Annotated in this window: 484 protein-coding genes, 5 tRNA genes and 5 pseudogenes (2 of these 494 only partly in view); 225 read left to right on the top strand and 269 right to left on the bottom strand. The window is 59.9% G+C overall.

Annotated elements, in window-relative coordinates:
* The 4 genes from ACR3E4_RS04385 to ACR3E4_RS04400 form a co-directional block, all read left to right on the top strand.
* On the top strand, positions 1-63 hold the 3' portion of the coding sequence (locus ACR3E4_RS04385) for a 5-oxoprolinase subunit B family protein (protein ID WP_480536508.1). 687 nt of this gene lie to the left of the window's left edge; only the last 63 of its 750 coding nucleotides appear in the window; its start codon lies off the left edge, out of view; the stop codon is at positions 61-63.
* Positions 60-1,055, top strand: coding sequence for a 5-oxoprolinase subunit C family protein (locus ACR3E4_RS04390; RefSeq protein ID WP_480536509.1), 996 nt, complete (start codon positions 60-62; stop codon positions 1,053-1,055). Before ACR3E4_RS04385 ends, ACR3E4_RS04390 begins: the two co-directional genes overlap by 4 nt.
* A gap of 12 nt (positions 1,056-1,067) precedes the next feature.
* Positions 1,068-1,829: a LamB/YcsF family protein gene (locus ACR3E4_RS04395; RefSeq protein ID WP_480536511.1), complete on the top strand. Its 762-nt coding sequence runs from the start codon at positions 1,068-1,070 to the stop codon at positions 1,827-1,829.
* Positions 1,830-1,959: 130 nt separating this feature from the next.
* The gene (locus ACR3E4_RS04400; RefSeq protein ID WP_480536512.1) at positions 1,960-3,207 is read left to right on the top strand and encodes a hypothetical protein; all 1,248 of its coding nucleotides are present in this window, start codon (positions 1,960-1,962) and stop codon (positions 3,205-3,207) included.
* Positions 3,208-3,274: 67 nt separating this feature from the next.
* On the opposite strand, the gene ACR3E4_RS04405 is transcribed toward ACR3E4_RS04400, so the two are convergent.
* A complete protein-coding gene (locus tag ACR3E4_RS04405; RefSeq protein ID WP_480536513.1) occupies positions 3,275-4,651 on the bottom strand; it encodes a D-alanyl-D-alanine carboxypeptidase family protein in 1,377 nt (458 codons plus the stop codon).
* 280 nt (positions 4,652-4,931) lie between these two features.
* Entirely contained in the window at positions 4,932-5,633 is a 702-nt protein-coding gene (locus tag ACR3E4_RS04410) for an HAD family hydrolase (RefSeq protein ID WP_480536514.1), read from the bottom strand.
* Between the two features lie 92 nt (positions 5,634-5,725).
* On the opposite strand from ACR3E4_RS04410, the gene clpS reads away from it, so the two are divergent.
* From clpS to hemF, 4 genes are read left to right on the top strand one after another with little or no spacing between them, the layout of a single operon-like run.
* Entirely contained in the window at positions 5,726-6,067 is a 342-nt protein-coding gene (gene clpS, locus ACR3E4_RS04415) for an ATP-dependent Clp protease adapter ClpS (RefSeq protein WP_480536516.1), read from the top strand.
* 25 nt (positions 6,068-6,092) lie between these two features.
* Positions 6,093-7,055 carry a class I SAM-dependent methyltransferase gene (locus ACR3E4_RS04420; RefSeq protein ID WP_480536517.1) on the top strand — a complete coding sequence of 321 codons (963 nt, stop codon included), beginning with the start codon at positions 6,093-6,095 and terminating at the stop codon, positions 7,053-7,055.
* Positions 7,056-7,092: 37 nt separating this feature from the next.
* Positions 7,093-7,893, top strand: a complete 801-nt coding sequence (locus ACR3E4_RS04425; RefSeq protein WP_480536519.1) for an SDR family NAD(P)-dependent oxidoreductase — start codon at positions 7,093-7,095, stop codon at positions 7,891-7,893.
* 5 nt (positions 7,894-7,898) lie between these two features.
* Positions 7,899-8,783, top strand: a complete 885-nt coding sequence (hemF, locus tag ACR3E4_RS04430; RefSeq protein ID WP_480536520.1) for an oxygen-dependent coproporphyrinogen oxidase — start codon at positions 7,899-7,901, stop codon at positions 8,781-8,783.
* A 3-nt stretch (positions 8,784-8,786) separates the two neighbouring features.
* Here the strand turns inward: hemF and ACR3E4_RS04435 are convergent, their stop codons facing one another.
* Positions 8,787-9,194, bottom strand: a complete 408-nt coding sequence (locus tag ACR3E4_RS04435; protein ID WP_480536521.1) for a hypothetical protein — start codon at positions 9,192-9,194, stop codon at positions 8,787-8,789.
* 185 nt (positions 9,195-9,379) lie between these two features.
* Here ACR3E4_RS04435 and ACR3E4_RS04440 point away from each other — a divergent pair, with 185 nt between their 5' ends.
* Positions 9,380-9,892: a toxin-activating lysine-acyltransferase gene (locus tag ACR3E4_RS04440; RefSeq protein WP_480536523.1), complete on the top strand. Its 513-nt coding sequence runs from the start codon at positions 9,380-9,382 to the stop codon at positions 9,890-9,892.
* Positions 9,889-10,815 carry a Hint domain-containing protein gene (locus ACR3E4_RS04445; protein ID WP_480536524.1) on the top strand — a complete coding sequence of 309 codons (927 nt, stop codon included), beginning with the start codon at positions 9,889-9,891 and terminating at the stop codon, positions 10,813-10,815. Before ACR3E4_RS04440 ends, ACR3E4_RS04445 begins: the two co-directional genes overlap by 4 nt.
* On the opposite strand, the gene modC is transcribed toward ACR3E4_RS04445, so the two are convergent.
* Genes modC through modA form a run of 3 tightly spaced genes read right to left on the bottom strand, consistent with a single transcriptional unit; the run spans position 10,812 to position 13,355 of the window.
* Positions 10,812-11,909 (bottom strand): molybdenum ABC transporter ATP-binding protein, encoded by a 1,098-nt coding sequence (gene modC, locus ACR3E4_RS04450; protein WP_480536526.1) that lies wholly within the window; start codon positions 11,907-11,909, stop codon positions 10,812-10,814. The genes ACR3E4_RS04445 and modC overlap by 4 nt on opposite strands.
* On the bottom strand, positions 11,906-12,598 hold the full coding sequence (gene modB, locus ACR3E4_RS04455; RefSeq protein ID WP_480536530.1) for a molybdate ABC transporter permease subunit: 693 nt from the start codon (positions 12,596-12,598) through the stop codon (positions 11,906-11,908). The genes modC and modB overlap by 4 nt, the downstream gene beginning before the upstream one ends.
* Before the next feature lie 4 nt (positions 12,599-12,602).
* Entirely contained in the window at positions 12,603-13,355 is a 753-nt protein-coding gene (modA, locus tag ACR3E4_RS04460) for a molybdate ABC transporter substrate-binding protein (protein ID WP_480536527.1), read from the bottom strand.
* Between the two features lie 289 nt (positions 13,356-13,644).
* On the opposite strand from modA, the gene ACR3E4_RS04465 reads away from it, so the two are divergent.
* A tRNA-Val gene (locus tag ACR3E4_RS04465) sits at positions 13,645-13,720 on the top strand.
* 201 nt (positions 13,721-13,921) lie between these two features.
* Here ACR3E4_RS04465 and ACR3E4_RS04470 read toward each other — a convergent pair.
* Positions 13,922-14,167: a hypothetical protein gene (locus ACR3E4_RS04470; RefSeq protein ID WP_480536528.1), complete on the bottom strand. Its 246-nt coding sequence runs from the start codon at positions 14,165-14,167 to the stop codon at positions 13,922-13,924.
* Between ACR3E4_RS04470 and ACR3E4_RS04475 the strand changes: the two are divergent.
* The 3 genes and pseudogenes from ACR3E4_RS04475 to ACR3E4_RS04485 all read left to right on the top strand — a co-directional run.
* A pseudogene (locus ACR3E4_RS04475) lies at positions 14,167-14,559 on the top strand (integrase core domain-containing protein); the annotation flags it as partial. The gene ACR3E4_RS04470 and the pseudogene ACR3E4_RS04475 overlap by 1 nt on opposite strands.
* 222 nt (positions 14,560-14,781) lie before the next feature.
* Complete coding sequence (locus ACR3E4_RS04480; protein WP_480536602.1) at positions 14,782-15,537, top strand: SDR family oxidoreductase; 756 nt, start codon at positions 14,782-14,784, stop codon at positions 15,535-15,537.
* A 19-nt stretch (positions 15,538-15,556) separates the two neighbouring features.
* Complete coding sequence (locus ACR3E4_RS04485; protein ID WP_480536603.1) at positions 15,557-16,399, top strand: fumarylacetoacetate hydrolase family protein; 843 nt, start codon at positions 15,557-15,559, stop codon at positions 16,397-16,399.
* A gap of 133 nt (positions 16,400-16,532) precedes the next feature.
* Here the strand turns inward: ACR3E4_RS04485 and ACR3E4_RS04490 are convergent, their stop codons facing one another.
* Positions 16,533-17,492, bottom strand: coding sequence for an isopenicillin N synthase family dioxygenase (locus ACR3E4_RS04490; protein WP_480536604.1), 960 nt, complete (start codon positions 17,490-17,492; stop codon positions 16,533-16,535).
* Positions 17,493-17,698: 206 nt separating this feature from the next.
* Here ACR3E4_RS04490 and ACR3E4_RS04495 point away from each other — a divergent pair, with 206 nt between their 5' ends.
* Both ACR3E4_RS04495 and ACR3E4_RS04500 read left to right on the top strand, forming a co-directional pair.
* Positions 17,699-18,346: a TetR family transcriptional regulator C-terminal domain-containing protein gene (locus tag ACR3E4_RS04495; protein ID WP_480567061.1), complete on the top strand. Its 648-nt coding sequence runs from the start codon at positions 17,699-17,701 to the stop codon at positions 18,344-18,346.
* Positions 18,343-19,527 carry a pyridoxal phosphate-dependent aminotransferase gene (locus ACR3E4_RS04500; RefSeq protein WP_480536608.1) on the top strand — a complete coding sequence of 395 codons (1,185 nt, stop codon included), beginning with the start codon at positions 18,343-18,345 and terminating at the stop codon, positions 19,525-19,527. The genes ACR3E4_RS04495 and ACR3E4_RS04500 overlap by 4 nt, the downstream gene beginning before the upstream one ends.
* 46 nt (positions 19,528-19,573) lie before the next feature.
* Here the strand turns inward: ACR3E4_RS04500 and ACR3E4_RS04505 are convergent, their stop codons facing one another.
* Positions 19,574-20,449 carry a LysR substrate-binding domain-containing protein gene (locus tag ACR3E4_RS04505; protein ID WP_480536610.1) on the bottom strand — a complete coding sequence of 292 codons (876 nt, stop codon included), beginning with the start codon at positions 20,447-20,449 and terminating at the stop codon, positions 19,574-19,576.
* A gap of 131 nt (positions 20,450-20,580) precedes the next feature.
* Here ACR3E4_RS04505 and ACR3E4_RS04510 point away from each other — a divergent pair, with 131 nt between their 5' ends.
* The 3 genes from ACR3E4_RS04510 (at position 20,581) to ACR3E4_RS04520 (ending at position 23,557) form a co-directional block, all read left to right on the top strand.
* A complete protein-coding gene (locus tag ACR3E4_RS04510; RefSeq protein ID WP_480536611.1) occupies positions 20,581-21,546 on the top strand; it encodes an NAD(P)-dependent oxidoreductase in 966 nt (321 codons plus the stop codon).
* Between the two features lie 18 nt (positions 21,547-21,564).
* A complete protein-coding gene (locus ACR3E4_RS04515; RefSeq protein ID WP_480536613.1) occupies positions 21,565-22,401 on the top strand; it encodes a 3-methyl-2-oxobutanoate hydroxymethyltransferase in 837 nt (278 codons plus the stop codon).
* 100 nt (positions 22,402-22,501) lie between these two features.
* Complete coding sequence (locus ACR3E4_RS04520; RefSeq protein WP_480536614.1) at positions 22,502-23,557, top strand: sterol desaturase family protein; 1,056 nt, start codon at positions 22,502-22,504, stop codon at positions 23,555-23,557.
* 532 nt (positions 23,558-24,089) lie between these two features.
* Here ACR3E4_RS04520 and ACR3E4_RS04525 read toward each other — a convergent pair.
* A protein-coding gene (locus ACR3E4_RS04525) for an IS5 family transposase (RefSeq protein ID WP_480536684.1) occupies positions 24,090-24,847 on the bottom strand; the annotation gives its coding sequence in 2 pieces (ribosomal slippage) (positions 24,090-24,523 and positions 24,523-24,847; 759 coding nt in all).
* A gap of 232 nt (positions 24,848-25,079) precedes the next feature.
* On the opposite strand from ACR3E4_RS04525, the gene ACR3E4_RS04530 reads away from it, so the two are divergent.
* Both ACR3E4_RS04530 and ACR3E4_RS04535 read left to right on the top strand, forming a co-directional pair.
* Positions 25,080-25,967: a tyrosine-type recombinase/integrase gene (locus tag ACR3E4_RS04530; RefSeq protein ID WP_480536669.1), complete on the top strand. Its 888-nt coding sequence runs from the start codon at positions 25,080-25,082 to the stop codon at positions 25,965-25,967.
* Between the two features lie 12 nt (positions 25,968-25,979).
* Positions 25,980-27,179, top strand: a complete 1,200-nt coding sequence (locus ACR3E4_RS04535) for an IS91 family transposase (protein WP_480567055.1) — start codon at positions 25,980-25,982, stop codon at positions 27,177-27,179.
* 445 nt (positions 27,180-27,624) lie between these two features.
* Here the strand turns inward: ACR3E4_RS04535 and ACR3E4_RS04540 are convergent, their stop codons facing one another.
* Entirely contained in the window at positions 27,625-28,605 is a 981-nt protein-coding gene (locus ACR3E4_RS04540) for a nuclear transport factor 2 family protein (protein WP_480536678.1), read from the bottom strand.
* A 242-nt stretch (positions 28,606-28,847) separates the two neighbouring features.
* Here ACR3E4_RS04540 and ACR3E4_RS04545 point away from each other — a divergent pair, with 242 nt between their 5' ends.
* The gene (locus ACR3E4_RS04545; RefSeq protein ID WP_170361228.1) at positions 28,848-30,221 is read left to right on the top strand and encodes a transposase; all 1,374 of its coding nucleotides are present in this window, start codon (positions 28,848-28,850) and stop codon (positions 30,219-30,221) included.
* Positions 30,222-30,339: 118 nt separating this feature from the next.
* Here ACR3E4_RS04545 and ACR3E4_RS04550 read toward each other — a convergent pair whose 3' ends face one another.
* The 4 genes from ACR3E4_RS04550 to ACR3E4_RS04565 form a co-directional block, all read right to left on the bottom strand.
* Positions 30,340-30,690, bottom strand: a complete 351-nt coding sequence (locus ACR3E4_RS04550; RefSeq protein ID WP_480536251.1) for a hypothetical protein — start codon at positions 30,688-30,690, stop codon at positions 30,340-30,342.
* 54 nt (positions 30,691-30,744) lie between these two features.
* Positions 30,745-34,200, bottom strand: coding sequence for a chromosome segregation SMC family protein (locus ACR3E4_RS04555; RefSeq protein WP_480536252.1), 3,456 nt, complete (start codon positions 34,198-34,200; stop codon positions 30,745-30,747).
* A gap of 141 nt (positions 34,201-34,341) precedes the next feature.
* A complete protein-coding gene (locus ACR3E4_RS04560; RefSeq protein WP_480536253.1) occupies positions 34,342-34,737 on the bottom strand; it encodes a hypothetical protein in 396 nt (131 codons plus the stop codon).
* A gap of 44 nt (positions 34,738-34,781) precedes the next feature.
* Positions 34,782-35,975 (bottom strand): aminotransferase-like domain-containing protein, encoded by a 1,194-nt coding sequence (locus tag ACR3E4_RS04565; protein WP_480536254.1) that lies wholly within the window; start codon positions 35,973-35,975, stop codon positions 34,782-34,784.
* Positions 35,976-36,131: 156 nt separating this feature from the next.
* On the opposite strand from ACR3E4_RS04565, the gene ACR3E4_RS04570 reads away from it, so the two are divergent.
* Positions 36,132-36,902 carry a FadR/GntR family transcriptional regulator gene (locus tag ACR3E4_RS04570; RefSeq protein WP_480536256.1) on the top strand — a complete coding sequence of 257 codons (771 nt, stop codon included), beginning with the start codon at positions 36,132-36,134 and terminating at the stop codon, positions 36,900-36,902.
* Positions 36,903-36,983: 81 nt separating this feature from the next.
* On the opposite strand, the gene ACR3E4_RS04575 is transcribed toward ACR3E4_RS04570, so the two are convergent.
* The 5 genes from ACR3E4_RS04575 to ACR3E4_RS04595 all read right to left on the bottom strand — a co-directional run bounded on the left by ACR3E4_RS04575 (position 36,984) and on the right by ACR3E4_RS04595 (position 39,562).
* Positions 36,984-37,544: a F0F1 ATP synthase subunit B gene (locus ACR3E4_RS04575; protein ID WP_480536258.1), complete on the bottom strand. Its 561-nt coding sequence runs from the start codon at positions 37,542-37,544 to the stop codon at positions 36,984-36,986.
* A 5-nt stretch (positions 37,545-37,549) separates the two neighbouring features.
* Complete coding sequence (locus tag ACR3E4_RS04580; protein WP_480536259.1) at positions 37,550-38,101, bottom strand: F0F1 ATP synthase subunit B'; 552 nt, start codon at positions 38,099-38,101, stop codon at positions 37,550-37,552.
* Positions 38,102-38,187: 86 nt separating this feature from the next.
* Entirely contained in the window at positions 38,188-38,412 is a 225-nt protein-coding gene (locus ACR3E4_RS04585) for a F0F1 ATP synthase subunit C (protein WP_005981269.1), read from the bottom strand.
* Positions 38,413-38,459: 47 nt separating this feature from the next.
* A complete protein-coding gene (locus tag ACR3E4_RS04590) occupies positions 38,460-39,227 on the bottom strand; it encodes a F0F1 ATP synthase subunit A (protein WP_480536260.1) in 768 nt (255 codons plus the stop codon).
* Positions 39,228-39,229: 2 nt separating this feature from the next.
* On the bottom strand, positions 39,230-39,562 hold the full coding sequence (locus tag ACR3E4_RS04595) for an AtpZ/AtpI family protein (protein WP_480536261.1): 333 nt from the start codon (positions 39,560-39,562) through the stop codon (positions 39,230-39,232).
* 230 nt (positions 39,563-39,792) lie between these two features.
* Here ACR3E4_RS04595 and ACR3E4_RS04600 point away from each other — a divergent pair, with 230 nt between their 5' ends.
* Entirely contained in the window at positions 39,793-40,128 is a 336-nt protein-coding gene (locus tag ACR3E4_RS04600; RefSeq protein WP_480536303.1) for an ArsR/SmtB family transcription factor, read from the top strand.
* On the opposite strand, the gene ACR3E4_RS04605 is transcribed toward ACR3E4_RS04600, so the two are convergent.
* The 3 genes from ACR3E4_RS04605 to ACR3E4_RS04615 form a co-directional block, all read right to left on the bottom strand.
* Positions 40,129-40,536 (bottom strand): universal stress protein, encoded by a 408-nt coding sequence (locus tag ACR3E4_RS04605; protein WP_480536263.1) that lies wholly within the window; start codon positions 40,534-40,536, stop codon positions 40,129-40,131.
* A 96-nt stretch (positions 40,537-40,632) separates the two neighbouring features.
* Positions 40,633-41,559, bottom strand: coding sequence for a DMT family transporter (locus tag ACR3E4_RS04610; protein WP_480536264.1), 927 nt, complete (start codon positions 41,557-41,559; stop codon positions 40,633-40,635).
* Complete coding sequence (locus ACR3E4_RS04615; RefSeq protein ID WP_480536265.1) at positions 41,556-42,434, bottom strand: LysR family transcriptional regulator; 879 nt, start codon at positions 42,432-42,434, stop codon at positions 41,556-41,558. Before ACR3E4_RS04615 ends, ACR3E4_RS04610 begins: the two co-directional genes overlap by 4 nt.
* Positions 42,435-42,554: 120 nt before the next feature.
* Between ACR3E4_RS04615 and ACR3E4_RS04620 the strand changes: the two genes are divergently transcribed.
* Both ACR3E4_RS04620 and ACR3E4_RS04625 read left to right on the top strand, forming a co-directional pair.
* A complete protein-coding gene (locus tag ACR3E4_RS04620; protein WP_480536267.1) occupies positions 42,555-43,136 on the top strand; it encodes an FMN-dependent NADH-azoreductase in 582 nt (193 codons plus the stop codon).
* A 63-nt stretch (positions 43,137-43,199) separates the two neighbouring features.
* On the top strand, positions 43,200-43,940 hold the full coding sequence (locus ACR3E4_RS04625; protein ID WP_480536268.1) for an aspartate/glutamate racemase family protein: 741 nt from the start codon (positions 43,200-43,202) through the stop codon (positions 43,938-43,940).
* Here the strand turns inward: ACR3E4_RS04625 and ACR3E4_RS04630 are convergent, their stop codons facing one another.
* Positions 43,941-44,471, bottom strand: coding sequence for a prolyl-tRNA synthetase associated domain-containing protein (locus ACR3E4_RS04630; RefSeq protein WP_480536270.1), 531 nt, complete (start codon positions 44,469-44,471; stop codon positions 43,941-43,943).
* Between the two features lie 89 nt (positions 44,472-44,560).
* Between ACR3E4_RS04630 and ACR3E4_RS04635 the strand changes: the two genes are divergently transcribed.
* Complete coding sequence (locus ACR3E4_RS04635) at positions 44,561-45,079, top strand: hypothetical protein (protein WP_480536271.1); 519 nt, start codon at positions 44,561-44,563, stop codon at positions 45,077-45,079.
* A 3-nt stretch (positions 45,080-45,082) separates the two neighbouring features.
* On the opposite strand, the gene ACR3E4_RS04640 is transcribed toward ACR3E4_RS04635, so the two are convergent.
* Positions 45,083-45,970 (bottom strand): sulfotransferase domain-containing protein, encoded by an 888-nt coding sequence (locus ACR3E4_RS04640; protein WP_480536272.1) that lies wholly within the window; start codon positions 45,968-45,970, stop codon positions 45,083-45,085.
* Positions 45,971-46,273: 303 nt separating this feature from the next.
* Between ACR3E4_RS04640 and ffh the strand changes: the two genes are divergently transcribed.
* From ffh to ACR3E4_RS04700, 12 genes are all read left to right on the top strand, one after another.
* Entirely contained in the window at positions 46,274-47,782 is a 1,509-nt protein-coding gene (gene ffh, locus ACR3E4_RS04645; RefSeq protein ID WP_480536274.1) for a signal recognition particle protein, read from the top strand.
* 41 nt (positions 47,783-47,823) lie between these two features.
* On the top strand, positions 47,824-48,336 hold the full coding sequence (locus ACR3E4_RS04650) for a GNAT family N-acetyltransferase (protein WP_480536276.1): 513 nt from the start codon (positions 47,824-47,826) through the stop codon (positions 48,334-48,336).
* Complete coding sequence (locus tag ACR3E4_RS04655) at positions 48,333-48,884, top strand: GNAT family N-acetyltransferase (RefSeq protein ID WP_480536278.1); 552 nt, start codon at positions 48,333-48,335, stop codon at positions 48,882-48,884. Before ACR3E4_RS04650 ends, ACR3E4_RS04655 begins: the two co-directional genes overlap by 4 nt.
* On the top strand, positions 48,881-49,432 hold the full coding sequence (locus ACR3E4_RS04660) for a GNAT family N-acetyltransferase (protein ID WP_480536279.1): 552 nt from the start codon (positions 48,881-48,883) through the stop codon (positions 49,430-49,432). The genes ACR3E4_RS04655 and ACR3E4_RS04660 overlap by 4 nt, the downstream gene beginning before the upstream one ends.
* Positions 49,429-49,725, top strand: coding sequence for a chorismate mutase (locus ACR3E4_RS04665; RefSeq protein ID WP_480536280.1), 297 nt, complete (start codon positions 49,429-49,431; stop codon positions 49,723-49,725). Before ACR3E4_RS04660 ends, ACR3E4_RS04665 begins: the two co-directional genes overlap by 4 nt.
* A 43-nt stretch (positions 49,726-49,768) precedes the next feature.
* Positions 49,769-50,158, top strand: coding sequence for a 30S ribosomal protein S16 (rpsP, locus tag ACR3E4_RS04670; protein WP_170561254.1), 390 nt, complete (start codon positions 49,769-49,771; stop codon positions 50,156-50,158).
* Between the two features lie 12 nt (positions 50,159-50,170).
* On the top strand, positions 50,171-50,806 hold the full coding sequence (gene bluB, locus ACR3E4_RS04675) for a 5,6-dimethylbenzimidazole synthase (RefSeq protein ID WP_480536281.1): 636 nt from the start codon (positions 50,171-50,173) through the stop codon (positions 50,804-50,806).
* A 4-nt stretch (positions 50,807-50,810) separates the two neighbouring features.
* Positions 50,811-50,957, top strand: coding sequence for a hypothetical protein (locus tag ACR3E4_RS04680; protein WP_480470738.1), 147 nt, complete (start codon positions 50,811-50,813; stop codon positions 50,955-50,957).
* Positions 50,950-51,453 carry a ribosome maturation factor RimM gene (rimM, locus tag ACR3E4_RS04685; RefSeq protein ID WP_480536283.1) on the top strand — a complete coding sequence of 168 codons (504 nt, stop codon included), beginning with the start codon at positions 50,950-50,952 and terminating at the stop codon, positions 51,451-51,453. Before ACR3E4_RS04680 ends, rimM begins: the two co-directional genes overlap by 8 nt.
* Positions 51,453-52,268, top strand: a complete 816-nt coding sequence (locus ACR3E4_RS04690) for a hypothetical protein (protein WP_480536284.1) — start codon at positions 51,453-51,455, stop codon at positions 52,266-52,268. Before rimM ends, ACR3E4_RS04690 begins: the two co-directional genes overlap by 1 nt.
* Positions 52,265-53,074, top strand: a complete 810-nt coding sequence (trmD, locus tag ACR3E4_RS04695) for a tRNA (guanosine(37)-N1)-methyltransferase TrmD (RefSeq protein WP_480536286.1) — start codon at positions 52,265-52,267, stop codon at positions 53,072-53,074. The genes ACR3E4_RS04690 and trmD overlap by 4 nt, the downstream gene beginning before the upstream one ends.
* 135 nt (positions 53,075-53,209) lie before the next feature.
* Positions 53,210-53,635, top strand: a complete 426-nt coding sequence (locus tag ACR3E4_RS04700; RefSeq protein WP_480536287.1) for a hypothetical protein — start codon at positions 53,210-53,212, stop codon at positions 53,633-53,635.
* Here ACR3E4_RS04700 and ACR3E4_RS04705 read toward each other — a convergent pair.
* Positions 53,614-54,435: a glycoside hydrolase family 25 protein gene (locus tag ACR3E4_RS04705; protein ID WP_480536289.1), complete on the bottom strand. Its 822-nt coding sequence runs from the start codon at positions 54,433-54,435 to the stop codon at positions 53,614-53,616. The two genes, ACR3E4_RS04700 and ACR3E4_RS04705, sit on opposite strands and share 22 nt — an antisense overlap.
* A gap of 379 nt (positions 54,436-54,814) precedes the next feature.
* Between ACR3E4_RS04705 and rplS the strand changes: the two genes are divergently transcribed.
* Entirely contained in the window at positions 54,815-55,198 is a 384-nt protein-coding gene (gene rplS, locus ACR3E4_RS04710) for a 50S ribosomal protein L19 (protein ID WP_170328369.1), read from the top strand.
* A gap of 11 nt (positions 55,199-55,209) precedes the next feature.
* Entirely contained in the window at positions 55,210-55,431 is a 222-nt protein-coding gene (gene rpmE, locus ACR3E4_RS04715) for a 50S ribosomal protein L31 (RefSeq protein WP_298384925.1), read from the top strand.
* Between the two features lie 98 nt (positions 55,432-55,529).
* Here rpmE and ACR3E4_RS04720 read toward each other — a convergent pair whose 3' ends face one another.
* The 23 genes and pseudogenes from ACR3E4_RS04720 to parC all read right to left on the bottom strand — a co-directional run bounded on the left by ACR3E4_RS04720 (position 55,530) and on the right by parC (position 74,885).
* Entirely contained in the window at positions 55,530-56,150 is a 621-nt protein-coding gene (locus ACR3E4_RS04720) for a 2OG-Fe(II) oxygenase family protein (RefSeq protein WP_480536291.1), read from the bottom strand.
* A 40-nt stretch (positions 56,151-56,190) separates the two neighbouring features.
* A complete protein-coding gene (locus tag ACR3E4_RS04725; RefSeq protein WP_480536292.1) occupies positions 56,191-56,739 on the bottom strand; it encodes an amino acid synthesis family protein in 549 nt (182 codons plus the stop codon).
* 159 nt (positions 56,740-56,898) lie between these two features.
* Positions 56,899-57,312, bottom strand: a complete 414-nt coding sequence (rplP, locus tag ACR3E4_RS04730) for a 50S ribosomal protein L16 (RefSeq protein WP_480536293.1) — start codon at positions 57,310-57,312, stop codon at positions 56,899-56,901.
* A gap of 12 nt (positions 57,313-57,324) precedes the next feature.
* A complete protein-coding gene (gene rpsC, locus ACR3E4_RS04735) occupies positions 57,325-58,035 on the bottom strand; it encodes a 30S ribosomal protein S3 (RefSeq protein ID WP_008758042.1) in 711 nt (236 codons plus the stop codon).
* A complete protein-coding gene (rplV, locus tag ACR3E4_RS04740) occupies positions 58,035-58,415 on the bottom strand; it encodes a 50S ribosomal protein L22 (protein WP_039538267.1) in 381 nt (126 codons plus the stop codon). The genes rpsC and rplV overlap by 1 nt, the downstream gene beginning before the upstream one ends.
* 3 nt (positions 58,416-58,418) lie before the next feature.
* Complete coding sequence (gene rpsS / locus ACR3E4_RS04745; protein WP_005980699.1) at positions 58,419-58,697, bottom strand: 30S ribosomal protein S19; 279 nt, start codon at positions 58,695-58,697, stop codon at positions 58,419-58,421.
* 3 nt (positions 58,698-58,700) lie between these two features.
* Positions 58,701-59,543, bottom strand: a complete 843-nt coding sequence (gene rplB, locus ACR3E4_RS04750) for a 50S ribosomal protein L2 (protein WP_008757664.1) — start codon at positions 59,541-59,543, stop codon at positions 58,701-58,703.
* A gap of 278 nt (positions 59,544-59,821) precedes the next feature.
* Positions 59,822-60,343, bottom strand: a complete 522-nt coding sequence (locus ACR3E4_RS04755; RefSeq protein WP_480536294.1) for a hypothetical protein — start codon at positions 60,341-60,343, stop codon at positions 59,822-59,824.
* Complete coding sequence (locus ACR3E4_RS04760; RefSeq protein ID WP_480536295.1) at positions 60,343-61,734, bottom strand: HD domain-containing protein; 1,392 nt, start codon at positions 61,732-61,734, stop codon at positions 60,343-60,345. The genes ACR3E4_RS04755 and ACR3E4_RS04760 overlap by 1 nt, the downstream gene beginning before the upstream one ends.
* A 182-nt stretch (positions 61,735-61,916) precedes the next feature.
* Positions 61,917-62,010 (bottom strand): annotated as a pseudogene (locus ACR3E4_RS04765) (50S ribosomal protein L23); the annotation flags it as partial.
* Positions 62,011-62,015: 5 nt separating this feature from the next.
* On the bottom strand, positions 62,016-63,050 hold the full coding sequence (locus ACR3E4_RS04770) for a fatty acid desaturase (RefSeq protein WP_480536296.1): 1,035 nt from the start codon (positions 63,048-63,050) through the stop codon (positions 62,016-62,018).
* A 166-nt stretch (positions 63,051-63,216) separates the two neighbouring features.
* Positions 63,217-63,513, bottom strand: a complete 297-nt coding sequence (locus ACR3E4_RS04775; RefSeq protein WP_008757532.1) for a 50S ribosomal protein L23 — start codon at positions 63,511-63,513, stop codon at positions 63,217-63,219.
* Positions 63,510-64,127, bottom strand: a complete 618-nt coding sequence (gene rplD, locus ACR3E4_RS04780) for a 50S ribosomal protein L4 (RefSeq protein WP_155148664.1) — start codon at positions 64,125-64,127, stop codon at positions 63,510-63,512. Before rplD ends, ACR3E4_RS04775 begins: the two co-directional genes overlap by 4 nt.
* The gene (rplC, locus tag ACR3E4_RS04785; RefSeq protein ID WP_008758167.1) at positions 64,124-64,849 is read right to left on the bottom strand and encodes a 50S ribosomal protein L3; all 726 of its coding nucleotides are present in this window, start codon (positions 64,847-64,849) and stop codon (positions 64,124-64,126) included. Before rplC ends, rplD begins: the two co-directional genes overlap by 4 nt.
* Positions 64,850-64,867: 18 nt before the next feature.
* A complete protein-coding gene (rpsJ, locus tag ACR3E4_RS04790) occupies positions 64,868-65,182 on the bottom strand; it encodes a 30S ribosomal protein S10 (RefSeq protein WP_008756422.1) in 315 nt (104 codons plus the stop codon).
* A gap of 174 nt (positions 65,183-65,356) precedes the next feature.
* Entirely contained in the window at positions 65,357-67,198 is a 1,842-nt protein-coding gene (locus ACR3E4_RS04795; RefSeq protein ID WP_480536297.1) for an amidohydrolase, read from the bottom strand.
* A gap of 126 nt (positions 67,199-67,324) precedes the next feature.
* Positions 67,325-67,552 (bottom strand): annotated as a pseudogene (locus ACR3E4_RS04800) (EF-Tu C-terminal domain-related protein); the annotation flags it as partial.
* Between the two features lie 64 nt (positions 67,553-67,616).
* Positions 67,617-68,720, bottom strand: coding sequence for an acyltransferase family protein (locus ACR3E4_RS04805; RefSeq protein ID WP_480536299.1), 1,104 nt, complete (start codon positions 68,718-68,720; stop codon positions 67,617-67,619).
* A 4-nt stretch (positions 68,721-68,724) separates the two neighbouring features.
* Positions 68,725-69,714: a sterol desaturase family protein gene (locus ACR3E4_RS04810; protein ID WP_480536301.1), complete on the bottom strand. Its 990-nt coding sequence runs from the start codon at positions 69,712-69,714 to the stop codon at positions 68,725-68,727.
* A gap of 325 nt (positions 69,715-70,039) precedes the next feature.
* A pseudogene (locus ACR3E4_RS04815) lies at positions 70,040-70,315 on the bottom strand (integrase core domain-containing protein); the annotation flags it as partial.
* Between the two features lie 237 nt (positions 70,316-70,552).
* On the bottom strand, positions 70,553-71,728 hold the full coding sequence (gene tuf, locus ACR3E4_RS04820; protein ID WP_480536682.1) for an elongation factor Tu: 1,176 nt from the start codon (positions 71,726-71,728) through the stop codon (positions 70,553-70,555).
* A 115-nt stretch (positions 71,729-71,843) separates the two neighbouring features.
* On the bottom strand, positions 71,844-72,437 hold the full coding sequence (locus ACR3E4_RS04825; protein WP_480534826.1) for a hypothetical protein: 594 nt from the start codon (positions 72,435-72,437) through the stop codon (positions 71,844-71,846).
* Between the two features lie 99 nt (positions 72,438-72,536).
* Positions 72,537-74,885, bottom strand: a complete 2,349-nt coding sequence (gene parC, locus ACR3E4_RS04830; protein ID WP_480534824.1) for a DNA topoisomerase IV subunit A — start codon at positions 74,883-74,885, stop codon at positions 72,537-72,539.
* Positions 74,886-75,085: 200 nt separating this feature from the next.
* Between parC and ACR3E4_RS04835 the strand changes: the two genes are divergently transcribed.
* The 6 genes from ACR3E4_RS04835 (at position 75,086) to ACR3E4_RS04860 (ending at position 79,394) form a co-directional block, all read left to right on the top strand.
* A complete protein-coding gene (locus ACR3E4_RS04835; RefSeq protein ID WP_480534820.1) occupies positions 75,086-75,691 on the top strand; it encodes an SH3 domain-containing protein in 606 nt (201 codons plus the stop codon).
* A 69-nt stretch (positions 75,692-75,760) separates the two neighbouring features.
* Entirely contained in the window at positions 75,761-76,588 is an 828-nt protein-coding gene (locus tag ACR3E4_RS04840) for an SDR family NAD(P)-dependent oxidoreductase (protein ID WP_480534817.1), read from the top strand.
* A gap of 79 nt (positions 76,589-76,667) precedes the next feature.
* On the top strand, positions 76,668-76,868 hold the full coding sequence (locus ACR3E4_RS04845; protein WP_480534836.1) for a twin transmembrane helix small protein: 201 nt from the start codon (positions 76,668-76,670) through the stop codon (positions 76,866-76,868).
* Positions 76,869-76,871: 3 nt separating this feature from the next.
* On the top strand, positions 76,872-77,444 hold the full coding sequence (locus ACR3E4_RS04850; RefSeq protein WP_480534815.1) for a cob(I)yrinic acid a,c-diamide adenosyltransferase: 573 nt from the start codon (positions 76,872-76,874) through the stop codon (positions 77,442-77,444).
* 262 nt (positions 77,445-77,706) lie between these two features.
* Positions 77,707-78,465, top strand: coding sequence for an electron transfer flavoprotein subunit beta/FixA family protein (locus tag ACR3E4_RS04855; protein ID WP_480534813.1), 759 nt, complete (start codon positions 77,707-77,709; stop codon positions 78,463-78,465).
* Positions 78,465-79,394 carry an electron transfer flavoprotein subunit alpha/FixB family protein gene (locus ACR3E4_RS04860; RefSeq protein ID WP_480534811.1) on the top strand — a complete coding sequence of 310 codons (930 nt, stop codon included), beginning with the start codon at positions 78,465-78,467 and terminating at the stop codon, positions 79,392-79,394. The genes ACR3E4_RS04855 and ACR3E4_RS04860 overlap by 1 nt, the downstream gene beginning before the upstream one ends.
* Before the next feature lie 60 nt (positions 79,395-79,454).
* Here the strand turns inward: ACR3E4_RS04860 and ACR3E4_RS04865 are convergent, their stop codons facing one another.
* Positions 79,455-80,264, bottom strand: a complete 810-nt coding sequence (locus ACR3E4_RS04865) for a DUF6473 family protein (RefSeq protein ID WP_480534809.1) — start codon at positions 80,262-80,264, stop codon at positions 79,455-79,457.
* A gap of 163 nt (positions 80,265-80,427) precedes the next feature.
* Between ACR3E4_RS04865 and ACR3E4_RS04870 the strand changes: the two genes are divergently transcribed.
* Positions 80,428-81,303: a 3-hydroxybutyryl-CoA dehydrogenase gene (locus ACR3E4_RS04870; protein WP_480534807.1), complete on the top strand. Its 876-nt coding sequence runs from the start codon at positions 80,428-80,430 to the stop codon at positions 81,301-81,303.
* A gap of 78 nt (positions 81,304-81,381) precedes the next feature.
* Here ACR3E4_RS04870 and ACR3E4_RS04875 read toward each other — a convergent pair whose 3' ends face one another.
* Genes ACR3E4_RS04875 through ACR3E4_RS04905 form a run of 7 tightly spaced genes read right to left on the bottom strand, consistent with a single transcriptional unit; the run spans position 81,382 to position 86,780 of the window.
* Positions 81,382-82,272 (bottom strand): lysophospholipid acyltransferase family protein, encoded by an 891-nt coding sequence (locus tag ACR3E4_RS04875; RefSeq protein ID WP_480534805.1) that lies wholly within the window; start codon positions 82,270-82,272, stop codon positions 81,382-81,384.
* Between the two features lie 34 nt (positions 82,273-82,306).
* On the bottom strand, positions 82,307-82,576 hold the full coding sequence (locus ACR3E4_RS04880; protein ID WP_480534803.1) for an HPr family phosphocarrier protein: 270 nt from the start codon (positions 82,574-82,576) through the stop codon (positions 82,307-82,309).
* Between the two features lie 16 nt (positions 82,577-82,592).
* A complete protein-coding gene (locus ACR3E4_RS04885) occupies positions 82,593-82,985 on the bottom strand; it encodes a PTS sugar transporter subunit IIA (protein ID WP_480534801.1) in 393 nt (130 codons plus the stop codon).
* A complete protein-coding gene (rapZ, locus tag ACR3E4_RS04890; protein WP_480567068.1) occupies positions 82,982-83,863 on the bottom strand; it encodes an RNase adapter RapZ in 882 nt (293 codons plus the stop codon). The genes ACR3E4_RS04885 and rapZ overlap by 4 nt, the downstream gene beginning before the upstream one ends.
* The gene (locus tag ACR3E4_RS04895; RefSeq protein WP_480534797.1) at positions 83,860-84,330 is read right to left on the bottom strand and encodes an HPr kinase/phosphorylase; all 471 of its coding nucleotides are present in this window, start codon (positions 84,328-84,330) and stop codon (positions 83,860-83,862) included. Before ACR3E4_RS04895 ends, rapZ begins: the two co-directional genes overlap by 4 nt.
* Positions 84,331-84,333: 3 nt before the next feature.
* The gene (locus ACR3E4_RS04900; protein ID WP_480534795.1) at positions 84,334-86,043 is read right to left on the bottom strand and encodes a sensor histidine kinase; all 1,710 of its coding nucleotides are present in this window, start codon (positions 86,041-86,043) and stop codon (positions 84,334-84,336) included.
* Between the two features lie 32 nt (positions 86,044-86,075).
* A complete protein-coding gene (locus ACR3E4_RS04905) occupies positions 86,076-86,780 on the bottom strand; it encodes a response regulator transcription factor (protein ID WP_480534793.1) in 705 nt (234 codons plus the stop codon).
* A gap of 346 nt (positions 86,781-87,126) precedes the next feature.
* On the opposite strand from ACR3E4_RS04905, the gene ACR3E4_RS04910 reads away from it, so the two are divergent.
* From ACR3E4_RS04910 to ACR3E4_RS04920, 3 genes are all read left to right on the top strand, one after another.
* Complete coding sequence (locus tag ACR3E4_RS04910; protein ID WP_480534791.1) at positions 87,127-88,725, top strand: phosphoenolpyruvate carboxykinase; 1,599 nt, start codon at positions 87,127-87,129, stop codon at positions 88,723-88,725.
* Between the two features lie 279 nt (positions 88,726-89,004).
* Positions 89,005-89,295 (top strand): hypothetical protein, encoded by a 291-nt coding sequence (locus ACR3E4_RS04915; RefSeq protein WP_480534789.1) that lies wholly within the window; start codon positions 89,005-89,007, stop codon positions 89,293-89,295.
* A 111-nt stretch (positions 89,296-89,406) separates the two neighbouring features.
* Complete coding sequence (locus ACR3E4_RS04920; RefSeq protein WP_480534787.1) at positions 89,407-89,871, top strand: hypothetical protein; 465 nt, start codon at positions 89,407-89,409, stop codon at positions 89,869-89,871.
* Here ACR3E4_RS04920 and ACR3E4_RS04925 read toward each other — a convergent pair.
* Positions 89,868-90,632 (bottom strand): sulfite exporter TauE/SafE family protein, encoded by a 765-nt coding sequence (locus tag ACR3E4_RS04925; protein ID WP_480534785.1) that lies wholly within the window; start codon positions 90,630-90,632, stop codon positions 89,868-89,870. The two genes, ACR3E4_RS04920 and ACR3E4_RS04925, sit on opposite strands and share 4 nt — an antisense overlap.
* A 144-nt stretch (positions 90,633-90,776) precedes the next feature.
* On the opposite strand from ACR3E4_RS04925, the gene ACR3E4_RS04930 reads away from it, so the two are divergent.
* The 3 genes from ACR3E4_RS04930 (at position 90,777) to ACR3E4_RS04940 (ending at position 93,632) form a co-directional block, all read left to right on the top strand.
* Positions 90,777-92,468: an acyl-CoA dehydrogenase family protein gene (locus tag ACR3E4_RS04930; RefSeq protein ID WP_480534783.1), complete on the top strand. Its 1,692-nt coding sequence runs from the start codon at positions 90,777-90,779 to the stop codon at positions 92,466-92,468.
* A 216-nt stretch (positions 92,469-92,684) separates the two neighbouring features.
* Positions 92,685-93,227: a hypothetical protein gene (locus ACR3E4_RS04935; protein WP_480534781.1), complete on the top strand. Its 543-nt coding sequence runs from the start codon at positions 92,685-92,687 to the stop codon at positions 93,225-93,227.
* Positions 93,228-93,239: 12 nt separating this feature from the next.
* The gene (locus ACR3E4_RS04940; protein ID WP_480534779.1) at positions 93,240-93,632 is read left to right on the top strand and encodes an META domain-containing protein; all 393 of its coding nucleotides are present in this window, start codon (positions 93,240-93,242) and stop codon (positions 93,630-93,632) included.
* On the opposite strand, the gene recO is transcribed toward ACR3E4_RS04940, so the two are convergent.
* Entirely contained in the window at positions 93,616-94,341 is a 726-nt protein-coding gene (gene recO / locus ACR3E4_RS04945) for a DNA repair protein RecO (protein WP_480534777.1), read from the bottom strand. The two genes, ACR3E4_RS04940 and recO, sit on opposite strands and share 17 nt — an antisense overlap.
* 171 nt (positions 94,342-94,512) lie before the next feature.
* On the opposite strand from recO, the gene ACR3E4_RS04950 reads away from it, so the two are divergent.
* Positions 94,513-94,902: a VOC family protein gene (locus tag ACR3E4_RS04950; protein ID WP_480534775.1), complete on the top strand. Its 390-nt coding sequence runs from the start codon at positions 94,513-94,515 to the stop codon at positions 94,900-94,902.
* An 8-nt stretch (positions 94,903-94,910) separates the two neighbouring features.
* Here the strand turns inward: ACR3E4_RS04950 and ACR3E4_RS04955 are convergent, their stop codons facing one another.
* The 7 genes from ACR3E4_RS04955 to acpS all read right to left on the bottom strand — a co-directional run bounded on the left by ACR3E4_RS04955 (position 94,911) and on the right by acpS (position 99,341).
* The gene (locus ACR3E4_RS04955) at positions 94,911-95,234 is read right to left on the bottom strand and encodes a SemiSWEET transporter (RefSeq protein ID WP_480534773.1); all 324 of its coding nucleotides are present in this window, start codon (positions 95,232-95,234) and stop codon (positions 94,911-94,913) included.
* A gap of 98 nt (positions 95,235-95,332) precedes the next feature.
* Complete coding sequence (locus ACR3E4_RS04960) at positions 95,333-95,662, bottom strand: DUF1491 family protein (RefSeq protein WP_480534771.1); 330 nt, start codon at positions 95,660-95,662, stop codon at positions 95,333-95,335.
* Positions 95,659-96,567, bottom strand: a complete 909-nt coding sequence (era, locus tag ACR3E4_RS04965) for a GTPase Era (protein ID WP_480534769.1) — start codon at positions 96,565-96,567, stop codon at positions 95,659-95,661. Before era ends, ACR3E4_RS04960 begins: the two co-directional genes overlap by 4 nt.
* Positions 96,568-96,803: 236 nt before the next feature.
* The gene (locus ACR3E4_RS04970; RefSeq protein ID WP_480534767.1) at positions 96,804-97,325 is read right to left on the bottom strand and encodes an N-acetyltransferase family protein; all 522 of its coding nucleotides are present in this window, start codon (positions 97,323-97,325) and stop codon (positions 96,804-96,806) included.
* A 25-nt stretch (positions 97,326-97,350) separates the two neighbouring features.
* Positions 97,351-98,028, bottom strand: a complete 678-nt coding sequence (rnc, locus tag ACR3E4_RS04975) for a ribonuclease III (protein ID WP_480534765.1) — start codon at positions 98,026-98,028, stop codon at positions 97,351-97,353.
* Positions 98,025-98,864 carry a signal peptidase I gene (lepB, locus tag ACR3E4_RS04980; protein ID WP_480534763.1) on the bottom strand — a complete coding sequence of 280 codons (840 nt, stop codon included), beginning with the start codon at positions 98,862-98,864 and terminating at the stop codon, positions 98,025-98,027. Before lepB ends, rnc begins: the two co-directional genes overlap by 4 nt.
* 57 nt (positions 98,865-98,921) lie before the next feature.
* Positions 98,922-99,341 carry a holo-ACP synthase gene (gene acpS / locus ACR3E4_RS04985; RefSeq protein WP_480534761.1) on the bottom strand — a complete coding sequence of 140 codons (420 nt, stop codon included), beginning with the start codon at positions 99,339-99,341 and terminating at the stop codon, positions 98,922-98,924.
* A gap of 48 nt (positions 99,342-99,389) precedes the next feature.
* Between acpS and ACR3E4_RS04990 the strand changes: the two genes are divergently transcribed.
* Entirely contained in the window at positions 99,390-100,304 is a 915-nt protein-coding gene (locus tag ACR3E4_RS04990; RefSeq protein ID WP_480534759.1) for a CE1 family esterase, read from the top strand.
* Between the two features lie 2 nt (positions 100,305-100,306).
* Here the strand turns inward: ACR3E4_RS04990 and ACR3E4_RS04995 are convergent, their stop codons facing one another.
* The 7 genes from ACR3E4_RS04995 to folK form a co-directional block, all read right to left on the bottom strand.
* A complete protein-coding gene (locus ACR3E4_RS04995) occupies positions 100,307-101,284 on the bottom strand; it encodes an NADPH:quinone reductase (protein ID WP_480534757.1) in 978 nt (325 codons plus the stop codon).
* The gene (locus tag ACR3E4_RS05000; protein WP_480534755.1) at positions 101,281-101,904 is read right to left on the bottom strand and encodes a LysE family translocator; all 624 of its coding nucleotides are present in this window, start codon (positions 101,902-101,904) and stop codon (positions 101,281-101,283) included. Before ACR3E4_RS05000 ends, ACR3E4_RS04995 begins: the two co-directional genes overlap by 4 nt.
* Positions 101,901-102,647, bottom strand: coding sequence for a pyridoxine 5'-phosphate synthase (locus tag ACR3E4_RS05005; RefSeq protein WP_480534753.1), 747 nt, complete (start codon positions 102,645-102,647; stop codon positions 101,901-101,903). The genes ACR3E4_RS05000 and ACR3E4_RS05005 overlap by 4 nt, the downstream gene beginning before the upstream one ends.
* The gene (locus ACR3E4_RS05010; RefSeq protein ID WP_480534752.1) at positions 102,640-103,338 is read right to left on the bottom strand and encodes a DUF2062 domain-containing protein; all 699 of its coding nucleotides are present in this window, start codon (positions 103,336-103,338) and stop codon (positions 102,640-102,642) included. Before ACR3E4_RS05010 ends, ACR3E4_RS05005 begins: the two co-directional genes overlap by 8 nt.
* Positions 103,339-103,354: 16 nt before the next feature.
* Complete coding sequence (locus ACR3E4_RS05015) at positions 103,355-105,487, bottom strand: RelA/SpoT family protein (protein WP_480534751.1); 2,133 nt, start codon at positions 105,485-105,487, stop codon at positions 103,355-103,357.
* 25 nt (positions 105,488-105,512) lie between these two features.
* Positions 105,513-105,866, bottom strand: coding sequence for a DNA-directed RNA polymerase subunit omega (gene rpoZ, locus ACR3E4_RS05020; RefSeq protein WP_480534749.1), 354 nt, complete (start codon positions 105,864-105,866; stop codon positions 105,513-105,515).
* A gap of 94 nt (positions 105,867-105,960) precedes the next feature.
* Positions 105,961-106,542 (bottom strand): 2-amino-4-hydroxy-6-hydroxymethyldihydropteridine diphosphokinase, encoded by a 582-nt coding sequence (gene folK / locus ACR3E4_RS05025; protein WP_480534747.1) that lies wholly within the window; start codon positions 106,540-106,542, stop codon positions 105,961-105,963.
* A 126-nt stretch (positions 106,543-106,668) separates the two neighbouring features.
* On the opposite strand from folK, the gene ACR3E4_RS05030 reads away from it, so the two are divergent.
* The 7 genes from ACR3E4_RS05030 (at position 106,669) to ACR3E4_RS05060 (ending at position 111,122) form a co-directional block, all read left to right on the top strand.
* Complete coding sequence (locus ACR3E4_RS05030; protein WP_298388428.1) at positions 106,669-107,244, top strand: LabA-like NYN domain-containing protein; 576 nt, start codon at positions 106,669-106,671, stop codon at positions 107,242-107,244.
* 204 nt (positions 107,245-107,448) lie between these two features.
* Complete coding sequence (gene ispH, locus ACR3E4_RS05035) at positions 107,449-108,399, top strand: 4-hydroxy-3-methylbut-2-enyl diphosphate reductase (protein ID WP_480534744.1); 951 nt, start codon at positions 107,449-107,451, stop codon at positions 108,397-108,399.
* Positions 108,396-108,848, top strand: coding sequence for a DUF3429 domain-containing protein (locus ACR3E4_RS05040; RefSeq protein ID WP_480534742.1), 453 nt, complete (start codon positions 108,396-108,398; stop codon positions 108,846-108,848). The genes ispH and ACR3E4_RS05040 overlap by 4 nt, the downstream gene beginning before the upstream one ends.
* Positions 108,845-109,429, top strand: a complete 585-nt coding sequence (locus ACR3E4_RS05045; protein ID WP_480534740.1) for a class I SAM-dependent methyltransferase — start codon at positions 108,845-108,847, stop codon at positions 109,427-109,429. Before ACR3E4_RS05040 ends, ACR3E4_RS05045 begins: the two co-directional genes overlap by 4 nt.
* Positions 109,422-109,889 (top strand): ribonuclease HI, encoded by a 468-nt coding sequence (rnhA, locus tag ACR3E4_RS05050; protein WP_480534738.1) that lies wholly within the window; start codon positions 109,422-109,424, stop codon positions 109,887-109,889. Before ACR3E4_RS05045 ends, rnhA begins: the two co-directional genes overlap by 8 nt.
* Positions 109,886-110,509 (top strand): trimeric intracellular cation channel family protein, encoded by a 624-nt coding sequence (locus tag ACR3E4_RS05055; protein ID WP_480534736.1) that lies wholly within the window; start codon positions 109,886-109,888, stop codon positions 110,507-110,509. The genes rnhA and ACR3E4_RS05055 overlap by 4 nt, the downstream gene beginning before the upstream one ends.
* A gap of 10 nt (positions 110,510-110,519) precedes the next feature.
* The gene (locus ACR3E4_RS05060) at positions 110,520-111,122 is read left to right on the top strand and encodes a COG3904 family protein (RefSeq protein ID WP_480534734.1); all 603 of its coding nucleotides are present in this window, start codon (positions 110,520-110,522) and stop codon (positions 111,120-111,122) included.
* Here the strand turns inward: ACR3E4_RS05060 and speB are convergent.
* From speB to def (ACR3E4_RS05090), 6 genes are all read right to left on the bottom strand, one after another.
* The gene (gene speB, locus ACR3E4_RS05065; RefSeq protein ID WP_480534732.1) at positions 111,119-111,940 is read right to left on the bottom strand and encodes an agmatinase; all 822 of its coding nucleotides are present in this window, start codon (positions 111,938-111,940) and stop codon (positions 111,119-111,121) included. The genes ACR3E4_RS05060 and speB overlap by 4 nt on opposite strands.
* 62 nt (positions 111,941-112,002) lie before the next feature.
* Positions 112,003-112,239, bottom strand: coding sequence for a GlsB/YeaQ/YmgE family stress response membrane protein (locus ACR3E4_RS05070; protein ID WP_480534730.1), 237 nt, complete (start codon positions 112,237-112,239; stop codon positions 112,003-112,005).
* A gap of 1 nt (position 112,240) precedes the next feature.
* Positions 112,241-112,477 carry a hypothetical protein gene (locus tag ACR3E4_RS05075; RefSeq protein ID WP_170781080.1) on the bottom strand — a complete coding sequence of 79 codons (237 nt, stop codon included), beginning with the start codon at positions 112,475-112,477 and terminating at the stop codon, positions 112,241-112,243.
* A gap of 3 nt (positions 112,478-112,480) precedes the next feature.
* Positions 112,481-113,395: a methionyl-tRNA formyltransferase gene (fmt, locus tag ACR3E4_RS05080; RefSeq protein ID WP_480534728.1), complete on the bottom strand. Its 915-nt coding sequence runs from the start codon at positions 113,393-113,395 to the stop codon at positions 112,481-112,483.
* A gap of 23 nt (positions 113,396-113,418) precedes the next feature.
* Positions 113,419-113,913 (bottom strand): peptide deformylase, encoded by a 495-nt coding sequence (def, locus tag ACR3E4_RS05085; RefSeq protein ID WP_480534726.1) that lies wholly within the window; start codon positions 113,911-113,913, stop codon positions 113,419-113,421.
* Entirely contained in the window at positions 113,910-114,428 is a 519-nt protein-coding gene (gene def / locus ACR3E4_RS05090) for a peptide deformylase (protein ID WP_480534724.1), read from the bottom strand. The genes def (ACR3E4_RS05085) and def (ACR3E4_RS05090) overlap by 4 nt, the downstream gene beginning before the upstream one ends.
* Before the next feature lie 94 nt (positions 114,429-114,522).
* Here def (ACR3E4_RS05090) and ACR3E4_RS05095 point away from each other — a divergent pair, with 94 nt between their 5' ends.
* Both ACR3E4_RS05095 and ACR3E4_RS05100 read left to right on the top strand, forming a co-directional pair.
* A complete protein-coding gene (locus ACR3E4_RS05095) occupies positions 114,523-115,695 on the top strand; it encodes a MalY/PatB family protein (RefSeq protein WP_480534722.1) in 1,173 nt (390 codons plus the stop codon).
* A 29-nt stretch (positions 115,696-115,724) separates the two neighbouring features.
* The gene (locus ACR3E4_RS05100; protein WP_480534720.1) at positions 115,725-116,423 is read left to right on the top strand and encodes a fumarylacetoacetate hydrolase family protein; all 699 of its coding nucleotides are present in this window, start codon (positions 115,725-115,727) and stop codon (positions 116,421-116,423) included.
* Positions 116,424-116,522: 99 nt separating this feature from the next.
* On the opposite strand, the gene ACR3E4_RS05105 is transcribed toward ACR3E4_RS05100, so the two are convergent.
* Entirely contained in the window at positions 116,523-116,876 is a 354-nt protein-coding gene (locus tag ACR3E4_RS05105) for a hypothetical protein (protein ID WP_480534718.1), read from the bottom strand.
* 178 nt (positions 116,877-117,054) lie between these two features.
* Between ACR3E4_RS05105 and ACR3E4_RS05110 the strand changes: the two genes are divergently transcribed.
* Positions 117,055-118,044 (top strand): glutathione S-transferase family protein, encoded by a 990-nt coding sequence (locus tag ACR3E4_RS05110; RefSeq protein WP_480534716.1) that lies wholly within the window; start codon positions 117,055-117,057, stop codon positions 118,042-118,044.
* Here ACR3E4_RS05110 and ACR3E4_RS05115 read toward each other — a convergent pair.
* On the bottom strand, positions 118,026-118,388 hold the full coding sequence (locus tag ACR3E4_RS05115) for a response regulator transcription factor (protein WP_480534714.1): 363 nt from the start codon (positions 118,386-118,388) through the stop codon (positions 118,026-118,028). The two genes, ACR3E4_RS05110 and ACR3E4_RS05115, sit on opposite strands and share 19 nt — an antisense overlap.
* Positions 118,389-118,569: 181 nt before the next feature.
* On the opposite strand from ACR3E4_RS05115, the gene ACR3E4_RS05120 reads away from it, so the two are divergent.
* The 9 genes and pseudogenes from ACR3E4_RS05120 to ACR3E4_RS05160 all read left to right on the top strand — a co-directional run.
* Positions 118,570-119,535 (top strand): threonine-phosphate decarboxylase, encoded by a 966-nt coding sequence (locus ACR3E4_RS05120; RefSeq protein WP_480534712.1) that lies wholly within the window; start codon positions 118,570-118,572, stop codon positions 119,533-119,535.
* On the top strand, positions 119,532-120,452 hold the full coding sequence (gene cbiB / locus ACR3E4_RS05125) for an adenosylcobinamide-phosphate synthase CbiB (RefSeq protein ID WP_480534710.1): 921 nt from the start codon (positions 119,532-119,534) through the stop codon (positions 120,450-120,452). Before ACR3E4_RS05120 ends, cbiB begins: the two co-directional genes overlap by 4 nt.
* Positions 120,453-120,464: 12 nt before the next feature.
* On the top strand, positions 120,465-121,628 hold the full coding sequence (locus tag ACR3E4_RS05130) for a lytic murein transglycosylase (RefSeq protein WP_480534708.1): 1,164 nt from the start codon (positions 120,465-120,467) through the stop codon (positions 121,626-121,628).
* Between the two features lie 650 nt (positions 121,629-122,278).
* A complete protein-coding gene (locus tag ACR3E4_RS05135; RefSeq protein ID WP_480534706.1) occupies positions 122,279-122,602 on the top strand; it encodes a response regulator transcription factor in 324 nt (107 codons plus the stop codon).
* A 1-nt stretch (position 122,603) separates the two neighbouring features.
* Complete coding sequence (locus ACR3E4_RS05140) at positions 122,604-122,873, top strand: potassium channel family protein (protein ID WP_480534704.1); 270 nt, start codon at positions 122,604-122,606, stop codon at positions 122,871-122,873.
* Between the two features lie 178 nt (positions 122,874-123,051).
* Positions 123,052-124,131, top strand: a complete 1,080-nt coding sequence (locus tag ACR3E4_RS05145; RefSeq protein WP_480534702.1) for an AI-2E family transporter — start codon at positions 123,052-123,054, stop codon at positions 124,129-124,131.
* Positions 124,128-125,192 (top strand): HlyD family secretion protein, encoded by a 1,065-nt coding sequence (locus ACR3E4_RS05150; protein WP_480534700.1) that lies wholly within the window; start codon positions 124,128-124,130, stop codon positions 125,190-125,192. Before ACR3E4_RS05145 ends, ACR3E4_RS05150 begins: the two co-directional genes overlap by 4 nt.
* On the top strand, positions 125,182-126,192 hold the full coding sequence (locus tag ACR3E4_RS05155) for a DUF2955 domain-containing protein (RefSeq protein ID WP_480534698.1): 1,011 nt from the start codon (positions 125,182-125,184) through the stop codon (positions 126,190-126,192). Before ACR3E4_RS05150 ends, ACR3E4_RS05155 begins: the two co-directional genes overlap by 11 nt.
* A gap of 583 nt (positions 126,193-126,775) precedes the next feature.
* A pseudogene (locus ACR3E4_RS05160) lies at positions 126,776-127,402 on the top strand (alpha-hydroxy acid oxidase); the annotation flags it as partial.
* A 24-nt stretch (positions 127,403-127,426) separates the two neighbouring features.
* Here the strand turns inward: ACR3E4_RS05160 and ACR3E4_RS05165 are convergent.
* The 13 genes from ACR3E4_RS05165 to ACR3E4_RS05225 all read right to left on the bottom strand — a co-directional run bounded on the left by ACR3E4_RS05165 (position 127,427) and on the right by ACR3E4_RS05225 (position 138,161).
* A complete protein-coding gene (locus ACR3E4_RS05165; RefSeq protein ID WP_480534696.1) occupies positions 127,427-127,840 on the bottom strand; it encodes a methylglyoxal synthase in 414 nt (137 codons plus the stop codon).
* Positions 127,821-128,339, bottom strand: a complete 519-nt coding sequence (locus ACR3E4_RS05170; protein ID WP_010437260.1) for a 2,4'-dihydroxyacetophenone dioxygenase family protein — start codon at positions 128,337-128,339, stop codon at positions 127,821-127,823. Before ACR3E4_RS05170 ends, ACR3E4_RS05165 begins: the two co-directional genes overlap by 20 nt.
* Positions 128,340-128,348: 9 nt before the next feature.
* On the bottom strand, positions 128,349-129,050 hold the full coding sequence (locus ACR3E4_RS05175; RefSeq protein WP_480534693.1) for an SDR family NAD(P)-dependent oxidoreductase: 702 nt from the start codon (positions 129,048-129,050) through the stop codon (positions 128,349-128,351).
* Positions 129,047-129,673 (bottom strand): 2-dehydro-3-deoxy-6-phosphogalactonate aldolase, encoded by a 627-nt coding sequence (locus tag ACR3E4_RS05180; RefSeq protein WP_480534691.1) that lies wholly within the window; start codon positions 129,671-129,673, stop codon positions 129,047-129,049. The genes ACR3E4_RS05175 and ACR3E4_RS05180 overlap by 4 nt, the downstream gene beginning before the upstream one ends.
* Positions 129,670-130,590: a 2-dehydro-3-deoxygalactonokinase gene (locus tag ACR3E4_RS05185; protein ID WP_170765392.1), complete on the bottom strand. Its 921-nt coding sequence runs from the start codon at positions 130,588-130,590 to the stop codon at positions 129,670-129,672. Before ACR3E4_RS05185 ends, ACR3E4_RS05180 begins: the two co-directional genes overlap by 4 nt.
* A complete protein-coding gene (locus tag ACR3E4_RS05190; RefSeq protein ID WP_108861947.1) occupies positions 130,571-131,260 on the bottom strand; it encodes an RraA family protein in 690 nt (229 codons plus the stop codon). Before ACR3E4_RS05190 ends, ACR3E4_RS05185 begins: the two co-directional genes overlap by 20 nt.
* A 12-nt stretch (positions 131,261-131,272) precedes the next feature.
* Positions 131,273-132,304: a C-terminal binding protein gene (locus ACR3E4_RS05195; protein ID WP_480534689.1), complete on the bottom strand. Its 1,032-nt coding sequence runs from the start codon at positions 132,302-132,304 to the stop codon at positions 131,273-131,275.
* On the bottom strand, positions 132,297-132,791 hold the full coding sequence (locus ACR3E4_RS05200; protein ID WP_010437254.1) for a lactoylglutathione lyase family protein: 495 nt from the start codon (positions 132,789-132,791) through the stop codon (positions 132,297-132,299). The genes ACR3E4_RS05195 and ACR3E4_RS05200 overlap by 8 nt, the downstream gene beginning before the upstream one ends.
* A gap of 22 nt (positions 132,792-132,813) precedes the next feature.
* Positions 132,814-133,602: an SDR family NAD(P)-dependent oxidoreductase gene (locus ACR3E4_RS05205; protein ID WP_480534687.1), complete on the bottom strand. Its 789-nt coding sequence runs from the start codon at positions 133,600-133,602 to the stop codon at positions 132,814-132,816.
* Between the two features lies 1 nt (position 133,603).
* Positions 133,604-134,605 (bottom strand): ABC transporter permease, encoded by a 1,002-nt coding sequence (locus ACR3E4_RS05210; protein ID WP_480534685.1) that lies wholly within the window; start codon positions 134,603-134,605, stop codon positions 133,604-133,606.
* Positions 134,602-136,125, bottom strand: a complete 1,524-nt coding sequence (locus ACR3E4_RS05215) for a sugar ABC transporter ATP-binding protein (protein ID WP_480534683.1) — start codon at positions 136,123-136,125, stop codon at positions 134,602-134,604. Before ACR3E4_RS05215 ends, ACR3E4_RS05210 begins: the two co-directional genes overlap by 4 nt.
* Positions 136,126-136,209: 84 nt before the next feature.
* Positions 136,210-137,244, bottom strand: coding sequence for a sugar ABC transporter substrate-binding protein (locus ACR3E4_RS05220; RefSeq protein WP_010437249.1), 1,035 nt, complete (start codon positions 137,242-137,244; stop codon positions 136,210-136,212).
* A gap of 26 nt (positions 137,245-137,270) precedes the next feature.
* Complete coding sequence (locus ACR3E4_RS05225) at positions 137,271-138,161, bottom strand: SMP-30/gluconolactonase/LRE family protein (RefSeq protein WP_480534681.1); 891 nt, start codon at positions 138,159-138,161, stop codon at positions 137,271-137,273.
* An 85-nt stretch (positions 138,162-138,246) separates the two neighbouring features.
* On the opposite strand from ACR3E4_RS05225, the gene ACR3E4_RS05230 reads away from it, so the two are divergent.
* The 6 genes from ACR3E4_RS05230 to ACR3E4_RS05255 all read left to right on the top strand — a co-directional run bounded on the left by ACR3E4_RS05230 (position 138,247) and on the right by ACR3E4_RS05255 (position 144,412).
* Positions 138,247-138,918, top strand: a complete 672-nt coding sequence (locus tag ACR3E4_RS05230; protein WP_170431691.1) for a GntR family transcriptional regulator — start codon at positions 138,247-138,249, stop codon at positions 138,916-138,918.
* A gap of 135 nt (positions 138,919-139,053) precedes the next feature.
* Positions 139,054-140,619: a sugar ABC transporter ATP-binding protein gene (locus ACR3E4_RS05235; RefSeq protein WP_480534679.1), complete on the top strand. Its 1,566-nt coding sequence runs from the start codon at positions 139,054-139,056 to the stop codon at positions 140,617-140,619.
* Between the two features lie 2 nt (positions 140,620-140,621).
* Positions 140,622-141,608: an ABC transporter permease gene (locus ACR3E4_RS05240; protein ID WP_174818509.1), complete on the top strand. Its 987-nt coding sequence runs from the start codon at positions 140,622-140,624 to the stop codon at positions 141,606-141,608.
* 56 nt (positions 141,609-141,664) lie between these two features.
* Positions 141,665-142,660: a substrate-binding domain-containing protein gene (locus ACR3E4_RS05245; RefSeq protein WP_010437236.1), complete on the top strand. Its 996-nt coding sequence runs from the start codon at positions 141,665-141,667 to the stop codon at positions 142,658-142,660.
* Between the two features lie 52 nt (positions 142,661-142,712).
* Complete coding sequence (locus ACR3E4_RS05250; RefSeq protein ID WP_480534676.1) at positions 142,713-143,615, top strand: hypothetical protein; 903 nt, start codon at positions 142,713-142,715, stop codon at positions 143,613-143,615.
* Complete coding sequence (locus tag ACR3E4_RS05255; RefSeq protein WP_480534674.1) at positions 143,603-144,412, top strand: NAD-dependent epimerase/dehydratase family protein; 810 nt, start codon at positions 143,603-143,605, stop codon at positions 144,410-144,412. Before ACR3E4_RS05250 ends, ACR3E4_RS05255 begins: the two co-directional genes overlap by 13 nt.
* 527 nt (positions 144,413-144,939) lie before the next feature.
* Here the strand turns inward: ACR3E4_RS05255 and ACR3E4_RS05260 are convergent.
* Complete coding sequence (locus ACR3E4_RS05260) at positions 144,940-145,299, bottom strand: winged helix-turn-helix transcriptional regulator (RefSeq protein ID WP_170547363.1); 360 nt, start codon at positions 145,297-145,299, stop codon at positions 144,940-144,942.
* Between the two features lie 111 nt (positions 145,300-145,410).
* Here ACR3E4_RS05260 and ACR3E4_RS05265 point away from each other — a divergent pair, with 111 nt between their 5' ends.
* Together ACR3E4_RS05265 and hchA are read left to right on the top strand one after the other, a co-directional pair.
* Entirely contained in the window at positions 145,411-146,067 is a 657-nt protein-coding gene (locus tag ACR3E4_RS05265; protein ID WP_480534672.1) for a nitroreductase family protein, read from the top strand.
* A 16-nt stretch (positions 146,068-146,083) separates the two neighbouring features.
* Positions 146,084-146,944 carry a glyoxalase III HchA gene (hchA, locus tag ACR3E4_RS05270; RefSeq protein ID WP_480534670.1) on the top strand — a complete coding sequence of 287 codons (861 nt, stop codon included), beginning with the start codon at positions 146,084-146,086 and terminating at the stop codon, positions 146,942-146,944.
* 404 nt (positions 146,945-147,348) lie between these two features.
* On the opposite strand, the gene ACR3E4_RS05275 is transcribed toward hchA, so the two are convergent.
* The 9 genes from ACR3E4_RS05275 to ACR3E4_RS05315 all read right to left on the bottom strand — a co-directional run bounded on the left by ACR3E4_RS05275 (position 147,349) and on the right by ACR3E4_RS05315 (position 155,275).
* On the bottom strand, positions 147,349-147,975 hold the full coding sequence (locus ACR3E4_RS05275) for a hypothetical protein (RefSeq protein WP_480534668.1): 627 nt from the start codon (positions 147,973-147,975) through the stop codon (positions 147,349-147,351).
* Positions 147,976-148,006: 31 nt separating this feature from the next.
* A complete protein-coding gene (locus ACR3E4_RS05280) occupies positions 148,007-148,534 on the bottom strand; it encodes a helix-turn-helix domain-containing protein (RefSeq protein WP_480534666.1) in 528 nt (175 codons plus the stop codon).
* Positions 148,535-149,051: 517 nt separating this feature from the next.
* Positions 149,052-149,261, bottom strand: coding sequence for a MerR family transcriptional regulator (locus ACR3E4_RS05285; protein WP_170368045.1), 210 nt, complete (start codon positions 149,259-149,261; stop codon positions 149,052-149,054).
* Between the two features lie 97 nt (positions 149,262-149,358).
* Positions 149,359-150,243 carry a hypothetical protein gene (locus ACR3E4_RS05290; RefSeq protein ID WP_480567069.1) on the bottom strand — a complete coding sequence of 295 codons (885 nt, stop codon included), beginning with the start codon at positions 150,241-150,243 and terminating at the stop codon, positions 149,359-149,361.
* A gap of 7 nt (positions 150,244-150,250) precedes the next feature.
* A complete protein-coding gene (locus tag ACR3E4_RS05295) occupies positions 150,251-151,432 on the bottom strand; it encodes a tyrosine-type recombinase/integrase (protein ID WP_480534834.1) in 1,182 nt (393 codons plus the stop codon).
* Between the two features lie 148 nt (positions 151,433-151,580).
* A tRNA-Arg gene (locus tag ACR3E4_RS05300) sits at positions 151,581-151,657 on the bottom strand.
* 63 nt (positions 151,658-151,720) lie between these two features.
* Positions 151,721-153,103, bottom strand: coding sequence for an ATP-binding protein (locus tag ACR3E4_RS05305; protein WP_480534662.1), 1,383 nt, complete (start codon positions 153,101-153,103; stop codon positions 151,721-151,723).
* 18 nt (positions 153,104-153,121) lie between these two features.
* On the bottom strand, positions 153,122-154,540 hold the full coding sequence (locus tag ACR3E4_RS05310; protein ID WP_480534660.1) for a dihydrolipoyl dehydrogenase family protein: 1,419 nt from the start codon (positions 154,538-154,540) through the stop codon (positions 153,122-153,124).
* A gap of 3 nt (positions 154,541-154,543) precedes the next feature.
* The gene (locus ACR3E4_RS05315; protein WP_480534658.1) at positions 154,544-155,275 is read right to left on the bottom strand and encodes a TVP38/TMEM64 family protein; all 732 of its coding nucleotides are present in this window, start codon (positions 155,273-155,275) and stop codon (positions 154,544-154,546) included.
* A 296-nt stretch (positions 155,276-155,571) separates the two neighbouring features.
* On the opposite strand from ACR3E4_RS05315, the gene rpmH reads away from it, so the two are divergent.
* The 12 genes from rpmH (at position 155,572) to ACR3E4_RS05375 (ending at position 165,165) form a co-directional block, all read left to right on the top strand.
* Entirely contained in the window at positions 155,572-155,706 is a 135-nt protein-coding gene (gene rpmH / locus ACR3E4_RS05320; RefSeq protein ID WP_005980833.1) for a 50S ribosomal protein L34, read from the top strand.
* A gap of 25 nt (positions 155,707-155,731) precedes the next feature.
* Entirely contained in the window at positions 155,732-156,154 is a 423-nt protein-coding gene (gene rnpA, locus ACR3E4_RS05325; protein ID WP_480534656.1) for a ribonuclease P protein component, read from the top strand.
* Positions 156,151-156,375, top strand: a complete 225-nt coding sequence (gene yidD / locus ACR3E4_RS05330) for a membrane protein insertion efficiency factor YidD (protein ID WP_480534654.1) — start codon at positions 156,151-156,153, stop codon at positions 156,373-156,375. The genes rnpA and yidD overlap by 4 nt, the downstream gene beginning before the upstream one ends.
* A 44-nt stretch (positions 156,376-156,419) precedes the next feature.
* Positions 156,420-157,304, top strand: a complete 885-nt coding sequence (ttcA, locus tag ACR3E4_RS05335) for a tRNA 2-thiocytidine(32) synthetase TtcA (protein WP_480534652.1) — start codon at positions 156,420-156,422, stop codon at positions 157,302-157,304.
* Positions 157,305-157,376: 72 nt separating this feature from the next.
* Complete coding sequence (locus ACR3E4_RS05340) at positions 157,377-158,915, top strand: putative bifunctional diguanylate cyclase/phosphodiesterase (RefSeq protein WP_480534650.1); 1,539 nt, start codon at positions 157,377-157,379, stop codon at positions 158,913-158,915.
* Positions 158,916-159,040: 125 nt separating this feature from the next.
* Positions 159,041-160,864, top strand: coding sequence for a membrane protein insertase YidC (yidC, locus tag ACR3E4_RS05345; protein ID WP_480534648.1), 1,824 nt, complete (start codon positions 159,041-159,043; stop codon positions 160,862-160,864).
* On the top strand, positions 160,861-161,598 hold the full coding sequence (locus tag ACR3E4_RS05350; protein ID WP_480534646.1) for an MOSC domain-containing protein: 738 nt from the start codon (positions 160,861-160,863) through the stop codon (positions 161,596-161,598). Before yidC ends, ACR3E4_RS05350 begins: the two co-directional genes overlap by 4 nt.
* A complete protein-coding gene (gene yihA, locus ACR3E4_RS05355) occupies positions 161,595-162,248 on the top strand; it encodes a ribosome biogenesis GTP-binding protein YihA/YsxC (RefSeq protein ID WP_480534644.1) in 654 nt (217 codons plus the stop codon). The genes ACR3E4_RS05350 and yihA overlap by 4 nt, the downstream gene beginning before the upstream one ends.
* Before the next feature lie 60 nt (positions 162,249-162,308).
* Positions 162,309-163,172: an acetylglutamate kinase gene (argB, locus tag ACR3E4_RS05360; RefSeq protein ID WP_480534642.1), complete on the top strand. Its 864-nt coding sequence runs from the start codon at positions 162,309-162,311 to the stop codon at positions 163,170-163,172.
* A gap of 57 nt (positions 163,173-163,229) precedes the next feature.
* Complete coding sequence (locus tag ACR3E4_RS05365) at positions 163,230-164,024, top strand: sterol desaturase family protein (protein ID WP_480534832.1); 795 nt, start codon at positions 163,230-163,232, stop codon at positions 164,022-164,024.
* Positions 164,021-164,674 carry a ferredoxin gene (locus ACR3E4_RS05370; protein ID WP_480534641.1) on the top strand — a complete coding sequence of 218 codons (654 nt, stop codon included), beginning with the start codon at positions 164,021-164,023 and terminating at the stop codon, positions 164,672-164,674. Before ACR3E4_RS05365 ends, ACR3E4_RS05370 begins: the two co-directional genes overlap by 4 nt.
* A complete protein-coding gene (locus ACR3E4_RS05375) occupies positions 164,671-165,165 on the top strand; it encodes a SixA phosphatase family protein (protein ID WP_480534639.1) in 495 nt (164 codons plus the stop codon). Before ACR3E4_RS05370 ends, ACR3E4_RS05375 begins: the two co-directional genes overlap by 4 nt.
* 48 nt (positions 165,166-165,213) lie before the next feature.
* Here the strand turns inward: ACR3E4_RS05375 and ACR3E4_RS05380 are convergent, their stop codons facing one another.
* The 30 genes from ACR3E4_RS05380 to rpmC all read right to left on the bottom strand — a co-directional run bounded on the left by ACR3E4_RS05380 (position 165,214) and on the right by rpmC (position 187,200).
* Positions 165,214-166,005 (bottom strand): amino acid ABC transporter ATP-binding protein, encoded by a 792-nt coding sequence (locus tag ACR3E4_RS05380; RefSeq protein ID WP_480534637.1) that lies wholly within the window; start codon positions 166,003-166,005, stop codon positions 165,214-165,216.
* Positions 166,006-166,017: 12 nt separating this feature from the next.
* Complete coding sequence (locus ACR3E4_RS05385; RefSeq protein WP_480534635.1) at positions 166,018-167,373, bottom strand: amino acid ABC transporter permease; 1,356 nt, start codon at positions 167,371-167,373, stop codon at positions 166,018-166,020.
* Position 167,374: 1 nt separating this feature from the next.
* Positions 167,375-168,643 (bottom strand): amino acid ABC transporter permease, encoded by a 1,269-nt coding sequence (locus ACR3E4_RS05390; protein ID WP_480534633.1) that lies wholly within the window; start codon positions 168,641-168,643, stop codon positions 167,375-167,377.
* A 129-nt stretch (positions 168,644-168,772) separates the two neighbouring features.
* The gene (locus ACR3E4_RS05395) at positions 168,773-169,789 is read right to left on the bottom strand and encodes an amino acid ABC transporter substrate-binding protein (RefSeq protein WP_480534630.1); all 1,017 of its coding nucleotides are present in this window, start codon (positions 169,787-169,789) and stop codon (positions 168,773-168,775) included.
* A 206-nt stretch (positions 169,790-169,995) separates the two neighbouring features.
* A complete protein-coding gene (locus tag ACR3E4_RS05400) occupies positions 169,996-170,703 on the bottom strand; it encodes an ATP12 family chaperone protein (protein WP_480534629.1) in 708 nt (235 codons plus the stop codon).
* Position 170,704: 1 nt separating this feature from the next.
* Entirely contained in the window at positions 170,705-171,379 is a 675-nt protein-coding gene (locus ACR3E4_RS05405; RefSeq protein WP_480534627.1) for an HAD-IA family hydrolase, read from the bottom strand.
* Positions 171,376-172,419 carry an RluA family pseudouridine synthase gene (locus tag ACR3E4_RS05410; protein WP_480534625.1) on the bottom strand — a complete coding sequence of 348 codons (1,044 nt, stop codon included), beginning with the start codon at positions 172,417-172,419 and terminating at the stop codon, positions 171,376-171,378. The genes ACR3E4_RS05405 and ACR3E4_RS05410 overlap by 4 nt, the downstream gene beginning before the upstream one ends.
* A 109-nt stretch (positions 172,420-172,528) precedes the next feature.
* Positions 172,529-173,842, bottom strand: a complete 1,314-nt coding sequence (locus tag ACR3E4_RS05415) for a replication-associated recombination protein A (RefSeq protein WP_480534623.1) — start codon at positions 173,840-173,842, stop codon at positions 172,529-172,531.
* Positions 173,843-173,845: 3 nt separating this feature from the next.
* A complete protein-coding gene (locus ACR3E4_RS05420) occupies positions 173,846-175,231 on the bottom strand; it encodes a trypsin-like peptidase domain-containing protein (RefSeq protein ID WP_480534621.1) in 1,386 nt (461 codons plus the stop codon).
* A gap of 79 nt (positions 175,232-175,310) precedes the next feature.
* A complete protein-coding gene (locus tag ACR3E4_RS05425; RefSeq protein WP_480534620.1) occupies positions 175,311-176,366 on the bottom strand; it encodes a TauD/TfdA family dioxygenase in 1,056 nt (351 codons plus the stop codon).
* 159 nt (positions 176,367-176,525) lie between these two features.
* Positions 176,526-176,948 carry a 50S ribosomal protein L17 gene (gene rplQ / locus ACR3E4_RS05430; protein ID WP_480534618.1) on the bottom strand — a complete coding sequence of 141 codons (423 nt, stop codon included), beginning with the start codon at positions 176,946-176,948 and terminating at the stop codon, positions 176,526-176,528.
* A 174-nt stretch (positions 176,949-177,122) separates the two neighbouring features.
* Positions 177,123-178,139 carry a DNA-directed RNA polymerase subunit alpha gene (locus ACR3E4_RS05435; RefSeq protein ID WP_170387759.1) on the bottom strand — a complete coding sequence of 339 codons (1,017 nt, stop codon included), beginning with the start codon at positions 178,137-178,139 and terminating at the stop codon, positions 177,123-177,125.
* A gap of 114 nt (positions 178,140-178,253) precedes the next feature.
* A complete protein-coding gene (gene rpsK / locus ACR3E4_RS05440; RefSeq protein ID WP_170462414.1) occupies positions 178,254-178,643 on the bottom strand; it encodes a 30S ribosomal protein S11 in 390 nt (129 codons plus the stop codon).
* 15 nt (positions 178,644-178,658) lie between these two features.
* Positions 178,659-179,027, bottom strand: a complete 369-nt coding sequence (rpsM, locus tag ACR3E4_RS05445) for a 30S ribosomal protein S13 (RefSeq protein WP_298387605.1) — start codon at positions 179,025-179,027, stop codon at positions 178,659-178,661.
* Between the two features lie 200 nt (positions 179,028-179,227).
* Positions 179,228-179,872, bottom strand: a complete 645-nt coding sequence (locus tag ACR3E4_RS05450) for an adenylate kinase (RefSeq protein ID WP_480534616.1) — start codon at positions 179,870-179,872, stop codon at positions 179,228-179,230.
* The gene (gene secY, locus ACR3E4_RS05455) at positions 179,869-181,233 is read right to left on the bottom strand and encodes a preprotein translocase subunit SecY (RefSeq protein WP_480534614.1); all 1,365 of its coding nucleotides are present in this window, start codon (positions 181,231-181,233) and stop codon (positions 179,869-179,871) included. The genes ACR3E4_RS05450 and secY overlap by 4 nt, the downstream gene beginning before the upstream one ends.
* 109 nt (positions 181,234-181,342) lie before the next feature.
* Positions 181,343-181,816 carry a 50S ribosomal protein L15 gene (gene rplO, locus ACR3E4_RS05460; RefSeq protein WP_480534612.1) on the bottom strand — a complete coding sequence of 158 codons (474 nt, stop codon included), beginning with the start codon at positions 181,814-181,816 and terminating at the stop codon, positions 181,343-181,345.
* 202 nt (positions 181,817-182,018) lie between these two features.
* Entirely contained in the window at positions 182,019-182,234 is a 216-nt protein-coding gene (locus ACR3E4_RS05465; protein WP_480471837.1) for a DUF1127 domain-containing protein, read from the bottom strand.
* A gap of 189 nt (positions 182,235-182,423) precedes the next feature.
* Entirely contained in the window at positions 182,424-182,807 is a 384-nt protein-coding gene (locus ACR3E4_RS05470) for a hypothetical protein (RefSeq protein WP_480534610.1), read from the bottom strand.
* Positions 182,808-182,918: 111 nt separating this feature from the next.
* Positions 182,919-183,107: a 50S ribosomal protein L30 gene (rpmD, locus tag ACR3E4_RS05475; RefSeq protein WP_039538297.1), complete on the bottom strand. Its 189-nt coding sequence runs from the start codon at positions 183,105-183,107 to the stop codon at positions 182,919-182,921.
* Positions 183,108-183,119: 12 nt separating this feature from the next.
* Positions 183,120-183,683 carry a 30S ribosomal protein S5 gene (gene rpsE, locus ACR3E4_RS05480; protein ID WP_170356677.1) on the bottom strand — a complete coding sequence of 188 codons (564 nt, stop codon included), beginning with the start codon at positions 183,681-183,683 and terminating at the stop codon, positions 183,120-183,122.
* A gap of 116 nt (positions 183,684-183,799) precedes the next feature.
* Positions 183,800-184,159: a 50S ribosomal protein L18 gene (gene rplR / locus ACR3E4_RS05485; protein WP_010437103.1), complete on the bottom strand. Its 360-nt coding sequence runs from the start codon at positions 184,157-184,159 to the stop codon at positions 183,800-183,802.
* 11 nt (positions 184,160-184,170) lie between these two features.
* Entirely contained in the window at positions 184,171-184,704 is a 534-nt protein-coding gene (rplF, locus tag ACR3E4_RS05490) for a 50S ribosomal protein L6 (RefSeq protein ID WP_170456135.1), read from the bottom strand.
* Positions 184,705-184,715: 11 nt separating this feature from the next.
* Complete coding sequence (gene rpsH / locus ACR3E4_RS05495) at positions 184,716-185,108, bottom strand: 30S ribosomal protein S8 (RefSeq protein WP_010437099.1); 393 nt, start codon at positions 185,106-185,108, stop codon at positions 184,716-184,718.
* Between the two features lie 13 nt (positions 185,109-185,121).
* Positions 185,122-185,427: a 30S ribosomal protein S14 gene (rpsN, locus tag ACR3E4_RS05500; RefSeq protein ID WP_068340744.1), complete on the bottom strand. Its 306-nt coding sequence runs from the start codon at positions 185,425-185,427 to the stop codon at positions 185,122-185,124.
* A 19-nt stretch (positions 185,428-185,446) separates the two neighbouring features.
* The gene (rplE, locus tag ACR3E4_RS05505) at positions 185,447-186,007 is read right to left on the bottom strand and encodes a 50S ribosomal protein L5 (protein WP_480534608.1); all 561 of its coding nucleotides are present in this window, start codon (positions 186,005-186,007) and stop codon (positions 185,447-185,449) included.
* Complete coding sequence (rplX, locus tag ACR3E4_RS05510; protein WP_171092002.1) at positions 186,000-186,311, bottom strand: 50S ribosomal protein L24; 312 nt, start codon at positions 186,309-186,311, stop codon at positions 186,000-186,002. The genes rplE and rplX overlap by 8 nt, the downstream gene beginning before the upstream one ends.
* A gap of 2 nt (positions 186,312-186,313) precedes the next feature.
* Positions 186,314-186,682 (bottom strand): 50S ribosomal protein L14, encoded by a 369-nt coding sequence (rplN, locus tag ACR3E4_RS05515; protein ID WP_005621870.1) that lies wholly within the window; start codon positions 186,680-186,682, stop codon positions 186,314-186,316.
* 76 nt (positions 186,683-186,758) lie between these two features.
* Entirely contained in the window at positions 186,759-186,989 is a 231-nt protein-coding gene (gene rpsQ / locus ACR3E4_RS05520) for a 30S ribosomal protein S17 (RefSeq protein WP_068340771.1), read from the bottom strand.
* 4 nt (positions 186,990-186,993) lie between these two features.
* Positions 186,994-187,200: a 50S ribosomal protein L29 gene (gene rpmC, locus ACR3E4_RS05525; protein ID WP_010437082.1), complete on the bottom strand. Its 207-nt coding sequence runs from the start codon at positions 187,198-187,200 to the stop codon at positions 186,994-186,996.
* 328 nt (positions 187,201-187,528) lie between these two features.
* Here rpmC and ACR3E4_RS05530 point away from each other — a divergent pair, with 328 nt between their 5' ends.
* The gene (locus tag ACR3E4_RS05530) at positions 187,529-187,900 is read left to right on the top strand and encodes a hypothetical protein (protein ID WP_480534606.1); all 372 of its coding nucleotides are present in this window, start codon (positions 187,529-187,531) and stop codon (positions 187,898-187,900) included.
* A 164-nt stretch (positions 187,901-188,064) separates the two neighbouring features.
* On the opposite strand, the gene rplT is transcribed toward ACR3E4_RS05530, so the two are convergent.
* The 5 genes from rplT to pyk all read right to left on the bottom strand — a co-directional run bounded on the left by rplT (position 188,065) and on the right by pyk (position 192,520).
* Positions 188,065-188,430 carry a 50S ribosomal protein L20 gene (rplT, locus tag ACR3E4_RS05535; protein WP_008756009.1) on the bottom strand — a complete coding sequence of 122 codons (366 nt, stop codon included), beginning with the start codon at positions 188,428-188,430 and terminating at the stop codon, positions 188,065-188,067.
* Between the two features lie 14 nt (positions 188,431-188,444).
* Positions 188,445-188,645, bottom strand: a complete 201-nt coding sequence (gene rpmI / locus ACR3E4_RS05540; protein ID WP_010443552.1) for a 50S ribosomal protein L35 — start codon at positions 188,643-188,645, stop codon at positions 188,445-188,447.
* A 183-nt stretch (positions 188,646-188,828) separates the two neighbouring features.
* Positions 188,829-190,379, bottom strand: coding sequence for an alanine/glycine:cation symporter family protein (locus ACR3E4_RS05545; protein WP_480534604.1), 1,551 nt, complete (start codon positions 190,377-190,379; stop codon positions 188,829-188,831).
* Between the two features lie 14 nt (positions 190,380-190,393).
* On the bottom strand, positions 190,394-190,831 hold the full coding sequence (locus ACR3E4_RS05550; RefSeq protein WP_480534602.1) for a universal stress protein: 438 nt from the start codon (positions 190,829-190,831) through the stop codon (positions 190,394-190,396).
* Positions 190,832-191,074: 243 nt separating this feature from the next.
* Positions 191,075-192,520 carry a pyruvate kinase gene (pyk, locus tag ACR3E4_RS05555; RefSeq protein WP_480534600.1) on the bottom strand — a complete coding sequence of 482 codons (1,446 nt, stop codon included), beginning with the start codon at positions 192,518-192,520 and terminating at the stop codon, positions 191,075-191,077.
* A 118-nt stretch (positions 192,521-192,638) separates the two neighbouring features.
* Between pyk and ACR3E4_RS05560 the strand changes: the two genes are divergently transcribed.
* From ACR3E4_RS05560 to ACR3E4_RS05575, 4 genes are all read left to right on the top strand, one after another.
* Positions 192,639-193,376 carry an N-formylglutamate amidohydrolase gene (locus ACR3E4_RS05560; RefSeq protein ID WP_480534598.1) on the top strand — a complete coding sequence of 246 codons (738 nt, stop codon included), beginning with the start codon at positions 192,639-192,641 and terminating at the stop codon, positions 193,374-193,376.
* Positions 193,377-193,463: 87 nt separating this feature from the next.
* Positions 193,464-193,703: a DUF6868 family protein gene (locus ACR3E4_RS05565; RefSeq protein ID WP_480534596.1), complete on the top strand. Its 240-nt coding sequence runs from the start codon at positions 193,464-193,466 to the stop codon at positions 193,701-193,703.
* 103 nt (positions 193,704-193,806) lie between these two features.
* The gene (locus ACR3E4_RS05570) at positions 193,807-194,121 is read left to right on the top strand and encodes a DUF1244 domain-containing protein (protein WP_480534594.1); all 315 of its coding nucleotides are present in this window, start codon (positions 193,807-193,809) and stop codon (positions 194,119-194,121) included.
* Between the two features lie 394 nt (positions 194,122-194,515).
* The gene (locus ACR3E4_RS05575) at positions 194,516-194,638 is read left to right on the top strand and encodes a hypothetical protein (RefSeq protein ID WP_480534592.1); all 123 of its coding nucleotides are present in this window, start codon (positions 194,516-194,518) and stop codon (positions 194,636-194,638) included.
* A 25-nt stretch (positions 194,639-194,663) separates the two neighbouring features.
* On the opposite strand, the gene ACR3E4_RS05580 is transcribed toward ACR3E4_RS05575, so the two are convergent.
* From ACR3E4_RS05580 to dgcN, 3 genes are all read right to left on the bottom strand, one after another.
* On the bottom strand, positions 194,664-195,524 hold the full coding sequence (locus ACR3E4_RS05580) for a D-amino-acid transaminase (protein ID WP_480534590.1): 861 nt from the start codon (positions 195,522-195,524) through the stop codon (positions 194,664-194,666).
* Between the two features lie 11 nt (positions 195,525-195,535).
* Positions 195,536-196,501 carry an N-acetyl-D-Glu racemase DgcA gene (gene dgcA, locus ACR3E4_RS05585; protein WP_480534588.1) on the bottom strand — a complete coding sequence of 322 codons (966 nt, stop codon included), beginning with the start codon at positions 196,499-196,501 and terminating at the stop codon, positions 195,536-195,538.
* Between the two features lie 75 nt (positions 196,502-196,576).
* Positions 196,577-197,578 carry an N-acetyltransferase DgcN gene (dgcN, locus tag ACR3E4_RS05590; protein ID WP_480534586.1) on the bottom strand — a complete coding sequence of 334 codons (1,002 nt, stop codon included), beginning with the start codon at positions 197,576-197,578 and terminating at the stop codon, positions 196,577-196,579.
* Positions 197,579-197,870: 292 nt separating this feature from the next.
* Here dgcN and ACR3E4_RS05595 point away from each other — a divergent pair, with 292 nt between their 5' ends.
* Positions 197,871-198,833 carry an L-malyl-CoA/beta-methylmalyl-CoA lyase gene (locus tag ACR3E4_RS05595; RefSeq protein ID WP_480534584.1) on the top strand — a complete coding sequence of 321 codons (963 nt, stop codon included), beginning with the start codon at positions 197,871-197,873 and terminating at the stop codon, positions 198,831-198,833.
* A gap of 48 nt (positions 198,834-198,881) precedes the next feature.
* Here the strand turns inward: ACR3E4_RS05595 and ACR3E4_RS05600 are convergent, their stop codons facing one another.
* Positions 198,882-199,460, bottom strand: a complete 579-nt coding sequence (locus tag ACR3E4_RS05600; protein WP_480534582.1) for a PA14 domain-containing protein — start codon at positions 199,458-199,460, stop codon at positions 198,882-198,884.
* Between the two features lie 119 nt (positions 199,461-199,579).
* On the opposite strand from ACR3E4_RS05600, the gene ACR3E4_RS05605 reads away from it, so the two are divergent.
* The 3 genes from ACR3E4_RS05605 (at position 199,580) to ACR3E4_RS05615 (ending at position 202,145) form a co-directional block, all read left to right on the top strand.
* A complete protein-coding gene (locus tag ACR3E4_RS05605; protein WP_480534830.1) occupies positions 199,580-200,173 on the top strand; it encodes a LysE family translocator in 594 nt (197 codons plus the stop codon).
* 223 nt (positions 200,174-200,396) lie between these two features.
* A complete protein-coding gene (locus ACR3E4_RS05610) occupies positions 200,397-201,080 on the top strand; it encodes a hypothetical protein (protein WP_480534580.1) in 684 nt (227 codons plus the stop codon).
* A 102-nt stretch (positions 201,081-201,182) separates the two neighbouring features.
* A complete protein-coding gene (locus tag ACR3E4_RS05615; RefSeq protein ID WP_480534578.1) occupies positions 201,183-202,145 on the top strand; it encodes an acetyl-CoA carboxylase carboxyltransferase subunit alpha in 963 nt (320 codons plus the stop codon).
* A 3-nt stretch (positions 202,146-202,148) separates the two neighbouring features.
* Here the strand turns inward: ACR3E4_RS05615 and ACR3E4_RS05620 are convergent, their stop codons facing one another.
* The 3 genes from ACR3E4_RS05620 to ACR3E4_RS05630 all read right to left on the bottom strand — a co-directional run bounded on the left by ACR3E4_RS05620 (position 202,149) and on the right by ACR3E4_RS05630 (position 204,762).
* Positions 202,149-203,279 (bottom strand): lytic murein transglycosylase, encoded by a 1,131-nt coding sequence (locus ACR3E4_RS05620; RefSeq protein WP_480534576.1) that lies wholly within the window; start codon positions 203,277-203,279, stop codon positions 202,149-202,151.
* Between the two features lie 112 nt (positions 203,280-203,391).
* On the bottom strand, positions 203,392-204,039 hold the full coding sequence (locus tag ACR3E4_RS05625) for a GntR family transcriptional regulator (protein ID WP_480534574.1): 648 nt from the start codon (positions 204,037-204,039) through the stop codon (positions 203,392-203,394).
* Between the two features lie 30 nt (positions 204,040-204,069).
* Positions 204,070-204,762 (bottom strand): M48 family metallopeptidase, encoded by a 693-nt coding sequence (locus ACR3E4_RS05630; RefSeq protein WP_480534572.1) that lies wholly within the window; start codon positions 204,760-204,762, stop codon positions 204,070-204,072.
* A 100-nt stretch (positions 204,763-204,862) separates the two neighbouring features.
* Between ACR3E4_RS05630 and ACR3E4_RS05635 the strand changes: the two genes are divergently transcribed.
* Together ACR3E4_RS05635 and ACR3E4_RS05640 are read left to right on the top strand one after the other, a co-directional pair.
* Positions 204,863-205,186, top strand: coding sequence for a TIGR02300 family protein (locus ACR3E4_RS05635; protein ID WP_480534570.1), 324 nt, complete (start codon positions 204,863-204,865; stop codon positions 205,184-205,186).
* 140 nt (positions 205,187-205,326) lie between these two features.
* Positions 205,327-205,402: transfer RNA gene (locus ACR3E4_RS05640), tRNA-Ala, on the top strand.
* 84 nt (positions 205,403-205,486) lie between these two features.
* Here the strand turns inward: ACR3E4_RS05640 and ACR3E4_RS05645 are convergent.
* Positions 205,487-206,083, bottom strand: a complete 597-nt coding sequence (locus tag ACR3E4_RS05645; protein ID WP_480534568.1) for a hypothetical protein — start codon at positions 206,081-206,083, stop codon at positions 205,487-205,489.
* Positions 206,084-206,390: 307 nt separating this feature from the next.
* A complete protein-coding gene (locus ACR3E4_RS05650; protein ID WP_480567070.1) occupies positions 206,391-206,762 on the bottom strand; it encodes a hypothetical protein in 372 nt (123 codons plus the stop codon).
* A gap of 94 nt (positions 206,763-206,856) precedes the next feature.
* Between ACR3E4_RS05650 and ACR3E4_RS05655 the strand changes: the two genes are divergently transcribed.
* A complete protein-coding gene (locus ACR3E4_RS05655; protein WP_480534565.1) occupies positions 206,857-208,098 on the top strand; it encodes a PqqD family protein in 1,242 nt (413 codons plus the stop codon).
* 64 nt (positions 208,099-208,162) lie between these two features.
* On the opposite strand, the gene ACR3E4_RS05660 is transcribed toward ACR3E4_RS05655, so the two are convergent.
* Positions 208,163-208,444 carry a hypothetical protein gene (locus tag ACR3E4_RS05660; protein ID WP_480534563.1) on the bottom strand — a complete coding sequence of 94 codons (282 nt, stop codon included), beginning with the start codon at positions 208,442-208,444 and terminating at the stop codon, positions 208,163-208,165.
* Here ACR3E4_RS05660 and ACR3E4_RS05665 point away from each other — a divergent pair.
* The 5 genes from ACR3E4_RS05665 to ACR3E4_RS05685 all read left to right on the top strand — a co-directional run bounded on the left by ACR3E4_RS05665 (position 208,443) and on the right by ACR3E4_RS05685 (position 213,375).
* Positions 208,443-208,700: a PepSY domain-containing protein gene (locus tag ACR3E4_RS05665; RefSeq protein WP_480534561.1), complete on the top strand. Its 258-nt coding sequence runs from the start codon at positions 208,443-208,445 to the stop codon at positions 208,698-208,700. The two genes, ACR3E4_RS05660 and ACR3E4_RS05665, sit on opposite strands and share 2 nt — an antisense overlap.
* A complete protein-coding gene (locus ACR3E4_RS05670) occupies positions 208,701-209,366 on the top strand; it encodes a response regulator transcription factor (RefSeq protein WP_480534559.1) in 666 nt (221 codons plus the stop codon).
* Positions 209,363-210,718: a sensor histidine kinase gene (locus ACR3E4_RS05675; RefSeq protein ID WP_480534558.1), complete on the top strand. Its 1,356-nt coding sequence runs from the start codon at positions 209,363-209,365 to the stop codon at positions 210,716-210,718. The genes ACR3E4_RS05670 and ACR3E4_RS05675 overlap by 4 nt, the downstream gene beginning before the upstream one ends.
* Positions 210,685-211,932, top strand: coding sequence for a sterol desaturase family protein (locus ACR3E4_RS05680; protein ID WP_480534556.1), 1,248 nt, complete (start codon positions 210,685-210,687; stop codon positions 211,930-211,932). The genes ACR3E4_RS05675 and ACR3E4_RS05680 overlap by 34 nt, the downstream gene beginning before the upstream one ends.
* A gap of 369 nt (positions 211,933-212,301) precedes the next feature.
* Complete coding sequence (locus tag ACR3E4_RS05685) at positions 212,302-213,375, top strand: MBOAT family O-acyltransferase (protein WP_480534554.1); 1,074 nt, start codon at positions 212,302-212,304, stop codon at positions 213,373-213,375.
* 922 nt (positions 213,376-214,297) lie between these two features.
* Here ACR3E4_RS05685 and ACR3E4_RS05690 read toward each other — a convergent pair.
* Positions 214,298-215,944, bottom strand: coding sequence for a N,N-dimethylformamidase beta subunit family domain-containing protein (locus tag ACR3E4_RS05690; RefSeq protein WP_480534551.1), 1,647 nt, complete (start codon positions 215,942-215,944; stop codon positions 214,298-214,300).
* 217 nt (positions 215,945-216,161) lie between these two features.
* Here ACR3E4_RS05690 and ACR3E4_RS05695 point away from each other — a divergent pair, with 217 nt between their 5' ends.
* The 3 genes from ACR3E4_RS05695 (at position 216,162) to ACR3E4_RS05705 (ending at position 221,105) form a co-directional block, all read left to right on the top strand.
* Entirely contained in the window at positions 216,162-217,415 is a 1,254-nt protein-coding gene (locus ACR3E4_RS05695; RefSeq protein ID WP_480534549.1) for an MFS transporter, read from the top strand.
* A 67-nt stretch (positions 217,416-217,482) separates the two neighbouring features.
* The gene (locus ACR3E4_RS05700) at positions 217,483-218,625 is read left to right on the top strand and encodes an aromatic ring-hydroxylating oxygenase subunit alpha (RefSeq protein WP_480534547.1); all 1,143 of its coding nucleotides are present in this window, start codon (positions 217,483-217,485) and stop codon (positions 218,623-218,625) included.
* Positions 218,622-221,105 carry a CoA transferase gene (locus tag ACR3E4_RS05705; RefSeq protein ID WP_480534545.1) on the top strand — a complete coding sequence of 828 codons (2,484 nt, stop codon included), beginning with the start codon at positions 218,622-218,624 and terminating at the stop codon, positions 221,103-221,105. The genes ACR3E4_RS05700 and ACR3E4_RS05705 overlap by 4 nt, the downstream gene beginning before the upstream one ends.
* Positions 221,106-221,214: 109 nt before the next feature.
* Here the strand turns inward: ACR3E4_RS05705 and ACR3E4_RS05710 are convergent.
* From ACR3E4_RS05710 to ACR3E4_RS05720, 3 genes are all read right to left on the bottom strand, one after another.
* A tRNA-Arg gene (locus ACR3E4_RS05710) sits at positions 221,215-221,291 on the bottom strand.
* A 22-nt stretch (positions 221,292-221,313) separates the two neighbouring features.
* Complete coding sequence (locus ACR3E4_RS05715) at positions 221,314-221,790, bottom strand: GNAT family N-acetyltransferase (protein WP_480534543.1); 477 nt, start codon at positions 221,788-221,790, stop codon at positions 221,314-221,316.
* Positions 221,791-222,102, bottom strand: a complete 312-nt coding sequence (locus ACR3E4_RS05720) for an ETC complex I subunit (protein ID WP_480534541.1) — start codon at positions 222,100-222,102, stop codon at positions 221,791-221,793. It abuts the gene before it with no gap.
* Positions 222,103-222,337: 235 nt separating this feature from the next.
* On the opposite strand from ACR3E4_RS05720, the gene uvrB reads away from it, so the two are divergent.
* Positions 222,338-224,524 carry an excinuclease ABC subunit UvrB gene (gene uvrB, locus ACR3E4_RS05725; protein WP_480534539.1) on the top strand — a complete coding sequence of 729 codons (2,187 nt, stop codon included), beginning with the start codon at positions 222,338-222,340 and terminating at the stop codon, positions 224,522-224,524.
* 32 nt (positions 224,525-224,556) lie between these two features.
* On the top strand, positions 224,557-225,423 hold the full coding sequence (locus ACR3E4_RS05730; RefSeq protein WP_480534537.1) for a hypothetical protein: 867 nt from the start codon (positions 224,557-224,559) through the stop codon (positions 225,421-225,423).
* 77 nt (positions 225,424-225,500) lie between these two features.
* Here the strand turns inward: ACR3E4_RS05730 and ACR3E4_RS05735 are convergent, their stop codons facing one another.
* Positions 225,501-225,854 (bottom strand): MmcQ/YjbR family DNA-binding protein, encoded by a 354-nt coding sequence (locus ACR3E4_RS05735; protein WP_480534828.1) that lies wholly within the window; start codon positions 225,852-225,854, stop codon positions 225,501-225,503.
* Positions 225,855-225,948: 94 nt separating this feature from the next.
* Here ACR3E4_RS05735 and ACR3E4_RS05740 point away from each other — a divergent pair, with 94 nt between their 5' ends.
* A complete protein-coding gene (locus tag ACR3E4_RS05740) occupies positions 225,949-226,179 on the top strand; it encodes an aspartate aminotransferase (protein ID WP_480534535.1) in 231 nt (76 codons plus the stop codon).
* A 60-nt stretch (positions 226,180-226,239) separates the two neighbouring features.
* Here ACR3E4_RS05740 and ACR3E4_RS05745 read toward each other — a convergent pair whose 3' ends face one another.
* The 3 genes from ACR3E4_RS05745 to ACR3E4_RS05755 all read right to left on the bottom strand — a co-directional run bounded on the left by ACR3E4_RS05745 (position 226,240) and on the right by ACR3E4_RS05755 (position 227,517).
* Positions 226,240-226,611, bottom strand: coding sequence for an excalibur calcium-binding domain-containing protein (locus ACR3E4_RS05745; RefSeq protein ID WP_480534533.1), 372 nt, complete (start codon positions 226,609-226,611; stop codon positions 226,240-226,242).
* A 108-nt stretch (positions 226,612-226,719) separates the two neighbouring features.
* Positions 226,720-227,127 (bottom strand): universal stress protein, encoded by a 408-nt coding sequence (locus tag ACR3E4_RS05750; RefSeq protein WP_480534531.1) that lies wholly within the window; start codon positions 227,125-227,127, stop codon positions 226,720-226,722.
* 63 nt (positions 227,128-227,190) lie between these two features.
* Complete coding sequence (locus tag ACR3E4_RS05755) at positions 227,191-227,517, bottom strand: antibiotic biosynthesis monooxygenase family protein (protein ID WP_480534529.1); 327 nt, start codon at positions 227,515-227,517, stop codon at positions 227,191-227,193.
* A gap of 151 nt (positions 227,518-227,668) precedes the next feature.
* Between ACR3E4_RS05755 and ACR3E4_RS05760 the strand changes: the two genes are divergently transcribed.
* A complete protein-coding gene (locus tag ACR3E4_RS05760) occupies positions 227,669-228,334 on the top strand; it encodes a hypothetical protein (RefSeq protein WP_480534527.1) in 666 nt (221 codons plus the stop codon).
* Between the two features lie 13 nt (positions 228,335-228,347).
* Here the strand turns inward: ACR3E4_RS05760 and ACR3E4_RS05765 are convergent, their stop codons facing one another.
* From ACR3E4_RS05765 to ACR3E4_RS05775, 3 genes are all read right to left on the bottom strand, one after another.
* Complete coding sequence (locus ACR3E4_RS05765; protein ID WP_480534525.1) at positions 228,348-230,633, bottom strand: glycosyl hydrolase family 28-related protein; 2,286 nt, start codon at positions 230,631-230,633, stop codon at positions 228,348-228,350.
* Between the two features lie 132 nt (positions 230,634-230,765).
* On the bottom strand, positions 230,766-231,167 hold the full coding sequence (locus ACR3E4_RS05770) for a DUF4864 domain-containing protein (RefSeq protein WP_480534523.1): 402 nt from the start codon (positions 231,165-231,167) through the stop codon (positions 230,766-230,768).
* 48 nt (positions 231,168-231,215) lie between these two features.
* Positions 231,216-232,790 (bottom strand): lysine--tRNA ligase, encoded by a 1,575-nt coding sequence (locus ACR3E4_RS05775; RefSeq protein WP_480534521.1) that lies wholly within the window; start codon positions 232,788-232,790, stop codon positions 231,216-231,218.
* Between the two features lie 213 nt (positions 232,791-233,003).
* Between ACR3E4_RS05775 and ACR3E4_RS05780 the strand changes: the two genes are divergently transcribed.
* Together ACR3E4_RS05780 and ACR3E4_RS05785 are read left to right on the top strand one after the other, a co-directional pair.
* Positions 233,004-235,007, top strand: coding sequence for a cellulase family glycosylhydrolase (locus ACR3E4_RS05780; protein ID WP_480534519.1), 2,004 nt, complete (start codon positions 233,004-233,006; stop codon positions 235,005-235,007).
* A 101-nt stretch (positions 235,008-235,108) separates the two neighbouring features.
* Complete coding sequence (locus ACR3E4_RS05785) at positions 235,109-235,531, top strand: tellurite resistance TerB family protein (RefSeq protein ID WP_480534517.1); 423 nt, start codon at positions 235,109-235,111, stop codon at positions 235,529-235,531.
* Here ACR3E4_RS05785 and dacB read toward each other — a convergent pair.
* The 3 genes from dacB to ACR3E4_RS05800 all read right to left on the bottom strand — a co-directional run bounded on the left by dacB (position 235,528) and on the right by ACR3E4_RS05800 (position 238,194).
* A complete protein-coding gene (gene dacB, locus ACR3E4_RS05790; protein ID WP_480534515.1) occupies positions 235,528-237,006 on the bottom strand; it encodes a D-alanyl-D-alanine carboxypeptidase/D-alanyl-D-alanine endopeptidase in 1,479 nt (492 codons plus the stop codon). The genes ACR3E4_RS05785 and dacB overlap by 4 nt on opposite strands.
* A 67-nt stretch (positions 237,007-237,073) precedes the next feature.
* Complete coding sequence (locus ACR3E4_RS05795) at positions 237,074-237,694, bottom strand: nicotinate-nucleotide adenylyltransferase (RefSeq protein ID WP_480534513.1); 621 nt, start codon at positions 237,692-237,694, stop codon at positions 237,074-237,076.
* A 32-nt stretch (positions 237,695-237,726) separates the two neighbouring features.
* Positions 237,727-238,194, bottom strand: coding sequence for an MOSC domain-containing protein (locus tag ACR3E4_RS05800; RefSeq protein ID WP_480534511.1), 468 nt, complete (start codon positions 238,192-238,194; stop codon positions 237,727-237,729).
* Between the two features lie 103 nt (positions 238,195-238,297).
* Here ACR3E4_RS05800 and ACR3E4_RS05805 point away from each other — a divergent pair, with 103 nt between their 5' ends.
* The 4 genes from ACR3E4_RS05805 to ACR3E4_RS05820 all read left to right on the top strand — a co-directional run bounded on the left by ACR3E4_RS05805 (position 238,298) and on the right by ACR3E4_RS05820 (position 243,054).
* Positions 238,298-239,605 (top strand): KAP family P-loop NTPase fold protein, encoded by a 1,308-nt coding sequence (locus ACR3E4_RS05805; protein WP_480534509.1) that lies wholly within the window; start codon positions 238,298-238,300, stop codon positions 239,603-239,605.
* A gap of 88 nt (positions 239,606-239,693) precedes the next feature.
* On the top strand, positions 239,694-241,361 hold the full coding sequence (gene ettA / locus ACR3E4_RS05810; RefSeq protein ID WP_170468761.1) for an energy-dependent translational throttle protein EttA: 1,668 nt from the start codon (positions 239,694-239,696) through the stop codon (positions 241,359-241,361).
* A 166-nt stretch (positions 241,362-241,527) separates the two neighbouring features.
* Entirely contained in the window at positions 241,528-242,268 is a 741-nt protein-coding gene (locus ACR3E4_RS05815) for a DUF3800 domain-containing protein (protein WP_480534507.1), read from the top strand.
* A 28-nt stretch (positions 242,269-242,296) separates the two neighbouring features.
* A protein-coding gene (locus ACR3E4_RS05820) for an IS5 family transposase (RefSeq protein WP_480536684.1) occupies positions 242,297-243,054 on the top strand; the annotation gives its coding sequence in 2 pieces (ribosomal slippage) (positions 242,297-242,621 and positions 242,621-243,054; 759 coding nt in all).
* A 248-nt stretch (positions 243,055-243,302) separates the two neighbouring features.
* Here the strand turns inward: ACR3E4_RS05820 and ACR3E4_RS05825 are convergent.
* Complete coding sequence (locus tag ACR3E4_RS05825) at positions 243,303-244,211, bottom strand: hypothetical protein (protein ID WP_480536507.1); 909 nt, start codon at positions 244,209-244,211, stop codon at positions 243,303-243,305.
* 491 nt (positions 244,212-244,702) lie between these two features.
* Here ACR3E4_RS05825 and ACR3E4_RS05830 point away from each other — a divergent pair, with 491 nt between their 5' ends.
* Positions 244,703-244,909, top strand: a complete 207-nt coding sequence (locus ACR3E4_RS05830; protein WP_008757902.1) for a cold-shock protein — start codon at positions 244,703-244,705, stop codon at positions 244,907-244,909.
* A gap of 165 nt (positions 244,910-245,074) precedes the next feature.
* Positions 245,075-245,629 (top strand): L,D-transpeptidase, encoded by a 555-nt coding sequence (locus ACR3E4_RS05835; protein ID WP_480536506.1) that lies wholly within the window; start codon positions 245,075-245,077, stop codon positions 245,627-245,629.
* Here the strand turns inward: ACR3E4_RS05835 and ACR3E4_RS05840 are convergent.
* Positions 245,626-246,240, bottom strand: a complete 615-nt coding sequence (locus ACR3E4_RS05840) for an SOS response-associated peptidase (RefSeq protein WP_480536504.1) — start codon at positions 246,238-246,240, stop codon at positions 245,626-245,628. The genes ACR3E4_RS05835 and ACR3E4_RS05840 overlap by 4 nt on opposite strands.
* Positions 246,241-246,250: 10 nt before the next feature.
* Positions 246,251-246,898, bottom strand: coding sequence for an arylesterase (locus tag ACR3E4_RS05845; protein ID WP_480536502.1), 648 nt, complete (start codon positions 246,896-246,898; stop codon positions 246,251-246,253).
* Positions 246,899-246,940: 42 nt separating this feature from the next.
* Between ACR3E4_RS05845 and ACR3E4_RS05850 the strand changes: the two genes are divergently transcribed.
* Positions 246,941-247,636, top strand: a complete 696-nt coding sequence (locus ACR3E4_RS05850) for an ABC transporter ATP-binding protein (RefSeq protein ID WP_480536501.1) — start codon at positions 246,941-246,943, stop codon at positions 247,634-247,636.
* Positions 247,633-250,161, top strand: coding sequence for an ABC transporter permease (locus tag ACR3E4_RS05855; RefSeq protein WP_480536499.1), 2,529 nt, complete (start codon positions 247,633-247,635; stop codon positions 250,159-250,161). Before ACR3E4_RS05850 ends, ACR3E4_RS05855 begins: the two co-directional genes overlap by 4 nt.
* Before the next feature lie 2 nt (positions 250,162-250,163).
* Here the strand turns inward: ACR3E4_RS05855 and ACR3E4_RS05860 are convergent, their stop codons facing one another.
* Positions 250,164-250,610, bottom strand: a complete 447-nt coding sequence (locus ACR3E4_RS05860) for an RrF2 family transcriptional regulator (RefSeq protein WP_480536498.1) — start codon at positions 250,608-250,610, stop codon at positions 250,164-250,166.
* 94 nt (positions 250,611-250,704) lie between these two features.
* Here ACR3E4_RS05860 and ACR3E4_RS05865 point away from each other — a divergent pair, with 94 nt between their 5' ends.
* Positions 250,705-251,274, top strand: coding sequence for a gamma-glutamylcyclotransferase family protein (locus ACR3E4_RS05865; RefSeq protein ID WP_480536496.1), 570 nt, complete (start codon positions 250,705-250,707; stop codon positions 251,272-251,274).
* 85 nt (positions 251,275-251,359) lie between these two features.
* Here ACR3E4_RS05865 and gltX read toward each other — a convergent pair whose 3' ends face one another.
* Positions 251,360-252,685 carry a glutamate--tRNA ligase gene (gene gltX / locus ACR3E4_RS05870; protein ID WP_480536495.1) on the bottom strand — a complete coding sequence of 442 codons (1,326 nt, stop codon included), beginning with the start codon at positions 252,683-252,685 and terminating at the stop codon, positions 251,360-251,362.
* Between the two features lie 216 nt (positions 252,686-252,901).
* Between gltX and ACR3E4_RS05875 the strand changes: the two genes are divergently transcribed.
* Entirely contained in the window at positions 252,902-253,834 is a 933-nt protein-coding gene (locus ACR3E4_RS05875; RefSeq protein WP_480536494.1) for an MBL fold metallo-hydrolase, read from the top strand.
* A 4-nt stretch (positions 253,835-253,838) separates the two neighbouring features.
* Here ACR3E4_RS05875 and ACR3E4_RS05880 read toward each other — a convergent pair whose 3' ends face one another.
* From ACR3E4_RS05880 to ACR3E4_RS05890, 3 genes are all read right to left on the bottom strand, one after another.
* Positions 253,839-255,170 (bottom strand): NAD(P)/FAD-dependent oxidoreductase, encoded by a 1,332-nt coding sequence (locus ACR3E4_RS05880; RefSeq protein WP_480536492.1) that lies wholly within the window; start codon positions 255,168-255,170, stop codon positions 253,839-253,841.
* A 150-nt stretch (positions 255,171-255,320) separates the two neighbouring features.
* Positions 255,321-255,587, bottom strand: a complete 267-nt coding sequence (locus tag ACR3E4_RS05885) for a hypothetical protein (RefSeq protein ID WP_480536491.1) — start codon at positions 255,585-255,587, stop codon at positions 255,321-255,323.
* Between the two features lie 265 nt (positions 255,588-255,852).
* Positions 255,853-257,520: an NAD+ synthase gene (locus ACR3E4_RS05890; protein ID WP_480536489.1), complete on the bottom strand. Its 1,668-nt coding sequence runs from the start codon at positions 257,518-257,520 to the stop codon at positions 255,853-255,855.
* 152 nt (positions 257,521-257,672) lie between these two features.
* Here ACR3E4_RS05890 and ACR3E4_RS05895 point away from each other — a divergent pair, with 152 nt between their 5' ends.
* Positions 257,673-259,163 (top strand): MORN repeat-containing protein, encoded by a 1,491-nt coding sequence (locus tag ACR3E4_RS05895; protein WP_480536488.1) that lies wholly within the window; start codon positions 257,673-257,675, stop codon positions 259,161-259,163.
* Between the two features lie 6 nt (positions 259,164-259,169).
* Here the strand turns inward: ACR3E4_RS05895 and ACR3E4_RS05900 are convergent, their stop codons facing one another.
* Positions 259,170-259,835 (bottom strand): SDR family NAD(P)-dependent oxidoreductase, encoded by a 666-nt coding sequence (locus ACR3E4_RS05900; protein WP_480536487.1) that lies wholly within the window; start codon positions 259,833-259,835, stop codon positions 259,170-259,172.
* Here ACR3E4_RS05900 and ACR3E4_RS05905 point away from each other — a divergent pair.
* Together ACR3E4_RS05905 and ACR3E4_RS05910 are read left to right on the top strand one after the other, a co-directional pair.
* Positions 259,816-260,031 carry a hypothetical protein gene (locus ACR3E4_RS05905; RefSeq protein WP_480536485.1) on the top strand — a complete coding sequence of 72 codons (216 nt, stop codon included), beginning with the start codon at positions 259,816-259,818 and terminating at the stop codon, positions 260,029-260,031. The genes ACR3E4_RS05900 and ACR3E4_RS05905 overlap by 20 nt on opposite strands.
* Before the next feature lie 79 nt (positions 260,032-260,110).
* Entirely contained in the window at positions 260,111-261,685 is a 1,575-nt protein-coding gene (locus ACR3E4_RS05910) for a 2-isopropylmalate synthase (RefSeq protein ID WP_480536484.1), read from the top strand.
* Between the two features lie 176 nt (positions 261,686-261,861).
* Here ACR3E4_RS05910 and ACR3E4_RS05915 read toward each other — a convergent pair whose 3' ends face one another.
* Entirely contained in the window at positions 261,862-262,647 is a 786-nt protein-coding gene (locus tag ACR3E4_RS05915) for a 23S rRNA (adenine(2030)-N(6))-methyltransferase RlmJ (protein WP_480533148.1), read from the bottom strand.
* A 154-nt stretch (positions 262,648-262,801) separates the two neighbouring features.
* On the opposite strand from ACR3E4_RS05915, the gene ACR3E4_RS05920 reads away from it, so the two are divergent.
* Genes ACR3E4_RS05920 through ACR3E4_RS05945 form a run of 6 tightly spaced genes read left to right on the top strand, consistent with a single transcriptional unit; the run spans position 262,802 to position 269,364 of the window.
* Positions 262,802-263,848 carry a rod shape-determining protein gene (locus ACR3E4_RS05920; protein WP_480471919.1) on the top strand — a complete coding sequence of 349 codons (1,047 nt, stop codon included), beginning with the start codon at positions 262,802-262,804 and terminating at the stop codon, positions 263,846-263,848.
* Between the two features lie 56 nt (positions 263,849-263,904).
* Positions 263,905-264,807 carry a rod shape-determining protein MreC gene (gene mreC, locus ACR3E4_RS05925; protein WP_480533150.1) on the top strand — a complete coding sequence of 301 codons (903 nt, stop codon included), beginning with the start codon at positions 263,905-263,907 and terminating at the stop codon, positions 264,805-264,807.
* Positions 264,800-265,339: a rod shape-determining protein MreD gene (locus tag ACR3E4_RS05930; protein WP_480533152.1), complete on the top strand. Its 540-nt coding sequence runs from the start codon at positions 264,800-264,802 to the stop codon at positions 265,337-265,339. Before mreC ends, ACR3E4_RS05930 begins: the two co-directional genes overlap by 8 nt.
* Complete coding sequence (gene mrdA / locus ACR3E4_RS05935; RefSeq protein WP_480533154.1) at positions 265,336-267,285, top strand: penicillin-binding protein 2; 1,950 nt, start codon at positions 265,336-265,338, stop codon at positions 267,283-267,285. Before ACR3E4_RS05930 ends, mrdA begins: the two co-directional genes overlap by 4 nt.
* On the top strand, positions 267,282-268,421 hold the full coding sequence (gene rodA, locus ACR3E4_RS05940; protein ID WP_480533156.1) for a rod shape-determining protein RodA: 1,140 nt from the start codon (positions 267,282-267,284) through the stop codon (positions 268,419-268,421). The genes mrdA and rodA overlap by 4 nt, the downstream gene beginning before the upstream one ends.
* A gap of 10 nt (positions 268,422-268,431) precedes the next feature.
* Positions 268,432-269,364 carry a 2-hydroxyacid dehydrogenase gene (locus tag ACR3E4_RS05945; RefSeq protein WP_480533158.1) on the top strand — a complete coding sequence of 311 codons (933 nt, stop codon included), beginning with the start codon at positions 268,432-268,434 and terminating at the stop codon, positions 269,362-269,364.
* Here ACR3E4_RS05945 and ACR3E4_RS05950 read toward each other — a convergent pair.
* On the bottom strand, positions 269,361-271,376 hold the full coding sequence (locus ACR3E4_RS05950) for a M3 family metallopeptidase (RefSeq protein ID WP_480533160.1): 2,016 nt from the start codon (positions 271,374-271,376) through the stop codon (positions 269,361-269,363). The genes ACR3E4_RS05945 and ACR3E4_RS05950 overlap by 4 nt on opposite strands.
* 141 nt (positions 271,377-271,517) lie before the next feature.
* Here ACR3E4_RS05950 and ACR3E4_RS05955 point away from each other — a divergent pair, with 141 nt between their 5' ends.
* Complete coding sequence (locus tag ACR3E4_RS05955) at positions 271,518-272,729, top strand: trans-sulfuration enzyme family protein (RefSeq protein WP_480533162.1); 1,212 nt, start codon at positions 271,518-271,520, stop codon at positions 272,727-272,729.
* A gap of 89 nt (positions 272,730-272,818) precedes the next feature.
* On the opposite strand, the gene ACR3E4_RS05960 is transcribed toward ACR3E4_RS05955, so the two are convergent.
* The 5 genes from ACR3E4_RS05960 to ACR3E4_RS05980 form a co-directional block, all read right to left on the bottom strand.
* On the bottom strand, positions 272,819-273,868 hold the full coding sequence (locus ACR3E4_RS05960) for a HesA/MoeB/ThiF family protein (RefSeq protein ID WP_480533164.1): 1,050 nt from the start codon (positions 273,866-273,868) through the stop codon (positions 272,819-272,821).
* Complete coding sequence (gene dut, locus ACR3E4_RS05965; protein WP_480533166.1) at positions 273,868-274,323, bottom strand: dUTP diphosphatase; 456 nt, start codon at positions 274,321-274,323, stop codon at positions 273,868-273,870. Before dut ends, ACR3E4_RS05960 begins: the two co-directional genes overlap by 1 nt.
* 28 nt (positions 274,324-274,351) lie before the next feature.
* Complete coding sequence (gene coaBC, locus ACR3E4_RS05970) at positions 274,352-275,548, bottom strand: bifunctional phosphopantothenoylcysteine decarboxylase/phosphopantothenate--cysteine ligase CoaBC (protein WP_480533168.1); 1,197 nt, start codon at positions 275,546-275,548, stop codon at positions 274,352-274,354.
* 63 nt (positions 275,549-275,611) lie between these two features.
* A complete protein-coding gene (locus ACR3E4_RS05975) occupies positions 275,612-276,433 on the bottom strand; it encodes a ChaN family lipoprotein (protein WP_480533170.1) in 822 nt (273 codons plus the stop codon).
* Entirely contained in the window at positions 276,430-277,308 is an 879-nt protein-coding gene (locus ACR3E4_RS05980) for an RNA polymerase factor sigma-32 (RefSeq protein WP_480533172.1), read from the bottom strand. The genes ACR3E4_RS05975 and ACR3E4_RS05980 overlap by 4 nt, the downstream gene beginning before the upstream one ends.
* Before the next feature lie 95 nt (positions 277,309-277,403).
* Here ACR3E4_RS05980 and cobU point away from each other — a divergent pair, with 95 nt between their 5' ends.
* The 4 genes from cobU to ACR3E4_RS06000 are packed head-to-tail and all read left to right on the top strand — an operon-like array spanning position 277,404 to position 281,011.
* Positions 277,404-277,931, top strand: coding sequence for a bifunctional adenosylcobinamide kinase/adenosylcobinamide-phosphate guanylyltransferase (gene cobU / locus ACR3E4_RS05985; RefSeq protein ID WP_480533174.1), 528 nt, complete (start codon positions 277,404-277,406; stop codon positions 277,929-277,931).
* Positions 277,928-278,506 (top strand): histidine phosphatase family protein, encoded by a 579-nt coding sequence (locus ACR3E4_RS05990; protein ID WP_480533176.1) that lies wholly within the window; start codon positions 277,928-277,930, stop codon positions 278,504-278,506. The genes cobU and ACR3E4_RS05990 overlap by 4 nt, the downstream gene beginning before the upstream one ends.
* Positions 278,507-278,564: 58 nt before the next feature.
* Positions 278,565-279,449, top strand: coding sequence for a glutathione S-transferase (locus tag ACR3E4_RS05995; protein WP_480533178.1), 885 nt, complete (start codon positions 278,565-278,567; stop codon positions 279,447-279,449).
* A 47-nt stretch (positions 279,450-279,496) separates the two neighbouring features.
* The gene (locus ACR3E4_RS06000) at positions 279,497-281,011 is read left to right on the top strand and encodes a YifB family Mg chelatase-like AAA ATPase (protein WP_480533764.1); all 1,515 of its coding nucleotides are present in this window, start codon (positions 279,497-279,499) and stop codon (positions 281,009-281,011) included.
* Here the strand turns inward: ACR3E4_RS06000 and gshB are convergent.
* The 3 genes from gshB to rsmI all read right to left on the bottom strand — a co-directional run bounded on the left by gshB (position 281,008) and on the right by rsmI (position 283,232).
* Positions 281,008-281,940 carry a glutathione synthase gene (gene gshB / locus ACR3E4_RS06005; protein WP_480533180.1) on the bottom strand — a complete coding sequence of 311 codons (933 nt, stop codon included), beginning with the start codon at positions 281,938-281,940 and terminating at the stop codon, positions 281,008-281,010. The genes ACR3E4_RS06000 and gshB overlap by 4 nt on opposite strands.
* Positions 281,941-282,002: 62 nt before the next feature.
* Complete coding sequence (locus ACR3E4_RS06010; protein ID WP_480533182.1) at positions 282,003-282,371, bottom strand: YraN family protein; 369 nt, start codon at positions 282,369-282,371, stop codon at positions 282,003-282,005.
* Positions 282,372-282,374: 3 nt separating this feature from the next.
* Positions 282,375-283,232: a 16S rRNA (cytidine(1402)-2'-O)-methyltransferase gene (rsmI, locus tag ACR3E4_RS06015; RefSeq protein ID WP_480533184.1), complete on the bottom strand. Its 858-nt coding sequence runs from the start codon at positions 283,230-283,232 to the stop codon at positions 282,375-282,377.
* 87 nt (positions 283,233-283,319) lie between these two features.
* On the opposite strand from rsmI, the gene ACR3E4_RS06020 reads away from it, so the two are divergent.
* From ACR3E4_RS06020 to murJ, 3 genes are read left to right on the top strand one after another with little or no spacing between them, the layout of a single operon-like run.
* A complete protein-coding gene (locus tag ACR3E4_RS06020) occupies positions 283,320-284,492 on the top strand; it encodes a penicillin-binding protein activator (protein ID WP_480533186.1) in 1,173 nt (390 codons plus the stop codon).
* Between the two features lie 19 nt (positions 284,493-284,511).
* On the top strand, positions 284,512-287,271 hold the full coding sequence (locus ACR3E4_RS06025) for a [protein-PII] uridylyltransferase (protein WP_480533188.1): 2,760 nt from the start codon (positions 284,512-284,514) through the stop codon (positions 287,269-287,271).
* Positions 287,268-288,809: a murein biosynthesis integral membrane protein MurJ gene (gene murJ, locus ACR3E4_RS06030; RefSeq protein ID WP_480533190.1), complete on the top strand. Its 1,542-nt coding sequence runs from the start codon at positions 287,268-287,270 to the stop codon at positions 288,807-288,809. The genes ACR3E4_RS06025 and murJ overlap by 4 nt, the downstream gene beginning before the upstream one ends.
* Before the next feature lie 4 nt (positions 288,810-288,813).
* Here murJ and ACR3E4_RS06035 read toward each other — a convergent pair whose 3' ends face one another.
* Positions 288,814-289,500: a rhomboid family intramembrane serine protease gene (locus ACR3E4_RS06035; protein WP_480533192.1), complete on the bottom strand. Its 687-nt coding sequence runs from the start codon at positions 289,498-289,500 to the stop codon at positions 288,814-288,816.
* 86 nt (positions 289,501-289,586) lie between these two features.
* Between ACR3E4_RS06035 and trpS the strand changes: the two genes are divergently transcribed.
* Positions 289,587-290,615: a tryptophan--tRNA ligase gene (gene trpS, locus ACR3E4_RS06040; RefSeq protein WP_480533194.1), complete on the top strand. Its 1,029-nt coding sequence runs from the start codon at positions 289,587-289,589 to the stop codon at positions 290,613-290,615.
* 47 nt (positions 290,616-290,662) lie between these two features.
* Here trpS and ACR3E4_RS06045 read toward each other — a convergent pair whose 3' ends face one another.
* On the bottom strand, positions 290,663-291,712 hold the full coding sequence (locus ACR3E4_RS06045; RefSeq protein WP_480533196.1) for a Leu/Phe/Val dehydrogenase: 1,050 nt from the start codon (positions 291,710-291,712) through the stop codon (positions 290,663-290,665).
* 129 nt (positions 291,713-291,841) lie between these two features.
* Between ACR3E4_RS06045 and ACR3E4_RS06050 the strand changes: the two genes are divergently transcribed.
* The 13 genes from ACR3E4_RS06050 to ACR3E4_RS06110 all read left to right on the top strand — a co-directional run bounded on the left by ACR3E4_RS06050 (position 291,842) and on the right by ACR3E4_RS06110 (position 302,718).
* Positions 291,842-292,303 carry an Lrp/AsnC family transcriptional regulator gene (locus ACR3E4_RS06050; RefSeq protein WP_480533198.1) on the top strand — a complete coding sequence of 154 codons (462 nt, stop codon included), beginning with the start codon at positions 291,842-291,844 and terminating at the stop codon, positions 292,301-292,303.
* A gap of 58 nt (positions 292,304-292,361) precedes the next feature.
* Complete coding sequence (locus ACR3E4_RS06055; RefSeq protein WP_480533200.1) at positions 292,362-293,225, top strand: branched-chain amino acid aminotransferase; 864 nt, start codon at positions 292,362-292,364, stop codon at positions 293,223-293,225.
* Between the two features lie 53 nt (positions 293,226-293,278).
* A complete protein-coding gene (locus ACR3E4_RS06060; RefSeq protein ID WP_480533202.1) occupies positions 293,279-293,734 on the top strand; it encodes a universal stress protein in 456 nt (151 codons plus the stop codon).
* A 9-nt stretch (positions 293,735-293,743) separates the two neighbouring features.
* Entirely contained in the window at positions 293,744-294,337 is a 594-nt protein-coding gene (locus ACR3E4_RS06065) for a DsbA family protein (protein ID WP_480533204.1), read from the top strand.
* Positions 294,338-294,406: 69 nt separating this feature from the next.
* The gene (locus tag ACR3E4_RS06070) at positions 294,407-294,970 is read left to right on the top strand and encodes a NifU family protein (protein ID WP_480533206.1); all 564 of its coding nucleotides are present in this window, start codon (positions 294,407-294,409) and stop codon (positions 294,968-294,970) included.
* A complete protein-coding gene (gene tsaB / locus ACR3E4_RS06075; protein WP_480533208.1) occupies positions 294,960-295,550 on the top strand; it encodes a tRNA (adenosine(37)-N6)-threonylcarbamoyltransferase complex dimerization subunit type 1 TsaB in 591 nt (196 codons plus the stop codon). The genes ACR3E4_RS06070 and tsaB overlap by 11 nt, the downstream gene beginning before the upstream one ends.
* Positions 295,547-295,960 carry a GNAT family N-acetyltransferase gene (locus tag ACR3E4_RS06080; RefSeq protein WP_480533210.1) on the top strand — a complete coding sequence of 138 codons (414 nt, stop codon included), beginning with the start codon at positions 295,547-295,549 and terminating at the stop codon, positions 295,958-295,960. The genes tsaB and ACR3E4_RS06080 overlap by 4 nt, the downstream gene beginning before the upstream one ends.
* Before the next feature lie 155 nt (positions 295,961-296,115).
* Positions 296,116-297,114 (top strand): BMP family lipoprotein, encoded by a 999-nt coding sequence (locus tag ACR3E4_RS06085; RefSeq protein ID WP_480533212.1) that lies wholly within the window; start codon positions 296,116-296,118, stop codon positions 297,112-297,114.
* 94 nt (positions 297,115-297,208) lie between these two features.
* A complete protein-coding gene (locus tag ACR3E4_RS06090; protein ID WP_480533213.1) occupies positions 297,209-298,738 on the top strand; it encodes an ABC transporter ATP-binding protein in 1,530 nt (509 codons plus the stop codon).
* Between the two features lie 3 nt (positions 298,739-298,741).
* Positions 298,742-299,836, top strand: a complete 1,095-nt coding sequence (locus tag ACR3E4_RS06095; protein WP_480533215.1) for an ABC transporter permease — start codon at positions 298,742-298,744, stop codon at positions 299,834-299,836.
* Positions 299,836-300,804: an ABC transporter permease gene (locus ACR3E4_RS06100; protein ID WP_480533217.1), complete on the top strand. Its 969-nt coding sequence runs from the start codon at positions 299,836-299,838 to the stop codon at positions 300,802-300,804. The genes ACR3E4_RS06095 and ACR3E4_RS06100 overlap by 1 nt, the downstream gene beginning before the upstream one ends.
* A 227-nt stretch (positions 300,805-301,031) precedes the next feature.
* Positions 301,032-301,952: a sulfite exporter TauE/SafE family protein gene (locus tag ACR3E4_RS06105; RefSeq protein ID WP_480533219.1), complete on the top strand. Its 921-nt coding sequence runs from the start codon at positions 301,032-301,034 to the stop codon at positions 301,950-301,952.
* Position 301,953: 1 nt separating this feature from the next.
* Entirely contained in the window at positions 301,954-302,718 is a 765-nt protein-coding gene (locus ACR3E4_RS06110; RefSeq protein WP_480533221.1) for a TIGR02186 family protein, read from the top strand.
* 3 nt (positions 302,719-302,721) lie between these two features.
* On the opposite strand, the gene ACR3E4_RS06115 is transcribed toward ACR3E4_RS06110, so the two are convergent.
* The 6 genes from ACR3E4_RS06115 to ACR3E4_RS06140 all read right to left on the bottom strand — a co-directional run bounded on the left by ACR3E4_RS06115 (position 302,722) and on the right by ACR3E4_RS06140 (position 309,631).
* Positions 302,722-303,450: an SDR family oxidoreductase gene (locus ACR3E4_RS06115; protein WP_480533223.1), complete on the bottom strand. Its 729-nt coding sequence runs from the start codon at positions 303,448-303,450 to the stop codon at positions 302,722-302,724.
* Positions 303,447-304,979 carry an ATP-dependent DNA helicase gene (locus ACR3E4_RS06120; RefSeq protein WP_480533225.1) on the bottom strand — a complete coding sequence of 511 codons (1,533 nt, stop codon included), beginning with the start codon at positions 304,977-304,979 and terminating at the stop codon, positions 303,447-303,449. Before ACR3E4_RS06120 ends, ACR3E4_RS06115 begins: the two co-directional genes overlap by 4 nt.
* Before the next feature lie 61 nt (positions 304,980-305,040).
* Positions 305,041-305,679 carry an acyl-homoserine-lactone synthase gene (locus ACR3E4_RS06125; RefSeq protein ID WP_480533227.1) on the bottom strand — a complete coding sequence of 213 codons (639 nt, stop codon included), beginning with the start codon at positions 305,677-305,679 and terminating at the stop codon, positions 305,041-305,043.
* A gap of 81 nt (positions 305,680-305,760) precedes the next feature.
* Positions 305,761-306,480, bottom strand: coding sequence for a helix-turn-helix transcriptional regulator (locus ACR3E4_RS06130; RefSeq protein ID WP_480533229.1), 720 nt, complete (start codon positions 306,478-306,480; stop codon positions 305,761-305,763).
* 369 nt (positions 306,481-306,849) lie between these two features.
* Positions 306,850-308,136, bottom strand: coding sequence for a crotonyl-CoA carboxylase/reductase (gene ccrA, locus ACR3E4_RS06135; RefSeq protein ID WP_480533231.1), 1,287 nt, complete (start codon positions 308,134-308,136; stop codon positions 306,850-306,852).
* Between the two features lie 112 nt (positions 308,137-308,248).
* The gene (locus ACR3E4_RS06140; RefSeq protein ID WP_480533233.1) at positions 308,249-309,631 is read right to left on the bottom strand and encodes a 1-acyl-sn-glycerol-3-phosphate acyltransferase; all 1,383 of its coding nucleotides are present in this window, start codon (positions 309,629-309,631) and stop codon (positions 308,249-308,251) included.
* A gap of 146 nt (positions 309,632-309,777) precedes the next feature.
* On the opposite strand from ACR3E4_RS06140, the gene ACR3E4_RS06145 reads away from it, so the two are divergent.
* From ACR3E4_RS06145 to deoD, 3 genes are all read left to right on the top strand, one after another.
* Complete coding sequence (locus tag ACR3E4_RS06145; protein WP_480533235.1) at positions 309,778-311,745, top strand: methylmalonyl-CoA mutase family protein; 1,968 nt, start codon at positions 309,778-309,780, stop codon at positions 311,743-311,745.
* 118 nt (positions 311,746-311,863) lie between these two features.
* A complete protein-coding gene (locus ACR3E4_RS06150) occupies positions 311,864-312,181 on the top strand; it encodes an H-NS histone family protein (RefSeq protein WP_480533766.1) in 318 nt (105 codons plus the stop codon).
* An 18-nt stretch (positions 312,182-312,199) separates the two neighbouring features.
* Positions 312,200-312,910 carry a purine-nucleoside phosphorylase gene (gene deoD / locus ACR3E4_RS06155; RefSeq protein ID WP_480533237.1) on the top strand — a complete coding sequence of 237 codons (711 nt, stop codon included), beginning with the start codon at positions 312,200-312,202 and terminating at the stop codon, positions 312,908-312,910.
* A 10-nt stretch (positions 312,911-312,920) separates the two neighbouring features.
* Here the strand turns inward: deoD and ACR3E4_RS06160 are convergent, their stop codons facing one another.
* From ACR3E4_RS06160 to ACR3E4_RS06210, 11 genes are all read right to left on the bottom strand, one after another.
* Positions 312,921-313,784 carry an urea carboxylase-associated family protein gene (locus ACR3E4_RS06160; RefSeq protein ID WP_480533239.1) on the bottom strand — a complete coding sequence of 288 codons (864 nt, stop codon included), beginning with the start codon at positions 313,782-313,784 and terminating at the stop codon, positions 312,921-312,923.
* Between the two features lie 296 nt (positions 313,785-314,080).
* Positions 314,081-314,221 (bottom strand): hypothetical protein, encoded by a 141-nt coding sequence (locus tag ACR3E4_RS06165; protein WP_480533241.1) that lies wholly within the window; start codon positions 314,219-314,221, stop codon positions 314,081-314,083.
* A gap of 131 nt (positions 314,222-314,352) precedes the next feature.
* Positions 314,353-315,132 carry a succinate dehydrogenase iron-sulfur subunit gene (locus ACR3E4_RS06170; RefSeq protein WP_480533243.1) on the bottom strand — a complete coding sequence of 260 codons (780 nt, stop codon included), beginning with the start codon at positions 315,130-315,132 and terminating at the stop codon, positions 314,353-314,355.
* Between the two features lie 12 nt (positions 315,133-315,144).
* Positions 315,145-316,950: a succinate dehydrogenase flavoprotein subunit gene (sdhA, locus tag ACR3E4_RS06175; protein ID WP_480533245.1), complete on the bottom strand. Its 1,806-nt coding sequence runs from the start codon at positions 316,948-316,950 to the stop codon at positions 315,145-315,147.
* Positions 316,951-316,968: 18 nt separating this feature from the next.
* Entirely contained in the window at positions 316,969-317,340 is a 372-nt protein-coding gene (gene sdhD / locus ACR3E4_RS06180) for a succinate dehydrogenase, hydrophobic membrane anchor protein (protein WP_480533247.1), read from the bottom strand.
* Between the two features lie 12 nt (positions 317,341-317,352).
* Positions 317,353-317,739, bottom strand: coding sequence for a succinate dehydrogenase, cytochrome b556 subunit (sdhC, locus tag ACR3E4_RS06185; protein ID WP_480533249.1), 387 nt, complete (start codon positions 317,737-317,739; stop codon positions 317,353-317,355).
* A 215-nt stretch (positions 317,740-317,954) separates the two neighbouring features.
* Entirely contained in the window at positions 317,955-318,617 is a 663-nt protein-coding gene (locus tag ACR3E4_RS06190; RefSeq protein WP_480533251.1) for a DUF1194 domain-containing protein, read from the bottom strand.
* Between the two features lie 66 nt (positions 318,618-318,683).
* Positions 318,684-319,712 carry a MaoC family dehydratase gene (locus tag ACR3E4_RS06195; protein WP_480533253.1) on the bottom strand — a complete coding sequence of 343 codons (1,029 nt, stop codon included), beginning with the start codon at positions 319,710-319,712 and terminating at the stop codon, positions 318,684-318,686.
* Positions 319,712-319,918: a DUF1737 domain-containing protein gene (locus ACR3E4_RS06200; RefSeq protein ID WP_480533255.1), complete on the bottom strand. Its 207-nt coding sequence runs from the start codon at positions 319,916-319,918 to the stop codon at positions 319,712-319,714. The genes ACR3E4_RS06195 and ACR3E4_RS06200 overlap by 1 nt, the downstream gene beginning before the upstream one ends.
* A 12-nt stretch (positions 319,919-319,930) precedes the next feature.
* The gene (locus ACR3E4_RS06205) at positions 319,931-320,485 is read right to left on the bottom strand and encodes an NnrU family protein (RefSeq protein ID WP_480533257.1); all 555 of its coding nucleotides are present in this window, start codon (positions 320,483-320,485) and stop codon (positions 319,931-319,933) included.
* A 7-nt stretch (positions 320,486-320,492) separates the two neighbouring features.
* Complete coding sequence (locus ACR3E4_RS06210) at positions 320,493-321,350, bottom strand: HpcH/HpaI aldolase/citrate lyase family protein (protein WP_480533259.1); 858 nt, start codon at positions 321,348-321,350, stop codon at positions 320,493-320,495.
* A gap of 177 nt (positions 321,351-321,527) precedes the next feature.
* Here ACR3E4_RS06210 and ACR3E4_RS06215 point away from each other — a divergent pair, with 177 nt between their 5' ends.
* Complete coding sequence (locus ACR3E4_RS06215; protein WP_480533260.1) at positions 321,528-321,827, top strand: hypothetical protein; 300 nt, start codon at positions 321,528-321,530, stop codon at positions 321,825-321,827.
* Here ACR3E4_RS06215 and ACR3E4_RS06220 read toward each other — a convergent pair.
* Complete coding sequence (locus ACR3E4_RS06220; protein ID WP_480533262.1) at positions 321,824-322,579, bottom strand: sulfite exporter TauE/SafE family protein; 756 nt, start codon at positions 322,577-322,579, stop codon at positions 321,824-321,826. The two genes, ACR3E4_RS06215 and ACR3E4_RS06220, sit on opposite strands and share 4 nt — an antisense overlap.
* Positions 322,580-322,740: 161 nt before the next feature.
* On the opposite strand from ACR3E4_RS06220, the gene mdh reads away from it, so the two are divergent.
* The 10 genes from mdh (at position 322,741) to ACR3E4_RS06270 (ending at position 333,882) form a co-directional block, all read left to right on the top strand.
* Positions 322,741-323,703, top strand: coding sequence for a malate dehydrogenase (gene mdh / locus ACR3E4_RS06225; RefSeq protein WP_480533264.1), 963 nt, complete (start codon positions 322,741-322,743; stop codon positions 323,701-323,703).
* Positions 323,704-324,012: 309 nt separating this feature from the next.
* Positions 324,013-325,206, top strand: coding sequence for an ADP-forming succinate--CoA ligase subunit beta (sucC, locus tag ACR3E4_RS06230; RefSeq protein WP_480533266.1), 1,194 nt, complete (start codon positions 324,013-324,015; stop codon positions 325,204-325,206).
* A gap of 83 nt (positions 325,207-325,289) precedes the next feature.
* A complete protein-coding gene (gene sucD / locus ACR3E4_RS06235) occupies positions 325,290-326,171 on the top strand; it encodes a succinate--CoA ligase subunit alpha (protein WP_152456828.1) in 882 nt (293 codons plus the stop codon).
* A 169-nt stretch (positions 326,172-326,340) separates the two neighbouring features.
* Positions 326,341-326,727, top strand: a complete 387-nt coding sequence (locus ACR3E4_RS06240) for a hypothetical protein (protein WP_480567071.1) — start codon at positions 326,341-326,343, stop codon at positions 326,725-326,727.
* The gene (locus ACR3E4_RS06245) at positions 326,724-327,263 is read left to right on the top strand and encodes a DUF805 domain-containing protein (protein WP_480533768.1); all 540 of its coding nucleotides are present in this window, start codon (positions 326,724-326,726) and stop codon (positions 327,261-327,263) included. The genes ACR3E4_RS06240 and ACR3E4_RS06245 overlap by 4 nt, the downstream gene beginning before the upstream one ends.
* Positions 327,260-330,217, top strand: a complete 2,958-nt coding sequence (locus tag ACR3E4_RS06250) for a 2-oxoglutarate dehydrogenase E1 component (protein WP_480533270.1) — start codon at positions 327,260-327,262, stop codon at positions 330,215-330,217. The genes ACR3E4_RS06245 and ACR3E4_RS06250 overlap by 4 nt, the downstream gene beginning before the upstream one ends.
* A gap of 3 nt (positions 330,218-330,220) precedes the next feature.
* On the top strand, positions 330,221-331,726 hold the full coding sequence (gene odhB, locus ACR3E4_RS06255) for a 2-oxoglutarate dehydrogenase complex dihydrolipoyllysine-residue succinyltransferase (RefSeq protein ID WP_480533272.1): 1,506 nt from the start codon (positions 330,221-330,223) through the stop codon (positions 331,724-331,726).
* 2 nt (positions 331,727-331,728) lie between these two features.
* Positions 331,729-331,998: a hypothetical protein gene (locus ACR3E4_RS06260; protein WP_480533274.1), complete on the top strand. Its 270-nt coding sequence runs from the start codon at positions 331,729-331,731 to the stop codon at positions 331,996-331,998.
* A gap of 72 nt (positions 331,999-332,070) precedes the next feature.
* Entirely contained in the window at positions 332,071-333,459 is a 1,389-nt protein-coding gene (gene lpdA, locus ACR3E4_RS06265) for a dihydrolipoyl dehydrogenase (RefSeq protein ID WP_480533276.1), read from the top strand.
* A gap of 36 nt (positions 333,460-333,495) precedes the next feature.
* Positions 333,496-333,882: an EthD family reductase gene (locus tag ACR3E4_RS06270; RefSeq protein WP_480533278.1), complete on the top strand. Its 387-nt coding sequence runs from the start codon at positions 333,496-333,498 to the stop codon at positions 333,880-333,882.
* A 17-nt stretch (positions 333,883-333,899) separates the two neighbouring features.
* On the opposite strand, the gene ACR3E4_RS06275 is transcribed toward ACR3E4_RS06270, so the two are convergent.
* The 4 genes from ACR3E4_RS06275 to ACR3E4_RS06290 are packed head-to-tail and all read right to left on the bottom strand — an operon-like array spanning position 333,900 to position 336,817.
* Positions 333,900-334,505 (bottom strand): pyridoxamine 5'-phosphate oxidase family protein, encoded by a 606-nt coding sequence (locus ACR3E4_RS06275; RefSeq protein ID WP_480533280.1) that lies wholly within the window; start codon positions 334,503-334,505, stop codon positions 333,900-333,902.
* On the bottom strand, positions 334,492-335,232 hold the full coding sequence (locus ACR3E4_RS06280; RefSeq protein ID WP_480533282.1) for a lysophospholipid acyltransferase family protein: 741 nt from the start codon (positions 335,230-335,232) through the stop codon (positions 334,492-334,494). Before ACR3E4_RS06280 ends, ACR3E4_RS06275 begins: the two co-directional genes overlap by 14 nt.
* The gene (locus ACR3E4_RS06285; protein WP_480533284.1) at positions 335,232-336,131 is read right to left on the bottom strand and encodes a cell division protein FtsX; all 900 of its coding nucleotides are present in this window, start codon (positions 336,129-336,131) and stop codon (positions 335,232-335,234) included. Before ACR3E4_RS06285 ends, ACR3E4_RS06280 begins: the two co-directional genes overlap by 1 nt.
* Positions 336,128-336,817, bottom strand: coding sequence for a cell division ATP-binding protein FtsE (locus ACR3E4_RS06290; RefSeq protein WP_480533770.1), 690 nt, complete (start codon positions 336,815-336,817; stop codon positions 336,128-336,130). The genes ACR3E4_RS06285 and ACR3E4_RS06290 overlap by 4 nt, the downstream gene beginning before the upstream one ends.
* Before the next feature lie 169 nt (positions 336,818-336,986).
* Here ACR3E4_RS06290 and ACR3E4_RS06295 point away from each other — a divergent pair, with 169 nt between their 5' ends.
* Positions 336,987-337,700, top strand: coding sequence for a zinc-ribbon domain-containing protein (locus ACR3E4_RS06295; RefSeq protein WP_480533286.1), 714 nt, complete (start codon positions 336,987-336,989; stop codon positions 337,698-337,700).
* A gap of 5 nt (positions 337,701-337,705) precedes the next feature.
* On the opposite strand, the gene ACR3E4_RS06300 is transcribed toward ACR3E4_RS06295, so the two are convergent.
* The 4 genes from ACR3E4_RS06300 to argH all read right to left on the bottom strand — a co-directional run bounded on the left by ACR3E4_RS06300 (position 337,706) and on the right by argH (position 343,413).
* Positions 337,706-340,252, bottom strand: coding sequence for a TIGR02302 family protein (locus tag ACR3E4_RS06300; protein ID WP_480533288.1), 2,547 nt, complete (start codon positions 340,250-340,252; stop codon positions 337,706-337,708).
* Between the two features lie 37 nt (positions 340,253-340,289).
* Positions 340,290-341,555: a diaminopimelate decarboxylase gene (gene lysA / locus ACR3E4_RS06305; RefSeq protein ID WP_480533290.1), complete on the bottom strand. Its 1,266-nt coding sequence runs from the start codon at positions 341,553-341,555 to the stop codon at positions 340,290-340,292.
* A 287-nt stretch (positions 341,556-341,842) separates the two neighbouring features.
* Positions 341,843-342,028: an argininosuccinate lyase gene (locus tag ACR3E4_RS06310; RefSeq protein WP_480533292.1), complete on the bottom strand. Its 186-nt coding sequence runs from the start codon at positions 342,026-342,028 to the stop codon at positions 341,843-341,845.
* Positions 342,025-343,413 carry an argininosuccinate lyase gene (gene argH, locus ACR3E4_RS06315; protein ID WP_480533294.1) on the bottom strand — a complete coding sequence of 463 codons (1,389 nt, stop codon included), beginning with the start codon at positions 343,411-343,413 and terminating at the stop codon, positions 342,025-342,027. The genes ACR3E4_RS06310 and argH overlap by 4 nt, the downstream gene beginning before the upstream one ends.
* A gap of 21 nt (positions 343,414-343,434) precedes the next feature.
* Between argH and ACR3E4_RS06320 the strand changes: the two genes are divergently transcribed.
* From ACR3E4_RS06320 to yddG, 11 genes are all read left to right on the top strand, one after another.
* On the top strand, positions 343,435-344,001 hold the full coding sequence (locus ACR3E4_RS06320) for a TlpA disulfide reductase family protein (RefSeq protein WP_480533296.1): 567 nt from the start codon (positions 343,435-343,437) through the stop codon (positions 343,999-344,001).
* Positions 344,002-344,066: 65 nt separating this feature from the next.
* On the top strand, positions 344,067-344,429 hold the full coding sequence (locus ACR3E4_RS06325; protein WP_480533298.1) for a hypothetical protein: 363 nt from the start codon (positions 344,067-344,069) through the stop codon (positions 344,427-344,429).
* 76 nt (positions 344,430-344,505) lie between these two features.
* Positions 344,506-344,835, top strand: a complete 330-nt coding sequence (locus ACR3E4_RS06330; RefSeq protein WP_480533300.1) for a hypothetical protein — start codon at positions 344,506-344,508, stop codon at positions 344,833-344,835.
* Positions 344,836-344,894: 59 nt separating this feature from the next.
* The gene (locus tag ACR3E4_RS06335; RefSeq protein WP_480533302.1) at positions 344,895-345,281 is read left to right on the top strand and encodes a hypothetical protein; all 387 of its coding nucleotides are present in this window, start codon (positions 344,895-344,897) and stop codon (positions 345,279-345,281) included.
* Positions 345,278-346,249: a sterol desaturase family protein gene (locus ACR3E4_RS06340; RefSeq protein WP_480533304.1), complete on the top strand. Its 972-nt coding sequence runs from the start codon at positions 345,278-345,280 to the stop codon at positions 346,247-346,249. Before ACR3E4_RS06335 ends, ACR3E4_RS06340 begins: the two co-directional genes overlap by 4 nt.
* Before the next feature lie 90 nt (positions 346,250-346,339).
* The gene (locus tag ACR3E4_RS06345; RefSeq protein WP_480533306.1) at positions 346,340-346,522 is read left to right on the top strand and encodes a hypothetical protein; all 183 of its coding nucleotides are present in this window, start codon (positions 346,340-346,342) and stop codon (positions 346,520-346,522) included.
* 91 nt (positions 346,523-346,613) lie between these two features.
* On the top strand, positions 346,614-347,447 hold the full coding sequence (locus ACR3E4_RS06350; protein WP_480533308.1) for an EAL domain-containing protein: 834 nt from the start codon (positions 346,614-346,616) through the stop codon (positions 347,445-347,447).
* A gap of 191 nt (positions 347,448-347,638) precedes the next feature.
* Positions 347,639-348,814 carry an acetyl-CoA C-acetyltransferase gene (locus ACR3E4_RS06355; RefSeq protein ID WP_480470928.1) on the top strand — a complete coding sequence of 392 codons (1,176 nt, stop codon included), beginning with the start codon at positions 347,639-347,641 and terminating at the stop codon, positions 348,812-348,814.
* 187 nt (positions 348,815-349,001) lie between these two features.
* Complete coding sequence (gene phbB / locus ACR3E4_RS06360; RefSeq protein ID WP_480533310.1) at positions 349,002-349,724, top strand: acetoacetyl-CoA reductase; 723 nt, start codon at positions 349,002-349,004, stop codon at positions 349,722-349,724.
* A 305-nt stretch (positions 349,725-350,029) separates the two neighbouring features.
* Positions 350,030-350,977: a transcriptional regulator GcvA gene (locus ACR3E4_RS06365; protein WP_480533312.1), complete on the top strand. Its 948-nt coding sequence runs from the start codon at positions 350,030-350,032 to the stop codon at positions 350,975-350,977.
* A complete protein-coding gene (gene yddG / locus ACR3E4_RS06370) occupies positions 350,974-351,840 on the top strand; it encodes an aromatic amino acid exporter YddG (RefSeq protein ID WP_480533314.1) in 867 nt (288 codons plus the stop codon). The genes ACR3E4_RS06365 and yddG overlap by 4 nt, the downstream gene beginning before the upstream one ends.
* On the opposite strand, the gene ACR3E4_RS06375 is transcribed toward yddG, so the two are convergent.
* The 3 genes from ACR3E4_RS06375 to ACR3E4_RS06385 form a co-directional block, all read right to left on the bottom strand.
* Positions 351,837-352,001 (bottom strand): YdcH family protein, encoded by a 165-nt coding sequence (locus tag ACR3E4_RS06375; protein WP_010443648.1) that lies wholly within the window; start codon positions 351,999-352,001, stop codon positions 351,837-351,839. The two genes, yddG and ACR3E4_RS06375, sit on opposite strands and share 4 nt — an antisense overlap.
* A 124-nt stretch (positions 352,002-352,125) precedes the next feature.
* Positions 352,126-352,893 carry a tRNA1(Val) (adenine(37)-N6)-methyltransferase gene (locus ACR3E4_RS06380; RefSeq protein WP_480533316.1) on the bottom strand — a complete coding sequence of 256 codons (768 nt, stop codon included), beginning with the start codon at positions 352,891-352,893 and terminating at the stop codon, positions 352,126-352,128.
* Positions 352,890-353,105 carry a putative signal transducing protein gene (locus ACR3E4_RS06385; RefSeq protein WP_008755664.1) on the bottom strand — a complete coding sequence of 72 codons (216 nt, stop codon included), beginning with the start codon at positions 353,103-353,105 and terminating at the stop codon, positions 352,890-352,892. The genes ACR3E4_RS06380 and ACR3E4_RS06385 overlap by 4 nt, the downstream gene beginning before the upstream one ends.
* Positions 353,106-353,161: 56 nt before the next feature.
* Between ACR3E4_RS06385 and ACR3E4_RS06390 the strand changes: the two genes are divergently transcribed.
* Positions 353,162-354,160, top strand: a complete 999-nt coding sequence (locus ACR3E4_RS06390; RefSeq protein ID WP_480533318.1) for a polyprenyl synthetase family protein — start codon at positions 353,162-353,164, stop codon at positions 354,158-354,160.
* Here ACR3E4_RS06390 and ACR3E4_RS06395 read toward each other — a convergent pair.
* The 4 genes from ACR3E4_RS06395 to soxR form a co-directional block, all read right to left on the bottom strand.
* On the bottom strand, positions 354,153-354,974 hold the full coding sequence (locus tag ACR3E4_RS06395) for a 4-(cytidine 5'-diphospho)-2-C-methyl-D-erythritol kinase (protein WP_480533320.1): 822 nt from the start codon (positions 354,972-354,974) through the stop codon (positions 354,153-354,155). The two genes, ACR3E4_RS06390 and ACR3E4_RS06395, sit on opposite strands and share 8 nt — an antisense overlap.
* A complete protein-coding gene (locus ACR3E4_RS06400; protein ID WP_480533322.1) occupies positions 354,964-356,691 on the bottom strand; it encodes a tetratricopeptide repeat protein in 1,728 nt (575 codons plus the stop codon). Before ACR3E4_RS06400 ends, ACR3E4_RS06395 begins: the two co-directional genes overlap by 11 nt.
* Before the next feature lie 82 nt (positions 356,692-356,773).
* Positions 356,774-358,420: an electron transfer flavoprotein-ubiquinone oxidoreductase gene (locus tag ACR3E4_RS06405; RefSeq protein ID WP_480533324.1), complete on the bottom strand. Its 1,647-nt coding sequence runs from the start codon at positions 358,418-358,420 to the stop codon at positions 356,774-356,776.
* Between the two features lie 136 nt (positions 358,421-358,556).
* Positions 358,557-359,012, bottom strand: coding sequence for a redox-sensitive transcriptional activator SoxR (soxR, locus tag ACR3E4_RS06410; protein WP_480533326.1), 456 nt, complete (start codon positions 359,010-359,012; stop codon positions 358,557-358,559).
* Between the two features lie 88 nt (positions 359,013-359,100).
* Here soxR and ACR3E4_RS06415 point away from each other — a divergent pair, with 88 nt between their 5' ends.
* The 3 genes from ACR3E4_RS06415 (at position 359,101) to ACR3E4_RS06425 (ending at position 361,196) form a co-directional block, all read left to right on the top strand.
* Positions 359,101-359,481, top strand: coding sequence for a VOC family protein (locus ACR3E4_RS06415; RefSeq protein ID WP_480533328.1), 381 nt, complete (start codon positions 359,101-359,103; stop codon positions 359,479-359,481).
* Between the two features lie 237 nt (positions 359,482-359,718).
* Entirely contained in the window at positions 359,719-360,189 is a 471-nt protein-coding gene (gene greA, locus ACR3E4_RS06420; RefSeq protein WP_480533330.1) for a transcription elongation factor GreA, read from the top strand.
* Between the two features lie 14 nt (positions 360,190-360,203).
* Positions 360,204-361,196 carry a hypothetical protein gene (locus ACR3E4_RS06425; protein WP_480533331.1) on the top strand — a complete coding sequence of 331 codons (993 nt, stop codon included), beginning with the start codon at positions 360,204-360,206 and terminating at the stop codon, positions 361,194-361,196.
* Here ACR3E4_RS06425 and ACR3E4_RS06430 read toward each other — a convergent pair.
* The 4 genes from ACR3E4_RS06430 to ACR3E4_RS06445 are packed head-to-tail and all read right to left on the bottom strand — an operon-like array spanning position 361,193 to position 364,533.
* Positions 361,193-362,458 (bottom strand): molybdopterin-binding protein, encoded by a 1,266-nt coding sequence (locus ACR3E4_RS06430; protein WP_480533333.1) that lies wholly within the window; start codon positions 362,456-362,458, stop codon positions 361,193-361,195. The genes ACR3E4_RS06425 and ACR3E4_RS06430 overlap by 4 nt on opposite strands.
* Positions 362,455-362,946, bottom strand: coding sequence for a molybdopterin-guanine dinucleotide biosynthesis protein B (gene mobB, locus ACR3E4_RS06435; protein WP_480533335.1), 492 nt, complete (start codon positions 362,944-362,946; stop codon positions 362,455-362,457). Before mobB ends, ACR3E4_RS06430 begins: the two co-directional genes overlap by 4 nt.
* Positions 362,943-363,599, bottom strand: coding sequence for a molybdenum cofactor guanylyltransferase MobA (gene mobA / locus ACR3E4_RS06440; RefSeq protein WP_480533337.1), 657 nt, complete (start codon positions 363,597-363,599; stop codon positions 362,943-362,945). Before mobA ends, mobB begins: the two co-directional genes overlap by 4 nt.
* Complete coding sequence (locus tag ACR3E4_RS06445) at positions 363,592-364,533, bottom strand: formate dehydrogenase accessory sulfurtransferase FdhD (RefSeq protein ID WP_480533339.1); 942 nt, start codon at positions 364,531-364,533, stop codon at positions 363,592-363,594. The genes mobA and ACR3E4_RS06445 overlap by 8 nt, the downstream gene beginning before the upstream one ends.
* On the opposite strand from ACR3E4_RS06445, the gene ACR3E4_RS06450 reads away from it, so the two are divergent.
* The gene (locus tag ACR3E4_RS06450; protein ID WP_480533341.1) at positions 364,532-365,242 is read left to right on the top strand and encodes an AzlC family ABC transporter permease; all 711 of its coding nucleotides are present in this window, start codon (positions 364,532-364,534) and stop codon (positions 365,240-365,242) included. The genes ACR3E4_RS06445 and ACR3E4_RS06450 overlap by 2 nt on opposite strands.
* A complete protein-coding gene (locus tag ACR3E4_RS06455) occupies positions 365,239-365,571 on the top strand; it encodes an AzlD domain-containing protein (protein WP_480533343.1) in 333 nt (110 codons plus the stop codon). Before ACR3E4_RS06450 ends, ACR3E4_RS06455 begins: the two co-directional genes overlap by 4 nt.
* On the opposite strand, the gene ACR3E4_RS06460 is transcribed toward ACR3E4_RS06455, so the two are convergent.
* From ACR3E4_RS06460 to ACR3E4_RS06490, 7 genes are all read right to left on the bottom strand, one after another.
* Positions 365,560-366,192, bottom strand: a complete 633-nt coding sequence (locus tag ACR3E4_RS06460) for a hypothetical protein (RefSeq protein WP_480533345.1) — start codon at positions 366,190-366,192, stop codon at positions 365,560-365,562. The genes ACR3E4_RS06455 and ACR3E4_RS06460 overlap by 12 nt on opposite strands.
* Positions 366,193-366,215: 23 nt before the next feature.
* The gene (locus ACR3E4_RS06465; RefSeq protein ID WP_480533347.1) at positions 366,216-366,350 is read right to left on the bottom strand and encodes an aa3-type cytochrome c oxidase subunit IV; all 135 of its coding nucleotides are present in this window, start codon (positions 366,348-366,350) and stop codon (positions 366,216-366,218) included.
* Positions 366,351-366,418: 68 nt separating this feature from the next.
* Positions 366,419-366,973, bottom strand: coding sequence for a hypothetical protein (locus ACR3E4_RS06470; RefSeq protein ID WP_480533349.1), 555 nt, complete (start codon positions 366,971-366,973; stop codon positions 366,419-366,421).
* Positions 366,960-368,798, bottom strand: coding sequence for a glycerophosphodiester phosphodiesterase family protein (locus tag ACR3E4_RS06475; protein WP_480533351.1), 1,839 nt, complete (start codon positions 368,796-368,798; stop codon positions 366,960-366,962). The genes ACR3E4_RS06470 and ACR3E4_RS06475 overlap by 14 nt, the downstream gene beginning before the upstream one ends.
* Positions 368,799-368,862: 64 nt before the next feature.
* Complete coding sequence (locus tag ACR3E4_RS06480) at positions 368,863-369,315, bottom strand: DUF6173 family protein (protein WP_480533353.1); 453 nt, start codon at positions 369,313-369,315, stop codon at positions 368,863-368,865.
* Positions 369,316-369,319: 4 nt separating this feature from the next.
* Positions 369,320-370,366 (bottom strand): MBL fold metallo-hydrolase, encoded by a 1,047-nt coding sequence (locus ACR3E4_RS06485; RefSeq protein WP_480533355.1) that lies wholly within the window; start codon positions 370,364-370,366, stop codon positions 369,320-369,322.
* Positions 370,366-372,069, bottom strand: a complete 1,704-nt coding sequence (locus ACR3E4_RS06490) for an acyl-CoA dehydrogenase family protein (RefSeq protein WP_480533357.1) — start codon at positions 372,067-372,069, stop codon at positions 370,366-370,368. The genes ACR3E4_RS06485 and ACR3E4_RS06490 overlap by 1 nt, the downstream gene beginning before the upstream one ends.
* Positions 372,070-372,201: 132 nt before the next feature.
* On the opposite strand from ACR3E4_RS06490, the gene ACR3E4_RS06495 reads away from it, so the two are divergent.
* On the top strand, positions 372,202-373,149 hold the full coding sequence (locus ACR3E4_RS06495) for an L-threonylcarbamoyladenylate synthase (protein ID WP_480533359.1): 948 nt from the start codon (positions 372,202-372,204) through the stop codon (positions 373,147-373,149).
* On the opposite strand, the gene ACR3E4_RS06500 is transcribed toward ACR3E4_RS06495, so the two are convergent.
* Complete coding sequence (locus ACR3E4_RS06500) at positions 373,146-373,700, bottom strand: YqgE/AlgH family protein (protein WP_480533361.1); 555 nt, start codon at positions 373,698-373,700, stop codon at positions 373,146-373,148. The two genes, ACR3E4_RS06495 and ACR3E4_RS06500, sit on opposite strands and share 4 nt — an antisense overlap.
* A 148-nt stretch (positions 373,701-373,848) precedes the next feature.
* Here ACR3E4_RS06500 and ACR3E4_RS06505 point away from each other — a divergent pair, with 148 nt between their 5' ends.
* On the top strand, positions 373,849-374,661 hold the full coding sequence (locus ACR3E4_RS06505) for a protein-disulfide reductase DsbD domain-containing protein (RefSeq protein ID WP_480533363.1): 813 nt from the start codon (positions 373,849-373,851) through the stop codon (positions 374,659-374,661).
* A 4-nt stretch (positions 374,662-374,665) separates the two neighbouring features.
* Positions 374,666-375,100: an NUDIX hydrolase gene (locus tag ACR3E4_RS06510; RefSeq protein WP_480533365.1), complete on the top strand. Its 435-nt coding sequence runs from the start codon at positions 374,666-374,668 to the stop codon at positions 375,098-375,100.
* Here the strand turns inward: ACR3E4_RS06510 and ACR3E4_RS06515 are convergent.
* The 6 genes from ACR3E4_RS06515 to ACR3E4_RS06540 all read right to left on the bottom strand — a co-directional run bounded on the left by ACR3E4_RS06515 (position 375,080) and on the right by ACR3E4_RS06540 (position 382,585).
* Positions 375,080-378,481: an efflux RND transporter permease subunit gene (locus tag ACR3E4_RS06515; RefSeq protein WP_480533367.1), complete on the bottom strand. Its 3,402-nt coding sequence runs from the start codon at positions 378,479-378,481 to the stop codon at positions 375,080-375,082. The two genes, ACR3E4_RS06510 and ACR3E4_RS06515, sit on opposite strands and share 21 nt — an antisense overlap.
* A 5-nt stretch (positions 378,482-378,486) precedes the next feature.
* Entirely contained in the window at positions 378,487-379,944 is a 1,458-nt protein-coding gene (locus ACR3E4_RS06520) for an efflux RND transporter periplasmic adaptor subunit (RefSeq protein WP_480533369.1), read from the bottom strand.
* 105 nt (positions 379,945-380,049) lie between these two features.
* Positions 380,050-380,592 (bottom strand): molybdenum cofactor biosynthesis protein B, encoded by a 543-nt coding sequence (gene moaB, locus ACR3E4_RS06525; RefSeq protein WP_480533371.1) that lies wholly within the window; start codon positions 380,590-380,592, stop codon positions 380,050-380,052.
* 6 nt (positions 380,593-380,598) lie between these two features.
* Positions 380,599-381,219: a LysE family translocator gene (locus ACR3E4_RS06530; RefSeq protein ID WP_480533373.1), complete on the bottom strand. Its 621-nt coding sequence runs from the start codon at positions 381,217-381,219 to the stop codon at positions 380,599-380,601.
* Positions 381,216-381,815 (bottom strand): metallophosphoesterase family protein, encoded by a 600-nt coding sequence (locus ACR3E4_RS06535; protein ID WP_480533375.1) that lies wholly within the window; start codon positions 381,813-381,815, stop codon positions 381,216-381,218. The genes ACR3E4_RS06530 and ACR3E4_RS06535 overlap by 4 nt, the downstream gene beginning before the upstream one ends.
* On the bottom strand, positions 381,812-382,585 hold the full coding sequence (locus tag ACR3E4_RS06540) for a uracil-DNA glycosylase (protein ID WP_480533772.1): 774 nt from the start codon (positions 382,583-382,585) through the stop codon (positions 381,812-381,814). Before ACR3E4_RS06540 ends, ACR3E4_RS06535 begins: the two co-directional genes overlap by 4 nt.
* Positions 382,586-382,669: 84 nt before the next feature.
* Between ACR3E4_RS06540 and ACR3E4_RS06545 the strand changes: the two genes are divergently transcribed.
* The 9 genes from ACR3E4_RS06545 to ACR3E4_RS06585 all read left to right on the top strand — a co-directional run bounded on the left by ACR3E4_RS06545 (position 382,670) and on the right by ACR3E4_RS06585 (position 389,215).
* A complete protein-coding gene (locus ACR3E4_RS06545) occupies positions 382,670-383,284 on the top strand; it encodes a scavenger receptor class F, member 2 (RefSeq protein WP_480533377.1) in 615 nt (204 codons plus the stop codon).
* A gap of 59 nt (positions 383,285-383,343) precedes the next feature.
* Complete coding sequence (locus ACR3E4_RS06550) at positions 383,344-384,279, top strand: aspartate carbamoyltransferase catalytic subunit (protein ID WP_480533379.1); 936 nt, start codon at positions 383,344-383,346, stop codon at positions 384,277-384,279.
* Positions 384,276-384,794 carry a hypothetical protein gene (locus ACR3E4_RS06555; protein WP_480533381.1) on the top strand — a complete coding sequence of 173 codons (519 nt, stop codon included), beginning with the start codon at positions 384,276-384,278 and terminating at the stop codon, positions 384,792-384,794. The genes ACR3E4_RS06550 and ACR3E4_RS06555 overlap by 4 nt, the downstream gene beginning before the upstream one ends.
* The gene (locus ACR3E4_RS06560; RefSeq protein ID WP_480533382.1) at positions 384,779-385,165 is read left to right on the top strand and encodes a hypothetical protein; all 387 of its coding nucleotides are present in this window, start codon (positions 384,779-384,781) and stop codon (positions 385,163-385,165) included. The genes ACR3E4_RS06555 and ACR3E4_RS06560 overlap by 16 nt, the downstream gene beginning before the upstream one ends.
* 445 nt (positions 385,166-385,610) lie before the next feature.
* Entirely contained in the window at positions 385,611-386,891 is a 1,281-nt protein-coding gene (gene pyrC / locus ACR3E4_RS06565; protein WP_480533384.1) for a dihydroorotase, read from the top strand.
* Positions 386,891-387,496 (top strand): glycerol-3-phosphate 1-O-acyltransferase PlsY, encoded by a 606-nt coding sequence (gene plsY, locus ACR3E4_RS06570; protein WP_480533386.1) that lies wholly within the window; start codon positions 386,891-386,893, stop codon positions 387,494-387,496. The genes pyrC and plsY overlap by 1 nt, the downstream gene beginning before the upstream one ends.
* Complete coding sequence (locus tag ACR3E4_RS06575; RefSeq protein WP_480533388.1) at positions 387,493-387,768, top strand: hypothetical protein; 276 nt, start codon at positions 387,493-387,495, stop codon at positions 387,766-387,768. The genes plsY and ACR3E4_RS06575 overlap by 4 nt, the downstream gene beginning before the upstream one ends.
* A 171-nt stretch (positions 387,769-387,939) precedes the next feature.
* Positions 387,940-388,416 (top strand): YHS domain-containing (seleno)protein, encoded by a 477-nt coding sequence (locus tag ACR3E4_RS06580; RefSeq protein ID WP_480533390.1) that lies wholly within the window; start codon positions 387,940-387,942, stop codon positions 388,414-388,416.
* A gap of 265 nt (positions 388,417-388,681) precedes the next feature.
* A complete protein-coding gene (locus ACR3E4_RS06585) occupies positions 388,682-389,215 on the top strand; it encodes an outer membrane protein (protein ID WP_480533392.1) in 534 nt (177 codons plus the stop codon).
* A 42-nt stretch (positions 389,216-389,257) separates the two neighbouring features.
* Here ACR3E4_RS06585 and ACR3E4_RS06590 read toward each other — a convergent pair whose 3' ends face one another.
* Positions 389,258-390,241 carry a quinone oxidoreductase family protein gene (locus ACR3E4_RS06590; RefSeq protein WP_480533394.1) on the bottom strand — a complete coding sequence of 328 codons (984 nt, stop codon included), beginning with the start codon at positions 390,239-390,241 and terminating at the stop codon, positions 389,258-389,260.
* A gap of 196 nt (positions 390,242-390,437) precedes the next feature.
* Here ACR3E4_RS06590 and ACR3E4_RS06595 point away from each other — a divergent pair, with 196 nt between their 5' ends.
* The gene (locus tag ACR3E4_RS06595) at positions 390,438-391,295 is read left to right on the top strand and encodes a DUF2189 domain-containing protein (protein ID WP_480533396.1); all 858 of its coding nucleotides are present in this window, start codon (positions 390,438-390,440) and stop codon (positions 391,293-391,295) included.
* Between the two features lie 16 nt (positions 391,296-391,311).
* On the opposite strand, the gene ACR3E4_RS06600 is transcribed toward ACR3E4_RS06595, so the two are convergent.
* Positions 391,312-392,298 carry an NAD(P)H-quinone oxidoreductase gene (locus ACR3E4_RS06600; RefSeq protein ID WP_480533398.1) on the bottom strand — a complete coding sequence of 329 codons (987 nt, stop codon included), beginning with the start codon at positions 392,296-392,298 and terminating at the stop codon, positions 391,312-391,314.
* 72 nt (positions 392,299-392,370) lie between these two features.
* Positions 392,371-393,063 (bottom strand): COQ9 family protein, encoded by a 693-nt coding sequence (locus ACR3E4_RS06605; RefSeq protein ID WP_480533400.1) that lies wholly within the window; start codon positions 393,061-393,063, stop codon positions 392,371-392,373.
* Between the two features lie 111 nt (positions 393,064-393,174).
* On the opposite strand from ACR3E4_RS06605, the gene rpsU reads away from it, so the two are divergent.
* The 3 genes from rpsU to ACR3E4_RS06620 all read left to right on the top strand — a co-directional run bounded on the left by rpsU (position 393,175) and on the right by ACR3E4_RS06620 (position 396,398).
* Entirely contained in the window at positions 393,175-393,381 is a 207-nt protein-coding gene (rpsU, locus tag ACR3E4_RS06610) for a 30S ribosomal protein S21 (protein ID WP_005614280.1), read from the top strand.
* A 295-nt stretch (positions 393,382-393,676) separates the two neighbouring features.
* Positions 393,677-394,882, top strand: coding sequence for a CAP domain-containing protein (locus ACR3E4_RS06615; RefSeq protein WP_480533402.1), 1,206 nt, complete (start codon positions 393,677-393,679; stop codon positions 394,880-394,882).
* A 247-nt stretch (positions 394,883-395,129) separates the two neighbouring features.
* Positions 395,130-396,398 (top strand): CAP domain-containing protein, encoded by a 1,269-nt coding sequence (locus ACR3E4_RS06620; protein WP_480533404.1) that lies wholly within the window; start codon positions 395,130-395,132, stop codon positions 396,396-396,398.
* A 59-nt stretch (positions 396,399-396,457) separates the two neighbouring features.
* Here ACR3E4_RS06620 and ppk2 read toward each other — a convergent pair whose 3' ends face one another.
* The gene (gene ppk2 / locus ACR3E4_RS06625; RefSeq protein WP_480533406.1) at positions 396,458-397,375 is read right to left on the bottom strand and encodes a polyphosphate kinase 2; all 918 of its coding nucleotides are present in this window, start codon (positions 397,373-397,375) and stop codon (positions 396,458-396,460) included.
* 270 nt (positions 397,376-397,645) lie between these two features.
* Here ppk2 and ACR3E4_RS06630 point away from each other — a divergent pair, with 270 nt between their 5' ends.
* Positions 397,646-398,485 (top strand): CPBP family intramembrane glutamic endopeptidase, encoded by an 840-nt coding sequence (locus tag ACR3E4_RS06630; RefSeq protein WP_480533408.1) that lies wholly within the window; start codon positions 397,646-397,648, stop codon positions 398,483-398,485.
* Positions 398,486-398,489: 4 nt separating this feature from the next.
* On the opposite strand, the gene ACR3E4_RS06635 is transcribed toward ACR3E4_RS06630, so the two are convergent.
* The gene (locus ACR3E4_RS06635) at positions 398,490-398,948 is read right to left on the bottom strand and encodes an Lrp/AsnC family transcriptional regulator (protein ID WP_480533410.1); all 459 of its coding nucleotides are present in this window, start codon (positions 398,946-398,948) and stop codon (positions 398,490-398,492) included.
* A 139-nt stretch (positions 398,949-399,087) separates the two neighbouring features.
* Here ACR3E4_RS06635 and ald point away from each other — a divergent pair, with 139 nt between their 5' ends.
* On the top strand, positions 399,088-400,206 hold the full coding sequence (gene ald, locus ACR3E4_RS06640; protein WP_480533412.1) for an alanine dehydrogenase: 1,119 nt from the start codon (positions 399,088-399,090) through the stop codon (positions 400,204-400,206).
* 105 nt (positions 400,207-400,311) lie between these two features.
* Here ald and ACR3E4_RS06645 read toward each other — a convergent pair whose 3' ends face one another.
* Both ACR3E4_RS06645 and mscL read right to left on the bottom strand, forming a co-directional pair.
* Positions 400,312-401,106, bottom strand: a complete 795-nt coding sequence (locus tag ACR3E4_RS06645) for a mechanosensitive ion channel family protein (protein WP_480533774.1) — start codon at positions 401,104-401,106, stop codon at positions 400,312-400,314.
* Positions 401,107-401,221: 115 nt separating this feature from the next.
* On the bottom strand, positions 401,222-401,650 hold the full coding sequence (gene mscL, locus ACR3E4_RS06650; protein ID WP_480533414.1) for a large conductance mechanosensitive channel protein MscL: 429 nt from the start codon (positions 401,648-401,650) through the stop codon (positions 401,222-401,224).
* Between the two features lie 149 nt (positions 401,651-401,799).
* Between mscL and ACR3E4_RS06655 the strand changes: the two genes are divergently transcribed.
* On the top strand, positions 401,800-402,498 hold the full coding sequence (locus ACR3E4_RS06655) for a glutathione S-transferase family protein (protein WP_480533416.1): 699 nt from the start codon (positions 401,800-401,802) through the stop codon (positions 402,496-402,498).
* 60 nt (positions 402,499-402,558) lie between these two features.
* On the opposite strand, the gene ACR3E4_RS06660 is transcribed toward ACR3E4_RS06655, so the two are convergent.
* The 10 genes from ACR3E4_RS06660 to ACR3E4_RS06705 form a co-directional block, all read right to left on the bottom strand.
* Entirely contained in the window at positions 402,559-403,005 is a 447-nt protein-coding gene (locus ACR3E4_RS06660) for a YtoQ family protein (protein ID WP_480533418.1), read from the bottom strand.
* Positions 403,006-403,034: 29 nt separating this feature from the next.
* Positions 403,035-404,129, bottom strand: a complete 1,095-nt coding sequence (locus tag ACR3E4_RS06665) for a Hint domain-containing protein (protein ID WP_480533420.1) — start codon at positions 404,127-404,129, stop codon at positions 403,035-403,037.
* Between the two features lie 132 nt (positions 404,130-404,261).
* Positions 404,262-406,658 carry a phenylalanine--tRNA ligase subunit beta gene (gene pheT, locus ACR3E4_RS06670; RefSeq protein WP_480533422.1) on the bottom strand — a complete coding sequence of 799 codons (2,397 nt, stop codon included), beginning with the start codon at positions 406,656-406,658 and terminating at the stop codon, positions 404,262-404,264.
* A gap of 78 nt (positions 406,659-406,736) precedes the next feature.
* On the bottom strand, positions 406,737-407,531 hold the full coding sequence (locus ACR3E4_RS06675; RefSeq protein ID WP_480533424.1) for a CE1 family esterase: 795 nt from the start codon (positions 407,529-407,531) through the stop codon (positions 406,737-406,739).
* A gap of 118 nt (positions 407,532-407,649) precedes the next feature.
* The gene (locus ACR3E4_RS06680) at positions 407,650-408,276 is read right to left on the bottom strand and encodes a hypothetical protein (protein WP_480533426.1); all 627 of its coding nucleotides are present in this window, start codon (positions 408,274-408,276) and stop codon (positions 407,650-407,652) included.
* Positions 408,273-409,346: a phenylalanine--tRNA ligase subunit alpha gene (gene pheS / locus ACR3E4_RS06685; RefSeq protein WP_480533428.1), complete on the bottom strand. Its 1,074-nt coding sequence runs from the start codon at positions 409,344-409,346 to the stop codon at positions 408,273-408,275. Before pheS ends, ACR3E4_RS06680 begins: the two co-directional genes overlap by 4 nt.
* Before the next feature lie 70 nt (positions 409,347-409,416).
* Positions 409,417-410,787, bottom strand: coding sequence for a glutamate--cysteine ligase (locus tag ACR3E4_RS06690; protein ID WP_480533430.1), 1,371 nt, complete (start codon positions 410,785-410,787; stop codon positions 409,417-409,419).
* A 66-nt stretch (positions 410,788-410,853) separates the two neighbouring features.
* A complete protein-coding gene (locus ACR3E4_RS06695; RefSeq protein ID WP_480533432.1) occupies positions 410,854-411,381 on the bottom strand; it encodes a hypothetical protein in 528 nt (175 codons plus the stop codon).
* The gene (locus ACR3E4_RS06700; protein WP_480533434.1) at positions 411,378-412,226 is read right to left on the bottom strand and encodes a GNAT family N-acetyltransferase; all 849 of its coding nucleotides are present in this window, start codon (positions 412,224-412,226) and stop codon (positions 411,378-411,380) included. The genes ACR3E4_RS06695 and ACR3E4_RS06700 overlap by 4 nt, the downstream gene beginning before the upstream one ends.
* On the bottom strand, positions 412,223-412,948 hold the full coding sequence (locus ACR3E4_RS06705) for a 16S rRNA (uracil(1498)-N(3))-methyltransferase (protein WP_480533436.1): 726 nt from the start codon (positions 412,946-412,948) through the stop codon (positions 412,223-412,225). The genes ACR3E4_RS06700 and ACR3E4_RS06705 overlap by 4 nt, the downstream gene beginning before the upstream one ends.
* 12 nt (positions 412,949-412,960) lie before the next feature.
* On the opposite strand from ACR3E4_RS06705, the gene ubiA reads away from it, so the two are divergent.
* From ubiA to ACR3E4_RS06720, 3 genes are all read left to right on the top strand, one after another.
* On the top strand, positions 412,961-413,923 hold the full coding sequence (ubiA, locus tag ACR3E4_RS06710) for a 4-hydroxybenzoate octaprenyltransferase (protein WP_480533438.1): 963 nt from the start codon (positions 412,961-412,963) through the stop codon (positions 413,921-413,923).
* A 66-nt stretch (positions 413,924-413,989) separates the two neighbouring features.
* The gene (locus tag ACR3E4_RS06715; protein WP_480533776.1) at positions 413,990-415,894 is read left to right on the top strand and encodes an OmpA family protein; all 1,905 of its coding nucleotides are present in this window, start codon (positions 413,990-413,992) and stop codon (positions 415,892-415,894) included.
* A 1-nt stretch (position 415,895) separates the two neighbouring features.
* The gene (locus ACR3E4_RS06720; RefSeq protein WP_050603973.1) at positions 415,896-416,216 is read left to right on the top strand and encodes a hypothetical protein; all 321 of its coding nucleotides are present in this window, start codon (positions 415,896-415,898) and stop codon (positions 416,214-416,216) included.
* A 7-nt stretch (positions 416,217-416,223) separates the two neighbouring features.
* On the opposite strand, the gene ACR3E4_RS06725 is transcribed toward ACR3E4_RS06720, so the two are convergent.
* Genes ACR3E4_RS06725 through pgsA form a run of 3 tightly spaced genes read right to left on the bottom strand, consistent with a single transcriptional unit; the run spans position 416,224 to position 417,586 of the window.
* Positions 416,224-416,667 (bottom strand): molybdenum cofactor biosynthesis protein MoaE, encoded by a 444-nt coding sequence (locus tag ACR3E4_RS06725; protein ID WP_480533440.1) that lies wholly within the window; start codon positions 416,665-416,667, stop codon positions 416,224-416,226.
* A 1-nt stretch (position 416,668) separates the two neighbouring features.
* Positions 416,669-416,914 carry a molybdopterin converting factor subunit 1 gene (gene moaD, locus ACR3E4_RS06730; RefSeq protein WP_480533442.1) on the bottom strand — a complete coding sequence of 82 codons (246 nt, stop codon included), beginning with the start codon at positions 416,912-416,914 and terminating at the stop codon, positions 416,669-416,671.
* Between the two features lie 3 nt (positions 416,915-416,917).
* Positions 416,918-417,586 carry a CDP-diacylglycerol--glycerol-3-phosphate 3-phosphatidyltransferase gene (pgsA, locus tag ACR3E4_RS06735; RefSeq protein WP_480533444.1) on the bottom strand — a complete coding sequence of 223 codons (669 nt, stop codon included), beginning with the start codon at positions 417,584-417,586 and terminating at the stop codon, positions 416,918-416,920.
* Positions 417,587-417,768: 182 nt separating this feature from the next.
* Between pgsA and ACR3E4_RS06740 the strand changes: the two genes are divergently transcribed.
* Positions 417,769-418,653 carry a DMT family transporter gene (locus tag ACR3E4_RS06740; protein WP_480533446.1) on the top strand — a complete coding sequence of 295 codons (885 nt, stop codon included), beginning with the start codon at positions 417,769-417,771 and terminating at the stop codon, positions 418,651-418,653.
* Here the strand turns inward: ACR3E4_RS06740 and uvrC are convergent.
* From uvrC to ACR3E4_RS06775, 7 genes are all read right to left on the bottom strand, one after another.
* The gene (uvrC, locus tag ACR3E4_RS06745) at positions 418,650-420,524 is read right to left on the bottom strand and encodes an excinuclease ABC subunit UvrC (RefSeq protein ID WP_480533778.1); all 1,875 of its coding nucleotides are present in this window, start codon (positions 420,522-420,524) and stop codon (positions 418,650-418,652) included. The genes ACR3E4_RS06740 and uvrC overlap by 4 nt on opposite strands.
* 290 nt (positions 420,525-420,814) lie before the next feature.
* Positions 420,815-421,594, bottom strand: coding sequence for an SDR family oxidoreductase (locus tag ACR3E4_RS06750; RefSeq protein ID WP_480533448.1), 780 nt, complete (start codon positions 421,592-421,594; stop codon positions 420,815-420,817).
* 17 nt (positions 421,595-421,611) lie between these two features.
* Positions 421,612-422,574, bottom strand: coding sequence for a calcium/sodium antiporter (locus ACR3E4_RS06755; RefSeq protein ID WP_480533450.1), 963 nt, complete (start codon positions 422,572-422,574; stop codon positions 421,612-421,614).
* A 168-nt stretch (positions 422,575-422,742) separates the two neighbouring features.
* Complete coding sequence (locus tag ACR3E4_RS06760) at positions 422,743-423,540, bottom strand: S49 family peptidase (protein WP_480533452.1); 798 nt, start codon at positions 423,538-423,540, stop codon at positions 422,743-422,745.
* 104 nt (positions 423,541-423,644) lie between these two features.
* On the bottom strand, positions 423,645-424,406 hold the full coding sequence (locus ACR3E4_RS06765; protein ID WP_480533454.1) for an ABC transporter permease: 762 nt from the start codon (positions 424,404-424,406) through the stop codon (positions 423,645-423,647).
* Entirely contained in the window at positions 424,403-425,332 is a 930-nt protein-coding gene (locus ACR3E4_RS06770) for an ABC transporter ATP-binding protein (RefSeq protein ID WP_480533456.1), read from the bottom strand. The genes ACR3E4_RS06765 and ACR3E4_RS06770 overlap by 4 nt, the downstream gene beginning before the upstream one ends.
* A gap of 91 nt (positions 425,333-425,423) precedes the next feature.
* Positions 425,424-425,939, bottom strand: a complete 516-nt coding sequence (locus tag ACR3E4_RS06775) for an SRPBCC family protein (protein ID WP_480533458.1) — start codon at positions 425,937-425,939, stop codon at positions 425,424-425,426.
* 138 nt (positions 425,940-426,077) lie between these two features.
* On the opposite strand from ACR3E4_RS06775, the gene ACR3E4_RS06780 reads away from it, so the two are divergent.
* Complete coding sequence (locus tag ACR3E4_RS06780; RefSeq protein ID WP_480533460.1) at positions 426,078-427,172, top strand: CaiB/BaiF CoA transferase family protein; 1,095 nt, start codon at positions 426,078-426,080, stop codon at positions 427,170-427,172.
* 57 nt (positions 427,173-427,229) lie between these two features.
* Here ACR3E4_RS06780 and hemE read toward each other — a convergent pair whose 3' ends face one another.
* A complete protein-coding gene (hemE, locus tag ACR3E4_RS06785) occupies positions 427,230-428,264 on the bottom strand; it encodes a uroporphyrinogen decarboxylase (RefSeq protein WP_480533462.1) in 1,035 nt (344 codons plus the stop codon).
* A 107-nt stretch (positions 428,265-428,371) separates the two neighbouring features.
* Between hemE and hemC the strand changes: the two genes are divergently transcribed.
* Entirely contained in the window at positions 428,372-429,328 is a 957-nt protein-coding gene (hemC, locus tag ACR3E4_RS06790; RefSeq protein ID WP_480533464.1) for a hydroxymethylbilane synthase, read from the top strand.
* 227 nt (positions 429,329-429,555) lie between these two features.
* On the opposite strand, the gene ACR3E4_RS06795 is transcribed toward hemC, so the two are convergent.
* A complete protein-coding gene (locus tag ACR3E4_RS06795; RefSeq protein WP_480533466.1) occupies positions 429,556-431,790 on the bottom strand; it encodes a CHASE2 domain-containing protein in 2,235 nt (744 codons plus the stop codon).
* Between the two features lie 48 nt (positions 431,791-431,838).
* Positions 431,839-432,804: a FecR family protein gene (locus tag ACR3E4_RS06800; RefSeq protein ID WP_480533468.1), complete on the bottom strand. Its 966-nt coding sequence runs from the start codon at positions 432,802-432,804 to the stop codon at positions 431,839-431,841.
* A 307-nt stretch (positions 432,805-433,111) separates the two neighbouring features.
* On the opposite strand from ACR3E4_RS06800, the gene ACR3E4_RS06805 reads away from it, so the two are divergent.
* Positions 433,112-433,201, top strand: a tRNA-Ser gene (locus ACR3E4_RS06805).
* Positions 433,202-433,387: 186 nt separating this feature from the next.
* A complete protein-coding gene (gene map, locus ACR3E4_RS06810) occupies positions 433,388-434,200 on the top strand; it encodes a type I methionyl aminopeptidase (protein ID WP_480533470.1) in 813 nt (270 codons plus the stop codon).
* Here map and ACR3E4_RS06815 read toward each other — a convergent pair.
* From ACR3E4_RS06815 to ACR3E4_RS06830, 4 genes are read right to left on the bottom strand one after another with little or no spacing between them, the layout of a single operon-like run.
* Positions 434,188-434,385 (bottom strand): hypothetical protein, encoded by a 198-nt coding sequence (locus ACR3E4_RS06815; RefSeq protein WP_480533472.1) that lies wholly within the window; start codon positions 434,383-434,385, stop codon positions 434,188-434,190. The genes map and ACR3E4_RS06815 overlap by 13 nt on opposite strands.
* Positions 434,386-434,392: 7 nt before the next feature.
* A complete protein-coding gene (locus tag ACR3E4_RS06820) occupies positions 434,393-435,028 on the bottom strand; it encodes an HAD family hydrolase (protein WP_480533474.1) in 636 nt (211 codons plus the stop codon).
* Position 435,029: 1 nt separating this feature from the next.
* Complete coding sequence (rsmD, locus tag ACR3E4_RS06825; protein WP_480533476.1) at positions 435,030-435,587, bottom strand: 16S rRNA (guanine(966)-N(2))-methyltransferase RsmD; 558 nt, start codon at positions 435,585-435,587, stop codon at positions 435,030-435,032.
* Positions 435,584-436,795 (bottom strand): NAD(P)/FAD-dependent oxidoreductase, encoded by a 1,212-nt coding sequence (locus tag ACR3E4_RS06830; protein ID WP_480533478.1) that lies wholly within the window; start codon positions 436,793-436,795, stop codon positions 435,584-435,586. Before ACR3E4_RS06830 ends, rsmD begins: the two co-directional genes overlap by 4 nt.
* Before the next feature lie 99 nt (positions 436,796-436,894).
* On the opposite strand from ACR3E4_RS06830, the gene ACR3E4_RS06835 reads away from it, so the two are divergent.
* From ACR3E4_RS06835 to ACR3E4_RS06850, 4 genes are all read left to right on the top strand, one after another.
* Positions 436,895-437,380 carry a redoxin family protein gene (locus ACR3E4_RS06835; protein ID WP_480533480.1) on the top strand — a complete coding sequence of 162 codons (486 nt, stop codon included), beginning with the start codon at positions 436,895-436,897 and terminating at the stop codon, positions 437,378-437,380.
* Between the two features lie 104 nt (positions 437,381-437,484).
* The gene (locus ACR3E4_RS06840; RefSeq protein ID WP_480471575.1) at positions 437,485-437,730 is read left to right on the top strand and encodes a glycine zipper 2TM domain-containing protein; all 246 of its coding nucleotides are present in this window, start codon (positions 437,485-437,487) and stop codon (positions 437,728-437,730) included.
* A gap of 11 nt (positions 437,731-437,741) precedes the next feature.
* Complete coding sequence (locus ACR3E4_RS06845) at positions 437,742-438,089, top strand: EF-hand domain-containing protein (protein WP_480533482.1); 348 nt, start codon at positions 437,742-437,744, stop codon at positions 438,087-438,089.
* A 31-nt stretch (positions 438,090-438,120) separates the two neighbouring features.
* Positions 438,121-438,286 carry the 5' portion of a hypothetical protein gene (locus ACR3E4_RS06850; RefSeq protein ID WP_480533484.1) on the top strand. 146 nt of this gene lie beyond the right edge of the window, so 166 of the gene's 312 nt are visible here — the first part of the coding sequence; the start codon lies at positions 438,121-438,123; the stop codon falls past the right edge of the window.

The raw sequence follows: 438,286 nt of genomic DNA on the forward strand, positions 1-438,286 counted from the left end.
GAGATCCGGGCGACCTGCACCGATGGGTCTGGCGGCGCGCGCTATGAGGAGATCACGGCATGAGTCTGATCGTCCGTCGCATTGGTCCGGCCTGCACCATCCAGGATCTGGGGCGCACCGGATATCTGGCTCAGGGCCTGTCGCGTTCGGGCGCGGCAGATGTTTTCGCCTTACACGAAGGTGCGGCGTTGCTGGGGCAGAGCCCGACCTGCGCAGCCCTTGAAATGGCGGGCATGGGTGGTGAGTTCGAGGCAACCGAGCCGACCGCCATCGCCCTGACCGGTGCGCCGATGCAGGCCAGTATCGATGGCAGCCCGGTCCTGTGGAATGCTTCGCACCAGATGGAGGCCGGACAGCGGTTGGTGATCGGATCGATGCTGCAGGGCGGTTACGGGTATCTGCATCTGGGTGGCGGGATTGGGAGCGAGGTGATGCTGGGCTCGCGCGCCGCCCATCTAACCGCCAGAATCGGGCGCGCTGTTCAAGCGGGCGATCACCTGCCTGCGACGGGAATCGGCAAGACGGGTCTGAAACTGCGCGCAGATGACCGGTTCTCGGGCGGGGTGTTGCGGGTGGTGGCCAGCTTTCAGACCGCATTGTTCGATGACGAAACACTGGCGCGGTTTACCCAGACGACCTTCCGCCGCGGCGCGCGGGCCAACCGCATGGGCATGCAACTGGACAGCGACGGTGACGGGTTCGCGGCCAGAGGACAGCTGAACATTCTGTCCGAGGTCATAACCCCCGGCGACATCCAGATGACCGGCACCGGCGCGCCGTTTATCCTGCTGCCCGAATGTCAGACGACCGGAGGCTATCCCCGCATCGCGACCGTTCTGCCCTGCGACCTGCCCCGCGCGGCGCAGACCCCGGCGGGTAGCCCGGTTCAGTTCACGTTCGTATCGCTGGAACAGGCCACCCCGCTGCAAGCCGCCTTTGACGCAGACCTTGCCCGCCTGCCGGGTCGCGTCGAACCTCTGGTTCGCGATCCGCATGACATCCCCGACCTTCTGTCCTACCAATTGATCAGCGGAATGATCTCCGCCACCGAATAAGGAGTTATCGCGATGCCGAGCGTCGATCTGAATGCCGATATGGGCGAAAGCTTTGGCCCTTGGAAGATGGGCGATGATGAAAGCCTGCTGAAGATCATTACCTCGGCCAATATCGCCTGCGGCTTTCATGCGGGCGACCCGGATGTGATGGCCAGTACGATGGTGCTTGCGGCCAAGAACGGCGTGGGCATCGGCGCGCATCCAGGCTTTCCCGACCTGCAGGGGTTCGGCCGGCGGAACATGAAGGTACCCCATGACAGCTTGCGCAATCTGGTGCGCTATCAACTGGGATCGGCGATCGGAATGGCCAAGGCAGTGGGCACTGAAGTGCGGCACCTGAAGCTGCACGGGGCGCTGGCCAACATGTGCTCGGTCGATATCGACATGGCGCGGGCCTGCTATCAGGGCGCATTGGACGTAGACCCGGACATCATCATCATGGTGCTGGCCGTCACCAAACAGGAAGAAGCGGTGCGCGAACTGGGCTGCAAATGGGTGGGCGAGATCTTTGCCGACCGCGCCTATAACGACGACGGTACGCTGGTGGACCGGTCTCTGCCGGGCGCGGTGATTCATGATCCGGCGCTGGCCGGGCCACGCATCGTCAACATGGTGAAAGAAGGCGCGATCATCACCGAATCCGGCAAGCGGCTTGAGACCTCTATCGACACGATCTGCCTGCATGGCGACGGTCCGACAGCGGTTCAGATCGCACGGTCGGTGCGTGAAAACCTGATCGAAGGCGGCATCGAGGTTAAGAAATTCATGTCTTAGTCATCGTTGCGTCAGGTTCGCATCCCATATGCAGTCTGTTGCCCGGACAGGTCGAAGCGCCTAGCATGAATGGCAAGTGCATGATCTGACTGCCACAAATCCAAGCAATGCGCCGCAAGGAGGTGAACCAATGTCATTCGATCTGATGTCCTATGAACCCCGGGGCGACAAGAAAAACTCGGACTTCTTCACCGAATACCTGCCGAAGATTTACGAACGCCGCATCAGCTCGGGCATTGCCGATCAGGTCGACGCGATGCGCGCGATTGTCCTTCAGGTCGAAACCGACGCGCTATTCGACACGCTGGTCGAGCTTTACGTGATGACCCCATATCGCCATACGGCCAGCTATCTAGGTCCGACACACAAGTTCTCGGTGATGCACTCGCATTCCGATTACCCGGCGCTGATCGTGATGGCGCCGCTCAGCCCTGTGTTCGAAGACTTCATCCCGCGCATCAATCGCATGTACCCGTTGGCGCGCGGCAAGCCGCAAACGCGATATGTGGGTGAGATTTACGGTGCCACCGATCTGAAAGCGCTGACCGGGACGCTGGAGGATCAGAACATTCGCTTTGAATACCCGGGCGACACCGAGAACCCTTTCTACACGCTGGACGGCTTCCGTTTTACCACGCCGTCGGATTTCACCTGCAATCGTGTCGGCTATTCCACGATGGATTTCAACGATACCGATAGTCTGGGACTGGGCGACCGTGTTTTGCTGAGCGACGCGGAACAAGCGCGGCTCGATCAGGCCGCGGCCTTCGGTGCCGACAGCAAGATCGCGCCGCTGATGCTGGGCATCGACCACCTCGCCACGCGGGTGCTGGCGGGTGAGCGTGAGGACGCAATCCTCGAGTTTCTGACCATGGTCCCTTATTATTTCTGGGGGGCGTACAACATCTTCGACATGAATTCGTCGACCAATGTGAACCGCAATGCGAATGTGGATGACGACAAGAAATCCCCCGCCAAGGTTTTCACGGCCAACAACACGCCGTCCTTCGTGAACTCCTTCGCCAAACTGCCCATGCCGACCGAAGATTTCGTGCGCAACTTCGGGCGTCGCTTGCACCATATGGCGGTCGAGGTTCAGGACGGCGACCATGGCGCGGGAGAAAAGAATGTCGACTTCGTGGTCAACACGCTGAAAGACAAGGGCGTGCCGTTTCTGGCCCATGTGGTGGGTGAGTGCAAAGATGATCCGAACCTGAAACAGATCTTCTCGAAACACTCGAAACACACGTTGCTGATTACCGAATATATCGAACGCTGCCATCACTATGACGGCTTTTTCACCAAGGATAACGTGGCCGCCCTGACCGCCGCCGCCGGGCAGGATGAGCAATACCAGCATGGTCACGTCTTTGATTGATCAGGCATAAAAAAGGGCTGCGAGAGTATCGCAGCCCAGACCCATCCAGGAGAGAATATGTCGGGTCTTATGACGGCCCGATCATGAAACATGTAACATTGCGTGCCTGCAGCCGGCGGCAGGCCAGATCGGCCTGTTCGCGGGTCATGCCCTGAAATGTCGCGTCAAAGCCGCGCGAGCTTTGGTTCACCTTGCGCAGCGTACCTTCCAGCGTGGTCATTTCTGACAGGGCGGTTTTCAGCAGGACCTTCTCGGCCTCATACCGCGTGGTATAGCGGCCAACATTCACGCCCCACAGATGCCCGCCTGATGTGGACAGGCGGGTGACTACCTCCGGCTCCGGCTCGGGCTGTCTGACAGGCTCAGCCGAGGCCAGAACCACGTTCTCCGGCCGCGCCTCAGGACGCTTTGTGCTGCCAGAGGGCGCGATATCCGCCGATGCGATGGCCGCAGCGATACCGTCCTGAATGCGCGCACCGTTCTTGGCGGCTGTTTCTGCTACCGAACCTGCCACCTGAACGGCAGCCACAGGGCGGAGCACCGGGCGCAGGCTGGTCTTTGGCGGGCCCGCTTGTGCGACCTGAACCGTGCCACCGATACCGGTGTTCCCGGCATACGCAGGCCGTGCAGGCTTACGGATCGGCGCGCGCGAAGGGGCACGGCGGAAACCCATATCCAGCAGTTCGGCCACACGCGCGTTCCGCGAGGCGCCGGATTTGCCACCAAAGACGGTTGCGATGATGCGTTCATCCTTACGCTTGGCCGAGGCGACCAGGTTGAAACCCGCCGCGCGGGTATAGCCGGTCTTGATACCATCCGCGCCCCGATACGCAGCCAGCAGACGCCGGTTCGTGTTGGGAACAGTTTTGATCCCGGCATGAGTCGATTGGCGCGAGAACAGGTTGTAATACTGCGGATAGTCATACAGCAGATGACGGCCCAGCGTGGTCATGTCGCGCGCGGTCGACAAATGCCCTGCTTCGGTCAGGCCATGGGCATTCTTGAAGGTTGTCCGGCTCATCCCCATCGCCTTGGCGGTGCGCGTCATGCGGCGGGCAAAGGCCGCCTCGGACCCGCTGATCGCGATACCGATAGCTGTTGCCGCGTCGTTGGCCGATTTCACCGCCGCCGCCCGGATCAGAAAGCGGAACTGAATGGTCTGCCCGCTGCGCAAACCCAGCTTCGAGGGCGGCTCGGCCGCGGCGGCTTTGGTGATGCGCACCGGGGTATCCAGCGTGATCTCACCATTCCGGATCGCCTCGAACGCGATATAGAGTGTCATCATCTTGGTCAGCGACGCCGGATGCAGGCGGCTGTCGGCATTGCGTGCATGCAATACCTCGCCTGTACGCGCGTCGATGACCATGGCCGCGTAGGGCGCCGCCATGCCTTGCAGTGGCGCAAAAGAAAGCAACCACAGAAATGCTATAAGGAATAAGCCCATTCGGGCCGGAACTGTCCGCCGAATCTGCACGATCTTTGCCTCTGTCTGCCTCGTTCCGCCAGGTTTTCCCGGTCGGATTTCTTTTCTTAATACTCTTCAGGTTAGCACAGAGATCGGTTTAAAGAAACCAAAAGGTCAGGCCGCAGCGATCACAATCCTGGATGTCGCGCTGCCATATCTTGTGGCGAATGCGGCCCCATCCACGAAACCGGCAATTATGCCAGAAATCAGGCAAAGTATTGATTCGATTTTCCGACAACTGCGGCGAAACGGCAACAGATCAGGAAATCCGCGCCACCAGCGCCGCAAGATCGCCCAGATCGCGCAGCTCGCGGAAACGCGGGCTGGCAGCGGGCACCTCGGCCTGTTCAATTTCCCATACCAGCCCGTGCGGGACATAAACCCCCCAGCATCCGGCCTCGATTGGGGCCACCACATCGGAGCGCATCGAGTTCCCCACCATCATCGACGCCTCGGCTCCGTCACCGTGCTGCGCAAAGATCGACGCATAGGTTGCCGCCGTTTTCTCGGACACGATCTCGACCCCATCGAACAGCTCACCCAGCCCGGATTGCGCCAGCTTGCGCTCCTGGTCAATGAGATCGCCCTTGGTGATCAGCACGACCCGGTGTGTGCCGGACACCGCCTCGATGGCTTCGCGGGCATGGGGCAGCAATTCGATGGGATGGGCCAGCATCTCTTGCCCGGCTTCGATCAATTGCCGGATCACCTGCGCCGGGACCCGGTCCTCGGTCACTTCGATGGCAGTTTCGATCATCGACAGGATGAACCCTTTGATGCCATAGCCATAGTGCCGGATGTTGCGCCTTTCAGCGGCCAGAAGCCGCTCCATCAGGTGGTCGCGCTCGGCATGATCGGCCAGCAGCTCGGCGAAATAGGCCTGCGTCAGCTGAAAAAACCGCTCGTTGTGCCACAGCGTGTCATCGGCATCGAACCCGATTGTGGTCAGTTTGTTCTGCATCGCGATTCCGACTCATGGCTCTTTTCTCTGACGATGGTGACGTTATATAAGCCCTGAAACAACCGAAGCCTGAATCGGATTCTCTTACAGCAATGCGCGAAGACCAGTGGATCATGTCTGATAAGGACAACGAGGACGACGACACGTCGATCCTGGTGCAGACGCGCCCAAAGACCAAGCGGCCGCCGCTGTATAAGGTGTTGCTGCTGAACGACGACTACACCCCGATGGAGTTCGTCGTGCATGTGCTGGAGCGGTTCTTCGGCATGACCCACGCGCAGGCGTTCGAGATCATGCTGACCGTGCACAAGAAAGGTGTCGCGGTGGTCGGCGTCTTCAGCCACGAGATTGCCGAAACCAAAGTGGGTCAGGTGATGGATTTCGCGCGCCGGCACCAGCACCCGCTGCAATGCACCATGGAACGCGAAGAATAACGCGCCTCCGCAGCCGGGTTTGCCCATGTCCCCTCGCCTTGATCTAGCTCTGACCAGCGGGCTCAGCCTGTCGCAACCGCTGACAGTTCTGGCCCCGACCACGGATCATGATCTGTCGGATCTGGCGCCGCAGACGCAGGTGGTGCAGCCTTTCAAACCGTTCCATGATCACTTTGCCGCGCAGGGATTTGCGACGACACCGGAAAGTGATGCGCCTTGTCAGGATGCCATCGTCTTTCTGCCGCGCGCCAAGGCACTGGCCCGGGCGCTGGTGCATCAGGCCTGCAGTCGCGCCAGCGGGACCATCGTGATTGATGGGGCCAAAACCGATGGCGTCGACAGCCTGCTGAAAGACATCCGCAAGCGGGTTGCGGTCGAAGGGCCAATCTCGAAAGCGCATGGCAAGATTTTCTGGTTTCAGTCCGATGCGGTCGCGTTCGCCGATTGGGCCGCGCCCAAGGACCAGATGGTCGATGGCTACCAGACCGCGCCCGGGGTGTTTTCCGCCGATGGCATCGATCCGGCCTCGGCACTGCTGCTGAACGCTCTGCCCGCGAAACGCGGCGCGCACATCGCCGATCTGGGGGCGGGCTGGGGTTTCCTGTCGGCCAACCTAACCCATGACGCCCTGCATAGCTTGCATCTGGTCGAGGCCGATCACACCGCCCTTTCCTGCGCCCGCACCAACGTAGCGGACCCGCGCGCACAGTTTCATTGGGCCGACGCCACCACCTGGACCGCGCCCGAGCCGCTGGACATGGTGGTGATGAACCCGCCCTTTCATACCTCGCGCAGTGCCGATCCGGCTTTGGGCCAGGGCTTTATCGCCAGCGCCGCGCGCAATCTGACACGCAACGGCGCCCTGTGGATGGTCTCCAATCGCCACCTGCCTTACGAGGCCACGCTGGCCGAAGCTTTCGCACGGGTTGAAGAGGTTGCCGGAGACAACCGGTTCAAGGTGTTCCATGCCTCTCGCCCTCGGGGCTGAGGTCCGCTAACCTGCGCCAGAACTCAGGAGGATTCGCATGTCCTTTTCCATCGCGGGCAAGACCGCAATCGTCACCGGCGGCGCCAATGGCATCGGTCTGGCCATCGGACGGCACTTTGCCGATGCAGGTGCCAATGTCATGTTCGCCGATATGGACGAAAAGCGTTTGGCCGAAGAGCTGGGCGAACAGACCGATGACAGCAACTTCCGTTATTTCGCGGGCGATCTGCGCGAGAAACTGACCATTGCCAACCTGCTTTCGGCGACGCTGGACGCATTCGATCAGGTCGATATCCTGATCAACGGCGCGCGGCAGGTGATCCCGTCTGACCCGCTGGACACCGACGACGATTCCGTGCGCACGCTGCTGAACCAGAACCTGATGCCCGCCCTGCGGCTCAGTCAGGTTGTTGCCAAGCGGTTCATCAAACAGGCCGATGGGGACGAGGAAAATCCCGCCGGTTCGATCATCAACCTGTCATCGATCGCCGCGCGGCGCACCCATCCCGATCTGATGGCCTATTCGGTCTCGACCGCGGCGCTGGATCAGATGACCCGCTCGCTGGCGGTGGCGCTGGCCCCGAACCGCATCCGCGTGAATTCCATCGCGCTGGGATCGGTGATGAGCGCATCACTGCAATCCACCCTGAAGGAAAACCGCGATTTCCGCAACGATATCGAGAAACACACACCGCTGGCCCGGATCGCCGCCCCGAACGAACTGGTCGAAACCGCGCAATTCCTCGCCTCGGACGCCGCCGGTTTCATGACCGGGCAAATCCTGACCATAGACGGCGGCCGCACCCTGCTGGACCCCGTCGCAGCCCCGGCCCACTGACCCTGATGTTTGACACTGAAAAAACCACCGCATCCGCCTGGTTCCGCCAGCTGCGGGACGAGATCGTCGCCGCATTCGAGGCGCTGGAAGACAGCCACGACACCGGCCCCTTCGCAGATGCCGAACCAGGCCGGTTCGAGGTGAAGGAAACCACCCGCCAGTCCGACGATGGCTCGGACGCGGGGGGTGGATTGATGTCGGTGATGCGCGGCGGGCGTGTGTTCGAGAAGGTGGGCGTCAATGTCTCAACCGTCTATGGCACTCTGGGCGAACGCGCCCAGAACGCGATGGCGGCGCGCAAGGGCATTCCGGGGATGAAAGACGACCCCCGCTTCTGGGCCTCGGGGATCAGTCTGGTGGCGCATATGCAGAACCCGCATGTACCAGCGGTGCATATGAACACCCGGATGTTCTGGACCCCGCATGCCTGGTGGTTCGGCGGCGGGTCCGACCTGAACCCCTGCATCGAATATGGTGACGATACCACCCATTTCCACGCCACCCAAAAGGCGCATCTGGACCCGCACGGGGCGGGCCATTATCCGCGCCTCAAGGACTGGGCCGATGAGTATTTCTATATCCCCCACCGCAAACGTGCGCGCGGCGTGGGTGGCATCTTCATGGATGACTATTGCACCGGCGACTGGCAGGCCGACTTCGCCCTGACGCAGGACATCGGCCGCGCCTTCCTGCCCGCCTTTCTGCCACTGGTCAAAAAGCGCCGGGTGCAGGGCTTTGACGCAGCTGACAAAGACACCCAGCTTGTACATCGCGGGCTCTATGCCGAATACAATCTGGTCTATGACCGAGGCACCAAGTTCGGGCTGGAAACCGGGCATGACCCGGACGCGGTTCTAATGAGCCTTCCGCCACTGGCAAAATGGGTCTGACGCTCAGAACCCCATATCGATGAAGTTGTCCCAGCAGTAACCCTGCGCAGACGCGGCGGTCATGCTGGCCCCGAGGGTCTTGACCGTCACGGAATAGGTCGTGACGTCCTCGGCCCCTGTGGGCGGTGTCAGTGAAAACTGTACCGTGCGAACGCCTCGCTCATAAGGCTTTGAGATATAGATGCGCTGGGTGGCAGAGGTCCGCAATGTCCGGATCGCGTAATCGCCGATCCCGCACCAATAGGCGACCGGGGCCGAGGTTCCGATGGCCGCCACCTCGAACGAACCGTTCTGCAAGGGCGTCACCGTGGTCCGAAACGCGGGCCGCACGCCGATCCCGAATCCGATGGCGTACGCAACAGCAGGTGTCAGAATGGCGGTTATCAGGCAGGTGAGCTTCAGAAATCGCATGTCAGACACCCTTTCGGTCACAGGCTTTGCGTCGCAAAAAGCATGAATTCAAATAATACCATACCATGACAACATAATGAGCGTGGGCACAACTTCCATATCGGCCGCACCATGTGTCATGAAAATCCTTTCCATGAATATGATGCACGCTATGATTGGCATATCATTTGATTACAGGATGGTCAGTGCAAAAACCGTTCCCCAAAGACTGGTTTGATCTTTCACCCGAAAAATATGCCGATTTCGGCGTGTTATTCTATCTGGCGGCGTTGACGAAAACCCATCGCAGCCGCAGCCTGGCACAAGTCCTTCACGCCTTTGAAACACCCCTGCGGCTGGGCCAGTACCATATCTTTCGCCAGAACGGCTTTCCACGCGGTTTCGTGACCTTTGCAGGCCTCAGCCCCGAGGCCGAGTATCGCTATGCGGTTGAGGACCAACCTCTGACGGATGCGGATTTCACCGGCGGCACGTCCTTCTGGATCGTCGATATGGTGGCGCCATTCGGCCAGACACGCAAAATCGTCGAGATGCTGAAGCGCGACATTCCGCACCCGCGCGTGCGCACCAACCGTCTCAGCAGTGATATGTCGACAAAACGCATCGTCGAGTGGACGCGCGATGACCGGCAACAAGTGCATATGCGACTATACCGCGAATCCGAGTTTGCCAGACTGCTGGAGCAGGAAAACCAATGACATCGGTTGTCACCATATCCGGAGACATCACCGGCGATGTTACGGGCTTTCCGCCCAATATCGCCGAGGGCGATCTTGACGTAACCGCGACCTCGGATTTCGGAACGTTCACCGGGGCCAGCTGGGCCATTTCCGATCCACCGGATTTCGGCTCGGCGACGATCGATTCAGCCACCGGCGAGTGGACCTATACCGTCGATCCCGCGTTCTTCGACAGCCTCGATGACGGAGAGATCGTGTCCGACTCGTTCGAGGTGACGGTGACCGCCACCTTCGACAACGGGTTCTTCACCTTCACCGGCACACAAACCCAGATCATCGACATCACCATCGAAGGCGTGTGCTTCACCGCCGGAACCCTGATCGAGACTGCCGAGGGTGAACGCGCCATTGAGACCCTGCGCGTGGTTGACAAGGTGGCCACCGCCGATCACGGCTTGCAGCCGATCCGCTGGATCGAAAGCAGCGTACTCTCGCCCGAACGCTTGCGCGCCAACCCTGCCATGCGTCCGGTGCGAGTATCTGCGGGCAGCCTTGGCCCCGGCGTACCGGCGCGGGATTTGCTGGTCTCACAGCAGCATCGCATCCTGATCCGTGGTCCCAGGGTCGAAATGCTGTTCGGCACCGCCGAGGTCCTGATCGCGGCCAAGCATTTGTGCACATGGCCCGGTATCGGGATCGACACCAGCGATGCCCCGGTCGAATATCTGCATATCCTTCTGGACCGGCACGAGATTCTGATCGCCGAAGGCGCCTATGCCGAAAGTCTGTTTCTGGGTGAGGAAAGCCTGCACACTCTGTCCTCGGACGCACTTCAGGAACTGGCCGAGATCTTCCCCGATCGCACCGATGGCGGGACCCCCGGTTTTGGCAAAGCCGCCCGGCGCATCCTGCGCGCGCATGAGGCAATGGCGCTCGGCTAGGTAAGCTCGACTCGCCCACCCACATCCTCAGGCGCAAGGGCCACGGTTTTGATCACCGCGTGGCACGGGCTGCCGACCTGCAAGCCCAGCGCCGCGACCGAGCGTCGGGTGACCCGCGCCAGCACCACCCCAGCCGGGGTTTTGACGGATACGATAGCCCCGGGCCCCTCACCCGCCCGGATCGCCTCGACCTGCCCGGACAATACGTTCAGCGCCGAAAGACCTTCGGGTAGCCTGTTCGACAGGATCACTTCCTGCGCCGGGATGCGGATACGCAGCGCCTCTCCGATCTTGTGCCGGATACGCGGCAGGAACAGGCGCGCATCCCCTGCGACCAGCTCGGACAACCCGTCATCGTGATGCGCTGCAACACGAACCTGCAACACCGCCCCCACGGCACGCACCCCGGCAGGGGCCACCGACGGGTCGGCCAGCACCTCGGAGGCCGGACCATGGCGCAGCACCTGCCCATCCTGCAGCGCCACCACCGAGGTCGCCAGCCGCGCGACCTCGGCCGCCGAATGGGTCACATACAGGATCGGCACCGAAACTTCATCGCGCAGCCGCTCGAAATAAGGCAGGATTTCCGCCTTGCGGGCATCGTCGAGTGCCGCCAGCGGCTCATCCGCCAATATCAGGCGCGGGCTGGCCAGCAGGGCACGGCCAATGGCAACGCGTTGCTTCTCACCGCCCGACAGCATCGCGGGGCGGCGGTCCAGCAGGTGTCCGATGCCCAGCATCTCGACCACTCGGTCGGGGCTTTCACGCCGCGCGCCGCGCGGGGCGAACCAGCGACCATAGTTCAGGTTCTGGCGCACGGTAAGATGCGGAAACAGGCGGCCTTCCTGAAAGATATAGCCCAGCCTCCGCCGATGCGGCGGCAGCCACAGCCCCTTTTCAGTGTCGAACAGCACCCAGTCCCCCACCGCCACGCGCCCGGCCTCGGGGCGCAGCAGCCCGGCCACCGCGTTGACAATGGTCGTCTTGCCCGACCCCGAGCGCCCGAACAGGACCGTCACGCCCGATGGCGCATCGAAATCCAGATCCAGCGCCATCCCCGGCAGCTGATGGTGCAGGCGGACAGACAGGCTCATGACCCGGCCACCCGTGCGGCCACGCGGCGGCCCACATATTCCGACAGCAGCAGCGCCCCCATGGCGATGATGATCGAGATGATCACCAGCCGTGTCGCCGCCGCCTCACCCCCCGGCACTTGCAGGAACGCGTAAACCGCCGAAGGCAGCGTCTGCGTCTGGCCGGGGATGTTCGAGACAAAGGTGATCGTGGCCCCGAACTCTCCCATCGCCTTTGCAAAGGCCAGAATTGCACCCGCGATCACGCCGGGCAGGATCATCGGCAGCGTCACGGTTCCGAACACCATCAGGCGCGAAGCCCCCAGCGTGGCCCCGGCCTGTTCCAGCTTGGGGTCGACCGCCTCGATCGACAGCCGGATCGCGCGCACCAGCAGCGGAAAGGCCATGATCCCGGCGGCCAGCGCAGCCCCGGTCCAGCGGAAGGCGAAGACGATGCCCAGTTCGGACAGGGATTTGCCCAACGGCCCCTGAATACCGAAGGTCAGCAGCAGCAAATAGCCGGTCACCACCGGCGGCAGGATCAAGGGCAGATGCACCAGACCATTCAGCACCTGCCGCCCCGGAAAGCGCCAGCGCGCCAGCGCGTAGGCCACGAATATGCCAAAAGGCAGCGTGATCAGCGTCGCCCAGAACGACACACGCAACGACAGACGCAAGGCCTCCAGTTCTGCCGGACCCAGCCAACCCATCACGTCACCCATCCGGCAGGGAGAACCCCTGCCTCAGAAACTCTGCCCGCGCCGCATCCCCTTGCAGATAGGTCAGAAACGCCTGCGCCCCGGGGCTTGCCGAAACGGTCAGAGCTGCAGGATAAACAATCGCCGGATGGTACTCTGCCGGGATGGTCCCGACGACCCCGACCCGCCCTTCGGCCATTGCATCCGAGCGATAGACGATCCCCAACGGCGCCGCCCCCGCAGCCACCAGCGCCAGTGCGGCGCGCACATTATCCGTCTGGGCGATCTGGTCCTTAACACCGCCCCAAAGGCCCAGACCCTGCAGCGCCGCCTTCCCGTAGATCCCCGCAGGAACCGCATCGACCAGCGCCATCGCCAGATACCCGTCGTTCAGTCGGGCGACCAGAGCAAACCCGGCCTCGATCTCGGCGGTTGCTGCACCCGGCGCACCAATCAACACCAGCCCGTTCCCCAGCAAATCCACGCGCGAAGCATTCGCGATCAGATCCTCGTTCTGCAGCACATCCATCCAGTCTTGATTGGCCGAGATGAACAGGTCCGCAGGTGCCCCTGCCTGTATCTGTCGCGCCAGCACCGATGAGGCGGCGTAGGACACTGTCACCTGCTGCCCCGTCTCAGCTTCGAACCCGGTCGCAATAACATCGAGCGCGGTCTTGAGACTGGCTGCGGCGAAAACCAGCACGCCCTCGGCCCGAACCGGGGTCGCGATCAACGCGCAAACGGTCAATGCCGCGATCAGACAGCGCATCTTGTGCCTCCGGATCAGAGGGTTGCAATCCCTCTCGGCATATCGGAGGCGGCACGCGACAGGCAAGGCCCTTTGCCCGCACGGACGGAAATACGCCGCAGCCCCGGCGCGCAATTCTGTCGCGATCAGGACTGATCCCGACGCACAACCAGCGCGATGAAAAGGCAATCACGCACGCCGCACACCCTATTGCTTCATTCAGGACCCGGCCCCGAGGCACAAGATATCGAAAGAAATTCTTTCAGACCCTCTTGCACCTGCGCGCACGCTTGTCTAAATCAGCCCCCACGGGTGATTAGCTCAGTTGGTAGAGCGCTTCGTTTACACCGAAGATGTCGGGAGTTCGAGTCTCTCATCACCCACCATTATTTCCCAAGACACCTGAAATACCTGTCAAAGCCTTGAAGGGTATGGATAATTGGGGTGTTCTGGCTCCTGTTTCGCAGCAATATGAAGGATGGTCTGCAAACACCAGCTTCAAGACCGTTCTGCGCATTGAGATCTTGCCACTTTCCCATAACTTCTAAGGTTTTGAGAGGAAGTTATGGGAGAGTTCTAGCGGGGCACTAAAGTCCCGTGTTGCAGGGATGGGTTTGGTTTGGTTTTCCTGCAAAATGATCTTCTCTTTTTTCGAGTGAGCGAATCTTTTTCTCGTAGGCTTTGATCACCGTTGCATTGTCTGTTTCGACAATTCTATCCAGCAGAAAATCGATCTGCTTCTGAACATCGGCAATCTGTTTTTCGTAGGACTTTGCCTCCTGCGCTAATTGTAAGCCTCGGATGTCCCGTGCATCGCGAAATATGGCCTTCACCCGTCATCAACCTGAAGTTCAGTTACAAGGGCGAGGATGTTGTCGCTACGCTGGATCGAGTGTGTCTGCAGATCGGCTTCCCGGCGACGATACGGGTGGATAATGGAAGCGAGTTCATCTCTCGGGATATGGACTTATGGGCCTATCAAAATGGCGTCACGCTCGACTTCTCACGCCCGGGCAAACCAACCGATAACGCCTTCGTCGAAGCATTTAACTCCAAGTTCAAAGCAGAGTGTCTGAACATGCATTGGTTCCTGTCGCTGGCAGATGCTTGCGAAAAGATGGAGGAGCGGCGTAGATACTACAACAAAGAAAGACCGCACAGCGCCATCGGGAACATCCCACCGGCAATGCTGGCAAACTCACATGACGATACCAGCAAGTCATGATGAGAAAAGGCGGAAAACTCTACGCCCAGGTGGCAGAAGGTTGGGCAGCAGAGCTCCCCCGCTTACAGGTTCAAAATCTATGCGAGCTTGGATTTTGTCGTCGGGCATCGGCTAACTTCGACGCAGAATCAACGAAGATGCTGTCGAAGCGTCATTTTCTGCGGCATGCTTGCCCTCAGACAACCTGAACGACTTTCTGTCTGTTAAATTGCGAGGCCACCTATGACGACTTTCAACGCATCCAACCGGCTTGCTGGCAAAACCGTTCTCATTACGGCCGCCGGTCAGGGTATTGGGCGCGCAACCTCTGAACTGTTCGCTGCGGAAGGCGCGCGTGTCATTGCCAGCGATATCAACAATACCACTCTTGCCGAACTCGGCCGCATGGGCGGAATCGAAACCCTCAAGCTTGACGTTATGGACAATGAGGCGGTGGAGGCTGTAGCGGCTACGCTGCCCAACCTGGACGTTTTATTCAACTGTGCCGGTTATGTTGCCGCCGGATCGATCCTTGAATGTTCCGAGCGGGACTGGGATTTCAGCTTTGACCTCAACGTCAAAGCCATGTTCCGGCTGATCCGACTGACCCTTCCCGGAATGCTGCAAAACGGTGGCGGGTCGATCATCAACATGTCATCCGTTGCCTCCTCCATGAAAGGCGTACCAAACCGGTTTGCCTATTGCGCCTCGAAAGCGGCTGTCATCGGGTTGACCAAATCCATCGCTGCCGATTTTGTGACCCAGGGCATCCGCTGCAACGCGATCTGCCCCGGCACGGTCGACAGCCCCAGCCTGCACGAGCGGCTGCGCGCAACGGGGGACTATGAGCAGGCAAAGTCCGATTTCATCGCGCGGCAACCGATGGGCCGGATCGGCACTGCTGAAGAGGTCGCGGAACTCGCGCTATATCTGGCCAGCGATGCCAGCACATACACAACCGGTCAGCCATTTGGCATTGATGGCGGCTGGACGATCTGAGCGACAAAGGAAACACGATATGAAATTGCTACGCTTTGGCCCGCAGGGCGCTGAAAAACCCGGGCTGCTCGATGCTGAGGGTGTCATTCGCGAACTCTCGGGTGTGGTCGAAGATATCTCCGGTGACGTACTCGGGGATGAGACGCTTGCACGGTTGCGGTCGATGGATCACAGCAGCCTTCCCAAAGTTGATGGCAACCCGCGTATCGGTGCCTGTGTCGGCCAGGTTGGCAAGTTCATCTGCATTGGCCTGAACTATGCCGATCATGCGGCGGAAAGCGGGATGGAATTGCCAGAAGAGCCCGTGATTTTCTTCAAGGCGACCTCTGCCATCATCGGCCCGAACGATACGGTCGAAATCCCGCGTGGTTCAGTCAAAACCGATTGGGAGGTCGAACTGGGCGTGGTCATCGGGAAAGCGGCCAAATACGTGTCCGAAGCCGACGCCATGGACCATGTGGCAGGGTATTGTGTGGTCAACGATTTGTCCGAGCGCGATTTTCAGCTGCACCGCTCGGGCCAGTGGGTCAAAGGCAAATCCGCCGACACGTTTGGCCCCATCGGCCCCTGGCTGGTGACGCGGGACGAGATTTCCGACCCGCAGGACCTGCCGATGTATCTTGAGGTAAATGGCCATCGATATCAGGACGGCTCGACCAGAACGATGCATTTCGGTGTGGCAACCGTCATTTCACATCTGTCTCAGTTCATGTCGCTGCAACCGGGGGACGTGATCTCGACCGGGACGCCTCCGGGTGTTGGCATGGGGCAAAGCCCGCAAACCTATCTGAAACCCGGTGACAGGATGGAATTGGGGATTGAGGGGCTGGGCGTTCAACGGCAAGACGTCGTCGCCGGTTGATCTGCAGTTCCATACCCGCTTTGGAACAGGTTTCCAGAATCACGAACCCCGAGCGATAAGTTCGGGGTCTTTCTGTGGTCGATCGTCTGGCGTTTTGTTGTGGCCTGGCGCACTGCGAAGCAAAGCGTCTTGGTTAGTCGCTGTCGCTTGCATCGTCCTGATGCGCGTCATAGCCGGCCTCCAGTTCGCCGCGCAGGAATTCACCAAAGTTCAAAGGCCCGAACTTTGCGGGCCCCGTTTCCGCAAGAGGTGCAATATCGGCCCAGACATGTGGATCGAAGAAAAAGGGCACCGAGTAACGCTCTCGCCCTGTTGAATTTATTACCCTGTGAGGGGTGGACAAAAGCCGTCCGTTCGTCAGCCGGTGCAGCATGTCGCCAACATTGACCACAAACGCGTCTTTCATGGGCGGGGCATCGACCCAATGGCCAGCTGGTGTCTGAACCTGCAAACCACCGACATCATCCTGCGCCAGCAATGTCAAAAACCCGAAATCCTTGTGCGGCGCTGATCCATACAGATCATCCGGCGCCTGCGCAGGTTGCGGGGGATAGTGAAGCAGGCGCAACCAGATCGTTGGCGTTTCAAATGCCGCGAGAATCGAACGGTCCTCGGCACCGATCGAATCCAGGGCCAGCCCGAGTATCTTGCGGCCCAGCCCCGTCATCGCCTGCGCGTAAGCCTCGCAGGTGGCCCGGAACCCATCCAGTTCAGGCCACTGGTTCGGTCCGGACAGATAGACATCAGGGTCAGCCTGGGCGTCTTCACGCATCATCATGAAAGATGCGGATTGATTGGGCTTTGTCACCTCTGCCAGATCCGAATTCACGTCCGTAGAGGTGTTGATCGCGATATAACCGCGATGCGTTTTGTTGAGCGCGATTGCCTGCTTGTCGGCCTCTGGCAATGCGTGAAACGCCTTCGACGCGGCAAACACGGCCGCACGCAAAGCGGGATCAATACCGTGATTGACGACATATCCAAACCCGGTCTTACCATAGGCATTGAGGAACTCTTCGGCCAAGCCGGTCGTGTCGTCGCCGTTTATCAGTGGCGCGAGATCAAGCACCGGGATTTCAGAAAACTCAGTCAACCGGGGTCTCTCCGAAGCTGCAAAGGTTGCGACAGGGTTTGTTTGCCCCACGGAACCTTGCTTTGGCAAGGTGTTGCCGCGACCTCCTGCGACATCGGGACTGCACCTGTGTTGGCCGGAGCCGCACTTTTCGGATTGCGATAAGTTGCAATGCCAGTAATTATTCATCCGTATAATTTCAGGCTCGGGCAGATATGGAAACCCCGGTGGGTGCAGAACGCAAGAAGTTCAGACGAGAAAGTCCCTGGTCGCGGCAGGAGGCGCTGATCCTTGCCACGCTGGATCTGGTGGCCGAACAGGGCGTGCGTGGCGCCACGGTGCGGGATATCGCCCGGCGTGCGGGCGTCACGCAAGGGCTGATCCGGCATTACTTCAGTTCAAAGGAAGAGCTGATCGTTGCCGCCTACGCGCATCACATGAAAACCCTGACCGATCAGACACTGGCCCTGGCGCATGGTGTGACGGTCAATGCCCGTGCCCAATTGTCTGCGTTCATCCGGGCGTCGCTGACACCTCCGGTTGTCGACTCGCGCGCCATCGCGCTGTGGGCAAGTTTTCTGACCAAAGTACAGCATGACCCGCAGATGAAGGCGACGCATGAGCAAACCTATGCCGCGTTCCGCGATGAACTGGAACGGCTGATCGCCGCAGCGCTGGATGAGGCGCGATGCCCCGTCCCCCCTGCCCGGTTGCGGCAACTGGCCATTGCCTGCAACGCGGTTCTGGACGGGCTCTGGCTTGAAGGCGGCGCCCTTCCCGATGCCTTTGCCCCCGATGAACTGGCAGAGATCGGGCTGCAATCGGTCTCATCCCTCATTGATCTGGATCTGACGCAGGAGGCCGAAAGCCAATGAAGCTGAGTGCTATCACCGAACGGCTGGCCGGGTTGGGCGGCGGCAAATGGGAGGTACACCTGAAGGCGCGCGCGCTGGTGGAGGCCGGAGCCGATATCGTGGAAATGACCATTGGTGAGCCCGATGTTCCTGCCCCGCAAGACCTGTGCGAGGCTGCGATACTGGCGCTGCGGTCCGGGCGCACCCGCTATTCCAACGGACGCGGTGAGGCCGGGCTTTGCACAGCACTTGCAGAAGCCTATACCGCAAATCGCGGACGCAGGTTTCAGGCCGAGAATATCCTTTGCTTCCCAGGCACCCAAACCGCGCTTTATGCCGTGATGCAGGGCGTAGCCGAGGCAGGCACCGAGGTGCTGGTGGGCGATCCGATGTATGCCACCTATGAGGGCGTGATCCGCGCCTCGGGCGCCGAACCGGTCGCAGTACCGCTGCATCCTGAGAATGGCTTTCGGCTGCAGGCTGCGGACCTTGCCACCCGCATCACCTCGCGCAGCCGTGCCATCCTGCTGAACACTCCGCACAACCCCACAGGGGCCATCCTCAGCGCCGCGGATCTGAGGGATATCGGCGAACTGGCCATCAAACACGATCTCTGGATCATCTCAGACGAAGTGTATGAGCATCTGGTGTTCAACGGGGCCAAGTTCGTGTCTCCGCTCTCTGATCCGGCGCTGGCTGATCGGGTCATCGCCGTCTCATCGATTTCCAAGTCACACGCAGCACCGGGGTTTCGCAGCGGTTGGTGCGTCGGGCCTGCCGCATTCTGCGATGCGCTGCTGCCCGTCTCGGAAACAATGTTGTTCGGCAACCAACCTTTCATCGCCGACATGACTGAAAAAGCCGTGCGCGACGGATCATCGGTCGCGGCTGGCATGGTGTCCCGCTTCGCCGCGCGTGCGAGATTGCTCGCGCATCGGCTGCACGCTGAGACCGGGCTGATTGTTCAACGCCCGGATGCCGGAATGTTTGCGCTGGTCAATGTGTCGGCCAGCGGACTGGACGGCGACGCCTATGCCTGGGATCTGCTGGAAAATGGCGTCTCGGTCATGCCCGGCTCGGCCTTTGGCGAAAGCCTGAGGGACTGGGTGCGGGTCGCCCTTACCATTGAGGACGCGCAGTTTGCCACCGCGCTGGACCGCATCATCACCCACGCCAATAAGATAGGTCAGAGCGTCACATGACCACTCAGACGACCGGCAAGCCCACGTCATCGCAAGACGGAGGCAGTCAGGCAAACACCTCCTTGATCCATTGCTCAAAAACCTGTCTGGCCGGATCGTTGGCTTTGGATTTCTGGCCGCCGACAAGAAAATGGCTTTGTTCGATCGGAACCGCATCGCCCACAATCGCAATGAACCGGCCTGTTTCAATGGCGGTATTGGCAAACCGCTCAAGAACCACCGCATACCCGCCGCCAGCCGCCGCGATATCCACTGCAGCGACGGTCGTATCCACCGTGAGGGAGGATGAAGGGGCCGGGTAATCCAGTTCGAGCGCAGAAAAATACCGCTGCCACATGTTCTGAAACCCCAGAATCTGTATCTGCGGCATGTGCAGAAGGTCTTCGGCAGACGCCTTTTCCGCCCCGGTTTCTCGGGAAGCGATGGGAACGATCCGCTCCTGCGAAATCTTTTGGAAAGGGGCGTCGCTCCATTCACCTTTGCCCAGACGCAGCTCGACATCGACATTCTCGCGCCCCGCAGACTCAGCCCAAATGTTCGACACCAGCCTGATCGAGAAATTGGGATGCTTCCGAGAGAAGCCTGGCAGCCTGTGCGCCAGAAACAAAGCGGCGGTTGAGATCGGCACCCTCACCACCAGTTCTTGTGACTGGTTGGCCCCGAACAGGCTTGATGTCGACAGGTCAATATCGCCCAAGGCCCGCCGGACCGAGAACGCATAAGCCTGACCGACCTCGGTCAGACTGAGATTGCGCGCCGCGCGAAAGAACAATGGACAGCCCAGCTGCGCCTCAAGCGAGCGGACATGCAGGCTCAGCGCGGTTTGCGTGATACCAAGTTCAGCCGCAGCGGCGGTGAAGCTCATATGCCGGGCGGCGCTGTCAAAGGAGCGGAGCCAGGTCAGGTTCGGCGATTTCGACATTTTAGCACCAAATATTATTGGTCATTACCGGCTGTTTTATTCATTTTACACGAGGAAGCAAACGCCACTAGCTTCTCGTGACTGTCATCACGGCATATCTTCAACTCGCATCGAAAAACAGGAGCACCCGCATGAAAGTAGGATTTATCGGTCTAGGGAATGTTGGGGGGAAACTCTCGGGTTCGTTGCTGCGCAATGGCATTGATCTGACGGTTCATGACCTGAACGAAGATCTGGTTGCGGAATTCGTCAGCCGGGGCGCCAAAGCGGCGGAAAACCCCGCCCAATTGATGCGCGATTGCGATGCGGTGATCACGTGTCTGCCGTCGCCCGCGGCCTCGGATGCGGTAATGCAGCAGATGCTGCCCGAAGTGACCGAGGGCAAGATCTGGATGGAGATGTCCACCACTGACGAGGCTGAGGTCAAGCGCCTTGGCGCCATGGTGATGGACGCGGGTGGCGCAGCTGTGGATTGCCCCGTGTCAGGCGGCTGCCACCGGGCGGCGACCGGCAATATCTCGATCTTCGCGGGCTGCGACCGGGCCACGTTCGACCGGATTGCGCCGTTTCTGAAAACCATGGGCCGTCGCATTCTGCACACCGGCGATCTGGGTTCGGCCTCGGTGCTGAAGGTTGTCACCAACTATCTGGCGACCGCCAACCTGATCACCTGCTGCGAAGCGCTGGTCACCGCCAAAGCCGCAGGCATGGATCTGAACACCACCTATGAGGCGATGAAAATCAGCTCGGGCACATCTTTCGTGCATGAGACTGAAAGTCAGGTGATCCTGAACGGTAGCCGCGATATCTCATTCACCATGGATCTGGTGAAAAAGGACGCGGGCCTGTTCCAGCAGGTCGCTGACCGCCACAACGTGCCGCTGGAAATCTCACCCATGCTGGTTCAGATTTTTGAAGACGGAATTTCGCGCTATGGCGAGCGGGAATACTCGCCCAACATCATCCGCCGTCTGGAAGAGGCCACCGGTCTGGATATCCGCGCGCCGGGCTTCCCGCCGGAAATGCTGGACGATGAGCCGGAAGAACCGGGATACGAGGTAATCCCGCAGGGCTCGCAGCTCAAAGCGGCCGAATAAGACAGGACGGCGGCAGCGATGAAACGGATCTATACCTTTGGCGGATATCCCGCGACCCGCAACCTGACGGTTGCGGATGTCAGGGCGGGCAAGGGCAGGCGCAAATTTGTCCAGACCACTGCCGTCAACCGAACCGAAGCTGCCGCTGCCGAAGCGGCCGGGATCGATCATCTTTCGATTGTCGACCACGATCTGCATGAGGTGCGCGCAGGTGCCCCCAACACTTTTACCACCGCCGCGCTGATGGCCAGCGATTACGAAACCCATCAGGACATCCTGCGCGCCGGTATCCGCGCCGCTGCCGCAGGGGCAGACGCGGTATATACCTTACGCAGTTTCAAAGCGGTGGAACTGCTGGCGGATGAGAGTCTGGCGGTGCAGGGGCACCTAGGCCTCGTGCCACGCCTGTCGACGCAAATCGGCGGCCTGCGCGCCTATGGCCGCACGGCGGATGAGGCGATGCAACTGGCCGAGGATCTGCGCCGTCTGGAGGACGCCGGCGCCTATGCGGTCGAGCTGGAATGCGTAGCCGATGAGGCGATTGCCGAGATCAGCCCGCACACCGGGCTGATCACCCAGTCGATCGGGTCCGGCGGGGCGGCGGATGTGATCTTTCTGTTTCAGGAAGACGCCTGCGGAGACACCGAAAACCCGCCACGTCATGCCAAGGCCTTTGCGGACATGGCAGGTGCCCGCGCCAAGCTGGAAGCCGAACGGATGAAGGGCCTGACCGCCTATCGCAGCGCGGTGCTGGATGGCAGTTACCCGGATGCAGCGACCAGCATTGCAATGAAACCCGGCGAGCAGGACAAGCTGCGCGAGGCGCTGGACAAGCGCCGCCCGTTCCACGAATAGGCCCGATCATGTATTGCCGGCCATCACGAAAATATCCCTACGAGCCACCTCCGGCCCGGCCCTGAAACCAAGGCTACTTTATTCAGGAAAGGGAAACCCCATGACGACCGCAGATACCAATCCGCAAGACAGCGCAACAACCCAGCCCAAGCCCGGCCCGATGAGCCGTGAATGGCATTGGCATCCGGAATTGCCGGTAAGATATGCCCCCTATTGGAACTGGCCGCCGAAACTGGGTGCGCTGGGGAAATGGGTCTGGCAGAACTGGCTGCAATTCTCGGACCGCTCGATCTTTCTGGTGCTGGCCTTTGTGGTGGCGTTCTGGCTGCAACCAGTTGGGCCAGAACAAGCCTCTTATGCCTTTGGCTGGATGTCCTGGGTGTTCATCCGAAACTGGGCGTTGCTTCTGATCGTCGCCGGTGGCCTGCACATGTGGTTCTATGGGGTCGATGGACAGGGAAAGCTGCTGAAATACGACCCGCGCCCCTACATGAAGCGCAAGAATGCGCTCTATAAGTTCGGCTATCAGACCTGGGACAACATGTATTATTCGCTGGTCTTCGGGGCGCCTTTCCTGTCGCTGCTGGAGTGCTTTCTGCGCTGGATGTACGCGAACGATTATATCGGCACGCTCAGCTTTGCAGCGCACCCGATCTGGTTCATCGCGCTGTTCCCGGTGCTGGCGATCTGGCAAAGCTTCCATTTCTACGTGGTGCATCTGTTTCTGCACCAGCCGTTTATCTACAAACACGTCCACGCTGTACATCACCGCAACGTCAACACCGGCCCCTGGTCAGGCATGTCGATGCACCCGGTCGAGGCATTCGGCTATCTCAGCGCTATCCTGATCGTGCTGGTTCTGCCCAGCCACCCGGTTCACATGATCTTTCTCGGCTATTGGCTGATGCTGGGCGCGGCGTCGTCGCATTCAGGATATGAGGCAATCTGGGCAAAGGACCGTCAGGCCTTGCTGATCGGTGCGTTTTTTCACCAGCTGCACCACCGGTACTACGAATGCAACTATGGTAATGCCGAGATGCCCTGGGACAAGTGGTTCGGCACCTTTCATGACGGCTCGGAAGAGGCGACACGCATCACGCGCGATCGCAAACGCCAGATGCATGCGCAGGGTTCAGTGAACAATCCCAGGTCTTAACAGAAACCAACGCTCTGAAACCCGAAACTTCCCTCGTTCTGAGATGGAGTTTTGGGTGCCCCTAAATTAATAGACGCTTTGCTTGGAAGTTTTGGAAGCAAAGGATGCACGTCCTTGCGGGAACCGAAACCAAGATCCATCTTAAACAGGGCTGCAAACTGGTAAAAAACCTGAGACCACCTCTGCACTCCCCCGCTATTTGCTGTGTGAAACCGAATGTCCGGTTCTCGTGAACTAGCTACTCGCTGTACCGGCGAGGCGTCAAATGCTGCCAGATTTCCGGTCAGGGCTCATCGCGACTTTATTCGAATGTTTGGTGGAGTTATGCCTGTTGCGCGTTGCCACATTCTCAATTGGCTCCGCTTGCTTCCACAGCGCATCCACTGCCAATGGCGCGAAGCAAAAAGCCCCGCGTGATGCGAGGCTAAGTGTTTGATATCCGACCTAGATGTTTGGTTGCGGGAGCAGGATTTGGCCTATTCCGGACGTTAACGGAACTATTAATCTAAAAAGCCATATCTAGGGTCAGGATTCATAACCAGTAGATGACGACGGCTGCGAGCGCGATGGCCGAGAGGAAGACCTTGGGACACCTGTCGTAGCGGGTTGCCACGCGTCTCCAGTCTTTGAGCCTGCCGAACATGATCTCAATGCGGTTGCGCCGTTTGTATCGGCGCTTGTCGTATTTCACGGTCTTCTTGCGCTGTTTTCGTCCAGGGATGCAGGCGCGTATCCCTTTGTCTTTCAACGCATCTCTGAACCAGTCGGCGTCGTAGCCTCGGTCTCCGAGCAGCCATTCGACCTTTGGCAAACCGCCCAGCAATGCCCGTGCGCCGATATAGTCACTGACCTGTCCGGCGGTGATGAAGAGGTCGAGCGGTCGTCCCTGGCTGTAGCAAATGGCGTGAAGCTTGGTGTTCATACCACCTTTGGTCCGGCCAATCAGGCGACCGCGCCCCCCTTTTTAGCGGCCATGCTGGTCGCTGTTCGATGTGCCTTCAGGTAGGTCGCGTCGATCATGACTGTCTTCTGTTCGCCGTGCTCGGCAGCTAGCCCCACCATCATCCGCGCGAATATGCCCTTTTCGCTCCAGCGCTTCCAACGGCTATAAAGCGTCTTGTGTGGGCCATAGGCTTCAGGAGCGTCGCGCCACCTTAACCCATTGCGGTTGATGAAAATTATCCCGCTCAGAATCCGCCTGTCGTCGACCCTTGGCTTACCGTGCGACTTTGGAAAGTAGGGTTTCAGACGCGCCATCTGTGCGTCGGTCAGCCAGAAAAGATTGCTCATGTCACCGCTCTGTTTTCGGAGCCGTGAATCACGCAGCGCTCGGGAAATCAATGCATCCTGACCCTACGCATTCCCTGTCTGTTTGAAATAATGGCCGCTTTGGACGACAGGACGAAGCCGCTATCGCGGCAATGGCGCCTTTGGCCAGCGTTGAGCGCTGATCCGGCCGTTTTGGGATTTGGCGGACCTGTCTGACGATTGAGGTTTCTCAATTTGACGACAGGAGATTCCAATGAAGGAAAAGAAGACGACCCCGCTGCGTGAGCGGATGATCGAGGACATGCGCATTCGTGGCATGTCGCCGAAGACCCAGCAGGCTCATATCCGGGCGGTCAGGTATTTTGCCGAGTTCATCGGGCGGTCCCCTGACACAGCAACGCCGGACGAGCTGCGCGCGTATCAGCTTCACATGACCGACACCGGGGTCTCGACCGGCGTGTTCAATGCCAGGATCGTGTCTTTGCGGTTCTTCTTCGGCATGACCTGCGGTCGTGAGGAGATGAAGCGATACATGCAGTTCCGGCGCAAGCCGAAGAAGTTGCCCGTTGTTTTGAGTGTCGAAGAAGTGGGCGATCTGCTGGCGGCGGTTCCAGGGCCGGGGCTCAAATATCGTGCGGCTTTAGGCATCAGCTATGGTGCTGGGCTGAGGGCATCCGAGGTCTGCAATCTCAAGGTCTCGGACATCGACAGCGACCGGATGTTGATCCATGTGGATGAAGGTAAGAATGACAAGGACCGCAAGGCCATGTTGTCGCCTGCATTGCTTGATTTGCTCCGCGACTATTGGCGGGAAGCGCGGCCTGAGGGATGGTTGTTTCCGGGCAAACCCAAGATCATGGCTTTGTCACCGCGTCAGCTGAACCGTGCGTTCACGTCGGCCAAACACATGGCCGGTATCAACAAACCCGCTACGCTGCATACCCTGCGCCACAGCTTTGCAACGCACCTGCTCGAGGCCGGAACGGATGTTCGAGTGATCCAGGTGCTTTTGGGACATTCCAAGCTCAGCACGACGGCGCGCTATACGCATGTCGCGACCAAAACCATTCGCGGCACCGTCAGTCCCTATGAGATGTTGGAGAAACTGCAGGATCACACCGTCAGGCGAGGACTGGAGTAGCGGCGCGGGTGGATGCCGCGCCCACGGCTGGAGATCGCAGATATCTTTCGGAACTATGGGCCTGCGTATCGGCAGGCCAATGCCGGGCATGTCAGCTTCGGTCAACTGAAGGTGATGTCGGCGATTGAGGCTTGCCGAACCGAAGCGCTTGGCGGGCATGTGGCGGGATGCGCCAAATGCGGCCACCACCACATCGCCTATAACTCTTGTAAGAACCGGCATTGTCCGAAGTGCCAGGGCCCCGCCGCGCGAGACTGGATGGAGGCGCGTGCTGAAGACCTGCTGCCCGTCGAATACTTCCACGTCGTCTTCACGATGCCCGCCGAGATTGCACGCATCGCCTTTTGGAACCAGAAGGCGGTCTACGGCCTGCTGTTCCGCGCATCAGCGCAAACGGTGATGACCATCGCAGCCGATCCAAAGCGACTGGGGGCGAAGGTCGGCATGACCAGCGTTCTTCACACCTGGGGATCCGCGCTGACGCACCATCCGCACATCCACATGATCGTCCCAGGTGGCGGCTTGTCACCGGACGGCACCAAATGGGTGGCCTGCAAGCCCGGGTTCTTCCTGCATGTTCGGGCGCTGGCACTGCTGTTTAGACGCCTGTTCCTGAAAGGGCTGATGGAGTTGCATCGAGCGGGGGCCCTTGTGTTCTTCGGTGACCGCGCAGGACTGGCGGATGCTGCTGCCTTCACCAATTGGATTGCCCCGTTCCGCAGGTCCGAATGGGTGGTCTACGCCAAACCGCCCTTGGGTGGCCCTGAAGCAGTTCTGGCCTATCTCAGCCGCTATACTCATCGGGTTGCAATCTCGAACCATCGACTGGTCAGTATGGATGCCGAGACCGTAGCTTTCCGCTGGAAGGATTACCGGATCAAATGTGGTGACCGCCAAAAGGTCATGCGCTTGGCTACACCCGAGTTCATCCGCCGCTTCCTGATCCACGTTCTGCCTGACGGGTTCCACCGCATCCGCCACTACGGCCTGCTGGCCAGTTCAGCGCGCAAGACGAACATCAAGAAGATCCGGACGTTGCTTGGTGTTCAACGCACCGACGAAATCACCGAGCCAGAGCAGGAGTCCGAGGTCACCCCGCTCACTTTGCGCGAGCCATGCCCCTGCTGCGGCGGTCCAATGCGCATCATCGAGATCTTCCGGCGTGGTCAGACACCGATGTCGCGTGCGCCACCACGGGAGCAGGCCGCATGATCCGATGCTTGACCACACACTTCGATATGCTCCGTTCGTCTTTGGCTGATCGGTCAAATCCACTTGCGGTCATCACTCAGAATGAATGCTGTGACTCACAGCACATGGGCTCAATCGGCAAAATGCCCGCGACCAAGGTGGCAGAAAATGACCGCAGCTGGCGCATCAAACACCGTCAGCTGCGCGTCTGTGGCAAAGTCAGCCTCATCCGTCTGCGCTCTTTCCCCATAGCATGATCCCAACCACCGCGGCTTCCTCCTTCCGAGGTTTGTCAACGCGGGCCGCCGAAAGCTCCTGACGGCAAAGTTGCACCTCGGCCCGCATCGAAAAACCTTCAGAAAAAGTGACAATCAAGAAACCCGTTTCAAGGTCCGCACTGAGCCCAAAACCGCCTTTTTAGTTCATCCCGGTTTCGCGAGTTTGTATTGGTTGTGAATTTCCAATTTCAGGCGCCGTCACGCCAGGACAATTTGAATATCGAGTGCTCCCCATCCAGACCTTTGAGCGGAACTGTCATCTGGTCGCCAAAATGAAATTCAGTCGATCCACCCACCATGATCCGGGTTGCATCCGAAACACATATATCACTCGGTGCTGCAAGTGCAGCTATCCGGGCAGCTTTGTTTACTACGGTTCCAAAATGGTCCGCGTCAGAAGTAATCACTTCGCCAGTGTGCAAGCCAATGCGGACTTGCAGTTTGGGTTCTGCAGTTTGCACTGCGTTCTTTTGCTGAATATTCTTCGCTGCCAACAATGCTGCCCGTGCGGATGCGAATGATGACATCACGCCATCCCCGAGTGACTTCACCATTTGCCCCCCGCTCTCGACGATCTGATGTTCGACCAGTCTCAGGTGTTTATGAACAGCGTCCGTCCAGAGCGTATCCCCTATCGCTTCGGCAATCGTTGTACTGTCCGCGATATCTGTAAACATCACTGTCGCCACACCGCTTTGGCCGAGTTCATAGGGTGTAGAGAGCGCGGCATCGAGCAGTTCTTCAAAGCCTCTGGCTTCGTACCCGAAACCCTCGACATTGTTGACCGGTATCGAATTGTGAACGTGCACTATCTTCCAAGAACCCTTGTCGAGTTTCAGAATGATGGTGGAGCGCAGTTGTGCAGACTGTCCAGTTTCGATCCCGTCGATGGTCGCTTCCCACTCCACCCATCCAAATGGTCCGCATTCAAATCCGCGAAGTTCTTGTGGGTTCCATTCGAAACGTGGGACCTCTCCGATGTATTGCTCCATGCCGCGCCGCAGTGCATCGCCCCTCCAGGACTCACCTTGGGCTGAGCCAAAGTACGACAAAGCAGCATCGTCGGAGAAAAGATGTCCAACGGTTTCGCCATCACCTCGACCGTACGCTTTGATCCATCGTTCCACAATAGCTGCCAATTCTGGCGATGAGCGAATTTTATCTGTCATGTGAGCTATTATATTAACCTTTTGTCTTAGCGCATATCTCCAAGATTTAACGTTCGCGGACGCCCAAATACAGGCATCTAAGATCAGTATTCACAGACTGTTTTCTTGCGAAGCAGTCATTGAATTGGGTCGCGGGTTTAGCGCAGTGGCAAACGGCAGCTTCGTCCGGATAGTGTTGAAAAAGTCGGTTGATTGGTTGGTCTGGCGCTGATTCACTCGTTTTGAGAGTGGAGGACTTAGCAATGATGGGACCGAGGCAGGTGGCGCAGGGTGCGCTGTTTTATGAGTTCTCGATTGACGAGTTTGTTCCTGCCGATCACTCTCTACGCGGCATTGATCGTTTCCTTGACCTGTCAGACGTTCGACCGCTTCTGGCACCGTCTTATAGCGCGCATGGTCGTCCTTCGATTGACCCTGAGTTGATGATCCGGATGCTGTTGTTGGGCTACTGCCAAGGCATCAGGTCCGAGCGCCGCCTTTGCGAAGAGGTGCATGTCAATCTGGCGTACAGATGGTTTTGCAGGCTCGACCTGACTGACCCGGTGCCTGACCATTCAACTTTCTCGAAGAACCGGCATGGGCGTTTCCGGGAGAGCGGTTTGTTCCGACATCTCTTCGAAACCGTTCTGAGACGCTGTATTGATGAGGGTTTGGTTGGCGGCGAGAGTTTTGGTGTCGATGCCAGCCTGATCCCGGCGAATGCCAACCAGACACGCGGGATTGAAAGCAAGGAAGGTCTGCCCCCCGAACTGACCACCCGCGTGGTTGAGGAATATCTCGAAACGCTGGATGACGCCGCATTCGGCGCGTCCACCAAAGTCGTCCCCAAATACATCTCGCCGGTGGACCCTGCGGCGCGCTGGACAGGCGCCGATGGAGGGGCCGCATTCTTTGCATATTCCACCAACTACATGGTGGATTTGGACAATGCAGTCATCGTGGATGTGGAACCATCCGTACCGATCCGAACCGCGGAGGCCTTTGCCGCGCGACGGATGATCGACCGCATCACGGATCGCTTTGACATGACGCCAGACAAGTTGGTTGGCGATACAGGCTACGGATCGGCAGAGATGCTGGGCTGGCTGGTCGAAGAACGCGGCATCGCCCCGCACATCCCGGTCTGGGATAAATCCAAACGGACGGACGGCACATTCTCACGCGAAGACTTCATCTACGACCCCGCGACCGACAGCTACTCATGCCCTGGCAACAAGGAGCTGCGAACATATCGCCGGAACTTCTCCAAACCGCGAAAGCCGAACGGCGGCAAAGACGGGTTCATCAAATATCGAGCGTCAAAGCACGACTGCGACGCATGCCCATTGAAGGCAAATTGCTGTCCAAAACAGCCAGCTCGAAACGTGCTTCGCTCCGTCCACGAAGCAGCACGCGACGCCGCCCGCGATATCCGAAAAACAGACGCCTACATGACCTCGTTCATTCAAAGACGGAAAGTCGAGATGCTGTTTGCCCACCTGAAGCGATACATCGGCGTGCCGATGATGCGACTTCGAGGACCCAAAGGTGCATATGAGCAGTTCCAACTCGCAGCCACAGCTCAAAACCTAAGGAAACTCGCAAAACTAGCCCCGCAACCAGAACCAACAGGCTGAGAGGAACATCCCAAGCGGCTTTTGCCATCGCTCATCGGCAGTTCCAACGTCGACTTTTTCAACACTATCTCCGCACAGCCGCCATTCGAGGAAACCATTAGTGGCTTACTTTTTGCCTTCACTCCGGTCTCACTGGATACCGATCCCCTTTCTCATCGATCAGGATCAACCTCTCACCACTGCGCACGTACAAATCACAGCGGCTGAACCCGTTGCGATAGGCGATGCAGACGCTGCCGTCTTCAGCGATGGAGTAGGTGCCAAAGGCGGATTCGCCGCTGGCGTAGGTGTAGGAATAGGCCCCTCCGGCTGAAAACCGGGATTGGCCGTCGTCATAGAAGGTCAGCGTGCGCCCTGCCAGCGCGTCCAGTTCCTCGGCGGATAAGGGCACGTCTCCGGGCTTGGTGGGCCATTCGGCGGCCATGAGCGGAGTGGCGGTCATGAGGGCGAGGATCAGATACCGGGTCATGCGGCCAGCTTAGCCCAAGCCGGTTGAAACAGCTCATAACGTTGCGGTGAAAGGTCAGGCGACCATCTGTTCGGCTTTTTTCAGATCAACCGAGACCAGCTGGCTGACGCCCTGTTCCTGCATGGTCACACCAAACAAACGATCCATCCGTGCCATCGTCACCGCGTGGTGGGTGATGATCAGGAAACGGGTGTCGGTCTGGCGGCACATCTCGTCCAGCAGATCGCAGAACCGGGTGACGTTGGCGTCGTCCAATGGCGCGTCGACCTCATCCAGCACGCAGATCGGGGCGGGGTTGGCGAGGAAGACGCCGAAGATCAGCGCGGTTGCGGTCAGGGTCTGCTCGCCGCCCGACAGCAGGCTGAGGGTTGAGAGTTTCTTGCCCGGCGGCTGGCACATGATTTCCAGTCCGGCATCCAGCGGGTCGTCGCTTTCGACCATGACGAGATTGGCCTCGCCGCCGCCGAACAGGTGCTTGAACAGCATGGCGAAGTTCGAGTTCACCTGTTCAAACGCGGTCAGCAGCCGCTCGCGCCCTTCGCGGTTGAGGCTGGCGATGCCGCTGCGCAGGGCCTTGATCGCCTCTTCCAGATCACCCTTTTCGCCGTTCAGCGTGTCGAATTCTTCCTGAACGTCCTTGCTGTCTTCCTCGGCGCGCAGGTTCACCGCGCCCATCGCGTCACGCTGGCGTTTGTGGCGGTTAACCTCAGCCTCCAGCGCGTCGGCGGCGGGCATCTGATCGGGGTTGGTGTCGAGCTGGTTCAGCAACTGGTTCGGCGTCAGTTGCTGATCCTCGGCGATCCGCTCCGCCGCTGCGACCACGCTTTCCTTGGCCGCGTCACAACGCGCCTCAGCCGCTGCGCGGCTTTCGCGGGCTTCCGAGGCCAGACGTTCAGCCTCGCGCTCGGCCAGCACCACCTCGCGCTGCTGGGTCTCGGCCCCGGCCAGCTTGTCGGCGGCCTCGGCCCGGCGGGCCTCGGCGGTTTCGATCAGCTCGTTCAGCTCTTCCCGCGCCTCGGCGATTTCGCTGGGGGCGGCCATGGCCTCGGTCAGCTCCTCTTCCGAACTTTCCTTGCGTTCGGCCAGTTCCGATATCCGCTTTTCCGCCGTTTCCAACCGGTGCCGCCAACCGCTGAGGTCCTTGGTCACCTCCTGCGTGCGCCGGGTGCGGGCCTCGCCCTCGCGGCGTAACTCATCATGGGTCGAACGGTGGGTCAGCATGGTGATCCGCGCCGCCTCGACGGTCTGTTTGATATCCTCGACCTGCGCGCGGGCGCTGTCGAGATCACCCAGCCCGGTCAGCGCACCCTCGGCCTCGCGCAGTTGCGCGCGGGCGGACATGGCGTCTTCCTTGTGGCGATCCACAGCGAGGGTCAGGGTTTCCAGTTTGCCCTGCGCCAGATTGCGATCCGCCTCGGCCCGGCTGAGCATCCGCGCGGTTTCGGCCATGCGCTGATCGGCGGCACGGCGGGCCTCGCGCGCGCGGCGGTCGGCTTCGGTCACGTCGGCCAGTTGCTGCGACAGCGCCTCATGTGCGGCGCGGGCACCGTCGGCCTGCGCCTCGGTGCGGGCCAGTTCCTGTTTCAGCGCCTCCAGCTTGTTGAGCTGTTCCAGCCGCAGGGCCGCAGCGCTTGGCGCATCCTCGGCCCAGGCGCGGAACCCGTCCCAGCGCCACAGATCGCCCGAGCGTGAAACCAGGCGCTGACCGGGTTTCAGCGAGGCCTGCAACCGCGCGCCCTGATCTGCGTCGATCAGCCCGATCTGCGCAATCCGACGGCTCAGGCGGTCGGGGCCGGAGACATGCAGCGCCAGCGGCTCGGCCCCTTCGGGCAAAGGCTGATCGCTGTCATAGCCCGCCACCTGTACCCAGCCGGACGGGCCATCACCTTCGACCAATGGCGCCCGCAGATCGTCGGCCAGTGCCGCGCCCAGCGCCTTTTCATAGCCCGGAGCGACGCGCAGCAGGTCCAGCACCTGCCCGCCCTCGGCGGTGTCGCGCTCGACCAGTTTGGCCAATGCCGTGGTTTCAGCCCGGATAGCGCCCAACTCGCCTTCGGCCTCGGAGCGTTTGGCGCGGGCCTCGGCCTCGCGGGCCTGCGTTTCGTTGCGCAGCTCATCGGCGGCGGCGAGTGCTTCTTCGGCGGCCTCGGCGGCTTCGCGGGCTTCTTCCTCGCCGTCCTGCGCAGTCTCGAACGCCTCGCTGGCGCGGGTCAGGGCCGATTTCGCCTCATCCACAGCGGCACGGGCCTTTTCCTCTTCGCCCTCGGACCGGGCCAGGGTCTTGCGGCTGTCCTCGACCAGACGCTGCGCCGACTGGTGGCGGGCGACCAGACGGGCCATATCCTCGGTCTGTTGCGACAGGTGATCTTCGCGGTCCTGAAGAACCGACGCGGCCTCGCGGGCGATTTCGGCGGCCTCAGTCACCTTTTCGTCATGACCTTCGGCGGCTTTGGCCAGTTCGCGGGCTTCCCATTCCAGCCGCTCGATCATCTCGCCCGCATCCCGGTTCAGCCCGGTTTCGCGCTCGATATCGTTGCCCAGTTGCTGGATGCGGTTGGTCAGCGTCTCGATGGTCTGCCGCGCGCGGTTTTCCTGATCCGAAAGCTGATCGCGCTGCACCATCTGGCGCTGCAACACGGCGGCGGCGATGGCCTCTTCCTCGCGCAGGGGCGGCAGGGTTTCTTCGATCTCAGCGCGTTTTGCGGCAGCCGCGCGGGCTTCGGCTTCGGCGCGAGAGGCTTCGGTGAGACGGTCGCGCAGCTTTTCTTCTGCCGCCTGTCGGGCCATGTCGGCCTCTTTCCAGCGACGATAGAGCAGCATCCCTTCGGCCTGCCGCAACTGTTCACCGATCTCGCGATAGCGGGCGGCCTGACGGGCCTGACGGGCGAGTTGCGCCAGTTGACCGCCCAACTGTTCCAGCACGTCATCGACGCGGGTCAGGTTGGCCTCGGTGCCCTTCAGTTTCAGCTCGGCCTCGTGGCGGCGCTGATAGAGACCCGAGATCCCGGCAGCCTCTTCCAGAATGCGGCGACGGGCGCGGGGTTTGGCGTTGATCAACTCAGCGATGCGGTTCTGCCCCACCAGCGCGGGCGAATGCGCGCCGGTCGAGGCATCGGCGAACAGCATCTGCACATCGCGGGCGCGGACGTCCTTGCCGTTGGTCTTGTAGGCGCTGCCCACGTCGCGGGTGATCCGGCGGACGATCTCCAACTGGTCACTGTCATTGAAACCCGAAGGCGCCAGCCGTTCCGAGTTGTCCATGGTCAGGACCACCTCGGCAAAGTTCCTTGCGGGCCGGGTGGCCGCTCCGGCGAAGATCACATCTTCCATCGCGCCGCCGCGCATGGATTTGGGGCGGTTTTCGCCCATCACCCAGCGCAGGGCTTCCAGCAGGTTGGACTTGCCGCAGCCATTGGGACCGACAACTCCGGTCAGCCCGTCCGCGATGATCAGATCGGTCGGGTCCACGAAGCTTTTGAAGCCGGTCAGTTTGAGTTTGCTGAAACGCAATGGCTGCTCTTGGTATGATTCCTATAGGTAGGAAGTCTGCGCAAGGGATGGTGCAGGTGTCAACGTGATTGCGCAGGATATGGGTGGTTTGCCCGAGTTATCCACAATATCTTGGCAAAACTACGCGCAAAGCCACGTATCTCAATACGGTGTGCATTCAAAGACCTGATAACCGTAACCGCCGGAATAGCCGTAGTTGACGCATTCATAGGGACGGCGAAGCAATGCGCCCAGAATTAGCTTCTCGCCTAACTCGCGATCGCAACCCAACACCCCCACAGTGACCGCCGCATCGCCCAGAACATCCAGAAGCGGGCAGCCCGAGACCTGCGCCATCGCCAGCGCCGCGCGGTCGCGGATCGGACCCAGACGCGGGGCGTATTGCGGGTTCACGCGCACCGCCTCGGCCAGTTCATTGCGCACGCGCACGTCGAAGACGCTGCCATTCACCGCGACGCGGGTGGCAGGTTGGTCGCGGAAATAAGGCGAGCCGCCGGAGCAGGCAGCGAGCAACAGGAGGGCCAGAACTCGGATCATGCAGCCGTTATTGCGGCAATATGGTTAACGAATCCTTTCCCGGTTCAGTCGCGCAAGACCTGCCCCAGACGTGCGATGCCTTCGCGGATCGTGTCTTCGTCCGAGTTGGAAAAACTCAGCCGGATCGTGTTGGCCCCGGTGTCGTCGGGATAGAATGCCTGGCCGGGCACAAAGGCCAGCTTGACCGTTTCCAGCGCACGCGCCAGCAGATCGGCACCGTCAATGCCTTTGGGCAGGGTGATCCAGACGAACATGCCGCCCTCGGGGCGGGTCCAGCTTACGCCCTCGGGCATATGCTGGGCCAACGCCTCAAGCATGGCGTCGCGGCGCGCGGCGTAGGTTTGGCGCAGTTTGGGGATGTGGGTTTCGAAACAGTCCCGCGCCACCTGATACACCGCCATCTGGTTGATCGTCGAAGAATGCAGATCAGCGGCCTGTTTCAGCAACACCAATTGCGAGATCACCGGCTTTGAAGCCACCACCCAGCCAACCCGCAGCCCCGGCGACAGGGTTTTCGAGAAGCTGCCGCAATAGATCGTGCGGCAGTTTTCCATCGCGCCCTTTCGGGCCTGCTCCAGGGCCAGGATCGGCGGGATCGGATCGCCATCATAGCGCAACGCCTGATAGGCGCCGTCCTCGATTACAGCACAATCGAGTTCATCGGCCAGATCAAGCAGAGCCTCCCTGCCCCGCAAGTCGACCGTCTCGCCGGTCGGGTTGGCGAAATCGGCAGAGAGATAGGCAAACTTGATCGGACTGTCCCCCGCAGCGGCCCGGTATTCGGCGGCCCCTCGATTGCCGTTGATACCAAGTTGATCAAAGCGCGGCTCATAGGCGTCGAAAGCGTTCAACGCGCCCAGATAAGTGGGCCAGCCGACCAGCGCGGTATCACCCGGCGACAGGAACAGCTTGCCCAGATAGTCCAGCGCCTGCTGCGAGCCGGAGGTGATCAGGATATTGTCGATGTCACACTCCACGCCGATCCCGCGCATATGCGCAACCAGCCATTCACGCAGCGGCGCATAGCCTTCGCTGACTGAATATTGCAGCGCCTGCGCTTGTCGCCCAGGGCCAAGCGCGCCTTGAAAGGCCTGCGCGAATGCATCCGCTGGAAACAGGGCCGGGTCAGGAATACCGCCCGCGAATGAGATGATGCCGGGCTGGCCAAGCAGTTTCAGCAATTCGCGGATTTCAGAGGCCTTCATCCGCGAGGCGCGGGTGGCGTACAGGTGATCCATCGGTTCGGGGTCTCCTCTGCCCCCTGCGTTGCAGATTAGGCAGGGCGAGATTTAAGTCAATAGTTGTGACCTAATATTTCGACCTCGCGTGAGGCATTCTTGAACACCAGCCGGATCCGTGGTCATATTAACTGACCAATTTCAAGTGATCTGCCCATGCCCTTCCAGAAAGTCCAGACCGAGAAACTGTCCCTTGCGGTGGTCCGCCAGATCGAACTGCTGATCCTGCGCGGCATCCTGCGCCCCGGCGAACGCCTGCCGCCCGAACGCGAATTGTCCGAACGGCTGGGCGTGTCGCGCCCGTCGCTGCGCGAGGCAATCTCGGATCTGCAGGAGCAGGGCTTGCTGACCGCCAAGGCCGGATCGGGCATCTATGTGGCCGAGGTTCTGGGTTCGGCCTTCTCACCCGCTTTGATCCGTCTGTTCAGCAGCCATGACGAGGCGGTGTTCGACTATCTCTCGTTCCGGCGCGATATGGAGGGCCTGGCCGCTGAGCGCGCCGCGCGGATGGGATCTGACAGCGATCTGAAAGTGGTGCAGGCAATCCTCGACAAGATGGAGGACGCCCATGCCCGCAACGCCGCCCAGGAAGAGGCGCATCTGGACGCTCAATTCCACATGGCCATCATCGAGGCCAGTCATAACGTGGTGATGCTGCACATGATGCGGTCGATGTTCGATCTGCTGCGACAGGGCGTGTTCTACAACCGGCAGATCATGTTCCAGCAGCGCACCACCCGCGACGCCATTCTGGACCAGCACCGCGCCATCAACACTGCGCTACAGGATCGCGACCCAAAAGGCGCACGGCAGGCGGTTGAAGATCATCTGAACTTTGTCAAAAGCTGCATGGCCGATCAGCAGAAGGCCCTGCGCAACGAAGAGATCGCGCAGCAGCGGTTGCGGCACGAGACCGGCGAAATCTGACTGCACAGACCTAGGGCTCACAAACAAAAAACCCGAGCGGCGCGCGGCCCTCGGGTTTTTCAAGTCATATGATCCGGGTGATCAGTGCAGTTTTTCACCCACATCCGCGATGGCGGCGTCGATCAGCTTGTTCGCCTGTGTGGCGGTCATCTGCTTGGCCAGCACGGCGTTGGCTGCCGAAACAGCAACGGTGATGGCCTGATCACGTACCTCTTTCACGGCCGAGGCTTCTGCCGAAGCGATCTGATCCTGTGCCGCTGCCAGACGGCGGGCGATGGATTTCTCCAGATCGACTTTGGCCTGTTCCGCAGCCAGAACGGCATCGTCCTTGGCCGCCGCCACGATGGCATCTGCCTGAGTCTGCACTTCGCGCTGCTTGCGCTCATACGAGGCCAGCAGGCTGCGCGCTTCTTCATGCAGGGCACGGGCCTCGTCCAGTTCTGACTGGATGCCAGCGGCACGGTTGTCCAGAGCGCCACCGATCAGGCCGGGGACCTTGAAGTAGAACAGGACCGCGATGAAGACGATGAATCCCAGCAGGACCACAAAGTCGGTGTTGCCAAGCGAGAAGAACGGGCCGCTTGCGGCCAGCGCGGGGCTGGCGGCACCAACGGTCAGGATAAGGGCAAGAGTGTTCCGCATGTCACTTATCCTTTCGTCTGCGCGTCTACGGCACTGTCGATGGCTTTGGCATCCGCCTCGCCGCCCAGTGCGGTGACCAGTTCAGCCGCCGTATCCTTGGCAACCACTTGAATGCTTTCCAGCGCACCGGCACGGATGTCGGCAATCGCCTTCTCCGACTCAGCCGCCTTTGCAGCGATTTCCGCATCCGCCTTGGCAATCGCGTCATCCAGACCAGCCTGGATTTCGGCGCGGGCTTCCGCTGCGATACGCTGTGCCTCAGAACGGGCATCGGCCAGCGCCTTGTTATAGGCCTCTTCGGCCTCGACCGCCTTGGCCTTCAGATCTTCGGCCGCAGCCAGGTCATTTGTAATGGTCCCCTGACGTTCGGCCAGGATTGCCGCGATGCGGGGCAGAGCCACGCGGGACAGGACCAGAAAGATGACGACCAGCGTGATGACCAGCCAGAAGATCTGGTTGGGGAACCAATCGAAGCAGAGCTGCGGCATCCCCACGGCGTAGCCGCTGGAATCAACGCATGTGCCTACTACTTCTTCAGCAATGGGTTCAGTCGCCATGATGTCCTCCGTCGGAACGTTGTCTTTACAACAGGCGGGCCGCTATGGCTTGGGCCCACCTGCGCGTAAGGATCAGGTTCCGCAGATTATACGGCGAACATCAGCAGCAGCGAGACCAGGAATGCGAAGATGCCCAGCGCTTCTGCGAACGCGATACCGATGAACAGGGTTGCGGTCTGCGAAGCAGCCGCCGAAGGGTTGCGCAGGGCGCCGGCCAGGAAGTTGCCTGCAACGTTGCCCACCCCGATTGCGGCTGCGCCGGAACCGATTGCTGCCAGGCCTGCGCCGATGTGTGCGAGATCGCCTTCCATGAGAATTCTCCTTACGATTGGAAGTTTCGATGTTGGGTTATCGGACCTTAGTGCGACGGATGCAGCGCATCTTTCAGATATACACAGGTCAGAATGGTGAAGACGTAGGCCTGAATGAAGGACACGAGGACCTCAAGGCCGTACATTGCGGTGATCGCCAGAACGGACACGGGCGAGATCGCGGCAATCGCGGCAAAGCCCGCGAACACCTTGATCACCGCGTGGCCTGCCATGACGTTACCGGCAAGACGAATGGAGTGGCTGACCGGGCGCACGAAGTACGAGATCAGCTCGATGATCGCCAGAACCGGACGCAGCGCCAGCGGCGCGCTGGAGACCCAGAACAGGCCCAGAAAACCTGCGCCGTTCTTGACGAAACCCAGAACGGTCACGGTCAGGAACACGGCCAGCGCCAGCGGGATGGTCACGGCGAAATGCGATGTGGTGGTAAACGACATCGGCAGCATGCCAAGGAAGTTGGCGCAGACGATGAACATGAACAGGGTCATGACATAGGGGAAGTACTTGACGCCTTCCTTGCCGCAGATGTCTTCCAGCATCTTGTAGATGAAGCCATAGGTCAGTTCGGCAACCGACTGCATCCGGCTGGGCACGATCGCGCGCTTGGACGTCGGCAGCACCAGCAGAGCGGCAACCGCCAGAACCGCAAGGAACAGCCACAGGGTCGCGTTGGTGATCGTGAACATGCCCACCGCACCGTCGCCAAACAACGGCTTGACGATGAACTGGTCCATCGGATGGAAAGCCAGGCTGCTGCCATTTTCTGCGGTTTCTGCGGTGGTCTCGGTTGCCACGTTCAGTCCCTCTCGTCCTTCTCGGCCTGCATATGGGCCGCTTGTTTCTCTTGAACCTCTTTCGCGCTGCGGAGCATAACCTTCACGCCCGCGACAAGGCCCAGCAATGTGAACAGCACCAGAAAGATCGGGATTGTCCCGAGCAGGCTGTCCAGCCCGTATCCGATGCCAAATCCGATCCCCAGACCGGATACCATTTCGATGACCATCCTCCAGGCAAGCTCGCCCCCGGATACGTCAGCATCCGCACGGGGCGTTGGCGCTTTGGCCTTTTTCGCCGCGTCGATCTTGGCCTCAAGCTGCGCCATACGCTGCTTTTGGTCATCATCGGTCACGGGCGTTTCCCTCGCACAGTCTTGGGGAAGGTGCTAAGGGGATGGGACCGCAGAGTCAACGACGTTGCACGCCCCAAATGCCGCAGGTTATCCTATTGTTTTTACATGGCAATATATGAAATCTTGATGAGGCAAGATCGCCAGCCGCATCCGAATAGGCCGAAATTGATGGAATCCACATATTCAACCAAATGGTTGACCAAACCGGACGACTGTGGTTCTGCGATGCCATGTCCAATGACCTCGACACCGTTTTTGCGGCCCTCGCCGATCCCACCCGCCGCGCCATTCTGGCGATGCTGCTGGAGGATGACATGGCCGTGACGGATGTGGCCGACCCGTTCGAGATGTCGCTGGCCGCGATCTCGAAACATCTGGTCATTCTGACCCGTGCCGGGCTGATCAGTCAGGAAAAGCGCGGTCGGGTGAAGTGGTGCAAGCTGGAGCCCGACGCCCTGCGTGCGGCCTCGGTCTGGATGCAGGGGTTCGGGCAGTTCGAACCGGTCAATCTGGACGCGTTCGAACGGTTTCTGGAAACCGAACTGCCCGCTGATCCCGAAACCTGATTATCGGACCACAAACACCGAGGTCGTCGCGTGGCCGGCCAGATACGCGGCATGGCTGGAGAAGATGTAATCCATGATCCGCGGCGCATGGGTTCCGACCACGATCAGATCGGCGCCGATCTCTTCCACCGCGTGGGTCAGATCGCTGTCGACCTCGGCCCCGACATCAACCGAGTGGATATTGTGGAAACCCACCTCGGCACCGCTGTCCTTGGCCAGCTGATCGGCAAAGGCGCTCAGTTCGTCGCTGATATCCGCGCCCGAGGTCGCCTGCCCCTGATGGCCGGTTACCGTGACGATGGTGATTTTGGCCCCCTGCCATTTCGCCACCTGCGCGGCGACATCAGCGGCCTTACGCACCTCGGACGGCAGATGGGCGTCGACGGGAAACATAATATGTTTGTACATGTTATCCTCCTGTTCCTGTGAGTCAGGCTACAGGAGGGCAGCGCGGCGAGCTTTGATCTGCCTCAATGAATTCGATGAAGTGAATATGGCGGATCGCTAACCCTTCCGGCTTCCGGCGACTGCGCGCGCCTGCTGCAGCGGCGGGTCCTCGCTTTTGAGCAGCAGCAACAGGGCCACAGCGGTCAGTACCGCGCCCACCAGCACCAGCGCGGTCGGCGCGGGCCGCCCCAGCGCGATTTCCCACAGGATCACCCAGCTTGGGATCAGATAGGTATAGGCCATGACCTTGGCCGCAGGCAGGCACAGCGCCGCGAACTGCACCAATACAAAACTGGCAGCGGTCGCGAACAGCGAGATGTACAGCAGAGTCAGCCAGACGATCCCCGGCAGGTTTGCCCAATCAGTGGCGCGGATATCGGACCAGCCCCAGACCGTCAGGATCAGGCATCCCGCGACCAGTGTGCCAAATGCGAACACAACCGCAGGCTCGCCCCGGTTCAGCCGCCGCACCATCGGGGTATAGATGGCATGGGCGGCGCAACCCCAGAAATAGATGATCTCTCCCACCCCGATCTCGAAGGCCCGAAACGCCTGCCAGTCGGCCCGGAAGATCACCCAAAGCGCGCCGACGGCGCCGACCGTCAGGGCCAGCGCCATGCGCGGCGTGGTGATCTGGCGCAGCAACACCCATCCGGCCAGCGCCGACATCACCGGGGTCAGCGTGAACACCGCCGCCGCACTGACCGGCGGCGCGGTTTTCAACCCGTAGAACATCAGAACGAAGTAAGTGCCGAACAGCGCCCCCAACACCAGATAGCGCCAGGGTGCCCGCGCCGCGCTGCGCGATATCCCCGTCGTGGCAAGGGCCGCGATGCCGATTACCACGGCGGCAATGGCAAAGCGTGCCGCCGTGATTGCCGAAGGTGCGATTTCATTCGCCACCATCGAGCCCAGCGAGAAACTGCCCGCCACCAACGCCGAGAATACCAGCATGGCCAGATGGCCGCGCGCCTGCGGGGTCACGGCAGCCAGCCCTTGGACTGATCTTTCAGGAAGGACAGGAATGTCTGTACTTTGGTGGTGCGATGCAGATCCACATGCGTCACCAGCCACAGCTTGCCCGACCATTCGGGCAGCGGATCCATCACCTCGACCAGATCGGGATCGCGCGCGGCCTCCCACCGGGCCATGAAGCCGATGCCTGCCCCGGACAGAACCGCCTCGCGCATGCAGAAATTGTTGGTGCAGCGGAAGGTGATCGCCTGTTCCGGCGCATTGGCGCGCAGCCAGCGGGAAAACGGCGCGCGGCTGTTTTCGTCGTCATTGCCGACGAAGTGGTGATTGGCGAAATCCTCGACACCCGAGGGTTTGCCGTGCCGCGCGATATAGCCTTTGCTGGCGAACAGGCCGACCTCTTGCGGGATGAAGGGCTGCACCACGTTGTCGGGCTGGTCCGGCGCGGCCCCGGCGCGGATGGCCACATGCGCCTCGCCATATTCCAGACGGAACAGGCGGTCACCGGTCAGATAGCGCACGATCAGGCCGGGATGGGTCTGCTGGAACGCGGTCAGCGTCGGCACGATCAACGGGGCCAGTGAGGCCAGCGAGGTCACCACCAACTCGCCCGAGACATCATCGCCGCGCCCCTTCATGCGGCCCACCAACTGGTTGAACTGATCCTCGGTCGCCTGCGCCACGCGCAGCAGGTCCTCTCCGGCTTCGGTCGGGGTGTATCCGCGCGCATGGCGCTGGAACAGTTTGACACCCAGCCGCGCCTCGATCGCGTCGATATGGCGAATGACGGTGGCGTGGTGCACGCCCAGCACATCCGCCGCGCCGCTGACCGTTCCCATACGCGCCACCTGATAGGCGGTTCTCACTTCGTCCCAATTGTCCATTGCAGCCGTTCCAATGTGCAAATTCCAACAATGACTGTTGGTATATCCGAGTTTTGTTCGCAAGTGCAACAATCATATTGAGGCAACAGAACGCAATTCCGCAACAAAGGACCCGTCAAAATGACCAACACCATCCTGCATATCGACGCCTCTGCCCGCCGCACCGGATCGGCCACCCGCGATCTGTCCGATCGGGTGGTTCGCCACCTGAATGCCGGGCGTATCATCCGCCGCGATCTGGCCACGCCGCTGCCGCTGCTGACCGAGGGCTGGATCAACGCCAATTTCACTCCCGCCGATCAACGCGATCCCATACAGCGCGACCTGCTGTCTTTGTCGGACGAGCTGGTGGCCGAGCTGCAAGACGCCGATACCATCGTCATCGGCCTGCCGATCTACAACTTCTCGGTGCCTGCCGCATTCAAGGCGTGGATCGATCTGGTTGCCCGTGCGGGCCTGACATTCGCCTATTCCGAAGAGGGGCCCAAGGGATTGCTGGAGGGCAAGCGCGCCATCCTCGCCGTGGCCTCGGGCGGTACCACCGTGGGCTCTGAGATCGACTTTGCCACCACCTATGCCCGTCATGTTCTGGGCTTCATCGGTATCGACAATGTCGAGGTGATCGCCGCTGACCGCATGGCGCTGGACCCCGAGACCACTTTGTCGAATGCGCAGAAAGCGGTCACCGAGCTGGCGGCCTGATTGACCAGCACCGCCTGAACGTCCAGTCTGCGCTGAGGCAGATCAACCGACTGGGCGTTTCACATGAAGAAGATCGGAATACTGGGCGGCGTGGGCTGGGCCTCGACCGTCGATTATTACCGGGCGATTGCCGAGGGCGCGGGGCGCTATTTCGCAGAACGAGGCCATGGCGCGCCGCTGCCAATCCCACCGATGACCATTGAATCCGTCACGCAGGCCAAAACCCGCGCCTTGCGCGGCGTGGCCGGTGACGAGGAGAGCTGGGCCGCCTTCGACGCGGTGTTCCGAGAGGCGCTGCTGACGCTGGAACGCGCAGGGTGCGATTTTGCCATCATCGCCTCGAACACACCCCATGCGCGGCTGCATGCGATCCGCGAAGGAGTCGCGATGCCCATTCTCAGCATTTTCGACGCCACGGCAGAAGCGACCGCCTCGACCGGTGCCACCAATGCGCTGGTGCTTGGAACCACAGTCACAATGCAGGCCAGTAACTATGCCGACCGGCTGGCAGTTGAAGGCATCACCGCAAACACACGCCTGCCCGAGGACGAGATTGTCGAGATGCAGGCGATGATCGACAGCGACTTCTACGGCGGCGCGTCAGAGACCGCCCGTGCACGCCTGCTGGCCTTTTGCAACACACATGCCACCCCCGGCACCGCCATCCTGCTGGCCTGCACCGAGCTTCCGCTTGCCTTCCCCGATCATCTGGACGACCCGGTGTTCGAGGCCGACGGGCATCTGTTCATCAACCCCTCAGCCGCCCATGTCGCCGCCGCCCTGAAAGAAGCGCTTGAAGGGTGATCAGGGCAGCCAGGTCGCCTCGCAACCGATACGATCAAAAAACGCCATCAGATCGTCACGCGCCATTGCAATAGTGCGGTCATTGACCAACGGGTGCATATAAATGACATCCGCCTGCTGGGCAGCGCCGTCCATAAAGAACCGCACTTCGTTTCCGACGCCATTGATCATCGCCAGCGGGCTGACCGCGCCGGGACGGATACCGAGGTTCTGAAACAGACGATCGGCCGAGCCAAAGGACAGATTACCGATCCCCAACTCGGCCCCCAGCGCCTTGAGGTCGATCTCGCGGCTCTGTTCCAGCGTCACCAGATAGTTGCGCTTTTTCTTGTCGCGCAGATACAGGTTCTTGAGCCGCAGGGCGTTCTCGCCCGGCACCATGAACTGATCCTCGACCGCCTTCGCGTCCTCGACCGTGCGCAGCGGCACATGGCTGTGCAGGCGATAGGTCAGCCCCCAATCGTCCAACTGCGCCAGAAGCGCGTCTGAGCTGAGCGGCAATGTGTCCTGAAAGGCGGATGATGCGTCCATGGGAACCTCCTCGTGTGACGCGCTCATCGCGCAACCGGGAAGCAATTTCAAGCCACGACAGGTTCAGAAATCGGTGTTAGCGTGCCGCCATGAAAGTCACGCGCAACACTCCGAACCAACTGATCCTGTCCGACACGCCCTGGTTCATCGGCATCTCGCTGGTGTTCTTCATTCTGGTGTTTGTCGGTGTTGGGCTTTTCATGATCAGCGAAGGTGGCGAGAATATCTGGTTCGGCAGTTTCTTCGCGCTGATGGGCGGTGGAATGGGCGTAGGAGCCTTCTGCGCCTTCGTGCGCCGGGTTCAGGTCATACTGGACCGCAACAAGAACAGCATCGTGATCCGCAGGCAATCTGTCTTTGGCTATGAAGCGGTTGAGCATGTTCTGTCGAATCTGTCCCATGCCGAGATAGAAAGTACCACATCGCGCCGCGACAATAGAAAGACGCCCCTCTTTCGACCGGTCTTGATACTCGACAAAGGCATGAGCGCAGGGCGGCATCCTATTGTCGAAGCATTCTCGAACGGGCGCGGTGCGCATCAACTGGTTGACGCGGTCAACGTCTGGCTGCCCGCGCGACAGCAAGACGAAGCGCGGGAACCAGCCTGACGGTCATGGGTTTTGCCCGTGCTCCAGCCACGCCCTTTCAGCCGGGGTGACCATCTCGGACAAGCGTACATCATATCGCGCCATGTCGTCGTCAGTCAGCTTGCCTTCCCATTTGTTGCTGGTCCCTGAAGCGAAGAAATTCGCATAATCCTGAAACGCACTTTGGAACCCGGGCTGTTGCGACGCTCGTCTGGCGTTCTCTTTCATCGACCCAAAGCTTGCGGCCTGCGCGATTTCGTCGATCAGTGCGGGCTCGATCTCGGCCCCCATGATCCCGGCAATCCGCGCCACCTGCCCCGGCAAGTCCCGGCTGAGCTCGGCGTAGTGCAGGAAATGGATGTTCGGCAGATGCCGGAACTCCCGGAACGACTGATAATGATGGACGAACGACGCCAGCGTCAGATCGTCGGTACCTTTGGATGAGGCGGGTCGGTCGAGGAACATCGCGAAGGCTTCGGACATGTCTTCGGGGAACAGGTAGTCCAGCCAGTCATCTTTCATATTCGCCACGTGGTTGCGCAGCGAGAGATGCACATCGACCGGGTGACGGTGCACCACAAGATAGGTGGCGTCCGATGAATAGGTGATCCCGTCCAGCGGCGTGTGGGTCTTGATGCAGCGCCTGTGCGTCTGCGCCGCCAGCATCCTGTCCTGCTCCACGCGATCCCGGAAACCGCAATCCAGCCAGGGCGAGACCCGATTGTCGTAAATCGCGGGATCGGCGGTTTTGGTGATCAACATGCGGACCAGTGTCTGCGTCCATGTGGTGCCGCATTTGGGTGGCGTGCAGACGAAGATATCATCCGGGCGGATTTCGAAACTGGACCAGATGTCGGTATTCGTAACTTCACCAACATAGTCGTTGATGCGCTCGGGAAATGGTTGACTCATCTCTAATCTCCAAACCTGACCCCGACACAAGGACATTAGACCAACACTGTGTTTGCTCAAAGCGCTTGGCTTGACTCAGAAAGCGCTTGGGCGTAGAGCACCCCCAAACATCCGGAAGAGTCTAACCTTCCGGTCCCTTGAGTCGTTCAGGGATCGCCCCCCACCAGCGAGTTTCGCCCGTGGGGGCAATGCCATTTGGCATTACCCCCACGTCTAATTCAGTGGGAGGGGGCAATTGTGTATTTAACCGGTGTTTCTTATCTGAGAAGCGCCACCAGATAACCGGCTAAGGAGGCCGCAGGCATGTTTGAAAATCTATCCGAACGCCTCTCTGGCGTCTTTGACCGGCTGACCAAACAAGGTGCCCTGTCCGAGGAAGACGTCAAAACCGCCCTGCGTGAGGTTCGGGTTGCGCTGCTTGAGGCCGACGTCTCGCTGCCGGTGGCGCGCGCGTTCGTCAAGAAGGTGCAGGAACAGGCGACCGGGCAGGCCGTCACCAAGTCGATCACCCCCGGCCAGCAGGTCGTCAAGATCGTGCATGACGCGCTGGTCGATACCCTGCGCGGTGAAGAAGACCCCGGCAAGCTGAAAATCGACAACCCGCCCGCGCCGATCCTGATGGTTGGTCTGCAGGGTTCGGGTAAGACGACCACAACCGGTAAGCTGGCCAAACGCCTGAAAGAGAAAGAGGGCAAGAAGGTCCTGATGGCCTCGCTCGACGTCTATCGCCCGGCGGCGATGGATCAGTTGGCGGTTCTGGGCACGCAGGTTGGTGTCGATACGCTGCCGATCGTGCCGGGCCAATCGCCCGTCGACATCGCCAAACGCGCCAAACAGCAGGCGACGCTGGGCGGTTACGACGTCTATATGCTCGACACTGCGGGTCGTCTGCACATTGACGAAGTGCTGATGGACGAGGTCGAGCAGGTCCGCAACGTGGTTGATCCGCGCGAGACCCTGCTGGTGGTCGACGGCCTGACCGGTCAGGTCGCCGTTGAAGTCGCTGAAGAGTTTGACGCCAAGGTCGGCATCTCGGGCGTGGTACTGACCCGGATGGATGGAGACGGGCGCGGCGGTGCGGCGCTGTCGATGCGCGCTGTCACCGGCAAGCCGATCCGCTTTGTCGGTCTGGGCGAGAAGATGGACGCGCTCGAAACCTTCGAGCCCGACCGGATCGCCGGTCGCATTCTGGGTATGGGCGACATCGTTGCCTTGGTCGAAAAAGCCCAGGAAACGATGGAGATGGAACAGACCGAGCGCATGATGAAGCGCATGGTCAAAGGTCAGTTCAACATGAACGACCTGAAGATGCAGCTGGAACAGATGATCCAGATGGGCGGTATGCAGGGCATGATGGGCATGATGCCGGGCATGAACAAGATGGCCAAGCAGATGGATCAAGCCGGTCTGGACGACAAGATCCTGCGTCAGCAGATCGCCATGATCCAGTCGATGACCAAACGCGAGCGCGCCAACCCTCAGTTGTTGCAGGCGAGCCGCAAGAAACGCATCGCCGCGGGTTCGGGCATGGAGGTCAGCGACCTCAACAAGCTGCTCAAGATGCACCGGCAGATGTCGGATATGATGAAGAAGATGGGCAAGATGGGCAAAGGCAAGATGCTGAAACAGGCCATGAAAGGCATGTTCGGCAAAGGCGGCCCCTCGCCTGAAGAAATGGCCGCAGGCATGGACCCTAAAGCGCTGGAACAGGCGGCCAAGGCGATGGGCGGCAAGATGCCCGGCGGCCTGCCCGGTCTGGGCGGCGGCATGGGCCTGCCCCCCGGTCTCAGCGGGTTTGGTAAGAAAAAGTGACGCCAGCACGCTGCACTCAGCCCCCGTCCGGTAAGGCGGCGATGGCAGCAGCGCAATACCGCGCGGCCCTGCCGGTCTTTCAGACCCGGCGGCTGGTTCTGCGCGCGCCGACATTGGGCGACCTTCCCAAATGGATTTCGATCTGCCGGGACAGCTTTGGCGATACCGAGCAGGAAGCCTGGACCGAGTTCTCGTACTACACATCCGGGTGGCTGCTGCACGGGCATGGGCTGTTTACCGTCACCTTGCAAGAGGATGATCAGGCCATCGGCTTCGTCATTCTGGGTCTCGAATGGGACGACCACGAGCCCGAGCTTGGCTATATGTTCGACGCACAGCACCGCATGCAGGGATATGCCACCGAAGCTTGTTCTGCCGTGCGCGATTTCGGCTTCGATCTCCTTGGATCGGGACAGTTCGTAAGCTACGTGTCCGCCAGCAATACCCGGTCGAACGCGCTGGCCGAACGGTTGGGCGCCTCGCGGGACACAGAGGCCGAGCGCGCCTTTGGCGCAGATCAGCATGTCTGGCGCTATGGCGAGGTACGGTCATGAGCTTCGCGCTGCCCATCCCGACGCTGGAAACCGAGCGCCTGATCATGCGCGCGCCGTCCGAGGCTGATCTGGACGCGGATGTCGAATTCTTCGCCAGTGATGCCGCGAAGCATGTCGGTGGACCAATGCGCCGGGACGAGACGTGGCGGCTGGTTGCCTCGCTTTTGGGGCACTGGGTTCTGCGCGGCTATGGCTATTGGAGTGTCGATGACAAAGACACCGGCGCTTATGTCGGGCGGATCGGCCTGTGGTTCCCCGAAGGCTGGCCCGAGCCCGAGGTCGGCTGGACCCTGATGACCCACGCTACCGGCAAAGGGTATGCGACCGAGGCTGCGCTGGCCGCGCGATCTTATGCCTATGACGTACTGGACTGGGATACGGCGATCTCGCTGATTGATCCGGACAATCACCCCAGCAAGGCCGTGGCCAAACGGCTGGGCGCGCAGTTCGAATATCACTATGAGCACCCCAAATATGGCCGCTCGGAAATCTGGCGGCACCCGGCCCCCGGCGATCTGGTGAATGGCGGGATGGAGGCCTACGCATGACCTCGTTCACCATTCCCACCGTTGAAACCGACCGCCTGATCCTGCGCGCGCCGCATCTGGACGATCTGCCCGCGATGACCGCATTCTTCGCGACCGAGCGCAGCCATATGGTCGGCGGGCCCAAGGATGCATTCGAATGCTGGGGCTCGTTGTCGAACCGTCTGGGCCATTGGGCGCTGCGCGGTTATGGCCTGTGGCACCTGACCGAGAAGACCAGCAGCGCATTCGTGGGATGGGCCGGTATCATCGACGTGCCCGGCTGGGCCGAGCCCGAGCTGGGCTGGGCGCTGCTGGCAGAGGCCGAAGGCAAAGGGCTGGGGTTTGAAGCCGCTGAGGCCGCACGCGATTATGCGGCGCGGCATCAGGGCCTGAACGGTGTGATCTCGTATATCGCCCACGCAAATGACCGCTCGCGCGCGCTGGCCGAACGCCTTGGTGCCACTTATGAGCGCGAGGGCGAGCTGCTTGGCAAGACAGCCCAGATCTGGCGTCACCCGCAAATCGATTTGACGACCCCCGCTTTGACCACCGAAAGGACCGGCCAATGACCAACCCAGTGATGCAAGCCGCAGCGCTGTTGAAGGACCACCGCGAAAGCATCGACCGGCTGGACGCGATCCTTGTCTATACGCTGGGCGAGCGGTTCAAGCACACGCAGGCCGTTGGCAAGCTCAAGGCCGCGCACGACCTTCCCCCGTCCGATCCTGCGCGCGAAGCGACGCAGATCACACGGTTAGAAGACCTGGCGAAAGAGGCCGATCTGGACCCCGATTTCGCCAAGGCTTTCCTGAATTTCATCATTCAGGAAGTCATCCGACACCACAAGAAACACCAGAATTGACCGGAGAATATCCCGGCACACGCCATTCAAAGGAGATACCACCATGGCAATGAAAATTCGTCTCGCCCGCGGCGGCTCGAAAAAACGTCCCTTCTATCGTATCGTGGCGGCTGACAGCCGCATGCCGCGCGATGGCCGTTTCATCGAGAAACTTGGCACCTACAACCCGCTGCTGCCGAAAGACAGCGAAGAGCGCGTGAAAATGAATATGGAGCGCGTTCAGTACTGGCTGGATCAGGGCGCACAGCCCACCGATCGTATCGCACGTATGCTGGAAGCTGCCGGCACCCGCGACAAGGCCGAGCGCAACAACCCCAACAAGGGTACTCCGGGCAAGAAAGCTCAGGAACGCGCAGAAGAGAAAGCGGCCAAGGCTGCTGAAGCTGCCGAAGCGGCTGCTGCACCGGCTGAAGAAGCTGCGGCAGAAGAGTAAGCAGGCGGGCGCGTGCGGGATCAGACTTTCACCGATGATTTTCGCACGCAGTTCGATCTGTTGATGCGGCTCCGGCGCGATGTGCGCCGGTTCCGCACCGACGCGATAGACGAGGCGGTGCTGATGCGCTGCCTCGACACGTTTCGGCTGGCCCCTTCGGTGGGGCTGAGCGAACCCTGGCGCGTGATCCGCGTCGAAAGTAACGCCGCGCGGGACGCGGCATTGAAGAATTTCCAAGACGCAAACGAACAGGCGCTGAGCGGGTATTCCGGCGACAAGGCGCAGTTGTACAGCCAGTTGAAACTGTCCGGGATGCAAGAGGCCCCGGTGCAACTGGCCGTGTTCTGCGACGATTCCACCGACAAGGGGCAGGGTCTGGGCGCAGGCACCATGCCCGAGATGCGGCGCTATTCCGTGGTGTCGGCGATCACCCTGTTCTGGCTCGCGCTGCGCGCCGAGGGGCTGGGGCTGGGCTGGGTGTCGATCCTTGACCCTGACCGCATGGCCCGGGACCTGAATGTGCCTGAAAGCTGGCGCCTGATCGGTTATTTCTGCGTCGGCCTGCCCGAAACCCTGTCAGACACGCCGGAACTGGAGCAGGTCGGTTGGGAAAACCGCAGCGGCACCCTGTCGATCGAGGTGAGATAGGCACATGTTCGGATTGTTACGGCTTCCCATCCTGTTGATGATCGCCTTTATTGTTGGCGTGTTCTTCGAACGCTCGAACCAGCGCGAGGCCTGCGAAGGGGTCGGACAATGGCGGGGCGGGCTATGTGTTACGGAAGGCTCAAATGAGTGATCTGATCTGCGTGGGTAGCGTTGCGGGCGCGTATGGCGTGCGCGGCGAGGTGCGGCTGAAAAGCTTCTGCGCCGTGCCCGAGGATATCGAGACCTATTCGCCCCTGACCGATGAGGCGGGTACCGAGCGCTATCCGGTGGTGCTGACCCGCGCCATCAAGAACGGCTTCGCCGCCCGGCTGGGCGGGGTCGAGAGCAAGGAAGAGGCGGATGCGCTGAACGGCCTGCGCCTTTATGCTCGCCGCGATCAGTTGCCGTCGCTGCCGGACGATGAATTCTATCACACCGACCTGATCGGACTGCAGGTTTACGACACCGGAGGCACCCTGCTGGGCCGGGTCAAGTCGGTTCAGAACCACGGTGCGGCAGACCTGCTGGAGCTGCAGGGACCCGGCCTGAAAACCACGGTCCTGCTGCCCTTCACGCTTGAGGCCGTGCCGACCGTCGACCTGGACAAGGGCCGCATCGTTGCCGACCCGCCCGAAGGTCTGATCTGATGCGCCGCGTGTTGCTGCATCTGGGTCTGCACAAGACCGGGACGACGGCGGCACAGTCCTTTTTGTTCGAAAACCGCAAGCTGATCTGGCCTTACCACGCGCTGGTTCTGCCCTACCGCACACGAAATTCCGGCCTGTCCGAGGCCGCAACGCGCTATTCCCTGTATGGCACGCCCGGTGCAATGCGTGATTTCCGCGACCAGATGCAGCAGTTCCTGAAATCGCTGACTTTCGGCCGCAAACGCGGTCTGGTGTTGAGCGAAGAAAATTTCTCGGGCCTGCGCCCCAGTCGAAACCTTGCCGTCGGATATGACGCGGCTCCGGAACTGGCCACATGTCTGGTCGACCTGGTCCGCGAACGGTTCGGGCGGGAAGAAGTTCAGATCACGCTCTACCTGTCGCTGCGCCAGCGCGAGGGCTGGCTGCGCAGCCTCTGGGCCCATGACCTGCATCGCGCGCGGATGGTTCTGGATTTCGACACGTTCCGCGACCGCATGGCCCCGGTTGCCGCACCACAATCTGTTGCGGAAGAGATCAGGGGCCGCCTGCCCTCGGTTCAGGTGCGCAGTCAGTGGCTGGAAGACCTGCAGACACGCCCCTTTGGCCCCGGAACACCGTTTGCCGATTTTCTTGACCTGCCCGTGGAAGAGGCGGCGCAACTGGTTGGTCCAACGCGTACAAACACCCGCCTGCCCGCAGATCTGCTGACGCGCATGTTGAAAATGAACCGGTCCGCTCTGGACGATGCGGCGCTGATCGATCAAAAGGCAGCTCTTGTTGAACGCGCTCAAACGGATCTGATTGGCACCTCATGACGGACACGCCCGCAAAATCTCATGGCCGCAAAGCCATCCGCCCGACCCTGAAGCCGCGCGAGCTGATGACCCCCACGCCCGACCTGCACGGGGTGTGGAAGGCCAAGATCATCACCCTGTTTCCATCCGCCTTCCCCGGTGTTCTGGGCGAAAGCCTGACCGGCAAGGCGCTGCAGGAAGGTCTGTGGCAGCTGGAAACCGTTGATCTGCGCCAGTTCGGTGTCGGCAAGCATCGCAATGTCGATGACACCCCGGCGGGCGGCGGTGCGGGCATGGTGCTGCGCGCCGATGTGCTGGGCGAGGCCATCGAACACACGATGGCGGGCATCCGGGGCAACTGGCCGCTGATCTACCTCAGCCCGCGTGGCCGCCGGATGGATCAACGCATGATGCAGAACCTGGCGCGCTGCGATGGCATGACGCTGCTGTGTGGTCGCTTCGAAGGCGTCGATGAGCGTGTATTGGAACATTACGGCGTGCAGGAGGTCAGCCTTGGCGATTTCGTCATGACCGGAGGCGAGATCGCGGCACAGGCCCTGATCGACGCCACAGTGCGGCTGATCCCCGGGGTATTGGGCAATCAGGCTTCAGCCGAGGAAGAGAGCTTTTCCTCGGGCCTACTGGAGCACCCGCAATACACCCGCCCCGCCGAATGGAAAGGCCGCGCGATCCCAGACATCCTGATGTCCGGCCACCATGGCCGCATCGCCGAATGGCGACACGAGATGTCCGAACAGATCACCCGCGAACGGCGTCCCGATCTGTGGGAGAGCTATCGGATATTGCGGAACAAGACGTCCGACTGACGAACAGGGTGTGGCCCGCAGGCCGCAGCTTTACGGGATTCCCTGAACTCCTCTTGTGGCAGAGGTGGTTGGAAAATACTCATCCAAAAGATGTTGCTTAAAGCAATTTCCAAATCACGTATCTTGGACTGTTAGATGAAGAAAATCATTTGTCTGGCTGTGCTTGCCGTATCGGCCTGCACAACAAAACCGCTTGAATTGTCGGTGCCCACGCAGGCGGGACACAACCTGCATTCGGCCCGTGTCGCCGTTGAATATTGTGCCACCGAAGCCGATATCGGCGGTAATGCTGCCGTGATCGGTGGCTACACCACCAATATCCTGCTGTGGGGCATCATTCTGGGCCCCGCCATAACCGCCCCGTTTGACGACCAGATTCGCCGCCAGGGTGAAATCGATCAGGTAGAGCGCTGCATGACCGAACGCGGATTCGAACGCCGTGACCTGACCGCGGGTGAGCATTTCTGGCTGCAGGATTCAGTCGGCGAGGAACGGGTACGCCGGCTGGATCACCTTGTGGGCGGCGGGACACTCGAAACCTATGGTGTTCCCGCGACCTGAGGCGCACCCACCTTCCACCGCGCCCATATCTCAGGCGTGCCGTTGAAGGTGTTGATATCCACCTTGCCCTGCACACCCGGCACCAGCCCGGTGCCGGTATACTGCCAGAACCGCCAGATCGCGCGCGGATAGACTTCGCGCGGGTGCCCGGCGACCGAGCGCAACCAGAACTCGGTCTTGGGCAGACGGCCGATATCGGTGTCCTGATAGAAATCCACCGTGGTATAGACGATGGGGCGGCGGCCGTAATGGCGTTCGAGGATGTCTAGGAACTTTTGCGCCTCGGCCCGGACGGTGCGGCCATCGGGGCGCAGGGTGCAGGTCTTCGAATAGGGCGTCCATTCCATGTCCAGTACATGGGGCAGATCCGCCCCTTTGGGCACGTTTTCAATGAACCACTGCGCCTGCTCGCGCGCGGGGCGGCAGAAATAGTAATAGTGATAGGCCCCCCACGGCACACCGGCGGCCTGCGCGCCGCGCCGGTGATCCTGAAACATCGGGTCCATGAAATCCCCGCCCTCGGTCGCCTTGATGAAGGCAAAACTAACGCCGGACGCCCGTGCAGTGCGCCAGTCGATATCGCCCTGCCAGCGTGACACGTCCAGCCCGTGCACCGGGTAATTGCCGGGGTGGCGCCCTTCCCACGGGTGCGGATCGGCATCGCCGAAGGCGGGATAGATCACCGAAGGCGGGCTGGTATCCGCAAAGGCCTGCGGTTCGACCGCCTGAGGTTGAGGGCCCGGACGGCCACATGAAATGAGTGCAAGCGCCATGGCGGCCAGCAGGAATGCTTTGCGCATCTTTTGTTCCTGTATCAAATCTGCTCTTGATTAATTGCCCCCAGAATGCCTGATCGGGGTCACAACGCAATGGCAGATTTCAGATACGGCGGAAACTCACCATTCCCTCGGTTTTCATGATCATTTGGGCTTGATCGGCGTCTCAAAAGCCCCTAAACGAACGCAATCCGGTGCCGCGCAATGCGACTCCGGTGTTTTGGTTTGCATCATGGCGTGACGCCCGGCTTTCTTCGGCCCCGGCGCGGCAGGGCAGACCGGACCAAAGGAACATTCGATCTGACCTCTGGCGGGCTGCGTGGCAGGACCCGGTGAAGACCAAGAGCTCTCGGACCGTGCCCAAACTTCGTGGACCAACCACGAGCAGATAGGAGTAACTGCGATGGACCTGATCGCACAGCTTGAGGCGGAACAGATTGCCGCCCTGGGGAAAGACATCCCCGATTTCAAAGCCGGTGACACCATCCGTGTCGGCTTTAAGGTGACCGAAGGGTCACGTACCCGTGTGCAGAACTACGAAGGTGTCTGCATTGCACGCAAAGGTGGCAGCGGCATCGCCGGTTCGTTCACCGTCCGCAAAATCTCGTTTGGCGAAGGCGTGGAGCGTGTGTTCCCGCTGCATTCGACCAACATCGACAGCATCACCGTTGTCCGCCGTGGCCGCGTCCGTCGCGCCAAACTGTACTATCTGCGTTCGCGCCGTGGTAAATCCGCACGTATCGCAGAAGTCACCAACTACAAGCCCAAGGCTGGCGCCGAGGCGTAAGGAGCGGAAAGATGAAAAAAGACATCCATCCCGACTACCACATCATCGACGTCAAAATGACCGATGGCACCGTGGTTCAGATGAAATCCACCTGGGGCAGCGAAGGCGACCAGCTGGCTTTGGAAATCGACCCCTCCGTGCACCCCGCATGGACCGGTGGCGGCGCGCGTCTGATGGACGCTGGCGGCCGTGTGTCGAAGTTCAAGAAAAAATACGAAGGTCTGGGCTTCTAAGCCGGATCGGGTTTACATGCGAAAGGCCGCCCTGTCGGGGCGGCCTTTTTTTTGTGCCTGCAAAGCTACCGGGGCCAATGGCCTGGCTGCGGAACCAGTCATTCCCATTTGTAGTTGAAGCTGACGCTGATCCGCTCGTCTTCGGCCATGTTCATGGGCACCTCATGGCGCAGCCAGCTCTCCCACAACAGCACATCGCCGACCTGAGGCTTCATGTAGATGAACGGCTGCAGATCGCGCCGCCCGCCCTTCAGCCGCGTCGGAGCGGCCATCATGCGGCCCGAGCGGGGGTCTTCCAGCTTCAGCGCGCTGGCCCCTTCCGGCATGGCGACATAGGTCGTACCAGAGATTACACTGTGCGGGTGCAGATGGCTGGAATGCATACCGCCCTCGGGCAGGATGTTGATCCACAGGTCTTCCAGTTTCAACTCGCCCTCGCCCAGATCGAACTCCAGATCCCTGGCAAAGGCTGCGACGTGCTGGTCCAGCACTTTCACCAGATCTGCAAAGATCGGGAACCGCCAGGGCAGATCGGTCAGCGACGCATAGCTGGTATAGCCGGGATAGCCGTTTTCCTCGCACCAATCCTGCCCCGCCTCATCATCTTCGGCGATGACCAGGCAGGAGTTTTCCAGTTCGCCCGCATCGATCTTCGGATCGAACTCGGACAGGGACGCGCGATAGAGACGGGTAACGAAGAGTGATTCAATCTGTGCCATGGGCCGGGCATACCCCAGCCCTTTCGGCAAGACCAGACACTTAGGTCTTGATGGGCCCTTTGCCACAGCGCGGGATAGGGCGACCACCATCTGCATAGGCAAGGCATAGCACAATCTCATCTGGTTTTGGTGCGTCCGGGATGCTCAACGTCATTGTGTCGAAATGGTCGAACGACCATGGATTGTCCTTGTGCCCAAGCGGCAGATCAATTGCGCAACCCGGCGCGCCCAGCTTGGCGTTTGACGGGATCACCGCCTCACCTCCACCCGCCGCCGCCCGCATAGGAGCGCCGAGCTTGGGGTGGATCACCGCCCCGCCCTGCTCAAGGTCGCCGTTCATGCCAACGATCGCCGCTTTGCCATAAGAGATCGGCGGCCCGTCCAGTTGCGAGATCGCTTCAGCTGCAAGTTCCGCACCTAAAGAGCCACCGATTTCGAACAGCTCTGAAAGGTCCTCGGCGAACCGCCCAGCCAAAGGATTCTGCAACACTGCCAACGCCGCGACCCGACTGACCGGATCGCAAGGCTGGCCCAGCTGGTCGGTGATTATGACTTCTTTGACGAACATCTTCTTGCGCAGTTGAATCATAAGACCCTCCCATTCCTGTCCAGCAGCCTAGGCGCGTCACGTGGGCAGGTCGACGGTTTTCACGACCCACAACATCACAGACCGTCCAACCAAAAGAAAACCCCCGCCGGTTTCCCGACGGGGGTCGATCTTGTTACGAACGGGGTTGCACCCAATCGCTTACCAGTCTTCGCGAACCACGACGCGGGTCTTGACCGGCAGCTTCATCGCGGCCAGGCGCAGGGCCTCGCGGGCGATGTCGTCATTGACGCCGTCGATCTCGAACATCACGCGACCAGGCTTGACCTTGCAAACCCAGCGGTCGACCGAACCTTTACCTTTACCCATACGAACTTCGATCGGCTTTGCAGTGACCGGAGTGTCGGGGAAGATGCGGATCCAGACGCGGCCCTGACGCTTCATGTGACGCGTCATGGCACGACGTGCAGCTTCGATCTGACGTGCGGTTACACGCTCAGGCTCGATGGCTTTCAGGCCGTAGGTGCCAAAGTTCAGATCAGAGCCGCCCTTGGCGAGACCCTTGATCCGGCCTTTGTGCATCTTGCGGAATTTAGTACGCTTTGGTTGAAGCATATCTTTCCCTCCTTAGCGACGACCGCCACCAGCACCACGAGGTGCAGGGCCGTCCTGGAGTTCCTGTGCTTTACGGTCACGTGCCTGCGGATCGTGCTCCATGATCTCACCTTTGAAGATCCAGACCTTGATCCCGATGATCCCGTAGGGGGTCATCGCTTCGGCATGTGCGTAATCGATGTCGGCACGCAGGGTGTGCAGAGGCACGCGGCCTTCGCGGTACCACTCGGTCCGTGCGATTTCGGCACCGCCCAGACGACCAGCGACGTTCACCCGGATACCCAGGGCGCCCATGCGCATGGCGTTCTGAACCGAGCGCTTCATTGCGCGACGGAACGAAACACGACGCTCCAGCTGCTGAGCGATGGACTCGGCAACCAGCTGCGCGTCAAGCTCGGGCTTGCGCACTTCGACGATGTTCAGGTGCAGTTCGCTGTCGGTCATACGAGCAAGCTTTTTGCGCAGAACTTCGATGTCCGCACCTTTCTTGCCGATGATGACACCGGGACGTGCGGTGTGGATCGTCACGCGGCACTTCTTGTGCGGACGTTCGATGATCACACGGGCAACACCGGCCTGCTTGCACTCTTTGTTGATGAACTCACGGATCTTGAGGTCTTCCAGCAGAAGATCACCGTAGTCCTTGGTGTCGGCGTACCAGCGGCTGTCCCAGGTGCGGTTGACCTGCAGGCGCATGCCGATCGGATTTACTTTATGACCCATTAGGCTTGCTCCTCAACTTGACGCACCTTGATGGTGATCTCCGAGAACGGCTTCATGATCTTGCCGAAACGGCCACGCGCACGCGGACGACCGCGCTTCATGACCAGGTTCTTGCCAACCCATGCTTCGGCGACGATCAACTCGTCAACGTCCAGGTTGTGGTTGTTTTCGGCATTCGCGATTGCGGACTGCAGGCACTTCTTGACGTCCTGCGCGACACGCTTGTTCGAGAAAGTCAGGTCGGTCAGAGCCTTCTCAACTTTCTTGCCGCGGATCATTTGCGCAACCAGGTTCAGTTTCTGCGGGCTGGTGCGAAGCATACGGGTTTTCGCCATTGCTTCGTTTTCAGCCACGCGGCGGGGGTTCTTTTCCTTGCCCATGACTTACTTCCGCTTCGCTTTTTTGTCTGCGGCGTGGCCATAATAGGTGCGGGTCGGCGAGTATTCACCGAACTTCTGACCGATCATGTCTTCCGAGACGTTTACGGGGATATGCTTCTGGCCGTTGTACACACCAAAGGTCAGACCCACGAACTGGGGCAGAATGGTGGAACGACGCGACCAGATCTTGATGACTTCGTTGCGGCCCGACTCGCGCGCTGCTTCGGCTTTTTTCAGCACGTAAGCATCGACGAAAGGACCCTTCCAAACAGAGCGAGACATGGATTAACGTCCCTTCTTCTTGGCGTGCCGCGAGCGGATGATCAGCTTCTGGGACGCTTTGTTCTTGTTGCGGGTACGCTTACCCTTGGTGTCCTTACCCCACGGTGTAACCGGAGTACGGCCACCCGAGGTACGACCTTCACCACCACCGTGCGGGTGATCGATCGGGTTCATTGCAACACCACGAACCGACGGACGAACGCCCTTGTGGCGCATACGACCGGCTTTACCGAGGTTCTGGTTCGAGTTGTCGGGGTTGGACACGGCACCAACGGTGGCCATGCATTCCTGACGGACCATGCGCAGCTCGCCCGAGCTCAGACGGATCTGAGCGTAGCCGCCATCGCGACCAACGAACTGAGCGTAAGTACCGGCCGCACGTGCGATCTGACCGCCTTTGCCAGGCTTCATCTCGATGTTGTGGACGATGGTACCGATCGGCATGCCCGAGAACGGCATCGCGTTGCCCGGCTTGATGTCGGCCTTGGCAGATGCCACGACTTTGTCACCAACAGCCAGACGCTGCGGAGCCAGGATATATGCCTGCTCGCCGTCTTCGTATTTTACCAGTGCGATGAATGCGGTCCGGTTCGGGTCGTATTCGATCCGCTCGACGGTTGCCGCGACATCAAATTTGTTCCGTTTGAAGTCAACGATCCGGTAGAGACGCTTTGCGCCACCGCCGCGGCGGCGTGAAGTGATCCGTCCGGTGTTGTTCCGGCCGCCCGATTTGGTCAAACCCTCAGTGAGAGACTTGACCGGACGTCCTTTCCAAAGCTCCGAACGGTCGATCAGCACCAGCCCGCGCTGGCCCGGCGTCGTCGGCTTGTACGACTTAAGTGCCATGCTTTCTGTCTTCCGTTTAGCAAGTGCGGGGGAATTCCCCGCTATGTGATAGGCCCCCGTAGGTGCCAAGGGTATAGGGCCCCGAAGGTCCCCGGTGGATTGTGATGGGTTGAAAACCCATCCTACGGTCGGCAAGTAGGATGGGATTTCAACCCATCATCCCGCCAAATATCAGAGGCCCCGGAACGAATCCGAGGCCGCAAGATTGGGAGCATGTAACAGGGTTGGGGGTGGGTGTCTATAGGGTGCGTTGTACTTTTAGCCCTACAGTTTACCCACTAGGCATAAAGCATCTGGGGAATAGGCTCTGGGACCTTAACACCTGCAAGATTAGCCAAAAGCTTCTTCGCATTATCAAGACGCTGGTCAGTAGCCTTCTCGGGTTTACGCTGAGCAGTTTCAACCCATGGATTAGCATAACCTTCACGGCAGAGAAATAAAGCAGTTGCCGCAAGCTCCAACTCGATGGAGTCAGCTTTAACAGCAATAGAAGCCAAAGAACTTCGCGCATTAGGTTGCTGTTTTGTAGAATGGTCGTCGACTGTGTAGGTCGAATAAGTACCACCCCAAGAGGCATGATCTTGGCGCTCATGCACGCTGCCAAGCAAAGCACCAAACTTCGCAGAAGAAGCCAGTTGTTCACTGAAAGGTCCATAGTGCTTGTACGAGAAGCGAAAGCTATCATCGAGCCCCGTGGCTGCAAGCAGGTAAGCTATCTTCTGAAGGCGGGTACGACCTACAATGCGACCTCCCGCGTCCTGAATAATAGCAGCCACTTCATTGATCTTAATATCGGACATCACTTGATCTCCCCTTCAATGATATCTTCAATCACCTTGAGGGCCTCTGCGTCAGACCCATCATAATATGCACGGTTAAGTTTAAAGATACTCAGCGAGTTGACAATTTCTGAGCGCTGAATGATGTCAATCAACTCGCCACCATCAGTGCGAACATTGATTTGTTCAGTCTGCCCATTACCGCCGCCTGCTTTATAAGGTTTTCGCTCTGCTACATCATTGATGATGCGCGGAGTCACACCTTTCTGTTCTGCTTCCCATTCTTGTAGCTTTAGGTAGACAGATGCGCAACATTTTTCGATTTCATCTATATTTTGTTGGTCACCCGAGTTGTGAGGGTCACATCTATGCGAAACTGCTGCTCGTATGTCAAAGCACTTAAAAAGCTTGCGATTAAGAAGTCGCTCGGAAAACTGTGACAGGACTGGGTCATCCGCCTCTCGCAAGAGCTGCAAAGCGCCCCACACCACAGTGTCATCTAAGGTCAATGCCGTATCAATACTTTCCGGTTCTCTGGCAAATTTGACCAATGGATGGTTCGAAGGAAGGCCCGTCTTTTCTGCAGACCCATCGCTTACCAACTCAACTACCCGCACAAGAATTTCAGCAAAAAGCTTCTCCGCACCTCGTGTCGTTTTGTGAAAGTAGATTGTCGGGTAGAGTTGGAAAAGACCTAAGACATAGGCTTCTGCCGCTTGTATCGCTTTAGGTCCAATGACAAATATCGGCATCGAACCGAGTTCAGCATCATCAATACCTGTCTGCACTTCATCAATATCTAAATTGGCCAGCAGCCAAGTCAGATCGATGGCAGAATGCTTACTACCAGTCATTAGACGGTCACGCTGCATATAATCCAGACGGTCAGCATCAAACTGACTCGACACCACCGAGTTATGCAGAGTGATCTGCCCTTCCTTTTTGATCATGTTTGCAACGTTTGACGCAAAGCCCGGCATGATTTCTGCGTCCAAAATATCAGCAATTTCACCATTTCTAATAAGCTCATCACTCATAACTTCATGATCAGCCAATTTGAGACCAAGACGTTCTCCAACCGTTTCAAAGGCGTGACTAAACGGACCATGCCCCACATCGTGCACCAAAGCGGCAGACAGCGCTATTCCTTCGCGCCAACTTTGATCTATCGGTGCCTTCTTACGCACGATCTTCATCAACTCCCGAGCCGTGTGAAACACGCCGATGCTGTGGGCAAATCTTGTATGAGTAGCACCTGGATAAACTAACTCTGAAAACCCAAGCTGTTTAACTCGACGCAATCTCTGGAATGGTCGGCTTTGAAGTAGTTTCCAAACCACCCGCTCCAATTGGATGTTCGTATCAAACTCGATCAGGTCATGTACTGGATCTCGAACTCTCTCAATAGCCACAATGTTCTCTTTTTGTTCTAGTATATATTCTTCTTTGTGTCAACGTACAGCAAAGATAGCAAGCCGCAAGCACTAGTTGAGTTGAGCAAAAACTCGTCAAGCAAGCATTGATTTCGACAAAGTTCTAAACAAAAAACCCCGCTTGCGCGGGGGCCTTTATCTCTCTCCAAAGACAAGTCTGATCAGAGACCGGTGGACACATTGATGGTGTTCCCCTCTTCCAGGGTCACATATGCTTTTGACGTTTTAGAGACGGCCCAACTGGCTGCGGAACCTGCCTCTCACCCATACAGCGCGCGGGCTTCGGCGAAGGACAGCAGGCGACGGCTTTGCTCATCCCACAGGTGCAGGCGCGCGTTGGCGAGGCTCTCGCGGATGGTCATCCGGTTGCTGTTGGCCAGTTCATCATGATCACGCAGCACTTCGGTCAGACGATAGAACGGAATGCGGCTGTACAGGTGGTGGACGTGGTGGATGCCGATATTGGCGCTGAACCACTGCAATACAGAGGGCAGGATATAGTGCGAGCTGCCGTGCAGGGCGGCCTCGTGCAGTTGCCAATCCTTGTCGGGGTCCCATTGCGTCTCTTCAAACTGGTGCTGCACGTAGAACAGCCAGACACCCGCTGTTGCGGCCAGCAGGGTCGATGGCAGGAAGATCAGCAGCAACGGCATCAGCCCACCGAAATAGTATATGGCCAGCAGAGCCAGAAGTATCGCCAGGTTGGTGGCCATGGCGCTGATCCAGAATTTCAGGTGACCCGTCAGGCCAAGCGGCAGACGGTTCTGCAGCAGAAACAGATAGCCGGGCCCGAAGCCGAACAAGGTGATCGGGTGGCGATAGACCCGGTACCAGAACCGGTTCATCGGGCTCAGCGCCATATACTCGGCCACCGTCAGGGTGTGGATATCGCCCATCCCGCGCTTGTCCAGATTGCCCGCGCTGTTGTGATGCGTGGAATGCGTGCGGCGCCAGACGTCATAAGGCGTCAGAGTCAGCACTCCGATCACGCGCCCGGTCCAGTCGCTGAGCGTCCGGTTGCTGAAGAACGCCCCGTGCCCGCAATCATGCTGGATCGCAAACAGGCGCAGCAGAAAGGCGGCGTTGAGAACTGCAATCGCAAAAGCCAGCCAGTAGCTGACCGACAGCGACATCCAGGACAGCGCCCACAGGGCAATAAACGGCACGATGCTGACGCCAAGCTCGAACGCGCTGCGCAACTGGTTCGGCTCGCGGTATTTGGCCAGTGTCGACACCCAATCCCGCGCGGCGGTCACGTGTGGATTGCCCGGGTTCGGATGGATGGAATATGTCATGCGCCTGCCGTGTTTTTTGTCCTTAACCGGATAGCCTTCTGACCCGGCGTCGCAAGCGATTTATGGAATTGGCCCGCTGCCGCCAGGTCAATTTTGTGTGTCGCCGCCATACGAAAAAACCCCCGCTTTCGCGGGGGTCTTCCATTCATTCCAAAGACCGTTCCGATCAGAGACCGGTGGACACGTCGATGGTGTTCCCCTCTTCCAGGGTCACATATGCTTTTTTGACGTCTTTCCGACGGCCCAGCTGGCCGCGGAACCGCTTGACCTTGCCTTTGGTCACGGTGGTGTTCACCGCTTTGACCTTCACACCAAACAGCGCCTCAACGGCCTCTTTGATCTGCGGCTTGTTGCTGTCGATCGCCACTTCAAAGACAACCGCGCCATTTTCGGACGCCATGGTCGACTTTTCGGTGATGATCGGCTTGCGGATCACGTCGTAGTGTTCTGCCTTCGCGCTCATTTCAGACGAGCCTCCAGTGCTTCGACAGCCGCTTTGGTGAGCACCAGGGTGTCACGCTTGAGGATGTCATAAACATTTGCACCCATCGACGGTAGGATATCCAGACCTTCGATGTTGCGCGACGCCTTCAGGAAACCTTCGTTCACGGTCGCGCCGTCGATGACCAGAGCGCGTTTCCAGCCCAGGTTTGCAACCTGTTTGGCCAGAGCAGCGGTCTTGCCTTCGGCTTCGGCGTTCTCGATCACAACCAGTTCACCTGCCTTGGCTTTGGCCGACAGAGCGTGGCGCAGGCCAAGCTTGCGGAACTTTTTCGGCAGGTCGTGGCCATGCGAACGCGGGGTCGGGCCCTTGTAGATACCACCCTTGCGGAAGATCGGCGCGTTGCGGTCACCATGGCGTGCGCCACCGGTGCCCTTCTGGCGATAGATCTTCTTGGTCGAGTAGCTGGTTTCCGAGCGGGTCTTCACCTTGTGGGTGCCGGCCTGCGCGTTGTTGCGCTGCCAACGGACCACACGGTGCAGGATGTCCGCACGAGGCTCGAGACCGAACAGATCGGCGTTCAGCTCGATGTCGCCGGCTTTGCCGCCGTCCAGTTTGATTACATCAAGTTTCATGCTTCACCACCTTCCGCGGGAGCTTCTTCCGCAGGTGCTTCGGTTGCAGCCGATTTCACAGCAGCCGGGAAAGGCAGGCCTTCCGGTGCTTTCTTCTTCACGGCGTCCTTGACGGTGACCCAGCCCGATTTCGGTCCGGGAACGGCGCCTTTGATGAAGACCAGGTTCCGGTCGGCGTCGGTTTTGACGACTTCCAGGTTCTGGGTGGTAACACGGGCAGCACCCATGTGACCGGCCATCTTCTTGCCTTTGAACACCTTGCCCGGGTCCTGACACTGACCGGTCGAACCGTGCGAACGGTGGCTGATCGAAACACCGTGCGAGGCGCGCAGACCACCAAAGTTCCAACGCTTCATCGCACCGGCAAAGCCTTTACCGATCGAGGTGCCCGAAACGTCAACTTTCTGACCTTCCAGGAAGTGTTCTGCCGAAATCTCGGCGCCCACATCAATCAGGCCATCTTCGGAGACGCGGAACTCGGCCAGCTTACGCTTGGGCTCAACCTTTGCAGCGGCGTAGTGACCGCGCATGGCCTTCGAGGTTCGTTTTGCCTTGGCAGCACCGGCGCCCAGCTGAACGGCGGTGTAGCCGTCTTTGTCAGCGGTACGCTGTGCAACGACCTGCAGGTTGTCCAGGTGAAGAACGGTCACAGGGATCTGCTTGCCGTCTTCCATGAACAGGCGGGTCATGCCAACTTTTTTTGCGATAATACCAGAGCGCATAATCTATACCCTCCGATCTTACGACTGCAGCTTGATCTCGACGTCCACACCAGCAGCGAGGTCGAGCTTCATCAGCGCATCAACGGTCTGGGGGGTCGGATCAACGATGTCCAAGAGGCGCTTGTGGGTGCGGATCTCGAACTGGTCGCGGGATTTCTTGTCAACGTGAGGGCCACGGAGAACCGTGAACTTCTCAATCTTGTTCGGCAGCGGGATCGGGCCGCGCACGTTCGCGCCGGTCCGCTTGGCAGTGTTGACGATCTCTTGCGTGCTGGCATCCAGAACGCGATAGTCAAATGCCTTCAGCCGAATACGGATATTTTGGCTTTGCATAGATACAGCCTTTTATCAGGCGTTGAGGTTGAGAGGAGGACAGACGCGCATCGCCAACCCTCTTCGAACCCAAAAGGCGGGAATCACCCCGCCTTACGTTCTTACTAAGAACTCGCGCGTACTATAGGGACCTGAGCATTTTGGCAAGAGGCAAACGCAGCAAAGTAAGCACTCTTATTCACCTCTAGAAATGCCATTGGTTAGCCATGGATCTTCGACCTTCATTCCTTGGTAAACCGCGTGCAGAAAGAGATGCGCAACGACTGGGTCACTGGAAAATGGCGAAAAACGCAATCTTCCTTCTCTGACACCTTTTTCAGCCTCATAGACAACCTCGTCGCCCTTCACAGTTACAAGTACTTTGAGCTCGGCTAGTGTCTCTGGATCGATCGACCTGGGGTCATCAGACAAGATCACGAAGTCCGCGACTTTTCCAACTTCGATAGACCCTTTCTCCTCTTCTTCGAAGTGCTGCCATGCGGGCCAAATTGTCATGGCCTTCAATGCGGTCATGACATCAACCCTCTGATGCGGTCCCAAGATATCTCCGGAGCGCGTACGGCGCGTTACCGTAGCTGCAAGAACACGCATGCTATCTGGAAAGGCCACCGGTGCATCGTGATGCGTGCCGAACATCATGTCACGTTCGCGCAACCATCCTGTGGGTGAGATATTGTCTGCATTGACCGGCCCAACAGTATGATCTCGGTGCCAATCGCCCCAGTAAAACGTATGCATCGGGAAAAGCGACGGAAACACACCAAGGCGCTTAAAACTGGCGACCTGATCCTCTCGAAGGAACTGACCGTGAATCAGAACGGGGCGGTTGCCGGGGTCGCCATACTTGATCTGCGCCTCTTCGAGCGCGGCAATCAACATGTCTGATGCCCCTTCACCGTTGGAATGCACAAGAATTTGGAAATCGTTCTCGTAACACCAGTTCACGGCGTCCTGAAGTTGTTCCATGGTTATGGCGGCATACCCTGCGTATCCTGCGGCATAGTTTCCAACCGGATCATAGTAGGGTCGATCCCGCAAAGCCGTGAAGCCCTGCGGCGAACCGTCAATTGTCAGCTTGCAGCCCCCTACCCGAACCCTGTTGTCATAATCCGCCGAGGTGTTTGCTCCAATATACTCCCTCGACTCGAGAACATCCGGAAACGCTACAACGTCGATAGGAAGCCCTTCTTCAGCGGCAACTTTCCTAAGAACTTCGACGATTTCACCTGAGGATCGACCTTCTTGTCCGGTCGTATATCCAAACTTTGCCCAAAGTTCGGTCCCAGCTCGGGCAAACGCGGCAAGACCGTCCTCACCCAAATTCCCCAACATCGGCACGAGAACCGAAAAGAACGCGTATTCCTCCAGAATCCCATTTGCTTCACCGGCTTCATCGCGTTGAATAACCCCACCCGGAGGGGCCTCCGAAGCGGCCGTGATACCTGCCAACTCCAGCGCTTTCGAGTTTGCCACGCCCAGGTGTCCAGACTGATGAATAATGACAACGGGCAAGTCCTCAGACACCATGTCCAGCTCTTGTCGTGTCGGGTGACGGAGTTCCTTCAATTGAGCATTGTCGTAACCGAAACCAATGATCATTTTGACCTGTTCAACGGCCTGCGCATTCTCCTCGGCCCAGTCAGTCAGTGTGGATTGCAGACTGGCGATATCAATGACATCCCCGTCCGGTGGCGCAAGAAGATTAGCGGACAGTGCCTGCAAGCCGCCCATGACGACATGTCCGTGGCTATCAACGAACCCCGGAAGCATCGCGCGCCCTTCCAGATCATAGGTTTCGGTTTCCTCACCCTGATGTACCGACAAGTCAGATAGCGACCCAACCGCAAGAATGCGCCCGTCCTTGACTGCGACAGCGTCGGCGGACGGAGTCGTATCGTCCATCGTAATGATGGGCCCTCCGAGATAGATCCGGTCCGCAATCTGTTGTGAGGACGCTGCGGTAGATGAGAAAGCAACTGCTGCAACAAGACAAACTGAACGCGCCATAAAGTGCATCTTACGACCTCCTTCTAATTGCAATGTCTCAATACGAAAGAAGTTAGCATTACTGTTGGCTTAGGCAAAAACGAAAAAGGGCGTCCCAAGGGACGCCCTTTCTGTTCGATCATTCGCTCACGCGAATTATTCAATGATCTTCGACACAACGCCGGCACCAACGGTGCGGCCGCCTTCGCGGATGGCGAAGCGCAGGCCGTCTTCCATCGCAATGGGCGCGATCAACTTGACGGTGAAGCCGACGTTGTCGCCGGGCATAACCATCTCGGTGCCAGCCGCCAGGGTCATGGTGCCGGTCACGTCGGTGGTCCGGAAGTAGAACTGCGGACGGTAGTTCGCAAAGAACCGGCTGTGAAAAGAGGTAAACTCAATCCAGTCGAAAGTTCTGTTTGTTGATGGGTCTAAGGCTCATGACTGCTCAATGAGCGGTTTGATCTTCCCCGGGCTTGGGCGCCAAGACCGGCCCCCGCAGCCACCCTCGAATCTGTTTGATTGGTCGTTCGAAGCAGCGGGCGAAGACAATGCCGACCGCAAGCGAACCGGATAGGAGTATCAGGTCTCGACCAACGACATCCGCCAGTGCTGCGTCCAGAAGATGCAGCGCCGGGTAATGTGTCACGTAGATCGAAAAGCTGGCCCCCGCCAGCCAGCGCACAGGGCGTTCGCCGGGTACGTGTTTGGGGTTCAGGATCGCAATCCCCGCCACAAACATGGCGGTACACAGGCCGATCAGGAAGTTCCACAGGAATTCATCCGAAAACCCAAGAACCGCACGGGCATCCGTAACCCCCAGTGCCTTGGCTGTAGTGCCCGCCAAAAATTCAGGTACGCCCAGCATGTGCCCGGCCAGATAAACAAGGGTGCTCAGCAAGACCAATGCCCAGCCCAACTGGTGGCTCATTGTTGAAGGGCCGCCGGATTTGAACCAGCGCCACAAGGCAACCCCCATCAGCCAAGCGGGCATCAGCAACAGAATGTTCACCCCCGCAATCGCGATACTGGTGAACAGTATTGCGATGCGCGCGAACCCTCGGGTGAAAACGGCAATTCCGAAGAGAATATAGTAGGCCGCCTCATAGCTGAGCGACCATAACGGACCGTTGGTTCCAAGGCGCAGGCGACCGAATGCTGACCATTCATTCGAAAACGTCAGCCCGCGCAACAGAAACTCACCGGTCGGTTGCGGTTCGTAGAAAGGCACTGGATAGGCCCCGGGATCGAGCCGATGGCCATAGGCATCAAAAAGCAGCGTGAGGACCAGAGCCGGCACCATAACCGAAAGCAGACGTGAAATGCGATTGAACGCAAACCGGGACGCAGTGCCGTCGCGATCCGCCGCATAGGCGATAACACAACCCGAAATAACGAAGAAAACGATGACCGCATCACTACCAACATTCCACTCACGCAGAAAAGCGTAGCTGCCCCCGGTAAAGCGCGGGTAAGCGAAATGAGACAGAACCACGACCAGGGTCGCGGCGACCCGCAGCACATCCAGCCACAGTGACAGACCGCGCGTCATCCCGTTATTTCCGCCGGGTGACATCTTGCGGAACAGCCTTGAATTCAATCCCCGTCGCCTCTTGGAAGCTTTCGACAAAGGGACGGAACAGAGCTTCCCTCAGCGTTCCATGAGGCTGTTCGATCGGCTTGCCCCGAGCGTCAGCCAACCCGAACTCCAACTCTTCTTGGCCATGCGGGATATAGAGCGTCCCGAACATCCAGTCCCAGATGGCGAACACTTCGCCATAGTTCTTGTTGAAGTGTTTCTTGGCTCTGGAGTGATGTATCTGATGTTGAGCCGGGGAAATAAAGATATGCTCAATCACCGGCCCATAGCTGAGCCAGACATGACTATGCCGCAAATTCGCGCCCAACAGGTTGAACAGGAAATAACCCGCATTGGCGCCGCCGATTGTCAGCAGGTCAATCTTGCCGATCAGCAGAAAGAGCGCGAGCGCCTGCGCGGTACCCAAGCCAAAGCTGATGATGATATTCCGGATCACCAGGTACAACGGATGATTTCGGCTGACCGTGATGGGGGTCATGACTTCCGCCGAATGATGAACGGAATGGAACGGCCACAGCACCTTGTTTTCGTGGTGTATGTAATGTGTGCAGTATTTGCAGAAATCCGTGACAAGAATGATGATCAGGGTCGCAGCAGCACTTCTGCCCCATGACATTGTCAAAGGTTGAAACGGGCTGTCCTGCAGGGAAACCAGCTGATTCAATACGAAATTCGCAACGACCGGCACAAAGAGAACAGCCCCGAAAAATCCGACCGCTCCCAGCACCATATTGAGAAGAAACAGCTGTATGTCGACGATATTCGAGCGGTGTAGATAGACTTCGCGCGGCAGCAGGAAGCGCACGAAACTCGTGGGCCGTCCGCGAAACATCCAGATGGCGTAGACCATTACAACGGTGCAGCACAGATAAAAAATCGTGATGCGGGAATCAAAACCCGTCAAGGCGCTCTGGAACGCTGCCCAAATGTCATTGACCAAGCCCAACTGCAAACTCCCTCAACCGGACCGTTCTGCGATTTCCGCATCTTCAGCGAGAGCACATTGAACGCTAAATGCGCTAAAATAATGGCAGAACACCCCAATTGTTCAGAATCTGCGGGAAAATCAGCACATGTCACGACACAGCTCATGTCTGATGAGCACGGGTGCAAATTGTGGGAGACGGCTATGAAATCTGCCTGACATCTAAATCAATAAAGTGCGGGAATCACCCAGCCTTGACGTTCTTACTGAGAACTCGCGCATATTAGTGGGGTTTGGCAAGGGTTAGTGAGCTACTCCCCAATATTTGGACAGGTTTCAGCGTAAGTTAAGCTACTCTTTGCTCCTGCTGATCGGGGTTGGTTTCGTCTTTTCTCAGCCAATAGACCACGGCTGGAGGCTTGCCGCCAAGGGCGGAATGGGGGCGTTTGCGGTTGTAGAACTCGATCCACTTGCCGACACCGGCCTTGGCCTCTGATCCGGATTCCCAAGCATGCAGGTAAACGCATTCGTATTTCAGGCTCCGCCACAGTCGCTCGACGAAAATGTTGTCGAGGAACCGGCCCTTCCGGGTGCTGACTCGGCTGTCAGCAGCTATCCACAAACTTGGATTATTAGGCCGCTCTTCGTTCAGCCAAAATGCAATTGCAGTCATTCTAATCCTCGCTTCGAGTTGATGGCTGATTTCCCCAGCGGGTCAACCAGAACAAGAAATACTAATTCCCGAAAGAGATCCGTCAGCAGGAAAAAGGCCGCCCCGATATGGGACGGCCTTCTTTAGTTCTACAGTGTGGGCTCTCATTGCTCTTTCAGAGCAACTGCCGCCCACCGCGTTCCAAAATTATTCAATGATCTTCGACACAACGCCGGCGCCGACGGTGCGACCGCCTTCACGGATGGCGAAGCGCAGGCCGTCTTCCATCGCGATCGGTGCGATCAGCTCGACGGTGAAGCCGACGTTGTCGCCGGGCATGACCATCTCGGTGCCGGCCGCCAGGGTCACGGTGCCGGTCACGTCAGTGGTCCGGAAGTAGAACTGCGGACGGTAGTTCGCGAAGAACGGAGTGTGACGACCGCCTTCTTCCTTGGTCAGGATGTAGGCTTCGGCTTCGAACTTGGTGTGCGGGGTCACCGAGCCGGGCTTACACAGAACCTGGCCACGCTCAACACCGTCACGGTCAACACCACGCAGCAGGGCGCCGATGTTGTCGCCCGCTTCACCGCGGTCCAGCAGCTTGCGGAACATTTCCACACCGGTGCAGGTGGTTTTCGCGGTGTCGCGGATGCCGACGATTTCGATCTCGTCGCCAACGTTGATCACGCCACGCTCGACACGGCCGGTCACAACGGTACCACGGCCCGAGATCGAGAACACGTCTTCGATCGGCATCAGGAACGGCTGGTCAACAGCACGCTCAGGGGTCGGGATGTATTCGTCCACGGCCGCCATCAGTTCCTTGATCTTGTCTTCGCCGATGGCCGCGTCACGGCCTTCCATCGCGGCCAGAGCCGAACCCGCTACGATCGGAATATCGTCGCCGGGGAATTCGTACGAAGACAGCAACTCGCGGATTTCCATTTCCACCAGCTCCAGCAGCTCTTCGTCGTCAACCTGGTCAACTTTGTTCATGAACACGACCAGCGCAGGAACGCCAACCTGACGCGCCAGCAGGATGTGCTCGCGGGTCTGCGGCATCGGGCCGTCGGCGGCGTTCACAACCAGGATCGCGCCGTCCATCTGAGCGGCACCGGTGATCATGTTCTTGACGTAGTCGGCGTGGCCGGGGCAGTCGACGTGGGCGTAGTGACGCGCGTCGGTCTCGTATTCCACGTGGGCGGTCGAGATGGTGATCCCGCGCGCTTTCTCTTCCGGCGCACCGTCAATTTGGTCATACGCTTTGAAGTCACCAAAATACTTGGTGATCGCTGCGGTCAGCGTGGTCTTGCCGTGGTCAACGTGGCCAACTGTACCAATGTTGACGTGCGGCTTATTACGCTCAAACTTTTCCTTTGCCATTCCTCAGGCGCCCTTTTTGCAATTTGGGGGACCCGTGGTCCCGTAGGTTACATCTGCGCGCGCGAGATATTTGGTTCAGGGGGGAAAATCAAGCACATCCTGAGGGAAATGCGGATCAGGACGCCGGATTTTGCGTGACGGCCTCGGAATCGAGCGGCTGGATCAGGTCGGGGCGCTTGTCGAACCAGCCATCGTCCTTGTGTTCCTCGGCCAGCCACTCCTCTACCCGGTCGGCAACTTTCAGGGCCAGACCGTTCATCTGCTCTTCTCTGGTGCGCACATTTCCGGACCCGGTCAGGGCACTTTCACCGGTGGTATCTTCGAGCACCTGGAACTGCTTGCCCTTGGCAAGGAACTCTTTCTTCTCGACGTCATAGACATTCACCAGAACGATCGCGGTGCTTTTGGGGTTGTAGATCACCGGAATGCCCGGAGGGGCCAGCATATAGCCTTCAAGGCTGATGCCGATGTCGTATTCCTGCGCGCCCTCGTAACGGCCCAGACGAATATCAACCGCGTTCTGGATGGCCTCTTCCCATTCCTGAGGCGTCGCATCGCGGGAAACCGGCCCCTGTTTGGCTTTCTCCGCAAACGCATAATTCACACGCAGCTTGAATTCACCCAGGCTTTCGGGTTCCTCATAAACCTGTGTTTGCGTACACGCGCCCATCAGGGCCAGTCCGGTGATCAGGGTCAGAATGCGCAGCATGTCTCTCGTCTCGATAGGCCTGTTTTTCTTTGGATGTAGCGCACCGATACGGGTTGTGCCAAGCCGTATCGGCAGATTTTCACCTAACACGCGCCCCGATCACGAGAACTTATAATCCCGCGGGAAGCCATATGGGGGCTTTTTACCAACCCCTGCACGCTTGGCCAGCCACTGGGACATATCGGCCTCATGCCGGGTCTTGTCGCCGCCCATGGACCATTTCAGGCCCTCTTCCCAATTGAAGGTGGTGATATCCGACAGGCCGCCATCCAGCTCCAGCGTGCCCTGTCGCCCGCGCGCCATGTTGTATTTCTGCAGGCGCACGCCCTTGCCGCGCGTCATCTCGGGCAGTTCCTCGGTCGGGAACACGAGGAACTTGCCGTTCTGCGAGACGACGGCCACGTGGTCCCCTTCAACCGGCTTACAGATCATCGCCGTTTCATCGCCCTTGACGTTCAGTACCTGTTTGCCGTTGCGGGTCTGCGCCAGAACGTCATCCTCGGGCACCATAAAGCCGTTACCCGCATCCGAGGCCACCAGCAGCTTGCGCCCCGGCTTATGGATCAGGATGTCGATGATCTGCGCCTCGTTCGGCAGGTCGACCATCAGGCGCAGCGGTTCGCCCATGCCGCGCCCGCCGGGCAGGTTGGCGGCGCTGACGGTGTAGAAACGCCCGTTGGAGGCAAAGACCAGCAGGCGGTCGGTGGTTTCTGCATGGAAAATGAAACGCGGGCCGTCGCCATCCTTGAACTTCAACTCACGCTTCAGGTCGATATGGCCGGTCATGGCGCGAATCCAGCCCATCTGAGAGCAGACAACCGTGATCGGTTCGCGGTCGATCATCGCCTCAAGCGGGACCTCTTCGACTTGCCCGGCTTCGGCAAATCGGGTGCGGCGCGCACCACCTTCATAGTCCTTGCCGAAGGTCTTTTTGGTCTCTTTGAGTTGCTCGGCGATCTTCGCCCATTGCAGGGCGGGATCGGCAAGCAAATCTTCGAGGTTGGCGCGTTCCAGCATCAGCTCGTCACGTTCGCGGACCAGCTCCATCTCTTCCAGACGGCGCAAGCTGCGCAGGCGCATGTTGAGGATGGCGTCGACCTGAACCTCGGACAACTCGCCCTCGCCCGGTTTGGGCGTGACGTAGTCGGATTCATCTGTGGCGCGGACATGGTCGATGCCCCAGTCCTCGCGCATCAGCGCGGCCTTGGGGTCGTCGTCATAGCGGATGATGTCGATGACACGGTCGAGGTTCAGGAAGGCGACGATAAAGCCCTCCAACACCTCCAGACGATGATCGATCTTGCCAAGACGGTGACGCGAGCGGCGGATCAGCACCTCTTGCCTGTGATCGAGGAAGGCGCGCAGCACTTCCTTCATCGAGCAGACCTTGGGCGTCACGCCGTCGATCAGCACGTTCATGTTCAGGCTGAACCGCACCTCAAGATCCGAGTTGCGATAGAGCATCCCCATCAGCACCTCGGGGTCCACGTTCTTGGAACGCGGCTCGAGGATCAGACGGATGTCATCGGCGGATTCGTCGCGGACATCGGCGAGGATCGGGATTTTCTTGGTCTGGATCAGCTCGGCGATCTTTTCGATCAGTTTGGATTTCTGAACCTGATAGGGAATCTCGGTAACAACGATCTGCCATTGACCACGGCCCAGATCCTCGACCTCGAACTTGCAGCGCAGGCGGAACGAGCCGCGCCCGGTACGATAGGCCTGCGCGATATTCTCGGGCGGCTCGACGATCACGCCGCCGGTCGGGAAATCCGGGCCCGGCACGTAGTTCAGCAGCGTATCGTCACGGGCGTCGGGCGTCTTGATCAGATGCAGGCAGGCATCGCAGAGTTCCGAGATATTGTGCGGCGGGATGTTCGTCGCCATGCCCACGGCGATACCACTGGCACCGTTGGCCAGCAGGTTTGGAAACTGCGCGGGCAGCACAACCGGTTCGGTCAGCGTGCCGTCATAATTGTCGCGGAAATCAACAGCGTCCTCGTTCAGACCCTCAAGCAGCGCTTCGGCCACGATGGTCATCCGCGCCTCGGTGTAGCGCGAGGCCGCCGGGTTGTCGCCGTCGATATTGCCGAAATTCCCCTGCCCGTCGACCAGCGGATAGCGGACGTTGAAATCCTGTGCCAGACGCGCCATCGCATCATAGATCGCGGCATCACCATGCGGGTGATAGTTGCCCATCACGTCGCCCGAGATTTTCGCGGACTTGCGGAAGCCGCCCGATGCGCTCAGCCGCAGTTCGCGCATGGCGTAGAGGATTCGCCTGTGAACCGGCTTCAGACCGTCGCGCGCATCCGGCAGGGCGCGGTGCATGATGGTGGACAGCGCATAGGTCAGATAACGCTCGCCAATTGCGCGGCGCAGCGGTTCGGCTATCTCGCCCCCACCCTCGGGGGTCTCCATGTTGGGGTCGTCGATCGTGTCGTTCATACATGATGTGATACGACGCAAGCGCGCGCGGGTAAAGCAATCGGCGCATATTTTGCTGGGGACAAGTCGGGCTTTTTGCAACAGGGGGAGACAAGTATCGGAATTCCCCGGTTTTTCGACTCGGCACCCAATCTATGGTAAGCTTCCGAACATTAAGTCTGCTGCCTTTTATTGATGTTACGATTGCCAGGGGGTGCGCCATGACGCGCGTTATTGTTATCACTTTCGCCATGCTCGGCTGGAGCTTCTACGTGATGAGCGGAGGCCCCGAATTCGAGCCGCGTGGAACCCGCGCCGAACAGCCTGCCCGCGTTGCCTCAGCCCCCGCGCCTGCCCCTGCACCGCAGGCCGAAGAGCTGGTGACCAATGTCGCAGCCCGCGCCGTGCCTGCGCGTGTGCAGCCCGAACCCAAGGCCGAGACGGATGCCGTCGTCGTGCTGACGCAGGTCGCCAACGATCCGCTGACGCAACCCACCGCATTTGACAATCAGGGCGCGAGCTTCACGCTGGCATCGCTGGAAGATGGTCTTGCCGGGCTCAGTCAGGTTCCGGTCGAAGTTCAGGATGATGTGACACCCACATCTCAGGTGATCGAACCCGAGAAGGACATCCGCGAGATTTCGGGCACCCGCGTGAACATGCGCGACGGCCCCGGCACGATCTATCCAATCATCGCCAAGGGCGTGATCGGCCAACGGGTCGAGGTGCTGGGCGATTCGGGCACCGGTTGGCTGCGCCTGCGCCTGCTGCCGGACCAGCGAGTGGGATGGATCGCCGCATCGCTGGTGCGAAAGCCCACAAACTGACGCAACTGTGTCATTGTCCTGACCAGAACCACGCCATAGCTATAGGCGAGGTATACAGGCGGGGGCGATATGCAGAAATCGATTCTGATCACAGGCTGTTCATCCGGAATAGGGCTGGATGCGGCGCATGGGATGCGCGCGCGCGGCTGGCGCGTCTTTGCTTCGTGCCGACAGCAGCGCGACTGTGACAGGTTGCGCGCACAAGGTTTCGACAGCCCGCTGATTGATTACACCGATGCCGACAGTATCACCTCGGGCCTGCATCAGGTGCTTGAGGCGACGGGTGGCACGCTGGATGCGCTGTTCAACAACGGTGCCCACGGTCTGCCCGGCGCGGTCGAAGATGTCCCGACTGACGGGTTGCGGCAGATCTTCGAAACCAACGTTTTCGGCTGGCACGAACTGACCCGTCAGGTGATTCCGGTCATGCGGGCGCAAGGGCATGGGCGGATTGTACAGAACTCGTCCGTTCTGGGGCTGGTGGCCTATCCGTGGCGTGGTGCTTACGTGGCGACCAAATACGCCATCGAGGGGCTTTCGGACACTTTGCGGCTGGAACTGCGGGACACCGATATCAAGGTCATATTGATCGAACCCGGTCCTATCACCTCGAAAATCCGCGAAAACGCCATTCCGATGTTCGAACGGTTTATCGACTGGCAAAACTCGGCCCTGCGCAAGCGGTACGAGGATAACCTGCTCAAACGGCTCTACGAATCCTCTGGCCCCGACACGTTCGAGCTGCCAGCATCTGCGGTGACCGCCAAGCTGGCTCATGCGGTCGAGGCAAGGCGGCCGCGCAGCCGGTATTATGTGACAACACCCACCTATATCGCCGGTTATCTGCGCCGGATCCTTCCAACCCGCACCATCGATTGCATCCTGTCGGACGTCTGAGGCGAAATTACCCGTTCGCTTTTGCCCCCATCGGCGCTAGATGAAGGCCAAAGAGACAGAAAACACGGACGGTGATCTTATGGACCTGTTGATGGTCATATTGCTTCTGGCCATGGCGGCGGTTGTCGCTGTGCTGGTGATGGGCATTGCCAACTTCGGAAAACCCGGCAAGGACGCCGCGATGAAAAGCAACAAGATGATGCGCCTGCGTATCCTGTTTCAGTTCATTGCCGTGGTTTTGATCGTGCTCTACGTCTACCTGCGCGGACAGGGAGGGTAAGCGATGGTCGTACTCAACAAAATCTACACACGCACCGGGGATGACGGCAAAACCGCGTTGGGCAACGGCGAACGTGTGGCCAAATACTCCGGACGCGTTGCCGCCTATGGCACGGTGGACGAGCTGAATTCCTTTGTCGGCGTGGCGCGGACCGAAGCCGAAGGAGAGGTCGAGGCCGCGCTGGCGCGCATCCAGAACGATCTGTTCGATCTGGGCGCCGATTTCTGCCGCCCGGACATGGACAAGGATGCCGAAGCCGACTATCCGCCGCTGCGCATCGTACCGGCCCAGATCGACCGGCTGGAGGCCGAGATCGACGCGATGAACGAAACGCTGGAGCCGCTGCGCAGCTTCATTCTGCCCGGCGGGTCGCGGCTGGCGGCGCATCTGCATGTGTGCCGCACCGTCTCGCGCCGGGCCGAGCGGTTGGCTGTGGAACTGACCAACATGGAACCTGTGAACGAAACGGCGGTGAAATACCTGAACCGTCTCAGCGACTGGTTCTTTGTCGCAGCCCGCTGCGCCAATAACGGCGGTCGCGACGATGTGTTGTGGGTTCCGGGCGCGAACCGCTGAAAGCGGCAGCACGTCCTGCGGACGTGATGGCGACCGGAAGGGCGAAGCCCCGGCCCGAAAGGCGGCACGAACCGCTGATTGCGCCCGCCTCAGGGAAACAAAATTTCGTTTCTTGTCGAAAAATGACGAAACGCGACGTCCCGAAACCATGACGTGACGATTTTGCTCTGTTGCAGGCCATCGCGACCCGTTATCTAGGCCAGCGAGAGCATTGGTGGAGTCGCGACGCGGCTTGCCGTTTTTGTAAGGAGCATACGCAAAAATGAAGGTACTTGTGCCTGTCAAGCGCGTGATCGACTACAACGTGAAAGTTCGCGTCAAAGCGGATGGCAGCGGTGTTGATCTCGCCAATGTCAAAATGTCGATGAACCCGTTCGACGAGATTGCAGTGGAAGAGGCGATCCGCCTGAAAGAAGCGGGCAAGGCTGACGAAGTCGTTGCCGTTTCGATCGGCGTCAAGCAGGCGCAGGAAACTCTGCGTACCGCACTGGCCATGGGTGCGGACCGCGCCATTCTGGTGGTTGCGGCCGACGACGTGCACACCGATATCGAGCCTCTGGCCGTCGCGAAAATCCTGGCCAAAGTGGTCGAGGAAGAGCAGCCGGGCATCGTTCTGGCGGGCAAACAGGCGATCGACAACGACATGAACGCCACCGGCCAGATGCTGTCGGCCCTGCTGGGCTGGAGCCAGGGCACCTTCGCGTCCGAACTGGACATCGAAGGCGACACCGCTAAGATCACCCGCGAGGTGGATGGCGGCCTGCAGACCATCAGCGTCAAGATGCCGACCATCGTGACCGTTGACCTGCGCCTGAACGAGCCGCGCTATGCGTCGCTGCCGAACATCATGAAGGCAAAGAAAAAGCCGCTGGATGAGAAAACTGCCGCCGATTACGGCGTCGACGTCACCCCGCGTCTGGAAATCGTCAAGACCGATGAGCCGCCGGCGCGCGCTGCTGGTATCATCGTGGGCTCGGTTGATGAGCTGGTCGAGAAACTCAAAGAAGCGGGGGCTGTGTAATGGCTGTTCTTCTTCTCGCAGAGGTTAACAACGGCGAGCTGTCGGTTGACGCCACCGCCAAGACCGTTGCCGCCGTCAAATCGCTGGGCGACATCACCGTTCTGGCCGCAGGCGGTTCTGCCGCCGCCGCTGGTGAAGCCGCCGCCAAGATCGATGGTGTGTCCAAGGTTCTGGTCGCCGAAGATGCCTCGCTGGGTCACCGCCTGGCGGAATCGACCGCAGCCCTGATCGTGGGTCTGGCCGATGGCTACGAGCATATCGTTGCCCCCGCCACCACCGACGCCAAGAATGTAATGCCGCGCGTTGCCGCGCTGCTGGACGTGATGGTAATCTCGGATGCGTCGGGTGTGGTTGACGGATCGACGTTCGAACGCCCGATCTATGCGGGCAACGCGATCCAGACCGTGAAATCGAACGACGCCAAAAAAGTCGTCACCATCCGGACTGCCAGCTTTGACGCGGCGGGCGAAGGTGGTTCGGCAGCGGTCGAGACCATCTCGGTCGGCGACAACCCCGGTCTGTCGTCGTGGGTCGAAGACAAGGTTGCCGAAAGCGACCGCCCCGAGCTGACCTCGGCTGGCGTTGTTGTTTCGGGCGGTCGTGGTGTTGGCTCGGAAGACGATTTCAAACTGATCGAAACTCTGGCCGACAAGCTGGGCGCTGCCGTTGGCGCATCGCGCGCCGCCGTGGATTCGGGCTATGCCCCGAACGACTGGCAGGTTGGTCAGACCGGTAAGGTTGTTGCCCCCGACCTGTATGTCGCTGTCGGCATCTCGGGCGCAATTCAGCACCTGGCGGGTATGAAAGACTCGAAGGTCATCGTTGCGATCAACAAGGACGAAGAAGCGCCGATCTTCCAGGTTGCAGATTTCGGACTGGTTGCCGACCTGTTCCAGGCGGTACCGGAACTGACTGAGAAACTCGGCTGATCTGACGACGGCTTTCGTCGATACTTCCTTGAAAGGCCCGCCATTGGCGGGCCTTTTTCGTCAGACCGTCAATTCCTGAATAGCACGGTATAGTATACCGGCGATCCGGCGATGGGTGGCCGGGCCAAGCATGTGTTCCGCTATCGGCTGCTGTAATGTGCCGAACAGCACATCCTCAAGATCGTCGGACACGCCGGAAACCTGAGCGCGCATTTGCACGATCTGCGCGCAAAGAGGCTCAAGAGATTTGAGCAGTGCTGCCCCAACCGGCAAAGCGACATGACCCGTTTCGCCTTCTTCAACCTCAAGCGCCAGTATCACGACTGGTGGAACGATCTGTACGAGAAACGATTTGAGATGGCCAAGCCAGCTCTGGCGGAGTTCCTGCAGAACGAGTTCGAACCGTGTGTCCCGATGCGATTGCAAACGCCCAAGCAGATGGCCGATGAAATGCACATCCGTAAAATCCTCTTCGGGATAGAGCTGCACCAAATCCGGTGTCGGAGCCACAAAACGATCATTGCGACGGGGATGCACGCGATAGAACCGGTTGGAGTGACCGCCCAGATCGGGAAGCTGCAGCACACACAGCTCTGACGCGTTGGCAAGGGCCAGCAGACCGGGATCCTGCACCAGAGCTTCGGCACCGCAATAAAGGCTGCCGAAGTTTATACAGCACTGGTTGAGGCTTTGTTGCAGGATCGCCGGGTAAGGTCGGTCCACGAATCGGCCAAAGGTCTCTTTGCCGCCCAAACAGGCCACATATGGCCGGTCCAATGCCCGTTCAGGGCCCCGAAAGCGCAGTTTCGACACTGCATAGCTGCACGTAAGCTCAGCGGGGTCCCCCACGCCGATCGTTTGATAGCTCATATCACTCACCCAAATTTTCACCCGGTTGCCATCTTGCCGCCGCAGATGTTGAGAAAACCCTAATGCGCGCATTTGAAGCGAATTTGACCGGCCCGATCCCCTTGCCGCCCGCCCGGAACTGCCGATAATGTCGCGCGTAACCTGCGAGCAAAGGCACCGGAACATGGATGTAAAATCAGTCGGAGTGATCGGCGCCGGGCAGATGGGCAACGGCATCGCCCATGTCATGGCCCTGGCGGAATATGATGTTCTGCTCAATGACATCAGCCAGGAGGCGCTGGACAGTGCGGTGGCGACGATCGAGGCCAATCTGGCGCGGCAGGCCTCGCGCGGGAAAATCTCCGATGCCGCACTTCAGGCCGCGCTGGGACGGATCACGACCACGCTCAACCTGCCGGATATCGGGCAGACCGATCTGGTGATCGAGGCCGCAACCGAACGGGAAACGGTCAAACAGGCCATTTTCGAAGACCTGCTGCCACATCTGCAACCGCATACGATTCTGACCTCGAACACCTCGTCGATCTCGATCACGCGTCTGGCCAGCCGCACGGACCGGCCCGAGCGGTTCATGGGGTTCCATTTCATGAACCCTGTGCCGGTCATGCAACTGGTGGAACTGATCCGGGGTATTGCCACCGATGAAGAGACCTTCAGTGCCTGCAAAACGGTGGTGGACCGGTTGGGCAAAACAGCGGCCAGCGCCGAAGATTTCCCGGCCTTTATCGTAAACCGTATCCTGATGCCGATGATCAACGAGGCGGTTTATACGCTCTATGAAGGCGTCGGGAATGTGCAATCCATCGACCAGTCGATGAAGCTGGGTGCGAATCATCCGATGGGGCCGCTGGAACTGGCGGATTTCATCGGCCTGGACACCTGTCTGGCGATCATGAATGTGCTGCATGACGGGCTGGCGGATACCAAATACCGCCCCTGTCCGTTGCTCACTAAATATGTCGAGGCCGGTTGGCTGGGGCGCAAGACCGAGCGCGGGTTCTACGATTATCGCGGCGAGGTTCCGGTGCCGACACGGTAGGAATTGAGAGGGCCAGCCCTCTCTTGAGCCTGCAGCTCAATTCACTCCCGAGATATTTTTGGCCAGATGAAGAGCGGATCAGCGCTTGCCAAGAGCGAGTGTGTGATCGCGGAGCCAGGCCATGAAACCACGCGGGTCGCGTTCCAGCAGCGCCATGTCTTCGTCCGGGATCGGCTCGCCGATAACCGGGGATTGCGGCTTGTTGCAGGAGCGGACGATCTCGTGCAGCAGCAGGCCCTGACGCAGGATTGGTGAAATCCGGTTTGCGATCTGGTACCAACGCGAATTGCTGCCCGGGAAGAATATCGGCACCACCTTGGCACCCGAGCGGCGGATCATCTTGGCGGTGAAGACATTCCATTCGCGTTCGATTGCAGGACCAAACCAGTCATCCGACGACATCACAACGCCCGACGGAAACAGCGCCACGACGCCGCCATCAGCCAGATGGTTCATCGCCTTGCTGCGCATTTCCAGCATTTTCGCCTGCGCTTCGGGGTCGTGCGGAAACGGCACAGGGATCATGAAAGAGGTCGCGGCCTCATCCAGACCGGTCAGAACCGAACGGGTCAGGATGCGATAATCGCTGCGGACCCGGCCTATGAGCTCGGCAAAAATCATACCATCGACCATGCCGTGAGGATGGTTGGCGACAACCACAACCGGGCCATCCTTGGGAATTCGGGCGATCTGCTCGGCCGGGGTGGTCAGCTCGATCCCCATGGTCCTGAGCGCGCCGCCCCAGAATTTCTGGCCCCGGTAATGCTCGTTCCGCTTTTCGAACTTATTGACCATACGCAGAATGGTCAGCTTGCCGGTGCACCATTCGATGGCCCGGATGGCGGTCGACGTCCAGGCATCGTCAAACGAGTTGGCGTAGGTCAGGGTTCTGCGGTCGTAAATCTCACCCTGATCGGTGTCCTGATCCACTACAGGACCTGTCTTGGTATCGTGCGTGGTTTCCGCCAATTGCCTGGTCTTTCCGTCCTTGATGTCGCGGCAGTCAGAACCCTTCGCCGAACTTGTCGTTCACCAGGGTTTCCAACGCTTCTGCCAACGCCTCAGCATCCGGGCCGGACGTCTCGACGTCAATAGTGGTTCCGCGCGACGCTGCCAACATCAAAAGGCCCATGATACTGTCGCCCGAGGCGGAAAGCCCCTCGCGCGACACCTCGGCGCGGGCGTCAAAGCCTTCGACCACCTCGACCAGCTTCGCCGAGGCGCGGGCGTGCAGGCCCTTTTCGTTGATAATTTTCAAACTCTTGGTCGTCATATGAATCTATCCGGTATCAATCCAGCGTCACATTTTGCGCATTGATGTATTTTCGTCCAGCTTCCAGTGCCAAACGCACCGCCTCGGCCAGCGGCAGGTGGCGGCTTTTGGCCAATTTGATCAGCATGGGCAAGTTGGCGCCATAAAGGATTCGCCGGTCCTGCGGTGCGCAGGCCCGCAGGCTGAGATTCGACGGGCTGCCGCCATAAAGATCGGTTACCACGACAACACCATCGCCCTGATCAACCTCATCAGCGGCGCGGCAAATCTCGGCCTGCTTTTCTTCGCGATTATGATCAGCCGCGATCGGGATGGCGAGCAGCCCGGGCTGTTTACCAACCACATGCTGCGTGGCAGACAGGTATTCCTGCGCCAACCCGCCATGTGCAACGATTACGATCCCGATCAACCCGGCCTCACATTCAAAGAACGACGTTCTATTTCGCGATGCCTTATTGACACCTGCTGGCCCGCTTCTGCAAGGGCCTTTGCAACGGCTTCCGCCACCGCGACCGAGCGGTGCTGGCCGCCGGTGCATCCGAAAGCCACCGACAGATGCGCCTTGCCCTCGGCCCGGAATGCCGGAAGCAGCTCGATCAGCAGGTCCACGACCCGGTCGAAGAACGCACGATAGTTCATATCGGATTGAACATAGGCCGCCACCTCCGGGTTTCGACCATCTGCGGCGCGGAATTCGGGCCGCCAATAGGGATTGGCCAGAAAGCGGCAGTCGAAAACCATATCCAGGCCGCGCGGCAAGCCGCGTTTGTACGAGAAGGAATCGATCGAAACCGCCAGATGCCGTCCGCCTTCGGGGGCGAACCAGCGCTCGACCTCTTCGCGCAGCTGGTGGACGTTCAGTGCGGTCGTATCGATCAGGGTATCGGCGATCTCGCGGATCGGAGCCAGCAGTTCCTTTTCCTGACGTATTCCGGTTTCGGGGCTGGCATCGGCTGCCACTGGGTGGCGGCGGCGGGTTTCCGAAAATCGGCGCAGCAGCACCTCGTCGCTGCAATCCAGATAGAGGATGGTCAGATCGACCTGCGCCATCCGGCCCAGTTTCGCCGCCAGTTCGATGAACCCGATGGTCGAAAAATCGCGGTTGCGCGCATCGATGCCCAGCGCCATCGGGCTGCCCGGTTCGGAGCTGTCCATCAGGCGCGACAGCAGACCCATTGGCAGGTTGTCGATGGCCTCGAACCCAAGGTCTTCAAGGACGTGGATCGCGGTCGACCGGCCCGCGCCCGAAGGTCCGGTTACCAAAACGGTGCGACGTTGCGCGGTCATGAGATCGGCCATTCGGGGCTTACGCGTCCCATTTTCAGAAGTTGCAGCAATGCTGCCGGTAGATTTGGTACGGTCGCGGCGCGAAGCAAGGGAACAGTTTGCCCCAGCACCTTCACGTCGATGGGATCAGGCAGACGCGCCGGCTCAGTCTGATCCAGATCGACCACATAGGCCAGCGGAACGGCCTTGACCGCTTTGGCCCGCAACAGGCCCACTCCGCGCGCTTCGATCAGGCCGCGCAAATGCGGAACCGCTTCGGCCACGACCCGCATTCCGTGTGCGGTCAACGTGACGCGATCATCCGCCACCAGCCGGGCGCCCAGTGCCATCATCTGCAACGCCAGCGCCGATTTGCCGGTGCCGGATGCGCCGATGATCAGTAAACCCGCATCCTCAACGGACACACAGGTGGCGTGAACACACGCCTCGTCCTGATCTGCAATGTCAGAGAAAAGCGCTGCCCCCATGGCCTAGACGGGCAGCCCGACCACGAACCGCGCCCCCAGCGGCTCCGAGGTGACATCGGCCTCGGTCGGGCGAATATTCTCGGCCCAGATCACCCCGCCATGCGCTTCGACGATCTGTTTCGAGATCGCCAGTCCGAGGCCAGAATTGTTGCCGAAATGCTCCTCGGGGCGCTGAGAATAAAAGCGTTTGAAAATTTTGGTCAGCGCCTGATCGGGAATGCCGGGGCCGGTATCCTCGACCACAACCAACACACGGTTGTCCCTGCGGCGCACCCAGACGCGGATCGCGTCCTTGTCCTCGCAGAACGAAATGGCGTTGGTGATCAAATTGACGAAAACCTGTGCCAAACGCGCCTCGAGCCCGTTGATCACGATGGGCTCAGAGGGCAGATCAGTGATATAATCAATCCCCTGCGAACGCGCGTCTTCCCCAAGAAACTGGCCGATATTGTTCAGCAGGTTGAGAAGATCGAAAGGTTGTTCTTCCTCTTTCACCAGCTCTGCATCCAGCCTTGAGGCGTTTGAGATATCGCTGACCAGCCGGTCCAGCCGCCTTACGTCATGTTCAATCACACCCAGCAGCTTTTCACGCTGATCCTCGCGCTTGACCATGCGCATGGTGCCGACAGCCGATTGCAAACTGGCCAGAGGGTTTTTGATCTCATGCGCTACATCCGCCGCGAACTGCTCATTGGCATCAATACGGTTGTAAAGCGCAGTCACCATACCGCGCAGCGCCTGACTGAGGCGCCCGATCTCATCTGGGCGGGCGCTCAGATCCGGAATGCGGATGCGCCCGGGATTGACCCCGGCCCCGCGATCCTTACCCGTCTCTGCTGCTGCGGCCAGATCCGCCAGGGGGTTGGCGATCGTCGAAGCCAGAACCAGGCTCAGACCGATTGAGACCAGCAGCGCCACGATGAACATCTGCAGAATCCGCTCTTGCTCTTTGCGGGCCAGCGCGTCGATCTCACCCGACGGACCGGCCATTGCGACTGCGCCCACTGGCGCGCCGTCCAGCATGATCGGCGCCACGGACACGATCACGGTTTGACCCAGATCATCCTTGACCGCCTGCACTTGCATACCACCGTCCAGAGCCTGCGGAATCATCTCTTGCACGCGCTGCGCCAAAGTGGGCGGATCAATATCGGAAGAGCCGCTGAAAATGGCAGAAATACCTGTCCAGACTGCGTTCAGCGCATCGCTGATAAGCGTGCTGCCGGTCGAGCTGTCGATGTTTTGGCGCAACAGGCTGGGCAATTCCGCAGCACTCGCCGCGCCGCGCGTCCAGCCGATCAGCGTACCAGTGCCATCATAGACGAAAACTTCACCGCCCTCTGGCAGGCTGAGACCCGCCAGCGTGTCGCGCACGTCCAGCGCAGCCGCGCCGCCGGGGGCGGGTCGGCGCAGCTGCGTTTCGAATACGTTGCTGACAAGCTGGACATCGCCAACCAGATTGCGCGCGGTCTGCTGCACGCGTTCCTTTCGCGAGTCATCGAGATAGAGAAGCCCGGCCACAAGAATGACCAGCGCGATCAGGTTGAAGGTGATAATTCGACGTGCCAGCGCAGAATGGCGCAGCGAGAACAGGTTGCGGCGCGATCGCTTGGCGCTGAGCTCGGCAGCCTGAGGGTCTTGGGGAATGACCCAGTCATCCCCAATTACGACATCTGCGTCGCGCACTTGATCAGAGTGTTCCGTATCGCGCACGAGACCCTTTCACCCCCTAAAAACGGCCGCGCCTATTCTTCGTTATACCGATATCCGATACCATAAAGCGTTTCGATGGCCGAGAACTCTGAATCCGCGGCCCGCATTTTCTTGCGCAGTCGCTTGATATGGCTGTCGATGGTCCGATCATCCACATAGACCTGATCGTCATAGGCCACATCCATCAGCTGATCACGGCTTTTGACAAAACCCGGACGCTGTGCCAGCGCCTGCAGCAACAGGAATTCTGTCACGGTCAGCGAGACATCATTGCCTTTCCAGCTCACGGCGTGACGTAGCGGATCCATCCGCAAATCTCCGCGCTCCATCACCTTGGTGTCGCCGGTGGCAACACTGCCCGCATCACCTTCAACCGCTTCCTGACGGCGCAGCAGGGCGCGAATGCGTTCGACCAGCAATCGTTGCGAGAACGGCTTTTTGACGTAGTCATCTGCGCCCATACGCAGGCCCAGAACCTCGTCGATCTCGTCATCCTTGGAGGTCAGGAAAATCACCGGCATCTGTGTTTTCTGCCGCAGTCTCTGCAACAGGTCCATGCCATCCATACGCGGCATTTTGATATCCAGCACAGCCATGTCCGGCAGCTTCTTGTTGAAAGCGTCCAGCGCAGCCTGACCATCGTTATATGTTTCGACCTCGAACCCTTCGGCTTCGAGTGTCATGGACACGGACGTCAGGATATTTCTGTCGTCGTCCACAAGTGCAATCTTTGACATCGGGTTCACCCCTATTCCTGCTCACTGCGCAATAATACGCTTTTTTGTAAGGCATTGTTGGCGGTTTTGAGCCACCGAATCAACTCGTAACCGCGAAACGTGCCATTCTTGCGGCAGGTCTGCGGCAAATTTGCCTTTCTGGCTTCTAATTGCTGCCTTGATTTGAGGCAGGCAATTGGTGATGGCGCTAAACCTGAACTTGGTTGCGCTAACTCCTCCCAACCCTCCTGTTCATGTTCTAAAATACCATGATAAGAGGCGCCTGACCGCCGGATTCTTTCCGGTTTCCGCCCCCAATGGCACTTTCGGTTCAACCGTCAAGGCGCCGCCACAGGAGAAGACACACATGACATCTGGACGGGTTAACCCGCAATTCCGCCTCGAAGATCAGGGCATCGAGGGTCTGGGCAATGTCTATTACAACTTCATGGAACCGGCGCTGATCGAAGAGGCGCTGAAGCGCGGCGAAGGCACCCTTGGCAATGGTGGCGCCTTTCTGGTCACCACCGGCAAATTCACCGGCCGGTCGCCCAAGGACAAGCATGTCGTCAAAACCGACAGTGTTGCCGAAAGCATCTGGTGGGAAAACAATGCTGAAATGAGCCCAGAGGGCTTTGACGCGCTGTATGAAGACATGCTGGCCCATATGAAAGGCCGCGACTATTTCGTGCAGGACCTCGTCGGCGGGGCTGATCCCAGCTATTCGATCAACGTGCGCATGGTCACAGAGCTGGCCTGGCACAATCTGTTCATCCGCCATCTGCTGCGCCGCCCGGATCGCGAGGATCTGGATGAGTTCACAGCGGACTTCACCGTCATCAACTGCCCCAGCTTCCAGGCCGATCCCGCCAAACACGGCTGCCGCAGCGAGACCGTGATCGCGCTGAACTTCGACCGCAAGCTGATCCTGATCGGCGGCACTGAATATGCGGGCGAAAACAAGAAATCCGTGTTCACCCTGCTGAACTACATGCTGCCCGAGAAAGGCGTGATGCCGATGCACTGCTCGGCCAACCATGCCGTGGGCAACCCGGTCGACACCGCCGTCTTCTTCGGCCTGTCGGGCACCGGCAAGACCACCCTGTCCGCCGACCCGGCCCGCGTGCTGATCGGTGATGACGAACATGGCTGGTCGGATCGCGGCACCTTCAACTTTGAGGGCGGCTGCTATGCCAAGACGATCAATCTGAACGCCGAAGCCGAGCCTGAAATCTACGCGACCACTTCGAAATTCGGCACCGTGATCGAGAACATGGTCTTCGACCCCGAGACCAAGGAACTGGATTTCAACGACGACTCGCTGACCGCGAACATGCGCTGCGCCTATCCGCTGGAGTATATCTCGAACGCATCCAGCAGCGCGTTGGGCGGGCATCCGAAGAACATCATCATGCTGACCTGTGACGCGTTCGGCGTTCTGCCTCCGATCGCGCGGCTGACGCCCGCACAGGCGATGTATCACTTCCTGTCGGGCTTCACCTCGAAAGTAGCCGGGACCGAGCGTGGCGTGACCGAGCCGCAGCCCACCTTCTCGACCTGCTTCGGCGCACCCTTCATGCCGCGCCGCCCCGAGGCCTATGGCAACCTGCTGCGTGACAAAATCGCCCAGCACGGCGCCACCTGCTGGCTGGTCAACACCGGCTGGACCGGCGGTGCCTATGGCGTGGGCAGCCGGATGCCGATCAAGGCCACCCGCGCGCTGCTGACCGCCGCGCTGGAAGGCTCATTGGCTGACGCGGAATACCGCAAGGACGCCAATTTCGGCTTTGACGTACCTGTGTCTGTGCCCGGCGTGCCCGAGGTCCTGCTGGACCCGCGCCGCACCTGGGACGATCAGGCGGCCTTTGACAAACAGGCGGAAAAGCTGGTGCAGATGTTCGCCGAAAACTTCGAGCAGTATCTGCCCTTCATCGACGAAGATATCAAAGCCGTCGCCATCGGCTGATCGGGATTGGGGGCCGTTTGGGCCCCCCAATTCCCCCCTGCTTACGTAGCGGAAACAGCAAACACACAGACAAGTGCGTTGCGAGAATGCGCAACTTGAGCTATTTCATTCCCTCATCTGAAATTGGGCGCTCCGAGCATATCACTCACTCAACAACGCTTCGGGAGGTCTTTCAAAGTAACTATTATTTCCTATGGGGATGGGTGTCGGATTGATGAGTTGCAAAGGAATTGGCCTGACAACATGCATCGGTCAGACATGGAACACGACAGGTAGACCATGACCGAAATTTCAAAACTGACGGAACTGCGCAAATTGATGCAAAGTATGGAGCGCACCCTGGGGCTGGAAGAGCTTTCGCCGGTTGAGCGTGACATTTATTACGCCGCGGAAGAGCTTTCCAAAGCTGACACTGAAGTACGCACTTTCGGTCTGATCGAACACACTCTGGTTCAAAGCGTTTCGCGCCCGACATTTTTTCGCGCCCTGAAATCGCTGGTGCAGAAAGGATATCTTTCGCAAAGCGGCAGCGCCAACCGTGGGCGCTATGTGGTTCATGCGCCCAGGTGATTTTTGCCTGTCTAACGGAATCGGCTAATCTCCGTGCGAAGATGGGCCTCTGACACTTTTTTCGCCTCTTTGGCCTATGTGGCGGCATCACTCTTTACGTTTGAAGTGCTGATGCCCCTGCAGAATATGTTCTTTCCGGAATATCCCAGCCGGGCCAGCCTGCTGTTCCTGCCCCACGGGGTACGTGTTCTGACGGCATGGCTGCTGGGATGGCGGGCAATATTCGCGCTGCTTCCGGGCGTCTTTATCGTCTTCGCCATGGTTGGCGGCTGGGATGTCTTTCTACCCAGCCGGTTGCTGGCCATGGCCATTGCGGTCACGACAGTCCCGATTGTGTTTTATGCCTGCAAAGCGCTTGGTTGGGATCTGTTCCCACACGCCGACCGAAACCCGTGCTGGGCCTGTATCATGGGGGTCGGAATCGTGACTTCGCTGTTGGTTGCGGGCCTGACCAACATGGCGTTCGGCAGCGCAACCGTCGAATATGTCGCCTATCTGATCGGTGATATCTCGGGCCTGTTTTTCCTGATGCTGGGTTTGCATTATGCCTTTCGCTTTGCCGAAAGCCGCAGTTAACCCATGATGCCGCGTCTGAGCAGGTTCAGACCGGCAACCAGCAGCACCAGCAGCGTGAGCTTGCGGAACTGCGCCTGATCGATGCGGTCCTGCAGAAACTGCCCGCCGCGCATACCGGCCAGCGCCGGAATAACCAGCAGCGCAGAAAACACCGCAGTCTCGGCCCGTAGAATACCCGAGCCCAGATGCGCCACCACCAGCGCCACGGCCCCCAGGCCATAGATCACCCCCTGCACCCGCATCTGATCCTTCTTCGGTGTATTCAGCGCTGTCAGATAGGCCACGGTTGGTGGGCCCCACACGCCCGAGATACCTCCGACAGCCCCGGCCACTGCGCCCGCCATGGCCTCAACCCGGGTCGAAGGTGCTTGCAGCGTCAACTTCAAGCCCAACAGTTGCACCAAGGCAAAGAACGAGACAGGCGCACCGAGGATCAGAAGAAAAGCCTTTGGCGACAATACGTTGATCAGCTGCGCGCTGGCCAGAAGACAAACCAGTCCAACCCCGAGAAACACGCGGAACTGGCGCACCGAGGCGACTGCAGCGGTCGCCCCCTCGCGCAGGGCCTGAACGCCGTTAGTGACCATGGTGGGCAGGATCAGACCCGCCAGCGCCAACTCGGGGGGCAACATCATGCTGAGGCCCGAAACCAGTACCATCGGCATGGCAAAGCCGACCATGCCTTTGACCCAGCCAGCAATAAAGGCCACAAGCAAAGACAGGTAAAATTCCTGCGGTGTCATGAGCGAAAACAGTTCCATTCGGCCTTCATATCACCCCGGGATTATTCTGCACTGCAAAATTGGTCGGGCAATTTTTGAACTATTTTAGGCCTTTTTGCGTATTTTTGTTGCGCTGCACGTGCAGCATGGTATGACCAGACAACCCAGCAGAGGACGTGATTCATGGCCCATGACGGACAGGATGTGACGAACATGACGCAGCCAGCGGTATTGCCCGACCTTCTGACACTCAGTGCGGCGGCTTTGCCCGCTGTCGAGGCTGTTTTCGAAAAAGCGCGCGTATCCGTGCGCGCGATGGTGACAAGCGAGGGGCGTGTCTCGGGCGCGTTGATCGAAGCGCATCAGACGGCGGCGCATGGGCTGGCGTGGCTGGCGACCTATCACCAGTCGCTGCAGCAGATGCAACGCTGGGCCGAGGCGCTTCAGGCCGAAGGAAAATTCGGTGAGATGGAGCAATTGCTGCACCAGATCGCATTCGGAGAATACCTGCACCAGATCGCCGGCGGCATTCCGATGAACCAGGGGGAAATCCTGCGTTTACAGAACCTTGACCTTGGCTGGGACGCATTGTCAGGGTTCCAGTGCAGCGAAGTGCAGACCCTGATGGCGCAGGCCAACTCTCAGGCCGCGCGCACGCGTCTGGTTGAGCTGATGCAGGATCAGCCCGGCGCCACCATGTTCGGCGCCTCCGGTCTGGACGACGAACTTGAGATGATCCGCGACCAGTTCCGCCGCTATGCCGTTGAAAAGGTTGAACCAAATGCGCATGACTGGCACCTGAAAGACGAATTGATCCCGATCGAGATCATCGAAGAGCTGGCCGAAATGGGCGTATTCGGCCTGACTATCCCCGAGGAGTATGGCGGGTTCGGCCTGTCCAAAGCCTCGATGTGCGTGGTGTCCGAAGAGCTGTCGCGCGGCTATATCGGTGTGGGTTCGCTGGGTACCCGGTCCGAGATCGCGGCAGAGCTGATTATCGCGGGCGGCACGGATGAACAAAAGGCCAACTGGCTGCCCAAGCTGGCCAGCGCCGAGATCTTGCCGACAGCGGTGTTTACTGAACCCAATACCGGCTCGGATCTGGGCAGCCTGCGCACCCGGGCCGTCAAGGGAGAAGATGGTAACTATAAGATAACAGGCAATAAAACATGGATCACGCACGCCGCGCGCACCCATGTGATGACCCTGCTTGCGCGGACCAATCCCGACAGCACCGATCACCGTGGGCTGTCGATGTTCCTGGCCGAAAAGACGCCCGGAACCGATGAGAACCCCTTCCCCACTCCGGGCATGACCGGCGGGGAAATTGAGGTGCTTGGCTACCGCGGGATGAAGGAATACGAACTGGGTTTTGACGGTTTCGAGGTCAAGTGCGAGAACCTGTTGGGCGGAGAAGAAGGCAAAGGTTTCAAGCAGTTGATGGAAACCTTCGAGTCCGCCCGCATCCAGACCGCCGCCCGCGCCATTGGCGTGGCGCAGAGTGCTTTGGACATCGCGATGCAATATGCGCAGGACCGCAAGCAGTTCGGAAAATCGCTGATCAACTTCCCTCGGGTCTCGGGCAAGCTGGCGATGATGGCGGTCGAGATCATGATCGCCCGACAGCTAACCTATTATTCCGCATGGGAAAAAGACCACGGCCAGCGATGCGACCTTGAGGCCGGGATGGCCAAGTTGCTGGGCGCGCGGGTTGCCTGGGCGGCGGCGGATAACGGGTTGCAAATCCATGGCGGCAACGGTTTCGCGCTGGAGTACAAGATCAGCCGCGTGCTGTGTGACGCGCGGATTCTGAACATCTTTGAAGGCGCCGCTGAAATTCAGGCGCAGGTCATCGCGCGTCGATTGCTGGGCTGACGCCCGGTTCGATGCGGTTTCCCCAACTGAACCCGGCCCTGCGCCGGGTTTTCTTTTTCTTCCGTGTTGTACAGACCCGCAGGCCCCGATCTTCCGAGTTGTACAACATTGTTTTGTGATCCTGAGGGCGAAACTTCCCCCTCGGATCGGGCGCGGAAATCGGGTAAAGGGCGTCAACCGAAACCAGCGCCCAAGCTGGCCAGAGGAGAATCGAGCGTGAAATCCATCATCGCAGTTTTGGCCACCTGTCTGGCCTTCGCCGGATGTGCCATGGCCCCCAGCACCGGGTCCGACGATGTAGATCAGCTGGCGCAGGCGATCCAGCAACTCGGCCCCGAGGTCGACCCGGCCGAGGCGCGGCGCGCCGCCCAGATATCCTATGCCTATTCCAGTCAGTTGAAGCAACAGTGGAACGTCAACGACCCGGCCATCATTCACAACGCCAAGGTCATCAACGGCTTTCGCGAAAAAGGTCTGTGCAACGACTGGGCACAGGCGATGACCACACGTCTGAAGCAGGAAAATTTCCGCACGCTGGACCTGCATTGGGCCACCTCGCCGCCGACCGCGTTCCGGATCATCCACCATTCGGCCCTGATCAGTGCCAAGGGCGATTCGATGTATGACGGCATCATCCTCGACCCGTGGCGGAACAGCGGTGTGCTGCACTGGGCTCCGGTGCGCGAGGACACCAAATACAACTGGCGACCCCGGCTTGAGGTGCGCGAAGAGCTGATCAGCGGTGTGAACCCTTACTGATAGGATGCTGCGATGATGCGACTTGCCCTGATCCTGCCTCTGCTTACGCTGTTCCAATGTGACAAGGACGAAACCGTCGCCGCCTATGGTGCGGCGGATCAGACATGGGCGCTGCAGGAAATTGATGGGCAGCCCTTTGAGGCCACTGCCCTGCTGCGGTTTCCCGAGGAAGGGCGGATCGCAGGCAATGCCCCTTGCAACACCTATTCGGGCACGCTGAACGCGCCTTATCCGTGGTTCGAGGTCGCCGATCTGGCCGCCACTCGTGCGGCTTGTGCCGGGCTTGAGGCCGAGGGGTTCTATTTCGCCGCGTTGATGGCGATGACGCAATCCGAAGTTTCAGGCGATGTGCTGATCCTGCGCAATGAGGACGGGCACGAGATGGTGTTCAAAGACGTCGAGTAAACTGCGCCACGAACCGCGCGCGGGCGTCCGGTAAAGGTGTATGGCCCAGCGATGGGGCCAGATGATTTTCCAGAAAATACCCGGTGGTGCGCAGGGCATCGGCAATCTCGACATCCGGGGCCGCGCCTTCGCCGCGCAAACAGGGGGGGAGCGGCAGCAGCTTGTCGGCCCATTCCCCTGCCCCTGCCGCGCTGACCGCGCGACCGGTTTTCGGCGAGACATAGACCAGCCCCTCACACGTGCCGGTCACCGCGCAGGCCGACAGGTCGAGGCCAAAGCCCAGCTCCTCCAGCAGCGCCAGTTCCCAGCGCAGATAGGCGAGCGGCCAGACCTCATCCTGCCCAAGCAGGTCCATCAGCTGTTCGGTCTGCTTGTAGATGGCCGGGTGCGGTTCGCGTTCGGGCAGGCAGAAGGACAGCAGCGCCACCACCGCATTCAATCCTGCCAGCGCCAGCCGTCCAGAAAATGCTGCCGCGGCACGCGAGCGCAGGGGTTCAACCTGAAAGGTGCCCAGATGCTCCTCAAGTCGGGCGCGCCAGAGCACGTCGAGCTGCGCACCGGGTTGCAGGATCGGTGCAATCTTGCGGCTGGTGCCGCCACGCACAATGCCAGCGTGACGGCCATGGGCTTCGGTGAACACCTCGATGATCGCCGCTGTCTCGCCGTGGCGGCGAGAAGTCAGAAGTATGCCGTGATCACGCCAGTCCACCTATTGGCCTCGTTCAGTCATCAGATATGTCCGCAGGAAATCTTATGGCCGTTGCAGGTTCAAGGCACAAACAGGTCTGGTCGGTTTTGTGACAAACCCAAAAAACACGTTGCGTGAAATCGGACTGGGCGTTAATGTTCTCTTTATGTTCTTGCCAGGGAGAGTCCAAGAATGTCTCTTAACTATGTCATGATCGGTTCAAATGATGTACCCAAGGCCCGCGCCTATTACGATGCGGTTGTGCCCAAAATCGGTGGCAAGATCATCGCAGAATACATGCCCCACGCAGTCTGCTATGAGCTGCGCGGTGGCGGATCCATTTGGGTCGCAATGCCGTTTGATAAAGAGGCTGCGACCGTTGGAAACGGCAACATGGTGGGTCTGCTGTGCGAAAGCGAAGCGGAAGTTCGCGAAGCACATGCAACGGCCCTTGCCAATGGTGGAACGAACGAAGGCGAACCCGGTGAACGGCCACAATATGGTCCCAACTTCTTTGGCGCCTATGCGCGCGACCCCGATGGCAACAAGATGAGCTTTGTTTATTTGGGCGATGCGGGCTGATTAACCGTTCAGAACGTCACACCGGCGTGGATCAGGATGCCGATGACCATCAGCAGGTTCAGTACCATCGAGATACCGTTGCCCACATAGATGGGCAGCTTGCCCACCACCAAACCATAGGCGAACCACAGAAACGACAGCGCGGCATAGAGCGACCACGAAAGCAGCGACTGGCCGGTCGCGTGCTGGGAATGGGTAAAGTAGAGCTTGATCAGCTGCGGCAGCGTGGCGAAGGGGCCGACGATGCCGACAAAGACCATGAAACCCTCAAACCGCTGCATCCAGTGGCCGAGTTCGGATTTTTCCAGCTTTTCAGCAAGCGTTTCAGCCACGCAAAACCCTCATCCTGTTGATGTTCCCCGGATAGCCCCGTCGGCACCCGTCGATTACGGTGGTAAAATAGTCGCTTTGATCGGCGCGTCAAAGACCCTTATTCAAGGCCCTCTTCGCCCAGCAGATGCCGCCCCAGCCGGTCTTCGACCTCGATCACCCAGAGGTCGGGATCAAAGGTGCGTTGTCTGGCGATTGCGGCGTCCACGTCTGCCTCGGGGCCGCTGGACAGCTCGACCCATGTGCGCTCGCCGCTGAGCAAGTCGAAACTGCGCTGGAGTGCCACTGCCTGACCGTCCAGTGTGTTCAGCTTGACCAGCACTGCGCCTGCCGTGTTGTCGCCGTGGGACACGACAAAGGCGGGGATGTCCTGAAACCGCAGCCGCGCCAGATAGGCGTGGACCCAGAATTCAGCGGTCAGGCGGGTCATGCGTTGCCGTCTTTGAAATCCAGACCCATCTCGGAATAGCGCTCGGATTCCTCCAGCCAGTTGGGGCGTACCTTGACCTGCAGGAACAGGTGGATCTTGCGGTCGAGGAATTCTTCCAGCTCCGCCCGCGCCGCCTGACTGACGGCCTTGATGGTCTCGCCGCGTTTGCCCAGCACGATGCCCTTATGGCCGTCGCGCATGACATAGATGACCTGATCGATCTTGGCGGACCCGTCCTTGCGTTCCTCCCAGTTCTCGGTCTCGACGGTCAATTGATATGGCAGTTCCTGATGCAGGCGCAGGGTCAGTTTCTCGCGCGTCATCTCAGCCGCGATCATGCGCATCGGCAGGTCGGCGATCTGATCTTCGGGGTAGAGCCATGGACCTTCGGGCAGTTCCGAGGCGAGCCATCTGCGCAGATCGTCGGCGCCATGGCCTTTTTCAGCCGAGATCATGAAGGTTTCGGCAAAGGGATACCGCGCGTTCAGGTCGCTGGTCAAGGCCAGTAGCTTCTCGGAGGGCACCTTGTCGATCTTGTTGATGGCCAGCGCGATGGTGCGGCCCTGCCCGATCTCCGCCAGACCTTCGAGGATGCGTTCCACCCCTTCGGTGATGCCGCGATGGGCCTCGACCATCAGCACCACCACATCTGCATCGGCGGCCCCGCCCCAGGCGGCGGCGACCATGGCGCGGTCGAGGCGGCGGCGGGGTTTGAACAGGCCCGGCGTGTCGACGAAGACCAGTTGCGCGTCACCTTCCATTGCGACGCCGCGGATGCGGGCGCGGGTGGTTTGCACCTTGTGGGTCACGATCGAGACCTTGGCCCCGACCATGCGGTTCAGAAGGGTGGATTTGCCTGCGTTGGGCTCTCCGATCAGTGCGATGAATCCGGCGCGTGTGGTCATGTGTGTTGCGATCCTGTTTGCAGGTGCGCACCCCTATCGCAGAAAGCACGCTCGGGCCAGAGGGATTTGTCGCATTGTGGCACAAGCGCCGGGCTGATGCGCCCGCGGGTAGTACGAGGATCGGATTGGCTGCGCCAATCCGACCGGGAGGGGGCCAGCCCCCTCGCCCGGATATTATCCGGGCTCACCCCCGAGTTATTTTTGGCCAGATGAAGTGTGGATCCGGTTTGATGCCGCTATTGGGATGACGTGTTTACCGTCAGCGACAGGACGTGGTTCGGGTAGGACTGATTCTGAATGCGAAATTCGGTGACCCCGACCTGCCTGAAACCTTGAGAAAGGTAAAACCGGATCGCTGGCGTGTTTTCGGAATTTGTGGTCAGCCAGACGGAGGGCTCGCCGTGTGTTCGGCAATGCTCTCTGGCGATCTGCAACAGGGCCTTGCCGATACCTTTGCCATGGTGGCGCGGTTGGATGTAAAGCGTGGAGATCTCGAGCCCGGACAGGCCGGTGATCGGGGCCGGGCTGCCCCGGGTCAGGCGCAGAAAGCCGTCGATCCCGTCTGTGTTTTCGGACACCACTAGATATTGGTCGGAATCGGCGATCAAGGCTTCGAACCGGGATCTGGTGAATTCTGACAGAACGTAGTCGGCAAAAAAGGCATTCACGCCCTGCCGCAGATAGGTTCCGACCCAGACTTCGATCGACAGGGCCGCCAGGCTGGCCGCGTCCGACCGGCGCACCGGTCTGATCGTCATCGGGAACCTCGGACCGCGGGCGGCGTCAAGACAGCCGGTCCAGCAGGGCCTTGGCTGCCGCCTGTTCGGCCTGACGCTTGGAGCCTGCGGTGGCCTGCGCCTCGGTCCCGTTCTGCAGGCGGGCGGCGATGGTAAACACGGGGGCGTGGTCGGGGCCGCTGCGTTTGACCTCGACATAGCTGGGTGGTTTCTGGCCGCGGGCCTGCGCCCATTCCTGCAGCGCGGTTTTGGCGTCGCGTGCGTCGGCCTCGACCTTGTGGATGCGGTCACCCCAAAGGGCCAGGATGACGGCGCTGGCGGCCTCGAACCCGGCATCGCGGTAGATGGCGGCAATCACCGCCTCCATCGCGTCACCCAACAGGGCCTGTTTGCGGCGCCCGCCAGACAGCATCTCAGACCGGCCCAGTTTCAGCACCGCGCCAAGGTCGATCTGCCGGGCCACATCGGCGCAGGCCTCTTTGCGGACCAGCGCGTTGAAGCGGGGGGCGAGTTGGCCTTCGGAGGCTTTCTTGTCAGCCTCGAGCAGCGCGGTGGCCATGACAAGGCCCAGCACCCGGTCGCCCAGAAACTCGAGCCGCTGATTGTCGGGCCGCGTGGGCGATGAGACCGAGCCGTGCGTCAGCGCGCGCAGCAGCAGTTCGGGGTTGGAGAATTCATACCCCAACCGCTGCTGGAACGCCTTTATCTCAGACGATAGCTTCAATTGACCGCCTTGAAGAAACGATCACTGCGCCAGGTCCAGAAGAACAGCATCGACCGACCCGCGGAAGAGAACATGATCCGGTCAGCGCGCCCGATCAGGTTTTCGTAGGGCACAAAGCCCACGCCGCCGGCAGATTGCGGCAGACGACTGTCGGCCGAGTTGTCGCGGTTGTCGCCCATGAAGAAATAGTGGCCCTCGGGCACTGTATAGACGCCGGTATTGTCCGAGCCCTGATTGCCGATATTGAGCACGTCATAGGACACGCCATTGGGCAGGGTTTCGATCAGGCGGGTCTTTTCACAGGTGCCGCCGATCCCGACGGGGCCGTTTTCGCAGCGCGGGCGCAGGCGTTGCGGGCCTTGCGGTTCAGCGATCTCGGTGAACACTCCATCGGGTTGCTGAGGCACTGGCGTACCGTTCAGAATGATCTGACCCTGACGGACTTGAATCCGGTCGCCCGGCATACCGATCAGGCGCTTGATATAGTCGCGGCCCGTGACCGGGTGGCGGAAGACGATGACATCGCCGCGTTCAGGCTCACCGCCCAGGATGCGGGTGTCGCCGTCGCCCTGCATCCAGCCGCAGATATCCTCGGCGTCGATGTTCAGGCCGAAGCTGGGGATGATCAGGCTGGGACACGAGGCGTAGGAATAGCCATAGGCCATCTTGTTGACGAACAGGAAATCGCCGATCAGCAGGGTCTGCTTCATCGAACCCGAGGGGATCCAGAACGGCTGAAAGAACAGGGTGCGGAAAACGCCCGCGATCAGCAGGGCGTAGACGATGGTTTTGATCGTCTCCCAGACGGCGTTTCCTGATTTGGCTTCCTCGGCCATGCTGCTCTCCGGTCCTTGCGTTGTTGGGGTGCTACATGCGGGTCGGTTGGGGGCAAGTCAAGGCTGTGTGGCGGGTTCTTGAAGCGGGCGCGCCTCGATCACCACAAAGGCCTGCGCCCAGGGGTGGTCATCGGTAAGTGTGACGTGGATGATCGCCTCGTGGCCCTCGGGGGTCATTTCGCGCAGACGCTCGGCAGCCCAGCCGGTGACATGCATGACGGGCTGTCCTGTGCGCAGGTTGGTCACCGCCATATCCTTCCACGCGATACCCATGCGCAGGCCGGTGCCCAGCGCCTTGGAACACGCCTCTTTCGCGGCCCAGCGCTTGGCGTAGGTGCCCGCCGTGTCAGCGCGGCGTTCGGCCTTGCGCTGTTCGGTTTCGGTGAAGACACGATTGCGGAACCGGTCGCCGAAGCGATCGAGCGTGCCCTGAATGCGGTCGATATTTGCGAGGTCGGTGCCGATGCCGAGGATCATGCGTTTCCCAAGTCTGATGTGGGGCCAATCAACTTTATAAAAGGGTCAATGGCAAGCAGATCGCATGTCATGTGCTACACTCTGATAATTTCGGGTATTCTGGCGGAGCGTATCATGTTGCGATTGGCACTCATTTCCTCATTGGGATCTGCTTTGATTTCAACTTCTCCTTTGCTGGCCGATCCGCAAATCTGTGGTTCTGAGGCCGATCCCTGCCAGATCGATGATTTGACCTATCGCGTCGTCTTGCCCGAAGTGCCCGAAAACGCACCAAGTATCATTTATTTGCATGGTTATGCCGCCACTGCCAATGCGGCCGTCAATCGTACGGACTTGGTCGATGCGTTTACCCGCAAAGGGGTCGTATTCATTGCGCCCAATGGGCAGATCGATGTTGGCAATCCAAAGGCCCTGGACTGGGGCGTCCATGACGGGCATCGGTGGCCGCGCGATGATCTGGCCGCTCTGCAGAAAATCAAAGAGGATGCAATTGCGCGCTTCAACCTTGATCCGCGCCGGATATTGCTGGCAGGATACTCGCGCGGCGGTTCGCTGGTGTGGGACAAGGCCTGCACCAATCACAGCTTTGCAATGGCTTATGCCTCGGCATCCGGTGCATTTTGGGAACCGATGTGGCGGCGCTGCAGCGGCCCCGTGCATGTACACCACAGCCACGGCTATGCTGATCGTACCGTTCCGCTAGAAGGGCGTGAGGTTGTCTTTGGTGGTTACCAATTCGAACAGGGAAGCGTCATGAAATCCGTCGGCATTCTGACCCAAACAAATGGCTGCGGCCAGATGGCGAATGCCGTCCAAATCAATGGCGGCAATTGGGAGAAACGATGGACTGACTGCGCGGCAGGATCAGTTGTTCTGTCGCTTGGGCCCCATGGTCATGGTCGCCAGAGCGATTGGCCAGACAGAGTGGCAGATTGGTTCCTAGCCTTGCCGACTGGTCAGTAGAGTCAAACCTCTAGCACCACTGTACCCAGCTTTTGCCCGGCCTCGACCATCTGGTGGGCGGTCGCGGCGTCGCTGAGCCCTCCGCCGGAGACGATGGTGTGAGACAGCGCGCCTTGCTCCAGCCATGCGGACAGTTGCGCCTCGCCGCGGCGGCGGGCGGCGGCGTCGAGTTGGTAGACAATCAGCATATGCAGGCGGATGTTCTTGAACATGAAGCCGTAGAAATCCAGTTCGGGCGTCATTTGCGAGGCCGAGGCATAGCTGGCGATAGTGCCGCCGGGGCGGATCAGCGACAGGGATGCGGCTTGGTTGGCGGCGAAATCGACCTCGACTATGCGGTCGACGCCTGCGCCATTGGTCATTTCCATCACCGCCTGTGTCACGTCCTGCGTGCGGTAGTTGATCCACTCTGACGCGCCGGAATGGGCGGCTTTTGCGTCGGAACTGACGGTGGTGATCACCCGCGCGCCACCCAGCGCGGCCATCTGGCAGGCATAGCGCCCGACTGTGCCCGCACCGCCGGTGACCAGCACGGTCTGGTCGGCGATCGGCCCGTCACGGTAGAGCGCGTACCACGCGGTCATCGCGGGGATGCCAAAGCAGGCACCCTCGGCGAAGCTGGTGCTGTCGGGCAGACGGACGGCCTGTTCAGCGGGTAAGGCGATGTATTCCGCCCCCGTGCCAAAGGCGCGTTGCCACTGGCCGTTCCAGATCCAGACACGTTGACCCACGCGTGTGGGATCGACACCTTCGCCAACCACCTCGATCACCCCGGCCCCGTCGGAATGGGGGATGACCATCGGATATTGCATCACCGCACCGGGACGTGCGCCGCCGCGCAGCTTGACGTCAGAGGGGTTGATGCCGCTGGCGTGGACGCGTACCAGCACCTCGCCCGGGGCGGGGTCTGGTGTGGGCAGGTCGATCAGGTCGAGGACGTCCGTTGCCGCGCCAAAACTGCGATAGGTGATTGCTTTCATGACACCCTCACCGTGAGGATTTTGTAGCTGGCGACACCGAAGAACCCGGCAAAGGCGAAATCGAACCAGCGGCGGGCGCGGCGATAGGCGTTGACCATGCGTGCGGACGAGAACAGGAAGGCGTAACCGATGAAGATCAGCAGAGAGCCCGTATAGAGCATGGCGAAATAGCCCAGCAGCGTCGACAGGCTGGCGTCGCTTGGCGCGACGATGGCGTAGATCGAGCCCCAGCTGAGGATCGCCTTGGGGTTGGTCAGGTGGATCGCCGCCCCTTTGGCAAAGATAGTGTTCAGTGAACCGGTAACCGGGTTGCCCAGCGCCACCTCATCCGAGGAAAAGGCGCGGCGCAGGGCCTTGAAGGCCAGCCAGCCCAGATAGGCGACACCGATATAGCGGATCACCTCGAACACCCAGACATTGGCCAGCATGATCGCCGACAAACCCAGCGCGGCGGCAATGCCCCACGCGGCGGATCCGGCGCAGATGCCCAGCGCAAAGGCCAGACCGGCGGTGCGGCCTTCGTTCATGGCGGTTCCGGCGATGCCCATGGTGGCAGGTCCCGGAGAGCCGCCGGCCATCAGCCAGGCGAGCCAGATTGCCACAAAACCCGTGGTGATCATGCCCGCGCCTCGTCCATCAGGCGGCGCATTTCGTGGACTGCCGGGGTGAGGCCGCGGAAGATGGACTCACCAATCAGGAAATGGCCGATATTCAGCTCGCGCACCTCGGGGAAGGCGGCCACAGGCTGCACGGTGTCGTAGGTCAGGCCGTGGCCCGCGTGCACCTCGAGCCCCAGCGAATGGGCATAGGCGGACATCTCGCGCAGGGCTTCCAGCTCACGCGCGGCATCGTCCGGTTTGCCCTCGGCGTGGAAGTCGCAATAGGCGCCGGTGTGCAGTTCGATCACCTCGGCACCGATGCGATGGGCGGCGTCGATCTGGCGCTGGTCGGCGGCGATGAAGATCGACACGCGGCAGCCCGCCTCGCGCAGGGGCGCGATGAAATGGGCCAGCTTGTTTTCTTCGCGCGCGACCTCGAGCCCGCCTTCGGTGGTACGCTCTTCGCGCTTTTCGGGGACGATGCAGACGGCGTGCGGCTTGTGGCGCAGGGCGATTTTCTGCATCTCGTCCGTCGCGGCCATTTCAAAGTTCAGCGGCACCGACAGGATCTCCATCAGCCCGTCGATATCGGCATCCGAGATGTGACGGCGGTCTTCGCGCAGATGCGCGGTGATGCCATCGGCCCCGGCCTCTTCCGCGATCCGGGCGGCGCGCAGCGGGTCGGGATAGGCGCCGCCGCGCGCATTCCGCACGGTGGCCACGTGGTCGATATTCACACCCAGACGCAAACGGTTGTCAGACATCTTTCGAATCCTTCATTGTCCCTGAGGCCGAGCCTAGTGGTTTTGTCGGGGGAACGTCAGCCTCTGCCTGTGCCAGGCGTTTGATTTGTTCGAACTTCGCCTTGATCCGGGCGCGGCGGCGTTGTTGGTAGGTGCGGATCAGCGGCAGGCTGAGATAGCTGCAGATCACCCCCGCCACGATGCCGGGGATGACGCCGCCCACCATATAGGGAAAGAACACATCGTCATAAAACCGGCTGAGCCCGTGCCAGTCGGCCTGACGGTCGGTGAACATGGCGATGCAATTGTCCTTGAGATCGCCCATCGCGTCGGCAAACTTGCCCATCAGCCCGTCGGTATCATCCTTGCGGAACTTGGTGCCCAGCAGGAAATGCCCGGTCTGCAGGCTGACCACGCCGATCGGCACATAGGTCAGCGGGTTGCCGAAGAACGTACCGCTGAGCGCGGCCAGAATATTGCCGTTCAGCAGGCGCGCCAGCACGGCGGCAACCACGAAATGCAGCCCATAGAAAGGCGTGAACGAGGCGAACACCCCTGCCCCGATGCCGCGCGCGATGCGTTCGGGGCTGTCAGGCAGGCGGCGCACCCGGTGTTTGACGTAGTGAAAGGCGCGGGTCCAGCCGCCGCGCGGATAGACGAACTCTGACGCGATCTGAACGGCTGAGCGGCGATCTCGGCGCTTGAAAACCACTCGTGATCACCCCTTCTCAGCCAGCCGCGACAGCGGGTTTCGCGCTTTCCCGGTACCGTTCAACCGCTGCCACATCGCTTTCCGCCTCAAGCATCAGCATCAGCGAATGCAACTGTTCAAGGTCGCGCAGCTCGACATTGATCATCAGGCGGTAAAAATCCGGTTTGCGGTCAACGAATTCAAGGTTCGAGATATTGGCCTTTTTCTCGCCGATCAATGTGCAAATACGCCCCAGCACCCCGGCATCATTGCCGATGGTCAGATCAAGCGTCGCCCCGTAGACGGCAGGGTGCGTGCCTGCCTGCCAGTGCAGGTCGACCCAGCGGTCCGGTTCATTTTCGTAATCGGTCAGACGGTCGCAATCGATGGCATGCACCACCACGCCCTTGCCGCGATAGGTGATGCCGACGATGCGTTCGCCCGGCAGCGGCTGACAGCAGGGCGCGCGTTCAAATTTCTGCCCCGGTTCAAGCCCGATCACCGCGCGGCGGGGCGAGATGGCGTCGCCGTCATCTTTGGTCAGCTCGGGATAGACGGCCTCGACCACCTCATGGGCGGTCAGCTCGGCGCTGCCCAGACGGGCCAGCAATTCGTGGCGGTCCTTCAGGCGCAGGTGTTTGGCGGCGGTATCCAGCGCCTTGTCGGTGGATTTGCGGCCCAGATTCTCGAACCCGGCGCGGGCCAGTTCCTTGCCCAGCTTGATGAACCGCTCGCGGTCGACCTCGCGCAGCGCGCGGCGGATGGCGGTGCGGGCCTTGCCGGTGACCGCAATTTCCAGCCACGTCACCTGCGGCGTCTGGCCATCGGCGGCGATGATGTCGACCGATTGCCCGTTTTTCAGCCGTGTCCAGAGAGGCACGCGAATGCCGTCAACCTTGGCCCCGACGCAGGAGTGGCCGATGCGGGTGTGGATGGCATAGGCAAAGTCGATCGGTGTTGCCCCGCGCGGCAGTTTCACCACGTCGCCCTTGGGGGTGAAGCAGAACACCTGGTCCGAATACATCTCGAGCTTGACGGCTTCGAGGAAATCCTCGTGATCCTCTTCACTGTCGAACTGTTCGGTGAGATTGGAAATCCACTTGGCCGGGTCGACGGCGAAGGGGTTCTCGGACCGGACACCGTCGCGATACGACCAGTGCGCCGCCACGCCGGTTTCGGCCACGTCGTGCATCTGACGGGTGCGGATCTGAACCTCGACCCGCTTGCCGTCACGGCCCGACACCGTTGTGTGGATCGAGCGGTAGCCGTTCGATTTCGGCTGGCTGATATAATCCTTGAACCGTCCCGGCACCGCGCGCCAGCGCTGGTGGATCGCGCCGAGGGTGCGATAGCAGTCTTCCTCGGTCCTTGTGATGATGCGGAAGCCGTAAATGTCGGAGAGGCGCGAAAAGCCCTGATCCTTTTCCTGCATCTTGCGCCAGATCGAATAGGGTTTCTTGGCGCGGCCGAAGACCTCGGCCTCGATCCCGGCCTTTTCCAGCTCGTGCCGCATGTCGCCGGTGATGCGGTGGATCACGTCGCCGGTTTCACGTTGCAGCGTGATGAAACGCCGGATGATCGACTGGCGGCCTTCGGGGTTGAGGACGCGGAAGGCAAGATCCTCCAGCTCCTCGCGCATCCACTGCATCCCCATGCGGCCCGCAAGCGGCGCGTAGATATCCATCGTTTCGCGCGCCTTCTGCACCTGCTTTTCGGGGCGCATCGCCTTGATGGTACGCATGTTGTGCAGACGGTCGGCCAGTTTGACGAGGATAACCCGCAGGTCCTTGGACATGGCCATGAACAGCTTGCGGAAGTTTTCGGCCTGCTTGGTCTCGCGGCTGGACAGTTGCAGGTTGGTCAGCTTGGTGACGCCATCGACCAGCTTGGCGACTTCATCCCCGAACAGTTCGGATACCTTGCCGTAATTGGCTTTGGTGTCCTCAATCGTGTCGTGCAGCAGGGCGGTGATTATGGTGGCATCATCCAGACGCTGTTCGGTCAGGATGGCGGCAACGGCAACGGGGTGCGAAAAATAGGGCTCGCCGGAATGGCGGAACTGCCCGTCGTGCATCTGCTGGCCGAACTCATAGGCCCGGGCGATGCGTTCAGCATTTGTCTTGGGATTGTAATTGCGGACCAGCGCAATCAGGTCTTCTGCAGAAATCATCCGGTCCGCACCTTCGTCTTGGGGCTTACCCCTGGCCCTGAGCCTCCATCAGCGCGCGCAGGAGCTTTTCTTCGGACATGTCGTCATCCGCCGGTTTGTCGGATTCCGCACCCATCAGCAGCGCCATCTGATCTTCTTCAGGCTCGTCAACCTCGATCTGGGTCTGGTTGGCTTCGATCAGGCGTTCGCGCAGGTCGTCCGCGCTTTGCATCTCGTCCGCAATTTCGCGCAGCGACACGACAGGGTTCTTGTCGTTATCGCGGTCAACGGTGATCGCGGAACCAGCGGAAATCTCGCGCGCCCGGTGGGCTGCAAGCATCACCAGTTCGAACCGGTTCGGGACCTTGTCTACACAATCTTCGACCGTAACGCGGGCCATGGGGCGCTCTCCGTAAATGAATCCGTGGCAGGAAGGAGTTTATCTAAGCGCGAATCCCCGCCTTGACAAGCAGGAAATGCCGCAAATGCGAGGATCACAGCGGCGCAACCCCGGCCACATCCCCGGGCGGCAGCGCGGCAACCATCTGCGCCACCGTCCGCCCCAGCACCGGATGATGCCAATCGGGGGCGACATCGGCCATCGGAACCAGCACAAAAGCGCGGTCCTGCAGGCGGGGATGCGGCAGAATCAGCTGATCGGGCGCGGATTTGACCTGATCCTCGGGCGGCAAGGTCAGCCAGCGGTCGTATTCCGCACGATCCGGCAAAACCCGGTCGCCCCAGCAGACCAGATCAAGGTCGAGCGTGCGCATGCCCCAGCGCTGTTCGCGGGCGCGGCCAAATTCATGTTCGATGCGGTGCAACAGCGCCAGCACCTGCTGCGGCGTGCGGTCCGTCTCGATCAAAGCCGCGGCATTGACGTAATCCGGCCCTGCCCCCGCCGGAAAGCAGGGGGTGGCGAAAAACCGGCTGGTGGCGCGAATCACCAGACCCGCACCCGCCATCGCCGTCAGCGACTGCTGAAGTGTCACCTTGGGTCCATTATCTCTCAGACTGAGATTTGCGCCCAGCGCGATGACGGCATTTGACAAGGATTTGACCACTTTTAACCCCATATTCCATACAGAGAATGCTTGCGATATAGGCAAAAAGACCTATTTTAAGTTCACCATTGCACTGACCAATTACTTTACACTCACGGATCAAACGGTGTGGTGGCTTATACCGGAAGGACCATTTTTATGTTTTACAAGGACGAACGGCTAGCGCTGTTCATCGACGGCTCGAATCTTTATGCAGCCGCCAAAGCACTGGGGTTTGACATAGACTACAAGTTGCTGCGTCAGGAATTCATGCGCAGAGGCAAACTGCTTAGAGCTTTCTACTACACAGCGCTACTGGAAAATGACGAGTATTCCCCGATCCGACCGCTGGTGGACTGGCTGCATTACAACGGCTTCACCATGGTCACCAAACCGGCCAAGGAATACACCGACAGCATGGGGCGTCGGAAAGTCAAAGGAAACATGGATATTGAACTGACTGTCGATGCCATGGAACTGGCGCCGCGCGTCGATCATATCGTGCTGTTTTCGGGCGATGGGGATTTCCGCCCGCTGATTGCCAGCCTGCAGCGTCAGGGCGTGCGCGTTTCGGTCGTCTCGACCATCCGCAGCCAGCCGCCGATGATCTCGGACGAGCTGCGCCGCCAGGCCGACAATTTCATCGAGCTGGAGGACCTGCGCGACGTGATCGGCCGCCCTCCGCGTGAAATGCCGTCCGAGCCGCGCAGCGTTGCGGCTGCCGGCGGACACTGAAGACCAACAAGCCCCACCACTCACACACCCATGGGGACAAGACTATGTGCGGCCAGGGCCAGAAGCCCTGGCCGCACTTATTTTAAAGGGATAGGTGCTGAAAACGCCCCTTTGCTAGCAGCGATTCATGTCAGGGAAATGACGCTCTGCTGTCTGGACCATGGCGATGAAAAGACCTAGGTGTTCGGTCCAGGAGATCGCCCAATGACCAAGCCACCGCTGACACTTTATCTGGCCGCCCCGCGCGGGTTCTGCGCCGGTGTCGACCGCGCCATCAAGATCGTCGAAATGGCGCTGCAGAAATGGGGCGCGCCGGTCTATGTGCGCCATGAGATCGTGCACAACAAATTCGTCGTCGACGGGCTGCGCGCCAAGGGTGCGGTGTTTGTCGAGGAACTGGACGAATGCCCCGATGACCGGCCTGTCATTTTCTCGGCGCATGGGGTGCCGAAATCGGTGCCTGCGGCGGCAGCCCAGCGCGAGATGATCTATGTCGACGCCACCTGCCCGCTGGTGTCCAAGGTGCATGTCGAGGCACAGCGCCATGCCGATCAGGGCCTGCAGATGATCATGATCGGCCACAAGGGGCATCCCGAAACCATCGGCACCATGGGGCAACTGCCCGAAGGTGAGGTGCTGTTGGTCGAAACGGTCGAGGATGTGGCGCAGGTCGCCGTGCGCAACCCCGAGAAGCTGGCCTTTGTCACCCAGACCACCCTGTCGGTCGATGACACCAAGGATATCATTGCAGCGCTTCAGGCCCGGTTCCCGGCTATCGTCAGCCCGCATAAGGAAGACATCTGCTATGCCACCACCAACCGGCAAGAGGCGGTGAAGGCGGTCGCACCGAAATCCGATGCGCTGCTGGTGGTGGGCGCACCGAACTCGTCAAACTCGCGCCGTCTGGTCGAAGTGGCGTCGCGCGCGGGCTGCACCTATGCGCAGCTGGTACAGCGCGCCACCGAGATCGACTGGCGCGCGCTGGAGGGGATCTCCAGCATCGCGCTCAGCGCTGGGGCCTCGGCGCCCGAAGTGCTGGTGAACGAGGTGATCGACGCCTTCCGCGACCGCTATGACGTGACGGTCGAACTGGTCGAGACCGCCGTCGAAAATGTCGAGTTCAAGGTGCCCCGCGTGTTGCGGCAACCGGCATGAGCGGCATCCCCCGCGCGCCGCTGTTTCTTGGGCTGGCGGGGCTGATCCCGTTTGTCTGGGGCGCGCTGACCTATCTGAGCGGTGATCTGAACGACTGGGGCCGACAGGCGCTGGGGTCGCGGTTCGTGGGGCTGTATATCCAGCTGTTCTATGGCTCGGTCATTCTGAGCTTCATGTCCGGCGTGTTGTGGGGCTTTGCCACCAAGACCTCGGGCAGCAAGGCGACGACCTGCTACGCATTGTCGGTGTTGCCCGCGTTGTGGGCATTTTTCATGACCGGCGGCGGGCCGGTTGCGGCGGGCATGAACCTGATCTATGGCTTTGCCGGGTTGCTTTTGCTGGACGCCATGTTCTCATATTGGCGGCTGACCCCGGTCTGGTGGATGCGGCTGCGCATCCTGCTGACCGCCGTCGTGCTGGCCTGTCTTGCGGTGGGAGTATACCTGTGAGTGATGAACGCACGATCAACGCCTATACGGCACGGGTCGCGGACTATCTGAGAATTCCGCTGCCGCCCGAGCAGTTGCAGGCGCGGCAGGCCTTTGCCGATGCCGTCGGCACGGGCCATGTGCTGGATCTGGGCTCGGGTCCCGGATCGGACAGCGCGTTTCTGATGCGGCAAGGGCTGACGGTGCGGGCGCTGGACGCCACGCCCGCCTTTGTCGAACACGCGCGTGAAAACGGCGTGGATGCGCATCTGGGCAGTTTCGATGATGTCACCGAGGTGGCAGAATATGACGGGGTCTATGCCAGCTTCTCGCTGCTGCACGCCCCACGCACCGATTTCCCCCGTCATCTGGCTGCGATCCACAGGGCCCTGAAACCCGGCGGCCCGTTATTTCTGGGCATGAAACTGGGCACGGGCGAGCATCGCGACGATCTGGACCGCTACTATACCTATTATTCCGAAACCGAGATCGCGGAAGCCCTGGCCACTGCCGGGTTCACCGTCGACCGTACCGTGAAGGGCATGGGCAAGGGTCTGGCGGGGTCCTATGACGGGTTCATTCTGGTGTTTGCCCATGCCTGATTTGTTTGCCTATACCGATGGCGCCTGCTCGGGCAATCCCGGCCCCGGCGGCTGGGGCGTACTGCTGCGCGCGATGGAGGGTGAGACTGTTCTGAAGGAACGCGAGTTGAAGGGTGGCGAGGCAGAGACCACCAACAACCGAATGGAACTGCTGGCGGCGATTAACGCGCTTGAGGCGCTGGAGCGCGCTTCGGCCATCACCATCGTCACCGACAGCGCCTATGTGAAAAACGGTGTCACCGGCTGGATTTTCGGCTGGAAGCGGAACGGCTGGAAGACGTCGAACAAGAAACCGGTCAAGAATGTCGATCTGTGGCAGCGGCTGGATGCGGCGCAAGAGCGACATCAGGTGACCTGGGAATGGGTCAAGGGCCATGCGGGTCACCCCGAGAATGAACGCGCCGACGAGTTGGCACGCGCAGGCATGGCCCCGTTCAAACCCAAGAAGGAACAGGCGTGAACGGGCTCGCCCTGCTGGACTATGCCTCGGTTCTGGTCTTTGCGCTGACCGGGGCGCTGGTGGCCAGCCGGGCGCAGCTGGATCTGGTGGGGTTTGCCTTCATCGCCTGCCTGACGGCGGTTGGCGGCGGCACCGTGCGCGACCTGCTGCTGAACCGGCATCCGGTGTTCTGGATCGGCCAGCCCGATTACATTCTGATCGCCTGCGGCGCGGCGGTGCTGGTGTTCTTCACCGCGCATCTAGTGGAAAGCCGGTACAACTGGCTGGTCTGGCTGGACAGTTTCGCCCTGTCCATCGCCGTCGCGGCGGGCACCGGCGCGGCGCTGGCACTGGGCCAGTCCGGCGTCATCGTGGTGTTGATGGGCGTGACCACAGGGTGTCTGGGCGGGCTGATGCGCGATGTGGTCTGCAACGAGGTGCCTTTGGTGCTGAAACAGGGGCAACTCTATGTCTCGTGCGCGTTTGCCGGGGCGCTGATGGCGGTGTTGGTGACGCGCTTTGGGCTGTCGGGCCTGCCCGCGCTGGGATTATGCGCGCTGACCTGCTGGGCGTTGCGGGCCGGGTCGCTGTTGTTTGGCTGGCAATTGCCGGTCTACAAAGCCCGCCCACCCCGGCAATGAGGCAGCTTCCGTGACCCCCCGGCTTCGTTATCTGGTCGCCGCATTACCGCTGCTGGCGGCATGTGCAGACACGTACAACCCGGTCCGCTTCACCGCCGAGGGTGATCGGATTGTGGCGAGCGGCACGATCGACCACACAACGCTCAGCGCGTTTGAACAGGCCATTGCTGATAACCCTGATATCAGGACGCTGGTGCTGCAGAATATCTCAGGCTCGGTGGACGATTATGCCAATGTGGTCTTCAGCCGGGTGGTGCGGGACGAAGGGTTCGATACGGTGGTGCCGTCCGACGGGCTGGTGGCCTCGGGCGGGACTGATCTGTTTCTGGCCGGCAAACGGCGCGTGCTGGAGCCCGGTGCCTGCGTCGGTGTCCACAGTTGGGGCGGCGGCGGGTATATCGCGGCAGAGCTGCCCGAAGATCATCATGAGCATCACCGATACCTCGACTATTTCGAGGATATCGGCGTCGACCCCGCGTTCTATTGGTTCACGCTGGATGTTGCCTCGGAAGACGAGATGCACTGGATGACCGCATCCGAAGCCAACCGGTTCGGCATGACGACACGCGCGGCCCCCGGACTTGGGGCCGCTGCGATCTGCGACGCACGTTAACGGCTGAGCAGCCGCGCGCCGATTTCCTTGACGAATTTCGCCGCCACCATTGCGGTCATGCCATAGGGGTCGCGGTGGGGGTTCAGCTCGACAATATCCGCGCCGACCAGTTGGCCCTTGAACCGGTGGATCAGGTCGATCACCTCTCGCGTGCTCAGCCCGCCGGGTTCGTGATGCGAGACGCCGGGGGCAAAGGCCGGATCCAGCGCGTCGAGGTCCAGCGACAGGTAAACCGGACCGTCAAAGCTGATCTCCAGATCGGGGCGCCAGTTGCGCATGTCGATCACCTCGACCCCGAACTTGTCGGCCTGTTCCTGCTGATGCGCGTTCATGGTGCGGATACCGACCTGCACCAGGCGGTTGATCTTGCCGGTCTCCATCACCCGCGCAAACGGGCAGCCATGGCCCAGCGGGCCGATCTGCTGGCTGTCATAGAGGTCGGGGTGGCTGTCGATATGCAGGATGTTCAGCCCCCCATACCGGTCGGCATGGGCCTTGATCAGCGGATAGGCAACCGAGTGATCGCCGCCCAGCGACAGGACCCGCGCGCCGGTTTCGATCCGGGCGGCGGCGCCTGCCTCGATCCGGTCGATGGGTTCTTGCCCCATCATCTCGAACACATCCAGATCGCCGGTATCCTTGAAACGCTCGGTCGCGCCCAGATCGGTGCCATCCTCGGCGGTCAGGTTGGCGGCACCGGAATGCAACGCCTCGCGGATGCGGCCCGGGGCGAAAGCGGGGCCTTGCAGGAACGAAGAATGCAGGTCCAGAGGGACCCCCATCAGGGCGACGTCACCCGTGGTCAGATCGTACGGCATGAGAGACCTTTCGAAAGTGTTTTCCCGGGACACTGGTCGCAGACCGGGGGATGGTCAAGCGTTCAGCGGCGGAAGTAGGTCTGCCAGAGCCAGATCACCAACAGCGCCCCCAGCACCGCCCCGACAAAGCCCGACAGCCAGCCCATCACCGTGACAAGCATGCGCAGGATCAGCCCGCCGATCAGAGCGCCGACGATGCCGATCAGCATGGTGGTTGGGATGTCGGCCTCGATCCGCATCAAGCGGGTGGCGAGGAAGCCTGCGGCGGCGCCAATGATGATCAGAACGACGATGGGCATGTCATTTCCTCCAATGGGTGGGCACAATGATCAGCGCGCCGATGGACGACAGCACCGCGTCCAGACCCGGCGGACCAAAGCTGATGCCGAACATGATGCGGAGGAAATAGAACAGGAAGGCACCGCCTACGCAGATGATGATGGATTGCAGATAACCGTTATGGGTAAAGCCGGTCTTTTCCGACAGATAACCGACGATCCCTGCGATCACGACGGTGCCCATCAGGATCATGAACATGGCTTACTCCGATGACAGGCGGGTGCCGACCGGGATGGGCCAGCCCCGCAGAAAGGTTTCTCTATCCTGCGCGCCTTTGCCCGCCCGTTGCAAGCGCAGCAGTTCCACAGCGCCGTCGCCGCAGGCCACGCGCAGATGGTTGTCCAGCACCTCGCCCGGGGTGCCCTGCCCTTCGGCCAGACGTGAGGCGAGCAGCTTGATCCGGTCGCCCCCGACCTCGGTCCATGCGCCAGGGAACGGGGACAGGCCGCGAATTTTCCGGTCGACTTCGGCGGCGGGCGCTGACCAGTCGATGCGCGCTTCGGATTTGTCGATCTTGGCGGCATAGGTCACGCCATCCTCTGGCTGCGGATCGGGGATCAAATCGGGCAGTTTTGCCAGCGCTTCAACGATCAGCGCCGCGCCCATGTCTGACAGGCGGTCATAGAGTTGGGCTGTGGTTTCCTCGATCCCGATTTCAGTGGCTTCGCGCAGCAGAACGGGGCCGGTGTCCAGCCCGGCCTCCATCTGCATGATGCAGATGCCGGTCTGCGCGTCGCCTGCCATGATCGCGCGATGGATCGGCGCGGCCCCGCGCCAGCGTGGCAGCAGGCTGGCGTGGATGTTCAGGCAGCCATGGGCGGGCGCGTCCAGAATGGGTTGTGGCAGGATCAGACCATAGGCCACGACCACCGCCACATCGGCATTCAGCGCGGCAAAGCCGTCCTGCTCTTCAGAGGATTTCAGCGAGGTGGGATGGCGCACCTCCAGACCCAGCGCCTCGGCGCGGGCGTGGACCGGGGTCGGGCGGTCTTTCTTGCCGCGACCGGCGGGGCGTGGGGGCTGGCAATAGACGGCGGCGATTTCGTGCCCGGCACGGACCAGCGCATCCAGCACCGGCACCGAGAAATCGGGTGTTCCCATGAAGATGATACGCATCCGTCCCTCCGTAGGATGGGGTTTCACCCCATCTTCTTCGCCTTGCGCAGCAACATGTCGCGTTTGACCTTGCTGAGCCGGTCGAAATACATCCGCCCGTTCAGATGGTCGATCTGATGCTGAACGCTGGTGGCCTCGATGCCGACGAAATCGCGGCGGTCAATCTGGCCCTGTTCGTTGAGGAATTTCACCGTCACCGCGCGCGGGCGTTTGACCGTGGCGGACACACCGGGCAGGTTCGGGCTAGCCTCTTCATGCTCGCGCAGTTCGACCGAGGCGTGCAGGATTTCCGGGTTGGCCAGACGCACCGCCTTGCCCCGCTGGGTCGAGCCATCGACAACCGCCAGCCGCAGCATCACCCCGATCTGGGTCGCGGCAAGGCCGACGCCGGGCATCGCCTCCATCGTGTCGATCATGTCGTCCCAGATGGCGCGGATTTCGTCCGTGATCTCGGTGACGTCATCAGCCTTGGTGCGCAGGCGTTTGTCAGGCCATGGCAGGCAAGTGCGCACGCTCATGTGCGGGCCTTTTCGCGTTTCAGCTTCTGCATCTTGCGGGTGATCATCTGACGTTTGAGCGGTTTGAGATAGTCGATGAACAGCTTGCCGTTCAGATGGTCGATCTCGTGCTGAACGCAGGTGGCCCAGAGATCGTCGAAGGTTTCCTGTTGCAGGTTGCCGTCGCGGTCCAGCCAGGTGACATCCACCACCTTGGGGCGCGTCACCTCGGCATATTGGTCGGGGATCGACAGGCAGCCTTCCTCGTAAACGCTGGTCTCGTCCGACGAGGCGATGACCTCGGGGTTGAACATCACCAACGGGCGCGGTGCTTCGCCCTCTTCCTTGACGCAATCCACCACGATCAGCCGGTCCAGCACGCCGATCTGCGGCGCGGCAAGACCAATGCCGGGCGCGTCATACATCGTCTCCAGCATGTCATCGGCCAGTTTGCGTAGATCGTCGGTGATGTCGGCCACCGGCGCGCAGACCTTTTTCAGGCGGGGGTCGGGATGGATCAGGATATTGCGTTTCATGAGGCTGATTTAGGCCATCGCGCCCGCCACCGCAACGGCCCCCTTGCACATGGCGGAATTGAGGTTAGCTTTCGCCTCGACAGATGGAGATGACATGACTTTCAATGACATGATCGACCGCCGGGGCACCAATGCTTCGAAATGGGACAAGATGGAGCGTCTGTATGGCGTCTCGCCCGAGGATGGGCTGGCCATGTGGACGGCCGATTCCGACTATGCCACGGCACCTTGTGTGATCGAAGCGGTGCGCGCGGCCGCCGATCATGGCGCGTTTGGCTATTCGTGGATGCACCCGGATTATCTGAGCGCGATCCAGTGGTGGATGAAGACCCGGCATGACTGGCAGATCGACACCGACTGGATTCTGACCTCGCAGGGGTTGGGCAACGCCATCGCCCTGTGTCTGGATGTCTGGAGCGAGCCGGGCGATGGCGTCGTCATCTTCTCGCCCGTCTATCATGAGTTTGCGCACAAGGTGAACAAATCGGGCCGCCGGGTGGTGGAATGTCCGCTGGTGCGGCAGGGCGACAGCTATGGGCTGGATCTGGAGGATGCGCAGTCGCGGCTGGACGGGTCCGAGAAATTGCTGCTGTGGTGCTCGCCGCAGAACCCCTCGGGCCGGGTGTGGACGCCGGAGGAGCTGCGCGCGGTGGCGGCATTTGCCGAGCGAAACGGGCTGATCCTTGTATCGGACGAGGTTCACAGTGACCTGATCTATTCGGGCAACACATTCGTGCCAATGGATGTGGCCGCGCCTGATTCAAGGCCATGGGCCCTGACCTTGAGCGCCCCGTCCAAGACCTTCAACATCGCGGGCCAGCGCACCGGCAACATGATCATTCCGGACGCCAAGCTGCGGGCCGAGATGAAGCACCGATTGCAGACGCTGGATTACGACCCCAGCGCCTTGGGGGTGGCGATGATCACCGCCGCCTATTCCCCGGAAGGGGCGAAATGGGTCGACGCACAGATCGCGCATCTGGACGCGAACCGGAAACTGTTCGATGCCACCATCGCCGAGATTCCCGGCCTGTGGTCGATGCCGCTGCAGGCGACCTATTTGGCCTGGGTCGATTTTTCGGGCACGGGGATGAGCCACGATGAGTTCGTTCGCCGTCTGCGCGAGGATGCGCGGATCGCGACATCCTCGGGCCCCGGGTTCGGCACCGGCGGCGAGACGTTCGAGCGGTTCAATCTGGCCACGCAACGCGCGCGGGTGGAAGAAGCCTGTGCGCGCTTAAAGGCCGCTTTTGGCGATTTGCAATAAAAACGTCTGGGAACAAACGGAGGCCCGTCATGCCCAACCATCTTTTCGCGCTTCCAGACATCCCAGGCATCCCGGTTCAAGGGGAGCAGGCGACCTATCCGATCGGGCGGATTTTCTGCGTGGGCCGCAACTATGCTGCCCACGCTGCCGAAATGGGGCATGAGGTGGATCGCCAGACACCGTTTTACTTCACCAAATCCGCGCCCAACGCGGTTTTGACCGGGGCACAAGTGCCTTATCCGGCAGGCACCGAGGATTATCATCACGAAATGGAACTGGCCGTTGCCATCGGCAAGCCCGTTTTTCAGGCCACGGCCGCTGAGGCCCGCGCGGCGATTTTTGGCTATGGGTGCGCGCTGGACATGACGCGCCGCGACCTGCAGATCCGCGAACGCAACAAACAGCGCCCCTGGGATCTGGGCAAGGATGTGGAAAACGGCGCGGTCTTCGCTCCGCTGACCCGCGCCGATGACTGGGGCCCATCGGATGACAAGCGCATCTGTCTGAGCGTCAATGGGCAGATTGCACAGGACGCCACATTGTCAGAGCAGGTCTGGAAGATCGATGAACTGATCTGCCATCTGTCGGGTTTCTATCATTTGCGCCCCGGTGATCTGATCCTGACCGGAACGCCCGCCGGGGTCGGACCCGTGGTCGCGGGGGATCAAATCGAAGGGGCTATCGATGGTCTGGCCCCCGTGAACCTGACCCTGACAGCCCCGGGCTGAACCGCCCCGTCCAGTGCCTGAAAATCTTGCGACACCAATGCCTGCGGAACGCCGAAGGCGCAGCGGGGCGTTCGCATCATGGGTCAAGCGTTGCGCGCGTCAGTCGGGGGATTCGAGCAGCGCGATCGGTGCATCCGGCGGGCGGTAGAAATCCAGCGGCGCCTTGTCGGCGGCGACGGTGTTGCGCTTGAATTCATAGCGCATCTCACCCACCGCTTCCTCATCCGCAATAATCAGACACTGATACATGTGGTTGGCCCCGTCATAGATATCGACCAGCCCACGCAGGCGCGGCGTGGTCGCGGCCTCGACGGTGAAGCCATCCCTCCACAATGTGAGAATTTTAAAGCTATTGTCGCCAACCTCCACCCGCAAACGGCTGGATTTCTTCAACGTGGCGATTCGGGCGGCGTCCAATTCGGCGCGAATTTCCTTGGAAACATAGGTACTCATAATCAATTTCCCCCCTTAACACCCTCTATTCTGGCGGATGTTGTGTAAAAATCCAGTGAACAGCGTCACATAACCTTCAGCACTGTGCACGCATGCAGACCAGATGCGCGCGCGCTGAAATAGGCAGGCGGCACAACCCAGCCTATCTTTGACGCAATCGCAACGCGGAGGAATGACGATGGGCCTGCTTGTCCACGGCGTCTGGCACGACACCTGGTATGACACCAAATCCACCGGCGGGGCCTTCAAACGCTCGGCCGCGCAGTTTCGCAACTGGATCACTGCCGATGGTGCCCCCGGCCCCTCGGGGCGTGGCGGGTTTGAGGCGGAAAGCGGGCGTTATCATCTCTATGTCTCGCACGCCTGCCCGTGGGCGCATCGCACTTTGATTTTCCGCGAGCTGAAGGGTCTGAGCGACCATATCGCGGTCTCGGTCGTGCATCCTGATATGCTGGACAAGGGCTGGACCTTTGAGGCGGATGCCCATGGCGCGACGGGGGACCGGCTGTTCGGGTCGGAGTTTGCCCACCAGATTTATACCCGGGCCGACCCCGGCTATTCAGGCCGCGTCACCGTGCCGATCCTGTGGGACAAGGTGGAAAAGACCATCGTGTCGAACGAAAGCTCGGAAATCATCCGCATGTTCAATTCGGCCTTCAACGGGATCACCGGCAATTCGGACGATTACTGGCCTGAGGCAATGCGCGATGAGATCGAAGAGGTCAACGCGCGCATTTATTCCGACATCAACAATGGCGTCTACAAATGCGGTTTTGCCACCTCGCAAGAGGCCTATGACGCCGCCATTGGCCCGCTATTCGACACGCTGGACTGGCTTGAGGATCGTCTGGCCCATAACCGTTACCTGATGGGTGATCGCATCACCGAGGCCGACTGGCGGCTGTTCACCACCCTGATCCGGTTCGATCCGGTCTATCACCTGCATTTCAAATGCAACCGGCGGCGGCTGGTGGATTACCCCAACCTCTGGGCCTATACACGCGAGCTGTATCAGTGGCCCGGCGTGGCGGGGACGGTGAACATGAACCACATCGTGCGCCACTATCACTTTAGCCATGACAGCATCAATCCGCACCGGATCATTCCGACAAACCCGGTGCTGGATTATTCAGAACCGCATGGGCGGGATCAGCGCCCGGCGGCGTAATGTTCGACCATCGCCGCCAAATCCTCGGGCGGGGTCGAGCTTTGCACATAGGCGCAGGCATTGGCGCTGTGGGCAAAGATGGACCCGTCCGAGAAGAAGGTGGTGTTGGTGACAAAGATCACCCGCGCGTCAGGCCGACGGTAGCTGGCGAAATCCGCCACTGCCAGCGCGCTGCCGGTTTCCAGAACCAGATCCAACACGATAATTTCAAAGTCGGTCCCATAGAGCGCCAGGATCGCGGCCTCTTGCGTTTCGACCAGTGTGACTTCGGCACCCTGCCTTTGCAGATGCCGTTGCCAGACCCGACCAAGGTCGGGGTTACTCTCAACAATCAGTACTTTCATTTGCAACAACCTCGGCACGTGATATGGGTGAGTGGTGCCGACCCCCGTAGTCCGTGATCACGCGATTTCCTTAACAAAGTGTTAACGACAGCCGCACAGAGCCGTTATCCGGCGGATTCGCTTGTATGAGAGGCAAAAATCCGCTTGAAGCAGCGCAACACGGCGATTCCAGCAGGGGCACATGGTTGGACAGGATGACAGATTGAACCCGCGGGCCGCGCGCGATCATGGCGGCGGGCTGGACGGGGCTATGGCGCGCTATGGCGGGGCGCGGGTTGATTGGATCGACCTGTCGACCGGAATCAACCCGCATCCCTACAAGGTGTCCGGGCTGCAGCCCGCAGATTGGATGGAACTGCCCGATCATGGCGCATTTACGCGGCTGTCCGAGGCCGCGCGCGGCTTTTGGAACGTGCCGGACGGCGCCGATATCCTGCCCGCGCCCGGCGCATCGGCGGTGATTGCGCGCATTCCCGCATTGGCGGCAGTGGGCCGGGTGCGGATCACCACGCCCACCTATAATGAACACGCCGCAGCCTTTACCGCTCAGGGCTGGCAGGTGCAGGACGATGGTCCGGCCGAGGCGCGGGTGATCGTGCATCCCAACAACCCCGATGGGCACATCTGGCAGGAGGCCGACGTCGATGCCCCGCTGACTGTGATCGACGAAAGCTTCTGCGATATCGCGCCCGAAGCCTCTCTGATCCATCTCGCCGAAAGGCCCGGCGTGATCGTGCTGAAGAGTTTCGGAAAATTCTGGGGTCTGGCCGGTCTCCGGCTGGGCTTTGCCATTGGCCAGCCGGATCTTATCGCACGGCTGAACGACCTGACCGGCCCATGGGCGGTGTCTGGCCCTGCCCTGCGGGTCGGCGCGCAGGCGCTGCGCGACACCGCGTGGGCCGAGGCAACCCGCGTGCGTCTGGTCGACGAGGCCGCGCGATTGGACCGGCTTGTGACGGCCAGGGGTGCGCGACTGGTCGGCGGTACCAGCCTGTTCCGCCTTTATGATGTGGACAACGCTACCGCGTGGCAGGACCGGCTGGCGCAGGCGCATATCTGGAACCGCATTTTCCCCTATTCCGACACCTATCTGCGCCTTGGATTGCCGCCAGCAGAGGGTTGGGCGCGCTTGGAGGCGGCCCTGTGAGCACTACGTTCGTGCTGGTCTGCGCGCTGTGTCTGGACGCCGCATTGGGCGAGCCCGGCTGGCTGTGGTCGCGTGTCCGCCACCCGGCGGTGGTGATCGGCAATGTGATCGGCTGGCTGGACAAGCGCCTGAACCATGGCGCGCACCGGCAGATCAAGGGGGTTGCCGTTGTCCTGCTGCTGATGCTGGGCGCCTGCTTGCTGGGCCGTGCTCTTGCACTGCTGGGACCCGTCGCCGAGCTTGTGATCTGCGCGATCCTGTTGGCCCAGAAATCGCTGGTCGAGCATGTGCGCGCCGTGGGTGACGGCCTACGCACCTCGCTGGCCGAGGGGCGGACGCAGGTGGCCATGATCGTCTCACGCGATACGCGGGACATGACCGAGGCGCAGGTCGCCCGGTCCGCCATCGAAAGTGCCGCCGAAAACCTGAGTGACGGGGTGATTGCCCCTGCCTTCTGGTTTCTGGTCGCGGGTCTGCCGGGGCTGCTGATCTACAAGGCCGTCAACACCGCCGACAGCATGATCGGCTACCGCACCGAAACCTACCGCGCCTTCGGCTGGGCCGCCGCGCGGCTGGACGATGTGTTGAACCTGATCCCGGCGCGGCTGACCTTCCTGATGATCGTGGCGCTGTCCGGTCAATGGGCGCGCTGGACCGAGATGGTGGCGGATGCGCGTCGCCATATCTCGCCCAACGCAGGCTGGCCCGAGGCCGCAATGGCGCGCGCGCTGAACGTGGCACTGGCCGGGCCGCGCAGCTATGACGGGCAGATGCGCGATCTGGCCTGGGTCAATGGTGACGCCCGGCAAGAGATCGGCGCGCCGGAGGTTTTCCGCGCATGTGACCTGCTGTGGCGTGTCTGGGGGCTTGCGCTTGGCCTCGTGTCGGTGTGGGTTGGGCTGGACTTCATTTTCTGACGGACCCGTTCCATGCGCTTTCTCTCTGCCCTCGTGGCCGCCGCCCTGCTGACCTCACCCGCTTTCGCCCAATGTGGTGGAGGCTTCAACGGTTTTGTGAAGGGCCTGAAATCCGAAGCGGTGCAGCGGGGGTTCGATAAATCCACCGTCAACGCGTTTTTCAAAGGCGTGCAGCAGGATGGCGCGGTGCTCAAAGCCGACCGCGCGCAGGGTGTGTTTCAGAAACCGTTCATCGAGTTCTCGCGCCGCCTGATCTCGCAAAACCGCATCGACCGCGGCCAAGCCATGTCGCGCAAATACGATGCGGTATTCAACCGGATCGAGCAGGAATACGGCATCTCTCGTGGGGTGCTGCTCGCCTTCTGGGCGTTCGAGACCGATTACGGCGCGTTTCAGGGTGATTTCAACACCCGCAATGCGCTGGTGACGCTGGCCCATGACTGCCGCCGCCCCGAGCTGTTCCGACCACAGGTGTTTGCGGCCATCGAACTGTACAGTCAGGGCAATTTCGACCCTGCCCGCACCACTGGTGCCTGGGCGGGCGAGATCGGCATGGTACAGATGCTGCCGCAGGACATTCTGGACAACGGCGTCGACGGCGATGGTGACGGCACCGTGTCATTGAAAACCTCGGCCCCTGATGCGCTGATGTCGGCGGGCAAGATGCTGTCGCATCTGGGCTGGCAACCGGGCCAGCCGTGGCTGCAGGAGGTGACGGTGCCCGCACAGATGGACTGGTCCCTGTCCGGCCCCGGCAAGCCACGGTCGATCGCGGACTGGCAGGCGATGGGCGTGCAGGCGCGCAGCGGATCGCTGGCCAACCTGCCCGCCTCGCTTATCCTGCCGCAGGGGCACAAGGGGCCTGCCTTTCTGGCCTATCCGAATTTCGACGTCTATTTCGAATGGAACCAGAGCTTTGTCTACGTCCTGACCGCCGCCTATTTCGGCACAAGGCTGGAGGGCGGTCAGATCTACGACGCGGGCGATCCGGCCCCGGGTCTGTCCGGCGCGCAGATGAAACAGCTGCAAAGCAAACTACAGGCGCGCGGATATGACGTGGGCAAGATCGACGGCATTCTGGGTGCGGGAACGCGGGCTGCGGTGCAGGCGGAACAGGCGCGGCTGGGGCTGCCTGCGGACGCTTGGCCGACAGTGGAATTGTTAGGGCGGTTGTGAATAGGCGTCGCCTTTGAGTCCAGTGTGACTGATGATACAACATGTTTGGCTGTCGATTTTTTTAAGACAACCCATGTTGGGGTCATTCATTTGCGACTGCATACGCAAGCAGCGGGTCACTCAAGTAATTTTTTGCCACATAATCCCTTACGTCGACGATGTAGCGTCTTCGCTGATCTTCTTTTAGAGGGCATTTGGGCTTGAGGGATGGCAATCACACCAAGTCTACCATGACACCTTGCTTATTACCTCGGTACTGACAGCCGTGTGCCTATTCTTCCCTACAGTAATGACGAATCCTTGGGGCATTAAGTCAGTCAAATACTGAAGGCAGGGCGGGTAGCTGCCGTTCTCTCCGGACGCTAATTAGAGGGCCTTTTTATCGCGGAGCGATTATTCAACTTTCCATCGGTTCATAAAGCGAACCGTCGCTCAACAAATTGCTGCGGATCATATCCATCTTTGGCAAAATGGGCGTGGGTCGACCTGAGTCAGCCAAATACTCATTGCTTGGTTTAGAATTGATGAAAGAATGCAGCGACCAGTAAAGTTTGCACGATCCGGCAACATTGCACGGCCTTCGGACGTAAGTTTGGATGCGTCATGAGCCTTTCAGTGTTCATAGTATGCGGAGGCGCAAGGGGGAAGTTTTGACTAAGGTCCTGTTAGTGGAAGACAATGAAATGAACAGCGATATGCTGTTGCGCCGGTTAGAACGTAAAGGGTTTCATGTTGTCGTTGCGAAGGACGGGCTGGAAGGCGTGTCCATGGCTGATGAAGAGAGTCCAGACATCATATTGATGGATATGAGCCTGCCCGAGATTGATGGATGGGAGGCTACAAAGCGTATCAAGGCTTCAATTTCCCCTATCCATCCAATTATTGTTATCCGTGAATTCTTCAGGCAGCGAGGACACAATGAACTCACTAACAAGAATAACACGTGGAATAAGCGTCGCTTTCAAGGACGGTAGAGTGAAAGGCCTTCTTGCCTTCACAATTGGAATGATTTTGTGGGCCTCGGTCTTTTACCACTTTGTCGAGGGTTGGAGTTGGCTCGACTCGATCTACTTTTCTGTAGTGACAATTTCGACCGTGGGGTTTGGTGACTTCTCACCTGAAACCGCGGCAGGGAAGATCTTTACAATGGTCTACATCATTGTAGGTCTCGGTGTCTTCGTGACTGCGGCGACCACAGTGGCAGATACAATCTTGTCCCAAGACGACAAAATAGTGGACAAATAGATTATCCCAATTTGGCCAAATCGAGTTCATACCCAGGCATTGGATTGACTGGGCCTCTCAAGCCGTGTCCCGGATTCATTTGCGTCTTAAAGCTGATAGATGATCACTAAAATTCAAAAAAATATATATATATTATGTTTTTTGAGTGTAACATTCGAAAAACATATGGAGGGATGGAATGGAAAAGACACAGGACGCAAAGATTGTCGATCTAGCGATAAGATTGCTCTTTCTTGGACTATTCCTCTACAGCGCCCTGGTCATGGTGGCCCCGCTTGCGAGTGTGGTTATCTGGGCAACGATCCTCTGTGTGGCGCTTTATCCGGCATTTGATTGGCTTCAGTCCAAACTGGGAGGACGGAAAAAACTTGCCACGACGATCTTGGTTTTGTTGGGCCTTGTTCTGACCCTTGGGCCAGTTGCAACCGCGGTGTCTGGTGCCGCAGAACTTGGGTCTGAATTCGCGGAACAAGCAGATAAAGGTGAGTTGAAAGTCCCACCTGCGCCCGAGGGTCTCAAGGAGTTGCCCTTGGTAGGAGACAAAATAGCCGAAGTCTGGGGAATGTTTGAGCGCAATCTTGACGGCGCGCTTGCAAAATATGGCGCGCAAATCCTTGAGATCACCAAATCGCTCTTCGGAAAGGTGCTTGGCATCGGAATCGGGCTGCTTGGCTTAGCTCTGTCTGTATTGATTATGGGGGCTTTGTTCAGCCCCGGGCCAAGTTTGGTCCAGGGTCTTCAGCGCTTTGCCAACCGTGTCTTCGCACCGCGCGGCGGTGAATTCGTAACTCTGGCGGGCGCAACGATACGGAACGTGACAAAAGGAGTGATTGGCGTAGCTGCTATTCAGGCGGTCTGTGTTTGGATACTGTTGTCTTTGTTTGGGATTTCATCGGCCGCCACGCTCGCATTTGTCTGCCTGATACTCTCGATTATCCAAATCGGACCCGGATTGGTTCTTATACCGGTTATTATCTACGCATGGAGTTCCATGTCCGGTGGTTCTGCTTTGATCTTCACCATACTGGCCATTCCCGTAACTATAATGGACAGCTTCCTAAGACCCGTGTTCATCTCAAAAGGCCTAGAGACTCCCATGCTGGTCATCCTCATCGGTGTTCTCGGAGGTATGATGGCGTACGGATTAATCGGCGTCTTTATGGGGCCAGTACTCTTTGCTGTCTTCTATGAGCTGTTCAAGGTTTGGATTGATACCTCGCCTGAAGCAGAAGGCACTGTTGAAGGTGCGGCGAAATGAGAAAGACGATATGGACAACCTTGGCTGTCATTTTGATTTTTCTTGTCTGGTATCTGGTCGCTGATCGAAAAACGCCATTTACCGGGAACGCCAGAGTAAAAGCTGTGGCCACCCAAATCGTACCTCAGGTGACCGGAACGGTAACGGAAGTTTTGGTAGAAAACGGCCAAGTCGTTTCGGCAGGTGATGTTCTGGTTCGAATAGATTCCAGACCCTATGAAATCGAGCGTTCAAAGGCGGAAGCTGATCTTGAAGCGGCGACCCAGGAGGTGGGTGCGTCGTCGGCAGAGGTAAGTGCGGCACAAGCCAAACTCGCAAGGGCGCAGAGCGATCTGGATACGATGCGCATTCAGACGGAACGTGTGTTTGCGCTCGAAAAGAAAGGGTTGATTGCCGTCTCAAAGGCCGATGATGCACGAGGACAACTAGCAGAATCTGAGGCAAACTTTGAGAACGCACAAGCTGATCTGGAAAAAGCAAAGCAAAGGCTTGGTGATGACGGGATTGAAAACCCGAAAATCCAGCGCGCGTTGGCGGCCTTGGCGGACGCAGAACTCAACCTTGAATGGACTGAACTGCGTGCTCCGGCGACAGGCGTCATCTCTAATCTGCTGATAGCCCCAGGAACGTATGCGCGATCCGGTCAGGATCTGCTGACGTTTCTGGATGCAACTGACGTCTGGATCGAGGCGTATTTTACCGAGAACAACCTGGGAAGAGCTTCGATAGGGTCTCCGGTTGATGTGGTGTTGGATATGCATCCCGGTAAGATTGTTCCGGGCGTCATTGAGAGCTTTAGTGCTGCTGTTTCCCTAAGTGGCGGTGATGAGCCAGGGCAATTGGCGAGCCCGCCAAGCACCAAGGGATTTTTGCGGGAGCCTGAAAGGTTTCCGGTCAGGATCGTTCTGCCCGGCTATGAAGCTGGAAGTGCCGAAGATGATCTTCGCTTTCAACTGAACGGGCAGGCCGATGTGATTATGTATCTGAGTGACAACTCGCTTCTGAACTTCGTAGGCCGCACCTACATCCGCTTGGTTTCGATTCTGTCCTATGCGTACTGAGGACCAGCGCTCCGTCGCCCGGCTTGCGGTGGGTGTTACCGGCGTCTTTTCCTTGGGCTTGTTTCTTGGGTGGCCACTCGCCGTCGTAGGGGCGGTATTCACCGCACTGTTTCTGCAGGCGCCCGCCGCATTGCCTTTGGCGGCATTTGGTAAACTGTTTGTCTTCTCAATTGGATTGATGTTCATTTCATTTCTGCTTTCCTCAATCTTCTCACCATATCCTGTTGTGTTCCTCATCCTTGTGGCGATTGGAATAATCCTGTCTTTCATGTGGTCCGTTTCCGGCGCCGGAGTTTTACCGGGCGTCATTGCCCTGATGGGTGCACTGATGATCCCGAACTTAGTATTGCAATCACAGGATCTGGCTCTGGTGCTCGTGTATTGGATACCGTTGAACCTGCTGTTTGCAGGCTTCGTATCGACGCTGATGTTCGTGTTGATACCCGCTGAACCTCAAACGCCCGCTCAAAAGAAGGCCGCGTCGTCGCCGAACTTCGACCCACATCGCCGTATCGTCAGGATGTCGCTTGTCACAGTTCCGTTTGCTATGGCGTTCTTTGTTTCCGGCGCATCTGCATTACTGGTTCTGTTTTTTGTCGCGCTGCTGAGCCAGCAACTTGCGGCAATGCCTGCCGCCGGAAAAACCGTTGCAAAAGCTATGCTGACGGCAAACCTTCTGGGGGCGGCAGTATCCATCATATGCTATGAAATAAACGTAATAGCTCCGGTAATTCTCACCCCTATTCTGCTGTGTTTTTTCTTTTGCCTGACACTCGGAGCTCTTGGAAAATCAAAAATCCCGCTCGCCGCCGCCGCCGGTTCCGCTATTACAACAGCTCTGATTGTATATGGCGGTTCGGTTGCACCATTTTCAGACGAGGCTGACGTCAAGAGCATCACTCGCGTATTGCAAGTTGCCAGCGCCGCTTTTTTTGTAATCATCGCATATGTCGTGGTGGATGAATTCTGGCCGGAAAAAGAGCGCCAGGCGACTCAATAAAGTTAGTTGCGACAAAGCTTGGCGCTGAAACCAGCAGAGTTCCCGGTTTGACCGATTTTCGCAAGCACCGCACGAATTGCAGCGCCATAACAAACCCCGAGCCCTCATTCCCATCACCTTCCTTTGGTGGGCCAGCGGATTTGGACAAGGCGCTGCCTTCCCCCTCGGGCAACCCTATTAGACAAAACCGTGTCCTCGGCTACGCCTGCGGGCCGCACCACTATTGTCGAATAGCATTGCCTCGCCCCCATCCGCGTTCGCCACGTGGCAGATCAGCAGGAACAGGCGCCTTCGGCGTCTGATCTGCAAATCAGCCCTGATTTTCCCGATGGAGAAGTCAGGATCATTGAAACTGGTCTAGGTGCTGGATGAAGGAAGTGAGGCGAAAATGGCAAGGTTCTGTCGCTGGTGGCAGAACTATGTGTCGCCTGACAAGGATTGTGGAACGTGTCCGTCGTCAGGGATTTTGGGACAGATGGCTGCCTGATCTAAGAGAGGATCTGGCTCATCTGGTTTGTCTGATTATGCGGCGGATTTGCGGTGAAGCAAGCGCCGGGTTTCGATGGTCTAACGACAACGCCGCGCCAATCTGACGGTGCCTCCTAAAGCTGACCTGCGCACGCTGACAGAAATGGCGTCACGACCCGCATGGTGCCTTGCACATCTGCGCGAGGGCATCATGCCACGTATGCGGTTCTTTGACGATTACGTCCCGACCCGCGGACGAGAAAGCTTTACCCATGCAGGCGCTCTGATCCGTGGGATTCCAGATTGGGACTACCTGCGCGAACTACGGCAGGAATGGGAGGGTCACCTGATCGTCAAGGGTGTTCTGCGGGCGGAGGACGCGCAAAAAATGGTGGCCGAGGGCGTGGATTGCATCTGGGTCTCAAACCACTCCGGGCGTCAATTCGAAGCCGGACCCGCTGTGATTGACCAACTCCCGAACATCCGCGAGGCAGTCGGAACAAATGTGCCACTGATCTACGACTCTGGCGTTGCCTGGGGATTGGACATCATGCGCGCATTGGCGAAAGGTGCAGATTTCGTCATGGTCGGACGCGCCTTTCAATATGCCGTTGCAGCGTTCGGAGCACGAGGGATCGACCATCTCGTTCACATCCTGAAAGCTGACATTGAGGCCAACATGAGCCAGCTTGGCAGCGAAAACCTCGGCAGTCTGGCAGAGCACCTTCTGAGAACTGGCTGATCGGCGCTTGCGGCGCGTGGCGTATCACGCAGACGCGTTGTCATCCTCGTCAATCAGCCCCTTGACGATCAGATCCGCGGTTGAGCGCGAACATGCCATTGGCAGATCATATACCGTCGCGAGGCGGGTCAGAGCCTTAACGTCGACGTCATGTGGCATGGGTGAGAGAGGGTCGACAAAGAAAATCAATGCATCCAGTTTCTCTTCGCAGATCATGGCGCCGATCTGTTGGTCGCCTCCGAGTGGTCCGCTTTTCAGGCAGGTCACATCCAGTTCTGGATAGGCTTGCTTAATGCGACTACCGGTAGTCCCAGTCGAAAAGATCTGTACTCTGGACAGGCGGGCCAATTGCAGACCCACCCATTCAACGATTTCGTCCTTTCGCGCATCATGCGCTACAAGCGCGAAACGCGGCGCATCACCGGATGAATTGTTCAACGTAATCTTCTCCAAGACCGACTTCCCCGAAATGTTTTCGGCACAGATCAATCTTGGTAAAGACATCTTCGTAGCCAGTGACCTTGCCCCACGGATCAACATAGCACATCACGCCATTGACCTGGAAATAGGTGACCATCTCTTCAACATCGTCGGGAACGACCAAAGTATGAGTCTCACCCGGCGGCTCAAAGACATATCCCCCCTCTTCCGCAACCCAATCATGTTCCAGATAATGCCAGCGCCCTTTCAGGACAAAACCGTGGACTGGCTGTGGATGGCGGTGCCGCGAAAGAACACCAGCTTTGCGTACTTTGAGAAGGTTCATCCAATAACCTTGCGAGCGGTTCAGGCAGAGCGGTCGGAACCAGACGTTCTCTGCCTGCGGAACCCATAGCCTGTCGTCTTCGCTCATGGCATTCGGGATCACGATCTCGTCTTGCGCATCCTTGGGAAACGGCAACTGATATGGCATTCGGGCGGTGTCATCGTCATTCATTGATTTTCCTCACATAGCGAGATAGCCGCCATCGACCGGATAGATTGATCCGGTCACAAAGCTGGCGTTTTCACTCAAAAGCCATTGCACAAGCGCACCGACTTCTTCGGGTTTCCCCCAGCGTTTCATAGGCGTACGCGCCATGATCCCCGCTGTTCTTTCAGGGTCTTCCCTAAGGCCCTGGGTCATCTCTGTCTCAATCCAACCCGGCGCGATGGCATTGACCCGGATACCGTCTTCGGCCCAGCGACCTGCGAGCGCCTTGGTCAACTGTGCCACGCCGCCCTTGGAAGCGGAATACGCCGGAACCAAAGGCCCACCAAAGGTACTGAGCATAGAGGCGGTGTTGACGATGGCCCCACTCGCTTCAGCCAACAATGGATGCGCGGCAAGACAGCAGCGCATGGTGCCTGTCAGATTCACATCGAGCACCTTGGCGAAGACGTCGATGTCATATTCTTCGCCACGCAAAAGAATACCTGCGCAGTTCACCAAGGCATCGAGACCCGTGAGTTCGCCGAATACATCATTGATGGACGTCTGGTCGGTGACATCCAAGAGCTGCACCTTTAACCCGTCCTGAGGCTCGAATGCCTCCAATTCGGATCGGGAGGCGGATGCGGCGATGACGGACCAACCTGCGTCTGCCAACGACCGTGCAACACCCGCACCAATCCCTCGCGTACCGCCCGTTACTAGGGCCTGTTTCATCCAAGTTCCTCCAATACACTGGTGAAGGCGCGCGCGCGCCTGCCGATATCACCCAATGTATAGCTCGGTTTGAACAGCGCGGAGCCCAGCCCATATCCATCTACACCCGCAGCATGATACGATGCCATCGTATCCGGCGTTATGCCCCCTACCGCAGCGACGACTGCGTCTGCAGGCAATACGGCGCGCATGGCAGCAACGGCAGCTGGCGGCACCATTTCCGCCGGAAAGAATTTGAGGACCGATGCTCCGATATCCAACGCCGTAAAGGCCTCGGAGGGCGTCATAACTCCTGGACACCAATAAAGATCCCGAGCGACAGCCGCGCGCCCGACGTCCGGGTTCATATTGGGCGACACGATGATACGCCCGCCTGCATCAGCAACCGCCGCGACCTGATCCACAGTCAACACTGTACCAGCGCCGACGATGGTCTGAGCGCCATGTTTCACGGCGATCTGCCCTATCGATTCCAGCGGGTCCGGTGAGTTGAGCGGCACTTCGATTATCCGAAACCCGGCATCGAAGAGTACATCAGACACCGGGCGCGCATTTTCTGGTGCTAGCCCCCGCAAAATCGCAATCAGCGGGTTCTCGGCAAGAGCTGCGGTGAGGTCAATCATCCAACCAACCCCGCAGCGCGAGCAATCAGAAAATGCCCTTTCGCAACGATATCATCTGGCGCGCGACGGCTGTCGAAACCAGCAGTTCGAAGCGCTATTTCGTATCGGTCGGACAAGTCGCTGCGTCCAACAACAGTGATCGTGCCGACGTCTTTTACTTCGCCGGTCGCGGCAGCAACCTCGGTCCCAATCAACAAGCCCGACAAGTAGTCGGCCGTGGCAACCTTTGGGATTTTGCCCATGAGAGGAAGCGTCCGAACATGAAACAGGCTGTGCAGCAGGTTCGACTCACCACTGAGGCCCGCCTTTACGCCCATCACGAATGCGTCTTCGCTGAAGGCGTCCTCCTTCATCAATGTGCCAAGGATCGTGTGTTCTTTCAGCGCCGAAAAGATCTCACCTGTCATGTAAGTCGAGAAATCCACGATCTTCCCGTCCGCAACCTGAACCCATTTGCTGTGCGTTCCCGGCATCACGAACATACCTTCGCTCAAGCCTAACGAAGATGCCCCAATGATCTGGGTCTCCTCGCCGCGCATTACGTCGGGTCCTCCAGCATGTTCTGTCGAAGCACCGGTCACAAAATGAATACGCGCTCCGTTGGCCGCTTCGTGCGGGACCAACGCTCGCGCAAGACCGCCAGCACCCAGCGGCATTTCAGCATATTGCGTTTCTACCCAACCATTGCGGCTGGTGATCATGCCAGATGCCAGGATCGGCAGGTTAGCCTTGGCGACCCAAGGGCCGATGAGACGGTCAAGGACCGCCTCAAAGGTTTGTCCCGCAACCTGCATGATACCTTCAGGCGACGAGACCCCATCGATCACCTCGCCCTCCGCACCAATGAGAAATGCACGGAACGATGAAGTGCCCCAATCTACGCCGATCAGCGCTGGCTCAGATGCGACCGAATTCATTCAGCAGATCCTCAACGGTTTTGCCTTGGGCCACCCATTTACGGGTTTCCTCTTCACGGTCAGCCTGCTCTTGAGCAAGGCGCACGGTTTCTTCGGCAATTTCCTGTGGAACCACAACGACGCCCATAAGATCAGCTACGATGAAATCTCCGGGGTTTACAACGACGCCCCCACAGGCAATGGGCACATTAATCGAAAGTTCTTCTTTACGTTCCGAGAACATCGTGTGCGTTCCGCGCGGCGTGATCGCGCGCGTCCAAATCGGCCAGTTGATGTCTTCCAACTCATCTGTGTCGCGCCCGGTGCCATCGACGATCATACCGCGAATGCCACGGTTCTTGGCCAGACCACCCATTAAACCGCCGCAGACCGACGTTTGACGATCTCCACCCGCGTCCACGACGATCACGTCCCCGGGCTGTCCCATTTCAAGCGCTCGCAATGGGTCGACCAGATCGCCTTTTGAAAGCTGAACCGTCACGGCCTGGCCTGTCACCTTGGCGCGGAAAGCAGGCTTGATGGCGCTGTCCATCACGCCTGTTCGGTACTGCACATCCGCAAAAATGGCAGCAGCAGAGTACGCCTCCAACACCTTGTCGAATTTTTTGAGAAGTTCCGGGTTTCTTTCAAAATCATTGAAAACCCTGAGGTCTGTGCTGACGTCTGGCATTCTTGTCTCCTGTTATGCGGTAAATACGGCCAATGCGTCGGCATTGACTGTGTAGTCGGGTTTTTGTCCTGTCAGGACCTTGGCCACTTGCGTAGCCGCGGTAACCCGCGCTGCGTGTATTGATTCCTCGGAATAGTAGGCGGCATGTGGTGTTACGAGGACGTTGGGCAGTTTGAACAACGGGTTGTCATCAGGCGTCCAGTTGGCGCGCTTTGCCGGCTCTTCTTCAGGGTCGTCGAGCCCTGCAGCGGCCAAATGGCCTTCGGTCAGCGCCCGGAACAGGGCTTTGTTGTCGACCGTTGGTCCGCGTCCAGTATTCACGAGTATCGCACCGGGTTTCATGACCGAGAATTCGGCATCCGACAAAAAGTGATGCGTGTTCGGCGTCATCGGTGCTTGCATCAGGATATAGTCGGACCTTGCCAGCAATTCGGGCTTGCTCACCAGCTCGACCCCAATCTTTGCCGCGACTTCTCTTGGCAAATATGGGTCGTAGGCGATGACCGTAACCCCGAAAGATTGCGCGCGCGCCACGATGGCTTGCCCGATTTTACCCAGCGAGACGACACCCATCGTCCGCCCGCGCAAACGGTAGACCGGCTGCCCGCTTTGCCATTTCCAGATCCCTGCATGAGTGGCCCGATCATAGTCAGGCAACTTGCGCGCCAGGGTCAGCCAAAGGGCAATCGCATGATCGGCGACCTCCTCGGTGCAATAGTTTTGCACATTGGTGACGAGGATACCTTTTTCCGTCGCCGTGCCGACATCCACGATATCCACGCCTACGCCATAGCGCGCGATGACCTCGCAGTTTCGCATCCGCGTGATCGTTTCTTTCCCGATACGGGCATATTGGTTCATCATCGCTGCGCAATGCGGCGCGACATCGAACAGATCTTCCTGACGCTTTGCCTGAAGCGCAATCACCTCGGCTCCTGCGGCTTCCAGGATTTCCGTCTCAACGGCAACATCACCAAAGTCGTAATCGGTGATCACGACCTTGGGTTTGTCCGTTCTGGGGGGAAAGGCGGCGCGATCAGTCATAAGCACCCGCCGAATAGGTCAATTCGTACGAGTGGCTGTAGAGCTCGAAAATGTTGCCAAAAGGGTCTTCCATATAGACCATGCGATAGGGCTTTTCACCGGGGTAATACTTGCGCACTTGGCTCATGCGCTGGCGCCCGCCCAGGTCTTCGATAACCTTGACGCGGCCTTCCAGATCCTCGTCCTGTACGCAGAAATGAAACAAGCCACGCCGCCAATATTCAAACGGGCGTTCTTCTTCGACGGTCTTCGGGAACTCAAACAGTTCGATGCCAACACCGTCGCCCATTGACAAATGCGCGATACGGAAGCTTCCCCAACCTTCCCCAAATACATCGTCGCACATCTGACCGATGGCGCTTTCGTCATGCAGGATTTCAGTTGGTTCCATCAGCACGTAGAGGCCGAATGCCTTGGAATAAAACTCCACGGCTTTTTCCAGGTCGGGAACTGTGATGCCGATGTGAGAGAAAGTGAGAGCGGCCATGTAGGGCTCCTCCAGTTAGAAGTTAAAGAATGTTGCGAACGATGCCGCCTTCGATCCGGTGTGCAGAACCATTGGAGGCCGTGCTTGCTGAGATCGTGACGATCATGCGGGCGACTTCGTCTGGTTGGACAAAGCGTTGTATGAGCGATGTGGGCTCATCTGATTTGAAGTAATTGTCGACGATCGTGTCGAGCGGCTCACCCTTTTGATCGGCGAGGCCGTCAAAATAGGCCTCGACACCTTCGGTCCAGGTTGGACCCGGCAGGATCGAGTTAACCCGGACTTTCGTGCCCTTTGTCAATTCTGCCATGCCACGTGTCAGACCTAACATGGCAGTTTTAGTGACAGAATAATGCACCATCTGAGGTAGTGGTTTCACTGCCGCTTCGCTGGCCATGTTGATGATGGATCCCTTATCCCGGCCGAGCATGTCAGGCAGGAAAATCCGGCTCATCCGAACGGCGGACAGGACATTGATGTTGAAGTAATGCATCCAGTCGTCATCCGTGAGATCCTCGAACGGTTTGACCGAAAAGATGCCAACATTATTCACAAGAACGTCCACCGCACCGCGCGCACGAGCAAACTCTGCCAGAGTTTTCGCATCAGTGGTTTTGGTTAAGTCGGCCGCAATGCCTTCGACCTTGCCCAGAGATGACAGGTCGTCGACGCAGTCGGACACTTCCGCCTCGGTCAGGCCATGCACGATGACCCGCGCGCCTTCTTCCAAGTAGACCCGAGCAGTGGCTTTGCCGATGCCGGAACCTGAGCCAGTCACCAGAACCAACTTATTTTTGAGCCCCAGATCCATCTCAGGCCTCATTCTTAACGTTAGATGATTGCTGCGATGAAGGGCGACCGAACATTCGACCCATCAAGCCCGAAATCTCTGCACGCCACATGTCTATGCCGACGGCCAACAGAATGATCAGGCCCAACACGATGTTCTGAACCGAAGATGGCGCAGCGTTCAGGTTCAAACCATTCTGGACGATAACGATTGTCATCGCCCCCATCAGCGTGGCGAGGATGTTGCCACGACCGCCTGCAAGGCTGGCTCCGCCGACAACAGCAGCGGCAATGGCCTGCAGTTCCAGCGTCTGGCCATAGTTGGGCGAACCAGAGTTGAGGCGCGCTGACATCAGGATCGCACCAACAGCCGTCATGAAACCAGCGATGACAAATGTCGTCGTCTGAACTTTACGTACGTTGATACCCGTCAGAACGGCAGCGGCTGGGTTACCACCCACGGCATAGATCTCACGCCCAAGTTTCGTGAAGTTCATGGTGAACGCAGCAAGGACGTAGAAGAATACGAGGTAGAAGAAAGGCATCGGAACGCCGAACAGCTTGCCGTAGAAGATTGGCTCTAACGCCGGATCCAGCGAGAAGATCGGAGACCCATTGTTGAAGGTCAGGGCAAGGCCCCTGAAGGCAATCAACGCCGCCAATGTCGTGATAAACGACGGGATACGCCCGTAGGCTGTTATCAGCCCAATGAACAGACCAAGCAATCCGCCCATGAAGAGTATGAGGGGCAGCGCCAGAACCAGTGGAATGCCGACAAATTTCAACATTTGCGCAAGGATCATGGTCAGCAAAGCCACCATAGACCCGGAACTCAGATCGATGCCCGCAGCGAAGATCACGATAGTAGACCCGATTGCGATCAAGGCCACGATGCTTACCTGTAGCGAAAGGTTAGAAAGGTTGCCCGGGTTCAGGAAGCGTTCGGTCGTAAGGGCCACGATCAGTGCGACAATCACCATTGCTGCGAATGGCCCGATCAACTGGGTGTCAAAGATCCGCTTCATGCGAAAGCCTCCTTAGGCTTGGATTGGGGGGTGTCGGCGGACGCGCGAACAAGATCGTCATGCGTAAGGTCGGATGCATCGACCGTGCGCACTATCGTTCCGTGCTGCACGACGGCAATCCGATCGCTCATCGCAAGCAACTCATCATGGTCTGAACTGATTAGAATGATCGATTTTCCCGCCCGCGTGAGCCTGTTAATCAACTTATAAACAGCGATCTTGGCGCCGATATCGATCCCTTGCGTCGGTTCATCAAGGATCAGGATGTCAGAGGCTGAGAACAGCCAACGTGCAATCACGATCTTCTGCTGATTACCACCAGACAAGAAGTTGACCGTCTTTTCCTCGGCCTGGGTCGAGATTTCCAGATCGCGGATCAGGTCATGGGTGGCTTGCTCTTCCGCCTTAAGGTTCAACACGCCGAACCGGCTTAGCCCGCCAAGGGACGCTGCGGTGACGTTCCCGCTTGCGCGGAAATTGAAGAACAACCCGTCAAACTTTCGATTCTCTGGGACAAGAGCCAAGCCCGCACGGATCGCATCAATTTCCCGACGAAAGCGAACCGGTTTGCCGTTCAGTGATATCTGCCCGGCGGTTAGCTCATCTGTCCCGAATAGGGCGCGGGCAATCTCTGTGCGGCCACTGCCCAATACACCACCCAAGCCCAGAACTTCACCTCGGTGCAACGAAAACGATACATCTCTCACGCCCGAATTGCTGGCCAGACCTGCCGCTTCCAGCACAACATCCTTGGTCGCGTTCTGCTCCTTGGGATAGTGCTCACCAATGTCCTCACCGACCATTGCGCTGACAATCTCAGAGACGTTGATCTTGGTCTCGCCACTCGCTCGCACAACACAGCCGTTGCGCAAGATCGTCACTTCATCAACGATCCGTTCAACCTCATCCAGCCTGTGCGACACATAGAGAATAGCGGTTCCGCGTTCACGCATATTGCGCAGTAACTGGTGCAGGCGTTCAATTTCATCTTCACCCAATGCCGCCGTCGGCTCATCCAGGATGATCATGCGAGCGTCCATCGCGACGGCTTTCGCGATCTCGACCAGTTGTTGCTCGCCTACCGATAGCGAGCCGGTGATTGTTTCGGGAGAAACATCGACATCCATTTCCGCCAAAACGCGCGCGGCTTCGTTGTGGACCTTGGCCCAGTCGATCACGCCAAAGCGGGACCGAGGCATATTGCCAAGGAAGATGTTTTCGCCAACCGACAAGGTGGGCACGATAGAGAATTCCTGAAAAACTGTTGCGACGCCCAGTTCACGTGCCACCTGCGGGTCGCTGATCGTGACTGGGCTGCCATTGTGCAGGATTTGACCGCTATCGGGTTGCTGCACGCCGGACAGTGTCTTGATCATAGTCGACTTGCCACAGCCGTTTTCACCCAGCAGCCCATGAATGGAACCGGGCATAAGCCGGATGCAGACCTTGTCATTCGCCAAAACCCCAGGATAGGCCTTGGTAATATCGACAAACTCCCAAAGGGGCGTTGCGGGTGTCATCGCGATTGCCTCGACAAAAGTGAAACTCGGTTGGTTTGCGACCCGGCAGCACGCGCACGCGCCACCGGGAAGCGGGGAGAAAACTCAGTACTCTTTGGACGGCTGCGGGAAGAGCTTTTCTGGCTCTTGCAGCACGCTGATCGCACCATCTTTGTCTTCAATTGATGTGGGCGTTTCGATCCAGCCGCCAGGATAGGACCCGTTGAGCGCATCAATGGTTGCGTGCATAGCCGCCTTACCCATCAGGAATGGTGAGGTGTTGACGGTTGCCGTGATGTTGCCAGCCGCAATTTCTTCAAGGCCGGACGTGTCGCCATCATTGCCCAAAAGGACGATGTCACTGCGGCCAAGCGCTTTCGCCGCAAAAGATGCCCCGATGATCATGTAGTCGTTCGCCGCAAAGATCATGTCGAGATCGGGGTTCGACTGCAGGATATCCATGCCAGCTGTGTTGCCGCCTTCAACGTTCCATTTACCGTCAATCGACACCACAACGTCGAAGTTTTCGTTGCCCTCGATACCGTCGAGGAAGCCGCCCACCCGCTCGGTCGAGTGATAGCCAGGCTGCCCTTCGATGATGCCTACTTTCAACGGTTGATCACCATAAGTCTCAATGGCCCAATCAGCGATAGCATGCGTACCGTTCCGCTGAGAGTACCCGACAACGCCATGAATGGGTGTCGGGAAGTTCGGGATGTCCGAGTTGATCATCAAAACTGCCATGCCCTTGTCGACGGCCTGCTTAAGCAGTGGTGCGGCAGCAAATTCATCGTGTGTACCAAAGATGATCGCATCCACATCCTGCGTCAGCACATCCTGGATCATACCCATCTGGCCGTTGATGTCCGCACCGGATTGGGGCGCAAGCATGAAGACTTCGACCCCGGCCTCAGCAGCAACCGCTTTGATACCTTCACCGATGGCGATGTAGTAGTTGAACTCGGTCGCCGGCGGCATATACGCGATCCGGAACGTATCGTTCTTGGGTTCTATTGCATCGATTGGCGCTTGTGCCCCGTCCTCAAGTGGAACCGGTGTTGGATAATTTTCCGCCAGAGCGACCGTTGCCAGCGTGGCGAACCCCGCGGCAAGCGTAGTGGTCATAAGCGTTTTCAACATAGTTTTCTCCTCCAGAATTTCGTTGGTTATCCTTTGAATGGCGCGTCGATCACGCCACGAACGCCGGGTTTCACAGCAAAGAGGCCGCCGGATTCCGGTTCTTTTGTTAAAGCTGCTTCGTCACTCATCAGCCTTGAGGTCGTGATGAACAACGTGTCGAGATCAGGGCCACCAAAAGCGCAACAGGTGGGCTTCCAGACCGGCACCTCGATCACGCGATCTATCGTGCCGTCAGGTGCGACGCGAACAACGCGATGGCCTTCCCATTCTGCGTTCCAGACACCCCCTTCGGCATCAACACAGGACCCATCAGGCAAGCCAGGTTCATCATTGAAAGAAGCGTGCTGCCGACGGTTCGAAACGGTTCCACTACGGGTGTCGTAATCAAATGCGACGATTTCCCGATCCGGGGTATCCGCGAAGAACATCGTCTCACCGTCGGACGCAAAGCAAGTCGAATTGGCGCAAGACACTCCTTCGATAATCGTCCGTACACTCAAATCTGTATCGACGCAGATGACCGACGAGTCGGCCTTGCCAGAAACTTCGTTCATGCCTCCAACAATCAATCGCCCCTGGCGATCGGTTCGCCCGTCGTTCAGCCGTGTCTCCGGATTGTTCGGCTCGAATCGCGTCACGAGGGTTTCCTCGCTATTGGGCGAATCGAATAATACAACCCGATCCGCATAGGCAACAATCAGACCGCCAGACGCGCGCGGCGCGAAGCAACACACACGCTCCGGCATTTCATGAGAGGCGGTTTCTGACGTTGCAGGATCAAATGACCAAAGCGCGCAGCCCTCAATGTCAGTCCACCAGATAAGGCCATCGGCGGGATTCCAGAAAATCCCTTCCCCGTGCTGGTTCTTACAATCGACGACCAACTCTGCGCGCACTTTTTGATCTCCTAAGTACATTCTGATATCTGATATACCAGCTTGCCTAATCTGGTGTATCAGATATCTTGCATCTGGCAACACCTTTTTTTGGAGATATCCTCAGATGGCGCTTGAGAGACCCAAGTCTTTGCGTGAACTCGCACTGGAACATTTGCGGAATAGTATTATCGATGGCTCCCTGAAAATGGGTCAGGTTTTGTCGGAGCGAAAAATCTCCGAAGAGCTGGGCGTATCAAAATCGCCAGTACGCGAAGCACTCGCTCAATTACGTGACGAAGGGTTGGTCAGTATCGAGCCTCAAAAAGGCGCACGCGTTTTTTCGCTGTCTGAGCCGGAAGTGACTCAGATCTGCGATTTCAGACAGGCTATCGAAACTGCCGCCTTTGAACTTGCGTTGTTGCGGAACCCGGAAGGTCTTGCCAGCGACATGCAGCGTGTCGTGAAGGACATGGAGAAGGAACGCAGGCGAGGTAATGAAAAGGGCTACCTTTCACTGGATACCACATTTCATCAGTTGATTTTTGAACATGCCGGTAACGATTATCTGACGGCCAGCTATACACGCTACATCGGTAAGATTGCCGCATTGCGAACCCATTTGGCGAAGCTGCCTCAGCATACTGAGCTCTCCTTCGACGAGCATTCAAAAATCGCTATTGCCGTTCGCGAAGGCGACATGGCCAAAATCAAATCTCTTCTCACTGCGCATATTGACCGTACCAGACAAGCCTACAAAAGCGCCGCCATCGTCCTCGAAGGAGCGACCGCATCCTAGCAAAAACGTAGCTTCGTTGTGACGGGGGCGGGCCAAATCGGCGCCGCCCCTTTCTCTTGGGCACCTCCCGGTCTTTTCTTTTTCAGTTGACATCTGAGATATCAGATGCCAATCAAAAGGCGGGAGGAAGCTTGTATGACGCCAGCAGTGAAACCTGAATCACCAGGGCCACAGCCACTGATCCAGCTGGATCGGGTTGGCAAAAGCTTCGGCACGAACATTGTTTTGGATGGCGTCGACTTTGAATTGAGACCCGGCGAAGTTCACGCGCTTTGTGGGGAAAACGGCGCCGGAAAATCCACCTGTCTCGGCCTGTTTTATGGGCTTCACCAACCCTCTGCTGGGCGTATCCTGTGCGACGGCAAGGAACAGCGAGTCGAAAGCCCATCGCACGCGCAATCCCTGGGCATCGGCTGTGTTTTCCAAGAGCTCAGCCTCGCTGGCGCACTCTCTGTCGCGGAAAACATCTACGCGGGGCGCGTACCCACCCGGTTTGGCGTAGTTGACTGGCCTGAACTACGCCGCCGTGCGCAGGCGTTGCTGGCGGAATTCGGTCTGGATATCGACGTCTCAACACCCGTGGAAAATTTGCCGATCAGCTCCCGCCAGATTGTTGAAATCGCCAAGGCGCTGTCGTTGAATTCCCGCGTCCTTTTGCTGGATGAACCGACATCGGCATTGGCACCCGACGAAGTAGACGCACTATTCGAAGTCCTAAAGTCCCTGACAAAGAAAGGGATTGGCATCGTCTATGTCAGCCACCATATGGCCGAGATTTTCCAGATCTCGGATCGCATTACCGTTTTGCGAGATGGGCGACACATCAGCACTTTACCGGTTTCGGAAACTTCTCAGGAACAAGTCGTCGCCGAGATGATCGGCGGCGCTCACCCCGGTGATGTCACGCGGTCAGGTAAGGTTAACGGCGAAGAGGTTTTGCATGTCCAAGAATTAACCCATCCAGATGAATTCGAAGACATTTCTTTCTCCATTAAAGCCGGAGAGATTGTAGGGATGGCAGGGTTGATGGGCGCTCGCCGCAGCGAGATTGTTCGATCGATTGTCGGGTTGATGCATGGCGCGACCGGGGAGATCAGACTGCACGGCAAGCCTGTAAACTTTGCGTCCTTGCGGCAGGCGATGCGTGCTGGGGTCGGGTTTGTTCCCGAGGAACGCAAGACTGAAGGCCTCTTTCTGGAACAATCACTCAGCGACAACCTGATCGCGGCCAGTCTTTCCGATCATGCGTCTGCTGGGTTCATGCGTTCGGGCTCGATCAAAGTAGCCAGCCAAACAGCCATTGACGCATTCAGTGTCAAAACCAGTGGGATTAACGAACTTGTTGGTGATCTCTCAGGGGGCAATCAGCAAAAGATTATGTTGGCCAAGTGGCTCAAACGCGCGCCAGCTCTTCTGATCATTGAGGAGCCCACAAAAGGGGTCGATGTCGGAGCCAAATTCCAAATCCACACGGAACTTTTGCGTCGAGCAGCCGAGGGAATGGCCATCCTCGTCGTGTCATCCGATTTTCCCGAACTGGTCTCTCTCTCGACCCGCATCCTTGTCGTCCACGACGGTCGCCTCATGGGAGACATCGCAGCCGCCGAGGCAACCGAAACCACGCTTCTTCAAATGGCCGCTGGAAATTCCGTTCCAATTGTGGACGCACCCCAAACCAATCAATCAGGAGTCGCGACGTGACCATGACCGCTCAAGCCAACTTGCCCATGAAGCGTCCGCTGCTGCGCCGTGTTCTACAAGCTTTTGTCGATATTCGTGAACTGACGCTGATCGTTCTGATCGCCGCCATCATCATCGTGATGTCCAACGTTAATCCCTATTTCCTCAGCTTCTCGAACTTTCGAGCCGTGGCCGTGGGCATGGCCCCGACCGCGATCATCGTGATCGGTATGGCGATCTTGCTTGCCTCTGGCGGGTTCGATCTTTCCGTCGGGTCGGTAATGGCCTTGTCTTCTACCGTCGTAGCCATGCTGCTTTTGACCGGCATGCCAATTCCGCTCGCTGTTGTATGCGGATTGGTGCTGGGTGGAATTGTCGGCGTAGTGAACGGTTTGCTGGTGACCGGCCTCGGGATCAATCCGCTTATCGCAACCCTCGGCACGATGTCGATTGCGCGAGGCATCGCTCTTGTCCTGACGGAAGGTTTCTCTGTCTCAAGCCTGCCGGCATCATTTGCCTGGATCGGTAAAGCTGACATAGGCGGCTTTCCGGTAATCGTCTTGTTCACCATTCTGCTCGTCGTCCTGTTTGACCTGGCCGTCCGCCATACACGCTTTTTCCGTCAGGTCTATTTCATCGGCGCCAATGAAAAGGCCGCGATGTTGTCAGGCATCCATGTCACACGCGTGCGTATCATTCTGTACGCACTGACCGGAATTCTGGCTGCTTTGGCGGGTGTATTGTTGGCCTCCCGCCTGATGAGCGGTACGCCCACGGCAGGCAACGGTATCGAACTTCAGGTTCTGGCGGCTGCGGTCATCGGTGGCGCATCCCTACGCGGCGGCGAAGGTACTATTCTCGGTGCTTTCCTCGGCGTCGTTTTTGTCGCGTTGATCAACAACACTATGACGATGCTGGCCGTATCGATCTACTGGCAGATGATCGTCATCGGCGGTGTGCTCGTTACAGCGGTAGCCTTGGACATGCTGATCCGAAGCAAACGGGGCTAATCCATAAGCTTTCCAAAACCCAACAACAACCAAAGATCCAAAACAGGGAGACTACGATGACTGAATTGAATGTGAATCGGCGCAGGCTGCTGACAGCGGGTACCACCGCTGGATTGGCCGCAGCGTTCGGACTGCCCATGCTGTCCAAAGAAGCCATGGCACAAGCGGCCGGCAAGGAGTATGTGTTCCTGTCCATCGTCACGCAGGTACCGTTCTGGGTGGACTATCGAAATGCAATGGAAGACCTTGAGGAACTGATGGGCATCAAGGCCACATTCACGGGCCCCTTGGATTTCGACACGGCCGCACAAGCACGCCAATTGGATGAACTGATCGCAAGACGTCCCGCAGGCATCCTTATCTTCCCCGGTGATCCGGCCACTCTGGCCCCCGGCGTCGAACGAGCGGTTGAGGCGGGCATTCCGGTCACATGTTGTATTGGCGATATTCCCGACAGTCCCCGGTCCACATTCCTTGGTATCAATGGCGTTCAGGCAGGACGTGTCGGCGGCGAAATGCTCGCGCAAGCGATTGGCGGGAAAGGCAAGGTTATCCTCGGCACTTTCCCTGCCCCCTCCACATTGGAGCGGGTCGAGGGGTACAAACAAATCTTTGCTGAGAAATACCCGGATATCGAAGTGGTCGACGTCGTCAACGATAAGGCCGACCCGTCCTATGCGCCGACAGCCTACCTTCAGGCAATTCAGGCGAACCCGGATATTGTTGGCATTGGCGGCACGGACGGCGACAGCGGCAAAGGCGCGGCGATTGCCGTCAATGAGGCGGGGCGCAAGGACATCAAGATCGTCGCGATGGACCGAAATGATGATATGCTTCCCTATATCGAAGACGGCACAATTCACGGCGCTGTGGCTCAGAAATCCTATCTGGAGATCTTTCTCGCCTTCCACATGATGCATTGGCAGAACACTGATGCGCTGAAGGTCTTGCCCGATTGGAAGGCGGCTGGCATCAATCCTCTACCCGAGCGCGTTGAAACCGGGGTTATGCCGATTACTGCCGAGAACGTCGTCCAGTTCAAGCACACCTAAGGGATTGTCCCGGCGCATTCGATCGCGCCGGGAAACCGATAGGAGGGGGTACATGTCGGATAGATGGAGCGTTCTTCACCTGCAGCAAAACGATCTGCAGCTGACACTCCTGCCCGGCATCGGGGGCCGCCTATGGGATATAAACTTCCAAGGTCGCTCCCTCCTATTTCAGAACGCAGATCTCGACGGTTTGGATGTCGATGACACACGGCTTACTGATCTGCCCACACGCTCTCCACAATTTGGTTTTCCGCTCTGGGGCGGAGAGAAGACGTGGATCGCCCCAGATGCATCCTGGGTAAACGGCGCTCCGTTTCCCGTGTTGGACAGCGGCTCTTACCAGATCACTTCAAGAAGCAGCACTCGTATCGACATGACCAGCGCATTATGCCCGACCTCGCACTTGTCAGTGTCGCGCCGCATCACGCTGACCTCGGCGGAAAGCTGGGAAATAGAACACATCGTGGTTAACCATGGGACCTCCTCGCGCCTGACCGGCATTTGGTCAGTCATGATGCTTAACACCCCCACCAAGGTCGGTGTCGAATTGGAAGACCCTGCATTTTATCCTGTTTTTGGCTCTGCCGAAGGGATGATAGCTACGCACGGCAACGGCATTGTCGTGGATTGCAACAGACAGCAGGAATTCAAGGTCGGGCTACCGAATCCCAACGGTCGTACATTGATACGGTGCGGCGCTGATACCCCGTTGCTAATGTGCTCGGTACCAGAACCTCAAAAGGGCGATCAATTTGCACACGACCATCCGTTTGAGGTCTTTAATTCAGCCGATTACGCCTATTGCGAAGCCGAGTGGCACTCCCCGGCACGCAACCTCGCACCGAATGAAACGCTGAGTTTTCGGCAGACGTTCCGCGTCTTTACAGATGAAGATGCAACCCAAATGCCATTGGGACTCACAAACAACAAGGAGTTCCTGTCATGCATGTCTTGATTACAGGCGCAGGCGGGCATCTAGGCCGCAAACTCTTCGACGCGCTAGAAAGCGACTCCGATTACATCGTTTCTGGCCTCGACATTCGCCCCGTTGATCATCCCGACATTCACACCGCAGACCTGTCCGACGACAGCAGTTGGGTCAGTTTGCTAAAGGGCGTGGACGTTATCGTGCATCTTGCTGGTGACCGAGAGCCCTCTGCCACCTGGGCCTCCGCGATCAAACACAATATGGATGCAACGCTTTCTCTCTATCACCATGCGGCAGCCATGGGCGTCAGCCGCGTCGTTCTTGCCAGCTCCAACTGGGTCCATGGCGACAAAAGGTTCACGCATGAGGTGCTCAACAGCGCGACACCACCAGGGCCAGTAAACGCCTACGGCATGTCAAAGCTATTCTGTGAACGGACAGGGGCCTATTTCGCCGAGCATCACGGACTGTCGGTCATCTGCTTGCGCATCGGCTGGACGCAATGGACTCACGGCAACCAACCCGGCACACACATGGCGATGGGTCGGTGGGGTCAGGAAATGTGGTTGAGTGATCGGGACTTTCTAGGCGGAATGCGCGCCGCAATAGATGCCAAGGATATTTCCTTCGCAGCCCTGAACCTAATGTCAGATAACCCAGGTATGCGCTGGGACATCACCGAAACACGACAAGCGATTGGCTATTCTCCAAAGGATGGAAGCCCCGCGAAAATAACATTGGGCATTTCCTTGAGATCCATGCTGCAGCGGCTGTTTACAGTCCGGCTCCCTAGTTATTTCACGACACGTTTTCCAGATTGGTAGCGTATAAGGCCCGGACATTGTTGCGTCTCGCATTCAGTTTCCGAAACTTCGCACCGAAGTGAGCGCTGAAAAGGTCATCTTTGTCCGCTTCGCTGGAGACGGAGAGCGACATAACGAGCGCCAGATTTGGCAACCATTGATGTTTGATACTTCGATAACAAACCGCAAACGTCGCTGAACGGGTGTTATCTGAAGCGATCTCTGGTTGAGTGCGAGCCTTATCTGCGGACCGAACGAACCATCATTTCAACCCCTCAGATAACCGTCATTGATCCAATGTGCATAGAACGCCTGCGATGAGCCCAAGGCAGTCATAGTGATTTTGTGCTGTGCGCACACGCAGCGCGAGAATCGCTGCGCCTGCGTGGTTCTCGGCGCTGCTAGGCAGCGGAAAAACCTGCCATTCGTTCGGGGCGCGGTGAGCTACTTAGAGGGCGAAGATAAAGTAGCGGACAAAGGGGCAATTCGCTGCGGGAGCATCAATGTCTCCTATCAAAAAACAGTGGTTCTCGGGAAATTGTCTGGCTTCAGTCAGACTTGTCATACGCTTCCCGTGCGGCATCAATCTCGCTCAAGTGTTCCAATGCCCAATAGCCTAAGGCGCTGACTGGCTCGCGAAACGACTGCCCCATCTGAGTCAGATTATATTCGACCTTGGGCGGGATCGTTGGATATTGGGTCCGGTTCACAAGCCCATCCCGTTCCAACTCCTTCAGCGTCAAGCTCAGCATACGCTGCGAAATGCCTAGGTTTCGCTTTATCTCGTTGAAGCGCATGGTCCCGTATTGAGCCAGCGAGATGACCACCAGAACGCTCCAACGGTCGCCCACTCGTGACAGGACCTCGTTGATACGCTTGCAATCGGGGCATTGTTTGTCGTCCAGCATGGCAGTTCCCAATTTGTAACTAAGGGTCAAAAATGTGCCTTCTTGCGGTAAATATCAGTTCTCATTAGTTAGTCAGTAACAAAAATATACTGATCATCTCGGGCTCTGACAATGGGATCAACAACCGTGACCGCAAAAACACTGAACGACCACCTGAACTGGCGCTACGCCACCAAGAAAATGGAAACTGGCAAACCCGTTCCACAAGACAAGGTCGATGCCATCGTCGAAGCTGTTCGCATGGCGCCGACGTCAAGCGGCACGCAACCATTTGAGCTGATTGTGGTCACAAACTCCGATATCCGGGCAAAGATCGCCGATGCGGCGTCAGGTCAGGCACAGATCACAGATGGGTCGCACCTCTTGGTGTTTGCCGCTTGGGACAATTACACCGAAGACCGTATTGATACAGTCAAGCAATTGAATGTTGCGGCCCGAGGCGACCTGCCTCTGATCCATGGCTACTACGACAATCTGAAAGCCAACTATTTGCCGCGCGAGGCCGAGGTGAACTATGCCCATGCAGCGCGTCAGGCTTATATCGCATTGGGCATTGCCCTCATTGCAGCCGCAGAACAAGAGGTCGACAGCACGCCGATGGAAGGGTTTGACCCCGATACTGTTGACGAAATTCTTGGTCTTAGGGAACGTGGTCTTCGTTCCGTCGTTTTGATGCCATTGGGTTATCGCGAAGAGGCCAGCGATTGGCTGCTGCCGATGCCAAAGGTCCGCAAGTCGCGCGATGCAATCGTGACAGAAATCAAATGAGCGCGGACGGAATCACATGAGCTTTCTAAGAAATCTGTTTAAAGCAGCCCCCACGCCCACAGAGGACGGAGCCTTTCAGCCGTCACCCCTTGCCTTGAAACTCGCGACGGCATCCAAGACGGATTATGATGGCGGGGCCTATGCCAACCCTTACAGGGGCGGTGACAAGCGCGTGCTGATGATCTGCACCGAAGAGCGCAACATGACCATGGCCAATGGCAAGAAATTTTCGACCGGGAACCACCCGGTCGAAATGGGCCTGCCGATGTTGCACCTGCTGGCCGCTGGTTTCCAGATCGACATTGTCACACCCACGGGCGCCCCTGCCGTTATCGAAGACTGGGCCATGCCGCGCGAGGACGAAGCCGTCATGAAGCTGTACCGCGACTATGCCGATGCCTTTGACAACCCTGGCAGCCTCGCTGATTTCGTGGCGAATTCGATGACTGATGATGCACCTTACGTCGGGGTCTATCTGCCGGGTGGTCACGGGGCCATGTTGGGCCTGCCAGAGAACGAAGACCTGGGAAAACTTCTCCGTTGGGCACACAAACGGGACCTGTTCACGCTGGCGATCTGCCACGGACCGGCCGCCCTGCTTGCTGCGGGCGATGGCCCATCGTTCATCTACAACGGTTACAAGATCGCGGCCTTTCCTGATGCGGTCGACAAACAAACGCCGATGATCGGCTACATGCCGGGCCATATGCCGTGGAAGTTCGGCGAAAAGCTGAACGCTCTGGGTGTGGAAATCATCAATTCCAAGGCCGACGCCACATGCAACATCGACCGCCGTCTCGTTTCGGGCGCAAGCCCAAAAGCGGCAAACGCATTTGGAAGGTTGGCGGCGGAAGCGCTGTTGAAGAACGTGCGGTAGACGGAAGCAGGTGCGGCGTGCATGCGGACATTCGTGCATCACGCAGCATCGGTAATTCCGGGCTCGGTGCAGACATCCGACTAGTTCTGTCGAATGACTACTTTGTGTCGGTTACCAGCCCCTGCCCAATCAATGGATCAGCTTCTGCAGCGTCTTGTCTGTTCGGATCAATTCAGTGATCGTTTTGCGCAGTTCCTCAGCTTCTCTGGACCTTTGTCCATGTCTCCAGGACGGATGGCTTGGCCCAGCAACGTGCCCACCTCTAGCCCCATGCATGCGACAAACACTCCAGCCTTTAACGGCGGGTGCGCGGCACCGCTTGCCAGTGGATTTCGCCGTAGCGGTGCATCTGGGCGCATCATTGAGCCGTTTGGTGGGGTTTATGAGGTTGTCGTTGTATTTTTTCATTCACCCCGCCCCCTGTTTTGGACGTTACCAACGATTGCCTGCCCACCTTCATTGACTTCCACGCGTTCGACCCGGACGGTTTGATCTGCCTTGGATCGATATCGTTTCAGGGTTTCAACCTGGCTGGTGAAGGTCCGCGCAAGTTTGTTGAGCGCTCGTTCCGCAGAATCTTGCTGCGGGAGAGTTTTTACGTGGTTCAGGCGACGTGCCAACATCATCGTGGCCTGATGGATCGCGCCCATCTGGATCGCAAGCATGGCTTCGATCTCGTCTTGCGGCTTAACCCCAGCGACAACCGACATCACAAAGTTCGATGCCGTCTCTGAGACAGAGCTGTCTTGTTGCCCAAGAGTCGCGATTTGATCCATGACGCCTTCGAAGAATCGGCAGTCTGTTGTGCCAAGCTCATGCATTGCTAAAGCACAAGCCGTCGTTGGATCATTTCCTTTGTGCCCAACCGTGAGCCGGCGTGTGCCCTCATCAAAATCCAACTTGATGTCCGGTGCCCTAACGCGTGATCTTTTCCGTTCCCTCAAATCGGCAACAGCAATGGTCTCCGCTTCGGTAAGCTCGGAGTTCTTTGTCTGCAGATCGTTGCCTTCGTCTTTCGGTGCCTTGGTCATTTCCGCCTCGCATAGCAGGGAGTGGTTAGTATTAGTGTTCCGTTTCAGCACCGAGGGACCTGATAGAAACCGGCCTGACGGGTTCTGATTTGGAACCATCGGAGGTATTTGGGTTCTCAAACGGAACCACAGAGGATGGTGACGGGTCCGTCCCAGAACCGCGTTTTGTTTTTTCGGGCTGCCAAAAGCACCAGTCGTTTGTGGCGGCTTTCTTGCCGGACCGGGTCTGCGTTGCCTTGGTCGTCAACCGCCAATCATGCGCTCGCCGGTGATACCAGTTGCCTTCCTGCTCCAGCACAAGGAAGCCTTTGTCCTGCAGATCCTCGAAAGCGCGTTGAACGGTGGCCTTGCCCAACCCCAAGATTTCTGCCGCCTCGTTCATCGACAGAAACACCTTGCCGTTGTTGCCGCCATTGAAGCGGGTGTGAAGCTCCAGCCAGAGCTTCACCGCAGGTCCGGACAGAGCCCGCCACGCCGGGGACTTGATCATAGCATAGGGCAGAGGGATGTATTGACCGTCATCCGACCGTTTACCCTTGGGAGTCCGCCGCCTACTCATCGCGAGACCTCCGCGGGAAATGCTCGGGCAAACCATCCAGTTCGGGTATGTCACAGCCGACATGTGCCCGGACGAGTCTCGTTAGGCCGGATTTGGACACACAGTAGCCGAGCGTGTCCCAGGCCGCTCCCCCGGCCGGAAAATGGGGTCTCTGACGCTGAAACAGCCATTGGACGCCATCTCGGCATACGGCAACCCGGTAAATGCCGAGGCGAAAGAGCTCGCCGCTGTAGTTCTCGGCGGTTTCCCGATGATCAGTTTGTGGAAGAGGGCCGGTTTCGGCTCCCCTTTCGCGACTGGCATTGGTAGAATTGGAAAAGGACATATCAGCCATGCTCGATCCGTCCTTTCCGTACGATCACCCGTTCGACCGAGTGGCTCAGGGGCGACCAGTAGTACCGCCGCTCGTTTTGTCTTGTCGGCGCGGGGCATCCTGTGGCATCAACTGTACTTGCTAGGGTGGCAGTCGATGTCACTGGAAAAGCCCCATCTCCGCGCTTGGAGTTGGGGTTTTTCATTATGCAGCCTCGTTGTTGGGATCGGTGCGCCGGGCGGCCAGCCAGGCGTTCAAGTCGGCGCCGTGATAGGCGATCCGCCGACCTATGCGGATAAAGGCCGGACCACACATGCGATGGCGCCATTGAGCCAGTTTCTCGCGGTTTCCCAGCAATCGCATTTCAGGGTCTTCTGGGAAATAGACCCGGTCGTCATTGAAGACGTTTGCCATCGTTGAAATCCTCTTGGATCAGTTGCGATGGCTGAACTATGCGATTGGTTTAGCCTTTTGGGCAGGCATCGAAGGAGAAAGAATTGGAAGGAAAGAATTATTTCCTAACCTTTCGTTCACGGTCGTAGTTTTGTATCGAGCGTCCCGTTATCGGGTAACCGTCTTCGGTAAGCTCCGCGGCAACCGCATCTGCACTCAATTCGTCCGGTAGTCCATCTGGGTAGCGCGCAATAAATTCGCGTTTGGCAGGCGAGGGTTTGGGACCTCGTTTTTTGGTTATGGGCTGCTGCTCATTTTTTTGTTCTGGTTTCACCCAGTGTTTGTTCAGCAGATTCAACGCTTCAAAAGTGTCGTAGTAGCCATCCGGATATACGTCAGGATCAAAAACTACATACCAACCAATAAATGGTTTTACGTATTGATCAAAAACGCCACCGTCACACTCATCGCTTGGAGACTGGCCAAAATAGTTAGCAAACAGCCGTTTGGTTTGGTTCTTTTGCTTCACTACGCCTGTTTCACCGTCGATGCAGCAATATCTGTCCCAAAGGTCGCGACCAGACATTCTTTTGGCATCAAACTCTTTGAAGATCATCAATAGTTCAGTCATGTCGCGCAACGGAAATTCAAGGAAAAAATAGAAAAACTGATCAGGGTGAAAGAGTATTGGGTGGTTTGCCTTTAGAAGGTTCCCAGCACTTGAACACAGAACAGCACCATAATCTTCGTCTAATCGGTTCATAATCCAGAACGCAATCAGTTCTATTTCGAAGTTGGAACTACTGAGACTTAGCTTTTTACGCGCCCATTTATGGTTACTTAGAGAGAGTATTTCTTTCTTAGGGTTGATATTCTCATCCAAGGCAACCTGGGGATTTTCATCCAACATCTCGAGTGCATCAGCTAAATACAGTCGTTCTGCCAGATTGCGAACGTTTGACCGCATTTCTTTCCAGTCGATATAGCCGGGAGGACAAAACACCGTCGATCTACACCTTCTTTATTGGGCATACATAGCCGCACCATGCGTCGCATAGACGCCGTCGCTTTACCAACAAATCCGAACGCGCATAGGCCCTCTCCACGTCGGACCCAACCTGATGGGCCAAAGCCGCCTCTGCCAATTCACGCGGTGCATTAGCAGCTTCCGCTGCCCAATCCCGAAACGAACTGCGGAAGCCATGCACAGTAACGCCATCCTGCCGCATCCGGCGCAGCAACATTAGCATGGACATGTTTGACAGGGGCTGATGCCGCTTTTGCCCCTCGAAAACATAGTCAGAGGCCAGCGCACGCAGCGGTTCCAGAATGGCCAGCATTTCGTCGGTGAGAGGAACACGATGGACCTGCCCGCCTTTCATGCGCTCCGCAGGTATGATCCAAAGGCGCGCATCGAAATCGACCTCGGGCCATTTCATCTCCAGGACCTCTGAGGTCCGGCAGGCGGTCAGAATGGTGAACTGTAGCGCTTTGGCGGCCATGGCCGAGCGGGTCTGCAACTCGGCATAGAACGCGGGCACCTCTTGCCAAGGCATTGCGTCGTGGTGCTGGACCTTGGCTTTGACGGTGGGCAGCACCTTGCCTTCGCGGATCGCGGTCACCGGGTTCTCGCCCGAGCGGAAGCCCTTGGACTTTGCCACGTCGAGCACCGTCTTGATCCGCTGCGACAGCCGCTTTGCGGTTTCGTGTTTTTCAGTCCAGATGGGCGATAGACACATCAGCACTTCGGGCTGATCGACGCTATCCACAGGCATTCGTCCGATCTTGGGGAACGCATAGTCGCGCAAAGTGTTGAGCCACTGCTGACCGTGTTTGGCATTCTTCCACGTCGGCAACCGGTCGATGTGAACCTGACGGCTGAGTTCTTCGAAAGTAGGAATTTCACGCTGGGCATTAAAACGAGGGTTCAACCCAGCTTTCGCCATTCGCCTGTATTCGAGCGCTCTTTCTCGGGCCTGGTTCAATGTGACGACGTCGGCGCCGCCCAAACCGAAGTCCGTTCTCAGCGGAGCGCCCTTGCGATTCTTCTGTCCTTTGACCGTTACGCGTACGATCCAACGCCGTGCACCTGATGGATCAACAACAAGGTACAAGCCAGAACCGTCGCCATGCCGGCCCGGGCCCAGATTCTCTACCAGCTTCTTTGTCAGCTTCCCGCTGAGCGCAGACATGAAAATACCACAAAATATACCACTCAATGGAAGTATACGAGTATGACTGGATAAAATCCAACAAAACCCAGAAGCACGACTATAGTCATAAAACACACAGTCTCAGGCGACTTAGTGTATCTCGTCGAAATCAGGGAGAATTACCAAGTGGCGGACCGAGGAGGATTCGAACCCCCGACCCCTTGATTCGTAGTCAAGTACTCTATCCAGCTGAGCTATCGGTCCGCGTTGGTGAGGCGCTGTTTAGACCCGGGGCTGGGCGCGTGCAAGCGGATTCTGCAAAAAAAATTAAAAATTCATGTCACCCCGGGGAAGCCTTATTTCAAAGGTGGTTCCAGCCGGTCCGGTGTCTTTCAAAAACAGATCACCTCCGTGACCGCGCACCAGTTCCTGCGAAATCGCAAGGCCAAGGCCCGAGCCGCCTTTGCGCACACCGCCCTGAAACGGGGTAAACAGATTCTCGCGCGCCTTAGGGGGTAGTCCGGGACCGGTATCGCTGATCTCGATGCACCAATCAGTCTCCAGTTCCGACGCCGTCACCGCGATGCGGCCCGGCTTGCCTGCGGCGACAAGCGCCTGCCGGGCGTTGCGCACGAGGTTCATGATAACGCGGAACATCTGTTCAGGGTCAGCGCGGACCACAAGGTCCTTGGGAACGTCATTGACGATTTCGACGCAGGCATCGGCAATCGCAAGCTGCTCGCTGGCGACAACATCGGCGGCGATATTATGCAGGGGCACCATGGTCAGGGTTGGCGCCGGTTCTTCGGCGCGCCCGAACGCCAGAGTACTTTCACACAGCGACACCGCACGCGTGATCGAATTGACCAGCTTGGGTGCCAAACGTGCGACCAGCGGATCGTCGCTGGATTCGATCCGGTCAGTAAACAACTGGGCCGAGGTCAGGATGTTGCGCAGATCGTGACTGACTTTGGCGACGGCCCCACCCAGTTGTGCCAGCCGCTCACGCTGTTTCAGGGCCTGCGTCAGATCGGTCTGAAGTGTCTGCAGCGCCTCTTCAGCCTCGCGCAGTTCGGTCACCTTGGAGTTGGGCGAGATGATGCCCCGTGCATCCTCAGGCGCGCTGGCATAGCGCTGCATGTAACCCACGACGCTTTTGATTGGGCGCACCAGCACTACGCGTACCGCCAGAAACAGGAAAAACGCCGTAATGATCGAGATCACAAAGGACAGGCCCAGAATACGCAAACCGTAATCCGTCATGGCCATACGCAGAGGTTCGCTGTCCATCGTCACTTCGATCAGCAGGCCTGCATCCTTGACCGGCTCGCCCATCACCCGGATCACTTCGTTTTCAGGGGTAAACAGGCGGGTCGTTGCATCGCGGATCAGAACCCAGGCCCCCGCGCCCCGCAGGTCATAGGTATTGGTGATCTGTTCGGGTATGGGCGACGACAGCATGAGCTGGCGCACTTCATCGCGCCGCAATACAACGTTGTAGACACCGGCATTGGCGAGCAGCTCTGCCTCAAGATCATCGGCGAGCATGTCATCGGCCAGCAAGGCAAGCGAGGCGATCTGGGCGCGTTCCAGCCGGTTCAGCAGGAAATCCTCGCGGAAACGCGCGATCGAGGGCACAAAGATCAGCACTTCGGCCAACATGACGAAGACCGTCGTCAGGATCAGAAATCGGCCCGACAGCGAGTTCACTTTGCGCTCCTCCTCGGGTCAGGGAATCCAGCGCTGGACGAACCTGACCACTCGTTTAACCGTCTGATTCTCAAACAGCCTTGGCGAGAAATAGGCGCCCGCCACGCGTTTGTTAAGCTCTCCAATCGTCGGATAGGGCGAAACCATTGCGGCGATCTGGCCCATCTTGAGGTTATTGGCCAGAGCCAGCGACCACAAGTTGATCAATTCCCCGGCCTGATGCCCTACGATTGTCGCGCCGACCGGTCGGCCTTTTACGACCATCACCTTAATGAAACCCTTCGTCTTGCGCTCGGAAATGGCGCGGTCATTGTGGTGATAGTCAAAGCGCGCGATTTCCAGCGCATCTCCGTGCGCGTCGCGCGCCTGTGTTTCGCTCAGGCCGACCTGCGCCAGTTCCGGGTCGGTATAAGTGGCCCAGGGAATATGCGCTGTTTTTGCCTTGGACGGCAGACCGAACAGGGCCGAACGGATGATAATCCCCGCCTGATATCCCGCAACATGGGTGAATTGCAGCCCGCCTGCGACGTCGCCAATTGCATAGACCTTGCGGTTGGAGGCCCGCAGCGCCTCATCGACCTTGATGCCGGTGCGCGTCCGGTCGATTCCGGCCGCTTCCAGGTTCAGCCGGTCGATATTGGCCTTGCGCCCGACCGCCAGCAACAGGTGAGAGCCGGAGTAAATCTCGCCGTTTTCGGTAACGACCTCGACGGCCCCCGCATTGCCCCGGATCTGGGCCACCATGGCATCCTCATGGATTGCGACGCCTTCGGCCTTCAAGCTGTCCAACACGACCGAGGCGGCCTCGGGGTCATCCTTGCCCAGCGCCTTCATGCCTTCGATCACCGTGACCTTGCAGCCAAGCCGGATATGCGCCTGTGCCATTTCCATGCCGATGGGACCCCCGCCGATGATCAGCAGATGTTCGGGTTTGTCGCGCAGGTCGAATATGGTCTCATTGGTGTAATGCGGCACCTGCTCCAAACCGGGCAGAGGCGGCACCAAAGGCGACGAGCCCGTGGCCACCACGACGCGGCGGGCGGTGATCAGGTGATCCCCGGCCTGCACCTGCGTGGGCGAGACAAAGCTGCCATATTCGCGGATCACCTTGACGCCAAAGCCCTCAAAACGTTCCTGACTGTCCATCGGCTCGATCTGCGCGATCACGTCATGGACGTGATCCTTGGCCGCGGCATAATCGACCTGCGGCACCAAATCCGCGACGCCAAAGGCGGACGCATGTGATTGCCCATAGGCCGCCTTGCCGCTGGCGATCAGAGCCTTGGAGGGGACACAGCCGAAATTCAGGCAATCTCCGCCCATCTTGTGCCCTTCCAGCAGGACGACATCCGCGCCCATCTGGCTGGCCCCGGCCGCCACCGACAGCCCGCCCGACCCGGCACCGATCACCAGGATATCGGTCTTCAACTTCTGCATGGATCAGGCGTCCTTTCGGCCACGGAGGGATTTGATGACAATCGGCAACGCTGCCAGAACACACAAGCCGATGATGGGACCAATGACAAACGGTTCCCACAATAGAGAGACGTCCGGAGTCTCACCCCGGTCGAACACGCCGCCCAACCCGACGCCGATCCAGGTATAAACGATGCCCCCGGGAATGATGCCCAGCGCCGTGGTGAACAGGAAGTTGCGGAACTTCACCCCCACCAGCGCAGGCACCAGATTGGCTACGAAGAACGGCACCACAGGCACCAGACGCAGCAGGAACAGAACCGAGATTTCATTCTCGCGCAGCCCGTCCTTCAGTTTTTTGACGGCCCCTTCCGAGGCCTCCAGCCGCGCCGTGAGCGACGTCCCCAACCCCCAGCGCGCCGCCAGAAAGATGGCCGAGGCGCCGATGGTCGCAGCAACCACATTGAACACGGTTCCGGCGAAAAGACCGAACAGAAACCCTCCGGTCATCGAGGCCACCGCCGCCCCGGGCAGCGAAAAGGCGACGATCACGATGTAGATCCCCACAAACGCGGCGGCCATGGCCCAATAATTGGCGTCTCGCCACGCCAAAAGCGCCTCGCGGTTGTCGCGCAGGGTCTCAAACGTCAGGTAATCGCCCAGGGTGAAGAACCCGACCGCTGCAACGGTGAGAATCACCAGCAATGGAATATGCCGCGCAAATCTGCCACGCGCGGTCTGAGTCGTGTCACTCATCACGTTGTCCGGTTTGGTACGTTTCATTCTGCCTACAACATGCGACGCCCCGGGGTCGGGCAACAGGGGCCTCACGCGGCGTTGATGTTAATGGCCGGGAATGTGAGGGTTTTCGGGTCTCAAACCCGCGAATTGAAACCTTTTGCTGGTGCCGGTTACAGAATTGTTGCAAAACGCCCCAAAACCCCCACCTAGGGGTTTGACTTAGAACCCGCGACCCAGTAGAGGACGGGCTTCGAACACTAGGGCCAGGCGAATCCGCGCCGCACCCACCGCTATAGATTGGAGACGGAGCGATGAAACGCACCTATCAGCCTTCGAACCTGGTTCGCAAACGCCGCCACGGTTTCCGCGCGCGCATGGCCACCAAAGCCGGCCGCAAGATCCTGAACGCGCGCCGCGCACGTGGCCGCAAGTCGCTGAGCGCGTAAACCGCTCACCGATCAGGTTATGAACATGACGCCGCCGGAGGCCCCTGAGGATGGTAGCAACCAGCCGAGGGTGAAGCCCCCGGCGGCGTCCGTTTGCGCGCCCGAAACTCTGACCGTATTACAGAATCGCTCGGATTTTCTGAAGGCCGCGCGGGCAAAGCGGCAGGGCACATCCTCGATGATGGTGCAGGCGCGGAAACGTGGCCTGGATGAGGCCCCGGGCATTCGCGTCGGATTCACCTGTTCCAAAAAGGTCGGCAATGCCGTGGCCCGCAACCGCGCCAAGCGCCGCCTGCGCGAAGCTGCACGCGCGGTTCTGCCCGATCAGGGTCTTGCGTGTTGGGATTACGTGCTGATCGGCCGCGCCGAAGTCACCGCCGCCCGCCCGTTCGAGGCGTTGAAAGACGATCTGCGCTATGCCCTGCGCAAATTGCATGGCGGCAAATGAACCTGTTTGTCCATATCCTCGCCCTGCCCGTCCGGGCGTATCGGCTGATCTTCAGCCCGTGGGTCGGGTTCAATTGCCGCTATCAACCGACCTGTTCGGCCTACGCCCTTGAAGCACTGGAAAAGCATGGACCCGTCAAAGGCACATGGCTGGCTGCGCGGCGTATTGGCCGCTGCCATCCGTGGGGCGGCGATGGCTATGACCCTGTGCCCGACGAATAACACCGCCCCTTGCCCGGTTCACCAAGCTAAGATAGGCCCGCCCCATGTTCGATGAAGCCGACGACATCCATCCGCTCTTTGCCGGTGCGCCCTCGACCACCGAATTCAAGAAGCTGCGCAAACGCATCGTGCGCCAGACCCGCGAAGCCATCGAGCATTACGGGATGGTGGATCGCAGCACCGAGGGCAAAAAACCCCGGTGGCTGGTCTGTCTGTCGGGCGGCAAGGACAGCTATACCCTTCTGGCCGTGCTTTATGAGCTGAAATGGCGCGGGCTGCTGCCTGTCGACCTGCTGGCCTGCAATCTGGATCAGGGTCAACCGGGATTTCCCGCAACCGTCCTGCCCGAGTTCCTGAGCCGTATGGGCGTGCCCCATCGCATCGAATATCAAGACACTTATTCCGTTGTCATGGACAAGGTCCCGCAAGGCCGCACCTATTGCGCGCTGTGTTCGCGCCTGCGCCGGGGTAATCTCTATCGGATTGCGCGCGAGGAAGGCTGCTCGGCGGTTGTGCTGGGTCACCACCGCGACGACATCCTCGAGACCTTTTTCATGAACCTGTTCCACGGCGGGCGACTGGCAACGATGCCGCCCAAGCTGGTGAATGAAGAAGGGGACCTGTTCGTTTACCGCCCCCTCGCCCATGTGGCCGAGGCGGATTGCGGGAAATTCGCCAATGCGATGAACTATCCCATCATTCCCTGTGATCTGTGCGGCAGTCAGGACGGGCTGCAACGGCAGCAGGTGAAGCAGATTCTCGACCAATGGGAAAAGAACGCGCCGGGCCGTCGGCAGGTGATGTTCCGGGCACTGACCAATGCCCGCCCCTCGCATCTGCTGGATCCCAAACTGTTCGATTTCGCGAACCTTTCGCTCGATCCGATTCAAAAAGACGAAAATTCGGACGAAATTCCGCAGCTGCGTTAACGTCTGACTCAGATAGCTTTCCTACGGTTGGCCTGTGCGATCCACGATCCTGCAGAAGGCCGTCAAAAACCGATGCGGAAAATTGTCTCTGTTGACCGAATTCTTGAAACGCTGCGCACTGCCCTGACCGGGCCACAGGCGCTTGCCTTTGTACCTGCCGCCTGTCTGGCCGCTTTCTGGCTGGGCGGAGAGGTTGCCTTGCTGGTCACAGCGCTTGGCCTGCCACTGATCAGCGCCGCGACTGGCTGGGGTGATCGGCTGCACAAGGCGACCAGCCCGGGCGTGCGGCCTTCGGGCTTGGTTGCAAACGACGTGTTTCAGGCCGAGATGCAGGTTCTGAGCGAGATCGCAAAAGCCCGCGGCGAAAACGCGGCCTGCATCGCCGTGTCGCTGGATGACTATGCCGATCTTCTGGATGTGCATGGGCAAGCGGCCGCGAACCATGTCGCTTTGCAATTCAGTGATCGGATTCTGGCGATGATCCGAAATCATGATGTCTTTACGCAGATGGGCCAGAATCGGTATTTGATCGGCCTTCAACCCTCGCCCCATCTTGATCTTGAGGCCTGCATCCAGACATCGGGTCGCATTCAAAGCGCGATTGAGGACCCGGTGTTGCTGAGCGGCGCCAGCGTCTACCTGTCCTGCTCGGTCGGTTTCTGCCTGCTGTCCGATCTGCAGGAGGCGGATGCACAGGAATGGCTCGACGGGGCCAGCGCGGCCCTGTCCGAGGCGCAGCGCAATGGCCCCTCCACCATCCGTGCCTATTCGACCGAAACGCGACGCCGGTCGCTGGTCCGGGCCAATCTCAGACGGGATTTCGAAACCGCGCTGGATCAGGGTGAGATCCGCCCGTGGTTTCAACCGCAGATCTCGACCGATACCGGCAACATCACGGGTTTCGAGGCGCTCGCCCGTTGGGAGCATCCGGGAAAAGGGGTTCTTGGCCCGCAGGTGTTCCTGCCCTTAGCCGAACAGGCCGATCTGATGGAACGTCTGGGTCAGGTGATACGGCATCACGCGTTCGAGGCCATGCGGAAATGGGATCGCGCCGGTCTTGCCGTGCCTAGGATCGGCCTCAATTTCTCATCCGATGAGCTGCGCAACCCCGGCCTCGTCGATCGGTTGAAGTGGGAGCTGGACCAGTTCGACCTGACCCCGGACCGGCTGGTGGTGGAAGTTCTGGAAACCGTGTTTTCGCGCCGCCCCGACGATGTGATCACCCGGAATGTCACCAGCCTGGCTGCGCTTGGGTGTTGCATCGACCTTGATGATTTCGGCACCGGTCATGCGTCGATCGCTTCGATCAAGCGGTTTGACGTGTCGCGCATCAAGATTGACCGTTCCTTTGTGGCCAAGGCGGATCAGGACCCCGGCCAGCAGCAGCTTGTCAGCGCCATCTTGACCATGGCGGAACGGCTGAACCTCGAAACCCTCGCCGAAGGTGTCGAGACCGCCGGAGAACATGCGCTGATGGCACAATTGGGAAGCGACCATGTTCAGGGCTTTGGCATCGCCAAACCCATGCCGTTTGAGCAGACACAGGATTGGATCGTCGCACACCGGGCCAAGATCAAAGGTGCCCCCAAGATCAGTCGCAAAATGGGTTGAATCGGCGATTGTGGCCCAACGAATGCCGGGTTGCGGCGAATTGGCGGGCGATTCCGCTTGACCTTTGGGGCTGCACTCTGTTGAACCCAGCGGGTGTGTTTCACTGCTTAAGGTGGCTGTCCCCGATGGACGATCAGAATAAGAATCTCATCCTCGCAACCGCGCTCAGCTTCCTGGTGATCCTGGTCTGGTTCGTCCTGTTCCCACCGCCGGAACCGACCGCGACACAGGAAGAGGCCGGGATCGCAACCCTTGAAGAAGATCAGGTTCAAACACCCAGTGCCGCAGGCACGGTTGGGGAAGCGACCGCTGCTGCAGACGAAGCACTGCCCGAAGAACAAGCCCCGCGTGTCGAGATCGACACGCCGCGCCTGAAAGGCAGCCTGTCGCTGTCCGGTGGCCGCATCGATGAGCTGTTTCTGAAGGACTACAAAGTCTCGATCGACGAAGGCGCACCTATCGTCGAATTGCTGTCACCGGTTGGATCGGATTCTGCCTATTACGCGCTTTATGGCTGGGCTCCGGGCTCTGGCGTAACCGGCAGCGATGTCCCCGGCCCCAACACCCTCTGGACGCTTGAACAAGGCGACGCACTAGGGGTGGATACACCGATCACATTGGCTTGGGACAATGGCAATGGCCTGACCTTCCGCCGCACCATCTCGGTTGACGAGGACTATATGTTCACGGTGGCCCAATCGGTCGAAAACGCCACCCAGTCCGAGGTCAGCATGGCCCCCTATGGCATTCTGGCGCGCCACGGCATCGGTGAAGATGGCGACCTGCCTGGTCTCAAAAATTTCTTCATCCTGCATGAAGGCGTGATCGGCATGGCCGACGGCACCCTGACCGAGGTCGATTATGGCGATGTGCGCGATTTCGACATCGACCCGAATGAGCGGGCGCAGGCCGAGGTCTATCAGGTCAAGGAAGATGGCTGGATCGGCTTCACCGACCACTATTGGATGACCACGCTGATCCCCGACCCGGGCTCGGCCTTTAAAGCCGCCGCCAAATACGACTCGCGCCGCAAGATTTATCAAACGGAAACCGTGCTGCCGACGCTGACCGTGGCCCCGGGCGCAACCGAAGAGGTCAGCACCCGCTTGTTCGCCGGTGCCAAGGAATGGGAAGCCATTCGCGAATACCAGAGCGAAGGCGTTCAGAAGTTCATCGACAGCATCGACTGGGGCTGGTTCTTCTTCCTGACCAAGCCGATCTTCTGGCTGCTGCACAACATCAACGCCCTGATCGGTAACATGGGCTGGTCCATCATCGGCCTGACCCTGATCATCAAGGCGATCCTGTTCCCGCTGGCCTTCAAATCCTACGTCTCGATGGCGAAGATGAAGGAACTGCAGCCGCAGATGGAGGCCTTGAAAGAGGCTGCCGGCGACGACCGCCAGAAGATGCAGCAGGGCATGATGGAGCTGTACAAGAAGGAAAAGGTGAACCCCGCCGCGGGTTGTCTGCCGATCCTGATGCAGATTCCGATCTTCTTCTCGCTGTATAAAGTGATTTTCGTCACCATCGAACTGCGCCAAGCCCCTTGGTTCGGCCCGTTCCAGGACCTCAGCGCGCCGGATCCGACCTCGATCTACAACTTCTTTGGCTGGCTGCCCTGGGCTGCGCCCGCGCCCGAAAGCTTCATGGCGCTGATCTTCATCGGCATCCTGCCGCTGTTGCTGGGTATCTCGATGTGGCTGCAGCAGAAGCTGAACCCGGCACCAACCGATGCGACGCAGGCGATGATCTTTGCCTGGATGCCGTGGGTGTTCATGTTCATGCTGGGCGGTTTTGCCAGCGGCCTGGTGGTTTACTGGATCGCGAACAACACGATCACCTTCACACAGCAGTACCTGATCATGCGCAGCCAGGGTTACACGCCCGATGTGTTCGGCAACATCAAATCCGGCTTCAAGCGCACCCCCAAGACGGGCGACAAATGAGCGGAGCGGTCACCGATCTGTGGCGGCATCCGATCAAAAGCCATGGGCGTGAAAGCCTTGATCACGTCACCATGACCCCCGGGCAGACCATGCCCGGGGATCGTGTTTGGGCGGTCGCACATGAAGCCTCCGCAGCGGACGGGTCGGAATGGGTGCCCTGTGCCAATTTCAACCGAGGGGCCAAAGCGCCCGGCCTGATGGCGATCTCGGCACGGTTGGACGAAGACACCGTCACTCTTAGCCATCCGGACAGACCGGATCTGAGCTTTGCGCCGGACCGGGACCAAGACCGTTTTCTGGAATGGGTGAAGCCGTTGATGCCGGCGGACCGGGCGGCCTCGGCCCGGATCATCCGCGTCCCCGGGCGCGGCATGACCGACAGCGATTTTCCATCAATCAGCCTGTGTAACATGGCCTCGCACCGGGCCGTCGAACAGAAGCTCGGCCGCGATCTGTCCATCGCACGCTGGCGCGGCAATGTCTGGTTCGATGGCCTGCCCCTTTGGGAAGAATTCGACTGGATTGGCAAGGACATCCAGATCGGCGAGGCAGTGTTCCACGTGCGCGAACGTATCACGCGCTGTCTGGCGACCACCGCCAACCCCGAGACAGGTGTGCGGGATGCGGATACGCTGGGCGCGCTTAACAGCTGGGACCACCAGGATTTCGGTGTTTATGCCGAGGTGATCCAAGGCGGCACGATCCGTGTCGGAGACAAGGTTCAGATACTATGACCACCCTGCCCTTCCCATTGGCCGAAGACCCGGACACCTTGGCGCTGGAACATGGGCGCAAGCTGTTTGCCGGACCGTCGGAGTTTGTCAAAGGCGTGGTCGCCATGAACGGCCTGCCCGCCCCGGATCGGCTGGAGGTCTGCTTTGCGGGCCGCTCAAATGTCGGTAAATCCAGCCTGATCAACGCGCTGACCGGCACCAAGGGGCTGGCCCGCGCCTCGAACACGCCGGGCCGTACGCAAGAGATCAACTTTTTCACCCAAGGCCCCGAGCTCTATCTGGTCGACCTGCCCGGCTATGGCTTTGCCAATGCGCCGGTCAAGGTGGTCGAGAAATGGCAGCGACTGCTCAAGCAATATCTCAGCGGGCGGCAAACCCTGCGCCGGGCCTTTGTACTGATCGACTCGCGCCACGGGGTGAAACCGGTGGACAATGAAATCATGAAGCTGCTGGACACCAGCGCCGTGACCTTTCAATGCGTGATGACCAAAGCCGACAAGGTCAAAGCCAAGGACCGGGAAAAGGTAATGGACCAGGTGCGCGGCGCCTTGTCGAAACACCCCGCTGCCTACCCGGAAATCGTCCTGACCTCGTCCGAGAAAGGCGACGGCATTCCGACCCTGCGCTCGATCATCTCGCATCTGGAATAGCTTGCCTCTTGGCAGCCCCGTCCAAACGCCCTAACAGGGTGGACCAGAGGACAGACAGCCATGAAGACACGAGACATGAACCGGGACTGGATCGCCACCGCCGCCACTTTAAACAGCGCACTGCCTTATCTGCAGCGCTATGACGGGGCCATCGTCGTCATCAAGCTGGGCGGACACGCCATGGGCAGCGACGAGGCGATGGAAAGCTTTGCCCGCGATGTGGTGCTGATGCGTCAGGTGGGGGTGAACCCGGTCGTGGTGCATGGCGGCGGTCCGATGATCAACGCGATGCTGGACAAGCTGGACATCCAGTCCGATTTCGTGGGCGGCAAGCGTGTCACTGACAAAGCCACCGTCGAGGTGGTCGAGATGGTGCTGTCCGGCCTTGTGAACAAGCGCATCGTGCAGGCGATCAATGATCAGGGCGGCATGGCCGTGGGCCTGTCGGGCAAGGACGCCAACCTGATGACCTGCGATCAGACCGATGCCTCGCTTGGCTTTGTTGGCACTCCGGTCGAGATGAACCCGAAGGTCCTGCACGATCTGTTCTCGCATGACATGATCCCGGTGATCGCACCCCTGGGTGCGGGCCGCAATGGCGAGACGTTCAACGTCAATGGCGACACGGCTGCGGGGGCGATTGCTTCGGCATTGAAGGCCGACCGCCTGTTGCTGCTGACCGATGTCTCGGGCGTCAAGAATGCCGCCGGAGAGGTCGTGACCGAACTCAAGGCCGGCCAGATCCGCGAGATGACCCGCGAAGGCACCATCGCGGGCGGAATGATCCCGAAAACCGAAACCGCGCTGGATGCATTGCACAGCGGCGTGCGTGCAGTGGTCATTCTGGATGGTCGCGCTCCCAATGCGGTGTTGCTGGAACTGTTCACCGAGCACGGTGCCGGATCGCTGATCCGCCCCGACTGACGCCTATGTGATCCGGGCAGGCTTGTGTCGGGCATAAATATGCCTGAACATGAATGTGTGGAAAATGAAACCATCATCCGCCTGAGCACATTTCTGGTGCTCTTTGCACTCTTTGCTGCCGCTGAAGCGCTGGCACCGCGCCGAGCACGCAAATGTGTGCGGAAACGGCGCTGGCTGACCAACCTGTCAATCACGGTACTGAACGCCGTGACACTCAGGGCCATGGCGATTGGCTTTCCACTTCTTGCGGTAGGGGCTGCCATCGACGCGGGTCAGAACGGCTTGGGATTGTTCAACAAGCTCGATTGGCATGATTGGGTCGAACTTGTTCTGAGTGTTCTGGTTCTCGATTTTGCGATCTGGCTTCAGCATCTCATGACCCACAAGGTGCCAATGCTGTGGCGCTTGCATCGGGTGCATCATGCCGACCGGGATATGGATGTGACAACGGCCATTCGCTTCCATCCGATTGAAATCGCGTTGTCCATGGTCCTCAAACTCGGAATGATATACGTGTTGGGACCCGGTGCGGTGGCAGTCATTCTGTTCGAGATACTGCTGAATGGCACAGCATTGTTCAATCACTCCAACCTGAAACTCCCCCTTGCTGTGGACGCCGTATTGCGTAGGGTTCTCGTGACGCCCGATATGCACCGTGTGCATCATTCCGTCCTTCGGGAAGAACATGACAGCAACTACGGTTTTGCTCTTTCGATCTGGGATCGGCTGCTGGGAACCTACGTGGCACAGCCCGGTGAAGGGCATGACAAAATGGAAATAGGGCTGCAATGGCAAGACGATCGGCCAACACAACTGGGGTGGAGCCTGTTGCTTCCGTTTCGACGAAAGTGACATACTCAGACATCAGGGAAGCTGCCATCAAGGCGGGCCTGATCGTTATGGGCGCTCAACACCCCAGAACCAGCGGTGCAGCTCAGCTGGACAGTGGTACGCTGGTCCTGCTTGGAACCGCCGCGGAATTCTGGCCCGCACTCAAAGCCTCGCCCGAGTGGGCAGATGGCAAAGAGAACCCCGTAGACCGTTGGTCCACGCGTGTCGTTGGGCAGATGGCCTCCGAGTTGGGCGCGACGCCCTACTACCCGTTCGGCGGCCCGCCTTATGCACCGTTTATTGACTGGGCGCTGAAATCCGGGCGTACGTTCAGCAGCCCCGTGGGAGCTTTGGTGCATGATACGGTCGGCATGCTGATCTCATACCGGGGGGCGCTGCATTTTGGCGAGGAATTCGCAATCCCCGAAGCAACTGCTGCCTCACCCTGCACGACATGCCCCGCCCCCTGCGCGAATAGCTGCCCGGTAGAGGCATTGAATGACCGCAGCTTCTATAACGTCGACGCCTGCCACGGCTATCTTTCCACAGCCGAAGGACAAACCTGCATGACCGGTGGCTGCCTGGCCCGCCTCGCCTGTCCGCTGAGTGACGGCGCAGGGCGTGATCCGGAACAGTCCGCCCACCATATGAGGGCCTTTCATCCCTCATGACCCGCACCCTGATCCTGATGCGCCATGCCAAGTCCAGCTGGGATGACCCGTTCCAGAACGACCATGACCGCCCCTTGAATAAACGCGGTCGCAAATCGGCCCCCGCCGTGGGCGCATGGCTGCGGCAGAACGATTGGCTGCCGGATGAGGTGATCAGCTCTACCTCGGCCCGCACGCGCGAGACCTGGGACCTGTTGGGGCTTGAGGCCGCCAGCATGGCATTCACGCAGAACCTGTATCATGCGGGGGCGAACAACATGATTGCGGTTCTGCGCGGGGCCGAAGGGCAAGCCGTTCTGATGCTCGGTCACAATCCGGGCATTGCTGTGTTTGCCGAAAGGATCGTGCGGCACCCGCCGGACCATGCCAGATTTCATGACTACCCGACCTGCGCGACGACCGTGATCCGGTTTGAAGTTCAGAACTGGATGGATGTGACATGGCACAGCGGCGCTGTCGAGGGTTTCACCATTCCGCGCGAGTTGCTGTAATGAAAAAAGGCGGGGTAAAACCCCGCCTTTTCATCTGTTTCACCGGGATCAGTGCCCCAGAATCTGGCTGAGGAACAGTTTGGTCCGTTCGCTCTGCGGGTTGTTGAAGAACTCTTCCGGCTCGTTCTGTTCCACGATCTGGCCAGCATCCATAAAGATCACGCGGTTGGCGACCTGACGGGCAAAACCCATCTCGTGGGTCACGCACAGCATGGTCATGCCTTCCTCAGCCAGTTCGATCATGGTGTCGAGCACCTCTTTGATCATCTCGGGGTCCAGCGCCGATGTCGGTTCGTCAAACAACATGATCCGCGGCATCATGCACAGCGAGCGGGCAATCGCCACACGCTGCTGCTGTCCACCCGACAACTGACCGGGATATTTCAGCGCCTGATCTGGGATTTTCACCTTTTCCAGGAAATGCATCGCGCGTTCTTCGGCCTCTTTCTTGGGCGTCTTGCGCACCCAGATCGGGGCCAGCGTGCAGTTTTCCAGAATGGTCAGATGCGGGAACAGGTTGAAGTGCTGGAACACCATGCCAACCTCGGACCGGATCTTGTCGATGTTCTTCAGGTCATTCGACAACTCGGTCCCGTCCACGACGATCGTGCCCTGCTGGTGTTCTTCCAGCGCATTCAGACAACGGATCAGGGTAGACTTGCCCGATCCCGACGGCCCCGCGATCACGATCCGCTCGCCCTGATTGACGGTCAGATTGATGTCGCGCAGCACGTGAAAGGACCCGTACCACTTGTTCATGTTGCTGATTTCGATGGCGACCTCGTCGCTCACCTGCATTTTCGAGCGGTCGATTTCGCGTTCAATTGCAAGTTCAGACATATGTTGAACTCCTTAACGATGGCCAGTCTGAAGCTTGCGCTCCAGATACATGGAATAACGGGACATGGAGAAGCAGACGACGAAGAACAGAACGCCAATAAAGGCAAACAGTTCCCAGTAGACGCCATTCCAGGCGGTATCGGCACGGATGCCGTTGGTCAGACCGATCACGTCGAACAGACCGATGATCGAGACCAGCGTGGTATCCTTGAAGATGCCGATAAAGGTCGACACGATGCCCGGGATCGAGATTTTCAGAGCCTGCGGCATGATGATCAGCCGCTGCGCCTGCCAGTAGTTCAGGCCCAGACTGTCGGCCCCTTCGTACTGACCGCGCGGCAGGGCAGCCAGACCACCCCGGATCACCTCGGCCATATAGGCGGCCGAGAACAGGGTCATCATGATCATCACCCGCAGGATGATATCAAAATTGGTGCCCGGCGGCAGGAACAGGTTCAACAGCAGCGAGGCCACGAACAGCAAAGTGATCAGCGGCACGCCCCGGATGAACTCGATAAAGCCCACGCAGAGGTATTTGACGATCATCAGATCGGACTGACGGCCGAGTGCCAGAACGATACCGATGGGCAACGAGACACCGATAGCCACAACGCCCAACAGGATCGCCAGCATGAAGCCACCAAAGTCACGGCTTTCAACTGAGGCAATACCGATCGGAACGATTGAATTGATCGTGTCTGCAACCGAACCGGCGGCAAACAACCACCAAAGAACAGGCAATACGATCGCCAGGATCAATGCCGCCAGCGAACCTGCGATGGGAAGCAGAAGCTTGTACGCAAAATATCCAATTGCAAATCCGGCGGCGACCATCAGTGGCCCCCAGATGCTGCCCCCCCACATCAGCCAAGGCAGAAGGAACGGATAGGCCGCAGTCACGAAAAGAAGTTTGCGCGGTAATTTGGTGAACAGCACCGGCGCAATCGCGACAAGCAACAGGATGAAGGTTAGGTTTGGCCGAAAATAGGCGGGCCAGCCGCCGGCCTCAGGCGGGTTAGACCACGTTGCATCCGGGTGCGCCGGGTAAGGCGGATAAAAACCGTACAGCAATTGCAGCCACCGGTCCTTGATAACACCCCAGCAGGCATGACCATGCGTATCGCCCCATGTCGCCATCATGATCTCACGACATTCTGACAGGGAATTGGCGTTCCAAACGGATTCGAACGTCCAAGCCAGGATGTTGGAAAGCACGTAGTAGATGAAGTACAGCGAAATGATGGTCAGGATGGCGTTGAGCCAGCTTGAGAACAGGTTGTGCCTGATCCAGCCCAGTACGCCCACCTCTGAGGCGGGTGGCGCCTGTTCCGGCAACATTTCCGTGCGGACAAATGAAACATCACTCATATTACCGCTCCACCAGTTTGACACGGTTGTTGTACCAGTTCATCACCGCCGAAATGCTCAGCGAGATGGTCAGATAGACCAGCATCAGCAGCAGAACACATTCCAGTTCACGACCGGTCTGGTTCATGGTGATGCCACCAAGGGTACCCGTGATGTCCATATATCCAACCGCGATCGCCAGCGACGAGTTCTTGGTCAGGTTCAGATAGTTCGAGATCATTGGTGGAATGATCACCCGCAACGCCTGCGGCAGGATCACCAGACGCATCGTGCGGCCCGGGCGCAGGCCCAGTGCAGATGCCGCCTCGGTCTGGCCTTTCGAAATGGCCAGAATACCGGCACGCACGATCTCGGCGATGAAAGCTGCGGTGTACAGCGACAAGGCCAGCCACAGGGCAATCAGCGAGTTCCGCAGGTGGGTGCCGCCAGTGAAGTTAAAACCCTTCAGCTCGGGATAGCCCAGATGGAAGCCCAGTGCGGTCAACAGGATGCCCGAAGGCACAAACAGCAAGCCCAGTTGGATGTGCCAGATGGTCGGACGATTACCGGTTGCTTCCTGTGTGGCATTGGCACGGGCCGACACTTTGCGCATGGCAAAGATGCTGCCGCCAACAACGATCAGGAAGGCGATCAGATCCAGCGAGACATCAAAGCGCAGGCTCGACGTGCCGAACAGGTGGATGTCGCCCAGACCGCGCGAGAACAGAAACTCGGGGATATAGACCCCGCGATTGGTCACAGCAACCGTGCCGAACAGGTCCATCGTGGCTTCTGGATTTTCACCACGGAAGGCGCGCGGCGCGGGCAGGCTTTCGATCAGGATCGCCATGGCGAACACGATCCAAAGCAGAACCGGAACGTTGCGGAACATCTCGACATAGACGGTCATGATGCGGGCGACCAGCCAGTTGTTCGACAGGCGCAGAACACCAACCATGACGCCGATGATCGTTGCCGTGATACAGCCCAGAACAGCCACAACCAGCGTGTTCAGCAGACCTATTAAGGCCGCACGCAGATGGGTATCGCGCGAGTCGTATTCCAGCAGGCGTTGGTTGATGTCATAGCTCGACGGCTCGCTGAAAAAACCGAAACCGACTGTTCGGCCCAGCGTTTCAAGGTTCTGAATGGTGTTGCTAATAATCCAGGCTGCCAGAAGCATGAACCCGATCATTGCGATGACTTGGATGGTCGCAGATCGGTACCGCGTATCGTAAAGGAGCATGGACAGCCGGAAGTGCTCCTTCGGCGGGTCAGTGAGAGTCGTCATGACCTATGTAATCCCCGTAACGTCCCATTTTTGTCGACAGAGTTTGTCTCTGCTCAATCTGTGCGGGACTGTTTATTTGTCTTCGCAAAAAAGGGCGCAGGTTGCCCTGCGCCCTTTTCCGTAAGTGTCTTAGCGGAACGGCGGTGCATACAGCAGGCCGCCATCGGTCCACTGTGCGTTCAGACCGCGTGCCAGACCAATCGGGGTTTCTTCACCGATGTTCTTGGCAAAGACCTCGCCATAGTTGCCGCCGACCTTGATGGCGCGCTGCGCCCAAGTCGCGTCCAGACCCAGCATCTCGCCCAAGGTGCCTTCGCTACCCAGCAGACGGTTTACTTCGGGGTTGTCCGTGCCAGCCGACATCTCGTCGATATTGGCGGACGTGACGCCCATTTCTTCGGCTGCGATCAGCGCGTTCAGGGTCCAGCGGACGATATCGCCCCACTCGTTATCGCCGTGACGGACCAGCGGCCCCAGCGGCTCTTTCGAGATGATTTCGGGCAGGATCACGTGATCCGACGCGTTTTCGAACGTCGCGCGGGTTGCGGCCAGGCCCGAGGCGTCGGTGGTGTAAACGTCACACGCACCAGCCAGATACTGCTGTTGTGCTTCGGCGTTGGTTTCGATCGGAACCGGCTCGTAGCTCATGTTGTTGATGCGGAAGAAATCCGCCAGGTTGAGCTCGGTGGTGGTACCGGTCTGAATGCAGACAGTCGCGCCATCCAGTTCCTTGGCCGAGCTTACGCCCAGAGCCTTGGGAACCATGAAGCCCTGACCATCGTAGTAGTTGATGCCGACGAATTCGAACTTCAGGTCCACATCGCGGCTGAAGGTCCAGGTGGTGTTACGGGCCAGCATGTCGATCTCACCCGATGCAAGCGCGGTAAAGCGTGTCTTGCCGGTGGTGGGAATGAATTCGACAGCGCTCGGGTCGTCCAGAACGGCGGCGGCTACGGCGCGGCAGACAGCGACGTCGAAGCCCTGCCATTCGCCATTGGCGTCAGGGCTGGCAAAGCCGGGTACGCCGGTGGCGACACCACAGTTCAGCTTGCCGCGCGCCTTGACGTCGTCAACGGTCCCCGCCACAGCAGCGCCAGCTGCCAGACCTGCAATCGTTGCAACGCCCAAGATTACGGATTTTTTCATTTTTACCTCTTCCTGATTTTCTATCCCTTTCAGGGACAGTTCTATCCGGCGCATAGGCACCAGAAAGGTTACCCAAAAGGTATCTCCCCTTTAGTGGCCCGAGTTTGGGCGTATTCATCAACAAACGTCAAGAGCCGGATCAGCGAAATCGATAAGCCGACGTTAGGGATTTTGGGGCAAAAAAGGTAATTCAGATAAAAGAAGTCTCAGGAAGAGAGATCAAAGAAACGTTTTGCGTGCAAAAATGCGGCCTCCTTGATCCGGGCGGCGGCATCCGCTTCGTCATCGTGACCCCACTGCTCGATCTGCCAAAGCTCATCAAGTCTGGACATACGCCAGATGTCCTCGGGGTTGCGCCAATCCTCAGCTGCGGCGAACCCAAGAAGCAATGAACCGGACAAGCTGACAAGGTCGTGGAACGCTGCCAGTTGAAACGGGGTGAGGGCATGAACCCGCGTGCGCAACGCCTCCAGCGCGACGGGATTTTGGGGTTGGTGCACGACTCCGGCACGCGGCACCAGCCGCGCACCCAGCGCCTCGGCGGCCCAATCGAGCGCCGGGTCCCATGCTTCGGCCTGCCGGGTCTGAAGCGCCTCGGGATGTGTCGCGCGATAACACAGCAAATCCGAATCGCCGTAATCCGCCAGCATATCGGCAACTTCGCCATGCTGGTGGCCCACCTTATCAATGGCTGCGTTGGCGGAACGGGTGAAGGGCATGGTGGTCGGATCGACCTCTTTTTCCTGCGCGTCCCATTCGGCCGCAACCGCCTCGGCCATTGCCTGCGTGGGCAGAACCAATGCCGCCTTGGCAGGCGTTTTCACGCGGCGGCCATCCAGTTCGACCGTGTGGCCGCCTTCGGTCTCCACCACCGTACTGGAGGTCCAGAAGCGTTTGGGTTTCCAGTCGCTCATTTCATTCGCCCCAAATCCTGGCCAGTTCTGCTGGCAATTGTTCAAAACTCTCGATCACCGTATGCGCCGCACCCAACGCGGATCGGTCATGATAGCCCCAGTTGACCCCGATGCCGGTGACCCGTGCGGCAGCGGCCATCTCCATGTCAAAGCTGGTATCCCCGATCATCGCCGCGTGCTGCGCCAAAACGCCGGTTTCCGCCAGAGCGGTTTCGATCATGGAAGGATGCGGTTTCGACGGGTGATGATCCGCCACTTGCCGGGTTACAAAAAACCGCTCCAGATCATGCGCCTCGAGCAGCGCCTCCAGACCGCGCTGAGATTTGCCTGTGGCAACGCCCAGCAGAACCTCGTCACGCCCGTGCAATGCCTTGATCACATCGCGCGCGCCGGGATAGAGCGGCGAACTGGCCGCGCCCTGTTCAAGCCGTTGCGCATGGTAGGCCTGTTTGTAACCCTCGACCAATTGCATTTGCACGGTATCTGATTGGTCCGGCGCAAGACGTGCCATCGCATGCGGCAAGGACAGGCCGACAATGGACAGGATGGCTGCGCGATCCGGCACCGGTAGCGAAAGCGCCTGAAAACAAGCGGTCATCGCCGACACAATCGCCCCCTGACTGTCGACCAGAGTGCCATCCACATCGAACAGAACCAGCCGTAGCGGCGCGGTCATCGCAGTTCCTCGAACGGGTCATCCGCGGCAAGGTCTTCGGTCCAGCCCAGCGTGTCCCAGCTGTGTTTCATGTGATCCGGCAAAGGTGCGGTGATCGAAATGGCTTTGCGGGTCATCGGGTGTTCAAAGGACAGACGCCGCGCATGCAGGTGCAACTTCTTGCTGATGACGCCACCCAGTTGCGCGCCCCAGCCATCGCCAAGGTTCTCTTGCCCCGAGCCGCCATATTTGCCATCCCCGATGATCGGATGCCCAATGGCCGCCATATGCGCGCGCAGCTGATGGGTGCGGCCCGTGACCGGTTCCATCGCCACCCAGGCCGCGCGCCCGGCGACACGATAGAGCGTGGCGTAAAGCGTATGCGCCCGTTTCGCGCCGGGCGTATCGTTGACCTCGCTGGAATGGACGGCGATCATCTTCTCGCCTTCGCCCTGCTTGCCATGACCCGAGGCCTTGACCAGCCCGGTCTTGATCTCACCCAAGTAGGGAGTGGGCACCCCGGCCACCAGCGCCCAATAGATCTTGCGCGTGTTGCGATGCCGGAACGCCGCGGTCAGCCCCTTGGCCGCTTCGCGCGTGCGGGCCATCAACAGAACGCCCGAAGTATCCTTGTCCAGCCGATGTACAAGGCGCGGGTTCTCGTCATAGCCAAACCGCAATGCCTCGGACAGGCTGTCCACGTGGCGGGTCTGACCGCTGCCGCCCTGAACCGGCAGGCCATGCGGCTTGTTGAGCGCCAGAACGTGGTCGTCCTTGTAGATCACGCAGGACTGGATCATCTTCGCATCCGCATCCGAGATGCTGCGCCGCACTTCAGCCGGTTTGTGATCGGCGTCTGGCAGTGGTGGCACACGTACGGACTGCCCGACCTCCAGCCGGGTCGAGGCCTTCACCCGACCGCCATCAACCCGCAGCTCACCCTTACGGCACATCTTCTCGATCCGGCCCTGACTGACATGCGGGAACAGGCGGCGCAGCCAGCGATCCAGCCTCTGGTCGCCGTCACCTTCTGCCACCGTGATCATCTGCACGCCACTCATGCCATTGCCCCTTGCGCCGCGCGGCTGATCCGCCCGGAATTTACCCGTTTCAGTGCCTTAGAAAACATGCGCGTCTGTCGCGCGCATTGGACGAAGAGTCAACCCGAGCCTATCGCGCGTTCCGTTGCGCACGCAGTTTCGAAAAATAGTCCAGCCGCTTTTTCAACTCACGCTCAAACCCGCGCTCGACCGGCTGATAAAGCTCGGGCCGCTCCATGTCGTCGGGGAAATAGTTCTGCCCGGAAAACCCGTCTTCGGCATCGTGATCATAGGCATAGCCCGCGCCATAACCCTGATCCTTCATCAGTGATGTCGGCGCATTCAGGATATGTTTGGGCGGCGGCGCGCTGCCTGATTGCTTGGCCAACCGCATCGCGGCCTTATAGCCCACATAGGCCCCGTTCGATTTCGGGGCCAGCGCCAGATAGACCACAGCCTGCGCCAGCGCCAACTCACCTTCGGGCGAACCAAGGCGTTCGTAGGTTTCCCAGCCCTGCAAACAGATCGCCTGTGCCTGCGGGTCGGCCAGACCAATGTCCTCGACCGCCATGCGGGTCAGACGGCGGGCCAGAAAGCGCGGGTCTTCCCCGCCCGTCAGCATCCGCGCAAACCAATAGAGCGCCGCATCGGGATCGGACCCGCGCACCGATTTGTGCAGCGCCGAGATCAGATTGTAATGCTCATCCCCCGATTTGTCGTATTTCGAGGCTCGCCGCATCAGCCGCGTCGACAACGCTTCGGGTGTCAGCGCGGCTTCGACATTCCATGCGGCCACCTGTTCGATCAGGTTCAACAGCGCCCGTCCGTCGCCATCTGCCATCTCCTGCAGCGCATCCCGTGCCGCCGGGGTCAGCGGCAAGGCGCGGCCCAGCTCTTTCTCGGCGCGTTGGGTCAGACGTTCCAGATCGGCAAGGCTGAGCCGTTCCAGCACCAGCACCTGCGACCGGCTGAGCACAGCGGCGTTCAGCTCGAACGAGGGGTTCTCGGTCGTGGCCCCCACCAGCAGGATGGTGCCATCCTCCATATGCGGCAGAAACCCGTCCTGTTGCGCCTTGTTGAAACGATGGATTTCGTCGACGAACAGCAGCGTGCCCTGCCCGTTCTGACGCCGGATTTTTGCGGCCTCGAAAACCTTCTTCAGGTCCGGCACGCCGGTGAATATCGCACTGATCTGAACAAAATGCAGATCCGTCTCTTGTGCAAGAAGACGCGCGATGGTGGTTTTGCCGACCCCCGGCGGGCCCCAGAATATCAGGCTGGAAAGACTGCCCGATGCCAGCATGACCCCCAGCGGCGCATCCGGGCCCAGAACCTGTTCCTGCCCGATCACCTCGGCCAGCGACTGCGGGCGCAGCCGGTCGGCCAGCGGACGGTGCAGTGCGGCCGCAGGTTCGGACGACCCGGTATCGAACAGATCCGCCAAGGCTTACAACCGGAACCGCAAGGACACTGTGCGCCCGTCCCGCTGCAGCTCGAATTGCAGACGGCGGCCCGGATTGGTTAGCGCGTCGATCACGTCGCCGGGTGCGGCGATATCGGTGCCGTTGATACGGCTCAGCACATCTCCGACCTGTAGGCCGGATCGCCCGCCATAACGACCGGCATCGACAACCACGACGCCATCCACAGACAAGGGCAGCCGCAACCGCGTGATCACCGCCGGATTGATGCGCGAAACGGTCAGACCCGGCATCACGGTTCCGTCTGTCAGAACCGTCTCGTCTGCCGCAGGCGTGTCCGGCGCCCTGACCAGGGCGACGCTGACATCCTCGCTCTGGTCGCCGCGCAGACGGGTCAGCACCGACGTCCCGCCGACCCCCGCCACCGACATGCGGAATTTCATTTCGGCGGGCGAGTTCACCTCATCCCCGTCCACATGCGTGACCACATCACCCACCCGCAATCCAGCCTCGCCCAGCGGGCTGAGCGGATGAATGTCGGAAATGACCACACCCATGGGGAAGGTCAGGCCCAGCGACTCGGCGATATCCGCGCTCATATGCTGGCCGGAAACCCCGGCCCAGGGACTGATGAAACTGTCATTGCCGTCCTGCGCCTGCCGCAGGAATTCGGCCACCAGATTGGCCGGAATGGCAAAGCCGATCCCGTTCGACCCGCCCGAACGGGTCAGGATCGAGGTGTTGATGCCGATCAGATCGCCATTCACGTCGATCAACGCCCCGCCGGAATTACCCGGATTGATCGCCGCGTCGGTCTGAATGAAATACCCCCGCGCATTGCCCGTCGCGGTGCCAGTGCGCGCCAGCCCCGAGATGATGCCCGACGACACGGTCTGCCCCACCCCAAACGGGTTGCCGATGGCAAGCGTCAGCTCACCCACCTCGACCTGATCTGAGTCGCGCAAAGTCAGGAATGGCAGGTCTTCGGCTTTTTCCAGCTTCAGGATCGCAATGTCGCTTTCCTTGTCGCCCAGCACAACCTGCGCCGAGTATTCACGTCGATCCGTGGTCACCACCCGGATTTCTGTCGCGGTGCCGACCACATGATAGTTCGAGACCACATAACCGTCTTCCGACAGGATCACCCCGGAGCCCAGCGAATTCTGCACACGCTGGCGCGGCTCATTGAGACCCCGGCCAAAGAAATCCTGAAAGAACGGGTCCGAGAACAGCGGATTGACCCGCCCCTCGCGCACAATCTTGGCGTAAATGTTGACGACGGCGGGCGAGGCCTGTTTGACCACCGGGGCGAAGCCCAATGAGATTTCAGCTTGGGATGTTGGCACCCGGGTCTCAGCGGACGCGACCGAAGCGCACATCACGAAAAAAGCCAAAAGCGACGCACGAACCATCTTTACCTCTACCTGCAGGACTGCGTTGGATATGCGTCTAAGCACGCGATAATGCAAGCTTGCCCTGACAGGCGCGATCTCAGTCCAAGGGCGCGTGCAGGCGGGTCCCTTCGGTGATGATCCCGCCACGATTTCCCACTTCGATCGTGCCATAGCGTTGCTTGAAGACTTCTGGCAATTGCCGGTCGCCTTCCGGGGACAACCACAGCCGTAGCAAGTGGCGCCGCTTGTCAGGATCAGGCCAATCGGTGAATCCGGTTCGATCATGTAACTGAGAATGGTTGTAGACGAATTGCATGTCGCCAGGCTGCAATCGCATGGTCAGATACATGTCAGGATTATTGGCAAGGGCGTCGAAAGTGTTTAAGGCCGCAATGTGGTCATCGCTCAACCGCATCGCTGCGGGAAATCGCTGAGCGCTGTCGATATATTGCCTCTGATAAAACACCGTCAGCTTGCCGTCATGCCACGAGAAGGGCGGGATGGTCATGAATGGCTCCATCCCCTGCGGCACTTCTCCACGCCGATCCGTTGCAATCGGGTCGAACAGTCGTTCCAGCAAGTGGGGGCATTCGGTGCGCATCCGATTATAGATCGCCTCAGCACTCACCAGCAGCGAGTCGCCGCCTTCTTTGGCTTCGCGCAGGCATAGCAGCCCGACGATGTCGGCACTGTCGGTATGGAATGTCTGGCGTTCATGCGTCTGATAGATGCGGGTATTCGGATCATTTGCATCCGCGCCAGTGTCGCGGACATGACCCAGGATATGCCCCTGCGCATTCTGCGAGCGGGCCGAGCCGAGATGTGCTCCGACCCCACAGAAAATCGCCGCCGCCATTTCTTGCGAATAGGTCTCGGTTGGCAGACCACGGAGAATTTCGTACCCTATGCCGTTGATCAGCTTGTCGCGCAGGTCAGCCAGATGTTGATCAAATCGCTGTAGCGGAAACTCAGCCTTGGTCATCAGGCCGATGTCACGCCCCAGAGACAAATAGTGACGGGCCGCCTGCTCAAGATCAGCGATATCATCTGATGCCAGATCGTTGATCCAGTCTGTCTGACGCGCGCGCATTTCAGCTCCGGTCCAGACCGAGGGACCGGTCAGTCGTTGGGGTAGTTCGGAAAGCTCAGTCATCATCCAACCTCTACGTCTGATGTCCAGATTGGCGCATACTGAGCCGGGTTTCATCAACATAAATCGTCGCAAACAACTTGATCGCGACATGAGGTGGGCGCAAAAGAAAAGCCCCCACGTTTGGAACGCAGGGGCCATGGTTCAGAAAGCCTGGCTTTCTTATTCTTCGTCTGCGGCCTCTTCGGCGGCGGCGCGGGCTTTGTCAGCCGCGCCCTTGGCGTCGACATCACGATCAACGAATTCTATGATCGCCATCGGTGCCATGTCGCCATAGCGGAAGCCCGCTTTCAGGATGCGGACGTAACCGCCCTGACGCTCGGCATAACGAGGGCCCAGAACTTCGAACAGCTTGGCGACGTCTTTGTCTTCTTTCAGCTGTGCTGCGGCCTGACGCCGGGCGTGCAGGTCGCCGCGCTTGCCCAGGGTGACCAGCTTTTCGATGATCGGGCGCAGCTCTTTTGCTTTGGGCAGAGTTGTTTTGATCTGCTCATGTTCGATGAGCGAGCCAGCCATGTTTGCAAACAGAGCCTTGCGGTGCTCATGAGTACGGTTCAGGCGGCGGTAACCACGTGCGTGACGCATTTTCAAGTTCCTTCTTTCGCGTTTTGCTTTGTCTGGCCAGCGATGCGTGTCACCAGCTCTCCTTGGGGCATCATTGCCCATACAGTCCCCGGCAGTCCGGGCATTAAGAGGTGGGGTAGAACCCCACCCTACTTTTGAAGCGCTCTTGTAGGATGGGGTTTCACCCCATCTTTCTTAAAAGGCGTCTTCGAATTTCTTCGCCAGATCTTCGATGTTGTCGGGCGGCCAGTCCTCGACATCCATGCCGAGGTGCAGACCCATGCCGGACAGCACTTCCTTGATCTCGTTCAGCGACTTGCGGCCGAAGTTCGGGGTGCGCAGCATCTCGGCTTCGGTCTTCTGGATGAGGTCGCCGATGTAAACGATGTTGTCGTTCTTCAGGCAGTTTGCCGAACGGACCGACAATTCCAGCTCGTCCACTTTCTTCAGCAGCAGCGGGTTGAACTCCAGACCATCGTCTTCGTCCTGGCGGCCAGCCGATTCCGGCTCGTCGAAGTTGACGAAGATTGACAGCTGATCCTGCAGGATGCGTGCGGCGAAGGCCAGCGCGTCTTCCGGCGTGATCGAACCGTCGGTGTCGATCTTCAGGGTCAGCTTGTCATAGTCCAGAACTTGACCTTCACGGGTCGGCTGAACGTCATAGGCAACCTTTTTGACCGGCGAATAGATCGCGTCGATCGGGATCAGACCGATAGGCGCGTCTTCGGGCTTGTTCTTCTCAGCCGAGACGTAGCCTTTGCCGGTATTGACGGTCAGTTCCATGAACAGGTCAGCGCCATCGTCGAGGTGGCAGATGACGTGATCGCGGTTCAGAACCTCGATGCCGGCGCTTTCGCTGATGTCGCCCGCAGTGACAACGGCAGGGCCTTTGGCATTGATCGACAGGCGCTTGGGGCCTTCAACTTCCATGCGCAGCGACACGCCTTTGAGGTTCAGTATGATGTCGGTGACGTCTTCACGTACGCCTGCGACCGAGGAGAACTCGTGCAGGACGTTGTCGATCTGAACGCTGGTGATGGCCGCGCCCTGCAGGCTGCTCATCAGAACACGACGCAGCGCGTTACCCAGGGTCAGACCAAAGCCACGCTCCAGCGGCTCGGCAACCAGCGTTGCCTGACGTGCGGGATCGTTGCCCGGCTTGGCTTCCAGCTGGGTCGGCTTGATCAATTCTGCCCAATTCTTATGGATCATGTAATCCCTCCATTCCTGTCCGCGCCCCATGACCAACAAGGTGCAGACGCCCGAGGTTCAAAATGACGTGCTGGGGCCGTGCAAAAACACAGCCCCAGCTCAATTCAAAATCGCTTAGACGCGGCGACGCTTCGGCGGGCGGCAACCGTTGTGAGCAATCGGTGTCACGTCGCGGATCGACGTGATGTTGAAGCCCACTGCAGCCAGCGCACGCAGAGCCGATTCACGGCCCGAACCGGGGCCCTGAACTTCGACTTCCAGCGTCTTGACGCCATGTTCCTGCGCCTTTTTGCCTGCATCTTCTGCAGCCATCTGAGCGGCGTAGGGTGTCGATTTCCGCGAACCCTTGAAGCCCATGGTACCAGCAGACGACCACGAGATGGCGTTGCCCTGTACGTCCGAGATCAGGATCTTGGTGTTGTTGAAGGTCGAGTTCACATGGGCGACGCCCGATGCGATGTTCTTGCGCTCTTTGCGCTTGATGCGAGTCTTGTCGCGTGCCATCGGTCAGACCCTCCCTTATTTCTTCTTACCGGCAATGGCCTTTGCGGGGCCTTTGCGGGTACGAGCATTGGTGTGGGTGCGCTGACCGCGAACCGGCAGGTTGCGGCGGTGACGCAGACCGCGGTAGCAGCCCAGATCCATCAGACGCTTGACGTTCATCTGAACTTCACGACGCAGGTCACCTTCGACGGTGTAGTTGGCGTCGATGTGTTCGCGGATGGCCAGAACTTCGGCATCCGACAGTTCATTGACGCGACGGGTCGCATCGATGCCCACGGCTTCGCAGATCGCTTTGGCCGAGGTGTTGCCGATACCGGTGATATATGTGAGGGCGATTGGTACCCGCTTTGCAGTCGGGATGTTTACGCCGGCAATACGTGCCACGTGTCACTTTCCTTTTCGTTGCGGTTCCGTAACTCCAGAACCTTTTTTCACAACGCTTGACCGTGGCAGTGCCGCCAGAGGGTCTAGCATTATTCGAGGTGGTCGGGGCGGATGGGACGAATCCCATACGCAGTCTTGATTCCCTTTGGGGATGGGGGTCGATATGGGCTTTTGGCGGTGCCGTCAAGCCCATATTGAAGTCAGCCGAGAATGGCCTCGATGGAAGCCGTGACTTCCTTGATATCCGCCAGCCCGTTCACCGGACGCAGATCGCCCTTGGCATAGTAATAGCCAATCAGCGGCGAAGTCTTCTTGTAGTATTCCATCAGGCGCGTGCGCAGGCTGTCTTCGTTGTCGTCGGCGCGGCGGGTGAACTCTTTTTGCTGACCGCAATTTGTGCACTTGCCGTCGGCGGGGATCGGTTTGGTGTGGTCGTTATAGACCTCGCCACAACCGGAACAGGTTGACCGCGCGGTGATCCGTTCGACCAGCGCCTCGTCATCGACGCGCATCTCGACCACGGTGTGCAGCGACTGACCCAGCTTGGTCAGCAGTGCCGCTAGCGCGTCCGCCTGCGCCAGTGTACGCGGGAAGCCATCGAAGATGAATCCGGCTCCGGTCTCGGAGGTCAGCTTCTCTTCGATCAGGCCGATCACGATCTCATCGGTGACCAGCTTGCCCGCATCCATGATCGCGGCAACCTTCTGGCCCATTTCGGTGCCCGAGGTCTTGGCCTCGCGCAGCATGTCGCCGGTGCTCAGCTGTACCATGCCGCGTGTTTCAACGAGGTGACGCGCTTGCGTCCCCTTGCCTGCCCCCGGGGGGCCGAGAAGAATGATGTTCATCGACGAGAAGGTCCCTTCCTGTTGCGTTTCTTCCCCTTACCACGCAGCTGGGACTTTTCGATAAGACCTTCGTATTGGTGCGCTAGCAGATGGCTCTGGACCTGTTGGATCGTGTCCATGGTCACAGAGACAATAATCAGAACCGAGGTGCCGCCGAAATAGAACGGGATGGCAAACTGGCCCCGAAGGATTTCCGGCAGCAGGCAGACCGCCGCCAGATAGGCCGCACCCAGAACCAGCACGCGGTTAACCACGTATTCCAGGTATTCGGCGGTTTTCTTGCCCGGACGGATGCCCGGCACAAAGCCGTTCTGCTTTTTTAGATTGTCCGCCACATCGTCCGGTTTGAACGACACGTTGAACGTGTAGAAATAGGCGAAGAACACGATCATCGAGGCGAAGAACAGCAGGTACAGCGGCTGTCCGGGGCCGAAATTGGCCAGCAGCCACGACATGATCGGCCCGTTGGTCGCCCCCGACGAGAAGGTCGAGATCGTCACCGGCAGCAGCAGCAGCGAACTGGCGAAGATCGCCGGGATCACGCCCGCCGGGTTCACTTTGACTGGCAGGTGGCTGGAGCCACCTTCATAGATTTTCATTCCGGCCTGACGGCGCGGATATTGGATGTGGATCTTGCGCAGGGCCCGTTCCATGAACACCACGAAGGTGATCACGGCGATGACCATGACAATCACGCCAACGATCACGGCGGGGCTGATCGCACCGCTGCGGCCCGAAGCAAAGAACTGCGCCAGAGCGGCCGGAACCTCGGCGATGATGCCGACGAAAATGATCAGAGAGATGCCATTGCCGATGCCGCGCGCGGTGATCTGTTCACCAAGCCACATCAGGAACATGGTGCCGCCGACCAGAGTGATCATGGTCGACATGCGGAAGAACATGCCAGGATCGGTGGCCAGATCGCCCGATTCCAGCGACACGGCCAGGCCATAGGCCTGCACGGTGGCCAGCGCCACAGTGCCGAAACGGGTATATTGGTTGATCTTCTTGCGCCCCTGCTCGCCCTCTTTCTTGAGCTGTTCGAGCGCGGGAACCATCGATGTCAGCAGCTGCACGATGATCGAGGCCGAGATATAGGGCATGATGCCGAGGGCAAAGATACCCATCCGCCCCAGCGCCCCGCCGGTGAACATCGAAACCATGCCGCCGATGCCCTGCCCCGCTTGCTCCATGAACTCACGCAATGCCTGCCCGTCGATCCCCGGCACCGGAATGAAGGTGCCCAGACGATAGACGATCAGCAAGGCCAGCGTGAACAGGATGCGGTTGCGCAGATCGGTGGCTTTGCCCAGAGCAGCCCAGCTTGTGTTGGCTGCCATTTGTTCTGCTGCTGATACCATAAATCGGTCTCTCTTATGAAAACACCGCCCGGAACCGTTTTCCGGCTCGGGCGGCGTCTTGGAAAACTCTGAGGTCTATGTAAGCGGGTCTTGGCCCGCTCACAAGCGCTTACTCTGCCGCAGCAGCTTTTGTGACCGTAAGTGAGCCGCCCGCTTTCTCGACCGCCTCAACAGCGGCTTTCGAAGCACCGGTAACTTCCAGGTTCACCTTGGCGCTGATCTCGCCTTTGGCCAGAACGCGGACACCGTCCAGCTTGCGGCGGACCAGACCGGATGCAACCAGCGCGTCCTCGGTGATCGCAGCCTTGGCGTCCAGCTTGCCAGCGTCGACGAATTTCTGGATCAGGCCCAGGTTGATGACGGCGAATTCCTTGCGGTTCGGCTTGTTGAAGCCACGCTTGGGCAGGCGCTGGTACAGCGGCATCTGGCCGCCTTCGTAGCCGTTGATGGCCACACCCGAACGGGATTTCTGGCCTTTGATACCGCGGCCACCCATTTTACCTTTGCCGGAACCGGGACCACGGCCAACGCGGGTGCGTTTCGGGCTCGCGCCGGGATTGTCGCGCAATTCGTGCAGTTTCATATCGCTTCTCCTTAGCCGGATGTGACCCCCGAAGCGTCATGGGCCAACCACGGCGTTTTTTGGTTTTGATTCTCGTGGACGCAAATCCACCGGAGCGCTCTACAGCGTTGCGCCCTGTGTTGCAAGGTTTGTTATGTCACAAAGCCAAAAACCAAAAGAGGCGCCACACAGGGCGCCCCTTTCTTCGTGAGTGGTAGGTGTCTTACGAGCAGTACGCGTGCTCACGCGCGATATCAGCGATGTCGCACCGACGAATACCGATATCGTCCAGCTCGCGATTGCTGAGGCGCTGAAGCTCGGAATAGGTGCGGTTGTATTCGATCGCGCGCGCGCGGGTTTCTTTCATGCCTTCAACGAAAGCCGCGATACGGCCCCGCAGATTGAAGCCGCCATGTGTCAGAGTAGCTGTATGTGCCATATTTCTAATCCTTTCTGTACCGAGGCGTATTCCCCGGGCGTTTCCATGTGTTCCTTTGTGGACAACGCTCAGATAGGAGTGTTGGATACCGCTAACAACGCGTGTTTTGGTCTAGCCGGTATGCGAATAGTGCAACACGCGAGAGCGTGAAATCCCACGGCGCTGCCAATACTTGAACTCGGTAAATGGCTACTTTCTGATCTGACCGATGTAACGCTGCTTTTGCTCATTTATCAAAACCAGCTGGCCATTGTTTACTACATAGAGGTCGAAGCGAGGTTGGTCATACCCGATGCAGCGAACTCCATTGTTGTAGAATTTATAGGCATTCGCTTTCCAAGACTGCCCGCCTCTTTTGTAGGAATACCCACCACTTGCGGAATAAGTCTCGACGTCCTTTCCAGAATAAACGACCTTGCGCCCTGAAAGGTTCTTTTGCAGCCACGCCGCATTCACTTTCTGATCCCCATCTGACAAGTAATTGTTAAATGTTTTAGGGGCTTTGTCTGGGCACTGAGCAAAAGCAGCACTGCCAACGAAAATCGCGCAAATCGCGCTTAGAAGAAACTTCATCGTTTATATCCATTCTAAAAATCTGGAATAAACGATACCTCAGCTCCGCCTAATGGCAATAAAAAAAGCCTCCGACTCATCGGAGGCCTTTGCAATCTCTAAAGCTCGGTCTTAGCCGCGCTCTTCGATGATCTCAACCAGATGCGGGATCTTGTTGACCATGCCGCGGACCGAAGGCGTGTCCTCCAGCTCACGGGTGCGGTTCATCTTGTTCAGGCCCAGACCGATCAGGGTTGCGCGCTGTTCGGCGGGGCGACGGATCGGGGAACCGATCTGCTTGACGACGATGGTTTTTGCCATGGTTCGCTCTCCTTACGCTTCGGCTTCAGCCGGTGCTTCGTCCCGCTTGGGCAGGATGTCGGCAACCTTTTTGCCACGACGTGCGGCAACCGAACGCGGGCTCTGCTCTTTCTGCAGGCCGTTGATGGTGGCGCGGATCATGTTGTACGGGTTCTGCGAGCCCAGCGACTTGGACACAACGTCCTTAACGCCCAGCATTTCGAACACGGCACGCATCGGACCACCGGCGATGATACCGGTACCTTCAGGTGCGGTGCGCATAACCACTTTACCAGCGCCGTGACGGCCCTCGATGTCGTGGTGCAGGGTACGACCTTCGCGCAGTTGCACGCGGATCATCTGACGCTTGGCTTGTTCAGTCGCCTTGCGGATGGCCTCAGGTACTTCCTTCGCTTTACCTTTGCCAAAGCCGACGCGGCCTTTCTGATCGCCGACAACCACCAGAGCGGCGAAGCCAAAGCGCTTACCGCCTTTTACGGTTTTCGACACGCGGTTGATTGCGACCAGACGATCGGCAAATTCCGGTGCTTCTTCACGGTCGCGGCCACGGCCCCGACGGTTTTCACGTTCTGCCATTTGGCATCCCTTTTCTCATGTGGCGCATACGGCGCCGTTTGCTTCAATCCAAGTGAGCCCCGACTGTTGCCGAGGCCCCCGGATCATCGGGGCGGATCGAAACCCGCCCGCAGGTCTTAGATCTTCAGACCACCTTCACGCGCGGCGTCGGCAACTGCCTTCACCTTGCCGTGGAACAGGAAGCCACCACGATCGAAATAGGCCTCTTCGACGCCTGCCTTCTTGGCACGCTCGGCGATGGCCGCGCCCACTTTGGTGGCCGCTTCGACGTTGTTCTTGCCAACAACACCCAGGTCTTTTTCCAGGGTCGAGGCAGATGCCAGGGTCACGCCACGTACGTCGTCGATCAGCTGAACAGAGATGTTCTTGTTCGAACGGTGTACGGACAGACGCGGACGACCCGCGTTGACCTTGCGAAGTTTGTTCCGAACGCGCAGGCGGCGCTTCAGAAACAGGGTTCTTTTGCTGTTTGCCATTGTTTGCGTCCTTACTTCTTCTTGCCTTCCTTGCGGAAGATGAACTCGCCCTTGTAGCGGATGCCCTTGCCTTTATACGGCTCGGGACGGCGCCATTCGCGGATTTTGGCCGCGACTTCGCCCACCTGCTGCTGGTCGATACCTTCCACAACGATCTCGGTCTGCTTCGGCGCGGTGATGGTGACACCTTCCGGAGCAGTGAAGTCGACATCGTGGCTGTAGCCCAGGTTCAGCTTCAGGGTGTTGCCCTGCATCTGAGCCCGGTAACCAACACCCTGGATCTCCAGCTCTTTTTTGAAGCCTGTGGTCACACCGGTTACCAGGTTGGCAACCATGGTGCGGCTCATGCCCCACTGCTGGCGGGCACGCTTGGACATGCCGCGGGGGTCGATCTTGACCACGTTGTCTTCAACCGACAGCGTGACGTCGTCGGTGGCGGTGAAGCTGCGGGTGCCTTTCGGACCTTTCACTTCGATGGTCTGACCCGACACAGAGGCGGTAACGCCGCTGGGCAGCTCGACCGGTTTTTTACCAATACGAGACATTGCAGACCTCCTTAGAAGACGGTGCAGAGCACTTCGCCGCCAACATTGTTGGAGCGAGCGTTTGCGTCCGACATCACACCTTTCGGAGTGCTGACAATCGACACACCCAGACCCTGACGGACCTGCGGGATGTCATTGACGCCCATGTACACGCGACGACCGGGTTTCGAGACCCGCTTCAGTTCGCGAATGACAGGGGTGCCTTCGTAGTATTTCAGGCTGATTTCGATGGCCGGATGACCGTTTTCACCGGTCGTCGCTTCGTAGCCACGGATGTAACCTTCGTCCGCCAGCACGTCCAGAACCCAACCGCGCAGCTTGGAAGCCGGGGTGGAAACGGTGGACTTGCCGCGCATTTGCGCGTTGCGGATACGGGTGAGCATATCGCCGATAGGATCGTTCATATCTATGTCTCCCTTACCAGCTCGATTTCACCATGCCGGGGATCTGACCAGCAGAACCCAGCTCGCGCAGCGCGATACGGCTGACCTTCAGCTTACGGTAGTAAGCATGAGGACGACCGGTCAGCTGACAACGGTTGTGCAGACGGGTTGCCGAGCTGTTGCGCGGCAGTTTCGCCAGTTTCAGACGCGCCTTGAAGCGCTCTTCCATCGGGCGGCTCTCGTCATTCGCGATTTCTTTCAGCTCGGCACGCTTTGCGGCATATTTGGCCACCAGGCGTTCGCGCTTCTTCTCGCGTTCGATCATTGCTTTTTTAGCCATGTCTCAATCCTCCGGGCGCTTACGCGTTGAACGGCATGTTGAATGCTTTCAACAGGCTCTTCGCTTCAGCGTCGGTTTTCGCTGTGGTGGCAATTACGATATCCAGGCCCCAGACTTCGTCGACCTTGTCGAAGTCGATTTCCGGGAACACGATGTGCTCTTTCATGCCCATGGCAAAGTTGCCGCGACCATCGAAAGACGGCTTCACACCGCGGAAGTCACGCACGCGCGGCAGCGCGATGGTGATCAGACGATCCAGGAATTCGTACATCCGGTCACCGCGCAGGGTCACTTTCGCACCCAGCGGCATGTCTTCACGGACGCGGAAACCCGCGATCGATTTCTTCGCCTTGGTCGAAACGGCCTGCTGGCCAGCAATCGCGGTCAGATCCTCGACAGCGGCTTTCGCTTTCTTCGAGTCCTTGACGGCCTCAGCACCACACCCGATGTTCAGAACGATTTTTTCCAGCTTGGGCAGCTGCATGTCGTTCTTGTAGCCGAACTCTTCTTTCAGAGCGGCACGGATGGTTTCAACGTACTGAGTTTTCAGACGCGGGGTGTAGGTTGCGTTATCAAGCATCGATCACGTCCCCTGTGGTCTTGGCGAAGCGGACCTTCTTGTCGCCTTCCATGCGGAAGCCAACGCGGGTTGCCTTGCCGTTCTTGTCCAGCAGCGCCAGGTTCGACAGCTCGATCGGGTTTGCCTGAGGCAGGCGACCACCTTGCGAGGTCTGCGACTGACGGGTGTGGCGGATGGCGATGTTGATGCCGTCGACGACAGCTTTGCCGGCTTTCGGGTCAACCGAGGAAATGGTGCCCTCTTTGCCCTTGTCCTTGCCAGCCAGCACAACGACCTTGTCGCCTTTGCGGAGTTTAGCAGCCATGATTACAGCACCTCCGGAGCCAGCGAGATGATTTTCATGAAGTTCTTGGCGCGCAGTTCGCGAACAACGGGGCCAAAGATACGGGTACCTACGGGCTCGTTGTTGTTGTTCAGGATGACGGCGGCGTTGCGATCGAAACGGATCGCGGTGCCGTCTTCGCGACGGACTTCCTTGGCGGTGCGTACGACGACGGCCTTGCGGACGTCCCCTTTCTTTACGCGGCCGCGCGGGATGGCTTCCTTCACCGAGACGACAATGATGTCGCCGACGGAGGCGTATTTACGCTTGGAACCACCCAGGACCTTGATGCACTGAACTCGGCGTGCGCCGGAGTTGTCAGCGACATCCAGATTGGTCTGCATCTGGATCATGTGGTTTCTCCCGACCTGTGGGGGCTGGTCTTGTTAAATCCCCCAGGGTTTCGACAAATGGAAAAGCTCTGGGGGCTTACGCCTCCAGAACCTCCCAACGTTTCGTCTTCGATTTCGGCGCGCATTCGATGATGCGGACTGTATCGCCGACCTTGAAGGCGTTCTTTTCATCGTGAGCCCGGTATTTCTTGGACTTACGGATGGTTTTCTTCAGAACCGGATGCGTAAAGCGGCGCTCGACGGATACGGTTACGGTCTGTTCGTTGGCGTCGCTGGTCACGGTGCCTTGCAGGATACGCTTGGGCATCTGATTACTCCTCGGATGCCGCAGCAGCGGCCTTTTCGTTCAGAATGGTTTTGACACGGGCAGCATTGCGGCGGGCCGCTTTGATGCCGGCTGTGTTTTCCAGCTGACCGGTTGCCTGTTGAAAGCGCAGGTTAAAGCTTTCTTTCTTCAGGTTGGCCAGTTCCTCGCGGAGCTGGTCCGGGGTCTTGTCACGCAGTTCTTGGGCGTTCATCGCCTTTTTCCTTTGCTCAAAACACCAGAAGGCCCCGTACACGGGTCACCTTTGACCTGGTGGATGAATGATAGACATACGAATCGCCCGACAACGCCGGGAGACCGCAGGATGCCGCCGTATAAGGGTTTGGGGGGTGGGTGGCAAGAGGAAGTTTGACCAAGTTGCATTGCGCAATCAGCGCTCATGCCAATCGCCTCTAAACCGATAGTTATTCGGTATTTGAACCGGCAGAGACAGAGCCCTCGTGAAACTTGTTGCAGTCGTAACAGCCGAACGTCTAGCATCAAGGGTGTATTTTTGAGTTCAGTAAATAATGAGGCGCGTTATGAAACAGATGATTTTGAAGGCTATCGCCCTGACCGCAATACTACCCGCGACAATGGCGATGGCAGCACCCGACGGGAAATGGACACTTACAATCAATTCAAACCGCCCCTGGCAGATGGATGTTTCGGTAAGCAACAATGTCCCTCAGGTTTTGGCAGCACATGGGATCACGCCCGAGGGTATTACTGTGCGAAAAGCTACCAATGATCGGCTTCAATTCGATGCGACGATTTCCAAACAGGGAAGCTGCTCGTCAGGCAGTGTGATGAAGTTTGACCTGAAGTTCAAGAACGGCGCCTACAGGTCGGGGTCGGTGAACGGAAATTGCATTGGCTTTCCTCGATTTCGCGCGCGCGTCACAGCAAAATAGCGATACGAAGAACATGGCCCGCCAGTCCCAATGAAAACGGCACGGGACAATTTAATGTTCATACAGCGCCGCAATAAAACCTGTTTTGCCTTTCCTATGGCCCAAACAAAAAAGACCGCCCCAAACGGGACGGCCCTTTCATTCACTGTCTCTTTATCAGAGGATCAGGCAGCCAGTGCGGCCTGAGCTTTGGCGACGATCGCGCCGAACGCTTCCGGTTCGTGCACGGCCAGGTCGGCCAGAACTTTGCGGTCCACTTCGATACCGGCCAGGTTCAGGCCGTTGATGAAGCGGGAATAGGTCAGAGCCTCGTCATGCGAACGGACAGCAGCGTTGATGCGCTGGATCCACAGCGCGCGGAAATTGCGCTTGCGGTTCTTGCGGTCGCGGGTTGCGTACTGGTTGGCCTTGTCGACGGCCTGACGGGCAACCTTGAAGGTGCTCTTGCGGCGGCCATAGTAACCTTTGGCGGCCTTGATGACCTTCTTGTGACGGGCGTGAGTTACGGTTCCACCTTTAACGCGGGACATCTCTTAATCTCCTCTTAGCGGTCGTAGGGCATGTAGCCCTTGACGATCTTGGCGTCGGGGGCGGACAGGGTGGTGTTGCCACGGGCATCGCGGATGAACTTCTTGGTCCGCTTGATCATGCCGTGCCGTTTGCCGGCCTGGCCAGCAAGGACCTTACCGGTCGCAGTCACCTTGAAGCGCTTCTTGGCGCTCGACTTGGTCTTCATCTTAGGCATTTCCGTCTCCTTTTCCGGGTTCGGTTTCAAACGCGACTCGGCATGCCATCTCGGCCGGTCACGCGATCAGAAGCGCCGTTTACGCAAGTTCGATGATACTGGCAAGGGGGTTTTGAGCGGAATCTGCGGAATTCGCGAGGCCGTCAGGCACCGGGGCGACGCGCGCCGCCCCGGTGAATAGGGTTAGTGGCCGAATTTGCGGATTTCACCGCTCTTCAGCCGTTCGGCGTAGGACGCAAGTTCCTGCCGCACCACTTTCATCAGGAAGTAGAGCGCGAAGACGTTGACAACCGCCATAGCAAAGATCGCCGCATCCGAGAAGTCGATGACCGGGCCAAGGTTGGCCGCCGCACCGATCACCACGAAGACGCAGAAGATGATCTTGAACACCAGTTCCTTGGTGTGACCCTCGCCGAACAGATAGGTCCAGGCCTTGAGGCCATAGTAGGACCAGCTGATCATGGTCGAGAAGGCAAACAGCACCACGGCAATCGCCAGGATGAAGGGGAACCAGCTGAAGGCGCTGCCGAAGGCGGCAGATGTCAGGCTGACGCCGGTATTGCCATCAACGGTCGCAATCGCGTTGCCCGCTTCGTTCAGCATGTAATTGCCGGTTTCCGGATCAACGATCAGCTGCTGGGTGATGATGATCACCAGCGCGGTCATGGTACAGATCACGACCGTATCGATGAACGGCTCGAGCAGCGACACAAAACCCTCGGTGATCGGCTCTTTGGTCCGCACCGCCGAGTGCGCGATCGCCGCAGAACCAACGCCCGCTTCGTTCGAGAACGCCGCACGGCGGAAGCCCTGGATCAGCGCGCCGACCATGCCGCCAGCCACGCCGAGCCCGGTGAAGGCACCCGCGAAAATCTGACCAAAGGCCCAGCCGATCTGATCGGCATGCATGATGATGATGACCAGCGCGGCCAACACATACATGACACCCATGAAGGGCACGACCTTTTCGGTCACGCGCGCGATGGATTTCAGGCCGCCCACAATCACCGCAAAAACGATGCCCGCAAAGACCAGACCGGTGATCCAGCCGGGATAGTCGCCGACGATGCCCGCGATCTGCTGGTGCGCCTGATTGGCCTGGAACATGTTGCCCCCACCCAGCGCGCCAAGGATACAGAAGATCGAGAATAGAACGGCCAGAATTTTGCCGCCCGGCAGGCCCAGTTCGTTAAAGCCCTTGGACATGTAATACATCGGACCACCGGAAACGGTGCCGTCCTCGTATTCGTTGCGATATTTCACGCCCAGCGTACATTCGGTGAATTTCGACGCCATGCCCAGCAGGCCCGCGACGATCATCCAGAATGTGGCACCCGGCCCGCCGATGCCCACGGCCACCGCCACACCGGCGATGTTACCAAGGCCCACCGTGCCCGAAAGCGCGGTTGCGAGCGCCTGAAAGTGGCTGACCTCACCCGCGTCATTGGGGTCGGAGTAATCGCCCTTCACAAGGCTGATCGCATGGCTGAAGAACCTCAGCTGCACAAAGGCGAAGTACAGCGTGAACACGGTCGCCGCGATCACCAGCCAACCCACGATCCATGGGAAACCCGTTCCCGGAAACGGCGCAAAGATAAAGCTCACGAACGGCCCGGTGAAATTGGCGAAGGCCTGGTTGATCTTGTCGTCCAGACCCGCTGCCTCTTGTGCGGCCGCAGGAGCGGCGAACAGAGCGGTCAGGGCGGCCAGACCCAGTTTGTTTTGAATATTCATCATCATCTCTCCCCTCAGTTCACGACCGTGACCGGAACTTCGGCATGCATGACCAGATTCTGGGTGGAACTGCCAAACAGGCGTTTCTTGAACCCATCCGCCGACGCCCGGCCCACAACGATCTGAGAGCCGCCATTTTCCACCGTGATTGCGTTCAGCGTTTCCGCCACATCACCGTGGCGGACGATGCCCTGCGCTTCGAACCCGGCGGCTTTCAACGCCTCGACCGCTGGTGCGATGATGCGCGACGTGGCCAGTTCGACCTCTTCTTCGCGCCGCTTGTGACGCAAGGCGTTTTCTTCCGGTGTCTGAAATGTGAAAGGAGACCATTCGATGACATAAACCACCAGCAGATCACACGATCCGATGAGCCCTGCCAAATCTTTGGCAAAGGCGATCGCGCGCTCTCCGGTTTCTGTCCCGTCCAGTCCAATGACAATTTTCGTTGTCATGTCGTTCCTCCGTTATTGTTGATTAGGCCGGGACCCTCGCTCCCGGCAGGGCAGCCGGAACCTGGAACTTGCTGAGTAGACTGCCCTGGACCCGAGTATCCCCAGAAAACACGGAAAAACAGAAGGACTATTTCCGGAAACACGCCCGGAACACCTATAATATTGATAAGTATTTCCAATTTTTGCCTAAAAATTAGGCATTCGGCAAAGTCTCAGGGTGAAATCTGCCCCTGAGCCCCGGGATCAACCCGGATCTGTGTTGTAAATCAGCCGTTCATCGCAGGGGGCGATGCGCAGAATATTGGTTGTGCCCGGTACGTTGAAGGGCACGCCTGCGGTCACCACGATCTGATCGACCTCTGAGGCGAAGCCACCGGCGCGGGCGGCGCGGGCGGCGCTGACCACAGCACCCTTGAATCGCTCAAGCTCGGGCGTCATGACGCAATGGCAGCCCCAGCTCAGGCACAAGCGGCGGGCGGTTCCGGTGGCAGGCGTCATCGCGATGATCGGCACCCCGGGACGTTCACGCGCGGTCAGCAGCGCAGTCGTGCCGCTTTGGGTGAAGCAGCAGATTGCCTTGATGTCCGTCTTCTCGGCAATCTCGCGCGCGGCGGCGACAATCCCATCGGCCACGGTGGTCCCTTTGGCCGTGCGCGAGGCGGCGATGATCTGAGTATAGGTCGGGTCGGCCTCGACCTCGATGGCCACCTTGTTCATGGTCTGCACGGCTTCGATCGGATAGGCCCCCGCAGCCGATTCCGCGCTGAGCATGATTGCGTCCGTGCCCTCGTAGATTGCGGTGGCCACGTCCGAGACCTCGGCCCGGGTGGGCATCGGGCTTTCGATCATGCTCTCCAGCATCTGCGTGGCCACGATGACCGGCTTGGCCGCGCTCCGGCATCTGCGCACCAGACGTTTCTGGATCGGCGGCACGGCAGAAACCGGCAGTTCAACCCCCAGATCGCCACGCGCTACCATGATCCCGTCGGACGCGTCGAGGATATCGTCAAACGCCTCGACCGCTGCGGGCTTTTCGATCTTCGACAGGATCGAGGCGCGACCATCCGCCAGGGCGCGGGCTTCGAACACGTCCTTGGCGCGCTGCACGAAGCTGAGCGCCAGCCAGTCCACGCCCAGTTGGCAGACAAATTCCAGATCGTCCCGGTCCTTGGCCGACAGCGCCGCCAGAGGCAGCACCACATCCGGCACGTTGACCCCCTTGCGGTTCGAGATGGTGCCGCCGACCTCGACGGTGCAATTGGCAAAGTCCTGACCGCAGTCCTGCACGATCAGACGGATCTTGCCATCGTTGACCAACAGGCGCGCGCCGGTTTCCAGCGCCGCGAAAATCTCGGGATGCGGCAGGCAGACGCGGGTCGCGTCCCCCGGCGCCGGGTCGAGGTCCAGCCGGAACGCCGCGCCCTCTTCCAGATCCTCGGCCTCATTGGAGAAGACACCCACCCGCAGCTTGGGGCCCTGAAGGTCAGCCAGAATCGCAATCGGGCTGTCCAGATCCTTTTCCACCTGCCGGATGATCCGGTGCCGCTCGCGAATCTCGTCATGGCTGCCGTGGCTCATGTTCAGACGGAACACATCCGCCCCGGCCTCGTGCAGCGCTCGGATGGTGTCATAGTCATTGGACGCCGGTCCCAGCGTCGCCACGATCTTCACATTTCTCAGGCGTCGCATCGGTCAGACTCTCCTTGGACGTACAAATGTTACCGCAAACATTGCTCAGGCTGCTTATTGCGCAATTCCCTTTCCAACGCAACTGTCCTACACCTGCGGCAAACAAGATGACAGGCTCATGACGTATTCTCCGTTTTTCGTTCACGGCGCGGATCGCCCGTCGCGCTGGCTGATTACCTGCGATCACGCGACCAATATGGTGCCGCCCGATGTCAACGGCGGCGACCTCGGACTGCCGCGCGAGGATATGGAGCGTCATATCGCCTATGACGTCGGCGCCTATGAGGTGTCGAAACATCTGGGCGAGATCCTGAATGCGCCGGTGATCGCTGCCAATTTCTCGCGACTGGTGATCGACCCGAACCGGGGCGAGGATGATCCGACCCTGGTGATGAAGCTGTATGACGGGTCGATCATTCCCGGCAACCGCCACGCCGATGCGGCCGAGCGCGACCGGCGCCTGAACATGTGCTACCGCCCCTATCACGAGGCACTGGCGCAGATGGCCGCCCTGCCGCACGCGGTGATTGTCTCGATGCATTCCTTCACCCGCCAGTTGCGCGGGCGTGAGCCGCGCCCCTGGCATATCGGCGTGCTGCACACCCCGGACGAGCGGTTCTCGCGCCCGCTGATCGACCGGCTCGAAGCCGAGGGCGATTTATGCGTGGGCGTGAATGAGCCCTATACCGGCGTCCTGCCCGGGGATGCGATTGACAAGCATTGCACCACCTTTGGCCGCCCTAACGCATTGATCGAACTGCGTAATGATCTGATCGCGGATCATGAGGGACAGCGCCATTGGGCCGAGCGTCTGGCCGTCATGCTGCAGGATGCGCTGTCGGAAAGCGGGCTGTGACGTAGGGTCATTCCGGACCGTTTCGGCATCTCACGATATTGTGAGGTCACCCTCCGATGCCCATATATTGGAGGAAAGGAGACGACTATGACTCAGGAATTTCTGACGACCGTCTTCGGCTGGATGACGGTCCTGAATATCGCCGTTTTGCTGTTCACCACGCTGATGATCGTGGTCCTGCAGGACTGGATCGCAGGCGTACATAGCAGAATGTTCCAAATGGAACGGGCGGACGTTAAACGGGCCTATTTCGGGTATCTTGCCAACTACAAGATCCTGACGATCATCTTCTGCCTGATGCCGTGGCTGGCGCTGAAGCTGGCATAGCATCCCAATCCGAGGGGCCTTCGGGCCCCTCCTGTTCATTGTAACAAGGCGCACGGATTGCTAGGTCAGGCAGAAGACGCAAGACAATCATTCGGAGCCCGACATGGACAAGCAAACCGAAATCGAACTTCAGGCCGCCGCTTTTCGCCGGCTGCAAAAGCACCTGATGGAAGATCGCACCGATGTGCAGAACATCGACATGATGAATCTGGCCGGGTTCTGCCGCAACTGCCTATCGCGCTGGTATCAGGAAGCGGCGAATGAAAAGGGCATCGAGATGGGCAAAGGTGAGGCGCGCGAGATTTTCTATGGCATAACCATGGATGAGTGGAAGGCCAACTATCAGACCGAAGCCAGCGCCGAGAAACAGGCCGCCTTCAAAGTCGCCTTCGAAGAGAATGTCGGGAAAGAGAGCTGATCCCCAGCCGTTTCCTGACCCATTCGGAAAGTACCCTGAAGTAATCCGGACAGGAATACCGAGCCCCTGTCCTGATAAAACAGGATACCGATGAGTCAGGACCACCACATTCCACGCCTGGATGAGGCTGTGCGAAGCCACCGGCAAAGACGTGGTTCTGATCGCCGACGAAGCACAGCACAGCCCGGCCAAAAGGCGGGCCGCAACACGATGTATGCACTGAAAGCGGCACCGGATGCGGTCAATCAGGCCGGGCTTGAGACACGGCTTATCTGGCCATGACCGGTTCGCATCGCGACAGGTTGGCGGCGCTGATCCACAATCAGCAGCCCCCCTTATTCGGCGCGCGTGCGCGTGATGTCCCGAAACTGGAGCACAGCACTCAGCCGACACCATGGACGCGGTGTTCGACGATCCGGGCAGACACCCCGAGATCCTGAACGACTGCCTGCGCGACCTGATACTGGAGACCTCCCCCAGTAATCAGGCGCTACGCGAAGACGCCCGCGCTGAATAGCGTCTCAGGCTTAACCCGAAACGCTCTAGATTGCCGCTTTCAGGCTCTCTTCCAGATAAATCTCGCGCAACCGCTTGGCGATGGGGCCCGGCGTACCTTCGCCCAGCGCTTCACCATCAATCTCGACCACCGGCATCACAAAGGTCGAGGCCGAAGTGACAAAGGCCTCCTCTGCCTGCTTTGCCTCGTCGATGGTGAACAGGCGTTCCTCGACCTCCATCTGCGCCTCGGCCGCCATGCGCAGCACCGCCTTGCGGGTGATCCCGTGCAGAATGTCGTTGGACAGCGGGCGGGTGACGATCTTGCCGCCTTTGACGAAATAAGCGTTGTTCGAGGTACCCTCGGTCACATACCCGTCTTCGATCATCCACGCATCATCGGCCCCGGCCTTCTTGGCCATCATCTTGCCCAGCGACGGATAGAGCAGCTGCGTCGTCTTGATATCGCGACGCCCCCAGCGGATGTCGTCAATCGAGATGACGCGGATTCCCTTCTGCGCCGCCGGGCTGTTGGCCAGACCGGGCTTGCTTTGGGTAAACAGCACCAGTGTGGGTTTGGTGTCATTTGAAGGGAATACGAAATCCCGGTCCCCGTCGCTGCCGCGCGTGACCTGCAGATAGACCATGCCTTCATCAATATTGTTCAATTCGACCAGCTTGCGATGAATGTCCAGCAGCGCGTCCTTGCTGCAGGGCGCGGCCATGTCCAGCTCATCCAGCGACCGCTTCAGGCGCACCGCGTGACCGTCAAAATCGATCAGCTTGCCTCCCAATACGCTGGTCACTTCGTAAACGGCATCCGCCATCAGGAAGCCTCGGTCAAAGATCGAAACCGTTGCTTCGGTCTCGGGCAGGTATTCTCCATTCACGTAAACGGTGCGGGTCATGTCGTCTCTCCTCAGCCCCAGAGCGCCGCTTTGGGCGGGTGCACTCCGGCGTCATCAAATATCAGCGGGTTGGAACGGTCTTCGGCCAACAGAAGCGGCCCGTCAAGGTCCGTTACCATCGCACCCTGCGCCAGCAAGGTCGCGGGCGCCATCGCCAGAGAGCTGCCCACCATGCAGCCCACCATGATTTTGTAGCCCCCGGCCAGCGCCGCCTTGCGCAGCTCAAGCGCTTCGGTCAGGCCACCGGTCTTGTCCAGCTTGATGTTGACCACATCATATTTGCCCTTCAACGCAGGCAGGCTAGCGCGGTCATGGCAGGACTCGTCGGCGCAAACCGGAACCGGGCGTTCCATCCCGATCAGTGCGTCATCCTCACCCGCGGGCAAGGGTTGTTCCACCAGCGCCACACCCAATCGCACCAGATGAGGGGCAAGATCGGCGTAGACCTCAGCCGACCAACCCTCATTGGCATCCACGATGATCCGGGCGTCAGGCGCACCCGCCCGCACGGCCTCCAGCCGCGGCATGTCATCGGGCGTTCCCAGCTTGATCTTCAATAGCGGCCGATGCGCATTCTCAGCCGCCTGCGCCTGCATCGCCTCGGGCGTATCGAGAGACAGGGTATAGGCGGTAATCTCGGGCCCCGGAACCGGCAGGCCGGCCAGGTCCCAGACCCGTTTCCCGGCGCGCTTGGCCTCAAGATCCCACAGGGCACAATCCACCGCATTGCGCGCGGCCCCTGCGGGCAGAAGCTTCATCAGCGATTGCCGCGAAAACGCGCCGGGCAGACCCGCGATCTCGGCCTCAACCGACTCCAACGTCTCGTCATATCGGGCGTAGGGGACGCATTCGCCCCAGCCCTGATGCACCCCATCCGAAACCCGAACCGTCAGCACCTTCGCCTCGGTCCGTGATCCGCGCGAGATGGTGAACACCTGCGCCAGCCGAAACACATCGCGAGAGACTTCAACCTGCACGCGCCCGCTCCTTCATCTTTTCAAAAATACTCCAGCCGGAGGCGGACCATGCCCGCCACCAGCGCGTCTTTCAGATCACATCGCGGCCAGCGCGTCGACCAGTTTGCCCGAGCCGAACCGGAACGGGTCGGTCGCAGGCAGACCCATATCCGCCTCGATTTGCGCCAGATAGGCCGTCGCGTCCTGCTCGCTCATGTGCTGGGTGTTCACCGAAACACCCACTACCTGACAATCCGGATTGGCAACGCGGGCCAGATTCAGCGCCGTGTCGCGCAATGCCTCCAGCGAGGGCTGCTGATAGCCGGGCAGACCGCGCATATGTTCGCGGGTCGGTTCATGCGACAGGATCAGGGCATCCGGTTGCCCGCCATGGATCAGCGCCATGGTCACTCCCGAATACGAGACATGGAACAGCGACCCCTGCCCTTCGATCAGGTCCCAGTGATCCTCGTCATTGTCGGGGGTCAGCCATTCCACCGAACCAGCCATGAAATCGGCCACGACCGCATCCAGCGGCACGCCGTCACCGGTGATCAGGATTCCGGTCTGGCCCGTCGCCCGGAAGGTCGCCTTCATGCCACGCTTGCGCATCTCGGCTTCCATCGCCATCGCAGTGTACATCTTGCCGACCGAGCAATCGGTGCCCACCGCAAGGCAGCGTTTGCCGGTGCGCTTGACACCATTGGCGATCGGATAATCGACCTCGGGCACCCGCACGTCGTGCAGCTTGCGCCCGGTGGCTTCGGCCACGGCGACCAGATCGGGCTCATCGCTCAGCAGGTTGTGCAGGCCCGAGGCCAGATCAAACCCCTCTTCCAGCGCCATCACCAGAACCTTTTTCCAGTCCTGACTGATCACGCCACCCCGGTTGGCCACACCAATGACAAGGGTCTTTGCACCCGCTTCGCGCGCCTCAACAAGATCCATGTCTGTCAGGCCCAGATCGGCCTTGCAGCCCTCCATCCGGTATTGACCTACGGCATTCTCGGGCCGCCAGTCCTTGATCCCGACGGCAACCTTGGCCGCCAGCTGGTCCGGGGCATCTCCCAAAAACAACAGATATGGTGTCTCGATCATCGCGCAGCACTCCTTTGATTCCGGCACAAGCTAGAGAACCGATTTAACGAACGTTTCTCGAATTCTCTTCACATACCATCACTTCACGCAATAATTTTGCAGGATGTTAAGCAAGCCTGCAAAATTCTTCGAAGTTTTCAAACTGATCAAACTTTCAGCACTATTTTGGCGGGCTTCGATCCTCGCTGCAGGCGCAATGCCGCACTTGCACAATCCCGCTTGCGCGCCCAGGCGCAATTTAATATCCCATTGCCAGCAAAGAACGCAACTTCATTACCCACGCGAGGTCCAGATGAGTTTCCGCATCCAACCTGCCGCCCCGGCGCGGCCCAACCGTTGCCAGCTGTTCGGCCCCGGCTCGAACACGAAACTGTTCCCGAAAATGGCGGCATCGGCGGCGGATGTCATCAATCTCGACCTCGAGGATTCAGTGGCTCCTTCTGACAAGGACACGGCCCGCGCCAATGTCATCGAGGCGCTGAACACCGTGGACTGGGGCAACAAGTACATGTCCGTCCGCATCAACGGGCTGGATACACCCTACTGGTACCGCGACGTGGTGGACGTGCTGGAACAGGCAGGCGACCGGTTGGATCAGATCATGATCCCCAAGGTGGGCTGCGCGGCGGATGTCTATGCGGTGGACGCACTGGTCACCGCGATTGAACGCGCCAAGGGCCGGGCCAAACCCATCTCGTTCGAGGTGATCATCGAATCCGCCGCAGGCCTCGCCCATGTGGAAGAAATCGCCGCATCCTCTCCGCGCCTGCAGGCAATGAGCCTCGGGGCCGCGGATTTCGCCGCCTCGATGGGTATGCAGACCACCGGCATCGGCGGCACGCAGGAAAACTATTACATGCTGCGCGAAGGCCAGAAACACTGGTCCGACCCCTGGCACTGGGCACAGGCCGCCATCGTCGCCGCCTGCCGCACCCATGGCGTGTTGCCAGTGGACGGACCGTTTGGCGACTTCTCGGACGATGAGGGCTATATCGCGCAAGCCAGACGTTCGGCGACGCTGGGCATGGTCGGCAAATGGGCCATCCATCCGAAACAGATCGCATTGGCCAATCAGGTCTTCACCCCATCGGACGAGGCCGTCGCCGAGGCGCGCGAAATCCTTGCAGCGATGGAGCAGGCCAAAGCCAACGGCGAAGGCGCAACCGTCTACAAGGGTCGTTTGGTCGACATCGCCTCGATCAAACAGGCCGAAGTGATCGTGGCACAGTCCGAGCTGATCGCAGCCGGAGGCTAAAAAAGAGCGGCGCCCGAAAGGGCGCCTCCTTTGGATTATGGGAACCGATCAGCGGCCAAATGCGTTGTTGGGTGTCCAGGTAAACTTTTCGCCTTGCTTTCCTGATTTCATCATCAGGCAAGAGGTGCCCAGCTTTTGAAAATATATGATCTTCAACGGGTACCAGCCAGCCTTTGGCACTTCGACTTCCGTGCGTTGATTGGCTTCGCAACCTTGTATTCCGCTGACGCGGCCAATCTGCTGACCGCCAACCCACGCTTCTATCCCGTCATTCGACCAAGTTTCGAGTTCATAAATACCGGGTGAATCGAAACGCATATACCCCGTGATCTCGGCAGCAACGTTATAAGCCTCGTCGGACGTCATGACATCTTCACCCTTGTAGGTGTCACTGTAATCCAATCCCCGCAACGGTTCTCCGGGCTGCGCTTTGGACAGCAGGCTTTTTGCCTGGCTCAGATCGCGGATCTTCTTATGCTGATTGCCTGTACCAAAGTACTTGACGTTCAACCCCGCCTTCGGGCTTGGTTGCGGATTGGCGGGTTGCAGTTTCAACGGCGCAGCAAGGCTGCCACCGGCGATCAACGCCAACGCGGCGACAAGCGCTCCTATCCGTAGTAAAGCCATGGTATTCTCCCTGAGTTCGCGCCGATTCTCGCGATCAGCGTCCTGTTGGGATCAACACTATGGCGCGAAATTTCACCGGGCAAGGTGGTTATGCTTCACAATTCAAACCTCGGGCGCTCATGACTTACGACATCCTGCTGGCTCTGATTGCGTTCGCCTTCGTCTCGTCGATCACGCCGGGACCCAACAACCTGATGCTGATGGCATCGGGCGCCAATTTCGGTTTTCGCCGCACGATACCTCATATGCTGGGGATCGGACTTGGGTTCACTTTCATGGTGCTGCTGGTCGGGGCCGGGCTGGTGCAGGTCTTCAACCGGTTTCCGGTCAGCTACACGCTGCTCAAAATCGCGTCGGTTCTGTATCTGCTGTATCTGGCATGGAAGATCGCCCATGCCGCCCCGGCGCAGGGCGGAAAGGCCGCGGGCAGGCCAATGACATTCCTGCAGGCGGCCGCCTTTCAATGGGTCAATCCAAAGGCTTGGGCTATGGCCCTGACCGCAACCACCGCCTATACGCCCGGCCACACCTTGGCAGCGATTTCCGTTGTCGCGCTGATATTTGGCGCGGTGAACCTGCCTTCGGTCAGCGTCTGGACCGTTCTGGGCCAGCAGATGGCGCGGCTGCTGACAAATCCGCGCCGGTTGCTGGTGTTCAACTGGATGATGGCGGGGCTGCTGGTTGCGTCGCTTTATCCGGTGCTGTGGCCCTGAGTCCGCTCAGAGGCAGACCGATCCCATTCAGCACACGCCGAACGCGCTCTTCTTCGCTGGTGGTCATCCGGCATCCTTCCTTGTCTTCCGCGCCGCCGATTCTGTACACCCACGCCCCGCAAATCTTGCCGAATTCACCCGGCGCGATGAAACAAACATGGTATACTGGTGCTACAGGCTGCAAACCGAACGGGTGCATCACGCACCCGAAGCGAGGATCGATATGCCCAAACTCTTTAGCTTAGTTCGCCACATTCTTCTTATGTCTATCCTGACGGTAACGCCCGCTTTGGCGCAGGATACAAATGTCCAAACGCAGGACATGATCGCCGAGCGCGTCGCCCAGAACAGCCCCCCGGCCGAGACCTATATCAAGGATCGACCGATCCTTGGATGGGCGCTGAGCAGCGATAAGTTCGACGATATCCCCGATGCCATTCGCGAAAATCTGGGTTCGGTCGATGCCACCGGGTATGACCAAAGCTATCTGGCCGAAAACACCGGTTCGATCATTGCGCTGCAATTCCGCAAGGATGGCCCTGATTTCTATATCATCGGCAAAGACACGTTTGGTGAGGCCTACGAGCTGGTACCACTGGACGAGGTTGCAGCCAAAAACGCGCGACTGATCGAACGTCTCGCACTGGCCCCAGACGTTCAGGCGATGTTCGAGACCAACGCGCCGGGTCTGGTCGGGGCATTGAAGACGACACCGGTCGAAATGCTGCGCGTTTCGGATCTGGGCTATGCCACCGATCGGGAACTGACCATTCAGGCCCCCTGGGGTGAGCAGACGAAACCGGCGGATGCCGACGCGTTCCTGGTCTGGGACACGGGTGAAAACCAGTACTATATGGTCAATGCCGATGAGGATGGTCTGCCGTCCAGTTATATCCCGGCCAAATGATCCATTCATATGCGGGCGCGTTTCCGGGCCCGCATGCGCCTTCTGTTGCATTCCTCTGAAGGCAAGGTCATATAGCGTGGAACTTCCGCGTTGAGAGGCGTCATGACCCAGTATCTGGATTTCGAAAAACCGCTGGCCGAAATCGAAGGCAAGGCCGAGGAATTGCGCGCGCTGGCCCGCGCCAACGAAGAGATGGATGTGAGCGAAGAGGCCGCCGCGCTGGATGCCAAGGCCGCCAAGCTGCTGGACGAGCTGTACAAGGATCTGACACCGTGGCGCAAATGCCAGGTGGCGCGTCACCCGGAACGGCCTCATTGCAACGATTATGTCGATGCGCTGTTCACCGAGTTCACACCGCTGGCCGGTGACCGGAACTTTGCCGACGATCTGGCAGTGATCGGCGGTCTGGCACGATTCGACGATCAGCCGGTGATGGTGATCGGACATGAAAAGGGCAGCGACACCAAATCGCGGATCGAGCGCAATTTCGGCATGGCCCGCCCCGAAGGGTATCGCAAGGCCGTGCGTCTGATGGAGATGGCCGGGCGCTTTGGCCTGCCGGTGATCACCCTGATCGACACCGCCGGGGCCTATCCCGGCAAAGGCGCCGAGGAACGCGGCCAGTCCGAAGCCATCGCGCGCTCGACCGAGATGTGCCTGAAGATCGGAGTACCTCTGGTCTCGGTCATCATCGGCGAAGGCGGGTCGGGCGGTGCGGTGGCCTTTGCCACGGCGAACCGCGTGGCAATGCTGGAACATTCGGTCTATTCGGTGATTTCGCCCGAAGGCTGCGCCTCGATCCTGTGGAAGGATGCCGAGAAGATGCGCGAGGCGGCCGAGGCGCTGCGTCTGACGGCGCAGGACCTGCACAAGCTGGGCGTCTGCGATCACATCATCACCGAGCCCAAAGGCGGTGCGCATCGCGACCGTCCTGCAGCCGTGGAAGCCGTGCGCGAAGCCATCGCTACCATGCTGAAAGAGCTGGACGGCAGAGATTCGGCGGCCCTTATCAAGGACCGCCGTCAGAAATTTCTGGATATCGGATCGAAGGGGCTGGCGGCGTAAGCGTCAGCCGCCCAGACGCCGCAGCAGATCGACCGATGGCTTGCCGGTGACCGGCAGACCGTTGGCGCGCTGATAGCCGCTGATCGCAGCCTCGGAGTTCTTGCCGATCACCCCGTCTGCGCCCTGCGTGTCGTACCCGGATGCGGTCAGACGGCGTTGCAATTCCTTGCGATCCTCCAGCGTCAGCCCGTTTTCATCCGGCCCGAACGAGGCCTGAAACGGTGCGCCACCTGCAATCCGGTCGGACAGATGGCCCACACCGATCGCGTAGCTGTCCGAGTTGTTGTACCGCTTGATCACCTGAAAATTGCGGAACACAGCGATGCGCGGGCCGGGTGTCTGCGGCTGCAATACGGCCACCGGCGTGCCGGATACGGTGCCAGCCTCTCCGCCCCAGGGCTGGCCGCGCACCCAGCCGGCGCGCGCCAGATAGGCGGCGGTCGAAGCCAGCGAATCCGCCGGATCCTCCGACCAGATATCGCGGCGACCATCGCCAGTGAAATCCACCGCATAGGCAAGGTACGAGGTCGGGATGAACTGCGTATGGCCCATGGCGCCCGCCCAGCTGCCGGTCATGTTGGCGGGCGTGGTGTCGCCCTCCTGAATAATCCTCAGCGCGGCCACCAGTTGCTTTTCGAAGAACGCACCGCGCCGCCCGTCATAGGCCAGCGTTGATGTCGCCGAGATCACCGGCACGTCACCGCGCCGCGCACCATAGCGGCTTTCCAGTCCCCAGACGGCGACGACGATCTCTTTGTCGACCCCATACTTGGCCTCGATCTGCGACAGGGTTCCCGCATGGCGCACCAGCATCTGCTTGCCGGTGCTGATCCGTTCGTCCGAGGCGGCAATGGCCAGATAATCCTCTAGCGAGCGCTTGAATTCGACCTGATTGCGGTCGCGTTCGATGACGTCGGGCAGATAGCCCGCACCCTGAAACGCCCGGTTCAGTGTGCTTTGCGAAATGCCCTGAGACGCGGCGCGGTTCCTGAAGCTGGCGACCCAGGCATCCCAGCCTGCGTTCGGCACGGCGCGCATACGGCTTGCCGGGGCCGATCTTGGCGCGGTGCCCGTGGAACAGGCGGCCAGAAGGCTTGCCCCAAGCCCCATTGAAAAGTTTCGACGATTGATCATGACTGAAATCTGCTCTTGTTGTGATTTGCAGTCAGGATAACCCAGCGCGGATGCTCAGACCAGAAGAGCCGCGGCTAAAATCAGCGGGTTAGGCCGATGGGCAAAAAGCCGCTCAGGTCACCAGCAGACGCAGCCCTTGGGTTACGTCCGAGCGCACGGCCAGCCGCAACCCCGGCTCGTCCCCGGCCTTGAGGGCGGCGATGATCAGGCGGTGGTAATGCGGCGGCTCGGTGCGCCGTAACCGCCCATAGAGGGCGCGCATCGTCGGGCCGAGCTGCAACCAGACGGTTTCCGCAATCGCCAGCATCGCCGGGGCCTGCGCGCGCAGATAAAGCGTGCGGTGAAATTCCAGATTCGAGCGGATATAGCCTACCGCATCCCGTTTGGTGACCATCTCGGCCACATTCATGTTGATGCTCTGCAACCGGTCGATCAGCGCCATATGCGCCCGGGGCAAAGCCCGGCTGGCCAGTTCCACCTCGATCAGCGCGCGCAGGGCGGCCAGTTCTTCGATGCGGTCACTGGTCAGTTCAGGCGTGGACACGCGGCCCGATGTGGACAGCGACAACGCCCCCTCTGCCGCCAGCCGCCGCACGGTTTCACGCGCCGGGGTCATCGACACGCCAAACTCTTTGCCGATCCCACGCAAGGTCAGCGCCTGCCCCGGCGCGATCTCACCGTGCATGATACGGGATCGGAGCGCGCGATAGACGCGATCATGGGTGGCGGTGTGAGAGTCGGCGGTGCGTGTGGTCAGCATGGGTTTATGTGATCACAAATCCCGCTCAGGTCAACCGCTGGCCTCGAACCGATAGCGGTGCAGATGCGTTCCATGGTCGCGCAACCACCGCCGCTGCTGTTTACAGGGGCCATAGATCCGCTCGACCTGCGCCCAGAACGCGGGTGAGTGGTTCATTTCAGCCAGATGCGCCACTTCATGCGCGGCGACGTAATGCAGAATATCGGGCGGCGCCAGGATCAGACGCCACGAGAACATGAGCCCGCCCGCCGAACTGCACGACCCCCAGCGCGAGCGCGTATCGCGCAGGGTCAGCGTGCTGTACGACCGCCCCAGCACCGCGGCATAATCATCGCAGGCTTCGGTCAGCCGGTCGCGGGCCAGCTCTTTCAGAAAACGGGCAAGACGGCGCGCCTCGGCCCCTTCGGGCACGGCGATTTCGGCATCACTCAGCGCGACCCGGCGGCCCGGGGCCGGAACGATTCGCCGCTCGACACCTTCGATGGGGATAGATTGCCCGAAGTGCACCATCGCCGCCTCGGGACGATCCTGCAGATGTCCCCGAATCCAGTCCTCTTTCTGCTGCGCGAAATTCAGCGCCTCTTGCTCGGCAACCCCTGTTGGGTAGGTCAGCGTAACCCGCCCGTCCAGTTGGGAAATCCGCAAACTGATGCGCCGCGCCCGCGCTGATTTGCGCAATGTCAGCGGCACCGGGGGCGTTCCCGGCAAAGCATGTCGCCCCATGGGCCGATCTCCTTCGCGCAAAGGCTTTGACAGTGCCTGCCGCATGTGGCAGGTGACCTGAATCATTGATGAGATTCACCTGATATCAAGGGGATTTGATATGCCCAAGGAAGAATGGGGCGTAAAGCGTGTCTGCCCGACCACCGGCAAACGCTTTTACGACCTGAACAAGGACCCGATCGTCAGCCCCTATACAGGCGAGGTCGTGGAACTGGACACCGGCAAGAGCCGGATGATCGCTGCTGACGCGGAAGATGCCGCTTCGGTCAAGGCGCGCGAAGCGTCGTCGGATGACGATATCGTTCTGGACGATGACGACAATGTCGATGTCGAACTGGACGACGATCTGCTGGACGATGATGACGAAGGCGACAACGTTTCGCTGGACGACATCAAGGACATGTCCTCGGAAGACGAAAACTGACAGGACCCGAGGCGGCCCGCGCCGCCTCGTCCCAGCCCTGCGGGATCGAGCGAAACTTTTTCATCGATTCCGTTTTTTGGGCTTGAACTCATCGGCGGCGTCTCATAAACGTCCGTCCACCGCCAAGGCGGTACCTGCATGGGGCCTTAGCTCAGTTGGGAGAGCGCTTGCATGGCATGCAAGAGGTCAGGGGTTCGACTCCCCTAGGCTCCACCAAAACCTAACAATACAACTAGATAGCAATCATTAGAGCGGTGTGACACACAGGTGTGACACAAAATGAAGCTGCATGCGTATCTCTCACTGCCCCGACATGGTATATACTACTGCCGTTGGCCACTGCCCGACACAAGGCCAAATCCGCACAACAGACCAAGCACCACGCGTAGGACCCTTCGGGTGTCTTTGCGTACAAGATGCCCTAAAGAGGCTGGTACTCTGGCACGACGTCTTGCAGTGTGCGGCGACACAATAACAAAGCACATAGAACAATCGGGCATGAACTACGGCGAACTGCGCACACACATTGTCCTCAAGGAAACTCATCACCCGGTCACCAACGTGAATGGCAGCTTCGCCAATCGCCCAGTTCCCCTTACCATGACGAACCATGATCTTCTTGCGCCCACTTAGCCGAACAAAGAACGCGCCGCGGATCAATACGTCGCCGTACATAATCCCGCCTGCAACTTTTTTGGCACGACCTTTGAGCGCAGACACCGGCAGATCGTTCGCTCTTACCCAAGCGTTGTTTCCAGACCAACGTCTATCTGAGCGAAATGCCTGGATGCGCTTGCGCAACACCGTCGTATTACGCAAGGGGATGATTTCCCCGCGACCATCAGCGCGCCCAGCAAAGAGCTCTGGTGCGGTCTCTGGCAGTTTGGGTTTATCCATCACCGCTGCCACGCATTCTGGTAGCAGGTATTGTAATAGCTCAAGGTCATTGCCCAACATACGATAGAATGCAGTACGTTCACGGCAACACTCGCAATACGGCGATGCGCATCACTCCGAAACCTGACAAAACGCTGACACTTACCTTCACGCTGTTGAAAGACCCGATGTGCTACCAGAAACCTGAGGCGTGCTTCAGGCATGCCGGGAACAATGAATGAAGGAACGAGCAAATGACTGAGAAAACAGAAAAAACGCTCTCCCGACGCAAAGCACTGACCAGGATTGGCGGGCTGGCCCTGGCAGCCTACACGGTACCCGCGCTGACCCCGCTTTCTATGGCACATGCCTCATCGGGCTCAAGCGGCGGCTCCGGAGGGGGCTCGGGTGGTGGTTCGGGCGGCGCATCCGGCGGCCGTTCGAGCGGCTCAAGCGGCGGTTCGGGCGCGTCGGGATCCAGCGGGGCCAGCGCGGGAAGCGCACCATCAAAGGCCAGCGCAGCATCAAAGGCCAGCACAGCCTCGGTAGCCAGCGCAGCCTCGGTGGCCAGTGGAGCCAGCAGACCGAAAACGATCACACGTGCGGAATGCGAGGGCGGCGGCGGAACAGTTGTCGACCGTGGCGACGGGGTTTCGGTGTGCAGCTGACAAGCTGATCGAAGTTTGCCTTGCGCGACCATCGGCCTGCCCGGGTATGACAAACGGGCGGGCCGGATTGCGTTGAAGCATGGGGGAAATTCGCTAGCATGAAAGCCGGCAACCTGGGAACGGAACGTGACTGAAACGCAGCATGTGCATTTTGAGGGGTTAGACCATCCGATCGCGCTTGAAGGGCGCTCAACGATCGCGGCGATGATGTCGACAATCCTGACGGCATGGCCGCACCAGATAGAGCCCGCCAAATCTGACCTGGAGGCATTCGTGACGATACGCGCTGCCCCAAAGAAACGATGGGAAGTGACTTGCGCGGACGCGCCCGACTCGCCCCGGATCTGGAACGAGGTAAACGCGCTGTGCGATGTTGTGGCCGAAATGGCATGGGAGCGATTGCGCTCTGATCCCCGCCTGCTCTGCCTGCATACTGCTGCGATTGATTTCGGGGGGCGTCTGGTGGTGTTCCCCAATGCCCGGCGGGCGGGAAAGAGTACGCTCGCCATCGCTCTGGCGCGCCAGGGATTGCCGCTCTACACAGACGATTTTTTGCCTATACGGGTTGATGATGTCACCCGCGAATGCGTCGGCATCGCAAACGGGGTTCTGCCGCGCCTCCGCCTGCCCTTGCCAGAGGGGTTCAGCAGGGCCTTTCACACATGGGTTGCCGACAACAAGGGACCTTCAAACCGTCAATACAAATATCTTGAGGACCTGCCGGTCGCACCCTGGGGCGCGCAGCTTCCACTGGGTGCGGTGGTCGTACTGGATCGCCGCGACACTCCGATCCGCCCCGAACTGAACGCGATCGCGCAAGAAGACGCGCTTGCCGGTCTCATCACCCAAAATTTCGCACGCACCCGCCATGCGGGCGCAATTCTCAACTCGATCGAATTGCTTTCACGGCACTTGCCAATCTATCGCCTCAGTTATCACAGCGCCGAAGAAGCGGCGGATTATCTCGCGTCCCATCCCGACCTTGCCGCCCTTCCGGTTGCCCGGATTACCGACGTCATGCAGGACGCCCGGCAGGCTCCGCTGGATCTCGTGGAGCGGGAGGCCGGGGAATTCCTGCCCGAAAAACGCTATTTACAGGTCCCTGACGTGACGCAGACCCAGGCCGGAGAAGACCGCTTTCTGGCCGATCAGGATGGGATTGGCATCTTCCGGCTGAATCCCATGTCATCTGCGATCTGGGGGCTGCTGGAAGAGCCCACCGATCTGGCTGAGATCGTGGACATCCTGACAGCGGCCTTTCCAGATGTCGCACCCGAACAGATTTTTTCAGATTGTGACCGGCTGATGCGTGATCTGGCCAATGCCCATCTGATCAGCCCCGCAACGGAGGGTGTCATTGCCCAATGAGCCGGGCAAAACGCATATCCCGCAGGGCGGCGCTGGCCCGCCTGGGCATGGGCGCCGCAGCAGCCTACATAGCGCCCGCACTGCTAGGGATAAGCCAGACACAAGCGTCGGCGGGCTCGGCTGCCAGCGGATCATCAGGGTCTAGCGGCTCATCTGGCTCCAGCGGATCGTCAGGGTCCAGCGGATCATCGGGCGCGAGCGGTGCTTCAGGGTCCAGCGGTGCATCGGGGTCGTCCGGTGCCAGCCGGCCAAGTGGCCCGTCGCAGTCTGGTTCCTTGCGCCAGAGCGGCGCCTCAAACCGGCCAAGCGGGCCAAGCGGGCCGGGTACCTGCCGCCGCTCATCCATGTCGGGTGGCGCCCAGATTTCACGTCAGGATTATAAACGTGCGCAACGCGCCATCGCGCGCGGCGATGCACGACCATTACAGGAAGTTCTTGGCAAAGTTCAGGCCCGACATCCGGGCAGATTGTTACAGGTCGGATTTTCCGACAATCGCGGCAGGCCAATATTCCAGGTGCTGATCGTTGACCCGAAAGGGGCGGTGGTTTCAGTCACAGTCGATGCGGGCTCGAGCCTGATCCTGAACGTACGGGCGTGTTAGATGCGTATTCTGATCGTAGAAGATGAACACAAGATCGCCGAACTGATCGCTGATGTCCTTGAAGGCGAGGGGCTGATCCCCGAGATTGCCCGCGATGGCGAAGAAGGCTGGTTTCTGGGCAGTACCGAAAGCTACGCCGCCGCGATTCTGGACATCGGCCTGCCCAAGCGCGACGGCCTGTCGGTGTTGCGCAATTGGCGCAGCGAGGGGCTTGACCTGCCCGTCATCCTGCTGACAGCGCGCGCAAACTGGAACGAACGCGTCGAAGGTATCGACGCGGGCGCCGACGATTATCTGGGCAAGCCGTTTCAGATGGAAGAACTCGTCGCCCGCCTGCGCGCAGTGATGCGTCGCTCAGGCGGGCAGAAGGCCACGACACTCGAGTCCGGGGCGCTCAGGCTCGATCTGCGACAGATGCGGGTTTCGATCGACGGGCTGCCTCTGAAGGTCACACCTCTGGAATACCGGCTGCTGAACTACCTGATGCATCATCGCGGGCGGGTGGTAACCCACGAGGAACTGCTCGAAAGTATCTACTATCGCGACCAGGAACCCGACAGCAATGCGATTGAAGTTCTTGTGGGCCGCCTGCGCCGCAAGATCGGCGGAGGCGTCATCGAAACGCGCCGGGGGTTCGGATATATTATCGCCGAGGACGAAACATGAAGATGTCGCTGGGCCTGCGCCTGTTGCTGGCGGCTGCGCTGGCCACGACTCTGGCGCTGGCGGCGACGGCTATCGTCTTCAACATCCTGTTCCGGCTTTATTTCGAACATCGTTCCCGTGAGGAACTGGAGACATTTCTGACCGTACTGAGCGGCAATGTCGGCGTGAACGCCGAGGGCGACATCGAGGTCGCACCCATTTCGGACCCCCGGTTCGAACAGCCTGTTTCAGGGTATTACTGGCAGGTTCAGATCGATGATGGCGAACCACTCCTGTCGCCGTCGTTCTGGTCCGCTCCGCTGACGCTGATGCGCCCGCAGGCACCGGGGGTGATCACCTTTGCAGATGTCACGATCAACGCGGATGAGGCCGTGGCGGTCGCAAGCTGGGTAATAACCCTGGGCGAAGTTGAATCGCGCCGCGAGGTCTTTCTGGCGGTAGCCATCGACCGGGCGGATCTGGATGTCTCGGTGTCCCGGTTTACGATGAACTCAATCATTTGGCTTGCGGTGTTGGGCCTGTTTCTGCTGGTTGCAAGCTGGATTCAGGTCCGGTTGGGGCTGAAGCCGCTGCAGAAGGTCCGATCCGAAGTCAGCGGTGTCTCGCGATCACAGGACGGGCGACTGTCTTCGGACTATCCCACCGAAGTCCTGCCGCTTGTCGACGAGGTGAACCAATTGCTCGATGCCAATGCCGCGGCGTTGGTACGAGCACGATCACGCGCGGGCAACCTGGCCCATGGACTGAAGACACCTCTGACGATCATGCACGGGATCGAGCGTAAAATGCGCAAGTCCGGGCAGGATGGTCTGGCCGACGACCTGATAACGGAAATCACTGCCATACAGCACATCGTCGAACGTGAGCTGGCATCGAGCCGCGACAGCCAGCAGGTCCGGCAACGCTCGGACGCCAGTGCAATCGTGGCGCGTCTGCACCGCACACTTGGCCGCCAACCCGGTGCCGAGCATATCCGGTGGGATATCGACGTGCCCACTTCCCTTCACCTGCCGTTCGACGAGTTCGACCTGACCGAGCTTCTGGGCAATCTCTTGGACAATGCCGTAAAATGGTCGGAGAGCAGGATCGCCATACGGGGCAGGCAAGATGGCGCTTCCGCAATGTTGACCATCGAGGACGATGGCCCCGGCATCCCAAAGTCAGAACGCGACATAGTGCTCGAACGCGGAGCCCGGCTTGATCCGGAACAACCGGGTGCCGGTCTTGGGCTGAGCATCGCCCGACGCATGGCACGGGCCCATGGCTGCACCCTGACGCTGGATCGGTCCACGCTTGGAGGCTTGGAAGTGCGCCTGACATGGCCTTTGTCCGACCTTACGGACCCTGCCTGATCAAATCTCCGCACTATCATTCCCCAGTCCTCGTTTTGGGAGAATCCGCCGCGCGGAGGGGGCGGTCAGCTCAAAGTCACTTTTCGAGAACAATGCTCGGGCCTGAACTCAAGATAGTTTCCACTTTGACAATCAATCACGCCAATCATGCCTCATTGATGCCCCAAATATTGGCAAAGAATATGGCATTACGTTGTCGTCAGAAAGAAACAGGCATGGAATTCATTGAAAGCACGATCGCCAATATGTGGCACAACACCGGCGGTGTATTGTTCAATTCAGGTCATTTTCTCAGCATCGGGCCGCTTCTGATTGCGTTCCTGCTCGCCTTTGTCGTCATCGTCGTACGTGTTCGCAAACGGAGCGGAGGGCTGCCGGCACCCCGGCGTATTCTGGCGATGCTATTTCCCCGGAACGTATTTCTTCATGGATCCGCCATGATGGATTATTGGGTATTCCTGATCAATCAGGGTGCTCTTTTTTGGATGACGGCCACCGTCATTTTCAGCCCCGCGCTGGTATCCGAACTGGTATTGGGTCTGGCAAATGTGGTGGGCCTCGAAGGCGGCAATGTCGAAACCGGTCTTCTGGGCCGGATCTGCTATTCGGTGATGCTGGTTCTGCTGTGGGATTTCGGCGCGTCGTGGGCGCATTATCTAAAACACCGGGTCCCAATTCTGTGGGAACTGCACAAGGTCCATCATTCGGCCGAGGTGATGACACCTGTCACCGCAATGCGCCGCCATCCAATTGAAGCCGTTTTCGGCTCATTGGTAAGCGCGGCTGTGACCGGAACAGGTATCGCCGTTTGGGTATTTGCCTTCGGTCAAAGCCCAATGCCCTTCACGATTTTTGGCACTCTTTTCGGCATTTGGGTGTGGCGCATGGCCGGGTACAATCTGAGGCATACACATGTCTGGATCAGCTATGGAGATTTCTGGAACAGGATCTTCATATCCCCCGCACAACATCAGGTTCACCACAGTAAATCGCCCGAGCACTTTGACACCAATTTCGGCCACATCTTCTCGTTCTGGGACGCCCTGTTCGGAACGCTCTATCTGCCACAAAAGGACGAGCGCGTGGAGTTTGGTATCGAAGATCACGACATGGAACAGTTCCGTTCGCTTCGGGGTGTCTACATCACACCAATCGTGAAGATCTGGCGGCGGCTGCGGAAACGCGAGACCCGAAATCGGGTCGCCGCCGAATAAATCGCGAGGGGCATCCACACCATGCTTTTCGCGTCAATCCCATTCCTGGTCGGATTTCTACCGGCAGTTCTGATCGCCACCTTTGCGATCAGCCGCCTGTTTGGGTTGCGCGGTGCCCTGGCAACCTTGGCCATTGGCTCTTTGGTCTTTTATGGCTGGTATCATCCGCCGTTCCTGCTGCTGCTTCTGGGTTCGGTTTGCGTGAATTTTATTCTGGCCCGGAAGATCGCGGCCAAACCGTCAAGGCTGCTTACGGGATCAGGAATTGCGTTCAACCTCGTGCTTTTGGGCTGGTATAAATATGCGGGGTTTTTCGACGATATCGCCCGCGCGATATCCGGAAACGGGCTGGGCATACCCGAGGTTCTGTTGCCCCTGGGCATTTCCTTTTTCACCTTCCAGCAGATCGCTTATCTGGTTGATATCCACCAGGGCAAAGCCAAGCCGGGCGACGCGCTGGAATATCTGTTTTTTGTCGCCTTCTTTCCCCAACTCATCGCCGGACCCATTGTGCATCACGGCGACATGATCCCTCAGCTGTCGCAGTCTCGTTTTGCCGCTTTCAAGGCCGAAGATATCGCGTCAGGGTTGATCCTGTTCTGTATGGGACTGGCCAAGAAAGTTCTAATCGCTGACGGATTGGCCCCCGGTGCCGATGCCATGTTCGAAGCCCAGGCTTTGGGAGTAGAGCTGAGTTTCGCCGAAGCCTGGTTCGGAATGCTGTGCTATACTTTCCAGATCTACTTTGACTTCTCAGGCTACGCCGACATGGCGTTGGGGCTGGGGTTGTTGTTTGGACTAAGGCTACCGGTCAATTTCAACTCTCCCTACAAATCGACCGATATTATCGAGTTCTGGCGACGGTGGCACATCACCTTGTCGAGGTTCCTGCGCGACTACCTCTACATCCCGCTTGGCGGCAATCGGCAAGGCGTTTTCAGGCGCTACGCCAATCTCTGGCTCGTGATGCTTCTCGGTGGCCTGTGGCATGGGGCGGGATGGCAGTTCGTTGTCTGGGGCGGCCTGCACGGGGCCTATCTGACGGTGGCTCATTTCTGGCGAGCGAACAACATGCCCAGACTCACTCCCGCCATCGGGTTTGCACTCACGTTTTCCGCGGTCGTGTTTGCCTGGGTGTTTTTCCGCGCGGAAACACTTGGTCAAGCCCAAGCGGTGCTTCAGGCAATGGTCAGCGCCACACCTGTGAACCCGCTGTCCATGGCCATCTTCGAAGAGTTGAACCCGCAACTGGTTACCCTCCTGCTGGCCATGCTTCTTGCGTTTTTTGCACCAAATTCAATCGAGATCTCAAAAAGGCTGCAGTCACAATCGATCAGGGCGCTGGTTCCAGTTTGGTATGCCATCGGCGGGTGCATCGCTGCCCTATCCCTTACCCACATCTATTCAAGCGGAAGCCATGCGTTCATCTATTTCCAGTTCTGAAATGGCCAACAAGGCTGTGCTGCGAATAGTGTCGTTCTTCGCGGCCACGCTGTTGCTCGCGATCCTGGCCAGCGAAGCGCTGGTGAGGTTTCAGGTCCTCCCACAAGACAATTACGCAAATCACGTCTCGATCTTCGAGGCCACGGATCGTCCCGACGTTGCCTTTGGCGATAGCAGAACGGCACGCGGATTTGTAGCGGGTGAAGGCTTCGTCAACCTTGCGTTTCCATCCGAGGGCATATCGCACATGGCCTGGAAGGCCAAAACCCATTTCGCCGAGTTGCAGCCCGGCCGGGTGATCCTTCAGGCGGATCCGCATTTCTTCGCCTCCTATCGCTTGAACCAAGGCTTTGAACCCTATCCCGAGGCTTCAGCCCAACTTGCCTCACCACTGGGTTTTCATATGACGGAAACGCGTCACCGGGTGCGGCTGCCCGGCTATTGGGTCCGCTTTGTCGAGAACGGATTTAGCCTCGACAGCAAAATCATCCAGACGCAGGACGGGGCCTTGCTGTCCCCCGGAAATTTCTCAGCCCTCGATCCCCGAGCACAGGTGCTGCAGGCCAGGAAACGGGCCATCACGCATCAACCTGGCCCGCAGGCGCGGGTTATACGGGCGCAAATCGAATACGCGGAAATGATTGATGCTCTTGTGGCGAAAGGGGCAGAGGTCTGTTTGGTCAGCTATCCGGTATCCGATGCCTATCTGGACGCGGTCGGGGAAGCGTCCGAAGACCAAATTCAGTTCTTCAGCGATGAAGCCCAAAGAACCGGTGTCCGCTATTTTGACGCACGCTCAGCAATTTCCGAACAACATCTTTTCCGGGATACCGATCATCTAAACGCCAAAGGCGCCAAGGTTTTTTCGAAAACTTTGCTGCGCTCATGCTTCGGCCAGAGGATTGAGCCGACTTGAACCAACCTACCGGCAAAACCGGTTCAGGACATTGCGGGTGATGACCTCGACCTGACGGTCGTGTCGCATCAGCCCGGCGACCCATTCGCAGGTACGGGCGCAAAACACCTCACCTTCTCCGCTTTGCCAGTAAACGATCGCGCCGTTGCCGCGGCTGGATTTGTCCAGTGTCTTCGCCGTCAGCTCACCATACAGGACTCGCGCCTTAAACTCGGCATCGGCGCTGCCGATGTAGAGCGTTTCGCCCCAATGGGAAAAATCAGCCTCGATATTTGTGGCCATCCCAAGCGCGATGATCTCGACCGATTTATCCGTGCCATCCCGGCCCGTCGGGAACGGCAGACCGTCGTCAAAAGTGAAATCCACCCCGTCCACCTCATACCCAAATATCCGGGATTCAGCGCCCAACTGGTCGCCATATCCAAGCCGCGCCCCCTGCAAAGCCCAATGGTCAGGCCGGTAGACCGTGAACCCGCCGCTGCCCTGACCGACGCAATTGCCGAGCCCGGCATACACGCCTTTCAGCCCGTTCACCCCGAAGGTCCACGCGCCGGGGCGATTGACGGGAGCCGCATCCCAGGCGCCGGTAACCAGATGTGCATCGTCCCCACACATCAGGGGATCGGCGTCTTTCGCCGTGTATTTATAGCAGACCTGCGTTTGCGCCTGATCCTCCATCCGGGTCTGCCAAAGGAAGTTGCCCGCAAAGCGCGCCACTCGACCTCCGCCTTCGACAAAACGGTCAACGCTGTTGCGCATATTTGCGGTCCAGTATTCGTCATGTCCCACGAATACAGCGCAGTGGTGGCCCGTCAGCAGGTCCGGCTCTAGCTCCAGATCATGCTGTGTAACAATCTCGAACTCATATCCTTCCGCTTCCGCCCAGCGCGCGAAATGGCGTTCATAGCTGGCCCAACCGGCCGAGGCATATTTCTTGGAATAGCCATAGGCATAAGCCCATTCCATGTAAGGATAACGCACCATGCCATCCGGGTCGCTTGGCCGTTCGGTCAGGGCGCGGGGTGCGCCTGCGGGTAGCTTGCAAAACCCGCGAGTCCATGGCCTCTGGTTCGACAGAACGGGCGAAAAGGCGTTGCCGTCCGGCCCCGCGATCCCCTCATAAGCGCTGGACCCGACCCAGCAATTATAGGCCAGCCAGGTGCCGGTTGCGCAGACCAGCACCATCGGGGCACGGTCCGCCGAGGCAGCCCGACGGACAAAGATCAGGTGATGCTCTTCGACGGAATCACCCTGACATTCAGCCCGCAGCGTGATCAGATAGGCCCCCGCTTTCCAGTCATCTGGAATGGTAAAGGCATACGAAACCTCCCGCCCACACCCCTGCACCGAGCACTGTTCCGGCGTGTCCTGAAGCTGCCCCTGCAGATCCGTATCGCTCAGGACCGGCACATAATCTGCACCATCCCGGCCAACCTCAAGCGACCAGGTTCGGGCCGTGGTCGAGACGCGCAGCTCAACGCTGTCTCCGGGGCGGTAGGTGTAGCTGTCGGTATACCCCCAGATCTCCAGCACCCGATCATCTCTGGCCGGGCCGATATAATAGTGATCCAGAATGTGGCGCGCACGGGCGCGGGTGCGTGGGGTGATCGCGGGGCCAGCGCCTTCATGTTCCGGGTCAATCACGTTATTCATGCTGCCGCTCCGTAGACGTTCCGGCGCTTTCACTGGTCATCAACGACCCCTTTTCGCACCGCAATCCGTTCTGTTCCAAGCATATGGCAACGCGCCTTTGCCTGACGCAAGAGCGATTGGGAATTCACCCTGAATGCGCTTCTTTCGTTCTCCTCTGCGACATCCCGATGTCGCGGGGGGGTTATACACGCGCAACACCCCGCGATAGCCCTTGGCTATGTTACGCGCTTTGAACGAAAACTGGGCTTTGTTTCTGGGCATGCTCATGCTGATGGTCGCCAACGGCCTTCTGGCGACATTGCTGACCATTCGGGGGGCGAGCCTTGGGTTCAGCGACTTTACCATCTCGATCATGCAGGCCAGCTATCCGCTGGGCGCGCTGGCCGGTACGGCGCTGGCGCCGAGGCTGGTTGAAAACGTCGGTCATATTCGGGCGTTTTCCGCCCTTGCATCGCTGGTTTCTATCGCCGCAATCGTTCACCTGCTGACCAGCGACGCCGTCAGCTGGAGCGTGATGCGATTTCTCGGCGGGTTCTGCTATCCCGGCCTTTATGTGATCACCGAAAGCTGGCTGAACGCAAAATCCGACAACAGCATACGCGCGCAGGTCCTGTCGCTCTATTTCATCATTCAGCTTGCCGGACCGGCTTTGGGAACAGCTCTTGTCGGCTTTCCCGACCCGACCGGAAACCTGTTGTTCGGGGTCGTCTCGATCCTGATCTCGCTGTCAATCGTGCCGCTTCTGCTGTCGGGCAACAAAGCACCGGATTACACCGCGCCCGAACGTATGCCGGTGAACCGGCTCTACAAGGTCTCGCCTGTTGCGGTTCTTGGAATAATCATCGTCAGCATCGGCGTTTCGGCGTCCTATATCACCTTGCCCCTCTATGCGCTGCAGCAGGGTTTCACGGCGGCGCAGGCCTCGGGGGCGCTGGTGGCCGCCCTGATCGCCGGTGCCATTGTTCAATATCCCGTTGGCTGGATTTCCGATCATACCGACAGACGTTATGTGGTCATCGGCTTGGGAGTAGTGACGGCGCTTGCGTCGCTCTGGATGGCCATCGACACGTCACCATCGAACATCGTCATCGGTTTTGTTCTGGTGGCGATCGGACTTTACCCGGCCTATTCCATCCTGACCGCGCATGCGAATGACCAGTTGAAACTGTCCCAGATCGTACCCGCCAGTGGCACCATGGTGTTGCTATTGAACGTGGGCCTGCTGATCGGAACGATACTGGGTCCGAACTCGATCACGTTGCTGGGTGGCAGAGGTCTGCAGTTTTTGCTGGCAGTTATCGGCCTGTCCGTGGCGCTGGTCGCAATCATTCGGCGCTATCAGGTCGAGGCCCCCACCGAGACCGGAGAGGTCCAGATCGTGGGCGTCATCGGAACCGGGCAACCGGGGGTCCTGCAGGCTGAGACCCTGGTTCAGGAAGAAGAAGCAAGTGAACGAGAAGGGGCGTCGTAAGCCGCATGTTGCCAGACACCGTACAAGAATGCACCCGGCCTGATCGCGGATCCTGAGGAGGATTGAAATGACCCGACCCGATGAGAACCTGCGCGCCCTCGCCGCGGATTACTACATCAGCGAGGAGGTTTTTGCCGAAGAGCGCGAGAAGCTGTTTTTCAAGTCCTGGCAATATGCCTGCCATATCAGCGCGCTGGCGGAACCGGGCGATTATGTTGCGACCAGCATTCTGGGCCAGAACGTGTTTGTCGTGCGCGATCAGGACCACGAAATTCGCGCCTATTACAATATCTGCCCGCATCGCGGCCATAAGCTGGTCGAAGGGTCCGGGCAAACCCGCGCCATTGTCTGCCCCTATCACCATTGGAGCTTTTCTCTGGACGGTTCGCTGCGGCACATGCGCAAACGCGACACCAGTTCGGTACCCGACCAGAAAGAGGTGTGCCTGAACACGGTGCGGGTGGATCGGCTGCTGGATTTCATCTTTGTCAATCTTGACCCCGACGCCCTGCCAATCACCGAATTCTGGCCGGGGATCGAAGATCAGGTGCGCGAGAAATGCCCGAAGGTAGACAGCTATGTTCTGGGTGAAACCGCCGCCGCCATTCACGAGGTCGACGTGGCCGCCAACTGGAAGATCCAGATCGACAACTATCTGGAATGCCAGCACTGCCGCCATGGCCATATCTCGTTTTCGGACATGCTGGACATTAACAACCAGACTTATGAGTTGACCAAGAACGCGGCGTACAACTTCATCCCCGGCAACGGGAAGGCCGACAATCTGGCCTATCCGCTGGATCTGGAACATGACGAAACCGACCTGCATTTCTGGTTTCTGTTCCCCAATATCGGCATCTCGCAATTTGCCGGGCCGGGCAATCTGACCCTGTTCCAGTGGAACCCGATCGGCACCGGTCGCGGGCTGCGCTGGAGCATCAATCTGGAACCGCCCGAGCCCACCGATCCAGGCATGCGGGACCGTCAGGAAAAGCGGGCGATCTGGGGGCGCGACGTGCTGCAGCCCGAGGATATCTCGTTCCTGCTGTCAGTGCAGGAAGGCATGAACCAGCGGTGCTTTGATCAGGGTTGGTACATAGTTGACTGGGAAAACATCGAATACTCGGAGGCCATGATGCGTCATTTCCACAATACCTATCTGGAACATATGGGGCGCACATCCCCAGCCACCGCGCAGGCCGCGGAATGAGCGGGGCAAGACCGCTGACCGGGGTGCGGGTTCTGGACTTCGGACAATATCTGGCCGGTCCGCTGGTCGGGATGATGCTGGCCGATATGGGGGCAGAGGTGCTGCGCATCGATCCGCCCGGCGGGCCGCGCTGGGATGATCCGGCGACCGATATGCTGTCGCGCGGCAAGCATGTTCTGGAACTGGACCTGAAAACGGATGCCGGGCAAGCACAGGCGATTGAGCTTGCCAAACGCGCGGACATCGTGATCGAGAACTTCCGTCCCGGCGTCATGGACCGTCTGGGCGTTGGCCCCGATGTATTGCGGCAGGCCAATCCGGGGCTGATCTATCTGGCCCTGCCCGGCTTTGCCTCGACCGACCCGGAATTGGCCGATTTGGCCGCGTGGGAGGCGATCGTCGCCGCCCGCACCGGGCAATTCACCGATATGGGGCTGAACCGCCGCCTGATGGGGATCAAGGCCTCGTTCTCGCCGCTCAACCTCGCCTCGGCCTATGCGGCCACGTTCGGCGCAATGTCCGTTCTGTTCGCGCTACATTCGCGCGCAAAGACGGGCGGGGATTACATCGAGGTGCCGCTGGCCTCGTCCCTGTTCGAGGGGTTGGTCTATAACCACGAACAGATCGAAGGCTACCCCGACCGCTACAAATCCCCGCGCGAGCTGGAACTGGATCGCCGCGCAAGAACGGGCGAGCCCTGCGATCTGGATTTTTCCGAGCTGTCAGAGTTCCTCGATCCGTTTTATCGCACTTATACCTGTCAGGACGGGCGCGGGTTCTACGTGGTGGCCAGCAGCGTCGCCACCCACCCGGCACGCGTCCTGACGACGCTGGGTCTGGGTCATTTGCTGGATGAGCTTCCGGTGTTCGACCCCTATCTGGACACAAAAGATTGGCCGGATGAATGGACGCTCAGCAACTACCCGGTCGGGGCGCGGGATCGCGCCCGGGTCTCGTCAGCGATGAAGGCTGCTTTTCTGACCAAACCGGCTCATGAATGGGAAGTGCTGTTTGGCACGGCCAAGGCTCCGGCAACGGCACAGCGCACAACCAAGGAATGGCTACACGACCCGCATGCCACCGCGTCGGGCCTGATCCTGAGCGTCGATGATCCGAAACACGGGGCGATGCAGCAGATGGGCAACGTGGCCTGGCTGGCCGGGGATGAGGCGGCAGTCGCGAAATCTCCGGCCATCACGGGGGACGCGGCCCGTGATCATGTGGCGCAGATATTGGCCGAACCACCCCGCCCGCATATTGACGCTACCCGGCAGACCGGGTGGCTGGACGGTCTGAAGGTGGTGGACCTGACCAATGTGATCGCCGGGCCGACCATAGCCTCAACTCTGGCACGGTTCGGGGTCGACGTGACCCATGTACAGCCCGTGACACCGTCGGTCGATCCGTGGAACACGGTGGTCTTTGGCCTGCAGGCCAATCGCGGCAAGGAAAGCGTTCTGCTGAACCTGCGCGATGCTGCCGGGCGCGAGGCGTTGAACCGGCTGATCCGTCAGGCGGATGTGATCACCCTGAACGCCACGGATGAACAGCGCGACGGGCTGGGCCTGTCGCCGGACGAGCTTACCGCGATCAACCCCGACGCGATTCTGGTGCAGCTGGACGCCTTCGGCGGGCCGATGCGCGGGCCAAAATCGGACCATCTGGGCTATGACGATCTGGCGCAGGCGGCATCGGGGATCATGATCCGCTTTGGTGGCGGCATGGACACCCCCGAGGAACACGCCCATGCCGGCACTATCGATGTTCTGGCCGGTCTGACCGCCTGCGTTTCGCTGGGGGCTGCCTTGATCCAGAAACAGGCAACCGGGGTCGCGGATATCGCGCGATCGTCTCTGGCAGCGGCAGGCGGCATGATACAGGCACAGTTCATGTATGATTTTGCCGAACGCACACCCTTTGACGAAGCATCAGGGCGCGCTGCGTTGGGTGCGGGTCCGTTTTATCACTGTTATCAGGCCTCGGACGGCTGGTTCTTCTGGGCCGCCCCCAAAGACGGTCCCGACGTCCTGAACGATGTGGCCGAACTTGCCGATCTCACTGCGCTTCCCGATGACGCACTACAAGAGCAACTCAGCCACCGCTTCAAATCGCAGACCATCGCACACTGGTCCGGGTGCCTGAACCGGGGATCAAGCGCCGTTGTGCCTTTGGCCTCGATGCTGGAAACGCGCGATCAATCGCTGCAACTGGAAAGCGGCGGGGATGTGGACATTCAGAAGGCGACATACCGCGCCGTGCGCCATGACACCCACGCCATGGGCCGATGGTGCGACCTTGCCGCCCCGAATGCAGTCCGGACCTCAAATGCGGCCATCTCCATACCCGGGCCCGCGCCGAAATTTGGTGACAGCACAATCTCTATTCTGACCAGGATCGGGTATTCGGAGGCAGAGATACAAGAGATGCTGACAAACCAATCAGCCGCAACCAGCTGGTCCGCGCGCTTTTTGCCGGAGTGATTTGCCTAAAACAGCCCGGTATCCTTGGGCGACTGCGCAAGGGAACCCGGTTACGGTGCGTGAAATCAACCCAGACCGTAATTTCGCGCCTTAGCTCTCAGGCTTTTGCTGGCGATCCCTGAAGGACTCGAACCCTCAACCTGCTGATTAGAAGTCAGCTGCTCTATCCAGTTGAGCTAAGGGACCGCTTGCGCCCTTCTTGCTGTTTTTACGACCCGGTTTCAAGGGCCAAGCGCATGAAGGCGCTGTTTGGATCGGGCGCGTAGCCGTGGATCGGGCCGCAATAGCTGTAGCCCAGCGATTCATACAATCGCCGCGCGGCATCATAGGCGGGCAAATGGGCAGCACCAGTTTCCAGAACAAGCGCCTTTATGCCTTCGGCGCGGGCCCGATCAGCCAGATAGATCATCATCTCCCGCGCCAATCCCCGCCCCCTTGCCGCAGACAGGATATGCACCGATTTCACCTCAGCCGTGCCATCCGGCAACGCCTTGAGCGCGCCACAGCCCAAAGGCTCCCCCGCCTCATAAAGCGCCCAGAAACGAATCCCCGGACCGGTCAGCGCCGCGGCATCCATGGTATGGTTGCTCTCGGCAGGTCCGGCGGTTTCGCTATGGGCAAAATGCGCCTCGACCAGCGGGCGCAGGGCGTCCAATGTCGGGTCGGCTTCGCGGATTTCGATCACTCAGTGCGTCCAGGGCGCGCGCCGGTCGGTTGCGAAATTCTCGCCATAACCGCGCGCGCGCAGGTTGGGCTTGCGCTTGTGCGGCTCGGTCACCTGCGCGTCTATGCCGTTGTCCTTGGCATAATCCAGCGCCTCTTCCTTGGTGTCGAATTTCAGGCGCACCTGCGTTTGCGTATCCTTGGACGAGGTCCAGCCCATCAGCGGATCGACCTCACGCGACGAGGCAGGGGCATATTCCAGAACCCATTTGCGGGTCTTGGCCATCCCCGATGTCATCGCGTTTCGCGAAGGCTGGTAAATCCGTGCGCGCATGTCGCCTCTCCGTACTCACTTGGCTAGGCCCGTTTATGCGTCACACAGCGCGCCGGGACAAGATGACAATTGTCGCGGAGGCCTATGTCAGAAACTGCCATCAGGATCGGTTACTCTGGGCGCAAGCGAACCCGAACGCGCAGCCACGGACCGCGTGATAGGAAATGAATCCGGATCAGCCCTTGCAGACGGACAAAATAAGAACAAATGTAGGGGCCTGACCCGGAGCCTGCCGATGCCATACGCCCATTCCGACAAGACCCAACTGACCGCTGACGACGTGCGCGCGCGCCTGAAACTGGAAGGTGGCAAGCAGTTTGTCATGCATACCGAGTTTGCCCCCGCAGGCGACCAGCCAACCGCGATTCAGGAACTGGCCGGGGGTGTGAATGACGGCGAACGCGATCAGGTGCTGCTGGGCGCGACCGGTACGGGCAAGACCTTCACCATGGCCAAGGTGATCGAGGAAACCCAGCGCCCGGCCATCATCCTTGCCCCGAACAAGACGCTGGCGGCGCAGCTATATGGCGAATTCAAGGGCTTCTTCCCCGAGAACTCGGTCGAATATTTCGTTTCCTACTACGACTACTACCAGCCCGAAGCCTATGTGCCGCGCTCGGACACCTACATTGAGAAAGAATCGCAGATCAACGAACAGATCGACCGGATGCGCCACTCGGCCACCCGGGCGCTGCTGGAACGGGACGACGTGATCATCGTGGCCTCGGTCTCGTGCATCTACGGTATCGGTTCGGTTGAGACCTATGGGGCGATGACGCAGGATCTGAAGGTCGGCAACGAATACGATCAGCGGCAGGTGATGGCCGATCTGGTCGCCCAGCAATACCGCCGCAACGATCAGGCATTTCAGCGCGGCTCGTTCCGGGTGCGGGGCGATTCACTGGAAATCTGGCCCGCCCACCTTGAGGACCGCGCATGGAAATTCTCGTTCTTCGGCGAGGAACTGGAAACCATCACCGAATTCGACCCGCTGACCGGCGAACGCGCCGCCACCATGGAACAGGTGCGGGTCTATGCAAACTCGCACTACGTGACTCCGAAACCGACGATGCAGCAGGCCATCATCGGGATCAAAAAGGAACTGCGCATCCGGCTGGACCAATTGGTCGGCGAAGGCAAACTGCTGGAAGCGCAGCGTCTGGAACAGCGCACCAATTTCGATCTGGAAATGCTCGAGGCCACCGGCGTCTGCAACGGGATCGAGAACTACTCGCGCTACCTGACCGGTCGCGCACCGGGCGAGCCGCCCCCGACCCTGTTCGAATTCATCCCCGACAACGCCATCGTCTTCGCCGACGAATCCCACGTCTCCGTCCCGCAGATCGGCGGCATGTACCGGGGCGACTATCGGCGCAAATTCACGCTGGCCGAACACGGGTTCCGCCTGCCGTCCTGCATGGACAACCGCCCCCTCAAGTTCGAGGAATGGGACGCCATGCGCCCGCAATCCGTCTTCGTCTCGGCGACGCCTGCGAAGTGGGAGATCGAACAGACCGGCGGCGTCTTCACCGAACAAGTGATCCGCCCCACTGGCCTTCTGGACCCCGAAGTCGAAATCCGCCCCATATCCATGCAGGTGGACGACCTGCTGGACGAGGTGCGCAAGGTCGCCGCCAACGGCTTCCGCACGCTGGTCACCACACTGACCAAGCGCATGGCCGAGGACCTGACCGAATATCTACACGAACAGGGCATCAAGGTCCGCTATATGCACTCGGATATCGACACGCTGGAGCGCATCGAGATTCTGCGCGACCTACGGCTGGGCGCCTTCGACGTGCTGGTCGGCATCAACCTGCTGCGCGAGGGGCTCGACATCCCCGAATGCGGGCTGGTCGCCATTCTGGACGCCGATAAAGAGGGCTTCCTGCGCTCGGAAACCTCGCTGGTGCAAACCATCGGCCGCGCCGCGCGCAACGCCGATGGCCGGGTGATCATGTATGCCGACAAGATCACAGGTTCGATGGAACGCGCCCTGAACGAGACCAACCGCCGCCGCGCCAAACAGCTCGCCTATAACGAAGAACACGGCATCACCCCCGAGACGGTGAAAAAGAATGTCGAGGACGTTCTGGCCGGGCTTTATGAGGGCGACGTCGACATGAACCGCGTCACTGCCACCATCGACAAACCGATGCACGGCGCGAATTTGGAAGCGCACTTAGACGGTCTGCGCGAGCAAATGCGCAAAGCCGCCGAGAACCTGGAATTCGAAGAGGCCGCCAATATCCGCGATGAGATCAAACGTCTGGAAGCGGTCGATTTGGCGGTGGCCGACGACCCCATGGCGCGCCAATGGGCGGTCGAGAAGGCGTCTGAGGATGCGGTGAAGTCTCGCGGACGGTCAACGGCTGGACGGCCGGGGCAGCGGGGTGGGAATGTGAAACGGAGGAAGCGATGATGGATTCGCTCCGCTAATAGTAGGGAAAAAGTATGAAATTAGATATACTTAATGAAATTAACCTCAAAAACGAGAAAAGTGTTAGCGAAAAACAAATTGCGGAATTGATTAAGAAATCACCGGGGTGCCTCGGACTAGGTGAATTGGATTTGGTTGGCGTTGAAGTTCCGCAGGTTGGCGGCGGCTTTCTCGATCTTCTTCTTCAAGATGATGAGCCGGCTCGTTATTGTGTAGAAATTCAACTTGGCAAAACTGACCCCTCTCACATTATTCGAGCAATAGAGTATTGGGATTTGCAGCGCTCGCGTTACAAAGGAATCGATCACGTTTGCGTGTTGATTGCAGAAGAAATCACCGGTCGCTTTTTTAACGTGATTACACTGCTAGGAAACTCAGTGCCGATAGTTGCTATTAAGCTTTCGGCCACAAAAAGTGATCTCGGCTTGAGTATCATGTTTGCCAAAATCTTAGATACACGACAAGAGTATTATGGCGGCGATAAGGAACTCGACGAGTACGTTGAGGTAGATCGCTCATATTGGATTGAACGAGCATCTTCAGCTTCAATTGCTGTTGTTGAACGGGTTTTCAAATTGATAAAAGATCAGATACCGAACTCTGAGCTAAATTTTGCCAGACATTATATTGGACCTAAAATCGAAGGTCGTTCGCGAAATTTTTGTGTCTTTCATCCCAGAAAATCGACAATGGTCCTTGAGGTTAAGCTACCTCAAGAAGCCGAGATATTGGCATCAATCGAAGAATCTAAGTGCGATTATCTTGGCTACAACCAAAGGTATGGAACCTATAAATTTAGCTTGAAGTCCGATGATGAGGGACTGAATGATCAGTTCCTCATAGGGTTGATCTGCAAAGCTTACGATCAAATGATGAACTGATATTTGTGGCAAGCGCAGGATGGGTGCACGCACCCATCTTGTCCAATCGTCACGCAATGATGGGGTAAAACCCCATCCTACACCCCCAACTCGGCCCGCGCCTTCTTGGTCAGTTTCGCCACGACCATCGCATACGACGTCACGATATGCTCGCGCAGCGAGGCATCGCTCATTCCGCGCGCCTCATAAACCTGCAGCCATTTCATCCCGCGCGATGCCAGATAAGGCGCAGGCCGGATGCCCGGTTCGTCGCTCAGCACTTCAAAGGCCAGATCGGTGGCCTTGAAGGTGAAGGCGTCCTTGCCGTCGTTCCAGCCGCAGATCGCAAACACTTTGCCGCCCACCTTCCACACATCCGCGTTGCCCCATTGCACCACGTGGCTGGTGGCCTTGAGGCTGGCGCAGAAGGTGTTGAATTCATCCCGGGTCATGGTGGCGACCATGGCGGTTCCGGTCGGGGGAGGCAAGCGCGGTGGCCTGTTCGGCTTAACCCGCCGTTAACTCTGATGCGGCACATCTGTGGTCATGCACAACAGGAACTCTCCGCTGTCGCCCGACCTCTGGCTCAAGGACCTCTTCGCCTCAAAAGCGGTGCAGCAGGGCGGCGTGATCCGGCGCAAAGCGCGGGACATCGAACGCTTTGCCGGGATGGAGCGGTTCATGACCGAGATACACCGGCGCGGTTTTCAGGTGGCCGAGAATTCGGGTCAGATCGTGATCTTCTGCAACCGCGCCCCGGTGCGCTGGCTCACCTGAGCCGCGCATCGCTTTCTTGAAAAGAACGCGGCCCCGAAATCTTTTCAAGATTTCGCCCCCTCACGGCTTCAGGAATTTGGCGGTTCCCACCGTCCTTTGCCGGGGCGTCTGAACTTCGGCCGACACGTCACTGGCCGCGACCGGAGTGATGGAGCCGCAGGCCACGCCATCGCCATCCGGGTCATTGCGCCGGTGATATCCCGGTTCCCCTTCGCGAAATGGCCCTGCGACAAGCCTCTGTACAACATCGCACCCCGCCAGAGCCACCAGATGCACCACCGCCGCGGGCCGGTCATAATCCGTGGTGCGCAGATAGACACCGACGGCAATCATCCCGGTGGTCAGCGGCAGCGCGAGAACCATCGTCAGGATCCGGATCGGCGACAGCGCCTTTCGGCGCACAGCTTCGGCCCGACGCTGCCGTCTGGTCAAACGCGGGCCAGGCTCTGTTTCTTCTGTTTGTCTCGCGGGGCTCATACGGGCCGTAATACGATGCCTATGTGGCAAAGCCATGGCCAACGGCACCACTGGCGCAAAATATCAGCGCACCACATGCACCGCGCATTTCGCGTGGCGCACCACATGAGTCGCAGTCGAACCCAGCAGCAGATCCTGCATGCCCGGACGGTGCGAGGCCATGATGATCAGATCCGGCTTATTCACCTCTGCCCAGTCCAGAATCGTGCGCCCGGAATGCCCCTCAATCACCTCCCCCTGCGCGCCAGGAACCTTGGCCGCCAGCGAATCCAGCTCGGACTGGATGGCTTTGCGGGCCTCCGAGAGGTATTCGGTCGGCATGTATGAGATCGCGTAGTCCGGAATATGCTCGACCACATGCAGTAATGTGACCTTCGCGTCGGGCGTTGCCAACATCTGCGCCAGCTTCAAAGGTGCCGAGGTATCCCGTTCGGCATCAAAGGATATCGGTACGAGAATATTGTGATACATGGCACATCTCCTTCATTGCGCCACAATGGTCGCCGTAAACCGGCAGCGCCGCCTTGATCCAGGTCAGCTATCGCCAAATGTCTCAGCCACGTCATACATGACCGGCTCAAAGCTCTTGCACAGCTCATTTATCTGGCGGTTGCGCTCGCGCATTTCCGGGGTGCGCAACATCGACAGGAAATCCTCGCGCCGTTCCCATTGCGAATAATTCGCGATCCGCGTCTGCGCGTCATTCACATGCAGACCCGCCGAAATGAACCCGGGTTGCTTTGAGATGAACTGCGCATAAGCATCGGTCAGCGCCTCAAGAAGGTCCTGACAGGTGCCGGGGGTCATCTCGAACGTGGTGATGACGGTCTGATAGCTGTTGGATTTGGAAATCTGCGGCATGTGGCTTCTCCTTCGTGGCTGAACCCAGCCTAGCACAGCTTTCGAAAACGCAACCTGTTTCCTGTGTCAAATCCCTGCTTTTGCAAAAATCTTTCCGAGTAATGAACAGGAAGCTAACGATCCGTTAACCATGTCCGCAGATGCTGCGCCCATGGCCCGTTTTGCTGTCATCCTCATTCTGAACCTCCTGCTCGGCAGCCCCGTCAGCGCCGGGGCGTGGCTGCGCGAGAAAGGATCCGTCTTCGCCGCGACCTCGGTCACCGGGTTCCGAGAAGAAGACGGCATCTACAGATACAAGACCTCGCTCTATGCGCAATGGGGCGCGCGCGACAGTCTCACCATCGGGCTTGATGCGGAAGAGCATCAGGATCTTTACGGGCACGCCCTAGTCTTCGCCCGCATTCCCGTTGCGGATTTCGGCGCCGCCGGACGATTGGCCGCCGAATTCGGTGTCGGCGCACATCACCGGCAATATGATGCCTGGGCGATGTACAAGGCTACGCTATCCTATGGCAAAGGTATCGATACAGGGCTGGGCGCGAGCTGGCTGGCCGTCGATACGGCACTGGAATACCGCACGCATGAGGCATTGATCCGCAAGCTGGATTTCACCGCCGGCCTGTCGTCGGGCCGGCGGCTTGACCCGCTGCTGCAGATCGAAACCTCCTATGTGCCGGGCCGCCCCTGGTACTGGAGCGCCCGGCCGTCGCTGATCTATCGCCCGAAGACCGGCAAGACCAGCTGGATCGTCGGGGCCGAACGGAATTCGGCCCGCGACCACACCGGGTTCAGGGTCTCAATCTGGCTCGATTACTGAGCCACCCCCAACATCAGGTATCGATCCGCATGATGGCCGAGACCGAGCCCGTCAGCGCCTCGGACCAACGCAAGCGGATATTGTTCTTATTCGACCCCTGCTTCAGTTCGACATAAGGCGCGGTATAGCGGCGCGAATTCAGCACCGTTCTGAGCGACCCGATCGCAACCACCGCATCGCAACCCCGCGCACGTCCGCCAAAAGGCAGGTGCCCTTGCGAACTGATCGTCCAGGACGACGCGTGCGAGCTTTGCGAATGACGTATCCGCAGCGGGTTGGAACTATGCTTGTCGATCCCGTGGAACGTGTTGTTTTCAAAGTTGACATTCTTGTGCCGCTCGGCGTTCAGATTGGCAAAGCTGGTATCGACACGTTCGGCCCGCTCGGTATCCGCCCCGCTGATGCGGAATTTGTTGCCTGTCACCGTCAGCCCGTTCAGGTAGTGCCCGGACCCATAAGGCCGGATCACGAAATAGCTGAACCAGGGCGCGACATCGCTGGCATAGAAGATGTTGTCGGTGATGCTCAACGCGCTGAAGGAATAGCCCGAGTTGTAATCGGGATCCGGGTCCCGCTCATTGGTCCATTCGATAAAGCAGTTATCGACATAGTTCTCGGCAATCGACGAACTGTTGTAACTGCCGATCAGCACCAGCCCCGCGTTGCGCACGCCGCTCGGCACGCCATCGCCCTGAAAGAAGTGGTTGCCCAGCACCAGATTGTTGTCACCGCCCAGCACCGCGAAATGGTGAAACCGGGTGGCGCGGTTATGGCGCAACTTGACGTCATTGGCGTTGGTGTTCAGCGCGATTGAGCTGCGGTCGGACACATCCAGGCTTTCTTCGGTCGACAGGAACTGACATCCGTCGATCAGCATCCCCTGACACCCCCGCCCGATCGACGTGATGCCGCGATCCTTGGGGCGGCTGACAAAGCAATCCTTCAGCACAAATGTATTACCGCCGGGCGACAGGCGGATTGCGCTGCACCGGCCATTGCACTGAAACTCGATTCCTTCCATGTTGAATTTCTGCAATGCGCTGAAGCCGCTGAAATCCAACAGATATTTGTACGAGGTGAAGGTAAAGTCCTGCGTCCCCGCCGCGTCATAGATCGGCTCATTCAGGGTGATCTCGCCCGCGCCGTCATCCTTGGACCGCACGTAAATCTCACGCCCGACCCCGCTGCCGGTGACCAGCGATCCCACCGGAATGTTGCCGATATTGGCCACGTTGGTCAGCTTGCGGGAATCGCCCGGATCATAGGTCGCGACCGAGGTGAAAGTTTCGGTATCCCAGGCAGCGCTGCTTTTGACATCAAACTGTCCATTGCGCACCACGCGGCGGGTGGCATAGCCGGTGCGGTTGGGCACGGCAGCGGCCATGTCAATCGGCTCGGTCACCGCGATCTTGCGCCCGCCCAGATCCAGCGATTCATGGTCCGAATTGTTCAGCAGCGCCTGAAACGCTTTCTTGAACGCCAGCATCTCGTCCCCGAAGGCCGAGATATAGGTGGGCAGGTCGAAATTCCTTGTCAGCAGCAGCATCTTGTCGTCGGGCATCGTCACAGTGCCGTCGAACTCGACATCCGAGCCGATGCTGGTGTCCTGATCCAGTTGAAACACCCCTTGCGGCACATAAACCTTGCGTCCGTTCGCGGCCTGATCCGCCGCCTCGAACGCCGCCGAGTCATCGGTCACGCCATCGCCCATGGCGCCAAAATCACGCACATCGACCACGCCGATCATATCGCGCAGGAATGCGCTCGTGATATCGACGATCTCAATATCGTCAACCCGCACCACGGCCCCGTTGGTGCCATCGATATTCAATCCGAAATGACCATACAGCGCCGCCGGACCCCAGGGCATGTCCACACCCGACCGCTGACCGACGCCCACTATCGCCGTGATCTCATGCACGGTGCCATAGCCTGTCAGTTGCGTGGCCGGGCCCTGCTCGATCAGGCCGGTCACATGGGCATCGCCGGCACCCCCGGCCCAACCCGCAATCCGCACTTCGGGCAGCGGACCGCTGATTGCCTTCACCCGCGCCTTGATCTGCAGATAACAGCCCGGCAACAACTGTGTCTGCCCCATATAGCGCAGTTGCTGCGTGGCCGTGGTCTTGTAAATCTCCAGACAGCCCGCAAAATCCGAATCCGCCGGAACAAAGAAACCCGTGCCCGAGCCATCATAGGTCGGCGAACCCGGCGTGCCGTCGCCGCTGGACCACACGCCCAGACCGTCTGCAAACGCGGGCGGCATGAACACGATGCCGTCTGTGATTGTCTTGTTCATGAAAAATTCCTTTCCCAATTGCGCCAAGCGCGCGCCAAATCCCAAAGGCCCGGGGCCATGCCCCGAGCGCGAAGGTCTTGCTATCGAAAAGGAATTAACCGCCGCTCTTGTCACCGTTACGGTGGTGTTGCATCACGCCGCCGGATCGGAGTTGCCCAGCAGTTGCACGCCATTGATCTTCCAGCCGTTTTCCTGCCGGACCATCTGATAATCGAGGATATGAATACGGCCGTCGCCATCCACGACCATCACCTTCTGCCGCAAGGCGCCATTGATCTCGCGCAGCTCCAGAAAACGAACATCCGCAGGCCTCCAGACCATCGGATAACCACGCCGCACCATGGTGCCGAAATTCTCGGGCGTACCGAACAGCTGCTGAATATCGGGGCTGGCGAAGGTAAAGGCGGTGGCAAAGTCATCCGCCTTGAAAGCCTGTATCTGTGCCGAGATATTCGCCTCGATCTCGGCGTTCTGCGCAAACGCGCCCGAGGCCAGTCCGGCACTCAAAGATACAGCAAGCAACAGTCGACGCATGGGGTCCCCTCCTGATCGGAGGGTAGCCCCACACGTGATCAGGTCAAATCAGACCAGCTCTCCGGCCAGGGCCTTGTCGATCAGAGCAATGGTCTCGGACACACCATAAAGCGCGATGAACCCACCGAACCGGGGCCCTTGCGAGGCCCCCAGCAGCACCTCGTACAGCGCAGTGAACCAGCCTTTCATCGGATCGAACCGCTCGCGCCCGATGGCATAAACCACCGATTGCAGCGCTTCGTCTTCCGCTGGCCCGTCATAGGCCTCCAAGGCCGCCTTCAACGCCTCCAGCGCCTCGCGCTCCTGATCGGTCGGAGCACGGTGCTGACGCGTCGGCTTGACGAAATCGTTGAAGTAGCGCACCGCAAAGCCCGCAGCCTGATCCAGATCGGGATGCGTTTCGGCAGTGGCCTCGGGCGCATAGCGACGGATGAAGCCCCACAGCGCCTCTTTGTCCTCGGCCCCGGACACGGACGCCAGATTCAACAACATCGCAAACGGCACCATCAGCGTGGACACCGGTACATCCCCACCGTGAATATGCCAGACAGGGTTGTTCAGCTGCGCTTTCAGGTCCTGCCCCGGATAGGCCCGCAACTGCTGATGATACTCATCATAGGCCTTGGGGATCACATCGAAATGCATTCGCTTGGCCGTCTTGGGCTTTTGATACATGAAATAGGCCAGCGACTCGGTCGGCGCATAGGTCAGCCATTCATCGATGGACACACCATTGCCCGACGATTTCGAAATCTTCTGCCCGTTCTCATCCAAAAACAGCTCGTAGCTGAAATGCTCCGGCGCGCGACCGCCCAAAGCCCGGCAGATCGCGTCATAGATTTTCTCGTTGGTGGCGTGTTCCTTGCCGTACATCTCGAAATCCACGCCCAGCGCCGCCCAGCGCGCGCCGAAATCCGGCTTCCACTGCAGCTTGACGTTGCCACCGGTGACCGGCAGCGTCCATTCCTTGCCGTCTTCGTCATCGAAGGTAACTGTATAGGTCTCGGCGCAAACCTTCTTCATCGGCACGTACAGAACCCGGCCCGTTTCCGGGTGGATCGGCAGGAAGATCGAATAGGTCTGCTGACGTTCTTCCCGCAGGCTTTTCAGCATGATGGCCATCACGTCATCATATTTCTCGACCGCCCGTTTCAGGATCTCGTCAAACTGCCCCGAGCGATAGAAGTCGCGCGCCGAATAGAATTCGTACTCGAACCCGAAGGTATCAAGGAACCGGCGCAACATGGCGTTGTTATGCTCACCAAAGCTGTCATGCGTGCCAAACGGATCAGGCACCGAGGTCAGCGGGCGCTGCAAATGTTCTTCCAGCGCTTCTGGGTTCGGCACGTTGCTGGGCACCTTGCGCATCCCGTCCAGATCGTCCGAGAAACAGATCAGCTTGGTGGGAATATCCGACAGCGCCTCAAACGCGCGCTTGACCATCGTGGTCCGCGCCACCTCGCCAAAGGTGCCGATATGCGGCAGACCCGAGGGGCCATAGCCGGTTTCAAACAGCACATATCCCTTCTCCGGAGCGCCCTGCTTATACCGTTTGAGCAACCGCCGCGCCTCTTCAAACGGCCACGCCTTGGACGTCATCGCGGTTTCACGCAGGTCAGACATTTAGATACTCCATAGGGAAACGTGCCGGACACCCCATGCGCCCAGCCCGGCCCCTGTTATTGTGCTGGTGCAGCATGAGTCAATAAAACCGAGGGCTTTTTCTGAATCCGACCCTGCCAAATTCACGCCAGGTCCGGCAAACAGAACCGTTTTGAATTTCCGGGCAACGCGTTACCTTGCCCTTCAACACGCAGCCCGATCACGAGGTGCCCGATGGCCCGCCCAAATATCCGTATTGTTCTGGCCATTGTGGCGGTTTGCATCGGGTTTATGCCCATGGCTGCGCAATCGCAAACCAGCGAGGGTGCGCAATCCTGGCCAAACGGGGCGCTTTGGCTGCAAACGCCGGTCCCCGATCTCAGCGGATTGAACCACCGCCCCGCGGGCATCCACGGCAAGATACAAGCTGTCGGAGAGGACCTTTTCTTTGCCGATGGCACCCCCATCCGGTTTTGGGGGGCGAACCTGCAGGCTTATGCGCTGTTCACAACCGAGCCCCGCTTCATGCGCGCCCATGCTCAGCGCCTTGCGCGACTTGGGTTCAATCTGGTGCGCATCCATCACCACGACTCGCATTGGGTGCAGCCGAACGTCTTTGGAAGCGAAGCTCCGACAACCCGCAAACTCGACGGGTTTTCGATGAAAAAGCTCGACCAGTGGATCGCAGCGCTGAAGGCCGAAGGCATTTACATCTGGCTCGATCTGCATGTCGGTCGAAGGATCACCGCCGCAGACGGGATCGCGGATTTCGAAGAAATCGCCAAGGGCGAACCTTTGGCCAGTATCAAAGGTTTCAACTACATCTCGCCCGGCATCGAACAGCTGATGCTGGATTTTCAGGACAGCTATCTGCGGCACGTCAACAAGATCACCGGCCTGTCCTATGCCGAAGACCCCGCCGTCGTTGCGGTGATGATCACCAACGAAAACGATTTGACCCACCATTTCGGCAACGCGCTGCTGCCGGACAAGAACGTCCCCCGCCACAACGCAACCTACATGGCAGCCGCACGCGATTTTGCGGCTGAAAACGGTCTCGACCCGGAAGCCACCTGGCGATCGTGGCAGCACGGGCCATCCAAGCTGTTCCTCAATGACCTTGAGCGTCGCTTCAACGACAGGATGATCGAAAACATCGACACGACTGGATTTGAGGGCTTGATCACCACCACCAGCCTTTGGGGTGGCATGTCGGTTGCCGGGCTGCCCTCACTGACGCGGGGCTCGATGATCGACGGGCACAGCTATGGCATGGCGGGTGAGGTGTTTTATGACCCGAAGGCACAATCCGGCTTTCTGGACTGGCTGGCCATCGCGCAGGTCGTCGGACTGCCGTTCAGCGTCTCTGAGTGGAACATCCACGAATTTCCCAGCGAAGACCGGTTTATCGCGCCGCTCAGCGTCGCCGTTCGTGCCGCCCATCAGGGATGGGATGCGCCCATCGTCTACGGCTATGCGCAGCAACCGCTGAACGGCCCGTTGCGCCCCAGCAACTGGAGCATGGCCGAAGACCCAGCGATGATGTCGATGATGCCCGCAGCGGCCCTGCTCTATCGGCAAGGCCATGTGCGACTGGCGGCAAAGACCTATGCGATCTGCCCCGATCATGAGGTCTTTTTCGGCAACGCGATCACTCCGGCCTCATCGATCGGCATCAGAACCATCGCAGAACAGAGCAGGCTGGTCACCTGCATGCCAGACACCCCCGCGCTGCCTTGGCTGCAGGCAACGGAGCTGGCGGGCCAAACTCATGAGTTACTGGATCTCGAACGTTCATATCTGGACGCGGACACGCAAATCGTTACCGCTGATACCGGCGATTTCTATCGTGCGTTCTCCGAGGGTCTGTTCGTTGTCGATACTGCCAGCACCCAGGCAGTGGCCGGTCAGCTTTCCGGCAAGGCCGTCACCACCACGGATGTCATTTTCAATGTCGAAAACGCAATGGCCGCCGTCGCAGTACAAAGCCTCGACACCAAAGAGATCATGCAATCAGGGCGCATTCTCGTCTCATTGTCCGGGCGCGCGGCCCCCGAAGAACGCTCGTTCCGGATCGAACCGCTGGCAGGGCAACTTCACATCAGGGCGCGACCCGACCTGAAGCTTGCCTTTCCCGATCCAAGAAAAACAGCCGAAGACGCCCACAGCTTTCGGGACGGGATGCACGTGATCGATCTCGAAAAACTGGGGATCGGAAACTGGTTCTATCTCGAATGAATCGCCCGCAAATGCGCGGGCCTCAGCGATGCGCATATTCCAGTTGAACCCGGCCCCGCCCCCTCCTATCGTGCGCCTACACAAACATTCAGGACGTTTCCATGACCGAGCAGATCCCACACCCCATGTCCCCGCAGGATTGCCTTGTGGCAATCATGGTCGCGGTATCCGCATCGGACGAAAACATCCGCACCGCCGAACTGGTCAAGATCGAGGCCGCCGTCAACATGCTGCCGGTCTTTGCCGGTTATGATATCGACCGCACCCGCGTCGTCTCGCAGATCGTGTTCGACCTGTTCGAGCAGGAGGACGGGCTGGACGCCCTGTTCGGCCTGATCCGCGACAACCTGCCCGAGCGTCTGAACGAAACCGCCTATGCGCTGGCCTGTGATGTCGCCGCCGCCGATGGCGCGCTTGCCGAGACCGAACTGCGCCTGCTGGAAGAAATCCGCTATGAGCTGAGCATCGACCGCCTGCACGCCGCCGCCATCGAACGCGGCGCACGGGCGCGGCACACCGTCTAGCTGCCGTAAAGCGATCCCCAACGCTCCAACAGCGCCCGCTGCAAGTTACGCGACCGCCGATTCCACGGGCGCGCACCTTCGGGCCGTTCGCGGTGGGCGCGGGGGATCGTGGCGCGACGGGCGACATCGGCGGTGAATATGGCAAAGGCCAGCTCGGCCCCGTCCGTCGTGGTCAGATATCCGCCCAGCCCCGAGACAAAGTTCAACGTCCCCGTCTTTGCATCCACCCGAACCGGGTGATCCTTGACGGGTCGCCCGTTTTTGTCTGTCAGCGCAAAGGGTTTCAGCAAAGGCCGCAATTGATCCGAATTACCCGCCGCCGCCAACACCTGGGTCAATGCCACCGGCACCATGCGCGAGGCATCCCCCAAGCCCGAGTGATCCACCATCGCAATCCCGTCCGCACCAAATCGCTCAGCCGCCCAGCGGTTCATCTCCGCCGCTGACTCTGCAAGGCTCTCGGGCTTCAGGCCACGCGCTTTGGTGGCCGCCATCCCGACCATCTCGGCGGTGATATTGGTCGAATATTTCAGCATTCCCTTCAGGATGCTCTGCAACGGGTCGCTTTGATGCACCACCAAAGGCACGCCCTCCGGGGCCTGCCGCGTCACCTGCACCCGGCCCAGAACAATCCCGTTCACCCGCGCCAGCGTCCGAAACACATCGCCCGTATAAAGCGCCGGTTTGCGTACTGGCAGCCACCGCGCCCCGCCATTGCCCAACGCCCCCTTGGCGACAGTCCAGCGATCTTGCCGCGCGCTTGGCTGGTAGGTGTATATCGGCAGCTTGCGGCTCTCGACCCGCATCGCGGCCATGTCAACCGAGGGCGTATAATTCGCACTGCGCGCATCCATCGTCACGCCAAAGCCATCACTTTGGCGTTTCCATTCGAAATGCACCCGGTTGAAATTCAGCGATATCCCGCTGATCGCGGGGCTATAGCCCAGATGATCCGGCTGGCCCGGGTCGATGCTGAACACATAGGGCAACGCCCCGTCATACACCTTGAACGCACCGCGCACCTCGGTAATCCCAGCCTCGCGCAGATTGGCCGCCATACGCGCCAGCGCATCGGTATCCAGCAGCGGGTCTCCGCCGCCCGCAAGGATCAGATCCCCCCGCAAAATCCCGTTCTCGACCGGCCCATCGGCGATCAGTGCCGTCTCGAACCGGAACTCCGGCCCCAGAACATCCAACGCATAAAGCGCGGTCAGCGCCTTTGCGACGCTCGCAGGCGGGAGGCTTGCCCCTTCGCCATACACCTCAAGGGGGGCGCCGGTCTTTACATCGGCAACGGCAAAGACAACCTCACCTTTCAGCCCCGCTGCCTGCACCAACCGCTCGGCGCCGCTGGACTGCGGCCCCCGCGGCACCGGGCGCAGAGATACCAAAGGCGCCTCGGCCAGGCTCGTGCCCGGCACCAAAGACGCTCCCAATCCGCTCAGAAACAAACGACGCGAAATACGATCAACCATGGGTCTATTTGAATCCCAGAGTTTAAATGCAGACAATCACCAGATTAAGATTATGCGCCGACCGGAGTCATTCCGGCAACACCCCATCGCCCCAGATGCCGCGATTGCGAAGATCAGTTGAACTGACGTCAACCATCGGCACGTTTACGAAACACCAGGCCGGGGCCAGTGCCCGCCCCAGCAGATGCCGCGCCTGCCCGTCGATGCGATAGCTTGAATAGACCCGCGCCGCAGGCGACATCCGGGCCGAGATCCGATCCCCCGGCCGCGCCACCACGCCCACCGGCACGCTGTCCATGATCGCCCGCCAATCCTGCCAGCGATGAAACTGCGCCAGATTATCCGCCCCCATCAGCCAGACAAACCGGACCTGCGGATAAAGTCGCCTGAGCGCCGTCAGAGTATCCGCCGTCGCCCGCGTCCCTGTCAGCGCCTCGATATCCGTGACCTCGACCCTCGGATGCTGCATCACGGCCCGCGCCGCCTCTATCCGCCGCGCCAGAGGCGCAGGCCCGCGCGCTTTCAGAGGGTTCCCCGGCGACACCAGCCACCACACCCGATCCAGCCCGAACGCCTTCATCGCCTCACGCGTCACATGCACATGACCGCGATGCGGCGGATCAAAAGACCCGCCGAACAGCCCGACAACCTGCCCGGGCCGCGCATATGGAATGTCATAGCGTTCCATATCCTGCTGATGTTCAGAACCGGGCGGCGTTGTCAATCAACAGGTTGCACCACATCCCCCAGCCCAACCTGTCCAGGCTTGATCACTTCAGCGCACCACCCCCCATGCCCGCGCACGGCGGAATAACCCCCCTTGCCCAGCGCCTCCTCCATCCGGCTGCACGGCGCGCAGATCACGGTAAAGCGCAGGATGGCCTCGCCCACCTGCACCTCACGCCCTTTGAGCGCCGCCAGATTGATCCCCGAAACCACCAGATTGCGCCGCAGGATTTCAGGTGCCGCGGGCTCCTGCCCCAGATAAGACCCAATCGCCGCCAAATGCTCCCGCTGAATCAGCGTCACCGCTCGCTTGCCTGCACGGCCACGGTCGCCGTCGAGACCGTCGGGTGAGATGATGGCCGCGTCCACAATCTCCATCTCATCCCGCCGATCCGGTCTGAGACCGATCCAGTCCAAACGACCGGGCTGAGCCCACCCTGCAATGAGGTCTTTCAGAGACATATCGGGCCTTTCCTACACCATACCTCCCCTCATCTAGCAGTCTGGTCCTTCTGAGTGCAGTTGCTAAGAGTAACGCTGATTGATTTGTGAATTGGAGAAAAACATGTGCCTGACCATCCCCGAACCCAAAGAAGAACTATTCAAGCAAGGCTTCGGAGATCACGACAAGCTTTCGCGCAACGTGACCGGAGAAAAACTCTCCGAGCTTGTCGAGAGAATAAATGATCCTCTGGTGATTGCGCTGGACGGAGCCTGGGGTTCAGGCAAATCGTTCTTCTTGAAATGCTGGGTGCACGAACATGTCAAAGAAGAATACGGACGTTCGACCGAAACCGTATATTTCGACGCATTCGCCCATGACTACCTTGACGATCCATTGATCGACATAACGGCAGCCATCTCGGAACGGATGGAAAGCAAGCCACAAAGTCCGGCAGCCAAAGCATGGAAACAAGCCAAGAATGCGGCCCCGTTTCTCGGCAAGGCCGCGTTTCGTCTGGGTACTGCTGCGCTGGTCGGTAAGGCGATTTCTCTAACCAGCGAAGATGATGGAGACCTAAACGACATTGGTGACAAACTTTCCGAAGAAGGCGGCGAAATTTCCAAGTCGCTCGCTGAATTCTGGAAGAAAGAAGACGGACGACGGGCCGCAATGTTGGCCTTCAAAGACGCATTAGTTAATTTGTCAGACCCAAACGGACAGGGCGCTCCAAGGAACAAGCTGATCATCGTTGTTGACGAGTTAGACCGCTGCCGCCCGGACTACGCACTTTCACTGCTTGAAATCATCAAACACTTCTTCAACGTACCAGGCGTTCACTTCGTACTGGGGGTAAACCTATCAGAATTGGAAAACAGTGTTCGTGTGCGGTATGGCAGCAAAGTAGATGCGGCGACGTATCTTCAAAAGTTCTACTCTATCGTTATGAAACTGCCGCGTCGCATTCAGCACACTCAGGACTATGAACTCTACTTCCTTCACGCGTCTGGCCAAATGCAAATACCCACAACCCTTCGCAAAACAGCAGGTGCAATGCTGAAGCTTTACAACGGTCAGACACCGATGACCCCAAGGACTATCCAACGGATTTTGTCAGTTCTTGCCTTGCTTCCAACAAACAGGCCGCAGCACATATCCGATGAGATTCTTGTCACTGCAGCTATCACAAAGGTTTGCGCGCCCGGCGTTTACGAAGCGATGAGACAGAACGAAGTAACCCTACAAAATCTGCATCAGGTTTTTCGCTTTGGTCCAGACGAACAACATCTTTGGAAACTAGTATTAAATGCCGCTTCTGGAAGCGAAGTGGAATGGGGACCAGGCCAGCAATTGATATCCGAAAATCTCCTTCCGGAAATCTGCGATGAATATCTGGAGGCCTTTGACTCTGGCGCGCTGGAAATCAGATAGTGAAGTCACATTCATACACGATTGCCCCCACCAACCGCATCCGCTATCACACCGCCCAACTCAATTTCCCCGACCCAGAGGACGCGACATGGCCGCCTATCAATATGTCTACCACATGCAGGGTGTCTCCAAGACCTATCCCGGTGGCAAGAAGTGCTTTGAAAACATCCACCTGAGCTTTCTGCCCGGTGTGAAAATCGGTGTTGTCGGCGTCAACGGCGCCGGTAAATCGACGCTGATGAAGATCATGGCCGGCCTCGACACCGATTTCACCGGTGAGGCATGGGCCGCCGAGGGCGCCAAGGTCGGCTATCTGCCGCAGGAACCTCAGTTGGATGAATCGCTGACCGTCCGCGAAAACGTCATGCTGGGCGTCGCCGCGAAAAAGGCCAAGGTCGACCGCTTCAACGAAATCGCCATGGAGATCGCCGAGAACTACTCGGACGAGCTGATGGAGGAGATGACCACCCTGCAAGACGCCATCGACGCCGAGAACCTCTGGGACCTCGACAGCCAGATCGACGTTAGCATGGAGGCGTTGCGCTGCCCGCCCGACGATGCCAACATCGCCAACCTCTCGGGTGGTGAGAAACGCCGCGTCGCGCTCTGCAAACTGCTGCTCGAAGCGCCCGACATGCTGCTCTTAGACGAACCGACCAACCACCTGGACGCCGAGACCATCGCCTGGCTGCAACAGCACCTGATCGACTACAAGGGCACCATCCTGATCGTCACCCACGACCGCTATTTCCTGGACGACATCACCGGCTGGATCCTCGAACTCGACCGCGGCCGCGGCATTCCGTACGAGGGCAACTACTCCGCATGGCTGGAACAAAAAGCTAAACGGCTGGAGCAGGAAGCCCGCGAAGACAAGTCCAAGCAGAAAACCCTGCAGCGCGAGCTGGAGTGGATGCGTCAGGGCCAAAAGGCCCGTCAGGCCAAATCCAAGGCCCGGATCAACGCCTATAACGAGCTGGCCGAACAGTCCGAACGCGAAAAGCTGACCCGCGCCCAGATCGTCATCCCCAACGGCCAGCGCCTTGGCGGCAAGGTGATCGAGGTCGAGGGCCTGTCGAAACATATGGGCGACAAGCAACTGATCGAAGGTCTGGACTTTGCCCTGCCCCCCGGCGGCATCGTCGGCGTCATTGGCCCCAACGGTGCCGGTAAATCGACGCTCTTCAAGATGCTGACCGGTCAGGAACAGCCCGACGCAGGCACCATCACGCTAGGCGACACGGTCGAGCTGTCCTATGTCGACCAATCCCGCGACGACCTGAAAGACAACGACACCGTGTGGGAGGCGATCACCGGCGGCGCCGAGATCATCCAGCTGGGCGACGCGCAGGTCAATTCCCGCGCCTATTGCTCGTCCTTCAACTTCAAGGGCGGCGACCAGCAGAAAAAGGTCTCGCTGCTGTCAGGGGGCGAGCGCAACCGCGTCCACATGGCCCGCCTGCTGAAAGAGGGCGGCAATGTCCTGCTGCTCGACGAACCAACCAACGATCTCGACGTTGAAACACTGCGTGCGCTGGAAGACGCGCTGGTCGATTTCGCCGGCTGCGCCGTGGTCATCTCGCACGACCGCTTCTTCCTCGATCGGATCTGCACGCATATTCTGGCGTTCGAAGGCGATGCGCATGTGGAATGGTTCGAGGGCAACTTCGAAGATTACGAAGAGGACAAAAAGCGCCGTCTGGGCCCGGACGCGCTGGAGCCCAAGCGGTTGAAGCACAAGAAGTTTGCGCGGTAACTACTACATTTTGTAGAGCGCGGTGTTGCTCGTACAAAGCGACACCAAGCTCATCTTTAATTCACTTGAAAGGTATGGTTCTTAATGCTAAGTGCGATTCAGGAGATGCGGAATCCTTTCCGCGCTCGTTCCAGGGCCCGCACTTTAGGTGCGGGCTTCTGAGTTAATGTACTTCGTCTACCTCGATGAGTTTGGGCACATTGGCCCATACATAGAAAGATCGTCTAGAAAACACAATGAAAGCCCAGTTTTTGGGCTAGCCGGGATAATACTGCCGGAGGAAGCCGTTCGCCCTTTTGCGAGCTATTTTCTTAAGCAAAAGGGGCTGAACTTCAAAGCCGAAATCGATAGCACTGGCAAGATGGCCGCGAAGTGGGAGAAGAAAGGCACCTCATTTATTCGACCAAAGCCGATGCGGCAATACACGGAAGCTCGTCGCCTGTTACATCGCGTAATGAAAAAAGTCGGCGATTCTGGGGGACATCTATTCTACTACGGGCGAGAGAAAAAGCGCGGGCTACACGAGGACCTGAACTCAATAGGTCTTTACACTACCTGCTTCGCTCATACACTGCGGCAACTTGATCGTTTTTGCCATTCGCGCAATAGCAGCTTCGTAGTTATCGTAGACCAACATTCAGCACGTAAAGAACTATTGGAATGTGCCGCAAAAACAATGTTCGGGCATAAACCGTGTATTCATCTTGCAAGTCCGCCATTTGAAGTGGAGAGTTACCTCAACCAGAACATTCAAGCCGCAGATTGGATTGCGACGTTGGTAGGCCGCCTGGCCGCATATGAAGTTTGCCCAGAAGAGTACCAAGACTACGCTTATTTGCGAGAGATCTTTTCGGACCGCCTGAACGACCTAGGGTCAGGATGCATTGATTTCCCGAGCGCTGCGTGATTCACGGCTCCGAAAACAGAGCGGTGACATGAGCAATCTTTTCTGGCTGACCGACGCACAGATGGCGCGTCTGAAACCCTACTTTCCAAAGTCGCACGGTAAGCCAAGGGTCGACGACAGGCGGATTCTGAGCGGGATAATTTTCATCAACCGCAATGGGTTAAGGTGGCGCGACGCTCCTGAAGCCTATGGCCCACACAAGACGCTTTATAGCCGTTGGAAGCGCTGGAGCGAAAAGGGCATATTCGCGCGGATGATGGTGGGGCTAGCTGCCGAGCACGGCGAACAGAAGACAGTCATGATCGACGCGACCTACCTGAAGGCACATCGAACAGCGACCAGCATGGCCGCTAAAAAGGGGGGCGCGGTCGCCTGATTGGCCGGACCAAAGGTGGTATGAACACCAAGCTTCACGCCATTTGCTACAGCCAGGGACGACCGCTCGACCTCTTCATCACCGCCGGACAGGTCAGTGACTATATCGGCGCACGGGCATTGCTGGGCGGTTTGCCAAAGGTCGAATGGCTGCTCGGAGACCGAGGCTACGACGCCGACTGGTTCAGAGATGCGTTGAAAGACAAAGGGATACGCGCCTGCATCCCTGGACGAAAACAGCGCAAGAAGACCGTGAAATACGACAAGCGCCGATACAAACGGCGCAACCGCATTGAGATCATGTTCGGCAGGCTCAAAGACTGGAGACGCGTGGCAACCCGCTACGACAGGTGTCCCAAGGTCTTCCTCTCGGCCATCGCGCTCGCAGCCGTCGTCATCTACTGGTTATGAATCCTGACCCTAAAAAAGAACAGTCTATTAGACAAAAGACCTCGTAGAGAGGTAAAATCTCCAGCTAGCGGACCATTTGCAAGTTTGGCCGCTCTGCGCGACAGCATGAAGTGACTAACAAGCATAAGATGGGGGTTTCATCCCATCACCCACACAACGACCCTACCCGAGCACTCGCACGATCTGTTCCCGCATACCAAACCACTTCCAAAGTCCAACCTCGCAAATGATGGGTGCTCTCACCAATCCTACGACTTTCCGCGCTTCTCTTCATTCAAAACCCTCTCCGCCTCGGGGAGCAGTTCTTCGACCCGCTGATTGCTCGCAAAATAGGTTTGCATAATGGCATCGCGTTCGGCCTGCTTGATCGGCGCTGTCCGGTCCATGAACTTCAGACTTTCCGGATCCTTGGACAATTTCAGCAGCTTCGCCCTCAACGGCATGCCCATGAATTTCGGCAGGGCGTTGGCCAGCCTGATCAGGCGCAAAGCGCCCCAATGCGCGGATTTGTTCCGGTGGACATTCAGTTTTTTGACCCCGTCAGGCAGGTCCAGCGACAGGCGTTCGAAGAACTTCGCGATCAGGTTTTTCTTTGTCGCATCAAAAGAAATCGGGATAATCGCGTCGCTGCCAACGATCTCTCGCAGCCGGGAGATTCTCAGCTCGTGATCAAGAAGCCGGGGCTGATTCAGGGACTGGATCGTGCTGGGCCAGCTGCTTTGGCCCGTTCTGATCCGTTCGGCATATCGGGAAACAATCAGATCGTCCTGGCGTCGCAGATACAGAACCCATTCGCGTTGGGCCTGGCTAAAAACGTTGCGAACGGTCTGGACGACGTCCGCAGAATTGCCTTCTCGGGCCAGAACCTCGCTCGATAAAACTACGATATCGGGCTGCGCTTGCTGGATTTCCGACGCAAGTGCCTGCCAATAATCTGCCCCACCCTGCACCGGATCATCGACTAGTTCCTTGATCAATGGGTGATGGTTGATCCTGAGCTCCTTGCTGTCAGACCGTCCGGCGATAGGGTACAATACGCCTTGCGTTTTCAACCGGTCCATATGTTTGGAAAGAAATTTCTGGATCGAGCTGCTGCCAGTCTTGTGTGGCCCGATATGGACGATCAATCGCCCGGTAAAATCTATTCGTGCATTCAAGGAACCGGCCTTTGGATGAGACTGTCAATGGTAGCCGAAAATAGTTGAGCTATACGTCATTTGAAAGCCGAATATTTGGTTAGTATTTTGATAGTTTTCCGCATTGACCGGATCGGACCGAGCCTTTCTCGTCCTGACCCAAAGTTTCGCGTTGCAGGCCACTCTGGGCGGACAGGCAAGTCGATATAGGCACCGCACCCGTAGGGCAACCTATGACCCGATACAATCGCACTACCCTACCAAAAACCTGCAAATCAATAACCAAACCCATCGGCGGAAACTTGTACAAGTCGGACGATCCACCCTTTAACCCTTGTACAAACCAGACAATCCACCCTTGCCACATTCCCGCCCCGATGCCATATGCAAAGGGCATACGTTTTTCTATTTCGACCTACTGTCTCCTTCTACGGCGCTCAGTCACTCGATCCAGACCGACGACGCCAGGCTGCCGCAACTCCGTGGGCAGCACCAAACAGGAGATAACGGATATGCCCGCAGGCACCGTAAAATGGTTCAACACCACCAAAGGCTTCGGCTTCATCGCACCGGAAGAAGGCGGCAAAGACGTGTTCGTGCACATCTCGGCCGTGGAACGCTCGGGCCTGACCGGTCTGGCCGACAACCAGAAAGTCACCTACGAGCTGCGCGCCGGCCGTGACGGTCGCGAAAGCGCAGACAATATCGAGCTGGCATAAGCTCGGGAATGGGGTGAGGCGCAATCCTCGCCCCTATTCGTATTGCGTGATGTCAGGGCCACAGAACACATCACATTTTGGTAATACCTGCCCTAGAATTGACCAGATTTGCTATCATCCTGACAGTGACGTCACGATTGAATTGGTCAATTGAAGAGGCCCACCATGTTCACACGCCGCGTGTTTCTTGCCGGAACGGCTGCAAGCCTGATGCCGGGTATCGCCAGCGCCAAGAAGGCGGTGGAGTATGATCCCACGCCGCAATTCGTGCGGGTCAAGAAACAATTTCTGCCCGGTCAACTGCTGGTCGTGCCGCGATCTTTCTATCTGTATTACGTGACCGAGCCGCGCAAAGCGGTCCGCTATGGCTGCGGCGTCGGCAAGGCGGGGTTGGAGTTCACCGGCACCGCAACCATCGACGTCAAGAAAGAATGGCCCCCATGGCGACCGACCGATGAGATGATCGAGCGTGATCCGGTGGCCTATGCACGTTTCAAGGACAACGAATATGTGCAACCGGGCGGAGGGGATAATCCGTTGGGCGCGCGCGCGCTGTACCTGTTCCAGAACGGGGTCGATACGTATTTCCGCATTCACGGGACGACGCAGCCGCAGACCATTGGGCGTGCGGTATCGAACGGGTGCATTCGGATGCTGAATGAGCATGTGATCGACCTTTACAACCGGGTGCCGATCGGAACCGTGGTAACAGTGGTCTAGGGACCCGACCAATCTACATCGTCCGCCTGCTCGATGCGCAGCCGCCCTTCGGGCCATGGGCGCACAAGGTTTTTGGCCTGTTCTTCCGTTCCGGTCAGCCACATCTGAACCGCATCCCGGTCAAGCAACACCCCCATCCGATGATGGATCGGCTCCACGTCCGCATTTGGCGCACAGGTCACCGCGGCCACCTGATCGACGCGCAACCCTCCGGGTGCCTGCCAGGCGTCGGTGATTGCGGCAAACAGCAAAGGTGATCCATCCTGCGCCGAGATACGCCAGGCTGTTTTGCGCCGCTTCTCTCCGGTCCACTCGTACCAGCCGTCAACCGGAATCACCGCACGTCCGACGCCTTCGAAGGCGCTTTTGTCGAAAACCGTCTCGGATCGGGCGTTGATGATGGTCTCCATCACCGGACGCCCGCGCGCATTTACACGACCAACGGGGATCATCCCCCAGCGCATGAGAGCCAGCCCGTCGCGGGTCAGAACCACCACTTCCTGCCCCGGCTGGATGTTATGGCGTGGCGATTGCTGCGGAAGGCTACCCTGAACCCCCAAATCGTCGGCGATCTGAGATACCGGTCGTGTCAGAAAGAACCGTCCGGGCATCGGACCCCTCCTATTTCGCGGCCTCCTCGGCCAGGATCAACACCTCGGGCCCCAACGCTTCAACGATCTTAGACACGCCCTGCGCGTTGGGATGAATCCCATCCGGTTGCATATACTGCCGCGCCACCGCCGGATCGCCCGAGGCCCTCAGGCCTTCAAAGAAGCTCTCGGCATAAAGCGCGTCGAATTGCCGGGCCAGTTCAGGGTACATGCCGTCGAAACGCTGCTTGTAATCGGCCCCGTAATTGCCCGGGGCCTGCATACCGATCAGTAGCACCTCGACCTCAGAAGCATCGGCCGCGCTGAGGATCGCCTGAAGGTTGGCACGCGAGACATCTGGGTCGATGCCACGCAAAAGGTCATTGCCGCCAAGCGCCACGATCATTCCATCCACGTCGGGCGTCAGGGTCCAGTCGACCCGCGCCGCCCCTCCGGCGGTGGTGTCACCGGACACGCCTGCGTTGATCAACCGAACCTCTGCGCCCTGATCCTGCAGCCAGCGCTGCAATTGCGGGACAAAGCCATCCTGCTCCGGCAAGCCATAGCCTTGCGTCAGAGAATCCCCCAGTGCGGCGATCACGATCGGCTCGGCCGTCGCTGCAAAACCGCAACAGATCAACGCGACGGGGATCAAAGCCTTGCGCAGCTTCCGTTTCACGCCATATCCCAATGGACCACACTCCCCTAACTGGGCTGATTGATGACGATACCTGTTCTCTCCCTCCAAGATGCCGCTTTATCGCTGGATGGCAATGCCGGTCGGGTGGATATCCTGCATGATATCTCTTTGACCGTGGACAAGGGCGAAACGCTGGGGCTGGTCGGCCCGTCCGGGTCGGGCAAATCATCATTGCTGATGTTGATGGGCGGCCTGGAACAGGCCACCGCGGGTCGCGTCAGCGCGTTGGGTCACGATCTGGGTGCGATGACCGAAGACGCTCTGGCCCGCTTCCGGCGCGATGCGATGGGAATCGTGTTTCAGAACTTTCACCTGATCCCGACGATGACGGCGCTGGAAAATGTAGCCACCCCGCTGGAACTGGCGGGCCACAAGGACGCGTTTTCGCGCGCTCAGGCCGAACTGGACGCCGTGGGCCTGTCCCATCGCCGGGACCACTACCCGGCGCAATTGTCGGGGGGCGAGCAGCAACGCGTCGCTCTGGCCCGTGCGGCGGCCCCGCGCCCGCAGATCCTGTTGGCGGACGAACCCACTGGCAATCTGGACGAAACCAACGGGGCCGCGATCATCGACCTGTTGTTCGGGTTGCGCGACCGTCACGGCGCAACTCTGATCCTGGTCACGCACAGCCACAGATTGGCGCAGAAATGCGACCGCGTCATACGTTTGCGGGATGGCCGGGTGGCCGAAGATACAAGGCGCGAGGCCGCCGAATGAGCCTGCGCATGGCCGGGCGGCTGGCACGGCGCGAGCTGCGCGGCGGGTTGCGCGGGTTTCGGGTGTTTCTTGCCTGTCTCGCCCTTGGGGTCGCGGCGATTGCCGCAGTGGGTTCGGTACGGCAGGCGATTCAGACCGGTCTGACGCAGGAAGGGGCCGCGCTGCTGGGCGGCGATGCGCAGCTGGAGTTCACCTATCGCTTTGCCGATGATCAGGAACGCGCGTGGATGGAAAACACCGCTCAGGCGGTCTCGGAGGTCGTCGATTTCCGGTCTATGGCCGTCGCGGGTGACGGCGAAGAAGTCCAGCGTGGCCTGACGCAGGTAAAGTCGGTGGATGATGCCTATCCACTGTTGGGCACAGTCCGATTGCTGCCAGAGATGCTCTTGTCCGACGCGTTCCAAGGGTCCGACGGTTTGCCAGGCGCAGTGATGGATCCGTCTCTTATCGACCGGATGGGCCTTTCCATAGGCGACCGGTTCGCCCTCGGAACACAGTCCTTTGTCCTGATGGCATCGCTGGAACACGAGCCGGACGGCGCTGCAGACGGGTTTGCCCTGGGGCCGCGCACGTTGGTCCGTACGCAGGATTTGCAGACCTCGGGCCTACTGGCACCGGGCACGTTGTTCTCGACCAAATACCGGCTTGACCTGCCGCCGGATGCAGCGCTTCAGGCGCTGGCGACCAGGGCAGAGCAAGCATTCGACGGCACCGGAATGCGCTGGACCGACGCGCGCAACGGCGCACCGGGTATATCCGAGTTCGTGGGCCGCCTGAGTGCCTTTCTGATCCTCGTCGGCCTCTCAGGCCTCGCGGTCGGCGGCATCGGCGTATCCGCCGCCGTGCGCGCTTATCTGGCCCAGAAAACGGAAACCATCGCCACGCTGCGCACACTCGGGGCGGATCGGGCAACGATCTTCCAGACCTATATGATCCAGATCGGAGTTCTCTCGGGCGTTGGTATCATCCTTGGCCTCGTCCTGGGCGGCGCAATCCCGCTGTTGATCGCCCCCATCATCGAAACCCGCCTGCCTGTTCCCGCCGTCTTCTCGCTTTACGCTCACCCACTGACCGAGGCCGCGCTCTATGGGGTGTTAACCGCTTTCCTTTTCACGCTCTGGCCGCTGGCCAGAACCGAAGAGGTGCGCGCCGCGACCCTGTTCCGCGACGCCTTGTCAACGGCGCGCAGCCTGCCGCGCCTGATCTATGTCGTGGCAACAGCCATCGGTCTGGCTTTGTTGATCGGCGCGGCTGCGTGGTTCAGCGGATCAACCTGGCTGACGCTTTGGACCAGCGGTGGTCTGGCCGGTGCGCTTGCTTTGCTGGCGCTTTCGGCCTTCCTGATCCGCAAACTGGCCCGGATCGGAACACCATGGGCCCGAGGCCGCCCGGCCTTGCGGTGGGCCCTGTCCGCCATTTCCGACCCGCGTGAAGGCGCATCCTCCGTGGTCCTGTCTCTGGGGCTTGGCCTGTCGGTTCTGGCAGCGGTGGGCCAGATCGATGGAACGCTGCGCAACGCCATCTCGGGCAACCTGCCGGATGTGGCGCCATCCTATTTCTTCGTCGACATCCAGAAAGACCAGATGCCGGGCTTTACCGAGCGGCTGGAAACCGACTCTGCCGTCAGCCGCATCGAAAGCGCGCCAATGTTGCGCGGGATCATCACCCGGATCAATGGCCAGCCCGCCCGCGAGGTGGCGGGGGATCATTGGGTTCTGGAAGGCGACCGGGGCGTCACCTATTCGGACCAGCCACCACAAAACGCCCGCATCACGGATGGCAGCTGGTGGCCTGAGGGCTACTCGGGCCCGCCGCAAGTCAGCTTCGCCGCCGAAGAGGCCGCTGAGATGGGCCTGAAACTGGGCGATGAGTTGACGGTGAACATCCTCGGCCGCGATATCACCGCCGAACTGACATCCCTGCGCGAGGTTGACTTCTCGACCGCAGGCATGGGGTTCGTCATGTCCATGAACCCGCAGGCGCTTGCAGGCGCCCCCCACAGCTTCATTGCGACAGTCTATGCCGAGGAACAGGCCGAGGCCGCCATCCTGCGGGATCTGGCGGGGCAGTTCCCGAATATCACTGCGGTCCGGGTGCGGGACGCCATCGACCGTGTCTCCGGCTTGCTTGCAGGGCTTGCCGCAGCCACATCTTATGGCGCAGGCGTCTCGTTGCTGACCGGGTTTCTGGTTCTGATCGGTGCCGCAGCGGCGGGTGAACCCGCACGGCGCTACGAGGCGGCGATCCTGAAAACGCTCGGGGCTGATCGCGGTCGCATCCTGCGCAGCTTTGCCCTGCGCGCGATCCTGTTGGGCGCGGCGGCGGGCTGTGTCGCGCTGCTGACGGGAATCCTGGGCGGTTGGGCGGTTGCCACCTATATCTTCGATACCGGGTTCACGATCATCTGGCCCTCGGCCCTCGGCATTGTGCTGGCGGGCATCGGTGTGACGCTGGGCGCGGGCGTGGCCTTCGCCCTGCGCCCGCTCTCGGTTCGGCCAGCGCGCATCCTGCGCGCCAGCGATTGATTTCAGCGCATGCAGGCAACGGGTTGCAAAATCTTCAGCAGCTGATCGTTGTCGCAAACCAATGCGTCCAGCGTGATTTCATCCAGCGAGGCATAAAACACCTCGGCCGCGTCCTGAAGCGCCAGCCGCAGCCGGCAGGCATCGGTCAGGGGGCAGGTGTTGTCGGCATCCGCAAAACACTCGGCGATCGGCAGACCGCCTTCCACGTGGCGAAAGACCGACCCGATGCGAATCTGGTCCGCAGGCCGGGCCAGCGCCATGCCACCGTTGCGGCCACGCTGTGTGCTCAGATACTCCAGCTGACTAAGCTGATTGATCACTTGCGCCAGATGGTTTTCCGAGATGTTGCAGACTTCGGCGATCTCGGATTTGGTTACCAGCCGATCCTGATGGGCTGCGCAATACATCAACAGGCGCACGGCGATATTTGTCCGTTTGGTAATCCGCATAGCGGCCTCCCTCATAACAAGATGAAGCCTTATTGCATGTCTCGTAAAAAGACTGTTTGACATACATCAATTGTTACCGAAGGACGTGGCCCGCATGGCAGACCCCTATTTCTTTGGCTATGGCAGCCTCGTGAACCTCGCGACGCATGACTTCCCCGATCCGCGACCGGCCCGGCTGAAAGGCTGGCGGCGCGCCTGGAGGCATACCGACCTGCGCCCCGTTGCCTTTTTAACGGCAATCCCCGATCCGGAATCAGAGATCGACGGCATGATTGCCCATGTGCCCGGAAACGACTGGGCGGCGTTGGACGAGCGTGAATGGGCCTATGACCGCATCGCCGCCACTCACGCCGTCACGCACCCGCTTACGCATGCGGTCGATATCGCAGTCTATGCGGTTCCGCAGGGCAGGCACACCGAGCCATCAGATCAACATCCCTTGCTGCTCAGCTATATCGATGTCGTAGTGCAGGGTTACCTGCGTGCGTTCGGCCCCGAAGGCGCAGCTCGGTTCTTTGCAACAACCGATGGCTGGGAGGCGCCAATCCTGAACGACCGCGCTGAACCCCGCTATCCGCGCCACCAGCAGCTGAACCCGGACGAGATCCGATTTGTCGACGACCACCTGACCCGTTTGGGCAGCAGGATCGCCCACCCCGCATAAAGAAAAGAGGCAGGCACACCGGCCCGCCCCTTCTTTTGTTCAACAATATTTTCGCCGTTAGCAAGCGCCGTAAGGCGGGATTCCGCTACCCGCGCGCCCGGATCACCTGCAGCAAAGGCAGCAGCGCTGCCATCTCCGGCCCACGCTCCATACCCGTCAACGCCTTGCGCAACGGCATGAACAGCCCCTTGCCCTTGCGGCCTGTGGCCTCTTTCACCGCCTTGGTCCAGCTGCCCCATGTCTCGCCGTCGAACGAGCCTTCGGGCAGCAGCGCCATGGCCTCGGCAATAAATGCGCGATCCTCGTCATCGATCAGAGGTTCAGCCCCGTCCCGGCACAGTTCCCACCAGCCTTTGAGATCACCCAGAGTGGTGATGTTCTCGCGCGCCATGGCCCAGAACGGCTCGGCCAGCTCTGCGGGAACGCCCGCATCCGCGACTGCCCCGGCCACGTCAGCCAGCGGCAGCGATTGCAGATGTTTCGAGGTCAGCGGGAACAGGTCCTGTACATCGAACTTGGTCGGTGCCGCTCCGAAACGGCTGACATCGAAGCCGTCGATCAATTCGGCCATGTCCGAACGCAATTCCACCGGATCAGAAGAACCCAGACGCGCCATCAGACTGAGCAAAGCCATCGGCTGAACGCCCTGCTCACGCAGATCGCGCAGCGCCAGCGTGCCCAGACGTTTGGACAGCGCCTCGCCCTGCGGACCGGTCAGCAGCGAGTGATGGGCAAAGCGCGGGCAATTACCACCCAACGCCTGAATGATCTGAATCTGCGTCGCAGTATTGGTCACGTGATCCGAGCCGCGCACGACGTCCGTGACGCCCATCTCGGTATCATCCACCACCGACGCGATGGTATAAAGCACCTGACCGTCCCCCCGGATCAGCACCGGATCAGAGACCGAAGCCGCATCGATCGAAATATCGCCCAGAATACCGTCGGTCCACTCGATCCGCTCATGATCCAGCTTGAACCGCCAGACGCCATTGCCACGCTCGGCGCGCAGCGCCTCTTTCTCGGCATCGCTGAGGTTCAGCGCGGCCCGGTCGTAAACCGGCGGCTTGCCCATGTTCAGTTGCTTCTTGCGCTTGAGGTCCAGCTCGGTGGGCGTTTCAAACGCCTCATAGAACCGGCCCATTTCGCGCAATTTGTCAGCAGCCTCGGCATAGCGATCCAGACGCTCCGACTGACGCTCGACCCGGTCCCAGTGCAGGCCCAGCCAGTCCAGATCCCGCTTGATCGCATCGACATATTCTTCCTTCGACCGCTCGGGGTCGGTGTCGTCGATGCGCAGGATGAACGTGCCGCCCGCCTTTCGGGCGATCAGATAGTTCATCAGGGCTGTGCGCAGGTTGCCCACATGGATGTATCCGGTGGGTGACGGGGCGAAACGGGTGGTGGTCATGGGTGTCTCCTGTTGGCGCGGCTCTTGTCACAGGATTGGCGAATTGTCCAGCGAATGACGGAACAAGTGGTGGTTCCAAGTAGATACACGCTCGCGACATAAACAAAAATTCACACGTAATGTTCAAGCACGCAGATATTGTGACAAGGGTATAAACTGGCAGCAGACTCAGACTGACCTAGTTGAAAACATTATGCGCTGATAGGGAGACCAGAAATGACCATCAAGATGACCCGCCGCGCGGCCCTTGGCACGGCTGCAGCTTTGCCATTTGCGACAGCGGCCGCGCCTGTTCTTGCCGCAGGTGCCGAGGCCAAAGCCAATTCGACCATCGCCAAATCCTTTGCTCTGGGCGATTTCACCGTCACCACTCTGCTGGACGGCAGTCTGCCGCGAGACGGTGCCAAAGAGATTTTCGGAGGCGGCGCATCGGACGAGGAGTTCGCGAAAGTTTCGGCCGAGAATTTCATTCCTGCAGATAAGGCGCATTTCTTCTTCACCCCGACACTGGTGAATACCGGGTCCGAGCTTGTTCTGTTCGACACCGGACTTGGTCAGGGCGGCATTCAGGCCGCACTTGCGGATGTAGGCGTAACGCCGGATCAGATTGACGTTGTGGTCATCACTCACATGCATCCAGACCACATTGGCGGCATGACCACCAATGATGCCGCGACCTTTGCCAACGCCCGCTATGTGACCGCAGCGCCGGAATATGATTTCTGGGCCGCACAGGACGCGGGCAACCGGGTCGGTGATCTGGTTGCGGCCAAGGTCACGCCGCTGGCCGAGAAGATGAGCTTTATCGGGGATGGGGGCGAAGTTGCCTCGGGCATCACGGGCATGGCCGCGTTCGGGCACACGCCGGGCCACATGGTCTATCATCTAGAAAGCAACGGCCAACGTCTGGTTCTGACGGCGGATCTGGCCAATCACTATGTCTGGTCCTTCGCGCATCCCGAATGGGAGGTGCGCTTTGACATGGACAAAGCCGCCGCCACGCAGTCACGCCGCGATGTGCTGGGAATGCTGGCCGCGGACAAGGTGCCGATGATCGGCTATCACATGCCCTTCCCAGCAGCCGGTTTCGTCGAAACCCGCGGCGACGGGTTCCGCTTTGTGCCGGTCAGCTATCAGTTGATGGGCTGAGGCGTTAGTATCCCGGGTTCGGCCGCACTTTTGACCCATCCGTAAACCGGGAAAGGCGAAAGGCGGTCGGATCGACGCAAGGATCAGTCTGCATTACAAGATCGGCCGCAAGCCGTCCGGCACCGGGACCGATACCAAACCCGTGGCCTGAGAATCCGGTTGCTATGAACAGACCCGGTGTGCTCTCGACGCCCGAGATCACCGGAATTGCATCCGGCGTCACGTCGATCATTCCGGCCCAACTTTGCACGATCTCAGCCTCGTCCAGCGCCGGGAAGGCTTTGCGTGCGGTTGCCCAGACCTTCCGCAACACTTTCTGCGACGGTTCGGGGTCCAGAACCCGGCAATGCTCGAACGGGGTGACGTCGGTGGGCAGCCAGCTGCGGTCCTGTCGCGCCTCGGTCATCCAACGGCGCGACAGGCGAAAGCGTAGCGAGCGCCAGTCCTGACCGAGCGCGGGCAGAAATTGCCACGCCAAACGAAAGCTGTCGGGCACGATATCAACCGTGTTCTCATGCCCCGACGCGATGGTGTGCCCGCCATCTGCCCGCTTGCGCATAGCGAAATCATCGCTCCACAGCGCAACCTCGGGGGCGGGCTCCGCCGGAGACGACCGCATCACCGTGTTCAATACCTTGAGCTGCGGCAGCGCGATCCCGGTGTTCCCGGCAAACAAGCGGGACCAGACACCACCAGCCAGCACCACATGGCTGCAGGCCACACGGCCCCTCTCGGTGAAAACCCCCGCGATGCGCCCTGCCTGTAAGTCGACGCTGCGCACCGCGCAATTTGTCATGAGGGCGGCGCCCTGATCCCGTGCAGCTTCGGCGATGGCGGGTGCCGCCCATTGCGGTTCAGCACGCCCGTCCTGCGGCATATACAGCGCGGAACGCTGCCCCGTACCGTTGCCTGGCAGCAGATCGTTCAATTCTGCGCCCGAGATCATGCGTGCGCCGGTCTGCAGCCCCGCAACGTTTCCAAGCCATTTTGTCAGATTGCCTTCGCTACGGCGACCCGAAGCCCCAAACAGAATGCCGGATTGGACATAGCCCGTCTTACGTCCGATCCGCGCGTCCAGTTCCTGCCAGAGGCGAAGCGACTGTATCATCAGGGGAATTTCACGCGGGTCACGCATACCAAGGCGCACCCAACCCCAATTGCGCGAGCTCTGTTCGCCCGCGATCCGGCCTTTTTCGCACAACAGGACGGACACGCCCCGTTCGGCCAGTTCCAGCGCGGTCGACGCACCGATAATGCCGCCACCGATAACGACGACATCCACGTTTTTTGGAAGAGTAAGATCAGGTTCGACAGGGGTCGGGCTCGGGCCAGGCATCAACCGCTCGGAATTGGTTTATCGAAGCCTCATCCAGCCTGATTGGACCTGCGGTGACAATGCGGAACAGATATCCATCCGAGGGTTTACTGCAACTGTGGCCATTCGGCCAACGCGCGACCTCTACAGGCGCGCCGATTGGTCGGCGACCTAAGCCGCGCCGGACAGCTGTGCCCACTTCTGGCGCAACACGGCACCAATTCCCGGCTCAGGTTGCACAGCAAGCGCCTCTTGTGGCCGCAGCACTGGAAATTCAGTGCGCACGGGCTGTGCCTCGGCCATGGGCGCGGGCTTCTCCTGATTCAGGATATCCGCAATTGAGATATCCAGCGCTTCTTCATTCAACTCTCGCGGCGCCGACTCCATGGTCTGCAGTTGCGTCCGAGTATGAAGCGGCTTGTCGTACCCATATGTCATTTTGACCACCAATACCTATACTGGCATCCAACACACGGATGCCTTCCCCCAGTTGAACGCATTTGGCTGATAACCCCGATAATTCAGGTCAAAGCACAAGATTGCGTCACGTTTGCCCGATATGAGGCAAACCCCGGTCTTAAATGTGTCCAAAAAAGGGCCAAAAAGCAAGGATCACGCCCGCCAATCCCGCCAAACGGCCGGCATTGACGAACAATCCACAACCACAATTCGAATTGCGCAATATCTGTAAACGATAGGGTGCCTAAGGCCTCTGGCCCCGGTCGCGCCAGCGATTCACGATGGGGTAACGCCGGTCCAGCCAGAAAGCGCGTGGCGTCAGCCGGGTGCCCGGTGCAGATTGGAAGCGCTTGTATTCGCTGATGTAGATCAGATGCTCCACCCGCCGCGCCTCGGCCTCATCGAAGCCGGCAGCCACACAATCGGCGACCGAGCCATCCTGATCCACCAGTATATCCAGAATCGCATCCAGCACCGGATAGTCGGGCAGGCTGTCGCTGTCCTTCTGATCTTCGCGCAATTCGGCACTGGGCGGCTTGTCGATGACCGAAGGGCGAATGACCTCGCCTTGCGGACCCATCATCCAATCGCGGTGATTTGCATTGCGCCAGCGGCAGGTTTCGAAAACGCGGGTTTTGTACAGGTCCTTGATCGGGTTATAGCCGCCATTCATGTCGCCATAGATCGTGGCATAACCCACCGCGACCTCGGACTTGTTTCCGGTGGTCAGCAGCATCTCGCCAAACTTGTTCGAGACCGCCATCAGCAACAGCCCGCGCAATCGAGACTGAATATTCTCTTCGGTCAGGTCTTCATCGCGCCCTTCGAACAGCGGGGCCAAAGTTTCGGTTACCGCGGCCCGCCCCTGCGAAATCGGCACAAAGTCGTAATGCACGCCCAACGCCTGCGCGACCGCCTTGGCATCGTCCAATGAGCTTTGGCTGGTATATTCCGACGGCAACATAACACCGCGCACATTATCGGCCCCGATCGCATCCACCGCGATGGTCGCAACAAGCGCCGAGTCAACACCGCCCGACAGACCCAGCACCGCCTTCCTGAACCCGGTCTTGGCCATATAATCGCGCAGCGATTGCACCATGGCGCGATAGTCCTGCTCCCATGCGTCCGGTTGCGGCACGATCTCGCCCGCAGCGATCTGCCAGCCGTCGTCGCCCCGCATTAGGTCGATATGCTGCACCACCTCGTCGAAGACCGGCATCCGGAACGCCAGCTCTCCGCCCGGATTCAGGCCGAACGTTGCGCCGTCGAAGATCTGATCATCCTGACCACCGACCATATTCAGATAGATCAGCGGCAATCCGGTCTCGACCACGCGCGAGACCATGTGGTTCAGCCGGATATCGTACTTGTCGCGGAAATAGGGCGAGCCATTGGGGATCAGCAGAAACTCGGCCCCGGTTTCTTCAAGCGTTTCGGCCACGTCCTCGTGCCAGCCATCCTCGCAGATCGGGCTGCCGATGCGGATATTGCCGACCGCATAGGGCCCGCCCAAAGGACCTGCATCGTACAGGCGGACCTCGTCAAAGACCGTCTCATTCGGCAGGTGATGTTTCAGAACCTTGCTGACAATCCGACCGCCCTTGAGGATCAGGTAAGCGTTATAGAGCTTGCCATCTTCAACCCAGGGACCGCCAATAGCCAGCGCAGGACCATTGGCGCATTGTTCGGCCAGCGCCTCGACCGCCGCCATCGCTGCCCGGTGAAACACCGGCTTCATCACCAGATCCTGAGTGTTGTACCCGGTAATGAACATCTCGGGCAGCGCCACCAGATCGGCCTGCGCATCGCGCCCTTCGGCCCATGCGGCGGCGGCCTTGGCCGCATTGCCGTCGATATCCCCAACGGTCGGGTTCAGCTGCGCCAGAGTGATACGGAAACGATCGGCCATCTTGCCCTCTTGCCTGCGTCAGTCTTTCAGGGATTTAGCAGATCACAGCGCAAGTAAAAGGCAAATGCGGCAAAAGCCGTTGCTCTGTCCCCGGCGGTATCCTAGTTTTGCCGCGGAACAACAACCAAGATACCCCGCAGGCAGGTACGATCATGAACGCATTCCGCATTTCCATTGCCGCAGCAACCTTGTCCCTGATGGCGCAGGCCGCGCTGGCGCAGCAAAGCGGTCAGGTCGTCGTCGCGGATGACGATGTGGGCGGCGTATATGAGGGAACGTTCGAGAACGGCTTGCGGCACGGAACCGGCACCTACCGGCTGCCCAACGGGTTCGAGTATTCCGGCGAATGGGTCGAAGGCGAGATCCAGGGTCAGGGCATCGCCCGCTATATCAACGGCGCGGTGTATGAGGGCGGTTTCGTCAAAGGTCGGCCGGAAGGCCGGGGCAAGATCACCTATGCCGACGGACGCAGCTATGAAGGTGACTGGTCCGAGGGTGCAATTAACGGCGCAGGTATCGCCGAATACACCAACGGCATGCGCTATGACGGCGGCTTCGAGAATGCCAAGCGCCACGGCAAGGGCGTGCTAACCGGTCCAGACGGCTATGTCTATGACGGCGACTGGATCGAGGGCCGGAAAGAGGGCGCGGCCAAAATCACTTATGCCGATGGCAGTACCTATGAAGGTGGCATCAAGAACGGACAGCGTCATGGAACCGGGACCCAGAACATGGCCGATGGGTTCTCGTATTCCGGTGGCTGGGTCGAGGATACGATGACCGGTTCCGGTCGTCTGGTTTATGCCAACGGGGATGTCTACGAAGGCACGCTGGCCAACGGGCGGCGACAGGGTGAAGGCAAGGTCACCCATGCCAACGGCGCGGTTTACGAGGGCAATTTCGCCGATGACATGCGCAATGGGCAGGGAACCTTCACCAGCACCGACGGCTTTCGCTATACCGGCGAATGGCAAAACGGCCAGATTCAGGGTCTGGGTGAAGTGACCTATGCGGATGGTTCGGTCTATGTCGGGGATTTTCAGGATGATCTGCCGCACGGAAAAGGCCGCACGACCTATCCGAACGGCACCGTCTATGACGGCGACTGGGTGGCGGGCATTTTCGAAGGATCAGGCACCGCGACCTATCCCAACGGCACCATGTACAAAGGCCAGTTCAGAAACGCCCGCAGCCACGGCAAAGGCGTGCTGACCTTCGCCAACGGCTATCAATACGACGGCGATTGGGTCGATGGTGTCCGGCATGGCACGGGCAAAGCCACCTTCCCGGATGGCATCACGTATGAGGGCGAATTCGAAAATGGAAAACGTCAGGGTCAGGGCACGCTGACCCGTCCCGGTGGGTTCAGCTATACTGGTGCTTGGTTGGATGGGAAGATCAATGGTTTCGGCACCGCTACCTATGAGACCGGCGATGTCTATGAGGGCAACTTCCTCGACAACAAGCGTCATGGCGACGGCACGATGCGCTATGCCGGTGGAGAGGTTGAAACGGGTGTCTGGGACAATGACGCGTTGGCAAGCGAAGCCGAGACACCGTCTGAACCAGATGCGCCTGCGACAGAACCCGAGGCAGCGGAACCCGCGTCAGACCCGGCCGAAACGGGCACGAACGACGGCTGATTGCAGCTACCAGGGCACCGGGTTCCCGGCCCAATCATAGAACCCGCCGGTCTCGGCCGGTGTCAGCGCGTCAATCACGGCCAGCAGGTTGCGAGCGGCGTCCTCTGGGGTGACGGCGGGATGTCGGCCCAGATATTTCTCGGTAAAGGCGGTTTTGACCGTCCCGGGATGCAAGGCGACGCACAGGGCATGTTTATGGGTCCGCGCCAGTTCAATCGCCGCCGTATGAACGATTTGATTCACCGCGGCCTTGGCGGCGCGATAGCTGACCCAGCCGCCCAGCCGATTGTCTCCGATGGAGCCCACGCGCGCGGACAACACCGCGATGGCCGCCGGGCGATCTCGCGGCAGCAGCCTGTGCGCGTGACGCAAAACCAATGCCGGGCCAACCGCATTCAGGGCGAACTGATCCATCATCGCCTGTGCCGAGACCGACCGCATGGATTTCTCGGGGACCGCGCCATCGATCTTTAACGCGCCCGAGGCAATCAGGATCAGATCGAACGGGCCGGAAAGCCCGCACAACATATGCTCCACTACATCGGGCCGGGTCAGGTCAAACCCATCCACGGAGCGGGATATACAGGTGACCTGCACATCCCGGCCTTGCAGGCGTTCATTCAAAGCACGGCCAATCCCACCCGAAGCGCCAATGATCAAAGCGTTTTCCATGCCGCAAGAGCTAGGCGGAAACTGCACCCCATCAACCGCGCGCTCAAAATTCGCCGCAACTGAAATTCCTTCTTTTCATTCGCCACCTGCGCTGTATAAGCTCGACCCCATGATCAACCGCGCAGATATCCCTTTTGCCGACACCGCCCTGCGCGGTGCATCGCTGCGTGGCCTACTGATCCTAATCCGCCTCTGAGCGTGCCATCCGGCGCGCCCGCTCAGAGGAGGACGCCCGCGCGCCATAGGCTTTAGGACAGAAGAAGAAAGAGTACCCCATGACCAACGTGACCGACCAAGACCGCGTCTTGATCTTCGATACCACTTTGCGCGACGGCGAGCAGAGCCCCGGCGCCACCATGACCCATGACGAAAAGCTGGAAATTGCCGAGCTGCTGGACGAAATGGGCGTCGACATTATCGAAGCCGGATTTCCGATTGCCTCCGAGGGGGATTTCAAGGCGGTGTCCGAGATCGCCGAGCGTTCGAAGAACAGCCGCATCTGCGGTCTGGCCCGTGCCAATTTCGCCGATATCGACCGCTGCTGGGAGGCGGTGAAACACGCCGGCAAGAACCGCATTCACACCTTCATCGGCACCTCGCCGCTGCACCGGGCCATTCCGAACCTGACCATGGACGAGATGGCCGACAAGATCCACGAAACGGTCAGCCACGCGCGCAATCTGTGCGAAAACGTGCAGTGGTCGCCGATGGATGCCACACGGACCGAGTGGGATTACCTGTGCCGCGTGATCGAGATTGCAATCAAGGCGGGCGCAACCACGATCAACATCCCCGACACCGTGGGCTATACCGCCCCAGTCGAAAGCGCCGATCTGATCAAGCGCCTGATCGAAACTGTGCCGGGCGCGGATGAGGTGGTGTTTGCCACCCATTGCCACAACGATCTCGGTATGGCGACCGCGAACTCTCTGGCGGCTGTAGCCGGGGGTGCGCGGCAGATCGAATGCACCATCAACGGGCTGGGTGAGCGCGCAGGCAACACCGCACTGGAAGAGGTAGTGATGGCGCTGCGCACGCGCAACGACATCATGCCATGGCACACGGGCATCGACACCACCAAGATCATGCACATCTCGCGCCGGGTGGCGACTGTGGCGGGTTTCCCGGTTCAGTTCAACAAGGCCATCGTCGGCAAGAACGCATTCGCCCATGAAAGCGGCATCCATCAGGACGGGATGCTGAAGAACCGCGAGAATTTCGAGATCATGCGCCCCGAGGATATTGGCCTGTCAGGGACCTCTCTGCCACTGGGCAAGCACTCGGGGCGTGCCGCGTTGCGCGACAAGCTGGAAACGCTGGGCTATGAGGTGGGCGACAACCAGCTCAAGGACATCTTCGTGCGGTTCAAGGATCTGGCCGACCGCAAGAAAGAGGTCTTCGACGATGATCTGATCGCGTTGATGACGCTGGACGATGATGAAACCAACGACCACCTGCAACTGGTCTCGATGAAGGTCACCTGCGGCACTGGAGGTCAGGCGGAATCAACGGTCGAGCTGGAAGTTGACGGCAAAGACGTGATCGCGACCGAACATGGGGACGGCCCCGTGGACGCGACCTTCAGGGCGATCCGCGTACTTTATCCAAACGAAGCGCATCTGCAGCTGTATCAGGTTCACGCGGTGACCGAAGGAACTGACGCGCAGGCCACGGTTTCCGTTCGTCTGGAAGAGGATGGCATGATCGCCACCGGGCAATCTGCAAACACCGATACGGTTGTTGCCTCGGCCAAAGCCTATATCCACGCCCTGAACCGTCTGATCATGCGTCGCGAAAAGGCCGGTCCGGGCGCAGACACGCGTGAGATCAGCTACAAGGACCTGACCTGATTTAGGGGCAAGGCGAAAGGCTCCCGCACCCGCGGGTGTCCGGCTCCGCCGAACCCCCTTGCGGCTTTGGGCCCGGCAGCGCGCCTGCGGCGCGCTGCCGGGCCAACACGTTTGACGGCATCTCTGATGCTGGCAAACGTGGCGGGAGGTTTACCGGCTTCTAGTGAAGCGCTTTTTCAGAGCTGTGCGAACAGCTTTGACAGGCGGCCCGTTTCCTCTTCGATCCCAAAGGGTGCATTCAGTATGAACATGCCCGATCCGACCATCCTGTGCCCTTCGCGCGCCGGGGGGAAAGTCACTTCGTGACAGATCGTCTTTGGATAGGCCACGGATTTCAGCGCCGAGACCATGGAACGATGGCGGCCATCGGTCAGTATCGGATACCACAGAGCGATCACCCCGACATTCCACTTGCGATGCAGCTTGGCGATCAGGCCCGGCAGACGATCATAATCCGCTTTCACTTCATAGCTGGGGTCGATCAGCATCATTCCGCGTCGCGGTGTCGGCGGCAGCAGGGAGTGCGCCAGCTCGAACCCATCCTGCTGATAAACCTTTGCCCCATAGGGCGACAATGCCAGTGAAAGCGCCGTGCATTCCTGCGGATGCAATTCCGCGAAATGCAGACCGTCCTGTTCCCGCAGCAGATTGGCCGCGATCAACGGCGAACCGGGATAAGCCGCCGCGCCGTGGCGGGTCTGTACCGTCTCCAGCACCCGCGCCATTGGATGATCGGCGTCGAACCACCCCTCATGCTGAGCCCGCGCGATCCCGGCTGCGGCTTCACTGGTCCGGACAGCCTCGGCTGCGTCAAGATGATACAGGCCGCGCCCGGAATGCGTCTCGATATAGCTGATCGGCTTGTCCTTACGGGTCAGATACTGCAGCACCCATGCCAATAATGCGTGCTTTTGCACATCAGCCAGATTTCCAGCGTGGTAAATGTGTTGATATGAGAGCATTTTGCCTTCTAAAGTCCCTAGCAATAAGGCGGAAAGGTGCTGATTGTCGCGGAATCAGCCCTTTAACCGGGCGAGTTGGCACCCTATAAGGCATCCGTCCCGGAACCGTCGAGTCGCGGGCAGTGGAAATTCTGACAAACGGGATCAGTAAAATATGGGCATCTTTGGCAATCTGGGCGGCCTGTTCTCAGCGGACATGGCAATTGACCTCGGGACAGCGAACACGCTGGTTTATGTCAAAGGACGCGGTGTGATCCTGTCGGAACCCTCGGTTGTGGCCTATCACGTCAAGGATGGCGTCAAAAAGGTTCTGGCCGTCGGCGAAGACGCCAAGCTGATGCTGGGCCGCACGCCCGGTTCCATCGAAGCGATCCGGCCGATGCGCGAGGGTGTGATTGCCGATTTCGACACCGCCGAAGAGATGATCAAGCATTTCATCCGCAAGGTGCACAAACGCTCGACCTTCTCGAAGCCCAAGATCATCGTCTGCGTCCCGCATGGTGCGACACCGGTTGAAAAGCGCGCAATCCGTCAGTCGGTTCTGTCCGCAGGCGCGCGGCGCGCGGGCCTGATTGCTGAACCGATTGCAGCCGCGATTGGCGCAGGCATGCCCATCACCGACCCGACCGGCAACATGGTCGTCGATATCGGCGGCGGCACCACCGAGGTTGCGGTTCTGTCGCTGGGCGATATCGTCTATGCCCGCTCGGTCCGCGTCGGTGGCGACCGTATGGACGAGGCGATCATCTCGTATCTGCGTCGTCAGCAGAACCTGCTGGTGGGTGAATCGACCGCCGAGCGCATCAAGACCACTATCGGCACCGCCCGGATGCCCGACGATGGCCGTGGCCAGTCGATGCACATCCGGGGTCGCGACCTGCTGAACGGTGTGCCGAAGGAAATCGAGATCAGTCAGGCACAAGTAGCCGAGGCCCTGTCCGAACCCGTCCAGCAGATTTGCGAGGCGGTGATGACCGCGCTGGAAACCACGCCGCCCGATCTGGCCGCAGATATCGTGGATCGCGGCGTGATGCTGACCGGCGGCGGCGCGCTGCTGGGCGATCTGGATCTGGCGCTGCGCGAGCAGACCGGACTGGCCGTGTCGATTGCCGATGAAAGCCTGAATTGTGTGGCTTTGGGCACCGGCAAGGCGCTGGAATACGAAAAACAACTGCGCCACGCGATTGACTACGACAGCTAAGGCGCGCACCCTGAACGGGTGAGAACTCGGGCACGAGCAGCACGGGAAGGTTACCTGTGGCAAAGGACCGATCACAGCGCGACGAATACACGACACCCCTGCGCCGATTGCTGTTGGGGATCGTTGTGCTGTGTCTGCTGGCGATCTTTCTGGTCTGGCGCATCGACAGCCCACGGGTCGAGCGGTTCCGCGCGCAGGTGGTGGACAAGGTGGTGCCCTCGATGGAATGGGCGATGGTGCCGGTCACTGCCGGCGTCAATCTGGTGCGGGATTTCCAAAGCTATCAGCGCCTCAGCGAGCAGAATCAGGAGTTGCGCAGCGAACTGCGCCTGATGCGCGCCTGGAAAGAGGCCGCGCTGCAATTGGAACAGGAAAATGCCCGCCTGCTGGACCTCAACAATGTACGGCTTGATCCCCGGCTGACCTATGTGACGGGCGTGGTGATGGCCGATAGCGGCTCTCCGTTTCGGCAATCGGTGCTGCTGAATGTGGGTGAGCGTGACGGAATCGTCGATGGTTGGGCGACGATGGACGGGATCGGCGTGGTCGGTCGCATCTCGGGCGTCGGGCCGGATACGGCGCGGGTGATCCTGCTGACCGATGCCTCAAGCGCCATCCCGGCGACCATTCAACCCTCGGGTCAGACTGCACTGATTGCCGGGGATAACAGCCCCTCGCCTTTGGTCGAGTTTCTCGAAAACCGCGAACTTGTCCGCCCCGGTGATCGCGTCGTGACATCGGGAGATGGTGGCGTGTTCCCCGGCGGATTGCTGATCGGTCAGATTGCGGTCGATCCGGGCGGCAGGCTGCGGGTGCGCCTGTCGGCCGATTTCGAACGGCTCGAGTTTCTGCGGGTGCTGCGGTTCCAATCCGCCCAGCCGATACAGGATCCCGGCGGCATCGTTGGCCCGCGACAGCCCGCTGCCGCGCTGACACCGCAGGAGGCGACGGATGGATAGGCCTGCCTCACAACTCTGGGTGAAACGGGGCCTCTACATGGCGATTGCTATGTTGGTGATGTTTCTGCACCTGCTGCCGCTGGACAGCCAGCCCGATCGGTGGCCGTTTCCCGAATTGCTGATTGCGCTGACCTATGCCTGGGTGCTGCGCCGCCCCGAATACGTTCCGATACTGTCGATCGCGTTCGTGATGCTGATGGCGGATCTGCTGCTGCAACGCCCGCCGGGGCTGCTGGCCGCGTTGGTGGTTTTGGGTGCCGCCTATCTGCGTTCCGCAGCACCGGGGATGCGGGATGGCGGCTTTGTCAGCGAATGGACCACGGTGGGCGCGGTGATCACGGCAGTTTTTATGCTCAACCGGGTCATTCTTGGTATTCTGTCGGTGCAACAGGCCGCGCTGGGACCCGTGGTGATTCAAGTCATGCTGACAATTCTGGCATACCCCGTGATCGTTCTGCTCAGTCAGAGCGCGTTTGGCGTACGTCGCAAATCCGTCACTGACAGCACAACCACTGGCGGGGTGCGGACATGAAGCAGCGCAAGCCCAAGTCAAAAGGCCTTGCCTATAAGCGCCTGCCGCGCCGGGCGCTGGTTTTGGGCGGGTTGCAGGCTGTATTCATCGGTGGCCTGGCTGCCCGGATGCGGTTCATGCAGGTGGATCAGGCCGATGAATACCGTCTGCTGGCCGAAGAAAACCGCATCAACATCCGCCTGATCCCGCCGACGCGCGGTCGGATCTATGATCGTAACGGGCAGATCATCGGGCAGAACACGCCCTCATATCGCATCGTGATGGTGCGCGAGGATGCGGGCGATATTGACAAGGTCATTGCCAAGCTGTCCGACCTGATCCCCCTGACCGAGGATGAGATTGAGCGTGCGAAAACCGAAATGCGCCGCTCGGCCCCGTTCCTGCCGGTCACGCTGGCCGATCAGGTGACGTGGGAAGATATCTCGAAAGTTGCCGTCAACGCCCCCGCGCTGCCCGGTGTCACGCCCGAGGTGGGATCGACCCGGCAATATCCCCGGTATGAGGATTTTGCTCATGTGGTGGGATATGTCGGCCCGGTCAGCGATTATGACCTCAGCCAGATCGAAGACCCCGAGCCGGTGCTGCTGATCCCGCGTTTTCAGATCGGCAAGGTGGGCCTTGAGGCCAAGCAGGAAACCAGCCTGCGCGGCAAGGCTGGTGCCAAAAGGGTCGAGGTGAACGCCACGGGCCGCGTGATGCGCGAGCTTGACCGGCAGGAGGGCACAACCGGGGCCGACCTGCAATTGTCCGTAGACGCCGATCTGCAGCAATACGCGCAGGCCCGGCTGGCCGGGGAAAGCGCCGCCGCCGTCGTGATCGACTGCGAAACCGGCGATATCCGCGCCATCAGTTCGGCCCCGAGCTTTGATCCGAACCTCTTTGTGCGCGGCATCTCGGTGGCCGATTACGGCACGCTGACCAATGACAAATACCGCCCGCTGGCCAACAAGACGGTGCAGGGCACCTATCCGCCAGGTTCGACCTTCAAGATGATCACTGCCCTTGCGGCGCTTGAGGCTGGGGTAATCGGGCCGTCGAACACAGTTTATTGCCCCGGCTTCCTGAAAGTCGGAAGCCGCCGGTTCCATTGCTGGAAACGCGGCGGGCATGGCACGGTGGATCTGGAAATGTCGCTGAAGCGCAGTTGCGATGTCTACTACTATGACGTGGCGCTTCGCGTTGGCATCGACAAGATATCCGAGATGGCCCGCACCTTCGGACTGGGTGTCAAGCATGACATCCCGATGTCCGCCGTGGCGGCGGGTCTGGCCCCCAATCAGCAGTGGAAACAGCGGGTACACGGGCAGGACTGGCTGGTCGGTGACACCGCGAACGCGTCGATCGGTCAGGGGTTCATGCTGGCTTCGCCCCTGCAACTGGCGGTGATGACGGCACGGCTGGCAACCGGTCGGGAAATCAAGCCGCGCCTCGTCCGTTCGATCAACGGGGTCGAGCAGCCCTCGGGCGCAGGTGAGCCGCTGGCGATCAATCAGAACAATCTGGAACAGGTGCGCCGGGCCATGTTCACGGTCTCGAACGACCGGCGCGGCACGGCCTATCGCAGCCGCATCATCGCCGATGAATTCCGCATGGCGGGCAAGACCGGCACCAGTCAGGTGCGCAACATCACCAAGGCCGAACGCGCCGCAGGCGTAATCCGCAACGAGGACCTGCCATGGGAACGTCGCGACCACGCGCTGTTCGTCAGCTTCGCGCCGTATGACAACCCGAAATACGCCGTGGCAGTGGTGGTGGAACATGGCGGCGGCGGCTCGAAGGCGGCCGCACCGGTGGCGCGCGATATCATGTTGCAGGCGCTTTATAACGGCACGCCGCCACTCGAAGCGTATCCGGCCGGTGATCGCGAACGCATCAAGGAACAGCAAAAACGGCTTGAGGGCGACCGCCGCCCCAAAGCGCGTCCTGACGCAAAGGACCGCGCATGAGCTATCTTGAATACGCCGTCAAATCCACGCCCTCAGGATTCCGCAAGTTCCTTTACATGAACTGGCCGCTGACCCTGTTACTGATCAGTGTGGCAAGCGCAGGTTTCCTGATGCTTTTCTCGGTGGCGGGTGGATCGTGGACGCCATGGGCCGAACCACAGATGGAGCGGTTCGGACTGGGTTTGGCAGCGATGTTCATCATCGCGCTGGTGCCGATCTGGTTCTGGCGCAACATGTCAGTTGTGGCCTATCTCGGCTCGATCGGGCTGCTTGTGGTGGTCGAGCTGTTTGGCACCATCGGCATGGGCGCGCAGCGCTGGATCGATCTGGGGTTCATGCGTCTGCAGCCTTCCGAAGTGATGAAAGTGGCGCTGGTGATGGTGCTGGCCGCCTATTACGACTGGTTACCCGCCCATAAGACGTCGCGCCCGCTCTGGGTGATCATTCCGGTCCTTCTGATCCTGATACCGACTTTCATGGTGTTGCGGCAGCCCGACCTTGGCACCTCGATCCTGCTGCTGGCCGCTGGTGGGGGTCTGATGTTTCTGGCTGGTGTCCACTGGGCCTATTTCGCTGCCGTCATCGCGGCAGGCGTCGGCCTGATTGCCACCGTGTTCAACAGTCGCGGGACGGAATGGCAGTTACTCAAGGACTATCAGTTCCGCCGCATCGATACGTTTCTGGATCCTTCGACCGATCCGCTGGGGGCGGGCTATCACATCACACAGTCCAAGATCGCACTCGGTTCGGGCGGTTGGAACGGGCGCGGCTTCATGCAGGGCACGCAATCGCGGCTGAACTTCCTGCCGGAAAAGCACACCGACTTCATCTTTACCACGCTGGCCGAAGAGTTCGGATTTGTCGGCGGTATCACCTTGCTGATCCTTTATGCCATGATCCTGATCTTCTGCATGGTCACGGCGCTGTCGACCAAGGATCGGTTCTCGTCCCTGGTGACGCTGGGCATTGCGCTTAACTTCTTCCTGTTCTTTGCCGTCAACATGTCGATGGTCATGGGGCTCGCCCCGGTGGTCGGCGTGCCGCTGCCGATGGTCAGCTACGGCGGTTCGGCCATGCTGGTGCTGATGGCCGCCTTCGGTATCGTGCAAAGCGCCCATATCCACCGCCCCCGCTGAAAGGTTCTGCATGCCCGTAAACGTCCTGTTTTCCGCCCGCCCCGGGTTGTGGCCGGAATATGAACCGCTGCTGCGCAAGGGCCTGACCGAGGCAGGTCTGGATTTCCATCTGGCCACCGACATTCCTGCGGATCAGGTCGATTACGTGGTCTATGCCCCGAACGGAGGGCTGCGGGATTTCACCCCTTTCACCCGGCTCAAGGCGGTCCTCAGCCTCTGGGCCGGTGTTGAAACCATTTCGGACAATGAAACCCTGACAATGCCGCTGGCACGCATGGTGGATGGCGGTCTGACGCAGGGGATGACGGAATGGGTCGTGGGCCATGTGCTGCGCTATCACCTCGGGATGGACCGTCACATCACGCAGCAGGACGGGACATGGGAACCCGAGGCGCCGCCTCTGGCTGCGCAGCGCACGGTTTGCATTCTGGGTCTGGGGGCTTTGGGGCAGGCCGCCGCACAGGCGCTGGCCTTGCTGAACTTCCGCGTTATTGGCTGGAGCCGCACCGCCAAGGACCTGCCCGGCGTGACCTGCCTGCATGGGGCAGACGGGCTGCGCGACGCGCTGTCTCAGGCCGAGATCGTGGTGCTTCTGCTGCCGGATACGCCTGCGACCGAGAATACCCTCAACGCTGAGACACTGGCGCTGTTGCCGAACGGAGCCAAGATTATCAATCCGGGCCGGGGGCCTTTGATCGATGATGACGCCCTGCTGGCCGCGCTGAATTCAGGGCAGGTCGGACACGCCACGCTGGACGTATTCCGCACCGAACCACTGCCGCCGGATCATCCCTATTGGGCGCATCCGAACGTGACGGTTACGCCGCATATTGCCTCGGAAACCCGCCCTGTCACCGCAGCTCAGGTGATCTGCGAAAACATCCGCCGAGGTGAAGCGAGCGAGCCCTTTCTTCACCTCGTCGACCGCGAACTGGGGTATTAGGCCGCGATCAATCCGCGGCCTTTCAGCAGAGCTTCGACACCCGGCAGACGACCGCGGAAGGCCAGATACAGCTCCTCGGCCTCACGCGAGCCACCGGTTGAGAGGATGTTATCCTCCAGCGCCTTGGCGCGTTCTGGATCAAACGCGCCGCCAGCCTCTTCGAAGGCCGCGAAAGCATCCGCATCCATGACTTCGGACCACATATAGCTGTAATAGCCTGAACTATAGCCGTCGCCTGCGAACACATGGGCGAAATGCGGGGTGGCATGGCGCATTCCGATGGCGGGCGGCATACCCAGATCGGCCAGAACCTCGGCCTGTTTCGCCATCGGGTCAACGGGCGCGGCACCTTCGTGGAAGGCCAGATCGACCAGTGCCGAGGCGACATATTCCACCGTCTGGAACCCCTGATCGAAATTGGCGGCGTTCAGAACCTTTTCCAGCATCTCCTGCGGCATCGGTTCGCCTGTCTCGGCATGGGTTGCAAACTCGGCCAGAACCTCGGGCACTTCCAGCCAGTGTTCGTAAAGCTGGCTGGGCAGTTCGACAAAATCGCGCGCGACCGAGGTGCCCGAGATGCTCTCATAGGTCACATTGGACAGCATCTGATGCAGCGCATGGCCGAACTCGTGAAACAGCGTGCGCGCGTCGTCATAGGACAGCAACGCCGGATCGCCCTTGGCGAAGTTGCAGACATTGATCACGACCGGGGCCTGCGTCTTCGGAAACTTGGCTTGCCCGCGCATCGCGCTGCACCACGCGCCGGATCGTTTTGACCCGCGCGCAAAGTAATCCCCGATGAACACTGCAATGTGCTGCCCGTTCCGCGTAACCTCCCACGCCCGGCAATCCGGGTGGTAGAGCGGCACATCCAGCGGAGCAAACTCCAGCCCGAACAAACGATTGGCGCAGGCAAACGAGGCCTCGATCATCCGATCCAGCTGCAGGTAGGGCTTCAGCGCGGCCTCATCCAGATCGTGTTCGGCCTTACGGCGTTTCTCGGCGTAATAACGCCAGTCCCACGCTTCCAGCGGACCGTTGACGCCATCCTTTTGCATCATCGCCGTCAACACTTCGGCATCCGCATCCGCACGGGATTTGGCGGGTTCCCACACATCCATCAACAGCTCACGCACACGGTCGGGGGTGCGGGCCATCTCGGTTTCCAGCTTGTAATCGGCAAAGCTGGCATACCCCAACAGCGCGGCGCGCTCCTTGCGCAGACTCAGGATTTCCGCCGCGATTTCCCGGTTATCAGTATCACCCCCATTTGCCCCACGCGCGGTCCAGGCGCGATAAGCTTTTTCGCGCAGATCCCGGCGGGGTGAGAATTGCAGGAACGGCACAATGATCGACCGCGACAAAGTCACCACGGGACCATCAACGCCTTTTTCAGCACCCGCCGCCCGCGCCGCATTCACTGCGAACTCGGGCAATCCCTGCAAGTCATCTTCGCTCAGCTCCATGAACCAGTTGCGCTCATCCGCCAGCAGGTTCTGGGTGAAGGACGTCCCTAACGAGGCCAGCCGCGCCTTGATTTCTTGCATGCGCGTATCGGCGTCGCCTTCCAACGCAGCACCTGCGCGCACGAAACCGCGATGGGATAACATCAGAACGCGCGCCTGCTCATCGTTCAGGCCCAGTTCTGTGCGGCGCGCCCAAAGATCGGCCACGCGCCGAAACAGACGCTTGTTCGATGAAATCCCCGAGAAATGCGCCGCCAGTTTCGGTGAAAAGTCGCGCTGCAACTCTTCCCGCTTGGGATTGCTGTCCGCACCCGCAACCGTGAAGAACACAGACAGGACCTTGTCCAAGGGCACACCCGCCGCCTCCAACGCCTCAATGGTATTGGCGAAGGTCGGGGCATCCGGGTTGGACGCAATCGCCTCGATCTGCGCGTTATGGGCCTGCAGCGCGTCGTCCAACGCAGGGGCAAAATCATCATCCGATATCTTGGCAAAGGGCGCGAGTTCGAACGGAGTGGTCCAGTCGGACAGGATCGGGTTCGTCATTGAGGTCTCCTTTGCCGGTCAAGCTAGGTAGGCGGGCGGCAATGGTCCAGAGGCGGCGCGGCGGAAAGATCGAAATCTGTCGCAAACCCGCTTGCGCACGCGGTTCGGCCTGCGCAGTGTCCCCGTCAAAGGAGACAGGACATGACCAGATCGAACCGTTCCACCGGGATGATGACAACCGCGATCCATGCGGGCGATCCGCCCGACACCGCGACCAACGTATCGGCCCCCCCGATCCATATGAGTTCGACCTACCTTGTCGAGGATCTGGCCGGGTTTTCTGCGCATGATCTGACACCAGACAGCCCCTATGTTTATTCCCGCTGGGCAAACCCGACGGTCGCGGGGCTAGAAGCCAAGATTGCGGCCCTGCAGGGCACCGAAGCCTGTCTGGCGACGGCCTCAGGCATGGCTGCGGCGTCGGCCATCTTCTTTACCTTCCTGTCGGCGGGCGACCACCTGATCGTCTCGGATGTCTCTTACGCTGGCGTGGCTGAACTCGCGCGTGAGACCTTGCCTCGGATGGGTATCGAGATTTCGGCCGTCAACATGTCTGATCTGGAACAGGTCGCAGCCGCGATCCGGCCCAACACGCGGCTGATCCATACGGAAACGCCGGTGAACCCGATCAACCGGTTGACCGATCTGGCGGCCATCTCCAGGCTGACCCGTGAGGCTGGCGCCCTGCACAGTTGTGATGCAACCTTCGCATCGCCCCTTGGGATGGACACCGTTGCGCTGGGTGTCGATCTGACGATGCATTCGATTACAAAGTACATTGGCGGGCACGGCGATGCCATCGGCGGGGCGGTTGCGGGATCGGCTGAACTGATCTCAAAACTGCGGGCCGAGGCCAGCATTCATCACGGCGGTATCCTGTCTCCGTTCAATGCCTGGCTGATTGCCCGAGGCGCCTCGACCCTGCCTTTGCGTATGAAGGCCCATCAGGCCGGAGCCACGGAAGTCGCCAAGTGGCTGGAGGCGGACCCGCGGGTTTCGCAGGTGATCTATCCGGGCTTGCCGTCGCACCCACAAGCGGAACTGGCTGCGCGGCAGATGTCTAATTCAACAGGCATGATCTCGTTTCAGGTCGGAAGTGCCGCTGATGGAGAGCGCATTGCCCAGCAGATGATCGAGCGCCTGGAGGTCATCCACTACGCCGTGTCCCTGGGGCACCATCGCAGCCTGATTTTCTGGATGGAAACCGAAGGCCTGATGGAGACCTCTTTCAAGCTGCAGGGGGATCAACTGGAAGACTATCGCAGATATGCAGGCGACGGGATTTTCCGTCTGTCGGTTGGTCTGGAAGATGCCGAAGACCTAATCGCCGATCTGGATCGGGCTTTGGGTTAACGGAAGGCTCCCGCCCCCGCAGCGTGCATCAAAGATGCACCTTGGCGGGGTTGGGCCGGGCCGCGTGCCGCTGGCACGCGGCGGTTGCTTTAAGCATCTACACCTGCACAGATCGGACAATCGGCGGCCTTGGAAAGCGTGATTTTGCGGCTTTCACCGTAAAGCGCGTCATAGATCAGCATCTCGCCGCGCAGCGCCTGCCCTGCGCCGGTGATCACCTTGATCGCCTCAACCGCCATCATTGAACCAACAACGCCGGGTAGCGGGCCGATCACGCCCGCTTCAGCGCAGGAGGGGGCCAGACCGGGGGCCGGAGCCTCTGGGAAGATGCATTGATAGCAGGGGCCGGTTGTGGCGGGGTCGAAGACGCTCAGCTGCCCCTCCCATTGCGACAGCGCGCCCGAGATCAGTGGCTTGCCCAGCGCGACAGCGGTTCGATTGGCCAGATAGCGCGTGTGGAAATTGTCGGTGCCGTCGAGGATCAGATCGAAATCGGCAAACAAATCAGCCGCGATCTCATCGGTCAGCCGACGATGATAGGGCAGCACGGTCACATTCGGGTTCTGCGCCTGCATCGCAGCCTGGGCCGAAAACACCTTGGGCATCCCGATATCTGCATCGCGATGGATCACCTGCCGTTGCAGGTTGGCATTCTCAACCTCGTCATCGTCGATCACACCAATCGTACCGACCCCGGCGGCGGCGAGATATTGCAGCGCGGGCGCGCCTAAGCCACCTGCGCCGATCACCAGCACGCGCGCCTGTTTCATCCGCTTCTGCCCCGGCCCGCCCAGCTCACGCAGGACGATGTGGCGGGCATAGCGTTCCAGCTCGGTCTCGGTAAACTGATCTGACGGCATTCTGGGTTCCTTGGCCTCGGCGGCTTCCGCTCGGTTTCGCAGTGCTTTCACGCCTCGCCCATAAAGCAGAGCCAGCAGCGCAGTGCCAGCCAGGATCAGCCACATCGCGGCAGAGCCGCCGGTTGCCTGTCGCAACGGGTGCGTCGCGGGCAAAACCAGTTGCGCGATGATGACACCTGTCAGCAGCGTCCCGACGGACACCATCCGCGCCGTGCGAGACACACCCGCGACATAGCCGATGCCCCACAGCCCAGCGGCGAGGATCAGAACCAGCAGCATCAGCCGCGCCCGGTCGAGCCGAAGCCGCCCGCACCCCGGTCGGTTTCGGACAGGGTGTCGGTCGCCTCGAATGTCGCCTGCACCACCGGGGCGACGACAAGCTGGGCGATGCGCTCGCCATGTGTGATTTCAAACGGGTCCTGACCTGCATTCATCACGATCACACCAAGCGGGCCGCGATAATCGCTGTCGATGGTGCCGGGGGTGTTTGGCAGAGTGATGCCATGTTTCAACGCAAGACCCGAGCGGGGGCGGACCTGCACCTCATATCCCAGCGGAATTTCGATCCGCAGGCCCGTGGGCACCAAAGCGCGCTCACCGGGCCCAAGCGTGATCGACGCCTTGCCGGGCAGGTTGGCCCTCACGTCTGCGCCTGCGGCCCCTGTCGTTTCATACGAGGGCAGCGGGATTGAGGGATCAGCCCCGTCCTCGCGGATCACACGAATTGCAACCATCCCGACACCTCTCTAGTTTTCGCGGTCGTTATTCTGCCAGAGCCGCCGCAATCCTCTGCGCCAATTGCTCGGCGACAGCACCTTTGCCCATACGCGGCCATTCCTCGGCGCCTGCGTCCGAGATCAGGATCACCGCATTCTCGGACCCGCCCATGATCCCCGTCGCCGGGCTTACATCATTTGCAACGATCCAGTCGCATCCCTTGCGCGCGCGTTTTGCAGTCGCGTGTTCGATCACGTTGTCTGTCTCGGCGGCAAAGCCCACCACCAGCGCGGGGCGTCCTGCCTCCATCCGTGCGATGCGCTTCAGGATGTCTGGGTTCTCGGTAAATTCCAACGCAGGCAGCCCGTCTCGGCTTTTCTTCAGTTTCTTGTCCGAAGCCGATGCAACACGCCAATCCGCCACCGCCGCCGCAAAGACACCGGCGTCAACGGGCAGCGCGGCTTCGACCGCGTCTGACATCTGTTGCGCTGTCTCGACCGACACAACATGCACCCCTTCGGGCGGTGCGACCTCGGCAGGTCCGGTGACAAAGACCACCTCGGCCCCAAGCGCCGCCAGCGCCCGCGCCACTGCCGTGCCTTGCGCGCCCGACGACCGGTTGGCGATATAGCGGACAGGATCGATGGGTTCATGCGTCGGTCCCGAAGTGACCAGCACGCGTTTGCCCTTGAGCGGTCCGTCGCCAAGCTGTGCTTCAATCGCAGCCACGATCTCCAACGGTTCCGACATGCGGCCCGGGCCGTATTCGCCACAGGCCATGTCGCCTTCATTCGGGCCAACGAAACGAACACCATCTGCTTGCAACTGCGCCAGATTGCGTTGCGTCGCCGGATGGTCCCACATCCGTACATTCATGGCAGGCGCACACAGAACCGGTGTGTCGGTCGCCATCAGCAGCGTCGAGGCCAGATCGTTGGCCAGCCCGCCCGCCATCTTGCCCATCAGATCGGCCGTTGCGGGTGCCACAACGATCAGATCAGCCGAGCGTGACAATTGGATATGGCCCATCTCGGCCTCGTCGGTCAGATCGAACATGTCGCGATAGACCTTCTCACCCGCCAGCGCCGACACCGACAGGGGCGTCACGAATTCCTCGGCGGCACGGGTCAGCACAGGCGTTACATCCGCACCACGTTCGCGCAGCCGCCGGATCAGATCCAGCGACTTATAGGCCGCGATCCCGCCACCAATGATCAGCAGAATGCGTTTGGTTGCCAGCATGTCTTGCCCTTCCCGTCCCGGTCGGCCCTGACATTAGGCAAGGCTGCCGGGCAGTTCCAGCAGTTAATTCTGTGTCTCAAAGGCCTTGCAGGGATCTTCCCGCTCGACAGTCGGGCTGTCGATCACCGCATCGAACTCGCCAGAGATGAGGCCATCTTCGGACTGGCCCAAAACAAAGACCTTCAAGCCCGGGTTCATTCGCGACAGGAAGGTGGGAATTCCACGATCCTTGCGCGCATGGCCATTGCCGGTGATCACCGCAATCGGCCCACCGGTGTCCTCGGAGGCCTGCAGGATGGCGCGGGTCAGCACTGCATCGCGCAAACGCTGGATCGCCACCATCTGGGGCAAAAGCTCGGCCGGCAATGCGTCGCAATGGGCCGCCAGTTGATCCGCCTCGCGCGCGGCCTGATCTTCGGGTGCCAGAGGAACGGTCAGCCCATAGCGCGCCGCATCCGCACCCAGCGCTGTGGCCGCGCCCCGCTCCATCGCGGCGCGCGCGGCGGTGCGCGGGACCATCGCACCATAGACCGGTGCGTTCGATGCCTCAAAAACCGGATAGTACATGCTGAGCGGCGGCCAGCCGGATTCTGCCCAGCGCAGGATCCGCGACAACTCTTCCGGGTTGGTGGCCGCCTTCTGCGCCAAGCGCTGCGCGCCTTCCTCGGTCACCATTTCCCAAACAACCCCCGAGGGCGCGATGGCCTCGATCGCTTCGGTCTGGACAAGATGATGACGCGGGTTGTCGTGAATTTCGCCAAGGATCACCACATCGGCCGCCTGCATTTGGGCCAACACATCGTCAGGTATCAGATCAGCCGCGCGACCCGCCTGGGGGGCGCCGGAGAACAGCACAAAAGCTGCAAGAATCGCATAGGGTTTCATGCGAAGAAGTGTTGCACCTCGCGCGATTGGGCTTCAAGGTTCTTGCGCATTTTGACGAAAGCTGCGGCCTCAAGCTGGCGCACGCGTTCTTTCGACAATCCAAGCTCTTGCCCCAGGCTTTCCAGCGTCCGAGCCGGTTCCCGCAGCTTGCGTTCGCGCACGATGAACCGTTCGCGTTCATTAAGCGCCTGCATCGCGGTGACCAGCCATTCGCGCAGCCGTTGCGTGTCATGACTGTTTTCAACAGTTTCAGCCGCCTGCTCCCGCTCATCTTCCAGCGCGTCGATCCATTCGCGCCCGTCCTCGTCAGCCGATTGCACCGCGTTCAACGAGAAATCAGAACCGGCCAGACGGCCCTCCATCATCTCGACATCCCGTAATGGCACGCCGATTTCAGACGCGATCATCTGGTGCAGCTGATGACGATCCAGATCCAGCCCCTCGGTCGCGGCCTCGCGCTCTAACCGCGCCTGAACCCGGCGCATGTTGAAGAACAGCGATTTCTGCGACGAGGTTGACCCGGTGCGCACCATCGACCAGTTGCGCATCACATAATCCTGAATGCTGGCCTTGATCCACCACACCGCATAAGTCGAAAAACGCACCCCCCGGTCGGGGTCGAACTTGTCGGCGGCCTTCATCAGGCCCAACCCGGCCTCCTGAATCAGATCATTCATCGGCGCGCCATAGCGCTTGAACTTGGCGGCCATCGATATCGCCAGCCGCATATAAGCGGTGATCAAACGATGTAGCGCCTTTTCATCCCGGTCGTCACGCCAGGCATAAGCCAGCTTCAACTCGGTCTCGGCATCCAGCAGCTCGGCCTTCATCGCCTGCCGCGACATCGAGAAATCGTTTGCGTTGTCCAGTGCCATGCGACTCTCCCTTTACCACAGGCGATGGGCCGGGCTTGTGTTGCCGACCTAGTGTCGATACGCAGAACAAAACCGGGTGGATCACCAGAAAGGTAATGAAAGTGCACCCTAATTTAACCTTTGTTCTGGGCGGCGCGGCCTCGGGAAAGTCGCTATTTGCAGAACAACTTGCTGTTTCCACAGGGAAAAACCGTGTTTATCTGGCGACATCACAAGTGTTTGATGATGAGATGCGCCTGAAAATCAGGCAACATATTGCACAAAGAGGCGGCAACTGGCTGACAATCGAGGCACCATTTGACCTGTCGCCGAAGCTGGCGAAGCTGACGAGTGATCAGGTTTGCCTGATCGATTGCGCCACCATGTGGCTGACCAATCATCTGCTGGCTGAAAATGATCTTGAACAGGCGCAGGCCGAATTGCTGATCGCATTGAAGGACTGCGCGGCACAGGTCGTGATCGTCTCGAACGAGGTCGGCCACGGGATCGTGCCCGATAACGCCCTGTCCCGCCGCTTTCGCGAGGCACAGGGGCGGCTGAACATCGCGCTCGCCGCTCAGGCGGATCGGGTGGTGCAAGTGACGGCCGGGCTGCCTCTGGTCCTGAAAGGCGCGCCCCTATGACCCGCCTGCATCTGGTGCGGCACGGGCCGACCCATGCCAAAACCATGGTTGGCTGGTCCGATCTGCCCGCCGATCTGAGTGATACGGCAGCGCTTGATCGTCTCTCTGCCCATCTTCCGCCCGAGGCCATCGTGATCTCGTCCGACCTGTCGCGCGCCGCCGATACCGCCAGCGCCATCCAAGGGGCGCGCAGGCGCCTGCCGCACCACCGTGACCTGCGCGAAATCAACTTCGGCAGTTGGGAGATGCGCGGCTTCAAGGATATCGAAGCCGAAGACCCCGAACTCTGCTTTGCGTATTGGGACAATCCCGGTGAGGTGCGACCGCCAAACGGAGAAAGCTGGAACGAAGTACGGGCGCGGGTTGATGCGGCCATTGATGCTCTGATCTCGGTCCATGCCGGGCATGAGCTGATCGTTGTGGCACATTTCGGTGTGATCCTCACGCAAGTCCAGCGTGCGCTGGATGTTGAAGCGCAAGAGGCGTTCGGGCACCGCATAGACAACCTCTCGGTCACCGATATCACCCATCATGGTGACCGCTGGTCGGTGGGTCGGATCAATCACTGCCCGTGATGGGACCGCGCACAAATCACTGATTTACCGATGCCGCGCGATCCGACATCGTTCTGGCATGACCCATGACCTTTTCATCGGCGACCGCCTGTTTTCCAGCTGGTCCCTGCGCGGTTGGCTTATGCTCGAGAAATTCGGCCTGCCCTACCGTTCTCACATGATCGGCCTTTATGCCGGAACCATGGCTGCAGATATGGAGGCTCTGGCCCCCGCCCGCCTTGTCCCGGCCCTGCGGCTGCCGGATGGAACCGTAGTCGGCGAAAGCCTCGCCATGGCCGAAACACTGGCCGAGCACCACCCAAAGGCCGGGCTCTGGCCCGCCGATCCAGCGGCGCGCGCAACGGCCCGCTGGCTGTGCGCCGAGATGGTTGCAGGCTTCTCGGCCCTGCGGGATCAGTGCCCGATGCAGTTGCGTCATTGCTGGGAAGGCTTTCAGCCCTCACCCGACACGTTGTCCGATCTGCAGCGGATCGAGACCTTGTGGGCGCATGCCCGCAGCATTTCGGGCGCAGAAACCGGCCCGTTGTTCGGAGCCTATTCGCTGGCGGATGTGTTCTATACCCCTGTCGCCGCGCGGATCATCGGATATGGCCTGCCGGTGTCCGAGGCCAATCGTGCCTATTGTCTTGAGCTTCTCTCGGACCCGAGTGTCCGGCAGTGGCGCGCGATGGGCCTGACCGTTTCCTATGATCCCTTTCCCTATCCGCAAAACCTGCCTGCGCAGAACTGGCCAATTGGCGGCACCTCGAAGGCCAAGGCCGTCAATTCCGGCCCGTCGGTCAATACGGCCTGCCCGTATTCCGGCGATCCAGTGACGGATTATCTGGAACTTGACGGTCAGGTCTGGGGCTTCTGCAACTCATTCTGCCGCGACAAAACCGTGGCCGATCCGGACGCCTGGCCAAAATTCACCGCGATGGTGGCTGGCGTTAACCATTCCTAAACTTCGACCATGGCAGCAACGTGCTGTTAACCAAGAACAGGATTGCCATGGTCGCCCGCGCCCATACCGTTGCCTTTCAGGGCGTTGACGCCCGCCCGGTCGAGGTGCAATGCGCCGTCTCGCCGGGCCTTCCGGCCTTTTCCATCGTCGGCCTGCCCGACAAGGCGGTGTCCGAGGCGCGCGACCGGGTGCGCAGCGCACTCAGTTCGATGGCAATCGCTCTGCCGTCGAAACGGATCACCATCAACCTGTCGCCCGCCGATCTGCCGAAAGAGGGCAGCCATTTCGATCTGCCCATCGCCGTTGCCCTGCTGTCGGCGCTGGAGATCATCCCGACCGATGCCGCCGAAGGGGCCGTGGCGCTGGGTGAGCTGTCGCTGGACGGGTCTCTGGTGCCGGTCGTGGGTGCGCTTCCCGCTGCCATGACCGCCGCAGCAGAAGACCGCGCCCTGCTCTGCCCCGCAGCGTCCAGCGCCGAGGCCGCCTGGGTCGACGCAACGCAGGTGATCGGCGCGGGGTCTCTGGGGGATGTGGTGCGCCACTTCACCGGCCAATCCGCCCTGCCCGCCGCAACGCCGGGCGAAGTCCAACTGGCCCCCAATGCACGGGATTTGCGGGATGTCAAAGGGCAGGAGCGCGCCAAACGTGCATTGGAGATCGCGGCGGCAGGGCGGCATCATCTGATTATGATCGGCACGCCCGGTTCGGGTAAATCCATGCTGGCGGCGCGACTGCCGGGGATCCTGCCGCCTCTGACGGCGGTCGAGGCACTGGAAACCTCGATGATCCAATCGCTCTGCGGTTTGCTGGACGAAGGCGGTATCAGCCGGGCGCGTCCCTTTCGCGAACCCCATCACACCGCCTCGATGGCGGCCATTGTCGGTGGCGGCAAGGGCGCCAAACCCGGTGAGATTTCTCTGGCCCATAACGGCGTCCTATTCATGGACGAATTCCCAGAATTCCCCCGCACCGTTCTGGAGACCCTGCGCCAACCCATCGAAACCGGCGAGGTCATGGTCGCCCGCGCCAATGCCCACGTTAAATACCCCTGCCGCTTTATGCTCGTGGCGGCGGCCAACCCTTGCAAATGTGGCTACCTGACCGACCCGTCGCGCGCCTGTTCCCGCGCGCCGGTCTGTGGCGAGGATTATCTGGGCCGCATCTCGGGGCCTTTGATGGACCGTTTCGATCTGCGCATCGAAGTTCCGCCCGTCGGGTTTACCGATCTCGACCTGCCACCTTCGGGCGACAGCTCTGCCACCGTCGCGGCGCGGGTCGAAGCGGCGCGCGCAATACAGGCAGAACGGTTCAGTGACATGCCCGGCACCCGCCAGAACGCCGATCTCGAAGGCAAGCATCTGGAAGATTGCGCGGCCCCGGATGCTGAAGGGAAAGACCTGCTGTTAAAAGCTGCAGAACGCTTTGGCCTGTCTGCCCGCGCCTTTCACCGCATCCTTCGGGTCGCCCGCACCATAGCTGATCTGGAAGGCGTGCCGGACATACGCCGCCCGCATGTTGCCGAGGCGCTGAGCTTTCGCATCAGCGCCAAGGTCGATGCTTAGACCTTCGCCTCAATCGCCTGCCAGATCTTTTCAGCAATGTTCTCGCCATTGAACCGCTCAAGTTCCTGAATGCCGGTGGGCGAGGTCACGTTGATCTCGGTCAGGTAATCGCCGATGACGTCAATCCCGACAAATATCTGACCCTTCTCTTTCAACAGCGGGCCGATTGCAGCGCAAATCTTAAGATCGCGTTCAGACAAACCGATCTTCTCGGGCCGCCCGCCCACATGCATGTTCGAGCGTGTCTCGCCCTCGGCCGGGACGCGGTTGATGGCACCGACGGCTTCGCCATCGACCAGAATCACCCGTTTGTCGCCATTGCGCACGTCGGGCAGGAACTTCTGAACAATCAGAGGTTCGCGCGAAAATCCGGTGAACAGCTCATGCAGAGAGGTCAGGTTGCGATCCTCGGCTTCCAGCCGGAACACACCTGCGCCGCCATTGCCATAAAGCGGCTTGAGGATGATGTCGCCATGCTTTTCCTTGAACGCCTTGATGGTCTGCAAATCGCGCGCAATCGTCGTGGGCGGGGTCAGGTCGGGGAAATCCAGCACCAGCAGTTTTTCAGGATAGTTTCGCACCCAGAACGGATCATTCACCACCAGCGTTTGCCCTTTCAGACGATCCAGCAGATGGGTCGAAGTAATGTAATGCATGTCAAACGGCGGGTCCTGCCGCAGCCAGACCACATCGAAATCGGCCAGATCAACCTCGCGTTCGGGGCCCAGCACCGCAGGGTCGCCCGCAACCCGCTGAACCGTCATGTCGTGTCCGCGCGCGGTGATACGCCCTTCCTGATAGGCCAACTGGTCCGGCCCGTAAAAAAACAGCTCATGCCCCCGGGCCTGCGCTTCTTCGGCCAGACGGAATGAGCTGTCGGCGTTGATGTCCACGGCCCCGATCGGGTCCATCTGAAAGGCGATCTTCATGGCTTGTCCCTTGCGTTCCACGCCCGATACATGGCGCAGAGACCTGACAGGTTCAATGGCGATCAGCCCTGACCAAAGGCGTTTTCGATGATTTCGACCGCGCCGCTGCCATCAACCAGGGCCGCATCAAAGCGTACATTGGTCAATTGGCCGTCCGGCTCACGCTCAAGAAACTGGGCGGCTGAGGCATAGATGCGTTCAATCTGCCGGGGGCTGATCCGCGCCGCCGCCGCGGTAAAACTTGCGCTTTTCTTCACCTCGATAAACACGATACCGTCCGCGTTTCGGGCGATCAGGTCAATCTCGCCCCATGTGCCGCGCCATCTGCGATGCGCGATGGCATAGCCGCGCCGCTCATAGTCGGTGGCCACGCAAAGCTCTGCCGCTTGCCCAGCGTGATAAGAAACCGAGCCCCGAACGGATCGCCCCATATGTCATCCCTTTCCCAGTTTCAGGGCCTTTTGATAAATCGGGCGGCGCGGCAGCTTGTACATGTCCGAGACCAGATCCGCCGCGTCACGCACGGAATGCGTTTTCAAAGCCGTCATCAATGCCTCTTCTACGTCAAACTCGTTAACGGTTTGCGAATGCGACCGGTCCACAAGCAGAACGATCTCGCCCTTGACCGAGACCCCCTCGTAACCTGTGGCCAGTTCAGCAAGCGTCCCACGCCGGACTTCTTCGAACTTCTTCGTCAGTTCGCGGCACACCGCCGCCTGCCGGTCTGCGCCCAGAACGTCTGCCAAATCGGCTAGGCAAGCGCCCACGCGTTTGGGGGATTCGTAAAAAACCAGCGTTCCGGGGATGTCGCGCAACGCCTCGATTCGTGACCGGCGCGCGCCCGAAGCATTGGGCAGGAAACCGGCGAAAAAGAACGCATCGGTCGGCAAGCCCGCCAATGTCAGCGCCGCCAGCGCCGCCGAAGGGCCCGGCGCGCAGGTGACATCGAAACCGGCCTCAGCGGCCTTGCGGCCAAGATCATAGCCCGGATCCGCGATCAGCGGCATTCCGGCCTCGGACGCGTAGGCAACCGACTGACCTGCCTCAAGCGCTTCAAGAATCTTGCCCCGCGCACCAGCGCCGCTGTGATCATGATAGGCAAGGATTCGGCGGCCTTCGAGCGGTACACCATGAATTTCCATCAGGCGCCGCAAGCTGCGGGTGTCCTCAGCGGCGATTATGTCGGCCGAGGCCAGCACGTCCAGCGCCCTGAGCGTAATGTCGCGCGCCGTCCCGATCGGAGTGGCAACAAAGTACAGGCCCGGGGCCAATCTGATCTTTTGGAAATTCAAAGCTGGACCCTCACAGCGTGACGTTTATTATCGCGGGTCGTTAGACCAAGGTGCCTTCAGACGCCGGATCAGGGAGTTTTCATTTAGATGTTTACCGTTTGCAAGCCCGCACGCAAACTGGCGAAATCCGCCATTGTTCTGGCCACCGCCGCATTTCTGGCCGCCTGTGAAGTCGGCGGTATCGGCGGAGGTCCTGCGATCGACACGTCCGACCCGGTTCCGGTCGCCCTGCTGGTCCCGGCAGGCTCGCCACAATCGGGGGATGCGGCACTGGCCCGCAGCCTTGAGAATGCAGCGCGTCTGGCGATGGCGGATCTGCAGAACGTCAAGATCGACCTGAGGGTCTATGACACGGCGGGCAATGCGGGGACGGCATCTGCGGTCGCTCAGCAAGCTGTGGCAGATGGGGCAAAGATCATCCTTGGCCCGGTTTACGCGCAGGCGGCAAATGCGGCCGGACTTGCGGTGCTGAACAACAATGTCAACGTACTGTCCTTCTCGAACAACACCAGCATCGCGGGCGGCAACGTCTATGTTCTGGGTCCGACATTCCAGAACACCGCCAATCGGCTGGTCAATTTTGCCGGGCGTCAAGGCAAGAGCGGCACTGTGGTCGTGCATAGCAATGACTCGGCGGGTCAGCTTGGCCAATCGGCGATTGCTTCCGCGCTAAACAGCAGCCGAGTGAATAATGCCGGAACCGTCGCGTATGACCGATCCCAGCAAGGCGTGATCAACTCGGTCCCGACCATCAAGGCCACGGTGGACTCGACCGGGGCTGATTCGATCTTCCTCACCGCGACAACGGCGGGCGCGCTGCCTCTGTTCAGCCAATTGCTGCCCGAGGCGGGCGTTTCTCCGGCCAATGTGCAGTATATGGGTCTGACACGCTGGGATATCCCGGCGCAGACACTGGAACTGCCAGGCGTTCAGGGCGGGTGGTTTGCGCTACCGGACCCGGCCAAGGCACAAGCCTATCGCCAGCGCTATAACAACACCTATGGAGAGGCGCCGCATCCGATCAGCGGCTTGGCCTATGACGGGATCGCAGCGATTGGCGCTTTGGTCAGTCAGGGCAAATCCAACGCATTGACCGGCGCGGCCCTGACCCAGAACGCAGGGTTTCAGGGCGTCGGCGGCATCTTCCGCCTGCGTTCCAACGGTACAAACGAACGCGGTCTGGCGGTTGCCACGATCCAGAACAAACAGGTGGTTGTGATTGACCCTGCCCCACAAAGCTTCTCTGGCGCCGGATTCTGAACGACCGGCGCAGGCATCCATGCCTGACAGCAAACTGATCTGCCCTGCTGACCAGATTTTTGACTCGGTCAAGATCGATGCCAGCCTGTCTGCCGCCGCCAAAAACGGCGCGGACAACGCAGCTTTGCGCGCCGAAACCGTCCGCATTCTGCGCGATGCCCAAAAGGCGGGGCGGGCAGCCATTGCCGAAGCCTTCGCCAAAGCCCCGTTTGACGCGCGCCCTCTGACGCGGTCTTACACCTATCTGACCGATCAACTGGTCTGCACCGCGATGCGCGTGGCCAGCGAATATCTGCATCCACTGGCCACCCCAACGCAGGGCGAAAAGATCGCCGTGCTGGCCGTGGGCGGCTATGGCCGGGGTGAGATGGCACCGTCTTCGGACGTGGACCTGCTGTTCCTCACCCCTTACAAGATCACCGCCTGGGCCGAGAGCGTGATTGAATCCATGCTCTATATCCTCTGGGATCTGCGGCTGAAGGTTGGTCATTCCTCGCGCACGATCAAGGATTGCCTGCGGCTGGGAGAGGAAGATTTCACCATCCGTACCGCAATGCTGGAGCAGCGCTATCTGGCCGGGGATCAGGCGCTTGCCGAAGAGCTTGAAACACGACTGAAGGCGGATCTGTTCAAAGGCTCCGAGCGCGATTTCATCGAAGCCAAGCTGAAAGAGCGGGATGAGCGGCACCTGAAACAGGGTGAGCGTTACATGGTCGAGCCCAATGTCAAAGAGGGCAAAGGCGGCCTGCGCGATCTGCAGTCTCTCTACTGGATCGCGAAATACATCTATGGCGTTCAGGATGTGGCGGAACTGGTGCCGCTGGGTCTGTTCACCCCGGAGGAGTTCCGGCGATTTGTTCAGGCCGAAGACTTCCTCTGGGCCGTGCGGTCTCATCTGCATCTGGTCACCGGGCGCGCCACCGAACAACTGACCTTTGATCTGCAGGTCGAGGTGGCCGATCGCATGGGGTATGAAGACCGCGCCGGGCGGCGCGCGGTCGAAGTATTCATGCAGCGCTATTTCCGCGAGGCAACGCGTGTGGGTGAATTGACCCGCATCTTCCTGACCAAGCTGGAAGCGGCCCATATGAAGGGCGCGCCGCTGCTGGAACGCATTTTTCGCCGACGCCCCCGGGTCAAGGCGGGGTACAAGGTTGTGCACGGCCGGTTGGATATCGCCGACCCTGACAGCTTTCTGGCGGACAAGCTGAACCTGCTGCGCCTGTTCGAAGAAGGATTGCGGACCGGGATGCTGATCCATCCAGACGCCATGCGTCTGGTCACCGCCAATCTGCACCTGATCGACGAGGACATGCGCACCAACAAAGAGGCGCAGCGCATCTTTCTTGATCTGATGCTGAAACACGGCAACCCCGAGCGCGCCCTGCGCCGTATGAACGAACTTGGCGTTCTGTCGGCCTTTCTGCCCGAGTTCGAGCACATCGTGGCGATGATGCAATTCAACATGTATCACAGCTATACGGTGGACGAGCACACCATCCAGTGCATCGTCAATCTGGCCCAGATCGAACGCGGCGAACTGATCGAAGCGCTGCCGTTGGCCTCGTCCATTTTGAAGGGTGGGGTAGATCGCAAGGTGCTTTATGTCGCGCTGTTGCTGCATGACATCGCCAAGGGACGGCCCGAGGATCACTCGATTCTGGGGTCGCAGATGGCCCGCAAGATCGCGCCGCGGTTGGGGTTGAACAAGGCGGATTCGGAAACCGTGGAATGGTTGGTACGGTATCACCTGCTGATGTCGGACATGGCGCAAAAACGCGATATCTCGGATCCGCGCACGATCCGCGATTTCGCCAAGGCAGTGGCAACCGTCAAACGGCTGGATTTGCTGACCGTGCTGACGGTTTGCGACATTCGCGGCGTTGGCCCGAATACCTGGAACAACTGGAAGGCCACCCTGCTGCGTGCCTTGCATGCCGAGACCAAGCGGGCGCTTGAAACGGGGATGGAGGACCTCAACCGTGCCAATCGCGGGGCCGAGGCCAAAAAGCTGTTGCGCGCCGAGTTGTCTGACTGGTCCAAGGCCGATCTGAAAACCGAAACGAGCCGGCATTATGATCCCTATTGGCAGGGTCTGAAACTGTCGACCCATGTCGAGTTCGCAGAGATGCTGAAAGGTCTGGAAGACAGCGGCGATCCGGGCGCGGTGGAAATCCGGCTGCATCCGGATGAAGACCGCGATGCCACCCGCGCCTGTTTTGCCATGGGCGATCATCCCGGCATCTTTTCCCGGATTGCGGGCGCTCTGGCGCTGGCCGGGGCCAATGTCGTGGACGCGCGCAGCTATACCACCAAAGACGGTTACGTCACCGATGCGTTCTGGATACAGGATGCCGAAGGTCACCCGTTCGAAGCCTCGCGCCTGCCGCGCCTGAACCAGATGATCCACAAAACCCTCAAAGGTGAGGTGGTGGCACGCGATGCCCTGAAATCCCGCGACAAGATCAAGAAACGCGAGCGCGCCTTCAACGTGCCGACCCATATCACCTTCGACAATGAAGGCTCCGAGATTTACACGATCATCGAGGTCGACACCCGCGACCGGCCCGGCCTGCTGTACGATCTGGCCCGCACGCTGGCCGCGGCCAATGTCTACATCGCCAACGCGGTCATCGCGACCTATGGCGAGCAGGTGGTCGACACCTTCTACGTCAAGGATATGTTCGGGCTGAAATACCATTCGGAAAGCAAGCAACGCGGGCTGGAAGCCAAGCTTCGCAAAGCCATCGCCGAGGGTGCCGAGCGGGCCGTCTCATGAAGCAGATCCGCCTGTTCTCGGGCTTTTTCACAGTGGGTTTCTGGACGCTTGCCAGCCGCATACTGGGATTTCTGCGGGAAATCCTGCTGACCGCCTATATCGGGCCGGGGCCGGTGATGGACGCCTTTGTGGCCGCCTTCCGCCTGCCCAACATGTTCCGCCGTTTCTTCGCCGAGGGCGCGTTCAACGCCGCCTTCGTACCGATGTTCTCTAAACGGTTGGAGGGTGATGAGAACGCCGAAGGTTTTGCACAGGATGCCTTCAACCTGCTGGCCGTGGCGGTTCTGGCCCTGGTGGGTCTGGCGATGGTCTTCATGCCCGCGCTGGTCTGGGTCACGGCCGAGGGGTTCTATGGCGATGAGCGTTTCGATCTGGCCGTAGATTATGGCTATGTGGTCTTTCCCTACATCCTGTTCATGTCTTTGGCGGCGTTGTTTTCCGGCGTGCTGAACGCCACCGGCCGGTTCGCCGCCGCCGCTGCTGCGCCGGTTCTGCTGAACATCTTTGCCTGTTCCGCCCTGATCTTCGGAGCGCTTTCGGGCGGCGAGGCAATCCGCTGGCTGATCACCGTCATCCCCGCCGCAGGGGTTGCGCAACTGGCCCTGGTCTGGGTGGCAACCGAACGCGCGGGCATTCGCATCCGCCCCGGCCTGCCGAAATTCAGCCCCGAGATGCGGCGCATGGTGCGTATCGCGGTGCCTGCCGCGCTGGCCATGGGGGTAACGCAGGTCAATCTGGTGGTGGGGCAGTTGGTGGCCTCGAAAACTGAAAAGGCCGTCAGTTGGCTGTTTGCGGCTGACCGTCTGTACCAGTTGCCCTTGGGCGTAGTCGGGATCGCCGTCGGTATCGTGCTGCTGCCCGACCTGTCCCGGCGACTGCGGGCCGACGACAAGGACGGCGCGCGCAATGCTTTCTCGCGCGCCGGTGAGTTTACGCTCTTGCTGACGATCCCCTCGACCGTTGCGTTTGTGATCATCCCTGGCCCGTTGGTCTCGGTGCTGTTCCAGCGCGGCCAGTTCACCGCCGAGGATACCGCAGCCACGGCGCTGGCCGTCGCCATCTATGGCATCGGCCTACCCGCTTTCATGCTGCAAAAGCTGCTACAACCGCTGTTCTTTGCGCGCGAAGACACCAAATCGCCGTTCCGTTATGCCGTCGTCGCGATGGTGGTGAACGCCGTTCTGGCCTTTGGCCTGTATCCCGTGATCGGCTGGATCGCGCCCGCCATCGCCGCCTCAACCGCCGGATGGGCGATGGTTCTGTTGCTGGCGGTCGGCGCGCGGCGGTTCGGGGATGAAGCCCGTTTTGACGATCGTTTCAAGCACCGGGCCGGGCGGATCATTGCGGCCTCGATCGGGATGGGCGTCGTGCTGTTTGCCGCCATTAATCTGTTTGGTTGGGCGTTCGAACTTTCTGGTGTGCGCTACCTTGCGCTACTGACACTGATCGCTGTGGCCGGTGCCGTCTACTTCGCGCTCGGCCACCTGTTCGGGGCCTTCAAGCTGTCGGAGTTCCGCACCGCGCTACGCCGCGGTTGACCGCTCAATCGCGGCGTATTCTGCCGACGATGCGCGCCCATCCCCCCGGTGCCAGAAAGAACGACAGGCCGAAGCCGGTGGCAAACCCGCCCAGATCGGCGACCCAGTCCGGGGTGCCGCCAAAGATCAGGCCAAACAGCAACTGGATCCCCATCAGCATCGCGATCAGGCTGAAGGCGCGGGACTGGTTCTCTCCCACCAGCGACAGTTTGCGCCAGAGCAGCCACGTAAACGCACCGATCAAACCGTAAACAGGCGGGAACCCTCCGACCAGCGGATAGGCCGGGTTGAGCAGAAGCGCATAAGCCAGCGCTCCGCCTACGCCGGACAACACAAAGATGATCAGCATGGCGACGTTACCAAACACTTCGGCCACCATCTTGCCCATCGCCAGAACAAAGACGCAGACAAAGATAGCCTGCGTGATATTGGCCGAGACAAAGGGATAGGTGACAAAGCGGATCACATGCTCGAACGGCCAGCGCCCGTTCCGCACCATCCAGTCGAAGATATCGGGCGAGAACGTATATTGCTGCAACGCGTCCAGACGCCAGCCCACCGCCGACGGCCCGCCAATGATCCCGCGTGCGCCCAGTTGCAGGACAACCTCGATCCCCATGATGAACAGCGTCAACGCCACCACCACAGGGGGCAGAGGGTTCACGGGCGGGGTATAATGCTCACTGCTCATTGGGCTTTACCTTTGCGGCTGTTGACGTCCCTTGGCCTCATGGGTAAGCGACGGGGACTGATTTTTCCAGACGGGAGTTCCCTTCGATGACCGAGACCCAATTCACGCCGCGCGTGTTCTCCGGCATCCAGCCTTCGGGAAACCTGCACCTAGGTAACTATCTGGGTGCACTCAAGCGTTTTGTGGATATGCAGGGTGAAGAGTTTCAGACCATTTACTGCATGGTCGACCTGCATGCCATCACCGTCTGGCAAGACCCGGCCCGTCTGCGCGAAAAGACGCGCGAGGTCTGCGCAGGCTTCATCGCCGCCGGTCTGGACCCGGAAAAGTCGATCCTGTTCAACCAAAGCCAGGTGCCTGAACACACACAACTGGCGTGGATTTTCAACTGCATCGCCCGCATGGGCTGGATGCAGCGGATGACGCAGTTCAAGGACAAGGCGGGCAAGAATGCACAGAACGCCTCGTTGGGGCTGTTTGCCTATCCCGCACTGATGGCGGCGGACATACTGACCTATCACGCGACCCATGTGCCCGTGGGTGAGGACCAGAAACAGCATCTGGAACTGACACGCGATATCGCGATAAAGTTCAACCACGACTATGGTGTGGAGTTCTTTCCGGTGACCGAACCGGTTATCGGCGGTCCTGCACCACGTGTCATGAATTTGCGGGATGGGTCGCGCAAAATGTCGTCCTCTGACCCCTCGGACATGAGCCGTATCAACATGACCGATGACGCCGACACCATCGCCAAGAAAATCCGCAAGGCCAAGACCGACCCGGATGCCCTGCCATCCGAGATTGATGGGCTGGAAGATCGCCCCGAAGCGCGCAATCTGGTCAACATCTACGCCGCGCTCAGCGACCAGACAGCCGAGCAGGTTCTGGCAGAGGTTGGCGGCAAGCAATTCGGTGAGTTCAAACCGATGCTGGCGGAACTGGCTGTTTCAAAGCTGGCACCGATCTCGTCCGAAATGGCACGTCTGATGGGTGAAGAGGCCGAGATTGACCGGATCCTCGCACGCGGCGCTGAACGCGCGCGTGAGATCGCCGCTCCGATCCTGCAGCAGACCTATGAGATTGTCGGGATGGTGGGCGCAGGCAAAGCCTGATCTCTCAAGCAAATAAAACGCCGCCCCGATGAGAGCGGCGTTTTTCTTCAAGCAGCCTGTGAACGCAGCGTTTCGTAGACGATAGCTTCGGCAATTTCATGCGGGCTGATCGCCTCGGCCTTGGCGCGGATCAGGATACGATCCATGGTCTGTTCCAGCGCCTGCAACCTGTGCACCACCCAGTCTTCGCGATCAGCCACACGCAGAATCTCGGTGGCGACATTGATGATCCCGCCACCGTTTGCCACAAAGTCCGGCGCATAAAGGATGCCCCTGTCGTGCAGCAATTGCGCGTCGCTGTCATGGGCCAACTGGTTGTTTGCACCACCCGCGATAGCCCCGACTTTGAGCAATGGAATACTGGTCTCGTTCAGAATACCGCCAATGGCGCAGGGGGCGAAGATGTCGGCCTCAACACCATAAATCGTGTCGGGCGCAACCGCCTGCGCATTGAACCGCTCGGCCACGCGCGCCGATTGCAGTGTATCGATATCGGTGACGATCAACCGCGCACCCCCATCATGCAACAACTGGCAGAGATGTTCGCCTACATGGCCCAGCCCCTGCACCGAAACCGTCAACCCGTCCAGATCGGCCTTCCCGAACCGATGTCGTGCCGTGACCCGGATCGCGTTGAAAATCCCGCGCGCGGTGATGGGCGACGGATCACCGCTGGCAAACGCGCCATCTGCCAGACCGGCCACATAATCCGCCTGTGCCCCGATATGCGCCATGTCGGCGGGCGTCATACCCATATCCTCGGCGGTCCAATAGAGCCCGTTAAGGCTCTGCACCACACGACCGAATGCTCTGAGCATATCCGGCGTCTTGTCGATGCTTGGGTCCCCGATGATGACCGCCTTGCCACCGCCCAGCGGCAGATCGGCGGCGGCGTTCTTGAACGTCATGCCACGTGACAGGCGCAGTGCGTCCTGCAGCGCCTCGGCTGCGTGACCATAAGGCCGCATCCGCACGCCCCCGGCCGCCGGCCCACGCTGGGTCGAATGAATGGCGACATAGCCCAACAGGCCCAGCGCACTGTCTTTGAATTCAACCACGCGCTCATGCCCTGGCGCATCTATTTCGGTGATATCCATGCCTCTCCTCCGGAATGTCCCAGAGAGTTTGCCACCTTTGGCTGAGAGGTTTTCGCCATAATATCGCTGGTGATTAACGCTGATTGGCTATATTCTCCAAACATTAGATCATTGTTAGGTAATTTCTCCATGGACAGCATCGACGCCAAGATCATCCGCGCCTTACAGAAGGATGGCCGCATGACGGTCATCGATCTGGCCGAGCATGTCGGGCTGTCGCCAACCCCCTGCGCGCGGCGTCTGGACCGCCTGCAGCGCGATGGCATCATCACCGGCTATACCGCGCAGGTTGACCCCGAGCAGCTTGGCTTTGGCGTCTCCATCTTCGTCTCGGTCGAACTGGAGAAACAGGATCGCAACGCAATCGATGCTTTTGAGAAAGCAATCCGCCGCTGCGATGAGGTAATGGAATGCTACCTGATGACCGGATCGCGGGATATTCTGCTGCGCGTGGTGGCAAAGGACCTCAACGCCTTTGATGCGTTTCTGGAAAACCGGCTGATGCAAATACCGGGTATCCGCAACCTCAGATCAAACTTCGCGCTGCGCACCATGGTCAAACGCGAAGCGCTGCCGCTGGATCACGGATAATCTGCTGGACCTTGCGCCAGCCCCAACCTAGGTTTTCCCCGAACTGAGGGAAAGCATAATGGCAGTCGGCACGAACATCCGCACCTATTTCGACGGTCAATGGCATGACGGAGACGCCCCGATCATGCACGCGGCAGACCATGGCGCATGGCTGGGCTCTTCGGTTTTTGACGGCGCACGGTTCGTCAACGGGCTGACTCCGGATTTGGATGCCCATTGCGACCGGGTGAATCGTTCGGCCGAGGCCTTGATGCTGACGCCAACCGTCACCACCGAACAGATGGTCGAACTGGTTCACGAAGGGCTTGAGGCCTATGCACCCGACACGGCTGTCTACATCCGTCCGATGTATTGGGGCATCCACGGGGACCAGACTGCAATTGTTCCACAAGAAAACAGCACCGGTTTCGCGATCTGCCTCGAAGCGATCCCGATGGCACCCGAAACAGCGTCGGTGACGCTGACGACAACGCGGTTCCGCCGCCCGGTGCTGGAATCCGCGGTGGTCAATGCCAAGGCCGGGTGTCTTTATCCCAACAATGCCCGGATGCTGGCCGAGGCGCGCTCGAAAGGGTTTTCGAACGCGCTGGTGGCGGATGCAATGGGTCATGTGGCCGAAACCGCGACCGCCAATATCTTCATGGTCCGCGATGGCGAAGTGTTTACGCCCATCCCCAACGGCACCTTCCTGGCGGGGATCACCCGGGCCCGTCACATCAAAAACCTGCGCACCGACGGTGTGACCGTGCATGAAACGGTGCTGAGCTTTGACGATTTCCACGAAGCGGATGAGGTGTTCATGTCCGGCAACATGAACAAGGTGACCCCGGTCACCGCGCTGGACGACACACAATATCAGGTTGGCCCGATTGCACGGCGCGCCCGCGAGATGTACTGGGACTGGGCTGGCAGCAACCGCTAGTTGCCAGCGCATTCCCGGTCAGGCATGATCGCGAAAATAGTCAGGGGACATATATGCGCAAATTCTTGGTCGTTCTGGATGATAGCCGCGAATGTTTGAACGCGATGCGCTTTGCAGCCATGCGCGCGGCACATACAGGAGCAGGCGTGACGATTCTGTCCGTCATTCCCCCGGATGAGTTCAATCACTGGATCGGTGTGGCCGAAGTGATGCGCGAAGAGGCGCGCGAACGTATCCACGCGCATTTCGAGGTGTTCGCCAAATGGATGCGTGACAAGCAGGGCATTGAACCGGAGCTCACCATCCGCGAAGGCGACCCGGTGCCCGAGATCATCGCCCATGTCCAGTCGGACCCTGAAATTGGCGTGCTTGTCTTGGGCGCGGGAACCGACAAGAAAGGCCCCGGTCCGTTGGTGACGCAACTGACCCGCAATTCCGGCAGTCTGCCGATTCCGATCACCATCGTTCCCGGCGATCTGAGCAAGGAAAAGCTGGAAGCCATTACCTGAGGCTGTGCGATGGGCGCCAAGCTGCAATTCTGGTTCGATTTCGCCTCGACCTATTCCTATCTCAGCGCCATGCGAATCGGACAGCTGGCATCGGATCAGGGCCTGACCATTGAATGGCAGCCTTTTCTGCTGGGCCCGATCTTTGCCGATCAGGGGTGGAACAATTCTCCGTTCAACCTCTATCCCGCAAAGGGGCGATACATGTGGCGGGATATGGAACGTCTCTGTGCCGCGCGGGGCCTGCCCTTTCAGCGTCCCGGTGCTTTCCCCCAGAGCAGCCTCAAGGCAGCGCGTCTGGCCCTGACGATTGATGCCCCCGATCAACGGGCGAAATTCGCCTGCGCCGTCTATTCGGCTCAGTTCGGCGCGGGAAAGGAGATTTCCGACCTCGGGGTGCTGACAGAGTGTCTGACAGCTGCTGGTGTCGCGCCAGAGCACTTGGATCGAATGGGCGATCCGCAGATCAAGGCAGCCCTGTTCAAACAGGTCGACCGCGCCAGGGCGCTGGGCATCTTTGGCGCCCCGAGCTTTGTGGCGGGGGATGAGCTGTTCTGGGGCGATGATCGTTTGACTGATGCGATTTCCTACGCCGCATCAATTTAGAATCGTTCCAAATCTTGACTTCCCGTGCCCGGGCGCGCATATCAAGGGCAACTCAAACGGAGTCGCGCCATGTTCATCCAAACTGAATCCACACCCAACCCGGCAACGCTGAAGTTCCTGCCCGGTCAGACGGTTCTGGAAGCAGGCACCGCAGATTTCCCAAGCGCCGAAGCGGCCGAGAAATCGCCTCTGGCCAATCGGATTTTCGCAGTGAACGGCGTGACCGGTGTGTTCTTCGGCAATGATTTTGTCACCGTCACAAAATCGGATGACGTTCAGTGGGACCACATCAAACCCGCCATCCTTGGCGCGGTGATGGAGCATTATCAGTCGGGTCAGCCAGTCATGGCCGCCGATGCGCAAACTGCCTCGGGTCACGCCGAGCATACCGGCGAGGATGCTGAAGTCGTGAACCAGATCAAGGATCTGCTGGACAGCCGCGTGCGCCCTGCCGTGGCGCAGGATGGTGGCGACATCACCTTCCACGGCTTTGATCGCGGCGTTGTCTATCTGCACATGCAGGGGGCCTGCGCCGGCTGCCCGTCCTCGACCTTGACGCTGAAGATGGGGATCGAGAACCTGCTGCGCCACTACATCCCCGAAGTGACCGAGGTTCGCCCGGTTGCCGTCTGACCCGACAATCTTGGCGTTTGACACATCGGCCGCGCATTGCGCGGCCGCTTTGCTGCGGGATGGCGACATCGTTGTATCCGCAGCCGAATCCATGTCACGCGGGCAGGCCGAGCGCCTGATGCCTCTGCTGGAGGAGGTGCTCGCACAAGCGGGCTGCGCCTGGGCGGATCTGGATGCCATTGGTGTTGGTGTCGGACCCGGCAATTTCACCGGCATTCGCATCTCGGTCTCTGCGGCCCGGGGGCTTGCTCTGGGCCTGAACGTCCCGGCGGTGGGTGTGTCGGGATTTGACGCGCTGGCCGAGATCGCACCGAGCGATGCGCTTCCAGCGGTCACTGCCCCGCGCGATCAGGTCTATGTGCAACTGGGGGAAATGCCCGCACAACTTTTGCCAATGCAAGAGGCCGAGGGATTGGGATCACTGTTCCTTTGCCCTGACCCCGCCCTGCAGGCAGAGGCCATCGCACGGATCGCTGCACGTCGCCGGGACATCACAGATCAGCCCCCGGCCCCACTTTACATCCGGCCCGCCGATGCCGCGCCTTCCAGCGACACGCCTCCGGTGCTGTTGGACGAATGACCCCGCAAGAGCTGGCCTCGACCCACGCTGCGGCGTTCACGCAATCACGGCCCTGGACCGCGTCCGAGTTTTCTGCGTTGCTGGACAACCGGTTCACCCATGTCTCCGGCACCGCCAAATGCTTCGCCCTGTTTCAGGTCATCGTCGATGAGGCCGAACTGTTGACGATTGCGACCCATCCCGCGCATCAGCGGCAGGGGCTGGGCCTAAGCTGCATGGGCATATGGCATGCCAAAGCCGCGCAATTGGGGGCGACTCGGGCATTTCTGGACGTCGCTGCCGACAATCTGCCCGCATTGACGCTGTATCAGCGCTGCGGATATCGCCGCTGCGGACAGCGCAAAGGCTACTACACCCGAAGCTCCGGAGAAAACTGCGACGCAATCGTTATGGAGCGCGCTCTGCCCTGACGGCAGGTGGCAATTTTCTATTGTTTGGTCAAAAATCAGTTGACCCTGACTGTTGCATACGGCCTTAATTCCCGCCATCACAACAAGTATGCTCGCTCTGAGTGGGTGATGGGGCGTTAAAGCCCCGGACCGATTATAACCAACGGGAGTAACAAATGACCCTAATGAAATCCCTGATGGGCGCCGCTGCTGCGGTTGCACTGACCGCTGGCGCGGCTCTGGCCGAACCGGCCCTGATCTTCGATCTGGGTGGCAAGTTCGACAAATCGTTTAACGAAGCCGCACATAATGGCGCGTCGCGCTGGGCGGAAGAGACCGGCGGCACCTATCGCGAGATTGAGATGCAGTCCGAGGCACAGCGTGAGCAAGCCCTGCGCCGCTTTGCCGAGGCGGGTTCGAACCCGATCATCACCATGGGCTTCGGCATGGCCGATCCGCTGAGCGCGGTCGCCGCTGACTATCCGGATACAACCTTTGTTGTGGTCGACGTCACCTGGCTGGACGCGCCGAACCTGCGTCAGGTGGGTTTTGCCGAACATGAAGGCTCGTATCTGGTGGGTATGATGGCAGCCATGGCTTCCAAGACCGGTACGGTCGGCTTCATCGGCGGCATGGATGTCCCGCTGATCCGCCACTTTGGCTGCGGCTATGCGCAAGGTGCAAAGGCTGTTAACCCCGATATCAACGTGGTCGCCAACATGACCGGCACGACACCTGCGGCGTGGAACGACCCGGTGAAGGGTTCGGAACTGACCAAGGCTCAGATCAGCCAGGGCGCTGACGTGGTTTACGCTGCTGCTGGCGGCACCGGTGTCGGCGTGCTGCAAACCGCTGCTGACGAAGGTATCCTGTCGATCGGCGTGGACAGCAACCAGAACCACCTGCATCCGGGCAAGGTTCTGACCTCGATGCTGAAACGTGTGGATGTCGCTGTTTATGAAGCGATGAGCGCGGGCGAAGATGTCGAAACCGGCGTATTCGTCATGGGCCTGGCCGAAGATGGCGTTGGCTATGCCATGGACGATAACAATGCTGCGCTGGTGTCGGATGACATGAAGGCCGCCGTTGACAAGGCGCGTCAGGACATCATCGACGGCAACGTCTCGGTGGTCAGCTACTACGAGAACGACAGCTGCCCGGCGCTGCAGTTCTGATATCATGCGGGACGGGGGAATGCCTTCCGTCCCGCTTCCACTTTGCCAGCTTGCCAATGGCAGGTGGCCCTTCTTCGGCAATTGAGGACAAGACATGACCGTCCCCGCCATTGAGCTCAAAGGGATTTCCAAAGCCTTTGGGCCGGTTCAGGCCAACAAAGACATTTCCATCAGCGTCGCTCCCGGCACGATCCACGGGATCATCGGTGAAAACGGTGCGGGCAAATCCACGTTGATGAGCATCCTCTACGGCTTCTACAAAGCCGACAAAGGCGAGATCTGGATCAACGGCACAAAAACCGACATCCCTGACAGCCAGGCGGCCATCGCCTCGGGCATCGGGATGGTGTTCCAGCATTTCAAACTGGTCGAGAATTTCACTGTTCTGGAGAATATCGTTCTGGGCGCCGAAGATGGAGGCCTGCTGGCCCCGTCGCTGGCCAAGGCGCGCAAGGAATTGAAAGCGCTGGAAGAAGAATACGAGCTGTTTGTCGATCCGGACAAACGCATCGACGAGATCGGCGTCGGCATGCAGCAGCGGGTCGAGATCCTCAAGGCACTGTATCGCAAGGCCGAGATTTTGATTCTGGACGAACCAACCGGTGTGCTGACCCCCGCCGAGGCGGATCAGTTGTTCCGTATCCTCGACCGCCTGCGGTCAGAGGGGAAGACGATCATCGTGATCACTCACAAGCTGCGCGAGATCATGGAAAACACCGACACGGTGTCGGTGATGCGGCGGGGCGAGATGACGGCGACGGTCAAAACCGCCGATACCAACCCGCAGGAGCTGGCCGAGCTGATGGTGGGCCGCAAGGTGCTGTTGCAGGTAGACAAGGTGCCTGCGCAACCGGGTAAGCCAGTTCTGGAAATCGAAAACCTGCGGGTGACAGATTCGGCTGGCGTCGAGCGTGTCAAAGGCATCAACCTGACCGTCCGCGCGGGTGAGATTGTGGGAATCGCCGGGGTCGCGGGCAACGGGCAATCCGAATTGCTTGAGGTTCTGGGCGGCATGCGGCCCGGGCAGGGTTCCATCAAGCTGAACGGCGAACCTCTGGCCCTCAGCGGCGCAGGCTCGGACGGGCAGGCCCGCCGCGCGCAGCACATCGCCCATGTACCCGAGGACCGGCAGCGCGAGGGTCTGATCATGGACTTCTACGCGTGGGAAAACGTGGCTTTCGGCTATCACCGTGACCCTGCCTATAAACGCGGCCTGTTCATGGACAACGCCGCGCTGCGCGCCGATACAGAAGCCAAGATCGAGAAATTCGATGTGCGTCCGCCCAATGGATGGCTGACCGCTAAAAGCTTCTCGGGCGGCAACCAGCAGAAAATCGTCGTCGCGCGCGAGATCGAGCGCAACCCCGACCTGCTGCTGGTCGGTCAGCCCACGCGCGGCGTGGATATCGGTGCCATCGAGTTCATTCACAAACAGATCGTCGCCCTGCGCGATCAGGGCAAGGCGATCCTGCTGGTCTCGGTCGAACTGGAAGAGATCTTCTCGCTGTCCGACCGGATTGCGGTGATGTTTGACGGACATATCATGGGCGAGCGTCTGCCCGCCGAAACGGATGAAAAAGAACTGGGCCTGCTGATGGCCGGTGTTGCAGGAGAGGCCGCCTGAACCATGGAAAAAATGCCCAAATGGGCCGATGTGGTGCTGATCCCGCTGATCAGCCTGCTGCTGGCCACAATCCTTTCGGCAATCGTCATCCTTGCCATCGGAGAAGACCCGATCGAGGCGGTGAACCTGATGGTCACTGGTGCCCTCGGGTCGACCTATGGCTGGGGGTATACCCTGTATTACGCGACCAATTTCATCTTTACGGGTCTGGCGGTCGCCGTGGCCTTTCACGCGCGCCTGTTCAACATCGGCGGTGAAGGTCAGGCCATGCTGGGGGGCTTGGGCGTTGCCATCGTCTGCCTGTCAGTGCAATGGCCGCACTGGACCATCGCCCTGCTGGCCGCCTGCGCCGCCTCGATGATCTTTGGCGCGGCCTGGGCCGCGATCCCGGCCTACCTGCAGGCCAAGCGCGGCAGCCATATCGTGATCACCACGATCATGTTCAACTTCATCGCCGCCGCTTTCCTGAACTACATGCTGGTCAACGTGATGCGCCCGCAGGGCTCGCAAGACCCGGCAACCGCGCGTTTCCCCGAGGCGGTGCATCTGCCGACCTTCCAGTCCATGTTCTCGACCGCCGAAAACGTGATGTTCCGCGGCGCGCCTGCGAATATCTCGTTCTTTGTAGCGCTGCTCGCCTGCGTCGTTGTCTGGGCGCTGATCTGGCGCACGCGGCTGGGCTATGAAATCCGCGCCTATGGTCATTCCGAGACTGGCGCTGTTTATGCGGGCATCTCACCGGTCAAGATCACCATCGTCGCCATGCTGATCTCGGGCGCGCTGGCTGGTCTCATGGCCATCAACAACGTGATGGGTGAGGCCGAGCGGCTGGTTCTAAACTCGACCGAAGGGGCCGGGTTCATCGGCATCGCGGTGGCGCTGATGGGGCGGTCGCATCCGTTTGGTGTACTTCTCGCCGCGATCCTGTTCGGGTTCCTGTATCAGGGTGGTGCCGAGCTGGCCCTGTGGACGTCGATCCCGCGTGAGCTGATCGTGGTCATTCAGGCACTGGTGATCCTGTTCACCGGCGCGCTTGACAACATGGTTCGGATGCCGCTTGAAAAGCTGTTCCTGATGCTGCGGAAGGGGTCGGCCTGATGGATATGTTTCTGACCCTCATCCAGGTACTGGATTCGACCATTCGTCTGGCGACGCCCCTGCTGCTGGCCTGCCTGGCCGGGCTTTATTCCGAACGCGCAGGCATCTTCGATATCGGCCTTGAGGGCAAGATGCTGATGGCAGCCTTCTTCTCGGCTGCGGTCGCTGCTGTCACCGGTTCGGTCTGGCTGGGTCTGCTGGCCGGGATTGCGGCCTCTCTGGTTCTGTCGGCGTTACATGGATTCGCCTCGATCACGTTTCGCGGCAACCAGCTGATCTCGGGCGTTGCGATCAACTTCCTGGCCTCTGGCATGACGGTTCTGGTCGCGCAAAGCTGGTTCCAGCAGGGCGGCCGCACTCCGTCACTGTTCGGAGGGGGACGGTTCGAACCGATCAACTTCCCGCTGGCCGAATCCGTCGAAGGGGTTCCGCTGGTTGGTCCGGTGTATTCCGAGCTGCTGTCCGGCCATTCCATCCTTGTCTATATGGCGTTCCTGATGGTGCCACTGACCTGGTGGATTCTGTTCCGCACCCGGTTCGGATTGCGCCTGCGCGCGGTTGGTGAAAACCCGGCAGCGGTGGATACCGCCGGTGTCTCGGTCGTTGGACTTCGTTATGCGGCGGTGGCGATCTGCGGCGTGCTGTGCGGCATAGCCGGTGCTTATCTGGCAACCGCGTTGCAGGCAGGTTTCGTGAAAGAGATGACCGCCGGGCGCGGGTTCATCGCACTGGCGGCGCTGATCTTTGCGAAATGGCGGCCCTGGCACGCGATGTGGGCCTGTCTGCTGTTCGGGTTGCTTCAGGCAGTCGCCCTGCGATTCCAGAACATCGATCTGGGCGGGGTTGTCATCCCGGTGCAGGTCATGGACGCCCTGCCCTACATCCTGACCGTGGTGATCCTGGCCGGGTTCGTGGGCAAAGCCGTACCGCCGCGCGCGGGTGGTGAACCCTACGTGAAAGAGCGTTGATAAGGCCAGTTCAGGACTGACCCTCAGTCCTGTTTGCTGCAAAGCGGCATACAGAGTTGATTTTGTATGCCGCAACCGCTCTAAGGAGATATGGACTTGCCCCGCCACAGTTCCGCAGCCCTGGCACCCGCCAACCAAGCTGTTGCGTGCGTTTCGTCTATTGAGTCTTACGTTATCACGGGTTCCGCCGCTTTGCGCTGCGCGACCCTCGCCGTTTAGAAGAAGCCATGCAGATCTACCTTCCGATTGCCGAAGTATCCGTAAATGCCTTTCTACTGCTTGGGCTGGGCGGCATGGTCGGAATTCTATCCGGCATGTTCGGCGTTGGCGGCGGTTTTCTGATGACGCCGCTGCTGTTCTTCATCGGCATCCCTCCGGCCGTTGCCGTTGCGACCGAGGCCAACCAGATTGTCGCCTCGTCCTTCTCGGGTGTTCTGGCCCATTTCAGGCGAAGAACGGTCGACCTGAGGATGGGGACAGTGTTGCTGATCGGGGGTCTGGCCGGGGCGGCACTCGGCGTGGTTCTGTTCAACTATCTCAAAAGCCTTGGTCAGGTCGATCTGCTGGTCAAGCTCTGCTATGTGGTCTTTCTGGGCGTGATCGGCAGCCTGATGTTTGTCGAAAGCCTGAATGCCCTGCGCAAATCCCGCAAGGGCGGTGGTGCTGTACCAAAACGCCGTCAGCGCGGCTGGGTCCATGCGATGCCGTTCAAGATGCGGTTTCGGACCTCGGGACTTTATATCTCGGTTATCCCGCCGGTGATGGTAGGGCTGTTCGTCGGCGTCCTGTCCGCGATCATGGGTGTGGGCGGCGGCTTTATCATGGTGCCCGCGATGATCTACCTGCTGGGAATGCCGACCAAGGTTGTGGTTGGCACCTCGCTGTTTCAGATCATCTTTGTGACCGCTTTCACCACGATGCTGCATGCCACCACCAACTTTACGGTCGACGTGGTCCTCGCCGTGCTGCTGCTGGTCGGTGGCGTGGTCGGCGCTCAGATCGGAACACTGATCGGCGCGCGCATGCCAGCCGAGCAACTGCGCGTCCTGCTGGCCGCTTTGGTTCTGGTGGTCTGTGGCAAACTGGCGCTGGATCTGCTTTTGCAACCGGCCGAGCTGTATTCGCTGGGCGATGCGGGGGGTCACTGAGATGTTGCGTCTGATCGCCGCCCTCTGTCTATTCTGCTTGCCGGTCCAAGCGGCCCAGGAACAGGTTGTTCTGGGACTTTCGCAGGACCGGGTTTCGATCACGGCCAATTTCGACGGCTCCGAGATTCTTGTCTTCGGTGCGGTCAAACGCGAAGCGCCGATCCCCGAGGGCCCTCCGCTTGAGGTCATCGTATCGGTTGTCGGCCCGTCCGAACCCGTCACGGTGCGCCGCAAGGAAAAGAAGTTTGGCATTTGGGTCAACACGGACAGTCTTGTCGTCGACCTCGCCCCCAGCTTTTATGCGGTCGCAACCAGCGCCCCGTTCGATGAGGTTCTCAGCAACACCGAAGACCTGCGCAACAAAGTTTCGATCGAACGCGCGATCCGGTCGGTCGGTGCTGATATGAACATTCAGGGCGCTCAGGATTTCTCGGCGGCGGTCATTCGTATTCGCGAAGACGAAGGGCTTTATTCGATCCGGGAAAACACAGTTGCTGTGGATGAGCAGACCCTATTCCGCACGTCGATCGAAATGCCGGCGGACCTGACCGAGGGTGATTACACCGCGCGGATCTTCCTGACCCGCGGCGGCAATGTGGTCTCGAATTTCGAAACGTCAATCGACGTGCGCAAGGTGGGCCTTGAACGGTTCCTGTATAATCTGTCCCGCGAGCAGCCTATCTGGTACGGCCTGATGTCGCTGGCCATCGCCATTGCCGCCGGTTGGGGAGCGTCGACGGCGTTCCGTTTGCTGCGCGAGAAGTAATCGCTAACCCCGCCCGATATAGGGCATGGTCGTGGCCAGAACCGTCATGAACTGCACATTCGCCTCGGGCGGTAGACCAGCCATATGCAGCACGGATCGGGCGGCATCAGCGACATCCATGGTCGGATCAGGCGTGTGGCCTTCCGCGATGGCATTATCGACCAGTTCCTGAACCATCGGGGTGCGGGCATTTCCGATGTCGATCTGGCCACAGGCGATGCCGAACGCGCGCCCATCCAGTGACAGGCTGCGCGTCAGGCCGGTAATGGCGTGTTTCGTTGCGGAATAATGCACCGAATTCGGGCGCGGCACATGGGCTGCAATCGATCCGTTATTGATGATCCGCCCACCCTGAGGCTGTTGCGCCCGCATCGCCGCGAACGCAGCGCGGGCGCACAGGAACATGCCGTTCAGGTTCACATTGACCGAGTTGTACCAGTCGTCCAAGGCAATCTCGTCTATGGTGCCGCCGGGGGCGAATATACCGGCATTGTTGAACAGGACATCCAGTCGACCGGTCTTTTGTATGAATTCGAAAAAAGCTGTTTCCACCGCATCAAGATCGGTGACATCCGCAACCAACGGGACCGCATTGTCGCGGCCTGAGGCCATCTCGTGCAACCTGTCCGCGCTGCGTGCCAGCAAACCAACGGCCCAGCCTTCGGACAGGAACAACTCAGCCGTTGCCTTGCCAATGCCCGAGCTTGCACCGGTGACGATGATCGTCTTCATGTCTCTTCCGCCTCCAACGTCAACGCGGGCGCCGCCGTGGCCCGCAGGTCATCAACGCGCAGCGGATGCGTTGGCTTAGACAACCGGTTGCGGACCACCCAGATCAGCCGCTCTTGCGCACGCGTGATGGCAACATAGGTCAGACGTTTCCACAAGGGCTGCCCAGCCTCTGTCCGGCCCATACGGGCGGCAGCGTAGATATCAGGGGCGAAGACCTGAACCGTATCCCACTGCGAGCCCTGCGCCTTGTGGATCGTAACCGCTGCACCATGCAGAAACGTGGCCCCCATACGGGCGGCATAGGGGATGAACGGCTCTTCCTCATCCGGTTTTTCGATCTGCACAATCGATGCGGCGCTGACCTGAGGGTCTTCGGCCCCCATCACGTGCAGGCGCGAAAACCCCGGCTTGCGGCCGGGGCCCAGATAGATGACCTGCGCGCCCTTGATCAGGCCACGCGCCTCAAGATCCAGCCGCTTCTTGCGATGTTTCAGAGGCAACTCGATACCATCGCAGATCAGCGGCTCGCCCTCCAGCAACTCAGTCTCGGGCGCGCCATGGACGCTGCGGAATGCCTGGATCAGGCGGATACGGGTGGCATTGCGCCAGACCAGAACCGGGCTGCGCGCCATCAGGTCGACCTCGACCCGTTGGCCCCAGATGACACGGTCGTCTTTGCGGGCGGTGTCCTCGATCAGGCGTTCGAAATCCTCGAATCCCATTGCCGGGTCGGCCAGCGCATGGGCGAGGTCAAGTATCGGGTTGTCGGCTGTCTGGCGGTGCACCCGATGTAAAATCTGCTTGCGCGGCTCGGGCAATGCGTCGAACACCATCGACCCGGATTGGTTCACAGGCGCCAGCTGCGCCGGGTCTCCGAACAGCAGCAGCGTGGGAAAAATCTCTTTCAGATCATCAAATTGCCGGTCATCCAGCATCGAGGCCTCATCGACGAAGCCGATATCCAAAGGCTCTTCCCGGCGCTTCCAGCCGGTGATGAAGTCGGAGCCGCGCAATCCGGCAGCGGCCAGCGCGCCGGGGATGGATTTGTTGTTGGCATAGAACGCAGCGGCACGATCCAGTGCTTCGTCGGTCAGCCCTTCGATCTCGGGCCGTTCGTCGTTACCGGCCAGCCACTCGGCGATGCGCTCATATTCCGGGTCGTAGACCGGGGTATAGAGGATGCGGTGAATGGTCGTTGCAGGCACGCCACGCAAGCGCAAAACGCTGGCGGCCTTGTTTGTCGGGGCGAGGATGGCGAGGCTGCGCTTGTCGCGGGATTTGCGGCTTTCAAAATCGCCCGAGATCAGATTGACCCCCGTCTCGGCCAATGCCTTGTACAGCTCGGCCAGCAGCAGGGTCTTGCCCGATCCTGCCTTGCCGATCACAGCCATGACGCCCGATTGTCCGCCGCCCGGCAATTTCAACAGGGCGTCGTCTTCAAGATCGACACCCGCCGTGCGCAACATTTCGGCAATGTTGTCGAAGGCGGCGGCCTGATCTTCGGAAAAGGTAATCTGGGGCAAGGACATGGCGCGACCCTACAGGGACGCGCCGTGCTCCACCAGATACGGAATGCGATATCGGCCAGCCTCAGGCGGACAAAGCAAACCGATGCTGGGCGGTGTTGCCGAAGGCCGTCTTGAACCACAGGCGCGACAGCTCACGCGGGATGCCCGCGCGGGCGGCGACCCGGTTGCAATCGTCCGCCGAATAAGGCCACAGACCGACCGAGATTTGATCCCGACCCGACCCTTCCGAGCCCAGCGCCACCGGAGACGACCCGATCATGCGGTAAATCCGGATCATGCGCGCATCGAACACCCCGGCGATATGGGTCAGGCCAAACCCCTCCATCACCTCGCCACCGCTGAGCATGATGGCCCCCGCCGTATGGGCGCTGGCGGTGCGTGACAGGCAGAAGCGGGTCACCTCCCAGATCAGTGGGCTGTGGATCGGGCTGCCTCCGGTCAGATGTCCGAACACCTCGTTCACCATCACCGGCCCGGTCGTCGGCAGAATCCGCATCGAGCCGCCATGACTGCCATCCGCCTCTTCCCAGATCACATAAAGCGGGTTCAGATCATCATATTGATCCCGCTCTTCCCCCATTTCGTTAACTTTAACGTCCCAGCCCAGCCGGGTTTTGAACTGATCGGCACGATCCCGAAACATTCCTTTGGCAAGCTCCGGATGTTTATACAGCTCGTCCGCGTACAGATAACGCAACATGACGTATTCCCCTTGTCGTCCACATGGAACAAAGGGGGTACGTACTCGTGGTTAATTTACGGTGAGAGCAACGTACGGTCGTTAAACGACTATTAAACCTCGGCTGAGCGCCGTTGCGATGGCATGAGTCGTGTTCTGCGCGCCCAGCTTGGCCCGCGCGCTTTCGATATAGGCCCGTAGCGTGTGTTCAGAGATCGAAAGAGAATGCGCCACCTGCGCGCGGCTATAACCCAGCGCAAGCAACGTCATGGCATCAATTTCACGCGGCGAAAGGCCGCGTGTGGTTTCCGGCTGCCGTTCCCGGGCAAATTCCAGCGCCTTGCGATTCAGGAAATACGCCACCAGAATCAGATCACGGCCATAGGTCGCAATGAAGGTTTGCCAGGTCTGATCGTCACAATTGTGGTTCGCCGTGAACAAGGCGAACTGACCGCTTGGACCCCGCAGGGGGACCGAATATCCCTGATTGCCGACACCATGTTCCAGCGCGTCTTCCAGAAAGGCACGCACGGCCTTGCCGGACCAATCCAGCTGTTTCCAGTCCACCGCATGAAACCGCTGAAAACAGCCCAGAATGACCGGGTCAATGCGATGATAACTTCTGTCGCGGTACCGTTCGTCCCAGTCATCTGAATAGGTGGTGAAACCGTATTGATCCCCAGCCCCGTCAACCCAGTGATAGGTGATGTGATCAATCTGAAGCCGGTCGCGCAATTGGACCGAGACGCTGGTCAGCTCTTCAAGCGTGCTGGTGTTTTCCAAATCCTCGAGGATCTGGCTCAAATCGAACTGTGTTGCCATTCGTCGGCGCGCAAGCCTCATCCTTCAAGGACGCAATCTCGGCCGCAGCGACCAGCCTGGTGTCGTCAAGCTGTTCTGCAAGTGCGGTCAACCCGTTCGCCACCGCAAAGGCGTTGAGGTCCGACAATACGTCCAGTATCCACTCATTTTGCGCCATCAGGGTGTCCCCGAAATAGTTAACGAATAGTTAACACAACCATAACATGTGCAGACTATTTCGGCCTACTCACTGCTTTCTACTCCCCAAAAATAGCGGGGGAATGCCGCCTAACTCATTGATATGTATAGATGCATTCCAGAAACGCAAAACACCCGCGCGGCAATGGCATGCTGCGCGGGTGTAATAACCCTAAATCAGGACAAATTGGCTTAATCGCCCGCCGCGAGAACTTCTTCCAGAGTGCGCATACCGGTATGCGGTGCTTGGACAAGAACCGACATGTTGCCGGGCTTATGCTCGTTCCGCATCATCTTCATATGCGCCTCGGGCAGGTCCTGCCATGTGAACACCTCGGACATGCAAGGATCCAGACGACGCTCGACCATCAGCTGGTTCGCGGCGGCCGCTTGCTTGAGATGCGCAAAATGCGATCCCTGCAGGCGTTTCTGGTGCATCCACATATAGCGCACATCGAAGGTCAGGTTATAGCCAGTAGTGCCCGCGCAGATCACGACCATACCGCCCTTCTTCACCACGAAGGTCGACACCGGGAAGGTGCTTTCGCCGGGATGTTCAAACACCATGTCGACATTCACGCCCTTGCCGGTGATATCCCAGATCGCCTTGCCGAACTTGCGCGCCTCTTTGAACCATTCCGCATATTCCGGAGTGTTCACCGTGGGCAGTTGACCCCAGCAGTTGAAATCCTTCCGGTTCAGAACGCCCTTGGCTCCCAGCCCCATGACAAAATCACGCTTGCTTTCGTCCGAGATCACACCGATGGCATTCGCACCCGCCGTGTTGATCAACTGGATCGCGTAAGAGCCCAGACCGCCCGACGCACCCCAGACCAGAACATTCTGACCCGGCTTCAGGTCATGCGGCTCGTGCCCGAACAGCATCCGGTACGCGGTGGCCAGCGTCAGCGTGTAGCAGGCACTTTCTTCCCAGGTCAGGTGCTTGGGGCGCGGCATAAGCTGCTGGGCCTGCACGTTGGTGAACTGGGCAAAAGACCCATCCGGCGTCTCATAACCCCAGATGCGCTGGCTGGGCGAATACATCGGATCGCCGCCGTTGCAATGCTCGTCATCGCCATCGTCCTGGTTGCAATGGATCACGACTTCGTCGCCGACCTTCCAACGCTTGACCTTGTCACCCACGGCCCAGACGATGCCCGAAGCATCCGACCCCGCGATGTGATAAGGTGCCTTGTGGCCGTCAAACGGGCTGATCGGTTTGCCCAGCGAGGCCCAGACGCCGTTATAATTCACCCCGGCCGCCATCACGAGGACCAGCACCTCGTGGCTGTCCAGCTTGGGCACATCAACCACCTCAAGCTGCATGGCCGTGTCGGGCTCGCCATGGCGTTCCTTGCGGATGGCCCAAGCATACATCTGCTTGGGGACATATCCCATCGGCGGGATTTCCCCCATTTCATAGAGGTCTTTTTCCGGCGCCTCATACGACGCGATGCCATTGTCGACGTCCAAAGCCATGCTGGCCTCCTTTATCTCATCTATTGCCGCGCCGCAGAATCGCGGCTTTCACCAACTGGAATATTTGCGGCCAAGAAATATTGCAATAGTTTTTGGTGCTATTTTTGTAATTTTATGACCCAGCAGTTGCAGAAACTCTTTCTGCGCCTGCAAAACCCCCGTCGCGAGGGGCAGGCCCGGCCGCTGCGGCATAATAGGCCAGAAGCTCTGCACGCTCACCCGAGGGACGCAAAACCCCGTTACTACGCGACAAAATCTGGCGTTCGGTCAGTTGGTTAATAGCATCGTCAATGGCCTCACCCGTGTCCGGGTCCAAAGCATCACGACCCAATTCCAACAAACGGGCCTTGAGGTCGTGCTCGGCCATCTCACCCTCTTGCTGGATCAGACGACAGGCGGCAGGCAGAGGAGCGAAGGGGATCGCGGCACCGATCCTTTGCATCAGTTCACGCGCCAGATCGGTCATCAAGTCCCGTTCATGGGTGGCGCGGAAGTCCTGCAGCGAAATCGGAGTTGCATATCGAACCGACGCGATGCCGAACCGCTTGTAACGCCCGACCACACGCCGCCAGAGCTGTTTCAGGGTCCAGCGCGTGATTACCCCGATCCGGGCGCGGAAACGACGTTCGGTATCCTTCGCCGCCGCAGTCAGAACGGTATCTTCAAGAACCCGGTCATAGTTCAATGCAACCGGCACGAACACCACATCGCGGCCCTGTGGATCAGCAGCGTCCACAATGTATTTCAGCAAACCCAGCTTGGGCCGCCCCAGCTTGCCCGTCAGGCTCAGACCGCCCTCGGGGAACATGGCCTGGGTAACGCCTGCCTCGGTCGCATGGCGCACATAGCTGGCCAGCACCTGACGGTACAGATCGCTGCCCGATTTGCGGCGAATAAAATAGGCCCCCATTGCGCGGATCAGACGACTCAGCGGCCAGACCCGCGCCCATTCGCCCACTGCGTAGGACAAGGCGGAATGATCCGCAGCCAAATAGGTGACCAGCACATAATCCATATTGCTGCGATGGTTCATCACATAGATGACCGTCGCATCAGGGTCGATATCATCCAGCGCCGCCTTGTTCTCATAGCTGAGGCGAACGTTGTAGAAGGCATTGCTGAGCATTCGCGCAAGGCGGATCGCCACGCTGAAATAGGCAACGGTCGAAAAGGATGGCGCAATCTCGCGTGCATAGCGCCGCGCCTGTTCGGACGCGACCGCATCGGGCAGACCTTCTTCTTTCGCATGGCGCTGCACGGCTTTGCTGACCTGCGGGTCATAGATCAGCCGCTGAATCATGTCGTGCCGCCCCGCCAGCTTGAATGGCTGGATCGGACGTTGAAGGCGCTTGTTCAGCCGCGCGACCGCGCGCTCAAGCCTGCGACGAAAGAACCACCGCACCGACGGAAACAGGAAATGCGAAGCAAAGGTGACCGCGGCAAACAGCACGATCAGCACAAAAAGCCAAAGCGGAAGTTCCACGGTCTGGGTCATGGGCGCACAGTGCCATTATTTTCCACCACTCACAATCTGAAGAAACCGCCTTATGCCGCGACGCAGCGAATTGACATGTGTCGAAAATTACGATTTACCACCATGGAACGTAATTTTGTTGCTCACTCAAATCATGAGGCCCGCTTATGACGCAGATGCAGAAAGACCGCCCGTGGCTGATCAGAACCTATGCCGGTCATTCAACGGCCCAAGCGTCAAATGCGCTCTATCGTGCCAACCTTGCAAAAGGGCAGACCGGTCTGTCCGTGGCCTTCGATCTGCCGACGCAAACCGGGTATGACAGCGACCATGTTCTGGCGCGGGGCGAGGTTGGCAAGGTGGGCGTGCCAATCTGCCATCTGGGTGACATGCGGATGCTGTTCGATCAGATTCCGCTGGAACAGATGAACACCTCGATGACGATCAACGCCACAGCACCTTGGCTGCTGGCGCTTTATATTGCGGTGGCCGAGGAACAGGGCGCTGATGTATCCAAGTTGCAGGGCACGGTTCAGAACGATCTGATCAAGGAATACCTGAGCCGGGGTACCTATGTCTGCCCGCCGAAACCGTCACTGAAGATGATCGCGGATGTGGCCGAGTATTGCTATACCAACGTGCCGAAATGGAACCCGATGAACGTGTGTTCCTATCACCTGCAAGAAGCTGGTGCGACACCCGAGCAAGAGCTGGCCTATGCGCTTGCCACGGCCATCGCCGTACTGGATGAACTGCGCCCCCGCGTTCCGGCCGAGGATTTCCCGGCCTTGTGTGGTCGGATTTCGTTCTTCGTGAATGCGGGCATCCGGTTTGTCACCGAAATGTGCAAAATGCGCGCCTTTGTCGATCTTTGGGATGAGATTCTGCAACAGCGCTATGGTGTCGAAGACCCCAAGTTCCGCCGATTCCGTTACGGCGTTCAGGTCAACTCGCTGGGTCTGACCGAGCAGCAACCCGAAAACAACGTCTATCGCATCCTGATCGAGATGCTGGCCGTGACGCTGTCAAAGAAAGCCCGCGCGCGTGCCGTGCAACTGCCCGCATGGAACGAGGCACTTGGTCTGCCGCGCCCGTGGGATCAGCAATGGTCGATGCGGATGCAGCAGATTCTGGCCTATGAGACCGATCTGCTGGAATATGGCGATCTGTTCGATGGCAACCCCGCAGTCGATGCCAAGGTCGAAGAGCTTAAGGAAGGCGCGCGCGCTGAATTGGCAAACCTCGAGTCGATGGGCGGCGCGGTTGCCTCGATCGAGTACATGAAGTCCCGTCTGGTGGATTCAAATGCGGAACGGCTGAACCGGATCGAGCGCAACGAAACCACCGTCGTTGGCGTGAACAAGTGGACCGAGGGTGAGCCTTCGCCCCTGCAGACCGAGGATGGCGGCATCATGGTTGTTGATCCCGCCGTCGAGCAGGAACAAATCGGGCGTTTGAATGATTGGCGAACCGCCCGCGACGACGCCGCAGTCGAAGCGGCGCTTCGGGACTTGCGCGAAGCAGCCAAATCAGGGGCCAACGTGATGGCGCCTTCGATTGCCGCCGCCAGGGCGGGTGTGACAACCGGTGAATGGGCCGAGGAAATGCGCAAAGCCTATGGCACCTATCGCGGCCCCACGGGCGTTTCGGGATCGGTGTCCAACAAAACCGAAGGGCTGGAAGAGCTGCGCGCAGCAGTTGATGCGGTCAGCGACAGGCTGGGACGTCGGTTGAAATTCCTGGTCGGCAAGCCGGGCCTTGACGGACATTCGAACGGCGCCGAACAGATCGCCTTCCGCGCCCGCGATTGCGGCATGGACATCAGCTATGAGGGCATTCGCCTAACACCGGAAGAAATCGTCACCGCAGCCCGCGAAGATGACGCCCATGTTATCGGCCTGTCGATCCTCTCGGGCAGTCACTTGCCCTTGGTGCAGGACGTGATGGCCCGCCTGGGCGAGGAAGGCCTGGGCCATATCCCGGTGGTGGTTGGCGGCATTATCCCCGATGAGGACGCCGAAGCGCTGCGCGCAATGGGGGTCGCCAAGATCTACACACCCAAGAACTTTGAACTGAACGCGATCATGGGCGATATCATCACTCTGGTCGATCCCAAGGAATTGGCTGCGGAATAATCGCACGAGAGTTTTATAAATCTCCATTTCTATTTCTGTTAAAAAGGGAATAGACAGGGCCGGAAATCTAAATTTCCCAATGCCAAAGCGTTGGGAATTAACGGTCTGGAGAAATAAAATGGCAATCGATCTTGAAAAAATGTCGCGCAAAGAACTGCTTGAATTGCGCAATAAGGTCGAAAAAGCGCTGAAAGGCGCTGAATCTCGCGAGCGGAAAGAAGCGTTGAAGGCGGCTGAAAAAGCAGCAGCAGAGTTCGGATTTTCTTTGTCGGAATTGTCGCCGGACAGCGCGAAAGCTGCAAAGACCGGAAAAACGGCACCTAAGTATCGCAACCCGAATGATTCTTCGCAAACCTGGACGGGTCGGGGCCGCAAACCGAAATGGGTACACGATGCGTTGAAAGCCGGGACGGATATCGCTGATCTGGAAATCTGAGCGGAGGTCTTTGCCAAGATGACAATTCATATCGGTGCCGAAAAGGGCGATATCGCAGAAACCGTTCTTCTGCCGGGCGACCCCTATCGTGCGAAATGGGCCGCCGAGACCTTTCTGCAGGACGTCAGGCAAGTCAATGACGTCCGAGGCATGCTTGGCTTTACCGGTACGTGGAACGGAAATGCCGTGACCATTCAGGGCAGCGGCATGGGGATGCCGTCACTGTCTATCTACGTCAATGAATTGATCCGCGACTATGGGGCGAAAACCCTGATACGCATCGGGTCGTGCGGGGGCATGCAGGACAGCGTCAATGTGCGTGATGTCATCCTGGCCATGACCTCCACCACGCTCAGCACGCCGTCGCGCGGAATCATGAAAGAGATGAACTTTGCCCCCTGCGCCGATTGGGGTCTGCTGCAGGCCGCCGCGCAAGCGGCACAGGCCAAAGGCACACCAACCCATGTGGGCGGCATCTATTCATCGGACGTGTTCTACGACGAACGCCCGGACCTGAACGAACAGATGGTACGCCACGGTATTCTCGGGGTCGAAATGGAAGCGGCCGAGCTTTATATCCTCGCCGCCCGCCACAAATGCCGTGCCCTTGCGGTGCTGACCGTTTCCGACCACCTGCTGACCGGCGAAGCGCTGCCCTCATCCGAGCGCGAGCGCAGCTTTGGCGACATGGTCGAAATCGCGCTTGAGGCGGCGTTCTCGGCCTCGTAGCACCCCCAATCTAACGCCCATGCGTGCGATCATAGGCATTGCGCGCAGGGCTGCTCCACCCTTCCAACGCGCCTGCGGCGGGGGCAAAGACCTCGACTAGGAGTGGATGGCACGCCGCTGTATCCGATGAATGCTCGGACGAGCAATCGCCACCGGGGCAGGCGCTGAGATCGCCCAGCAGGTCAATCTCGGCGAAGAACTCCAGATAATCGCCGGGACGCACCGGTGAGGCCTTCATGAAATACTGACCGGAATCGCGGGTGAACCCGGTGCACATGAACACGTTCAGCACGTCATGGACGGTGGGTTCTGCCTCGGCCAGATCGACATTCAAGTGATCCGCCAGGGCGCGGGTCAGGTTCGAATGGCAGCACTGGTGGTACTGCGTCCCCGACAGCAGATTGCCGGTATAGGGATCACAGCGGGTGCCAATCACATCATGAACCGACCCGCCAAACGTATCGATACCATACCAACCAAGGGTATCCGCCGTGATCGTCGCCATCGGGCGCAAGTGCGGAAAGCTTGACCACATCCGTTCACCCGTCGTCAGATGCGTGCCGTGCAGCGCCCGTGTCTTGCCGGAATAGAACCGCTCGGACAGGTCGTTCAGGTTCCACAGGTTCAGGTCCCCGACCTGCGGCCCCTCGACCGAAGTGATGCGAAAAAAGTGCCCGGCGGGAACTTCGAAACAACGCGCATCACGCGCGGGTACCAGCACCTCATGGGTCTTTTGCGCTGTTTCGCGGGCGGCTTGATACAGTGCCAACTCAGGTTTTGGTAGGCCGTCAATGGGATAGCAGATAACAGGAGCGACGGCGCGACGGGCCTCGGCATCATGTGGCGGGCAAGTGGTGGTCTGAGATTCTGTCATGACCCGAGACTGGCTCAGTTCGCACGGGCGGAAAAGCCCAAAGAGTTTGCACCTGTCAGCCCTGCCCTTTCAGGCACCGGGTCGGCTCTTCATCCGATTGCGAAACCGCGCCGCAAAAACTGCAGCGCCACTGCCCCTCATCTCGGTGTTGCCGCCACCGACACTCTCGCGTCAGCGATGTGGTTCGGGATCGCCAGAAGAGATAAGCGAAGACACCGGCGGCAAGCAAAAGCAGTAGAACGGGCATTCCTCTGCTTTGCCGATTGGTCAGCGAATTTCAAGGTTGCCCAGGCGCTTTATGCGGCGTTGGCGTATTCGAACAGCCCAGGCTGCTCTTCAAACACCGGATGCTTGGGTTCGGGCGTGTAGTAAGCCCAGGCTTGCTCCAGAAGCTCCAGTGCTTCGGCGGCGTCGGGTTTCTTGTTTTCTGTGCTCATCGGAGTGATCCTGTAATCGTCCTGTCACTCCTCCCCCTCCAAACCATACGCCCGCCCGAAGGCAGGCACATCGTTCAATTTTGCAGACGGGGATTGCACTTGCCGCAAACCGGCAAGTGCTGCGTTCTGGGTCAGACCGCGCGTTCCACCATCATCTTCTTGATTTCGGCAATCGCCTTCGCCGGGTTCAGACCTTTGGGGCAGGTCTTAGCGCAGTTCATGATGGTGTGGCAGCGATACAGCTTGAACGGATCTTCCAGTTCATCCAGACGCTCGCCCGTGGCCTCGTCCCGGCTGTCGATGATCCAGCGATAGGCGTGCAGCAGCGCGGCGGGGCCAAGGTAGCGATCACCGTTCCACCAATAGCTGGGGCACGAGGTCGAGCAGCTTGCGCACATCACGCATTCATACAGACCATCCAGCTTCTTGCGGTCTTCGATCGACTGCTTCCATTCCTTCGCCGGGCGGTTGGTCTTGGTTTCCAGCCACGGCATGATCGAGGCATGCTGAGCATAGAAATGCGTCAGATCAGGGATCAGGTCCTTGATCACCGGCATATGCGGCAGCGGATAGATTTTCACGTCGCCCTTGATCTCATCCATGCCATAGATACAAGCCAGCGTGTTGATCCCGTCGATATTCATCGCGCAGGAGCCGCAAATGCCTTCGCGGCACGAACGGCGGAAAGTCAGGGTCGGGTCGATCTCGTTCTTGATCTTGATCAGCGCGTCCAGAACCATCGGACCGCAGGTATCCATATCGACGAAATAGGTGTCGACACGCGGGTTTTGGCCGTCATCGGGATTCCAGCGGTAAATCTGGAACTTGCGCACATTGGTCGCGCCTTCCGGCTTGGGCCAGGTCTTGCCCGTCGTGATGCGCGAATTCTTGGGGAGGGTCAGTTGTACCATAAGTTCCTCTCCTTAGAACGTCCGCGCCTTGGGCGCGATTTTCTTGAGGCTGATGCCACCTTCGTCTTCGGTGGTCAGCGGGTCAACAATGACCGGGCGATAGCTGAGTTCAACTTTGTTGCCTTCAACCCGGCTGACGGTGTGGACTCGCCAGTTTTCGTCGTCACGCTCGGTGAAATCCTCATGTGCGTGGGCGCCGCGGGATTCCTTGCGCGCCTCGGCCCCGACGATGGTGGCCAGAGCGCTTGGCATCAAGTTGGTCAGCTCCAGCGACTCCATCAGGTCGCTGTTCCAGACCAGCGAACGGTCGCTGACTTTAAGGTCGTCCATCTTGGCGGCGATGGCGGTCATCTTCTCAACACCTTCCGCCATCGTTTTCGAGGTCCGGAACACGGCGGCGTCTTCCTGCATGGTCCGTTGCATCTCAAGCCGCAGATCGGCGGTCGGGACGGCGCCGCTAGCGTTGCGCACCGCGTCGAAGCGGTCGAATGCCTTATCGACCGACGCCTGATTCAGAACCGGGTTCGGTGCTTTGGCGTCGACCACTTCGCCTGCCCGGATCGCAGCCGCGCGTCCGAATACCACAAGATCGATCAGCGAGTTCGACCCCAGGCGGTTCGCACCGTGAACCGAGGCACACCCCGCCTCACCCACAGCCATCAGGCCCGGGACAACAGCGGTCGGATTGTCGACAGTGGGATTCAGGACCTCTCCCCAATAATTCGTCGGAATGCCGCCCATGTTATAGTGCACGGTGGGCAGAACCGGGATCGGTTCCTTGGTGACGTCGACACCGGCAAACACGCGCGCCGATTCCGAAATCCCCGGCAGACGTTCAGCCAACGCTTCGGCCGGCAGGTGGCTGAGGTTCAGGTGGATGTGGTCGCCGTTGTCACCATGACCGCGGCCTTCGCGGATTTCCATGGTCATCGAGCGGCTGACATAGTCGCGCGGCGCAAGGTCCTTGTAGTGGGGCGCATAGCGCTCCATGAACCGTTCTCCTTCCGAGTTGGTCAGGTAACCGCCCTCACCGCGCGCGCCTTCGGTGATCAGACAGCCAGAACCGTAGATGCCGGTCGGATGGAATTGGACGAACTCCATATCCTGCAAGGCCAGACCCGCGCGGGCCACCATGCCGCCACCGTCGCCGGTGCAGGTATGGGCCGAGGTGGCGCTGAAATAGGCGCGGCCATAGCCGCCGGTCGCCAGCACCACCATCTTGGCGTTGAAGACATGCATGGAGCCATCGTCCAGCTTCCAGCAGACGACGCCCTGACATTGCCCGTCTTCGGACATGATCAGGTCGATGGCGAAATATTCGATATAGAACTCGGCATTGTTCTTCAGCGACTGACCATACAGCGTGTGCAGGATCGCGTGGCCGGTCCGGTCAGCGGCGGCGCAGGTCCGCTGCACGGCGGGGCCTTCACCGAATTCAGTGGTGTGACCGCCAAACGGGCGCTGATAAATCTTGCCCTCTTCCGTGCGGCTGAACGGCACGCCGTAATGTTCCAGCTCATAAACCGCCTTGGGTGCTTCACGCGCGAGGTATTCCATCGCGTCGGTGTCACCCAGCCAGTCCGAGCCCTTGACGGTGTCATACATGTGCCACTGCCAGTTGTCCGGCCCCATGTTCGACAGCGACGCGGCGATGCCGCCCTGTGCCGCCACTGTGTGCGAGCGGGTCGGGAAAACCTTGGTCACACAGGCCGTGCGCAGACCCTGTTCCGCCATACCCAGCGTCGCCCGCAGACCGGCCCCACCGGCGCCGACAACGACCACGTCATATTCGTGCGTTTCGTATTCGTATGCAGCCATTTCTTTCAGCTCCGGGGGTTAGAGGGCAATGCGTGCGATGGCGAACAAGCCGGCAGCCGCCGCACCATAAGACAGACAGGTGGTGAGGATGATCAGAACCTTCTCTGCCGTGCCATGCACATAATCCTCAAGCATCACCTGCGCGCCATCGGCAAAATGCTTGAAGCCAACGGCCAGCGTCAGCGCGGCGACAATGGCCGGGAACGGGCGCGCGTAATAGTCCAGCACCACGTCATAAGGCTGACCCAAAACCGGACCAAAGGTGAAGATGAACAAGGGAACGAGGATCAGCAAAGCCACCGAGCTGACTTTCATCCGCCAGAAATGAGCCGTTCCGGATTTCGCGGAACCGAGGCCAGCGGCCCGCTTGCGGTCGGTAAGATAACGCATGTCGGACCTCCTTTACGCGACGATCAACAGGGTCAGCAGGGTCAGAACCACCGATCCGATGACTACGGCCCATCCCAGTTTGGTTGCGGTGGGAATATCCAGACCAACCGCGTTGTCCCAGATCAGGTGCCGCACACCGGCCAGCGTGTGATACCAAAGACCCCACAGCGACAGCGCCATGACCAGATCACCCAGAACCGAGGTCAGCCACCAGTTCGCGCGCTCAAACGCGTCGGGCGAGGTTGCAGCCGCCAGAAACCACCAGACGATCAGCAGGCCCGCCACCAACATGGCATTGCCGGTGATACGGGTCAGGATGGATGTGACCGACGTCAGCTGCGGACGATAGATCGACAGATGCGGCGAAAGCGGGCGATTGCCCCGATTTACATCGGCCATGGCGGCTCCTTTTCGGTTGGCTACCGAACGTTTTACTGGTTTTTGCGACACTGTCACCTGCTGCGGGTGCAAAAAGGGTTAAATTCAGCGCGATTCCTCCAATAAGTCGAAAATGTGATCACGAGATTATTTTGTGTGATCACAAATAGCATTCAACCACATCAATGTTAGCGTTTTCAATGGAAAGACTATGTGATCACGAATCTATGCGCGGCTCATTCCAGACCCGCAGTTTGCTGCGTCACTTCGCGCAACAGCTTTTTTCGGATTCGCTCCGGATAGTCGACAAACCCGGCGGCCGAGACGACAAAAGCGCCCTCTCCGACGATGACGTTCTCAAAGAAATAGGCAGTCAGGTCCGGTTCGCTCTCTTCTATGGCGATGGCGTTCACGGTCACCCCCCGATCACGCAACCAGGGATGCAGCGTCGCCGGCTCGACCCCCTCGTTGGAAACGCCGTCACCCGACAGGTCGATCAGGTGGCGTTTGCAATCCGTCACGCTGTCGAAATGCGCGATGGTCATCTCAAGCGCCTCCCCGATCGCCGTCGAGAAGTTGCGCCAGACGCGCGGATCGGCTGCGACCTGCTCGGCAAAGCTGTCGAGGGTTGCGAAACTGTCGATCCGGGTCCACGGAATGGTGACCCGCTGACGCGAGCTGCCGGTCCATTGCACCAGCAGCAACCGGGCCTGTCCGCGCACCAAAGCCTCGGACACGACAGGGTCCCGCAGACCGGCCGCAAGGCCGTCCATCTGTATGCGGTATTCTTCAGTATCGACCGACCCCGAAACATCCACCGCCAACGCCAGAGCCAGATCACAGGCATTAGCCTGAGAGGCCAGACACAGGCTGGCGGTGAGCGCACGCAACATCATCATGCGTCAAAGGTATCACGGATTTAACAGCCCGTGATCACTTCAATGTCAGCAATCCAAAGGCAATGCCTACATGGGGATCAAGGCCCAGTAATCCAGATCCAGCAGGACGTTTGGCAGGTACTTGCCTTCCTCGTTGCGCAGGGCAAACGGCTCTCCGCCCTTGGTCGCGACCAGCCTCAGGCGCAGTGCGCCGACACCGGGTGTTGCGGTTTCGACCTTGTCCAGAACTTCGGACCACGCCTTGATCGTATCGCCCGCAAAGCACGGGTTGGCATGGGCACCGCCGTTCAGACCGACGATCATCTGCGCATTCGCCAAACCGTTGAACGACAACGCGCGCGCCATCGAGATCACGTGGCCGCCATAGATCAGCCGACCCTCGGGGCGGAAAGTCAGGTCGAAATGCACTTTGGCGGTGTTCTGCCACAGTCGGGTGGCCAGCATGTGCTCGGCCTCTTCGACGGTCACGCCATCGACATGATCTATCGTTTCTCCCGTGTTGTACGCATCCCAGCGGTGATTTTCGCCGGATTGTACAAAATCGTATTTCGAGAAATCGAGGCCCTGCGGCACCACCAGATCACTAACGTCCAGCACCTTCTTCAGATCAGGCACAACCGTCTCGGGGGCGGGCGTGTCGAGGTTCGATTTGCGCACCATCACCCAGCGCACATATTCGATCACCGCCTCATCCCGCTGGTTCAACCCGCGCGTGCGCACCCAGACCACCCCGGTTTTACCGTTCGAGTTCTGCTTGAGGCCGATCACCTCGGATTCGGCGCGCAGCGTGTCGCCGGGATAGACCGGTTGCAGCCAGCGACCCTCGGCATAGCCCAGATTTGCCACCGCATTCAGCGAGATATCGGGGACCGTTTTTCCAAACACAACGTGGAAGGCGGCCAGATCGTCGATGGGGCTTTGCGGCAGACCGCAATTCCGGGCGAACTCGTCCGAGGAGTAAAGCGCATGGCGCGCCGGGTAGAGCGCGTGATAGAGCGCGCGTTCGCCATCAGTCACGGTGCGCGGCACAGCGTGGTGCAGCACCTGCCCGATCGTGTAATCCTCGAAAAAGTTACCCGGATTGGTCTTAGCCATTATTGCTGTCCCAGTTTCATGTCAGGGGAATAGTCGTCCGAAACCTCTTTGGTCACGGCCTGCGCACAGCGCATCACGTTGTTTTCCGCATCAAAGGCGTAAGAGGGATCACCATACAGATCCCACCCTTTCGCCAGCGCCTCTGACACCTTGTGGCAAAAGGCCGACGTGTCTTCTTCCGTCAACAAACGATAAAGTTTCGCCATCTTATCAGCCCCTTAACCACCGAACGGAGAAGGGCCAACCAGCCCGTGAATATAGCCCACGATGCCCAGCAGCACAATGGAGCCCACAAAGAACATCGCATCCTTGCCAAAGGTGCCGGGTTCACCCGGTGTCCACTCGGGTTCGGATTTGTTGATCACGATCACCTCGACCACGGCCCAGGCCAACAAGCCGCCAAACAGCACGATCGAGGCCAGATCACCATTCACCAGCAGATGCGCAAAGGCCCAGAGCTTGAATCCTGCCAGCATCGGGTGACGCATCCCGTTCAACAGACGCCCTTTCTGGCCCGCCGGGCTCATCATATAAAACGCGATCAGGACCAGCAGGTTATTGACGTGGATCAGGAAGGTCGGCGGCGCCCAGACGTGGATGAAATCGGTCATGCGATACCCGAAGATCATCAACAAAACCGCCGCGACCAGCGCCAGCGCCACCGCGCCTTTGCCTGCATTCCCCATGGCGGCACGGCGTTCTGGCATCACGCGTTTGAACAGATGTGCGGCCCACCACAGCGCCACACCCAGAATCAGAAGAACAAAGCCCATTGCTGGCTTACCCCGCTTGCAAAGCTACTATCGCCTCTGCTTTTGCCAGAGTTTCACGGGCAGTTACAACGTGCAGGTTCTCAACAATCTTGCCATCTACGACAGCTACCCCCTGCCCCTTTGCTTCGGTCTCTTCAAAGGCGGCAATCTGACGGCGGGCCAGATCGATTTCATCCTCTGACGGTGCAAAGGCGGTATTGGCAATCTCGACCTGCGCAGGATGAATCAATGTCTTGCCGTCAAAGCCCATATCGCGGCCTTGCGTACATTCGGCCCGCAGCCCGTCTTCGTCCTTGAACGCATTATACACGCCATCGACGATGATCAGCCCTTCGGCCTTTGCCGCCAGCAGGCACAGACCCAGCGAGGTCATCATCGGCAGACGGTCGGGGCGGAAACGGGTCTGCAGCTCTTTCGCCAGATCATTGGTGCCCATCACAAACCCTGCCATCAGCGGATGCGCCGCGATTTCTGCGGCGTTCAGCATGCCACGCGGTGTTTCCATCATCGCCCAGATCGGCAGGTCCCCGGTAATCGCGGCCAGTGCATCGACATCTGCGGCCGAGGATACCTTGGGCAACAGCACTGCATCCGCATCCATCTCGCGCACCGCCTCGGCATCGGCGCGGCCCCATTCCGTGTCCAGCCCGTTGATCCGCACGATCTTGACCCGCGCGCCGTACCCTCCGGCGGCCAGAGCCGCCTTGAGCCTCTGGCGGGCGTTTTCCTTTTCATCAGCCGCGACCGCATCTTCGAGATCAAAGATGATCGCATCCACTGGCAGGCTGCGCGCCTTTTCCAGCGCGCGGTCACGCGAGCCGGGAATGTAAAGTACCGAGCGATAGGGGCGTTGGCGCGTGTCCACGGGACTCTCCCTTTGAAATAATGTTGCGCGGAATGGGGCATTTTTTGACGGAAAGTTCAAGGACAAAATCGCCGCAGCGCAGCAATTCCGGTGCAAGGCGCAACGTGCGTTGCCTTAACGCGATCTCTTTCTGGCTACAGCACGCTGTTTTCAGGAAGGAATCGAAAGGGGTGACCGATGAGGAAGATATTGCTGAAAATGACAATCGGGCTGGGCATCATGGTGCTAGCCGCGCAACAGGTCAGCGCACAGAACTGCGCACCGCGTGAGGATGTGATCAAGCGATTGGTTCAAACCTATGGCGAGACCCGCCGCGGCATCGGCATTGCGCGCCAGGGTGCGGTGATGGAGGTGTATGCCTCGGACCAGACCGGCAGCTGGACCATTGTTGTGACCCTGCCCGAAGGTGTGACCTGTCTGATCGCCTCGGGCCAGTCGTTTGAGGCGCTGGCCGAAGCCTTGCCGCCCAACGCTTAAGTCAGAGCATCCCAGATCAGCTTGGTTCCGGTCAGGGTCAGCAGCACATAGGCGATGTTGAAGAACACGCGTTCGGACAGCATGAAATGCGCCCGAACGCCCAGCCACGCCCCGAGGATTGCGAACGGCGTCAACAACAGATCGGCCAATGCGGTGTGCCATGTGAAAAGACCCAGATACGCGAACGGGACAAATTTCACGGCGTTGATCACCCAGAAGACCAGAACGGTCGAGGCCTGAAACTCGGTCTTCGACAAGCGTTGGGACAGCAGGTAGACGGCGGCGGGCGGGCCGCCTGCATGGCTGACAAAGCTGGTGAACCCGGCGACAAGCCCGGCAAACAGCCCGGCCGGGGGCGGCAGACGATTGGCAAAGCCGCGCACCCAGCCGCTGGTCTGGGCGATGTGCCAGATCACGAAACTGACCGAGATCCCTCCGATCAGCAGACGCAGCAGGTCGTCATCGGTGGCGCGATAGAGCCATGCGCCCAGCGCGATACCGGGCACAGCGCCGAGGATCAGAAGGCGAGAATCCGGCCAGCTCCACCGTTTCCAGTAGGGTTTCAGCGTGGCCAGATCGATCACCATCAGGATCGGCAGCATCAGCGCCAGCGCCTGCCCCGGCGTCAGGATCAGCGCCAGAATCGAAGACGACGCAAAGGCCACGCCCGAGCCGAAGCCGCCTTTCGAGATACCCGCAAAGATCACCGCAGGGATCGCCACGGCAAAAAACATCAGGTTCATTTCGAACATCGGGCATTCCGGAAATAGGCATGACTCACAGGTGGTTTAGCGCAATCGGTGCGGGTGGCGCAAACGGTATGCGGTCGCATGCCGCGCCGCAGGAGGCTTGCGCGACGTCGTTTTTGCGACTAGCACATCCGCGATTTGAAAACCCATCGGAGATATTCCAAATGGCCAGACCCAAGATCGCGCTGATCGGCGCAGGTCAGATCGGCGGCACGCTCGCCCACCTCGCTGCAATGAAAGAACTTGGGGATGTCGTGCTGTTCGACATCGCCGAAGGCACCCCGGAAGGCAAGGCGCTGGACATCGCCGAATCCGGTCCCTCGGAAGGCTTCGACGCCAAGCTGAAAGGCACCCAGTCCTATGAAGACATCGCCGGTGCCGACGTCTGCATCGTCACCGCTGGTGTGCCGCGCAAACCGGGCATGAGCCGCGACGACCTGCTGGGCATCAACCTGAAGGTCATGAAATCAGTCGGTGAAGGCATCGCCGCAAACGCTCCGGATGCGTTCGTCATCTGCATCACCAACCCACTGGACGCGATGGTCTGGGCCCTGCGTGAATTCTCGGGCCTGCCACACAACAAAGTCTGTGGCATGGCGGGCGTTCTGGACTCGGGCCGTTTCGCGCATTTCCTGTCGGAAGAGTTCAACGTCTCGATGCGCGACGTCACGGCTTTCGTCCTGGGCGGTCACGGTGACACGATGGTGCCCTCGGTGCGGTATTCGACCGTTGCCGGTATCCCGCTGCCCGATCTGGTCGAGATAGGCTGGACCACGCAGGAAAAACTGGACGCCATCGTTCAGCGCACCCGCGACGGCGGTGCCGAGATTGTCGGCCTGCTGAAAACCGGCTCGGCCTTCTATGCGCCCGCCACCTCGGCGATCGAAATGGCCGAAGCCTATCTGAAAGACCAGAAACGCGTTCTGCCCTGTGCGGCCTATTGCAACGGCGAACTGGGCGTTGACGGCATGTATGTCGGTGTGCCCACCGTGATCGGCGCAGGCGGCATCGAGCGTGTTGTCGACATCAAGCTGAACGAAGAAGAGCAGGCCGGTTTCGACAACTCGGTCAACGCCGTGAAGGGTCTGATCGAGGCCTGCAAAGGGATCGACAGTTCGCTGGCCTGATCGTCAGCATTTGTGAATTTGAAACCGGCCCCTGAGCGGGCCGGTTTTCTTTTGGGTCCCGCGCGACGGGTGCGAGGATGTTGGCGCAAACGTTACAAATCTCACTTATGAATGTGATTTCCTTGTACGAACCCATACAATCGAATCAAACTTACGCTCGCCGCATGCTTTGTGATCACACCCCAAAAACCTGTGATCACAAATACTGAAAATCTTCGACAATTTCCCGTGACAGGTCAAAAAACTCTTTAAACTTGACCCTTAGACACCCCTATAACGGGGTAATCGTAGTCAGACGGGACAGTTTCGATGAATATTCACGAATATCAGGCCAAAGCTCTTTTGCGCAGCTATGGCGCTCCGGTCTCCGACGGTCGCGCGGTTCTGCGCGCCGAGGAAGCCAAAACCGCAGCCGGTGAACTGGATGGGCCGCTTTGGGTTGTCAAGGCTCAGATCCACGCAGGTGGACGTGGCAAGGGCAGCTTCAAAGAGACCGACGCGGGTGAAAAAGGCGGTGTCCGTCTGACCAAATCGGTGGAAGAAGCCGCCGAGGAAGCCAAGAAGATGCTGGGCCGCACGCTGGTCACCCATCAGACCGGCCCCGCAGGCAAGCAGGTCAACCGCATTTATATCGAGGCCGGATCCGGCATCGAGCGCGAACTGTACCTGGCCCTGCTGGTGGATCGCCAGACCAGCCGCATCTCGTTCGTGTGCTCGACCGAAGGCGGCATGGATATCGAGGAAGTGGCCGCTGCCACGCCCGAAAAAATCCTCTCATTCTCGGTTGACCCCGCGACCGGCTATCAGGCTTATCACGGCCGCCGCATCGCGTTCTCGCTGGGTCTGCAAGGCGCACAAGTCAAGCAATGCGTCAAACTGATGAACCAGCTCTATAATGCCTTCGTTGAGAAGGACATGGAGATGCTGGAAATCAACCCGCTGATCGTCTCGGACAGCGGCGACCTGAAAGTGCTGGACGCCAAGGTCGGCTTTGACGGCAACGCGGTCTACCGCCACCCGGATATCGCAGAACTGCGCGACACGACCGAGGAAGACCCCAAAGAACTGGAAGCGTCGAAATACGACCTGAACTATATCGCGCTGGATGGTGAGATCGGCTGCATGGTCAACGGTGCCGGTCTGGCCATGGCGACGATGGACATCATCAAGCTGTACGGGGCCGAGCCTGCCAACTTCCTCGACGTGGGTGGCGGTGCCACCAAAGAGAAAGTGACCGAGGCGTTCAAGATCATCACCTCCGACCCACAGGTCAAAGGCATTTTGGTCAATATCTTCGGCGGCATCATGCGCTGTGATGTGATTGCCGAGGGCGTTGTCGCCGCGGTGAAAGAGGTCGGCCTGCAGGTTCCGCTGGTCGTGCGTCTGGAAGGCACCAATGTCGAGAAAGGCAAAGAGATCATCAACACCTCTGGCCTGGACGTGATCGCGGCGGACAACCTGAAAGACGGTGCCGAGAAGATCGTGAAGGCCGTCAAAGGCTGAGTGTCATCCCGTAGGGTGGGCTTCAGCCCACCTTTCCCAAGATTTTGGCGGGCTGAAGCCCGCCCTACAAAGGAGAACGCCAGATGGCAGTCCTCATCGACGAAAATACCAAAGTGATCTGTCAGGGCTTCACCGGCTCGCAGGGCACATTCCACAGCGAACAGGCCATTGCCTATGGCACCAAGATGGTCGGCGGCGTGACGCCCGGCAAAGGTGGGATGGAGCATCTGGGCCTGCCCGTGTTCAACTCGGTCCACGAGGCCAAGCACGTGACCGAAGCCAATGCCTCGGTGATTTATGTTCCGCCGCCCTTTGCAGCGGACTCGATCCTTGAAGCGATTGATGCCGAGATGGAAGTGATCGTCTGCATCACCGAAGGCATCCCGGTTCTGGACATGATGAAGGTGAAGCGCGCGCTGGAAGGCAGCAAATCGCGCCTGATCGGTCCGAACTGCCCCGGTGTGATTACTCCGGACGCCTGCAAGATCGGCATCATGCCCGGCCACATCCACAAGCGCGGCTCGGTCGGCGTTGTGTCGCGTTCGGGCACCCTGACCTATGAGGCTGTCAAGCAGACCACCGATGTGGGTCTGGGCCAGTCCACCTGCGTTGGCATCGGCGGCGACCCGATCAAAGGCACCGAGCATATCGACGTGCTGGAATGGTTCCTGGCCGATGATGAGACCGAGTCGATCATCATGATCGGTGAGATCGGTGGCTCGGCCGAGGAAGAAGCCGCGCAGTTCCTGGCGGATGAGGCCAAGAAGGGCCGCAAAAAGCCGACTGCCGGATTCATCGCAGGCCGCACGGCCCCTCCGGGCCGCCGCATGGGCCACGCGGGCGCGATTGTTGCCGGCGGCAAGGGCGGCGCCGAGGACAAGATCGAAGCCATGCGCTCGGCCGGTATCGTCGTGGCCGAAAGCCCGGCGCAGCTGGGCGAGGCTGTGCTGGAAGCGATTGGATAAGTAAATCGTGACTGCAGCGCGGCATATGTGCAGCAGCATTTCGAGAGGCTCGGCCATGTCAGGGCGGGTCTCTCGAAAACTGTTTTGGCCGCTATTCCTTCTGTACTGCGCCGCAATCCCGCTTTTGATCTCTGCCGATCGCAGCTTGTTTGGTACCTATGAGAACACTTTGGTTATCAGCGAAAGGCAAGTGGGCCCGGACGTAGTTGTGATCGACATGGCAGCAACATCTGAAAAGCGGCGCTTGATGGGAATTCTTTGGATTCCGGCAACCGTAATCATGACGATCCCTATTGCCGTTGTTGCGCGATGCAGGCTACGTGATGCAGGCCTCCCAATGTCTTCACTTAATAGAGTGTTGGTTTTGGCCTTTGCACTTCCTGCATCTGTATTCGCGCTCACATACGTGTCCATAAAAGCTGGAGCAGGTTACGCCAGCATTTCCATATCGGTTTTGTTATCTGCTTTGTGCTTTATAGTGTTCTTAGTGGCCTTATCGAAACTGCTGTTTGATTTAACCACCCCCCCTGTGACCGAGAGTGGGCAATGCCCATGACCTTCTCCGACGCCATCCGCACCTGTTTCGCCAAGTTCTTCACCTTCTCGGGCCGTGCCTCGCGGCCCGAATACTGGTTCTTTTTCCTGTTCATCGTGATCTGGAACATCATCGCCGGGGTCATCGACCTGAAGTTCTTCACTCAGGTCGCGGTAACCGAGACCGAGACGTCCAAGTCCGTCACGGCCACCTCAACAGGCCCGGTACAGAGTATCGTCTGCCTGATCGTGTTTTTCCCGCATCTGGCCGTCGCGTGGCGGCGGATGCATGACACCGGGCGCAGCGGACTTTACGCTCTGCTGCCGATCCTGCTGATCCTTGGTGCGCTCGCCGTTCTGATCTTTGGTATCGGCCTTGCCAGTCAGTTCCATGGTGGCACGCTCGACATCCTGTTCACCCGCGCCACACTGCTGATCGTCATTCCGACACTTATCGTTCTGTTTGTGTCGCCCCTCCTGGTTCTGTGGTGGCTCACCCGCCCCAGCCAGCCAGGCACCAACCAATACGGTCCCAACCCATATGAGGTAGTCACATGACCGAACACTCGCCCAACTCAGCCTTTCATGCCTCAAGCTTCATGCAGGGGCATAATGCCGAATATCTGGAGCAGTTATATGCCCAGTACACCAAGAACCCAGGCGCGGTTGATGCCGCCTGGGTGGAGTTTTTCAAGGCCATGGGCGATCACGCGCCGGATGTGCAGCGCGAGGCCGAGGGGCCTTCGTGGGCGCGGAGCGACTGGCCTCCGATGCCGGCGGACGATCTGACGGGCGCGCTGACCGGAGAGTGGGCCGAGATTGACGCCAAGGCGGCGGGCAAGAAGATCAAGGACAAGGCGGAGGCCAAAGGGGTCGAGGTCAGCGATGACCAGATCAAGCGCGCGGTGTTGGACAGCCTGCGGGCGCTGATGCTGATCCGGGCCTATCGCATCCGGGGCCATCTGGCCGCTGATCTTGATCCGTTGGGAATGCGCGCAGCCAGTACGCATCCCGAGCTGGACCCCAAGACCTACGGCTTCACCGATGCCGACATGGATCGACCGATCTTCATCGACAACGTGCTGGGCCTGCAGATGGCCAGCATGCGGCAGATCGTCGAGATCGTGAAGCGGACCTATTGCGGCACGTTTGCGCTGCAATACATGCACATCTCGAACCCGGAAGAGGCCGCGTGGCTGAAGGAACGGATCGAGGGCTATGGCAAGGAAATCGCCTTTACCAAGGAAGGCCGCAAGGCGATCCTGAACAAGATGGTCGAGGCCGAGGGTTTCGAGAAGTTCCTGCATGTCAAATACATGGGCACCAAGCGGTTCGGTCTGGACGGTGGCGAGGCGCTGATCCCTGCGATGGAACAGATCATCAAGCGCGGCGGTGCCCTGGGCCTGAGCGATATCGTCATCGGGATGCCGCACCGGGGGCGTCTGAACATTCTGGCCAACGTGATGGGCAAGCCCTACCGCGCCATCTTCAACGAGTTTCAGGGCGGCAGCTTCAAGCCTGAGGACGTGGACGGTTCGGGTGATGTGAAATACCACCTCGGCGCCTCCAGCGACCGCGAGTTTGATGGCAACAGCGTGCACCTGTCGCTGACCGCCAACCCCAGCCACCTTGAGGCGGTGAACCCGGTGGTTCTGGGCAAGGTCCGCGCCAAGCAGGATCAGCTGAACGACGAAGACCGGACCAAGGTGATGGGCATCCTGCTGCACGGTGATGCGGCCTTTGCCGGTCAGGGTGTAGTGGCCGAGGGCTTTGGCCTTTCGGGTCTGAAGGGGCACAAGACCGGCGGCACCATGCATATCGTGGTGAACAACCAGATCGGCTTTACCACCGCGCCGCATTTCAGCCGCTCCAGCCCTTATCCCACGGATATCGCGCTGATGGTCGAAGCGCCGATTTTCCATGTGAACGGCGACGACCCCGAGGCGGTGGTGCACGCCGCGAAAGTGGCGACCGAGTTCCGCCAGAAGTTCCACAAGGACGTGGTCATCGACATCTTCTGCTATCGCCGGTTCGGTCACAACGAGGGTGATGAGCCCATGTTCACCAACCCGATCATGTACAAGAAGATCAAGACGCATAAGACCACGCTGTCGCTGTACACCGAGCGTCTGGTCAAGGACGGCCTGATCCCCGAGGGCGAGATCGAGGATATGAAGGCGGCCTTCCAGGCCCATCTGAACGAAGAGTTCGATGCCGGGAAGGATTACAAGCCCAACAAAGCGGACTGGCTGGATGGGCGCTGGTCCCATCTGGACAAGAACAAAGAAGAATACATGCGCGGCGAAACCGCGATTACACCCGAAACACTGACCGAGATCGGAACGGCCCTGACCAAAGCACCAGACGGTTTCGCGCTGCACAAAACCGTGGGCCGCCTGCTGGACGCCAAGAAACAGATGTTCGAATCCGGCACCGGCTTTGACTGGGCCACGGGCGAGGCGCTGGCCTTCGGGTCATTGCTGACCGAAGGCTACCCTGTGCGTCTGGCCGGACAGGACGCCACACGCGGGACGTTCAGCCAGCGCCATTCCGGCTTTGTCAACCAAGAGACCGAAGAACGGTATTATCCGCTGAACAACATCCGCGCCGGGCAGTCGCATTACGACGTGATCGACTCGATGCTGTCGGAATACGCGGTCTTGGGTTTCGAATACGGATACTCTCTGGCCGAGCCTAACGCGCTGGTGCTGTGGGAGGCGCAGTTTGGCGATTTCGCCAACGGCGCGCAGATCATGTTCGACCAGTTCATCAGCTCGGGCGAAAGCAAATGGCTGCGCATGTCCGGTCTGGTCACGCTGTTGCCGCACGGGTTCGAAGGGCAAGGCCCCGAACACTCATCCGCGCGGCTTGAGCGGTTCCTGCAGATGTGCGGTCAGGATAACTGGATTGTGGCGAACTGCACGACGCCTGCGAACTATTTCCACATCCTGCGCCGTCAGCTGCATCGGACTTTCCGCAAGCCGCTGATCCTGGTGACCCCCAAGTCGCTGCTGCGCCACAAGCTGGCCGTCAGCACGGCCGAGGATTTCACCACCGGGTCAAGCTTCCACCGGGTGCTGTGGGATGACGCGCAAAAGGGCAACTCGGACACCAAGCTGGTGGCGGATGACAAGATCAAACGGGTCGTCATGTGTTCGGGCAAGGTCTATTTCGACCTGCTGGAGGAACGCGACGCGCGCGGCATCGACGACATCTATCTGATGCGGATCGAGCAATATTACCCCTTCCCGGCGCATTCGCTGATCAACGAACTTGAGCGCTTCAAAGGGGCCGAGATGGTCTGGTGTCAGGAAGAGCCCAAAAACCAGGGTGCCTGGTCCTTTATCGAACCGAATATCGAATGGGTTCTGACCCGCATCGGCGCAAAACACACCCGTCCGGTCTATGCCGGTCGCGCAACTTCGGCCTCGCCCGCGACGGGTCTGGCCAGCCAACACAAAGCCCAACAAGAAGCGCTGGTGAACGAAGCGCTGAGCATTGAAGGAAAGTAAACGATGACGATTGAAGTTCGTGTTCCCACGCTTGGCGAATCGGTCACCGAAGCCACGGTTGCAACATGGTTCAAAAAGCCCGGCGATGCCGTGGCCGTTGATGAAATGCTGTGTGAACTGGAGACCGACAAGGTGACAGTCGAAGTGCCCTCGCCCGCCGCTGGCGTTATGGGCGAGATTGTCGCCGCCGAAGGCGAGACAGTAGGTGTCGATGCCCTGCTGGCCACAATTGCGGCTGGCGAAGGTGCTGCGCCTGCTCCGGCGGCAGCCCCGGCAGCGGCGGCCCCTGCCGCCTCGGGTGGCAGCGTCGATGTGATGGTGCCCACGTTGGGCGAATCCGTCACCGAAGCGACCGTTTCGACATGGTTCAAACAGGTGGGCGACAGCGTCGCGCAGGACGAGATGCTGTGCGAGTTGGAAACCGACAAGGTCTCGGTCGAAGTTCCGGCCCCTGCAGCGGGCGTTCTGGCCGAAATCGTAGCTCCGGAAGGGGCTACCGTGGATGCAACGGCGAAACTGGCTGTTATTTCGGGCGCTGCGGCAGGTGCTGCACCCGCTCCGGCAGCCGCCGCTGCTGCTCCTGCAGCAGCCAGCACCGGTAAGGATGTGGCAAATGCACCGTCTGCCGAGAAAGCGATGGCCGAGGCCGGTCTGCCCGCCGATCAAGTCTCCGGCACCGGCCGCGACGGGCGCATTATGAAGGAAGACGTGGCAAAAGCGATTGCAACGGCTTCGGCCCCAGCGCCTGCGGCGGCTGTGCCCGCCCCCGCTGCCCAGACCCCACGCGCGCCGGTCGCCGCTGAGGATGCCGGGCGCGAGGAACGCGTGCGCATGACCCGCCTGCGCCAGACCATCGCCAAGCGCCTGAAGGACGCCCAGAACACCGCCGCGATCCTGACCACCTATAACGAGGTGGACATGACCGAGGTGATGGCCCTGCGCAACCAGTACAAGGACCAGTTCGAGAAGAAGCATGGCGTGCGTCTGGGCTTTATGTCCTTTTTCACCAAGGCCTGCTGTCACGCACTGAAAGAGGTGCCCGAGGTCAACGCCGAGATTGACGGTACCGACATCGTCTACAAGAACTTCGTGCATATGGGCGTGGCCGCCGGTACGCCGCAGGGTCTGGTGGTTCCGGTGATCCGCGACGCGGATTCGATGTCCTTCGCAGCGATCGAAAAAGCCATTGCCGAGAAGGGAAAACGCGCCCGTGACGGCAAGCTTTCGATGGCTGAAATGCAGGGTGGCACTTTCACCATCTCGAACGGCGGGGTCTACGGCTCGCTGATGTCTTCGCCGATCCTGAACCCGCCGCAATCGGGCATTCTGGGGATGCACAAGATTCAGGACCGCCCGATGGTCATCAATGGTGAGATCAAGATCCGCCCGATGATGTATCTGGCCCTGTCCTATGACCACCGGATCGTTGACGGCAAAGGTGCCGTGACGTTCCTGGTACGCGTGAAAGAGGCGCTGGAAGATCCACGCCGCCTGTTGATGGATCTGTAATCATGGCAACACATGTACTCTGGCAGGCCGATGTGGCCGATTTCGACGCCTGGCTGAAGGTGTTCCGCGAGGACAAGCCGATGCGTAAGGCCGCGGGTATCCGTGACCTGCATGTCTGGCGTGATCCCGATCAGAAGGACCATGCGATCGCCATGTTCGAGGTCACAAACCTGGACAAGGCCAAAGCCTTCTTCGGGTCAGAAGAACTGGCGATGCATCACGAACGGGGCGGGATCGCGCATATCACGATCAAACTGCTGGAACCCGTTTGACAAAACATATTCCTGACCCGCCACATCGGGTCGGGGACCTGCCGGATCAACCGGTCGATTTAGGAGAATATAATGGCAAATTATGACGTCATCGTAATCGGCGCCGGACCCGGCGGCTATGTCTGCGCGATCCGTTGCGCCCAACTGGGTCTGAAGACCGCCGTGGTCGAAGGGCGCGAGACGCTGGGCGGCACCTGCCTGAACGTGGGTTGCATACCGTCAAAGGCGCTGCTGCATGCCAGCCACCAGTTGCACGAGGCCGAGCATAACTTTGCCAAGATGGGCCTGAAGGGCAAATCTCCGTCGGTCGATTGGAAACAGATGCAGGCCTACAAGGACGAAGTGATTGAAGGCAACACCAAGGGCATCGAGTTTCTGTTCAAGAAGAACAAGATCGACTGGCTGAAAGGTTGGGGCTCGATCCCTGCCGCCGGTCAGGTCAAGGTGGGCGATGAGGTACACGAGGCCAAGAACATCATCATCGCATCGGGTTCCGAGCCGTCGTCGCTGCCCGGTGTCGACGTGGATGAGAAGGTCGTCGTAACCTCGACCGGGGCGCTGTCTCTGGGCAAAATCCCGAAGAAGATGGTGGTTATCGGTGCCGGCGTGATCGGGCTGGAACTGGGCTCGGTCTATAGCCGCCTGGGGGCCGAGGTGACGGTGATCGAATTCCTCAAGGAAATCACGCCGGGCATGGACCCCGAGGTGCAGAAAACCTTCCAGCGTATTCTGAAGAAGCAGGGCCTGACCTTTGTCATGGGCGCCGCGGTGCAAAAGACCGAGGCCACCAAAACCAAGGCCAAGGTTACGTACAAACTGCTGAAAGATGACAGCGAGCATGTGATCGACGCCGACACAGTGCTGGTGGCCACCGGGCGCAAACCGTACTCGGATGGTCTGGGGCTGGACGCGCTGGGGGTCGAAATGACACCGCGGGGCCAGATCAAGGTCGGCAGCGACTGGCAGACCAACGTGCCGGGCATCTATGCCATCGGCGACGTCACCGAAGGGCCGATGCTGGCCCACAAGGCGGAAGATGAGGGTATGGCCGCCGCCGAGCAGGTTGCCGGCAAGCATGGCCATGTGAACTATGGCGTCATCCCGGGTGTGATCTACACCTGGCCCGAGGTCGCCAACGTGGGCGAAACCGAGGCGACGCTGAAAGAACAGGGCCGCGCCTACAAGGTCGGCAAGTTCATGTTCATGGGCAACGGTCGCGCCAAGGCGAATTTTGCCGCCGACGGGTTTGTGAAGATCCTCGCCGACAAGGAAACCGACCGCATTCTGGGCGCTCATATCATCGGCCCGGCTGCGGGCGACCTGATCCACGAGGTTTGTGTGGCGATGGAATTCGGCGCCTCAGCCGAAGATCTGGCCCTGACCTGCCACGCGCACCCAACCTATTCCGAGGCCGTGCGCGAGGCGGCGCTGGCCTGTGGCGACGGCCCGATTCACAGCTGACGCTCTGCCATATCTGAACAAATGGAAGGCGACCAAATGGTCGCCTTTCGCTATGATGAGCAGCCGTTTCTATCCAAAACAATTTCAGATTTCGTAGAAAGAGGAAGCAAGAAGATGCCGGTTACCCTTCAGGTCATGTACCCGATCACGGATGATACCCATTTTGACTATGACTACTATGTCGACACGCATTTGAAGATTGTCGGTGAACATCTCGGCGCGTTTATTGACAGGACACTGGTGACAAAAGGGGTTGCAGGTGGACCGGACACACCACCGGGTTTCTATGCCATCGCCAGCATTGTCTTTCCAACTCAGGATGCGATGGATGCCGCTATGGCCGCGAGTGGTCCGGTCATGGGAGATTTGCCCAACTTTACCAATGTGCAGCCCACACTTCTGATCGGTGATGTGATCGGCTAATTGAGGACGCCGCGCGGCTACCACATTGTGCGGGCCGCGCGGGCACCCCATTCCTGATCATAGCGCGTGCCACCCTCTTCGCCTTGGGTCATCTCGGCCAGAATCTCTCCGGCGCTTGGCAGGTCAGCGCTTTGGTCACCAGATGTCCAGGTTCTGGCCCGCATCAGGGCGCGGGCGCATTGGGTGTAGATTTCGGTGATCTCGATCACGATAACCGTTGCAGGGTGTTTCCCGTTTTTCTCGAACCGGGCACGCAGCGTGTCATCGGCTGTCACACGTGCCGATCCATTCACACGCACCACGTTGTTTGATCCGGGAACCATGAACAGCAGCGCCACGCGCGGATCGCGCACGATGTTTCGTAAGCTGTCCAACCGGTTGTTGCCACGCCAGTCCGGCATGGCCAGTGTGCCGGGGTCCAGTTCCAGCACCGCGGGGCCATCATCTCCGCGCGGGCTGCCATCGACGCCCTCGGGGCCGACGGTGCTGAGGATACAAAGCCGCGAGGTCATGATCCATTTGCGATAGAGCGGCGTCAGGCGCCCGGCGACTTTGCGCAAGGAAGGTGCTCCGGGTGTGTCATAGAGCCCTTCGAGCGTGATGATATCGTCAATGAACTCCATCTGGATCAAACCCCACTTCCCGCATCAACGCGTTCGACCGTGTCTCGATAACATTTTCCAGCCGTTCCAGGAACGCATCCCGGGCCACTCCCGGCTCGATCGGGTCGAGGAAATCGACAATCGCGGTGCCGGGTTTGCGCAGGATGCCCGTTCTGGGCCAGAAAACGCCCGCATTCGTGGCAACCGGAACACAGGGAAATCCCAAGCCTTCATAAAGAACCGCAGTGCCAACTTTATAGGGCTTATGCACCCCCGGGGCGACGCGGGTGCCCTGCGGATAGATGACCAACTGGCCGGGTTCGCTGAATTCCTTGGCGACATCTTTCACCATTTTGGCCACCGCAGCCCCACGCTTGCCGCGATTGACCGGGATACAGCCTAGACGGCGCGCATACATTCCGATCACCGGGGTAAACAGCAATTCGCGTTTCATGATGAACTTGCCATAAGGAACAGCCGCGAAAATGATGATGATATCCAGAAAGGACTGGTGTTTGGCACCCACGACCACCTCGGTCTCAGGAACAGTCCCGCGCACTTCGCAGCGGATGCCCACCATCCAGCGTGCCAGCCACATGGTGCTGCGGGCATAGGTTTTACATGCCTGCAACGCGCCGCGTTTGGTGAACAGGGCATAAGGTGCAAATACAATCCCGAGGATCAGCATCCAGGCGTAGATCGTGATCATGAAGATCAGCGAGCGGACCCATTGGAAGGCCATGAACATTACGAAAGCTCCTTCAACTTGCGCCGTGCTGCGGACCAAGTGGCCAGAAAGGCAACTGCTGCGCCCAGAACGGGGATCAGGGCAGGCAGCAGCCAGCCGATGCCCTGAAACCCGAGACCGGTCAGAAACCCACCTGTATCCGAGGCTTCGGGCAGCAGCAGAACACCCGCCATGCCCAGCAAGGTACCAACCACAGCTCCGAATAGTGCACGGAAGGTAAACCGTCGCACAAAGGCCCCGGCAATGAAACGGTCGCGTGCACCGACCAGACGAAGAACCTCGATAATTTGGGCGTTGGCGGCCAGCGAGGCGTTGGCCGCCAAGGTGATCATGGCGGCGGTTGCCCCACCGATGAGCAGGATCGAGATCCAGCCCAGACGCCGCAGCGACATCGCCGCATCCACCAGCGGCTCGCGCCAGCGGGTGTGGTCATCCAGCACCGCGCCCGGCACTTCGGCCCCAAGCCGCAGGCGCAGCCCGCCGGCGTCCAGACCCGGCGGGCCTTCGATGATCTCGATCAGTTGCGGCACGGGCAGCGTATCCAGCGGCAGATCGGGGCCAAACCAAGGCGACAGCAGCGCGGCTTGTTCCTCACTGGTCAATGCCCGCGCCGATGCGACGCCCGGAGTTTGCTGTAACACGGTCAGCGCGGCCTCGGTCTGCGCCGCGCGTTGATCGGCGGGCGCGTTGATCCGCAGCGTCGCCGCGCCTGCCAGTTCCGAGGCCCAGCGATCCGCCAGACGACCCGAGGCCAGCGACAAGGCCAGCGCGAACACTGCCAGAAATGCCATCGCGCCCGCGACAAACAGCGTCAGTTGCGCCGTGAACCCGGTGGGCGGCACCACCCGGTCGGCGCGCGCATCGCGGCGCAGAAGGTTGCGGATGTCCCCCTGGCTCATAGATCCGCTCCCGCAAGCTGCAGCCGACGTTGCGAGATCCGCAGGACCCGCGCCTGAACCTGACTTTTGGCAGCGCGGATCAGGCTGAGGTCATGGGTGGCGATCAGTACGGTCTTGCCCATCCGGTTCAGCTCGACAAGCAGGCGCAGCAGGCGTTGCGACATCTCCCAGTCGACATTGCCGGTGGGCTCGTCCGCCAGAACCACATCGGGCGACAGGATCACGGCGCGGGCCAGTGCGGCGCGCTGACGCTCACCCCCCGAAAGCTCGGGCGGCAGCGCCTCAAGCCGCGAACCCAGCCCAACCCAGCCCAGAAGCTCGGTCAGATCGTCCTGTTCGCCGGCTTCGGCACGGCCCGACACCATCAAAGGCAGGGCGACGTTTTCGGCCACGGTCATGTGATCCAGAAAGTTGCAATCCTGATGCACCACGCCAATCCGTCGCCGCAGCAATGCCATCTGATCGCGGTCCAGCCGCGCGATATCCTGACCAAAGGCGCTGAGCCGCCCGGACGTCGGCAACAATGTGCCGTAGCAGAGTTTGAGCAATGTGGTCTTGCCCGCCCCGGACGGACCGGTCAGGAAATGGAACGACCCCGGCTGCAATTGCAGCGACACATCGCTGAGCAATTCACCGCCGCCATAGCTGTAGCTGATGTTTTCCAGCTCGATCACGCCTGCCCCCATTGTTCTGCTCACCTCTTGCCCGAGCGCAGCGGCGGTTTCAATGCCTCGGCGGGGCCAATTGGCGACACTTGGCCCGTGATGACGAAAACGCGCTTTGCTGTTGGGTCTTAACGGAATATCATCCTTGAAAAAACTATTAACAGGCCCACTTGGCAGGTCAGGAGTCAGAATGCGTTTAACGTGTCCGAATTGCAGTGCCCAGTATGAGGTTCCGGATGATGTGATCCCGGACGGTGGACGCGACGTTCAATGTTCAAACTGCGAACAGACCTGGTTCCAGCCCAAAAACCCGGCAGCTGCTGCCCAGCAGCCAGCGCCTGAACCATCGGTCGAGGACACCGCTGATGAGGCGGAAGAAGCGGTCACGTCTGAGACTGCCGAGACAACGCCCGAGGCCGCACCGGACGAAGCCGCGACAGGCAATGTCGATCCGGCTGTTGCAAATATCCTCAAGGAGGAAGCCGCACGCGAGGCGGGGCTGCGCGAACGTGAAGGGACCAATCTGGAAAGCCAGCCCGATCTGGCACTGGATCAGCCGGAAGAGAGCAAAGTTAAACCCAAACGCCCCACAGCGACCGAGACCGCCTCGGATGCTGGTCAGAAAGACGCGTTGCCGGATGTCGAAGCGATCAATTCGGGCCTGCGCAGTGATCTGACATCGGGCGACACCGAGGCCGCTGTGCCCGCCCGCAAATCCGGTGGGTTTCTGCGCGGTTTTACCCTGATCGTCGTTATCGGGGTCATTCTGCTGTTGATCTATGGCAATGCCAGTCTGATCAGCGAAACGGTTCCGCAGGCCGATCCGGTTCTGAAATCCTATGTCTCATTGATTGATCAGGCCCGTGTTTGGCTGGAAGCCCAGACCGGCGGCGCGCAGAACTAGGGCACTCAGAATCGCTCGAGCAAACGTTTGAGGTATTCCAGTTCGATCTGGGGCCGGTCCTGCTCGCCGGTGCGGCGGCGGATTTCGTCCAGCAATTCGCGCGCGCGACGATAGACGTCTTCGCCCTGCAACAGGTTGTCATCGGTGGCTATTGACCCAGCTGCGCCCGGCGTCCGCCCCAGCGGGTCGCGGTTGTTGGCTTCCATATCACCGGCCTCGGTGCCTTGACCCGGTTGGTTCTGCTGGTTCTGCGCCATCGCCTCACCCAGCGAACGCATACCTTCGCGCAGCGCTTCCATCGCCTCGGACTGGCGGTCGATGGCCTCGGCCAGATCATTGCCGCGCAGGGCATCCTCAGCCTCATCCATGGCGCGGCCTGCACGGCCCAGCGCCTCGCGCGCGGCTTCACCTTCGGGCGTGCCACCGCCGGGCAGGTTCTGTTCCTGCCGACCCAGTTCATCGCGCAGCGCTTGCTGCCGATCAGCAAGCGACCCTTGTCCCTGCTGACCGTCGCCCGCCTGATCCTGACCCTGGCCCCGTCCACCCTGACCTTCATGGCTCTGACCACGGCCCAGGCCACCATTGCGCCCCTCGTTGCCCTGACTTTCACCAGCCTGTGCGCCGGGGTTGAATTGCTCCTGCAGGTCGCGGAAGGCCTGATCGCTGAGGCCCTGCTGTTCGCGCAGAGTTTCCGCCAACCCTTCCATGGCCTGCTGGCCCTCGGATTGGCCGCCCTGACCCTGCCCTTGGGTGACGCGCATGTTCTCCATCATCTGCTGGAACTCTTCCAGCGCCTGCTGCGCCTCGGCCATGCGGCCCTGTTCCATCAGTTCCTGAATGCGGTCCATCATCCGCTGCAGGTCATCCTGCGTCATCTGCAGAGTTTCGCCGTTGGGACTCTGCTGGCCCTGCTGGGTCTCACCGTTTTCCTGCGCCAGCCGCTGCAACTGCCGCATGTAATCCTGCGTCGCCTCGCGCAGTTCCTGCATCAGCTCGGCGATTTCCTCATCGCTGGCACCGTTCTGCATCGCCTCGGTCAGGCGTTCCTGCGCGCGGCGCATCCGCTCCAAAGCATCGGCCAGCGTGCCGTCCTCGATCAGAACCGCCAGATCCCACAGGGCCTGAGCGATCTCTTCCTGCTGTTTGGCATTCAGCGCGCCGTGGCGGTCGAAGGTCTCCAACCGGCGCAGGATGACCCGCAAGCGCAGATAGGCCGTGTCTGAACGGAACAGGTCCTCGGGCAGATGCGAAACCGCGCGCAGCAACTGCGAGACGCGCAGCGCGTTTTCGCGTGACCAGAGCAGATCGCGCCGCTGTTCGATCACGGCCGCAGCCAGCGGGTCAAAGAACCGCCGCGCGGGCAGGTCTGTCAGATAGGGCTCTGCCACCGTTTCCTGATCTGCTGCATCGACGGCCATGAGGGTGATTTTCACCGGCAGATGCGCCCAGGGGTGCTGCGAGAAATCCTCGATCAGGTCTTCGGTGAAATCGGTCCGGTCGCCGGTGATCGGCATCGGCAGTTCCACCGTGATCGTCCCGCGCGGTTCTGGCGCTGTCGCCAGACCGTATTGACGATCGACCGCAGACAGATTCAGTTCGATCCGGGCAGTGCCGGACACAATGCCGTAATCGTCCGCCGCCGCGAAGGGCAGCTTCATCTGACCACCGGCCTCGGACTCTGCCGCACCCATGGTCGCGATTTGTGGCGCGGTATCGGCAAGGATATCCAAGCGCCAGTCACGCCCGGACGGGCCGTCGATCCGCAACTGACCCGAGCGTTCGGCGATAAATTCCTGTTCCGGCTCAGTCGCAGCCTCGGTGCCCAGAGGGGTCGAGGTTTCCGTCAGGCTGTGCGCGCCAACCTCTCCGTAGAACCGCAGCGTGATGCGGCTGCCTTTGGGCACCGTCAGCGTGGGATCGGTCTGATCCGCCAGATAGAGGGTCGGCAACCCGGTATAACGCGGCGGTTCAACCCAACCTTCCCAGCTGGGCCCTTGCCCGGCCTGCGCCGTGCCCGGTGTCATGTCCGCCACTGATCCGATCCGCCAGAACGAGCCGAACAGCGCGGCCACCACCAGCGCCAGCAAAGCGGCATAGCGCAAGGCATAGGGATCGCGCGAGGCCAGCCGCAGATCTGGTTTCACCGGCCCGGCCTGTGCAGCGCGGGCCGCCATCCGCGCCTGATGCGCCCGCCACAAGGCCACTGACTCCGCATCCATCGCACCAATGGCCTGATCATCCATCAACGCCTGAATCGGGCGTCCCGGCAGGGTTTCATCCAACCGGACCAGCGCCTCGGCGCGGGATGGCAGGTGGAAACGCCTGCCCCCGAGAATCGCGGTCGCGATCAGCCCCAGTATGCCGACACCGGCAAAAACCCAGACGGTTTCGACGCGCACAAAGTCCTGCAGGCCCAGCATCAGCGCCGCCAGCAAGGCCATGAGGATCGAAAAGAACGGCCAGAAGGCACGCAGCACCTGCTCGGCCAGCATACCCCCGTGGGTCAGCCACAGGGACAGTCTTGGGATCGGCAGGGTCTGGTTGTCGCGCAAGGCGGGCCTCCTGATCAGGCCCCGCGCGCCTATCGCGTCAGAGCCACCCCGGTATGGTATCGCGGTTTATGATTTCGTCAAAGCTCGGGCGTTCACGAATTACGGCGAATTGATCCCCGTTCACCAGAACCTCGGGGATCAGGGGGCGGGTGTTGTATTCGCTGGACATCACCGCGCCATAGGCCCCGGCGCTGCGGAAGGCAATCAGATCGCCCGATTGCAGCGGCGGCATGTTGCGCTGTTTGGCAAATGTATCACCGGATTCGCAGACCGGACCGACGATATCATAGGGTTGCTGTTCGACCCCCGGCGCGGGTTCGTTTACCGCCACGATATCGTGATGCGCCTCATACATCGCAGGGCGGATCAGGTCGTTCATCGCGCCGTCGACAATCAGGAAATCGCGGTCTTCGCCGGATTTGACATAGATGACCCGGGACACCATCAGACCCGCATTACCAGCGATCAGGCGACCGGGCTCAATCTCGATCTCACAGCCCAGATGGCCCAGTGTTTTCTTGATCATCGCGCCATATTCGACCGGCAGGGGCGGTGCATCGTTGGAACGGGTATAAGGAATGCCCAAACCACCACCCAGATCGAGACGGCGGATGTTATGACCCTCGGCGCGCAGACGCCCGGTCAGTTCAGCGACCTTGGTATAGGCCAGTTCGAACGGTTCCAACTCGGTTAGTTGCGAGCCGATATGGACGTCGATGCCGATGACCTCCAACCCCGGCAGGCTGGCGGCCAGTGCATAAACCTCGGAGGCGCGCGAGATCGGGATGCCGAACTTGTTCTCAGACTTGCCGGTGGCGATCTTGGCATGGGTCTTGGCGTCCACGTCCGGGTTCACCCGCACGGTGATCGGCGCAACCTTGCCCAGTTCCAGCGCAACCGCGTTTATCACCTGCATTTCCGGCTCGGATTCGACGTTGAACTGACGAATACCCCCCGTCAGGGCGGTGCGAATCTCATCCGCCGTCTTGCCAACGCCCGAAAACACGATCTTGTCGCCGGGAACGCCTGCTGCCCTGGCACGCAGATATTCCCCGCCCGAGACCACATCCATCCCCGCGCCCGCCTGCGCCAGCGTCTTCAGGATCGCCTGATTGCTGGCCGCCTTCATCGCGTAACAGACAAGATGATCCGTACCCTCAAGCGCATCATCGAACAGCTTGAAATGCCGCAGCAAGGTCGCCGTCGAATAGACATAGAACGGGGTTCCGACCGCGGCTGCGATCTCGGAAATCGGGACATCCTCGGCGAAAAGCGCGCCGTCGCGGTAGAGAAAATGATCCATGACTGCGCGCTTAGACCAAAAGCGCCCTGTGGATCAATGGATTCGGCGCGCGCGCCGCACCCAATTATTTACGCGTGGATACACCCACCCGGCCATAGCCCGAAATCGAAAGGCCAGACCCGCCGCTTGACGCCTCGGGCGCGGGCCTTGGCGTGTGGCTTGGCTCGCACGCAGCGAGCACGGCAAGGCAGAGGATCAGGCCGATTGGTTTCATATGAGATATAATTGTCATCATGGCAGTGTTGGTCGCGGAAGGGTAAGCGATCCGCAAATTTCAGATATGGGCCTCAGAGCCCCAGATAAACACCCAGCCCGCCGCGTCTGAGGCCAACGCCTACGCCGCCATAGGTGCCGCTGCTGCCAACGCCGACACTGGCGCTCATGGTGGGTTGGATCGGTTCGCCATCGGCGCCGCACCCGGCCAAGGCCGCTGCCGTCGCAATCAACAGCACCACGCTTCGTATCCGCATCATACCAGCGCCTTCCATCGCTCAACCTGGGCCCGCACCTGATCGGGTGCCGTGCCGCCATAAGACTGGCGCGAGTTTACCGAATTTTCGACGGTAAGAACAGAATAGACGTCATCGGTGATGTCCGCGTGGACCGATTGCATGTCCTCAAGGCTCAGATCGGGCAGATCGCAGCCCTTGGCCTCGGCCATCGCCACCAGCGAACCTGTCACATGGTGCGCATCGCGGAACGGAAGGCCCGGCACCCGCACCAGCCAGTCGGCCAGATCGGTTGCGGTGGAAAAACCTGAACCCGCCGCCGCAGCAAGGCTGTCGCGGTTGGCGGTCATGTCCTTGACCATGCCCTCCATCGCCGCCAGTGCCAGCATCCAGTTGTCAGCAGCGTCAAAGACCTGTTCTTTGTCTTCCTGCATGTCCTTGGAATAGGCCAGAGGCAGCCCCTTCATCACCATCATCAGCGCAGTGTTGGCCCCAAAGATACGCCCCACCTTGGCGCGGATCAGCTCCGCCGCATCGGGGTTCTTCTTCTGCGGCATGATCGACGAGCCGGTCGAGAACCGGTCGGACAGCGTGACAAAGCGGAACTGGGCCGAGGACCAGATCACCAGTTCTTCGGCAAAGCGCGACAGGTGGACGGCGCAGATCGAGGCGGTCGACAGAAACTCGAGCGCGAAATCCCGGTCGCTGACGGCATCCAGCGAATTGGCGGCAGGGCGGTCAAAGCCTAGCGCTTCGGCCGTCATGTGGCGGTCGATGGGGAACGAAGTCCCCGCCAGCGCGGCAGCACCCAAGGGGGATTCGTTCATCCGGGCACGCGCATCGCGGACGCGGGACAGATCGCGGCCAAACATCTCGACATAAGCCATCATGTGATGGCCCCATGTCACCGGCTGCGCGGTTTGCAGGTGGGTGAAACCGGGCATGACCCAATCGGCCCCGGCCTCTGCCTGGGCCAAAAGCGCGCGGATCAGGGCCAGCAGACCGGCTTCCGCTGCGTCCAACTGATCTCGAACCCAGAGTTTGAAATCGGTCGCCACCTGATCGTTGCGCGACCGGCCCGTGTGCAAACGGCCTGCGGGCTCTCCGATCACTTCCTTCAGGCGCGCCTCGACATTCATGTGGATGTCTTCCAGCGCGGTCGAGAACTGAAATTCTCCGTTCTGGATTTCTGACAAAACGGTGAGCAGCCCTTCCCGAATGGCCTGCGCGTCACTATCAGTTATAACGCCTGTGGCCGCCAGCATGGCGGCATGGGCGCGCGAGCCTGCGATGTCCTGGGCTGCCATCCGCTGATCGAACCCGATCGAGGCGTTGATCGCCTCCATGATCGCGTCTGGTCCGGCGGCAAAGCGGCCGCCCCACATCTGGTTCGAGGATTGATCGGTCATGTTGGAAAACCCGGAGTTGATATGCGCCTATTTCGTCTGATCCCCCTTTATATGGCCCTTGCGCTGGGTGCAAACGCCGCTTTGGCCACCGATGCCGAGACCCTTGGCCCGCTGCGTGACGGAACCCTGAAGCGGTTGATCCTGCACAACGAACCGAAAGAGGCCAAAACCATCGAGTTCCAATTGGAAGATGATGGCGGTGTCGGCACGCTGGAAGATTATGCCGGCAAATACGTGCTGGTGAACTTCTGGGCCACATGGTGCGCCCCCTGCCGCAAGGAAATGCCGCAGATTGCCGAGCTGCAGGAGGAATTCGGCGGCGACAAGTTTCAGGTGCTGACCCTGGCCACCGGTCGTAACACGCCTGCCGGGATCAAGAAGTTCTTTGACGAGAACGGCATCGACAACCTGCCGCGCCATCAGGACCCCAACTCTGCCGCTGCGCGCGAGTTTGGCGTGATCGCCCTGCCGATCACCGTCATTCTGAATCCCGAAGGTCAGGAAATTGCGCGCCTGATCGGCGATGCGGAATGGAACTCGGAAAGCGCGAAGTCGATAATCTCGGCTCTCGTTAGCGGAGAAAGCTGAGAAAATCACCCGTAAACCTCTAGAATCATGTTACTCTCCCGACTGGTTTAACCAGGAGAATTTTCATGAAGAGTTTTGTCACATTTGCCGCAGCAACCTGTCTTGTTCTTGGCTCTGTCGTGGCTGCAGAGGCCAAGGACATCAAGAAAGAAACCCAGTTTATTGAGAACGTCGCCGGTAAGAAGCTTGTTTCTGGCGACACATGGCTGGTCATAACGCCAGATGGGAAAATCGAAGGCGTGGGGCGAAACAATGCCAAGATCACCGGGGCCTGGGTCTGGAACAAACAGTTCTGGTGCAGAAACGTTGTAGCCGGAGGAAAAAAGTTTCCTGAGGATTGCCTGAAGGTCAAAATGAACGGCAATCAGATCGAGTTTGTGCGGAACAAAGGCAAGGGCGATGGAATCGTCTATACGATCGCCAACTAAGCCAGCAAAAATATGCTATAGTTGAACCGGCCCCCGTGGGCCGGTTTTTCTTTGCAACCCATTGATGGAGGCCCTGATGCAACCAGTAGTATTGCTGATCGGGCGTCTGCCGAATGTGATCGGCGACGTTGCACGGCAGTTGGATCATTTGCCGATCCAGTGGCTGGGTGCGCATGACCCCGATGAGGTGCGGCGACAACTGGACGTCGAACCCCGTATCGCCTGCGCCATCATGGGCGCCGGTCTGGATGACACCATAAGGGGTGAGATGGTCGGCATCATCGCCGCGCGCCGTCCGGATATCTGCATTCACCTCAAGGATCGGGCCTCGGGGCCCGAGGGTCTGGTGCCCTTTGTCGAACGGGTCGTCCAGCACGAGGTTCTGGGCAATCTGGAACACGGCTGACGCCACGCCACCTTTGACACCTGCCTTCCTGCTTTGCAGTTTGATCGCAGGAGGATGGAATGCCGCTGGAAATACTTTTGGTGCTGGTTGTCGGTGGCATTGCCGGGATCACCCTGCTGCTGCATCTGACCGGCAAATCGCGCCTCAGCGTCCTGACGTCCGAGACTGCATCGGATCAGTGGCTGCGGCATTTCCCGGACGACACGGTGATCGACGCGACCATCGCTCATGACGGCCACGCAGCCTTTGTGCGGACCGAGACGGGGGCCGGGCTGATCTGGTCCTTTGGGGCCGACACGGTGGCGCGACACTTGATGGATTTCGACTGGCTGGATCATCCCGACGGCATCGAGGTCCAGTTTCATGATTTTGGCACGCCGCGCGTGATCCTCCGCCTGGACGAAACCGAGCGCCGCCACTGGCGACACCTGATGGACCCTGTTTGACCGATCACATAAGCTTTCCCGACGCGGTGCAATGGGCCGTACCCTTTTTCATAGCCGCCATTCTGGCCGAGTTCCTGTGGATCGCCGTCAAGGGCCGGGGCGGGCGGTATGAGACGCGCGATGCCGTGACCTCGTTGATCATGGGTGCCGGGAATATCGCGTCGGGTTTTTTGTTGGGCTTCATCGCCTATGCGTTCTTCATGTGGCTGTGGCAGATCACACCGCTGAATCTGGGCACTTCGATCCCTGTGATCATCCTGTGCTTTGTGCTGGACGACCTACGTTATTATTGGGTGCATCGGTTCGGGCATCGCATCCGCTGGGTCTGGGCCAGCCATGTGAACCACCACAGCTCGCAGCATTACAACCTGACCACTGCCTTGCGGCAGACCTGGACCTACACGTTCACCTTCATGATGGTGGTGCGCGCGCCGCTGATCCTGCTGGGGTTCCACCCGGCGATGGTGCTGTTTGTGGGCGGGTTGAACCTGATCTACCAGTTCTGGATCCACACCGAAGCCATCACCAAAATGCCCCGCTGGTTCGAGGCGGTGATGAACACGCCCAGCCACCACCGCGCCCATCATGGCCGCAATGCGCGCTATCTCGATTGCAACTATGCGGGCGTTTTCATCATCTGGGATAAGCTGTTTGGCACCTTTGTGCCCGAGCAGGAAGATGATCGAGTCGATTACGGGCTGGTCCACAATATCGGCACGTTCAACCCGCTGCGCGTGGCCTTTCATGAATGGGTCGGCATCTGGCGCGACGCGACGCAACCCGGACTGACCCTGCGCCAGCGGCTGGCCTATTGCTTTGCCCCGCCAGGCTACAGCCACGACGGCAGCCGGGACAGTTCCCGGCAGATCAAGGTCAAGCACCTGCTTCGCCATCCGGAAGACCGCGGAACGCCCGGATTCGAGCATCTCGACGCGCCGGTGCCCAAAGCGCGGGCAGAGCGGGCCTGAACATCGGCGGGATACCGCAAGCGCAGTTGAATTCCGGGCCCTAGCCTCCATATCGGGGAGAAGTTTCGCATCCGAGCAGCCCGAGGCATCATGACCCGCATCATCACGATCTCTACCTTTATCGGCCTTGCAGGGTTGGTGTTGGCGATGTTCGCGGCTCTGGCGACGGGCGCGTCCCCCGTTGCGTTGACGCTTGGATTTGCGATGACCGCATTTGGCCTGATCGGTGCCGTGGCCGGGGCCGCGGGATACGCATGGCAATCGGTTCGCTGACCCGCGCTCGCAGATATCTTTGATTTCTTAACCGCAAATTCACTTGTTTGACCTGAAATCAGGGCCACCCCTTCAGTGGACAGGCTTGGATATGCGGGACAAGAAACTGGCAGATGTGCCCGAAGGCTCGGACAATCCGCTGAATGCGGCCGTGTCATCCCGTGATCGTTCGGTCGTGCAAATGGCGACCGAAGCGGTGAAGCATAAACAATGCAAACTGGCCTTTCAGCCGGTCATGCAGGCACAGCCACCGCAAGGTGTCGCCTTTTACGAAGGGTTCATCCGCGTGCTGGACGAAACCGGTCGTGTGATCCCTGCACGCGAATTCATGCCGCAGGTCGAAAACACGCCCATTGGTCGGGAACTCGATTGTGTCGCGCTTGAGGTGGGGCTGCACACGCTGGTCCGGAACCCCGACATACGTCTGTCCGTCAATATGTCCGCCCGGTCCATCGGCTTTGCCCGATGGTCCCGCGTGCTGGACAGGTTCCTGAAAAAGGACAGCAATCTAGGTGAGCGGTTGATTCTGGAAATCTCGGAAAGCTCGGCCATGCAGGTGCCCGAGTTGGTGGTCGATTTCATGGACCGCCAGCAGGCGCGCGGCATCGCCTTTGCGCTGGATGATTTCGGGGCCAGCAATTTCAGCTTTCGCCACTTTCGGGAGTTTCTGTTCGATGCGGCAAAGATCGACGGACAGTTCATCCGTGGAATCGCACAGAACCGCGACAACCAGGCGCTGGTGCGTGCGCTGATCGCCGTCGCGCGGGAATTCGAAATCCTTATCACCGCCGAATCGGTCGAAACCGCCGAGGATGCCGCCTTTCTGATCGCCAATGGCGTCGATTGCCTTCAGGGATTCCTGTTTGGCGCGCCGTCGGTCTCGCCGCCTTGGATACCGGAAAATCAATCCAAAACAGCAAGTTGAACACCTGCGCAACACGCAAATACCCTCTTAACTTGACGCTGAGACAAGCTGACCGTTGCTGCACATGCAGCATTGAGGTATTGCAAAGAGACTGGAGCGGGGGATCACGAGGCGCTCTTGGTCTCGAGGGGCAGCCCTCAGCCCACGCCGTCAGATATCCCGCTGGACCATGACGGTAAAGGATTGACTATATGACCAACGTAGTAATCGCATCCGCCGCCCGCACAGGTGTGGGCAGCTTCGGTGGCTCGTTTGCGAACACCCCTGCACATGACCTCGGCGCTGCGGTCCTCGAAGCGGTAGTTGACCGCGCCGGGATCGACAAAGGCGAAGTAAGCGAAACCATCATGGGCCAGGTCCTGACCGCCGCCCAGGGTCAGAACCCCGCGCGTCAGGCGCATATCAATGCCGGTCTGCCGCAGGAAAGCGCGGCCTGGGGCATCAACCAGGTCTGCGGCTCGGGCCTGCGTGCCGTTGCCTTGGGTGCGCAGCACATCCAGTTGGGCGATGCCGAGATCGTTGCCGCAGGTGGGCAGGAAAACATGACCCTGTCACCCCACGCCGCCGCCCTGCGCGCCGGTCACAAGATGGGTGACATGAAATATATCGATACCATGATCCGCGACGGCCTGTGGGACGCTTTCAACGGCTATCACATGGGTCAGACCGCTGAAAACGTGGCCGAGAAATGGCAGATCAGCCGCGACATGCAGGACGAATTCGCCGTTGCCTCGCAGAACAAGGCCGAAGCAGCCCAGAACGCCGGTAAATTCGCAGACGAGATCGTGCCCTTCACCATCAAGACCCGCAAGGGCGATATCGTGATGGACAAAGACGAATATATCCGCCACGGCGCGACGATGGAAGCAATGGCAAAGCTGCGCCCGGCCTTCACCAAGGACGGCTCGGTCACGGCGGCCAACGCCTCGGGCCTGAACGACGGTGCCGCGGCCACCCTGCTGATGAGCGCCGAGAACGCAGAAAAGCGCGGTATCGAGCCACTGGCCCGCATTGCATCTTACGCCACTGCCGGTCTGGACCCGTCGATCATGGGCGTCGGCCCGATCTACGCCTCGCGCAAGGCGCTGGAAAAGGCAGGCTGGTCGGTTGATGATCTGGATCTGGTCGAAGCCAACGAAGCCTTTGCGGCACAAGCCTGCGCCGTGAACAAGGACATGGGCTGGGACCCGTCGATCGTGAACGTGAACGGCGGCGCCATCGCCATCGGCCACCCGATCGGTGCCTCGGGCTGCCGGGTTCTGAACACGCTGCTGTTCGAAATGAAGCGCCGCGATGCGAAGAAGGGTCTGGCGACCCTCTGCATCGGCGGCGGCATGGGTGTCGCCCTGTGTGTGGAGCGCGACTAAGTGCGTTGACATCCAAATAGAAAAGGGCGTCCAATGGGCGCCCTTTTTTGTTACAATCGGATCTTATCCCCTAGATGCGACAATATCGCCGGACAAAAAGGCACAATCGATCACGAAACGATATTGCGCAACATCAACTCTCAGAGTAACAGAATTACCAAGACGACTAAATTTGGAGGAGTCCTAAATGGCACGTACAGCACTCGTAACCGGCGGTTCTCGCGGCATCGGCGCAGCAATTTCCAAGGCGCTCAAGGCCGAAGGATACAATGTTGCGGCCACCTATGCAGGCAATGACGAAGCGGCTGCAAACTTCACGTCAGAGACCGGCATCAAGACCTTTAAATGGAACGTTGCTGACTACGACGAATCCAAAGCGGGCATCGAAAAGGTCGAGGCCGAGGTCGGACCCATCGACATCGTCGTCGCCAACGCGGGCATCACCCGCGACGCACCGTTCCACAAGATGACCCCCGATCAGTGGAAAGATGTCATCGACACCAACCTGACCGGCGTGTTCAACACCGTCCATCCGGTCTGGCCCGGCATGCGCGAGCGTAAGTTCGGTCGCGTCATCGTCATCAGCTCGATCAACGGTCAGAAGGGCCAATTTGCGCAGGTGAACTATGCCGCGACCAAGGCGGGCGATCTGGGCATCGTGAAATCGCTGGCGCAGGAAGGCGCGCGGGCGGGCATCACCGCAAATGCCATCTGCCCCGGCTACATCGCGACCGAGATGGTGATGGCCGTACCGGAAAAGGTGCGCGAATCGATCATCGGCCAGATCCCGGCGGGTCGTCTGGGCGAACCGGAAGAAATCGCGCGCTGCGTTGCCTTCCTGGCGTCGGACGAATCGCAGTTCATCAACGGCTCGACCATTTCGGCCAACGGGGCGCAGTTCTTCGTCTGAGCCAGATACATCAAGAATGAAAACGGGCCGGTCCACGCAGGACCGGCCCTTCTTTTATCCCGTAAGACCGCGCGCGCTGCGGTCAGCGGGAACCGAATAGCCAGGACCAGAACCCGATAACTGCCTTGCCGCGCTCTTCATGCGCGCGGTGAATGGCGCTTTGGATGGCCGGGTTTGCCGTCATCTCGATCATGCTGAACCCTTTCTCTCACAAGGTGGTTTTGTCTTGCTTTCAACATGACCTTTGATTTTAAACTGTACAAACGAGAGTTTTCACCCCTTCAGTTCAGAAATACTTAACTGTAATGTCCGACCGACTGCCTCCGCTGACAGCTTTGCGCGCATTCGACGCCGCCGCGCGGCATATGTCATTTGCCAAGGCAGCGGATGAGCTGAATGTGACCCCCGCGGCCCTGTCCTTTCAGATCAAATCGCTGGAGGAACATCTGGGTCATCCCCTGTTCCGCCGCCTCAACCGCGCCGTCGAACTGACCGAGGCAGGACGGACGCTGGCACCCGGAACGGCAGACGGCTTTGCCGCGCTTCAGATTGCGTGGCAGGCGACGCGGCGGCTGCAGGATGAAACCAGCCTGACGGTCACCGCTGGCCCTGCCCTGACGGCGAAATGGCTGGCACCGCGCCTTTATGAGTTCGCCCGCGCCAATCCCGGGATCGACCTGAAATTTTCGGCCACATTGCGCAATATGGATCTTGAACGCGATGATGTGGATGTGGCGATCCGTTTCGGATACGGGCCTGATGAGGGGCTGTATTCCCTCCCTGTTCGCAAGGAATGGCTGACGCCGGTTATGACACCCGAACTGGCCGAGCAATTCCCCACGCCCGGGTCGCTGCGCGAAGCTCCTTTGATCCATGACGATTCGATCAGCTTTCTCAAACCGCGCTGCGACTGGCCTGCTTGGTTCCGCGCGGTGGGGCTGGATTTCGCACCAACCCACGGGGCGCATTTTTCGAACGCGGATCACGCGATTGATGCCGCGGTGGCGGGCCTTGGCGTAGTGCTGGGACGCCGGGCGATGATCCTGAAAGACCTGACCGAAGGTCGACTTATTGCGCCCTTCAAGGTGGCGCTGGAAACCGCCGGGCGCTTTCGTTTTCTGTGCCTGCAAGGGGCGGAAAAGCGGCCTCAGATCGCGGCTTTCCGTGACTGGTTCGTCGCCGAGATTGAAAAGACCGCGCATATATCGGATGAGTTTGAAATCATCCCTGTCGAGAAGGTATCCGTGGAATGACCAAAATGGCTGCGACCGCAATCGGCTTTGTCGCCGTGTTGCTGTGGTCCTTGCTGGCCCTGTTCACGGTGGGCTCGGCGCCCACGCCGCCTTTGTTGCTGAACGCGATCTGTTTCACCATCGGCGGTACCCTGGGGCTGATCTGGACCATCGCCCGCGGCGGTCTGGGCCAATTGCGCGCCATCCCCTGGACGACCTATCTGTTTGGTACGGTTGGTCTTTTCGGCTATCATGCGCTCTATTTCTCGGCCCTGCGCATGGCCCCTGCGGCCGAGGCCGGGCTGATCGCCTATCTCTGGCCCTTGCTGATCGTGCTGCTGTCCGGCCTGCTGCCCGGAGAGCATCTGAAACCGGGTCATTTGATCGGGGTGTGCCTTGGCTTTGCCGGGGCCGCCGTTATCATCACCGGCGGTGGCAGCGCCGGGTTTCAGATACAGCACCTGCCCGGCTATGGGCTGGCTTTGCTGTGCGCGCTGACGTGGTCCAGCTATTCAGTGCTGTCCCGACGGCTTGGGGACGCGCCCACAAGCACGGTCGCGGTGTTCTGTGTCCTGACGGCCATTGCGTCATGGGCGCTGCACTTCGCGGTGGAAGAAACGGTCTGGCCGCAAGGCGCAATCGGCTGGGGCTCGACCCTTGCGCTGGGTCTGGGGCCGGTAGGTCTGGCGTTTTATGTCTGGGATATCGGGGTCAAGCGCGGGGATATTCAAATCCTGGGCACAGCCTCTTACGCGGCACCTTTGCTATCGACGCTGGTTTTGGTTCTGGCCGGGATCGCCGCCCCGTCCTGGGGATTGGCGATCGCGGCCTTGTTTGTCACCGGGGGCGCTGCCATCGCGGCGCGCGCCAGCCTGAAGGCTTAAGCCGACAGGCGCTCGATCTCTTCTTTAAGCTTCAGCTTCTGTTTCTTCAGCTGTGCGATATGGAGATCGTCGATACCAGGTGAGCGTTGCGCTTCTTCCACTTCAAGACCGAGAATTTCGTGTTTTTTCTTCAACTCCGTCAGATGTGCGCTTACGCTCATGGCGGTCCTCCTTCTCTGGTTGGTGAGTGTCACGTAAGAAGTTGATCACATCATTTCCAGCCTGTCACGCTGCAGACGCACAGAATCTGTCATAAAACCGACAAATTCGGCTGGTCATCGCCGATCAGGCAAACAGTCCGGTCAATGCAGCCCCATCCCGCAACACACTCGACACTTGCGGCGTATAGCTTTCGCCGTCTTCGACATGCCGATCCCCCGCATGCAGGACAAGCGGCGCATGCAGCCGGAATGCGGCGCGCCCGCCCTTTCTGGCGCGCAAGATCACCAGTTCGGCGGCTCGATTTGAACGGGGAGACAAAGGCAGTATCTCGACCGAACCCAGCCGGTTCGTGCAGCCCGCCAGCATATCGGGCAGCCTGTCGGCCTTCTGGATCATGTGCAGATACCCGCGCGGGGCCAGCCGCCTTGCAGCGACATCAATCCAATCCTGCAGCGGCGTATCCTCTGCCAACGCCACCCGACGGCCGGGATCGGTTGCGGGGCTATGTGCCCCGGCCCGGTAATAGGGGGGATTGGCGATGACATGATCGAACTGCATCTGACGCAGATCGTCCGGTAGAGCACTCAGATCAGCTTCGACCACTGTCAGGGCGGCGTTTTCGCGTGCGTTGCGGCGGGCCAGCCCCGCGTAAGCCGGTTGCAGCTCGACCCCCGTTGCCCGTATCTGCGGCACGCGTGCCATAAGGCACTGGATCGCGGCCCCGGCCCCGCAACCCAACTCCAGCACCGATTGACCTTCACGCGCCGGGACACATGCCGCTAGCAGGACCGGATCGACCCCGGCGCGATATCCCGAACGCGGCTGCCACAGGCGCACGCGACCGCCCAGAAAATCGTTGCAGGTCAGATCACTGTCGGAAAAACGGCTCATCGCCCCAACGGGATCTCATTGTCGCGCATCACCCGCTCGGCGCGGGTGAGATCATCGGCGCGCACCATCAGGCGGCGGGGGAAGATTCCGATACCGCCTTCGAGGATGCTCATATTTACGTCCATCTGAAAGCAGTCTATATCCTCGCCCTCAAGGAGAGCTGTAGCAAAGGCCAAGATTGTCGGATCGGTACTGCGCAATAGTTCTTTCATGGGGATGGATGTAAGGGCAAGGTGACAGGCATGTCGAGCCTTGTATCAGGAGTGTGATGACAGTCAGCACAATCTCGAAACCGCATGAGCATCTGGCAGAGATGCTGGCGAATGAAATGGCAGCGGTCAACACGCTGATTCGGACGCGTATGGCGTCCGAACATGCCCCGCGCATCCCCGAAGTGACCGCCCATCTGGTCGAGGCGGGCGGCAAGCGTCTGCGTCCGATGCTGACCTTGGCTGCGGCGCAGTTGTTTGGCTATTCCGGCGATCATCACGTCAAGCTTGCCGCAACGGTCGAATTCATTCACACCGCAACCCTGCTGCATGACGACGTGGTGGACGAGAGCGGACAGCGACGGGGTCGACCCACCGCGAACCTGCTGTGGGACAACAAATCCAGCGTTCTGGTGGGTGACTACCTGTTTTCCCGCAGTTTCCAACTGATGGTCGAAACCGGCTCGTTGCGGGTTCTGGACATCCTTGCCAATGCCTCGGCCACCATTGCCGAGGGTGAGGTGCTGCAAATGACCGCAGCCACTGATCTGGGCACGGATGAGGGCGTTTACCTGCAGGTTGTGCGCGGCAAGACGGCGGCGCTGTTTTCTGCGGCAACCGAGGTTGGCGGCGTCATCGCGGGCGCGACCGAAGCGCAGGTCAAAGCGCTCTATGATTATGGCGACGCGCTGGGGATTGCGTTCCAGATTGCGGATGACCTGTTGGATTATCAAGGCGATAGCGCGGCGACCGGCAAGAATGTCGGCGACGATTTCCGCGAACGCAAACTGACCCTGCCCGTGATCAAGGCCGTGGCGCAGGCCACCGCCGAAGAACACGCCTATTGGGAGCGCACCATCGGTCGTGGACGTCAGGACGAGGGCGATCTGAATCATGCCCTGTCGCTGATGGCCAAATACGGAACGCTGGAGGCCACCCGCGCGGATGCGTTTGGCTGGGCGGCCAAGGCCAAATCGGCGTTGGCGGCGCTGCCGGATCATGAGATTCGCACTCTGCTGGGCGATCTGGCGGATTACGTGGTTTCACGCCTCAACTGAGCGTCGTCGCGCGGCACCACCAATCGGGATGCGCCGCGCCGATCTCATATGCGGCAAATTGAGCTGCTTTCAGCGTTGGGTAAAGCGCGAAACAGGTTGAACCTGATCCCGACATCCGCGTCAACAGCACGTCTCGGGTACCGTCCAGAGCGTCAATGACATCGGCAATGCCTGGCGCCACGGATATCGCTGGCGCCTGCAGGTCGTTGCGCTGATCCTGCAGCCATTGGGCGCAGTCTTCCGGCACCTTGAACGTAGGAAGCTCGACGGACATCGGCGCATTGTCCCGGCTCTGCAGCGCAGAGAAGACCGGCCCGGTTGGAACCGCGATCCCCGGATTGACCAGAAGCGCAGGTAAGGGTGACAGAGCGATCGGCTCGATCCGCTCGCCAATGCCCCGCATTCGGGCCGCCGAGGCGTGTATGCAGACCGGAACATCCGCACCCAGCGACAGTGGTACAGCATCGGTCATCTCAAGCACCTCCGCAGTCGTGGAGCGCAGAAGCGCAGCGGCGTCCGAGGACCCTCCGCCAATCCCACCGCCATGGGGCAGGTGTTTCTCAAGATGGATATGCCCGGTCCAGCCCACGGCATCCGCCGCCTGCCAGACCAGATTGCGCGCATCGCAGGGCACGCCATCGGCGAACTCTCCGCTGACATCCAACGACAGAACCGGCCCGGAGGTCAGCTTCAGGCGATCCCCGACATCGGCAAAAACAACCAGCGAATCCAGCAGATGATAGCCATCATCGCGCTGGCCGGTCACATGCAGGGTCAGGTTGATCTTGGCGGGCGCAAACGCCTCAGCCTTCATTGGCGACCTTCAGGGGTTCGGCGCCTTCTTCCTGCAGCACCACGTCCAGCCCGGCCTCGATCTTGCGGCGGATACGTTCGGGATCGGCCTCGCCATCGGTGTCTTCTGGGTCAACGAAGGACAGGGCGCGCTTCCACTGGAATTCGGCCTCGCGCGCGCGGCCTACGGCCCAATAGACATCGCCCAGATGGTCGTTGACCACCGGATCGACCGGCATCAGTTCGACCGCGCGTTCCATATGGCCGACCGCTTCGTCATAGCGGCCAAGGCGGAACAGAACCCAGCCGAGACTGTCGACGATATAGCCGCTGTCCGGGCGCGCGGCGACGGCGCGTTCGATCATCTCAAGCGCTTCGTCCAGCTTTTCGCGCCGTTCAACCAGCGAATATCCCAGATAGTTCAGCACCTGCGGCTGATCCGGATTCAGTTCCAGCGCACGGCGGAAGTCGGCCTCGGCCTGATCCCAGTTCTTGAGCCGTTCATGCGAGATGCCACGGGCATAATGCAGGAACCAGTTGCCGCTGACGCCATCCTCGGTCAGGTCGATCGCGCGGTCGTATGAGGTGACCGCGGCGGCATAATCCTCTTGCTGGCGGCGCAGATCGGCCAGCGCCACATGCACGCCGGGCAGATCGGGGCTCTGCGCGGCCAGATTCTGCAGCACTTCAGCGGCGGCATCCTTACGGTCAGACCGGCTGAGCACTTCGGCGCGGCCAAGCTCGGCGGCGTGATAGTCACTGCTGTCGGGCGGTACCTGACGATAAACGTCCACCGCCTGATCATATTGTTCAAGCCCGTCCAGCAACTCGGCGCTCAGCAGGATCGCGTCGATATGATCGGACCGCAGGAACATCGCGATGCGGGCATAGAGCAGGACATAATCCGGCGACGCCTCGGCGCTGAGTGCGGCACCGACCGAGAAAAACACCTCGGCCATGCCATCCTGCGCCGATTGCACATGGGTGAAGGGCAGCGTCTGCCCATCGCTGAGGCGGGCAACATAGCTTTCGATGGTCGGGTCGCTTCCGGCAGCAAAGACATCATCAAGGAACTGCAGCGCCTCGTCATTTCGATCCAGTTGCGACAGAACCTCGGCCCGTGCCAGCGCGGCGCGGCGCGAGAAACGGGCGACGGTGCCATTATTGGCGGCAAAGATCGCCTCGGCCCCTTCGAAATCGCCAATCGACGCCAGCGCCACCGCCTTGTGATAAAACGCGAATTCCTTCAGGCCTTCCTGCGTTGAAACAAGATCAAACTGCTCCATCGCCTTGGTCATGGCGCCCTGATCCATATAGGCCCAGGCCATCATCAGCCCGTCAACCAGCGGGCCGACTCCTTGCGTCTGAGGGTCACGGGCCAGAAGCTCTTCGAGCGCGCCATCTGCGATCAGGTTGGCGGATATGACCATCCGCGCCGCCTGGCTGGGCAGGCCGTTGGCCTCGATGGTTTGTGCCACGGGCAGCGCACGTTTGATCTGGCCCAGGGCAAGCCGCGCCACCACCACATTTTCCAGCAGTTTGGCGTTTTCAGGATCGGTTTCCAGCGCACGCGTGTAATAGCGTTCGGCCGCGGGATAGTCGCTCTGATAGATCGCCTGCCGACCGGCCAGATACGAACCCGTATCCGAAACCGCTGGAAGCGCCAGTGTTGAGCTGAGGATCACGGCCAGTGCCGTGCGTCGAACCAGGGAAGCCACCGATATCTGCCTTGCTGTCATTGACTGTACGACAAGCTAGGGCTTCGGTGGACAAGAGGCAATGGCAGAGCCTTCACGACCCTGCCAGAGCCCGTGTTTTCGCTTACATGTTGGGATAGTTCGGGCCATCCCCGCCCTGCGGCGTGGTCCAGGTGATGTTCTGGCTGGGATCCTTGATGTCGCAGGTTTTGCAATGCACGCAGTTCTGGAAGTTGATGACGAATCGTGGACCGTCGTCATCCTCGACCATCTCATAGACACCTGCCGGGCAGTAGCGCTGCGCCGGTTCATCAAACTTGGGCAGGTTCACCTTGACCGGGATGTCGGGGTCGGCCAGCCGCAGGTGGCAGGGCTGGCTTTCCTCGTGATTGGTGGCCGCAAACGATACGTTTGTCAGACGATCAAAGGACAGCGTGCCATCGGGTTTCGGATAATCGATCGGTTGATGCTTGCTGGCCTCTTCGGTCGAATCCGCGTCGTTCTTGCCGTGACCAACCGTGCCGAAGAACGAAAAGCCCAACGTGTTGGTCCACATATCCAGACCGCCCAGCATCAGCGAGGCCGTCAGGCCCCATTTCGACCAGATCGGTTTGACGTTGCGCACCTTTTTCAGGTCGGCGCCGATGGGGCCATCGCGCACATCGGTTTCATATGCGGTCAGTTCATCGCCCGAACGCTCGGCCTTGATGGCGTCATAGGCAGCTTCCGCCGCGGCTTTGCCCGACAGCATCGCGTTGTGATTGCCCTTGATGCGCGGCACGTTGACCATACCCGCCGAGCAACCCAGCAGCGCCACGCCCGGCGCGACCAGTTTGGGCATCGACTGATAACCGCCCTCGGTGATCGCACGTGCGCCATAAGCCACGCGCTTGCCGCCTTTCAGCAGCTCGGCCACCATCGGGTGGTGCTTGAAGCGCTGGAATTCCATGTAAGGGTACAGGTGCGGGTTCTTGTAGTTCAGGTGCACCACGAAACCGACATAGACCTGATTGTTTTCAAGGTGATAGATGAACGATCCACCGCCTGCGTTGCTGCCCAGCGGCCAGCCCATGGTGTGCGTGACGCTGCCTTCCTTGTGCTTGGCCGGGTCGATCTCCCAGATCTCTTTCATGCCGACGCCGTATTTCTGCACGTCTTTGCCGGCTTGCAGGTCATATTTGGCGATGACTTCCTTGGACAGCGAACCGCGCACACCTTCCGACAGGAAGACATATTTGCCGTGCAGTTCCATGCCTGGTTCAGTGTTCTGGCCGTAAGAACCGTCTGCTTCCAGACCGAAGACACCGGCGACGACGCCTTTGACTTCGCCATTCTCACCATAAACCAATTCCGAACAGGCCATACCGGGGAAGATTTCCACGCCCAGTTCCTCGGCCTGTTCGGCCATCCAGCGGCAGACATTGCCCATCGAGACGATGTAGTTGCCGTGGTTGTTCATCAGCGGCGGCATCGGGAAGTTGGGGATGCGGATCTGACCGGCCTCGCCCAGCATATAGAAGTTGTCTTCATGCACCGGCACGTTCAGCGGTGCGCCCTTTTCTTTCCAGTCGGGGATCAGCGCATCCAGACCGCAGGGGTCCAGCACCGCACCCGACAGGATATGCGCGCCCACTTCCGAGCCCTTTTCCAGAACCACGACATTCAGGTCGGCATCCAGCTGTTTCAGACGGATGGCCGCTGACAGGCCCGCGGGGCCTGCACCCACGATCACCACGTCATATTCCATCGCTTCGCGTTCAATCTCGGCCATCGCGGGCTCCTTAGCTAACTTTCCGAATTGGCGCTTTTCACATGCGGTCGGCGCAATATTGTTTCACGGCTGATTACATGGTCAGAAAGACCTTGGTCAATCGAAACACGGCGTAACAAGAGCGCTATTCGACACATCACGTCTCTGGCGCATCACCCATCAGGTATCTGGGACCGCTACCATGGGTTTTGGCGCGGTCATCGGGGTTATAAAGAGCGCATTTGGGCAGGCTGAGGCAGCCACAACCGATGCAGCCGTCCAGATTGTCGCGCAACCGCATCAGGGTATCGATTCGCGCATTGAGATGAGCGCGCAAACCTTGACTGATATCTTTCCAATCCTGTGGCGTGGGGGTGCGATTGCCGGGCAGGCCCGAGAGGACCTCTCGGATTTCAGGCAGGGTCAGGCCAAACTGCTGCGCGATCATCACAAAGCTCAGCCGCCGGATGTCGGCCCGCTGATACCGGCGCTGCCCACCCGCATTACGCCAAGGTGCAATTAGCCCCTGCGCCTCATAGTAGCGGATCGCCGACACCGCCAAACCGGTGCGCCGGGCCAGAGCGCCGATTGCAAGCCCTTCGGAAGCTGCCATTTGATCCTCGCAAAAAATTCCTTGACCTAAAGTTAGGTTTAGAAATTACGGTGAGTCGGGACAAGCCTCAAATTGAAAAGGAGATCCCATGATGGCGACGCTTGAACACACCAATTTCACCGTCCGCGATCCCAAGGCCTCGGCGGCGTGGATGCAGGACGTCTTTGACTGGAAAACCCGTTGGGAAGGCCCGGCCATCTCGGGCGGCTATACCGTGCATGTGGGCGGGCCACACACCTATCTTGCGCTTTACAACCCTGGCGACCCCAAGCCGCTGACCAACAGCAGCTATGACATCGTCGGCGGCCTGAACCATGTGGGCGTGCTGGTCGAGGATCTGGACGCCACCGAGGCAAAGGTCAAAAAGGCCGGATTCGAGCCGCACAATCACGCCGATTACGAGCCGGGCCGCAGGTTCTATTTCCGCGACGACAACGGCATCGAATTCGAAGTGGTTCAGTATGATTGAACTGCTCTGGCTGGGCGCCGAGGCCCATCGCTGGCGGCGCGGCGACCTGCTGGGGCACCGTCATAGGCGAATGCCGTCGCCGCCAAAACGGCGCTAAGTTGCAGGTTGCGCCAGAAGGCGCGCCTGCCCTCTTGCAATTCACGCCTCATTTGGGTCAGGTAATTGCCGACCCATCTTTCGCCCCGACGCTTCTCCCCTGCGTTGGGGCGTCACAATTTCTGCGTGGACGACAAGACTATGGAAAAAATCCCCATGACGCCTGCGGGCAATGCCGCGCTCGAGGCAGAGTTGAAGAACCTCAAATCCGTCGAGCGCCCGGCGATCATCGAGGCGATAGCCTCGGCGCGCGAACTCGGCGACCTGAAGGAAAACGCCGAATACCACTCGGCCCGTGAAAAACAGGGCTTTATCGAAGGTCGCATCAAAGAGCTTGAGAGCGTGCTGTCGCTGGTGGATGTGATCGATCCGGCCAAGCTGTCGGGTGCGGTGAAGTTCGGCGCCAAGGTCACGCTGGTCGATGAAGACACCGACGAGGAAAAGACCTGGCAGATCGTGGGCGAGTATGAGGCCAATATCGAAGCGGGTCTTCTGAACATCAAATCTCCGATCGCCCGCGCCCTGATTGGCAAGGACGAAGGCGACAGCGTCGAGGTCCGCACCCCCGGCGGCGTGCGCTCTTACGAAATTCTGAGCATCGCATACGCCTGACCCGGAGCGTCGTCATGTCCGACACCGACCCTGATCCGGAAGACAAGAAACCGACATCTCTGGGCATCTATGATCGGCCCAGCGCCCCCTCGGTGACCATGATCGAGATTGTGGCGGGTGGGCTCAGCCTGTTATGGCTGGTCGTGGCCGTGGTGTTTCTGGTGCTGCCCGGTGATGGGCGGGGCGGATTCATCGTCACAGCGCTGGCGGTGTTCCTGCCGGTGGCGATGATCTGGGTCGCCGCTCTGGCGATGCGCGCCAGCCGGATCATGCGTGAGGAAAGCGCCCGACTGCAAACCGCGATCGACGCCATCCGCAACAGCTATGTCACCCAACAGCAGCGTGCGGCCAGCGCTTATGAACCGGCCGTGGGCAAGAAGCTGGACGAAATCGCCGAAACCGCCAAGAAGACCGAAAGCGCATTGGCGACCTTCTCGACCAATCGGGCCGAGCCGATGCGCACCGGAAAGTCGTCTTCCGAGCCTGCCAACCAGACCTCTCTGGCGCTGGGTACCTTGGCCGAAGAGATTGCACCGCCGCTGGCGCGGGATGTCTTCATCCGGGCGCTGAACTTTCCTGAAACGCAGGATGACAAGGAAGGGTTCAATGCCCTGCGGCTTGCCCTGAAGGACCGTAAGGCGGCAAAGCTGGTGCAGGCCTCGCAGGATGTTCTGACCCTTCTCAGCCAGGAGGGGATTTATATGGACGACCTGCGCCCAGACATGGCCCGCCCTGAGATCTGGCGGCAGTTTGCGCATGGCGAGCGCGGACGAGCGGTGGCCACGTTGGGTGGCATCCGCGACCGGTCATCGCTGGCACTGACGGCGGCGCGGATGAAACAGGACCCGATCTTTCGTGATGCCGCCCACCACTTCCTGCGCCGTTTCGACCACATGATCGCGGATTTCGAACCCGAGGCCAGCGACGCTGAACTGACTGCGCTGGGCGAAACCCGCACAGCGCGGGCCTTCATGCTGGTCGGTCGCGTGGCAGGAACGTTCGACTAAAGCCCAAAGCTGCCATAGGGGATGAAGCGCACCGGATCGCCTGGCTGAATGTGGCGCGCGCCATCTTCGATCTCGACCAACCCCTCGGCCCAGCTGAGGCCGCTGATCCGGCCTGACCCTTCAGACCGGAAGACTTCGACCCGGCCCTCTCGGATACGGGCGCGCAGGTATTCGCGACGTCCCGGTTTCTTGTGCTTTTCAAACGCGGCGGGCACGTCAAAGCCTTGCGGCTCCTGCCATCCCGCCCCGGCCATCAGGCTCAGCGCCGGGCGGGCGAAAATCAGAGTACAGACCAGCGCCGCCACAGGATTACCCGGCAAGCCGTACACAGGCATCCCCTGCCACAGGCCCAACGCCAGAGGCCGCCCTGGCTTTAACGCAATGCGCCATTCCTGCATCGCCCCCGCCGCGCGCAGCAGGGCCGAGACGTGATCCTCATCCCCCGCTGACGCTCCGCCGCTGGTCAGGATCACATCCGCCTGCGCCGCCGCGTTGTCCAGCCGCTGTTTCAGCGCGGCCCGGTCATCGGGCACACGCCCAAGATCGACCGCCTCGAACCCCATACGCGCGATCAGCGACAGCAGCATGGGGCGGTTGGCATCGTAGATCTGCCCCGGACCGGCATGCTCCCCCGGTTCAACCAGTTCATCGCCTGTGGACAAGACGCCCACACGCAGCACCTTGCGGACCGGGACGTCACGAACACCGATCGCGGACATCAGCGCCAGATCCGCCGGAGTCACCTGCCGCCCCGCGACCAGAGCGACGTCCCCCTCGGTCACGTCTTCCCCTGCCTTTCGGGCGTTGGCACCCTGTTTCAACGGACCGTGAAAGGCGATGTGGCCGTCCTGAACCGTCACATCCTCTTCCAGAATGACCGTCTCGACCCCTTTGGGCAGAGCGGCCCCGGTCAGAACCCGGATCGCATGGCCTTGCGGGACTGTCCCGTCGAACGGGATACCCGCAGCCGCGCGGCCTTCGATGAGCGGCAGAATGCAAGGCCCCTCGGGCACGGCTCCGGCAAAGCCATAGCCATCCACCGCCGTATTCGGCAGCGGCGGGTTCGACCGCCTGGCGATCACATCTTCGGCCAGAATGCGACCGGCGGCCTGCATCAGAGGCACGGTTTCAATCCCGGTCACCACCGTCAACCGATCCCGCAACAGGGCCAAGGCATCATCGACCGGCGTCCAGTTCACCCCGGCGGGCAGCGCAAAGCAGTCGTTGCGCAGCGGCGGCGGGGTAATGTCCGGTTTGCTCATAATCCGACCTCGTTCAGGATAAAGTCCGCGATGGCGGCAGTATCGTCCAGATCGAAAACCGGGCGATCCAGATCCAATGGCATATCGCTCGCCACCGCGTGGATGGTCGGATCGTCCCGGGCGATCAGAGGGTTGTTCGCCTCAGCCCGAAACGCCTCGATCTTGGGATGCGCCTCGCGCTTGAAACCTTCGATCAGCACCAGATCCACCGGCGAGAGGCGTGTCAGCAGATCTGACAGCGCAGGTTCCGGCGCGCCGCGCAACTCCTGCATCAATGCAACGCGCTGCCCCGAGGCCAGCAGCACCTCGGACGCGCCCGCCATGCGGTGGCGATAGCTGTCGGTGCCAGGCTGGTCGACATCGACCGCATGATGCGCGTGTTTGATGGTGGACACGGAAAGGCCACGGTCGGCGATCTCGGCCACCAACCGCTCCATCAACCCGGTCTTGCCCGCGTTTTTCCAGCCTGTGACGCCGTAGACCCTCATGCCTGCTCCAGCAGCATTTCCGCCCGGCTCAGATCTTCAGGCGTGTTGATGTTGAAAAACGGATCGAACGGGTCGGCGGAAAACAGCGCCTCGCGCCCGCCATGCTTGTCGGTCCACAGGACCACCTTGCGCAACCCGTCATTCAACGCCGCCCGCAGATCGTCGCGCAGCGCCACGGGCCAGAGGCCGAAAGTCGGGTGCCGGTTGACCTTGCTGCGCCCACCGGACCTCAGCGCCTCTTCTCCGGTGCGCCGAGTGGTGGCCAGAACCAGAGGATGCGCCTGTCCTTCTGCAGCCTGTGTCAGCCGCGCCACCAGATCGCGCGGGAAAAACGGCGTGTCGGCGGCTGCGGTGACAATGCAATCAGCCCCTTGCGCCGCCGCCCAGTCGAGGCCCGCCAGCACTCCGGCCAGAGGCCCCGCGAACCCCTCAACCGTATCCGGCAGAATCGGCAAGCCCAGATCGGCAAAGCGCGCGGGATCACCGTTTGCATTCAGCGCCAGCCCGCCCACCTGTGGACCCAGCCGGTCAATCACACGAGACAACAGGCTTTGGCCACCGACCCGCAGCAGCCCCTTGTCGCCCCCGCCCATCCGGGTGGCAAGCCCGCCTGCAAGGATGATGCCGAGGGGGTTTCTCGCGCTGTCAGACATCAGCACTCTTCCGTCGATGTTTCTTGTCCTCGACCGCCACGGTCGCCGGATCGACGTCGCGGACCAGCCGGTCCTCACCCGACAGGCACACGAACCGCTGCCCGCGCATCCGGCCGATCAGGGTCAGGCCGATCTCGCGGGCGATCTCAACGCCCCATGCAGTGAAGCCGGAACGGGACGCCAGCACGGGGATGCCCATCATCGCCGTTTTGATCACCATTTCCGAGGTCAGGCGACCAGTTGTGTAGAGTATCTTGTCCTCTGCCTTTTCCCCTTCGGACAGCATCCAACCGGCGATCTTGTCGACGGCGTTGTGGCGGCCCACGTCCTCCATGTAGACCAGCGGGCGGTTCTTGTGGCACAGCACCGTGCCGTGGATCGCCCCGGCCTCAAGATACAGCGACGGGGTGCGGTTGATCTTGGCCGCCAGATCATACAGCCACGAGGTCCGGACCGGGACCTGAGGCAGGCGCACATCCTCCAGCCCCTCCATCATGTCACCGAACACTGTGCCCACCGCGCACCCGCTGGTACGGGTCTTTTTCTTCAGCTTGTCTTCATACGAGGTCACGCGCGCGGTGCGCACAACCACCGTTTCCAGATCGTCGTCATAGTCGACGCGGGTAATCTGATCATCCGCCAGCAACATGCCCTGATTGCGCAGAAAGCCCAGCGCCAGATACTCGGGATAATCGCCGATGGTCATCGCGGTCACGATCTCTTGCGCGTTCAGGAAAATCGTCAGCGGGCGCTCCTCGACCACCGAGATCTGGCTGTGCTCACCATTCTGATCCACACCTTCGACCGCACGCGTCAGGCGGGCGGAACCCGGGTCGGGCGCGATGAGGTAGTCTGACAGGTCGATTTCGGTGGCCAATTGCAACCCTTTCCCAAGACGTCTACTGCTGCTGGCGTCACCATAGGATTTAGCCATGGCCTCTGCCACATCCAAGTCATACTTCTGGAAAGGTTTTCGGGACGGCACACCGTTCGTGTTCGTCGCCATGCCCTTCGGCCTGCTGTTCGGCGTTTTTGCCACCGAGGCCGGGCTGAATGTCGTCCAGACCCTGGCCTTTTCCGCCACCGTCTTTGCCGGTGCCGCGCAATTCACCGCGTTGCAGTTGCTGCAGGACAACACGCCTACGGTGATCGTTCTGATCTCGGCGCTGGCGGTGAACCTGCGGGTGGCGATGTATTCCGCCTCGCTGACGCCCTATCTGGGGGCGGCGCCGCTGTGGCAGCGCGCCTGCGCGGCCTATCTGATCGTCGATCAATCCTATGCCTGCTCAATCGTTCGATTCGAGAAAGAGCCTGACATGACCGTGCCCCAGCGCATGACCTATTTCATCGGCACCGTCACACCGATCACGCCGCTTTGGATTCTGGGTACTTATCTGGGCGCGGTTCTGGGGGCGCAAATACCGGAAAGCTGGGCGTTGGATTTTGCCTTGCCGATCACCTTTCTGGCGATGATCGGGCCGATGATGCGCACGCTGGCCCATGTGGTTGCCGCGCTGGTCGCCATCGTGGTGGCCTTGCTGACCGTTGCAGTGCCATTCAATCTTGGTCTGTTGATCGCGGGTGCGGCGGGCATGGTCGCGGGCGCACAGGCCGAACTGATGCTGGAGCGGGCCAAACCATGACGCAGATCGACCCCATCACCATCTGGATCATCATCATAGGTCTGGCCATCGGCAGCTATCTTCTGCGCTTCACCTTCATCGGCCTGGTCGGAGATCGCCCGATGCCGCCATGGCTGCTGCGCCACCTGCGTTATACCGCAGTGGCCATCATCCCCGCCCTGATCGCGCCCTTGGTGGTCTGGCCTTCGGCCACCGATGGACAGCCGGACTTGCCGCGCATGGCGGCGGCTGCGGTGGCGCTGTCGGTGGGATATGTCACCAAGAACGTGCTGGCCGCGATCTTTACCGGGGCCGCCACGCTCTATGGTCTGCTCTATCTAGTTGGTTGAGGTCGCTTCGAGCTGATTGAGCCGCGCATTGTTTTCCGCCAGCCCCTGCTGCAGATCGGCCGAGTCGCTCTCGCGGTATTCCGTGGTGACAACGCCCGGGACCTGACCGAACTGATCGGACAGTTTCACCGGATAGAAGGTGGTGCTGATCTGCTCGAACCCCGGCACCTGCTGTAACAGCTGCGCGGTTGAGTTGGCACAATATGCCCCTGCCACCGGACCCATCTGCTTGGCCAGTTGCAGCGCAATCTCTGCCTGTTGCGGCGTCACCTGGATGGTCTGAATGCGGGCGTAATGCGTCTCGCGCGCGTGGCTGCTGCGATAGGCGCGTTCCACATTCGGAGTGATGCCATAAAGCACGTCATCCTTGATCGGCACCACATCGGCCCGGAAGGAGCCGGCGGGGTCGAAGATCACCCGCTCGCTGCCGCTGATCATCAACGAGGTATGCGCACCCGAGCCGGTGCGCGTATTGATCATCGTATAAAGCGTCAGCGTCGACGGCCCCGGATCGCGATAGGATCGGGCGACAATCTCGGACGGATCGGCCTGCGGGCGTTGCGATCCGGCGCAGCCTGCGACGGTCACTGCCAACAGGCAGGCTAACAGAATCCTGAACACGGGTCGGGCGCCTTAATCCGGGATTACGACGCGAAGACAGCCAGGAAAATGCAAAGGAAGAGGATCGCCACCACGCACCAGGTGGTGAACTTGATGAACCCGTCAAAGGTTTTGGTCTGAACGGTGATGTCCATCTCGCCGTGCTTGTGATCAGCCATGTGTCTAAGAATCCCAATTCGCGTGTTTGAGATGTTGGATAATGCAAAATGCAGGGCCTGTCACGACGTCATTCGCGCACAGGTGAGGCAAAAACCGAGCATCCGGGATAGCCGAACCCCCAGCGCCATGGCAGTCCGCTGCAGGGGCCGCCACCAAAGCGCACGGCCAGATACATCGCCTCGGCGGTGATCGAATGGACGGATCGGATCTGATCCGGTGTCATGTCGTAGCGCTCGGCATATTCCTCGGCATAGGTCACGCCATGATCTTTGACACAGGCGCGCAGGGCGTCATCGGCGGCGAGGCGAGCGTCAAAGCTGGCCTCGGCCTGCGACGCGCCACCTGAATTGTGATAGGCGCGGTCATGGGTGACGCAGCAATATTCCCAGGGCGGGTGCGCCTCATAGAGCAGGCTGAACTTGGGGAAGGTCTCGGCCACCAGTCGCCAGCTTGACGACAAGCCGCCCGAACAGCCATCCGTTTCGAACGGGGTCAGATCAGCGTCTTCGATCGAGCTCATCAACGCCCGGTGCGCGGGTATTTCAACACCGCGCATCAGATCCTGCCCGGCAGCAGGCAGCGCGCAACAGGCCAGAATGGCGGCAAACTTAAGGGCTCTCATCACGCATCTCGGGCTTATCGACGGACAGGCCGAATGTGGTCGCCAGCCACAGCATCAGCCGTTCGCCCGGCCCCATCTCGGCGCGGACACGCAGCACCTCGCGGGCCATCGCCGGACGGTCGGTGATCAGCCCATCAACGCCCATTGAGGCCATGGCCGACATCTGCAGCGGATCATTCACCGTCCAGACATAGATATCCTTACCAGCCTCGTGGACCGAGCGGATCAGGCCCGGCGAAACCGTTGCCGCGTTTACGGCCACGAAATCGCCCTCAAGCCCCGAGAGATTGCCAATCGCCGTTGCTGCCAGCACCCCTGCCCGCCACTCGGGGCGCAGCGCTTTCATCTTCTGCACCGCCGGATACTTCAGCGACATGGTGGCGATGTCTTCCTGCATCTCCAGCTCTTCGACGATCTCGGCAACGCGGTTTTCCAGATCGACGTCGTGGCCGTAATATTTCAACTCGATGATGACCTTGGACTTACCTTTTGCGGCTTGCAGCACATCGCGCAGTGTCGGCGTGCGTTCCGAGGCGTATTCCGGGCCGAACCAACTGCCGATATCAATCTCGGCCACATCCTCCATGGTCGCGTCCCACACCTTGAGCGGCACGCCCGCCAGTTTCATGAAATCGCTGTCATGAGCGATTATGACCACATCGTCTGCGGTCTCCTGCACATCGATCTCGACCCAATCGGCACCATCCTCAATCGCTTTCAATACCGCTGCCATAGTGTTTTCCGGCCGTATCGCCGCAGCGCCCCGGTGGCCTATGACGTCGGCATGATCCGGCGCCTGAACGCGTTCCAGCAGTTCCTGCCCGGACCAGAGCCCGATCACCAGTGCAACAAGCGCACCACCGACCACCGCATAAAGCGGCGCGCGCAGATTGCCGGGTTCGGGGTGCGGCACCTCGCGGGTCTGAGTGTCGAAGAAACCGTCCAGCAGCACCGCCAGCGCGCCCAGCGCTATCGCCGCAAGAACCAGCCCGGCCAGCGACCAGAGGCCTGCGATGATCAGGCTGTAGATCAGCGCGAACCGCAAATTGCCCGCCCCCTGCAATGGCACAAGGCCGAACAGCACACCGACGACAATCGCGATAAACGACGCAATGGCGACGCGCAGCAGCAGCCACAGGGCCAGTTCGATCTTCAACCGGCCACGTTTGCCCTGCATGCGTTCGGCGCTGCTGTCAAATGCCTCGGCCGGTTTGCAACCTTCGAACAACACCAGATGCAGCGCCAGTGCCCAAGCCGAGAGCCTGCGGATAAGCACCCAGGCCAGGCTCAGCATGACAATCCCAATCAGCACCACCGCTACCCAGAAGGCAGGGGGGTGAAAGGTAAGGTAATAGTTGATGTCGTATTCTGTCAGCGTCCACCACGCGATCACACCCGCTACCGCCACAAACGGAAGCGCCAGCACCAGCACGCGCAGTATGAAACGCGCCGCAAAGCCGAACAGCGCAGGCAGGCGCGTCAGGATCAGGCGGATCGACGCACTGCCCGCGCGCCACGGGTCACTCTCACCCATGCGCAGCGATCCGGCCATCACCGAGAAGACAAAGACCTCGGCCAGCAGAAACAGGCTGAGCATCACGACCGCCGCGATGAAGCCCGCGGGCGACAGCAGGAACATGGCGATGTCCTGATCCGTCAGCGCCGCCTGATCCGACAGGGAAACGGCCAGATTGACGGCGATGGCGATGCCCGGCGCGATCAGCGCGACCAGCAGCAAACGCACCGCCAGATAAACCGGCACAAAGACACGCCGCCGCGCCCATGCGCCGCGATAGGCGTTTGTAACGGCTGAGAAATTGGTCACGCAGCACCCTCCTGAATGGTGATCTCATTCAAGGCTGCGAAAGCGTGAATTGCAAGGGTGCGCGTTAGCTGTCTTCCAGATCAGCCGCCAGCCGGAACCCGATGCGATTGGCCGGTTTATCCTCGACCGTCTTGGGCAGCGCGCGCAGCATCACGTTCAACTGGCTGACATGCTGCACCAACTGCGTTTTGGCCCCACCGCCATCCGAGCCGTAGAAGGTGATGACATCGGGATCGAAATAGCCCATGCCCTCGATCCGCATCACACCGGCATCACCGCCGGTGAAACCCATGGCGACCTCTTGATCGCCATCCAGCGTTTTCTCGAAGTTCTGGATATACATGATCAGCCGCTCATAAGCCCATTGCGCCGGGCTTTTGGTTTCGACCGGTTTTTGCAGCGGCTTGGGCAGGTCCTTGTTGCCCGAGGCCGCATTCGGGTTGGCATGCACTTCGTAGCATCGTGGCAACGCTGCGGATTCCGCCGCCTCGGCTGAGGTTTCGATCTGGTCCTGCATCGCTCTACCCTTTGCGCTGATATTCCCACGCCCCGTCCGCGCGGCGCGTCCGGGTGACCGCTCCAATGTGGTAGAGATGGTTCATATGTGCAACCGCCTCGACCAGCGCGAGGCCGTATTCGCCGCCCTTGATCTGGCGCTTGAACAGCGGGGCAAAGCAGTCAGCAGCGGTTTTGGGCTGATCAAGGTCGTTCAGCAAACGCTCCAATGCGCCGTGATGATTGTCGATCAACTGACGCATCCGGATCGGCAACCCGGTGAAGGGCAGCTTGTGCCCGCCCAGTACTAGATGATCAGGCCGGGCCAGAGGTTGCAGACGCTCGCAGGCTTCCAGCCAGTCGGCCACCGGATCAGCCATCGGCTCAGTAGCGTAGACGCCCAGATTCGAGCTGATCGAGCTCAGGATCTGATCCCCGGTCAGCACCAGATTGTCGTCGCGGCTCCAGAATGTGCAGTGTTCGGGCGCATGGCCATTGCCCATGTGAACATCCCAGTCGCGGCCCCCCATACGGATCACATCGCCCTGCTTGATGCGGGTGAAGCCCAGCGGCATCGGATAGACGGTGTCGGCAAAGTTGAAAGGACGTTCGGCCATCCGGCCCGCCAGCACAACCGCATCCATCCCGGCGCTGCGATAGTAATCCAGTGTTTCCTTGGGCCAGTTCTCTTGCACGTCCAGCGTCAACATGCGTGCGAACAGCCATGCGGTGCGGCTGGTCACCAGTTCAGCGCCATGCTCGGACTGGAACCAGCCAGCGTTACCCACATGATCGGGATGATGGTGCGTCACAACCACCCGGTGGACGGGCTTACCGGCCAAAGGCCCTTCCATCAGGGCCTGCCAGATGCCGCGCGTTTTCTTCGACGACAGGCCAGTGTCAACCACCGTCCAGCCGTCGCCATCGTCCAGCGCGTAGACATTCACGTGATCCAGCGCCATCGGCAGCGGCAGCCTGATCCACAGGACCCCTTCCGCAACCTCGACCCATTCGCCGGGCGCAGGCGGTTCCGACCACGGATAGCGCATCACCTGAGGCCCCTCGCCGTCCATCAGACCGCCAACTCTTCGGCGCTGAGCGCATAGAGGTCATCCGCCCCGTTCTGCGCCTGCGCCAGCAAACCGGTGTGTTCGGGCAGCAGCGCGTTGATATAGTAACGTGCCAGTTTGGCGCGCGGTCCATCGGGGTCGGCCAGAGCCGCCGACAGGTGATAATGCCCGCCAAGCACCCGCGCGAAGGCTTTGAGATAGGCAGACGCACCGGCAAAGCGATTGTTCATATCCGTTTGCGCGACCAGCCATTCGGTCGCTTCCCGCAGCGACTCGGAGGCTTCCCAGACCGGGCCGGCAAGTTCCGGCATCGTGGCGCGGGCCTTTTCGGCCTGATCCTCGATCTCATCCAACAGGTTCGAGGCCGCCTCGCCCCCGTCCATCATCTTGCGGGCCACCAGGTCCATCGCCTGAATGCCGTTGGTGCCCTCATAGATCGCGGTCACGCGGACATCGCGGTAATACTGCGCGGCGCCGGTTTCTTCGATGAAGCCCATGCCGCCATGTACCTGCACCCCGGTCTCGGACACGCGCATTCCGGTTTCCGTCCCGAACGCCTTGCAGATCGGCGTCAGCAGGGCCGCCCGTGCAGCCCAATCCGCATCGCCTGTCGCCTGCGCCATGTCGATCGCGGCGGCATTGGCCAGCATGATCGCCCGCGCCGCAAATACATCCGCGCGCATTGACATCAGCATCCGCCGTACATCCGCGTGGTCGATGATCGTGCCCGAGGGCGTCTTGCCCTGCTTGCGCTCTAACGCATAAGCCAGCGCGTGTTGATAAGCTCCCTCGGCGACGCCCACACCTTCGCCGCCAACGCCCAGACGGGCGTTGTTCATCATGGTGAACATCGCGGCCATGCCGCCATGTTCTTTGCCGACCAGCCAGCCTTTGGCCCCGTCATATTGCATCACGCAGGTGGGCGAGCCATGCAGGCCCATCTTGTGTTCCAGCGACACCACCTTCAGGTCATTGGCCACGCCGGGATTGCCGTTCTCATCAGGGATGTATTTCGGCACCAGAAACAGCGAAATCCCTTTGGTCCCCGGCACGCCATCAGGCAGACGGGCCAGAACCAAATGGCAGACATTCTCGGTAAAGTCGTTATCACCCCAAGAGATATAGATTTTCTGACCGGTCACCGAATAGGTGCCGTCGCCGTTATCCTCGGCCTTCGAGGTCAGCGCCCCCACATCCGATCCGGCCTGCGGTTCGGTCAGGTTCATGGTGCCCGACCACTCCCCCGCCATCATCTTGGGCAGATATAGCGCTTTCAACGCATCGCTCGCATGATGCTCCAGCGCCTCGATCTGGCCTTGGGTCATCAGCGGGGCCAGTTGCAGCGACAGGCAGGCGGCGCTCATCATCTCGTTCACCGCAGTTGTCATGGTCATGGGCAAACCCATGCCGCCATATTCGGGATCGCCGCTGATGCCGATCCAGCCGCCCTCGGCGATGGCCTTCCAGCCCTCGGCATAACCCGGAGAGGTGCGCAATACGCCATTCTCCAGCCGGGCGGGTTCCAGATCGCCGGGGCGCTGCAGCGGGGCCATGACCTCTTCGCACAGCTTTCCGGCCTCGGTCAGAATGGCGCTGACCACGTCTTCGCTGGCGTCCGAAAACTTCTCGGTCGCGGCGATCTGGTCAAAACCGATCACGTTGCGGAACAGGAATTCATAGTCTGAGATCGGGGCACGATAGGGCATGGGTTCCCTCTGAGTCTGGCATATGTGTTGCATGGGGTTGGAATCCCGACCCCACGCCGGTATTCATCTGGGCTGGCACGATTACCTACCGTTACCTGAACTGCAAGCAACCAAAACGCGGCGTCACGACACATGACCCTTCTCGGCACCCAAGACCTTTCCGCAGATGCCGATGGCATTGCCAAAGCCGCCGACCTGTTGCGGCAGGGGCTGCGGGTCGCGTTTCCGACCGAGACCGTCTATGGCCTGGGCGGTGATGCACGGAACGGCGAGGCCGTGGCCGCGATCTATGAGGCCAAAGGGCGGCCCAGCTTCAACCCGCTGATCGCCCATGTCGCCTCGACCGAGACTGCGAAGCGGTTCGTCGAATGGACAGATCAGGCCGAGCAATTGGTGCAGGCCTTCTGGCCAGGCCCACTGACATTGGTTCTGCCATTGCGCGAAGGGCATGGCATTTCATCGCTGGTCACCGCCGGATTGGACACTTTGGCGGTGCGCGTGCCCGCCCATCCCACCGCCCGCGCCTTGCTTGCAGCGTTCGATGGCCCGGTGGCCGCGCCTTCGGCCAACCCCTCGGGCCAAATCAGCCCGACCACGGCGGCGCACGTCCGGGCGGGGCTGTCGGGACGCATCGCGGCCATTCTGGACGATGGCCCCTGCGGTGTCGGGCTTGAATCCACCATCGTCGGTCTGGCTGGCGCTCCGGCTCTGCTGCGCCCGGGCGGGGTAGCTCTGGAACAGATCGAAGAGGTGCTACAGACGAAGCTACACCACCATCAGCCCGGTGATCTGCTGACCGCACCGGGACAGTTGCAATCCCATTACGCACCGGATGCGCCGGTCCGCCTGAATGCCGAGTCGCGGCAGGGGGATGAGGTGTTGCTGGGCTTTGGTCCGCTCGACTGCGATCTGAACCTGTCGGAAACCAGCAGCCTGCCCGAGGCTGCCGCCAATCTGTTCGCCGCGCTGCACACGCTGAACGAAACCGGCAGGCCGATTGCTGTGTCGCCGATACCGGACCATGGGTTGGGCGCAGCCATCAACGACCGTCTGCGCCGCGCGGCGGCTCCGCGCGACTAGGCGCGGCCTGCGCTGGCAGACAGGGACAGCGGATCAACCCCGAGCGTGGCCAGGGCGGCCTCCCACTTCTCATCATCGGGCACGTCGAAGACCAGTTTCGAGGTCGCTTCGGTGGTCAACCAGCCGTTCATCGCGATCTCATCCTCAAGCTGATCGGGGCCCCAGCCGGAATAGCCCAGCGTCAGCATCGAATTCAGCGGCCCCTTGCCCGAGGCCAGATCCTCGAGCACATCCAGCGTTGCGGTCATGCTGAAATCATCCGATATCCGCATCGAATGCAGGTTCGCTTCGTAATCTGAACTGTGCAGGACAAAACCACGCGACATCTCGACCGGGCCGCCGAACTGCACCAGACGTTCACCCACAACGGGAATGAGGCAAGGGATATCGAGCTGTTCCAGAAGCGTCTTGATCCGCAAATCCGAGGGCTTGTTCACGATCAGGCCCATCGCGCCATCGTCGCCATGGCTGCAGATATAAACGACCGAATGCTCGAATCGTGGATCGCCCATGCCGGGCATCGCAATCAACAGTTTTCCCGTAAGGTCCATCAGCAAACATCTCTTGCGCCATAGGATAACCCTAGAATGACCCTGCGGAAGGCGGAATGGCAAGGGATCAGCCGGGATTTCCGTGCATTTCAGCCGGGTATCCGGAACGTGACTTGGCATTCACGCCCGGAATGCGCATGTTCTGGGTATGAAAACGCTTTGGAACTCCACTGCGGCAGTCTTGGCCGCCTGCCTTTGCATTGGCGCTCCTGCCCTTGCGCAAGGGGTCGACAATCTGGTGCAGCTTGAGGTGCTGGACGGGGGCAAAACCGCCAATGGCACCTATCAGGGCGCATTGCGCCTGACGCTGAAGGACGGGTGGAAGACCTATTGGCGTGCGCCGGGCGATGCGGGCATTCCGCCGCAATTCGACTGGAACAGGTCCGGCAATATTGCGGATATCGCCATCACATGGCCCGCGCCGCATGTATTCGATCAGAACGGGCTGCGCTCGGTCGGGTATGAGGATCAACTGGTCCTGCCGATCGAGATCACGCCCAGAAACCCCGCCAAACCCGTGCGTCTGCGCGGTGAGATGGATCTGGGCGTCTGCAAGGATGTCTGCGTGCCGGGACGGCTGGATTTCGATCACACATTGGACGCTGCAGCCGGGCGCAATCCGGCCATCGCCGCGGCCCTCGCCCAACGCCCGTTTTCCGAGCGTGAGGCCGGTGTGGCGGGCGCAACCTGTCACCTGACACCCACGGCGGACGGAATGCAGATCGAGGCGCGGATCACCATGCCCTCGGCGGGCGGTGCCGAGTTCGCCGTGATCGAACCGGGCAACCCGACGCTTTGGGCATCGCAGCCCGAGACCCGCCGACAGGGCAACACGTTGATTGCAAGTACCGAGGTCATCAGCGCCTCGGGTGGGCCGTTTGCACTGGATCGGTCCGAGGTGCGGATCACCGTGCTCGGAGCCAACCACGCGGTCGATATCCAAGGGTGCAGCGCGGGCTGAACGGATGGGTCAGACCCCAAAAATCGGCGCACTGGCCGTGGTCGTGCTTGACGCTCAGGTGTTGCTGGTGCAGCGCAACAAACAGCCCGATGCGGGGCTGTGGGGATTTCCCGGCGGTCATGTGGAATGGGGCGAAACCGTTCTGGATGCCGCCGCCCGAGAATTGCGGGAAGAAACCGGCGTGATCGCCGAACCGACGGCCTATCTCGACAATCTCGATTTGCTGTTGCGCGATGACGCAGGGCTGATCCGTGCGCATTACCTGTTGGTCGGGGTCGCGTGCCGTTACGTCTCGGGCACGCCGGTAGCGGCTGACGACGCGCGGGACGCGCAGTGGTTTCCCGTCGATCAGATCGCTGCTGGAGACCTTCCGATGAGTGACCGCGTACCCGATCTGCTGCAGCTCGCGATGGCGCAATCAGGCCTCGGCGCGCCCTGACAGGCGCGCATAGAACAGGCTGGAAAGCACCATAGCCAACAGCAGGATCAACGCGCCACCGGCCACGAATACACCAAAGCCCATCTGCAACACGCCCGGACCTTCGGCGGCAGGATAAAAGCGGGACAGTATCGCCATCGGCGCGCCGGTTACGGCAGGCCAGATCATCGAAACGCCCAGCCAGATCGCCAGTGCCGCGCCGGTTGCGCGCACAGCGACACGCACCACCCGATCCGGTGCCCGCAGGGCGCGGCGCATCGATGTCATCGGGCGCGAGATGTCGTTCAGGATGGCCAGTAGCGCAGGCACCAGCAGCAGGATCAGCACCATTCCGAAGCCCAGCCCGTAGACCAGAGTAATCACGGTCGGTTTCAGAAACTGCGCCTGTTGCGAGCTTTCGTACATCAGCGGCGTCAGACCCAGCACTGTGGTCAGAGTGGTCAGCATAACCGGGCGCAACCGGTCCGCCGTGCCTTCGACAATCGAGGGCACCAGCCCGCGTTCCTGCTGATATCCGTCAATCGTGGTCACTAGGACGATCGAATCGTTGATGATGATCCCGGTCATGCCCAGCAGGCCGACAACGGTGAACATGCTCAGCGGCACGCCCCACAGGTAATGCCCCCAGATCGCGCCTACGAGGCCAAAGGGTATGATCGCCATCACCACCAAAGGCCGCGTCCAGCTGGCAAAGACCCAGGCCAGCACCAGATAGATTCCGGTCAGGCACAGGATCAGACCGGTACGGGCTTCGGACAGGAACTCGTCTTCCTGCTCGCTCAGGCCCGCCATACGCCAGTCGACCTGACGTTTGGCGGCAATATCGGGCAGAATCTCTTCGCGCATGGCACGGGCGATTTCGGCGGCCTGCGCCGGATCGTCCTCGGAAATGTCACCGTTCACCGAGATCACCCGCAACCCGTTTTCGCGCCGAACCGTCGAGAAGCCCGACTTGCGCTCGACCGAAACGATGTCGGCCAGCGGGACATAGACGCCATCGGGCGTCCGCATCAGCGTGCGTTCCAGGAAATCGGCGGTCAGCTCACCTTCGGGCAACTCCACGCGGATTTCGGCGCTGCGGGGGCCGTCGGGGAAGGTCGCGGCCTCGATCCCGTTCAACCGGTTTCGCAGCACACGGCCCAGCGCCTCGATCCGGAAGCCCAGCGCTTCGCCCTGTGCGGTCAGGTCCAGAATGAACTCTTCCTTGTCGTAAGCCAGATTATCCTCAAGCGCCGAGACCTCGGGATATTTCGACAGTGCCGCCTGCAGGTCCTCGGATGCGGATTTCAACGTGTTCACATCCGCCCCAAAGAACTCCACATCAATCGCATCACCACCCGGGCCCGAGCGCCAGCCCCGGAAGCTGAGCAATTCAACCTTCGGGTGGCGCGGCACGAAATCCTGCAGCTCACCCACAAATTCAAAGCTGGAATAGGGACGCAGATCGGCGTCGATCAGCTCGATCGAGATACCGCCCAGCAGATCGCCATCCTTGCCGTCCGCCGCGCGCAGGCCGTACCCGGCAGAGCCGCCGACCTCGGCCAGAACATATTCGATGGGGTTGCGGCCATGACGTTCTTCGTAGACCTGCCCCAGCTCTTCGGTTGCCTGCTGCACCATGCGCATCATTTCCAGCGTTTCCGCGCGGGTGGCCCCTTCAACCATGATGAAGTTGCCGGTGACCGAGCCGCGTTCCGGCGCGTTGAAGAACCGCCAGTTCACGTCACCCCGGATAAACAGCGCAAGCTGACTGGCCAGAATAACCACCATCAGGGCAACCACCACATAGCGCCCCCAGACGACCCAGGCGACGAGCGGGCGGAACAGGTGATCGCGCACCCAGCGGAAGCCCCGGTTCACGATGCGGTTGGGCCAGTCATACCAATGTTCCTTGGCCGAATGGGTGATGGCATGGGCCATGTGGTTCGGCAGGATCAGGAAACATTCGATCAGCGAGGCGATCAGGACCGCAATGACGGTGAAAGGAATGTCACGGATCAACTCTCCGAACCGGCCGCCGATTGCGGTGAGGCCAAAGAAGGCAATGACGGTGGTGACGGTCGCCGCAAAAACCGGCATCGCCATGCGGCGGGCGGCGCGTTCGGCAGCGACCATCGGGGCCTCACCCAGACGGCGGGCGCGGAAATCGGCGTGCTCGCCCACCACGATGGCGTCGTCCACCACGATGCCCAGCGTGATGATCAGACCGAACAGCGACACCATGTTGATCGACAGCCCGCCCAGATACATCAGCGCAATTGCCGCCGACATCGCCACCGGAATACCGGCAGCCACCCAAAAGGCGATCCGGGCGTTGAGGAACAAAAACAGCAGGCAGACCACCAGCCCGAGCCCGACCAGGCCATTGTCCACCAGAATATCCAGACGGTCGGTGATGGCCTGTGCGCGGGTTCGGATCAGCTCGACCGTGATGCCTTCGGGCAGGCTGGCCTGTATCTCGGCCACCACATCCTCGACATCACTTTGAATTCCGATGGCATCGCCCAGATTGGAGCGATCAACGCGGATCGACATCGCCGGATTGTCGCCCACAAAATAGCTGCGGTTGCGCGTCACCCCTTCGACCCGGATCTGCGCCACATCGCCCACAACCAGCTTCGAGCCATCGTCGAAGTTGCGCAGGGCGATGCCTTCGATCTCTTCCGGGGTGCGTTTTTCAACCCCCGTCCGAATCCGCGCATTGGCGCCCGTGACATCGCCCGCAGGGTTTGCCGTGACTTCGGCAGCAATGGCCGTTGCAATATCCGAAAGCGAGATATCATTGGCGATGAGTTGCGCCGTGGGCACTTCGACCACCACGCGCGGCGCGGCCAGACCCCGGATCGTGGTGCGTGTGACGCCAACCGCGAACAGGCGGCTGATCAGTTCATCGGTGAACTTGGCCAGTTGCTCGGCTTCGATGGGGCCGGTGATGACAACATCCGTGACGCGATCGCGCCAAGCCCCGCGCCGGATCGTCGGTTCCTCAGCATCCTCAGGCAGATTGGTGACGCCGTCGACGGCGGTCCGCACTTCCTCGACGGCGCGGGACATGTCCCAGTTGGGCTCAAACTCCAACCGAACTTGCGCCAACCCTTCGCGCGAGGTCGATTCAGTGCTGGCCACGCCTTCGACTGCCAACAGCGCCGGTTCGAGCAGTTGGACGATGCCGTTATCGACATCCTCAGGGCCTGCCCCTTCCCATTCGACATTCACATCGACACGGTCAAGGATCACATCTGGAAAGAACTGCGCCCGCATGTTCGGGATCGCCGCGATACCCAGCACCAACATGACCAGCAGCAACAGATTGGCTGCCGTGCGGTGCCGGGTAAAGTAACTCAGGATACCGCCCGCCGCACTGGGAATGTCGCGGATCATGACGCCTAGCCTCCGGCCCGGTTGTCATCAAGACGGCGCACCAGGGATGCCGGCACCTTTGCTGCGCTCAACTGACCCAATGCCTGCGCCTTGTCTTCTTGCGACATCGCATCGCTGGCTTCGACCTGCGCGACAAGCTGCGCGCGCTTTTCATCAGAAAGCTCGACCAGCCCCGGATCAATTTCGGCGTTGGCCTCGATCCGAAGGGGCCGCACGCGCACACCGGAACCGAGCAGAGGGGTGCGTCCGACCACCACCTCCCGACCTTCCAGACCATCGCCGCGCAGCAACACCTCGTCCGCCTGACGGCGGATCAGCTGCACGGCCAAAAGCTCCAGCCGGTCATCCGGGCCAAGGACCAGAACATTGCCCATGGCATCCAGAACCGAGGACGGCAGCCGCATCACATTCTCCAGTGGCTGTTCCTCTATCGAAACGGTGACGAAATCCCCCGGCTTGAAGCCGGGCGCGTCGTCGAGGCGGGCATAGATCAGACGCCCGGTCTGCCCTTCTCCCGCTGCACCGCTGTCGCGGCTGATCCGGCCCGTGGCGGTCAGGTCCGCTCCGGTGACCTCAAGCGAGACGGTAACCGGCGCCGCGATCAAGGCACCCTGCGCATCCAGCAGCCGAACGAACTGAGCGGTCGAGACACGGAACGCAACCTCAAGCGCGTTGGGGTCCACCAGTTCCGCCAGCTTTTCATTCGCGGCCACAAGATGCCCCTCGACCAGCGTGACGCCGGTCAGTGTCCCATCAAACCCGGCATGGATCGTCATGTCTTCCAGATCACGCTCGGCCCCTTCCAGCGCAATGCGGGCGCGGGCGAACAGAGTGGTGGCCTGATCCACACGCGATTCGGCCTGTGCCAGCGCAATTCTGCGGGCCAGAACCGCCTGATGGGCTGATGTTGCGGCCAATTCCGCCTCTTCCACGCTGGCAGCAGCCCCGACGCCGCGCGTCTGCAGGTCCTGTTGACGTTGCAGCGCCCGGTCGCGCAGTTCGGCCTGCGCCTCGGCCGATTTCAACTCGTCCTGCGCCAAAAGCAGCGAGCGTTCGGCATCGCGTTCTTCAAACTGGGCATCCAGAAGATCGGATTTGGCACGGTCCAATGCCGATTGCATATCGGCAGGGTCCAGTTCAACCAGAAGCTCACCCGCTGTCACGGTGCCGCCATCTTCGAAATCTTCCGCCAATGACACGACACGCCCGCCCAAAGCGGCACGCAGTTCCAGCCGTCGGCGGCTTTGAATCTGGCCGAACGCTTCCAGTTGCGGGGTGACTGTTTCCGGCTCGGCGGTGCGGACGGTGACGGCAAAGATACGTTCCCGCGCCTCAGGAGGTTGCTTGTCCTTGGCCAGCACATCCTGCACCGCACCCGAGATCATCTGAGCGGCCACAAGCAACAGGCCCAGCGTCAGAAACGCCAGAAACACCCCAACAAGGCTTTGCCGCAGAAATCGCATCGGTCGTTACCCTCAGGTCGCATATGCTGCCTACCGCAAAGGTAGCCGGGTCGCAAAAAATGCCAAGCCACAAAGCGGTTATGATGCGTTAAACGCAGAACCAGTCTACTTCCGTCGCAGGTGTTCGTCCAATCTGGGCATTATTTCCACGAAATTGCAGGGCTGGTGGCGATAATCGAACTGTTTTTCCAAAATCGCATCCCATGCATCCTTGCAGGCACCCGGGCTGCCCGGCAGCGCAAACAGATAGGTCCCGCCCGCCACGCCGCCCGTGGCGCGCGACTGCACCGCCGAGGTGCCGATCTTTTCCATCGACACGATGGTGAACACGGTGCCAAAGGCCTCGATCTCTTTCTCATAGACATCGCGATGCGCCTCGACCGTCACATCGCGGCCCGTCAGGCCGGTGCCGCCGGTCGAGATCACAACGTCAATCCCCGGATCGGCCACCCATGTGCGCAGTTGATCCGCAATCTCGGCGCGTTCATCCCTGATGATCTTGCGATCGGCCACCGAATGGCCTACCTTTTCGATCCGGTCGACAAGGGTCTGCCCCGAGCGGTCCTCGTCCAGCGAGCGGGTGTCCGATACGGTCAGAACCGCGATACGTACGGGTATGAACTCCATGCTTTCGTCAATGCGTGACATGTGGCGTCAGGACCTTTCCATAATTGCGAGCCGGATAGCCAGGGCTGTGAAAATACCGCTGGTGACATAGCCCAGAATTCGCGAGGCGCGCGGATTGCCGATCAGCATCCGTCCCGCACCCCCGGCGAAAATGCCGACAAGCCCGTTCACCACAAACCCGCCAACACCAAGTATGATTCCATAAATCAAAAATTGCGCCAGCACCGAACCCTTCTCCGGATCGATAAATTGCGGGATGAAGGCAAGCACAAACAGAATGACCTTGGGATTGGTCAGATTGACCAGCATTCCATCCCGAAACGCGTAACGCGTGGGTCGGTTCGAAGCGTCGGCCGAGATCGCACCGTTCCTGAACGCGCCCCACGCGAGATAAAGCAAATAACCCACACCGACCCAGCGGATCATATCGAACAGCCACGGCAGGGTCGCCACCGCTGCACCAAGGCCGAGACCGGCAATCAGAACATGTACCATTCCGCCAGCGGAGACCCCGGCACTTGCGGCAAGCGCAGGGCGTGGACCCGCGCGCAAGCCTTGACCAAAACAGAACATCATATCCGCGCCGGGTGTCATATTGAGCGCCAGCGCGGCAGGGATAAAAGCCAGCAGCGTAACCGTTTCGATCAAATGCTCACCTCGAACCAATGTACTTTCGGGCCCAGATTGGCGATCCGGGTGCGACCGATTGTGCCGCGATATCCCCAGCTGTCGTGGATATGCCCGCAAAAGACATGGTCGGGCTGCAGCCGTTCTACCGCATCCCGCACCGCCACCGACCCTACGGACAGTCCTTGTGACGTGGTATCGCCATGGCCCTTCGGCGGAGAATGCACAATCAGGATATCCGCAGCGTTGCAGCGGTCCAGCAGCTCTGCCGCCTCGCCCTCGGTCAGGTCGCAGGACCAGTCGCCGAAGGGCGTCACAGGCACACCATAGCCCAGCCCAAACAGGCGCAGACCGTCCAAGGTCATGCCCGTCCCATGCAGAACATGCGCACCATCCGGCGCGGCGGCTGCAAGTTCCTCGGCGCTTTCGGCGTTGCCCGGCACCAGAACCAGCGGTGCGGTTATGCCCGAGAGCATACCCATCGCCTCATCCAATCCCTGTCGCCCGTTGCAGAAATCTCCGGCCCCGATGACCAGATCGGCCTCGGCGCTGGCGGCCACCAGATCGGCGGCACGGCTGCGCGCCATGTGCAGGTCAGAGAATGCCAGAACCCTCATGCCCCGGCCCTCAGCCGCGCTTGCAGGTCCAGCAGATCGGCCCAGGCCTGACGTTTCATCTGCGGTTGCCGCAGCAGATAGGCCGGGTGAAACATCGGGATCACCGGCAGGTTCAGCGCCTGATCCCAGTTGCCGCGCAACCGCGTGATTCCGCGTTTGCCCAGCACGGCCTGACAGCTGATATTGCCCATCACCACCAGCACCTCGGGCTTGACCAAGGCCACGTGGCGTTCGAGAAACGGCTTCATCATGCCGATCTCTTCCGGCTTGGGGTCGCGGTTTTGCGGTGGCCGCCACGGCAGGACGTTGGTGATATAAACACTCTCGCGCCGATCCAGATCAATCGCCGCCAGCATGCGGTCCAGCAATTGCCCGGCGCGCCCGACAAAAGGCTTGCCCTCGCGATCCTCTTCGCGACCGGGTGCCTCGCCAATGATCATCACCCGCGCGCCGGGGGTGCCGTCAGCAAACACCAATTGCCGCGCACCGCGTTTCAGATCGCACAGGCCGAAGGACTCCATCGCCGCGCGCAATTCGCCCAGCGACCCGGCCGATTTCGCTGCGTGTCGCGCAACCACTGCCGGATCGACCTTTTCAGGCGCCTCGGGTGCAGATGCCGCCTTGGCCGCAGCGGGCTTCTTTGCCTTCGGCGCTTTGTCCGGCAACGCGTAGCGATCGATCGGCGCATCCGCGATCGCATCCGTTGCGCCCAGCTCGATCTGCCATTCCAGCAGCGCCCGCGCGGTATGATGGTCCAAGCCCGATTCCATAACCCTCAATCTAACCAGCTTTTGACCGAGGGAAAGCGAATAGACCTTGCCATGGCACAGGGTCGCACCGACCATGGCAGGGTCATGCTGTCATTTCTGCGATTCCTTCTGATTGCTCTATTGCTGACAACCTCTGGCGGTTCGGCGAGTGCGCAGCTGTTTGACCTGAATACTCAATGCCGCGCCGGTCAGTTGCAATGCGGTCGCAATTGCTGCCCCGCTGGTCAACGCTGCAGCTTTGATGGCCGCTGTATCCCGCCCGGACACACCTATTGCGGCGGCGGGCGCACCTGCGGCCCGTTCGAACGCTGCGTCGCCGGCGGCACCCGCTGTGCGCCTGCGGGGGCGAACAAATGCACCTCGCGTCTGGATTGCCCCGGAGGCAGCTTCTGCAACGGACGCGGAGAATGCGAACGCAGCACACCGGACTTCGAACCCGCCCCGGCCCCCACATGCGCGGATGGCCGGACCTGTGGGCCCGGCTCATCCTGCTTGCCGGACGGCGGATGCGCGCGCGCCGGATGGTTTCTGTGCGAAGAAACCGGTTCACAATGCCGACCCGGCTTCAAATGCTCGGCGCATCAGGGATGCGTGCCCATCAAGGCCATCGACTGCGGCTATGGCAAATGGTGCAAACCCGGCGAACAATGCCTGCCCGAGGGTGGATGCGAGAAACTGTCCGAAGGGTCGGAACCTTAGGTTGCCTCTGCCCGCGTGGCTTCCTATAAGCGGTCCGATTGTCAGACAGGAGCCCGCCCATGCGTTTCGCCCATCGTCACCTTCTTGGCATCGAGCATCTGTCGCAATCCGATATCACCGCCATCCTTGATCTGGCCGAGACATATGTCGACCTGAACCGGCAATCGGCCAAGCATTCGGACGTGCTGTCAGGGCTGACGCAGATCAACATGTTCTTTGAAAACTCGACCCGCACGCAGGCCAGTTTCGAGATTGCAGGCAAGCGGCTGGGTGCGGATGTGATGAACATGGCGATGCAGGCCAGTTCGATCAAAAAAGGCGAGACGCTGGTCGATACGGCGCTGACGCTGAACGCGATGCATCCCGATCTGCTGGTGGTACGCCATCCGCATTCCGGTGCGGTGGACCTGCTGGCGCAAAAAGTGAACTGCGCCGTGCTGAACGCAGGCGACGGACGACATGAACATCCGACTCAGGCGCTGCTGGACGCGTTGACCATCCGCCGTGCCAAGGGCCGCCTGCACCGCCTCAACATCGCGATTTGCGGAGACGTGGCACATTCGCGCGTGGCGCGGTCGAACCTGATCCTGCTGGGCAAGATGGAAAACCGCATCCGGCTGATCGGCCCGCCGACACTGGTACCGTCTCAGTTCGCCGAGTTCGGGGCCGAGATCTATGACGACATGAACGAGGGCCTGAAGGACGTCGACGTCGTGATGATGCTGCGCCTTCAGCGCGAGCGGATGGACGGTGGGTTCATCCCCTCGGAACGTGAGTATTATCACCGCTCTGGGCTGAATGCCGAAAAGCTGGCGCTGGCCAAGCCGGACGCCATCGTCATGCACCCCGGCCCGATGAACCGCGGGGTCGAGATCGACGGCACGCTGGCCGACGACATCAACCGGTCGGTCATTCAGGAACAGGTCGAGATGGGCGTTGCCGTCCGCATGGCCGCCATGGACCTGCTGGCGCGCAACCTGCGAGAGCCCGCATGAGCGACCTGACCATCGCCCCCCATGAACACGGCGTAATCCGCCTGTTCGCACTGGACATGCGCCCGGAAGAGGCGAAGTTCCTGCGCGAGCCGGGCGCCGCTGATCAGGTGCTGGGCGTTAAGGGGCTGGACCCCGAGCAGATCGACATCTTCCCTGTGGCCGACCTCGAAGACCTCGGGCTTTATGGCTATCTGAGTGAAGGCTGCGGTGTCTCCGAGGACCAACTTGACCGCAACAGGCTTGAGGCCGTTGACGGCTGGGTGATGGTCGTGCGCAGCGCCGCGTTTGGTGGCCGACCGGCAACCCTGTCGCTTGATCCGCGCCTGCGCCTGATCGGCCTGTTCACCGAAGAGGCCACAAACTGGACTGGCGGCACAATCGAGACCGAAAGCGCCAAACCGTTCTCGGCCCAACAGACCCCATTGGTCGGAGACAAACCACGCCGTATCGGCTCATCCGTGGTTGCCCTGCTGATCCTGATTGCCGTCGGAGGTGCCCTGTGGCTGATCCTGTGACTTTTACCCCCAACAAGGGGTCTTATATTCGCACCAATACCTGGCTGGCCGCTTTTGCGATGGCAGGCGCGATGGTGGTGCTCTGGCTGATCGGCAATCCTTATGTCTGGACCGGCGCACCTGCCGGTCTGGCCGCTGTCGGCATTCGCGCATGGTATCTGGCCTCGGAAGAGCTGACCGCAACGTGGGAAATGACCGACACCACCCTCTCTGGCCCCGGTCCGCGCAAGGTGGCGCTGAACCAGATTCAATCCGTCAACATCATGGGCAGCTTTGTCCAGATCGTCACCAAAAGCGGTGACAAACACCTGATCAAATACCAGGCGAACCCCGCCGCCACCAAAGCCGCGATCGAAAGGGTCATCGGATGAGTGGTGAATGGTGGAGCAAGAACATACCCGAAACCGAAGAGGTTTTGTGGGCTGGGCAACCTGATCAGAGGCATTTTCCGCCTCGTCTTGCGCTGCTCTACAAGGCCGGGATTGCGCTTTTGTTGATCGTCTGGATCATCAGCCCCTGGATTATTGAGGCGCCTCAGGATTTCTGGAAAATTCTGTTCTGCACTGTTGGATATGTGTTTTTCCTTTGGGCAGACAGATTTCTCCGGTCTCAACGTGTATATGTTGTAACCACAAGCAAAGCTTGGGAGTTCAACAAATCAGTCAGGTCAAAACATCTGAAAATCAGCCCTTTCCTGAATTTCTCAAAATCACGCCGGGCGATCGCGTTTAGCCGCCACCCGTTTTTTTCGTTTGACCATCTATCCGATCCCGATGCCGCATTGAAGGCGTTGACCCAAGCCCGAGAGGCCTCGACATGACTTCTGTAGTTTTCACCAATGCCCGCCTGATCGACCCCGAGGCTGGCACGGACAGCACGGGCTGGCTGCAAATCTCCGATGGCCGGATCGTGGCGCGCGGCGGCGGTGAAGCGCCGGCCTCAGACTCGCAGGTCATCGATTGCGGTGGGCATTGTCTGGCCCCGGGTATCGTTGATATCGGCGTCAAGGTCTGCGAACCCGGCGAGCGGCACAAGGAAAGCTACAAATCCGCGGGTCTTGCGGCCGCCGCCGGGGGGGTCACCACCATCGTCACCCGCCCCGATACACTGCCTTCGGTCGATACGCCCGAAACGCTGGAATTCGCGACCCGGCGTGCGCAGGCGGATGCGCCGGTCAACGTGTTACCGATGGCTGCTCTGACCAAGGGGCGCGAAGGGCGCGAAATGACCGAGATCGGGTTCCTGCAGGACGCAGGCGCCGTGGCGTTCACCGATTGCGACCACGTCGTCACCAATACCAAGGTGTTATCCCGCGCCCTGACCTATGCGAAGTCCTGCGGCGCACTGGTGATTGCGCATCCGCAGGAACCGGGGCTGAGCGCCGGGGCCGCCGCCACCAGCGGCAAGTTCGCAGCGCTGCGCGGGCTACCTGCAGTCTCACCCATGGCGGAACGGATGGGTCTGGACCGCGACATTGCGCTGCTGGAAATGACCGGGGCTGCCTATCACGCAGACCAGATCACAACCGCCCGCGCCCTGCCGGCACTGGAGCGCGCCAAGCGCAACGGTCTGGACATCACCGCCGGAACCTCAATCCATCATCTGACACTGAACGAGTTGGACGTGGCCGACTATCGCACCTTCTTCAAGGTCAAGCCGCCGCTACGGTCCGAGGATGACCGGCAGGCCGTGATCGAGGCGGTGCGGACCGGGCTGATCGACATCATCAGTTCGATGCACACCCCGCAGGACGAGGAAAGCAAGCGCCTGCCGTTCGAAGAGGCGGCCTCGGGCGCGGTGGCGCTGGAAACGCTGCTGCCTGCGGCGCTGCGGCTTTATCATTCCGAACAGCTTGACCTGCCGACCCTGTTCCGCGCCATGGCGCTGAACCCGGCGAAACGGCTGGGTCTGGAAAGTGGCCGACTGGCCGAGGGCGCGCCTGCCGATCTGGTGCTGTTCGACCCGGATGTGCCCTTTGTGCTGGACCGGTTTGCGCTGAAATCGAAATCGCAGAACACACCGTTTGACGGGCAGCGGATGCAGGGTAAGGTCACCGCAACCTACGTGGCCGGAAAAGAAATCTACCGGAGAGCCTGATGCCCCTCATCGACAGCACCATGACCCAACTGATCCTATGGGCGGCTCTGGGTTATCTCATGGGATCGATCCCGTTTGGCATGGTTATCGCCCGCGTGATGGGGCTGGGCAATCTGCGCAATATCGGGTCGGGCAATATCGGCGCAACCAATGTGCTGCGGACCGGCAACAAGGCAGCGGCGGCGCTGACCCTGCTGTTGGATGCGGCCAAAGGGGCCGTCGCAGTGTTGCTGGCACGAGCGCTGGCCGGAGAGGACGCGGCACAGATCGCCGCTTTGACCGCCTTCATCGGCCATTGCTTTCCGGTCTGGCTGGGGTTCAGGGGCGGCAAGGGCGTCGCCACGTTCATCGGGCTCTGGCTGGCGCTGGACTGGCGCGTTGGTCTTGCCTGCTGCGCAACATGGCTGGTGGCCGTTGCAATCTGGCGCATTTCATCTGTTGGTGCCCTGGCGGCGGCGGCATTGTCCACGGCATGGATCATGCTGCTGACCGATGGCAGCACTTTCATACTCGGGATCGTGCTGACCCTACTGATCTACTGGCGGCACAGCGCCAATCTGGCCCGGATCAAAGCCGGGACCGAGCCCAAAATCGGAAAATCGTGACCCTCTCGGATCGCGTCGCAAATGCGCTGGTCCATCTGCCTGCGGGCACCTTTACGGGCACCGCCGAGCAGCGGCGTTATGTGGTGTCGCATCAGATCATGGCGGGTGGAAAGTCGCATAAGCTGGTCGCGCATCAGCTTGGCGGGCCGGACTATATCAGCCTGAACCTCTATCTGACGCAACGCAGCGGCCCCCTGCTGCGCCCCTGTGAGATGCCCGCCGAAAAGGTGACCGCCTTCGTTCTGGCCCTGGTCCCTGACGTGCGCGAATGAACAGGTTCTATTCGCGCGTGCACAATCACAATTGATTGCTTTGAACGTGATCAGAGCACTGCCCAATTGGGTGCTGTGACAGCCAATTGCCGGCTTCGCAAAAACAAATCCGGTTCGCCGGAGCAAAATTGAGTTGCTCGAACGCGAGCCTATTCACGAAAGGTGAACACAATGAACAAGTTCAAATCCCTCATCGGCGGTGTCACACTGTCCGTTGCCGTCGCAAGCACCGCTCTGGCCGCTGGCGTTGAACTGAACGCAAGCTCGACCGGTCTGGCGCTGCAGGGCTATGACCCGGTTGCCTACTTCACCGTCGGCGAAGCCACCAAAGGCAGCTACAAGATCACCGCGCTGCACAATGAAGCACTGTACCGCTTTGCTTCGGAAGAAAACAAAGCAGCCTTCGAAGCGAACCCAGAGGCATACCTGCCCGCATATGGCGGCTACTGCGCCTTCGGCACCGCGATGGGCTTCAAGTTCGACGGTGACCCGAACTACTGGAAAATCGTTGACGACAAGCTGTACCTGAACCTGTCGGCCGACATTCAGGAACGCTGGGAAGGCGACATCCCGGGCTTCAACGAACGCGCTGACGCCAACTGGAAAGAAATCGCAAGCAAGACCCCTGCGGAACTGCAAGAGCAGTAAACCGCTCATAGACTACTGCGCTTCGGCGGCGGATCGCATCCGCCGCCGTTTGCCGTTTGAAGACCTCAGCGCAGGACCTATCTGAAACAGCAGATAAGTGTCCGGTTTCAACGGGCCAGCGGCATCTGGCACATCAGTCTGCGCGCATTCAGTTCGGAATAGATGATTACGTGATGATCCGGTCCAAAGGCCGGGTCGTATCTGTCGGTATATGGCCGCGCTGCTGACCCGCCGCGGCCGGACCTTGAGCGAAAGGACTAAGAAGATGACAGCTAAACTGATAGTGTTCACGACTGTCGCAACCTTGGCGGCAGGATCGGCGATGGCGCAAGCCTCGGGCAACTGGACCGGGTTTTATGGCGGCGCACAGCTGGGCTATGCCGATATCGACACCGACCTGTCCGGCGTCGACGGGGACGGCGTGATCGGTGGTATCATTCTGGGTTATGATTATGACCTGGGCGACTGGGTTGTCGGGGGCGGATTCGACTATGACTGGACCGATGTGGACCTTTCGGGCGCCGCCACGGTCGAGAACGTCTGGCGCATCAAGGCGCGCGCCGGTTACAAGGTGAACCCGCAAGGGTTGCTGTACGGGACCGCAGGCTATGCAGACGCGGATACCGATACGCTGGGCAGTGACAACGGCTGGTTCATCGGCGCAGGTTATGAACAGATCGTGGCGCCCAATATCAGCGTCGGTGGAGAGCTGTTGTATCACGAGTTCGACGACTTCAATTCGAGCGGCGTGGATGTGGACGCCACAACGTTCCAACTGCGCGTGGCCTACCGGTTCTGAGGTCAGCCTATCGAGCCCGGCGCGGCTGCCGGGCTCAGCCTTTTAAGGCTCCAGTATCGTACTGCCGGTGGTCTGACGCGCCTCAAGGGCGCGATGGGCCTCGGCCACCTGATCCAGTGGGAAATGCTGGTCGACATGGATTTTGACCTCACGCCCTTCCACCTTGCCAAACAGCCGCCGCGCCATCGCCTGACAGACCGCATGATCGGCAATATGGGTGAACAGCGTCGGACGAGTGATCTTCAGCGATCCCCGCTGGGCCAGCATCCCCAGATCAAAAGGCGGAACCGGCCCCGAAGCATTGCCAAACGAAACCATCATGCCCAGCGGTTTCAGGCAATTCAGCGACCCTTCGAACGTATCCGCGCCGATCGAGTCCATCACGACATCCACGCCCTTGCCGCCCGTGATCTCGGCCACGCGCTGCACGAAATTCTGAGTCCGGTAGTTGATGCATTGGGCGGCCCCGTTGAATTGTGCAAGGCTGCATTTCTCATCGGTCCCCGCGGTGCCGATCAGGGTGATCCCCTCGGATTTCGCCCATTGGCAGGCGATCAGCCCCACCCCGCCCGCAGCGGCATGAAACAGCACCGTATCCCCGCGCCGCAGCGGCGTGGTGCGGTGAAACAGATATTCCACCGTCATACCCTTCAGCATCATTGCCGCGGCAGTCCGGAACGAGATGTTTTCAGGCAGCGGACAGACCTGCGCGGCAGGCATTACGCGCGCTTCGCTATAAGCGCCCGGCGGTCCGGCGGCATAAGCGGCACGCTGGCCGGGTACAAGATGGGTGACGCCGTCGCCAACTGCCTCGATCACACCCGCAGCTTCCATGCCCAGAGCGTGGGGCAAATCCAGCGGATAAAGACCGCTGCGCTGATACACATCGATGAAGTTCAACCCGCAGGCGTGATGCCGGATACGAACCTCGCCCGGACCCGGTTCACTCAGTGGGCGATCCTCGACCCGCAGAACTTCTGGCCCGCCGGTTTCGTGAATGACCACGGTGCGTGCTGTTTGCTGCATGACTGCCTCCCTTGCCTGTTAAACAAAGCTAACACGCCTGCGCGACAGGGCAATCCTTGCGGTCGCGCAAGGGTGATCGGGCAAGTTTTTGCAAGATGTGCTATACTATCACAAGACGTTGCCGGCTGATCCGGTCACGAGCCTTCGCCACACCGGATACATCCCGCGGCGCACCCATGCCAGAAAGGGGATGATGATGGACAAGACAATCGGTAACCCAATCAGCTGGGTCGCCCGTCAGATGCGGGCCACCAGCGACCACGTTGCAGAATCGGTCAGCGAAATCGGCGGTGCGGACACCAACGCAATGCCGGTGGTACATACGCTGACCCTGCAAGACCTGCGTGCCTGCCTGAGGGCGGGTTACGAGGATTTTCTGGAAACCCGTGCGGACGCGGTTTTTGTGGTCCTGATCTACCCGATTGCCGGGCTTTTGATGTTCGGGATCGGGCTGAACAAGGACATGGTGCCGTTGCTGGCACCGCTGATCGCGGGCTTTGCGCTGGTCGGACCGGTTGCAGCGGTCGGGCTTTATGAAATCAGCCGCAAGCGGGAACAAGGCGGCGAGGTCCACTGGCTGGACGCGTTCGGGGTGTTTCGATCCCCGTCTTTCGGGGCCATTCTGGCGCTGGGGTTCTATCTGGTCATGCTGTTACTGATCTGGCTGATGGTCGCGCAGGCGATCTATGCGCAGACACTCGGGCCCGAGCCTCCGGCCTCGCTTATGATCTTTCTCACCGAGGTGTTCACCACAGGCGCGGGTTGGGCGATGATCCTGATCGGAACCGCCACGGGGTTCCTGTTCGCGCTGGTCGCACTGGCGCTGAGCGTGGTCAGCTTTCCGCTGCTGCTGGACAAGAAGGTGGGCGTGCCGGTGGCCGTTGTCACCTCGGTCCGCGTATTGCGGCATAACCCGCGCGTGATCCTGACGTGGGGCGCCATCGTGGCTGCCTTGCTGGTGCTGGGATCGGTGCCGATGCTGCTGGGGCTGATCGTGGTGATGCCGGTTCTTGGCCATGCCACATGGCACCTGTATCGCCGGGCCGTCGCCTGACCGCCCGAACGCAGGATCAGCCCGCGACCTTTAGAACGATCTTGCCGATATGGCCGGAACTTTCCATCCGCGCATGGGCGGCGGCGGCATCGGCCAGAGCGAACTCGGAATCCATCACCGGTGCGACTTTCCCTGCCTCAAGCAGGGGCCAGACGGCCTCGCGCAGGTCCTGCGCAATCCGCGCCTTGGCCAGATCGCTTTGCGGCCGCAGGGTGCTGCCGGTCAGGGTCAGACGTTTGACCATCATCAGGGCAAAATTGACCTCAACCTTGGGCCCCTGCAAAAAGGCGATCTGGACCAGCCGCCCATCCTCGGCCAGCGCCTTGATGTTACGGGGAATATAGTCGCCGCCCACCATGTCGAGGATCAGGTTCGCGCCGCCTTCGACGCGCATCGCGGCCACGAAATCCTCGTCACGGTAATTGATCGCTTTTTCCGCGCCCAACTTCACGCAAGCCTCGCATTTTTCAGCCGAACCCGCCGTGGCAAACACCCGGGCACCAAAGGCATTGGCCAATTGAATGGCTGTCGTACCGATACCGCTGGAGCCGCCATGGACCAGAAACCGCTCACCCGCTTTCAGGCCGCCTCGGGTGAAGACATTGGACCAGACGGTAAAGAAGGTCTCGGGCAGGCAGGCGGCGTCTTTCAGGCCCATGCCCGCAGGCACCGGCAGGCAATGCGCGGCGGGTGTGGCAACGTATTCGGCATAGCCGCCGCCGGGCAACAGCGCGCAGACCTGATCGCCCACGGCCAAGCCTTCCACACCCGAGCCGATCGCAACGACCTCACCCGAGGCTTCCAGCCCGGGCAAATCGCTGGCCCCCGGAGGTGGGTCATAAGCCCCGGCCCGTTGCAGCGCATCCGGGCGGTTCACACCGGCATAAGCCACCTTCAGAACCACCTGACCTTCGGCCGGTTCCGGTATCGGGCGTTCGGTCAGTTGCAGAACATCCGGGCCACCCGGCTGAGTGATCTCGACAGCGCGCATCGTCTGGGTCATGGGCAATTCTCCTTTGCCCAATGCCTAGCAGGCGGTCGCGCAGAGGCCCAGCGACAAGTGCGCGTGCCGAGGCTATTTTCCCGAGGACAGCGAACCGGGCAGGTTTTCCGGCATTTTTGCTGGAGCTTTCACCTGCCCCGCAAGCCAGTTGGGCACGGCGAGGAAGGGCTTCAACAGCGGGTTGCCATTCACCTGCGCCTTGAGCTTTTCGAACTGCATCACACCTTCGATCCGACGATCCAGGAATTCCCATGTCGCCTGATAATCCGAGCTGTCATCGCCCAGCCAATACAGCAGGGTCGCGGAATACACCCCAGAAAGCGTCGCGCGTTTGGTGTACCAGTTCACATCGTCAGAGCTGTCGCCCAAAGCGTTCCAGATCAGATCGCAGGTGCCCCAGACCGCCTTGGCCCCATCGGCGGCATGGATCGGCAAGGCAAACAGGGTCACGCCCCGGCGCACCGCCTCTTTGTCTTCCACCGCCTGCAGGCGGAACCGCACCGCGGCGGCGATCTTGTCGCGGAACTTCAGCCCGCTCAGATCCTCGGCCCTGATCCGTTCAAGCATTGCCTTGTCGCCGCGCGCATGAAAGGCCAGCGCCAGATCGACGGCGCCGCGCGGGCAGATGGCGCGGGCCAGCCCGGCATCCAGATCGCAATCGGCAATCGCCGCGCAAAAGCTGGTTTCCGACCATCCGTCAAACGGCACATGGTCCAGAATCGCGTTCAGAAGCTGCTCTTTGGTGTCTTCATAGGTGACGGTCATGTCGGTTCTCCGGGTTCCAAGGCCAGTACTAGACAAGTTAGAGGCGCTTTGCTATACGGCCACTTCCTGCAATTTCCTTGCAACTCTATCTAGAAAGGTGGTGACAACCACATGCAGGTTAGTGTTCGCGACAATAACGTCGATCAGGCGCTTCGTGCCCTGAAGAAAAAGCTGCAGCGCGAAGGCGTGTTCCGTGAAATGAAGCTGAAGCAACATTTCGAGAAACCGTCCGAGAAAAAAGCGCGCGAGAAAGCTGAAGCGATCCGCCGTGCCCGTAAACTGGCACGCAAGAAAGCCCAGCGCGAAGGTCTGCTCTAAGAGCGTACCGCGACTCGTCCAGCTTTGGATGACACTATTTGACGACCCCCGAGGCCCTGCCCGGGGGTTTGTCGTTTTCAGGGCGGGCGATTCCGCCGATTTCCCGGCACGACCACCGCGACAACCCGCCGATTTTCGCGGGCCTCACCCGGTCGGCATTTTACAGCGCAGCGAATCGCTGTGTGGTTGCATTCCGTCGCCGAAAAACGCCTATCCGGCCTGCTCCTCTATCAACGTCAGTCCTGCCCCCGGTATCTGAGGCCGTCCACTCAGACACAACAAAACGGAGGCACTGATGTCGACAGCAAGCACGGTCGAGCGGGAAATGCTGGCGCTGATCAACCAAGAGCGCACATCCCGCGGGCTGGAACCCCTGCAACTTGAGACTCAACTGAACGAATCGTCCGAAGACCACAGCGCCTGGATGCTGGAAACCGACCGCTTCAGCCACACGGGACAGGGCGGTTCGACCGCGACCCAGCGCATGCAAGCGGCCGGGTTCGATCTGGAAGGTCGCTGGCGCACCGGCGAAAACATCGCCTGGCAGTCGGAGCGCGGCGCGCCCGGCATCAGCGATGACGTGGCTCAGCTACACCAGAACCTGATGAACAGCCCCGGTCACCGCGCCAATATCCTGAACCCTGACTTCCGGTATATCGGCATCGGGATCGAAACCGGCGACATGCAGGGCTTCGATGCGGTCATGGTCACCCAGAACTTCGCCACCACTCAGGCCGAGGTCATGCTGGATACAACCGACAGCACCCCGCCCATGACCCCTCCGACCGATGAGGTTGCCGAGCCAGAGGAAGAGGTTGTTACCCCGCCGGAACCCGAAACCCCCGACACCGACGTCACCGAAACAGAAGAACCGGTGGTCGAAACACCCGATACGGATGTTACGGAGACCGAGGAACCGTCGGAGGAAACCCCGGACACCGATGTCACTGAGACGGAAGAACCGGCAGACGAAACGCCGAACGAGGATGTGACCGAGACCGAGGAGCCTGCGGACGAGACCCCGGATACGGATGTGACCGAAACGGAAGAACCCGAGCCCGAGACTCCGGTGGCAGAGGTGGAAGACCCGGAACCCGAGACGCACGAGACGCCCGAGACCGATGTGACAGATGTAGAAGACCCCGTCGAGGACGACGCGCCAGAGACGGATGTCACCGAGGTGGAAGACCCGATGCCGGAAATGCCCGGGGGCGATACCACTGAAGAGGACTTGCCCGCACCCGGCTACTTTGACGTTCAGGCGTTTCTGGCGGAAATCCAGGCCTTCGTGGACGCGCTGCAGGCTCGGCTTGATCAGTTCGACTGGATCCCGCCACAAATGGCAGACTCCACGCCCGAAATGGATGATTTCGATCTGATGCTGGGCAACGATATTGTCGAAGATACGGTGGAATTTGTCGAAACCGTGGTGGAAGACACAACCGATGACTTCGACAATGTCTTCTTCGTCGAGATGAACTGCAATTTCGATTTCGGCTGATCACTGACTGGGGCGTGAGGCGGAGTAACTCTGCCTCGCGCCGCTGTTTCGCCGCACGGTGTCAGAACCAAATGCACTCAATTCACCTGCTGCAAACCGGGTGAATGCGCGGCTTTCTGCACAAGCACAATCAACTATTGGTGACAAACCGCCAACGCCGCTTAAAGGCAAAATTGTGACTTTCTGTCGCCAAATTTTCGCCACTAAGGTCGCTGCAACTTAGCACCACCCTACCGGAGACCCACTCATGTCCATTGCGAGCGACCTAGAGCGCCAGATGCTTGCCCTGATCAATGCCGAGCGCACTTCGCGCGGCCTAAATCCTGTGCAACTGGAGCTCCGGCTCAACGAATCGGCTGAAGATCATAGCGATTGGATGCTGCGAACCGACAATTTCAGCCATACGGGCGCCGGAGGATCCAGCGCGGGGGACCGCATGCGCGATGCGGGTTTTCAGTTCAGCGGTAGCTGGACCTGGGCCGAAAACATTGCCTGGCAAAGCATACGGGGCGAGCCTGGCTTGTCAGATGATGTACAGAACCTTCACGATTCTCTGATGAACAGCCCCGGCCATCGCGCCAACATCCTGAATCCGGATGTGACAGTCATCGGTATCGGTATCGAAACAGGAAACTTTGACGGCTGGGACGCCATCATCGTGACACAGAATTTCGCCCGCACGTCCGCACCGCTTCAATTGGATACGGGCGATTCAGGCGGCGGAAGCGGCGGCGACACGCCCCCGCCACCGAGTCCTTCCGAGCCACCCGCCAGCGACGATCCGGTTGAAATCATTGTCTCAGGAGACAGAACTGGAACTGATGGTGATGACTGGCTGGTTTTGCGAAAAGGAGTCGCAGGTAAGCTCGTTGGGCTGGATGGGGACGATATCCTTACGGGCTCCTCAAAAGTAGACCAACTGCACGGCTCAGAAGGCAACGACACGCTGACGGGCAAAGCTGGCAATGATAAACTCCGTTCCGGGCAAGGGGATGACAGAGCGTCCGGAAACTCAGGGCACGACAATATCAAAGGTGGCGCTGGCAACGACCGGCTGTACGGTGGCGACGGCGAAGACGAGCTCTACGGAAATGATGGCCAGGACGTGATCTACGGAGGCAGGCACGACGATCGGATTAAAGGCGGCAATGATGCGGATACGCTGTCGGGGTCTTCTGGACATGACAAGTTGTGGGGCCAAGATGGCGACGACACCCTGAATGGTGGTGATGGCCGGGACAGATTGTCGGGCGGATCCGGGAATGATGTTCTGACTGGCGGCAACAGCGCGGATCAGTTTGTTTTCAACACAGGAACGGATCGCATCACCGATTTCGGTGGCTCGGATTTGATTGATCTGCGTAAGACTGATGCGATCTCCAGCTTCAGGGACCTTACAAACAATCACATATTCGAATCCGGAAACGACGTCGTGATCGGCGATGGGCTGGGCAACTATCTGGTCGTTGAGGACACATCACTGTCGGATCTGGATCGAGGCGACTTCATCTTCTGACCTCGTCAATGCCTGACAGAATCAAAACAGGGCGCTTTGCTTGAAGCGCCCTGTTTTTGTTAGTAGATTTTCGGTACGTAAAGATCGTCAGGCAGGATGCGCCGTTCATATTCCGGGTTATAGCGCCGGTCAGGCAGCGTTACTTTTTCCTGCGGAACGTCATCATACGGAATTTTGGTCAGCAGATGCTCGATACAGTTCAGGCGTTCGCGTTTCTTGTCGTTGCCTTCGACAATATACCATGGCGCTTCTGAGATATTGGTGCGGAAGAACATGTCTTCCTTGGCCTTGGTATAGGCCTCCCAACGGATGCGGGATTCCAGGTCCATCGGTGACAGTTTCCACTGTTTCATCGGATCGTGGATGCGCATCAGGAATCGCAATTGCTGCTCTTCATCCGTGATAGAGAACCAGTATTTCAACAGGATGATCCCGGACCGCACCAACATGCGCTCGAATTCGGGAACGTCCTGAAAGAACTGTTCGACCTGATCTTCGTTGGCAAACCCCATCACCCGCTCGACACCGGCGCGGTTGTACCACGACCGGTCAAAGAACACGATCTCGCCCGCCGCTGGCAGGTGCGGCACATACCGTTGAAAATACCACTGACTTTGTTCCCGGCGGCTGGGCGCGGGCAAAGCCACGACGCGCGCCACACGTGGATTCAGGCGTTGCGTGATCCGTTTGATCACCCCCCCCTTGCCCGCGCTGTCGCGACCTTCGAACAGGATGCAGACCTTCGCCCCGGTATGCACAACCCAGTCCTGCACCTTGATCAGTTCGGCCTGCAGGCGCAGAAGGTTGCGGAAATACACCTGGCGGTCCAGCATATCGGGATGCTGGTCCTTATAGATCTTGCGGACTTCCATCGACAGCATGGGTTCGCTGAATTCGATCTCGATATCCTCGTCCAGCGAGTCTTCCAGCTCGGCTTCCAGCCAGTCTTTGGGGGCGCGGTCATTTTCATAGGCCAAGGTCTGCTCCTTACAATTCACCGGGACCGGACAATATCTGGGCTGTGTAACCGGCGGATGTCACCGTCTGCTGCAACTGTTGAATAAACGTGCGACAGCGTGCGAGGTCTCCGGAACCCGGATTTTGGCGCGGTCTCTCACAGGTTACAAGCGTTTGAATTGCCGCAACGCGAACGGATGCCGGATCTGGCGCTGCGATGCCCGGAAATTCGGCACTTGTCTTTCCTGTCCGGGTATTCGCATCAATGGCCATCGTAATCGGAGAACGCCATGAGCCATGCTGTAATCCTGTTGCCCGTGCTATGGCCCTGGCTGGTGTTGATTGCGGCCCAGATCAGCCTGCTAAGCGGCAGGCACAAGATCGCGATCACTCTGCTTGCGATATTTGGCACAGTGGCTCTGACACAGGGGCTGCTGAGCTGGGGCGCTGCGCTGATGATCCTTGCGGGCTTGCTCGGGGCCTCTCAGATGTACCGCCTGAAGGGCGCTCTGCTTTGGGCGGGCCATCTTGCCCTTATCGGGTGGAGCATCGCTCTGGCCCTTCATGTATTGCCCGGGGTGCACAACCCGCTGGTACTCGATCAGGTGCAGTCAGGCCCCCTGAGTCGCCCGTTCTCGATGTATGTCAATCTGGACAAACCGATGATCTTTTTCGCGGTGGCGCTGGTCTGGCCCGCCATGCTGCACGCCAGGCATGCCGTCAAAATCGCGCCGCTTCTGGCCGGGCTGGTGCTGTTGCCCATATTGCTGGCCGTGGCTGTAGTGTCCGGAGCCGTTGATCCCGAACCCGGCCTGCCCGAGTGGTGGCTGGTATTCGCACTGTCCAATCTGTTTATGACCTGCCTGACCGAAGAAGCGTTTTTTCGCGGTTATCTACAATCCGTCATCGCCGCATGGCTCGGACCCGTGGCAGGCATTGTGGCGAGCAGTCTGCTGTTCGGCCTCGCCCATGCCGCGGGTGGCGTAATGCTGGTAGCCTTCGCCGCCCTTCTCGGGTTTGCCTGTGGTTTGGGCTATTTCGCGACCGGGCGTCTATGGGTGCCGGTGCTGATGCATTTCGGTTTCAACATGGCGCACCTGCTGCTGTTTACCTATCCCGGCCCGGCCTGAGCCATCAGACCGGCAATGCCGTCGTCTTGAACACGGTCCGCAGCGCGAACGAGCTTTGCATCTGCGCCACGCCCGGCAGACGGGACAGATACTGCCGGTGAATGCGGGCAAAATCCTCGGTGTTTTCGGCGACCACTTTCAGGATGTAATCCGCCGTGCCTGCCATGAGATGGCATTCCAGAACATCCGGTATGCGCGCAACGGCTTTCTCGAAAGCCTCCAGAACCTCCTCGGCCTGTCCCTGAAGGGTGATCTCGACGAAGACGGTTGTCGGCACGTTCAGTTTGCGCGCATCCAGCAATGCGACATAGTCCTTGATGTAGCCGTCCGCCTCAAGCCGCTGCACCCGCCGGTGGCAGGCCGAAGGCGAAAGGTTTGCCTGTTCCGACAGATCCGCATTGGACATGCGTCCTTTGCGCTGTAGCGCCGCCAGAATCTTTCGATCGGTCGCGTCCAATGTCATCTGCGCACATCCATTGCATAAAACTGAAAGAAGTTAGGATAATCTCCCACATATTTCTCGTTTGGCAAGTGGGGTTTCACAAAAATTGCACTGCGGTTTGCCCATAATTTGTGCAAATTGTGAACGGAGGAGACCTCACATGAAAATCGGATGCCCCACGGAAATCAAACCTCAGGAATTTCGCGTCGGCATGACGCCGAACGCCGCTGGCGAAGCGGTGGCGCGTGGTCACGAGGTGATCATCCAATCCGGCGCCGGTCTGGGCGCGGGCTTTGACAATGACGCCTATGTAGCGGCAGGTGCCAGCATCGTCGACACCGCAGAAGAGGTGTTCGCCACCGCCGACATGATCGTCAAGGTCAAGGAACCACAGGCGGGTGAGCGCAAGATGCTGCGCGAAGGCCAGCTGCTGTTCACCTATCTGCACCTGGCCCCCGATCCGGATCAGACCCATGACCTGCTGGCCTCGGGCTGCACCGCGATCGCCTATGAAACCGTGACCGACCGCAGTGGCGGCCTGCCGCTGCTGGCGCCGATGTCCGAGGTTGCGGGCCGTCTGGCCCCGCAGGTCGGCTCGTGGACTCTGCAAAAGGCCAATGGCGGTCGTGGTGTTCTGATGGGCGGCGTTCCCGGTGTTGGTCCGGCCAAGGTCATTGTGATCGGCGGCGGTGTCGTCGGCACCCATGCGGCCAAGATCGCGGCCGGCATGGGCGCGGATGTCACCGTTCTGGACCGCTCGCTGCCACGCCTGCGCTATCTTGACGACGTGTTTGGCGGCACCTTCAAAAGCCAGTACTCGACCGCAGGCGCCACTGCCGAGCTGATTCAGGATGCCGACATGGTAATCGGCGCGGTTCTGATCCCCGGCGCAGCAGCGCCCAAGCTGATCTCGCGCGCGCAGCTGTCGACCATGAAACCCGGTGCGGTTCTCGTGGACGTCGCCATCGACCAGGGCGGCTGTTTCGAGACCTCGAAAGCCACCACCCATGCAGACCCGATCTATGAAGTCGACGGCATCATGCATTACTGCGTGGCCAACATGCCGGGCGCGGTTGCGCGCACCTCGACCATCGCTCTGGGCAACGCGACTATGCCGTTCATGCTGGCACTGGCCGACAAGGGCTGGAAAAAGGCCTGCCAGGACGACCCGCACCTGCTGGCAGGTCTGAACGTCCACGCAGGTCAGCTGACCTATGAAGCGGTCGGTGTTGCGCTGGGTCTCGATTTTGTCGCGGCCGAGGACATCGTCAACGCGTAAGGGCTCCCGCCCCTGAAAGCCCCCTCTGACGAGGGGGTTTACACCGTTGCGATGAAGCCAACCGGAAAAGGGCATTTCCAATGCCCGTATGACGGGCGGGAGCGCTCAGCCCTGTTTCTGAATCTCGACCGAATGGGGATAGGGGATCGACACGCCCTTGGCATCGAACGCTTCTTTCACCGTTTTGGTCAGCTCGAACTTCACATCCCAGTAGTCCGCAGCCGCGCACCAAAGACGTGCCGTCAAATCGACCGAGCTGTCGCCCAGATTGGTCACGCGCACCCAGGGCTCCGGGTCACTCATGATCCGGTCATCCGCCTTGGCCACGTCCAGAATGATCTGCATCGCCTCATCCGCGCTGTCGCCATAGTCGATGCCGAATACCAAATCGACGCGCCGGGTATCATGGGCCGAAAAGTTGGTGATGATCGATCCCCAGGCCTGACCATTTGGCACGATGATCTGCACGTTGTCCGGCGTCACCAGTTCGGTGGTGAACAGGTTCAGATCCCTGACGGTGCCTGCCGTACCGCCGATATCCACATACTGGCCCAGCTTGTAGGGCCTGAACACGACCAGCATCACGCCAGCCGCCAGATCGCTCAGCGTGCCCTGCAGCGCCAGACCGATGGCCAGCGAGGCGGCACCCAGAATGGCGACGATACTGGTGGCCTCGATCCCGAAGATACCCAGCACGGCGACCAGGACCATGGCCAGAATGGCCCATTTGATCATGCTGGCGGCAAAGTTGCCCAGCGTCGGGTCAATCTGCGGCGTCTTGTTGATGCGGCGGCGCACAACACCCGAGATCATTCCGGCCAGAATCCAGCCCAGAATGAGAACGATCAGAGCCTTGCCCGCGCTCAACAATACCGGCATATAGCCGTTTGCCATATCCATGGCCTGGTTCGCCATTTCGATCGTCTGATCCATCCTGGCCTTTCCTTCTCTCAGTCATTTCAGAAAATTTGACCCCGCCAGTCCGGCGAGGCCAGTTTTGCGTTCATCGCAGTGATTACTTCTTCAGCGCGTCGCGGATTTCCATCAGGATGTCCAGCTCGCTGGGACCGGCAGGCGCCTCTTCCGCTGCCTCTTCCTCGGTTTCTGCTGCGTCCTTGACCCGGTTGACCATTTTCACCAGCAGGAACACCACCCACGCGATGATCAGGAAGTTGATGACCGCCATGATGAACGCGCCATAAGCAAAAACCGACGCACCTGTCTCGCGCGCCGCCTCAAGGCTGGCACCTTCGGCCACGTCCCCGGCCAGTACGGCATAATTGTTGGTAAAGTCGATGCCACCGGTAAACAGGCCGATGAGCGGGTTGATCAGATCACCCACCAGAGACGTGACAATTGCGGTAAACGCCGCGCCGATGATGATACCGACAGCCATATCCATGACATTGCCTTTGGCAATGAAGGTCTTGAATTCCTGAATCATGCTTCCCTCTTTCCGGTTTTTTTCAGGCGCTTGCGTATTGTGTTCGCGCGCAGGCGCAGGGTAATTGTGCGCTCATTGCACTAATAAATGTATGTTTTTATGGGAAACAGCACCTATTTTTCCCCAGACAGCAGTTTTCAGGAGGTTTCATGCCCATCTTCGCATCTTATTCCATTACAGACAGATGGCCCCCACAGGACCCGACGGTCATTCAGCTGTATTCCTTTCCCACACCAAACGGCGTGAAAGCCTCGATCATGCTGGAAGAAACCGGCCTGCCCTACGAGGCGCATCTGGTCACGCTGGCGGACGCGGATGTCAAAAGCCCCGAGTTCCTGTCACTGAATCCCAACAACAAGATCCCCGCTCTCATCGATCCCAACGGCCCGGATGGAGAACCCATCGGCCTGTTCGAAAGCGGCGCGATCCTTCTGTATCTGGCTGAGAAGACCGGGAAGTTCATCGGTCAGTCTGCCGCCGACAAGCACCGCATCACCCAATGGCTGATGTTCCAGATGGGCGGGATCGGCCCGATGTTCGGCCAATTGGGGTTTTTCCACAAATTCGCTGGCAGCAAGATCGAAGACCCCCGCCCGCGCGAGCGTTACATCAACGAGGCCAAGCGCTTGCTGAACGTCCTGAACACGCAACTGGATGGGCAGGACTGGATCGCCGGAGACTACTCGATCGCCGACATGGCCATCGCACCCTGGCTGCGCGGGCTGGAATTCTACGAAGCCAAACAGATTGTCGGCTGGGGCGACCATGCCAACGTGGTGGCTTACCTCGACCGGTTTCTGGACCGGCCTGCGGTGCAGAAAGGGCTGGTGACCCCGCCACGGGACTGATTGCGCGGCCATCGAAGCAGGGCTTGCGGTCACTCAGGACCGCAAGCCCTGTTTTCTGATTTATCCCGGCAAACTACCTGTCAACACATAGCGCAGGATTTCAACCACCTGACGCGGCTCTTCCGCGACGGCCAGCGCAGCGGCATCGACCTCTTTCAGCGCGTGCTGATGGTCGGGGCCATGAAGCACGATGATCGACTTGCCCAGCGCCGCCGCATAACCCGCATCAAAGGCTGCGTTCCACTGTTTGTACTTGTCACCGAACCGCACGACGACCACGTCCGCGTCGGCAATGCCTTTGCGAGTGCGGATCGCATTGACCATCGCGCCCTTGTGGTCATGCCAGTACTTGTTCGGCTCGCTTCCCAGGATGGCAACTCCGCAATCGTCGCTGGCACCATGATCAGTGACCGGGCTGTTGAACCGGATATCCAGATCCCGCGCGCCATCGATGATCTGTTCACGCCAGTCCGTGTGGATTTCTCCGGAAAGGTATACGTTCAGCATGGTTCTCACATTTGTTCAGATAAAAGGCCTCAGGCCCGTTGGGCGCATTGTGCTTCCTGCGACACCAGCGTCAATCCCTGTTTCAGCATCCTGCGAACCAGCTTGCACCGCTCGGACCCTTTTGCGGGGATCAGCGCGGCGGCGGCGGGGACATGATCTTCGCGCAGGATCACGGGCAGCGCTTGCTGGATTTCGCGTATCTGCACATCCGACAGCGCCCGAACCGCTACGGGGCCGGGATAGAAGCTTTCGGAGAGGCAACCTTCGGCATATAGCACCTCATGGTGTTCCATCAGCAAGTGAAAGTACTCGATTTCCTCGATCGTTTCATCCAGAAAGACACCCGGCACCTCCAGCAGATCCTTGGCTGCAATCAGTACATCACGGGCACCGAACATCTGTTCCGCCAGATCGGATGAAACCAGAATGCGGTGCTGCCGCGACACCACCAGATCACGGTGCGGCAGCCCATCGCCAAGCGCGCCCGCGCTGATCCGTACCGGGCGCAGATTTGGTTGCCGCCCAAAATCCGCCTTCGACCGCGTGTCACGACCGATCCAGACGAGTTTCTGCGGCCCCTTATCCCGGGTCTGTAAAAGATCACCGGGTGTCAGCTCTTCGACCGGTCGCGTCAATCCGTCCGGCAGAGCAATCCGGGTGCCTTTAGCAAAACACAGCTGAATGACCAGATCCACATGTTCCTGCGTGCCATCGCTCGAAGTTCGGACCAACGGCCCAACCGTATAGGTCACGCCGGGGGTCAACTGACCGTCCGAGAAAAATCCGACATCATCACGGTTGATGCCGGTGCTGCCTTCGAACGCCGTGTCGAAAGCATGAGCGGCATACAGGCGAAACGAGCTGCCGTCGCTGCCGGTCACCTCGAAATAATGGTTCACCCCTACAAAATCGCGGGTGATGCCCAGGTCGGTATCTGCCGAGTCAAGGCTGACCAGATCGCCAATCTCGGTATTCGGGGCCACGTCGTTGATGAAATCATCATCGTCAGTGACGGTGATGTTATCGATGCCGTTGCCCTTAATATATTCAAAGGTATTGCCGGTCGCGATTGGTCCGGACAAGTCTTCGCCAACGCGGTAAACAGTAAACGTCGTGGTAACCATGAATCCTCGGGCAACAAAAGCCAGAGGCCGGTATAACAACAACGGAACCAAAGGCTTAGCGCTCAAGCATCAAAAAGACGTGATCCGCAAACCGGGCGTTTGCAGAGCTTTTCCGCAACGGGCGGCTCAGGGCTACCCCCTGAGCGTTCCGCCCGTGGCCTTCGTCACTTTGGCAATGATCTTCTCGGACACCGCTTCGATGTCTTGCTCCTTCAGCGTCGCATCCGTCGGCTGCAAGCGCACGGTGATGGCCAGCGATTTCTTGCCCTCGCCCAGACTGCCACCGATGAATTCGTCAAAGACACGCACATCTTCGATCAGCGCCTTGTCGGCACCGGCTGCGGCATTGACCAGCGTCAGCGCCTCGACATCCGCATCGACGACAAAGGCAAAATCACGCTCGACCGCTTGCAGATCACGCAGTTCCAAAGCGGCGCGGGTAGCGCCGGATTTACGGGGCAGAGGTACCTCGTCCGGCCATATGGTGAACGCCATTGCCGGGCCTTTGATGTCCATCGCCTGCAGGATGCGCGGGTGCAGTTCACCGAACACACCCAGCACCTTTTTCGGACCCAGACAGATCTTGCCGTGACGACCCGGATGCCACCAGACATCCCCGTCTCGCAGGATTTGCACCTTCGCAGGCGCGCCAATCGCGGCCAGAACCGCCTCGACATCTGCCTTGGCGTCATACACATCCACCGGCCGCGACGCGCCATGTACGTCCTTGGGACCATTGCGACCGACCAGCAGGCCGGTAATCTGGGTTTTCTGATCGCCGGGTTCGCCGTCATGGAAGACGGGGCCGACCTCAAACAGCGCCACATCCGCATAACCCCGCGCCTGATTGCGCGCTGCCGCCTGCAACAGGCCAGGCAGCAGATCGGGGCGCATATGGCTCATCTCGGACGAGATCGGGTTTTCCAGCTGGGTCGCTTCGTCGCCACCGCCGAACAACGCCGCCGAGGCCTGATCGATGAAGGTATACGACACGCACTCATTATACCCGAGCGCCGCGCAGGTCCGGCGCGCCATCGACTGGCGGCGCTGCGTCGGAGTCATCACCGGCTTGGGGATACCATCGGTGACACGCGGCAGAGGTTTGCCCTGTAGCTTGGTCAGCGAGGCAATCCGCGCCACCTCTTCCACCAGATCGGCCTCGCCCATGACATCCGGGCGCCAGCTGGGGACATGGGCCATTTCACCCTCGAGACGGAAGCCCAGACGGGTCAAAGTCTGACGCTGATCGCTTTCGGGAATGTCCATCCCGACCAGAGACTTCACACGTTCCGCATCCAGTCTGTAGGCCCGCGCATGGTTCGGCGCCTTGCCCGCCTCAACCACATTCGACGCCTCACCACCGCAGATATCCAGGATCATCTGCGTCGCGTGTTCCAGCCCCTCGCGGGTGTATTCCGGGTCGACCCCGCGCTCAAACCGATACCGCGCGTCCGAGTTGATCTTCAGCGCACGCCCGGTCAAAGCGATCTGCACGTGATCCCAAAACGCGCTTTCGAGGAACACATTCACCGTGTCCTCGGTACAACCGGTTTCCTCGCCGCCCATGACGCCAGCGATGGATTCCGGACCTTTATCGTCCGAAATCACCATCATACCGGGCTGCAGGGTGTATTCCTTTTCGTCCAGCGCCACCAGCGTCTCACCACCCTTGGCGCGGTGCACCCGCAGGTTGCCCTGCACCTTGTCCGCATCGAACACGTGCAGCGGGCGGTTGTGGTCGAAGGTCATGTAGTTGGTGATATCCACCAGCGCCGAAATGGGCCGCAGCCCGATTGCCTTCAACTGATCCTGCAGCCATTGCGGGCTGGGGCCGTTCTTCACGCCCCGGATCAGACGCCCGGTGAAATGCGGCGCACCGTCCAGCGTATCCTCGTCAATGGCTACCTTGATCGGGCACTCGAAATCACCCGGCACCGGCACATAGTCACGCTGTTTCAACGTGCCGATGCCACGCGCCGCCAGATCACGCGCGATCCCTTCAACGCCCAGCGCATCCGGGCGGTTCGGCGTGATCGCGATCTCGATCATCGGGTCAACCTTGGAAGGGTCGTTCTCGGCCAGCCAGTCCACGAACCTGTCACCGACCGCGCCCGAGGGCAGCTCAATGATACCGTCATGCTCGTCCGACAGCTCCAGTTCACGCTCGGACGCCATCATGCCAAAGCTCTCGACGCCGCGGATCTTGCCGACGCTGATGGTGATATCCAGGCCGGGGATATACATGCCCGGTTTGCAGACCACGACGGTAATGCCTTCGCGCGCATTAGGCGCGCCGCAGATGATCTGCAGATCGCCCTCGTCCGTTTCAACCGTGCAGACGCGCAGCTTGTCGGCGTCGGGGTGCTTTTCGGCATGTTTCACATGACCCAGCGTAAAGCCCGCCAGCCGGTCCGCCGGGTTGACGATCTCTTCAACCTCGAGGCCAAGATCGGTCAGCGCCTCGGCGATTTCATCAACCGAAGCGTCGGTGTCGAGGTGGTCTTTCAGCCAGGACAGAGTGAATTTCATTGCTCGGGGCCTTTTTTGGCAAACATCCAGTCGGCACAGGCAATGGCAAAGAATGCGCCGGGGTGCAAGCGCTGCGCGTCATGGATAAGTCGGGGTGCGGCCCAAAAGCTCGTCCAACTGCCGCCCGATCCAGCCATGGGGGATGAAATGGCCACCGGGATGCGTGTCCAGCGTGACCCGCCCGCGCGCACAATCGGTCCATTCCACACGGCTGAGCGTCAGGATCGGCACAACGCTCCAGTCGCCGCGCGGGGTGGCGGTTTCGCAGCCGTATTTCTGCCGCCACAGAGCCACCGGATAAGTGGTATCGCCATTCGCGCCATAAGGGAAATCCATCACCGTATCACTCAGGCCATGCACATGGCGCACCTCGCGCGGGGCCTGCGGGCAATCCTCGGTCTGGCGGATGGTCCCGGCCACACCCAGCAGGGCGGCGATATCATTGCCCGACTGGCAGGCATAGCGCCACGCCATCGCGCCGCCGAAAGAATAGCCCGAGACATAGATGCGCTCCGGATCAATCGGATAGCGCCTGGCGACGTCCTCCAATACCCGGTCTGCAAAAGGCACATCCCCGGTGTCCGAAGTCCAGAAATCCCAGCTTTTGCCCAGCCCGTTGGGGGCCACCAGCAACACGCCGCGCAGCTTCGTGGCACCTGCGATGCGTTCATGATCGACAACCACAGTCCCCTGCCGCGCCCATCCATGGAAATGCAACAGCACCGGCAGCGGCGTTACCCCGTCCCACCCGTCCGGTTCCAGCACATGGTACGAGCGGTCACCGACCTGACAGGCGGTATCGCCGTGGCAAGTATCCACCGCAGCGGCTTGGGTGGCGATCAGCAAGAAAAGGCAGAGCAGTCGGTAAATCATGCGTCGGAGCCTACCCGCCCAGTGTCCGCTGTCACGTCACAACCCCGTGGGAGAATGTGACAAGGCTTGGCATCGCCAACCCCACGGGTGCCTAAATTCTAATTCTCAGCCAATTAATTCAATGCTTGTCGTATCTAGCTATGGGTAATAGCACTTCTTTGATCGCATCAATTGCACGAGTTTGCTTCATCCCCAGAGCGTCCTGATCGCTATAGGAACCGTTCAAGCAGCGTTCACATTCTACTCTCAATTCTCGTGCTTCCGGCGTGTCAACGTGCTCAGACTGGATCAGTTTGTCTATTGCCCAGACAATTTCATTGCGAATACGGAACAATTCATCAATCGCTTTGGAAACCGTAGAATCCCCAATCAAAACCTCTTGCCGGACTTCCGCCTTACGGAGAGCAGCAAAGGTCTCTTCTCTGTCGAAAATACGTCGCTTCCTAAACAGATAGTATTCTGTTCGATTTTCAGTGGCTTCTTTCGGAATTTTTCCGAATGGTTGCCGTATTAACTTTAGAGCCTCATCAGCATTCAACACTGCGGTTAAACAAAATTCAGCCGCCTCCGCCCGGGAACGCGATTTCGCCGCTGTTTTCCAAAGTTTAAGTTGATAAAAACCAGCAATCACGCCGAAACCAACGGCGAACGTACCAAAGTCGGCTAAAACTGAGGCTAATGGAGCAATCCAGAAGAAATCACCGCAAACATTTTCGCACGCCGTGATCACTTCAACTTCGCTCACCGAGACAAACCACCATGCAGGTTCGGCATATCCAGCGCCGCGAACCCGTAGTGGCGCAGCCAACGCAGATCGCTGTCAAAGAACGCCCGCAAATCCGGAATGCCGTATTTCAGCATCGCCAGACGGTCGATCCCGATGCCGAAGGCAAAGCCTTGATAGACCTCCGGATCAATCCCACCAGCGGCGATCACCTTGGGGTGGACCATGCCTGAGCCCAGAATCTCCATCCAGTCGTCGCCTTCGCCGATCTTCAGCTGACCGTTATCCCACGAACAGCGGATATCGACCTCGGCCGACGGCTCGGTGAAGGGGAAATGCGAGGCGCGGAAGCGCAGTTCGACGTCGTCGACCTCGAAGAACGCCTTCACAAACTCTTCCAGAACCCATTTCAGGTTCGCCATCGAGATGTCTTTGTCGATGGCCAGCCCCTCGACCTGATGGAACATCGGCGTGTGGGTCTGGTCATAATCGGCGCGGTAGACACCGCCCGGGCAGATCACGCGGATCGGCGCGCCCTGCAGCTCCATCGAGCGGATCTGGACGGGCGAGGTATGGGTGCGCAGCACATGCGGCGGGCGGTTGTCACCCTCGGCGCGGTGCATGTAGAACGTGTCCATCTCGGCCCGCGCAGGGTGGTGGCCGGGGATGTTCAGGGCGTCGAAATTGTGCCAGTCGGTTTCGATCCGCGGCCCTTCGGCCACCGAGAAACCAAGTTCGGCAAAAATCGCGGTCAGCTCCTCGGTCGCCTGACTGACCGGGTGGATCGAGCCCTGACGGCGCGCGCGGGTCGGCAGGGTGACGTCCAGCCATTCGGTGCGCAGACGCTCATCCAGCGCGGCATCGGCCAGCGCGGCCTTTTTGGCCGACAGCGCCGAGTTGATCTCATCCTTCAGGGCGTTCAGCGCGGGGCCTACAATCTGGCGTTCCTCAGGGGTCATCTTGCCCAGCTCGCGCATCTTCAGCGCCACTTCGCCTTTTTTGCCCACGGCGGCGACGCGGATCGCCTCAAGCGCGTTTTCGTCGCCCGCATCGGCGATTTGGCCCAGATATTTTGCCTTAAGATCGTCCATGACGCCCTCTGAATTTGGTCCGGAACCTGCTATCGGCCCAGCCGCGTGAATGCAAGCGGCTGGGTGCGGATCAATAGCTGTATTCGGGGTAAATCCGCGTCAGATCGCCGTTCCAATCGCCGTGATAATGCTCCAACAGCTCATCTGCGGGCACCTTGCCGCTGTCGATACTGTCTTTCAACGCGTTGAGGAAATGCGTCTCATCCGGGACCAGACCGCCTGCACCGGGATAGGCGCGGGCTTTCAGACCGGCATCGGCGATGTTGACCACCTCGCGCGCCAGATCGTGCATGTTGATGTCGCCAACCTGCGCCTGCAGGCCCTTGACGGCGGCCTGCACCCGCAGTTCCTCGCGGGTCTCGGCATCCCAGCCCTTGACCAGATCCCAGGCCGCATCCAGCGCGCCCTGATCGTAGGTCAGGCCGACCCAGAACGCCGGCAGCGCGCACAAACGACGCCACGGGCCGCCATCGGCGCCGCGCATTTCCATGAATTTCTTGATCCGCGCTTCGGGGAAGGCGGTGGTCAGGTGGTCGGCCCAGTCGGACAGGGTGGGCGTTTCACCCGGCAGCGCGGGCAGTTTACCCTGCAGGAAGTCACGGAAAGACATGCCCAGCGCGTTGATATATTGCCCGTCGCGATAGACGAAATACATCGGCACATCGAGCGCATATTGCACGTAACGCTCGAACCCGAAGCCTTCTTCGAACACGAAGGGCAGCATGCCGGTGCGTGCGTCGTCCAGATGCCGCCAGATATGGCTGCGCCAGCTTTTCTGGCCGTTGACCTGCCCCTCGAAGAAGGGCGAATTGGCGAATAGCGCCGTCGCGACGGGCTGCAAGGCCAGCGCCACGCGCAGTTTCTGCACCATGTCGGCCTCGGACCCGAAGTCGATATTGACCTGAACCGTGCAGGTCCGCCGCATCATGGCGCGTCCCATGGTACCGACTTTTTCCATATAGTCGTTCATCAGCCGATAACGCCCTTTGGGCATCAGCGGCATCTCGTGATGGGTCCAGATCGGGGCCGCGCCCAGACCGATGAAGCCAACGCCGATCTCGTCGGCGATGTCCTTTACCTCGCGCAGGTGCGTGTTCACCTCATCACAGGTCTCGTGGATCGTCTCCAGCGGAGCGCCCGACAGTTCCAGCGCGCCGCCCGGTTCCAGACTGACATTGGCGCCGTCTTTCTCAAGCCCGATCAGATGCCCGGCCTCGCGCACCTCGCCCCAGCCGTGGCGGTCGCGCAGACCTTCCAGCACCGCGACGATGGACCGAGTGCCTTCGAACGGCAGTGGTTTCAGCGTGTCCTTGCAATAGCCGAACTTCTCATGCTCGGTGCCGATGCGCCAATCTGCCTTGGGCTTGCAGCCCGATTCCAGATATTCGGCCAGTTGCTCATGGCGTTCGATCGGCCCGCCGCCGGACTGGGGAATGGACATGAACCGTGCTCCGATCCTGATGTGTCTTGCGTTGCGGGTCAGTCCTGAGCGCAAACCGCGCCAGTGTCAATGCAACCGCAGATGCGCAGGGCGCGACGGTGTGCGTTCCCAGATCACCACCGGATGGGGCGATCCGCCGTTGAGTTCGGCCAGCATTTGTTCGGTTTTCAGCCCCGGCAGGTTCGAGAACATGTCAAACAGCGCCTCGGCCCCTTCAGCGTTCACCGGAATGTGAAGCGTCGGCTGACCCGGTTGATCCAGCACCCAATGCGCCGGATCAGAGGTCGGGTCGAGGGCCAGCCTTTCGATTTCACGAGTCGCGACAATGCCGCCATCCAGCGGCCCGAGATAGGTGATCTGGCCTTCGTCTACGGTCACCAACCCGGGACCGCCTGCGCCGGTTCGGAACCGTGCACGCTGCACCCCGATCACAGCCAGAGCCAGCGCGACCACCACCAGTACCCAACCCAACCAGCCCAGCAAACCTCCGGGCCCGCTGATCCAGCTGAGGCCCACGAGCAGGACAGCCCCGCCAACCAGCACTTCGCGCCAGCGCCACAGGGCGAGTTTGGCTTCGGGTCGGATGAAACTCATGCGGTGTCCTCCGGGTTGGTGAACAGGATCAGCGAGAACTGGCCCGCCGGTTGGAACCCGATTGCCATATAGGCACACGCGGCGGAATCGGAAGCCGCAAACAGAACGGCGCGGGAAACACCGGCGTTACGTGCCTCAATCAGATGCAGGGCGACAGCAAGGCGCGCATAGCCGCGTCCGCGCAGCGCGGGCGGTGTATAAACACCGCCGATTTGCACAATCTCGGGCAGGCGGGCGTTGAAACCGGTCATGGCGACAGGCCGAGCGTCGATCAGCAGGACCCTGTGGGAATCGCGCTTTGTATAAGCCTCGAAATCTTCGCTGGCTTGTCTTGCAGCCCGTGCAGGATCAAAGTCCATCGCCTCGACCAGATAATCGCGCCGCCAGTTTTTGGTGATCGATTTGTCGACAACACCTATCGGAACGATTTCAGCGCCTGCTATTTTCGGCACAAGAAGCTGCTCAAGATTCAGCGAAAACCCCGGCTCGTCATTATTGAGCGTAGCAGGTCGGTTTTCCCACCCGCCAAGCTGAATGATCCGGCGCGCCTGCTCGGCTTCGGCCGCTATGCCAAACAGGACATGACCACGGATCATGCTGATAACCTCTGCCAGTTCCGCGTCTGTGCAGTCCGGGCATTGCGGCAGAATCATGCCTTCGTTCGTAATGGCAAAAACTGCGCGTATCGGTTCGCCTAGCAGCCAAATTTTCAGCGAGCGGGGGTGCAGGCCGTTCAGACCAAAGTCGCGCAGGTTGGTGAGTGGAAACATCGAGCTCTGAATGTGCTGCGAGAGGAACTGGCCGATCAAAGGTACATCGCTGTCCTGCGCAACGCGCCAGGTCACGTCCAATCCCCCAGCGCCTGTTGCCACATGGTCATCGCCGCCACCGCTGCGGTATCCGCCCGCAGGATGCGGGGACCGAGGCTGACGACATGCGCATAGGGCAAACCGGAAAGCCGCTTGCGCTCGCGGTCCGAGAACCCGCCTTCGGGGCCGATCAGAATGGCCCAGGGTTGGTCTTTACCCTGCGCAGCCAGACGCAGGGCCGACCCGACCTCTGCCTCATCACAGAACATCAGCTGACGGTCGTCAGACCATGCGTCCAGCACCCGATCAAGCCGTTGAAGGTCGGCAACCTCGGGCACATAGGTGCCGCCGCATTGCTCGGCGGCCTCAACGGCATGGGCCTGCAGGCGGTCCTGCCGGATGCGTTCGGAATTGGTGAACTCGGTCTGCACGGGCAGGATCCGCGCCGCGCCCATTTCCGCTGCCTTTTCAACGATAAAGTCGGTGCGCGCCTTTTTGATCGGCGCGAATAGCAGCCACAGGTCAGGCGGCAGTTGCAATGGCTTTGTCTGCCGGGCACAGGCCAGAACACCACCCCGTTTGCCCGCTTCGGCAACCTCGGCCAGCCATTCGCCATCCTGCCCGTTGAACAGGGCGACCTGCCCGCCCACAGACAGGCGCATGACCCCGAACAGGTAATGTGCCTGTTCGCGCGTCAAAGGAACCGATTGCCCCGGACCCAGAGGGTGCTCTACATACAGTCTGATCTTCGCAGTCATGAGACCCTACATATGCAAGGCAATGCCCCAACACCAGACGGTCAGGTCGCAGATGCGGTCACCGGCAACTGGGTCGACACCCATGCCCCCGCTTTTGCCCGCCCCTATCTGCGGCTCAGCCGCGCGGACCGCCCGATTGGCACCTGGCTTTTGCTGATTCCCTGCTGGTGGGGGCTGGCGCTTGCGATCCTGAGCGATGGCAGCCCACGATGGGAGGACCTGTGGATCGCCATCGGCTGTGCCATCGGCGCCTACCTGATGCGTGGCGCGGGCTGCACCTGGAACGATATCACCGACCGCGAGTTCGACGGGAAAGTGGAGCGCACCCGCTCGCGCCCGATCCCTTCGGGTCAGGTCAGCGTGCGTCAGGCGGTGTTCTGGATGGTTCTGCAATGCCTGCTCGCCCTGCTGATTCTGCTGACCTTCCATCGGGCAGCCATTGCGATGGGTGTGCTGTCGCTGCTGCCGGTGACAATCTATCCGTTCGCAAAACGCTTTACATGGTGGCCGCAGGTCTTTCTGGGGCTGGCCTTCAACTGGGGCGCGCTTCTGGCCTGGACGGCCCATACCGGCACGGTCGGTTCGCCTGCAATCATCCTCTATCTGTCGGGCATCGCCTGGACGCTGTTCTATGACACGATCTATGCCCATCAGGACGCAGAAGATGATGAACTGATCGGCATCAAATCCACCGCCCGCCTGTTCGGAACCGATACCGCCCGGTGGCTCAAGTATTTTCTGGTCGCAACAGTTGCCCTGATGGGGCTGGCGATTATCGATGCAGCGCTTCCCGGTGCATCGTTTCCGGCGCTTGTCGTCGCGCTTGGCGGGCCGTGGATGATGGGATGGCATATGGCATGGCAATTGCGCGGCCTCGACACCGAGGACAACGCCAAGCTGTTGCAACTTTTCCGGGCCAACCGCGACACCGGCTTGATTCCGCTGATCTTCCTGTGCGTCGCCCTTCTGCTCTGATTGCACCTGTGCACCGGGCTCTGTATGAGTCCGGAACCAACCGCCCGAGGAGCCTCGAACCCGTCCATGCGCATGCCCTATGCCCTTGCCGTCGCGTTGATCTTTATCGTGTCCTCCGCGTTGTCGCTGGTGGCCGCCGGATTCGCGGTCAGCAAGATCGAAGACGCGTCCGAGCTGGCGGTGCGCCGCGCGCTGAACCTGCAGGGGCATGACTGGGCCGAGGTCGAATCCGATGGTCTGCGTGTCGTACTGACCGGCACTGCTCCTGACGAGGCGACGCGGTTCAACGCCCTGACTGCCGCGGGAACCGAGGTCGAAACCTCTCGTGTCATAGATGAGATGCAGGTTGCGCCCACCGCCGACCTGACCCCGCCACGCTTTTCAGCCGAGATTCTGCGCAATGACAGCGGCATTTCGATCATTGGACTGATCCCCGCCAGCGAAGATCGCGACGATCTGATGGATCGTCTGCAACGGCTGGATCGGGGTGCAACGGTCTCGGACCTGATGGAGATCGCCGATTTCCCTGAACCCAAGGGCTGGGATCAGGCCCTGTCCTACGCGATTCAGGCGCTGTCCGATCTGCCCCGCGCCAAAATCTCGGCCAGCCCCGGGCTGGTACGCATCACCGCCATTGCCGACAGCCAGCAGGAAAAAGACCGGCTGGAACAGGACCTGAGCCGCGCCGCACCACCGGGACTGCGGATCGGTCTGGCGATATCGGCACCGCGCCCGGTAATCACACCCTTCACGCTGCGCTATCTGATCAACGAAGAAGGTGGCCAGTTCGATGCCTGTTCGGCCCAGGACGAAGACGCGCGCGACATGATCGTTGAGGCCGCGCAAGAGGCCGGGCTGACCGGCGCCTATTCCTGCACCATCGGTCTGGGCGTGCCCTCACCACGCTGGGCCAATGCGGCACAGCTGAGTATCCGGGCGCTGGCCGAGCTGGGCCATGGTTCCGTCACCCTCTCGGATGCCGACATCACTCTGGTCGCCGCGCAGGATACCAACCCGCTGGAATTTGACCGCATCGTCGGAGAGCTTGAAAACGCGCTGCCTGAGGTTTTCGTCCTGCATGCGGTTCTGCCCGAGCCCGAGCCGGACGCCCCGTCGGGGCCGGTTGAGTTCGTGGCAACCCGCAGCCCCGAAGGGCTGGTGCAACTGCGTGGCCGGGTGGGTGACGAAACACTGCGCGACATGACCGACAGCTTTGCGCGCGCCGCTTTCGGCTCACTACAGGTACACACTGCCACCCGGATCGCGCCGGACTTGCCTGCAGACTGGCCCGTGCGGGTGCTGGCCGGGTTGGAGGCTCTGTCGCAACTGCACAATGGCGCACTGACGGTGACGCCGGACAATGTCGCGCTGTCGGGGCTCAGCCACGATCCCGATGCCAAGGCCCGGATCGCGGGTATGCTGTCTGACAAGCTGGGTGAGGCGCAGGAATACACCCTGTCGATCACATATCAGGAACCTCCGGCCCCCGCAGACGCCCCGCCTGACCCCGAGGTCTGCGAAGAACAACTGGCCGAGGTTCAAGCCGCCAGCAAGATCGCGTTCGAGCCCGGCTCGGCGACCGTGGCCGCCGATTCGCGCGATGCGCTGAACCAGATTGCGGACATCCTGCGCGAATGTGGCCCGATCCGGCTGGAGATTCAGGGCCATACCGACAGTCAGGGCCGCGAAGAGATGAACCAGCAGCTCAGCCAGTCGCGTGCGCAGTCGATCCTGAACGAGCTGCGCGGACGGCGCGTACCGACCTCAAGCTATTCGGCGGTCGGATATGGCGAAACACAACCCATCGCCGACAATGACACTGAAGCAGGCCGCGAAGATAATCGTCGCATCGAATTCCGCCTTATCCGCCCCGAACCGGTGGCCGATACCGAAACCGCGCTAGAGGCGATCGAAGCCGAAGCCGCGACATCAGAAACCGACGCAACGGATGCAGGCGCAGAGGACCAGTAAGTTGAACAGAACCGAATTCATCATCGCCACCGCCATCATCCTGTTCGCCGCCTTCTGCATGGGGTGGTTCGCCAACTGGCTGGCCCATCGCCTGTCCCGCGTTCGCCAAAGCGACGTGGCCGATCTGGACCGCATGAGTCAGGAGCTGCACGAGGCAGAGGAAACCCGCGATCAGGCCATCACCTATCTGCAGCAACGCGAGGCGGAACTGACCAACCAGCTGACCCAGACCGAAGCGGAACTGGCCGCCGCCATGGATGGGCTGCGTGCGGCGCGGCAAGAAGCCGAAGAACTGCGTGGTCGCATCAACAACGCGGACTGAGCTGTCTTTACCAGCGGGTCAGCGCGTCCTCATCCTCATCTTTGGCGGCCACCCATTCGGCGCCGGAATTGGTGATTTCCTTCTTCCAGAACGGCGCGCGGGATTTGAGGTAATCCATCAGATATTCCGCAGCCTCAAACGCATCCTTGCGATGCCGGGCGGCGGTGGCGACCATCATGATCCGGTCCCCCGGTGCCAAACGCCCATGGCGGTGAATCACCAGAACATCGCCCAATGACCAACGCTGCAGCGCCTCTTCGGCGATTTTGGTCAGGGCGCGTTCGGTCATGCCGGGATAATGCTCGATCTCCATCACGTCCAGATCGCCCGAGGCCAGATCGCGCACCACGCCGGTAAAGGTGACAATCGCCCCATTGGCGTCGTTCCCGGCGGCGAAAGCATTGGCTTCGGCCCCCAGATCAAACGGGGCCTCCTGCACGACGATCCGCATATCAGCCGCCTGTCATCGGCGGGAAAAATGCGACCTCACGCACGCCACTCAGGGGCGCGTCAAAGTCCGACAATTCCTGATCCAGCGCCACGCGCAGGGCCGACAGGTCGGCGAAAGCAGCCGCATAGCGATCCTCGCGCGCGCTGAGTTCGGCGACCAGATCATTGACCGTCGCTGCCTGCGTCTCGACCTTTTCTTTCGGCAGGCCGATGCGTTCACGCACCCAGGCGAAATACAGCACGTCCATCGCTTAGCTCTCCTTCAGGTGGGGCATGGCTTTACGTAGGTAATCGAAGCCCGTGATCAACGTCAGCGCCGCCGCAATCCACAGCAGCCACAGCCCGATGCGGCCAGACCAGAACATGCCTTCCAGATGCCAGCGGATATTGTTCAGGTCTTCGACCTGCCCTGCAAGCACCTGATCAATCGTAGTCGTATCCATGCCGAAAGTGGCCATCACAAAGTGGTGTTCGAAAATCCCCTGCGAGAACAGGATGGCAATGGCCACCATTTGCGCGGTTGTCTTCCACTTGGCCAGTTTTGTCACCTTCAACGTTCCGGCCACATCGCCCAGATATTCACGCAGCCCCGAAACGAACACCTCGCGGAACAGGATCACGGTTGCGGGCAGCACCAGCCACGGCGTCCAATGCTCGGCCGAATACCCAACCAGGATCATCAGCGCGATCACCACCATCGCCTTGTCGGCAATCGGGTCCAGCATCGCGCCGATCTTGGTTTCCTGCTTCCACGCGCGGGCGAGATAGCCGTCGAACCAGTCGGTAATCGCAGCCGACAGGAACAGGATCAGCGCGAACCAGTCCGCATAGGGTCGGGTGAAATACAGAAACATCACGGCCAGACCGGGTGCGGCCAACAGGCGCAGCACGGTCAGGATATTGGGCAGGTTCCATTTCATGGTTGAACTCTACATCGCCGGTTCAGGACATAAAAGATGGCGCCGCGAAAAACTGACAGGATCACGGGTAGTTGCGGCACTGTTTGCATTTGGGTTGCAAGCCCGAGCGCACGGCAAGATAACCCCTGGGTAGGCGGCTGCCTTGCAGTCAGTCCGGCACCCGGTTTCAAAGCAGCAAAGCAATGACGGCCCATATTCAAACCGACCCCCGATCTAACCTGATCGGCAGCGCCTGGATGATCTCGGCGATGGCGCTTTTCGCGCTGGAAGACGCATTTCTAAAAGGCGCTTCGGCCTCCCTGCCGATCTGGCAGATCCTGCTTTTGTTTGGCGCGGGCGGCGCATTGATTTTTTCGGCTTTGGCATATGCGCGCGGGACGCGGTTGTTTCAACCGGACGTGCTCTCGCGCCCCATGAAAGTTCGGGTGCTGTTCGAAATCTTCGGGCGGCTGTTCTACGTTCTGGCCATCACGCTGACACCGCTGTCTGCGGCGACCGTTATCCTGCAGGCAACGCCCCTAGTCGTCGTCGCCGGAGCCGCCCTGTTCTTCGGCGAAACGGTCGGCTGGCGACGGTGGAGCGCCATTCTGATCGGGCTGATTGGCGTGCTCGTGATCATCCAACCGACCGGAGACAGCTTTTCGGCCCTATCCATCCTTGCGGTACTGGGAATGCTGGGCTTTGCCGGGCGCGATCTGGCAAGCCGCGCTGCGCCCGCAACGCTGGGAACCGAAGTGCTGGGTTTCTACGGTTTTGTCTGCATCATCGTGGCCGGATTGGCCTATCGGTTCTGGGAAGGCACACCGATGGCACCCTTGGACCTGCAAACCAGCCTGCATGTGGGTGGGGCGATCCTGATGGGCACCGCCGCCTATGCGTCGTTGATGAAGGCCATGCGCACAGGCGAAGTATCCGCCGTCACACCGTTTCGCTATTCACGCCTGCTGTTTGGCGTCGCCCTGGGTGTTATCCTGTTTGGCGAGCGTCTGGACCAGACCATGTGGATCGGCAGCGCGCTGATCGTGGCTTCGGGGCTGTACATTCTGTGGCGAGGTCGGCGCGCCTAACCCTTGTCGTGGAAGAAGTCATAAACCTTCTGCGCCAGCCCGGCCGAAATCCCCTCGACCGCTTTCAGGTCCGCCAGATTGGCGCGGCTCACCGCCTTGGCGCTGCCGAAATGGGCCAGCAAAGCCCGTTTGCGCGCCGCGCCCACGCCGGGGATTTCATCCAGAGGCGTTGCCCCGATGGCCTTGGCGCGTTTGGCCCGGTGAGTTCCAATGGCGAACCGGTGCGCCTCGTCCCTGAGACGCTGGATAAAATACAACACCGGATCGTTGCGTTTCAGGGCAAAAGGGCGCTGGCCAGTCCGGTGGAACTCTTCCTTGCCGTGGTCGCGGTCGACGCCTTTGGCGACGCCGACCATCGGGATGTCCTCGACCCCGTGTTCGACCATGATCTCATGCACGGCGCTCACCTGCCCGGCCCCGCCGTCGATCAGCAGCAGATCGGGCCATAGCCCCTTGTCGCGATCCGGGTCTTCCTTTTGCAGACGGGTGAAACGGCGGGTCAGGACCTCTTTCATCATGCCAAAATCATCACCCGGGGTCAGATCATCTCCACGGATGTTGAACTTACGATAGGCGTTTTTCATGAACCCTTCGGGGCCAGCCACGATCATGCCGCCAACCGCATTTGTGCCCTGAATGTGAGAGTTGTCATATACCTCGATCCGGCCCGGAGGCGCATCCAGATCGAACGCCTCGGCCACGCCTCGCAGCAGTTTGGCCTGCGTTGCGCTTTCCGACATGCGCCGCGCCAGCGATTCCCGCGCGTTGCGCAGAGCACCCGCGACCAATTCCTGTTTCTCACCGCGCTGAGGCACGAGGATTTCCACCTTGCGACCCGCTTTTTCGGTCAGCGCCTCTTGCATCAGGTCGGCGTTTTCGATGGCATCCGACAGGATCAACTGCCGGGGCGGTACCTTGTTGTCGTAGAACTGGCCCAGAAAGGCCTCCATCACCTCAGCCGGCGATACATCCGAGCCAACACGCGGATAGAAATCCTTGTTGCCCCAGTTCTGGTTGGCGCGAATGAAGAACACCTGAACGCAGGCCTGACCGCTGTCCATATAAAGGCCGATCACATCCGCTTCGGCCACGCCACGCGGGTTGATGCCCTGGCTGGTCTGCACCTGCGTCAGTGCCCGGATACGGTCGCGCAGACCCGCGGCGCGTTCGAACTCCATCGCCTCGGAGGCGGCCATCATCTGTTCGGCCAGATCCTCTTGCACCTTGGTCGACCGGCCTGACAAGAACCGTTCCGCATCGCGCACGCTTTCGCGGTAGTCGGCTTCAGAGATCAGGTCCACGCACGGCCCCGAACAGCGTTTGATCTGATACAGCAGACAGGGCCGTGTACGGCTGTCGAACATCGAATCCGAGCAGTTGCGCAGCAGAAACGCCTTTTGCAGCTGGTTCAGCGTCCGGTTCACCGCACCCGCGCTGGCGAAGGGGCCAAAGTAAGCGCCCTTCTCCTTTTTTGCACCGCGATGCTTCTTGATCTGCGGAAAGGCATGATCCTTGGCGACCAGAATGTTCGGAAAGCTTTTGTCGTCCCGCAGCAGCACATTGTATTTCGGCTTGAGCTGCTTGATCAGGTTCTGCTCAAGCAGCAGCGCCTCGGTCTCGGTCCGGGTGGTCAGAAACATCATCGAGGCGGTCGCGGCAATCATCTTCTCGATCCGTCCGGAATGTCCGGGCCGTGTATAATTCGACACCCGCGCCTTCAGGTTCCGCGCCTTGCCCACATACAAGACCCGGCTGTCGGCATCCAGCATCCGGTACACGCCCGGCGAACTGTCCAGCGTTTTTACATAGCGCTGGATACAGGCATAGCCGGTAGGTTGAGAGGCGGTGTTGGAATCGCTGTTGGCGGTCATGGCTCTGAGATATGATTCTCTGTCCATGGCTGCAATCTTGAGCGCGCCAGATCAAGAGAAAACAAATCCACGGCTTCTGTGGATAACTGTGCAGATAACTTCGGACGGCTTGCGAAATCCCCTTGAATCATTGCCGTTTCGTTGAACTGCACAAAAAATAGGCAATTAGGTAACGCTTTGTTCTTAAAGGTAATATTTTTACTCAGGCAACAAGTGCATGAAAAATAAGACAATTTTGTAACGCGTCGGTAACAGGAATGAGAGCGGTGCAAAACTTGCAGCGATTATGTCTATTCTACGCCCAGAACGTCCGGCGTCTGCCAGCCCAGATGCTGCCCGCCATCAACGCACAGCAACTGTCCCGTGACTGCGTGCGCATCCAGAAAATACCCCAGCGCGGCGGTGATATCCGACGGGTTTGCGCCCCGTTCAAGCACCGTGTTCTGACGCTGTGCCTTGAAATGACTGTCGCTTTGGCGATGACCCTGCAGTGTCGGGCCTGGGCCGATGGCGTTGACACGAATGGCCGGCGTCAGCGCCTGCGCGGCGGTGCGGGTCAACGCCCACAGCCCCATCTTGGCGATCGTATAAGACATGAACTCGGGCGTCAGTTTACGCACTCGCATGTCGACCATGTTCACGATCAAACCGGTCGCCTGCGGCTCTCCCATCGCGTCAGGTTCGGGTTGCAGCCCCTGTTCGGCCATGGCCTGCGTCAGAACAAAGGGCGCGCGCAGATTGCTGTCGAGATGCCGGTCCCAGCTTTCGCGGGTCGCAGTGCGGATGTTGTCGTATTCAAAGATCGAGGCGTTGTTGACCAGACAGGTGATCGGACCACCCAGAGCTTCGGCCGCGCGGGGTAGTAAGGTAGTCACCTGTGCCTCGTCCAGCAGATCGGCGGGCAAGGCCACGGCGTTGCGTCCCAGCGCCCTGATCTCGGCCACGGTGTCCTGCGCCGCGTCGCCTGAGGTTGCATAATGCACCGCCACATCCATGCCGCGCCCAGCCAGATACAGGGCCATCGCCCGCCCCAGCCGAATTCCGGCGCCGGTCACCAGTGCTCGGGTCATCGCAATCCTCCGTCAGGTCACGCCAGCAAACTGACTATGTATACGACATAGAGCAAGGTCAGGATCATCCCCCAGGCGCGTGTGATGTCTTTTTTGAAGAACACGAACGGGATCAGCAGCAGGGATGCGCCCAGCATGACCCAGAGGTCGAACCGCAGGAATTCGGGATCGACGGGAATGCGGCCAAACAGCGTGGCAATTCCGACAATGGCCAGCAGATTGAACATGTTTGACCCGATCACATTGCCCAGCGCCACATCCGCCTGACGGCGCAGCGCCGCCATCACGGTGGTGGCCAATTCGGGAAGCGAGGTGCCCACGGCAATCAGCGTCAGACCGATCACCGTTTCGCTGACGCCATAGGTCCGGGCGATGACGGTTGCGTTGTCCACCAGCAGATGCGCCCCCAGAGGCAGACCGATCAGGCCCAAAATCAGGTAAACCGCTACCTTCCAATACGGCATGTCGGGGTCGGCTTCTTCCAGACCCTCAAGCTCATCCTCGTCGGCGCAGGCCTCGCCACAGGCCTTGCGATGGGCCTTGGCCTCGCGGAAGGCATTCATCAGAACCAGCGCCAGCGCAGCCAGAAGGATCGCACCGCTGAACAGGTTGAACACCCCGCAAAAGGCCAGCCCGATAAACAAGACCGAGGCCAGCAGCATGAAGATATAATTCCTGCGGCTGTCACACTCGCTTGTGTGCAGCGTCGCCAGCAGGGCAGGCAGGCCGAGAACCAGCAGAATATTGGCGGTATTCGAGCCTACGACATTGCCCAGCGCGATGCCGGGAGCGTTTTCTTTGACTGCGCTGATCGCGATCAGCAACTCGGGTGCCGAGGTGCCAAAGGCCACGATGGTCAGGCTGACGATCAGCGCGGGCACACCCAGACGCAGGCTGAGATTCACCGCCCCCCTGACCAGCGCGTCACCGGCCAGCAGCAGAATCAGCAGACCCAGACCAGAGAACAGCCATGCCGTCATCCACGGCCCCCCTTTTCACATGGGCAGGGTCCTTTGCCGATCCGAAACCGCCCGCAGCGCGGACATTTGGCGGAACTCAGCTTTTTCTGCCCCGGAAAGCGCAGCTTGCCGAACATTGCCAATACGCCCATGGCAATCAGGAACAGAGTGACGGCCTTGATGATCACGTTACAACCCGAACCGCGCAAAGGCTGCGCGTTCCTCCAGCCCTGCGATTGCGTCCTCGGCCAGCGAGGCCCCGAAACGTGACCAGATGGGTTTGCGCAGCCCATAGCGGCGGAACTTGACCTTGTCGCCAAAACGTTCCTGCATCTTGGGTTTCAAATGCGCGATGCCGTCGATCAGGCCCAGTTCCTGCGCGCGACGGGCCAGCCAGACCTCGCCGTTGAACAGGTCGGCATCGGCATCCAGCTTGCCGTCCCGGCGTGATTTGACATGGGTGATGAAAGTCTCATGGATGTCGCCCAGCAGCACCTTGAGCCGTGCGACGTCCTCTTTCTTTTCGGGCGCAAACGGGTCGAGCATCGACTTCGACGTGCCTGCCGTATGAACGCGCCGCTCGATTCCCTGCCGGGCCAGAAACACATGCGCGCCGAACCCCGACGAGATCACCCCGATCGAGCCCAGAACCGAGCTTTCATCGGCATAAATCTCATCCGCTGCGGCGGCCAGCCAGTAACCACCCGAGGCGGCAACATCTTCGACAAAGGCATAGACGGGGATATCCAGCTCATCCGCCAGCCGCCGGATACGCGCCCCGATCAAAGAGCTTTGAACTGGTGATCCGCCCGGCGAGTTGACCTCGAGCGCGACGGCCGCAGGCTTGCCTTTGCGAAAGGCTTTTTCCAGCACGGGTGCCAGCGCGGTGGCATTCATCGATCCACGCCCCGCCATTCCGATGGCACCGGACAGACGGACCACGGCCACACTGGGCTGCTTTTTCAGGAACGGCAGGCTTAGTTTCATGGAAGCCGATGTAGAGGGCGCCCGGGCTGTTAACAAGGGACAGGCCACGCCATAACCGCGACGTGAACCAATTTCCCACACCCGATGGGCAAAAATGCAACGCCCTAGCTACGGATGCGCCAACCGGTTTTGAAGATCCAGCCGATCACCGCAAGACACAGCCCGGTAAAGGCCAGGATGGCCAGCAGGCTCCAGAAAATCGGAACATCCGCGATGCCATAGAAGGACCAGCGGAAGCCTGAAATCAGATATACCACCGGATTGAACAGCGTGATCGTCTGCCATACCGGCGGCAGCATCGAGATGGAATAGAACGTGCCTCCAAGGAAGATCAGCGGCGTCACAACAAGCTGCGGGATCAGCGACATCTGCTCGAAATTGCTGGCCCAGATGCCGACGATGAATCCCAGCAGGGAAAAGCTGAGACAGGTCAAAACCAGAAAAGCGATCATCGCCAACGGATGTTCGATCCGTATCTCGACAAAGAAAGTCGCCGTGATCAGAATCACGATCCCCACGAACAGCGCTTTGGTTGCCGCAGCGCCAACATAACCGATGACGATTTCGATGAAGTTGATAGGCGCCGAGAGCAATTCATAGATTGTGCCCAGAAACTTCGGGAAATAGATCCCGAATGAGGCGTTTGAAATTGCCAGCATCACCACCGACAACATGATCAACCCCGGCACGATGAAAGCGCCGTAAGACACGCCCTCGACCTCTTGAATGCGGCTGCCGATGGCAGTTCCAAACACCACGAAATACAGCGAGGTCGACAGCACCGGCGACAGGAAGCTCTGCGCCAGCGTGCGGAAAAACCGCTGCATCTCAAACCGATAGATGGCGGCAATAGCGGACCAGTTCATGCGGCCTCTCCCGACACCAGATTGACGAAAATCTCTTCAAGGCTTGACTGCCGGGTCTGCACGTCACGCAGCACCAGACCGGCCTGCGCCACATCATTCAGCAATGTGGTGATCCCGGTGCGCTCGGCATGGGTGTCATAGGTATAGATCAACACATCGCCATTACCGTTCAGGATCAGCTGATGCTCGGACAGGCTGTCAGGGATTGACTGAATGGGTTCGGTCAACATCACCTCGATCTGCTTCTTGCCCATCTGTGCCATCAGGGTGTTCTTGTCCTGCACCAGCAACAGCTCGCCCTTGTCGATGACACCGACCCGATCGGCAATGGCCTCGGCCTCTTCGATATAATGGGTGGTCAGGATGATGGTGACCCCGGCCCGCTTCAACTCGGCCACGATCTCCCACATGTCCTTGCGCAGTTCGACATCCACACCGGCGGTTGGCTCGTCCAGAAACAACACGCGCGGCTCGTGCGCCAGCGCCTTGGCAATCAGCACCCGGCGTTTCATGCCGCCCGACAATTCCTTGATCGCGTTTTTTCGTTTATCCCACAAAGACAGCTTGCGCAGGATTTCCTCGATCCGTGCATTATCGCGCCCGTGACCAAACAGGCCGCGCGAGAAACGGACGGTATTCCAGACCTTCTCGAACGGCTCCAATGCGATTTCCTGAGGCACCAGACCTATCATCTTGCGCGCGGCGCGAAAGTCGGTCTGGATGTCGTGCCCACCCACCGTCACCGTCCCCGAAGTCGGCGTGGTTATTCCGCACACGGTCGAGATCAGGGTCGTTTTGCCCGCGCCATTGGGACCCAGCAGCGCCAGAATCTCGCCTTCTTCGATGTCCAGAGACACGCCTTTCAGCGCCTCAAAGCCACCGTCATAGGATTTACGCAAATCCCGGATGGATAAAATCGTTGTCATGCGGTCCCTCGTTCTGACCCCGGAGCCTATCGCGCCAGACCGACAGGGAACAGCCCCCTTACGCACAGAAGTCTGCGCACCAACGCAGAGGTCAATCGCGCCCTGTCAAACGCCCCAGCCAACCGGTCTTGCCCTCGCCTTCCGGCGCTTCATCCTGCGGCTCGGGACCATCGAAATGCGCTTGCAGGTTGGCAAAGAACTGGTCCGCCATCTTCTTGGCGAATCCGTCGATCAGACGGCTTCCCAACTGCGCCAGCTTGCCGCCGACCTTGGCCTCGACCTCATAGGTCAACACGGTTCCACCAGCGTCAGAGGGCGCCAACATCACATGCGCGCTGCCCTTGGCAAAGCCCGCTGCACCGCCCTTGCCTTCGCCCGCTATGGTCAAACGCTCGGCCTCGACCATATCGGACATTGCAACCGTGCCTTTGAACGTCGCCTTCACCGGGCCGACCTTTTGCACAACAGTCGCCTGATAGCCGTCCGTTGGATTGCCGGTGATCTCTTGTGCGCCACCGATGCAGGCTTTCAGCACCTCCGGGTCTAGCAGAGCGTTATAGACGGCAGCAGGCGGGGCCTGAATCTCACGCGTGTCGTTAAGCTGCATCTGGCAAACCTCATTCGCAATACTGCGACCGACCTAGCCCCGAAACGACGGCGCAAGCAACCCATTTGCATCCGGCTTCCGGATTCTCCGCTTGCATTCGCTACCCTGTAGCGAAACCTTGTCGTGCAGGAGGACCCCATGCTGGCAGGTTTGCGTATTATCGAATTCGAGGGGCTCGGCCCTGCCCCCTTTGCCGCCATGACGCTGGCGGATATGGGGGCTGATGTGATCACCATCCACCGCAAAGGCGGCGCGATTACCCCCGGCATGCCTGAACGCTCGCTGCTGGACCGCGGCAAACGCTCGATCGCGCTGGACCTTAAAGATGAGGGCGATCTGAGCACAGCCAGACGCCTGATCGCCTCCGCCGACGCGCTGATCGAGGGCTTCCGCCCCGGCGTGATGGAGAAGCTGGGCCTTGGCCCAGAACCCTGCCACCACCTCAATCCAAAACTGGTCTATGGCCGGATGACCGGCTGGGGGCAGGACGCCCCGCTGTCCGAGGCCGCAGGTCACGATCTGAACTACATCGCCCTGTCAGGCGCACTGTGGTATGCCTCCCAACCCGGCCAACCGCCGCAAACCCCCGCCACGCTGGTCGGAGATATCGGTGGCGGAGCCATGTATCTGGTGGCGGGCCTTCTGGCCGGATTGCTCAACGCGCAGCGCACCGGACAAGGCACCGTGGTCGACGCGGCCATCTATGACGGCTCGGCCCATATGATGAACCTGCTGATGAGCCTGCGCCAAACCGACAACCTCTCTGACACGCGCGGTCAAAGCCTGCTGGACGGGCCTCATTGGTGCCGCACTTACATCTGCGCGGATGGGGGGCATATCGCAGTACAGTGTCTGGAACCCAAATTCTACACCCGTTTTCTCGAGCTGCTCGGCCTTTCGCAAGATCCCGAGTTTACCCGTCAATATGACCGCGCCCTCTGGCCGAAACTGACGGAACGCCTCACGACCCTCTTTGCCACCAAAACGCGCGACCATTGGGTTGAGATATTCCATGGCACCGACGCCTGCGTCGCCCCCGTCCTGTCGCCTGAAGAAGCTCTGGCTCACCCCATGAACACCGCGCGCCAAACGTGGATCGACCACGAAGGCACCAGACAGGCCGCTGCCGCCCCACGTTTCTCAACACATGACTGGCACCCGAAACCCAGCCCGGAACGCGGAGAACACACGCAGGACATCCTGAACGACCTCCCGCCTGCTTCATCTGGCTAATAATATCCCGGGGGTGAATTGGCCGCAGGCCAAGAGGGGGCTGGCCCCCTCACCCGTTCACCGCCCGCGCACCGTATCGATCATCAGCTGCACATTCTCCGGGTCTGCATCCGGGGTAATCCCGTGCCCAAGATTGAAGATATGCGGCCCGTTCGAAAACGCCTCGACAATGCGGCGCGTCTCATCGACCAGCGCCTGACCGCCCGTCACCATATGCGACGAGGCAAGATTGCCCTGCACACATCCATCCACCTGAACCTGCTCGGCAGCCCATTCCGGCGACACCGAATTGTCCAGCGCGACACAATCCACGCCGGTGGCCTTGGCAAAGCCCACATAGCCTTCCCCAGCCTCACGCGGGAATCCGATCACCGGAATGCCCGGATGGCGCGCCTTGATTGCCTGCGTGATCACGCGGCAAGGCTCGACCGCGTATTTCCGGAATGCCTCGCCCTTCAGCGATCCGGCCCAGCTGTCGAAAATCTTCACCACTTCCGCCCCCGCCTCGATCTGAGCCGACAGGTATTCGATTGTCGCAAGGGTGATCCGCTCCAGCAGAGCCTCGAACAACGCGGTATTTTCTTCGCGCAGCGCGTGCGCAGGCCCCTGATCCGGCGTGCCGCGCCCGGCAATCATATAGGTCGCAACCGTCCAGGGCGCGCCGGCAAATCCGATCAGCGTCGTCTCGGACGGCAACTCCCGCGACAGGATGCGCACGGTTTCATAAACCGGTGACAATGTCTCGTGAATATCGGCGACCGGTTTCAGCGCATCGAAATCCGATTGCTGCGTGATGGTAGACAGGCGCGGGCCTTCACCGGTGACAAACCACAAATCCGCGCCCAGCGCCTGCGGCACCAGCAGAATGTCGGCAAACAGGATCGCAGCATCAAACCCATAACGGCGGATCGGCTGCAAAGTGACCTCGGCCGCGAGCTCGGGGTTGTAGCACAGCGACAGAAAATCTCCGGCCTGCGCACGGGTCGCGCGATATTCCGGCAGGTAACGCCCCGCCTGGCGCATCATCCAGATCGGCGGAACATCCTGAACCTCGCCCGCCAGCGCCCGCAGCAATTTCTTTGTCTCGGCCATACCTGCCCCCAATCTTCCGGTCTTGCGCAACGGGTCGGCCCTCAGTGGCAATTTGTCAAGCTCTGCCCCCATTGTCAGGGCAATGTGACGCGACTAAAGCTGTGCCTATGACTCTGACATTGCCAACCCCCGCATCACCTCTGAAAATCGGCACCCGTGGTTCGCCGCTGGCGCTGGCACAGGCGCACGAGACGCGCCAGAGGCTCAGCACCGCCTTCAGCCTGTCAGAAGATGCGTTCGAGATCGTGGTGATCAAGACCACCGGTGACAACCGCGCCATGATCGACGCCGACCGCCCGCTGAAAGAGATCGGCAACAAGGGCCTGTTCACCAAGGAAATCGAAGAGGCGATGCTGAAAGGTGAGATCGACATCGCCGTGCATTCGACCAAGGACATGCCGGTGGAACAGCCCGAGGGGCTGGTGCTGGACACTTTCCTGCCGCGTGAAGATGTGCGCGATGCCTTTATCTCTCCAACCCTGAACTCAATCCACGACCTGCCGCAGGGGGCGGTGGTCGGCACCTCGTCACTGCGCCGCCGGGCGCAATTGCTGAACCGCCGACCCGATCTGAACGTGGTCGAGTTTCGCGGCAATGTGCAGACCCGGCTGAAGAAACTGGCGGTCGGCGTGGCCGATTGCACCTTTCTGGCCATGGCCGGTTTGCGCCGGTTGCAGATGGATGAGGTTCCCGCCACCGCGATTGCGCCCGAGGATATGCTGCCCGCCATCGCACAGGGTACCATCGGGATCGAGCGGCGCAGCGATGACCGCCGTGCCGCCGAAATGCTGGCGGCCATTCATGATGTCGAAACCAGCCAGCGCCTTGCGGCCGAGCGCAGCCTGCTGGCCGGGCTGGACGGCTCGTGCGAGACACCGATTGCCGGGCTGGCCCAGATCCGCGACGGGCAGTTGCATCTGCGCGGTGAAGTCCTGCGCCCTGATGGATCAGAAGCGATCTCTGATAAAGTCACCGGCGCCACCGAAGACGGGGCCGCGCTGGGCCGGGCAATGGCGAAAGCCCTGCTGAAACAGGCTGGGCCGGGCTTCTTCGACTGGCGCTAAGTCAAATTTAGTTAACTTATTTCATGTTAATGTGAACTGCTTCACTGTCACCCCTGTGGCGATGGTGCAGTATGAGTTTATCCCGATGAGGATAGAGGGTCAGTCTCGGATATATCGAAAGTTTTAGCCCGTTTTGTTTTAGATAGTATTCGAGGGGGCGAGATTGATCCTTCTGTCCGATTGAGGCGGGACGCAATCGATTACCGATTGCGTCCCGTTCTCTTTTTCTACTCCGCTGCTTTCTCTGCGCCACCGCTATGGCTAAACACAAGCATCTCCGCTTGCGGTTCGGACCGGAAGTCTGCGGTGCGCCCCGACAGCGATCGGTAGAAACTGGCAAGGCCAGGCTCGACCCTTGGCGCCTGGGTCAGGCATTCCTCACACAGGGCCGTTACGACATGCTGTGGCGTGCGGTCGCGAATGGCCTGCAACAGCAGCTCATGCGTGGCCTCCAGGGCCCGGAACTCAGCCGTCTCTGCCAGCGGCCGGTCGCCCACCAACACGAACACCGGTTCCGGTTCGCTTTTGCCTTTGAGGTCAACAAACCCCGCCTCTAGCAGCGCCAGATCCGCACCGGTCACCTTTTGAACCTCGTGCGAAACAAGGATGTCATAATCCACATGCCGGCAGTTCTGTTCGATTCTGGCCGCAACATTCACCACATCGCCGATCACCGTGTAATTGAAGCGGCTGCGCGATCCGATATTGCCGACGCAGGCCAATCCGGTCGCGCATCCGGTGGCCAAAGCGATTTCTGGATGGCCCCGCATGATGGGCGAGGCATTGAAGTCTTGCAGGGCGTTGCGCATTTTCAGCGCAGCCCAGGCAGCCCGGCAGGGGTGATCCTCGACCGGCAATGGTGCATTCCAGAACGCCATCACCGCGTCGCCGATGAATTTGTCGATGGTCCCCCGCTCGTCCAGAATCTGATCCCCGATTTTCGAGAACAGCTCATTCAGCAAGGTCACCAGATCGGTGGCCGAGACCGACTCGGACAAGGGCGTAAAGCCGCGAATATCCGAGAACATCACGGTAATCTCCTGCGATTCACCGCCCAGTTGCAACTGATGGCCATTGGCTTCCATCTCATCGAGAATCTCGGGCGCGACATAATGCGAGAAGGTCTGCCGGATCACCCGTTTCTCGCGCTCGGTCGAGGCAAAGAGGTATCCGGCCAGCAACCCGAAATTCGCCATGCCCCCGGTCAGCGGAAATGTGGCGTCAAACAGAACCGACTGATTGTAGAACGCCAGCCAGCTGATCGCCATCACAACCGCAGCCGCAACCCCGCCCGCGACAAAGGAGGCGACCGCGCCGAAGCTGGACATCACCACGGTGACCACTATGCCCAGAATGACAAAAGCCAGAAGCTCCAGAGCGGCGGTCACATCTGACCGGCTGAGCATCTCACCCGCCAATATCTGTTCAAGTATCTGAGCGTGAATCGACACGCCCGGAACCGATTCTCCCAACGCAGTCTGGTGCATGTCAAAGAGGCCTGCGGCGGACGTGCCCACCAAAATGATGCGGCCCTCGATTTCCGCACGCAGCGCCGGGTCGTCCGGGGTCTGCATGATTGCGTCAGCAGATAGGTATAACTCTGGCTGGTCTCGTCGGTACCTGACCCAAACCTCGCCATTTTCGGTCGTCGGCAATCGAAATTCCCCGACCTCAACCGCAAGCACGATCCCCTCCTCGTCAGAGGATCCTTCAACCAGTATGTAAGGCGCATCCAGAGCAATTCTCAAAGCTTCGATGCCCAACCCCGGCAGTGCCCCGTTCGGCCCGCCCCACAGCGCAGGGACGCGCCGCACGACCCCCATCCCGCCGATGGGCGAGACATTGACGCCTCCGATTCCAGCAGCGCTGCGATCCAGCGGCGGGGCAATTGACGTCCAGTAAGGAACCGAAACCAGGCCCGCCGTTGGGTTTTCGCCGATCTCGACGATACCTGCTTTCGCGCTTATTTCGGTCCCTTCCTGCGAGGTTCGCGCGGCTATGCCCATCACGACTGGCCACTGAGCGACCTCCAACCCGAACAGCACATCGTAATCAATCTTTTGCGCATGGCGCTCTACGGTCAAAACTCCCTCAAGCGCCGGATCATTGAGCAAACGCACGGGCGAGTATCTGTCGGGTTCGACAAACAACATATCGAAGGCAATCGCTGCTGCGCCGTTTTCCCCAAGGTTCCGGACCATCTGCGCCAATAAGGTGCGCGGCCACGGCCACTGCCCCCAGTTTGCCAGCGATTGTTCGTCTATATCCAGAACCCGGACAGGTAGATCCGGGTTGTATTCCCGTGGAGCCAGGCGCTGAAGCACATCGAAGTAGATCAAGCGCGTCATGCGTACGGGATAAGGGTCCAGAACCCTTATGAAGCAACCCAGAAGGATCAGGATCAGGCCCACAAGTCTGAAGCCCAGTCGTCGTCCAATTCTGTCTTTTATCTTACCCGCCACGGTCGCCTCCCTGGCGCAGGGGGAAAAGAACTCAATTCCTTATCTGGCCTACCATCCCGCGGTCGCAGTCACCCCGCCCGCAGTCGCCGTTGCCTGCGCGCCTGATCCGGCAGAGGTTCCTCCGGATGGATTGGCCGAAACATTCGGGCCGCCCCCCGCGCTCACACCAGCGCCGGATGAAGCGCCTGATCCGGCGCTGGCCTGCGCGCCGGGATTGTTCCCACTTTCGCGCGACGGAGATTCGGCACGCGACCCGACCTCGCCTCGGGAGGCCACTTCGCGCTGTTTCTCCTCAACCCGCTCGGATCGCTCGGGGCGATCCGGCTCAACCTTCGGCAGGCTCGCCGTTTGCTCGGAACAACCTTCAGCGCGGAACTGGAACGGGGGCAACAGGGTCTGCTGAGATCGGATAAACGGAAATCCGCCCTTCAGAGCCTTGTCATACTGCGCCCGGTCAGCAGGTCGCCCGACCTGACCGCCCGAGTTGGTTGCGAACATGCTGCATTGACGGCTTGCCGAACGGCAGAATCCGCTTCGACCGCACATCTGGACAGTTCCTTCCAGCACCAGCATCGCACTTTGCTGCTGCGAGGTGATCCACAGATCGAAGGTGGTCCCGCGCACCGCCATCGTCGCCGTGGGCGTTTTGATCGAATAGGCCCGCTTACGGCTTTTGCCCGAGATGAAGCGAAAACTGCCCCCGAGTGCCTGAACGGTGAAATTCTTGGCCTTTCGGTTGCCTCTCAACATCGAAACATCAAGGATCATCCGCGCGTTAGGCCCAACCGCAATCTTGGTCTCATCCACGAACAGCAGCTGAACAACGCCCGTCTTGTTGGTTGAAATGGTATCGCCCGAGACCACCTGCATCCCTTCGCGCAGGCGAATCTTTTTGCCGGCACGGATTACATCCGCACCTTGTTTGACGCTCAGAACCTTTCCGATTGATGCGATGACCGGTGCCGGAGATGCCGCCAGGGCAATGATAACAAACAACAACTTCAACCAGGCCAAACCAAAGTTCCCTTCCCCCAAAGGTACCCATCGGGGTTTACGTTTACCCCGCGCCCGATATCTGTCGCCTCAGAATGCTAAATCTGAATAGTCTTGCAATAAATTAAATCTAAACAAATATGCGCTAAAACGAATGGTTTTGGCAAGCTTCCGGTTCAAACGGGCTCGATAGGGCCTCTCAGGCTGCGCATCTCTGATCTGATTGCAGACAGGGAACGGTGGTATTCATCACCGGTTTTCAGAAAATTTCTGTCGGCATGGAAAATCGCCTTGTATCCCGCCAACTGCCGAGGATATACCGGCCAGCGGAGACGTGGCCGAGTGGTCGAAGGCGCTCCCCTGCTAAGGGAGTAGGCGGGAAACCGTCTCGAGGGTTCGAATCCCTTCGTCTCCGCCACCCATACGACGCTATCGCGGGTGCCATCTGTCAGAATTGTCTTGTTTTTGGGCGGGCAACGCATCGTTCTGGATGCAGCCACCCGGCTGATTGTTCACCCCGACAAAGTGACCCTGCGCCCTCTGGAACTTTCTGCGCAAGCAGCGTAAAAGGGGCGCTGCGCAGAACATTTGGAGCCCCGCACCGATGAAGGAACATCGTGGCCGTCTGACCAAGGACGGTATCCGCATTTACGAACAGGGTGACTTTGCCGGAATGCACACGGCAGGGGCACTGGCTGCGCGGATTCTGGATGACATTGCCGAGCATGTGTTTGTGGGCCAGACAACCGGCGCCATTGACGGGCTGATCACTCAGATGGTCGAAGAGGCGGGCGCGACCTCGGCCACCATTGGGTACAAGGGCTATCAGCATGCCAGCTGTATCAGCGTGAACCACGTTGTGTGTCACGGGATTCCCGGCGACAAGCGGCTGAAGGATGGCGATATCCTGAACATCGACGTGACCGTGATCGTCGATGGTTGGTTCGGGGATACCTCGCGCATGTATGTGGCAGGAAAGCTGCCGCGCAAGGCCGAGCGGCTGATTCAGGTGACCCATGACGCCCTGTTCAAGGGCATCGAGATGGTCAAGCCGGGCAACACGTTCGGTGATATCGGCCACGCCATTCAGGCCTATGTCGAGGCACACCGCATGAGCGTTGTGCGCGATTTCTGCGGCCACGGGCTGGGCCGCGTGTTCCACGCGCCGCCCAATGTGCTGCATTACGGGCGTCCGGGCACCGGCGCGGTGCTGGAGGAAGGCATGTTCTTCACCATCGAGCCGATGGTCAATCTGGGTCGTCCCGAAACCAAGACGCTGGCCGATGACTGGACCGCCGTAACCCGCGACAAGTCGCTGTCGGCGCAGTTTGAGCATTCTGTAGGTGTGACTGCAGATGGGGTCGAGATTTTCACCCTGTCACCGGGCGGGAAGTATCACCCGACCTATTCGTCCTGATCGGCAGCCTGATCGCGCAGCAGTTTCAGCAGTAATGTTTCATCCCGCCAAGGGATGACGGCGTCGTGGATGAAAACCGGCGCGCGCATCGGTCTGGTCGGCGGCCCGGTGGCGGTGTCGCTGTCTTCTGAGAAAGCCCAGAGCGGTGGAGTGATGGCGCGGTCCATAAGGTGACCATAGCACATTCCCACCTCAGAGTCCCATGAGCGCGGGCACCTGTGACATATCCGTGAAAACCTCGGCCCCCAGCGTCGCCAGCCGTGCGCCGTCATCATGTGGCGCATAGGCCAGGCAGCGCATATTGGCACGGATGGCAGCGGTGACGCCGTTTTCGCTGTCTTCGATGACGACCGGGGCAGTGGCTTTGAAATGCCGCGCCGCAGTCAGGAACAATGTGGGATCTGGTTTGCCACTGCCCAGCACGTGGGCTGAGAACATGGCCTCACTGAAACGCTCCCACAGCCCGTTCTGACCCAATGTGATCTGCATTTTCTCGGGGCGTCCGTTTGAAGCAACGCAGTATGGAATGCCATTTGCATCCAGTTGCACCAGCAGATCCGGAATACCCGCGACCAAAGGTGTGCCCGCACGCAACCTTGCGTAGATATCCGAGTAGATATGATCCAACCAGTCATCGGGCAGGTCTGCCCCCAGATTTCGCGCCTTGTCGCGTACGCCCGTCATGGTGCCGCCGACAAACAGAGACATGCACTCGGACAGGGACAGGTGCAGCCCATAGCCCGCAAGGTTGTCGACCAGGACCTGATTGGCAATGACCTCGCTGTCGACCAGAACGCCGTCACAATCGAAGATAACCAGATCGTGCATCTTAGGCCCCCGTGCACCACATCAGCGAGATATGCGTGTCGCCGTATTTCCGCGTATCGTGCAGAGCGCAGCCCTCGGGCGCGGTCATGGGGGCGTTTTCCTCCCACACGATCAGCGCATCCTTGGCCAGCCAGCCGCCTTGCAGGGCCGCAGCCAGCGCCTTTTGACCCAGCGCTTTGCCATAGGGCGGATCGAGGAAAACCAGATCGCAGGCGGCGCCCGGGTTTTCGCTTAACCGGGTGGCATCGCGGCGGATCAAACTGGTCTGGCTGGCGCTTCCGGTCAGGTCGATATTCTTGCGGATCAGACCCTGCGCGACCCGCCCGTCATCGACGAAGGTGACATGGGCCGCACCGCGCGACAACGCCTCAAGCCCCAGCGCGCCCGTCCCGGCAAACAGGTCGAGCACCTGCAATCCGTCAAAGTCAATCTGGTGGCTGAGGACGTTGAACAGGCTTTCCCGCACCCGGTCCGTGGTCGGGCGCAGATGGGCACCCGCGTCGCCTTTGCCAACCGAGGCCAAGGCCCGGCCCCGGAAGTTTCCGGCGATGATCCTCACGCCTTAAGCAGCGGTTTCAGGTCCGCGTCAGGGTTGGCCACCACTGCCGGATCGGCGGTTTTGCCCGCCTCGATCAGACGTTTGCCGACCATGTAAGCGCGCGGGTCATTCATCGCGTCGACCGCGATGAGTTGATCACCCTTATAGTACCAGAAGGACACCGTTGCGCCTTCGCCCTTGCGGGTCACGACACGGTCATAGCCCGTGTTCAGCCCGGCGATCTGCAGTTTGACGTCGTATTGATCCGACCAGAACCAAGGCGTTGCGATGTAATCCCTGGCAGCACCCAGCATGTTCTGCGCCACGATCTCGGCCTGATCGATAGCGTTCGGCACGCTTTCCAGACGTATACGGCCTTCGCCATGCGGGAACGAGGCGCAATCGCCCGCCGCCCAGATCGATGGGTCAGAAGTGCGGCCATGCGCATCGGTCTTGATGCCGTTGTCGAGCTCCAACCCGGCCAATTCGGCCAGCTGGGTCGACGGCGCGATGCCGACGCCGACAACGACGAAATCCACTTCAAGCTCGGTCCCATCGGTCAGAACCGCCCCGACCACCTTGCCGTTTTCACCGACCAGTCGATCCAGGCCAACGCCTTCGCGGATGTCAGCCCCGTATTCCGAGTGCAGCGCGCGGAAATAGTCGCTGGTCTCTTTCGCGGCAACACGTTGCAGGATGCGTTCCGCCATCTCGACCAAAGTCACCTGGACCCCGCGCTTGGCACAAACGGCTGCGGCCTCAAGCCCGATATAGCCGCCACCCACGATCAGCGCGCGCGCGCCCTCGGTCACCCGAGGCTCCATCTCGTCGATATGGGCCAGATCGCGCACCACATGCACGCCCTCAAGATCGCCGCCGATCGCAGCGGGCAGGCGACGCGGGTCGGACCCGGTGGTCAACGCCAGTTCGTCATATGCGATGACCTCATCGCCGACAGTCACCGTCTTGGCCTGCGGATCGATTCCGGTCACACGCTGGCCCAGACGCAGGGTGATGTTGTTTTCGGCATAGAAGCTCTCGGGCCGCAGAAACAGGCGTTCCAGCTCCATCTCGCCCAGCAGGTAGGCTTTGGACAAAGGCGGGCGCTGATAGGGCAAATGCGGCTCGGACCCGATCAGGGTGATGTCACCCTCGAACCCGTCCTTGCGCAGCCGCGCCACCAAGGACGAACCGGCCTGCCCTGCCCCGATCACGACGATATGGCTCATGTTGTGCCTACCTTACAGAATATCCATGGTCTCTTTGTTGCGACCACCTATATTGCGGCAAAGCCCCATTCTGCAAATCCAAATGACAGGAGCCGAAAAATGATTTCAACAGGAGAGAGCCTGCCCGAAGCCACACTGATCCAGATGGGCGCGGACGGGCCCGAAGAGGTTCGGATTTCAGACAAGACCAAGGGCCGCAAGGTGGTCATTTTCGCCGTCCCCGGCGCGTATACCGGCACGTGCACGACCGCCCATGTGCCCAGTTTCATGCGCACCAAAGACCAGTTCGACGCCAAGGGTGTGGACGAAATCATCTGCCTGTCAGTCAACGATCCCTTTGTGATGCACGCCTGGGGTGAATCGACCGGTGCCGCGCAGGCCGGGCTGACCATGATGTCCGACGCCGCATCCGAATTCACCAAGGCCATCGGCATGGATTTCGATGCGCCACCCGTGGGCCTGTTCGCGCGCTCCAAACGCTATGCCATGCTGGTCGAGGATGGCAAAGTCGTGGCGCTGAACATCGAAGACAATCCCGGCACCTGCGAGATCTCGGCCGGTGAGGGCCTGCTGGAAGTGATCTGATCTGCGCTGGCCCCGGCGCCACCGGGGCCAACCAAACGTCTAATTAACTTGATGCAACGCGCCGATCTGCCGATACTCGGCCCATATAGCTCGGGAGTTGATTGATGCGTTTGAAATTGCTCACCCTACTTCTTGCCGGAACTGGCGCACTGGCCGCCTGTGGTCCGGCCCCCACCCCTCAGCAACAGGCAGCCCGACAGCACGAAATTGCCTGTCTCAGCGGCACCTTGGGCGGCGCGCTTATTGGTGGCGCGATTGGCAATCAGTTTGGCGGCGGATCGGGCAAAGCGATCCTGACTGCGGCGGGCGCGGCAGCAGGCGGCGTATCCGGCCAGCGCTATGCGTGTTGAGGAGGATTGAGATGAAACATGTACTGATCGCAATCACTGCGCTGACACTGGCTGGGGCTGCAGGGGCCGAAAGCGTCTCGGACCTGAACGAGGCCGAACTGAAGAATATCGACACCAACAATGACGGCTTCCTGTCCCAGGACGAGTTCAACGCCTTCTCGGATTACGCTTTTCAGGCGATGGACGAAGACAAGAACGGCACCCTCGGCCTGAGCGAGGCCAAGCCGTTTCTGGATATCAAACAGTTTCAGGCGGTTGACCGTGACGGTGACAGCCTTATTTCCAAGGCTGAATACGCGACACAAATGCAGCGCGATTTCGAAGCGGCAGATCAGGATGGCAATGGCCTGCTGGACTGACGGCCGATTTTGACAATAGCAGGAGGGCGTCATGCGGTTTTGGATCGGATTAGGAGCACTGGCGGCCCTTGCAGCCTGCGATGTGCCGCAATCCCCGGTGATCACCGGGCCGGACGGGCAGGCGCGAATTCAGATCAACACCAGCGGCCTGACCTGCTATCAGACGCGTTGTCTGGATATCGATCCGGCGGCCCGCA

Source organism: Ruegeria sp. AP11, assembly GCF_056535865.1.

What these genes read in the sequence shown, in the direction of transcription:
- ACR3E4_RS04390 (WP_480536509.1), top strand. Translation starts at nt 60, where the DNA reads ATGAGTCTGATCGTCCGTCGCATTGGTCCGGCCTGCACCATCCAGGAT.
- ACR3E4_RS04395 (WP_480536511.1), top strand. Translation starts at nt 1,068, where the DNA reads ATGCCGAGCGTCGATCTGAATGCCGATATGGGCGAAAGCTTTGGCCCT.
- ACR3E4_RS04400 (WP_480536512.1), top strand. Translation starts at nt 1,960, where the DNA reads ATGTCATTCGATCTGATGTCCTATGAACCCCGGGGCGACAAGAAAAAC.
- ACR3E4_RS04405 (WP_480536513.1), bottom strand. Translation starts at nt 4,651, where the DNA reads ATGGGCTTATTCCTTATAGCATTTCTGTGGTTGCTTTCTTTTGCGCCA.
- ACR3E4_RS04410 (WP_480536514.1), bottom strand. Translation starts at nt 5,633, where the DNA reads ATGCAGAACAAACTGACCACAATCGGGTTCGATGCCGATGACACGCTG.
- clpS (WP_480536516.1), top strand. Translation starts at nt 5,726, where the DNA reads ATGCGCGAAGACCAGTGGATCATGTCTGATAAGGACAACGAGGACGAC.
- ACR3E4_RS04420 (WP_480536517.1), top strand. Translation starts at nt 6,093, where the DNA reads ATGTCCCCTCGCCTTGATCTAGCTCTGACCAGCGGGCTCAGCCTGTCG.
- ACR3E4_RS04425 (WP_480536519.1), top strand. Translation starts at nt 7,093, where the DNA reads ATGTCCTTTTCCATCGCGGGCAAGACCGCAATCGTCACCGGCGGCGCC.
- hemF (WP_480536520.1), top strand. Translation starts at nt 7,899, where the DNA reads ATGTTTGACACTGAAAAAACCACCGCATCCGCCTGGTTCCGCCAGCTG.
- ACR3E4_RS04435 (WP_480536521.1), bottom strand. Translation starts at nt 9,194, where the DNA reads ATGCGATTTCTGAAGCTCACCTGCCTGATAACCGCCATTCTGACACCT.
- ACR3E4_RS04445 (WP_480536524.1), top strand. Translation starts at nt 9,889, where the DNA reads ATGACATCGGTTGTCACCATATCCGGAGACATCACCGGCGATGTTACG.
- modC (WP_480536526.1), bottom strand. Translation starts at nt 11,909, where the DNA reads ATGAGCCTGTCTGTCCGCCTGCACCATCAGCTGCCGGGGATGGCGCTG.
- modB (WP_480536530.1), bottom strand. Translation starts at nt 12,598, where the DNA reads ATGGGTTGGCTGGGTCCGGCAGAACTGGAGGCCTTGCGTCTGTCGTTG.
- modA (WP_480536527.1), bottom strand. Translation starts at nt 13,355, where the DNA reads ATGCGCTGTCTGATCGCGGCATTGACCGTTTGCGCGTTGATCGCGACC.
- ACR3E4_RS04480 (WP_480536602.1), top strand. Translation starts at nt 14,782, where the DNA reads ATGACGACTTTCAACGCATCCAACCGGCTTGCTGGCAAAACCGTTCTC.
- ACR3E4_RS04485 (WP_480536603.1), top strand. Translation starts at nt 15,557, where the DNA reads ATGAAATTGCTACGCTTTGGCCCGCAGGGCGCTGAAAAACCCGGGCTG.
- ACR3E4_RS04500 (WP_480536608.1), top strand. Translation starts at nt 18,343, where the DNA reads ATGAAGCTGAGTGCTATCACCGAACGGCTGGCCGGGTTGGGCGGCGGC.
- ACR3E4_RS04505 (WP_480536610.1), bottom strand. Translation starts at nt 20,449, where the DNA reads ATGTCGAAATCGCCGAACCTGACCTGGCTCCGCTCCTTTGACAGCGCC.
- ACR3E4_RS04510 (WP_480536611.1), top strand. Translation starts at nt 20,581, where the DNA reads ATGAAAGTAGGATTTATCGGTCTAGGGAATGTTGGGGGGAAACTCTCG.
- ACR3E4_RS04515 (WP_480536613.1), top strand. Translation starts at nt 21,565, where the DNA reads ATGAAACGGATCTATACCTTTGGCGGATATCCCGCGACCCGCAACCTG.
- ACR3E4_RS04520 (WP_480536614.1), top strand. Translation starts at nt 22,502, where the DNA reads ATGACGACCGCAGATACCAATCCGCAAGACAGCGCAACAACCCAGCCC.
- ACR3E4_RS04530 (WP_480536669.1), top strand. Translation starts at nt 25,080, where the DNA reads ATGAAGGAAAAGAAGACGACCCCGCTGCGTGAGCGGATGATCGAGGAC.
- ACR3E4_RS04535 (WP_480567055.1), top strand. Translation starts at nt 25,980, where the DNA reads ATGCCGCGCCCACGGCTGGAGATCGCAGATATCTTTCGGAACTATGGG.
- ACR3E4_RS04540 (WP_480536678.1), bottom strand. Translation starts at nt 28,605, where the DNA reads ATGACAGATAAAATTCGCTCATCGCCAGAATTGGCAGCTATTGTGGAA.
- ACR3E4_RS04545 (WP_170361228.1), top strand. Translation starts at nt 28,848, where the DNA reads ATGATGGGACCGAGGCAGGTGGCGCAGGGTGCGCTGTTTTATGAGTTC.
- ACR3E4_RS04550 (WP_480536251.1), bottom strand. Translation starts at nt 30,690, where the DNA reads ATGACCCGGTATCTGATCCTCGCCCTCATGACCGCCACTCCGCTCATG.
- ACR3E4_RS04560 (WP_480536253.1), bottom strand. Translation starts at nt 34,737, where the DNA reads ATGATCCGAGTTCTGGCCCTCCTGTTGCTCGCTGCCTGCTCCGGCGGC.
- ACR3E4_RS04565 (WP_480536254.1), bottom strand. Translation starts at nt 35,975, where the DNA reads ATGGATCACCTGTACGCCACCCGCGCCTCGCGGATGAAGGCCTCTGAA.
- ACR3E4_RS04570 (WP_480536256.1), top strand. Translation starts at nt 36,132, where the DNA reads ATGCCCTTCCAGAAAGTCCAGACCGAGAAACTGTCCCTTGCGGTGGTC.
- ACR3E4_RS04575 (WP_480536258.1), bottom strand. Translation starts at nt 37,544, where the DNA reads ATGCGGAACACTCTTGCCCTTATCCTGACCGTTGGTGCCGCCAGCCCC.
- ACR3E4_RS04580 (WP_480536259.1), bottom strand. Translation starts at nt 38,101, where the DNA reads ATGGCGACTGAACCCATTGCTGAAGAAGTAGTAGGCACATGCGTTGAT.
- ACR3E4_RS04585 (WP_005981269.1), bottom strand. Translation starts at nt 38,412, where the DNA reads ATGGAAGGCGATCTCGCACACATCGGCGCAGGCCTGGCAGCAATCGGT.
- ACR3E4_RS04600 (WP_480536303.1), top strand. Translation starts at nt 39,793, where the DNA reads ATGTCCAATGACCTCGACACCGTTTTTGCGGCCCTCGCCGATCCCACC.
- ACR3E4_RS04605 (WP_480536263.1), bottom strand. Translation starts at nt 40,536, where the DNA reads ATGTACAAACATATTATGTTTCCCGTCGACGCCCATCTGCCGTCCGAG.
- ACR3E4_RS04615 (WP_480536265.1), bottom strand. Translation starts at nt 42,434, where the DNA reads ATGGACAATTGGGACGAAGTGAGAACCGCCTATCAGGTGGCGCGTATG.
- ACR3E4_RS04620 (WP_480536267.1), top strand. Translation starts at nt 42,555, where the DNA reads ATGACCAACACCATCCTGCATATCGACGCCTCTGCCCGCCGCACCGGA.
- ACR3E4_RS04625 (WP_480536268.1), top strand. Translation starts at nt 43,200, where the DNA reads ATGAAGAAGATCGGAATACTGGGCGGCGTGGGCTGGGCCTCGACCGTC.
- ACR3E4_RS04630 (WP_480536270.1), bottom strand. Translation starts at nt 44,471, where the DNA reads ATGGACGCATCATCCGCCTTTCAGGACACATTGCCGCTCAGCTCAGAC.
- ACR3E4_RS04635 (WP_480536271.1), top strand. Translation starts at nt 44,561, where the DNA reads ATGAAAGTCACGCGCAACACTCCGAACCAACTGATCCTGTCCGACACG.
- ACR3E4_RS04640 (WP_480536272.1), bottom strand. Translation starts at nt 45,970, where the DNA reads ATGAGTCAACCATTTCCCGAGCGCATCAACGACTATGTTGGTGAAGTT.
- ffh (WP_480536274.1), top strand. Translation starts at nt 46,274, where the DNA reads ATGTTTGAAAATCTATCCGAACGCCTCTCTGGCGTCTTTGACCGGCTG.
- ACR3E4_RS04650 (WP_480536276.1), top strand. Translation starts at nt 47,824, where the DNA reads ATGGCAGCAGCGCAATACCGCGCGGCCCTGCCGGTCTTTCAGACCCGG.
- ACR3E4_RS04655 (WP_480536278.1), top strand. Translation starts at nt 48,333, where the DNA reads ATGAGCTTCGCGCTGCCCATCCCGACGCTGGAAACCGAGCGCCTGATC.
- ACR3E4_RS04660 (WP_480536279.1), top strand. Translation starts at nt 48,881, where the DNA reads ATGACCTCGTTCACCATTCCCACCGTTGAAACCGACCGCCTGATCCTG.
- ACR3E4_RS04665 (WP_480536280.1), top strand. Translation starts at nt 49,429, where the DNA reads ATGACCAACCCAGTGATGCAAGCCGCAGCGCTGTTGAAGGACCACCGC.
- rpsP (WP_170561254.1), top strand. Translation starts at nt 49,769, where the DNA reads ATGGCAATGAAAATTCGTCTCGCCCGCGGCGGCTCGAAAAAACGTCCC.
- ACR3E4_RS04680 (WP_480470738.1), top strand. Translation starts at nt 50,811, where the DNA reads ATGTTCGGATTGTTACGGCTTCCCATCCTGTTGATGATCGCCTTTATT.
- rimM (WP_480536283.1), top strand. Translation starts at nt 50,950, where the DNA reads ATGAGTGATCTGATCTGCGTGGGTAGCGTTGCGGGCGCGTATGGCGTG.
- ACR3E4_RS04690 (WP_480536284.1), top strand. Translation starts at nt 51,453, where the DNA reads ATGCGCCGCGTGTTGCTGCATCTGGGTCTGCACAAGACCGGGACGACG.
- trmD (WP_480536286.1), top strand. Translation starts at nt 52,265, where the DNA reads ATGACGGACACGCCCGCAAAATCTCATGGCCGCAAAGCCATCCGCCCG.
- ACR3E4_RS04700 (WP_480536287.1), top strand. Translation starts at nt 53,210, where the DNA reads ATGAAGAAAATCATTTGTCTGGCTGTGCTTGCCGTATCGGCCTGCACA.
- ACR3E4_RS04705 (WP_480536289.1), bottom strand. Translation starts at nt 54,435, where the DNA reads ATGCGCAAAGCATTCCTGCTGGCCGCCATGGCGCTTGCACTCATTTCA.
- rplS (WP_170328369.1), top strand. Translation starts at nt 54,815, where the DNA reads ATGGACCTGATCGCACAGCTTGAGGCGGAACAGATTGCCGCCCTGGGG.
- rpmE (WP_298384925.1), top strand. Translation starts at nt 55,210, where the DNA reads ATGAAAAAAGACATCCATCCCGACTACCACATCATCGACGTCAAAATG.
- ACR3E4_RS04720 (WP_480536291.1), bottom strand. Translation starts at nt 56,150, where the DNA reads ATGGCACAGATTGAATCACTCTTCGTTACCCGTCTCTATCGCGCGTCC.
- ACR3E4_RS04725 (WP_480536292.1), bottom strand. Translation starts at nt 56,739, where the DNA reads ATGATTCAACTGCGCAAGAAGATGTTCGTCAAAGAAGTCATAATCACC.
- rplP (WP_480536293.1), bottom strand. Translation starts at nt 57,312, where the DNA reads ATGCTTCAACCAAAGCGTACTAAATTCCGCAAGATGCACAAAGGCCGG.
- rpsC (WP_008758042.1), bottom strand. Translation starts at nt 58,035, where the DNA reads ATGGGTCATAAAGTAAATCCGATCGGCATGCGCCTGCAGGTCAACCGC.
- rplV (WP_039538267.1), bottom strand. Translation starts at nt 58,415, where the DNA reads ATGGGCAAGGAAAAGAACCCCCGCCGCGTGGCTGAAAACGAAGCAATG.
- rpsS (WP_005980699.1), bottom strand. Translation starts at nt 58,697, where the DNA reads ATGTCTCGCTCTGTTTGGAAGGGTCCTTTCGTCGATGCTTACGTGCTG.
- rplB (WP_008757664.1), bottom strand. Translation starts at nt 59,543, where the DNA reads ATGGCACTTAAGTCGTACAAGCCGACGACGCCGGGCCAGCGCGGGCTG.
- ACR3E4_RS04755 (WP_480536294.1), bottom strand. Translation starts at nt 60,343, where the DNA reads ATGTCCGATATTAAGATCAATGAAGTGGCTGCTATTATTCAGGACGCG.
- ACR3E4_RS04770 (WP_480536296.1), bottom strand. Translation starts at nt 63,050, where the DNA reads ATGACATATTCCATCCATCCGAACCCGGGCAATCCACACGTGACCGCC.
- ACR3E4_RS04775 (WP_008757532.1), bottom strand. Translation starts at nt 63,513, where the DNA reads ATGAGCGCGAAGGCAGAACACTACGACGTGATCCGCAAGCCGATCATC.
- rplD (WP_155148664.1), bottom strand. Translation starts at nt 64,127, where the DNA reads ATGAAACTTGATGTAATCAAACTGGACGGCGGCAAAGCCGGCGACATC.
- rplC (WP_008758167.1), bottom strand. Translation starts at nt 64,849, where the DNA reads ATGCGCTCTGGTATTATCGCAAAAAAAGTTGGCATGACCCGCCTGTTC.
- rpsJ (WP_008756422.1), bottom strand. Translation starts at nt 65,182, where the DNA reads ATGCAAAGCCAAAATATCCGTATTCGGCTGAAGGCATTTGACTATCGC.
- ACR3E4_RS04795 (WP_480536297.1), bottom strand. Translation starts at nt 67,198, where the DNA reads ATGCACTTTATGGCGCGTTCAGTTTGTCTTGTTGCAGCAGTTGCTTTC.
- ACR3E4_RS04805 (WP_480536299.1), bottom strand. Translation starts at nt 68,720, where the DNA reads ATGACGCGCGGTCTGTCACTGTGGCTGGATGTGCTGCGGGTCGCCGCG.
- tuf (WP_480536682.1), bottom strand. Translation starts at nt 71,728, where the DNA reads ATGGCAAAGGAAAAGTTTGAGCGTAATAAGCCGCACGTCAACATTGGT.
- ACR3E4_RS04825 (WP_480534826.1), bottom strand. Translation starts at nt 72,437, where the DNA reads ATGCTGCGCATTCTGACCCTGATCACCGGACTGGCCCTGATGGGCGCG.
- parC (WP_480534824.1), bottom strand. Translation starts at nt 74,885, where the DNA reads ATGAACGACACGATCGACGACCCCAACATGGAGACCCCCGAGGGTGGG.
- ACR3E4_RS04835 (WP_480534820.1), top strand. Translation starts at nt 75,086, where the DNA reads ATGACGCGCGTTATTGTTATCACTTTCGCCATGCTCGGCTGGAGCTTC.
- ACR3E4_RS04840 (WP_480534817.1), top strand. Translation starts at nt 75,761, where the DNA reads ATGCAGAAATCGATTCTGATCACAGGCTGTTCATCCGGAATAGGGCTG.
- ACR3E4_RS04845 (WP_480534836.1), top strand. Translation starts at nt 76,668, where the DNA reads ATGGACCTGTTGATGGTCATATTGCTTCTGGCCATGGCGGCGGTTGTC.
- ACR3E4_RS04850 (WP_480534815.1), top strand. Translation starts at nt 76,872, where the DNA reads ATGGTCGTACTCAACAAAATCTACACACGCACCGGGGATGACGGCAAA.
- ACR3E4_RS04855 (WP_480534813.1), top strand. Translation starts at nt 77,707, where the DNA reads ATGAAGGTACTTGTGCCTGTCAAGCGCGTGATCGACTACAACGTGAAA.
- ACR3E4_RS04860 (WP_480534811.1), top strand. Translation starts at nt 78,465, where the DNA reads ATGGCTGTTCTTCTTCTCGCAGAGGTTAACAACGGCGAGCTGTCGGTT.
- ACR3E4_RS04865 (WP_480534809.1), bottom strand. Translation starts at nt 80,264, where the DNA reads ATGAGCTATCAAACGATCGGCGTGGGGGACCCCGCTGAGCTTACGTGC.
- ACR3E4_RS04870 (WP_480534807.1), top strand. Translation starts at nt 80,428, where the DNA reads ATGGATGTAAAATCAGTCGGAGTGATCGGCGCCGGGCAGATGGGCAAC.
- ACR3E4_RS04880 (WP_480534803.1), bottom strand. Translation starts at nt 82,576, where the DNA reads ATGACGACCAAGAGTTTGAAAATTATCAACGAAAAGGGCCTGCACGCC.
- rapZ (WP_480567068.1), bottom strand. Translation starts at nt 83,863, where the DNA reads ATGACCGCGCAACGTCGCACCGTTTTGGTAACCGGACCTTCGGGCGCG.
- ACR3E4_RS04895 (WP_480534797.1), bottom strand. Translation starts at nt 84,330, where the DNA reads ATGGGGGCAGCGCTTTTCTCTGACATTGCAGATCAGGACGAGGCGTGT.
- ACR3E4_RS04905 (WP_480534793.1), bottom strand. Translation starts at nt 86,780, where the DNA reads ATGTCAAAGATTGCACTTGTGGACGACGACAGAAATATCCTGACGTCC.
- ACR3E4_RS04910 (WP_480534791.1), top strand. Translation starts at nt 87,127, where the DNA reads ATGACATCTGGACGGGTTAACCCGCAATTCCGCCTCGAAGATCAGGGC.
- ACR3E4_RS04915 (WP_480534789.1), top strand. Translation starts at nt 89,005, where the DNA reads ATGACCGAAATTTCAAAACTGACGGAACTGCGCAAATTGATGCAAAGT.
- ACR3E4_RS04920 (WP_480534787.1), top strand. Translation starts at nt 89,407, where the DNA reads ATGCCCCTGCAGAATATGTTCTTTCCGGAATATCCCAGCCGGGCCAGC.
- ACR3E4_RS04925 (WP_480534785.1), bottom strand. Translation starts at nt 90,632, where the DNA reads ATGGAACTGTTTTCGCTCATGACACCGCAGGAATTTTACCTGTCTTTG.
- ACR3E4_RS04930 (WP_480534783.1), top strand. Translation starts at nt 90,777, where the DNA reads ATGGCCCATGACGGACAGGATGTGACGAACATGACGCAGCCAGCGGTA.
- ACR3E4_RS04940 (WP_480534779.1), top strand. Translation starts at nt 93,240, where the DNA reads ATGATGCGACTTGCCCTGATCCTGCCTCTGCTTACGCTGTTCCAATGT.
- ACR3E4_RS04950 (WP_480534775.1), top strand. Translation starts at nt 94,513, where the DNA reads ATGTCTCTTAACTATGTCATGATCGGTTCAAATGATGTACCCAAGGCC.
- ACR3E4_RS04960 (WP_480534771.1), bottom strand. Translation starts at nt 95,662, where the DNA reads ATGACCCGCCTGACCGCTGAATTCTGGGTCCACGCCTATCTGGCGCGG.
- era (WP_480534769.1), bottom strand. Translation starts at nt 96,567, where the DNA reads ATGACCACACGCGCCGGATTCATCGCACTGATCGGAGAGCCCAACGCA.
- ACR3E4_RS04970 (WP_480534767.1), bottom strand. Translation starts at nt 97,325, where the DNA reads ATGACGATCAGACCGGTGCGCCGGTCGGACGCGGCCAGCCTGGCGGCC.
- lepB (WP_480534763.1), bottom strand. Translation starts at nt 98,864, where the DNA reads ATGGCCGAGGAAGCCAAATCAGGAAACGCCGTCTGGGAGACGATCAAA.
- acpS (WP_480534761.1), bottom strand. Translation starts at nt 99,341, where the DNA reads ATGATCCTCGGCATCGGCACCGACCTCGCAAATATCGACCGCATTCAG.
- ACR3E4_RS04990 (WP_480534759.1), top strand. Translation starts at nt 99,390, where the DNA reads ATGGCAAGCAGATCGCATGTCATGTGCTACACTCTGATAATTTCGGGT.
- ACR3E4_RS04995 (WP_480534757.1), bottom strand. Translation starts at nt 101,284, where the DNA reads ATGAAAGCAATCACCTATCGCAGTTTTGGCGCGGCAACGGACGTCCTC.
- ACR3E4_RS05000 (WP_480534755.1), bottom strand. Translation starts at nt 101,904, where the DNA reads ATGATCACCACGGGTTTTGTGGCAATCTGGCTCGCCTGGCTGATGGCC.
- ACR3E4_RS05005 (WP_480534753.1), bottom strand. Translation starts at nt 102,647, where the DNA reads ATGTCTGACAACCGTTTGCGTCTGGGTGTGAATATCGACCACGTGGCC.
- ACR3E4_RS05015 (WP_480534751.1), bottom strand. Translation starts at nt 105,487, where the DNA reads ATGATTTCTGCAGAAGACCTGATTGCGCTGGTCCGCAATTACAATCCC.
- rpoZ (WP_480534749.1), bottom strand. Translation starts at nt 105,866, where the DNA reads ATGGCCCGCGTTACGGTCGAAGATTGTGTAGACAAGGTCCCGAACCGG.
- folK (WP_480534747.1), bottom strand. Translation starts at nt 106,542, where the DNA reads ATGGGGTTAAAAGTGGTCAAATCCTTGTCAAATGCCGTCATCGCGCTG.
- ACR3E4_RS05030 (WP_298388428.1), top strand. Translation starts at nt 106,669, where the DNA reads ATGTTTTACAAGGACGAACGGCTAGCGCTGTTCATCGACGGCTCGAAT.
- ispH (WP_480534744.1), top strand. Translation starts at nt 107,449, where the DNA reads ATGACCAAGCCACCGCTGACACTTTATCTGGCCGCCCCGCGCGGGTTC.
- ACR3E4_RS05040 (WP_480534742.1), top strand. Translation starts at nt 108,396, where the DNA reads ATGAGCGGCATCCCCCGCGCGCCGCTGTTTCTTGGGCTGGCGGGGCTG.
- rnhA (WP_480534738.1), top strand. Translation starts at nt 109,422, where the DNA reads ATGCCTGATTTGTTTGCCTATACCGATGGCGCCTGCTCGGGCAATCCC.
- speB (WP_480534732.1), bottom strand. Translation starts at nt 111,940, where the DNA reads ATGCCGTACGATCTGACCACGGGTGACGTCGCCCTGATGGGGGTCCCT.
- ACR3E4_RS05070 (WP_480534730.1), bottom strand. Translation starts at nt 112,239, where the DNA reads ATGCCCATCGTCGTTCTGATCATCATTGGCGCCGCCGCAGGCTTCCTC.
- ACR3E4_RS05075 (WP_170781080.1), bottom strand. Translation starts at nt 112,477, where the DNA reads ATGTTCATGATCCTGATGGGCACCGTCGTGATCGCAGGGATCGTCGGT.
- fmt (WP_480534728.1), bottom strand. Translation starts at nt 113,395, where the DNA reads ATGCGTATCATCTTCATGGGAACACCCGATTTCTCGGTGCCGGTGCTG.
- def (WP_480534726.1), bottom strand. Translation starts at nt 113,913, where the DNA reads ATGAGCGTGCGCACTTGCCTGCCATGGCCTGACAAACGCCTGCGCACC.
- def (WP_480534724.1), bottom strand. Translation starts at nt 114,428, where the DNA reads ATGAAACGCAATATCCTGATCCATCCCGACCCCCGCCTGAAAAAGGTC.
- ACR3E4_RS05095 (WP_480534722.1), top strand. Translation starts at nt 114,523, where the DNA reads ATGACTTTCAATGACATGATCGACCGCCGGGGCACCAATGCTTCGAAA.
- ACR3E4_RS05100 (WP_480534720.1), top strand. Translation starts at nt 115,725, where the DNA reads ATGCCCAACCATCTTTTCGCGCTTCCAGACATCCCAGGCATCCCGGTT.
- ACR3E4_RS05105 (WP_480534718.1), bottom strand. Translation starts at nt 116,876, where the DNA reads ATGAGTACCTATGTTTCCAAGGAAATTCGCGCCGAATTGGACGCCGCC.
- ACR3E4_RS05110 (WP_480534716.1), top strand. Translation starts at nt 117,055, where the DNA reads ATGGGCCTGCTTGTCCACGGCGTCTGGCACGACACCTGGTATGACACC.
- ACR3E4_RS05115 (WP_480534714.1), bottom strand. Translation starts at nt 118,388, where the DNA reads ATGAAAGTACTGATTGTTGAGAGTAACCCCGACCTTGGTCGGGTCTGG.
- ACR3E4_RS05120 (WP_480534712.1), top strand. Translation starts at nt 118,570, where the DNA reads ATGGTTGGACAGGATGACAGATTGAACCCGCGGGCCGCGCGCGATCAT.
- ACR3E4_RS05130 (WP_480534708.1), top strand. Translation starts at nt 120,465, where the DNA reads ATGCGCTTTCTCTCTGCCCTCGTGGCCGCCGCCCTGCTGACCTCACCC.
- ACR3E4_RS05145 (WP_480534702.1), top strand. Translation starts at nt 123,052, where the DNA reads ATGGAAAAGACACAGGACGCAAAGATTGTCGATCTAGCGATAAGATTG.
- ACR3E4_RS05150 (WP_480534700.1), top strand. Translation starts at nt 124,128, where the DNA reads ATGAGAAAGACGATATGGACAACCTTGGCTGTCATTTTGATTTTTCTT.
- ACR3E4_RS05155 (WP_480534698.1), top strand. Translation starts at nt 125,182, where the DNA reads ATGCGTACTGAGGACCAGCGCTCCGTCGCCCGGCTTGCGGTGGGTGTT.
- ACR3E4_RS05170 (WP_010437260.1), bottom strand. Translation starts at nt 128,339, where the DNA reads ATGAATGACGATGACACCGCCCGAATGCCATATCAGTTGCCGTTTCCC.
- ACR3E4_RS05175 (WP_480534693.1), bottom strand. Translation starts at nt 129,050, where the DNA reads ATGAAACAGGCCCTAGTAACGGGCGGTACGCGAGGGATTGGTGCGGGT.
- ACR3E4_RS05180 (WP_480534691.1), bottom strand. Translation starts at nt 129,673, where the DNA reads ATGATTGACCTCACCGCAGCTCTTGCCGAGAACCCGCTGATTGCGATT.
- ACR3E4_RS05185 (WP_170765392.1), bottom strand. Translation starts at nt 130,590, where the DNA reads ATGAATTCGGTCGCATCTGAGCCAGCGCTGATCGGCGTAGATTGGGGC.
- ACR3E4_RS05190 (WP_108861947.1), bottom strand. Translation starts at nt 131,260, where the DNA reads ATGCCAGACGTCAGCACAGACCTCAGGGTTTTCAATGATTTTGAAAGA.
- ACR3E4_RS05195 (WP_480534689.1), bottom strand. Translation starts at nt 132,304, where the DNA reads ATGACTGATCGCGCCGCCTTTCCCCCCAGAACGGACAAACCCAAGGTC.
- ACR3E4_RS05200 (WP_010437254.1), bottom strand. Translation starts at nt 132,791, where the DNA reads ATGGCCGCTCTCACTTTCTCTCACATCGGCATCACAGTTCCCGACCTG.
- ACR3E4_RS05205 (WP_480534687.1), bottom strand. Translation starts at nt 133,602, where the DNA reads ATGGATCTGGGGCTCAAAAATAAGTTGGTTCTGGTGACTGGCTCAGGT.
- ACR3E4_RS05210 (WP_480534685.1), bottom strand. Translation starts at nt 134,605, where the DNA reads ATGAAGCGGATCTTTGACACCCAGTTGATCGGGCCATTCGCAGCAATG.
- ACR3E4_RS05215 (WP_480534683.1), bottom strand. Translation starts at nt 136,125, where the DNA reads ATGACACCCGCAACGCCCCTTTGGGAGTTTGTCGATATTACCAAGGCC.
- ACR3E4_RS05220 (WP_010437249.1), bottom strand. Translation starts at nt 137,244, where the DNA reads ATGTTGAAAACGCTTATGACCACTACGCTTGCCGCGGGGTTCGCCACG.
- ACR3E4_RS05225 (WP_480534681.1), bottom strand. Translation starts at nt 138,161, where the DNA reads ATGTACTTAGGAGATCAAAAAGTGCGCGCAGAGTTGGTCGTCGATTGT.
- ACR3E4_RS05230 (WP_170431691.1), top strand. Translation starts at nt 138,247, where the DNA reads ATGGCGCTTGAGAGACCCAAGTCTTTGCGTGAACTCGCACTGGAACAT.
- ACR3E4_RS05235 (WP_480534679.1), top strand. Translation starts at nt 139,054, where the DNA reads ATGACGCCAGCAGTGAAACCTGAATCACCAGGGCCACAGCCACTGATC.
- ACR3E4_RS05240 (WP_174818509.1), top strand. Translation starts at nt 140,622, where the DNA reads ATGACCGCTCAAGCCAACTTGCCCATGAAGCGTCCGCTGCTGCGCCGT.
- ACR3E4_RS05245 (WP_010437236.1), top strand. Translation starts at nt 141,665, where the DNA reads ATGACTGAATTGAATGTGAATCGGCGCAGGCTGCTGACAGCGGGTACC.
- ACR3E4_RS05250 (WP_480534676.1), top strand. Translation starts at nt 142,713, where the DNA reads ATGTCGGATAGATGGAGCGTTCTTCACCTGCAGCAAAACGATCTGCAG.
- ACR3E4_RS05255 (WP_480534674.1), top strand. Translation starts at nt 143,603, where the DNA reads ATGCATGTCTTGATTACAGGCGCAGGCGGGCATCTAGGCCGCAAACTC.
- ACR3E4_RS05260 (WP_170547363.1), bottom strand. Translation starts at nt 145,299, where the DNA reads ATGCTGGACGACAAACAATGCCCCGATTGCAAGCGTATCAACGAGGTC.
- ACR3E4_RS05265 (WP_480534672.1), top strand. Translation starts at nt 145,411, where the DNA reads ATGGGATCAACAACCGTGACCGCAAAAACACTGAACGACCACCTGAAC.
- hchA (WP_480534670.1), top strand. Translation starts at nt 146,084, where the DNA reads ATGAGCTTTCTAAGAAATCTGTTTAAAGCAGCCCCCACGCCCACAGAG.
- ACR3E4_RS05275 (WP_480534668.1), bottom strand. Translation starts at nt 147,975, where the DNA reads ATGACCAAGGCACCGAAAGACGAAGGCAACGATCTGCAGACAAAGAAC.
- ACR3E4_RS05280 (WP_480534666.1), bottom strand. Translation starts at nt 148,534, where the DNA reads ATGAGTAGGCGGCGGACTCCCAAGGGTAAACGGTCGGATGACGGTCAA.
- ACR3E4_RS05285 (WP_170368045.1), bottom strand. Translation starts at nt 149,261, where the DNA reads ATGGCAAACGTCTTCAATGACGACCGGGTCTATTTCCCAGAAGACCCT.
- ACR3E4_RS05295 (WP_480534834.1), bottom strand. Translation starts at nt 151,432, where the DNA reads ATGTCTGCGCTCAGCGGGAAGCTGACAAAGAAGCTGGTAGAGAATCTG.
- ACR3E4_RS05310 (WP_480534660.1), bottom strand. Translation starts at nt 154,540, where the DNA reads ATGCAGAAGTTGAAGACCGATATCCTGGTGATCGGTGCCGGGTCGGGC.
- ACR3E4_RS05315 (WP_480534658.1), bottom strand. Translation starts at nt 155,275, where the DNA reads ATGAGTGACACGACTCAGACCGCGCGTGGCAGATTTGCGCGGCATATT.
- rpmH (WP_005980833.1), top strand. Translation starts at nt 155,572, where the DNA reads ATGAAACGCACCTATCAGCCTTCGAACCTGGTTCGCAAACGCCGCCAC.
- rnpA (WP_480534656.1), top strand. Translation starts at nt 155,732, where the DNA reads ATGACGCCGCCGGAGGCCCCTGAGGATGGTAGCAACCAGCCGAGGGTG.
- yidD (WP_480534654.1), top strand. Translation starts at nt 156,151, where the DNA reads ATGAACCTGTTTGTCCATATCCTCGCCCTGCCCGTCCGGGCGTATCGG.
- ttcA (WP_480534652.1), top strand. Translation starts at nt 156,420, where the DNA reads ATGTTCGATGAAGCCGACGACATCCATCCGCTCTTTGCCGGTGCGCCC.
- ACR3E4_RS05340 (WP_480534650.1), top strand. Translation starts at nt 157,377, where the DNA reads ATGCGGAAAATTGTCTCTGTTGACCGAATTCTTGAAACGCTGCGCACT.
- yidC (WP_480534648.1), top strand. Translation starts at nt 159,041, where the DNA reads ATGGACGATCAGAATAAGAATCTCATCCTCGCAACCGCGCTCAGCTTC.
- ACR3E4_RS05350 (WP_480534646.1), top strand. Translation starts at nt 160,861, where the DNA reads ATGAGCGGAGCGGTCACCGATCTGTGGCGGCATCCGATCAAAAGCCAT.
- yihA (WP_480534644.1), top strand. Translation starts at nt 161,595, where the DNA reads ATGACCACCCTGCCCTTCCCATTGGCCGAAGACCCGGACACCTTGGCG.
- argB (WP_480534642.1), top strand. Translation starts at nt 162,309, where the DNA reads ATGAAGACACGAGACATGAACCGGGACTGGATCGCCACCGCCGCCACT.
- ACR3E4_RS05375 (WP_480534639.1), top strand. Translation starts at nt 164,671, where the DNA reads ATGACCCGCACCCTGATCCTGATGCGCCATGCCAAGTCCAGCTGGGAT.
- ACR3E4_RS05380 (WP_480534637.1), bottom strand. Translation starts at nt 166,005, where the DNA reads ATGTCTGAACTTGCAATTGAACGCGAAATCGACCGCTCGAAAATGCAG.
- ACR3E4_RS05385 (WP_480534635.1), bottom strand. Translation starts at nt 167,373, where the DNA reads ATGAGTGATGTTTCATTTGTCCGCACGGAAATGTTGCCGGAACAGGCG.
- ACR3E4_RS05390 (WP_480534633.1), bottom strand. Translation starts at nt 168,643, where the DNA reads ATGACGACTCTCACTGACCCGCCGAAGGAGCACTTCCGGCTGTCCATG.
- ACR3E4_RS05395 (WP_480534630.1), bottom strand. Translation starts at nt 169,789, where the DNA reads ATGAAAAAATCCGTAATCTTGGGCGTTGCAACGATTGCAGGTCTGGCA.
- ACR3E4_RS05400 (WP_480534629.1), bottom strand. Translation starts at nt 170,703, where the DNA reads ATGAGCGACTGGAAACCCAAACGCTTCTGGACCTCCAGTACGGTGGTG.
- ACR3E4_RS05405 (WP_480534627.1), bottom strand. Translation starts at nt 171,379, where the DNA reads ATGACCGCGCCGCTACGGCTGGTTCTGTTCGATGTGGATGGCACTCTG.
- ACR3E4_RS05410 (WP_480534625.1), bottom strand. Translation starts at nt 172,419, where the DNA reads ATGAGTGGCGTGCAGATGATCACGGTGGCAGAAGGTGACGGCGACCAG.
- ACR3E4_RS05420 (WP_480534621.1), bottom strand. Translation starts at nt 175,231, where the DNA reads ATGGTTCGTGCGTCGCTTTTGGCTTTTTTCGTGATGTGCGCTTCGGTC.
- ACR3E4_RS05425 (WP_480534620.1), bottom strand. Translation starts at nt 176,366, where the DNA reads ATGACTGAGCTTTCCGAACTACCCCAACGACTGACCGGTCCCTCGGTC.
- rplQ (WP_480534618.1), bottom strand. Translation starts at nt 176,948, where the DNA reads ATGCGTCACGCACGTGGTTACCGCCGCCTGAACCGTACTCATGAGCAC.
- ACR3E4_RS05435 (WP_170387759.1), bottom strand. Translation starts at nt 178,139, where the DNA reads ATGATCCATAAGAATTGGGCAGAATTGATCAAGCCGACCCAGCTGGAA.
- rpsK (WP_170462414.1), bottom strand. Translation starts at nt 178,643, where the DNA reads ATGGCACGCGACAAGACTCGCATCAAGCGCAAAGAGCGCAAGAACATC.
- ACR3E4_RS05450 (WP_480534616.1), bottom strand. Translation starts at nt 179,872, where the DNA reads ATGAACATCATTCTTCTCGGCCCCCCGGGGGCAGGCAAGGGGACGCAA.
- secY (WP_480534614.1), bottom strand. Translation starts at nt 181,233, where the DNA reads ATGGTATCAGCAGCAGAACAAATGGCAGCCAACACAAGCTGGGCTGCT.
- rplO (WP_480534612.1), bottom strand. Translation starts at nt 181,816, where the DNA reads ATGAAACTGCACGAATTGCGCGACAATCCCGGCGCGAGCCCGAAACGC.
- ACR3E4_RS05465 (WP_480471837.1), bottom strand. Translation starts at nt 182,234, where the DNA reads ATGGCACATACAGCTACTCTGACACATGGCGGCTTCAATCTGCGGGGC.
- ACR3E4_RS05470 (WP_480534610.1), bottom strand. Translation starts at nt 182,807, where the DNA reads ATGAAGTTTCTTCTAAGCGCGATTTGCGCGATTTTCGTTGGCAGTGCT.
- rpmD (WP_039538297.1), bottom strand. Translation starts at nt 183,107, where the DNA reads ATGGCAAAAACCATCGTCGTCAAGCAGATCGGTTCCCCGATCCGTCGC.
- rpsE (WP_170356677.1), bottom strand. Translation starts at nt 183,683, where the DNA reads ATGGCAGAACGTGAAAACCGTCGGGGCCGTGGCCGCGACCGTGAAGAA.
- rplR (WP_010437103.1), bottom strand. Translation starts at nt 184,159, where the DNA reads ATGGCAAACAGCAAAAGAACCCTGTTTCTGAAGCGCCGCCTGCGCGTT.
- rplF (WP_170456135.1), bottom strand. Translation starts at nt 184,704, where the DNA reads ATGTCTCGTATTGGTAAAAAACCGGTCGAGCTGCCCAGCGGCGTTACC.
- rpsH (WP_010437099.1), bottom strand. Translation starts at nt 185,108, where the DNA reads ATGAACGATCCTATCGGCGATATGCTCACCCGTATCCGCAACGCGCAA.
- rpsN (WP_068340744.1), bottom strand. Translation starts at nt 185,427, where the DNA reads ATGGCTAAAAAAGCAATGATCGAACGCGAGAAGAAGCGCGAACGCCTG.
- rplE (WP_480534608.1), bottom strand. Translation starts at nt 186,007, where the DNA reads ATGCTTGATAACGCAACCTACACCCCGCGTCTGAAAACTCAGTACGTT.
- rplX (WP_171092002.1), bottom strand. Translation starts at nt 186,311, where the DNA reads ATGGCTGCTAAACTCCGCAAAGGCGACAAGGTCGTTGTGCTGGCTGGC.
- rplN (WP_005621870.1), bottom strand. Translation starts at nt 186,682, where the DNA reads ATGATCCAGATGCAGACCAATCTGGATGTCGCTGACAACTCCGGCGCA.
- rpsQ (WP_068340771.1), bottom strand. Translation starts at nt 186,989, where the DNA reads ATGCCCAAGCGTATCCTGCAAGGCACCGTGACCAGCGACGCCAACGAA.
- rpmC (WP_010437082.1), bottom strand. Translation starts at nt 187,200, where the DNA reads ATGAACGCCCAAGAACTGCGTGACAAGACCCCGGACCAGCTCCGCGAG.
- ACR3E4_RS05530 (WP_480534606.1), top strand. Translation starts at nt 187,529, where the DNA reads ATGAAACAGATGATTTTGAAGGCTATCGCCCTGACCGCAATACTACCC.
- rplT (WP_008756009.1), bottom strand. Translation starts at nt 188,430, where the DNA reads ATGTCCCGCGTTAAAGGTGGAACCGTAACTCACGCCCGTCACAAGAAG.
- rpmI (WP_010443552.1), bottom strand. Translation starts at nt 188,645, where the DNA reads ATGCCTAAGATGAAGACCAAGTCGAGCGCCAAGAAGCGCTTCAAGGTG.
- ACR3E4_RS05545 (WP_480534604.1), bottom strand. Translation starts at nt 190,379, where the DNA reads ATGAATATTCAAAACAAACTGGGTCTGGCCGCCCTGACCGCTCTGTTC.
- ACR3E4_RS05550 (WP_480534602.1), bottom strand. Translation starts at nt 190,831, where the DNA reads ATGACAACGAAAATTGTCATTGGACTGGACGGGACAGAAACCGGAGAG.
- pyk (WP_480534600.1), bottom strand. Translation starts at nt 192,520, where the DNA reads ATGCGACGCCTGAGAAATGTGAAGATCGTGGCGACGCTGGGACCGGCG.
- ACR3E4_RS05560 (WP_480534598.1), top strand. Translation starts at nt 192,639, where the DNA reads ATGACGTATTCTCCGTTTTTCGTTCACGGCGCGGATCGCCCGTCGCGC.
- ACR3E4_RS05565 (WP_480534596.1), top strand. Translation starts at nt 193,464, where the DNA reads ATGACTCAGGAATTTCTGACGACCGTCTTCGGCTGGATGACGGTCCTG.
- ACR3E4_RS05570 (WP_480534594.1), top strand. Translation starts at nt 193,807, where the DNA reads ATGGACAAGCAAACCGAAATCGAACTTCAGGCCGCCGCTTTTCGCCGG.
- ACR3E4_RS05575 (WP_480534592.1), top strand. Translation starts at nt 194,516, where the DNA reads ATGGACGCGGTGTTCGACGATCCGGGCAGACACCCCGAGATCCTGAAC.
- ACR3E4_RS05580 (WP_480534590.1), bottom strand. Translation starts at nt 195,524, where the DNA reads ATGACCCGCACCGTTTACGTGAATGGAGAATACCTGCCCGAGACCGAA.
- dgcN (WP_480534586.1), bottom strand. Translation starts at nt 197,578, where the DNA reads ATGATCGAGACACCATATCTGTTGTTTTTGGGAGATGCCCCGGACCAG.
- ACR3E4_RS05595 (WP_480534584.1), top strand. Translation starts at nt 197,871, where the DNA reads ATGAGTTTCCGCATCCAACCTGCCGCCCCGGCGCGGCCCAACCGTTGC.
- ACR3E4_RS05600 (WP_480534582.1), bottom strand. Translation starts at nt 199,460, where the DNA reads ATGGCTTTACTACGGATAGGAGCGCTTGTCGCCGCGTTGGCGTTGATC.
- ACR3E4_RS05605 (WP_480534830.1), top strand. Translation starts at nt 199,580, where the DNA reads ATGACTTACGACATCCTGCTGGCTCTGATTGCGTTCGCCTTCGTCTCG.
- ACR3E4_RS05610 (WP_480534580.1), top strand. Translation starts at nt 200,397, where the DNA reads ATGCCCAAACTCTTTAGCTTAGTTCGCCACATTCTTCTTATGTCTATC.
- ACR3E4_RS05615 (WP_480534578.1), top strand. Translation starts at nt 201,183, where the DNA reads ATGACCCAGTATCTGGATTTCGAAAAACCGCTGGCCGAAATCGAAGGC.
- ACR3E4_RS05620 (WP_480534576.1), bottom strand. Translation starts at nt 203,279, where the DNA reads ATGATCAATCGTCGAAACTTTTCAATGGGGCTTGGGGCAAGCCTTCTG.
- ACR3E4_RS05625 (WP_480534574.1), bottom strand. Translation starts at nt 204,039, where the DNA reads ATGCTGACCACACGCACCGCCGACTCTCACACCGCCACCCATGATCGC.
- ACR3E4_RS05630 (WP_480534572.1), bottom strand. Translation starts at nt 204,762, where the DNA reads ATGGGGCGACATGCTTTGCCGGGAACGCCCCCGGTGCCGCTGACATTG.
- ACR3E4_RS05635 (WP_480534570.1), top strand. Translation starts at nt 204,863, where the DNA reads ATGCCCAAGGAAGAATGGGGCGTAAAGCGTGTCTGCCCGACCACCGGC.
- ACR3E4_RS05645 (WP_480534568.1), bottom strand. Translation starts at nt 206,083, where the DNA reads ATGGATAAACCCAAACTGCCAGAGACCGCACCAGAGCTCTTTGCTGGG.
- ACR3E4_RS05650 (WP_480567070.1), bottom strand. Translation starts at nt 206,762, where the DNA reads ATGGTCGCGCAAGGCAAACTTCGATCAGCTTGTCAGCTGCACACCGAA.
- ACR3E4_RS05665 (WP_480534561.1), top strand. Translation starts at nt 208,443, where the DNA reads ATGTCGGGTGGCGCCCAGATTTCACGTCAGGATTATAAACGTGCGCAA.
- ACR3E4_RS05660 (WP_480534563.1), bottom strand. Translation starts at nt 208,444, where the DNA reads ATGGATGAGCGGCGGCAGGTACCCGGCCCGCTTGGCCCGCTTGGCCGG.
- ACR3E4_RS05670 (WP_480534559.1), top strand. Translation starts at nt 208,701, where the DNA reads ATGCGTATTCTGATCGTAGAAGATGAACACAAGATCGCCGAACTGATC.
- ACR3E4_RS05675 (WP_480534558.1), top strand. Translation starts at nt 209,363, where the DNA reads ATGAAGATGTCGCTGGGCCTGCGCCTGTTGCTGGCGGCTGCGCTGGCC.
- ACR3E4_RS05680 (WP_480534556.1), top strand. Translation starts at nt 210,685, where the DNA reads ATGGCCTTTGTCCGACCTTACGGACCCTGCCTGATCAAATCTCCGCAC.
- ACR3E4_RS05690 (WP_480534551.1), bottom strand. Translation starts at nt 215,944, where the DNA reads ATGAATAACGTGATTGACCCGGAACATGAAGGCGCTGGCCCCGCGATC.
- ACR3E4_RS05695 (WP_480534549.1), top strand. Translation starts at nt 216,162, where the DNA reads ATGTTACGCGCTTTGAACGAAAACTGGGCTTTGTTTCTGGGCATGCTC.
- ACR3E4_RS05700 (WP_480534547.1), top strand. Translation starts at nt 217,483, where the DNA reads ATGACCCGACCCGATGAGAACCTGCGCGCCCTCGCCGCGGATTACTAC.
- ACR3E4_RS05705 (WP_480534545.1), top strand. Translation starts at nt 218,622, where the DNA reads ATGAGCGGGGCAAGACCGCTGACCGGGGTGCGGGTTCTGGACTTCGGA.
- ACR3E4_RS05720 (WP_480534541.1), bottom strand. Translation starts at nt 222,102, where the DNA reads ATGCGCGCACGGATTTACCAGCCTTCGCGAAACGCGATGACATCGGGG.
- uvrB (WP_480534539.1), top strand. Translation starts at nt 222,338, where the DNA reads ATGCCATACGCCCATTCCGACAAGACCCAACTGACCGCTGACGACGTG.
- ACR3E4_RS05730 (WP_480534537.1), top strand. Translation starts at nt 224,557, where the DNA reads ATGAAATTAGATATACTTAATGAAATTAACCTCAAAAACGAGAAAAGT.
- ACR3E4_RS05735 (WP_480534828.1), bottom strand. Translation starts at nt 225,854, where the DNA reads ATGACCCGGGATGAATTCAACACCTTCTGCGCCAGCCTCAAGGCCACC.
- ACR3E4_RS05740 (WP_480534535.1), top strand. Translation starts at nt 225,949, where the DNA reads ATGCACAACAGGAACTCTCCGCTGTCGCCCGACCTCTGGCTCAAGGAC.
- ACR3E4_RS05750 (WP_480534531.1), bottom strand. Translation starts at nt 227,127, where the DNA reads ATGTATCACAATATTCTCGTACCGATATCCTTTGATGCCGAACGGGAT.
- ACR3E4_RS05755 (WP_480534529.1), bottom strand. Translation starts at nt 227,517, where the DNA reads ATGCCGCAGATTTCCAAATCCAACAGCTATCAGACCGTCATCACCACG.
- ACR3E4_RS05760 (WP_480534527.1), top strand. Translation starts at nt 227,669, where the DNA reads ATGGCCCGTTTTGCTGTCATCCTCATTCTGAACCTCCTGCTCGGCAGC.
- ACR3E4_RS05765 (WP_480534525.1), bottom strand. Translation starts at nt 230,633, where the DNA reads ATGAACAAGACAATCACAGACGGCATCGTGTTCATGCCGCCCGCGTTT.
- ACR3E4_RS05770 (WP_480534523.1), bottom strand. Translation starts at nt 231,167, where the DNA reads ATGCGTCGACTGTTGCTTGCTGTATCTTTGAGTGCCGGACTGGCCTCG.
- ACR3E4_RS05775 (WP_480534521.1), bottom strand. Translation starts at nt 232,790, where the DNA reads ATGTCTGACCTGCGTGAAACCGCGATGACGTCCAAGGCGTGGCCGTTT.
- ACR3E4_RS05780 (WP_480534519.1), top strand. Translation starts at nt 233,004, where the DNA reads ATGGCCCGCCCAAATATCCGTATTGTTCTGGCCATTGTGGCGGTTTGC.
- ACR3E4_RS05785 (WP_480534517.1), top strand. Translation starts at nt 235,109, where the DNA reads ATGACCGAGCAGATCCCACACCCCATGTCCCCGCAGGATTGCCTTGTG.
- dacB (WP_480534515.1), bottom strand. Translation starts at nt 237,006, where the DNA reads ATGGTTGATCGTATTTCGCGTCGTTTGTTTCTGAGCGGATTGGGAGCG.
- ACR3E4_RS05795 (WP_480534513.1), bottom strand. Translation starts at nt 237,694, where the DNA reads ATGGAACGCTATGACATTCCATATGCGCGGCCCGGGCAGGTTGTCGGG.
- ACR3E4_RS05800 (WP_480534511.1), bottom strand. Translation starts at nt 238,194, where the DNA reads ATGTCTCTGAAAGACCTCATTGCAGGGTGGGCTCAGCCCGGTCGTTTG.
- ACR3E4_RS05805 (WP_480534509.1), top strand. Translation starts at nt 238,298, where the DNA reads ATGTGCCTGACCATCCCCGAACCCAAAGAAGAACTATTCAAGCAAGGC.
- ettA (WP_170468761.1), top strand. Translation starts at nt 239,694, where the DNA reads ATGGCCGCCTATCAATATGTCTACCACATGCAGGGTGTCTCCAAGACC.
- ACR3E4_RS05815 (WP_480534507.1), top strand. Translation starts at nt 241,528, where the DNA reads ATGTACTTCGTCTACCTCGATGAGTTTGGGCACATTGGCCCATACATA.
- ACR3E4_RS05830 (WP_008757902.1), top strand. Translation starts at nt 244,703, where the DNA reads ATGCCCGCAGGCACCGTAAAATGGTTCAACACCACCAAAGGCTTCGGC.
- ACR3E4_RS05835 (WP_480536506.1), top strand. Translation starts at nt 245,075, where the DNA reads ATGTTCACACGCCGCGTGTTTCTTGCCGGAACGGCTGCAAGCCTGATG.
- ACR3E4_RS05840 (WP_480536504.1), bottom strand. Translation starts at nt 246,240, where the DNA reads ATGCCCGGACGGTTCTTTCTGACACGACCGGTATCTCAGATCGCCGAC.
- ACR3E4_RS05850 (WP_480536501.1), top strand. Translation starts at nt 246,941, where the DNA reads ATGACGATACCTGTTCTCTCCCTCCAAGATGCCGCTTTATCGCTGGAT.
- ACR3E4_RS05855 (WP_480536499.1), top strand. Translation starts at nt 247,633, where the DNA reads ATGAGCCTGCGCATGGCCGGGCGGCTGGCACGGCGCGAGCTGCGCGGC.
- ACR3E4_RS05860 (WP_480536498.1), bottom strand. Translation starts at nt 250,610, where the DNA reads ATGCGGATTACCAAACGGACAAATATCGCCGTGCGCCTGTTGATGTAT.
- ACR3E4_RS05865 (WP_480536496.1), top strand. Translation starts at nt 250,705, where the DNA reads ATGGCAGACCCCTATTTCTTTGGCTATGGCAGCCTCGTGAACCTCGCG.
- gltX (WP_480536495.1), bottom strand. Translation starts at nt 252,685, where the DNA reads ATGACCACCACCCGTTTCGCCCCGTCACCCACCGGATACATCCATGTG.
- ACR3E4_RS05875 (WP_480536494.1), top strand. Translation starts at nt 252,902, where the DNA reads ATGACCATCAAGATGACCCGCCGCGCGGCCCTTGGCACGGCTGCAGCT.
- ACR3E4_RS05880 (WP_480536492.1), bottom strand. Translation starts at nt 255,170, where the DNA reads ATGCCTGGCCCGAGCCCGACCCCTGTCGAACCTGATCTTACTCTTCCA.
- ACR3E4_RS05885 (WP_480536491.1), bottom strand. Translation starts at nt 255,587, where the DNA reads ATGACATATGGGTACGACAAGCCGCTTCATACTCGGACGCAACTGCAG.
- ACR3E4_RS05890 (WP_480536489.1), bottom strand. Translation starts at nt 257,520, where the DNA reads ATGGCCGATCGTTTCCGTATCACTCTGGCGCAGCTGAACCCGACCGTT.
- ACR3E4_RS05895 (WP_480536488.1), top strand. Translation starts at nt 257,673, where the DNA reads ATGAACGCATTCCGCATTTCCATTGCCGCAGCAACCTTGTCCCTGATG.
- ACR3E4_RS05905 (WP_480536485.1), top strand. Translation starts at nt 259,816, where the DNA reads ATGATCAAAGCGTTTTCCATGCCGCAAGAGCTAGGCGGAAACTGCACC.
- ACR3E4_RS05900 (WP_480536487.1), bottom strand. Translation starts at nt 259,835, where the DNA reads ATGGAAAACGCTTTGATCATTGGCGCTTCGGGTGGGATTGGCCGTGCT.
- ACR3E4_RS05910 (WP_480536484.1), top strand. Translation starts at nt 260,111, where the DNA reads ATGACCAACGTGACCGACCAAGACCGCGTCTTGATCTTCGATACCACT.
- ACR3E4_RS05915 (WP_480533148.1), bottom strand. Translation starts at nt 262,647, where the DNA reads ATGCTCTCATATCAACACATTTACCACGCTGGAAATCTGGCTGATGTG.
- ACR3E4_RS05920 (WP_480471919.1), top strand. Translation starts at nt 262,802, where the DNA reads ATGGGCATCTTTGGCAATCTGGGCGGCCTGTTCTCAGCGGACATGGCA.
- ACR3E4_RS05930 (WP_480533152.1), top strand. Translation starts at nt 264,800, where the DNA reads ATGGATAGGCCTGCCTCACAACTCTGGGTGAAACGGGGCCTCTACATG.
- mrdA (WP_480533154.1), top strand. Translation starts at nt 265,336, where the DNA reads ATGAAGCAGCGCAAGCCCAAGTCAAAAGGCCTTGCCTATAAGCGCCTG.
- rodA (WP_480533156.1), top strand. Translation starts at nt 267,282, where the DNA reads ATGAGCTATCTTGAATACGCCGTCAAATCCACGCCCTCAGGATTCCGC.
- ACR3E4_RS05945 (WP_480533158.1), top strand. Translation starts at nt 268,432, where the DNA reads ATGCCCGTAAACGTCCTGTTTTCCGCCCGCCCCGGGTTGTGGCCGGAA.
- ACR3E4_RS05950 (WP_480533160.1), bottom strand. Translation starts at nt 271,376, where the DNA reads ATGACGAACCCGATCCTGTCCGACTGGACCACTCCGTTCGAACTCGCG.
- ACR3E4_RS05955 (WP_480533162.1), top strand. Translation starts at nt 271,518, where the DNA reads ATGACCAGATCGAACCGTTCCACCGGGATGATGACAACCGCGATCCAT.
- ACR3E4_RS05960 (WP_480533164.1), bottom strand. Translation starts at nt 273,868, where the DNA reads ATGCTGCTGGTTCTGATCCTCGCCGCTGGGCTGTGGGGCATCGGCTAT.
- dut (WP_480533166.1), bottom strand. Translation starts at nt 274,323, where the DNA reads ATGGTTGCAATTCGTGTGATCCGCGAGGACGGGGCTGATCCCTCAATC.
- coaBC (WP_480533168.1), bottom strand. Translation starts at nt 275,548, where the DNA reads ATGCTGGCAACCAAACGCATTCTGCTGATCATTGGTGGCGGGATCGCG.
- ACR3E4_RS05975 (WP_480533170.1), bottom strand. Translation starts at nt 276,433, where the DNA reads ATGAAACCCTATGCGATTCTTGCAGCTTTTGTGCTGTTCTCCGGCGCC.
- ACR3E4_RS05980 (WP_480533172.1), bottom strand. Translation starts at nt 277,308, where the DNA reads ATGGCACTGGACAACGCAAACGATTTCTCGATGTCGCGGCAGGCGATG.
- cobU (WP_480533174.1), top strand. Translation starts at nt 277,404, where the DNA reads ATGAAAGTGCACCCTAATTTAACCTTTGTTCTGGGCGGCGCGGCCTCG.
- ACR3E4_RS05990 (WP_480533176.1), top strand. Translation starts at nt 277,928, where the DNA reads ATGACCCGCCTGCATCTGGTGCGGCACGGGCCGACCCATGCCAAAACC.
- ACR3E4_RS05995 (WP_480533178.1), top strand. Translation starts at nt 278,565, where the DNA reads ATGACCCATGACCTTTTCATCGGCGACCGCCTGTTTTCCAGCTGGTCC.
- ACR3E4_RS06000 (WP_480533764.1), top strand. Translation starts at nt 279,497, where the DNA reads ATGGTCGCCCGCGCCCATACCGTTGCCTTTCAGGGCGTTGACGCCCGC.
- gshB (WP_480533180.1), bottom strand. Translation starts at nt 281,940, where the DNA reads ATGAAGATCGCCTTTCAGATGGACCCGATCGGGGCCGTGGACATCAAC.
- ACR3E4_RS06010 (WP_480533182.1), bottom strand. Translation starts at nt 282,371, where the DNA reads ATGGGGCGATCCGTTCGGGGCTCGGTTTCTTATCACGCTGGGCAAGCG.
- ACR3E4_RS06020 (WP_480533186.1), top strand. Translation starts at nt 283,320, where the DNA reads ATGTTTACCGTTTGCAAGCCCGCACGCAAACTGGCGAAATCCGCCATT.
- ACR3E4_RS06025 (WP_480533188.1), top strand. Translation starts at nt 284,512, where the DNA reads ATGCCTGACAGCAAACTGATCTGCCCTGCTGACCAGATTTTTGACTCG.
- murJ (WP_480533190.1), top strand. Translation starts at nt 287,268, where the DNA reads ATGAAGCAGATCCGCCTGTTCTCGGGCTTTTTCACAGTGGGTTTCTGG.
- ACR3E4_RS06035 (WP_480533192.1), bottom strand. Translation starts at nt 289,500, where the DNA reads ATGAGCAGTGAGCATTATACCCCGCCCGTGAACCCTCTGCCCCCTGTG.
- trpS (WP_480533194.1), top strand. Translation starts at nt 289,587, where the DNA reads ATGACCGAGACCCAATTCACGCCGCGCGTGTTCTCCGGCATCCAGCCT.
- ACR3E4_RS06045 (WP_480533196.1), bottom strand. Translation starts at nt 291,712, where the DNA reads ATGGATATCACCGAAATAGATGCGCCAGGGCATGAGCGCGTGGTTGAA.
- ACR3E4_RS06050 (WP_480533198.1), top strand. Translation starts at nt 291,842, where the DNA reads ATGGACAGCATCGACGCCAAGATCATCCGCGCCTTACAGAAGGATGGC.
- ACR3E4_RS06055 (WP_480533200.1), top strand. Translation starts at nt 292,362, where the DNA reads ATGGCAGTCGGCACGAACATCCGCACCTATTTCGACGGTCAATGGCAT.
- ACR3E4_RS06060 (WP_480533202.1), top strand. Translation starts at nt 293,279, where the DNA reads ATGCGCAAATTCTTGGTCGTTCTGGATGATAGCCGCGAATGTTTGAAC.
- ACR3E4_RS06065 (WP_480533204.1), top strand. Translation starts at nt 293,744, where the DNA reads ATGGGCGCCAAGCTGCAATTCTGGTTCGATTTCGCCTCGACCTATTCC.
- ACR3E4_RS06070 (WP_480533206.1), top strand. Translation starts at nt 294,407, where the DNA reads ATGTTCATCCAAACTGAATCCACACCCAACCCGGCAACGCTGAAGTTC.
- ACR3E4_RS06080 (WP_480533210.1), top strand. Translation starts at nt 295,547, where the DNA reads ATGACCCCGCAAGAGCTGGCCTCGACCCACGCTGCGGCGTTCACGCAA.
- ACR3E4_RS06085 (WP_480533212.1), top strand. Translation starts at nt 296,116, where the DNA reads ATGACCCTAATGAAATCCCTGATGGGCGCCGCTGCTGCGGTTGCACTG.
- ACR3E4_RS06090 (WP_480533213.1), top strand. Translation starts at nt 297,209, where the DNA reads ATGACCGTCCCCGCCATTGAGCTCAAAGGGATTTCCAAAGCCTTTGGG.
- ACR3E4_RS06095 (WP_480533215.1), top strand. Translation starts at nt 298,742, where the DNA reads ATGGAAAAAATGCCCAAATGGGCCGATGTGGTGCTGATCCCGCTGATC.
- ACR3E4_RS06100 (WP_480533217.1), top strand. Translation starts at nt 299,836, where the DNA reads ATGGATATGTTTCTGACCCTCATCCAGGTACTGGATTCGACCATTCGT.
- ACR3E4_RS06105 (WP_480533219.1), top strand. Translation starts at nt 301,032, where the DNA reads ATGCAGATCTACCTTCCGATTGCCGAAGTATCCGTAAATGCCTTTCTA.
- ACR3E4_RS06110 (WP_480533221.1), top strand. Translation starts at nt 301,954, where the DNA reads ATGTTGCGTCTGATCGCCGCCCTCTGTCTATTCTGCTTGCCGGTCCAA.
- ACR3E4_RS06115 (WP_480533223.1), bottom strand. Translation starts at nt 303,450, where the DNA reads ATGAAGACGATCATCGTCACCGGTGCAAGCTCGGGCATTGGCAAGGCA.
- ACR3E4_RS06120 (WP_480533225.1), bottom strand. Translation starts at nt 304,979, where the DNA reads ATGTCCTTGCCCCAGATTACCTTTTCCGAAGATCAGGCCGCCGCCTTC.
- ACR3E4_RS06125 (WP_480533227.1), bottom strand. Translation starts at nt 305,679, where the DNA reads ATGTTGCGTTATCTGTACGCGGACGAGCTGTATAAACATCCGGAGCTT.
- ACR3E4_RS06130 (WP_480533229.1), bottom strand. Translation starts at nt 306,480, where the DNA reads ATGGCAACACAGTTCGATTTGAGCCAGATCCTCGAGGATTTGGAAAAC.
- ccrA (WP_480533231.1), bottom strand. Translation starts at nt 308,136, where the DNA reads ATGGCTTTGGACGTCGACAATGGCATCGCGTCGTATGAGGCGCCGGAA.
- ACR3E4_RS06140 (WP_480533233.1), bottom strand. Translation starts at nt 309,631, where the DNA reads ATGACCCAGACCGTGGAACTTCCGCTTTGGCTTTTTGTGCTGATCGTG.
- ACR3E4_RS06145 (WP_480533235.1), top strand. Translation starts at nt 309,778, where the DNA reads ATGACGCAGATGCAGAAAGACCGCCCGTGGCTGATCAGAACCTATGCC.
- ACR3E4_RS06150 (WP_480533766.1), top strand. Translation starts at nt 311,864, where the DNA reads ATGGCAATCGATCTTGAAAAAATGTCGCGCAAAGAACTGCTTGAATTG.
- deoD (WP_480533237.1), top strand. Translation starts at nt 312,200, where the DNA reads ATGACAATTCATATCGGTGCCGAAAAGGGCGATATCGCAGAAACCGTT.
- ACR3E4_RS06160 (WP_480533239.1), bottom strand. Translation starts at nt 313,784, where the DNA reads ATGACAGAATCTCAGACCACCACTTGCCCGCCACATGATGCCGAGGCC.
- ACR3E4_RS06165 (WP_480533241.1), bottom strand. Translation starts at nt 314,221, where the DNA reads ATGAGCACAGAAAACAAGAAACCCGACGCCGCCGAAGCACTGGAGCTT.
- ACR3E4_RS06170 (WP_480533243.1), bottom strand. Translation starts at nt 315,132, where the DNA reads ATGGTACAACTGACCCTCCCCAAGAATTCGCGCATCACGACGGGCAAG.
- sdhA (WP_480533245.1), bottom strand. Translation starts at nt 316,950, where the DNA reads ATGGCTGCATACGAATACGAAACGCACGAATATGACGTGGTCGTTGTC.
- sdhD (WP_480533247.1), bottom strand. Translation starts at nt 317,340, where the DNA reads ATGCGTTATCTTACCGACCGCAAGCGGGCCGCTGGCCTCGGTTCCGCG.
- sdhC (WP_480533249.1), bottom strand. Translation starts at nt 317,739, where the DNA reads ATGGCCGATGTAAATCGGGGCAATCGCCCGCTTTCGCCGCATCTGTCG.
- ACR3E4_RS06190 (WP_480533251.1), bottom strand. Translation starts at nt 318,617, where the DNA reads ATGATGATGTTGCGTGCGCTCACCGCCAGCCTGTGTCTGGCCTCTCAG.
- ACR3E4_RS06195 (WP_480533253.1), bottom strand. Translation starts at nt 319,712, where the DNA reads ATGGCTAAGACCAATCCGGGTAACTTTTTCGAGGATTACACGATCGGG.
- ACR3E4_RS06200 (WP_480533255.1), bottom strand. Translation starts at nt 319,918, where the DNA reads ATGGCGAAACTTTATCGTTTGTTGACGGAAGAAGACACGTCGGCCTTT.
- ACR3E4_RS06205 (WP_480533257.1), bottom strand. Translation starts at nt 320,485, where the DNA reads ATGGGCTTTGTTCTTCTGATTCTGGGTGTGGCGCTGTGGTGGGCCGCA.
- ACR3E4_RS06215 (WP_480533260.1), top strand. Translation starts at nt 321,528, where the DNA reads ATGAGGAAGATATTGCTGAAAATGACAATCGGGCTGGGCATCATGGTG.
- ACR3E4_RS06220 (WP_480533262.1), bottom strand. Translation starts at nt 322,579, where the DNA reads ATGTTCGAAATGAACCTGATGTTTTTTGCCGTGGCGATCCCTGCGGTG.
- mdh (WP_480533264.1), top strand. Translation starts at nt 322,741, where the DNA reads ATGGCCAGACCCAAGATCGCGCTGATCGGCGCAGGTCAGATCGGCGGC.
- sucC (WP_480533266.1), top strand. Translation starts at nt 324,013, where the DNA reads ATGAATATTCACGAATATCAGGCCAAAGCTCTTTTGCGCAGCTATGGC.
- sucD (WP_152456828.1), top strand. Translation starts at nt 325,290, where the DNA reads ATGGCAGTCCTCATCGACGAAAATACCAAAGTGATCTGTCAGGGCTTC.
- ACR3E4_RS06245 (WP_480533768.1), top strand. Translation starts at nt 326,724, where the DNA reads ATGACCTTCTCCGACGCCATCCGCACCTGTTTCGCCAAGTTCTTCACC.
- ACR3E4_RS06250 (WP_480533270.1), top strand. Translation starts at nt 327,260, where the DNA reads ATGACCGAACACTCGCCCAACTCAGCCTTTCATGCCTCAAGCTTCATG.
- odhB (WP_480533272.1), top strand. Translation starts at nt 330,221, where the DNA reads ATGACGATTGAAGTTCGTGTTCCCACGCTTGGCGAATCGGTCACCGAA.
- ACR3E4_RS06260 (WP_480533274.1), top strand. Translation starts at nt 331,729, where the DNA reads ATGGCAACACATGTACTCTGGCAGGCCGATGTGGCCGATTTCGACGCC.
- lpdA (WP_480533276.1), top strand. Translation starts at nt 332,071, where the DNA reads ATGGCAAATTATGACGTCATCGTAATCGGCGCCGGACCCGGCGGCTAT.
- ACR3E4_RS06270 (WP_480533278.1), top strand. Translation starts at nt 333,496, where the DNA reads ATGGTCGCCTTTCGCTATGATGAGCAGCCGTTTCTATCCAAAACAATT.
- ACR3E4_RS06275 (WP_480533280.1), bottom strand. Translation starts at nt 334,505, where the DNA reads ATGGAGTTCATTGACGATATCATCACGCTCGAAGGGCTCTATGACACA.
- ACR3E4_RS06280 (WP_480533282.1), bottom strand. Translation starts at nt 335,232, where the DNA reads ATGTTCATGGCCTTCCAATGGGTCCGCTCGCTGATCTTCATGATCACG.
- ACR3E4_RS06285 (WP_480533284.1), bottom strand. Translation starts at nt 336,131, where the DNA reads ATGAGCCAGGGGGACATCCGCAACCTTCTGCGCCGCGATGCGCGCGCC.
- ACR3E4_RS06290 (WP_480533770.1), bottom strand. Translation starts at nt 336,817, where the DNA reads ATGGGGGCAGGCGTGATCGAGCTGGAAAACATCAGCTACAGCTATGGC.
- ACR3E4_RS06295 (WP_480533286.1), top strand. Translation starts at nt 336,987, where the DNA reads ATGCGTTTAACGTGTCCGAATTGCAGTGCCCAGTATGAGGTTCCGGAT.
- lysA (WP_480533290.1), bottom strand. Translation starts at nt 341,555, where the DNA reads ATGGATCATTTTCTCTACCGCGACGGCGCGCTTTTCGCCGAGGATGTC.
- ACR3E4_RS06310 (WP_480533292.1), bottom strand. Translation starts at nt 342,028, where the DNA reads ATGATGCGGATACGAAGCGTGGTGCTGTTGATTGCGACGGCAGCGGCC.
- argH (WP_480533294.1), bottom strand. Translation starts at nt 343,413, where the DNA reads ATGACCGATCAATCCTCGAACCAGATGTGGGGCGGCCGCTTTGCCGCC.
- ACR3E4_RS06320 (WP_480533296.1), top strand. Translation starts at nt 343,435, where the DNA reads ATGCGCCTATTTCGTCTGATCCCCCTTTATATGGCCCTTGCGCTGGGT.
- ACR3E4_RS06325 (WP_480533298.1), top strand. Translation starts at nt 344,067, where the DNA reads ATGAAGAGTTTTGTCACATTTGCCGCAGCAACCTGTCTTGTTCTTGGC.
- ACR3E4_RS06330 (WP_480533300.1), top strand. Translation starts at nt 344,506, where the DNA reads ATGCAACCAGTAGTATTGCTGATCGGGCGTCTGCCGAATGTGATCGGC.
- ACR3E4_RS06335 (WP_480533302.1), top strand. Translation starts at nt 344,895, where the DNA reads ATGCCGCTGGAAATACTTTTGGTGCTGGTTGTCGGTGGCATTGCCGGG.
- ACR3E4_RS06345 (WP_480533306.1), top strand. Translation starts at nt 346,340, where the DNA reads ATGACCCGCATCATCACGATCTCTACCTTTATCGGCCTTGCAGGGTTG.
- ACR3E4_RS06350 (WP_480533308.1), top strand. Translation starts at nt 346,614, where the DNA reads ATGCGGGACAAGAAACTGGCAGATGTGCCCGAAGGCTCGGACAATCCG.
- ACR3E4_RS06355 (WP_480470928.1), top strand. Translation starts at nt 347,639, where the DNA reads ATGACCAACGTAGTAATCGCATCCGCCGCCCGCACAGGTGTGGGCAGC.
- phbB (WP_480533310.1), top strand. Translation starts at nt 349,002, where the DNA reads ATGGCACGTACAGCACTCGTAACCGGCGGTTCTCGCGGCATCGGCGCA.
- ACR3E4_RS06365 (WP_480533312.1), top strand. Translation starts at nt 350,030, where the DNA reads ATGTCCGACCGACTGCCTCCGCTGACAGCTTTGCGCGCATTCGACGCC.
- yddG (WP_480533314.1), top strand. Translation starts at nt 350,974, where the DNA reads ATGACCAAAATGGCTGCGACCGCAATCGGCTTTGTCGCCGTGTTGCTG.
- ACR3E4_RS06375 (WP_010443648.1), bottom strand. Translation starts at nt 352,001, where the DNA reads ATGAGCGTAAGCGCACATCTGACGGAGTTGAAGAAAAAACACGAAATT.
- ACR3E4_RS06380 (WP_480533316.1), bottom strand. Translation starts at nt 352,893, where the DNA reads ATGAGCCGTTTTTCCGACAGTGATCTGACCTGCAACGATTTTCTGGGC.
- ACR3E4_RS06385 (WP_008755664.1), bottom strand. Translation starts at nt 353,105, where the DNA reads ATGAAAGAACTATTGCGCAGTACCGATCCGACAATCTTGGCCTTTGCT.
- ACR3E4_RS06390 (WP_480533318.1), top strand. Translation starts at nt 353,162, where the DNA reads ATGACAGTCAGCACAATCTCGAAACCGCATGAGCATCTGGCAGAGATG.
- ACR3E4_RS06395 (WP_480533320.1), bottom strand. Translation starts at nt 354,974, where the DNA reads ATGAAGGCTGAGGCGTTTGCGCCCGCCAAGATCAACCTGACCCTGCAT.
- ACR3E4_RS06400 (WP_480533322.1), bottom strand. Translation starts at nt 356,691, where the DNA reads ATGACAGCAAGGCAGATATCGGTGGCTTCCCTGGTTCGACGCACGGCA.
- ACR3E4_RS06405 (WP_480533324.1), bottom strand. Translation starts at nt 358,420, where the DNA reads ATGGCCGAGATTGAACGCGAAGCGATGGAATATGACGTGGTGATCGTG.
- soxR (WP_480533326.1), bottom strand. Translation starts at nt 359,012, where the DNA reads ATGGCAGCTTCCGAAGGGCTTGCAATCGGCGCTCTGGCCCGGCGCACC.
- ACR3E4_RS06415 (WP_480533328.1), top strand. Translation starts at nt 359,101, where the DNA reads ATGATGGCGACGCTTGAACACACCAATTTCACCGTCCGCGATCCCAAG.
- greA (WP_480533330.1), top strand. Translation starts at nt 359,719, where the DNA reads ATGGAAAAAATCCCCATGACGCCTGCGGGCAATGCCGCGCTCGAGGCA.
- ACR3E4_RS06425 (WP_480533331.1), top strand. Translation starts at nt 360,204, where the DNA reads ATGTCCGACACCGACCCTGATCCGGAAGACAAGAAACCGACATCTCTG.
- ACR3E4_RS06430 (WP_480533333.1), bottom strand. Translation starts at nt 362,458, where the DNA reads ATGAGCAAACCGGACATTACCCCGCCGCCGCTGCGCAACGACTGCTTT.
- mobB (WP_480533335.1), bottom strand. Translation starts at nt 362,946, where the DNA reads ATGAGGGTCTACGGCGTCACAGGCTGGAAAAACGCGGGCAAGACCGGG.
- mobA (WP_480533337.1), bottom strand. Translation starts at nt 363,599, where the DNA reads ATGTCTGACAGCGCGAGAAACCCCCTCGGCATCATCCTTGCAGGCGGG.
- ACR3E4_RS06450 (WP_480533341.1), top strand. Translation starts at nt 364,532, where the DNA reads ATGGCCTCTGCCACATCCAAGTCATACTTCTGGAAAGGTTTTCGGGAC.
- ACR3E4_RS06445 (WP_480533339.1), bottom strand. Translation starts at nt 364,533, where the DNA reads ATGGCTAAATCCTATGGTGACGCCAGCAGCAGTAGACGTCTTGGGAAA.
- ACR3E4_RS06455 (WP_480533343.1), top strand. Translation starts at nt 365,239, where the DNA reads ATGACGCAGATCGACCCCATCACCATCTGGATCATCATCATAGGTCTG.
- ACR3E4_RS06465 (WP_480533347.1), bottom strand. Translation starts at nt 366,350, where the DNA reads ATGGCTGATCACAAGCACGGCGAGATGGACATCACCGTTCAGACCAAA.
- ACR3E4_RS06470 (WP_480533349.1), bottom strand. Translation starts at nt 366,973, where the DNA reads ATGAGAGCCCTTAAGTTTGCCGCCATTCTGGCCTGTTGCGCGCTGCCT.
- ACR3E4_RS06480 (WP_480533353.1), bottom strand. Translation starts at nt 369,315, where the DNA reads ATGCAGGACCAGATCGAAACCTCAGCCGAGGCGGCGGAATCCGCAGCG.
- ACR3E4_RS06485 (WP_480533355.1), bottom strand. Translation starts at nt 370,366, where the DNA reads ATGGACGGCGAGGGGCCTCAGGTGATGCGCTATCCGTGGTCGGAACCG.
- ACR3E4_RS06490 (WP_480533357.1), bottom strand. Translation starts at nt 372,069, where the DNA reads ATGCCCTATCGTGCCCCGATCTCAGACTATGAATTCCTGTTCCGCAAC.
- ACR3E4_RS06495 (WP_480533359.1), top strand. Translation starts at nt 372,202, where the DNA reads ATGACCCTTCTCGGCACCCAAGACCTTTCCGCAGATGCCGATGGCATT.
- ACR3E4_RS06500 (WP_480533361.1), bottom strand. Translation starts at nt 373,700, where the DNA reads ATGGACCTTACGGGAAAACTGTTGATTGCGATGCCCGGCATGGGCGAT.
- ACR3E4_RS06505 (WP_480533363.1), top strand. Translation starts at nt 373,849, where the DNA reads ATGAAAACGCTTTGGAACTCCACTGCGGCAGTCTTGGCCGCCTGCCTT.
- ACR3E4_RS06510 (WP_480533365.1), top strand. Translation starts at nt 374,666, where the DNA reads ATGGGTCAGACCCCAAAAATCGGCGCACTGGCCGTGGTCGTGCTTGAC.
- ACR3E4_RS06515 (WP_480533367.1), bottom strand. Translation starts at nt 378,481, where the DNA reads ATGATCCGCGACATTCCCAGTGCGGCGGGCGGTATCCTGAGTTACTTT.
- ACR3E4_RS06520 (WP_480533369.1), bottom strand. Translation starts at nt 379,944, where the DNA reads ATGCGATTTCTGCGGCAAAGCCTTGTTGGGGTGTTTCTGGCGTTTCTG.
- moaB (WP_480533371.1), bottom strand. Translation starts at nt 380,592, where the DNA reads ATGTCACGCATTGACGAAAGCATGGAGTTCATACCCGTACGTATCGCG.
- ACR3E4_RS06535 (WP_480533375.1), bottom strand. Translation starts at nt 381,815, where the DNA reads ATGAGGGTTCTGGCATTCTCTGACCTGCACATGGCGCGCAGCCGTGCC.
- ACR3E4_RS06540 (WP_480533772.1), bottom strand. Translation starts at nt 382,585, where the DNA reads ATGGAATCGGGCTTGGACCATCATACCGCGCGGGCGCTGCTGGAATGG.
- ACR3E4_RS06545 (WP_480533377.1), top strand. Translation starts at nt 382,670, where the DNA reads ATGCTGTCATTTCTGCGATTCCTTCTGATTGCTCTATTGCTGACAACC.
- ACR3E4_RS06550 (WP_480533379.1), top strand. Translation starts at nt 383,344, where the DNA reads ATGCGTTTCGCCCATCGTCACCTTCTTGGCATCGAGCATCTGTCGCAA.
- ACR3E4_RS06555 (WP_480533381.1), top strand. Translation starts at nt 384,276, where the DNA reads ATGAGCGACCTGACCATCGCCCCCCATGAACACGGCGTAATCCGCCTG.
- pyrC (WP_480533384.1), top strand. Translation starts at nt 385,611, where the DNA reads ATGACTTCTGTAGTTTTCACCAATGCCCGCCTGATCGACCCCGAGGCT.
- plsY (WP_480533386.1), top strand. Translation starts at nt 386,891, where the DNA reads ATGCCCCTCATCGACAGCACCATGACCCAACTGATCCTATGGGCGGCT.
- ACR3E4_RS06580 (WP_480533390.1), top strand. Translation starts at nt 387,940, where the DNA reads ATGAACAAGTTCAAATCCCTCATCGGCGGTGTCACACTGTCCGTTGCC.
- ACR3E4_RS06585 (WP_480533392.1), top strand. Translation starts at nt 388,682, where the DNA reads ATGACAGCTAAACTGATAGTGTTCACGACTGTCGCAACCTTGGCGGCA.
- ACR3E4_RS06590 (WP_480533394.1), bottom strand. Translation starts at nt 390,241, where the DNA reads ATGCAGCAAACAGCACGCACCGTGGTCATTCACGAAACCGGCGGGCCA.
- ACR3E4_RS06595 (WP_480533396.1), top strand. Translation starts at nt 390,438, where the DNA reads ATGGACAAGACAATCGGTAACCCAATCAGCTGGGTCGCCCGTCAGATG.
- ACR3E4_RS06600 (WP_480533398.1), bottom strand. Translation starts at nt 392,298, where the DNA reads ATGACCCAGACGATGCGCGCTGTCGAGATCACTCAGCCGGGTGGCCCG.
- ACR3E4_RS06605 (WP_480533400.1), bottom strand. Translation starts at nt 393,063, where the DNA reads ATGACCGTCACCTATGAAGACACCAAAGAGCAGCTTCTGAACGCGATT.
- rpsU (WP_005614280.1), top strand. Translation starts at nt 393,175, where the DNA reads ATGCAGGTTAGTGTTCGCGACAATAACGTCGATCAGGCGCTTCGTGCC.
- ACR3E4_RS06615 (WP_480533402.1), top strand. Translation starts at nt 393,677, where the DNA reads ATGTCGACAGCAAGCACGGTCGAGCGGGAAATGCTGGCGCTGATCAAC.
- ACR3E4_RS06620 (WP_480533404.1), top strand. Translation starts at nt 395,130, where the DNA reads ATGTCCATTGCGAGCGACCTAGAGCGCCAGATGCTTGCCCTGATCAAT.
- ACR3E4_RS06630 (WP_480533408.1), top strand. Translation starts at nt 397,646, where the DNA reads ATGAGCCATGCTGTAATCCTGTTGCCCGTGCTATGGCCCTGGCTGGTG.
- ACR3E4_RS06635 (WP_480533410.1), bottom strand. Translation starts at nt 398,948, where the DNA reads ATGACATTGGACGCGACCGATCGAAAGATTCTGGCGGCGCTACAGCGC.
- ald (WP_480533412.1), top strand. Translation starts at nt 399,088, where the DNA reads ATGAAAATCGGATGCCCCACGGAAATCAAACCTCAGGAATTTCGCGTC.
- ACR3E4_RS06645 (WP_480533774.1), bottom strand. Translation starts at nt 401,106, where the DNA reads ATGGATATGGCAAACGGCTATATGCCGGTATTGTTGAGCGCGGGCAAG.
- mscL (WP_480533414.1), bottom strand. Translation starts at nt 401,650, where the DNA reads ATGATTCAGGAATTCAAGACCTTCATTGCCAAAGGCAATGTCATGGAT.
- ACR3E4_RS06655 (WP_480533416.1), top strand. Translation starts at nt 401,800, where the DNA reads ATGCCCATCTTCGCATCTTATTCCATTACAGACAGATGGCCCCCACAG.
- ACR3E4_RS06660 (WP_480533418.1), bottom strand. Translation starts at nt 403,005, where the DNA reads ATGCTGAACGTATACCTTTCCGGAGAAATCCACACGGACTGGCGTGAA.
- ACR3E4_RS06665 (WP_480533420.1), bottom strand. Translation starts at nt 404,129, where the DNA reads ATGGTTACCACGACGTTTACTGTTTACCGCGTTGGCGAAGACTTGTCC.
- pheT (WP_480533422.1), bottom strand. Translation starts at nt 406,658, where the DNA reads ATGAAATTCACTCTGTCCTGGCTGAAAGACCACCTCGACACCGACGCT.
- ACR3E4_RS06675 (WP_480533424.1), bottom strand. Translation starts at nt 407,531, where the DNA reads ATGATTTACCGACTGCTCTGCCTTTTCTTGCTGATCGCCACCCAAGCC.
- pheS (WP_480533428.1), bottom strand. Translation starts at nt 409,346, where the DNA reads ATGGACGATCTTAAGGCAAAATATCTGGGCCAAATCGCCGATGCGGGC.
- ACR3E4_RS06690 (WP_480533430.1), bottom strand. Translation starts at nt 410,787, where the DNA reads ATGTCCATTCCCCAGTCCGGCGGCGGGCCGATCGAACGCCATGAGCAA.
- ACR3E4_RS06695 (WP_480533432.1), bottom strand. Translation starts at nt 411,381, where the DNA reads ATGAGTTTCATCCGACCCGAAGCCAAACTCGCCCTGTGGCGCTGGCGC.
- ACR3E4_RS06705 (WP_480533436.1), bottom strand. Translation starts at nt 412,948, where the DNA reads ATGACTGCGAAGATCAGACTGTATGTAGAGCACCCTCTGGGTCCGGGG.
- ubiA (WP_480533438.1), top strand. Translation starts at nt 412,961, where the DNA reads ATGCAAGGCAATGCCCCAACACCAGACGGTCAGGTCGCAGATGCGGTC.
- ACR3E4_RS06715 (WP_480533776.1), top strand. Translation starts at nt 413,990, where the DNA reads ATGCGCATGCCCTATGCCCTTGCCGTCGCGTTGATCTTTATCGTGTCC.
- ACR3E4_RS06725 (WP_480533440.1), bottom strand. Translation starts at nt 416,667, where the DNA reads ATGCGGATCGTCGTGCAGGAGGCCCCGTTTGATCTGGGGGCCGAAGCC.
- moaD (WP_480533442.1), bottom strand. Translation starts at nt 416,914, where the DNA reads ATGGACGTGCTGTATTTCGCCTGGGTGCGTGAACGCATCGGCCTGCCG.
- pgsA (WP_480533444.1), bottom strand. Translation starts at nt 417,586, where the DNA reads ATGAAATGGAACCTGCCCAATATCCTGACCGTGCTGCGCCTGTTGGCC.
- ACR3E4_RS06740 (WP_480533446.1), top strand. Translation starts at nt 417,769, where the DNA reads ATGACGGCCCATATTCAAACCGACCCCCGATCTAACCTGATCGGCAGC.
- uvrC (WP_480533778.1), bottom strand. Translation starts at nt 420,524, where the DNA reads ATGACCGCCAACAGCGATTCCAACACCGCCTCTCAACCTACCGGCTAT.
- ACR3E4_RS06750 (WP_480533448.1), bottom strand. Translation starts at nt 421,594, where the DNA reads ATGACCCGAGCACTGGTGACCGGCGCCGGAATTCGGCTGGGGCGGGCG.
- ACR3E4_RS06755 (WP_480533450.1), bottom strand. Translation starts at nt 422,574, where the DNA reads ATGACGGCATGGCTGTTCTCTGGTCTGGGTCTGCTGATTCTGCTGCTG.
- ACR3E4_RS06760 (WP_480533452.1), bottom strand. Translation starts at nt 423,540, where the DNA reads ATGAAACTAAGCCTGCCGTTCCTGAAAAAGCAGCCCAGTGTGGCCGTG.
- ACR3E4_RS06765 (WP_480533454.1), bottom strand. Translation starts at nt 424,406, where the DNA reads ATGAACTGGTCCGCTATTGCCGCCATCTATCGGTTTGAGATGCAGCGG.
- ACR3E4_RS06770 (WP_480533456.1), bottom strand. Translation starts at nt 425,332, where the DNA reads ATGACAACGATTTTATCCATCCGGGATTTGCGTAAATCCTATGACGGT.
- ACR3E4_RS06775 (WP_480533458.1), bottom strand. Translation starts at nt 425,939, where the DNA reads ATGCAGCTTAACGACACGCGTGAGATTCAGGCCCCGCCTGCTGCCGTC.
- ACR3E4_RS06780 (WP_480533460.1), top strand. Translation starts at nt 426,078, where the DNA reads ATGCTGGCAGGTTTGCGTATTATCGAATTCGAGGGGCTCGGCCCTGCC.
- hemE (WP_480533462.1), bottom strand. Translation starts at nt 428,264, where the DNA reads ATGGCCGAGACAAAGAAATTGCTGCGGGCGCTGGCGGGCGAGGTTCAG.
- hemC (WP_480533464.1), top strand. Translation starts at nt 428,372, where the DNA reads ATGACTCTGACATTGCCAACCCCCGCATCACCTCTGAAAATCGGCACC.
- map (WP_480533470.1), top strand. Translation starts at nt 433,388, where the DNA reads ATGAAGGAACATCGTGGCCGTCTGACCAAGGACGGTATCCGCATTTAC.
- ACR3E4_RS06815 (WP_480533472.1), bottom strand. Translation starts at nt 434,385, where the DNA reads ATGTGCTATGGTCACCTTATGGACCGCGCCATCACTCCACCGCTCTGG.
- ACR3E4_RS06820 (WP_480533474.1), bottom strand. Translation starts at nt 435,028, where the DNA reads ATGCACGATCTGGTTATCTTCGATTGTGACGGCGTTCTGGTCGACAGC.
- ACR3E4_RS06830 (WP_480533478.1), bottom strand. Translation starts at nt 436,795, where the DNA reads ATGAGCCATATCGTCGTGATCGGGGCAGGGCAGGCCGGTTCGTCCTTG.
- ACR3E4_RS06835 (WP_480533480.1), top strand. Translation starts at nt 436,895, where the DNA reads ATGATTTCAACAGGAGAGAGCCTGCCCGAAGCCACACTGATCCAGATG.
- ACR3E4_RS06840 (WP_480471575.1), top strand. Translation starts at nt 437,485, where the DNA reads ATGCGTTTGAAATTGCTCACCCTACTTCTTGCCGGAACTGGCGCACTG.
- ACR3E4_RS06845 (WP_480533482.1), top strand. Translation starts at nt 437,742, where the DNA reads ATGAAACATGTACTGATCGCAATCACTGCGCTGACACTGGCTGGGGCT.